Annotated in this window: 409 protein-coding genes, 1 tRNA gene, 4 pseudogenes and 1 riboswitch (2 of these 415 only partly in view); of the genes and pseudogenes, 183 read left to right on the plus strand and 231 right to left on the minus strand. The window is 66.1% G+C overall.

Annotated elements, in window-relative coordinates:
• A protein-coding gene (locus tag ABT392_RS18920) for a phosphatase PAP2 family protein (RefSeq protein ID WP_395384941.1) crosses the window boundary here: on the plus strand, positions 1 to 332 show its final stretch. 376 nt of this gene lie to the left of the window's left edge; 332 of the gene's 708 nt are visible here — the last part of the coding sequence; its start codon lies beyond the left edge, outside the window; its stop codon occupies positions 330 to 332.
• A gap of 48 nt (positions 333 to 380) precedes the next feature.
• Here the strand turns inward: ABT392_RS18920 and ABT392_RS18925 are convergent, their stop codons facing one another.
• Positions 381 to 1,652 carry a Glu/Leu/Phe/Val family dehydrogenase gene (locus ABT392_RS18925; protein ID WP_334279677.1) on the minus strand — a complete coding sequence of 424 codons (1,272 nt, stop codon included), beginning with the start codon at positions 1,650 to 1,652 and terminating at the stop codon, positions 381 to 383.
• A 493-nt stretch (positions 1,653 to 2,145) separates the two neighbouring features.
• Here ABT392_RS18925 and ABT392_RS18930 point away from each other — a divergent pair, with 493 nt between their 5' ends.
• Positions 2,146 to 3,126, plus strand: a complete 981-nt coding sequence (locus tag ABT392_RS18930; RefSeq protein WP_395384223.1) for an IS110 family RNA-guided transposase — start codon at positions 2,146 to 2,148, stop codon at positions 3,124 to 3,126.
• A 252-nt stretch (positions 3,127 to 3,378) separates the two neighbouring features.
• Here ABT392_RS18930 and ABT392_RS18935 read toward each other — a convergent pair whose 3' ends face one another.
• Genes ABT392_RS18935 through ABT392_RS18945 form a run of 3 tightly spaced genes read right to left on the minus strand, consistent with a single transcriptional unit; the run spans position 3,379 to position 6,528 of the window.
• The gene (locus ABT392_RS18935) at positions 3,379 to 4,593 is read right to left on the minus strand and encodes an ABC transporter permease (RefSeq protein WP_334279678.1); all 1,215 of its coding nucleotides are present in this window, start codon (positions 4,591 to 4,593) and stop codon (positions 3,379 to 3,381) included.
• A gap of 1 nt (position 4,594) precedes the next feature.
• Positions 4,595 to 5,302: an ABC transporter ATP-binding protein gene (locus tag ABT392_RS18940; protein ID WP_334279679.1), complete on the minus strand. Its 708-nt coding sequence runs from the start codon at positions 5,300 to 5,302 to the stop codon at positions 4,595 to 4,597.
• Positions 5,299 to 6,528, minus strand: a complete 1,230-nt coding sequence (locus tag ABT392_RS18945; protein ID WP_395384940.1) for an efflux RND transporter periplasmic adaptor subunit — start codon at positions 6,526 to 6,528, stop codon at positions 5,299 to 5,301. Before ABT392_RS18945 ends, ABT392_RS18940 begins: the two co-directional genes overlap by 4 nt.
• Positions 6,529 to 6,629: 101 nt before the next feature.
• Here ABT392_RS18945 and ABT392_RS18950 point away from each other — a divergent pair, with 101 nt between their 5' ends.
• Both ABT392_RS18950 and ABT392_RS18955 read left to right on the plus strand, forming a co-directional pair.
• Entirely contained in the window at positions 6,630 to 8,624 is a 1,995-nt protein-coding gene (locus ABT392_RS18950; RefSeq protein WP_395384939.1) for a monovalent cation:proton antiporter family protein, read from the plus strand.
• 105 nt (positions 8,625 to 8,729) lie between these two features.
• Positions 8,730 to 9,992 carry an acyl-CoA dehydrogenase family protein gene (locus tag ABT392_RS18955; protein ID WP_395386808.1) on the plus strand — a complete coding sequence of 421 codons (1,263 nt, stop codon included), beginning with the start codon at positions 8,730 to 8,732 and terminating at the stop codon, positions 9,990 to 9,992.
• Between the two features lie 21 nt (positions 9,993 to 10,013).
• Here ABT392_RS18955 and ABT392_RS18960 read toward each other — a convergent pair whose 3' ends face one another.
• Positions 10,014 to 10,394 (minus strand): hypothetical protein, encoded by a 381-nt coding sequence (locus ABT392_RS18960; RefSeq protein ID WP_395384938.1) that lies wholly within the window; start codon positions 10,392 to 10,394, stop codon positions 10,014 to 10,016.
• A gap of 219 nt (positions 10,395 to 10,613) precedes the next feature.
• Here ABT392_RS18960 and ABT392_RS18965 point away from each other — a divergent pair, with 219 nt between their 5' ends.
• From ABT392_RS18965 to kdpE, 8 genes and pseudogenes are all read left to right on the plus strand, one after another.
• Positions 10,614 to 10,712, plus strand: coding sequence for a potassium-transporting ATPase subunit F (locus ABT392_RS18965; RefSeq protein ID WP_334279683.1), 99 nt, complete (start codon positions 10,614 to 10,616; stop codon positions 10,710 to 10,712).
• A gap of 3 nt (positions 10,713 to 10,715) precedes the next feature.
• On the plus strand, positions 10,716 to 12,509 hold the full coding sequence (kdpA, locus tag ABT392_RS18970; protein ID WP_395384937.1) for a potassium-transporting ATPase subunit KdpA: 1,794 nt from the start codon (positions 10,716 to 10,718) through the stop codon (positions 12,507 to 12,509).
• An 8-nt stretch (positions 12,510 to 12,517) separates the two neighbouring features.
• A pseudogene (gene kdpB, locus ABT392_RS18975) lies at positions 12,518 to 14,606 on the plus strand (potassium-transporting ATPase subunit KdpB).
• A 14-nt stretch (positions 14,607 to 14,620) separates the two neighbouring features.
• Complete coding sequence (kdpC, locus tag ABT392_RS18980) at positions 14,621 to 15,199, plus strand: potassium-transporting ATPase subunit KdpC (protein WP_395386807.1); 579 nt, start codon at positions 14,621 to 14,623, stop codon at positions 15,197 to 15,199.
• Positions 15,200 to 15,307: 108 nt separating this feature from the next.
• A complete protein-coding gene (locus ABT392_RS18985; protein ID WP_395384935.1) occupies positions 15,308 to 16,141 on the plus strand; it encodes a TorF family putative porin in 834 nt (277 codons plus the stop codon).
• Positions 16,142 to 16,172: 31 nt separating this feature from the next.
• A complete protein-coding gene (locus ABT392_RS18990) occupies positions 16,173 to 17,147 on the plus strand; it encodes a magnesium and cobalt transport protein CorA (RefSeq protein WP_395384934.1) in 975 nt (324 codons plus the stop codon).
• Positions 17,148 to 17,154: 7 nt separating this feature from the next.
• Complete coding sequence (locus ABT392_RS18995; RefSeq protein WP_464970842.1) at positions 17,155 to 19,857, plus strand: DUF4118 domain-containing protein; 2,703 nt, start codon at positions 17,155 to 17,157, stop codon at positions 19,855 to 19,857.
• On the plus strand, positions 19,850 to 20,551 hold the full coding sequence (gene kdpE / locus ABT392_RS19000; RefSeq protein WP_395384932.1) for a two-component system response regulator KdpE: 702 nt from the start codon (positions 19,850 to 19,852) through the stop codon (positions 20,549 to 20,551). Before ABT392_RS18995 ends, kdpE begins: the two co-directional genes overlap by 8 nt.
• An 18-nt stretch (positions 20,552 to 20,569) precedes the next feature.
• Here the strand turns inward: kdpE and ABT392_RS19005 are convergent, their stop codons facing one another.
• Entirely contained in the window at positions 20,570 to 20,893 is a 324-nt protein-coding gene (locus ABT392_RS19005; protein ID WP_395384931.1) for a YnfA family protein, read from the minus strand.
• A 233-nt stretch (positions 20,894 to 21,126) separates the two neighbouring features.
• On the opposite strand from ABT392_RS19005, the gene ABT392_RS19010 reads away from it, so the two are divergent.
• From ABT392_RS19010 to ABT392_RS19040, 7 genes are all read left to right on the plus strand, one after another.
• Positions 21,127 to 21,621, plus strand: a complete 495-nt coding sequence (locus ABT392_RS19010) for a GNAT family N-acetyltransferase (protein ID WP_395384930.1) — start codon at positions 21,127 to 21,129, stop codon at positions 21,619 to 21,621.
• 202 nt (positions 21,622 to 21,823) lie between these two features.
• Positions 21,824 to 22,927 (plus strand): peptidase C39 family protein, encoded by a 1,104-nt coding sequence (locus tag ABT392_RS19015; RefSeq protein WP_395384929.1) that lies wholly within the window; start codon positions 21,824 to 21,826, stop codon positions 22,925 to 22,927.
• Between the two features lies 1 nt (position 22,928).
• A complete protein-coding gene (locus ABT392_RS19020; protein WP_395384927.1) occupies positions 22,929 to 24,518 on the plus strand; it encodes a RimK family protein in 1,590 nt (529 codons plus the stop codon).
• 99 nt (positions 24,519 to 24,617) lie between these two features.
• On the plus strand, positions 24,618 to 24,803 hold the full coding sequence (locus ABT392_RS19025) for a hypothetical protein (protein WP_395384926.1): 186 nt from the start codon (positions 24,618 to 24,620) through the stop codon (positions 24,801 to 24,803).
• Between the two features lie 176 nt (positions 24,804 to 24,979).
• Entirely contained in the window at positions 24,980 to 25,375 is a 396-nt protein-coding gene (locus ABT392_RS19030) for a GntR family transcriptional regulator (protein WP_395384925.1), read from the plus strand.
• A 14-nt stretch (positions 25,376 to 25,389) separates the two neighbouring features.
• The gene (locus tag ABT392_RS19035) at positions 25,390 to 26,316 is read left to right on the plus strand and encodes an ABC transporter ATP-binding protein (RefSeq protein ID WP_395384924.1); all 927 of its coding nucleotides are present in this window, start codon (positions 25,390 to 25,392) and stop codon (positions 26,314 to 26,316) included.
• Positions 26,313 to 27,740, plus strand: a complete 1,428-nt coding sequence (locus ABT392_RS19040; protein WP_395384923.1) for a hypothetical protein — start codon at positions 26,313 to 26,315, stop codon at positions 27,738 to 27,740. The genes ABT392_RS19035 and ABT392_RS19040 overlap by 4 nt, the downstream gene beginning before the upstream one ends.
• A 7-nt stretch (positions 27,741 to 27,747) precedes the next feature.
• On the opposite strand, the gene trxC is transcribed toward ABT392_RS19040, so the two are convergent.
• Positions 27,748 to 28,161, minus strand: a complete 414-nt coding sequence (gene trxC / locus ABT392_RS19045; protein ID WP_395384922.1) for a thioredoxin TrxC — start codon at positions 28,159 to 28,161, stop codon at positions 27,748 to 27,750.
• Between the two features lie 84 nt (positions 28,162 to 28,245).
• Between trxC and ABT392_RS19050 the strand changes: the two genes are divergently transcribed.
• From ABT392_RS19050 to ABT392_RS19085, 8 genes are all read left to right on the plus strand, one after another.
• A complete protein-coding gene (locus tag ABT392_RS19050) occupies positions 28,246 to 29,781 on the plus strand; it encodes an ATP-binding protein (protein WP_395384921.1) in 1,536 nt (511 codons plus the stop codon).
• Positions 29,778 to 30,464 (plus strand): response regulator, encoded by a 687-nt coding sequence (locus tag ABT392_RS19055; RefSeq protein WP_395384920.1) that lies wholly within the window; start codon positions 29,778 to 29,780, stop codon positions 30,462 to 30,464. Before ABT392_RS19050 ends, ABT392_RS19055 begins: the two co-directional genes overlap by 4 nt.
• A 54-nt stretch (positions 30,465 to 30,518) precedes the next feature.
• The gene (locus ABT392_RS19060) at positions 30,519 to 31,046 is read left to right on the plus strand and encodes an RNA polymerase sigma factor (RefSeq protein WP_395384919.1); all 528 of its coding nucleotides are present in this window, start codon (positions 30,519 to 30,521) and stop codon (positions 31,044 to 31,046) included.
• Positions 31,043 to 31,609 carry a hypothetical protein gene (locus tag ABT392_RS19065; RefSeq protein WP_395384918.1) on the plus strand — a complete coding sequence of 189 codons (567 nt, stop codon included), beginning with the start codon at positions 31,043 to 31,045 and terminating at the stop codon, positions 31,607 to 31,609. The genes ABT392_RS19060 and ABT392_RS19065 overlap by 4 nt, the downstream gene beginning before the upstream one ends.
• Positions 31,610 to 31,628: 19 nt before the next feature.
• On the plus strand, positions 31,629 to 33,260 hold the full coding sequence (locus tag ABT392_RS19070) for a serine hydrolase domain-containing protein (RefSeq protein WP_395384917.1): 1,632 nt from the start codon (positions 31,629 to 31,631) through the stop codon (positions 33,258 to 33,260).
• 56 nt (positions 33,261 to 33,316) lie between these two features.
• Positions 33,317 to 35,233: a potassium transporter Kup gene (locus tag ABT392_RS19075; RefSeq protein ID WP_334279699.1), complete on the plus strand. Its 1,917-nt coding sequence runs from the start codon at positions 33,317 to 33,319 to the stop codon at positions 35,231 to 35,233.
• A 99-nt stretch (positions 35,234 to 35,332) separates the two neighbouring features.
• Positions 35,333 to 36,205 (plus strand): hypothetical protein, encoded by an 873-nt coding sequence (locus tag ABT392_RS19080; RefSeq protein WP_334279700.1) that lies wholly within the window; start codon positions 35,333 to 35,335, stop codon positions 36,203 to 36,205.
• 285 nt (positions 36,206 to 36,490) lie between these two features.
• Positions 36,491 to 37,300 carry a ParB N-terminal domain-containing protein gene (locus ABT392_RS19085; protein ID WP_395384916.1) on the plus strand — a complete coding sequence of 270 codons (810 nt, stop codon included), beginning with the start codon at positions 36,491 to 36,493 and terminating at the stop codon, positions 37,298 to 37,300.
• Between the two features lie 4 nt (positions 37,301 to 37,304).
• Here the strand turns inward: ABT392_RS19085 and ABT392_RS19090 are convergent, their stop codons facing one another.
• The gene (locus ABT392_RS19090) at positions 37,305 to 37,799 is read right to left on the minus strand and encodes a flavin reductase family protein (protein WP_395384915.1); all 495 of its coding nucleotides are present in this window, start codon (positions 37,797 to 37,799) and stop codon (positions 37,305 to 37,307) included.
• Between the two features lie 55 nt (positions 37,800 to 37,854).
• Here ABT392_RS19090 and ABT392_RS19095 point away from each other — a divergent pair, with 55 nt between their 5' ends.
• On the plus strand, positions 37,855 to 38,781 hold the full coding sequence (locus ABT392_RS19095) for a M48 family metalloprotease (protein ID WP_334279703.1): 927 nt from the start codon (positions 37,855 to 37,857) through the stop codon (positions 38,779 to 38,781).
• Positions 38,782 to 38,799: 18 nt separating this feature from the next.
• Here the strand turns inward: ABT392_RS19095 and ABT392_RS19100 are convergent, their stop codons facing one another.
• Entirely contained in the window at positions 38,800 to 39,441 is a 642-nt protein-coding gene (locus ABT392_RS19100) for an MBL fold metallo-hydrolase (RefSeq protein WP_334279704.1), read from the minus strand.
• A 292-nt stretch (positions 39,442 to 39,733) separates the two neighbouring features.
• On the opposite strand from ABT392_RS19100, the gene ABT392_RS19105 reads away from it, so the two are divergent.
• The 4 genes from ABT392_RS19105 (at position 39,734) to ABT392_RS19120 (ending at position 42,801) form a co-directional block, all read left to right on the plus strand.
• Positions 39,734 to 40,198, plus strand: a complete 465-nt coding sequence (locus ABT392_RS19105) for an Rrf2 family transcriptional regulator (protein ID WP_334279705.1) — start codon at positions 39,734 to 39,736, stop codon at positions 40,196 to 40,198.
• 87 nt (positions 40,199 to 40,285) lie between these two features.
• Positions 40,286 to 41,473, plus strand: a complete 1,188-nt coding sequence (locus ABT392_RS19110) for an NnrS family protein (protein WP_395384914.1) — start codon at positions 40,286 to 40,288, stop codon at positions 41,471 to 41,473.
• A 4-nt stretch (positions 41,474 to 41,477) separates the two neighbouring features.
• Complete coding sequence (locus ABT392_RS19115; RefSeq protein WP_395384913.1) at positions 41,478 to 41,870, plus strand: SirB2 family protein; 393 nt, start codon at positions 41,478 to 41,480, stop codon at positions 41,868 to 41,870.
• Between the two features lie 157 nt (positions 41,871 to 42,027).
• The gene (locus tag ABT392_RS19120; RefSeq protein ID WP_395384912.1) at positions 42,028 to 42,801 is read left to right on the plus strand and encodes a Crp/Fnr family transcriptional regulator; all 774 of its coding nucleotides are present in this window, start codon (positions 42,028 to 42,030) and stop codon (positions 42,799 to 42,801) included.
• A 70-nt stretch (positions 42,802 to 42,871) separates the two neighbouring features.
• Here the strand turns inward: ABT392_RS19120 and ABT392_RS19125 are convergent, their stop codons facing one another.
• From ABT392_RS19125 to ABT392_RS19150, 6 genes are all read right to left on the minus strand, one after another.
• A complete protein-coding gene (locus ABT392_RS19125) occupies positions 42,872 to 43,363 on the minus strand; it encodes an ASCH domain-containing protein (protein WP_334279709.1) in 492 nt (163 codons plus the stop codon).
• Complete coding sequence (locus ABT392_RS19130; RefSeq protein WP_334279710.1) at positions 43,360 to 43,662, minus strand: hypothetical protein; 303 nt, start codon at positions 43,660 to 43,662, stop codon at positions 43,360 to 43,362. Before ABT392_RS19130 ends, ABT392_RS19125 begins: the two co-directional genes overlap by 4 nt.
• Positions 43,659 to 43,928, minus strand: coding sequence for a TfoX/Sxy family protein (locus ABT392_RS19135; RefSeq protein ID WP_395384911.1), 270 nt, complete (start codon positions 43,926 to 43,928; stop codon positions 43,659 to 43,661). The genes ABT392_RS19130 and ABT392_RS19135 overlap by 4 nt, the downstream gene beginning before the upstream one ends.
• Before the next feature lie 94 nt (positions 43,929 to 44,022).
• Positions 44,023 to 44,505, minus strand: coding sequence for a hypothetical protein (locus ABT392_RS19140; protein ID WP_334279712.1), 483 nt, complete (start codon positions 44,503 to 44,505; stop codon positions 44,023 to 44,025).
• Positions 44,506 to 44,607: 102 nt separating this feature from the next.
• The gene (locus ABT392_RS19145) at positions 44,608 to 45,063 is read right to left on the minus strand and encodes a hypothetical protein (protein WP_334279713.1); all 456 of its coding nucleotides are present in this window, start codon (positions 45,061 to 45,063) and stop codon (positions 44,608 to 44,610) included.
• A 66-nt stretch (positions 45,064 to 45,129) separates the two neighbouring features.
• Positions 45,130 to 45,549, minus strand: coding sequence for a VOC family protein (locus ABT392_RS19150; RefSeq protein WP_334279714.1), 420 nt, complete (start codon positions 45,547 to 45,549; stop codon positions 45,130 to 45,132).
• A 165-nt stretch (positions 45,550 to 45,714) separates the two neighbouring features.
• Here ABT392_RS19150 and ABT392_RS19155 point away from each other — a divergent pair, with 165 nt between their 5' ends.
• Positions 45,715 to 45,966, plus strand: a complete 252-nt coding sequence (locus tag ABT392_RS19155; RefSeq protein ID WP_334279715.1) for a type II toxin-antitoxin system Phd/YefM family antitoxin — start codon at positions 45,715 to 45,717, stop codon at positions 45,964 to 45,966.
• Entirely contained in the window at positions 45,963 to 46,217 is a 255-nt protein-coding gene (locus ABT392_RS19160) for a Txe/YoeB family addiction module toxin (protein WP_395384909.1), read from the plus strand. The genes ABT392_RS19155 and ABT392_RS19160 overlap by 4 nt, the downstream gene beginning before the upstream one ends.
• 66 nt (positions 46,218 to 46,283) lie before the next feature.
• Here the strand turns inward: ABT392_RS19160 and ABT392_RS19165 are convergent, their stop codons facing one another.
• From ABT392_RS19165 to ABT392_RS19175, 3 genes are all read right to left on the minus strand, one after another.
• Positions 46,284 to 46,739, minus strand: a complete 456-nt coding sequence (locus ABT392_RS19165; RefSeq protein ID WP_395384908.1) for a hypothetical protein — start codon at positions 46,737 to 46,739, stop codon at positions 46,284 to 46,286.
• A gap of 438 nt (positions 46,740 to 47,177) precedes the next feature.
• Positions 47,178 to 47,636: a DUF1801 domain-containing protein gene (locus ABT392_RS19170; RefSeq protein ID WP_334279717.1), complete on the minus strand. Its 459-nt coding sequence runs from the start codon at positions 47,634 to 47,636 to the stop codon at positions 47,178 to 47,180.
• 109 nt (positions 47,637 to 47,745) lie between these two features.
• On the minus strand, positions 47,746 to 48,423 hold the full coding sequence (locus tag ABT392_RS19175) for an AbiU2 domain-containing protein (RefSeq protein WP_395384907.1): 678 nt from the start codon (positions 48,421 to 48,423) through the stop codon (positions 47,746 to 47,748).
• A gap of 635 nt (positions 48,424 to 49,058) precedes the next feature.
• Between ABT392_RS19175 and ABT392_RS19180 the strand changes: the two genes are divergently transcribed.
• The gene (locus tag ABT392_RS19180) at positions 49,059 to 49,253 is read left to right on the plus strand and encodes a type II toxin-antitoxin system VapB family antitoxin (RefSeq protein WP_334279718.1); all 195 of its coding nucleotides are present in this window, start codon (positions 49,059 to 49,061) and stop codon (positions 49,251 to 49,253) included.
• On the plus strand, positions 49,250 to 49,651 hold the full coding sequence (gene vapC / locus ABT392_RS19185) for a type II toxin-antitoxin system VapC family toxin (protein ID WP_334279719.1): 402 nt from the start codon (positions 49,250 to 49,252) through the stop codon (positions 49,649 to 49,651). The genes ABT392_RS19180 and vapC overlap by 4 nt, the downstream gene beginning before the upstream one ends.
• A 928-nt stretch (positions 49,652 to 50,579) precedes the next feature.
• On the opposite strand, the gene ABT392_RS19190 is transcribed toward vapC, so the two are convergent.
• The 18 genes from ABT392_RS19190 to ABT392_RS19275 all read right to left on the minus strand — a co-directional run bounded on the left by ABT392_RS19190 (position 50,580) and on the right by ABT392_RS19275 (position 66,067).
• Positions 50,580 to 50,927, minus strand: coding sequence for a DUF6968 family protein (locus ABT392_RS19190; protein WP_464970843.1), 348 nt, complete (start codon positions 50,925 to 50,927; stop codon positions 50,580 to 50,582).
• 1,584 nt (positions 50,928 to 52,511) lie between these two features.
• Positions 52,512 to 52,838 carry a hypothetical protein gene (locus ABT392_RS19195; RefSeq protein ID WP_395384906.1) on the minus strand — a complete coding sequence of 109 codons (327 nt, stop codon included), beginning with the start codon at positions 52,836 to 52,838 and terminating at the stop codon, positions 52,512 to 52,514.
• A gap of 120 nt (positions 52,839 to 52,958) precedes the next feature.
• On the minus strand, positions 52,959 to 53,351 hold the full coding sequence (locus tag ABT392_RS19200; RefSeq protein ID WP_464970844.1) for a hypothetical protein: 393 nt from the start codon (positions 53,349 to 53,351) through the stop codon (positions 52,959 to 52,961).
• Positions 53,352 to 53,432: 81 nt separating this feature from the next.
• The gene (locus ABT392_RS19205) at positions 53,433 to 54,083 is read right to left on the minus strand and encodes a hypothetical protein (RefSeq protein WP_395384904.1); all 651 of its coding nucleotides are present in this window, start codon (positions 54,081 to 54,083) and stop codon (positions 53,433 to 53,435) included.
• 85 nt (positions 54,084 to 54,168) lie between these two features.
• Positions 54,169 to 54,495 (minus strand): hypothetical protein, encoded by a 327-nt coding sequence (locus ABT392_RS19210; RefSeq protein WP_395384903.1) that lies wholly within the window; start codon positions 54,493 to 54,495, stop codon positions 54,169 to 54,171.
• Positions 54,496 to 54,561: 66 nt separating this feature from the next.
• The gene (locus ABT392_RS19215) at positions 54,562 to 54,954 is read right to left on the minus strand and encodes a hypothetical protein (protein WP_395384902.1); all 393 of its coding nucleotides are present in this window, start codon (positions 54,952 to 54,954) and stop codon (positions 54,562 to 54,564) included.
• A 972-nt stretch (positions 54,955 to 55,926) separates the two neighbouring features.
• On the minus strand, positions 55,927 to 56,238 hold the full coding sequence (locus ABT392_RS19220; RefSeq protein WP_395384901.1) for a DUF5076 domain-containing protein: 312 nt from the start codon (positions 56,236 to 56,238) through the stop codon (positions 55,927 to 55,929).
• Between the two features lie 558 nt (positions 56,239 to 56,796).
• The gene (locus ABT392_RS19225; RefSeq protein WP_464970845.1) at positions 56,797 to 57,276 is read right to left on the minus strand and encodes a nuclear transport factor 2 family protein; all 480 of its coding nucleotides are present in this window, start codon (positions 57,274 to 57,276) and stop codon (positions 56,797 to 56,799) included.
• Positions 57,277 to 57,419: 143 nt separating this feature from the next.
• A complete protein-coding gene (locus ABT392_RS19230) occupies positions 57,420 to 57,701 on the minus strand; it encodes a hypothetical protein (RefSeq protein ID WP_395384900.1) in 282 nt (93 codons plus the stop codon).
• A 439-nt stretch (positions 57,702 to 58,140) separates the two neighbouring features.
• Positions 58,141 to 58,692, minus strand: a complete 552-nt coding sequence (locus tag ABT392_RS19235) for a hypothetical protein (RefSeq protein WP_395384899.1) — start codon at positions 58,690 to 58,692, stop codon at positions 58,141 to 58,143.
• A gap of 755 nt (positions 58,693 to 59,447) precedes the next feature.
• Positions 59,448 to 59,906 carry a DUF1801 domain-containing protein gene (locus ABT392_RS19240; protein WP_334279717.1) on the minus strand — a complete coding sequence of 153 codons (459 nt, stop codon included), beginning with the start codon at positions 59,904 to 59,906 and terminating at the stop codon, positions 59,448 to 59,450.
• 506 nt (positions 59,907 to 60,412) lie between these two features.
• Positions 60,413 to 60,988 (minus strand): hypothetical protein, encoded by a 576-nt coding sequence (locus ABT392_RS19245; RefSeq protein ID WP_395384898.1) that lies wholly within the window; start codon positions 60,986 to 60,988, stop codon positions 60,413 to 60,415.
• A gap of 993 nt (positions 60,989 to 61,981) precedes the next feature.
• Entirely contained in the window at positions 61,982 to 62,284 is a 303-nt protein-coding gene (locus ABT392_RS19250) for a low molecular weight protein tyrosine phosphatase family protein (RefSeq protein WP_395384896.1), read from the minus strand.
• 499 nt (positions 62,285 to 62,783) lie between these two features.
• On the minus strand, positions 62,784 to 63,095 hold the full coding sequence (locus ABT392_RS19255; RefSeq protein WP_395384895.1) for a hypothetical protein: 312 nt from the start codon (positions 63,093 to 63,095) through the stop codon (positions 62,784 to 62,786).
• Positions 63,096 to 63,172: 77 nt separating this feature from the next.
• Positions 63,173 to 63,607, minus strand: coding sequence for a hypothetical protein (locus ABT392_RS19260; protein ID WP_395384894.1), 435 nt, complete (start codon positions 63,605 to 63,607; stop codon positions 63,173 to 63,175).
• A gap of 68 nt (positions 63,608 to 63,675) precedes the next feature.
• A complete protein-coding gene (locus ABT392_RS19265; RefSeq protein ID WP_334279717.1) occupies positions 63,676 to 64,134 on the minus strand; it encodes a DUF1801 domain-containing protein in 459 nt (152 codons plus the stop codon).
• 562 nt (positions 64,135 to 64,696) lie between these two features.
• Positions 64,697 to 65,110: a hypothetical protein gene (locus ABT392_RS19270; RefSeq protein WP_395384893.1), complete on the minus strand. Its 414-nt coding sequence runs from the start codon at positions 65,108 to 65,110 to the stop codon at positions 64,697 to 64,699.
• 84 nt (positions 65,111 to 65,194) lie between these two features.
• The gene (locus ABT392_RS19275) at positions 65,195 to 66,067 is read right to left on the minus strand and encodes a DUF5677 domain-containing protein (protein WP_395384892.1); all 873 of its coding nucleotides are present in this window, start codon (positions 66,065 to 66,067) and stop codon (positions 65,195 to 65,197) included.
• Positions 66,068 to 67,131: 1,064 nt separating this feature from the next.
• On the opposite strand from ABT392_RS19275, the gene ABT392_RS19280 reads away from it, so the two are divergent.
• Complete coding sequence (locus ABT392_RS19280; protein WP_464970846.1) at positions 67,132 to 68,319, plus strand: integron integrase; 1,188 nt, start codon at positions 67,132 to 67,134, stop codon at positions 68,317 to 68,319.
• Between the two features lie 77 nt (positions 68,320 to 68,396).
• On the opposite strand, the gene ABT392_RS19285 is transcribed toward ABT392_RS19280, so the two are convergent.
• The 3 genes from ABT392_RS19285 to ABT392_RS19295 all read right to left on the minus strand — a co-directional run bounded on the left by ABT392_RS19285 (position 68,397) and on the right by ABT392_RS19295 (position 73,631).
• Positions 68,397 to 68,954, minus strand: a complete 558-nt coding sequence (locus ABT392_RS19285) for a chorismate--pyruvate lyase family protein (protein ID WP_395384891.1) — start codon at positions 68,952 to 68,954, stop codon at positions 68,397 to 68,399.
• 96 nt (positions 68,955 to 69,050) lie between these two features.
• Entirely contained in the window at positions 69,051 to 69,926 is an 876-nt protein-coding gene (gene proC / locus ABT392_RS19290) for a pyrroline-5-carboxylate reductase (protein WP_395384890.1), read from the minus strand.
• Positions 69,927 to 69,974: 48 nt separating this feature from the next.
• On the minus strand, positions 69,975 to 73,631 hold the full coding sequence (locus tag ABT392_RS19295) for an L-glutamate gamma-semialdehyde dehydrogenase (RefSeq protein ID WP_464970847.1): 3,657 nt from the start codon (positions 73,629 to 73,631) through the stop codon (positions 69,975 to 69,977).
• Between the two features lie 100 nt (positions 73,632 to 73,731).
• Here ABT392_RS19295 and ABT392_RS19300 point away from each other — a divergent pair, with 100 nt between their 5' ends.
• Together ABT392_RS19300 and ABT392_RS19305 are read left to right on the plus strand one after the other, a co-directional pair.
• Positions 73,732 to 74,220: an Lrp/AsnC ligand binding domain-containing protein gene (locus ABT392_RS19300; protein WP_334279748.1), complete on the plus strand. Its 489-nt coding sequence runs from the start codon at positions 73,732 to 73,734 to the stop codon at positions 74,218 to 74,220.
• Between the two features lie 146 nt (positions 74,221 to 74,366).
• A complete protein-coding gene (locus tag ABT392_RS19305; protein WP_395384889.1) occupies positions 74,367 to 74,597 on the plus strand; it encodes a hypothetical protein in 231 nt (76 codons plus the stop codon).
• Between the two features lie 13 nt (positions 74,598 to 74,610).
• Here ABT392_RS19305 and ABT392_RS19310 read toward each other — a convergent pair whose 3' ends face one another.
• The 6 genes from ABT392_RS19310 to ABT392_RS19335 all read right to left on the minus strand — a co-directional run bounded on the left by ABT392_RS19310 (position 74,611) and on the right by ABT392_RS19335 (position 81,708).
• Positions 74,611 to 75,138 (minus strand): dioxygenase family protein, encoded by a 528-nt coding sequence (locus ABT392_RS19310; RefSeq protein ID WP_395384888.1) that lies wholly within the window; start codon positions 75,136 to 75,138, stop codon positions 74,611 to 74,613.
• The gene (gene pcaH / locus ABT392_RS19315) at positions 75,135 to 75,851 is read right to left on the minus strand and encodes a protocatechuate 3,4-dioxygenase subunit beta (RefSeq protein WP_395384887.1); all 717 of its coding nucleotides are present in this window, start codon (positions 75,849 to 75,851) and stop codon (positions 75,135 to 75,137) included. The genes ABT392_RS19310 and pcaH overlap by 4 nt, the downstream gene beginning before the upstream one ends.
• A gap of 64 nt (positions 75,852 to 75,915) precedes the next feature.
• Positions 75,916 to 76,374 carry a CYTH domain-containing protein gene (locus ABT392_RS19320; RefSeq protein WP_395384886.1) on the minus strand — a complete coding sequence of 153 codons (459 nt, stop codon included), beginning with the start codon at positions 76,372 to 76,374 and terminating at the stop codon, positions 75,916 to 75,918.
• Positions 76,374 to 77,060 carry an ankyrin repeat domain-containing protein gene (locus ABT392_RS19325; RefSeq protein ID WP_395384885.1) on the minus strand — a complete coding sequence of 229 codons (687 nt, stop codon included), beginning with the start codon at positions 77,058 to 77,060 and terminating at the stop codon, positions 76,374 to 76,376. The genes ABT392_RS19320 and ABT392_RS19325 overlap by 1 nt, the downstream gene beginning before the upstream one ends.
• Positions 77,061 to 77,100: 40 nt before the next feature.
• Positions 77,101 to 79,392, minus strand: coding sequence for a putative bifunctional diguanylate cyclase/phosphodiesterase (locus tag ABT392_RS19330; RefSeq protein ID WP_334279754.1), 2,292 nt, complete (start codon positions 79,390 to 79,392; stop codon positions 77,101 to 77,103).
• A gap of 261 nt (positions 79,393 to 79,653) precedes the next feature.
• On the minus strand, positions 79,654 to 81,708 hold the full coding sequence (locus ABT392_RS19335; RefSeq protein WP_395384884.1) for an oxidoreductase: 2,055 nt from the start codon (positions 81,706 to 81,708) through the stop codon (positions 79,654 to 79,656).
• A 155-nt stretch (positions 81,709 to 81,863) separates the two neighbouring features.
• Between ABT392_RS19335 and ABT392_RS19340 the strand changes: the two genes are divergently transcribed.
• Complete coding sequence (locus ABT392_RS19340) at positions 81,864 to 83,162, plus strand: DUF4397 domain-containing protein (protein ID WP_334279756.1); 1,299 nt, start codon at positions 81,864 to 81,866, stop codon at positions 83,160 to 83,162.
• 399 nt (positions 83,163 to 83,561) lie between these two features.
• On the opposite strand, the gene ABT392_RS19345 is transcribed toward ABT392_RS19340, so the two are convergent.
• Positions 83,562 to 84,674 (minus strand): ABC transporter substrate-binding protein, encoded by a 1,113-nt coding sequence (locus ABT392_RS19345; protein WP_334279757.1) that lies wholly within the window; start codon positions 84,672 to 84,674, stop codon positions 83,562 to 83,564.
• 189 nt (positions 84,675 to 84,863) lie between these two features.
• Between ABT392_RS19345 and ABT392_RS19350 the strand changes: the two genes are divergently transcribed.
• Both ABT392_RS19350 and ABT392_RS19355 read left to right on the plus strand, forming a co-directional pair.
• Complete coding sequence (locus ABT392_RS19350; RefSeq protein WP_334279758.1) at positions 84,864 to 85,259, plus strand: response regulator; 396 nt, start codon at positions 84,864 to 84,866, stop codon at positions 85,257 to 85,259.
• A 28-nt stretch (positions 85,260 to 85,287) separates the two neighbouring features.
• Positions 85,288 to 85,896 (plus strand): protein phosphatase CheZ, encoded by a 609-nt coding sequence (locus tag ABT392_RS19355; protein ID WP_334279759.1) that lies wholly within the window; start codon positions 85,288 to 85,290, stop codon positions 85,894 to 85,896.
• Between the two features lie 30 nt (positions 85,897 to 85,926).
• Here ABT392_RS19355 and ABT392_RS19360 read toward each other — a convergent pair whose 3' ends face one another.
• The 6 genes from ABT392_RS19360 to ABT392_RS19385 all read right to left on the minus strand — a co-directional run bounded on the left by ABT392_RS19360 (position 85,927) and on the right by ABT392_RS19385 (position 96,155).
• Complete coding sequence (locus ABT392_RS19360; protein ID WP_395384883.1) at positions 85,927 to 88,005, minus strand: M13 family metallopeptidase; 2,079 nt, start codon at positions 88,003 to 88,005, stop codon at positions 85,927 to 85,929.
• 43 nt (positions 88,006 to 88,048) lie between these two features.
• Positions 88,049 to 90,172, minus strand: a complete 2,124-nt coding sequence (locus ABT392_RS19365; RefSeq protein ID WP_395384882.1) for an esterase-like activity of phytase family protein — start codon at positions 90,170 to 90,172, stop codon at positions 88,049 to 88,051.
• A gap of 96 nt (positions 90,173 to 90,268) precedes the next feature.
• A complete protein-coding gene (locus ABT392_RS19370; protein WP_395384881.1) occupies positions 90,269 to 91,321 on the minus strand; it encodes a 2-oxoacid:ferredoxin oxidoreductase subunit beta in 1,053 nt (350 codons plus the stop codon).
• Positions 91,318 to 93,159: a 2-oxoacid:acceptor oxidoreductase subunit alpha gene (locus ABT392_RS19375; RefSeq protein WP_395384880.1), complete on the minus strand. Its 1,842-nt coding sequence runs from the start codon at positions 93,157 to 93,159 to the stop codon at positions 91,318 to 91,320. Before ABT392_RS19375 ends, ABT392_RS19370 begins: the two co-directional genes overlap by 4 nt.
• Positions 93,156 to 94,940, minus strand: a complete 1,785-nt coding sequence (locus tag ABT392_RS19380) for an FAD-dependent oxidoreductase (RefSeq protein ID WP_395384879.1) — start codon at positions 94,938 to 94,940, stop codon at positions 93,156 to 93,158. Before ABT392_RS19380 ends, ABT392_RS19375 begins: the two co-directional genes overlap by 4 nt.
• Positions 94,941 to 95,093: 153 nt before the next feature.
• Positions 95,094 to 96,155: an extracellular solute-binding protein gene (locus tag ABT392_RS19385; RefSeq protein WP_395384878.1), complete on the minus strand. Its 1,062-nt coding sequence runs from the start codon at positions 96,153 to 96,155 to the stop codon at positions 95,094 to 95,096.
• Between the two features lie 104 nt (positions 96,156 to 96,259).
• On the opposite strand from ABT392_RS19385, the gene ABT392_RS19390 reads away from it, so the two are divergent.
• From ABT392_RS19390 to ABT392_RS19405, 4 genes are read left to right on the plus strand one after another with little or no spacing between them, the layout of a single operon-like run.
• Entirely contained in the window at positions 96,260 to 96,847 is a 588-nt protein-coding gene (locus ABT392_RS19390) for a DUF2242 domain-containing protein (protein ID WP_395384877.1), read from the plus strand.
• Positions 96,844 to 97,062, plus strand: a complete 219-nt coding sequence (locus ABT392_RS19395; RefSeq protein ID WP_334279805.1) for a hypothetical protein — start codon at positions 96,844 to 96,846, stop codon at positions 97,060 to 97,062. The genes ABT392_RS19390 and ABT392_RS19395 overlap by 4 nt, the downstream gene beginning before the upstream one ends.
• Positions 97,059 to 97,418, plus strand: a complete 360-nt coding sequence (locus ABT392_RS19400; protein ID WP_334279806.1) for a translation initiation factor Sui1 — start codon at positions 97,059 to 97,061, stop codon at positions 97,416 to 97,418. Before ABT392_RS19395 ends, ABT392_RS19400 begins: the two co-directional genes overlap by 4 nt.
• 41 nt (positions 97,419 to 97,459) lie before the next feature.
• Positions 97,460 to 99,223, plus strand: coding sequence for a M14 family metallopeptidase (locus ABT392_RS19405; protein WP_395384876.1), 1,764 nt, complete (start codon positions 97,460 to 97,462; stop codon positions 99,221 to 99,223).
• 5 nt (positions 99,224 to 99,228) lie between these two features.
• Here the strand turns inward: ABT392_RS19405 and ABT392_RS19410 are convergent, their stop codons facing one another.
• The 6 genes from ABT392_RS19410 to ABT392_RS19435 all read right to left on the minus strand — a co-directional run bounded on the left by ABT392_RS19410 (position 99,229) and on the right by ABT392_RS19435 (position 104,664).
• Entirely contained in the window at positions 99,229 to 100,527 is a 1,299-nt protein-coding gene (locus ABT392_RS19410) for an RNA polymerase sigma factor (RefSeq protein WP_395384875.1), read from the minus strand.
• Entirely contained in the window at positions 100,520 to 100,939 is a 420-nt protein-coding gene (locus ABT392_RS19415; RefSeq protein ID WP_395384874.1) for a VOC family protein, read from the minus strand. Before ABT392_RS19415 ends, ABT392_RS19410 begins: the two co-directional genes overlap by 8 nt.
• A gap of 69 nt (positions 100,940 to 101,008) precedes the next feature.
• Positions 101,009 to 101,413, minus strand: coding sequence for a YciI family protein (locus ABT392_RS19420; RefSeq protein ID WP_395384873.1), 405 nt, complete (start codon positions 101,411 to 101,413; stop codon positions 101,009 to 101,011).
• Positions 101,414 to 101,504: 91 nt separating this feature from the next.
• Positions 101,505 to 101,861, minus strand: coding sequence for a YciI family protein (locus ABT392_RS19425; RefSeq protein WP_395384872.1), 357 nt, complete (start codon positions 101,859 to 101,861; stop codon positions 101,505 to 101,507).
• A gap of 73 nt (positions 101,862 to 101,934) precedes the next feature.
• A complete protein-coding gene (locus ABT392_RS19430) occupies positions 101,935 to 103,437 on the minus strand; it encodes a hypothetical protein (protein ID WP_395384871.1) in 1,503 nt (500 codons plus the stop codon).
• Between the two features lie 6 nt (positions 103,438 to 103,443).
• On the minus strand, positions 103,444 to 104,664 hold the full coding sequence (locus ABT392_RS19435) for an SPFH domain-containing protein (protein ID WP_395384870.1): 1,221 nt from the start codon (positions 104,662 to 104,664) through the stop codon (positions 103,444 to 103,446).
• Positions 104,665 to 104,896: 232 nt separating this feature from the next.
• On the opposite strand from ABT392_RS19435, the gene ABT392_RS19440 reads away from it, so the two are divergent.
• The 3 genes from ABT392_RS19440 to ABT392_RS19450 are packed head-to-tail and all read left to right on the plus strand — an operon-like array spanning position 104,897 to position 109,116.
• Positions 104,897 to 105,595 (plus strand): response regulator, encoded by a 699-nt coding sequence (locus ABT392_RS19440; RefSeq protein ID WP_395384869.1) that lies wholly within the window; start codon positions 104,897 to 104,899, stop codon positions 105,593 to 105,595.
• Positions 105,592 to 107,658 carry a sensor histidine kinase gene (locus ABT392_RS19445; protein WP_395384868.1) on the plus strand — a complete coding sequence of 689 codons (2,067 nt, stop codon included), beginning with the start codon at positions 105,592 to 105,594 and terminating at the stop codon, positions 107,656 to 107,658. Before ABT392_RS19440 ends, ABT392_RS19445 begins: the two co-directional genes overlap by 4 nt.
• Positions 107,659 to 107,685: 27 nt before the next feature.
• The gene (locus tag ABT392_RS19450) at positions 107,686 to 109,116 is read left to right on the plus strand and encodes a wax ester/triacylglycerol synthase family O-acyltransferase (protein WP_395384867.1); all 1,431 of its coding nucleotides are present in this window, start codon (positions 107,686 to 107,688) and stop codon (positions 109,114 to 109,116) included.
• 13 nt (positions 109,117 to 109,129) lie between these two features.
• On the opposite strand, the gene ABT392_RS19455 is transcribed toward ABT392_RS19450, so the two are convergent.
• On the minus strand, positions 109,130 to 109,555 hold the full coding sequence (locus ABT392_RS19455) for a hypothetical protein (protein WP_334279816.1): 426 nt from the start codon (positions 109,553 to 109,555) through the stop codon (positions 109,130 to 109,132).
• 148 nt (positions 109,556 to 109,703) lie between these two features.
• Between ABT392_RS19455 and ABT392_RS19460 the strand changes: the two genes are divergently transcribed.
• Positions 109,704 to 110,180, plus strand: a complete 477-nt coding sequence (locus tag ABT392_RS19460) for a DUF1203 domain-containing protein (RefSeq protein WP_395384866.1) — start codon at positions 109,704 to 109,706, stop codon at positions 110,178 to 110,180.
• 149 nt (positions 110,181 to 110,329) lie between these two features.
• Here ABT392_RS19460 and ABT392_RS19465 read toward each other — a convergent pair whose 3' ends face one another.
• From ABT392_RS19465 to modA, 4 genes are read right to left on the minus strand one after another with little or no spacing between them, the layout of a single operon-like run.
• Positions 110,330 to 111,175, minus strand: coding sequence for a TOBE domain-containing protein (locus ABT392_RS19465; RefSeq protein ID WP_395384865.1), 846 nt, complete (start codon positions 111,173 to 111,175; stop codon positions 110,330 to 110,332).
• A complete protein-coding gene (locus tag ABT392_RS19470) occupies positions 111,172 to 111,858 on the minus strand; it encodes an ABC transporter ATP-binding protein (protein ID WP_395384864.1) in 687 nt (228 codons plus the stop codon). Before ABT392_RS19470 ends, ABT392_RS19465 begins: the two co-directional genes overlap by 4 nt.
• Positions 111,855 to 112,538 carry a molybdate ABC transporter permease subunit gene (gene modB, locus ABT392_RS19475; RefSeq protein WP_395384863.1) on the minus strand — a complete coding sequence of 228 codons (684 nt, stop codon included), beginning with the start codon at positions 112,536 to 112,538 and terminating at the stop codon, positions 111,855 to 111,857. Before modB ends, ABT392_RS19470 begins: the two co-directional genes overlap by 4 nt.
• Positions 112,539 to 112,543: 5 nt before the next feature.
• Positions 112,544 to 113,314: a molybdate ABC transporter substrate-binding protein gene (gene modA / locus ABT392_RS19480; RefSeq protein WP_334279821.1), complete on the minus strand. Its 771-nt coding sequence runs from the start codon at positions 113,312 to 113,314 to the stop codon at positions 112,544 to 112,546.
• Between the two features lie 112 nt (positions 113,315 to 113,426).
• On the opposite strand from modA, the gene ABT392_RS19485 reads away from it, so the two are divergent.
• From ABT392_RS19485 to ABT392_RS19510, 6 genes are all read left to right on the plus strand, one after another.
• Positions 113,427 to 114,230 carry a lipase family alpha/beta hydrolase gene (locus tag ABT392_RS19485; RefSeq protein ID WP_395384862.1) on the plus strand — a complete coding sequence of 268 codons (804 nt, stop codon included), beginning with the start codon at positions 113,427 to 113,429 and terminating at the stop codon, positions 114,228 to 114,230.
• A 129-nt stretch (positions 114,231 to 114,359) separates the two neighbouring features.
• Positions 114,360 to 116,522 (plus strand): helicase-related protein, encoded by a 2,163-nt coding sequence (locus ABT392_RS19490; protein ID WP_464970848.1) that lies wholly within the window; start codon positions 114,360 to 114,362, stop codon positions 116,520 to 116,522.
• Positions 116,523 to 116,615: 93 nt separating this feature from the next.
• Positions 116,616 to 118,454 carry a methyl-accepting chemotaxis protein gene (locus ABT392_RS19495; protein ID WP_334279824.1) on the plus strand — a complete coding sequence of 613 codons (1,839 nt, stop codon included), beginning with the start codon at positions 116,616 to 116,618 and terminating at the stop codon, positions 118,452 to 118,454.
• Between the two features lie 359 nt (positions 118,455 to 118,813).
• Positions 118,814 to 119,920, plus strand: a complete 1,107-nt coding sequence (locus ABT392_RS19500) for a 6-carboxytetrahydropterin synthase (RefSeq protein ID WP_395384859.1) — start codon at positions 118,814 to 118,816, stop codon at positions 119,918 to 119,920.
• Between the two features lie 10 nt (positions 119,921 to 119,930).
• On the plus strand, positions 119,931 to 120,566 hold the full coding sequence (gene queE / locus ABT392_RS19505; protein WP_395384858.1) for a 7-carboxy-7-deazaguanine synthase: 636 nt from the start codon (positions 119,931 to 119,933) through the stop codon (positions 120,564 to 120,566).
• Between the two features lie 6 nt (positions 120,567 to 120,572).
• Positions 120,573 to 120,908, plus strand: a complete 336-nt coding sequence (locus ABT392_RS19510) for a nucleotide pyrophosphohydrolase (RefSeq protein ID WP_395384857.1) — start codon at positions 120,573 to 120,575, stop codon at positions 120,906 to 120,908.
• Between the two features lie 116 nt (positions 120,909 to 121,024).
• On the opposite strand, the gene ABT392_RS19515 is transcribed toward ABT392_RS19510, so the two are convergent.
• Positions 121,025 to 124,129, minus strand: a complete 3,105-nt coding sequence (locus ABT392_RS19515; protein WP_334279828.1) for a TonB-dependent receptor — start codon at positions 124,127 to 124,129, stop codon at positions 121,025 to 121,027.
• Positions 124,130 to 124,520: 391 nt separating this feature from the next.
• Here ABT392_RS19515 and ABT392_RS19520 point away from each other — a divergent pair, with 391 nt between their 5' ends.
• Positions 124,521 to 125,039 (plus strand): GNAT family N-acetyltransferase, encoded by a 519-nt coding sequence (locus tag ABT392_RS19520; protein ID WP_334279829.1) that lies wholly within the window; start codon positions 124,521 to 124,523, stop codon positions 125,037 to 125,039.
• A 23-nt stretch (positions 125,040 to 125,062) separates the two neighbouring features.
• On the plus strand, positions 125,063 to 125,281 hold the full coding sequence (locus ABT392_RS19525) for a hypothetical protein (RefSeq protein WP_334279830.1): 219 nt from the start codon (positions 125,063 to 125,065) through the stop codon (positions 125,279 to 125,281).
• 31 nt (positions 125,282 to 125,312) lie between these two features.
• Here ABT392_RS19525 and ABT392_RS19530 read toward each other — a convergent pair whose 3' ends face one another.
• A complete protein-coding gene (locus ABT392_RS19530) occupies positions 125,313 to 126,389 on the minus strand; it encodes a hypothetical protein (protein WP_395384856.1) in 1,077 nt (358 codons plus the stop codon).
• A gap of 129 nt (positions 126,390 to 126,518) precedes the next feature.
• Between ABT392_RS19530 and ABT392_RS19535 the strand changes: the two genes are divergently transcribed.
• The gene (locus ABT392_RS19535; RefSeq protein ID WP_334279832.1) at positions 126,519 to 127,499 is read left to right on the plus strand and encodes a helix-turn-helix transcriptional regulator; all 981 of its coding nucleotides are present in this window, start codon (positions 126,519 to 126,521) and stop codon (positions 127,497 to 127,499) included.
• An 8-nt stretch (positions 127,500 to 127,507) separates the two neighbouring features.
• Here the strand turns inward: ABT392_RS19535 and ABT392_RS19540 are convergent, their stop codons facing one another.
• Complete coding sequence (locus tag ABT392_RS19540) at positions 127,508 to 128,122, minus strand: cob(I)yrinic acid a,c-diamide adenosyltransferase (protein WP_334279833.1); 615 nt, start codon at positions 128,120 to 128,122, stop codon at positions 127,508 to 127,510.
• A 37-nt stretch (positions 128,123 to 128,159) separates the two neighbouring features.
• Positions 128,160 to 128,414, minus strand: a complete 255-nt coding sequence (locus ABT392_RS19545; RefSeq protein WP_395384855.1) for a hypothetical protein — start codon at positions 128,412 to 128,414, stop codon at positions 128,160 to 128,162.
• Positions 128,415 to 128,512: 98 nt separating this feature from the next.
• Between ABT392_RS19545 and ABT392_RS19550 the strand changes: the two genes are divergently transcribed.
• Complete coding sequence (locus ABT392_RS19550; RefSeq protein ID WP_334279835.1) at positions 128,513 to 129,937, plus strand: FAD-binding oxidoreductase; 1,425 nt, start codon at positions 128,513 to 128,515, stop codon at positions 129,935 to 129,937.
• A 361-nt stretch (positions 129,938 to 130,298) separates the two neighbouring features.
• Here ABT392_RS19550 and ABT392_RS19555 read toward each other — a convergent pair whose 3' ends face one another.
• The 5 genes from ABT392_RS19555 to ABT392_RS19575 all read right to left on the minus strand — a co-directional run bounded on the left by ABT392_RS19555 (position 130,299) and on the right by ABT392_RS19575 (position 136,974).
• On the minus strand, positions 130,299 to 131,897 hold the full coding sequence (locus tag ABT392_RS19555; protein WP_395384854.1) for a SpoVR family protein: 1,599 nt from the start codon (positions 131,895 to 131,897) through the stop codon (positions 130,299 to 130,301).
• Positions 131,894 to 133,180: a YeaH/YhbH family protein gene (locus tag ABT392_RS19560; protein WP_464970849.1), complete on the minus strand. Its 1,287-nt coding sequence runs from the start codon at positions 133,178 to 133,180 to the stop codon at positions 131,894 to 131,896. The genes ABT392_RS19555 and ABT392_RS19560 overlap by 4 nt, the downstream gene beginning before the upstream one ends.
• 18 nt (positions 133,181 to 133,198) lie before the next feature.
• A complete protein-coding gene (locus ABT392_RS19565; protein WP_334277970.1) occupies positions 133,199 to 135,121 on the minus strand; it encodes a PrkA family serine protein kinase in 1,923 nt (640 codons plus the stop codon).
• 394 nt (positions 135,122 to 135,515) lie between these two features.
• Positions 135,516 to 136,418, minus strand: coding sequence for a ParB/RepB/Spo0J family partition protein (locus tag ABT392_RS19570; protein ID WP_334277969.1), 903 nt, complete (start codon positions 136,416 to 136,418; stop codon positions 135,516 to 135,518).
• Between the two features lie 16 nt (positions 136,419 to 136,434).
• Positions 136,435 to 136,974 carry an RBBP9/YdeN family alpha/beta hydrolase gene (locus ABT392_RS19575; RefSeq protein WP_395384853.1) on the minus strand — a complete coding sequence of 180 codons (540 nt, stop codon included), beginning with the start codon at positions 136,972 to 136,974 and terminating at the stop codon, positions 136,435 to 136,437.
• A 63-nt stretch (positions 136,975 to 137,037) separates the two neighbouring features.
• Here ABT392_RS19575 and argC point away from each other — a divergent pair, with 63 nt between their 5' ends.
• Together argC and ABT392_RS19585 are read left to right on the plus strand one after the other, a co-directional pair.
• Complete coding sequence (gene argC / locus ABT392_RS19580) at positions 137,038 to 137,982, plus strand: N-acetyl-gamma-glutamyl-phosphate reductase (protein WP_395384852.1); 945 nt, start codon at positions 137,038 to 137,040, stop codon at positions 137,980 to 137,982.
• On the plus strand, positions 137,983 to 138,420 hold the full coding sequence (locus ABT392_RS19585) for a GNAT family N-acetyltransferase (protein WP_334277966.1): 438 nt from the start codon (positions 137,983 to 137,985) through the stop codon (positions 138,418 to 138,420).
• Between the two features lie 98 nt (positions 138,421 to 138,518).
• On the opposite strand, the gene ABT392_RS19590 is transcribed toward ABT392_RS19585, so the two are convergent.
• The 4 genes from ABT392_RS19590 to mnmG all read right to left on the minus strand — a co-directional run bounded on the left by ABT392_RS19590 (position 138,519) and on the right by mnmG (position 142,929).
• Positions 138,519 to 139,283 (minus strand): GNAT family N-acetyltransferase, encoded by a 765-nt coding sequence (locus tag ABT392_RS19590; protein WP_395384851.1) that lies wholly within the window; start codon positions 139,281 to 139,283, stop codon positions 138,519 to 138,521.
• 15 nt (positions 139,284 to 139,298) lie between these two features.
• Positions 139,299 to 140,066: a ParA family protein gene (locus ABT392_RS19595; protein WP_334277964.1), complete on the minus strand. Its 768-nt coding sequence runs from the start codon at positions 140,064 to 140,066 to the stop codon at positions 139,299 to 139,301.
• A 63-nt stretch (positions 140,067 to 140,129) separates the two neighbouring features.
• Complete coding sequence (gene rsmG, locus ABT392_RS19600; protein WP_395384850.1) at positions 140,130 to 140,876, minus strand: 16S rRNA (guanine(527)-N(7))-methyltransferase RsmG; 747 nt, start codon at positions 140,874 to 140,876, stop codon at positions 140,130 to 140,132.
• A gap of 73 nt (positions 140,877 to 140,949) precedes the next feature.
• Positions 140,950 to 142,929 (minus strand): tRNA uridine-5-carboxymethylaminomethyl(34) synthesis enzyme MnmG, encoded by a 1,980-nt coding sequence (gene mnmG, locus ABT392_RS19605; RefSeq protein ID WP_395386805.1) that lies wholly within the window; start codon positions 142,927 to 142,929, stop codon positions 140,950 to 140,952.
• A gap of 112 nt (positions 142,930 to 143,041) precedes the next feature.
• Here mnmG and ABT392_RS19610 point away from each other — a divergent pair, with 112 nt between their 5' ends.
• Positions 143,042 to 143,323 (plus strand): YkgJ family cysteine cluster protein, encoded by a 282-nt coding sequence (locus ABT392_RS19610; protein ID WP_395384849.1) that lies wholly within the window; start codon positions 143,042 to 143,044, stop codon positions 143,321 to 143,323.
• Between the two features lie 74 nt (positions 143,324 to 143,397).
• Positions 143,398 to 143,832: a YciI family protein gene (locus ABT392_RS19615; RefSeq protein WP_395384848.1), complete on the plus strand. Its 435-nt coding sequence runs from the start codon at positions 143,398 to 143,400 to the stop codon at positions 143,830 to 143,832.
• Between the two features lie 12 nt (positions 143,833 to 143,844).
• On the opposite strand, the gene ABT392_RS19620 is transcribed toward ABT392_RS19615, so the two are convergent.
• The 4 genes from ABT392_RS19620 to ABT392_RS19635 all read right to left on the minus strand — a co-directional run bounded on the left by ABT392_RS19620 (position 143,845) and on the right by ABT392_RS19635 (position 148,256).
• Positions 143,845 to 145,962, minus strand: coding sequence for a peptidase domain-containing ABC transporter (locus tag ABT392_RS19620; protein ID WP_334277960.1), 2,118 nt, complete (start codon positions 145,960 to 145,962; stop codon positions 143,845 to 143,847).
• Positions 145,955 to 147,202 carry an HlyD family secretion protein gene (locus ABT392_RS19625; RefSeq protein WP_334277959.1) on the minus strand — a complete coding sequence of 416 codons (1,248 nt, stop codon included), beginning with the start codon at positions 147,200 to 147,202 and terminating at the stop codon, positions 145,955 to 145,957. Before ABT392_RS19625 ends, ABT392_RS19620 begins: the two co-directional genes overlap by 8 nt.
• A gap of 66 nt (positions 147,203 to 147,268) precedes the next feature.
• Positions 147,269 to 147,424: a hypothetical protein gene (locus tag ABT392_RS19630; RefSeq protein ID WP_334277958.1), complete on the minus strand. Its 156-nt coding sequence runs from the start codon at positions 147,422 to 147,424 to the stop codon at positions 147,269 to 147,271.
• A gap of 109 nt (positions 147,425 to 147,533) precedes the next feature.
• Positions 147,534 to 148,256 (minus strand): helix-turn-helix transcriptional regulator, encoded by a 723-nt coding sequence (locus ABT392_RS19635; RefSeq protein ID WP_395384846.1) that lies wholly within the window; start codon positions 148,254 to 148,256, stop codon positions 147,534 to 147,536.
• A gap of 117 nt (positions 148,257 to 148,373) precedes the next feature.
• Between ABT392_RS19635 and ABT392_RS19640 the strand changes: the two genes are divergently transcribed.
• Entirely contained in the window at positions 148,374 to 148,775 is a 402-nt protein-coding gene (locus ABT392_RS19640; protein WP_395384845.1) for a hypothetical protein, read from the plus strand.
• Positions 148,776 to 149,051: 276 nt separating this feature from the next.
• Here the strand turns inward: ABT392_RS19640 and ABT392_RS19645 are convergent, their stop codons facing one another.
• From ABT392_RS19645 to ABT392_RS19660, 4 genes are all read right to left on the minus strand, one after another.
• On the minus strand, positions 149,052 to 150,266 hold the full coding sequence (locus ABT392_RS19645) for an ABC transporter permease (RefSeq protein ID WP_395384844.1): 1,215 nt from the start codon (positions 150,264 to 150,266) through the stop codon (positions 149,052 to 149,054).
• On the minus strand, positions 150,263 to 151,054 hold the full coding sequence (locus ABT392_RS19650) for an ABC transporter ATP-binding protein (protein WP_334277954.1): 792 nt from the start codon (positions 151,052 to 151,054) through the stop codon (positions 150,263 to 150,265). The genes ABT392_RS19645 and ABT392_RS19650 overlap by 4 nt, the downstream gene beginning before the upstream one ends.
• Positions 151,051 to 152,544: an alpha/beta hydrolase gene (locus tag ABT392_RS19655; protein WP_334277952.1), complete on the minus strand. Its 1,494-nt coding sequence runs from the start codon at positions 152,542 to 152,544 to the stop codon at positions 151,051 to 151,053. The genes ABT392_RS19650 and ABT392_RS19655 overlap by 4 nt, the downstream gene beginning before the upstream one ends.
• A gap of 158 nt (positions 152,545 to 152,702) precedes the next feature.
• Entirely contained in the window at positions 152,703 to 153,164 is a 462-nt protein-coding gene (locus ABT392_RS19660) for a MaoC family dehydratase (protein WP_334277951.1), read from the minus strand.
• A 78-nt stretch (positions 153,165 to 153,242) separates the two neighbouring features.
• Between ABT392_RS19660 and gstA the strand changes: the two genes are divergently transcribed.
• The 4 genes from gstA (at position 153,243) to ABT392_RS19680 (ending at position 158,284) form a co-directional block, all read left to right on the plus strand.
• Positions 153,243 to 153,851, plus strand: a complete 609-nt coding sequence (gene gstA / locus ABT392_RS19665; RefSeq protein WP_334277950.1) for a glutathione transferase GstA — start codon at positions 153,243 to 153,245, stop codon at positions 153,849 to 153,851.
• 334 nt (positions 153,852 to 154,185) lie between these two features.
• A complete protein-coding gene (locus ABT392_RS19670; protein ID WP_395384843.1) occupies positions 154,186 to 154,881 on the plus strand; it encodes a Crp/Fnr family transcriptional regulator in 696 nt (231 codons plus the stop codon).
• Positions 154,882 to 155,010: 129 nt separating this feature from the next.
• Positions 155,011 to 156,549, plus strand: a complete 1,539-nt coding sequence (locus tag ABT392_RS19675) for a methyl-accepting chemotaxis protein (RefSeq protein WP_395384842.1) — start codon at positions 155,011 to 155,013, stop codon at positions 156,547 to 156,549.
• A 1-nt stretch (position 156,550) separates the two neighbouring features.
• The gene (locus ABT392_RS19680; RefSeq protein ID WP_395384841.1) at positions 156,551 to 158,284 is read left to right on the plus strand and encodes a putative bifunctional diguanylate cyclase/phosphodiesterase; all 1,734 of its coding nucleotides are present in this window, start codon (positions 156,551 to 156,553) and stop codon (positions 158,282 to 158,284) included.
• A gap of 5 nt (positions 158,285 to 158,289) precedes the next feature.
• On the opposite strand, the gene ABT392_RS19685 is transcribed toward ABT392_RS19680, so the two are convergent.
• The 3 genes from ABT392_RS19685 to ABT392_RS19695 all read right to left on the minus strand — a co-directional run bounded on the left by ABT392_RS19685 (position 158,290) and on the right by ABT392_RS19695 (position 164,085).
• Positions 158,290 to 159,873, minus strand: coding sequence for a thioredoxin family protein (locus ABT392_RS19685; protein ID WP_334277949.1), 1,584 nt, complete (start codon positions 159,871 to 159,873; stop codon positions 158,290 to 158,292).
• A 145-nt stretch (positions 159,874 to 160,018) separates the two neighbouring features.
• Positions 160,019 to 163,081 (minus strand): two-component regulator propeller domain-containing protein, encoded by a 3,063-nt coding sequence (locus ABT392_RS19690; RefSeq protein WP_395384839.1) that lies wholly within the window; start codon positions 163,079 to 163,081, stop codon positions 160,019 to 160,021.
• A 131-nt stretch (positions 163,082 to 163,212) separates the two neighbouring features.
• Entirely contained in the window at positions 163,213 to 164,085 is an 873-nt protein-coding gene (locus ABT392_RS19695) for a hypothetical protein (protein WP_395384838.1), read from the minus strand.
• 92 nt (positions 164,086 to 164,177) lie between these two features.
• On the opposite strand from ABT392_RS19695, the gene ABT392_RS19700 reads away from it, so the two are divergent.
• A complete protein-coding gene (locus ABT392_RS19700; protein ID WP_464970850.1) occupies positions 164,178 to 165,341 on the plus strand; it encodes a nuclease-related domain-containing protein in 1,164 nt (387 codons plus the stop codon).
• Between the two features lies 1 nt (position 165,342).
• Here ABT392_RS19700 and ABT392_RS19705 read toward each other — a convergent pair whose 3' ends face one another.
• From ABT392_RS19705 to ABT392_RS19730, 6 genes are read right to left on the minus strand one after another with little or no spacing between them, the layout of a single operon-like run.
• Positions 165,343 to 165,507, minus strand: a complete 165-nt coding sequence (locus tag ABT392_RS19705; protein ID WP_395384836.1) for a hypothetical protein — start codon at positions 165,505 to 165,507, stop codon at positions 165,343 to 165,345.
• Positions 165,476 to 167,092: an AMP-binding protein gene (locus tag ABT392_RS19710; RefSeq protein ID WP_395384835.1), complete on the minus strand. Its 1,617-nt coding sequence runs from the start codon at positions 167,090 to 167,092 to the stop codon at positions 165,476 to 165,478. The genes ABT392_RS19705 and ABT392_RS19710 overlap by 32 nt, the downstream gene beginning before the upstream one ends.
• Positions 167,089 to 167,868, minus strand: coding sequence for an enoyl-CoA hydratase/isomerase family protein (locus ABT392_RS19715; protein ID WP_395384834.1), 780 nt, complete (start codon positions 167,866 to 167,868; stop codon positions 167,089 to 167,091). Before ABT392_RS19715 ends, ABT392_RS19710 begins: the two co-directional genes overlap by 4 nt.
• Positions 167,865 to 168,692, minus strand: a complete 828-nt coding sequence (locus ABT392_RS19720; RefSeq protein ID WP_395384833.1) for a TetR/AcrR family transcriptional regulator — start codon at positions 168,690 to 168,692, stop codon at positions 167,865 to 167,867. Before ABT392_RS19720 ends, ABT392_RS19715 begins: the two co-directional genes overlap by 4 nt.
• Positions 168,685 to 169,785 carry a DmpA family aminopeptidase gene (locus ABT392_RS19725; RefSeq protein WP_395384832.1) on the minus strand — a complete coding sequence of 367 codons (1,101 nt, stop codon included), beginning with the start codon at positions 169,783 to 169,785 and terminating at the stop codon, positions 168,685 to 168,687. Before ABT392_RS19725 ends, ABT392_RS19720 begins: the two co-directional genes overlap by 8 nt.
• A 6-nt stretch (positions 169,786 to 169,791) precedes the next feature.
• On the minus strand, positions 169,792 to 171,009 hold the full coding sequence (locus ABT392_RS19730; RefSeq protein ID WP_395384831.1) for an MFS transporter: 1,218 nt from the start codon (positions 171,007 to 171,009) through the stop codon (positions 169,792 to 169,794).
• Between the two features lie 159 nt (positions 171,010 to 171,168).
• Between ABT392_RS19730 and ABT392_RS19735 the strand changes: the two genes are divergently transcribed.
• The 6 genes from ABT392_RS19735 to ABT392_RS19760 are packed head-to-tail and all read left to right on the plus strand — an operon-like array spanning position 171,169 to position 179,683.
• Positions 171,169 to 173,340: a TonB-dependent receptor gene (locus ABT392_RS19735; protein ID WP_395384830.1), complete on the plus strand. Its 2,172-nt coding sequence runs from the start codon at positions 171,169 to 171,171 to the stop codon at positions 173,338 to 173,340.
• On the plus strand, positions 173,337 to 175,229 hold the full coding sequence (locus tag ABT392_RS19740) for a serine hydrolase domain-containing protein (protein ID WP_395384829.1): 1,893 nt from the start codon (positions 173,337 to 173,339) through the stop codon (positions 175,227 to 175,229). Before ABT392_RS19735 ends, ABT392_RS19740 begins: the two co-directional genes overlap by 4 nt.
• Positions 175,210 to 176,073, plus strand: a complete 864-nt coding sequence (locus tag ABT392_RS19745) for an arginase family protein (RefSeq protein ID WP_395384828.1) — start codon at positions 175,210 to 175,212, stop codon at positions 176,071 to 176,073. Before ABT392_RS19740 ends, ABT392_RS19745 begins: the two co-directional genes overlap by 20 nt.
• Complete coding sequence (locus ABT392_RS19750) at positions 176,070 to 177,200, plus strand: NAD(P)/FAD-dependent oxidoreductase (RefSeq protein WP_395384827.1); 1,131 nt, start codon at positions 176,070 to 176,072, stop codon at positions 177,198 to 177,200. Before ABT392_RS19745 ends, ABT392_RS19750 begins: the two co-directional genes overlap by 4 nt.
• A 3-nt stretch (positions 177,201 to 177,203) precedes the next feature.
• The gene (locus tag ABT392_RS19755; RefSeq protein WP_395384826.1) at positions 177,204 to 178,649 is read left to right on the plus strand and encodes a M81 family metallopeptidase; all 1,446 of its coding nucleotides are present in this window, start codon (positions 177,204 to 177,206) and stop codon (positions 178,647 to 178,649) included.
• Positions 178,650 to 178,666: 17 nt separating this feature from the next.
• A complete protein-coding gene (locus tag ABT392_RS19760; protein WP_395384825.1) occupies positions 178,667 to 179,683 on the plus strand; it encodes a Rieske 2Fe-2S domain-containing protein in 1,017 nt (338 codons plus the stop codon).
• Between the two features lie 17 nt (positions 179,684 to 179,700).
• On the opposite strand, the gene gyrB is transcribed toward ABT392_RS19760, so the two are convergent.
• The 3 genes from gyrB to dnaA form a co-directional block, all read right to left on the minus strand.
• Positions 179,701 to 182,214 (minus strand): DNA topoisomerase (ATP-hydrolyzing) subunit B, encoded by a 2,514-nt coding sequence (gyrB, locus tag ABT392_RS19765; RefSeq protein ID WP_464970987.1) that lies wholly within the window; start codon positions 182,212 to 182,214, stop codon positions 179,701 to 179,703.
• Between the two features lie 145 nt (positions 182,215 to 182,359).
• Positions 182,360 to 183,484, minus strand: coding sequence for a DNA polymerase III subunit beta (gene dnaN, locus ABT392_RS19770; protein WP_334277901.1), 1,125 nt, complete (start codon positions 183,482 to 183,484; stop codon positions 182,360 to 182,362).
• Between the two features lie 147 nt (positions 183,485 to 183,631).
• Complete coding sequence (gene dnaA, locus ABT392_RS19775) at positions 183,632 to 185,104, minus strand: chromosomal replication initiator protein DnaA (protein ID WP_395384823.1); 1,473 nt, start codon at positions 185,102 to 185,104, stop codon at positions 183,632 to 183,634.
• Between the two features lie 387 nt (positions 185,105 to 185,491).
• On the opposite strand from dnaA, the gene rpmH reads away from it, so the two are divergent.
• From rpmH to mnmE, 5 genes are all read left to right on the plus strand, one after another.
• Positions 185,492 to 185,626 carry a 50S ribosomal protein L34 gene (gene rpmH / locus ABT392_RS19780; RefSeq protein WP_054021782.1) on the plus strand — a complete coding sequence of 45 codons (135 nt, stop codon included), beginning with the start codon at positions 185,492 to 185,494 and terminating at the stop codon, positions 185,624 to 185,626.
• Between the two features lie 17 nt (positions 185,627 to 185,643).
• A complete protein-coding gene (locus ABT392_RS19785) occupies positions 185,644 to 186,147 on the plus strand; it encodes a ribonuclease P protein component (RefSeq protein ID WP_395384822.1) in 504 nt (167 codons plus the stop codon).
• 24 nt (positions 186,148 to 186,171) lie between these two features.
• The gene (gene yidD / locus ABT392_RS19790; protein ID WP_334277898.1) at positions 186,172 to 186,486 is read left to right on the plus strand and encodes a membrane protein insertion efficiency factor YidD; all 315 of its coding nucleotides are present in this window, start codon (positions 186,172 to 186,174) and stop codon (positions 186,484 to 186,486) included.
• Positions 186,483 to 188,180, plus strand: a complete 1,698-nt coding sequence (gene yidC / locus ABT392_RS19795; protein WP_395384821.1) for a membrane protein insertase YidC — start codon at positions 186,483 to 186,485, stop codon at positions 188,178 to 188,180. Before yidD ends, yidC begins: the two co-directional genes overlap by 4 nt.
• Positions 188,181 to 188,496: 316 nt before the next feature.
• Positions 188,497 to 189,873, plus strand: a complete 1,377-nt coding sequence (gene mnmE, locus ABT392_RS19800; RefSeq protein ID WP_395384820.1) for a tRNA uridine-5-carboxymethylaminomethyl(34) synthesis GTPase MnmE — start codon at positions 188,497 to 188,499, stop codon at positions 189,871 to 189,873.
• A gap of 12 nt (positions 189,874 to 189,885) precedes the next feature.
• On the opposite strand, the gene ABT392_RS19805 is transcribed toward mnmE, so the two are convergent.
• On the minus strand, positions 189,886 to 190,485 hold the full coding sequence (locus ABT392_RS19805) for an ECF-type sigma factor (RefSeq protein WP_395384819.1): 600 nt from the start codon (positions 190,483 to 190,485) through the stop codon (positions 189,886 to 189,888).
• A gap of 118 nt (positions 190,486 to 190,603) precedes the next feature.
• Between ABT392_RS19805 and ABT392_RS19810 the strand changes: the two genes are divergently transcribed.
• Together ABT392_RS19810 and ABT392_RS19815 are read left to right on the plus strand one after the other, a co-directional pair.
• Positions 190,604 to 191,665 carry a hypothetical protein gene (locus tag ABT392_RS19810; RefSeq protein ID WP_395384818.1) on the plus strand — a complete coding sequence of 354 codons (1,062 nt, stop codon included), beginning with the start codon at positions 190,604 to 190,606 and terminating at the stop codon, positions 191,663 to 191,665.
• Between the two features lie 56 nt (positions 191,666 to 191,721).
• A complete protein-coding gene (locus tag ABT392_RS19815; RefSeq protein ID WP_395384817.1) occupies positions 191,722 to 194,403 on the plus strand; it encodes a serine/threonine-protein kinase in 2,682 nt (893 codons plus the stop codon).
• Between the two features lie 69 nt (positions 194,404 to 194,472).
• On the opposite strand, the gene ABT392_RS19820 is transcribed toward ABT392_RS19815, so the two are convergent.
• Positions 194,473 to 197,076, minus strand: coding sequence for a TonB-dependent receptor (locus ABT392_RS19820; protein WP_395384816.1), 2,604 nt, complete (start codon positions 197,074 to 197,076; stop codon positions 194,473 to 194,475).
• A gap of 221 nt (positions 197,077 to 197,297) precedes the next feature.
• Between ABT392_RS19820 and dgoD the strand changes: the two genes are divergently transcribed.
• The 11 genes from dgoD (at position 197,298) to ABT392_RS19875 (ending at position 209,952) form a co-directional block, all read left to right on the plus strand.
• Positions 197,298 to 198,446 carry a galactonate dehydratase gene (gene dgoD / locus ABT392_RS19825; RefSeq protein WP_334277889.1) on the plus strand — a complete coding sequence of 383 codons (1,149 nt, stop codon included), beginning with the start codon at positions 197,298 to 197,300 and terminating at the stop codon, positions 198,444 to 198,446.
• 2 nt (positions 198,447 to 198,448) lie between these two features.
• Positions 198,449 to 199,387: a 2-dehydro-3-deoxygalactonokinase gene (locus tag ABT392_RS19830; RefSeq protein ID WP_395384815.1), complete on the plus strand. Its 939-nt coding sequence runs from the start codon at positions 198,449 to 198,451 to the stop codon at positions 199,385 to 199,387.
• Entirely contained in the window at positions 199,387 to 200,022 is a 636-nt protein-coding gene (locus tag ABT392_RS19835) for a 2-dehydro-3-deoxy-6-phosphogalactonate aldolase (protein WP_334277887.1), read from the plus strand. The genes ABT392_RS19830 and ABT392_RS19835 overlap by 1 nt, the downstream gene beginning before the upstream one ends.
• Before the next feature lie 27 nt (positions 200,023 to 200,049).
• Positions 200,050 to 202,509 (plus strand): beta-galactosidase, encoded by a 2,460-nt coding sequence (locus ABT392_RS19840; RefSeq protein ID WP_395384814.1) that lies wholly within the window; start codon positions 200,050 to 200,052, stop codon positions 202,507 to 202,509.
• Between the two features lie 106 nt (positions 202,510 to 202,615).
• Positions 202,616 to 203,551: an SMP-30/gluconolactonase/LRE family protein gene (locus ABT392_RS19845; protein ID WP_395384813.1), complete on the plus strand. Its 936-nt coding sequence runs from the start codon at positions 202,616 to 202,618 to the stop codon at positions 203,549 to 203,551.
• A gap of 31 nt (positions 203,552 to 203,582) precedes the next feature.
• Positions 203,583 to 204,566, plus strand: a complete 984-nt coding sequence (locus tag ABT392_RS19850; protein WP_334277980.1) for an arabinose ABC transporter substrate-binding protein — start codon at positions 203,583 to 203,585, stop codon at positions 204,564 to 204,566.
• A complete protein-coding gene (gene araG, locus ABT392_RS19855; RefSeq protein ID WP_395384812.1) occupies positions 204,566 to 206,077 on the plus strand; it encodes an L-arabinose ABC transporter ATP-binding protein AraG in 1,512 nt (503 codons plus the stop codon). Before ABT392_RS19850 ends, araG begins: the two co-directional genes overlap by 1 nt.
• Before the next feature lie 6 nt (positions 206,078 to 206,083).
• Complete coding sequence (gene araH, locus ABT392_RS19860; protein WP_334277883.1) at positions 206,084 to 207,070, plus strand: L-arabinose ABC transporter permease AraH; 987 nt, start codon at positions 206,084 to 206,086, stop codon at positions 207,068 to 207,070.
• Positions 207,063 to 208,232 carry a glycoside hydrolase family 53 protein gene (locus ABT392_RS19865; protein WP_395384811.1) on the plus strand — a complete coding sequence of 390 codons (1,170 nt, stop codon included), beginning with the start codon at positions 207,063 to 207,065 and terminating at the stop codon, positions 208,230 to 208,232. Before araH ends, ABT392_RS19865 begins: the two co-directional genes overlap by 8 nt.
• Positions 208,229 to 209,002 carry an SDR family oxidoreductase gene (locus ABT392_RS19870; protein WP_395384810.1) on the plus strand — a complete coding sequence of 258 codons (774 nt, stop codon included), beginning with the start codon at positions 208,229 to 208,231 and terminating at the stop codon, positions 209,000 to 209,002. Before ABT392_RS19865 ends, ABT392_RS19870 begins: the two co-directional genes overlap by 4 nt.
• A complete protein-coding gene (locus tag ABT392_RS19875) occupies positions 208,999 to 209,952 on the plus strand; it encodes a LysR substrate-binding domain-containing protein (protein ID WP_395384809.1) in 954 nt (317 codons plus the stop codon). The genes ABT392_RS19870 and ABT392_RS19875 overlap by 4 nt, the downstream gene beginning before the upstream one ends.
• Positions 209,953 to 210,351: 399 nt before the next feature.
• On the opposite strand, the gene ABT392_RS19880 is transcribed toward ABT392_RS19875, so the two are convergent.
• Genes ABT392_RS19880 through ABT392_RS19890 form a run of 3 tightly spaced genes read right to left on the minus strand, consistent with a single transcriptional unit; the run spans position 210,352 to position 212,667 of the window.
• Positions 210,352 to 210,822 carry an acyl-CoA thioesterase gene (locus ABT392_RS19880; protein ID WP_395384808.1) on the minus strand — a complete coding sequence of 157 codons (471 nt, stop codon included), beginning with the start codon at positions 210,820 to 210,822 and terminating at the stop codon, positions 210,352 to 210,354.
• 13 nt (positions 210,823 to 210,835) lie between these two features.
• On the minus strand, positions 210,836 to 211,888 hold the full coding sequence (locus ABT392_RS19885; protein WP_395384807.1) for an aldose epimerase family protein: 1,053 nt from the start codon (positions 211,886 to 211,888) through the stop codon (positions 210,836 to 210,838).
• A 2-nt stretch (positions 211,889 to 211,890) separates the two neighbouring features.
• On the minus strand, positions 211,891 to 212,667 hold the full coding sequence (locus tag ABT392_RS19890) for an SDR family NAD(P)-dependent oxidoreductase (RefSeq protein WP_395384806.1): 777 nt from the start codon (positions 212,665 to 212,667) through the stop codon (positions 211,891 to 211,893).
• Between the two features lie 186 nt (positions 212,668 to 212,853).
• Between ABT392_RS19890 and ABT392_RS19895 the strand changes: the two genes are divergently transcribed.
• The 11 genes from ABT392_RS19895 to ABT392_RS19945 all read left to right on the plus strand — a co-directional run bounded on the left by ABT392_RS19895 (position 212,854) and on the right by ABT392_RS19945 (position 225,191).
• Positions 212,854 to 213,783, plus strand: a complete 930-nt coding sequence (locus ABT392_RS19895; protein ID WP_395384805.1) for a dihydrodipicolinate synthase family protein — start codon at positions 212,854 to 212,856, stop codon at positions 213,781 to 213,783.
• Between the two features lie 11 nt (positions 213,784 to 213,794).
• Complete coding sequence (locus ABT392_RS19900; protein WP_395384804.1) at positions 213,795 to 214,715, plus strand: arabinan endo-1,5-alpha-L-arabinosidase; 921 nt, start codon at positions 213,795 to 213,797, stop codon at positions 214,713 to 214,715.
• A 33-nt stretch (positions 214,716 to 214,748) separates the two neighbouring features.
• Entirely contained in the window at positions 214,749 to 215,837 is a 1,089-nt protein-coding gene (locus ABT392_RS19905) for an ABC transporter ATP-binding protein (RefSeq protein ID WP_395384803.1), read from the plus strand.
• On the plus strand, positions 215,834 to 216,718 hold the full coding sequence (locus ABT392_RS19910; protein WP_395384802.1) for a carbohydrate ABC transporter permease: 885 nt from the start codon (positions 215,834 to 215,836) through the stop codon (positions 216,716 to 216,718). Before ABT392_RS19905 ends, ABT392_RS19910 begins: the two co-directional genes overlap by 4 nt.
• Positions 216,715 to 217,551, plus strand: a complete 837-nt coding sequence (locus ABT392_RS19915) for a carbohydrate ABC transporter permease (RefSeq protein ID WP_395384801.1) — start codon at positions 216,715 to 216,717, stop codon at positions 217,549 to 217,551. Before ABT392_RS19910 ends, ABT392_RS19915 begins: the two co-directional genes overlap by 4 nt.
• Positions 217,552 to 217,559: 8 nt before the next feature.
• On the plus strand, positions 217,560 to 218,894 hold the full coding sequence (locus ABT392_RS19920; protein ID WP_395384800.1) for an extracellular solute-binding protein: 1,335 nt from the start codon (positions 217,560 to 217,562) through the stop codon (positions 218,892 to 218,894).
• A 164-nt stretch (positions 218,895 to 219,058) separates the two neighbouring features.
• Positions 219,059 to 220,579, plus strand: coding sequence for an arabinosylfuranosidase ArfA (arfA, locus tag ABT392_RS19925; protein WP_395384799.1), 1,521 nt, complete (start codon positions 219,059 to 219,061; stop codon positions 220,577 to 220,579).
• Positions 220,579 to 221,523, plus strand: a complete 945-nt coding sequence (locus tag ABT392_RS19930) for a glycoside hydrolase family 43 protein (protein ID WP_395384797.1) — start codon at positions 220,579 to 220,581, stop codon at positions 221,521 to 221,523. The genes arfA and ABT392_RS19930 overlap by 1 nt, the downstream gene beginning before the upstream one ends.
• A 6-nt stretch (positions 221,524 to 221,529) precedes the next feature.
• Entirely contained in the window at positions 221,530 to 223,437 is a 1,908-nt protein-coding gene (locus ABT392_RS19935) for a glycoside hydrolase family 97 protein (RefSeq protein WP_395384796.1), read from the plus strand.
• 23 nt (positions 223,438 to 223,460) lie between these two features.
• Positions 223,461 to 224,213: a FadR/GntR family transcriptional regulator gene (locus ABT392_RS19940; protein ID WP_395384795.1), complete on the plus strand. Its 753-nt coding sequence runs from the start codon at positions 223,461 to 223,463 to the stop codon at positions 224,211 to 224,213.
• Between the two features lie 9 nt (positions 224,214 to 224,222).
• A complete protein-coding gene (locus ABT392_RS19945) occupies positions 224,223 to 225,191 on the plus strand; it encodes a LysR family transcriptional regulator (protein WP_395384794.1) in 969 nt (322 codons plus the stop codon).
• Positions 225,192 to 225,198: 7 nt separating this feature from the next.
• On the opposite strand, the gene ABT392_RS19950 is transcribed toward ABT392_RS19945, so the two are convergent.
• Both ABT392_RS19950 and ABT392_RS19955 read right to left on the minus strand, forming a co-directional pair.
• The gene (locus tag ABT392_RS19950) at positions 225,199 to 225,741 is read right to left on the minus strand and encodes a PAS domain-containing protein (RefSeq protein ID WP_464970851.1); all 543 of its coding nucleotides are present in this window, start codon (positions 225,739 to 225,741) and stop codon (positions 225,199 to 225,201) included.
• 96 nt (positions 225,742 to 225,837) lie between these two features.
• Entirely contained in the window at positions 225,838 to 226,623 is a 786-nt protein-coding gene (locus ABT392_RS19955) for a class I SAM-dependent methyltransferase (protein WP_395384792.1), read from the minus strand.
• 161 nt (positions 226,624 to 226,784) lie between these two features.
• Between ABT392_RS19955 and ABT392_RS19960 the strand changes: the two genes are divergently transcribed.
• Entirely contained in the window at positions 226,785 to 227,402 is a 618-nt protein-coding gene (locus ABT392_RS19960) for a TMEM175 family protein (protein ID WP_334277875.1), read from the plus strand.
• Positions 227,403 to 227,454: 52 nt separating this feature from the next.
• On the opposite strand, the gene ABT392_RS19965 is transcribed toward ABT392_RS19960, so the two are convergent.
• Positions 227,455 to 227,712: a hypothetical protein gene (locus ABT392_RS19965; protein WP_334277874.1), complete on the minus strand. Its 258-nt coding sequence runs from the start codon at positions 227,710 to 227,712 to the stop codon at positions 227,455 to 227,457.
• Between the two features lie 160 nt (positions 227,713 to 227,872).
• Between ABT392_RS19965 and ABT392_RS19970 the strand changes: the two genes are divergently transcribed.
• Positions 227,873 to 228,820 (plus strand): M14 family metallopeptidase, encoded by a 948-nt coding sequence (locus tag ABT392_RS19970; RefSeq protein ID WP_334277872.1) that lies wholly within the window; start codon positions 227,873 to 227,875, stop codon positions 228,818 to 228,820.
• 12 nt (positions 228,821 to 228,832) lie between these two features.
• On the opposite strand, the gene ABT392_RS19975 is transcribed toward ABT392_RS19970, so the two are convergent.
• From ABT392_RS19975 to ABT392_RS20055, 17 genes are all read right to left on the minus strand, one after another.
• Positions 228,833 to 229,708: a hypothetical protein gene (locus ABT392_RS19975; protein ID WP_395384791.1), complete on the minus strand. Its 876-nt coding sequence runs from the start codon at positions 229,706 to 229,708 to the stop codon at positions 228,833 to 228,835.
• A gap of 95 nt (positions 229,709 to 229,803) precedes the next feature.
• Entirely contained in the window at positions 229,804 to 230,763 is a 960-nt protein-coding gene (locus ABT392_RS19980; RefSeq protein ID WP_395384790.1) for a hypothetical protein, read from the minus strand.
• A 34-nt stretch (positions 230,764 to 230,797) separates the two neighbouring features.
• Positions 230,798 to 231,772, minus strand: coding sequence for a glycoside hydrolase family 43 protein (locus ABT392_RS19985; protein WP_395384789.1), 975 nt, complete (start codon positions 231,770 to 231,772; stop codon positions 230,798 to 230,800).
• Positions 231,773 to 231,782: 10 nt separating this feature from the next.
• Positions 231,783 to 232,763 (minus strand): galactofuranose ABC transporter, permease protein YjfF, encoded by a 981-nt coding sequence (gene yjfF, locus ABT392_RS19990; RefSeq protein ID WP_464970852.1) that lies wholly within the window; start codon positions 232,761 to 232,763, stop codon positions 231,783 to 231,785.
• Positions 232,760 to 233,713: an ABC transporter permease gene (locus ABT392_RS19995; protein ID WP_395384787.1), complete on the minus strand. Its 954-nt coding sequence runs from the start codon at positions 233,711 to 233,713 to the stop codon at positions 232,760 to 232,762. The genes yjfF and ABT392_RS19995 overlap by 4 nt, the downstream gene beginning before the upstream one ends.
• Complete coding sequence (locus ABT392_RS20000; RefSeq protein WP_395384786.1) at positions 233,710 to 235,221, minus strand: sugar ABC transporter ATP-binding protein; 1,512 nt, start codon at positions 235,219 to 235,221, stop codon at positions 233,710 to 233,712. Before ABT392_RS20000 ends, ABT392_RS19995 begins: the two co-directional genes overlap by 4 nt.
• 2 nt (positions 235,222 to 235,223) lie before the next feature.
• On the minus strand, positions 235,224 to 236,183 hold the full coding sequence (locus tag ABT392_RS20005; protein ID WP_395384785.1) for an ABC transporter substrate-binding protein: 960 nt from the start codon (positions 236,181 to 236,183) through the stop codon (positions 235,224 to 235,226).
• Between the two features lie 79 nt (positions 236,184 to 236,262).
• Entirely contained in the window at positions 236,263 to 238,617 is a 2,355-nt protein-coding gene (locus ABT392_RS20010) for a beta-L-arabinofuranosidase domain-containing protein (RefSeq protein WP_464970988.1), read from the minus strand.
• Between the two features lie 268 nt (positions 238,618 to 238,885).
• Entirely contained in the window at positions 238,886 to 240,445 is a 1,560-nt protein-coding gene (locus ABT392_RS20015; RefSeq protein ID WP_395384784.1) for a glycoside hydrolase family 43 protein, read from the minus strand.
• A gap of 2 nt (positions 240,446 to 240,447) precedes the next feature.
• Positions 240,448 to 241,992 (minus strand): alpha-N-arabinofuranosidase, encoded by a 1,545-nt coding sequence (locus ABT392_RS20020; protein ID WP_395384783.1) that lies wholly within the window; start codon positions 241,990 to 241,992, stop codon positions 240,448 to 240,450.
• A 24-nt stretch (positions 241,993 to 242,016) separates the two neighbouring features.
• Positions 242,017 to 243,603 (minus strand): aldehyde dehydrogenase (NADP(+)), encoded by a 1,587-nt coding sequence (locus ABT392_RS20025; RefSeq protein ID WP_395384782.1) that lies wholly within the window; start codon positions 243,601 to 243,603, stop codon positions 242,017 to 242,019.
• 18 nt (positions 243,604 to 243,621) lie between these two features.
• Positions 243,622 to 245,379 carry an IlvD/Edd family dehydratase gene (locus ABT392_RS20030; protein WP_395384781.1) on the minus strand — a complete coding sequence of 586 codons (1,758 nt, stop codon included), beginning with the start codon at positions 245,377 to 245,379 and terminating at the stop codon, positions 243,622 to 243,624.
• A gap of 105 nt (positions 245,380 to 245,484) precedes the next feature.
• On the minus strand, positions 245,485 to 246,435 hold the full coding sequence (locus tag ABT392_RS20035) for a glycoside hydrolase family 43 protein (RefSeq protein WP_334277859.1): 951 nt from the start codon (positions 246,433 to 246,435) through the stop codon (positions 245,485 to 245,487).
• Between the two features lie 221 nt (positions 246,436 to 246,656).
• Positions 246,657 to 249,281 carry a TonB-dependent receptor gene (locus tag ABT392_RS20040; RefSeq protein WP_464970853.1) on the minus strand — a complete coding sequence of 875 codons (2,625 nt, stop codon included), beginning with the start codon at positions 249,279 to 249,281 and terminating at the stop codon, positions 246,657 to 246,659.
• Between the two features lie 206 nt (positions 249,282 to 249,487).
• A complete protein-coding gene (locus ABT392_RS20045) occupies positions 249,488 to 249,721 on the minus strand; it encodes a DUF2805 domain-containing protein (RefSeq protein ID WP_334277857.1) in 234 nt (77 codons plus the stop codon).
• 16 nt (positions 249,722 to 249,737) lie between these two features.
• On the minus strand, positions 249,738 to 250,973 hold the full coding sequence (locus ABT392_RS20050; RefSeq protein ID WP_334277856.1) for an AGE family epimerase/isomerase: 1,236 nt from the start codon (positions 250,971 to 250,973) through the stop codon (positions 249,738 to 249,740).
• Positions 250,966 to 251,514 carry an adenine phosphoribosyltransferase gene (locus tag ABT392_RS20055; protein ID WP_334277855.1) on the minus strand — a complete coding sequence of 183 codons (549 nt, stop codon included), beginning with the start codon at positions 251,512 to 251,514 and terminating at the stop codon, positions 250,966 to 250,968. Before ABT392_RS20055 ends, ABT392_RS20050 begins: the two co-directional genes overlap by 8 nt.
• Positions 251,515 to 251,577: 63 nt before the next feature.
• Here ABT392_RS20055 and ABT392_RS20060 point away from each other — a divergent pair, with 63 nt between their 5' ends.
• Positions 251,578 to 252,069, plus strand: a complete 492-nt coding sequence (locus ABT392_RS20060) for a hypothetical protein (RefSeq protein WP_334277854.1) — start codon at positions 251,578 to 251,580, stop codon at positions 252,067 to 252,069.
• Positions 252,066 to 253,073, plus strand: a complete 1,008-nt coding sequence (locus tag ABT392_RS20065) for a Gfo/Idh/MocA family protein (protein WP_334277853.1) — start codon at positions 252,066 to 252,068, stop codon at positions 253,071 to 253,073. Before ABT392_RS20060 ends, ABT392_RS20065 begins: the two co-directional genes overlap by 4 nt.
• A 13-nt stretch (positions 253,074 to 253,086) precedes the next feature.
• Here ABT392_RS20065 and ABT392_RS20070 read toward each other — a convergent pair whose 3' ends face one another.
• The gene (locus tag ABT392_RS20070) at positions 253,087 to 255,711 is read right to left on the minus strand and encodes a protein kinase domain-containing protein (protein WP_334277851.1); all 2,625 of its coding nucleotides are present in this window, start codon (positions 255,709 to 255,711) and stop codon (positions 253,087 to 253,089) included.
• 58 nt (positions 255,712 to 255,769) lie between these two features.
• On the minus strand, positions 255,770 to 256,936 hold the full coding sequence (locus ABT392_RS20075; RefSeq protein ID WP_395384780.1) for a hypothetical protein: 1,167 nt from the start codon (positions 256,934 to 256,936) through the stop codon (positions 255,770 to 255,772).
• A 468-nt stretch (positions 256,937 to 257,404) separates the two neighbouring features.
• Here ABT392_RS20075 and ABT392_RS20080 point away from each other — a divergent pair, with 468 nt between their 5' ends.
• The 7 genes from ABT392_RS20080 (at position 257,405) to ABT392_RS20110 (ending at position 268,715) form a co-directional block, all read left to right on the plus strand.
• Positions 257,405 to 258,010: an ECF-type sigma factor gene (locus ABT392_RS20080; RefSeq protein WP_334277849.1), complete on the plus strand. Its 606-nt coding sequence runs from the start codon at positions 257,405 to 257,407 to the stop codon at positions 258,008 to 258,010.
• Between the two features lie 37 nt (positions 258,011 to 258,047).
• Positions 258,048 to 259,067: a DUF2157 domain-containing protein gene (locus ABT392_RS20085; protein ID WP_395384779.1), complete on the plus strand. Its 1,020-nt coding sequence runs from the start codon at positions 258,048 to 258,050 to the stop codon at positions 259,065 to 259,067.
• Positions 259,064 to 260,683: a GDYXXLXY domain-containing protein gene (locus tag ABT392_RS20090; protein ID WP_395384778.1), complete on the plus strand. Its 1,620-nt coding sequence runs from the start codon at positions 259,064 to 259,066 to the stop codon at positions 260,681 to 260,683. The genes ABT392_RS20085 and ABT392_RS20090 overlap by 4 nt, the downstream gene beginning before the upstream one ends.
• Positions 260,684 to 260,746: 63 nt before the next feature.
• Complete coding sequence (locus ABT392_RS20095; protein WP_334277846.1) at positions 260,747 to 261,265, plus strand: RNA polymerase sigma factor; 519 nt, start codon at positions 260,747 to 260,749, stop codon at positions 261,263 to 261,265.
• Positions 261,265 to 262,266 (plus strand): FecR family protein, encoded by a 1,002-nt coding sequence (locus ABT392_RS20100; RefSeq protein WP_395384777.1) that lies wholly within the window; start codon positions 261,265 to 261,267, stop codon positions 262,264 to 262,266. The genes ABT392_RS20095 and ABT392_RS20100 overlap by 1 nt, the downstream gene beginning before the upstream one ends.
• Before the next feature lie 566 nt (positions 262,267 to 262,832).
• Positions 262,833 to 266,129 carry a TonB-dependent receptor plug domain-containing protein gene (locus ABT392_RS20105; protein WP_395384776.1) on the plus strand — a complete coding sequence of 1,099 codons (3,297 nt, stop codon included), beginning with the start codon at positions 262,833 to 262,835 and terminating at the stop codon, positions 266,127 to 266,129.
• Positions 266,130 to 266,183: 54 nt separating this feature from the next.
• Positions 266,184 to 268,715 (plus strand): zinc-dependent metalloprotease, encoded by a 2,532-nt coding sequence (locus tag ABT392_RS20110; RefSeq protein WP_334277843.1) that lies wholly within the window; start codon positions 266,184 to 266,186, stop codon positions 268,713 to 268,715.
• A gap of 184 nt (positions 268,716 to 268,899) precedes the next feature.
• Here the strand turns inward: ABT392_RS20110 and ABT392_RS20115 are convergent, their stop codons facing one another.
• From ABT392_RS20115 to ABT392_RS20125, 3 genes are read right to left on the minus strand one after another with little or no spacing between them, the layout of a single operon-like run.
• On the minus strand, positions 268,900 to 270,189 hold the full coding sequence (locus ABT392_RS20115; protein ID WP_395384775.1) for a TRAP transporter large permease: 1,290 nt from the start codon (positions 270,187 to 270,189) through the stop codon (positions 268,900 to 268,902).
• Positions 270,180 to 270,668: a TRAP transporter small permease gene (locus tag ABT392_RS20120; RefSeq protein ID WP_395386803.1), complete on the minus strand. Its 489-nt coding sequence runs from the start codon at positions 270,666 to 270,668 to the stop codon at positions 270,180 to 270,182. Before ABT392_RS20120 ends, ABT392_RS20115 begins: the two co-directional genes overlap by 10 nt.
• Positions 270,669 to 270,715: 47 nt before the next feature.
• Positions 270,716 to 271,696, minus strand: coding sequence for a TRAP transporter substrate-binding protein (locus ABT392_RS20125; protein ID WP_395384774.1), 981 nt, complete (start codon positions 271,694 to 271,696; stop codon positions 270,716 to 270,718).
• A 148-nt stretch (positions 271,697 to 271,844) separates the two neighbouring features.
• Between ABT392_RS20125 and ABT392_RS20130 the strand changes: the two genes are divergently transcribed.
• Both ABT392_RS20130 and ABT392_RS20135 read left to right on the plus strand, forming a co-directional pair.
• Complete coding sequence (locus ABT392_RS20130) at positions 271,845 to 273,158, plus strand: pectate lyase family protein (RefSeq protein ID WP_395384773.1); 1,314 nt, start codon at positions 271,845 to 271,847, stop codon at positions 273,156 to 273,158.
• A gap of 1 nt (position 273,159) precedes the next feature.
• Positions 273,160 to 274,776: a family 43 glycosylhydrolase gene (locus ABT392_RS20135; protein ID WP_395384772.1), complete on the plus strand. Its 1,617-nt coding sequence runs from the start codon at positions 273,160 to 273,162 to the stop codon at positions 274,774 to 274,776.
• A gap of 4 nt (positions 274,777 to 274,780) precedes the next feature.
• Here the strand turns inward: ABT392_RS20135 and ubiA are convergent, their stop codons facing one another.
• The gene (ubiA, locus tag ABT392_RS20140) at positions 274,781 to 275,686 is read right to left on the minus strand and encodes a 4-hydroxybenzoate octaprenyltransferase (RefSeq protein ID WP_395384771.1); all 906 of its coding nucleotides are present in this window, start codon (positions 275,684 to 275,686) and stop codon (positions 274,781 to 274,783) included.
• 173 nt (positions 275,687 to 275,859) lie between these two features.
• Here ubiA and ABT392_RS20145 point away from each other — a divergent pair, with 173 nt between their 5' ends.
• Positions 275,860 to 276,600 (plus strand): substrate-binding periplasmic protein, encoded by a 741-nt coding sequence (locus ABT392_RS20145; protein WP_395384770.1) that lies wholly within the window; start codon positions 275,860 to 275,862, stop codon positions 276,598 to 276,600.
• A 45-nt stretch (positions 276,601 to 276,645) separates the two neighbouring features.
• Here ABT392_RS20145 and ABT392_RS20150 read toward each other — a convergent pair whose 3' ends face one another.
• The 9 genes from ABT392_RS20150 to ABT392_RS20190 all read right to left on the minus strand — a co-directional run bounded on the left by ABT392_RS20150 (position 276,646) and on the right by ABT392_RS20190 (position 287,647).
• Entirely contained in the window at positions 276,646 to 276,819 is a 174-nt protein-coding gene (locus tag ABT392_RS20150) for a PEP-CTERM sorting domain-containing protein (RefSeq protein WP_395384769.1), read from the minus strand.
• Between the two features lie 136 nt (positions 276,820 to 276,955).
• Positions 276,956 to 277,495, minus strand: a complete 540-nt coding sequence (locus ABT392_RS20155; RefSeq protein WP_395384768.1) for an Lcl domain-containing protein — start codon at positions 277,493 to 277,495, stop codon at positions 276,956 to 276,958.
• 132 nt (positions 277,496 to 277,627) lie between these two features.
• Positions 277,628 to 278,122, minus strand: a complete 495-nt coding sequence (locus ABT392_RS20160; RefSeq protein WP_395384767.1) for a hypothetical protein — start codon at positions 278,120 to 278,122, stop codon at positions 277,628 to 277,630.
• 1 nt (position 278,123) lies between these two features.
• Positions 278,124 to 279,176, minus strand: a complete 1,053-nt coding sequence (locus tag ABT392_RS20165) for a hypothetical protein (protein WP_395384766.1) — start codon at positions 279,174 to 279,176, stop codon at positions 278,124 to 278,126.
• 220 nt (positions 279,177 to 279,396) lie between these two features.
• Entirely contained in the window at positions 279,397 to 280,620 is a 1,224-nt protein-coding gene (locus tag ABT392_RS20170) for a hypothetical protein (RefSeq protein ID WP_334277833.1), read from the minus strand.
• 151 nt (positions 280,621 to 280,771) lie between these two features.
• Entirely contained in the window at positions 280,772 to 281,230 is a 459-nt protein-coding gene (locus tag ABT392_RS20175) for a hypothetical protein (RefSeq protein ID WP_282829225.1), read from the minus strand.
• Complete coding sequence (locus ABT392_RS20180; RefSeq protein WP_464970854.1) at positions 281,227 to 283,911, minus strand: hypothetical protein; 2,685 nt, start codon at positions 283,909 to 283,911, stop codon at positions 281,227 to 281,229. The genes ABT392_RS20175 and ABT392_RS20180 overlap by 4 nt, the downstream gene beginning before the upstream one ends.
• A 74-nt stretch (positions 283,912 to 283,985) precedes the next feature.
• Positions 283,986 to 284,888 (minus strand): caspase family protein, encoded by a 903-nt coding sequence (locus ABT392_RS20185; protein ID WP_334277830.1) that lies wholly within the window; start codon positions 284,886 to 284,888, stop codon positions 283,986 to 283,988.
• A gap of 2 nt (positions 284,889 to 284,890) precedes the next feature.
• Complete coding sequence (locus ABT392_RS20190) at positions 284,891 to 287,647, minus strand: CHAT domain-containing protein (RefSeq protein ID WP_395384763.1); 2,757 nt, start codon at positions 287,645 to 287,647, stop codon at positions 284,891 to 284,893.
• A 238-nt stretch (positions 287,648 to 287,885) separates the two neighbouring features.
• Here ABT392_RS20190 and ABT392_RS20195 point away from each other — a divergent pair, with 238 nt between their 5' ends.
• From ABT392_RS20195 to ABT392_RS20205, 3 genes are all read left to right on the plus strand, one after another.
• Entirely contained in the window at positions 287,886 to 288,416 is a 531-nt protein-coding gene (locus tag ABT392_RS20195; RefSeq protein WP_464970855.1) for an RNA polymerase sigma factor, read from the plus strand.
• The gene (locus tag ABT392_RS20200; RefSeq protein ID WP_395384761.1) at positions 288,406 to 288,957 is read left to right on the plus strand and encodes a hypothetical protein; all 552 of its coding nucleotides are present in this window, start codon (positions 288,406 to 288,408) and stop codon (positions 288,955 to 288,957) included. The genes ABT392_RS20195 and ABT392_RS20200 overlap by 11 nt, the downstream gene beginning before the upstream one ends.
• Before the next feature lie 78 nt (positions 288,958 to 289,035).
• Entirely contained in the window at positions 289,036 to 289,734 is a 699-nt protein-coding gene (locus tag ABT392_RS20205; RefSeq protein WP_395384760.1) for a YebC/PmpR family DNA-binding transcriptional regulator, read from the plus strand.
• Positions 289,735 to 289,752: 18 nt separating this feature from the next.
• Here the strand turns inward: ABT392_RS20205 and ABT392_RS20210 are convergent, their stop codons facing one another.
• The 7 genes from ABT392_RS20210 to ABT392_RS20240 all read right to left on the minus strand — a co-directional run bounded on the left by ABT392_RS20210 (position 289,753) and on the right by ABT392_RS20240 (position 296,844).
• Positions 289,753 to 291,087, minus strand: coding sequence for a hypothetical protein (locus ABT392_RS20210; protein WP_395384759.1), 1,335 nt, complete (start codon positions 291,085 to 291,087; stop codon positions 289,753 to 289,755).
• An 82-nt stretch (positions 291,088 to 291,169) separates the two neighbouring features.
• Complete coding sequence (locus tag ABT392_RS20215; RefSeq protein ID WP_395384758.1) at positions 291,170 to 292,171, minus strand: catalase family protein; 1,002 nt, start codon at positions 292,169 to 292,171, stop codon at positions 291,170 to 291,172.
• A gap of 3 nt (positions 292,172 to 292,174) precedes the next feature.
• Positions 292,175 to 293,176 (minus strand): branched-chain amino acid ABC transporter permease, encoded by a 1,002-nt coding sequence (locus ABT392_RS20220; protein WP_395384757.1) that lies wholly within the window; start codon positions 293,174 to 293,176, stop codon positions 292,175 to 292,177.
• A gap of 3 nt (positions 293,177 to 293,179) precedes the next feature.
• Positions 293,180 to 294,067, minus strand: coding sequence for a branched-chain amino acid ABC transporter permease (locus ABT392_RS20225; protein WP_334277819.1), 888 nt, complete (start codon positions 294,065 to 294,067; stop codon positions 293,180 to 293,182).
• A 24-nt stretch (positions 294,068 to 294,091) separates the two neighbouring features.
• Positions 294,092 to 295,303 (minus strand): ABC transporter substrate-binding protein, encoded by a 1,212-nt coding sequence (locus ABT392_RS20230; RefSeq protein ID WP_334277818.1) that lies wholly within the window; start codon positions 295,301 to 295,303, stop codon positions 294,092 to 294,094.
• Between the two features lie 54 nt (positions 295,304 to 295,357).
• A complete protein-coding gene (locus ABT392_RS20235; RefSeq protein WP_334277817.1) occupies positions 295,358 to 296,071 on the minus strand; it encodes an ABC transporter ATP-binding protein in 714 nt (237 codons plus the stop codon).
• A gap of 2 nt (positions 296,072 to 296,073) precedes the next feature.
• A complete protein-coding gene (locus tag ABT392_RS20240) occupies positions 296,074 to 296,844 on the minus strand; it encodes an ABC transporter ATP-binding protein (RefSeq protein WP_334277816.1) in 771 nt (256 codons plus the stop codon).
• 253 nt (positions 296,845 to 297,097) lie between these two features.
• Here ABT392_RS20240 and ABT392_RS20245 point away from each other — a divergent pair, with 253 nt between their 5' ends.
• The 3 genes from ABT392_RS20245 to ABT392_RS20255 all read left to right on the plus strand — a co-directional run bounded on the left by ABT392_RS20245 (position 297,098) and on the right by ABT392_RS20255 (position 300,383).
• The gene (locus tag ABT392_RS20245) at positions 297,098 to 298,858 is read left to right on the plus strand and encodes a DUF885 domain-containing protein (RefSeq protein WP_395384756.1); all 1,761 of its coding nucleotides are present in this window, start codon (positions 297,098 to 297,100) and stop codon (positions 298,856 to 298,858) included.
• Between the two features lie 52 nt (positions 298,859 to 298,910).
• Positions 298,911 to 299,840, plus strand: coding sequence for an MBL fold metallo-hydrolase (locus tag ABT392_RS20250; RefSeq protein ID WP_395384755.1), 930 nt, complete (start codon positions 298,911 to 298,913; stop codon positions 299,838 to 299,840).
• A gap of 138 nt (positions 299,841 to 299,978) precedes the next feature.
• Positions 299,979 to 300,383: a hypothetical protein gene (locus tag ABT392_RS20255; protein WP_395384754.1), complete on the plus strand. Its 405-nt coding sequence runs from the start codon at positions 299,979 to 299,981 to the stop codon at positions 300,381 to 300,383.
• Between the two features lie 34 nt (positions 300,384 to 300,417).
• On the opposite strand, the gene ABT392_RS20260 is transcribed toward ABT392_RS20255, so the two are convergent.
• From ABT392_RS20260 to ABT392_RS20275, 4 genes are all read right to left on the minus strand, one after another.
• Positions 300,418 to 302,046, minus strand: coding sequence for a peptide chain release factor 3 (locus ABT392_RS20260; RefSeq protein ID WP_334277811.1), 1,629 nt, complete (start codon positions 302,044 to 302,046; stop codon positions 300,418 to 300,420).
• 103 nt (positions 302,047 to 302,149) lie between these two features.
• Entirely contained in the window at positions 302,150 to 302,572 is a 423-nt protein-coding gene (locus tag ABT392_RS20265) for a hypothetical protein (RefSeq protein ID WP_334277810.1), read from the minus strand.
• 11 nt (positions 302,573 to 302,583) lie between these two features.
• The gene (locus ABT392_RS20270) at positions 302,584 to 303,711 is read right to left on the minus strand and encodes a hypothetical protein (protein WP_395384753.1); all 1,128 of its coding nucleotides are present in this window, start codon (positions 303,709 to 303,711) and stop codon (positions 302,584 to 302,586) included.
• 115 nt (positions 303,712 to 303,826) lie between these two features.
• Positions 303,827 to 304,450: an AraC family transcriptional regulator gene (locus ABT392_RS20275; protein ID WP_334277808.1), complete on the minus strand. Its 624-nt coding sequence runs from the start codon at positions 304,448 to 304,450 to the stop codon at positions 303,827 to 303,829.
• A gap of 76 nt (positions 304,451 to 304,526) precedes the next feature.
• Between ABT392_RS20275 and ABT392_RS20280 the strand changes: the two genes are divergently transcribed.
• Both ABT392_RS20280 and ABT392_RS20285 read left to right on the plus strand, forming a co-directional pair.
• Positions 304,527 to 306,323 (plus strand): OPT/YSL family transporter, encoded by a 1,797-nt coding sequence (locus tag ABT392_RS20280; RefSeq protein ID WP_395384752.1) that lies wholly within the window; start codon positions 304,527 to 304,529, stop codon positions 306,321 to 306,323.
• 4 nt (positions 306,324 to 306,327) lie between these two features.
• Positions 306,328 to 306,744, plus strand: a complete 417-nt coding sequence (locus ABT392_RS20285) for a tetratricopeptide repeat protein (RefSeq protein WP_395384751.1) — start codon at positions 306,328 to 306,330, stop codon at positions 306,742 to 306,744.
• A gap of 3 nt (positions 306,745 to 306,747) precedes the next feature.
• On the opposite strand, the gene ABT392_RS20290 is transcribed toward ABT392_RS20285, so the two are convergent.
• The 6 genes from ABT392_RS20290 to ABT392_RS20315 form a co-directional block, all read right to left on the minus strand.
• Positions 306,748 to 307,215 carry a nuclear transport factor 2 family protein gene (locus ABT392_RS20290; protein ID WP_395384750.1) on the minus strand — a complete coding sequence of 156 codons (468 nt, stop codon included), beginning with the start codon at positions 307,213 to 307,215 and terminating at the stop codon, positions 306,748 to 306,750.
• 127 nt (positions 307,216 to 307,342) lie between these two features.
• On the minus strand, positions 307,343 to 308,257 hold the full coding sequence (locus ABT392_RS20295) for a hypothetical protein (RefSeq protein ID WP_395384749.1): 915 nt from the start codon (positions 308,255 to 308,257) through the stop codon (positions 307,343 to 307,345).
• A gap of 10 nt (positions 308,258 to 308,267) precedes the next feature.
• Positions 308,268 to 308,765: a Dps family protein gene (locus tag ABT392_RS20300; RefSeq protein WP_395384748.1), complete on the minus strand. Its 498-nt coding sequence runs from the start codon at positions 308,763 to 308,765 to the stop codon at positions 308,268 to 308,270.
• Positions 308,766 to 308,804: 39 nt separating this feature from the next.
• On the minus strand, positions 308,805 to 310,943 hold the full coding sequence (gene katG / locus ABT392_RS20305; protein ID WP_395384747.1) for a catalase/peroxidase HPI: 2,139 nt from the start codon (positions 310,941 to 310,943) through the stop codon (positions 308,805 to 308,807).
• A 158-nt stretch (positions 310,944 to 311,101) separates the two neighbouring features.
• Positions 311,102 to 312,247: a trypsin-like serine protease gene (locus ABT392_RS20310; protein WP_395384746.1), complete on the minus strand. Its 1,146-nt coding sequence runs from the start codon at positions 312,245 to 312,247 to the stop codon at positions 311,102 to 311,104.
• 188 nt (positions 312,248 to 312,435) lie between these two features.
• Entirely contained in the window at positions 312,436 to 313,356 is a 921-nt protein-coding gene (locus ABT392_RS20315; protein WP_334277798.1) for a hydrogen peroxide-inducible genes activator, read from the minus strand.
• Between the two features lie 130 nt (positions 313,357 to 313,486).
• Between ABT392_RS20315 and panB the strand changes: the two genes are divergently transcribed.
• Together panB and panC are read left to right on the plus strand one after the other, a co-directional pair.
• Positions 313,487 to 314,302 (plus strand): 3-methyl-2-oxobutanoate hydroxymethyltransferase, encoded by an 816-nt coding sequence (gene panB / locus ABT392_RS20320; protein ID WP_334277796.1) that lies wholly within the window; start codon positions 313,487 to 313,489, stop codon positions 314,300 to 314,302.
• A 16-nt stretch (positions 314,303 to 314,318) separates the two neighbouring features.
• Entirely contained in the window at positions 314,319 to 315,146 is an 828-nt protein-coding gene (gene panC, locus ABT392_RS20325) for a pantoate--beta-alanine ligase (RefSeq protein WP_395384745.1), read from the plus strand.
• Between the two features lie 37 nt (positions 315,147 to 315,183).
• Here the strand turns inward: panC and ABT392_RS20330 are convergent, their stop codons facing one another.
• Entirely contained in the window at positions 315,184 to 315,663 is a 480-nt protein-coding gene (locus ABT392_RS20330; RefSeq protein WP_334277794.1) for an FKBP-type peptidyl-prolyl cis-trans isomerase, read from the minus strand.
• Positions 315,664 to 315,854: 191 nt separating this feature from the next.
• Between ABT392_RS20330 and ABT392_RS20335 the strand changes: the two genes are divergently transcribed.
• Genes ABT392_RS20335 through ABT392_RS20345 form a run of 3 tightly spaced genes read left to right on the plus strand, consistent with a single transcriptional unit; the run spans position 315,855 to position 318,214 of the window.
• The gene (locus ABT392_RS20335) at positions 315,855 to 316,505 is read left to right on the plus strand and encodes a peptidylprolyl isomerase (RefSeq protein WP_334277793.1); all 651 of its coding nucleotides are present in this window, start codon (positions 315,855 to 315,857) and stop codon (positions 316,503 to 316,505) included.
• A gap of 6 nt (positions 316,506 to 316,511) precedes the next feature.
• Positions 316,512 to 317,579 (plus strand): hypothetical protein, encoded by a 1,068-nt coding sequence (locus ABT392_RS20340; RefSeq protein ID WP_395384744.1) that lies wholly within the window; start codon positions 316,512 to 316,514, stop codon positions 317,577 to 317,579.
• Between the two features lie 5 nt (positions 317,580 to 317,584).
• Positions 317,585 to 318,214: an ABC transporter ATP-binding protein gene (locus tag ABT392_RS20345; RefSeq protein WP_395384743.1), complete on the plus strand. Its 630-nt coding sequence runs from the start codon at positions 317,585 to 317,587 to the stop codon at positions 318,212 to 318,214.
• Here ABT392_RS20345 and ABT392_RS20350 read toward each other — a convergent pair.
• Complete coding sequence (locus ABT392_RS20350; RefSeq protein ID WP_395384742.1) at positions 318,211 to 319,863, minus strand: SMP-30/gluconolactonase/LRE family protein; 1,653 nt, start codon at positions 319,861 to 319,863, stop codon at positions 318,211 to 318,213. The genes ABT392_RS20345 and ABT392_RS20350 overlap by 4 nt on opposite strands.
• Positions 319,864 to 319,984: 121 nt before the next feature.
• On the opposite strand from ABT392_RS20350, the gene ABT392_RS20355 reads away from it, so the two are divergent.
• Positions 319,985 to 321,193 carry a cytochrome-c peroxidase gene (locus ABT392_RS20355; protein WP_464970856.1) on the plus strand — a complete coding sequence of 403 codons (1,209 nt, stop codon included), beginning with the start codon at positions 319,985 to 319,987 and terminating at the stop codon, positions 321,191 to 321,193.
• 117 nt (positions 321,194 to 321,310) lie between these two features.
• Positions 321,311 to 322,225 (plus strand): alpha/beta fold hydrolase, encoded by a 915-nt coding sequence (locus ABT392_RS20360; protein WP_334277786.1) that lies wholly within the window; start codon positions 321,311 to 321,313, stop codon positions 322,223 to 322,225.
• On the opposite strand, the gene recG is transcribed toward ABT392_RS20360, so the two are convergent.
• On the minus strand, positions 322,215 to 324,356 hold the full coding sequence (gene recG / locus ABT392_RS20365) for an ATP-dependent DNA helicase RecG (RefSeq protein ID WP_464970857.1): 2,142 nt from the start codon (positions 324,354 to 324,356) through the stop codon (positions 322,215 to 322,217). The two genes, ABT392_RS20360 and recG, sit on opposite strands and share 11 nt — an antisense overlap.
• A gap of 110 nt (positions 324,357 to 324,466) precedes the next feature.
• Here recG and ABT392_RS20370 point away from each other — a divergent pair, with 110 nt between their 5' ends.
• The 3 genes from ABT392_RS20370 to ABT392_RS20380 all read left to right on the plus strand — a co-directional run bounded on the left by ABT392_RS20370 (position 324,467) and on the right by ABT392_RS20380 (position 330,255).
• The gene (locus tag ABT392_RS20370; RefSeq protein WP_395384741.1) at positions 324,467 to 326,806 is read left to right on the plus strand and encodes a YCF48-related protein; all 2,340 of its coding nucleotides are present in this window, start codon (positions 324,467 to 324,469) and stop codon (positions 326,804 to 326,806) included.
• Between the two features lie 69 nt (positions 326,807 to 326,875).
• Complete coding sequence (gene queA, locus ABT392_RS20375) at positions 326,876 to 327,928, plus strand: tRNA preQ1(34) S-adenosylmethionine ribosyltransferase-isomerase QueA (RefSeq protein WP_334277783.1); 1,053 nt, start codon at positions 326,876 to 326,878, stop codon at positions 327,926 to 327,928.
• 20 nt (positions 327,929 to 327,948) lie between these two features.
• Positions 327,949 to 330,255, plus strand: coding sequence for a hybrid sensor histidine kinase/response regulator (locus ABT392_RS20380; protein WP_395384740.1), 2,307 nt, complete (start codon positions 327,949 to 327,951; stop codon positions 330,253 to 330,255).
• On the opposite strand, the gene ABT392_RS20385 is transcribed toward ABT392_RS20380, so the two are convergent.
• From ABT392_RS20385 to ABT392_RS20400, 4 genes are all read right to left on the minus strand, one after another.
• Complete coding sequence (locus ABT392_RS20385) at positions 330,219 to 330,812, minus strand: IMPACT family protein (RefSeq protein ID WP_334277781.1); 594 nt, start codon at positions 330,810 to 330,812, stop codon at positions 330,219 to 330,221. The genes ABT392_RS20380 and ABT392_RS20385 overlap by 37 nt on opposite strands.
• Positions 330,813 to 330,832: 20 nt before the next feature.
• Positions 330,833 to 331,654, minus strand: coding sequence for a substrate-binding periplasmic protein (locus ABT392_RS20390; RefSeq protein WP_334277779.1), 822 nt, complete (start codon positions 331,652 to 331,654; stop codon positions 330,833 to 330,835).
• A gap of 210 nt (positions 331,655 to 331,864) precedes the next feature.
• Positions 331,865 to 332,626: a substrate-binding periplasmic protein gene (locus tag ABT392_RS20395; RefSeq protein WP_334277778.1), complete on the minus strand. Its 762-nt coding sequence runs from the start codon at positions 332,624 to 332,626 to the stop codon at positions 331,865 to 331,867.
• Between the two features lie 16 nt (positions 332,627 to 332,642).
• The gene (locus ABT392_RS20400) at positions 332,643 to 333,461 is read right to left on the minus strand and encodes a substrate-binding periplasmic protein (protein ID WP_395384739.1); all 819 of its coding nucleotides are present in this window, start codon (positions 333,459 to 333,461) and stop codon (positions 332,643 to 332,645) included.
• Between the two features lie 49 nt (positions 333,462 to 333,510).
• On the opposite strand from ABT392_RS20400, the gene tgt reads away from it, so the two are divergent.
• Positions 333,511 to 334,671, plus strand: coding sequence for a tRNA guanosine(34) transglycosylase Tgt (gene tgt, locus ABT392_RS20405; RefSeq protein ID WP_334277776.1), 1,161 nt, complete (start codon positions 333,511 to 333,513; stop codon positions 334,669 to 334,671).
• A 36-nt stretch (positions 334,672 to 334,707) separates the two neighbouring features.
• On the plus strand, positions 334,708 to 335,217 hold the full coding sequence (locus ABT392_RS20410; RefSeq protein ID WP_395384738.1) for a hypothetical protein: 510 nt from the start codon (positions 334,708 to 334,710) through the stop codon (positions 335,215 to 335,217).
• Here ABT392_RS20410 and ABT392_RS20415 read toward each other — a convergent pair.
• Positions 335,203 to 335,958: pseudogene (locus ABT392_RS20415) on the minus strand (1-acyl-sn-glycerol-3-phosphate acyltransferase); the annotation flags it as partial. The gene ABT392_RS20410 and the pseudogene ABT392_RS20415 sit on opposite strands and share 15 nt — an antisense overlap.
• 360 nt (positions 335,959 to 336,318) lie before the next feature.
• On the opposite strand from ABT392_RS20415, the gene ABT392_RS20420 reads away from it, so the two are divergent.
• From ABT392_RS20420 to ABT392_RS20435, 4 genes are all read left to right on the plus strand, one after another.
• Positions 336,319 to 337,656, plus strand: coding sequence for a tyrosine-type recombinase/integrase (locus tag ABT392_RS20420; protein WP_395384737.1), 1,338 nt, complete (start codon positions 336,319 to 336,321; stop codon positions 337,654 to 337,656).
• A gap of 119 nt (positions 337,657 to 337,775) precedes the next feature.
• Complete coding sequence (locus ABT392_RS20425; protein WP_395384736.1) at positions 337,776 to 339,662, plus strand: hypothetical protein; 1,887 nt, start codon at positions 337,776 to 337,778, stop codon at positions 339,660 to 339,662.
• A 3-nt stretch (positions 339,663 to 339,665) separates the two neighbouring features.
• Positions 339,666 to 341,705 (plus strand): hypothetical protein, encoded by a 2,040-nt coding sequence (locus tag ABT392_RS20430; protein ID WP_395384735.1) that lies wholly within the window; start codon positions 339,666 to 339,668, stop codon positions 341,703 to 341,705.
• Positions 341,705 to 342,172: a hypothetical protein gene (locus ABT392_RS20435; RefSeq protein ID WP_395384734.1), complete on the plus strand. Its 468-nt coding sequence runs from the start codon at positions 341,705 to 341,707 to the stop codon at positions 342,170 to 342,172. The genes ABT392_RS20430 and ABT392_RS20435 overlap by 1 nt, the downstream gene beginning before the upstream one ends.
• 130 nt (positions 342,173 to 342,302) lie before the next feature.
• Here the strand turns inward: ABT392_RS20435 and ABT392_RS20440 are convergent, their stop codons facing one another.
• Positions 342,303 to 342,611: a helix-turn-helix domain-containing protein gene (locus ABT392_RS20440; protein WP_395384732.1), complete on the minus strand. Its 309-nt coding sequence runs from the start codon at positions 342,609 to 342,611 to the stop codon at positions 342,303 to 342,305.
• A 213-nt stretch (positions 342,612 to 342,824) separates the two neighbouring features.
• Between ABT392_RS20440 and ABT392_RS20445 the strand changes: the two genes are divergently transcribed.
• The 5 genes from ABT392_RS20445 (at position 342,825) to ABT392_RS20465 (ending at position 346,098) form a co-directional block, all read left to right on the plus strand.
• On the plus strand, positions 342,825 to 343,340 hold the full coding sequence (locus ABT392_RS20445; RefSeq protein WP_395384731.1) for a hypothetical protein: 516 nt from the start codon (positions 342,825 to 342,827) through the stop codon (positions 343,338 to 343,340).
• A 73-nt stretch (positions 343,341 to 343,413) separates the two neighbouring features.
• On the plus strand, positions 343,414 to 344,046 hold the full coding sequence (locus ABT392_RS20450; RefSeq protein ID WP_395384730.1) for an antitoxin Xre/MbcA/ParS toxin-binding domain-containing protein: 633 nt from the start codon (positions 343,414 to 343,416) through the stop codon (positions 344,044 to 344,046).
• A 197-nt stretch (positions 344,047 to 344,243) separates the two neighbouring features.
• Positions 344,244 to 344,561 carry a hypothetical protein gene (locus tag ABT392_RS20455; RefSeq protein ID WP_395384729.1) on the plus strand — a complete coding sequence of 106 codons (318 nt, stop codon included), beginning with the start codon at positions 344,244 to 344,246 and terminating at the stop codon, positions 344,559 to 344,561.
• A gap of 112 nt (positions 344,562 to 344,673) precedes the next feature.
• Entirely contained in the window at positions 344,674 to 345,354 is a 681-nt protein-coding gene (locus ABT392_RS20460; RefSeq protein WP_395384728.1) for a DUF6988 family protein, read from the plus strand.
• An 18-nt stretch (positions 345,355 to 345,372) separates the two neighbouring features.
• A complete protein-coding gene (locus ABT392_RS20465; RefSeq protein WP_395384727.1) occupies positions 345,373 to 346,098 on the plus strand; it encodes a hypothetical protein in 726 nt (241 codons plus the stop codon).
• Positions 346,099 to 346,354: 256 nt separating this feature from the next.
• Here ABT392_RS20465 and ABT392_RS20470 read toward each other — a convergent pair whose 3' ends face one another.
• From ABT392_RS20470 to ABT392_RS20590, 25 genes and pseudogenes are all read right to left on the minus strand, one after another.
• Positions 346,355 to 346,645, minus strand: coding sequence for a hypothetical protein (locus ABT392_RS20470; protein WP_395384726.1), 291 nt, complete (start codon positions 346,643 to 346,645; stop codon positions 346,355 to 346,357).
• Positions 346,645 to 346,848 (minus strand): hypothetical protein, encoded by a 204-nt coding sequence (locus ABT392_RS20475; protein WP_464970858.1) that lies wholly within the window; start codon positions 346,846 to 346,848, stop codon positions 346,645 to 346,647. The genes ABT392_RS20470 and ABT392_RS20475 overlap by 1 nt, the downstream gene beginning before the upstream one ends.
• Before the next feature lie 106 nt (positions 346,849 to 346,954).
• Entirely contained in the window at positions 346,955 to 349,609 is a 2,655-nt protein-coding gene (locus tag ABT392_RS20480; protein ID WP_395384724.1) for a TrlF family AAA-like ATPase, read from the minus strand.
• A 421-nt stretch (positions 349,610 to 350,030) separates the two neighbouring features.
• Positions 350,031 to 350,246: pseudogene (locus ABT392_RS20485) on the minus strand (HNH endonuclease); the annotation flags it as partial.
• Positions 350,247 to 350,327: 81 nt separating this feature from the next.
• Entirely contained in the window at positions 350,328 to 351,023 is a 696-nt protein-coding gene (locus tag ABT392_RS20490; protein WP_395384723.1) for a hypothetical protein, read from the minus strand.
• A 30-nt stretch (positions 351,024 to 351,053) separates the two neighbouring features.
• Positions 351,054 to 351,611 carry a type II toxin-antitoxin system VapC family toxin gene (locus tag ABT392_RS20495; RefSeq protein ID WP_395384722.1) on the minus strand — a complete coding sequence of 186 codons (558 nt, stop codon included), beginning with the start codon at positions 351,609 to 351,611 and terminating at the stop codon, positions 351,054 to 351,056.
• Positions 351,611 to 352,348 carry a hypothetical protein gene (locus tag ABT392_RS20500; protein WP_395384721.1) on the minus strand — a complete coding sequence of 246 codons (738 nt, stop codon included), beginning with the start codon at positions 352,346 to 352,348 and terminating at the stop codon, positions 351,611 to 351,613. Before ABT392_RS20500 ends, ABT392_RS20495 begins: the two co-directional genes overlap by 1 nt.
• Before the next feature lie 75 nt (positions 352,349 to 352,423).
• Positions 352,424 to 353,608, minus strand: a complete 1,185-nt coding sequence (locus ABT392_RS20505) for a GIY-YIG nuclease family protein (protein ID WP_395384720.1) — start codon at positions 353,606 to 353,608, stop codon at positions 352,424 to 352,426.
• Positions 353,601 to 355,658, minus strand: coding sequence for a DEAD/DEAH box helicase (locus ABT392_RS20510; protein WP_395384719.1), 2,058 nt, complete (start codon positions 355,656 to 355,658; stop codon positions 353,601 to 353,603). Before ABT392_RS20510 ends, ABT392_RS20505 begins: the two co-directional genes overlap by 8 nt.
• A 43-nt stretch (positions 355,659 to 355,701) precedes the next feature.
• Positions 355,702 to 355,902 carry a hypothetical protein gene (locus tag ABT392_RS20515; protein ID WP_395384718.1) on the minus strand — a complete coding sequence of 67 codons (201 nt, stop codon included), beginning with the start codon at positions 355,900 to 355,902 and terminating at the stop codon, positions 355,702 to 355,704.
• A gap of 115 nt (positions 355,903 to 356,017) precedes the next feature.
• Positions 356,018 to 356,737, minus strand: coding sequence for a hypothetical protein (locus ABT392_RS20520; RefSeq protein WP_395384717.1), 720 nt, complete (start codon positions 356,735 to 356,737; stop codon positions 356,018 to 356,020).
• 8 nt (positions 356,738 to 356,745) lie between these two features.
• On the minus strand, positions 356,746 to 359,523 hold the full coding sequence (locus ABT392_RS20525; protein WP_395384716.1) for a class I SAM-dependent DNA methyltransferase: 2,778 nt from the start codon (positions 359,521 to 359,523) through the stop codon (positions 356,746 to 356,748).
• 58 nt (positions 359,524 to 359,581) lie between these two features.
• A complete protein-coding gene (locus ABT392_RS20530) occupies positions 359,582 to 359,782 on the minus strand; it encodes a helix-turn-helix transcriptional regulator (RefSeq protein WP_395384715.1) in 201 nt (66 codons plus the stop codon).
• A 231-nt stretch (positions 359,783 to 360,013) separates the two neighbouring features.
• Positions 360,014 to 361,561, minus strand: a complete 1,548-nt coding sequence (gene tnpC, locus ABT392_RS20535) for an IS66 family transposase (RefSeq protein ID WP_395384714.1) — start codon at positions 361,559 to 361,561, stop codon at positions 360,014 to 360,016.
• A gap of 64 nt (positions 361,562 to 361,625) precedes the next feature.
• Positions 361,626 to 361,961, minus strand: coding sequence for an IS66 family insertion sequence element accessory protein TnpB (gene tnpB / locus ABT392_RS20540; RefSeq protein ID WP_395384713.1), 336 nt, complete (start codon positions 361,959 to 361,961; stop codon positions 361,626 to 361,628).
• Positions 361,958 to 362,344, minus strand: coding sequence for a transposase (locus ABT392_RS20545; protein WP_395384712.1), 387 nt, complete (start codon positions 362,342 to 362,344; stop codon positions 361,958 to 361,960). Before ABT392_RS20545 ends, tnpB begins: the two co-directional genes overlap by 4 nt.
• 306 nt (positions 362,345 to 362,650) lie before the next feature.
• The gene (locus ABT392_RS20550; protein ID WP_395384711.1) at positions 362,651 to 363,499 is read right to left on the minus strand and encodes an abortive infection family protein; all 849 of its coding nucleotides are present in this window, start codon (positions 363,497 to 363,499) and stop codon (positions 362,651 to 362,653) included.
• A 13-nt stretch (positions 363,500 to 363,512) separates the two neighbouring features.
• The gene (locus ABT392_RS20555) at positions 363,513 to 364,673 is read right to left on the minus strand and encodes a hypothetical protein (RefSeq protein ID WP_395384710.1); all 1,161 of its coding nucleotides are present in this window, start codon (positions 364,671 to 364,673) and stop codon (positions 363,513 to 363,515) included.
• A gap of 9 nt (positions 364,674 to 364,682) precedes the next feature.
• Positions 364,683 to 365,531 (minus strand): serine/threonine protein kinase, encoded by an 849-nt coding sequence (locus tag ABT392_RS20560; protein WP_395384709.1) that lies wholly within the window; start codon positions 365,529 to 365,531, stop codon positions 364,683 to 364,685.
• A complete protein-coding gene (locus tag ABT392_RS20565; RefSeq protein ID WP_395384708.1) occupies positions 365,470 to 365,985 on the minus strand; it encodes a hypothetical protein in 516 nt (171 codons plus the stop codon). Before ABT392_RS20565 ends, ABT392_RS20560 begins: the two co-directional genes overlap by 62 nt.
• A gap of 134 nt (positions 365,986 to 366,119) precedes the next feature.
• Positions 366,120 to 368,126, minus strand: a complete 2,007-nt coding sequence (locus ABT392_RS20570) for an MFS transporter (protein ID WP_395384707.1) — start codon at positions 368,124 to 368,126, stop codon at positions 366,120 to 366,122.
• 125 nt (positions 368,127 to 368,251) lie between these two features.
• Positions 368,252 to 369,391 (minus strand): annotated as a pseudogene (locus ABT392_RS20575) (MFS transporter); the annotation flags it as partial.
• Positions 369,388 to 370,179: a DUF2145 domain-containing protein gene (locus ABT392_RS20580; RefSeq protein ID WP_395384706.1), complete on the minus strand. Its 792-nt coding sequence runs from the start codon at positions 370,177 to 370,179 to the stop codon at positions 369,388 to 369,390. The gene ABT392_RS20580 and the pseudogene ABT392_RS20575, both read right to left, overlap by 4 nt.
• The gene (locus ABT392_RS20585; protein WP_395384705.1) at positions 370,176 to 370,589 is read right to left on the minus strand and encodes a hypothetical protein; all 414 of its coding nucleotides are present in this window, start codon (positions 370,587 to 370,589) and stop codon (positions 370,176 to 370,178) included. The genes ABT392_RS20580 and ABT392_RS20585 overlap by 4 nt, the downstream gene beginning before the upstream one ends.
• A 111-nt stretch (positions 370,590 to 370,700) precedes the next feature.
• Positions 370,701 to 371,939 (minus strand): amidohydrolase family protein, encoded by a 1,239-nt coding sequence (locus ABT392_RS20590; protein WP_395384704.1) that lies wholly within the window; start codon positions 371,937 to 371,939, stop codon positions 370,701 to 370,703.
• A 120-nt stretch (positions 371,940 to 372,059) separates the two neighbouring features.
• Here ABT392_RS20590 and ABT392_RS20595 point away from each other — a divergent pair, with 120 nt between their 5' ends.
• Positions 372,060 to 372,812, plus strand: a complete 753-nt coding sequence (locus ABT392_RS20595; RefSeq protein WP_334277769.1) for a helix-turn-helix domain-containing protein — start codon at positions 372,060 to 372,062, stop codon at positions 372,810 to 372,812.
• A gap of 6 nt (positions 372,813 to 372,818) precedes the next feature.
• On the opposite strand, the gene ABT392_RS20600 is transcribed toward ABT392_RS20595, so the two are convergent.
• Genes ABT392_RS20600 through ABT392_RS20610 form a run of 3 tightly spaced genes read right to left on the minus strand, consistent with a single transcriptional unit; the run spans position 372,819 to position 375,578 of the window.
• Positions 372,819 to 373,493, minus strand: a complete 675-nt coding sequence (locus ABT392_RS20600) for a CAAX prenyl protease-related protein (protein ID WP_334277768.1) — start codon at positions 373,491 to 373,493, stop codon at positions 372,819 to 372,821.
• 43 nt (positions 373,494 to 373,536) lie between these two features.
• On the minus strand, positions 373,537 to 374,682 hold the full coding sequence (locus tag ABT392_RS20605; protein WP_395384703.1) for a CaiB/BaiF CoA transferase family protein: 1,146 nt from the start codon (positions 374,680 to 374,682) through the stop codon (positions 373,537 to 373,539).
• Positions 374,679 to 375,578 carry a LysR family transcriptional regulator gene (locus ABT392_RS20610; protein WP_334277766.1) on the minus strand — a complete coding sequence of 300 codons (900 nt, stop codon included), beginning with the start codon at positions 375,576 to 375,578 and terminating at the stop codon, positions 374,679 to 374,681. Before ABT392_RS20610 ends, ABT392_RS20605 begins: the two co-directional genes overlap by 4 nt.
• Before the next feature lie 110 nt (positions 375,579 to 375,688).
• Between ABT392_RS20610 and ABT392_RS20615 the strand changes: the two genes are divergently transcribed.
• Complete coding sequence (locus ABT392_RS20615) at positions 375,689 to 376,330, plus strand: NAD(P)-dependent oxidoreductase (protein ID WP_334277978.1); 642 nt, start codon at positions 375,689 to 375,691, stop codon at positions 376,328 to 376,330.
• 16 nt (positions 376,331 to 376,346) lie between these two features.
• Here ABT392_RS20615 and ABT392_RS20620 read toward each other — a convergent pair whose 3' ends face one another.
• Together ABT392_RS20620 and ABT392_RS20625 are read right to left on the minus strand one after the other, a co-directional pair.
• Entirely contained in the window at positions 376,347 to 377,201 is an 855-nt protein-coding gene (locus ABT392_RS20620) for a 23S rRNA (adenine(2030)-N(6))-methyltransferase RlmJ (protein ID WP_334277765.1), read from the minus strand.
• A gap of 19 nt (positions 377,202 to 377,220) precedes the next feature.
• Positions 377,221 to 378,357 (minus strand): right-handed parallel beta-helix repeat-containing protein, encoded by a 1,137-nt coding sequence (locus tag ABT392_RS20625; RefSeq protein ID WP_334277763.1) that lies wholly within the window; start codon positions 378,355 to 378,357, stop codon positions 377,221 to 377,223.
• Between the two features lie 92 nt (positions 378,358 to 378,449).
• Between ABT392_RS20625 and ABT392_RS20630 the strand changes: the two genes are divergently transcribed.
• Positions 378,450 to 379,526, plus strand: coding sequence for an alkene reductase (locus ABT392_RS20630; RefSeq protein ID WP_395384702.1), 1,077 nt, complete (start codon positions 378,450 to 378,452; stop codon positions 379,524 to 379,526).
• Here the strand turns inward: ABT392_RS20630 and ABT392_RS20635 are convergent.
• Both ABT392_RS20635 and ABT392_RS20640 read right to left on the minus strand, forming a co-directional pair.
• Positions 379,523 to 380,101: an MOSC domain-containing protein gene (locus tag ABT392_RS20635; protein WP_395384701.1), complete on the minus strand. Its 579-nt coding sequence runs from the start codon at positions 380,099 to 380,101 to the stop codon at positions 379,523 to 379,525. The genes ABT392_RS20630 and ABT392_RS20635 overlap by 4 nt on opposite strands.
• Positions 380,098 to 381,708, minus strand: coding sequence for an MCP four helix bundle domain-containing protein (locus ABT392_RS20640; RefSeq protein WP_395384700.1), 1,611 nt, complete (start codon positions 381,706 to 381,708; stop codon positions 380,098 to 380,100). The genes ABT392_RS20635 and ABT392_RS20640 overlap by 4 nt, the downstream gene beginning before the upstream one ends.
• Positions 381,709 to 382,097: 389 nt before the next feature.
• On the opposite strand from ABT392_RS20640, the gene ABT392_RS20645 reads away from it, so the two are divergent.
• Positions 382,098 to 383,990, plus strand: a complete 1,893-nt coding sequence (locus ABT392_RS20645) for a phosphoenolpyruvate carboxykinase (GTP) (protein WP_395384699.1) — start codon at positions 382,098 to 382,100, stop codon at positions 383,988 to 383,990.
• Between the two features lie 150 nt (positions 383,991 to 384,140).
• On the opposite strand, the gene ABT392_RS20650 is transcribed toward ABT392_RS20645, so the two are convergent.
• Positions 384,141 to 384,377, minus strand: a complete 237-nt coding sequence (locus tag ABT392_RS20650) for a hypothetical protein (protein ID WP_395384698.1) — start codon at positions 384,375 to 384,377, stop codon at positions 384,141 to 384,143.
• A gap of 124 nt (positions 384,378 to 384,501) precedes the next feature.
• Between ABT392_RS20650 and ABT392_RS20655 the strand changes: the two genes are divergently transcribed.
• The 4 genes from ABT392_RS20655 (at position 384,502) to ABT392_RS20670 (ending at position 387,474) form a co-directional block, all read left to right on the plus strand.
• Complete coding sequence (locus tag ABT392_RS20655; RefSeq protein WP_395384697.1) at positions 384,502 to 385,452, plus strand: LysR family transcriptional regulator; 951 nt, start codon at positions 384,502 to 384,504, stop codon at positions 385,450 to 385,452.
• Positions 385,449 to 386,186 carry a UPF0149 family protein gene (locus ABT392_RS20660; RefSeq protein WP_395384696.1) on the plus strand — a complete coding sequence of 246 codons (738 nt, stop codon included), beginning with the start codon at positions 385,449 to 385,451 and terminating at the stop codon, positions 386,184 to 386,186. The genes ABT392_RS20655 and ABT392_RS20660 overlap by 4 nt, the downstream gene beginning before the upstream one ends.
• Before the next feature lie 6 nt (positions 386,187 to 386,192).
• Positions 386,193 to 386,987 (plus strand): metallophosphoesterase, encoded by a 795-nt coding sequence (locus ABT392_RS20665; protein WP_395384695.1) that lies wholly within the window; start codon positions 386,193 to 386,195, stop codon positions 386,985 to 386,987.
• 64 nt (positions 386,988 to 387,051) lie between these two features.
• Entirely contained in the window at positions 387,052 to 387,474 is a 423-nt protein-coding gene (locus tag ABT392_RS20670; protein WP_334277754.1) for a universal stress protein, read from the plus strand.
• 36 nt (positions 387,475 to 387,510) lie between these two features.
• Here ABT392_RS20670 and ABT392_RS20675 read toward each other — a convergent pair whose 3' ends face one another.
• On the minus strand, positions 387,511 to 387,726 hold the full coding sequence (locus ABT392_RS20675; RefSeq protein ID WP_334277753.1) for a hypothetical protein: 216 nt from the start codon (positions 387,724 to 387,726) through the stop codon (positions 387,511 to 387,513).
• 255 nt (positions 387,727 to 387,981) lie between these two features.
• On the opposite strand from ABT392_RS20675, the gene ABT392_RS20680 reads away from it, so the two are divergent.
• On the plus strand, positions 387,982 to 388,155 hold the full coding sequence (locus tag ABT392_RS20680; protein ID WP_334277752.1) for a hypothetical protein: 174 nt from the start codon (positions 387,982 to 387,984) through the stop codon (positions 388,153 to 388,155).
• A 23-nt stretch (positions 388,156 to 388,178) separates the two neighbouring features.
• On the opposite strand, the gene ABT392_RS20685 is transcribed toward ABT392_RS20680, so the two are convergent.
• The gene (locus ABT392_RS20685; RefSeq protein ID WP_334277751.1) at positions 388,179 to 389,120 is read right to left on the minus strand and encodes a LysR family transcriptional regulator ArgP; all 942 of its coding nucleotides are present in this window, start codon (positions 389,118 to 389,120) and stop codon (positions 388,179 to 388,181) included.
• Positions 389,121 to 389,263: 143 nt separating this feature from the next.
• Here ABT392_RS20685 and ABT392_RS20690 point away from each other — a divergent pair, with 143 nt between their 5' ends.
• From ABT392_RS20690 to ABT392_RS20700, 3 genes are all read left to right on the plus strand, one after another.
• Positions 389,264 to 390,577: a D-amino acid dehydrogenase gene (locus tag ABT392_RS20690; RefSeq protein WP_395384694.1), complete on the plus strand. Its 1,314-nt coding sequence runs from the start codon at positions 389,264 to 389,266 to the stop codon at positions 390,575 to 390,577.
• A gap of 64 nt (positions 390,578 to 390,641) precedes the next feature.
• Positions 390,642 to 391,955, plus strand: a complete 1,314-nt coding sequence (locus ABT392_RS20695) for an Hsp70 family protein (RefSeq protein WP_395384693.1) — start codon at positions 390,642 to 390,644, stop codon at positions 391,953 to 391,955.
• 74 nt (positions 391,956 to 392,029) lie between these two features.
• Positions 392,030 to 394,471, plus strand: a complete 2,442-nt coding sequence (locus tag ABT392_RS20700) for an alpha/beta hydrolase family protein (protein ID WP_334277748.1) — start codon at positions 392,030 to 392,032, stop codon at positions 394,469 to 394,471.
• Positions 394,472 to 394,481: 10 nt separating this feature from the next.
• On the opposite strand, the gene ABT392_RS20705 is transcribed toward ABT392_RS20700, so the two are convergent.
• The 4 genes from ABT392_RS20705 to ABT392_RS20720 all read right to left on the minus strand — a co-directional run bounded on the left by ABT392_RS20705 (position 394,482) and on the right by ABT392_RS20720 (position 398,739).
• Positions 394,482 to 395,120 (minus strand): YecA/YgfB family protein, encoded by a 639-nt coding sequence (locus ABT392_RS20705; protein WP_395384692.1) that lies wholly within the window; start codon positions 395,118 to 395,120, stop codon positions 394,482 to 394,484.
• 562 nt (positions 395,121 to 395,682) lie between these two features.
• A complete protein-coding gene (locus ABT392_RS20710; protein ID WP_395384223.1) occupies positions 395,683 to 396,663 on the minus strand; it encodes an IS110 family RNA-guided transposase in 981 nt (326 codons plus the stop codon).
• Between the two features lie 389 nt (positions 396,664 to 397,052).
• Positions 397,053 to 397,763 (minus strand): queuosine precursor transporter, encoded by a 711-nt coding sequence (locus tag ABT392_RS20715; RefSeq protein ID WP_395384691.1) that lies wholly within the window; start codon positions 397,761 to 397,763, stop codon positions 397,053 to 397,055.
• A 46-nt stretch (positions 397,764 to 397,809) separates the two neighbouring features.
• Positions 397,810 to 398,739: a LysR family transcriptional regulator gene (locus tag ABT392_RS20720; protein WP_395384690.1), complete on the minus strand. Its 930-nt coding sequence runs from the start codon at positions 398,737 to 398,739 to the stop codon at positions 397,810 to 397,812.
• Positions 398,740 to 398,829: 90 nt separating this feature from the next.
• Here ABT392_RS20720 and ABT392_RS20725 point away from each other — a divergent pair, with 90 nt between their 5' ends.
• Positions 398,830 to 400,344, plus strand: a complete 1,515-nt coding sequence (locus tag ABT392_RS20725; protein WP_395384689.1) for a CoA-acylating methylmalonate-semialdehyde dehydrogenase — start codon at positions 398,830 to 398,832, stop codon at positions 400,342 to 400,344.
• 79 nt (positions 400,345 to 400,423) lie between these two features.
• Positions 400,424 to 402,040 carry a diguanylate cyclase gene (locus tag ABT392_RS20730; RefSeq protein ID WP_395384688.1) on the plus strand — a complete coding sequence of 539 codons (1,617 nt, stop codon included), beginning with the start codon at positions 400,424 to 400,426 and terminating at the stop codon, positions 402,038 to 402,040.
• Positions 402,041 to 402,076: 36 nt separating this feature from the next.
• Here the strand turns inward: ABT392_RS20730 and ABT392_RS20735 are convergent, their stop codons facing one another.
• Together ABT392_RS20735 and ABT392_RS20740 are read right to left on the minus strand one after the other, a co-directional pair.
• A complete protein-coding gene (locus ABT392_RS20735) occupies positions 402,077 to 403,222 on the minus strand; it encodes a GGDEF domain-containing protein (RefSeq protein WP_395384687.1) in 1,146 nt (381 codons plus the stop codon).
• Entirely contained in the window at positions 403,222 to 404,406 is a 1,185-nt protein-coding gene (locus ABT392_RS20740; protein ID WP_395384686.1) for a GGDEF domain-containing protein, read from the minus strand. Before ABT392_RS20740 ends, ABT392_RS20735 begins: the two co-directional genes overlap by 1 nt.
• Positions 404,407 to 404,466: 60 nt before the next feature.
• Here ABT392_RS20740 and ABT392_RS20745 point away from each other — a divergent pair, with 60 nt between their 5' ends.
• Positions 404,467 to 405,216 (plus strand): SDR family oxidoreductase, encoded by a 750-nt coding sequence (locus ABT392_RS20745; protein ID WP_395384685.1) that lies wholly within the window; start codon positions 404,467 to 404,469, stop codon positions 405,214 to 405,216.
• A gap of 48 nt (positions 405,217 to 405,264) precedes the next feature.
• On the opposite strand, the gene ABT392_RS20750 is transcribed toward ABT392_RS20745, so the two are convergent.
• On the minus strand, positions 405,265 to 406,158 hold the full coding sequence (locus ABT392_RS20750) for a septal ring lytic transglycosylase RlpA family protein (protein WP_395384684.1): 894 nt from the start codon (positions 406,156 to 406,158) through the stop codon (positions 405,265 to 405,267).
• Positions 406,159 to 406,183: 25 nt separating this feature from the next.
• Here ABT392_RS20750 and ABT392_RS20755 point away from each other — a divergent pair, with 25 nt between their 5' ends.
• The 4 genes from ABT392_RS20755 to ABT392_RS20770 are packed head-to-tail and all read left to right on the plus strand — an operon-like array spanning position 406,184 to position 409,748.
• Positions 406,184 to 406,882: a fumarylacetoacetate hydrolase family protein gene (locus tag ABT392_RS20755; RefSeq protein ID WP_395384683.1), complete on the plus strand. Its 699-nt coding sequence runs from the start codon at positions 406,184 to 406,186 to the stop codon at positions 406,880 to 406,882.
• A gap of 17 nt (positions 406,883 to 406,899) precedes the next feature.
• Entirely contained in the window at positions 406,900 to 407,775 is an 876-nt protein-coding gene (nadC, locus tag ABT392_RS20760) for a carboxylating nicotinate-nucleotide diphosphorylase (protein ID WP_395384682.1), read from the plus strand.
• The gene (locus ABT392_RS20765) at positions 407,775 to 409,196 is read left to right on the plus strand and encodes a cytochrome P450 (RefSeq protein WP_334277736.1); all 1,422 of its coding nucleotides are present in this window, start codon (positions 407,775 to 407,777) and stop codon (positions 409,194 to 409,196) included. Before nadC ends, ABT392_RS20765 begins: the two co-directional genes overlap by 1 nt.
• A 45-nt stretch (positions 409,197 to 409,241) precedes the next feature.
• Positions 409,242 to 409,748, plus strand: a complete 507-nt coding sequence (locus tag ABT392_RS20770; RefSeq protein WP_395384681.1) for a hypothetical protein — start codon at positions 409,242 to 409,244, stop codon at positions 409,746 to 409,748.
• 24 nt (positions 409,749 to 409,772) lie between these two features.
• Here the strand turns inward: ABT392_RS20770 and ABT392_RS20775 are convergent, their stop codons facing one another.
• From ABT392_RS20775 to ABT392_RS20805, 7 genes are all read right to left on the minus strand, one after another.
• Positions 409,773 to 410,507 carry a proteasome-type protease gene (locus ABT392_RS20775; protein ID WP_334277733.1) on the minus strand — a complete coding sequence of 245 codons (735 nt, stop codon included), beginning with the start codon at positions 410,505 to 410,507 and terminating at the stop codon, positions 409,773 to 409,775.
• A gap of 21 nt (positions 410,508 to 410,528) precedes the next feature.
• On the minus strand, positions 410,529 to 411,497 hold the full coding sequence (locus ABT392_RS20780; RefSeq protein ID WP_334277732.1) for an alpha-E domain-containing protein: 969 nt from the start codon (positions 411,495 to 411,497) through the stop codon (positions 410,529 to 410,531).
• 84 nt (positions 411,498 to 411,581) lie between these two features.
• Complete coding sequence (locus tag ABT392_RS20785; RefSeq protein ID WP_395384680.1) at positions 411,582 to 413,009, minus strand: circularly permuted type 2 ATP-grasp protein; 1,428 nt, start codon at positions 413,007 to 413,009, stop codon at positions 411,582 to 411,584.
• Positions 413,010 to 413,344: 335 nt separating this feature from the next.
• Positions 413,345 to 414,082 carry a LytR/AlgR family response regulator transcription factor gene (locus ABT392_RS20790; RefSeq protein ID WP_334277731.1) on the minus strand — a complete coding sequence of 246 codons (738 nt, stop codon included), beginning with the start codon at positions 414,080 to 414,082 and terminating at the stop codon, positions 413,345 to 413,347.
• A gap of 7 nt (positions 414,083 to 414,089) precedes the next feature.
• Positions 414,090 to 415,112 (minus strand): hypothetical protein, encoded by a 1,023-nt coding sequence (locus ABT392_RS20795; protein WP_334277730.1) that lies wholly within the window; start codon positions 415,110 to 415,112, stop codon positions 414,090 to 414,092.
• Positions 415,103 to 416,182 (minus strand): sensor histidine kinase, encoded by a 1,080-nt coding sequence (locus tag ABT392_RS20800; RefSeq protein WP_334277729.1) that lies wholly within the window; start codon positions 416,180 to 416,182, stop codon positions 415,103 to 415,105. Before ABT392_RS20800 ends, ABT392_RS20795 begins: the two co-directional genes overlap by 10 nt.
• Positions 416,183 to 416,186: 4 nt before the next feature.
• A complete protein-coding gene (locus ABT392_RS20805; protein ID WP_334277728.1) occupies positions 416,187 to 416,594 on the minus strand; it encodes a hypothetical protein in 408 nt (135 codons plus the stop codon).
• Positions 416,595 to 416,816: 222 nt separating this feature from the next.
• Here ABT392_RS20805 and ABT392_RS20810 point away from each other — a divergent pair, with 222 nt between their 5' ends.
• The 4 genes from ABT392_RS20810 to selD all read left to right on the plus strand — a co-directional run bounded on the left by ABT392_RS20810 (position 416,817) and on the right by selD (position 420,266).
• Positions 416,817 to 417,587, plus strand: a complete 771-nt coding sequence (locus ABT392_RS20810) for a hypothetical protein (RefSeq protein WP_395384679.1) — start codon at positions 416,817 to 416,819, stop codon at positions 417,585 to 417,587.
• A gap of 114 nt (positions 417,588 to 417,701) precedes the next feature.
• Entirely contained in the window at positions 417,702 to 418,001 is a 300-nt protein-coding gene (locus ABT392_RS20815; RefSeq protein ID WP_334277726.1) for a hypothetical protein, read from the plus strand.
• A 121-nt stretch (positions 418,002 to 418,122) separates the two neighbouring features.
• A complete protein-coding gene (mnmH, locus tag ABT392_RS20820; RefSeq protein WP_334277725.1) occupies positions 418,123 to 419,193 on the plus strand; it encodes a tRNA 2-selenouridine(34) synthase MnmH in 1,071 nt (356 codons plus the stop codon).
• Positions 419,190 to 420,266 carry a selenide, water dikinase SelD gene (selD, locus tag ABT392_RS20825; RefSeq protein WP_464970859.1) on the plus strand — a complete coding sequence of 359 codons (1,077 nt, stop codon included), beginning with the start codon at positions 419,190 to 419,192 and terminating at the stop codon, positions 420,264 to 420,266. Before mnmH ends, selD begins: the two co-directional genes overlap by 4 nt.
• Before the next feature lie 44 nt (positions 420,267 to 420,310).
• On the opposite strand, the gene ABT392_RS20830 is transcribed toward selD, so the two are convergent.
• Positions 420,311 to 420,386, minus strand: a tRNA-Arg gene (locus ABT392_RS20830).
• Between the two features lie 168 nt (positions 420,387 to 420,554).
• Between ABT392_RS20830 and ABT392_RS20835 the strand changes: the two genes are divergently transcribed.
• Positions 420,555 to 421,091, plus strand: coding sequence for a c-type cytochrome (locus ABT392_RS20835; protein WP_334277723.1), 537 nt, complete (start codon positions 420,555 to 420,557; stop codon positions 421,089 to 421,091).
• Positions 421,092 to 421,200: 109 nt separating this feature from the next.
• Here the strand turns inward: ABT392_RS20835 and ABT392_RS20840 are convergent, their stop codons facing one another.
• Genes ABT392_RS20840 through ABT392_RS20875 form a run of 8 tightly spaced genes read right to left on the minus strand, consistent with a single transcriptional unit; the run spans position 421,201 to position 426,916 of the window.
• Positions 421,201 to 421,719, minus strand: a complete 519-nt coding sequence (locus ABT392_RS20840; RefSeq protein ID WP_395384677.1) for a DUF2946 family protein — start codon at positions 421,717 to 421,719, stop codon at positions 421,201 to 421,203.
• Positions 421,720 to 421,736: 17 nt separating this feature from the next.
• Positions 421,737 to 422,726 (minus strand): YheT family hydrolase, encoded by a 990-nt coding sequence (locus ABT392_RS20845; RefSeq protein WP_395384676.1) that lies wholly within the window; start codon positions 422,724 to 422,726, stop codon positions 421,737 to 421,739.
• The gene (locus tag ABT392_RS20850) at positions 422,723 to 423,178 is read right to left on the minus strand and encodes a YybH family protein (RefSeq protein ID WP_395384675.1); all 456 of its coding nucleotides are present in this window, start codon (positions 423,176 to 423,178) and stop codon (positions 422,723 to 422,725) included. The genes ABT392_RS20845 and ABT392_RS20850 overlap by 4 nt, the downstream gene beginning before the upstream one ends.
• A gap of 7 nt (positions 423,179 to 423,185) precedes the next feature.
• Positions 423,186 to 423,398 carry a zinc-finger domain-containing protein gene (locus ABT392_RS20855; RefSeq protein ID WP_334277718.1) on the minus strand — a complete coding sequence of 71 codons (213 nt, stop codon included), beginning with the start codon at positions 423,396 to 423,398 and terminating at the stop codon, positions 423,186 to 423,188.
• Positions 423,399 to 423,424: 26 nt separating this feature from the next.
• Entirely contained in the window at positions 423,425 to 424,348 is a 924-nt protein-coding gene (locus tag ABT392_RS20860) for a branched-chain amino acid transaminase (RefSeq protein ID WP_395384674.1), read from the minus strand.
• A 30-nt stretch (positions 424,349 to 424,378) separates the two neighbouring features.
• Positions 424,379 to 424,741, minus strand: coding sequence for an antibiotic biosynthesis monooxygenase family protein (locus ABT392_RS20865; RefSeq protein ID WP_334277716.1), 363 nt, complete (start codon positions 424,739 to 424,741; stop codon positions 424,379 to 424,381).
• Positions 424,742 to 424,751: 10 nt separating this feature from the next.
• The gene (radA, locus tag ABT392_RS20870) at positions 424,752 to 426,113 is read right to left on the minus strand and encodes a DNA repair protein RadA (RefSeq protein ID WP_395384673.1); all 1,362 of its coding nucleotides are present in this window, start codon (positions 426,111 to 426,113) and stop codon (positions 424,752 to 424,754) included.
• A gap of 11 nt (positions 426,114 to 426,124) precedes the next feature.
• Positions 426,125 to 426,916 carry a hypothetical protein gene (locus tag ABT392_RS20875; RefSeq protein WP_395384672.1) on the minus strand — a complete coding sequence of 264 codons (792 nt, stop codon included), beginning with the start codon at positions 426,914 to 426,916 and terminating at the stop codon, positions 426,125 to 426,127.
• Positions 426,917 to 427,036: 120 nt separating this feature from the next.
• On the opposite strand from ABT392_RS20875, the gene ABT392_RS20880 reads away from it, so the two are divergent.
• On the plus strand, positions 427,037 to 427,666 hold the full coding sequence (locus ABT392_RS20880; protein WP_395384671.1) for a LysE family transporter: 630 nt from the start codon (positions 427,037 to 427,039) through the stop codon (positions 427,664 to 427,666).
• 56 nt (positions 427,667 to 427,722) lie between these two features.
• Positions 427,723 to 428,628 carry a DMT family transporter gene (locus tag ABT392_RS20885; RefSeq protein ID WP_395384670.1) on the plus strand — a complete coding sequence of 302 codons (906 nt, stop codon included), beginning with the start codon at positions 427,723 to 427,725 and terminating at the stop codon, positions 428,626 to 428,628.
• On the opposite strand, the gene arfB is transcribed toward ABT392_RS20885, so the two are convergent.
• Positions 428,594 to 429,001 (minus strand): alternative ribosome rescue aminoacyl-tRNA hydrolase ArfB, encoded by a 408-nt coding sequence (gene arfB / locus ABT392_RS20890; protein ID WP_395384669.1) that lies wholly within the window; start codon positions 428,999 to 429,001, stop codon positions 428,594 to 428,596. The genes ABT392_RS20885 and arfB overlap by 35 nt on opposite strands.
• Entirely contained in the window at positions 428,998 to 430,107 is a 1,110-nt protein-coding gene (gene alr, locus ABT392_RS20895) for an alanine racemase (protein WP_334277710.1), read from the minus strand. The genes arfB and alr overlap by 4 nt, the downstream gene beginning before the upstream one ends.
• A gap of 217 nt (positions 430,108 to 430,324) precedes the next feature.
• Here alr and lplT point away from each other — a divergent pair, with 217 nt between their 5' ends.
• Entirely contained in the window at positions 430,325 to 431,605 is a 1,281-nt protein-coding gene (gene lplT / locus ABT392_RS20900) for a lysophospholipid transporter LplT (RefSeq protein WP_334277709.1), read from the plus strand.
• Positions 431,606 to 431,693: 88 nt separating this feature from the next.
• Here the strand turns inward: lplT and ABT392_RS20905 are convergent, their stop codons facing one another.
• Positions 431,694 to 432,623 carry a hypothetical protein gene (locus ABT392_RS20905; RefSeq protein WP_395384668.1) on the minus strand — a complete coding sequence of 310 codons (930 nt, stop codon included), beginning with the start codon at positions 432,621 to 432,623 and terminating at the stop codon, positions 431,694 to 431,696.
• Between the two features lie 217 nt (positions 432,624 to 432,840).
• On the opposite strand from ABT392_RS20905, the gene ABT392_RS20910 reads away from it, so the two are divergent.
• Positions 432,841 to 433,329, plus strand: a complete 489-nt coding sequence (locus ABT392_RS20910) for a glutathione peroxidase (RefSeq protein WP_395384667.1) — start codon at positions 432,841 to 432,843, stop codon at positions 433,327 to 433,329.
• Positions 433,330 to 433,333: 4 nt separating this feature from the next.
• Here ABT392_RS20910 and ABT392_RS20915 read toward each other — a convergent pair whose 3' ends face one another.
• The gene (locus ABT392_RS20915; protein WP_395384666.1) at positions 433,334 to 433,678 is read right to left on the minus strand and encodes a DUF4870 domain-containing protein; all 345 of its coding nucleotides are present in this window, start codon (positions 433,676 to 433,678) and stop codon (positions 433,334 to 433,336) included.
• A gap of 145 nt (positions 433,679 to 433,823) precedes the next feature.
• On the opposite strand from ABT392_RS20915, the gene ABT392_RS20920 reads away from it, so the two are divergent.
• Both ABT392_RS20920 and ABT392_RS20925 read left to right on the plus strand, forming a co-directional pair.
• Positions 433,824 to 434,912, plus strand: coding sequence for a DUF2332 domain-containing protein (locus ABT392_RS20920; protein ID WP_395384665.1), 1,089 nt, complete (start codon positions 433,824 to 433,826; stop codon positions 434,910 to 434,912).
• A 69-nt stretch (positions 434,913 to 434,981) separates the two neighbouring features.
• On the plus strand, positions 434,982 to 435,743 hold the full coding sequence (locus ABT392_RS20925; protein WP_395384664.1) for a hypothetical protein: 762 nt from the start codon (positions 434,982 to 434,984) through the stop codon (positions 435,741 to 435,743).
• Between the two features lie 11 nt (positions 435,744 to 435,754).
• Here the strand turns inward: ABT392_RS20925 and gshA are convergent, their stop codons facing one another.
• The 4 genes from gshA to ABT392_RS20945 form a co-directional block, all read right to left on the minus strand.
• Positions 435,755 to 437,050: a glutamate--cysteine ligase gene (gene gshA, locus ABT392_RS20930; protein WP_395384663.1), complete on the minus strand. Its 1,296-nt coding sequence runs from the start codon at positions 437,048 to 437,050 to the stop codon at positions 435,755 to 435,757.
• A gap of 176 nt (positions 437,051 to 437,226) precedes the next feature.
• Positions 437,227 to 438,750 (minus strand): ammonium transporter, encoded by a 1,524-nt coding sequence (gene amt, locus ABT392_RS20935; protein WP_395384662.1) that lies wholly within the window; start codon positions 438,748 to 438,750, stop codon positions 437,227 to 437,229.
• A gap of 28 nt (positions 438,751 to 438,778) precedes the next feature.
• Positions 438,779 to 439,117, minus strand: coding sequence for a P-II family nitrogen regulator (glnK, locus tag ABT392_RS20940; RefSeq protein ID WP_282827551.1), 339 nt, complete (start codon positions 439,115 to 439,117; stop codon positions 438,779 to 438,781).
• A gap of 38 nt (positions 439,118 to 439,155) precedes the next feature.
• Entirely contained in the window at positions 439,156 to 439,881 is a 726-nt protein-coding gene (locus ABT392_RS20945; RefSeq protein WP_395384661.1) for a TorF family putative porin, read from the minus strand.
• Positions 439,882 to 440,166: 285 nt separating this feature from the next.
• Between ABT392_RS20945 and ABT392_RS20950 the strand changes: the two genes are divergently transcribed.
• Genes ABT392_RS20950 through nudC form a run of 4 tightly spaced genes read left to right on the plus strand, consistent with a single transcriptional unit; the run spans position 440,167 to position 444,706 of the window.
• The gene (locus ABT392_RS20950; protein WP_395384660.1) at positions 440,167 to 440,778 is read left to right on the plus strand and encodes a fused MFS/spermidine synthase; all 612 of its coding nucleotides are present in this window, start codon (positions 440,167 to 440,169) and stop codon (positions 440,776 to 440,778) included.
• Positions 440,775 to 442,346, plus strand: coding sequence for a spermine/spermidine synthase domain-containing protein (locus tag ABT392_RS20955; protein ID WP_334277699.1), 1,572 nt, complete (start codon positions 440,775 to 440,777; stop codon positions 442,344 to 442,346). Before ABT392_RS20950 ends, ABT392_RS20955 begins: the two co-directional genes overlap by 4 nt.
• A gap of 40 nt (positions 442,347 to 442,386) precedes the next feature.
• Positions 442,387 to 443,898, plus strand: a complete 1,512-nt coding sequence (locus tag ABT392_RS20960) for a YifB family Mg chelatase-like AAA ATPase (protein ID WP_395384659.1) — start codon at positions 442,387 to 442,389, stop codon at positions 443,896 to 443,898.
• Positions 443,899 to 443,902: 4 nt separating this feature from the next.
• Entirely contained in the window at positions 443,903 to 444,706 is an 804-nt protein-coding gene (nudC, locus tag ABT392_RS20965; RefSeq protein WP_395384658.1) for an NAD(+) diphosphatase, read from the plus strand.
• A 23-nt stretch (positions 444,707 to 444,729) separates the two neighbouring features.
• Here the strand turns inward: nudC and ABT392_RS20970 are convergent, their stop codons facing one another.
• Together ABT392_RS20970 and metH are read right to left on the minus strand one after the other, a co-directional pair.
• Positions 444,730 to 445,251 (minus strand): glycine zipper 2TM domain-containing protein, encoded by a 522-nt coding sequence (locus ABT392_RS20970; RefSeq protein WP_395384657.1) that lies wholly within the window; start codon positions 445,249 to 445,251, stop codon positions 444,730 to 444,732.
• A gap of 97 nt (positions 445,252 to 445,348) precedes the next feature.
• On the minus strand, positions 445,349 to 448,084 hold the full coding sequence (gene metH / locus ABT392_RS20975; RefSeq protein ID WP_395384656.1) for a methionine synthase: 2,736 nt from the start codon (positions 448,082 to 448,084) through the stop codon (positions 445,349 to 445,351).
• A gap of 60 nt (positions 448,085 to 448,144) precedes the next feature.
• A riboswitch (S-adenosyl-L-homocysteine riboswitch) is annotated at positions 448,145 to 448,262 on the minus strand.
• A gap of 76 nt (positions 448,263 to 448,338) precedes the next feature.
• On the opposite strand from metH, the gene ABT392_RS20980 reads away from it, so the two are divergent.
• A complete protein-coding gene (locus ABT392_RS20980; protein ID WP_395384655.1) occupies positions 448,339 to 449,541 on the plus strand; it encodes an HD-GYP domain-containing protein in 1,203 nt (400 codons plus the stop codon).
• On the opposite strand, the gene ABT392_RS20985 is transcribed toward ABT392_RS20980, so the two are convergent.
• Positions 449,542 to 450,082, minus strand: the 3' portion of a protein-coding gene (locus ABT392_RS20985; protein WP_334277693.1) for a homocysteine S-methyltransferase family protein. The gene runs 515 nt beyond the window's last position; only the last 541 of its 1,056 coding nucleotides appear in the window; the start codon falls outside the window, past its right edge; its stop codon occupies positions 449,542 to 449,544.

A 450,082-nucleotide genomic window follows, 5' to 3' on the forward strand; every position in this document is an offset into this window, starting at 1 on the left:
CCTGGGACCTGAACGAGTTCGGCGGCATGGCGCAGTACGTCTCGCATTGGCGCTTTGGCGTGGCCGATGGCGGCCCCGGCCACTGCTTCCCCTCGGGCCACGCCAGCTCGGCCTTTGCCTTTCTCGCCGGCTTCTTCGCGATGCGCCGCGCCTACCCGCAACTGGCGCGAGGCTTTCTGGTCGGCGTGCTGATCTGCGGCGCCTGCTACGGCTGGGCGCAGATGGCGCGCGGCGCCCATTACCCGAGCCATACGATGTGGACGGCGTGGATCTGCTGGACCCTGACGACGGCCAGCGCCCAGTGGCTGCTGAGCGGCAAGCGGTCGCAATAAGAAAGCCCGCCGAAGCGGGCCTTGTCTGTCCGGGCCGAGGCCGGGATTTCAGGGATACAGACCGCGCTCTTCACGCGCCTGCAGCACGCGGGTGCAAGCCACGACGAAGGCGGCGGTGCGCAGCGAGATGCGGTGCTGTTCGCTGGTTTCCCAGATGTGCTTGAAGGCGCCGGTGATGATCTTGTCCAGGCGGACGTTGATCTCGTCTTCGGTCCAGAAGAAGCTGGAGAAGTCCTGCACCCATTCGAAGTAGGACACGGTCACGCCACCCGAATTCGCGATCACGTCGGGCACGACGATGATGCCGCGGTCGGCCAGCACGGCATCGCCGTCCGGCGTGGTCGGGCCATTGGCGCCTTCCAGCACGATCTTGGTCGAGAGGCCTTCGGCGCGCTCCTTGGTGATCTGGCCTTCGAGGGCGGCCGGGATCAGCACGTCGCTCTTGACCTTCCAGAAGTCGTCGTTCGCGATCTTGTCAGCGCCCTTGAAGCCGCCGACGCCACCGGTGGCCGCCACATGGTCCAGCAGGTTCTGCATGTCCATGCCCGACTCGTTGAGGATGGTGCCGGTGTGGTCTTGCACGGCCACGATCTTGGCGCCGTTGGCGGCGAACAGCTTGGCGGCGATGGAGCCGACGTTGCCGAAGCCTTGCACCGCAACGCGGGCGCCTTCCATCGGCACGTTCAGGCGGCGCATCGCCTCACGGCCGATCACGAACACGCCGCGGCCGGTGGCCTGCACGCGGCCCAGCGAGCCCCCCAGCGGAATCGGCTTGCCGGTGACGACACCGGTCGCGGTGGCGCCGGTGTTCATCGAGTACGTGTCCATCATCCAGGCCATGATCTGGCCGTTGGTGTTCACGTCGGGCGCCGGAATGTCCTGCTGCGGGCCGATGATGATGCCGATTTCGCTCGTGTACCGGCGTGTAACTTTCTCAAGCTCCTTCAGCGACAGCACCTTCGGATCGAGGCGGATGCCGCCCTTGGCGCCGCCGTAAGGCAGGTTCACGGCCGCGTTCTTGATCGTCATCCAGGCCGACAGGGCCATCACTTCTTCCAGCGTGACGTCGGGGTGGTAGCGCACGCCGCCCTTGCCCGGGCCGCGGGTCAGGCTGTGCTGGACACGGTAGCCCTCATAGTGGGCGATGGTGCCGTTGTCGAGCTCGATGGGGATGTCGACGATCAGCGCGCGCTTGGGGCGGCGCAGCGTCTCGACCCAGCGTGCCAGATGGCCGAGGTACGGCTCGACGGCGTCGATCTGGGACAGGTAGGTACCCCAGGGACTGTTGCGCGTGGGCGAAACGAAGGACAGGTTGGGCATGTACTGCTCCGTAATTTTCGGTGGCGCGAACGGTATCGCGAACCGGGTGCGGCGCGCCAGCCTCGGCCGCAGCCTTGTTCACATGCGCCTATGCGCCTTGTGCATAGGGCGTCCGAGTTTGCGCTTTGGCAAGGCTTTGCGCAAACAAATGCACGGATTGACGGCATGCGGCACATAGCAGCCACACGCTGTTTCCTTCTTTCGCGCTGCCGAGGCCATCGGGTGAGGGCTTGTGCTCCTGTCCCCCGGACCGGGCTTCGCCCGATCCTCCTCCTGATATCAGAATCACGCTGCTTCGTTCCGCTTTAGCGAAGCCCGTCAGGGTGATGCCGCGCTCCCCCTATGGCCTTTGAGCCAGAGGTAAAGACTGGTGCCCCCGGCGGATTCGACGCGACAGCTCGAACGGTGTCTTGGGGCGCTGCCGGAGCCTCTCCGGTGGCGACCCCGCATATCAGGGTGCGCAAGTCGGATAAGCGCTTTGCGAAGGAACGTCATGAGAACGAAGCTAGGTGTGGATATCAGCAAGAGGAAGTTCGATGTCGCTTTGCTTGATGCGCAGGGGAAGTTCCGCTCGAAGGTCTTTGCCAACGATGCGGCGGGGTTTTCCCAACTGATGGACTGGATCGAGTCTCACGTTCAGGGCGGCAAGAGCGAGGCTCACGCGTGCATGGAAGCAACGGGCAGCTATCACGAGGCGCTGGCCGTGTTCCTGCATGACAGCGGGGTGGCTGTCTCCGTGGTGAACCCGCTGAGGGTCAAGCGCTTCATCGAATCCGAAGGCATACGCAACAAGACCGACAACGCGGATGCCAAGGCGCTTGCCCGCTTTGCACACAAGCATGAGCTGGAACTTTGGGAGGCGCCGACGCTGGGGCTGCGCAGGCTGCAAGCGCTGGTGCTGCGTCTGCAGACACTGCAGGACATGCGCCAGGCCGAGCTCAATCGGCTGGATGTTGCGCATGACTCGGTGCGGCCGTCGATCCAGGCCATGGTGGACAGTCTGGTGGGTGCCATCGAGGAAGTCACAGCACAGATCAAGTCGAGCATCGACGATGACCCAGACCTGCGCGGACGCAAGGAACTGTTGCAGACGATCCCGGGACTGGGTGAGAAGACCATCCCGCAGCTACTGGCCTACATCGGAAGACCCGAGCGCTTCAGCTCAGCCAAAGCGCTGGTGGCCTATGCAAGCCTGTCGCCGATGATCCGGCAATCAGGCAGCTCGCTGAATCGCAGCAGGGGGACGCATCCCACGGGGCACAAAGAGCTACGCCAGGCGCTGTTCTACCCGGCGATGGTGGCTGCCAAGTACAACCCGCCCATCGCCGCTTTCTGGGCTCGCTTGAAGGCGCAGAACAAGCCGGGTTTGGTGGTTGTCGTGGCCTGCATGCACAAGCTCCTGGCCATCGCCTACGGCGTTCTGAAGTCCAAGAAGCCCTTTGACCCCGCCCACGGGACAGCACTGGCTGCTTGACTCAAGACGGTGTCTTTACCTCGCCCAAACCCTCACCCGACACCCTCGGCCGAACCTGCGCCTGCCACCCGGCGCAGGCCACGGCGGTGCGGATCAGGACGGCAGTGGGTGCCCCGCAGCGAGGTAAAGGAGGAGGCGCCGGCCGCAGGCCGGTGACGGGGGACAGGAGCGAAGGGGTGCCCGCTGGCGGCCTGATCTTCGACGTACCTTCGAGGAAGAAGGCAAGAGTCCGCAATGTGCCGCAAGCCGCCCTCAGTCCTGCCTCAGGCACTCAATCGGCAGCAGCTTGCTCGCCCGCCTGGCCGGGTAGTAGCCGAAGAATAAGCCGACGCTCGCCGCAAAGCTCACCGCCACCACCATATGGCGCACGGCCAGGGGCATGTCGAAGTGGGCGAAATGGCTGATCGCCGCCGCTGCACCCCAGGCAAGGCCGAGGCCCGCCAGGCCGCCGAGGATGCAAAGGACAACAGCCTCGACCAGGAACTGCGCCAGCACATCGCGCGGCTTGGCGCCAATGGCCATGCGGATGCCGATTTCGCGCACCCGCTCGGACACGCTCACCAGCATGATGTTCATGATGCCGATGCCGCCGACGATCAGGGCAATCGCGCCGATCAAGCCCATGCCCAGTTGCAGCCCCTTGGCGATGGAGGCGCCGGCCTTGGCGATGCCGGCCAGGTCGATGGTGCGGAAATCGTCTTCACGATCACCGGTGATGCGGTGGCGGTCGCGCAGGAGTTCGGCCACGTCCATCTCCACGTCACTCATGGCCGTGCCTTCACGACCCTGCACCGTCAGCGCATTCACGACGCCGGGCAGCAGCCGTTCGCGGCTCGGCGCCGCGGTGATGGGCACCAGCATCAGCTCGCCCTCGTCATTGCCGTTGAGGCCCTGGCCTTCGGTGGCCAGCACACCGATCACGGTGTAGGGTCGGCCATCGAGTCGCACCGACTGGCCGATGGGATCCCGGCCGGCGTAGTACTTCTTGGCCAGCTTGGCGCCGATCAGCAGCACGCGCTTGCCGCTGCGCACGTCGTTGTTGTCGAAGCTCACGCCTTGCTCGACCGGCCAGTTCTTCAAGCTCAGCATCTCGGGCGTGACGCCGAGTACCGAGAGGTTCTCGTTGTCACTGCCGAAGTGCGCCTGCACGAAGCCGCGGATCTCAGCCGCCGCGAGCTTCACCGAGGGCAGTTGCGCGATCGCCTCGGCGTCGCCCAGCGTCAGCGCCGGTCGCTTGCCCGAGGTGCGCACCGCGCCTTCGGTGGCCGCAGCCGGGAACACCAAAAGCTGGTTGCGGCCCAGGCGCGAAAGTTCCTTGTCGATGAAGGCGCGCATCCAGTCGCCGGTGGCCATCATCATCACCACCGAGGTGATGCCGATGATCACACCGAGGATGGCCAGGGCCGAGCGCAAGCGATTGGCGCGCAAGGAGCGCAGCGCTTCAAGAGTGAGTTGCCAGAAGCCCATGTCAGTGCACCTCCGTGCCGGGCTTGCCGTCAAAGGCGATGCGGCCATCCTTCAGCCGCACCAGGCGCTTGGCCCGCATGGCCACGTCGGGTTCGTGCGTGACCAGCACGATGGTCAGGCCGTCGTCGCGATTGAGCTGCTCGAACACATCGAGCACTTCGCTGGTGGTCTGGCTGTCCAGGTTGCCGGTCGGCTCATCGGCCAGCAGGAGCGGCGCGCGATTGGCCAGCGCGCGGGCAATCGCCACGCGCTGCTGCTGGCCTCCGGAGAGCTGGTTGGGCAGGCGCTTGCCCAGCGCACCCAGCCCCACCTTGCCGAGCATCTCGGTGGCGCGCTCACGCGCAGCGCTGCGCGACTGGCCGGCATAGACCAGCGGCAGGGCGACGTTGTCGAGCACCGTCATGCGCTTGAGCAGGTTGAAGCTCTGGAACACGAAGCCGATCTCGCGGTTGCGGATGCGCGCCTGCTCATTCACGTCGGCCTTGGCTGCGTCAGCACCGGCCAGCGACAGCCGGCCTTCGTCGGGCCGGTCCAGCAAACCAATCAGGTTCATCAAGGTGCTCTTGCCCGACCCGCTGGCACCCATCAGGGCCACGTAATCGCCACGCGCCACATCCAGGTCGATGCCATGCAAGACCGGCGTCACGATCTCGCCGCTGCGGTAGCTCTTGGTGAGCCCCCGCAGTTCGATCAGGGGGGCTGCGCTCACTTGCTGTCGTCCTTGTTCGCGTTCTTGGCGCGGGTGACGACGGCGTCGCCTGCCTTCAGCTTGCCGCTGACCAGCTCGGTGTAGCGGGTGTTGGACAGGCCCACCGTCACCTCGGTCGGCTGCGGCTTGCCCTGGGCATCCAGCGTGTAGACCTTGTGGACCCGCACGCCGCCGCGCAACTGGTTGAGCACGCCGTCGTCATTCGATGCCGCGGCTACGGCCGACGCTGCGGCAGCGGAAGCCACCGCCGATGCGCCTGACGCCGGCTTGGCCGCAGCCATCGCGTCTTCATCCGGGCGGAAACGCAGCGCCGCCGTCGGCACGCGCAGCACCTGCGGCTTGGTGGCGACGACGATGCGGGCCTGCGCCGTCATGCCGGGCTTAAGCAGGCCGTCGCGGTTGTCCACGTCCACGATCACGGCATAGGTGACGATGCCCTGCTGATTGGTCGCCCCCAGGCGCACCTGGCGGACCTTGCCTTCGAACTCGCGCTCCGAGAAGGCATCGACCGAGAAGCGCACCGGCTGGCCTTCGCGGATCATGCCCACGTCAGCCTCGCTCACGTTGACGCCCACTTCCATCAAGGCCAGGTCACGGGCAATCTGGAACAGCTCGGGCGTCTGGAAACTGGCGGCCACGGTCTGGCCCACGTCCACGCTGCGCTTGATCACCACGCCGTCCACCGGCGAAACAACGGTGCAGCGGGCCACGTCGTTCTCGGCCGCCTCGACCTGGCCGCGCGCGGCGTTCACGTCGGCGCGCGCCATGTCCAGCTCGCGCCGGCTCTGGTCGCTCTGGGCCGAACCAATGAAGCCTTGTGCCGCCAACTTTTCGTTGCGCTCATGACTGCCGGCGGCAAAGGCCACGCGGGCTTCGGCCGAAACGAGCTGCGCTCGCGCCTGGCGCAGGCGGGCTTGATACGGCGTGTCGTCCAGGCGCAAGAGAATCTGGCCTTTCTTCACGCGGTCATTGAAGTCGGCCTTGCGCTCCATGACCGTGCCATTGACAGCCGCACCGACGACGACGAGCCCGATGGCCTGCAAGTTGCCGTTGGCGCTGACCACCTGGGTGATCGGGCCCTGGTCGATGGTGGCCGTGCGGAATGGCGGCGGCGGTGGCGCCGTGGGATGGCTCTTGCCCCAGGCCCACCAGGCGCCTGCGCCGAGGCCGATGACGACGGCGGCGATCAGGCCGCGGCGCAGCCTCTGCTTGCTCTTGCTCTGCATTGTCCGGTTCTCCTCCGAAGGGCCCTCCAGGGCCGCGGCGCATCGTACTCCGGGGAAGGCATGGCGCCGGATGAGGAAACTCACCCCTTACCATCCCGACCATGACATCGTTGGAACTCGTCCTGCTCTACCTGGTCGCCGCCGTAGCCGGCGTGGTGCTGTGCCGTTCCTTGAAGCTGCCGCCCATGCTGGGCTACCTGGCGGTCGGCGTGCTGATCGGCCCCAATGCGCTGGCTTTTGCCAAGGACACCGCTGGCGTGCGCTACCTGGCCGAGTTCGGCGTGGTGTTCTTGATGTTCGTCATCGGGCTCGAGTTCAACCTGCCCAAATTGCGCTCGATGCGGGCGATGGTGTTTGGCCTGGGCCTGGCACAGGTGCTGATCACCATCGTCGGTGCGGTGATCGGCAACGTGATGCTGGAATGGAGCTTCGCGCTGCTGGGCATTCAATGGCAGCTTGGCTGGCAGGGTGCACTGGTGCTGGGCGCCGCCATGGCCATGAGCTCCACGGCCATCGTCGTGAAGCTGATGGCTGAACGGCTGGAGCTGGAAAGCGAGCATGGAAGGCGCGTGGTCAGCGTGCTGCTGTTCCAGGATCTGGCCGTGGTGCCGCTGCTGGTGCTGATACCAGCCTTGAACAGCGAAGGTACGGTGATGCTGCAGTCGCTGGGCTGGGCTGGGCTCAAGGCCGTGGTGCTCCTGGGCATCCTGCTGTGGGGCGGGCAGAAGGCCATGCGCTGGTGGCTTACGCTGGTGGCCCGGCGCAAGAGCGAAGAGCTGTTCATGCTCAACCTGCTCCTTGTCACCCTGGGCCTGGCGTGGATGACCGAACACGCCGGGCTGTCGCTGGCGCTGGGCGCCTTCGTCGCCGGCATGCTGATCGCCGAAACCGAATACAAGCACCAGGTGGAGACCGACATCCGGCCTTTCCACGACGTGCTCCTGGGCCTGTTCTTCATCACCATAGGCATGAAGCTCGACTGGCGGCCGGTGGCCGAGCAGCTACCCCTGGTCTTGCTACTGACGCTGCTGCCCGTCGCGACCAAGGCAGGCCTGATCGCCTTGCTGGCCAAGTTGCTGCGCGCACCCACAGGCACCGCGCTGCGCACCGGCCTCTACCTGGCGCAGGCCGGCGAGTTCGGCTTTGTGTTGCTGACGCTCGGCGCCCAGCATCAGCTGATCTCGCCGCAGTGGGTGAGCCCGGTACTGGCCAGCATGGTCTTGTCGATGCTGGCCTCGCCCTTCCTGATCATGTACAGCAACCGCATCGTGATGAAGCTCTCCAGCAGCGACTGGATGATGCAGTCGCTGCAGTTGACGACCATCGCCAAGAAGTCGATCAAGACCGAGGCCCACGTGATCATCTGCGGCTACGGCCGCAGCGGCCAGAACCTGGCGCGGCTGCTGGACACCGAGCACATTCCCTACATGGCGCTGGACCTGGACCCCGACCGGGTGCGCCAGGCCGCGGCAGCGGGCCAGAGCGTGGTCTTCGGCGACGCTGCCAAGCTGCAAAGCCTGATGGCGGCTGGCCTGGCGCGCGCAAGCGCCGTCGTGGTGTCCTATCCCGACACGCCTTCGGCGCTGAAGATCCTGCACCTGGTCCAGGCCCATGCGCCGCAGGTGCCGGTGGTGGTCCGCACCATCGACGACAGCGACCTCGAGCGCCTGCGCGCCGCCGGTGCTACCGAGGTGGTGCCTGAAGCCATCGAGGGCTCGCTGATGCTGGCCAGCCATGCGCTGGCCCTGGTCGGCGTGCCGATGCGCCGCGTGATCCGCCTGACCCGCGATGCACGGGATGCCCGCTACGGCCTCCTGCGCGGCTACTTCCATGGCGCTGACGACGACGGCATCGAGGAGCGGGCGCAGGTGCGCTTGCGCAGCGTCACCCTGCCGCAAGCCAGCCCCCATGCCGGCGAGAAGCTCGGTGACCTGGCCCTGCATGCGGTCGGTGTCTCGGTGGTCTCGTTGCGCCGTGCCGGTGGCGCCGTGTTGCAGGCAGCTGACGAACTGGCCCTTCGACCTGGCGACACCCTGGTCCTGTCGGGCGTCAACGAGGCGCTGGCACTGGCGGAAGAGAAGCTGCTGACGGCTTGAGGGCTTGTCTGAGCCGCGCGAGACAGCCTGCCGCCTCGGCGACAGGCGGCGCGGCGAGCTTGGTTCACACTCGGGTCACGCCAAGATCAGGAGTGCCACATGACCATGAACTTCGACTACAGCCCCAAGGTCCAGCAGATGCGGGAACGCCTGCTGGCCTTCATGGATCAGCACGTCTATCCCAACGAGCGCCGCTTCCATGAAGAGATCGCCGCCAACCGCGCCAAGGGCAATGCCTGGGTGCCGACCACGGTGATCGAGGAGCTCAAGCCGCTGGCCCGCGCCGCCGGCCTGTGGAACCTGTTCCTGCCAAAGTCGACGCGCGCACCGGAAGGGCTCACCAACCTCGAATACGCGCCGCTGTGCGAGATCATGGGCCGCGTCTCCTGGGCGCCCGAGATCTTCAATTGCTCGGCACCCGACACCGGCAATATGGAAACGCTGGAGCGCTATGCCTCCGAGGCCCTCAAGGACCAATGGCTGGAGCCGCTGCTAAAAGGCGAGATCCGTTCGGCCTTCCTGATGACCGAGCCGGCCGTGGCCTCCTCGGACGCCACCAATATCGAATGCCGCATCGAGCGCGACGGCGATGACTACGTGATCAACGGCCGCAAATGGTGGTCCTCCGGCGCCGGCGACCCACGCTGCGCCGTCTACATCGTGATGGGCAAGACCAACCCGGAAGCCGGGCGGCACGAGCAGCAGTCGATGATCGTGGTGCCGGCCAATGCGCCGGGCATCACCGTGATCCGGCCCCTCTCGGTGTTCGGCTACGACGACGCGCCGCATGGCCACATGGAAGTCGAGCTGAAGAACGTGCGCGTGCCGGCGTCCAACATCCTGCTGGGCGAGGGCCGGGGCTTCGAGATCGCCCAAGGGCGCCTGGGCCCCGGCCGCATCCACCACTGCATGCGCTCGATCGGCGCGGCCGAGCGGGCCCTGGAGCTGATGTGCGAGCGGGCCATTGCCCGCGTGGCCTTTGGCAAGACCATCGCCCAGCAGACGGTGACGCAGGAGCGCATCGCCGAGTCGCGCTGCAGCATCGAGCAGGCACGCCTCTTGACGCTGAAGGCCGCCTACATGATGGACACGGTGGGCAACAAGGTCGCCAAGGCCGAGATCGCGATGATCAAGATCGTCGCGCCCAATATGGCGCTGAAGGTGATCGACTGGGCCATCCAGGTCTATGGCGGCATGGGCGTGTCGGACGACACGCCGCTGGCCATGATGTGGGCGCACCAGCGCACGCTGCGCCTGGCCGACGGCCCGGACGAAGTGCACCGCAACTCGCTGGCCAAGCTGGAACTGGCCAGCCACATGAAACTGCCCGCCGACAAGGTGCAGATGCCGGTGACGCGAGGCTCCTGAAGCCCGCCGCCTTCCAAGTCTCTACTCGGGCATCACCAGCGCCAGCTGCAAGGGCGCGCGGTGAGCCCCGGCCGGCGCCGGGCTCAAACGCCCGCGCAAACCCATGCGCTGGCCCACGCGCTTGCTGAGCTGCGCATGGCGCCGGGCGTCGGCCAATATCAGCACGCGCTGCACCTGCTTGATCGCCTTCGCATCGGCCTGCTCGCGGCCGGCCGTCATGCAGGCTGGCTGGGTGAGCACCAGCACCAGGGCCTCTTCGCCAGGGGCTTTGCCGGCCACCTTCTCCAGGCGGCCGCCGATGCTGGAGACGGCGGGGCCATAGGCCAGGCAACGCGGCGGGGCAGCTTGCGCCGCCACGGGCAGGCTCACGAGCGCCAGCAAGAGCAGGGTGCGCAGATTCATGCCCGGCATCCTAGCCGCCGCCACGCAAGTCTTTACAGCTTCTTGATACCGCCCGCCCGGCTCTCGACAACAAGTTGAGACGGCCCTGCCTAAGCTCTGCTGCATCGCAACAAACGCGTTGGAGAAAGCCATGGACTGGCTGTACCTGGGCCTCGCCGCCCTGCTATTCGCCCTGCTGGTCGGCCTGGCCGAAGCCAGCCAGCGGCTGGAGGTCAAGCAATGAATTCCCTTGCTGTTCTTTACTGGGCCTGCGGTCTCGCGACCGGCGGGCTGTTCGTCTACCTGGTCGTCGCGCTGTGGCGCGCCGAGGAGCTCTGAACCATGGGCACCCTTGCCTGGACCCAACTGGCGCTCTACATGGGCGTTCTTCTGCTGCTGGCCTGGCCGCTGTCGCGCTGGCTGAGCAAGGTCGCCACCGGCCGGCTGCCCGGCTGGATGCTGGCCACCGAGCGCGGCCTCCTGCGCCTGGCCGGCGTCAAAGCCGATGAAGGCATGGGCTGGAAGCGCTATGCCGTGGCCCTGCTGGTCTTCAACTTCATCGGTGTGCTGGTGGTCTACGGGCTGCAGCGCTTCCAGCATCTCTTGCCGCTGAACCCGCAAGGCATGGGAGCGATCTCGGCGGACTCGGCCTTCAACACCGCCATCAGCTTCGTCACCAACACGAACTGGCAGGGCTATGGTGGCGAGTCGACGATGAGCTACCTGACTCAGATGCTGGCGCTGACGGTGCAGAACTTCGTCTCCGCCGCCACCGGCATTGCCGTCGTGTTCGCCCTGATCCGCGGCTTCGCCGGCAAGGCCTTGAGCGACATCGGCAACTTCTGGACCGACATGAGCCGCATCACCCTGTGGGTGCTGCTGCCGATCTCCTTCGTCATGGCCGTGTTCCTGGTCGGCCAGGGCGTGGTGCAGAACTTCGACGCCTACAAGGATGTGACGACGCTGGAAGTCAACAACTACCAGACGCCCAAGCTCGGCACGGACGGCCAGCCCTTGAAGGATGAGAAGGGTCAGGTCGTGACCGAGGACGCCTCGACGCCGACCCAGCAGCTGGCCATGGGCCCGGTCGCTTCGCAGGAAGCGATCAAGATGCTGGGCACCAATGGTGGCGGCTTCTTCAATGCCAACTCGGCCCACCCCTACGAGAACCCGACGCCGCTTTCCAACTTCGTGCAGATGCTGGCGATCTTCCTGATCCCGGCGGCGCTGTGCTTCACCTTCGGCCAGATGGTCGGCGACGGCCGCCAGGGCGTGGCCGTGCTGGCCGCGATGAGCGTGCTGTTCATCACCGGTGTGATCGCCGCGACGGCAGCCGAGCAGGCCGGCAATCCCGTGCTTGCCAATCTGGGCGTCGACCAGCAGATGAGCAGTCTGCAGGCCGGCGGCAATATGGAAGGCAAGGAGACGCGGTTCGGAGTCACGACCAGCTCGCTGTTCGCCGTGATCACCACGGCCGCTTCCTGCGGCGCGGTCAACGGCATGCACGACTCGATGACGCCGCTGGGCGGCATGGTGCCGCTGGTGATGATGCAGCTCGGTGAGGTGGTGTTCGGCGGTGTCGGCACCGGCCTCTACGGCATGCTGATCTTCGCCCTGCTGGCGGTTTTCATCGCCGGCCTGATGATCGGCCGCACGCCAGAGTACCTGGGCAAGAAGATCGAGCCCTTCGAGATGAAGATGATCTCGATCGCCATCCTGGTGACGCCGCTGGTCGTGCTGACCGGCACGGCCATCGCGGTGCTCGCCGACGGTGGCAAGGCCGGCATCCTGAACCCCGGCGCTCACGGCTTCTCCGAGATCCTGTACGCGCTGACTTCGGCCGGTAACAACAACGGCAGCGCCTTCGCCGGCCTGTCTGCCAACACGCCCTTCTACAACACGCTGCTGGGCATCGTGATGTGGATAGGCCGCTTCGGCGTGATCGTGCCGGTGCTGGCGATTGCCGGCAGCCTGGGTGCCAAGAAGCGCATCCCGGTCGGCAACGGCACCCTGCCCACGCATGGCCCGCTGTTCATCGTGCTCTTGATCGGCACGGTGCTGCTGGTCGGCCTCCTGAACTATGTCCCGGCGCTGGCGCTCGGCCCCATCGTCGAGCAGCTGCAGCTCTGGAAGTGATCGTCATCATGAAAACTACGCTTCCCCTGTTCGACCCGCAGCTGGTCAAGCCAGCCCTGGTCCAGTCCTTCGTCAAGCTGAGTCCGCAAGCGCAATGGCGCAACCCGGTGATGTTTGTCGTCTACATCGGCAGCCTCTTGACCACGGGCCTGTTTGCCGCGAGCTTGTTCGATGCGAGCTTTGCCGGCACCGAAGGCCGCGCCTTCATCCTCGCCATTGCCCTGTGGCTGTGGTTCACGGTGCTGTTTGCCAACTTCGCCGAGGCACTGGCCGAAGGCCGCTCCAAGGCCCAGGCCGCCTCGCTGCGAGGCCTGAAGGCGCGCACCTGGGCCAAGAAGCTGCACGAGCCCAAGCATGGTTCTCAATGGCATCCGATGCCTTCTGAAGAGCTGCGCAAGGGTGACACCGTGCTGATCGAGGCCGGCGACATGGTGCCGCTGGACGGCACGGTCATCGAAGGCGTGGCCTCGGTGGACGAGAGCGCCATCACCGGCGAATCGGCCCCGGTCATCCGCGAATCGGGCGGCGACTTCTCGGCCGTCACCGGCGGCACCCGCGTGCTGTCCGACTGGCTGGTGGTGCGCATCGCCGTCAATCCGGGCGAGGCCTTTCTTGACCGCATGATTGCCATGGTCGAAGGCGCCAAGCGCCAGAAGACGCCCAACGAGATCGCGCTGACGATTCTCCTGATCGCCTTGACACTGGTGTTCCTGGTCGTCACGGCCACGCTTTTGCCGTACTCGATCTTCAGCGTTGAGGCGGCCGGTGCTGGCACGGTGGTGACGGTCACGGCCCTGGTGTCGCTGCTGGTCTGCCTGATTCCGACCACCATCGGCGGCCTGCTCTCGGCCATCGGCGTGGCCGGCATGAGCCGCATGATGCAGGCCAATGTGATCGCCACCTCGGGCCGTGCGGTCGAAGCCGCCGGTGATGTGGACGTGCTGCTGCTCGACAAGACCGGCACCATCACCCTGGGCAATCGCCAAGCCAGCAGCTTTGTGCCGGCTCCCGGCGTGAGCGAGCAGCAACTGGCCGACGCGGCGCAACTCGCATCGCTGGCGGACGAAACACCCGAAGGCCGCAGCATCGTGGTGCTGGCCAAGACCCGCTTCGGTCTGCGCGAGCGCGACATCACAGCCCTGCAGGCCCACTTCATCCACTTCTCGGCGCAGACACGCATGAGCGGCGTGGACTTCGGCGACGCCGCAGCCCCCAACCGCAGCATCCGCAAGGGTGCCGGTGAGGCGGTGCGCGCCTGGGTCGAGACGCTGGGTGGCCGCTTCCCGAGCGAGGTCACGCAAGCAGTCGATGAAGTCGCACGACGCGGCTCCACGCCGCTGGTGGTGGCCGATGGCGCCCGCGTGCTCGGCGTCGTCGAGCTGAAGGACATCGTCAAGGGCGGCATCAAGGAGCGCTTTGCCGAGCTGCGCCGCATGGGCATCAAGACGGTGATGATCACCGGCGACAACCGCCTGACGGCCGCGGCCATCGCCGCTGAAGCCGGCGTGGACGACTTCCTCGCCGAAGCCACGCCCGAAGCCAAGCTCAAGCTGATCCGAGAACTACCAGGGCGAAGGCCGCCTGGTGGCCATGACCGGCGACGGCACCAATGACGCGCCCGCCCTGGCCCAGGCCGACGTGGCCGTGGCCATGAACACCGGCACGCAGGCCGCGAAAGAGGCCGGCAATATGGTCGACCTCGATTCGAACCCGACCAAGCTGCTGGAGATCGTCGAGACCGGCAAGCAGCTGCTGATGACGCGCGGTTCGCTCACGACCTTCTCTATCGCCAACGACGTGGCCAAGTATTTCGCCATCATCCCGGCGATGTTCATTGGGGTCTATCCGCAGCTGTCGGCGCTCAACGTCATGGGCCTGCACAGCCCCAACTCGGCCATCCTGTCGGCAGTGATCTTCAACGCGCTGATCATCATTGCCCTGATCCCGCTGGCCCTGCAAGGCGTGCCCTACCGTGCCATCGGCGCGGCTGCGCTCCTGCGCCGCAACCTGCTTGTCTACGGCCTCGGCGGCCTGATCGTGCCCTTCATCGGCATCAAGGCGATCGACTGGCTGCTGGTGGTCCTGCACCTCGTCTGAGGACATTCATCATGATCAAGACCTATCTCCGTCCCGCCCTCACCACTTTTGTGCTGCTCAGCGCGGTGACCGGCTTTATCTATCCGATGCTGGTCACCGGCGCTGGCCAGGCCCTGTTCCCGCGCCAGGCGGCCGGCTCGCTGATCGAGCAGGGCGGCAAGGCCGTCGGCTCAGAGCTGATTGGCCAGAGCTTCACGGCGCCCAAGTACTTCTGGGGTCGTCCGTCGGCCACGGGCCCGATGTCCAACAACGCCGGCGGGTCCTCGGGCTCCAATCAGGGACCGATCAACCCGGCCCTGGCCGATGCGGTCAAGGGCCGTGTCGGGGCCCTGCGCGCCGCCGACCCGGACAACCAGCTGCCGATTCCGGCCGACCTGGTCACGGCTTCGGCCAGCGGCCTGGACCCGCACATCACGATGGCGGCTGCCCGCTATCAAGTAGCGCGGGTCGCGCGTGCTCGCGGCATGCCGGCCGCCGAGGTGCAGCGCCTGATCGACGCCAACACCGAGGGCCGCGACCTGGCCGTGCTCGGCGAGCCGCGCGTCAACGTCCTGAAGCTCAATCTGGCACTCGACGCGGCCAAGCCCGTCTGAGTCCAAGCACCCCTTTCGGGCGCCTGAAGGCGCCCCGATGAAGCCCCAGGAGCGAGCGTTGAACGGGGGTGGGCTTCATCGCTTTTCACCTTTCGGAACCATCCCATCATGTCCAAGAACCTTTCCCTGATCGCCATTGCCTCCCTGACCATGCTGACCGGCCTGGCCCGCGCCGAGGCCGATAGCCCCGCCGCCGCCGCCACGCCCGAGCACACGCTGACCGGCAACCTGAGCCTCAACAGCGACTACCGCTTCCGCGGCATCAGCCAGACCTGGAAGCTGCCGGCCCTTCAAGGCGGCTTCGACTACAGCCACGCCAGCGGCTTCTACGCCGGCACCTGGGCGTCCAATGTGTCGGGCAACAGCTACAACAACGGCGCCGGCCTGGAGCTGGACCTGTATGGCGGCTGGAAGTTCGCGCTGTCGCAAGACCTGACCCTGGACATCGGCGCCCTGGCCTATGTCTACCCTGGCGCCAAGCTCAACAGCGCCCCCGGCGTGGCCACGAACGAGAAGTACACCAATGTGGACGCCAATGTGGGCCTCACCAGCGGTGCCTTCAACGCCAAGCTGTCGATCGCCGCCACCGACTACTTCGGCCTGAACAGCACGACCGCCGGCTATGCCTATTTCTCCAGCCTGCCGGCACGCGGCGCCTCCAAGGGCACGAGCTACCTGGACCTGAACTACAGCTTCGACCTGGGCAACGGCCTGACGCTCGGCACCCATGTCGGCCGCCTGAGCGTGCGCCACTACAGCGAGCTGTCGTACACCGACTTCAAGCTATCGCTGGCCAAGGAGATCGCCGGCCTGAACTGGACGGGCGCGCTGATCACCACCGATGCCAAGCGCGACTTCTACCAGGCCGGCAACGCCGCCGGCCAGAACGCCAAGAAGCTGGGCAATGCCGGTCTGGTGCTGAGCGTCGGCAAGACGTTCTGATCACGGGCCACCAGGCGGCGAGAATGCAGCAATGCTGATCAACTGCGTGGCGTATGAAGGCGGGCGCAAGCTCGCCGAACTCTTGCCGGAGCGCCCCGAGGAGCTGGCCGCCTGCCTCGAGCGACCGGACTGTTTCATCTGGGTCGCCCTGCGCGACCCGGAGCCGGCCGAGCTGGAGCCCTGGCGGCGCCTGTTCAACCTGCATGAGCTGGCGGTCGAGGACGCGACCCATGGCCACCAGCGGCCCAAGGTCGAGGAGTATGGCGACGCGCTGTTCACCGTCATGCATCTGGTGGACTGGGTCGGGGCCGACATCAGCCAGGGCGAGGTGGCGGTGTTCAGCGGCCCCAACTATGTGCTCTCGGTGCGGCGCGGCAGCAAGCTGCATTTCCTCGGCGTGCGCGAGCGCTGCGAGCGCGAGCCCGAGCTGCTGGCCCACGGGCCCAGCTTCGTGCTGTATGCGCTGATGGACGCCGTGGTCGACCGCTACTTCCCCATCGTCGACCTGCTCGAGATCGAGCTGGAAGCCGTCGAGGCGAGCATCTTCACCCGGGGTGCCCAGCGCGACAACATCGAGCGGCTCTACGAGCTCAAGGGTCGGCTGATGAAGCTGCGCCGCGCCGTTTCGCCGATGCTGGAGATGCTCTCCAAGCTGCATGGCGGGCGGGTGCCGCCGCAATGCGTGCGCACCAGCGACTATTTCCGCGACGTGGCCGACCACCTGGCGCGCATCCATGCGGCCATCGAGTCGGTGCGTGAGACCATCGCCACCGCCATCCAGGCCAATCTGTCCATGGTGGCCATCGACGACAGCGACGTGACCAAGCGCCTGGCGGCCTGGGCCGGCATCTTTGCCGTGGCCACGGCCTTTGCCGGCATCTGGGGCATGAACTTCGAGCACATGCCCGAGCTCAAGCTGCGCTGGGCCTACCCGGCCGCGCTCGGTCTGATCAGCAGCGTCTGCGGCCTGCTGTGGTGGCGCTTCCGCCGCGCCGGCTGGCTCTGAAAAAATGATGGACGACGCAAGACCCGACCCCGACGCCCTGCTGGCCCAGCTTCGCGATGAAGAAGAGGCGGCGGCACGCGGCCGCCTGCGCATCTACTTCGGCTCCTCGGCCGGCGTGGGCAAGACCTACGCCATGCTGCAGGCCGCGCGCAAGCTCAAGGCCGAGGGTGTCGACGTGCTGGCCGGGGTGGTCGTCACGCATGGCCGTGCCGACACGGTGGCGGTGCAGGAGGGCCTGCCGCAACTGCCCTTGAAGCAGGTCGAGTACCGCGGCAAGTCCTTGCCCGAGTTCGACCTGGACGGCGCACTCGCGCGCAAGCCGGCCCTGATCCTCGTGGACGAGCTCGCGCATTCCAATGTGCCCGGCTCGCGGCATCCCAAGCGCTGGCAGGACGTGGAAGAGCTGCTGGCCGCCGGCATCGACGTCTATTCGACGCTGAACGTCCAGCACCTGGAGAGCCTCAACGACGTGGTCGGCGGCATCACCGGCGTGCGCGTGCAGGAGACCCTGCCCGACACCTTCTTCGACCGTGCGGACGAAGTCGTGATGGTCGACACGCCGGCCGACGAGCTGCTGGCGCGCCTGAAGGCGGGCAAGGTCTACATGGGGGCGGCGGCCGAGCGGGCCGCCAACAATTTCTTCCGCAAGGGCAATCTGATGGCCCTGCGCGAGCTGGCCTTGCGCCGCACGGCCGACCGCGTCGAGGACGATGTGCAGGCCTGGCGCAGCAACCAGCGCGTGGCCGAGGTCTGGAAGACCGAGGCCGCCATCCTCTGCGCCATCGGCCCGACACCGGCCGCCGAAAGCGTGGTGCGCAGCGCTGCGCAATTGGCCCAGCAGCTCAATGTCAGCTGGCATGCGGTCTATGTGGAAACGCAGGCCCTGCAGCGCCTGCCCGATGCGCAGCGCGAGCGCATCCTGCGCGTGGTGCGCCTGGCCCATGAACTGGGCGCCAGCACCACCGTGCTGCAGCAGCAGGACCTGGCCGCAGCGCTGTCCGGTCATGCGCGCGAGCACAACCTCTCCAAGCTGGTGCTGGGTCGCAGCGAGCGGGTGGCGGGCTGGAGGCGTTTGTTCACGCCGCCGCCGCTGGCCCAGCAACTGGCCGAGGCGGCGCCCGAGCTCGACCTGATCGCCGTGGCGGCCGCACCGGTGCGCGCAGAAGCCGTGGTCGCGCCGGCCCAGACGGCCGAGCGCCCCTGGGGCCCGCTCCTGCGCCGCCATGGCCTGGCCGCATTGGCCTGCGCCGCGACCACGGCCATCAGCTGGCCGCTGGCGCCGTATTTCGCGCAGGCCAACATCGTCATGCTGTTCCTGCTGGCCGTGGTGGGTGTGGCGCTGGCCCTGGGCCGCGGGCCGGCCGTGCTGGCCAGCTTTCTGAGCGTCGGCCTGTTCGACTTCTTCTTCGTCGAGCCGCGCCTGAGCTTTGCGGTCTCGGATGTCCAGTACCTCTTGACCTTCGCCGTCATGCTGGCCGTGGGCCTGGTCACCGGCCAATTGACCGCCGGCCTGCGCTACCAGGCCCGGGTCGCGGCCGAACGTGAGACGCGTGCCCGCGCCCTGTTCGAGCTGACCAGCGACCTGGCCGGCGCCCTGCAGACCGAGCAGGTGCTGGAGGTGGCCGAGCAGGTGCTGGCGCGCGAGATCAACGGCCAGGCCCTGCTCTATGCGCTGGACCTGCACGACCGCCTGCAGCCCTCGCCGCATCAACCCCCGGCGCTCGAGCAACAGCCCGATGCCGGCACGGCGCGCTGGGCCTTCGACCAGGGCAAACCGGCCGGCCTCACCACCGACACCCTGCCGGGCAGCCCCTGGTACTACCTGCCCCTGATCGCGCCGATGCGCACCCGCGGCGTGCTGGCGCTGCGCCCCAGCTCCAGCCGCAGCGTGATGCAGCCCGAGCTGCGCGCCCAGCTCGAAACCTATGGTCGCATCATTGCCCAGGCGCTGGAGCGGGTGCATTACGTCGAGGTGGCTCAGCAGGCCCTGGTGCAGATCGAGTCGGAGCGGCTGCGCAATTCGTTGCTGTCCGCGCTCTCGCACGACCTGCGCACGCCGCTGGCCGTGGTCTACGGCATGGCGCAGACCCTGGCCGCCACGTCCGGCATGCCGGCCCAGGCGCATGAGCTCTCCTTGACGCTCAGCCAGCAGGCCCAGCGCGTCAGTGCCATGGTCAACAACCTGCTGGACATGGCCCGACTGCAAAGCGGCGCGGTGCGTCTTAACCTGCAATGGCAGCCGCTGGACGAGGTGGTCGGCAGCAGCCTGCAGGCGCTGGAGCAGGTGCTGGCCGGGCACGAGCTGCGGCTGGAGTTGCCCGCCGATCTGCCGCTCCTGCACCTGGACGCTGCGTTGATGGAGCGGGTGCTGGGCAACCTGCTCGAGAACGCCGCCAAGTACACGCCACCCGGCAGCCGCATCACGATTGCCGCGCGTTCCGAGGCAGGCCAGCTGCTGCTGCGCGTGGCCGACAACGGCCCCGGCCTGCCGCCCAATCGCGCCGAAAGTCTGTTCGACAAGTTCACCCGTGGCGAGCGCGAGTCCAGCACGCCGGGCGTGGGCCTGGGCCTGGCGATCTGCCGCGCCATCGTCGAGGCCCATGGCGGGCGCATCTGGGCAGAGGCCGGCGAGGGCGGTGGCGCCGCCTTCCTGATCAGCCTGCCGCTCGGCGAGCCCCCTTTAGTTTCAGAGGCCGAAGACCATGAATGAACCGCAACCGGTGGCTCTGCTCGTCGAGGACGAGCCGAGCATCCGCCGTTTTGTCCGCCTCGCCCTGGAGGCCGAGGGTTGGCAGGTGCATGAAGCCGAAACCGTGCGCCAGGGCCTGGTCGATGCGGGCACGCGCCGGCCCGATCTGGTCATCCTGGACCTGGGCCTGCCCGACGACGACGGCATCAACTACCTCAAGGACCTGCGCGCCTGGTCCGGTGTTCCGGTGATCGTGCTGTCGGCGCGCACCGGTGAGCAGGACAAGATTGCCGCACTCGACGCCGGCGCCGACGACTTCCTCAGCAAACCCTTCGGCATCGGCGAGTTAATGGCGCGGGTGCGTGTGGCGCAGCGGCGCCGCCAGTCGGCCGCCGCGCCGGGCGAGCCGGCCCAGACGCTGTTCCGCTTTGGCAGCGTGGAGATCGACCTGGCGGCGCGCCGCGTCTTGCGCGATGGCGAGCCGGTCCACCTGACCCCGACCGAGTACCGGCTCTTGACCCACCTGATCGCCAATGCCGGCAAGGTCCTCACACATCGCCAGCTGCTCAAGGCCGTGTGGGGGCCTTCGCATGCCGATGACAGCCACTACCTGCGCGTCTACATGGGCAATCTGCGCCAGAAGCTCGAACTCGAGCCCGCGCGTCCCAAGCATCTTCTGACCGAGACGGCTGTCGGCTACCGACTGATGCCCTGAGGACAATTCGCCTTCAGGCTAGCGCGTCGCCGGCTGGAACATGATGAGGGCCATGCCACACAAGGCAACCGCCACGCCGGCGCAGTCCCACAGCGTCGGTTTGACTCCGTCGACAGCCCACAGCCAGGCGAGCGCCACGCCGATATAGACACCGCCATAGGCGGCGTAGACCCGGCCCGCCGCCGCCGCGTGCTGCGTCAGCAGCCAGGCGAAAAGGGCGAGGCTCAAGGCCGCTGGAATCAGCAGCAGGACGGAGCGGCCCTGCTTGAGCCAGAGGTAGGGCAGGTAGCAGCCGACGATCTCCGCCAGTGCCGTGGCGACAAAGAGCAGCAGGGTTTTCATCGCGCCATTGTCCTTGCCTGCCAGCCCTCCTGCCCGGGTCAGGCGGCATTCGTTGCGAATCGCTGATGCCTTCTATACGCGCTGCCCCAAGAGATTAACGGCGATTTGACGGGCCCAGGGACATGATGCCGGCCATCCGTGGCAACGCTTGAACCAACAACATGGTGAAACCAGTCGCTGTCCTCCAACGTAAGACCTCATGGCAGCCTAGTCGTGCCTGTTTGCAGTTCATCATGCCGATCACATTGATTCCCATGGCGCTTGCCGATGTTGAGAACTTCAGGGAATGCATGGACGCCGTCGCACGCGAGCGCAGCTATATCGCCATCACCGAGGCGCCCGCTGTCCACCAGCTGCAGAGCCAGTTCCGCCGGGGGGCCGAGAACGGCGATGTCCACATCATTGCGCGCGATGAGCAGCAGCGCGTGCTGGGCTGGGCCCAGGTGCAGCGCGGCCAGGGGGCAGCGGTTGCGCATCGAGGCGACCTAGGCATGGGCGTGCACCCGGACTGGCGCGGCCAGGGCCTGGGCAAGCGTCTGCTGAGCGCCTGTGTCGGCACGGCAGGCGCCAAGGGCATCAACAGCATCGAGCTCGAAGTGCGCTGCGACAACCGCAGCGCCCTGAACCTGTACCGCTCGCTCGGCTTCACGATGGAATCGGTGGTCCGCGATGCCATGTTCATCGACGGCGTGTTTCACAACGCCTTTCGGATGACGCTGGCCCTCTAGCCGTCGGTGCGCGCACGCCCAGCTCCCAAGATCTTTACAGCGGCCCATCAAACCTTGATGCTGTCTTTGCACGGCCTGGCTTCCAATCATTTGCATGGCCTTGCGGCATGCCCGCCGCAGGCCTTGCCCAATGCCTGACTCTGTTCCCCGACCTCCGAAGTCCCCGCGTTCCCGTGCTGCCAGTGCCGAACCGCTCGGCCCCGTGCGCATAGCCCGTGCCTCGCAGGTCGACCTGGACGCCCTGGCCGAGCTTGAGCAGGCGGCTTTCTCCGGCGACCGCATCTCGCCGCGCAGCTGGCAGCGGCTCATCGCCAGCCGTTCGGCCACCGTCATCGTGGCGCGTGCCGGCAACCCCGACAGCAATCTGCTGGGTGCGGCCGTCGTGCTGCGCCGAGCCAAGAGTTCCGTGGCGCGGCTTTACTCGATCGCCGTCGCCGGCGCAGCGCAGGGGCGCGGCCTGTCGGACCGCCTCCTGGGCGAAGTGGTGCGGACCTCGCGCGACAGCGGGGCTGCCGTGCTGCGGCTCGAAACCCGCGTTGACAACCTTGCCGCGCAACGCCTGTTCCAGCGCCATGGCTTCAGCGCGCTCGACCGCCGCAGCGGCTACTACGAAGACGGCGCCGACGCGCTGCGTTTCCAGAAGTCGCTGTGGGACCGGGGCCGCGCCAGCAAGGCGGTAGCCCTCAAGGCCCCGTTCTACGGCCAGACCCTGGACTTCACCTGCGGCCCCTGTGCCCTGCTGATGGCCATGGCCGCGCTCAACCCGCGCACCGTGCTGGACCGCGCCGCCGAGATCCGCCTGTGGCGCGAGGCCACCACCGTCTTCATGGCCGCCGGCCATGGCGGCTGCGGCCCCTTCGGCCTGGCGCTGGCGGCGGTGCAGCGCGGCTTCGCCGCCACCGTCTATGCGCCGGCCGGACAGGCCATGTTCATCGAGTCGGTGCGCGACCCGCGCAAGAAGGACGTGATCGCCCTGGTCGAGGCGGATTGCCGCGCCGAGCTGGCGGCCACGCAGGCCGAGCTGGTCACGGCGCCGTTGTCGCCGCAGCGCCTGGCCGAGCACCTGCGCCAGGGCGGCGTGCCCCTGGTGCTGATCAGCCTCTGGCGGCTGCATGGCGAGAAGGGCCCGCATTGGGTGGTGGTCACCGGCTTCGATGGCCATGTGTTCCGCATCCTCGATCCGATGGCAGCCCCGCCGCCCGGGTCGGACCCCGGCATCTCGGTCAGCGTTGAAGAGTTCAAGCGCATGGCCCGTTACGGACGGCGCCGCCAGGGCGCTGCCGTCATCATTTCGAAAGGTTCATGACATGGCATCCGGTCACTTGATCGTGGTGGAGCGACTCGCCGACTTCCGCTGGGCCGATGCGGACGCCCGCGTGGTCACGGCCGAGGATTTCATCTCCGAGCACACCGGCGAATCCGCTGACCTGTCGGGGCGGCCCGCGGCCGATGCCGGCAAGCGGCCACGCAAGGTCATCAACCTGTGCCGCAACTACGACTACCTGAGCCTGGGCTACTACTGCTCCTTGCTGGCCGAGGCGCGTGGCGACCGTGTCACGCCCACCGTCGAGACCATCCTCGACCTGCAGCACCGCAGCTCGCAGCAAGCCTCGCTGGCGCGTCTGGACCGGCTGATTGCCGGCCTGGACGAGGTGCCGCGCTCGGTCAACACGCTCAGCTTCCATGTCTTCTTCGGCCATATCGAGGACCCGGAGCTGGCCGACCTGGCACGCAAGGCCTTCGAGCTGTTCCGCTGCCCGCTGCTGCAGATCGAGCTCGAGCGGCCCGACGGCCTGAACGGCTGGAAGACGGCCGCCGTGCGTGCGCTCGATCCGCGCGAAGTGGACGCCTCGCGCGATGCCTTGTTCATGGGTGCGCTCGAGGAGTTCACCCGGCGGCGCTGGACGCCGGCCCTGAGCCAGTACGTGCCCAAGATGGATCTGGCCATCCTGCATGACCCGACCGACCCGTTGCCGCCTTCCAGCCTGGCCACGCTGCAGCACATCGTCGAGGTCGGGCAATCGATGGACATTGCGGTCGAGCTGATCCGCAAGAAGGACTTCTCGCGCCTGACCCAGTTCGATGCGCTGTTCATCCGCGAGACCACGGCGGTGGCGCACCACACCTTCAAGTTTGCCAAGAAGGCCGAGGCCGAGGGCATGCCGGTGATCGACGATCCGGGCTCCATCCTGCGCTGCACCAACAAGGCCTTCCTGGCGGAGCTGCTGCGCGAGCACGATGTGGCAACGCCGCGCACCCGCCTGGTCAGCCGCCGCAGCCTGCCGCGCTTCGAAGACTCGCTCGACTATCCGGTGGTGCTGAAGGTGCCCGACGGTTCGTTCAGCCGCGACGTCAGGAAGGCGCAGGACTTCAAGCAGTTCCAGGAGATCGCCGACGCGATGTTCAAGGAGTCCGAGATCGTGCTGGTGCAGGACTACATGTACACGCCCTACGACTGGCGCGTCGGCGTACTGGGTGGCGAGGCGCTGTTCGTGGCGCGCTACCACATGGTGCGTGACCATTGGCAGATCATCAAGCATGCGGGCGATGGCCCTTCGACGGAAGGTCGCACCGAGGCGGTGGCGCTGCAGGACACGCCGCGCGCCGTGCTCGACACCGCGGTCAAGGCCGCGCGCCTGATCGGCGATGGCTTCTATGGCGTGGACCTGAAGCAGACCGACGCGGGCGTCTTCGTCATCGAGATCAACGACAACCCCAATCTCGACGTGGGCGCCGAAGACAAGGTGCTCGGCGACGAGGTCTACCGACGCCTGCTCGGCCACCTGCTGGCCAAGTTCGAGCAGCGCGGCGCTGCGGTGCCGCATGAGCAGCCCCTGCCCACCGGCTTGCCGGCCAGCAGCAAGCTCGGCAACGTCATCCGGCTCGGCTCGGATTGACGAAATCTTGATGTGCGCACCGCGGGTCTGTTCATGCCTTTGACAGGGCGGTGCCTAGAGTTCACTCACGCAACAGGTCTTGCGCAAGCTGAGGTGAATATGTTGATTCGCAGACAGAACCCCGTCGCCGTGAATGGCGCCCACTCGACGCGCAAGCCGGCGCATCTGGGCAAGTGGGCAGCACCTACCGGGCTGAACCCGAAAGAGGACGCCTGGTGGTCTCGCCGCCTGGCATCGGGCTCGGACTGGATGGACGAGTGGATCAGCAAGCCGACCCGCCGATAGGCCGTCTGCCCCTTCCTGCAGGACTGCAAGCCACACTGCCTGCAACGACCCGGACGAGGTCGGGCAGGGCGTGCATCTTTCCTTCAATGCCTTGGCTCCCCGCCAGGCCATAAAGGCGGGCGGTTGACGGTGGCGTCTACGTGTACTACAGTACTAGTACACCTTGAGACCAGCCCGTGAGCGACCCCAGCCTTTTCCATATCAATACCGGCTCCACCGAGCCGATCTACCGCCAGCTGATCGAGCAGGCGCGGCGGCTGATTGCCGCTGGCCAGCTCAAGGCTGGCCAGGAGATCCCCTCGGTGCGCGAGCTCTCGGCCGCCCTGGCCGTGCACCCGATGACCATCTCCAAGGCCTACAGCCAGCTGGAGGCGGAAGGCTTGTTCGAGCGGCGCCGCGGCCTGTCCATGGTGGTGGCCGCCAGCCATCAGAAAGCCCAGCCAACCACCGAGCGCATCGAACTGCTGCGCCCGACGCTGGAGCGTGCCGCTGCCGAAGCCCGTCAACTGGAACTGCCGCCCGCCCAGGCGCTCAGCCTGTTCAAGCAGATCCTGGCCGAAGAACCGAAGTGAAAGAAGACCGCACCATGAGCACTGCCACCACCCTCTCTTCCAAACTCAGTGTCGGCCTGCATGCCGAGCAGGCGCAGCCCAGCGCCTCGGCCCAGCTGCAAGGCATCCAGGTCAGCTATGGCGCGCAGCAGGTGCTGCGCGGCCTGGACTGGCAGTTGCTGCCGGGGCAGGTGGTGGGCCTCCTGGGCCGCAATGGCGGCGGCAAGACCACCCTGCTGGAAACGCTGCTGGGCCTGCGCGAACCGAACGCCGGCTCGGCGATGCTGTTCGGCCAGCCGGTGGCGGGCCTGGACGACGCGGTGCGTGCCCGCATCGGCTATGTGCCGCAGCAGGCCGATCTGTTCGAATGGCTGACACCGGCCCAGCTGCTGGCCTATTTCAGAAGCTTCTACCCGCGCTGGAACGAGGCCAAGGTCGAGGGCCTGATGTCGCGCTGGGACATCGCTCGCGACAAGCCCATCGCCAAGCTTTCCGGCGGCCAGAAGCAGCGCTTGTCCATCATCCGCGCGCTGGCCCATGAGCCCGACCTGCTGGTGCTGGACGAGCCGGTGGCCAGCCTCGACCCCGCTGGCCGCCGCGACTTCCTGCGCGAGCTGGTCGAGCAGGTGATCGACCGCGGCACGACGGTCGTGTTCTCCACCCACATCCTCTCCGACCTGGAACGTGTGGCCTTCAACATCGCCTTCCTGAGCCAGGGCCGCATCGCCCTGCAGGCGCCGCTGGATGAGCTGCTGGAGACCTGCCGCCTGGTGACCGGCCCGAGCAGCCAGCTGCAGCCGCTCTTGCAGCAAGCGGGCGTGACACGCCTCTCGGCCCAGGCGCTGGACGGCGGCCGCGAGCGCTGGCTCGTGCGCTTCAGCGCAGGCCAACCCGAGCTGCAGCCCGCGCTCGTGAGCCAGGCGCCCACGCTGGAAGACCTGTTCATGGAGCTGACGCAATGACGGCCGCTGCCTACAAGCCGATCCTGGTCCACGGGTTCCAGCAGCGCAGCAACGACCAGGGCTGGCGCGTGCTGGTCATCGTGGCGGTGCTGCTGCTGATCCCGACCCTGGGGCTGATGATCTGGGGCAGCCCCAAGGCTGCTCGCTTCATGGGCGGCAATCTGCCCCTGCTGGTCGCGGTCAGCTACTGGGGCGGCCTGGTCGTCAACCTGGTGCTGCAGAACCAGCCGAACGCTGCCCGCCTGGTCCCCGGCCATCTGGCGCGCTTGCGCCATGTGCTGGTGGCGGGCTGGTTGCTGTCCAGCCTGCTGGTGATGATGTCGCTGATGATCATGGGCCTGCCCCTGGTGCCGGCCTGGCTGATTGCGGCCTGGAGCGTGGCCGCGCTGGGCCTGCTGATGCGCTGGCCGCTGGGCTGGGCCTTGCTCTCCGTGCTGCCTTTCGTGGGTATCTGGCTGTTTCGCAACGGTCTGTGGGCCGAAGCCGCCGAGCTGATGCGGAGCCGACCGGCGCTGTGCGCGCTGATCAGCCTGCTGCTCCCGCCGCTGCCACTGCTCCAGGTCTTGGGCGAGGGTGGCCGCGAGCACCGCTCCAGCTACGCCCGGGCCGAGCGCTGGCGCGAGTACGCGCGCCAAGGCGCGGGCGCGCAGGGCTGGGACAGCAGCAAGCTGCCGGCACCGTTGTCCTGGTTCGGCCTGCTGACGAACGGCCCCTATCGCCGGCAGCTGCGCCAGCTCAGCCAGCGCAGCGATGCAGCCAGTGTCGATGCGCGCCTGATGCTGGGCCTGGGCCCGGCCACGCACTGGACGGCGCAGGTCAGCGGTGCAGTGATCTTCGGCGCCATCTTCGGCCTGGTCTGCATGTGCAGCATCTGGATCCCGGTCCCCTTCGTCGAGTTCATGCGCGCCGGCAGCTTCGGCCTGACCATCGGCCTGATGAGCGCGCTGCTGGGCCCTCTGACCGGACTGGGCCGCACCCTGGTAAAGACGCGCAACGAGCAGCGCCTGCTGGTGCTGCTGCCGGGCGTGCCGCGCGGCGCCGCACTGAACCGCATGCTGGCGCGTCGCTGGCTGGTGCAATTCGGTCTGACCTGGCTGCTCGGCCTGGTCGTGGCGGTGGCGGTGATGGGCTTCAGCGGCGCGCCGATGGAGCTGCTGGGGCCCTTCCTGCTGGCCTACCTGTTGCCGGTGGCCATGATCTGGCGCGACTGGGCGCGTCTGCCCAGCAACGGCCAGGGCTCGGTGCTGCTGGTCTTCGGCGTGATCGTGAGCGCCTTGCTGGGCTTTGCGCTCTACAAGTGGGCGGGCGTGCCGCTGTGGCTGTACGGCTCGCTGCAACTGGCGCTGGCCCTGGGGCTGGGCGCCCGACGCTGGCGCGCGCAGATCGCCGCGCCGCAGGCGCTGCCGGTGGGGCGCCTGGCCTGAGGCCGGACTACTTGATCCAGCCGATGATCTGCGAGGCCTGCAGCGCACCTGAGAGGCGCTGCAACTCCTGGCCGGCGCGGAACTGGATCAGCGTGGGGATGCTGCGGATGGCGAACCTCTGTGAGAGCCGCGGCGCCTCGTCACTGTTCACCTTGACCAGCAGGGCCCGGCCCTTGAGCCGGCGCGCGGCTTCCTCGAACTGCGGCGCCATCATGCGGCAGGGCCCGCACCAGGGCGCCCAGAAGTCCACCAGCACCGGCAGCTCGCTGCCCGCCACCACGGCATCGAATGTGGACTCGTCCAGCACCATCACTTCGCCGCTGAGCAGGGCGCGGCCGCAGCGTCCGCAGACGGGGTCGTGGCTGGCGCGCTCGTCGGGCACGCGGTTCTTGGTCTGGCAGTGAGTGCAGGTGATCAGCATGATGAGCTTTCACCTGGGGGCGGGCCGCCACAGTTCAAGCACTCCTGATGATTTCCTGATGCGGGGCCTGCTACCGTGCCGGCCATGACTCCGAACAAGCGCAAGTTCCGCCAGGCGGCCGCCGCTCTGGGCGTCTGGCTGCTCGGCGCGCTGGCCATGTGGGCGCTCGACGGGCGGGTCGATCTGGCCAACCTGTCGATGGTGCTGGTCATGTCGGCGGCGCTGGCCTCGCTGTGGCAGCCTGTGCCTGCGTCGATGCTCAGCAGCCTGCTGGCGGTGATGCTCTTCAACTGGTGCTTCGTGCCGCCGCGCGGCAGCTTTGCCATCGACCTGCGCCAGCATGCCTTGCTGCTGGCTTCCATGCTTGCCTTGAGCTGGATCTCGTCCATCCTGCTGGCGCGGCTGCGCTGGCAGGCGGACTCGGCGCGCCGCCATGCCGCCCAGGCCGAGGCCTTGCGTCGTCTCGCCGACCGGCTGCGCGATACGGCCCAGCCGGCCGAGGCCGCGCCGCTGCTGGCCGAGGCGCTGCAGCCGCTCAGCAGCGCTCCGGTGCAGTTGCTCTATCTGTTCGACCGTCTGCCGGCCACGAATGACGATGAAGCCGCCCTGATCCACGGCCAGCCCGACGCCGATGCGCATGACGGCCTCTGGGCCTGCCTGCGCGCCGGCCAGGCTTTTGGCCCCGGCACCGGCCGCTATGAAGAACTGTCGGCCTGGTACCTGCCGATGCGCGGCCGCAAGACCAGCTTTGGCGCCGCGCGCATCACCCTGCCCAGCGCCAGCGACACCGGCCAGCGCGAGCAGGCGCAGGCGCTGTGCGACCTGATGGGTCAGGCCCTGGAGCGCCGCGCCACCGAGCGCGCGACCCAGCGGGCGCACGACGAAGCCGAGGGCCAGGCCACCCGCAATGCCTTGCTGGCCGCGATCTCGCATGACTACCGCACGCCGCTGGCCACCATCCTCGGTGCCGCCTCGGCCTTGCAGGAGCAGGGCGACAAGCTGAGCAGCGCCCAGCGCCGCCGCCTGCTCGACACCGTGATGGACGAGACGCGCTCCTTGAGCCGCTTCACCGACAACACCTTGCAGCTGGCGCGACTGGACGCACCGGGTGTGCAGCTCAAACTCGACTGGGAATCGGCCGAGGAACTGGTCGGAGCGGTCATGCGCCGCGTGCGCCAGCGCCGAGCGGTCGAACCTGAGGAGGGCGGACCGCGCCTGCGCGCCCGGCTGGAGCCCGAGCTGCCGCTGCTGCGCTGCGATGCCCTGCTGCTCACGCAGCTGCTGGAGAACCTGGTCGACAACGCGCTCAAGTACGCCGGCAGCAGTGGCGTCGAGATCCTGGTGCGGCGCGAAGGTGGCGACAAACTCGTGCTGGCCGTGCGCGATCGCGGCCCCGGCGTGCCGCCGGCCTGGCGCCAGCGCATCTTCGAAGTCTTCCAGCGCGGCCAGGAGCTGGACCGCCAGCGCCCCGACGGCTCGGATGCCCGCGGCGCCGGCGTGGGCCTCGCGGCCTGCCGTGCCATTGCCCGCGCCCATGGCGGTGAGATGCGCTACCGCGCCCGCTCGCATGGCGGCTCGAGCTTTGAATGCTGGTTGCCGGTCGAGGTTCAGCCCACATGAGAGTTTTGTTGGTTGAGGATGACCGCGAACTGCGCACTACCTTGCGGGATGCACTGCAGGTCGAGGGCTATGCGGTGCAGACCGCCGCCAGCCTTTGCGAGGGCCTGGCCCTGCTGACTCACGACCAGGCGCCCGACCTGGTGCTGCTGGACCTGGGCCTGCCGGACGGCGAGGGCGAGCAGCTCCTGGCCGAGCTGCGCCGCAGCAAGGGCACGCCGGTGCTGGTGATCTCGGCCCGCCATGAGGATGGCAGCAAGGTGCGCCTGCTCGATGCCGGCGCCGACGACTACCTGGTCAAGCCCTTCAGCATCGGCGAGCTGCTGGCCCGCATGCGCGTGGCGCTGCGCCATCGCGGCACCTTGCTCAAGCCGGCCATCACCCGCTATGAGCGGGACGGCCTCAAGGTCGACCTGGCGGCGCACCGCGTCGAGCTGAACGGCGTGGAGCAACGACTGACCCCGACCGAGTTCAAGCTGCTGGCCCGCCTGGTGCGCTCCAGCGGCCAGGTGGTCACGCACCGCGCCCTGCTGGCCGATGTCTGGGGCCCCGAGTTCACCGAGCACACGCAGTACCTGCGGCTCTACATGGGCCAGCTGCGGGCCAAGCTGGAGGCCGAACCGGCCGACCCCCAGCGGCTGCTGACCGAACCCGGCGTCGGCTATCGGCTGGTCGAGGCGCTGTAGAAAATCTTTCGGCCGCGCTGTAAGAAGTCGGCCCGCAGCCTCACTACCTGATTCATGAGCGCTTCATCAAGCCCACAAGATCAGCTGTACCGGGAGGCCCTGCAAAGCCATGGGGCCGAGCTGGCCCGCTTTGTCGGCGGCTACGAGCGCGACCCAGCCAGGCGCCAGGAACTGCAACAGGATTTGCAGCTGGCGATCTGGCAGAGCCTGGCCGGCTTTCGCGGCGACTGTTCCTTGCGCACCTGGGTCTACCGGGTGGCGCACAACGTGGGCGCTCGCCATGTGCAGCAGCACGCCGGCCGGGCGCAGCAGATGCTGGCACTGGAAGAGGCCGAGCAGTTGCCCGACGAGCGCCAGGACCCTGGTCAGACCGAGCGTCGCCTCGACCTGCAGCGCATCCTGGCCCTGGTGCACCGCCTGAAACCGCTGGACCGTGAGCTGATGCTGCTCTATCTGGAGGATCTCGACGCCGCCGGCATGGCCGAGATCACCGGACTGTCGGCGCGCAATGTCGCGACCAAGATTCACCGTATCAAGGCCGTGCTGGCAACCCAGCTGGGCTTGAAGAGGAACGCACCATGAGCAGCGAAGACAAGGTGAGCGATCTGTGGAAGTCGCAGCCGCTGCAGCCAATGCAGCCGGTGCCACCGGCCGAGATCCAACAGAGGGCCAGCGCCTTCCAGCAGCGCATCAGGAAGCGCAACCGGCGCGAGTACATCGCCGGCGCGTTGGTGGTGCCGGTGTTCCTCGCCTACGCCTGGATCTTTCCCTACTGGGTGACCAAGGTGGGCGCGCTGCTCACGGTGCTCGGCACGATCGTCGTGATGTGGCAGTTGCACCGCCGCGCCTCTTCTCGCGAGCTGCCCGAAGCGCTGGGCGCCTCGCATGTGGCCTTCCACCGCGCCGAGCTGGTGCGCCAGCGCGATGCCGTTCGTGATGTCTGGCTCTGGTACATCGGCCCCATTGTTCCCGGCTTCGTCGTCTTCATGTGGGGGCGACAGGCCGAGCTGAATGTCCACCATCCGGTGGCCTACCTGATCGCCGCTCTGCTGATGATTGCGATCGCAGTAGTCAACCGTTTTGCCGCCCGCCGCTTCCAGCGCCAGATCGACGAACTCGACGCGCTCAGCAGTTCCGGACACTGACGCCCAAGGAGGAGATGCCATGAAGAAATTGAAGATTCTTGCGGCCGCCGCCAGCCTGCCGCTGCTCTTGCAAGCAGCGCCCCCGCCAGACAGCTCGGCTGCCCTGGAGCAGCGGCTGGCGGCCCGACTCGCAGGCGACCGCACAGGCGCCTGCGTCGTGGCGGCTGTGATCGACAAGGGTCAGGTCTTGCGCGCCCGCTCCTGTGCCGGAACGCGCAGCGACCCGGCTCCCGCGATGGACGCAGCCTTCGAGATCGGCTCGGTCACCAAGACCATGACCGCCTTCCTGGTGGCCGACCTGATCGCACGCGGCCAGTGGTCGCTGGACGATCCCATCGCCAAGCACCTGCCGGCCGGCACCAGCGTGCCGCGCCAGGGCGAGCGCCAGATCCTGGTGCGCGATCTCCTGACCCACAGCGCCGGCCTGCCAGGCTTGCCACCGGGCATGCAGATAGCTGACCCCAGCAGTCCCTATGCCGCACTGACCGAAGCGCAAGTCCTCGCGGCGCTGGGCGAGGTCACGCTGACGCGTCCCATCGGCAGCCAGAGCGAGTACTCGAATTTCGGGATGATGCTGGTCTCGCTGGCCGTGGCGCGCAGCAACGGGGGCGACTTCGAGGCGGCACTGCGCGACAAGCTGTTCAAGCCTCTGGCGATGGAGAGCGCCTTCATCGCCAAGCCGCTCGCCGCCGGGCCCGCGCGCGGCCACCTGCCCAGCGGCAAGCCCACGGCCGCCTGGACGATCACCAGCAATCTGGCCGGCGTCGGCATGGTCAAGGCCACACTGTCCGACATGGAGCGCTTTGCCCTCGCCGAACTGGGTGAAGGTCCGGCTCCGCTGGTGGCCCGGATGCATCAGACGCAGCAGCCCCTGGCCCATGGCTTCGCGATGAACTGGATGCACCGCAAGATCCAGGACCGTGATCTCTTGATGCATGAAGGCGGCACGGGCGGCTTCTCGTCGCTGGTGGCCCTGGACCCGGCTGCGCACCGCGCAGTGGTGCTGCTGTCCGATACCTCATTGGCCGACCTGGGCGGCCTGGGAGACATCGGCTTGTCGCTGCTGGGCCTGAAAGTGCCGGTGCAGCCGCCTCGGCTGGCCATCGCTACGCCGGCCGCCCTGCTCAAGGCCATGGCCGGCGACTACAGGCTCGCTGGCTTGCCCACGCGCATCTGGGCGCAGGACGGCAAGCTGATGTTCCAGGCTCAAGGGCAGGGTGCCTTCGAACTCTTGCATGACAGCCGCGGCGCCTTCTACCCAGCTGAATTCTCGGCCCTGCTGGTGCCCGTGCCGGCCGCTGAGGGCCAGCCGGTCGAGCGCTTTTCCTGGCGCCAGGGCGGCGGCATGGTGGAGGCCGAGCGCATCGGCCTGGCGTCCGCCGTGCCTAGCATCAGCAACCCGGCCTGGCGCGACTGGGCCGGCGAGTTCCAGATCGTGCCGCAGTTCAGTCTCAAGGTCTTCGAGCGCGAGGGCCGGCTGATGGTGCAGGGCACAGGCCAGCCGGCGATTGCCGCCGACGTCGCCGGTGCTGACCGCATCGAGATCAAGGCCGTGGGCGCCGTTGTCGAATTCGAGCGTGATGCCTCTGGCAAGGTGGCAGCGGCCGTGCTGAAGCAGGGCGGCCAGGTCTTGCGCGGCGCGAAGAAGTAGGCGTAGCCCCGGGGGGACTTATGCGTTCCTGATGCCCGCGGCGCGATGCTGCGGGCATGACAAATTCATCTTCACTCCCTGCCCATCCGGGCGCCGCCAAGAGCGGCCTGGCAGCGCTGGCCCTGGGCGCCATCGGCGTGGTCTATGGCGACATCGGCACCAGCCCGCTCTACACCGTCAAGGAAATCTTCCTGCCGGCCACCGGCGTGGCGCTGAACGCGCACAACATCATCGGCGCGGTGTCGGTGATCTTCTGGGCGCTGATGCTGGTCGTCACCCTGAAGTACGTGATCCTGATCCTGCGGGCCGACAACCGCGGCGAAGGCGGTGCCCTGGCACTCACGGCACTGGCCACGCATGCAGTGGCCGGCAAGCCTCGGCTGCGCAAGCTCTTGCTGCTGCTGGGCGTGTTCGGTGCCACCTTGTTCTACGGCGACAGCGTGATCACGCCGGCCATCTCGGTAATGGGCGCCATCGAAGGCCTGGAGGTCGTCACGCCGGCGCTCAAGCCCTTTGTGCTGCCCATCTCGATAGGCATTCTCGCGGGCCTTTTCGTGGTGCAGCGATTCGGCACGGCAGCCGTGGGCAAGGTCTTCGGGCCGGTGATCGTGCTCTGGTTCGGCGTGCTGGGCCTGGTAGGCCTCGTGCACATCCAGCAGCAGCCCGAGGTGCTGGCGGCCCTGAACCCGCTTCATGCCTGGGAGTTCCTGAGCGAACGCGGCTGGAAGCTTTTTGCGGCGCTCGGCGCCATCGTGCTGGCGCTGACTGGCGCCGAGGCGCTCTATGCCGACATGGGGCATTTCGGCGCGAAGCCGATCCGCCTGGCCTGGACTTTCCTTGTCTTCCCGGCGCTGGCCCTGAACTACCTTGGCCAGGGCGCGCTCCTGATCGGCGACCCGGCAGCCATAGAAAACCCCTTCTACCGCTTGTTTCCCGAATCGCTGGTCCTGCCCATGGTGGTGCTGGCCGCGCTGGCCGCAGTGATCGCCTCGCAGGCGGTGATCTCGGGTGCGTATTCGATGACCAAGCAGGCCATCCAGCTGGGCTTCCTGCCGCGCATGGAGGTGCGTGCCACCTCGGCGAGCGAGGCCGGCCAGATCTATGTGCCGGCGGTCAACTGGGCCTTGCTGGTGGGCGTGCTGGCGGCGGTGCTGCTCTTCGGCAGCAGCTCGGCCTTGGCCGGTGCCTATGGCATTGCCGTCACCCTGACGATGCTGATCACCACCATCCTGACCTATGTGGTGGTGAGCGAAGGCTGGCGCCTGCCGCGCTGGGTGGCCATCCCCGCCACGCTGTTCTTCCTCGCAGTCGACCTGCTGCTGGTGGCCGGTTGCGCGATCAAGTTTTTCGATGGCGGCTGGTTCCCCCTGGCCCTGGGTCTCCTGCTCTTCATTGGCATGAGCACCTGGGCGCGCGGCCGCGAGCTGCTGATGGGCAGCATCCGCGCCGAAGGCCTGGCGCTGCAGCCCTTTGTGGAGAACCTGGCCCTGAACATGGCGGAAGGCGACAGTGTCAACAAGGCCCTGCGCACGGCGGTCTATGCCGTGGCCAACCCGGACACCGTGCCACAGGCGCTTCTGCACAACCTCAAGCACAACCAGGTGCTGCACGAGACCAATGTCATCCTGACCGTGCAGTTCGAGGACTGCCCCTGGGTGAGCGAACAGGAGCGGGTCCAGGTCCAGGCCCTGGCGCCATCGTTCTGGCGCGTGACCCTGCATTTCGGCTTCATGGACCGACCCGATGTGCCCAGGGCCCTGGCCCTGTGCGAAGCCAAGGGGCTGCGGGTGCCGGCCTTCGAGACCAGCTACTTCCTGAGCCGCGAGACGGTCGTGCCCACGCAGGGCGCCGGCATGGCGGGCTGGCGCGAGCGCCTGTTTGCAACCATGAGCCGCAATGCCGGCGGCGTGGCCGAGTTCTTCTGCCTGCCGGACAACGCCGTGGTGGAGCTGGGTACACGGGTGCAGATCTAGGCGTCGCTCCGCTGAGCGTCGTGCCCCGGGCCTCGCTCATTGGCCTCGGTTAGCATGGGCAGACTCCGTGCCGACTTCGGCACACTGCCCTGAACCCCTGTGCTCGCAAAGCTCTCCCGCCGCCAACTGCTGGTCTTGACCGGCAGCGGCACATGCGCCCTGGCCATGGCCGAGGGCCGCCTCACCGTGGTGATGCCCGAGGACGTGCTGCGCGACTACCGACTTTTTCTTGACGGGCGGCGTGCCGAATCGCTGCGTGAGTTCGGCGGCCCGCACTCGCGCCGCGATGTGATCGAGGTGGTGCTGTTGCATCAGGCGCTGGCCGCCGGCGGCCAGGACGCCGGGCTGGTGCTGCAGTCGGCTCCGACCTCGGCGCGCCTGCAAAGAGAGATCAGGGCTGGCCATGCCGCCAGCAGTGGCACCTCCTACTGGCGCGGCGACTTCCCGGCCGAAAGCGACGAGCTGCTGTTCAGCCGCGCGGTGCTGGAGGACGGCGAGTTCGAAGCCGGCCTCTACACCGTGGCCAGCAACAGGCGTGCGATGGCGGCGCGCAAGCTCGCCGATGTGCAGGAACTTCGCGCCCTCTGCAACCGCGACTGGCAGGTCGATTGGCAGACGCTCAAGCAGCTGGGCATTCGCGATGTGCAACATGCCGGTAACTGGGAGCTGATGCCGCGCATGCTGGCCAACGACCGGGCGGACTTCCTGCTCGCGCCTTTCCAGGCCACGCCCGACCTGTCGCTGCGCGTCGGCGACTACTCCCTGCTGCCCATACCCGGCATCAAGGTCGCCTTGCGGGGCAGCCGCCACTACCTGCTGTCGGCCCGGCACCCCGATGCGGCTGCACTGAAGGCGCGGCTCGATCTCGGTCTCGAGCGCTTGCGCCGGCTGGGTGTGCTGCGCCGCGCCTATGCCGAATCGGGTTTTTTCAACGCTTCCGTCGCCCACTGGATCACGCTCGGCCAGCCCTAGGCTCGCTCAGACTTCACCGCAGATCCGTGGACGAGGGCGAAGCACCTGTGCGAAAAGGGTGCGGTCAAAAGGGCGGTGTTTCTTGGGCCTGAAGGGCTTGCGAGTGAACCGACGTGGCTGGCTGCGCCGCCTGACGCTGCTGGCGACGTGAGCAGGGCCTCTTGACGGTGGAATGCCGGGCGCTGGACGAAAAAGCAGCTGCAGTTCATCTGCAGCGACGACGGCCAGGGCATGAACGAGGACGAGCGGGCCAGCTATAGTCCCGGCCCTCGCACCGGGATGCCCATGAATATTGTTGTCAACGAAGAGCTGAAGGCCTATATCGAGCCGCTGACCCCCGAGGAACACGAGGCGCTGGAACGCAGCCTCCTGACCGAGGGCTGCCGCGACGCGCTGGTGCTGTGGGGCGAGGTGCTGGTGGACGGTCACAACCGCTATGGCATCTGCCAGAAGCATGGTCTGCCCTTCAACACGGTGCAGAACACGCGCTTCCGCTCGATGGAAGACGTGCACCTGTGGATGATCGACCAGCACCTGGGCCGCCGCAGCGTCTCCGACTTCCAGCGCGGCGTGCTTGCCTTGCGGAAGAAGGAAATCATCGCCGCCCGCCGTGCTGCACTGCTCTCGGGCGACGCACCGGAATCGGATCTGCCTGAACCAGCGGGCGAGCCCGCGCTGCCACCTCCCGCGCCCCTGAACACCCGCGAGGCGATTGCCAAGGCCGCGCGCCTGAGCAGCTCGCAGATGCTGCAGATCGAGAAGATCCAGAAGCAGGCGGCGCCCGAGCTGGTCGAGGCGGTCAAGACCGGCCAGATCTCGCTGGCCGCCGCCGCCGTCGTGGCCTCGCTGCCCGCCGAGGAGCAGCAGGCGGCCGTTGCCGGCGGCAAGGACGAGCTCAAACAGGCCGCCAAGCGGGTGCGCGAAACCAAGAAGCGGGTGACGATCAAGGTTGAGCCGGCTGAAGAGGCGCCAACCGAAGCGGTGGCAGCCGCGGATGAACTGCAGGTCCTGCGCCAGCGCGTGGCCGAGCTGGAGGCCGAGAACGCGCGTCTGAAGCTGGAGTTGGACGCCTTGCAGGGCGCGCCGGCGTTCTAGGCGTTCAGATCGGCAGTTCGGTGTAGTAGCGGCCACCGTGGAAGATCAGCGGCTGCGCGCCTTCGCGACGGCCGCAATGCTCGACCTCGCCGACGAAGATCACGTGGTCGCCCTCCTCGTACTGGCTGCGGTTGGCGCATTCAAACCAGGCGGCCACGCCGTCCAGCACCGGTGCGCCACCGGCGCCGTCGCGAAACTTCAAACCGGCGAAACGGTCGATGTCGCGGGTGGCGAAACGTTGGGCCAGGTCCTTCTGGTCGGCCGCCAGGATGTTGATCGCGTAATGCGAGCCGCGGCTGAACACCGGCATCGAGCCGGCCTGCTTCGCCAGGCTCCAGAGCACCAGGGGCGGCGACAGCGACACCGAGTTGAAGGAGTTGGCGGTCAGGCCCACCAGGCTGCCGTCGGCGGCCCGGGCGGTGATGATGGTGACGCCGGTGGCGAACATGCCCAGGGCGGCACGGAACTTGACGGCATCGGGAACAGGCGACGGCTGCATGGTGACTATTGTCGGGCCTCGGCAATGCCCGGGCTTTGTATCGCAGAATGGGCGCATGTTTGACGACCTTCTCCCCTTCGATCCCGACGCCAATGCCTCCGCGGCGGGAACACCCGTTCACGGCTTTGGCCACTGCAACTGTCGCGCTCGCGGGCGGCGGCTCTTCACGGGCGGGCTGCTCGCCGCGGCGGTGCTGCCTGCCTGGGCCCGCGAGGGCGTGGACGTGGGCAAGAAGAGCTGGGCTGTCGACCTGATACCGGCTGCGCAGGTCGAGCAGGGCGCGGCCCAGCAGTACCAGCAGATGATGGGCCAGGAGGCTGGCAAGCGCGCCTTGCTGCCCCCGGACCATCCGCAGACCCGCCGACTGCGCAGCATTGCCGCACGCATGATTCCCTTTGCGCTGCCCTGGAACGATCGGGCCCAGCAGTGGAAATGGGAAGTCAACCTGGTGGTGAGCCCGCAGCTCAATGCCTTCTGCATGCCGGGCGGCAAGATCGCCTTCTATTACGGCATCCTCGAAAAGCTCAAGCTGAGCGACGATGAGGTGGCCACCATCATGGGCCATGAGATCGCCCACGCCCTGCGCGAACATGCACGCGAACGCATGGCCAAGACCACCGGCACAAGAGTAGGCGCCAATCTGTTGTCAAACCTGCTGGGGCTGGGCAATCTGGGCGATGCTGCGATGCAGGTCGGCGCCAATCTCCTGACCCTGACCTACAGCCGAAGTGACGAGAGCGAGGCCGACCTGGTGGGCATGGAGCTGGCCGCGCGTTCCGGCTACGACCCCGCTGCGGGCGTCAGCCTGTGGGAGAAGATGACCCAGGCCGCCAAGGGCGCACCGCCGCAGTTTCTCTCGACCCATCCATCGAGCAAGACGCGGATCAAGGAAATCCAGCTGAGCCTGCCCAAGGTGCAAGGGCTCTATGAGCGCTCGGCCAAGCCGCCGCAGCGCTTCGAGGTGGCCGGCCCGCTGCGCTGACGCCGAGCCAGGCGCGGCTCAGGTGCCGCGCACATAGGGGTTGGTCCGCCGCTCGGTACCGAAGCTGCTCTCCGGGCCATGGCCGGGAATGAAGACCGTCGCGTCCCCCATGGGCCAGAGCCGCTCTGTGATCGAGCGGATCAGCGTGGCATGGTCGCCGCCCGGGAAGTCGCTGCGGCCCACGCCGCCGGCAAACAGCACGTCGCCGACGAAGGCACGCCCGGCGCTCTCGGAATGAAAGACCACATGGCCCGGCGTGTGGCCGGGGCAATGGCGCACGTTCAAGGTCTGCTGGCCGATCTGCACCTGGTCGCCGTCAGCCAGCCACTGCGTGGGCTTGAACGGCTCGACCGCCGGAAAGCCGAACATCGCGCTCTGCTGCGCCAGGCCGTCGATCCAGAACTGGTCGCCAGGATGCGGGCCGATGATGGGCAGGCCTTTCGTGCGCGCGAGCTCGCCGGTGCCGCCGGCATGGTCGATGTGCGCATGGGTCAGCCAGATCGCCTTCAATGTGAGCCCCTGGCGCGCAACGAAGTCCAGCAACTTCGGCAGCTCGCCACCAGGGTCGATCACCGCCGCGTCCAGCGTTTCATCGCACCAGACGACGGAGCAGTTCTGCTGGAAGGCGGTGACGGGCAGGGTCTTGTATTGCAGGGCCATGGCGTGATTGTCCCCGCAAGCCCCCGCCTTGCCCTCAAGCTCTTTGATTCGAATCAACGCAGAAGGACATCCTGCTTTTACAATAGATGCATTGCCAATGCACCTTCATTGCCTCAGTAGCAAGCCATGAAGTGCGACTGCAGGCTGTGGCCTCTGCTCGACCTCTTCTCCGTCCTGTCGTTCGGTGGCCTCGGAGGGCAGATCTATCTGTCTGGCGGCCAGCGGCACGCAACGCCACCGGCAAGACCTGATCGAGAAAGAATGGATGGGGCCCTGTGCCCCCGTCAGCATCATGAAGCTCACCGCATTCACCGACTACAGCCTGCGCGTGCTGATGTTCCTGGCCGCTGATCCTGATCGCCGGGCCACGATCTCGGAAATCGCGGCGGCCTTCGAAGTGTCAGAACATCACCTGACCAAGGTCGTGCACTTCCTGGCTAGGAGCGGTTGGATCTCGACGCTGCGCGGCAAGGGCGGCGGCATGCTGCTGGCGATGCCGGCTGGCGAGATCTGCATTGGCCGCGTGGTGCGCGACACCGAAGGTGCAGCAATGCCAGCCGAGTGCTTTTCGGATGCCCAGAGCAATTGCGCCATCGTCGCCTGCTGCCAGCTCAAAGGCGTGCTGGCCGAAGCAGTCAACGCCTTCTACGCTGCGCTCGACGGCTACACCTTGGCCGACATCACGCGCAACAAGACCCGACTGGCAAACGTCCTGCATTTCCAGACACTGGCGAAGCAGGCGGGGACGCCCAGATGAGCGCCGCCAGCTATCCGTATGCCGGCCCGGAGGCCCCGCCCACACATGGCGGCGCGTGCACGCCTCCATAACAAAGACCTGATCGCCATGCCCTTGATACAAATCCATGAACCGCGCGTGCAGGTGCAACGCCGCTTCGCGCTTTTCGAGCTCGGCTTCCGGCCGTTCTACCTGCTGGCCAGCGCCTTCGCCGCCTTGTCGATTCCGCTCTGGACCTTGCAGTTCTCGGGCCTGCTGCCACATGCCTATCTGGCCGGCCCGATCTGGCATGCGCATGAGATGGTGTTCGGCTTCACGCTCGCGGTCATCGTCGGCTTCCTGTTCACCGCGGGCAAGAACTGGTCGAACCTGCCGACACCGACCGGCAGATTCCTGGCCGCGCTCGCGGCGCTGTGGCTGGCGGCCCGCGTCTTGGTGCTGACACCCTACGCGGGGCTGGCCGCTGCCTGCAATATCGCCTTCCCGCTCGCGGCCGCGGCCTGCCTGGCCCTGCCTTTCTACCGCTCGGGCAATCGCCGCAACTACTTCTTCGTGGGCCTGCTGCTGTTGATCGCTGTGGCGGCCGGCGTGGTCCACTTCTCGCAGATGCAGCTGACGCAGCAAGGCCCGTTGCTGGGCATCCAGGTCGCGCTGGACGTGGTGCTCTTCATCATGGCGGTGATGGGCGGGCGCGTCATCCCGATGTTCACCAACAACGGCATTCCGGGCGCCGGCGCGACCAGGCATGTGGGCACCGAGCGCGCCGCACTGGGCCTCACCCTGGCCCTGCTTGCCGCTGATGTCATTGGTTTGAACAGCCTGACTCTCGCCGTGATCGCCGCGCTGGCCAGCGCGGCCCAGCTCTGGCGCTGGCTGCAGTGGCGGCCCTGGAAGACGCTGAAGACGCCGCTGGTCTGGGTGCTGCACCTGGCCTATCTGTGGATTCCGATCCACCTGTTGCTGCGCGCGCTGGGCCTGCTCGGCCACGTGGCGCCAACGCTGGCCACCCATGCGCTGACGGTGGGCGCCGTGGGCGGGCTGATCATCGGCATGATGACCCGCACCGCGCGCGGGCATACGGCGCGACCGCTGCTCGCGGACAGGTACGACACGGCCAGCTATGTGCTCGTGGCCCTGGCAGCCCTGGTGCGCGTCACGGTGCCGCTCATCCAGCCCTCGCTGCTGATGACCGCAGTGCAGGGCTCGGCCGTGCTCTGGTCGGCAGGCTTCGGGCTCTATGCGATCCGCTACTGGCCAGTGCTCTCGCGCCCCCGCCTCGACGGCCGCCCGGGATAAGCCCATGGACTACTTCAGCGTCAAGCTCATCCACCAAGGTGCAGTCGCGCTCTCGCTGACCGGCTTCTTCGCGCGCGGCGCCGCATCGCTCATGGGCGCTGGCTGGGTGAACCAGCCGCCGGCGCGAACGATTCCGCACATCGTGGATTCGGTGCTGCTGCTCTCGGCGCTGGTGTTGGCCTCGATGATCAAGGCCTCACCCGAGACCGCGCCCTGGCTGCTGGCCAAGATCATCGGGCTGCTGGTCTACATCGGCCTGGGTGTCGTGGCACTACGGCCGGGCAGACCGCGCTCCGTGCGACTGCTGGCCTGGCTGGCGGCCCTGTTGAGCGCGGGCTGGATTGTCTCGGTGGCACTCAGCAAGAGCCCGCTGGGCTTCTTCGGCGCCCTTGCTTAGCCGAGCGCGCCTGGCCGAGCGGGCAGGTTGCGTGGCCCCGCCCGAATCTGCAGATTCGCTGACGGCCATCAAAGTTGAGTGATTTGCTTGGTTGATGTGGGGCAATCCCATGCGCCCGGCAATCCGCGAGAGTTGAACCGGCAATAGGGGAACTCTCATGACTCAACACACGGCTTCAGCCTCTGGCAATCCATTCGCTCGCTCGCACGACTTCAATCTGCCGGCGCCGGAACGCGCCGGCCCCGACTCGGTGAGAGAGGCGCTCAAGCGGGCCTTCGCGCCGGCCTTCATCGAGGACGAGGAGCTCGATGCGCTCGCGCAGATTGCAGCGCGCCACAGCTTTGCGGCCAAGGTGCCCATCCTGCGCCTGAACAGGCATGCGGGCGCGGCATGGCTGCTGGCGCATGGCCAGGCCTCCATCGGCTACTGGGACGAGCAGCAAACCTGGCATCAGACGCGCACCGTGCGCTCCGGAGCCTGGCTGGATGTGTGCAGTGCCTGGCTGCGTGGGCCCTACCTGGAGTCGGCCGTGGCGGCGACCGACGCAGTCGTCTACGAGTTTCCCGCGACGCGGGTGGAAGATGTCTGCACGCAGCATCCGCGGCTGTACCGGCTGATCCTGGCCAGCATGGCCGAGCGCGTAAAGCACGAGACCCAGGCCAAACGCGATCTCGCCAGCAAGGACGTGCTCGGCCGCCTGGCCGGCTGGATCCTCAGCTCCGCCTCGCCGTCGCCCGAAGGCCCGCATGTCGTGCTGGCGCAGCGCAAAAACCTGCTGGCCTCCGAGCTGAGCACCTCGCCAGAAACGCTGTCGCGCAGCCTGGCGCGGCTCCGGACGCTGGGCTGCATCGCCACACGAGGCTACCGCATCGACATCCTCGATGAGCAGCGGCTGCGGGAGACCGCTCGCAACATGGAATCGCTCTCGTGATGACGGGTGACACGCTCGCAGCAGGCAAGCCAGCTGACTCTTGCCGGCGCCAGTCGACACCAGGAGCTGGTCAGACCGAGCTGATTGAAGGCCGATAGACAAGCTTGAACCGCTCACAGGCAACAAGCATGTCTTCGCTGAACTGACGGCCTGCCCGTGAGCATTCGCGGGTGAAGTACTGTCTGTGCGCTTCTCGCCAGAACGACAACGAGCCATCCCCTTCACCTTCTGTGGCTGCAAACTCGGCGCTGACTTCGTTGAAGGGCACAAGCTCGACCGCTTCGGTTTCAATGATGCACAGAGGGCTGCCAGCCCAGTTCGTGACGATACTCAGATCGCCTGGAACGGGAAGTCGTTTGCCCTCCCCTTCACAGGACCATACCGACGCCGCTGTTGCGCGCTTGACGCCCCGCAGCACGAGTGCGGCTAGCTCATTCGCCAGTTCCTCACTATCGCCGAAGATGCATGCCTCGTAGAAGCGCGCAGTTTCAATGCCACCGATGGAGTTGGAGAAAGCACTCCAGAAGTCGACCAGGTGCGAAGGTATGTGCGCGGTTGTCACGGAGCCAATCGGATGCAGAGTTTCTTGTCCACGACGAGATCGGCAGCCTTCCGGTACGCGCAGGCGTACTCGTCCCATGCTGCATCGCGTTTCTCAGCGGGTACAGCCGGTGCATTCAGGTGCAAGGGAACGCCTTCCTTGACTCTGCTCACTCGATACTCAACCACCTGACCGCCGCGGGCGCGACAGTCCTGAGCCCAGTTCGAGCCTTGGCTTTGACTCTGCGCCTGTCCTGAGCTCGCGACGGCAAGGGCCATGAGAACCAGCCTGGATAGTGCGGTGCCTTTGAGAGTTTTCATGAATGTCCATCACGCTCGTAGTCCTCAAGGGCCAACAGAAGGCTTGTTCGATGCTCGCGCGCAACCTGTTGCCACGGAATCCCCAAGATCGCGCCCTCCAAAGCCCAAAGCAAGTTCAAGCTCGCATTTGCGCCAGCACGCTTGACCTGGCAGAACGCAGGCACCGCACCCAACTCCTGCAGCTTCGCAAGGCTCGTAATTCCCGCCTGGGCAAGCATCTGCTCTGACTTGGGACCGATATTGGGCAGGTCTGCTGCGCGACGCATGAGCGGATTTCCAATGCTTACCGTTGAAGATGCGCGTCACCCGGCGGCCTGAAAACGCGAGTCGGCTTGAGCAACTGCTTGGACGCCTGCACGCTCAGCGAACGCGGGAGAAGTAGTTCTTGCGCAGCACCGGGCGGCCGTCCGCACCAAAGTAGGCAACTGTTTCAATCATCGAAGCGCTGTCGGCTTGGACTGCGTAGATTCGGGTCGACGCGGGAATGCCGTTCTTGCCCAATTGCATGATCAGGACATCAGGCCTCGGCATGAGGGTTGCGGAGATATCAGCCTCGAAGTTTGATTTCACCGGCGTTGGCGTGCCGTCCAGCGGTGTGATGCCCTCGGCCTCCATGCGATTCCCAGCTGGATCAACAACCTCAACTTTCATCTTCACCTGCTCTGAACCTGATTCCGAGAAGGTGATCATGACGCTCTTGGGTCGGGCGGCGGGAGCCATCGGCAGCCGGGACGTATCGACGGACCAGGAGCCAATCAGGGGTGTATCGAGCTTCGCGTCGGCCGCCGACACTGACTGCGCGAGGGTGGCGATGAACAGGAGGGTGGTGAGGATGGGCTTCATGGTATGACGATACAGGGTCCGGTGAAGTTGAATCGTAGAAGCCGCGAACTCGGTCTGCTGACGCGAGACGGCTCGAGCGGCTGGCTGGGCCGCATGGCATGACTACAAGTGGTTCGCATACCAAACCAGCAGCGGTATGAAGCACAAGCCGAGCAAACCGTACAGCAGGAAGTTTCCGGTACGCGGATCGAAGTCGGGCCAGATCTTTGCCCAAGATTTACGCAAAAGCCACATGCCAAGGGCGATGTCAAATCCAGCCATGAACCCAGCGAGGCCGATACCCAAGACCAGATGAGCACCCGGCGACTGCAGCCCGATTTCTGGCACCAAGAGCCAGCAGATTGCAGATGCAAGGCATGTGCCTGTCAGAGCGCTCAGCTTCAGTGCCCGCTCCTTTCCGATGCGCGGAACGACGAGCGTGGTCCTGGCGATCCCATGCAGTGTCTCGGCACCTGCGAGAACGACACAAAGAGCAGCGATGCGAACTAGCGCGTCATATCCCATGGTGAGCTTGCATTCTGTGGCCTGTCGTTCGACATGAGCGTCTGTCTCCGGCATGCCAAGCATGCCGGAGAACACCGATCGATGCAGGGGTTGCCGACGGGAGCTGGATCGAGCGAACGGCTACGCGTTTTCGTTGACGCTGGCCTCTCCCTCTTCAGCATGACAGGCAATGCAGAGCTTGTTTCCATCTGGATCTCGGAAGTAGGCGCCATAGTAGTCTTGGTGGTACTGGGGCCTCAAGCCTGGCTCCCCCTCGGAAGTGCCCCCGTTAGCCAACGCCAGTAGATAGGCGCGGCGCACGCCCGCTCGACTTGTAGCCAAGAATGCTGTCATGTGACCGTTGCCAGCGTGAGGCGGTTGATTGTCATAAGGGGTGCCAATGAGGAACAGGGGTCTTGGATTCCCCTGCGATTGCCATCCAGCCCAAGGACGACTGCGATCGCAGAAGCGCAGCTCAATGCCTAGAGCCGCCATGAGCGGTACATAGAAATCAAGCGCTCGATCAAAGTCGCTAACGCCAATGAAGATGTGCGAGAACATGGCGCAAGGGTAGTTGGAACTTGAAGCCTAACCTTGAAGCTGCGCCGCGAGCGGCGGCTTGCCGACGCGAGTCGGCTCGTGCGACTGGTTGGGCGTCTTGACCAGAGCCTTAGACAACCCGACGTTGAGTGCGTACAATAATGCGTACAACAAAGGAGCCCTGCAATGGATGCGATTACCTACTCGGCCGCCCGCGCCAACTTGGCCAGCACCATGGATCGAGTTTGCAATGATCATGAGGCCCTCATCATTACGCGAAATGGTGAGCAGTCAGTGGTGATGCTGTCACTCGAGGACTTCCAGGCCATGGAAGAGACTGCGTATCTGCTTCGCAATCCGGCGAACGCCAAGCGCTTGATCTCGGCGGCGGCGCAATTGAGCGCCGGCCAAGGCGTTGAGCGAGAACTGACCAAGTGAAGCTGATCTTTGCTGATGAGGCATGGGAAGACTATCTCTACTGGCAGAAGCAAGACCGCAAGATGGTTGACCGCATCAACAAGCTGATTCGAGAGATCCAGCGAGAGCCATTTGAAGGTATCGGCAAACCTGAACCGCTCAAGCATGCGCTCTCAGGGTTTTGGTCTCGCAGGATCACCGACGAGCATCGCGTGGTCTACAAGGTCGAAGGCGATGCTCTTCTGATCGCACAACTCCGATATCACTACTAAGACGCCCAACGTTGAAGCTGAGCCGCGAGCGGCGGCTTGCCGACGCGAGTCGGCTCGAGCGACTGGTTAGGCCAGCCGCTCATTACGCCACTGCAGCAAGACACCAGCACATAGGCCAAATACCCAGACCGCTACCCACGCAAGCAGAAGCACCGGCGCGAGCATGAACGGCACAGGAAGTGGAATCCAGTACGCAAGCAAGAAGAGCGCAACCGCAACCAACAGAGCCAGCATTGCGAAGGACCGGCGCGGGCCAAACCAGGCACCAACCATTCCGGCCAATAGGGAAATGACGAAGCACACTGGATAGAAGATCGTCCAAGCTGTGTTTCTGCTGCTGTAGAGGTATGCAGACCACCCCGCCGGCGAATCCATGACGGCCGACCAGAAGCGATCAGCCAGCGCGATAGAGCCCGTGAACAGGGCGTACACCCCAATCAGCGAAACGGCGGCGGCAATTCCACCCAACCATAGGCCGCGTGGCCTCGAATCAATAGCGTGCATTTCTCCCCCTGTATTCATTGAATTGTGAGCCTAACGATGAAGCTAAGCCGCGAGCGGCGGCTTGCCGACGCGAGTCGGCTTGAGCGGCAGGTTGTACCGAGCCGCCTCGAAGCGCCCGCCGTGGCGAGCGCCAGATGCTAAACGGAGCAACACCCACGTGGCACAAGCCCGAGGCGGCAGGCCCGTGCTTGACCATGCGGGCCGCCGCGCAAAGAGAACGAAGCGCCGACCGATCTTCGCCACACGGCCACGACCACTGGCACCACGCGGACCAGCGGCAGCGACCGAGCTGCGCCAAGCCGCGCCGCAAAAAGAACTTGTGCCTTCGCAAACGGCCAACTGGATTTGACGCGAACGACGAACCATCCTCACTTGGCCTTCCCTAAGCCTGCGGTACAACGTTGAAGCTGAACCGCGAGCGGCGGCCTGCCGACGCGAGTCGGCTCGAGCGACAGGTTAGGCCGCATTCTTCGCTTTGCTAGCAGCGGTCGACTTGTTCACTGCTATGGCGGCCTGAATGAGTGCTTTCAATGCATCCTCGTCAAGACTACAACCTGCGGGGAAGTCGATTGCCCGCCGCACGTTCCCATCGAGACTCGAGTTGAACAAGTTCGCAGGATCCCTGACGGAAGCGCCTTTCGGAAAGGTGAGCTTGACAGCGTTCTTGTAGCTTTCGCCAGTGCAAATGATGCCGTGGCAGGCCCAAACGGGAGTGTTCCACTTCCACTCCTCCGTAATTCCTGCATCGGCGCTCCTAATCACGCGCCTCAGGCGAGACAGCAGTTCGCCTCGCCAATCTTGAAGTTCCCCGATTCGGGCGTCAATCAGCTCGGATGCTGGCTTTGCAGCGTCTTCAACCGGTGTGGTCTTAGGAAATCTCTTAGCCGGAGCGGAAGAGTTCTTGGGCGCTGTCATGTGTGGCTCCCGTAGCTTGTGCTTTTCATGGCGTGACGGCTTTGCGGCCTAACGTTGAAGCTGAGCCGCGGACGGAGGCTTGCCGACGGACGTCGGCTCGAGCGACAGGTTAGCCGTCTCCGTGCTGAGTGCGCGAGCGTTCAACGGCTTGAGAAACTGAAGAAACAACATAGCGGTAGTCGTCATGGCCAAGCATCTGGCGAGAGTATGTAGAAGCGGCGAACAAGCTGGAATAGCGATTCAGTATCGTGTGCGCCCGATCCAGCAGCCTTTCAAGTACATCGACAGGTACGCCATCAGGGGCGAGTCCAGTGACGGCCGCTCGGGCACTCCGGTGGGCACCGATGCTGTTGCGGTGGCGCACAAGAAGGTTTACGTCGGGGTCAGTCGCCATGCAAAGCGCGATATCTGCCTTAAGTTGGTCTGGGTCCGGCGAGCGCGAACACTCGGCCAAGCTTTCGGCAAACGGATTGCCCGCAAGACGCTTCTTGAATTCTTCGGGCTCAAACAGGTGCAGATTGGCCTCAATTGTTTTGAGCCAACTTAGGAGATGCAATGACCTCTGCTCTTGATCGAATGCCCTCGACAGAAACTGCAGCGCTGTGAAGGTGTGAGCATTGAAGGTTAGATGCCAGAAAGTTGCAGACTGCTCATACACACAGCGGCTTTCTCCAATTGCGGCGTGAACACCAACGTATAGGCGCCAGTGAATGTTGGCGCTCTCAACGTCATATGCGAGCGCCTCGATGAGGCGCTTGAATTCTTCCGCTGAAGCGACCTTGATCATTGAGACGGCTAACGTTGAAGCTGAGCCGCGAGCGGCGGCTTGCCGACGCGAGTCGGCTCGAGCGACAGGTTAGGCGTCGCGTTCATTGCGAGCAAACGCCAAACCGACAAGAAGTGCACCAGCGGGGGCAGATAGTGCCCAGACAACCAGTTCCCAAGTAGCGCTCCTTCCCGGAAACTGAGCAAAAGCAGTGGCCGCCACACTGACAAGTACAAGGCTTGCGACTAGCCACTTCGACTTCGACCACGCAAGTAGGCAAGCCACGGCCCCACCGAAGCCAAAGGCCAGCAGCCGAAGTATTGAATCCTCCCGCCAATACGATGCACCAGCAATGCGGTAGTAGGGATCCGAGCTCGACGACGCACTGTTGAGCCAGTCAAAGGCAGCTATTGGAATGATGCTCTCCAGCAGGAGATGCGTTCCAAGCGCAACAACAAGTGCGACGAACGAAACGAACCAAGTAGAGCCGGTGAAATGCAATCGAGTCGGCATTTGACGCCTAACGTTGAAGCTGAGCCGCGAACGGCGGCTTGCCGACGCGAGTCGGCTCGAGCGACTGGTTAGATTCCGGCGCATTGCCGAGACCTGCCCAGCAGAAGATAGAATGTGTATTCGAACTCAAAGGAGTACACACAATGCGAACCAACATCGAGATTGACGACAAGTTGATGAACGATACGTTGCGTGCGACGGGCTTGAAGACAAAGCGCGAAGCTGTGGAACTTGGGCTGCGCACCGTGCTTCTGTTGCGCCAGCAGGAAAAGATACGCCAACTTCGCGGCAAAGTGACCTGGGAAGGTGACTTGGGCGCAATGAGAACCGACAAGTGATTCTTGTCGATTCCAGCGTCTGGATCGACTACTTTCGAGGCGCGGCAACGGCGCAGACCGAGAAGCTCGATAGCTTGCTCGGACGTGAGCCACTGGCAATTGGCGATTTGATCCTGGCCGAGGTCTTGCAAGGGTTCGTGAGTGATCGCGATTTCAATCAAGCCAAGAAGCTTCTCGACTCGCTGGAAGTTGTGGAACTTGGCGGCAAGGACATTGCGATCCAAGCGGCGAAGAATTTCAGAACACTGCGCGCTCTTGGCTTCACCGTGCGCAAGACCATTGACACGATCATCGCCACGCGATGCATCGAAGGCGGATACACGCTTCTTCATTCCGACCGCGACTTCGAACCCTTCGTGAAGCATCTCGGCCTTCGCAGTGCAGTTCAAGGAATCTAACGGTGAAGGTAAGGGGCGGACCACGGCGGCACGGCCAGCGCAAGGCGGACCACCGGCACCCGCCGTGGGACGTCCCGCTTGACCGGCAGGTTGTGCAGAGCCACTTCGAAGGCACGGCCGCTGCGGTCGCGAGATGCTAGCCGGAGCAACACCCACGTGGCAGACGGCTGAGGCGACAGGCTGGTACTTGAACATGCGGACAGCCCGCGCAAGGAGAAGCGAATGACACCCGACTTGGCCACACGGCCACGATCACTCGCGCCACGCGGCGCAGCGGCGGCGATCGAGCTACGCCAGGCCGCGCCACAAGGAAAACTTGTGCCTCCGCAAACGGCCAACTGGCTTTGACGCGAACGACGAACCATCCTCACTTGGCCTCTTGGCAGCCTGATGCACAACGTTGAAGCTGAGCTGCGAGCGGCGGCTTGCCGACGCGAGTCGGCTCGAGCGACTGGTTAGGTCTCGGGCTCTTGCTGGCCACACGGCCAACCGGAGGCAGCGGCAGGAACCGCCAGCTTAGGCAAGCGACACGACCTGACTAACCGGAAGAACCAGACTCGCGCGAGGAACGCCCCGCATTTGGATTTGAGTTAGACGGGCCTGGCCTGCGGCCCAGCGATTGCGTCTTAGCACTGACTCGCGCAGACCACTCAACTGACTGACTGCCAGGCGCAGCACTGCGGCGTGAAACGCCAGCAACCAACTGGCAAGGAATGGTGAACGAAGGCACGGCCTCTAGCGGCTGTTCGCACGATGCCTCCGGCATGGTGCGCTGGACCGAGCCGCGCGTTGGCGGGGCGGACCTGAAGCATCGCGCTTCGCAAACCGAGCGCATTGACCGATGAAGTGGCATTGCCTTCCTGAGACCTAACGTTGAAGCTGAGCCGCGAGCGGCGGCCTGCCGACGCGAGTCGGCTCGAGCGACTGGTTAGGGCGCACTGGTTGCCCCCAAGCTGCCGAACGCTACTGAGAGATTCTTGGCATCCAGCCTAGACGCTGGCGTCTCTGGATATGCAAGGTGCTCGCCCTTCTCTATGAGGTGACCCAGACGCACTGAAACAAGCCCAATGGCCAGGCTCAGTGCCTGCATTGAAGTCTCTCCCGCTACATCCGGGTATCGGCCATCCAGTCCTTCAAGCTCCGCGGGGCAAACCCAACCACCATCTCCGGCCAGGTACGGTGTACCGACTCGCGCATGCAGTGGCTTGGAGCTGCCATCGGGCTGCATCCACACAAACTCCTCAGCTGCGATAAAGGCCGGATCTAGCTTTTGCATTTGGTGCGCTCTAACGTTGAAGCTGAGCCGCGAGCGGCGGCCTGCCGGCGCGAGTCGGCTCGAGCGACTGGTTAGGTCGCATGGTATTCACATGGGCGGGCGAGGAAAGCCACGATGAAAGAACCAGTCTGTTGCGAAGAAGATTGCTGGAACAACGAGCAAGCAAGACAGCAAGTGAACTGCAAGTGTCCTTCCCGAGAGCCTGATCCACTCTCGGTAGATGAACGGAGCAACGCCAACGATTAGCCATGCGAGCATTGCTACGTCCGGAACGATTCCACTGAGTCGTATCCAAAGCTCAATGAATTCGCTCTTCCCGCCTCCGACGTTGAGCCAGTTGTACTTGTACGAGACGAACGTCCAGAAAGTAGCCAACGCGTATACGGTCAGATGCCCAGACCAGAGTACGTACTCGCGCTGACTCGTATTCATGAGACCTAACGGTGAAGGTAAGGGGCGGCCCACGGCGGCACAGCCTGCGCAAGACGGCCCACCGGCGCCCGCCGTGGGACGTCCCACTTGACCGGCAGGTTGTGCAGAGCCACTTCGAAGGCACTGCCGCTGCGCACGCGAGATGCGAAACGGAGCCACACCCACGTGGCAGACGGCTGAGGCGACAGGCTGTTGCTTGAACATGCGGGCCGCTGCGCCATGAGAACCGCATGACGCCCGACCTTGGCCACACGGCCACTATCACTGGCGCCACGCGGCGCAGCGTCGGCGATCGAGCTGCACCAAGCCTCGCCGCAAGGAGAACTTGTGCCTCCGCAAGCGTCCAACTGGCTTTGACGCGAACGACCAACCATCCTCACTTGGACTCCCGGCAGCCTGATGCACAACGTTGAAGCTGAGCCGCGAGCGGCGGCCTGCCGACGCGAGTCGGCTCGAGCGACTGGTTAGGTGGCTCGCTCGATGCAATCGGATACCTCAAATCAACGGTCACGCGGCGGCAACGGCTTGTTGCTGAAAGCATATGGGTCGACCTTCAGAATTTCAGATACCGAGCCAGGTGGATTAACGCGCACAAACTGCAAGCTGCTCGGGACCATGCATGCTCCCTCCTGCGGAAGGGTGTCGCAACAAACCTGGTGGGTAACCACGTAGTCCCGCCCTTTGATTCGGCATGCGTCCGTCGACTGCTGCTCTGTGATCAAGGTTGCCCACTTTCCCACCTTCCAAGTCTGCCAGGGCGTGTGCGCTGCTGCGCTCCACTTACCCCTTGGCGGTAAAACCTCGAGGAACTCCACCTCCAACAATGAGCCCACAAACCTGCTTGATGGAACATCTACCGCCTGGTCCTTCTGACCAGAAGACGGATATAGGTCTCCTAATCGAACTGGTGATGGCTTTAACTCAACAGCCCGGCATGACCAGATCTTTACGCGTGCATAGGCGTCTGGGTAGATGGTGCACTCCGCCTTCGACTGTGCCGAGAATGCGGCGGTCACTACACCGGCCGTCAGTCCTAGAAGCGATCGCCGTACAGAATGCATGTGGTGATTAATCATCGCAGTCACTGCAACCTAACGTTGAAGCTGAGCCGCGAGCGGCGGCCTGCCGACGCGAGTCGGCTCGAGCGACAGGTTAGGCTGCACTCTTGCTCCGACCGCTAGTGCTAGCGGAGAACCGCTTGCTGCCAATGCCAATCCAGACGACGACGCACAGGACAGACAGCGGAATTGCGAAGATCAGCGGCACCCCAAGCACCGGGTTCCAGTAGGTAACTGCAGCGCAGCAAGCCGCTACTGCTGCAGGGACAAACATCCGCGTTCCAACGTAGCGATTGAACTGCGCTGCATCGCCGATGGTTCGATAGTCAATCGTATTGAGCAGTGGCCTGGCCCCAGCAAATCGGAATGCAAACGCACACAGCAGCAGAATTGCTGTGACCAATAGATGCGCTTCGAACATGCTCACCCCCTCGGTTCAAGAGCGTCAGATCGTGCCATAACTCAATGCTTCCGTGCAGCCTAACGTTGAAGCTGAGCCGCGAGCGGCGGCTTGCCGACGCGAGTCGGCTCGAGCGACAGGTTAGCCATCATGGGCCTCCGCAAGCACCTTGAGCGCGAGAAACCCGAAGGATTGCCCCGTGCCCCGCTGCCCGGACTCCACGGCCATCGATGACGTGACATCAAGGAACCGTTCAACTTCTTGTAGTTCACCACTCTCGCGCGAGAGTGAAACTTGAAACTCAATGAACCTTCTCGCTGAAGTTAGCCAGAGCCCGGCCACAAGTTGGCCTCCTTGATCTGGAATCTCCGTAAGGCGAACAAGCAATCCGGAATCTGCGTCCATCCGATTCGCCCGAAGGATGGCGTGGAGCCAAGCGAACCCAGCTGCGCCTTGGGAGAATTTCTCCGCCGCCGCACGAATCCCGGCCTCGACTGAAGCGTTCTGCTGTTGGACGCTGCGCTGCATTGACATGATGGCTAACGTTGAAGCTGAGCCGCGAGCGGCGGCTTGCCGACGCGAGTCGGCTCGAGCGACTGGTTAGCCATCTCGCACCTACAGATAGTCATCAAGAAGTTCACGAACACCTTCGATTGCCTGCCCAATGTCCTTGAGATCAAGCTTGTCCCATTCCGCGTGGAGGGCTGAGTTCCTTACGCCGGCATATGACTTGATCCGCTTCGCCTTCACAGTCGTAAATACTTCTGCATTTACCAACTGATCGATCAGAGGTTCCAATGAGGCGCCGCTAGCGGCAATTCCGTTCTTCTGTGCGATGCGCTTCACGGTGTCTTCAAGGACGGACGAGACAAGTATCGCGGCCTCCCTCACCTTCCCCGATTTATGGAAAGATGAGGCATGGTCCAAAAAGTCATCAAATGCGGTTGCAAATACTTGGTACTCCAGCTTCGCTAGCAGTCCGGAATTGGCCTCGTCTCGCACGGAGCGAAGCACGCCAAGGACCTTCTCAAAGACGGTGAGCGGAATGCCACTCTTCAAATTCTCATGGGTCGCGAGTCGGTCCATCTCAGCGTGATAGAAGCTCTTCGGCGGCGCGATCTGAAGAATGGCATTTGCAGCGGAGGTCATCCATGCCTGAGCCTGCGAGATCTCCTTAATCCAGTAGTCGTCACCTCTGTAGCTTCTAAGGATGGTGTTGCCTTGATCTAGCAACTCATCAATCCGTTTAAGCACCTGCTCTTGCATGGCGAACGATCCTTGATTTGATGGCTAACGTTGAAGCTGAGCCGCGAGCGGCGGCTTGCCGACGCGAGTCGGCTCGAGCGACTGGTTAGACCTCTCGTTGACTAGCATTCCAAAGCTCCCAAATTGATTCGGCAATTGCCTGGTAGTTGCTACTCGGTCCTACCTCGTCAGCATCGAACCAACGGCAAAATTCTTCGTGAACGATCTGCTGCACATCCTGAGCGGATCCGGCGCCATCAAGCCGAGGAAGAATAGTTTCCGCCTCTGAATCGTATTCATCAGTGTTCGTCTTGTAGTTGAGGTCGATAGGATCCGCCTCAAACAGGATGCGCGACACGCGCTCAAGCAGATCCCCGTACTTCGCGCGAAGGGAATCTCGCTCTCGCAGCATTGCTTCTTGCTCGGATGACATGAGGTCTAACGTTGAAGCTGAGCCGCGAGCGGCGGCTTGCCGACGCGAGTCGGCTCGAGCGACAGGTTAGGCAGCACGCAACTCAACCTGGTTGGGTGAACCTGATGGCCGCAAATCAACAAGCCCATGAGAGCGTTCGAAGTGTGCATTGATGTTCTCCAATGTCTTTGCATCGGCTCGGCTTCCAACGGCTTTGATCTCGGCCTCATGCCAGCGACAAAGCGTAAGGCCTTGGTCCTTGTTTCGAATAGCGGCAAACCTCTCGACAGAGAGAGGCCACTGAACCGCGTAGCGGAACGCCGAGAACGGCTCATAGAAGGATTCGACCCAGAGCTGCCCGCACTCATCGCAACGCACAAGGGCGATCTGATTTCCAGCCGCCATTTCCCTCAGCGTCGGGTACGGCGGACCAATTGCCCAAAGTTTGCATTTCTCACCGTGGCAGTTCTCGCAGGTCATGGTGATGCCTAACGTTGAAGCTGAGCCGCGAGCGGCGGCCTGCCGACGCGAGTCGGCTCGAGCGACTGGTTAGACCACGGGCCAGCCACCTGCTCGCGGATTGTGCCCAGCACTTGCACCAGCTTCTCTCGCTTTCGAGGCGATTTGAGCTCAGCAGGCAACCGACTCAACCAATGGCTGTTTGGGCCTACCGGCAACTTCCGACGTAAAGCTAGCTGCCGCGAGGTGGGAAGCGGCTTGCGCGACAGAACCTCAATGAAGTGGTCCAACTGAGCCAATGCGCTGAATTGAAGTTCGTGAGACTCGAACTCCACGCGGAGGACTGCATAGCCGAGATGAGGAATTGCAACTGGAGCAGGAGGGTCGCAGGCTTCGCTCGTTCCAGGAACGGGCACGTGCACCCAGAACGCTACAGGCGCAGTTCGCCAGTCTTTCTCATACGTGAAATGGAACGCTGGCTTCATTTCGAGTGGTCTAACGATGAAGGTAAGGGGCTGACCACGGCGGCACGGCCTGACCCAAGCGGACCACCGGCGCCCGCCGTGGGCAGTCCCACTTGACCGGCAGGTTGTACAGAGCCACTTCGAAGGCGCGGCCGCTGACAACGCGAGATGCTAAACGGAGCAACACCCACGCGGCAGAAGCCCGAGGCGACAGGCGCGTGCATTGCCATGCGAGCCTCCGCGCCAAGAGAACGGAAGAGCGACCGACCATTGCCACGCGGCCACTACGACTGGCGCCATCTGGAGCCACCGCGGCGACCGAACTGCGCCAGACCGTGCCACAAAGAGAACTCGTGCCTCCGCAAGCGGCCGACTGGCTCTGACGCGAACGACGGACCATCCTCACTTGGCCTCCCGGCAGCCTGCTGTACAACGTTGAAGCTGAGCCGCGAGCGGCGGCCTGCCGACGCGAGTCGGCTCGAGCGACTGGTTAGACCGCAAGTCCTTGCGAAGGAACACGGGCCGCGAACTACGAATGACCGACATGAAACTCCCCTACGCAGCTCGAAGTTGGCAGGTCCAGGTCACTGTTGAGGGATGCGACCACCGCAGCCATTGTTTCCACCGCAGGCGTTCCGCGCTCCTCGGCCACGGCATTGCCGATGTGCCTAACCAGGTCGGCGAGAAGGATGCCCCAAGCTTTGGCTTCAGTGTGGCCATTCCCATCAAAGAACCCAATGTTCAGCGTGCAGTGGAGCCCGTTCTCCGCGATCCAGGCGCTGAGCATTTGAATTGAGCGTTCATCACGCTGCGCGGCCGGCGGGATAACGAGTGGCTTCATGTGCGATGGCGAAGGTCTACTGTGTTCTTGCGGTCTAACGATGAAGGTAAGGGGCGGCCCACGGCGGCACGGCCTGCGCAAGGCGGACCACCGGCACCCGCCGTGGGACGTCCCGCTTGACCGGCAGGTTGTGCAGAGCCACTTCGAAGCATCGGCGGTAGCGAACGCGGGATGCCAACCGGAGCAACACCCACGTGGCAGACGGCTGGGGCGCCTGGCTGGTTCTTGACCATGCGGCCCGGCGCGCAAAGAGAACGATGCCGCGCCCAACCTTGGCCACGCGGCCACGACGATTGGCGCCACTTGGACCAGCAGCGGCGACCGAACTGTGCCAAGCCGCGCCACAAAGAGAACTGCGGCCTAGGCAATTGGCCGAGCGCTGCTCACGCGTAAGACGAACCATCCTCACTTGGACTCCCGGCAGCCAGATGCACAACGTTGAAGCTAACCGGCCCGCGGCGGCAGGACGCGGCTGGCCGAGAATGAAATGACGGCCAGCCGTGGCATGCCGATGCGGGTCCGGTTGAGCGAATGGTTAGGCTCTCGCATTCTGCGGCGCTACGGCTTGAAGTTTGAGACATTCCCGGTGCGCTGCCATTTGCCCGCACGCTTCTCGTATAGCTCTATCCAGGCGCTCGTGAACTCGATGGGTACTTCCTCACCCGAGGATGTCTTCTGCCTACCGCGCGCAGTGACTTGAACAACCACCCAGCCAAGCGTTGAATCCGCCGACACTGAGACCACTGGTTCGACCAAGTCTCTGTATTCAGAGAACGTACTCGCTCTGAGGTATGTGCCTAGGCGCTCCCGGCGTTGCTGAAGTGTTGGTCTGGTTATCTCGCCTCGACTTGCCACAACATAGTCGGCTGATTCGTCTTCCAGCAGTATCTCGACATTGCTCTCTCGGTGAGCGCGTAACACCTTCTCATGCAGCGCACGAACTTCGGCGACCGCTGCGGTGGTAGCCGTAAGCCCCTGGGAAACGGCGATAGCGGGAACGATCCAGAAAAGAACCGCGAGTAGGTTTGATGCGCGCATGGGGTAAGGTGGGTTGGTGGGTTTGCGAGCCTAACGTTGAAGCTGAGCCGCGAGCGGCGGCTTGCCGACGCGAGTCGGCTCGAGCGACTGGTTAGGCCGCGCTCGTGCAGCACAACCCACCCGTTCAACTTGAATTTGCAAAGTCATTGAGTTGAATCAGTCTTGATGATGTTGAGCAGCCCGTATGGTGATCCGCAGCACCATGCGTTGGTCAGGCCTCTTAGAGCAACTGGCGCATAGATTCCATATGGATCTTGTTCAATTTCTTGCACAAGTTGGACTAGACGTTTGGCGCCCAGGCCAAAGACGACTCCAGGCTCCAAGGATTTGGCCCAGGCAATCTGTGCAGTGCGCACGCTTGGCGCTCGAAGCTGGCTGATATAGGTGCCGCCGCGGTAGTCCAACACAACGGTAAACATGGGCATTTGCGAGGCCTAACGTTGAAGCTGAGCCGCGAGCGGCGGCCTGCCGACGCGAGTCGGCTCGAGCGACTGGTTAGGGCTCAACCGCATGGCCCGAGCTCCAGTGCTTGAAGAAACATACGGCCGTATTCTCCAACTGAAGCGGGAGTGCTCGGATAGAACGGGGCCGTCGCTGCCTCGATCACGAAGTAGCCCGCTCCAAGAAGCAGCAAGAAGATCGCCTTACGACGCATGGAGTGCAGCACACTGCTTGGCATAGCGACCGCCGCGACGCCAACCGCAACAGCAATGACTCCGAAGGCACTCTTGTGCCACGCATAGCCGCCACAAGAGAAGAGCCCAAAGTAGATTGCGCCTGCAGCCACCACCATTGCTGCGGCTGCGGCTACGGAGCACCCGGCAAGATCAGAAGTGGCAGGAGAGCGTTGCACGACCTTGAGCCCTAACGTTGAAGCTGAGCCGCGAGCGGCGGCTTGCCGACGCGAGTCGGCTCGAGCGACAGGTTAGGCCGCGCTCTCAGGTAGGGTGATCGAATGGCCTCGGCAAACAGACCAGCGTCGTGCGCGTGCTGTAGCGCCGCCGGGCACAGCCTAGGCAAGCCAAGGTATACGTAGAAGTCGTACCCGAAATGAATGTACGCAACGCCTGGGCGGACAAGCTTGGCCCAAACGCGCTCGCGCAACGCCAGCTTCGAGAACGCTACGCACTCGCCTAGGTTCAGATCTCTGCCAGCCTCGACGAACGGCGGCAAGGCGCCAGTTCCGTAGTCCTCTAGACCGGCGATGCGAAGGCTTGCAATGCCTGACTCCGCCAAGAAGCTGGCAAGGGAAGTCAGATACGCTGATTCAACTCGAAGGTACTCCTCCTCGCAGAGCGTCACACCGGCAAACGATCGGCCAACGTCAGAGTAGGAAGTCCATTCATCGAGCATGTACGCGCCATTCGGCTCGCGCAATTCTGGGTTGTACTTCGTAAGTCGGAACTGGTAGCGCATGTGGCGTATTTCGAGGCCTAACGTTGAAGCTGAGCCGCGAGCGGCGGCCTGCCGACGCGAGTCGGCTCGAGCGACAGGTTAGGCCGCGGGTTCAATTGCATTTGTCTGCTGCCGCCATGTAGGCGATTACGAAGATCGATAGCAGGCTACCACCGGCATTTGGCCCTAGACAATCCGGCTTCACGCTACGCGACATACTCGAGGCGAGTCGTTCAGATTGGGCGATTGGCTTGTCGCCAACGTATGCACCGCTTGCATCCGCCATGCGCCGAATCTCGCTCTTGCTGGCTCTCGCAGCACGTTCCACAACTGAAGCATCCAGACGCAAGGGGCCACTGGGTTGCAGATCGGGCGGAATGGCCGAGCCGGAATCTGGGATGCGTGCAACTTGCTCCGACTCTGTCGGCACGATGGGAGGGTGCTCTTCCTCGACCTTGTGCGGTGCCGCTGTCCGAAGGCTCGCAAATACGGTGCGTGCGTTGAGCCCTATACGTGAGTTAGCTTGATGGGCCTGGGAACTTACCGACAGAACTGGAATGAGGATCGTCCGAGCCGAGGGCCCAAGTGAAGCCTTGTTCGGTCGGTAAAAGTGCATCCCGATCAAGGGCAATGCCGTCAGCGTAACCGCCAAGACCGCAGCAACGATCTGACTCGGGCGACTCTTCGCAATGAGCATCTGTTCCCTGACTGCGGCCTAACGTTGAAGCTGAACCGCGAGCGGCGGCCTGCCGACGCGAGTCGGCTCGAGCGACAGGTTAGGCCGCATTCTTCGCTTTGCTAGCAGCGGTCGACTTGTTCACTGCTATGGCGGCCTGAATGAGTGCTTTCAATGCATCCTCGTCAAGACTACAACCTGCGGGGAAGTCGATTGCCCGCCGCACGTTCCCATCGAGACTCGAGTTGAACAAGTTCGCAGGATCCCTGACGGAAGCGCCTTTCGGAAAGGTGAGCTTGACAGCATTCTTGTAGCTTTCGCCAGTGCAAATGATGCCGTGGCAGGCCCAAACGGGAGTGTTCCACTTCCACTCCTCCGTAATTCCTGCATCGGCGCTCCTAATCACGCGCCTCAGGCGAGACAGCAGTTCGCCTCGCCAATCTTGAAGTTCCCCGATTCGGGCGTCAATCAGCTCGGATGCTGGCTTTGCAGCGTCTTCAACCGGTGTGGTCTTAGGAAATCTCTTAGCCGGAGCGGAAGAGTTCTTGGGCGCTGTCATGTGTGGCTCCCGTAGCTTGTGCTTTTCATGGCGTGATGGCTTTGCGGCCTAACGGTGAAGGTAAGGGGCGGACCACGGCGGCACTGCCTGCGCAAGGCGGACCAACGGCGCCCGCCGTGGGACGTCCCGCTTGACCGGCAGGTTGTGCAGAGCCACTTCGAAGGCACGGCCGCTGCGAGCGCGAGATGCCAAACGAAGCCACACCCACGTGGCAGACGGCTGAGGCGACGGCTGGTACTTGAACATGCGGGCCGTCCGCGCAGAGAGAAGCGAATGACGCCCGGCTTGGCCACACGGCCAAGAACTCTGGTGCCATGCGGCGCAGCGACGGCGATCGAGCTGCGCCAGGCCGCGCCACAAGCAGAACCTGTGCCTTGGCAAACGGCCAGCTGGATTTGACGCGAGCGACGAACCATCCTCACTTGGACTCCGGGCAGCCTGATGCACAACGTTGAAGCTGAGCCGCGAGCGGCGGCTTGCCGACGCGAGTCGGCTCGAGCGACTGGTTAGGCGGCGGGGTAGGCATGGTACGAAGCGGTTGGGGAGCGAAGGAGATCTCCCCAAAGCGCCCAAGTATTCTGATCTGGCGATGTTGCCCCGAACGCCCAAAGCTCGGCGATTTGCAACGGTGGAATGGCAAGCGCAGAAGGATCAAAGGAGATTGCACGATTCAAATGGATTGCGACCACAAGTTCACTAGAGCTGGTGTATTGCCCCAACCCAGAAATGATGTCCTGTAAGGTGGCGGCAGGAGCTGTAGCTTCAGGCGGAAGTTCCTTAAGCTGCACCGGGGCAAAGCACGCTTGGTCTTGAGCCGACCAAGCAGCTACGAAGTCGTAGTCTTGCTTTTCGCCAGGAGCAAGGCCCACTGTGGTACCCATCCGCTGCCCCGCGAGATAGCAAAAGATTGCTGCCTCACGCAGCTCGCGCTCCGCCTTCAGCTTATTCGTCCGCAAGTTTCGAACTCGCTCCGGTGTAGCTGACGCAGACAACTCCAGCTCGAACTTCCGCAGACGGACAAGGAACGGCCGCGGGTCACGGTACTCAAGTTTGCCGAACGTGCGCAGGGCGATGGACTGCATGAGCCGCCTAACGTTGAAGCTAACCGGCCCGCAGCGGCAGGACGCGGCTGGCCGAGAATGAAATGACGGCCAGCCGTGGCATGCCGATGCGGGTCCGGTTGAGCGACTGGTTAGGGTGCATTTTCTGCGGAACTGACGCTAGCCAAGCGCGGCTTACTGCTGAGCAGATACACGGCGAGACCGCCCACAATTCCGCCGTTGATACCAACGCCGAACGCCACGCTCAAGACCGGCGAAAGGACAAGATCCATCGGCATTGACCAGGGCAGAGCCAACTGCGCCGGCGACGACAAACCAATGAGTTCGGTAAGAAGTGCCGCTGGCACCATTACGAACCAAATGAGCAAAGAGCAACCGCCGCTATTTGCTTCGGAGCAGTTCACGCCGCTGCCAAATAGGTATGCAAGAGCGAAACCTAGGAGCGCACCGGCTATGGCTCCTCCAGCGATGCGCACTCGACGATTGACTGCAGCAAGTTCATGTAGCTCTTTGGGCGAAAGATCGGCTATGTATTTATGCTCCCTAACGGTGAAGGTAAGGGGCGGCCCACGGCGGCACGGCCTGCGCGAGGCGGCCCAACGGCGCCCGCCGTGGGACGTCCCACTTGACCGGCAGGTTGTGCAGAGCCACTTCGAAGCATCGGCCGCCGCGGACGCGAGATGCTAAACGGAGCAACACCCACGTGGCAGAAGGCTGAGGCGCCTGGCTGGTGCTTGGCCATACGACGCGGCGCGCAAAGAGAACGATGCCGCGCCCAACCTTTGCCACATGGCCACGACAACTGGCGCCACGCAGACCAACGGCGGCGGCCGAGTTGCGCCAGGCCGCGCCACAAAGAGAACTGCGGCCTTTGCAATCGGCTGAGCGCTGCTCACGCGCAAAACGAACCATCCTCACTTGGCCTCCCGGCAGCCAGATGCACAACGTTGAAGCTGAGCCGCGAGCGGCGGCTTGCCGACGCGAGTCGGCTCGAGCGACAGGTTAGGGCGCTGCCTATGCATGAGGAAGAAACCCGCTGACTTTGGCATGGAGCAACTTTACTAGCGCCGGATCCATGAACTTGTAGTTGTCCGGGATGTTCAGGCAAATCACCCGCTTGCCGAGAAGGTGCGGCTTGAACTCACCGGATAGTTTTGCTTTGTGGCTTCGCTCCATCACGAAGATCAGCTCGGCCCACTCCACGAGTTCGGGAGTGAGCGGATTCTCAGCGCCACGATTCAAGCCAGCAGAGGTGCACTCGATTCCGGGATGCTCGGAGAAGATCTGCTCGGCCGTCGGACTGCGCCAGCGGTTCATGCTGCAGATGAAGAGAACGCGTTGCAAAGTCTTAAGCGCCCTAACGGTGAAGGTAAGGGGCGGCCCACGGCGGCACGGCCTGCGCGAGACGGACCACCGGCGCCCGCCGTGGTACGTCCCACTTGACCGGCAGGTTGTGCAGAGCCACTTCGAAGCATCGGCCGCTGCGAGCGCCAGATGCTAGCCGGAGCCACACCCACGTGGCAGACGGCTGAGGCGACAGGCTGGTTCTTGAACATGCGGGCCGCCCGCGCCAAGAGAAGCGATGAACGCCCGACTTGGCCACACGGCCACGAGTGCTGGCGCTACGCGGCGCAGCGACGGCGATCGAGGAGCGCCAAACCGCGCCACCAGGAGAATTTGTGCCTCCGCAAACGGCCCACTGGCTCTGGCGCGAACGACGGACCATCCTCACTTGCTCTCCAAGCTGCCTGATGCACAACGTTGAAGCTGAGCCGCGAGCGGCGGCTTGCCGACGTGAGTCGGCTCGAGCGACAGGTTAGGACGCATTCTGCCGCCCAAATGCTTGCTGCCTTGCCAGCAGAACCTCCCACTCCGGAACCGATGCAAATGACTCCTCGTGCTCCTCGTGAAAGTAGATCCAACCTTCGCATAGTTTGCTGAGTACAGCCAGGCGCTCAACATGCTTCGCCTCGAGCTGAAGCAGCCCGCACTTGAACGGGCCATGCAGCACAGCGCGCCAAAGCTCAAATTCAATCCCCTCCATCCAGCCCGCAGCATAGGCACGCTGAGAGAGCGAGGACATGTACTCCGCTAGTTCACGCTGGTGATCTGAGAGGTCGCGCAACATGCATGCGTCCTAACGTTGAAGCTGAGCCGCGAGCGGCGGCTTGCCGACGCGAGTCGGCTCGAGCGACTGGTTAGCCATCATTCGTGGCCAAGCTCAAGACGGTGATTTGCATTTTGCATAGGCTGGTACTTCAACTCATAAGCATCCAACCTCTGCGCTAGCGTCAGGCTACCCGCGAAGGATGTGTTGCGTATGTGAATTGAGTAGGCTGCGTCCCGGCCAATTCTATGAAGGAGCTCCCGCAATGCGATGCCTTCCACGAGCACAGGCCGCGGGATGGCGAGCCTCCCATCAACAATGGAACGGATTGCCTCAATTTGGTACTCGCCATCGCGAAGAAAGAGATCCGTCTCAACCAATGCGACATTGAAGTACCAAGCGAGGAATCTACCCAGCGTTGTCTTTCCCGCTCCGTCGCGACCATCAATTGCAACTAGAACCCCAGGAAGCCCACGCAGGACCGGCTTCAAGGATTCGGCGACCAAGTCGAACTGCGGCGGTCTGAACTGCATTTGATGGCTAACGTTGAAGCTGAGCCGCGAGCGGCGGCTTGCCGACGCGAGTCGGCTCGAGCGACTGGTTAGGCCGCATTCTTCGCTTTGCTAGCAGCGGTCGACTTGTTCACTGCTATGGCGGCCTGAATGAGTGCCTTCAATGCATCCTCGTCAAGACTACAACCTGCGGGGAAGTCGATTGCCCGCCGCACGTTCCCATCGAGACTCGAGTTGAACAAGTTCGCAGGATCTCTGACAGAAGCGCCTTTCGGAAAGGTGAGCTTGACAGCATTCTTGTAGCTTTCGCCAGTGCAAATGATGCCGTGGCAGGCCCAAACGGGAGTGTTCCACTTCCACTCCTCCGTAATTCCTGCATCGGCGCTCCTAATCACGCGCCTCAGGCGAGACAGCAGTTCGCCTCGCCAATCTTGAAGTTCCCCGATTCGGGCGTCAATCAGCTCGGATGCTGGCTTTGCAGCGTCTTCAACCGGTGTGGTCTTAGGAAATCTCTTAGCCGGAGCGGAAGAGTTCTTGGGCGCTGTCATGTGTGGCTCCCGTAGATTGTGCCTTTCATGGCGTGACGGCTTTGCGGCCTAACGTTGAAGCTGAGCCGCGAGCGGCGGCCTGCCGACGCGAGTCGGCTCGAGCGACTGGTTAGGCGCTCGGTTGCAAACTTTGGTCGCGGGCCGCCAGCGCGACCCTTGCATGATTTCGGGTTCGCGCGGCAGACACACTCCTGGGACGGCAACCGTGACTGACATGCCCCAGATTGCATCGGGGCATATCGAAAGTGCCACTGCATTTGCCGCCCGGTAGCTCAGCAATGCTGCACGCCGAGCGGAACCAGCCGCCTGATAAGTTCGAACTACTAGCGCCCTGTCGGATCCAGGGATGCCAAAGCAATGCTCTGGCCGAAAGTATTTGGTTTTCATGGGCTCGATGAACTGACTTGAGGAGAAGCAAGGATCGATGCAAAAACTCCAAAGTCAACCCTTCGTCTTTTCACCGCCCAAAGCGCCTAACGTTGAAGCTGAGCCGCGAGCGGCGGCCTGCCGACGCGAGTCGGCTCGAGCGACAGGTTAGGTTTCGGCCCTTGGCGCAAGAGCCTCATTGCCCACCCGCAGATGCCGCCCTTGCCTTTGCTTTGGCATCGGCTCGCTCAGAGAAAAGTATTGCGGTCTTGACCTCCGGGCATTCAAGCAAGGCATCCGGAGTGATGTGCACAGGCCCGAACCAACGAACGTCGCCAGCAAAGCCGCCGAACTGCACGAGCCAAGCTCGGCCAGTAGAAGACTCAACAACCGCGTCGTACTTGAACGCGTCCATGGCCAGGGGTGAGTCAATCAACCCAAGCCGTGCAATCCAACTGCCTTGCGTTCGGTTCAGCTTAGGCGGTGTAGCGACTTCTTCTGCACCTCTAAGCCTGGCATGGAGGTTTGCCTTGTCGCATGAAGCAGTTCCGGCAGCCGAAGCGCTTGCGCTCATGGCAAGAACGACTGGCAGAAGAAGAGCAATGTGCATTTCCGAAACCTAACGTTGAAGCTGAGCCGCGAGCGGCGGCCTGCCGACGCGAGTCGGCTCGAGCGACTGGTTAGGTTTCAACGCTTATTCACCTGCAAGAAATTCTTCGTGCAAGTTTACGAATGCCGCTATTCGCTCTTGCAAGTCCGGAAGCTTGCCAGCCATCTCATCTGCCGCCGGCCCTACGATCTTTGCGAAGTATTCGCGAAGCGTATGCACCGTCAAGTGCGCGATCGTTGTGAGTAGCTGTGGCCGGGGCTGATGCCATCGAAGTTCACCTGCATATCCTTCATCGTCCACATCAAGGTGGTACTCAAGAAGATCCTGCCAATTGCCATGAACTGCATGCGAAGGTCCCGCGAATGCACCAAGGTAGGCTTTCTCTAATCCAACTTCCTGAGATTTCTCAAACAGGTTCTTTCCACCCCAATTCTTCGGCGGGTTGATCAAGTCAAGGTCAACATTCGACTGCCTAGCTGCGGCGTCAATGGAGTGCAGCATTCGCTCTTCAATCGGCAAGACCTTCCCACCTCTATCGGCGATGCTGGTGCGAATGCGGTCGCGCAAGCGCTTTTCATGCCGCATGGAGTACTCGATATAGGACTCGGTTACCTCAGGCAGATCGTTCTTGATCAGGAACAGCGTATTCACAATGCACTCAAAAGAGAGGCGCGCAAAGATAAAGGTTGTTTCTCGTCGACGCTGGCAGGTTTGATCTAGCAACGCGGAGATGAGTTTGTACAGGCGGGCTAGATGCCCAACCAGCACGGCCTCATGTCGATTCCAGCGATGAGGTGGCGGTGGCAGGATGCTGGCGGCAAGGCATACGTGGGACCCAACTTCAACGAGTAGGTCTACTGCAAGTCCGGTGTAGCTGTGTTCGTCGTCGAACGCCCCAATCGCGCTTGGATCTATCGGGACCCGCCGAATGGCTGCTACTTCCTTCATCGAGCTCATGCTGTACTTGAAACCTAACGTTGAAGCTGAGCCGCGAGCGGCGGCCTGCCGACGCGAGTCGGCTCGAGCGACTGGTTAGGGCGCTGTTTCATGGACCGCGACGCATGTTGGTGAAACGGACAAGCTCCGATACGACAAGCACGCGCTTGCAGGAGCCCAAGCTCCCGTACTTGCCAAGGGGCCCGAGCGTACCGCGGACAACCACGTAGCTTGTTCCCCACGGACCCGTAGGGTGAGTGGCAGGGAGTTCTGCCTCCGATAAGTCGCCCTGTACGCACCACCGCTCATCAGTTCGTCCTGTCGGAGTAAGGACTGCGTTCTCGAAGTTGTAGAAGTACTCGCCTTCGTAGGTTTCGACAGCCGGCGACGGACTGCAACCAGCAGCCATCACCGCCGCTAATACAAAGCTGAGCAGGCGACCAACGCTCATCGAAGCGCCCTAACGGTGAAGGTAAGGGGCGGACCACGGCGGCACGGCCAGCGCAAGGCGGACCACCGGCACCCGCCGTGGGACGTCCCGCTTGACCGGCAGGTTGTGCAGAGCCACTTCGAAGGCACGGCCGCTGCGGTCGCGAGATGCTAGCCGGAGCAACACCCACGTGGCAGACGGCTGAGGCGACAGGCTGGTACTTGAACATGCGGACAGCCCGCGCAAGGAGAAGCGAATGACACCCGACTTGGCCACACGGCCACGATCACTCGCGCCACGCGGCGCAGCGGCGGCGATCGAGCTACGCCAGGCCGCGCCACAAGGAAAACTTGTGCCTCCGCAAACGGCCAACTGGCTTTGACGCGAACGACGAACCATCCTCACTTGGCCTCTTGGCAGCCTGATGCACAACCTTGTTATCGGGCGACACCAACGCGGCGTAACTCGTGCGCGTGCGCCCTAACTCTTTGGTTCGTGTTCTGGCGAGACTGGCTTGTATGTTGCTGTTGGCTTGCGTATGCTGTATTCATATACAGTGAATCCGTGGGGTGGAAAGCGGCTTGGTACCGGAATGGGGTGTAAGGCGCTGTCTACTCCTTTGGATGTTAGTAATTGCTGGGGATTGGAGCTTCGGATGCAGGATTCGTCAACAACGAGAACCCGCCCTGCTAGCGCTCAAGCGCGGCTACCGCCCCTGCAGTCTGAGCGGCTTCTTGACCAGCTTCGTGAGCGCATACGGTTCCTGCACTACAGCCCCCGTACCGAGCAGGCGTACGTGCACTGGTGCAAGACATTCGTGCGCTTTCATGGCCTGAAGCATCCAAGAGACCTCGGGCAGGCTGAAGTGGAGGCGTTCCTGTCATGGCTCGCGTCAGACAGGCACGTCGCGCCGTCCACGCACAAGCAGGCCTTGTCGGCGCTTGTCTTCCTCTATTGCAAGGTGCTGGGCCTTCAGCTGCCGTGGCTCGCAAAGATCGGGCGGCCACAGTCAAAACGCAAGCTGCCAATGGTCTTGACCCCGGGTGACATCGTTCAGGTGCTGCGCTGGCTGGACGAAGACTACCGCTTGTTTGCACAGCTGCTGTACGGAACAGGCCTGCGGCTGACCGAGGGCCTGCAGCTCCGGGTGAAAGACCTGGACTTCGACCACGGCGCCATCATTGTTCGCGAGGGCAAAGGCGGGAAGGACCGCGTGGTGATGCTGCCTGCCAGCCTGGTCCAGCCGCTGAAGCTTCAGCTGCAACATGCCCGCGAGCTCTGGCTTGCCGATCAGACCGATGGCAAGGCTGGGGTCTACATGCCCGATGCGCTCGAAAGAAAGTACCCACGCGCCGGATCGTCATGGAACTGGTTCTGGGTGTTTCCGCAGGACAAGCACTCGGTTGACCCGCGCAGTGGCGTCGTACGCCGGCACCACATGTTTGACCAGGGTTTTCAACGGGCGTTCAAGCGAGCACTTGAGCGCTCCAATATTGGCAAGCCAGCAACCCCTCACACGCTGCGCCATTCGTTCGCAACTCATCTGCTGCAGGCCGGCTATGACATTCGAACCGTGCAAGACCTGCTCGGCCATGCAGACGTTGCCACGACCATGATCTACACGCACGTGCTGAAGCTGGGCGGTGGAGCGGTCAAGAGCCCGGTGGATTTGCTGAGCTTGAACATGAACATGAACTTGGACATGAACTTGGACATGAACACGAACCTTCAGCCCCGAGGTCGAGATCGGGGTCGAGATCGGGGCCGAGATGAAGCTCGGAGTCCAGACCGGGAGACGTTGGCAATGGCGGTGCGCCGCCCTCCGTGGGCAGCGCAGAGCTGAACCGGGCCGGGCCGGGCCGGGCTGGGCTGGGCTGGGCTGGGCTGGGCGACCGATGGTGGCGGCACCCAGAGAGGCCATCAACGCCTCATGCGTCGCCGTAAACTACCGGGCCTCTGGCCTTCCAGCTCCGGCGCAAACAACTCCATCACCCGCAGCTCCGCCCCGCAGCGGCTGAACACCGAGTTGCGCGACCAGAGCATTTGAGAGGACGCTTGCGTGCCGGTGGCCACCAACCATTGCCGTTGCATATGCCTTCTCGTGTGCCCTGAGCGAGACAGCCTGCGCGGCTGCAGCTCACTGCGGCGCACGCGCTTGTCGTGATACAGCAGGTCGGCCAAGGGGCGACGCCCCAAGCCCTTGAGCGCACGCCAGGGCCCTGCCAGTGCGACTTGATGCAAGGCTGAACGAGCCCATATCAAGGGCCGCCCATCGACGCGCAGGATCACTTCGCGCACCAGCGTCAGCCCGCGGCGCGGCAATCCCAGCGCACGCCGTTCCAGCTGGCGCAAGGGCGCAATGCGCTGGCTCAAGACCTGGACCTCGAAACCTTGTTGGCCCAGGCGGGCCAGGCGCCTGCTCAAGGAGCCCGGCGCACGCAACCAGTCGCGCAGGCTCGCACGGCTTGCAATGCCCATGGTGATTGTCTAGTTAGTAGGTCCGCGGGAGGGAGGGAGGGAGGGAGGGAGAAGCGGAGCTTCGACCAACCTGGTCTGGACTGGCCGGACGGGCACTCAATGCTTGCCCGTGCCGCTTGCCGCAGCTCCTCCGAACTCGTCACCCAGCTCCACGGCCCGTCGCTGCGCCGCCCTCACTGCGCGCTGGATCGCGGCACCCACACCGTCAGTGTCCATGCTGGTGATGGCCGCGTACGTCGTGCCGCCCTTGGAGGTCACGCGCTCGCGCAGCACCGTCGGCGTTTCCTGGGACTGCATGCCCAGTGCGGCGGCACCGCCACAAGTGGCCAGTGCCAGCTCGCGGGCCTGCCCGGCCGGCAAGCCCATCTCGACGCCGGCCGCCATCATGGCTTCGACCATGTAGAAGAAATACGCCGGGCCCGAACCCGACAGCGCGGTCACCGCGTCCAGGTCGGCTTCTGCCGCCACCCAGAGGCTGCGGCCGGTGGGGGCCAGCACGGCTTCGACCAGCTGCCGGTCCGCCGCACTGACCGCTGCGCTGGCAAACAGGCCGGCGATACCCTGGCCGATCAGGGCCGGCGTGTTGGGCATGGCGCGCACCACGCGTGCGCTGCCGGTAGCCTGGCTGATGGCTTCGCTGCGGATGCCAGCCATCACCGACAGGTGCAGCGAGGTATCCGAGCCCTGCACTGGCGCCGCCGCTTCGCCAAACATCTGCGGCTTGACGGCCCAGACCACCAGGTCGGCCTCCCCAAGGCTGCTGTCCGCCTGCGCCACAACCGCCACGCCGGGGAAATCCTGCCGCAGCTTGTCGCGTTGCGGCGCATAGGGCTCGACCACGGCCAGCCGGGCCGCCTCATGGCCGCTGCGCAGCAGGCCTCCGATGATGGCGCTGGCCATGTTGCCACCGCCGATGAAGGCAATGCGAGGGGCGGGCGAAGACGCGGGCGTCTGTTGAGGGCTGCTGCTCATGATGGGCGGAAGTCTAATCGCCGCCCGCCGCCAGCCCCGTGCCCGCCTTCAGTGAACGCCTGCCAGCAGCGCCGCATTGCCGCCCGCCGCTGCCGTGTTGATCGTCAGCGTCTGCTCGGCCGCAAAGCGGTAGAGCTGGCGCGGGTCGGCGGCTTCGCCGGCGCTGATCAGGGGCAGGATGGCGCCCGAGCGCTCGGACAGGGCCCGCTGCACGGCGCGGCGCTGGCCGCTGTTCGCGGCGGCCACGCAGACACCCGCGAGCAGGGGCGATTGCAGCAAGGCGCGCTCGGCATCGATGGCAAAGAGCTGCAGGGCCGCGCCCGGCAGGCCCGCTTGCTGCAGAGCCTTGCGCAGGCCTTGCGCGGCGTCCGCATCGTCGGCGCCCAGCAGGGCCACGCTGTTGCCGGCCACCAGGGCCGCGCCCACCGCGGCGCCGATCTCGGCCGGGCTGGCCCCGGCTGCCAGCACCGCGATCACGCCGCGGCCATGCAGGCGCAGCTCGTTGCTTTCGCCGGTGGGGCCGGGCAGTTCTCGGCTCGCCAGCACGGCCGGCGCGTCTTGCGCCAGGCGGCGCAGCGCGGCAGCTTCGCCGGCGGCGCCCAGCGCTTCGGCGGTGCGGCCCAGCAAGGCGGCGCGCGCTTCCAGGGCCACATCGCCCCAGACGGCCTGCGCCTGGGCGAGCGCGCCGAGTTCGGCGCTGGCGGCTCCGTCAGCCAGCGCTGTGGCTGCGGCTGCAGGCGCTGCCTGCGTCGGCGCGCAGAAGCGCCACAGATAGTTCGGGCCGCCGGCCTTGGGGCCGGTGCCGCTCAGGCCTTCGCCGCCGAAGGGCTGCACGCCCACCACCGCGCCGATGATGTTGCGGTTCACGTAGACATTGCCGATCTTGGCGGCCTCCGCCAGGCGCAATGCGCGGCTGTCGATGCGAGTCTGGATGCCCAGCGTCAGGCCGTAGCCCAGTGCGTTGATCTCCTGCACCACGGCGTCCACATCGCCACCCCAGCGCACCACGTGCAGCACCGGGCCGAAGATCTCGGCGCCCAGCTCCTTGATGCTCTGCAGCTCGAAGGCCACGGGCATCACCAGGCGCTGCACGGCGTCGTGCGCGCGCGCCTCGACGATCAGCCGAGCCTCCTTCTTCAGGCGCGCCACATGGCGCTGGATGTTCTCGAAGGCCTCGTCGTCGATCACCGGGCCGACGTCGGTGGCCAGCTCGGCCGGCTGGCCCACCCACAGCTCCTGCACGGCGCCCTTGATCATCTCGATCAGGTTGTCGGCAATGCTCTCATGCACGCACAGCAGGCGCAGCGCCGAGCAGCGCTGGCCGGCCGAGCGGAAGGCGCTCTGCACCACGGCGTCCACCACCTGCTCGGGCAGCGCGGTGGAGTCCACCACCATGGCGTTGATGCCGCCGGTCTCGGCGATCAGCGGGACGATCTCACCGTCCTTCTTTGACAGGGTCCGGTTGATGATTTGCGCCACCTGGGTGGAGCCGGTGAAGCAGACACCGGCCGTTTGCTCGGCCGCCACGAGGCCGGCACCCACGGTTTCGCCGGGGCCGTGCAGCAGCGCCAGCGCATCGGCAGGCACGCCGGCGGCATGCAGGAGTTCGACCATCTTCAGCGCCACATAAGGCGTCTGCTCGGCCGGCTTGGCCGCGACCGTGTTGCCGGCCACCAGGGCCGCCACCACCTGGCCGGCAAAGATCGCCAGCGGGAAGTTCCAGGGGCTGATGCAGACGAAGACGCCGCGGCCTTGCATCGCGGTTCCATGGGATTCCGCCTCGTCAGCGTAGTAGCGCAGGAAGTCGACCGCCTCGCGCACTTCCGCGATGCAGTCGCCCTGGGTCTTGTGCGCCTCCTTGACCAGCAGCGCGCAGAACTCGGCCAGGCGGGCGTCGAGCGCATCGGCGGCACGGCGCAGGATCGCAGCGCGCTCGGCGACAGGCTTGGCATTCCAGCCGGCGAAGCCCCCCTGCAAGAGCGCCATGGCTGCCTTGACCTGCTCGGGCGTGGCCTCGGCCACCGGCAAGACCTGGCACTCGGCCAGCGCGTTCATCAGCGGCTCGCGCTGCTGCAGGCAGGTGAGGTCTGCACCGGTGGAGTTGGCGCGGCCATGGCCGACGCGGTCGCGGTAGAGGTCCACCGGCAGCGGCAGGGCCGTGTGCTGCTGGATCAGCTCCAGCGGCGAGGCCAGCAGCTCCTCGGGGCGCACCTGCGGATCAGCCAGTTGATGGACGAAGGACGAGTTCGCGCCGTTCTCCAGCAGCCGGCGCACCAGATAGGCCAGCAGGTCGCGGTGCTCGCCCACCGGTGCGTAGACGCGGCAGGGAATCGTGCCGTCCTTCAGGACCTCGCGGTACACACCCTCGCCCATGCCGTGCAGGCGCTGCATCTCGAACTCGGCGCCCGCCGCGCGGGCCATCTGCACGATGGCGGCGATGGTGCCGGCGTTGTGGCTGGCGAACTGCGGATAGATCACGTCGGCATGCGCAATCAGCGCCTGCGCGCAGGCCAGATAGCTCACGTCGGTGTGCTGCTTGTGCGTGAACACCGGATAGGCCGGCAGGCCCTGCTCCTGGGCACGCTTGATCTCCCCGTCCCAGTAGGCGCCCTTCACCAGGCGCACCATGAAGCGCAAGCCATGCTTGCGGGCAATGGTCGCCACTTCGTGGACCACCTGCAGCGAACGGGTCTGGTAGGCCTGCACCGCCAGGCCGAAGCCACGCCAGCGCGGGAAGCTGGCAGCGATGCGCTCGGCCAGCGAGTCCAGGAGCTCCAGCGAGAGCTCGAGGCGGTCCACCTCTTCGGCATCGATGGTCAGGTTGATGTTGGCGCTGGCGGCGCGCTCGACCAGCTGCCAGACGCGTGGCAGCAGCTCGGCATAGACGCGCTCGCGCTGCAGGATCTCGTAGCGGGAGAACAGGGCGCTGAGCTTGATCGAGATGCCGTCCGAGCCCTCCGGGGACTCGGCCTTGCGGCCCGAGGCGATGGCCTCGATGGCGGCCAGGTAGCTGGCCTGGTAGCGGGCCGCGTCATGCTCGGTGCGGGCGCCTTCGCCCAGCATGTCGTAGGAGAAGCGCAATTGATGACTTTGTGCCCCCAATCCCCCCGAGGGGGTGCTACGGGGCTCGGGGCGGCCCAGCGCCCCGTGCTGCTTGCGCGCCGAGTCGGCCTCGCTCATCGCTTCACGGATATTGCGGCCGAGCACGAACTGGCGGCCCAGCAGTTGGATGGCGCGCACGGTGGCGGCCACGACGGTCTGCGCGCCCAGGCGGGTCAGGAGGCCGCCCGAGCTTTCGGCCTCGGGCAGGAATTTCTTCGACAAGGAGATCGCCGAGGCCGACAGGCTGGCCAGCATCTTGTGCGGGCCTTCGGAGTTGCCGTCGAAGTCCGCCCGGCCGAGCTGGTCGGCCGTCAGGGCGATGGCGGTGGGTGCATCGGGCACGCGCAGCAGGGCTTCGGCCAGTCGCATCAGGGCCAGGCCCTCGCTGCTGGTGATCGGGTATTCGCGCAGCAGCGACTCCATGGCCCAGAAGGGCGCCGGGTTGGCACGCACCTGCTCCACCCAGGGCGCTGCGGTGCGGATCACGGCCGGCCAGTCCAGCTGTTCATGCAACTGCGCTGCCAGCGCTTCGACGACAGGGCGCTCCGGCCGGTACGGGAAAGGCAGGCGGGCGCGTTCGATCGGAAGGTTGAAGCTGGTCATCATGGGCTCCTGGCGGCAGGCTAGCGAAGAGCAGCACTTTAAAAGCGCTTCTGATGAATTAAATTCCGAGTCTTGCCAATGATCTAGCCGAAAATCCAGCATGACCCCTTCAGACGACGACACCGGCCAGCGCGGGCTGGACAAGATCGACGCCCGCATTCTGCGCGTGCTGCAGGCCGATGGGCGGATTTCCAACCTGAAGCTCGCTGAAAGCGTCCACCTCTCGCCGACGGCCGTGCTGGAGCGGGTCAAGCGCCTGACCCGCGACGGCTACATCCTCGGCTACGAGGCCCGGCTCAACCCGGCCAAGCTCGGCGCGGCCATGCTGGTCTTCATCGAGATCCTGCTGGACCGCACGGTGCAGGACGTGATGGACAACTTCAAGGCCGCGGTCCAGGCCCGGCCCGAGATCCTGGAATGCCATCTGGTGGCCGGTGGCTTTGACTACCTGCTGAAGACCCGGGTGGGCGACATGGCGCATTACCGCGAGTTCATTGGCAGCGTGATCTGGACGCTGCCCGGTGTCCGGGAAACCCGTACTTATGCGGTGATGGAGGAGGTCAAGAACACCACCGCCTTGCCGATCTGACGGCCTGCAGCAAGCCCTTCCCCCATCGGTGGGGAGAGGGGGGATGCCTCCCGGTGGGGGGCCTCCGAGTGGTGATGGGGCGAAAGAGCGGGCGCGCCGAACATGCGTCCGTCGTCCTCATCCACCCCTTGCACCCAGGAGCCGCCATGTTCTTCACCGCCCGCCGCCAGCCTCCCGCAGCCGCCATCGCCGCGCCGGTGGCCGTGATCGCCAAGCCTGATGCGCTGGACGCTGCGAAGGACGAACGCGCCGGCTGCGGCTGGTTCGACTCCTCGTTCGAGCTGAGCCGGGGGCTGGAGGTGAGTGACGCGCCAGCGGGCGTGGATTTCGACCTCTGGCTGCTGGCCTTTGACGTGGCCTCGGCCAAGGCGCACTGAGCCTGGCGTTCGCTCAGAGGTCGAAGAAGACGGTCTCTCCCTCGCCCTGCAGCCGGATGTCGAAGCGGTAGCTGCCAGGGCCCTGGAGGCGGGCGATCAGGGTCGAGCGGCGGACAGCCGGCTCGATGCGATTCAAGACCGGGTCGGCGGCATTGGCCGCCACCTCATCCTCGAAGTAGAGGCGGGTGTGCAGGCCCAGGTTGATGCCGCGCGCCAGGATGAAAACGCTGATGAAGGCCACCTGCGGCTTGATCGTCTCGAAGCGGAACAGCCCCGTGTCAGTCGCCGCCGCACTGCGGCCCCAGGCGCTGAAGGCCAGATCGGTCTGCCAGATTTCCACCAGCACATCGGTCAGGGGTGCGCCCTCGCCGTCGAGCACCTGACCTTCGATGACGATGCGCTCACCCGGCGTGTCGTCGGTCCAGAGCCGGGGCCCGGCTGTCGCGCGTCCGAATGGGCTGGCCAGGCCGGCCGCCTCGGGCAGCAGGCCGATGTGGACGAAGGGGCCGGCGGTCTGGGAGGCGGTTTCGCGGCGCGTCATGCATGCGCTCCCGGCGCTTCGAACAAGGTGGCACGTCGGCCGCGCAGGGTGATGTCCCAGCGGTAGGCGCGGCTGTCCATGGCCTCGTCGGCACCGAAGTCGGCATGGGCGATCAGGCCGCGGATCTGCTCCTCGTCCGCAATGCTGTGGACGATCGGGCAGCGCGCGATCAGCGGGTCGCCCTCGAAATACATCTGCGTCACCAGGCGCTGCGCCCAACCCTCGCCATTCAGGGCGAAATGGATGTGGGCCGGCCGCCATTCGGCACGGTGGTTGGGCCAGGGATAGGCGCCGGGGCGGATGGTGCGGAAGAAGTAGTAGCCCTGGGCGTCCGTCATCAGGCGGCCGCAGCCGCTGAAGTTCGGGTCCAGCGGCGCCTTGTACTGGTCGCGCGGATGGCGGTAGCGGCCGCCGGCATTGGCCTGCCAGACCTCGATCAAGGCGTTGGGCACCGGCCGGCCCAGTTCATCGCGCACATGGCCGTGGACCAGCAGCCGCTCGCCAATGGCCGGGCCGGCCTGCGCGCTGTTGAGTATCAGGTCGTGGTCCAGCGCCCCCAGGTCTTCGCGGCGAAAGCGCGGGGCAGCCAGCTGGCAGTTCAACGGGACCAGCGCCTGCTGGGGCGAACGCAAAATGCTGGACCGATAGCCCGGCGCCAGGGCCGGCGGATGCGCATCCGGGTCGCGTGGCAGGAAGGGCGGGCGTTCATCCATGGGCCCAGCATGCCAAGCCGCGCGGCCGCCAGCAAGGCGGTGGACTACCAGTGCCTACCAATGCCTACCAATGCTTGAAAGGATGGGCGGCCAGATTGGAATTGAAATAGCGCGCGTCGTGCGTCACTTCCTCGCCCAGCCAGGGGGGCCGCTCGAAGGCCTGCGCCTCATCGCTCAGCTCGATCTCGGCCACGACGAGGCCGGCGTTGTCGCCGAGGAACTCATCGACCTCCCACAGCATGCCGGCATGGCGCACCAGGTGGCGGAACTTGTCCACCAGCGGGCCTTCGCAGAGCTTGAGCAATTGCTCGCCATCGGCGAACGCAATCTCGTACTCGAACTCGGCCCGGCTCGCGCCCACCGAGCGCCCCTTGATCGTCAGCCAGGCCTGCTGGCCGACGCAGCGCACGCGCACCGTGCGGGCAGGGTCGCGGGAGAGATAGCCCTGGCTGTAGCGCCGGGCGTCCGTTTGCCGCCAGCCCTCGCCGGCGACCAGGAATTTGCGTTCGATCTCGATAGCCATCAGCGCGTCAAGGGTTGCCCGGACAGGTGGACGGCCATGCCCGGGTAGTCAGGCCGCACGCGATGCTCGCTGTAACAGAGCAGGTGCAAGACGGCAGGCGGGCGGCGAGCCCAGCTGGCCCAGGCCAGAGGCGTGTCGCCGTGGGCATCGCGGGCCTCGACATTGGCGCCGGCATCCAGCAGCAATTGCAGCGTTTCCGGGGTGCCGACCAGGGCAGCGCGGTGCAGCGCTGTCTCGCCGCGAGTCCGCGCGTCGCGCATGAAGCCACCGGTCGGCTGGCCGGGCATCGTCACGGCGCGCACATCGGCGCCTGCTTCGAGAAGGACTTGCAGGACCCGGTCGCGGCCGATGCGTTCGTCATGGCAGAGCGCAGCATGCAAGGCGGTCTCGCCGGTATCTGGCAATGCGTGCTGAACCGGCGCGCCTTGCTCCAGGAGGAACTGGACCAGGCGCCAATGGCCATGAAAGGCCGCGCCATTGAGACCGAGGTCATCGCCCAGTTCCGAGAGGGCCTGGCCGCGGTCCATCAGGATTCGCAGCGCGCTCACATCGCCGTAGTAGGCACACCATTGCAGCAGGCTCGCGCCATCGATCCGGGCATCGGCCGAGCCGCCATCGGCCAGCCGGTCCAGGATCAGGTCGGTGCGGCCGTTGGCAATGCGCTGCAGCAGTCGGGTCGGGTCCATGGCGCGATTGTGGCCGCGCCCCGGACTTCAAGCCAGCAGTTCAGGCCAGCTGCAGGCGGCGCCTTGTTTCGCTGCGCGGCAGCTCGACGGCCGGTGCCATGAAGTCTTCCGCCGGCGCCGGGCGGCCGTAGAACCATCCCTGGGCCCAGTCGCAACCTTCGCGGCGCAGCCATTCGGCCTGCTCGGCGGTTTCCACGCCCTCGGCCAGCACGTCCAGGCCCAGGCTGCGCGCCAGCACGATGACGGTGCGCGCAATGGCCGCCACGTTGGCATCGCTGCTCAGCTCGGAAACGAAGCTGCGGTCGATCTTCAAGGTCTGGATCGGCATGCGCTTGAGGTAGCTGAGCGAGGAGTAGCCGGTGCCGAAGTCGTCGATGGCCACGCGCACGCCGCGCTGGGTGAGGCGGGTCATCAGTTCGATGGCGCCTTCCGCGTCTTCCAGCAGCAGGCTTTCGGTCACTTCCAGCTCCAGGGCCTGGGGTGGGCAGCCGGTGTCCAGCAGGATCTGCTCCACCGTGTCGGCAAAGTCGCTCTGGCGCATCTGGCGCGCCGAGACGTTCACCGCCACCTGCTGCGGCTTGCCGGGCTGGCCTTGCCAGCGAGCGGCCTGTGCGCAAGCCTGCTCGAGCACCCAGCGGCCGATCGGGATGATCAAGCCGGTGTCTTCGGCCAGCGGAATGAACTCGGCCGGCGAGATCGGGCCGCGGGTCGGGTGGCGCCAGCGCAGCAGCGCTTCCGCACCGATCAGCGCGCCATCGGAGAGGCGCACCTGCGGCTGGTATTCGAGGCGGAACTGCGCGGCCTCGTTGGCCTGGCGCAGCGCATGCGTCAGTTCGAAGCGTTGCTGGACGACGCGGGTCAGCTCGGGCCGGTAGGCCTGCACCGTGTTGCGGGCATTGGCCTTGGCGCGGCACATGGCGGCCTCGGCATTGCGCAGCAGCGAGTCGACCGTTTCACCGTCGGTCGGGAACAGGGCCAGGCCGATGCTGGCGCCCAGGTTGAAGTTCTGGTTGCCGACCGTGATCGGCTCGCCCATGGACTGGATCAGGCGGTCGCCCAGGCGCATCGCGGTTTCTTCATCCACCAGGCCAGAGAGGACGATGACGAATTCGTCGGCACCGACGCGCGCCACCGAATCGCTGGCCCGCACCACGTTGACGAAGCGCTCGGCCGTCTCGCGCAGCACGGCGTCGCCGGCGCGGTGGCCGGAAATGTCGTTGACCTCGCGGAAGCCGTCCAGGTCGATATAGAGCACCGCCACGCTGGTGTGGTCGCGCTGGGCGATATGGACCTGGCGCTCGATGCGGTCGCGCAGCAGCGCGAGGTTGGGCAGGCCGGTCAGCCGGTCATGCAGGGATTGGTGCAGCAGCTCGGCCTCGGTGGCCTTGATGCGCGAAATGTCGGTCAGCACCATCAGGTACTGCTGGGCGTTGGTCTCGCTGGCGGGCACCTTCACCAGCGTGGCCCACAGCGGCACGGTGATGCCGTCGTCGCGGCGGTCCAGCAGCTCGCCGCTCCACTTGCCTTCGGTGTCGACCTTGGTCCAGAGCTCGTCCTGCAGATCGGCATCCAGCGCGATGGCGCGCAGCATCTCGGGCGCGCGGCCCAGCAGTTGCTCACGGGCACGACCGCTGATGCGGCAGGCCGCCGGGTTCAGGTCGATCACGTTCAACTCGGCATCCATGACGAGGATGCCCTCGCCGCAATGCTCGAAGACGGTGGCGGCACGGCGGGCGCTTTCCATCGCCTCCTGCTGCACGGTCACGTCGCGGGCCACGCCGACCAGGCCCAGGTATTCATGGTCGTCGAACACCGGCGCCTGCAGCACGTCCAGGCAGGCGCGGCTGCCGTCCGGACGCTCGACCCAGCTCAGCGAGCGCTGCACGCTCTCGCGGCTGCCGCTCATCGCGCGGGTCCAACCCGGCTGCAGCGGCAGCTCCTCATCACGGCGACCGTGCAGCTGGGCATGGCTCAGGCCGGTGAGGCTGGCAAACGCGGGGTTGTTGCCGTCATAGGCGTCGGCGGCATCCTTGAAGAAGACCGGATCGGGGATTGCATTGAGCAGGGCGGCCAGGCGGGTGCGCTCGCTGCGCACCCGGCGCAGCGCGTCGCGGCGCGCCTTCAGGCGCACACGCTGCCAGCGCACCAGGCCCAGGCCCAGCACCATGCCCAGCAGGCCCAGCAGGCCGAACACCACAAGCCAGGTTTCCGGGCGACCCAGCAGCGCGAACGGCCCGGCGGCCTTGTTGGCATGCGCCTGCACGCAGGCGGGCATCCATGCCAGCCAGCTCAGCAGGGCCCAGCGGCCCGGGTGACTCTTGGTCAAGTTCATCGGTTTGGCGACCTATATCGGCACCAGGGTCCTGGTAGTGACCCGGCGGTTGGTGGTCAGCGCCCTGGTACGGCGGGGCGTCCCTCGTTGTTTTCTACGACTTGGCCGGAGTGTGGCGGCACGGCTCTCCAGCGCCCACGGGTTTTCCCATGAGGTGCAACAACCAGGGTCAGCAATACCTCACGGTTTGCCGGTAAGCGTGCGGCAGGGCTGGCCAGCGCCAGCCCATGGGCGATCAGCGCCCGGCTTTGTGCCGCAGGTTCAAAGGGCCAGCGCCAGCTTGCTGCCCTGCAGGATGGCGCGCTTGGCGTCGAGCTCGCCGGCCTCCAGCGCGCCGCCGATCAGGTGCACCCGCAGGCCCGCCGCGCGCAGCGGCTCTTCCAGCTCGCGCAGCGGCTCCTGGCCGGCGCACAGCACGATGCTGTCGGCCGGGATCAGCTCCAGGTCCCGGCGCTGCTCGCCCTGGCTGACCCACAGGCCTTCGGCCGTGATGCGCTCGTAGTTGACGCCGCCCACCATCTCGACCCGCTTCATCTTCAGTGCGGCCCGATGGATCCACCCGGTCGTCTTGCCCAGGCCGGCGCCGAGCTTGCCGCTCTTGCGCTGCAGCAGCGTGATCTGCCGCGCCGGGTCTGACGGCGCCGGGCGCACCACGCCGCCGCGCACTTCGGCCGGGTCCGCCACGCCCCATTCGCGCCGCCAGGCCTGTGCATCCAGCGCCAGTGAATGGCCTTCATCGACCAGGAACTCGGCCACGTCGAAGCCGATGCCGCCGGCGCCGACGATGGCCACGCGGCGGCCCACCGGCTTGCGCTTGAGCAGCACGTCGATATAGCTGAGCACCAGGTCCGGGTGATCGTCCTGGCCCGGGATGCGCGGGTTGCGCGGGCTCACGCCGGTGGCCAGCAGCACCTCGTCGAAGCCCTTCAGGTCTTCCACACCGACACGGCGATTGAGCTGCAGCTGCACGCCGGTCACCTCGATGCGGCGGCGGAAGTAGCGCAGCGTCTCGCTGAACTCTTCCTTGCCGGGAATGCGCCGGGCCAGGTTGAACTGGCCGCCGATCTCGGCCGCCGAGTCGAACAGATGTACCTCATGGCCACGCTCGGCCAGCAACGTGGACGCGGCCAGCCCGGCCGGCCCGGCGCCGACCACGGCGATCTTCTTGCGCGGCGTGCGCGTGGCGGCAATCGGCACGATGGCGAGCTCGCGCTCATAGGCCGCCCGAGGGTTCACCAGGCAGGTCGAGATCTTTTGCGCAAAGGTGTGGTCCAGGCAGGCCTGGTTGCAGGCGATGCAGGTGTTGATCTCGTCGACCCGGTTCTCGCGCGCCTTGCGCACGAAGTCGGGGTCGGCCAGGAAAGGCCGAGCCATGCTGACCATGTCGGCCGCGCCCTCGGCCAGCACGTTCTCGGCGACCTCGGGCATGTTGATGCGATTGCTGGTGATCAGCGGGATGTTGATGCCCTCGGCCCGCAATTGCGTGCGCAGTTTCTGCGTCACCCAGGCAAAGCCGGCGCGCGGCACCGAGGTGGCAATCGTGGGCACCCGGGCTTCGTGCCAGCCGATGCCGGTATTGATGAGGGTGGCGCCGCCCTTGGCCACGCGGCGCGCCAGCTCGACAACCTCGTCCCAGCTGCTGCCGTCGGGCAGCAGGTCCAGCATGGAGAGGCGGTAGATGATGATGAAATCCGGCCCCACCGCCTCACGCATGCGCGCGAGGATTTCCAGCGGCAGGCGCATCCGGTTCTCGTAGGAGCCGCCCCAGCCATCGGTACGCTGGTTGGTGTGGTTCACCAGGAACTGGTTGATGAAATAGCCCTCGGAGCCCATCACCTCCACGCCGTCATAGCCGGCCTCACGGGCCAGCCTGGCACAGCGGATGAAGGCCCGGATCTGGCGCTCGATGCCGCGCTCGGACAGTTCCCGGGGCGTGAACGGCGAGATCGGCGACTGGATGCGCGAGGGCGCGACGCAGAAGGGGTGGTAGCCGTAGCGGCCGGTGTGCAGGATCTGCAGGGCGATCTTGCCGCCCTCGGCATGCACCGCGTCGGTGATGATCTTGTGCCGCCGGGCCGCCCCGGAGGTGGCCAGCGTGCCGGCAAAGGGCTTGGCCCAGCCCTCGATATTCGGCGCGAAGCCGCCGGTGACGATCAGCCCCACATCGCCCCGGGCGCGTTCGGCGAAGAACACCGCCATGCGCTCGAAATGCTTGCGGCCGTCTTCCAGGCCGGTGTGCATGCTGCCCATCAGCACCCGGTTCTTCAGGGTGGTGAATCCCAGATCCAGGGGCTCGAGCAAGCGGGGAAAGGACATCGCGGACTCCCAAATATGCGCCGGCCATGCTAGCTCGGCTTTACCTGCCGAAACCTGGGGAGACCGCTCTATGCTTTACAGTCCCACAAATTGCGACGCGGGCCAGACACGGTGGCCGTGTCCAATCGCGACCATATTTTTCAGGAGAGAGTGCGATGCGCTTTGGAAGTTTGGCCACACTCGTGGCCCTTATCGGCAGCAGCCTGCTGGCCGCCTGCGGTGGCGGTGGCGGCGGCAGCAGCAGCAGCACGGCGCAGGTCCGTTTGCTCAACGCCAGCGTGGGCTACAGCTCGCTGGACTACGCGATCACCAGCAGCAGCAGCAAGCTCAACACCGGCGTGGCCTATGCCGCAGCCGGCAGCTACGGCGACATCAACACGGGCGACACGGCCAGCCAGGTGCAAGCCAATGGCACGGGCACCACGCTCGCGTCGCTCACCCCCACCCTGACCGGTGGCAAGAAGTACAGCATCATCGCCTACGGCTGGTCGGGCGCTCTGCGCACCACCCTGCTGGAAGAAGAAGTCGAGGCCCCGACGGCCGCCGGCACCGCCAAGCTGCTGGTGCTGAACCTGGCCGCTGACGCCGGCTCCGTGGACGTCTACCTGACGGCAGCCGCCGACAGCCTGGACAACGCCTCGCCCACCGCCAGCACGGTCAATGGCGGAGCCAGCAGCGGCTATGTGTCGCTGAACAGCGGCACCTTCCGCGTGCGCGTGACCGGCGCGGGCAACCGCAACGACGTGCGCCTGGACATCCCGGCCATCACCCTGGAAGCGCTCAAGGTGCACAGCCTGGTCCTCACCCCGACGCAAGGCGGCGTGCTGGTCAACGGCATCTTCATGCAGCAGCAAGGCAACCCGACCAACTACGCCAGCACGATCGCACGCGCTCGTGTCGTCGCAGCGGTTGGCAACAATGCCACCGTGTCTGCCACCACCGGCGCCAAGACCCTGCTGCAAAGCTCGGTGGCACCGACCATCGGTGACTACCAGGCCCTGACCGCCGGTGCCAATGGCATCAACGTCACGGTGAATGGCGTGGCCATGCCGGTGTCCAACGTGAACCTGGCGGCTGGCGGCGACTACACGCTGATGGTCTACGGCGACGCGGCTGCACCCCAGCTGATCAACCTGAGCGACGACAACCGCCTGCCGACGACCGCTGGCACGGCCAAGATGCGCCTGGTCAACGGCCTGGCCACTTCGGCTGCCGGCCTGACCATGACGCTGGACTTCAGCGCCATCGCCAGCAACATCCTGCCGGGTGCCACGTCCAGCGTGCTGAGCGTGCCGGCCAGCACCAGCTCGCAGCTGGCGGTCACCTCGCCGATCGCGGCCGACCCGGTCTACTCCGTCACCGGCCTGACCGTGCTGCAAGGCGGCGTCTACACCGTCTTCGTGATGGGTGGCGGCACCACCAAGCCGCAAGGCGCGCTGCGTCGCGAACGCTGACCTGACACCTCGGGGCGTGCTGCCCCGACAACACAGAACAAAGCCCCGTGCTCCTGGAGCCCGGGGCTTTTTTTGATTCTTCACCGATTCCCGGGGATGTCCCTTTGCGGCAAGTTGCGGCCGTTCGTGTTCTGGTGTTTGGATTGGTCGAAGAGCAGGCCGCCAGCGGGCATGTGCCTCGACACAGGCGACGGGCGGTGCGGATCAGGACGGTTGGGCGCTCTGTGGAGTGAGGTAGAGGAGGAGGCCGAAGGCCGGGGGACACGAACGCAACAGAGTGCCCAAGCGGCCTGATCTTCGAGCCATCATGAAAGACGGCTACGTGCCGCTTGGCGACTTCCACGCAGATCGGCGAGCAAGCTTTTTGCCCGGCTGTGTGCGCCGGGGCGCAGCCACCGATCAGGGCAGCACACGCAGCTCCACGAGGCTCGAGCCATTGCGCAGCCCGGGCCCGAACTGGACGTGGAAGCCGCCCAGGTCGAGGCTGCCGATGGCTTCAAGGCCCTGCTCGACGCTCTCGCGGCTGAGGGGCTGTCGGGCCCGGCGCAGGCCCTCGGCCATGACGCGCGCGGCCAGATAGCCCTCCAGGCTGATCGAGTCGAACTGCTTGTCGCCAACGTCCCGCATCGCCTGCTGGTACTCGGCGACCACGGGAATGCTGCGGTCCTCCGGATCTGGAACCACCTGGGCAATGGTCAGGCCCTTGGAATGGACCTTGCCCAGCGCGCTGCGCAGCTGCTCCAGGCCGGCAAAGGACAACGTGTAGAAGCGCCCGCCAAAGCCGTTCTCGCGGGCACCACGGACGAAGGCGGCCGTGCTGGCATAGGTGCTGACCATGAAGATCGCATCGGCCGGCGTGCCCGTGCTCAGCGCTGCCGCTTCGGCATCCACCTGGGCGGTATTGCGCTTGACGGTGGCCGTGGCGAGGATCTTGATGCCCACGGCCGTGGCCGCCGAACGCATGGCCTCCAGGCCGGCACGGCCGAACAGATCGGCCTGGTAGAAGACGTTGAGCGTGCGCACGCCGGAAGCCTTCATGGCCACGGCCAGCTGCCGGGCTTCTTCCTGATAGCTGGCCCGCACATTGAAGATCAGCGGGTTGTAGGGCTCGCGCAGCACGTCGGCGCCGGTGTATGCGCCAACGAGGGGCAGCTTCCAGCGCCGCACGTACGGCAGGGCCATATTGCTGGTGGGCGTGCCGACATAGCCGAACAGGGCCAGCACGCGCGGGTCTTCGACCAGCTTGCGGCTGTTGGCGTTGGCGCGGTCGGCTTCGTAGGCATCGTCGAGCAGGTCGACGACCAGCCGCGAGCCGGCGATGCCGCCTTGCTGGTTCAGGTGAGTGAAATAGGCGGCGGCACCGGCATGGAAGCGCTGGCCCAGGCCGGCGGCCGGGCCGCTGAGCGCCGCCGAGCTGCCGATGCGGATCTCATGCGCCGAAACCGCCAGTGCGGCGGCAGCGCATAGCAGCGCGGCGAGCAGTCGGCGAGCAAAGCGAGACTTGCGTGACATCGATCAAGCCCATCAGCCGGTGATCCAGGGAGTCTATGCTCTGCGGCCGCCGGCCCGCTGCGCATCTGGCGCGCCGGAACCGCGCAAAATTCACGCACGCTGCCTTTCAGACGTGTGCTGTTCGACAGCACTTGAGTTTCGTCAGCAATCCAAAAGCTCGGGTGCAGAAAATCAGGCGCAGGAGACACCATGCAGCAACAGTCCCTCACCTTTCTGGTTGCCGACGATTTTTCGACGATGCGCCGCATCGTCAGTGGCCTGCTCAAGGAATGTGGCCACACCCAGGTGCTCGAGGCCGAAGATGGCGCCCAGGCGCTCAAGCTGGTCGAAAGCAACCGTGTCGATTTCATCGTCAGCGACTGGAACATGCCCAATATGAACGGGCTGGAGCTGCTCAAGGCGGTGCGTGCCAATACCGAGCTCGCCAAGACACCGGTGCTGTTGATCACGGCCGAGGCACGCAAGGAAAACATCGTCGAAGCGGCCCAGGCCGGCGCCGATGGCTATATCGTCAAGCCCTTCACCGCCGCAACGCTGAACGAGAAGCTGCGCAACATCATGCTCAAGCGCGGCCTGGCCAGCTGAGCCGATCCCATCCACTTCCGAGGTCGTCGTGAGTCAACCCATCCCGCTCCAACCCATCGCCTTTGAACAGCTCGGTCATCTCGCTCGCACCCTTCACGAGGCCCTGCGCGAGTTGGGCTACGACCGCAGCTTGACGCAGGTGACGCGCGAGATCCCGGATGCCCGCGACCGCCTGGTCTACGTGGGCAAGCTGACCGAGGAAGCGGCGCACAAGGTGCTGGAAGCCGTCGAGAAGGGCATGCCCGAATGCGACAGCGTGGCCGCCCGCGGCCGCGAGCTGGCCGAGACCTTGCGCCGCCGCTCCGAAGGCGAGATCAGCGAAGTCATGGCGCGGGCCATGCTGAAGCAGTGTGGCGACTATGCCGAGCGCGCTGCCAACTTCGCCGATGGCCAGAGCACGCTGCTCAGCGACATCATGATGACCCAGACCTACCAGGACCTCTCCGGCCAGGTGATCAAGAAGGTCGTGGACATCATCACCCGCACCGAGGCCCAGCTGCTGGCCATCCTCATCGAAACGTCCAAGGCCGACCCCGAGCATCCGCCCGAGGTCGAACACCTGGCCGGCCCGCAGGTGCCAGACAAGGCCTTCAAGCAGGACGACGTGGACGACCTGCTGGCCAGCATGGGGTTCTGAGGCTGCGCCGGGCGGCGCAGCCTGCCTGGATCACCAGACCTTGCAGCGCTGCGCGTCGGGCTTGACCATCTTCTGGCCCGGCTTGCAGTTGAATGCACGCTCGTACTCGGCCATGTTCACCACCACGCCGTTGATGCGGTAGCGGCCGGGCGAATGCGGGTCGGTCTTGGCCTTGACGCGCAAGGCCTCGGGCCGCGCATCGTTGCAGTCCCACTGCGCGTAGCCGACGAAGAAGCGCTGCTCCGGCGTCAGGCCGTCACGTGAGGCGGGCTTCATGTCGGCGATCTGCGCCTGCCAGGCGGCCCAGGCCAGCACCAGGCCGCCGAGGTCGGCCAGGTCTTCGCCGAGGGTCAGCCGGCTGTTGATCTTGATGTCGTCCACCACCGTGTAGCTGGCGTACTGGTCGGCCACGCAGGCGGCCCGCTTCTCGAAGGCCTGGGCGTCCTTCTTGCCCCACCAGTCCTTCAGATTGCCCTTGGCATCGAACTGCCGGCCCTCGTCGTCGAAGCCGTGCACCAGCTCATGGCCGATGGTGCCGCCGGTGTTGCCGTAGTTCGGCGCGTCGTCGAGCTTGGCGTCATACAGCGGCGGCTGCAGCACGCCGGCCGGGAAGTTGATGTCGTTCATCTGCGCGTCGTAGTAGGCGTTGACGGTCTGCGGCGTCATGCCCCATTCGCCACGATCCAGCGGCTGGCCGATCTTGGCCAATTGGCGGCGCAGCTCGAAGGCGTGGCCCGCCTGCACATTGGCCACGAAGGCGCCGCGCGCCACCGGCAGGGAGCGGTAGTCGCGCCAGCGGTCCGGGTAGCCGACCTTGTTGACGATGGCATGCAGCTTCTCCTGCGCCTGCTTGCGCGTGGCCGGGCTCATCCATTCGAGCTTCTCGATGCGGGCCGCCATCGCGGTCTCGATCTGGGCCGTCATCTTCAGCGTCGCATCTTTAAGCGCAGGGCTGAAATTGCGCGTGACGAACTCCTGGCCGAGGGCCTCGCCCATCTGCAGGTCGACCAGCTCGACGCAGCGCTTCCAGCGAGCCTTGAGCTGCGGCACGCCGTTGAGCGTGTGGCCGAAGAAATCGAAGTTGGCCTGCACCATCTCGGGCGACAGCAGCGCGGCATGGCTGGACAGCGCCTGCCAGCGCAGATAGCTCTTCAGGTCGGCCAGCGGCAGCGCCTTGAGCTGCGCGGCAAAGGCCTTCATGAAGGCCGGCTCGGTGACATTGAAGCGGGTGAGGCCCGACGGCGCGCCCAGCGCCTGCTGGTAGGCGGCCCAGTCAAAGCCCGGTGTCAGCGCCTGCAGGCCCTGGGCATTGACGATGTGGAAGCTCTTGTACGGATCACGCTTGTCGACCTTGCTCAGCGAGGCGCGGGCCAGCGCGGTTTCGATCTTCAACACCGTCCTGGCTTGCGCGCGTGCCGCCGCGGCCGTGGCGCCACCGAGCTCCAGCAGGCGCGCCACGTGGGCCTCGAACTGGGCGCGGATCTTCTTTGACTTGGCGTCCTGCCCGAGGTAGTAGTCGCGGTCGGGCAGGCTCAGGCCGCCGGCGGTGGCGAAGGCGATCAGCCGGCTGGAGTCGGCAAAGTCCTGGCCCGAGGCGAAGCGGAAGAACAGGCGTTCGTTGTTGGTGGCCAGGTGCAGCATGGCCAGCAGGGCGGGCAGCTCACGCTTGTCGGCCAGCGCATCGATGCTGGTGAGCAGCGGCTGCAAGGGCGCCAGGCCTTGGGCGCGCGCTGCGTCCTCGCTCATGCAGGAGGCGAAGTAGTCGCCCATCTTGACCTGGTTGGGCGTTCGCTCGGGCCCGCCTTGAGAGAGCTTGTCCAGGATGCCCCAGAGGTAGCGCTGGTTCTCGTTGGCCATCTTGGCGTAGACCGACCAGCGCGACTGGTCCGCGGGGATGGGGTTGTTCTTGTTCCAGTGACCGCAGGCGAACTGGTAGAGGTCCTCGCAGGGGTCGACCGAGCGGTCCATCGCCTGGGTGTCCAGGCTCGGGGTGTAGGGCAGGGCGGCGAGAGGTGTCTCGGCGGCGGGAGACTGCGAGGACGGCAGTGGCTGCGCCACGGCTGCGCTGGTGGCGAGCAGGGCGCTGATCAGGAGGCTGGGGCGGCGCATGGCGGACCTTCGTTCTTGTGCGAAGGCCGCATTCTCGGCCCTGTCAGGGCAGGGTGTAGCTTGCCAGCGCCTTAGGGAATTTCAGGAGCCACAAGCGCGTGCGACGCTCGATCTCGTTGCCGCGCGTCACACGCACACCGGTGGCGCCAGGGGCGCAGGCGCCGTCGCTCAGGATGCTGCCATTCGCGTCCACCATGCAGGCCGTCGGGTCGCCGTCGACCAGCTTGCCCGTGGCATCGACCAGCGTGGTGCGCAGGCCGAAATCGTTGTCGTTGATCAGCGCCAGGGTCTGGCCATCCACCACGGCCAGGCCTTCGGCCTTTTCAGCCAACCAGCCGGCGGCATTCAGGTCCAGCAGCATCGTCTTCTTCAGCGTCACGACCTGCTTCCAGGGCGTGGCCGTGGCCGTCAGGCCGTCGATGCTGTTCTTCTCCAGCTCGCTGCCCTGGGCGCTGATGTCGGTGGCATTGCTCGGCACCTGCACCAGCATCAGGAAGTTGCGCACCTGGCCATTCGCATCCGCACCTTGCTCGATGACGATGAACTTGCCCTCGCCCAGGCTCACCAGGTCACCCAGCTTGGCGCTGCCGGTGCGGTTGCGGTCCCATTTGCCGCCGCTGGCCGACAGGGCATGGTTCAAGGGATAAGCGTACAGCCTGGAGGTTTCGGTCTTGGGGTCGAACTCCAACCAGCGGGCGAACTGGGCGAAGTCGCGCACTTTGACCTTGTCGGTGTTCTTGCCGTCCTGGTCCAGGTCCGAGCTGTCGATGACCTCGACGGACTTGCCGGCCGCATCCAGCGCGTCGATCGGGCTTTGCAGGAAGCCATGCAGCTTGCCGCTGGCCTTGTCCATCGCCAGGCCTTCCATGCCGCGGTTGCTGCGGCGCTGGGCCAGCACGGCGGGCAGCTTGCCCGGGCCGGTGCCGGGCTCGTAGCGCTTGAGCACCACGCCCGTCGTGGCATCGATCTTGACGACGAAGGGGCCGTATTCGTCCGAGGTCCAGAACACCTTGGCCGCGTCGTCATAGACCAGGCTTTCGCTGTCCAGGCCCTTGGCATCGAAACCACCCTTGGCACCGTCATAGCGCAGCGCGTCGTCCAGCGGAATCTCCAGGCTGCTGCCAACCACGCCGAAAGGCGCGGGGCGGCCGGTGATCCTGGTATTGGCGTCGGACTTCAGCGGCAGGAGGCTGGTGGTGACCGCACCACCCGCACCCACCTTGATCACGCCGATGGAAGGCGTGAAGCTCGGTGCCGGGAACATCTTGGTGATGCTGGTAGCGCTGGCCTGGTCGGGACGAGGTGCGTTCGGGCTGTCGCCATTGGGGCCGCGGTCGGTGATGCCCCAGAACTCGAGGCTGCCATCGGCCGCCTTGCCCTTGAAGGCCAGGCCCGAGCCGACGGCCGGGTAGAAGCCCTTGGGAAAGTCCTTCTTCGCGGCGGCGTTCGTGCCCTCGTAAGGCACGAACATCGAGGCATCGGCCTGCAGCTCGTACTTGGTGATGAGCACATCGCCGCCGGCCGTGGCCTGCGTACTCTTGCTGGTCTCGGTCTTGCCCATCAGGCTTGCCAGTGTCGATTCGTAGTGCTCGCTTGATGCCGTGCGGCGCAGCTCGCCCATGGCGCGGCTGGCATAGGGCTGGCCGTAGCTGTCCAACTGGTTCGCGGGCAGCAGGGCCTTGAATGCGGCCTCGAAGACGTCGGGCGCAGCCGTGAAATCGAGGCTCTTGCCCTTGAAGGCATCGGCCACGGCGGCGGGGATGCGGATTCCGTTGCTGGCGTCGTCGTCATCATCCAATGATTGCAGGAAAACCAGGCGGTTGATCAGGCGCGGGTCGGCAAGATTGCTCGTCAACGCCAGCTCGGAGGCCATCAACGTCTGGGTGCAGAGCGCATCGCCAAGAATCACGTCACCGACCGTGAAGCGCACCACGTCGCCCTGCTGGCACTGGAAGCCGCCCTCGGCACCGGTGCGGCCCGCCAGCTTGGAGGGCGAGGCACTGTATTGCACGCCCTCGACAGCGCCATCGAGCAGGCGCCCGTTGACCGTGACCGGCGCGGCCTGGTCGTCATCACCGGAACAGCCCGCCATCGTGGCCATGAGGGCCATCTGGGCCATTGCCATGGTGACGGCCATCGCCACCTTCGTCTTGCTCTTGATAGTCATTGCTACCGCTCCAGGGTTTTCGCCCGATGTGTGAATTGGGCGAGACCATAGAGACGGCTCGTGACAAGCCGATGAAGAGCGGGCGGGGCGAAGCTGCTAGCGCAGCCCGGCGTTGATCTTGTCGAGCACGGCCGCGCCAGGGCAGAGCTCGCGCTCGGCCAGGCGGTTCAAGGGCGTGGCAACGGTTTTGAGGCCCGTGTGCATGTCATGCGCGCTCGGGTCGACATAGAGCAGGCCGGTCGGTATCACGCCCGAGGCCTGCAGCGCCTGCAGGTGGTTCATCGCGCCGAGCCGGTCGGTGGGGTCGTAGTCCGTCAACACTCTCTGCAAGCGCATCTGCGAGCCGTCGGGCTGCGGCACGAGGATTTCCTGCTCGTCGCCGGCCGCCTCCTGCTGCGCGGCGAGGGCTATGAAGTCGATGCGGTTCAGGGCCTCGTTGTGCTCGCGCACATGGTCGTAGCTGCGCGTGCTGCCGGCATGGTTGTTGAAGGCCACGCAGGGGCTGATCACGTCGATGAAAGCGGCACCGCCATGGCGGATCGCGCCTTCGATCAAGGGCACGAGCTGGGCCTTGTCGCCGCTGAATGACCGGGCGACATAGGTCGCGCCGAGCTGCAGCGCCAGCGCCACCAGGTCGATGGACGCGTCGTTGTTGGTTGCGCCCTTCTTGGCCACCGAGCCTCGGTCGGCCGTGGCGCTGAACTGGCCCTTGGTCAGGCCATAGACACCGTTGTTCTCGACGATGTAGACCATGCGCACGCCGCGCCGCATCGCATGCGCGAACTGGCCGAGGCCGATCGAGGCCGAATCGCCATCGCCGGAGATGCCCAGGTACAGCAGCTCGCGGTTGGCCAGGTTCGCGCCGGTGAGCACGCTGGGCATGCGGCCGTGCACCGTGTTGAAGCCGTGGCTGGCGCCGAGGAAGTAGTCCGGCGTCTTGCTGGAGCAGCCAATGCCCGAGAGCTTGGCGACGCGGTGCGGCGCGATGTCCAGCTGCCAGCAGGCCTGAACGATGGCGCTGGACACCGAATCGTGCCCGCAGCCGGCGCACAGCGTCGAGACCTTGCCTTCGTAATCGCGCCGCGTGTAGCCGACCTTGTTCTTCTGCAAGGACGGATGGTGCAGCGTGGGTTTGGCGAGATAGGTCATGCCGGATTCCTCTGCTCGCGCGGTGCCGTCGCCAAGGCGTGCACATGGCGCGTGATCGATTCGGTGATGAAGCGCGCGGTGATCGGCGTGCCATCGAAGTGCAGGACCTTGGTCAGCCTGGCTGGCGCCACTTCGAGCTCGTTCACCAGCAGGCTGCGCATCTGCGCGTCGCGGTTCTGCTCGACGACGAAGACCTGCTCATGCGCCTCGATGAATTCCTTGACGCTGGCCGGGAAGGGAAAGGCGCGCAGGCGCAGGGCATCGAGATGGATATCGGCGGCGCCGAGCGCGTGCAGGGCCTCGTCCATGGCCGGGCTGGTCGACCCGAAGTAGATGACACCCAGCCGCGTCTTGCGCGTTGCTCCGCGCAGTACCGGCTGCGGCACCAGCGTGGCGGCGGTGGCGAACTTCTTCAGCAAACGCTCGACGTTGTAGACGTAGTCCTCGCCCTTCTCCGAATAGCGGGCCTGCGGGTCGCGCGTCGTGCCGCGGGTGAAGTAAGCGCCCTTGCTCGGGTGCGTGCCGGGCAGCGTGCGCCAGGGAATGCCGTCGCCATCCACGTCCTTGTAGCGGGCGAACTCAGGTCCGGCATCGAGCTGCTCGGCCGTCATCACCTTGCCGCGGTCAAAGCGCCGCTCGTCGCTCCACTGCAAGGGCTCGCACAGGCGCTGGTTCATGCCGATGTCGAGGTCGGTCATCACGAAGACCGGCGTCTGCAGCCGGTCCGCCAGGTCCAGCGCAGCGGCCGCATGCTCGAAGCATTCCTTGGGATCCTCGGGCAGCAAGAGCACATGCTTGGTGTCGCCATGCGAGGCATAGGCGGCGGCCAGCAGGTCGGCCTGCTGGGTGCGGGTGGGCATGCCGGTGGACGGGCCGCCGCGCTGCACATCGATGATGGTGAGAGGTATCTCGGCAAAGTAGGCCAGGCCCAGGAACTCGCTCATCAGGGAGACGCCCGGCCCGCTGGTGGCGGTGAAGGCGCGCGCGCCGTTCCAGCCGGCGCCGGTGATCATGCCAATGGAGGCGATCTCGTCTTCGGCCTGGATGATGGCGTAGCGCTTTTCTCCGGTGGCCGCATCTACGCGGTACTTGCTGCAGTACTTCTCGAAGGATTCGGCGACGGACGAAGACGGCGTGATCGGGTACCAGGCGCAGACCGTGGCGCCGCCGTAGACACAGCCCAGCGCCGCGGCCGCATTGCCTTCCATGAAGATGCGATTGCCAATGCCCTTGCCGCGCCGCACCTGCAGGCCCAGCGCATCGGCCAGATGGTCTCGCGCGAACTCGCGGCCGGCATGCAGCGCGCGCACGTTCGAATCGAGCAGCTTTTCCTTGCCCTTGTACTGCTCGGCAAACAGCTTCTCGATCTCGCCCGGGTCCATGCCCATCAATTGCGAAAGCGCGCCCAGCACCATGATGTTCTTGAACAGCTGGCGCTGGCGCGAGTCTTCGTAGGTGGCGTTGCAGATGGCCGTGACCGGCATCGAGATCACGTGCACATCGGAGCGGAAGGCCTCGGGCGGCAGCGGCCGCGTGGAGTCGTAGAACAGATAGCCGCCGGGGCTGATTTCCTTCAGGTCCTGGGCCCAGGTCTGCGGGTTCATCGCCACCATCATGTCCACGCCGCCACGCCGCCCCAGCCAGCCGGCCTCGCAGACGCGCACCTCGTACCAGGTGGGCAGGCCCTGGATATTGCTGGGGAAGATATTGCGCGGGCTGACCGACACGCCCATGCGCAGGATGGCCTTGGCGAACAGCTCGTTGGCCGAGGCCGAACCCGAGCCGTTGACGTTGGCAAATTTGACGACGAAATCGTTGACGGCTTCGATACGGCTCATGTGGCAGCCCTCCGTGTCTCATGATCCCGACAAGCCGGGCCGGCCTTCGTTGTCTGCAACAGGAACTTCTGCATGTCCCAGGCGCCCGTCGGGCAGCGCTCGGCGCACAGGCCGCAGTGCAGGCAGACGTCTTCGTCCTTCACCATCACGCGCTGCGTCTTCAGCTCGCCCGAGACGTAGAGGTCTTGCGCGATGTTCAGGGCTGGCGCGTTGAGTCGCGTGCGAAGCTCGGCTTCCTCGCCATTGGCCGTGAAGCTGATGCAGTCCATCGGGCAGATGTCCACGCAGGCGTCGCATTCGATGCACTGCTTGTCGGTGAACACCGTCTGCACGTCGCAGTTCAGGCAGCGCTGCGCTTCCTTGAAAGCGGTGGCCGCATCGAAGCCGAGTTCCACTTCCACCTTGATGCTGGCCAGCGCCTTCTCGGCCGCGGTCCAGGGCACCTTGTAGCGGGCGTCGTTGGCAATCGCGTTGTCGTAGCTCCACTCGTGGATGCCCATCTTCTGCGACATCAGGTTCACGTAGGGCGGCGGCCGCTTGCTGACCGCCTCGCCGTGCAGATACCTGTCGATAGACACTGCGGCCTCGTGCCCATGCGCGACGGCGGTGATGATGTTCTTGGGGCCGAAGGCTGCATCGCCACCGAAGAAAACCTGCGGCAGGCTGGACTGGAAGCTCTGCGCATCGAGCTGCGGCAAGCCGTGCTCGTTGAAGGCGATGCCCGCGTCACGCTCGATCCAGGGGAAGGCGTTCTCCTGGCCCACGGCGATCAGCACCTCGTCGCAGGGGATGGTGATCTCTTCGCCGGTCTGAGTCGTCTTGAAGCGCATGCCGGTGAGCTTGCCGCCCTGATGCTCGAAGGCCAGGGGCACATGGAAATCGAGGATGGGAATGCCCTCATGCTCGGCGTCTTCCTTCTCCCAGGGCGAGGCCTTCATCTGCGCATAGCCGCTGCGCACCGCCACCGTCACGCTCTTGGCGCCGAGGCGCCGCGCGGAGCGGCAGCAGTCCATCGCGGTGTTGCCGCCGCCGAGCACGATGACGCGCGGCAAGACGCTGGTGACATGGCCGAACGACACCGAGGCCAGCCAGTCGATGCCGATGCGGATGCTGGCGCCCGCTTCCTGGCGGCCGGGCAGTTGCAGGTCGCGCCCGCGCGGCGCACCACAGCCGACGAAGACCGCGTCATGGCCCTCGTCCAGCAGCGCCTTCATCGACGCGATGCGCTCGCCCGCGCGCAGCTCGACGCCGAGGTTCAGGATGTGGCCGCATTCCTCGTCGATCACCGACTCGGGCAGGCGGAAGCGCGGAATCTGCGTGCGGATGAAGCCGCCGGCCTTGGCCTCGCCATCGAAGACGGTGACCGCATAGCCCTGTGTGGCCAGGTCGCGCGCCACGGTGAGGGAGGCCGGGCCGGCGCCGATGCAGGCGACCCGCTTGCCATTGCGCGACTGTGGCTTGGGGAACAGTGCGCGCAGCTCGTCCGTCTTGTTGTCGGCGCAGACGCGCTTCAATCGACAGATGGCCACGGCCTCGGGTTTGGCTGAGTTCTTTTCCTCGACCCGGCCGCGCCGGCAGGCCGGTTCGCAGGGCCGGTCGCAGGTGCGTCCGAGGATGCCGGGGAAGACGTTGGACACCCAATTCACCATGTACGCCTCGTCATGGCGGCCCTGGGCGATCAGGCGGATGTATTCGGGGACGGGGGTGTGGGCCGGACAGGCCCACTGACAGTCGACGACCTTGTGGAAATAGGCCGGATCGGCAATATCGCTGCGCTGCACCGTGGACACCCTCCTGTGCGGATCACAGCGAAAGCACGTTGGCGGTGCAAAAGGGCACCGGTGCACCACTGTGTCGGACCAGTCTACGCCCGCCGCACCAGACTGGGCTGCGCGGGCAAACCCGGGCGCACCAACAAGGTCTTCAGCGCGTCCTCACCCTGGCCTGCGCAGCACTTCCCGCTGCCAGCTGCTGGTGAGCTTCTTGGATTCACGCGCCCACAGCACCGGCTGCAAGGCGCGTGCATTGCGGTACTGGGCGCTGTCCACCAGGCGGCGGCGCACCCTCTCGGGCAGCTTCAGGTGGTCGATGCGGATCGGCCGGGCATTGCCGCGGGCCAGGTTCAGCTGGCCCTCGTCGCTGAAGATGAACTCGCGCGCCAGCACGGCTGCATTGGGATGCGGCGCATGCTTGTTGATGAGGGGCGAATAGCCGCTGACGACCGAGCCGTCCTCGGGAATCAGGATCTCGAAGTCGCCCGCGTTGCCCAGGCGGTGGCGCAGCGACAAGGCATTGAAGTCCCACATCACATAGACATCCGCATGATCGACCTTCATGCGCGGCAGGGTCGGGTTGTCGCTGATCAGGCGGCCATGCTTGGCGAGCTCGGCAAATCCTTGCAAGGCGGGCTCCAGCCGGGTCTCGCTGCCACCCAGCGCGATCGCCGCGGCCAGCACGGCGGCATTGGCCTGCGCCGTCGGGCCGACATCGCCGATCAGCACCCGCGCCGAACTGGCCAGCAGGGCGCGCCAGCTGCGTGGCAGCTGCGGAACGCGCCGGGTGTTGACCGCAAAGGCAATCGTGCCGGTGTAGGCCAGGGCCCAATGGCCATCGGCGTCCTTGGCCCAATCGGGAATCTGCTCCCAATGGAGAGGCTTGTGGGCGCGCGTGAGCCCGGCAGCCTTGGCTTGCGCTGCGAATTCGAAGCCCACGTCACACAGGTCGATGCTCGCCGCCCGGCCTTCGCTGGCCAGGCGGGTCAGCTGCTCAGCGCTGCTGAGGTTGTGGTCCACATGGGAGAGGCCGTATTCGTGCAGAAGGTCGTGCCAGGTTTCGCGCCAGTTCGCCCAGCTGTCGGGCATGCCGGTGCTGACCAGCTGGCCTTCGGCGCGCGCGGCGCTGGCCAGCTTGGCCAGCCGCGCATTGCCGGCCAGCGCCGGCCGTGCCGCCATCAGGCCCAGCAGGGCGCTCAGATGATGGCGTCGCGACAGGTTCATGGCTCGCTTCCTTGCAGCCGGGCCAGCTTAGCATCACCCCAGGATGGGTGATACGGTGCGAGCTCCGCCAGCAGCCGCCGTTCGCACTGGGATAATGCGCGCCAATGCTGAAGACCCACCGCTCCTTCCTTCGCCCGCTCGCCGGCGGCCTGCTTGCCGCCGCCCTGCTGAGCGGCTGCGGCTTGTCGACGCCGCTGCAAGCCACGCCCAAGAGCGCTGTCTACCTGAATGAGAAGTTCCAGAGCGACGAGACCTTCTCGCGCCTGTTCGACGGCGGCGTGGCCGAGACCTGCGAGGCGGCGCGCCGCGCGCTCCTGAGCCAGGGCTACATCATCACCAATGTCCGCGAGGGTGCGATCAACGGCAGCAAGCGCTTCCAGCCCGAGGGCGAGGTGCATGTGGAGCTGAGCTTCAACATCGTCTGCGTGGCCGACGGCAAGAACGCCCAGATCGCCACCGCCTATGTCTCGGCCCAGCAGGACCGCTACGCGATCAAGAAGAGCACCAACGCGAGCAGCATCGGCATCAGCGCCATCGGCTCGATCTCGGTGCCGCTGTCGTCCTCGCAGGATTCACTGGTCAAGGTGGCCAGCGAGACAATTCCAGCCGGCGACTTCTACGACCGCTTCTTTGCCTTGATGAACCGGATGCTGCGCGAGCAGGCAAACGACAAGCGCGAGGTTGACAAATGAAAGCCCTGGTCGCGCTCCTCTTTCTCTCGCTGCTGTCAGGCTGCGAGCTGATGTACGACATGGGCCAGCAGACCGCCCTGCGCGACTGCGAGCAGATGCAGGACGCCACGGCGCGCACCGAATGCAGGCGCCGCAACAGCCAGGACTACCGCGACTACGAGCAGCAGCGCCGCCAGCTGCAGGCGCCCGCCGCCGCCTCGGGGGCGAAGCGATGAGCGGCGGCAGCCGACTGGTCTACTCCACCGAGTCCGGCCGCACCTGCCCGGACTGCCGGCAGGCCCTGGCCGACTGCCGCTGTGCGGCACTGAAGAAAGCCGCCAAGCCGGCCGGCGACGGTGTGGCCCGCGTCTGGCGCGAGAGCAAGGGCCGCGGCGGCAAGACCGTCACCCTGGTCAAGGGCATGACCCTCGCCGACGCCGACCTGCAGCTGCTGGGCAAGAAGCTGCGCGCCTCCTGCGGCACCGGTGGCACGGTCAAGGACGGGGTGATCGAGATCCAGGGCGACCATGCCGAGCGCGTGACCGAGCTGCTGGTCAAGGCCGGACATCCGGCAAAGCGAGCGGGCGGCTAGTACAGTCCGGCGACACTTTTGTCGCCCGGACTGATCAGCCCATGTTCAAGCTCTCCACGCTTCTCGCCGCCTCCCTCCTTGCCGCCAGCGCGCTCGCCGCGCCGCCCCCGCTGAGCACCGTCTCCGAGCGCAGCGGTTTCCTCAAGACCGGGCGCTATGACGAAGTGCAGGCCCTGTGCCGCGACTTCGAGAAGCGCTATCCGGGCCGCGTGCGCTGCTGGGAGTTCGGCCGCACGCCGCAGGGCCGGCCGATGCTGGCCCTGGTGGCTTCGGACAGCGGTGCGCTCACCCCGGCCGAGGCGCGCAAGCGGAAGTTGCCGGTCAGCCTGATCCAGGGCGGCATCCATGCCGGCGAGATCGACGGCAAGGACGCCGGCTTCCTCGCCCTGCGCCAGGTCCTCGACGGTCAGGCCGCGCCTGGCGCTCTCAAGGGTCAGGTGCTGGTCTTCGTGCCCGTGTTCAATGTCGACGGCCACGAGCGCTTCGCCGCCTGGAACCGGCCCAACCAGCGCGGCCCCGAGCAGATGGGCTGGCGCACCACGGCGCAGAACTACAACCTGAACCGCGACTATGTGAAGGCCGACGCGCCCGAAATGCAGGCCATGCTGCGCCTGATCGACCTGTGGGACCCGCTGGTGCTCGTGGACCTGCATGTGACCGACGGCGCCAAGTTCGAGCATGACGTGGCGGTGCAGGTCGAGCCGGTCCATGCCGGCGACGAGGCCTTGCGCGCGGTCGGCCGCGCCTGGCGCGACGGCGTGGCGGCCGACATCGCCAGGCAGGGCTCGTTGCCGGTGGTCTTCTATCCCTCGTTCAACGAGGACGACAACCCGGCCTCGGGCTTTACCGACGGCGTTTCCACGCCCCGCTTCTCCACCGGCTACCCGCTCTTGCGCAACCGCCTGGCCATGCTGGTGGAAACGCATTCCTGGAAGGACTATCCACACCGCGTGCGCGTGACGCGCAACATCGTGGTTTCGGTGCTGGAGCGCGTGGGTGCGAGCGGCGCCGCCTGGCAAAAGGTGGCGAAGGATGCCGACGCGCGCGCCAGCCAGCTCGGCGGTCAATCGGTGGCCCTGACCTGGAAGGCCAGCCCCAAGGCGCGCGAGATCGAATTCCGCGGCTATGCCTACACCCGCACACCCAGCGAGATCTCCGGCGGCTTGATGACGCGCTACGACGAAACCAGGCCCGAGCTCTGGAAGCTGCCGCTGCGCGACGAGATCCTGCCCGACCTGCAGATCACGGCGCCCAAGGCCGGCTACCTCGTCCCCGCCGAGCATGCGGCCTGGATGGCCGACAAGCTCAAGCTGCACGGCATCAGCTATCGCGTCCTGAAGGCGCCGCTGGTCAAGGCGGCAGTGGAGACCTTCCGCGCCAGCTCTGCCAAGCGCGGCATGCAGTCGGTGGAAAACCACCAGCGCCTGGACCTGCAAGGCCAGTGGTCGGCCGAGGCCCGCGACGTGCCGGCCGGTTCGCTGTTCGTGCCCATGGCCCAGCCCGGTGCACGCCTGGTGATGTCGGTGCTGGAGCCGCTGGCGCCGGACTCCTACGTCGCCTGGGGTTTCTTCAACAACCACTTCGAACGCAAGGAGTACATGGAGGGCTATGTGGCCGAGGAGGTCGCCCGCGAACAGCTGGCCGCCGACCCGGGCTTGCGCGCCGCCTTCGACAAGCGCATCGCCGAAGACGCGGCCTTCGCCAAGAGCCCGGCCCAGCGCCTGGATTTCTTTGCCCGCCGCCACAGCAGCTGGGACGAGCGCTTCAATCTCTACCCTGTACTGCGGACCGACGTGGCGCCCTGAGCCTGCTAGTGCTGTGAGAGCTTGCGCGCGCGCTCAAGCAAGAGCTCGCGTTCGCGCTCATTGCGGGTGAGGGCCGCTGCACGCTCGATCTCGACCGTCGCCTCGCTGAGGCGGCCGAGCTTGACCAGCAGGTCGCCGCGCACGCTGAACAGCCAGGGATAGTTGGCGAGCGCGCCCTCGTCCACCAACTCATCAACCAGGGCCAACGCCGCTGCCGGCCCCTCGGCCATGCCGACGGCGACGGCACGATTGAGCTCCACCACCGGCGAGGGTTGCAATTGGCACAGTGCGTCGTAGAGCGCGACGATCTCGGTCCAGTCGGTCTGCTCGGCCCGCAGCGCCCGCGCATGGCAGGCCGCGATGCCTGCCTGCAAGGCATACGGCCCCAGCTCCTTGCCCAGCTCGGCAATGCGCAAGAGAGATGCCAGGCCGCGGCGAACGAGGAGCAGGTCCCAGCGGCTGCGGTCCTGGTCCATCAGGAGCACCGGCCGGCCCTGGTGGTCGGTTCGCGCATGGGCGCGCGAAGCCTGGATCTCCAGCAAGGCGTTCAGGCCCAGCACCTCGACCTCCTCCGGCATCAGTCCCATCAGCACGCGTGACAAACGCAAGGCTTCGTCGCACAGCGCAGGGCGCAGCCAGTCTTCGCCTGCGGTGGCCGTGTAGCCTTCGTTGAAGATCAGGTAGATCACTTCCAACACCGAGGCCAGGCGCTCATGACGCGCTGAGGGCGCCGGCAGCTCGAAGGGCACGCGGGCCGCGCTCAAGCTTTTCTTGGCGCGCACGATGCGCTGGGCAATCGTGGGCTCGGCCACCAGGTAGGCGCGCGCGATTTCCGCGGTGGAAAGCCCGCCGAGCAGGCGCAACGTCAAGGCCACGCGCGCCTCGGTGGACAGCACAGGATGGCAGGCGGTGAAGATCAGGCGCAGAAGGTCGTCGCCGATGTCATCGGCTCTTGCGGCATCCAGCCCATCGACAAAGTCCGGCACGATCATCGCCTCCTGTGCCTCCAGGTCTGCGCCCAGCTCCTCATGCTTGCGCGCATGCAGAGCCGCAGCGCGCACATGGTCCAGCGCACGGTTCTTGGCCGCCGCCATCAGCCAGGCGGCCGGCTTGTCCGGCAGGCCTTCGTTCGGCCAGCGCTGCAGGGCGACCAGGAGCGTGTCCTGCGCCAGCTCTTCAGCAACGCCCACGTCGCGCGTGATGCGAGCGATATGAGCGACGATCTTGGCCGACTCCAGGCGCCAGACCGCCGCTATGGCCCGCTGTGTCGCCGCCAGCCGGGTGACCTGCGCCGGATCAGGCATCGCGTTCCGGGTTCGCGGCCGCGCTGGTGTTCATGTACGCCAGCTCCCAGATGTGGCCATCCAGGTCTTCGAAGCCGTGGGCGTACATGAAGCCATGGTCCTGCGGTGCTCGCGGCGCGGTGCCGCCGGCCGCCACGGCCTTGGCCACCAGGCTGTCGACCTCCTCGCGGCTCGAGCAGTTCAGGCAGATCAGCACCTCGGTGCTGGCCTTGGCGTCTGCAATCGGCTTGGCCGTGAAGCTGCTGAAGAAAGGCTCGGTCAGGAGCATGGCGTAGAGGTTCTCGCCCAGCACCAGGCAGGCGCCATGCTCGTTCGTGAAATGGGGGTTGAACTCATAGCCCAGCTCGCGCCAGAAGGCCTGCGAGCGCGCCATGTCCTTGATGGCAATGTTGACGTAGATCTGGGTGTGCATGACGGCTCCCGTGTTCAGCTGCGCGTTTCGGCGATCTTCTTGAGACTGGCCAGGACGATCTTCAGCATGTCAGTGCCCTCCCAGGCCGGCGGCCGCGGCGGGTTCAAAATCTTCCGGTTCGTAGAGTTGCCGCACCTCGATCACGCTGTCCTCGCTGATGCCCTTGAACGGGTCGGGAAAGCGACGCGCCCACTCCATCGCCTCTTCGCGAGAACGGACCTGGATCACGGTGTAGCCGGCAATCAGCTCCTTGGCCTCGGCAAAGGGCCCGTCCACCACGCGACGCTGCCCGCCTTCGTAGCGGATACGCCAGCCCTCTGCGCTGGGCTTGAGGCCTGCGCCATCCAGCAGGACACCAGCCTTGGCAAGCTCTTCGTGGTAGGCCAGCATGTCGGCCAGCAGCTCGTTGTCGGGGGCCGGCATGACGCCGGCCTCGCTGGCCGCATTGGCCCGCACGATGATCATGAAACGCATCTGTCTCTCCTGTCAGCACGCCGGCGTGAGGGCGCTCAGGGATACGACGGACCAGCCCGCCCAATTTCGACAAGAGGGCCGAACTTCTTCTTCAATCGTCGAAGCAGGGCCCGACCTGGCGGACCTCGATCGTCGCCCATTCGGCCGCCGGGCATTGCTCGGCATAGGCCAGCGCCTCCTCGCGACTGACGCAGTCCAGCAGGAAGAAGCCGCCGACCATTTCCTTGGCTTCGGCGAAGGGGCCGTCGATCACCTGCGAGCGGCCGTCGCGCACCTTCAGCCGCGTGGCCCGCCGGGTCGAGGCCAGCGAATTGGCCGCCACCAGCACGCCGCGCTGCTGAAGCATCTCGCCGAATCGCAGCATCCGGTCATAGACCTGCTGGCCGGCCTCCAGGCCGCGTTCCTGACGCTGGCCGACCGGTTCCACGATCAAGAGCATGTAAGACATCGTTGCCATCTCCTCCTGGGGAGGCCGATTGTGGCGCCACCCCGGAGGCCATGGCAAAGATTGCCCGGTTCGCTCAGCGCAGCGCCAGCGACTCGCGCTTCCAGGCCGGGTCCTGCCAGCGCTGGAAGGCGCCCAGCAGTTGCGGCTCGCCGGCCTGGCGTTCGGTGGCCAGGGTTTGCAGGTTCAGCAGCTCGAACGTGCGGCGGGCGTAGCGCCCTTCGGCGCGCGCCTCGCGGCTGACCAGCACCTGCTTGCCGCCGGGCACCCAGCCAGCGAATTCCACATAGCCCAGGCCCGGATGGGCGGCGGTGGGTGGCAGCACCTGCAGGCGCCAACCCTCGGAACTCTTGTGCAGGATCCACAGCTCGCGCCAGCCCTCCAGCGGCTGGGCGGCGATGGCGATGGCATTGCCCTCGCGGTTGAGACTTGCCGAAGCCAGCCAGACCCGGCCGAAGCTGCAGCGGCGCAGCAAGGGCCTGGCCGGGTTGCCGTCCGTGAGGCTCAGGCATTGCTCGCCTTCCGGCGTGGCGGAGAGACTCATCTGCAGCTTGCCGAACTCACGCGAAGAGAGGCGCGGCGATGCGGCCCAGCGCATCGCATTCACCCGCATGGCGGTGTCGTTCCAGCTCGCTTGATCGTCTTCGGCCAGCTCAGTCGGCTGCAGGCTGGCGAAGTCAGCCAGCGAGGCTTGCGCCGCCGCTGTTGACGCCGCCGCCTCGCGGCGCGCGAAAGCCAGGCTGGCCTGCACGGCGGCGCGGCGCATCAGGACGCGGTTCTTCCAGTGCGGGGCCAGGTCTTGCACATCCACATGGCTCAAGACCTCGGCGCGCCAGGCGTCGAGCTTTTCCTTGTCCGAGGGCAGGGCGGCCGGATCCGAGCAATCGGGGCGGGTCAACGCCAACGCTGCGCGGGCCTGAGCCTCGGCGGCCGCCGGCATCGAGAGCACGCGGCGAAAGGCATCGCCGTCATAGCAGAGAAGCACCCGGCCATCGGGCTGGTTGATGCTCACATAGCGCAGGCCGTAGCGCGCGGCCACGTCGAGCTGGGCGGCGGTCAGCGTTTCGTTGTTCTTGTTGCCGAGGTTGGCCCGGTCCGCGATGCGCTCCGCCAGCGTGCCCAGCGCATCGAGCGCTTCAGTGCCGCCTGCACCATTCAGCTGCTCGCGAGAAGCGCTCTGCACATAGGCGGCGGCCAGGCCCAGGCCCAAGGCTTCCGCGCCCTGCTGCAGGCGCACCAGGCGCAAGCTGGCCAGCAGCTCATTGGGATCGTTCGGCAGGCGGTAGATCTGGCTCTTGCGCAGCCAGCCACCGCGCTCGCGGCGGTAGTCCCAGACCTGGTAGTGGTCGAGCCGCTCGGCGCGGATCTCGAGCGCCTCGCCACGCCAGAGACTGGCTTGCAAGGGTGCCGAGTCACGCGCGGCGCCGCGCAGCGGGGCCTGGTCGTGCAGGACCAGGCCGGCGCCCAGCGGCTTGCCGGCTTCCGCAGCGGCGGCGACGTTGAGACAGGCGGCCGCCAGCGACAGGCCCATCACCAGCAGGACCGGCAGGCTGCACACGCGAAGCTTGTTCTTGCTCATGACTGCTTACTCCTTGCCTTCTTCCGATTGCGCCGCCGGCTTGCCGGCACCCAGCAATGCGTTGCCGATGAAGCCCCCGGCAGCCGGAGGCGCGGCGATGATCACTTGCACCTTGTCCGAAAGCTTGTCAGCCATGGTCTTCTGCACCAGCAGAGGATGCTTTGACAGCAGCGCGCCCTCGGTGGCCATCTGCTGCGCATTGACCTTGCCCAGCTGGGCGATGCGGTAGGCCTCGGCATCGGCGAGCTTCTGGCGTGCCTGCGCTTCGCCCTCGGCCTCGATGCGGCGGGCTTGCGCTTCGCCTTCGGCCACCCTGATGCGCGAGGCGCTTTGCGCCTTGGCTTCCAGCTCGCGCTGCTCGATCTGGCGCTGCTTGAAGGGGATGACATGCTTCATCGCCTCTTCCTGCGCCTTGGCGGCCAGCACCTGCTCGCGGCCGGCTGCTTCGGCGGCGATTTCGCGGCGTACCTTGTCGGCAGCGGCTTCCAGCTCGCTTTGCTTGACCTGCTTGTCCTTCAACTCCAGCGTGTAGCGCATCTTCTCGGCCGACAGGCCCTCGGCCAGCAGCGCGTCCATGCCGCGGCGGTAGTCGGCCGGCAGGTCGACCTTGCCGATCTGCACGCTGCGCAAGAGGATGCCGTCAGACGCCAGCTTCACGCGCAGCTCGGCTTCCATCTGCTGCTGCAGCTCGGCGCGCTGGCTGGAGAAGATCTCGCGCACGGTGCGCTTGGCCACCAGTCGGTAGGCCACACCTTGCAAGGCCGGCTCGACCAGGTCGCGCTCGATGTTGTCGGGCAGGCTGCGGGCCAGTTGCGCCAGGCGGTTCGGGTCGATGCCATAGCGCACGGTCAGGTCCAGGCCCAGAGACAGGCCTTCGACCGATTGCAAGGGCGCCGAGCCATCAGCGCGGCTCATGTTGGTGGCGCGGTAGCTGAGGTCGTGCAGCGGCAGGCCGCGCACCTCATGCACGCCGGGCAAGGCCAGGATGCGGCCGTCGGTCCAGACCGTGGCCGCGCCGGTGAAGAGATTGCTGCGCACGGCCGCTTCGCCGCGCTGCACGGTGTAGAGCGGCGGATGGCTGACGAACAGGTAGCCCGCCGTACCGATGGCGCCGGCCACCAGCAGGGTGCCCAGCACGCGGCCATTCACGGCCGCCATGCCCGACATTGCTGGCATGGCGTTGCGGATCGCCTGGGGCAGGGCCTTGAGTCTTTGCATCAGTTCCATCGCGCTTCTCCTTGGGGTTGGCGATGGCTGCATGATTCGGCGCCCGGGCAGGAAGCAACAAGGCGGCGCGCGGGTGAGTCTCTTCCGGGGCTCGGAAGAAAGCTTCACAGGCCGGGCTGCGACCGGCTCCCATAATCCACCGCATGACCTTGAGCCCCCACGATCGCGGCCTTGCCGCTTCTCTGCCCCCCGAGGGGGCGCATGCCGCTCTTGGGGCGGCCCGGCGAGCGTCATGAGCAACAAAGTCGCCGTCATCGAAGACGACCGCCCCACCAGCGACCAGCTGGTCGGCTGGATACGCGCCGCCCGGCCGGAGCTGCAGGTCGACCAGTGGTTCACCCGGGACGAAGCCGAGGCAGCGCTTGCGACCGGCGGCTACGACATGGTGCTGCTGGACATCGAGCTCGGCCGCGAGCGGCATGCCGGCGTGGCCTTGATCAACGCGATCAACAAGCTGCAGCAGGGCACGCCAGTGCTGGTGGTGTCCGCCATGCCGGCCGCGATCTACCGCGGCATCATGAAGGCGCTCGACGCCTGGGACTATCTGCAGAAGACGGCCTTCGATGAAGCCGAGTTCATCGAGACTTTTCTGGACATGCTGCGCGCCGCCCGGGCCCGCCGCCCGGCCGCTTCCTCGGCGCCCGTGGAGGCCGAGCTGACGCTGGACCCGCTGTGGCAACGCTCGGCCATGTGGCGCGGCCAGCGCATCAACCTGCCGCTCACGGCCCAGCGCATCCTCGCCACCCTGCACCAGCGGCGCGGCGAAGTGGTCAGCTACGACGAGCTGTTCGAGGTGGTGAAGAGCGGCCGCAACAAGGACAACGTGTGCAAGCATGTGAGCACGATCCGCGACGCGTTTCGCGATGTCGACCCGGCGTTTGACGGCATCGAGAACGTGCCGATGCGCGGCTTCCGCTGGACCGGCCGATGAGACTGCCGGCGCTCGACGAGGTGCCGCGCCTGGGCCTGGCGGCCTTTCGCAGCCGCATCGTTTTCCACGGCGTGTTTCTGCTGCTGGCTGCCGCCACGCTGGCGCTGGCGGTCTCGCTCTTGCTGGAAGAAAAGCAGCGCAGCTATCAGCGCTACGAGCAGGGCTTCAAGCGCTCGCTCGGCGAGATCACGGCGCAACTGCGCCACCCGACCGGCCAGCTGGCGCTCCTGAACCCGGGCTTCCAGGGCAGGCGGCCGATCACGCCGCTGCTGCTGCCCTTCTCGGCCATCGATTTCGATGACCCGACCAAGGCGCAGCGCGCGGTCGAGATGTCGGGCTGCACCTTGCAGTTCAGCGATGGCGCCAGCCTGTGCGTGGCCGTGGGCAGCAAGGCGGCGGCCGGTGCCTTCATCTATCTCGTGGGCAGCCTGGACGCCGGTCCGCTGGTCGGGCGTGAGCACGGCGCCTCGGCACTGGCCGGCCTGCATCGCGCACGCATCACGGTGAAGCTGCCCGGTGGCAGCGAGCAGTGGATCGCGCCCTTCGAAGCGATGGCAAGCGGCGGCGAAGGCCAGCTCGGGCGGCTCACCGGCTTCCTCGGTGGCACGGATGAGCTGCCGGTCCGCGCAAGGCCGACGCGCGACTTTCGCGGCTGGCTGTGGCGCGAAGGGCCTTGCCTGAGGAACACGAACGGCGCCGATTGCCCGCGCCGCACGCTGTACTCGATCCGTCTGCCGGTCGAGGCCTTTCGCAACGCGCTGTTCCGGCAGCCCGCGCCGACCTGGCCGCCGGCCGAGCTGGACCGCATCGAAGTGCGCATGGAGATGCTGGCGCCGAACGGCGCCGCGCCCTTGTTCGACAGTGACGCCGGCACGCTCCTGCCGCCGGTCTCGCTGAACAGCGTGGGCCAATCGCTGCAGCCGGGCGAGACCTTGACCATCACCCGCGATGGCCGGCCGGTGACGACGCTGCGCGGCTCGGCCGACCCGGCCGAGATTCCTTCGCCCTGGTTGACCCGGCTGATCCGCCGGCTGCCGGTGCAGGTGCAGGCGCCGGCGCTGCTAGCCGAAGACAGCGTGGTGACACCGCTGGGCCGCTACGAGCTCGCCTTGCGGGGCGATTGGCGCAGCCTGGACCGCTCCCTGAGCGCCAGCGCGGCGCGCGCCTCGTGGCTGGTGGGTGCGATGCTGGCGGCCATCGCCCTGGCCTGGTTGATCATCGAGCTCGGGCTGATGCGCCGGGTGGCACGGCTCACCAGGCGGGCGGCAGCGGTGTCGTACGAAGTGCAGCATCCGCAGGTCGAACAACGCCTGGGCAGGCTCGATGTGTCGGACCTGCGCGGCAGCGATGAAGTGGGCATCCTGGCCGGCTCCTTGTCCGACCTGCTGGAGCGCACGCGCGACGGCATCCGTCGCGAGCATCTGCGCGCCGAGCATGAGCGCGACATGTGGCATGCGGTGGGGCACGAGATCATGTCGCCCCTGCAATCGCTGATGGCACTGCATGGCTCACCAGAAGATGCCAGCCACCGCTATCTGCAACGCATGCAGCAGGCGGTGCGGGTGCTCTACGGCGCCGCATCGCCGAGCGAGGCGATTGCCTCGGCCCAGCTCGCCCCGGGCCGCCTGGACATCGACCAGTTCCTGCAGGAAGTGGCCGCCAATGCGGCCTTCGCCGACATTGCCGATGTGCGTTACGAGGCGCACGGCACGCCGCTATGGGCGCGGGCCGATGCCTATTCGCTGGAAGACGTGATCACGCACCTGCTGCGCAATGCCGACCGCTACCGGCCTGTCGGTACACCGATCAGTATCACGGCCGGGGAAGCCGAGGGCCAGGTCTTGCTGACGGTCCACAACCAGGGGCCGGCCATCGACGAGCACCTGCTGGACAAGATCTTCGAGTACGGCGTCTCCGACCAGCCCGAAGCTCAGGGTGGCGAGCGTCGTGGCCAGGGGCTGTTCGTGGCCAGGAGCTATCTGGCCAAGATGGACGGCAGCGTCAATGCGCGCAATGTGGCGGACGGCGTGATCTTCGAGCTCAGGATGCGGCGCAGCAGTTAGCATCAAGCCAGCGCTGGAGGACAAGCGATGGCAATCAAGCAATTGGCCGGGCTCGACGCGAGCTTTCTGTTCCTGGAGACGGCCGAGATGCCCATGCATGTGGGCGCGCTGCACGTCCTCGAACTTCCGGCAGGCTTCAAGGGCAGCTTCCTGGAAGCACTGCGCAAGCACATGCGCACGCGCATGCCGCATCTGCCCGCGCTCAGGCGCCGCCTCGCGGCCGTGGGCCTGAATGTGGTGAACCCGGCCTGGGTCGATGCCGAGCCTGATCTTGAACAGCACATCGTGCCCGTGGCACTGCCCGCCGGCAGCGGCATGGTGGCGCTTGAAGAAGCGGTGGCCCGCCTGCATCCGCAACTGCTGCCGCGCGAGCGCCCGCTGTGGAAATTCCACGTCTTCGAAGGCCTGGCGCCGTCGCCCGACGATGGCGCCACCCGCGTGGCGCTCTACACGCAGCTGCACCATGCGGCGGTGGACGGCCAGGCGGCGGTAGCGCTGGCCGCGGTGATCCTGGACCTCACGCCGGTGCCGCGCGACATGCCGGCCAAGCCACCGCGCAAACGCCATGAGCCGGGCACGCTCAGCCTCTTGCGTGGCGCCCTGCTGCACCAGGCCAAGCAGTACATGAACGCCGCGCGGGCACTGCCTGGCGCCATCGGCACACTCGGTGGTTCAGCGGGCGACGCGGCAGGCGCGCTGCTGGGCCTCTTGCGCGGCAAGAGTGCCTCGGCCAGCCCCTTGAAGCTGGCGCCACGCACGCGGCTGAACCGCAGCATCACGGCCGGGCGCAGCTTTGCCACGGTGAGCCTGCCGTTGGCCGAGCTGCATCGGCTTCGCAAGGTCCATGGCGCGAGCTTGAACGACGCGGTGCTCTTCCTCTGCGGCACAGCGCTGCGCCGGCTCTTCCTGGATTGGCATGAGCTGCCGAAGAAGCCGCTGGTCGCGGCCGTGCCGGTCTCCACGCGCGCCGCCGGCGACACGGCGTCGAACAACCAGGCCACCATGAGCACGGTCACCCTGGGCACGCACATCGCCGACCCGCAAAAGCGCCTGGCCCATGTGCTGGCTGCGTCCGGCGCGATGAAGAGCTCGCTCGGCACCTTGAAGGACCTGATGCCGCTGGACTTCCCGTCGCTGGGCCTGCCCTGGCTGATGGAGGGCGCGGCCAGGCTCTATGGCGCAGCCAGCATGGCCGAGAAGCTGCCGGCGCTGGCCAACGTGGCGATCTCCAATGTGCCTGGCCCGCAGGTGGTGCTGTATCTCGCCGGTGCCCGCATGATCACGAACTACCCGACCTCGATCGCGGTGCACGGCATGACGCTCAACATCACGGTGCAGACCTACGGCGACTCGCTCGAGTTCGGCCTGATGGCCTGCAGCGATTCGCTGCCCGAGACGGCCACGCTGGCCGCCTATCTGCGCGAGGCGCTGGAGGAGTGGCGGGGCATGTCGGCCTGATCGGCCCACCGCATCACTTGGCCCAGTTGATGCTGCCGCCCCAGGGCAGGGGCAGGAACTTGTAGGGGTTCATTTCGACCAGGGTGCGGGCCAGGCGGTCGCGCCGGTCGTACTGCAGCTGCACCATGGTCTTGTCATCGCGGTAGATGCGGCAGACCCGGTTGCGCACCGGCACCTCGGCATAGACCAAGGTGCCACTGCTGCATTGCATCAGGAAGCGCGGCTTGGATCTGGCGCAGTCGTCCGGCGTCAGGAGCCGGGCGGGCAGATCGCGCCGCTGCAAGGCCGCCAGCGCCGCGTCCGGCGTCGAAAACTCCAGCTTGTTGGCCGTCACCAGCTGGTCCACCGCTTCGTATTCCTCCGTGCACGCCCCGCGCGTGAACAGGGGCGGCAGCAATGCAATCCAGACAAGGGCGACGAAAGCGAGGAGTTTTTTCATCAGTCTGCGGTCAGGCTCGAGCTTGTCGGTCAAAGGAAGTTCGATGTTAGCGAATTGCGTGTCCGGAAACGGCACGACCCAAGCCCGTTCGTGCGATGAAATCCTCAGCATGAACCCTCACCCCAGGGCCCCGTGACCCAACGAGACGATGACGACGACGATGAAACTCACCGTGCGAGGAATTCCAGGCGCGCATGCGCAGGCGCTGCGCAGCGGCGGACCTGACGCCAACGGCCAGGCCGCGCTGCAGCAGCTGGCCGAAGGCCAAGGCAACCCCTGCCGACATTGCCTGCAGCTGATAGCGCCGGGCGAGGAAATGCTGGTGCTGGCCTATCGGCCTTTTGATCAGCTACAGCCCTATGCCGAGCTGGGCCCGATCTTTCTGCACAGCAAGGCTTGTGAGCGCCACGACAGCGATGCTCTGCCAAAGTGGTTCGAGCACCTGCAGCCGGCCCTGATCCGCGGCTACGGCAATGACGACAGGATTCGCTACGAGACCGGTCAGGTCGTCCCGGGCGCGGAACTCGGCCAGGCCTGCCGGCAGATACTCGCCGACCCCGCCGTGGCTTATGTCCACATCCGCTCGAAGTTCAACTGCTTCCAGTGCCGGGTGGAGCGCGGCTAGGCCTGTGACGCCAGCCCGCCGATTTGCCGGCGTGTTGCCGTTGGGCGGGCGCCAGCAGGCGGCATGCCAGCGCAATCAGCTATTCAACTGAAGCCGCATGCAAGCATGACAGTCACCGGCTCGTGCGTGCAGGCCTCTTGAACAGGGCTTCAGGCGAGCACGGCCAGCACCACGTCCGTTGCCTTGACCAGGGCGGTCACTGCCACGCCGGGTGCCAGGCCCAGCTGCTGGACGCTGGACTGGGTGATGGTGGCAACCAGGCGAGTGCCGCCGGCCAGGGCCACGTCAACTTCGGCATTGACCGCGCCGGGTCGCAGCTGCTCAACGGTGCCAGACAGCTGGTTGCGGGCCGAGACCTTGAAGCCGTCCAGGCCCGTGGCGATCAGGACGTTGGACGAGGGGATCAAGGCCATGGCCGACAGCCCGGTCTGCAGGCCCAGTGCAAGGCTGCTCTCCTGGGGCACGATGGCCACCAGGCGCTGGCCGCCGGGCAGTTCGAGCTCCACCTCGTCGTTGACCGCGCCTTCGCGCACCGCGCGCACTGTGCCGTTGAACTGGTTGCGGGCGCTGGTCTTCATGTTGATCACATCCAGGAGGGAGAACTCGCGGCCCAGGTCGGTGGCGGCGGCCTCCACGAGGCCCAGGAAGCGCTGGTGCACCGCGTCGATCTGCTCATAGCGCTGCACCAGGCGCAGGCCCCGTTCGGTCAGGCGGGTGGAACCGCCGCCGCGGCCGCCGGTGCTGCGCTCCACCAGGGGCTCGTCGGCCACGCGGTTCATCGCGTCGATGGCGTCCCAGGCCGCCTTGTAGCTCATGCCATAGGCCTTGGCGGCATGGGTGATCGAGCCCTGCTCGGCGACGGCGCGCAAGAGGGCGATGCGGCCCGGGCCGCCGAGGTTTTGGTCGCCGGACCTGATCCAGATCGAGCCACCAAGGCTCAGGCGGCCTGCGCCCTGGCTGCTGGCGGCTTGGCTCTTGTTCTTCTTCTCGGTCATGTGCTGGCTGTCGATGGTTGGACGGTCGGCGCGACGACACGACCCTGCGCCAGCTCGACCACCTCGTCGGCCAGCGCGCGCACATCGTCTTCCTCGTGGGTGATCAGCAGCAACGGTATCTGCAGTTGCGCCTGCAGGTCGACCAGCTCGTCGCGCAGGCTGCGGCGCAGCCGCTGGTCCAGCGCGGCGAAAGGCTCGTCCAGCAGCAGCGCGGCCGGCGCGCTGACGAGGGCCCGGGCCAGGGCGGCGCGCTGGCGCTGGCCGCCCGAGACTTGCGACGGCTTCTGGTCGGCCACCGCGCCCAGGCCAAAGCGCTCCAGCCATTGCTCGGCCAGCGGGTCTCGGACATCGCGCGGCGGATTGCGCCAGCCGCGCCAGCGGGCGAAGGCAATGTTCTGCCGCAGGCTCAGGTGCGGGAACAGCGCATAGTCCTGGAACACGCAGCCCAGGCCTCGCTGCTGCGGGCCGAGGTCCTGCCCGCTTGCGCTGTCGAACAGGGTCTTGCCCGCCACGGCGATGCGGCCGGCATCTGGCCGCTGCACACCGGCAATCATCTTCAAGGTCTGGCTCTTGCCGGCGCCCGAGGGGCCGAACAGCGCCAGCCTGGGCGCGTCGCTGTGCAGGTTCAAAACCAGGTCGAAGCTGCCGCTCAGGTGCTTCTCGATCTCGATCAGCCAGTTCATCGCTGCTGCCCCCGCTGCGGCAGGGAGCTGCGCATGAGGCGGCTCGAGCTCAGCAGCACGGCCATGCAGGTGATCGAGGTCAGCGCCACCAGCAGATCGGCCTGGTAGTCCTGCCCGGCCTGCACCGCTTCATAGACGGCGATCGACAAGGTCTGCGTCTTGCCGGCAATGCTGCCGGCCACCATCAGGGTGGCACCGAACTCGCCCAGCGCGCGCGCAAACGCCAGCAGCAGGCCGGCCAGGATGCCGTGCCAGGCCAGGGGCAGGCTGACGCGGAAGAACACGGCCGCATTGCCAAGCCCCAAGGTGCGCGCGCTGTCCTGCTGGTCGGCATCGACCATCTCGAAGGCCGCCCGCGCGGCCTTGAACACCAGCGGGAACGACACCACGGTCGCCGCGATCACCGCCGCCTGCCAGGTGAAGATCAAGCGGATGCCGAAGGTCTGCATCAGCCAGGCGCCCAGTGGCCCCTGCGAGCCCAGCAGCACCAGCAGGTAGTAGCCCAGGACCGTGGGCGGCATCACCATGGGCAGGGTCAGGGCGGCATCCAGCAGCTCGCGGCCCCACCACCGCCGGCGTGCCAGCAAGTAGGCCACGCCGACGCCAAGGAACAGGTTGATCAGGGTCGCCCAGCCCGCCACCTTGAGGCTCAGAGCGAGTGCGGTCCAGGCGCCGTCCATGGGGATCAGGGCGCGGCGAAGCCGTGTTTGAGCAACACGGTGCGCGCGGCCGGCGTGAGCAGAAACTCGACAAAGGCCCGGGCCAGCGCAGGCTGCGTGCTCGCAGCGACCGGCGCGGCCGGGTAGAGCACCGGCTTGCGCGTGGGCACGGTGAACGCGGCTCGGCGCACCTTGTCGGGCAGCAGCGCGGCATCGGTGGCATAGACGAAACCGGCGTCCACCTCGGAGCGGGCCACGTAGTCCAGCGCCTGGCGCACATTGCTGGCGCCGATCATCTTGGGCTCGATGGCCGACCACAGGCCAGCCATCTGCAAGGCCTCCTGTGTGTAGCGGCCCACCGGCACGCTCGCGGGCAGGCCGATGGCGATGCGGGCATAAGCCGGCTGGGCCAGGTCGGCGAGCGCCTTGGGGTGCAGGGCGCTTGCGGCCGGCAGTATCAGCACCAGCTCGTTGCGGGCGAAGTCGCGGCGCTGGCTGGCGGTGATCAGCTGCTGCGCCTGGGCCCGGTCCATCGTCTCCTGGTCGGCGGTGGCCAGCACATCGGCCGGCGCACCCTTGGCGATCTGCTGCAGGAGCGCGCCCGAGGCGCCAAAGTTGAACTGCAGCCTGTGGCCCGGCTGGCTGGCCTCGAACAGCGGCGCGATTTCGCGCAGGGCTTGGGTCAGGCTGGCGGCGGCCGAGACCGTCAGTTCGGCCGCATTGGCGGCGCCAGCGCCCAAGGCACTGAGCGAGATCAGCAGGGACAGGGCGCATCGGCGCAGTTCCAGCAAGGGCATCGCGGCTCCATGTTTCGATATATACGAATATATACGACGCTCGGCCGACACCCCTCGTTACTAGGGCAAGCGCCCAAGACCGATGCAAGGCGGCGGCGCTAGGATGCCGTCCATGCCCCAGAAACAAGCCCGCCGCAGCGCCGCCGCTGCCGCAGCGCCCGGCAGCTCAGATGACGAGCTGCGCGCCCCCAATGCCTGGCTGATGCTTCTCGAGGGCCGCGCGCCCTGGGAGTTCGCCGCCCTGATGGCCGCCTCGCCCTGGTTGCGCAAGCTGCCCCGGGGCGACGGCCATCCGGTCATCGTCTTCCCTGGCCTCGGTGCCAACGACTTCACCACCCTTGCCCTGCGCCGCTTTCTGGACGAGCTGGGCTATGTCACCCACCCCTGGGGCCATGGCTTCAATTTCGGCCCGCGCGAGGGCGTGCTGGAGCACTGCACGGCCAAGGTGAAGCGCCTGTTCCGCGATCACGCCCGGCCGGTCAGCCTGATCGGCTGGAGCCTGGGCGGCATCTATGCCCGCGAGCTGGCCAAAGAGCTGCCCGACCATGTCAGGCATGTGATCACTCTGGGCACGCCATTCACCGGGCATCCGCGCGCGACGAATGCCTGGCGCCTCTTCGAGCTGGTCAGCGGGCAAAGGGTGCAGGACCATGAGCTGCTGGAAGAAATTCGCCGCACGCCGCCGGTGCCCACCACATCGATCTATTCCAAGACCGATGGCGTGGTCGCCTGGCAATGCAGCGTGATGGCGCCCGGCCCCTTGAGCGAAAACATCGAGGTCCAGGCCAGCCATTGCGGCATGGGCATGAATCCCTTGGCGCTGTATGCGGTGGCCGACCGCCTGGCCCAGCCCGAAGGGCAATGGCAGCGCTTCGACACCACGGGCGTGCGCAGCTGGTTCTATCGCAGCAGCTGATTCGCTTGTTCGCTTCGGCTGGGCCCAGCGCAGACCCACGGGCCGGCGCTGGGCCTGTGTTCCACTTGGCAGGTGTCCGAAGTCAATTCCTCCCCCAATTCCTCCCCTGACGCCGCCGCACCCGCGCCGGTGCTGCCCAATCCCCGCCACCTGAAGCGCCTGCCACCCGAGCTCACGTCCGAGCAATGGCAGGAGATCCGCCAGGCCGCCTACCAGCTGCCCCACGTGCTGACGCCAGCCGACCTGGACGAGGGCCAGGACGCCGACAGCCTGGGCCTGGTGCAGATCTCCAAGGCTGCAGCCGGCGGCCGGCCGAGCCGCTGGATCGCGCCGGCCCTGATCAAGGTGGCGCTGCGTCATCTCGAGGCGCTCGGCACCGGCCCGACCCTGCGGGCCCTGATGCAGCAGCGCAGCAGCCAGCTCGAAGCGCTGGGCCTGCGCCGCGCCGGCCTGCAGTGGCTGCGCCTGTGCAAGCAGCCGCTGCTCGACGGCCGGCTCACGGTGGCCTATCAGCTGCAGCTGCCGGACAGCAGCGCCCTCTGGGATTTCTATCGCGACGGCGATCTGGCCGCACTAGAGCGCGCGCTCGGCCCGGCGCCGGGCTACGCCGATGCGGATGCCCTGCAATCGCATCTCGCGCAATTGCTGGAGCGCAGCGCCTCGGGCCATCCGGAACAGATCGACTCGCTCCTGCCGCGCCTGCAGGCCGAATGCGCCACGCCGCAAGCGCTGCCGGCCCTGCTCGCCGCCTGCACCCGCGCCCAGGACCGCTGGGAACAGCGGGTCGCCGAGATCAACACCTTGCAGAAGCTGGAGCGCCAGCTCGCCTTCCAGGGCTACCCGGACAGCTTCGAGCTCGCGCGCAATATGCAGCGCACGGTGACGCTCTATGTCGGCGCGCCCAACAGCGGCAAGACCCATGCGGCCTTCGAGAAGCTGGCCGCCGCCCATGACGGCGCCTACCTCGCGCCGCTGCGCCTGCTGGCGCTCGAGGGCCGCGACCGCCTGGTGGCGCGCGGCGTGCCCTGCTCGCTTCTGACCGGCGAAGAGAACGTGCCGGCCGACAACGCCCGCGTCGTCTCGTCCACCATCGAGATGGTCGATACCGGCCGGCCCATCGATGTGGCCGTGGTCGACGAGGCGCAGATGCTGTTCGACAACTACCGCGGCTGGGCATGGACGCAGGCCATCGTGGCCGTGCCGGCCAATGAGCTGATCATCATCTGCTCGGCCTATGCGGTGCCGGCCATCGAGAACCTGCTGGGTCTGTGCGGCGAGCGCTGCACGGTGCGGCAATTCGAACGCAAGCAGGAGGTGCAGCTGCTGCCCGCACCGGTGCCGATGACGGGGCTAAAAAAGGGCGACGCCGTCGTTGCCTTCAGCCGCCGCGAGGTGCTGATGCTGCGCGACCAGGTGTCGGCGGCCGGCCATCCGGTCTCGGTGATCTACGGCGCCTTGCCGCCGGAGGTGCGCCGGCGCGAAGCCGAGCGATTTGCCGTCGGCGCCAGCGACGTGCTGGTGGCGACGGACGCCATCGGCATGGGCTTGAACCTGCCGATCCGACGCGTGCTGTTCAGCACCCTCACCAAGTTCGACGGCGTGGGCGACCGCTCCCTGAGCGTCTCCGAAGTGCACCAGATCGCCGGCCGCGCCGGCCGTTACGGCATGCATGACGAAGGTTTCGTCGGCGTGCTGCGTGAGGCCGAAGCCAGCGCCGGCAAGACGCTGCGCGAGCTCTTGCCCAAGCAGCCGCGCGCGCCGCGCGACTTCAAGGCAGCGGTGGCACCCAACTGGTGGCATGTGCAGACCATTGCGAGCAGCCTGGGCTTCAACAAGCTCGAGGCGGTGCTCAAGGTCTTCATGGACCGGCTGCGCCTGGACGATGCCCATTTCGCCGTGGCCGAGCTGGAGCAGATGCTGCAGCTGGCAGAAGGCCTGGACCGCGCCGCGCCGCAACTGCCGCTGAAGGCTCGCTTCATCTACGCCCAGGCACCGGTGGACAGCCGCACCGACAGCCAGGTGCAGGAATTCCTCGACTGGGCGCAGCGCCACGCGCTGGCCGGCGAGGTCGGCGCGCCCTGGTTCCTGGACGATGTGGACGAGCACAGCCGGCTGGACCGCATGGAGCAGGCCTTGCGCAGCTGCACCCTGTGGCTCTGGCTGGACCTGCGCTTCCCGGGCATCTACGGCCACCTGGCGGCCGTGGTCGATCTGCGCAACCGGCTCAACGATGGCATCGAGCGCCAGTTGAAGGGCAAGAAGCCGCTGTACCAGGCGCGCGGGCGACGCTGACCGCCCCGACCTAGGCATCCGCCCTAGCGACAGCCGGCCCGCCCAGGCGTAAGGTGCAATGCATCGATACGCAATCTGAAGCGGAGACCAAGCATGAGCATGAATTTCGACAAGCCGGGCAGCGGCAGCGCGCCCGCACCCGCACTGAGCCTCAAGGGCCTGGGTGTGGCAGGTCGGCTGTGGATATCGGTGGCGGCCGTGATTGTTTCCCTGATCGGCCTGATCGGCTTCTCTTCGATCCGGACCAGCAATCTCAATGCCGAGGCCGCCGCCATCGACCTGCAGATGGGCGCCAAGCGCGCCGCCGCCGAGCGCTGGGCCAGCATGACCACCACCAATGTGACCCGCGTGCAGGCCGCCGCCATCAGCACCGATCCGGCGGTGGACGCCCTGTTCAAGGACGAGATTGCCGCCACGATCGCCAAGATCAGCGAGGTGCAGAAGGCCATCGAAGGCATGGAGCTGACCGACAAGGACAAGTCCTTGATGGCCCGCATCGCCGACGAGCGCAAGCTGGTGCTGTCCTCCCTGGCCAAGAGCCGCGAGCTCAAGGCCGCCGGCAAGGCGGATGAAGCCGGCAACGAAGTGCGGCAGACTTTCAACCCGGCCGTGGCGGTCTATCTGAAGTCGCTGGCCGACTTCGCTGCCCAGCAGACCACGCAGAAGGAGGCCGCCGACGCCGAGCTGGCCGAGCGCCGCAAGGTCACGCTGCGTGTGGCCATGCTGGTGGTGGTCGTCATCGTGGGCAGCTTGCTGGCCGGTGCAGTCTGGCTGGTTCGCTCGATCAAGCAGCCACTGAGCGAAGCCCTCGTGCTGGCCAACCACATTGCCGAGGGCGATCTGTCGGCCTCGACCAGCATGCAGCGCAGCGATGAGTTCGGCCAGCTGCTGGATGCGCTGAACCGCATGGCCAGCCAGCTGCGCAAGGTGGTGGGCGATGTGCGGGTGGGCGTCGAATCGGTGTCCACCGCCTCGGCCGAGATCGCCACAGGCAACCACGACCTCAGCGCCCGCACCGAGCAGACGGCCTCCAGCCTGCAGCAGACGGCCAGCTCGATGGAAGAGATCACGGCCACGGTGTCGCAGTCGGCTGACACGGCCCGCCAGGCCAACCAGCTGGCGGCCTCGGCGGCTGAAGCCGCCGCCCGCGGTGGCTCGGTGGTCGAACAGGTGGTGGGCAATATGGAGCAGATCACGGCCAGCTCCAAGCGCATCTCGGACATCATCAGCGTGATCGACGGCATCGCCTTCCAGACCAATATCCTCGCGCTGAACGCTGCCGTGGAAGCGGCCCGTGCCGGCGAGCAGGGCCGAGGTTTTGCCGTGGTGGCCAGCGAAGTGCGCAGCCTGGCCCAGCGCTCGGCGGAAGCGGCCAAGGAGATCAAGGGCCTGATCAATGCCTCGGTCGAGCGGGTCGAATCCGGCGCCGCCCTGGTCAACCAGACCGGCACGGTGATGCAGGAAATCGTGGCCAGTGTCGGCCGCGTGAGCGACATGATCGGCGAGATCGCCGCCTCGGCCACCGAGCAGCGCGACGGCATTGCCCAGGTCAATGTGGCCGTGACCGGCCTCGACCAGATGACGCAGCAGAACGCCGCGCTGGTGGAACAGAGCGCGGCAGCCGCGTCCTCGCTGCGTGAACAGGCACAGCGCCTGGCCGAGGTGGTTTCCGTGTTCCGCACCGGCACCGGCTCCTCCAGCGCCTTGAAGGCGGCCCTGGCCAAACCGGCTGGCGGGCTCAAGCCAGCCACCGTCAGCAAGCCGCCCGTGGCCGCACCCCGCGCTGCCAGCCCGAAGCCTGCCGCCACTGCAGCCAAGCCCCTGGCCAAGCCGGCCGGCAAGGTGATTGCACCGCCGCCCGGCCCACCGCCCAGTGCTTCGCCGAAGCCAGCGCCCGCACCTGCCAACGACGGCGACTGGGAAACCTTCTGAAGCCGCTGTCAATGCACAAGCCTGTGCAGAGTTCTTGAACAAGTACAGGCTTATCCACAGGCCAGCGGCTCCGGACGGACTTGTTGTCGGTTCGTCCCGCCGCTCCCAGGCCCTCGGCGCACAGGCTTTGGAGTGAGCTAAAGCCTTGTCAGACAAGGCTCAAATGAGCTTATCCACAGCAGGGGGCGCCCTCTACTACGACCACCAATCTGAAAAACAATATCGTCATTGAATAAGAGAGTTCTTCTGCCGTGTGCACAAACCACAGGGCCGCAGGCCGGTTTGGCCGGTCCCAGGCTGCCATGTCACACTGCTGAGCTGCCAGCCGCCACCGAGGAGGCTGGGCTTGTTGTCCCTGCATGAACACCGCCACGCTTTACGCCGCTTCCGCCGGCTTTGAATCCGCCTGCCAGATCCCGATGCTGGCCCTGAACCATCGCAGCCATGGGCTGCATGGCCACAGCTATTTCGCGACCGTGCGGGCCCAGCTGCCAGCCGGCTGGGCCCCATTCCCCGGTGGCGAGGTCGAAGAGCTGCGCCGCCGCCTGGAGGCCTGCGTGGCACCGCTGGACCATGCGCTGCTGAACCGGGTGGTTGAACAGCCCACCGACGAGAACATCGCCCGCTGGATACGCGAGCGTCTGCAGGCCGAGTTCGATGTGCAGGGCATCCAGCAGATCGGTGTTCAGAGCACCCAGCATTCGGGCGTCGATCTGGATGCCTCGGGCCAGGCCCATGTCTGGCGGCGCTATCGTTTTCAAGCGGCACATCAGCTGCCCAATGTGCCCCTGGGCCACAAATGCGGCCGCATGCATGGCCACGGCTTCGAGGTCATCCTGCATGCCAACCAGGACCTGGGCGAACGCGACCTGAGCATCGACTACGACCACCTGGACGAGATCTGGGCGCCCCTGCACATGGTCTTGAACTACCAGTGCCTGAACCAGATCGAAGGTCTGCACAACCCGACCAGCGAAGTGATCTCGGCCTGGCTGTGGCAACGCATCAAGCCGCAGCTTCCTGAGCTGTCCTGGGTGACCGTCTATGAAACCGGCAGCTGCGGTGCCAATTTCGATGGCCGCAACTACCGGATCTGGAAAGAGCTGACGCTGGACAGCGCCATCCAGTTGAAGCGGGCGCCCGAGGGCCATGTCTTGCGCGGGATCCATGGCCACACCTACACGCTGCGCCTGCATCTCGGAGCCGAGCTCGATGAAGTGGCCGGCTGGACCGTGGACTTTGGCGACGTGAAGACCTTGTTCGATCCGATCTTCAAGGCCATCGATCACCGTCCGCTGTTCGAGATTGCCGATCTGCCCGATGGCGATGCCGCCAGCCTGTCGGCCTGGGTGCTGGCCAAGGGCCGCGTGGTGTTGCCGCACCTGGACCGTGTCGACATGTATGAAACCCGTGGCTCTGGCGCCATCGTCAGCGCTGTCGGCATCGATGAGCTGATCCCGGTGTGAGGCGTTGAACATGACTTATGCCGTGAAGGAAATGTTCTACACACTGCAGGGCGAGGGTGCGCAAGCCGGCCGTGCCGCCGTGTTCTGCCGCTTCGCCGGCTGCAACCTGTGGACGGGCCGCGAGCAGGACCGCACCACAGCGGTCTGCAACTTCTGCGACACCGATTTCGTCGGCACCGATGGGCAGGGCGGCGGCAAGTTCGTCACGGCTGCAGAGCTGGCAGCCGCAGTGGCCGCCTTGTGGCCCAAGGGCCAGCCTGGCAAGCCCTATGTGGTCTGTACCGGCGGCGAGCCCCTTTTGCAGCTCGATGAGCCCTTGATCGAGGCCTTCCATGGCCATGGATTCGAAGTCGCCGTTGAGACCAATGGCACGCAGCCAGCGCCGGCCGGCCTGGACTGGATCTGTGTCAGCCCCAAGGCCGACGCGGAGCTGGTGCTCAAGAGTGGGCACGAGTTGAAGCTGGTCTATCCGCAGCCCCTGGCGCCGCCCCAGCGCTTCGAGTCGCTCGCCTTCCAGAATTTCTTCCTGCAGCCGATGGATTCGATTCTGCAGAAGCAGCACACGCGTGAAGCGGTGGATTACTGCATGGCGCATCCGCAATGGCGGCTCTCGATGCAAATGCACAAGATCGTGGGCATTGACTGAATGAGCATGGGCACCAGCAACTTGCCGCTGGACATTGCAGGCCTTCAGAGCCGCCTGCGCGCCTTCGCCGCGGCGCGGCAATGGGAGCCCTACCAGACGCCCAAGAATCTCGCCATGGCAATGGTGGTGGAGGCGGCCGAGCTGGTCGAGATCTTCCAGTGGCTCACCCCCGAGGAAAGCGCGGCGATAGCGAGCGACGCGGCCCGGCACCAGCACCTGGGTGAGGAGATCGCCGACGTGATGCTCTACCTCCTGCAGATCGCCGACCACAGCGGTGTGGACATTGCAGCGGCCGTGGAGGCCAAGCTGGTCAAGAACGGCTTGAAGTACCCGGCACCCTGAATTTGCAGCGAGCGCCTGAGCAGGTTCAGTGATGCCATGAGAAAAGGCCCGGGGCTTGCGCAACCGGGCCTTTGTTATTGACTGGCTTCCCTTTCAGGAGGCCAGTGCCAAGCTCATCAGAACTTGTGGTTGTACTGAGCCGAGAACATCACGGCGCGAGGAGCCGTGTAGTTCTGGATCATCTGCGACTGCGAGTTGATGGCACCTGCGGCCGTGTTCAGCGCTTCGTTCACAGCCGTGGGGGTCTGCTCGTTGAAGATATTGAACACGTCGGCCTTCAGGGTCAGGCCCTTGAACCAGCCCGGCTTGTACATCAGAGCCACATCCAGGCGCTTTTCCCAAGGCAGGTAGCCCAGACCACCGCGACCCGACGCGCCAGGGCAGGCGAAGAAGATCGAGCCGTAGCCGCTGCTCAGACCCAGCGGATCCTGTGCCGGCGGCAGGATGGACGTGCAGGAACGCGGACGGCCCGATGCAATCAGCGCATTGCCGCTGATCGAGATCTCGTCGTTGATCTGGTACACGCCGTAAGCCTTGATCTGATGCTTGCGCATGTTAGGCAGCGGACCCGTGGAGTTGATCATGTTCTCCGGGAAGTCCCACACCGAAGTGAAGCCCACATCGGCCTGGCCGTTGTCAGACTTCTGCTGACCTTCGGTGTTGCCGGTGCTCTTCGCGCGGGTGTAGTTGATCTTGGCGTACCAGCCATTGCGCATCGGGTGTTCCAGCGTGAAGTCCACAGCCCAGTACTGGCGCTTCAGGCCTTCAGGGAAACCGAACTCGTTCCATGGGATCGTGACGGTCTTGTAGTTGCCCGGCGAGACTTCCACGTAGAACGTGTTGCTCTTGCCTGGGTTGAACAGCGCGCCGTGCCAGTTGTTGACGACGTAGGCGCCTTCGGCCGGTGTCAGGTACTTGGCGAACGGACGGCCATCAGACACGTCGTCGATCGAGCTCTTGAGCTTGCGCACATTGAGGCGCATGCCACCCGTCCACTCGGTGCTCAGTGCCTTCTCGAAACCGATCGTGAACTCGTCTTGCGTGTTCGAATCGATGTCGAGTGCGGCAATCGACTTGCCCACCGGCGGCACGCCGAACTCGTTGTTGGGCGAGTAGTCGTTGCTGATGGACTGCATGCCCAGCGGCTTGCCCGTGACTGGGTCCACACCGGTGTAGGTGTAGAAGTGCTGGGTGTTGAGCGAACCGCCGGCAAAACGCACGGCCAGGTTGGCCGGGATCTGCAGGTGGTAGCGACCGGCCGTACCGTAGACCTTCAGGCTGGCATCACCATTGACGTCCCATGCTGCGGAGAAGCGGGGAGCGATCTGGCGATCCTTCTTGATGATGGTTTCGCCGATGGTGTTGTAGTTCGTGAACTGCTCGTTACGCAGACCGAAAGTCAGCAGCAGCTGCTTGGTCATCTGGTAGCGGTCTTCGATGTACTGCGCAGCCTGCTTGACACGCGGGTTGGCACCCACGGCCTGATGGTTCTCGCTGACGTAGTAACCCAGCGCACCCAGCGGGCTGCCGGTGCTTGCCGGCGTGGCAGTCATGCCGGCCGACAGAACGGTCGGGTTCGGCGACTTCAGGTAGGTGTAGTTGCCACCACCAGCGGCGGACGTGCCGTTGGCTGCCTTGATGTCGTTGGAGTCCACACCGCCGCGCAGCGTGTGCTGCGAGCCGATCTTGTACTCGATGTCGAAGCGGAAGCCCAGGTTCTTGTCCTGTGCATCATCACGCAGCAGGGCAGAGACGAAGCCCTGCGTCTGGGTCGGGATGTAGTTGATGCCAGGTGCGCGGTTTTCGATCGCGGCGGTCACCGGATACAGGCCTGGCACATAGCCCAGCGGGGTCTGCTTGCGCTTGGTCTTGCTGGTACCCACCAGGGCCTGCACCGTCAGGTCGTCGGTGATGTAGCCGGTGTACTTCAGGATGTTCAGGTCAGCGCCCTGACCAGCCGACATGGCAGCGCCGGTGGCCGTCAGGAAAGGCACACCTGCAGCGTAGTTCTCGAAGTCGGCGCCGCCGGCCACGATGTTGTTGTGCTGCAGCGTGTTGTAGTCGAAGCCGCTGTAACGATCCTTGGTCTTGGTCGTGTCGCGGATGCCGGTGAACTCCAGATGGTGATCATCGGTGATGTTCCAGTCCAGCTTCAGCAGCGTGCGGGGGACCGTGGATTCTTGCTTCAGCCAGCCTGTGGTGCCGATGCCGGTGGCATTGGAGGCCAGGCGGGTGCCTTCCTGTGTGCGCTTGCCGATTTCGGTGCCGAAGTAGAAGAACAGCTTGTCCTTGATGATGGGGCCGCTCAGCGACAGGTTGTAGATCTTCTCGGTCTGCGTGTTCGAGCCGTTGTAGTAGAAGAGCTTGCCGTCGGTGGCGGGCAGGCCTGGGTTGGCGTAGACGATGTCCTTGGCCACCGAGCGCAGCGTGTTCGGGGCCCAGGAGAAGCCGCCGTTGAATTCCCACTCGTTGGTGCCGGACTTGGTGGTGATGTTGATCACGCCACCAGTCGAACGGCCGAATTCAGCGCCGTAGCCGCCAGTGATCACGCTGGTCGAAGCGATTGCGCCGAAGGGCAGCGAGGAGTAGCCGACCTGGAACATGCCGTTCGTGGCCGTGAAACCGTTGATGTAGACCGAGTTCTCCGAAGAACCCGAGCCGCCGAAGCTGGCGGCATTGTTGCCGTAGCGGAAGTCGGCCTTGGTGGTGTTCGGAGCCAGCTGGACCACCGATGCCACCGAAGGTTGCACCGGCAGTGCGGCCAGTTCCTTGGACGTGAACACGGCGCCGCTGTTGGAGCGCGAGACGTCGATGGTCTGGCGGCGGCCCGTCACGCGGACGGTTTCCAGGGAGGTCGTGACGGCAGCACCGCCGAAGCGCAGCTCCACACCTTGACCGGCCACCACTTCGATGGTGTCGGTGCTGGTCACCTTGCCGCCAATGGTCAGCTGGGCGCGATAGGTGCCGGGCAGCAGGGCCGTGGCGTTGAAGCTGCCGTTGGTTTCCGGCGTGATCGTGCGCTTGGCGCCGGTCGCGACGTTTTCCAGCACGATGACGGTGCCGGCGGCTGCAGTGACCTGGCCGTAGACGTTACCGTTGGTGGTGGACTGAGCGTAGACAGCGGTGCCGGACGTCAGTGCCAGGCCGACAGCAACGGCCACAGCTGAGCGACGCAGCAGCGCGCCTGCATTGAGGGGGGTCACCCCATTTGTACGATTCATAACCTCTCCGATTCGTGAATGAAAGTCGAGGGGCGTTGTGCGCCCAGACGCCTGGAATTGCGGCCAGCGTCACGCCGACGACCGACGAGTTTCATTGCAGGTGCATTTCTTTGTCACCCCTGCAAACCCAACGATTCGGCGCGAAAGCAACGCCGTCCATGGGCATTTGAAGTGCTTTGTCACCGAAGAGTTGGGTCGATGACTTTGTTTGAGGCTTGAAGTACCTGTGTCTTTTGGCATGGGCGGGTGCCCGGCGGCGGCACCGAAATGCGCTTTCGGCAGTGACGGGTTGGAAGCAGAAAATTTCACTCTGTCAAGCGGCCCGCGAAGGCTGCAGGGCAAGGACAATCCTGCCCTTTCGCCGACCCTTTGTTTCCCCAGTTCCTTGCCTATGTCGAGTATCCAGGTCCGCCCCGCCACCTTGCGTGATGCCAAAGCCATCGCCGAGATCCATGTTGCTGCCTGGCAGGATGCCTACAAGGATCTCCTGCCCGCCGCCACGCTGGACGGCATCTCGGTGCAGAAGCGCCAGGCCTTCTGGCGCGAGGCCATCGACTACGCCGAGCCGCAAGTGCTGGTGGCCCATCTGGACAACCAGATCATGGGCTTTGCCGGCTTTGATCGCTCGCGCGACAAGGGCACGCCGGCCACTACCGGCGAGATCTGGGCCATCTACGCCTCGCCCATCCACTGGGACAAGGGCGTGGGCCTGGCCTTGTGGGACGCCGCTCGCGACGGGCTCCAGGAAGAAGGCTGCACCAAGGTCACGCTGTGGACCTATCTGCGCAATGAACGTGCGCTGCGCTTTTTCGAGCTGGCTGGCTTCAAGCGCGAACTGGGCAGTGTGAAGACCACCGAGGTCGGTGGCGCTCGACTCGAGGAATTGCGCCTGCAACGCAGCCTGGTCTGAGGCTTGTTCGAAGCGGGCAGGCGATGAACAAGTTCGACACCTCCATGGGTGGCGGCATGTGGCGCGTCGTGTTCTACGAGCGCCGTGGCAGCCATGTGCATGTGGACAAGTCCGGCCCGTGGTTGCCGGGCAAGGGCAGGGCCAAGCAGTGGGCCGACTGGTTTGTCGGCCAGGGCTATCACGTGGCCTTGCAGGACCAGAGCGGCGCGGTCGAGAAGCTGAGCCAGGGCCTGCCCGGCTGAGCCCTGCATTCCAGTCTGGGACGAAGCGACCTCAGGACGCCGCGCGATAGCCGCGGCGCGACAGCGCCCAGCCCTCGGTGGCCATCTCGCTGCCATGCTTTTGCACATGGACGGGCGAGAGCCGCTTGGCGGCCGCGCGCTGGACCAGGTTTTCCGCCTGCTCGGCCGTGAGGCCCAGCGCAAAGCGGGTCCAGCGCTTCATCACCAGGGCATCGCCCCAGGCGTCTTCGAGCGCCCAGCGGATTTCATGCGGCTGCTCCAGGGCATCGACCTTCAAGACGCGCGGCACCAGCGCCATCACGAAGCGGTTGAAGTCGGCCTTTGACTCCTGGCTGGTCAGCAAGGCTTCCAGGCGCGACAGGCGCTGGCTCCAGCCGGGGGTGGCCAACTGGCGCGTCAGCAGGGCCTGCAAGGCCTGGATCGGGTTGAACAGGCGCAGGCGGTTCGGCGGCAGCACGCTCAAGGGAATCTGCGCGGCGTCTTCATGCGCCAGTTCGGTCACGAAGCTGCACAGCACGGCCACGCGCTGCCATTCCTGCGGGCCGAGGCCGGCAATCTTCTGGATGGGGCCCTGGCTCACGCTTTGCGCCAGCTCGGTCGCGCTGGCATGGCTGTGGCGGGCCTTGGCCCGGTTGGCCGCCGTGCTCATCAGGACCAGGTTGCCGGCGGCATAGCCGGCGTCGTCCCGAACCCGGTCGATCGAGCCCTGGCCGTCCAGCGGGCTGCGCAGGATGGGGCAATGCGTGCTGTCCAGCTGCTGCAGGTAGTTGGGCGTCAATTGCATTGCCTCGAACTGGCGGCCGCGGGCCCAGGCATGGGTGCGCAGGTGCAGCCAGAGGCTCACTTGGCGCGAGGCCTTCAGCGTGCGGGCGCCAAAAGTGGCGCGGCCGGCCTGCCAGCCTTGCAGCAGCGGCGAGGCGTTGAACAGGTGCTCGATCGGTGGTGTGAGGCCGTGGTGGGCGAAGTCCCAGCCCAGCTCGTAGCCCAGGCGGCTGTGGGCCGAAGCCTCGGCGGGCTGCCGCACGGCTGCGGCTTCCAGCCCGAGTTCGATCTGGGCATGGGTGGTGCTGGTGGCGGCAAGGGTAGCGGGGCTGGAGATCTGGGCCATGGTTGGTGCTCCTGGTTGGCGATTCGATTCATCTGGCCTGCTGTTCCTGCTTCAGGCTTGTGGCACAGTCTCGCGGCCAGGTAGCTCATGACGTGAGCCAGCAAAAACAGCCAAGAAAAACGGATCGCAATGGATCGCACTGAACGCTTCTACAAGATCGAGATGCTCATCCGCAGCCGGGAGTGCGTCAGCTTTGCGGCGCTCCTGGAGGCGCTGGAGGTGTCGCCGGCCACCTTGAAGCGTGACCTGCAGTACCTGCGCGAGCGCATGGATGCGCCCATCGAGTACGACGTCATGGCCAACGGCTACCGCCTCGTGCAGCATTGGAAAGGCCAGGCCCAGCATGAGTTGCCCGGCGTCTGGTTCAGCGAGAAGGAGTTGCACGCGCTCCTGACGATGCATCAGTTGCTGTCCAGCCTCGATGAGGAAGGCATCCTCGGTCGCCACCTGCAGCCCATGTTCGACAAGCTCACCGGCATGCTGGGCAGCGATCCGGCCGAGGCGCGCGAACTGACACGGCGCATCAAGCTGATCAATACCGCGCGGCGACGCGCGCCCTCGGCCTTTTTCGAAACCGTGGGCAGCGCAGTGGTGAAGCGCCAACGGCTGAAGCTGCGCTACCTGAAGCGGGGCCCGGGCGGTGGCGAAACGAGCGAGCGCGAGGTCTCGCCGCAGCGCCTGGTTCATTACCGCAACACCTGGTACCTGGATGCATGGTGCCACCGCAGCGAGGGCCTGCGCCGTTTTGCGCTGGATGCGATGGAAGCGGCCGAGCCTTTGCAGGACAAGGCCCGCACGCTGTCGGTCAAGCAACTGGAAGAGGAGCTGGACCGTGGCTACGGCATCTTTGCCGGCGGCCAGGAGCAGCGCGCCGAGCTGGTGTTCAGTGCCGAGGCGGCCGCCTGGGTCTCACGTGAGGAGTGGCATCCGCAGCAGCAGAGCGCGTGGCTGGACGATGGGCGCTGGCGCCTGCAGGTGCCTTTCGTTGACGCGACCGAACTCTTGATGGACCTGTGGCGCCATGCCGGCCAGGTCGAGGTGATGGCGCCACCGGCCTTGCGTGAAGCCTATGCCAGGCGGCTGCGCGAGGCGGTGGCAAAGCTGGGCTGATGGATCGATCAGCCGACCTTCCCGGCGGCTTCCTGCTCGGCCTTGTCGGCTTCTTCGTAGCGCTTCAGGCGGGCGCTGTTCCAGTACATGTCGTCGCCGCCCTTGCCATCAAGGTTGGCGCGGTTTAGCACGCGGGCCAGCACGAACATCAGGTCGGACAGGCGATTCAGATATTGCCGTGGCGGCGCATTGACAGGCTCGCTGCCCACCAGGGTGATGACGGTACGCTCGGCCCGGCGCGCCACCGTGCGGCAGACATGGGCAATGGCAGCGCTGCGTGTGCCCGCCGGCAGGATGAATTCCTTCAGCCGCGGCAGGTTGGCGTTGTAGTGGGCGAGGGCTTCGTCCAGGCGCAGCACAGCGCCCATCTTCAAGAGCTCGTAGCCGGGCATGCTCAGCTCGCCGCCCAGGTTGAAGAGCTCGTGCTGGATCGTGATCAGGAGCTCGCGAATGTCGTCGGGCAGCGGCTCGGCCAGCAGCACGCCGATGTTGGAGTTGAGCTCGTCCACATCGCCCATGGCCTGCACGCGCAGGTGGTTCTTGGGCACCCGCGAGCCGTCGCTCAGTCCGGTCGTGCCGTCGTCGCCGGTGCGGGTGGCGATCTGTGAAAGTCGGTTGGCCATGCGGGTGTTCTTCAGTCGTCGAAACCCGCATCTTGCCTCACTGGATCGAGCGTCTGCCGCTGCGGTGGAAGGCGGGCTTGTGCGGCATCGCCTCATGCGGGCGCGCGCCAGGGCTGTGGTGGACACGCTCCGGCGGTGGTGCGATCTCTGCGCTGCCGCGCGGCGCACCCAATATCGTCATCAGCTCACGCCAGGTCAGCAGCGGCAACTCGCTGCGAAAGGTGCTGAGCAGGGCCAGCAGAACGAGCGCCGCGACGGCCAACCAGACCAGGTTCTGTTCAATCCATTGCATGACCACACTCCTGTGCTTGCAATGCGGACATCGTGGCACTGCGGCTGGCCGCTGACAAGCCCTGCCTAGAATTGACCGAAGTCCTTGGAGATCGATTGATGAGCGCTGCCCTGTCTGCTGCCATGGCCGCTGCCCCTGCCGCGGGTCGCGCCGTGCCGCCCGCCATGCTGGCTGCGTTGGGCGATCGCTTGGGTGCGCGTTGTTCCGTCGCGCTGGCGGTGCGCGAACAGCATGGCCGGGATGAATCGCCTATCGATGCGCCGCCGCCGGACTGCGTGGTGTTTGCAGAAGCTACCGAGGAAGTGGCCTTTGTCGTCGCCCTGGCAAATGAACATGCGGTGCCGGTGATCCCCTATGGCGCCGGCAGCTCGTTGGAAGGCCATCTGCTGGCCGTGCAGGGCGGCATCAGCCTGGACCTGACGCGGATGAACAAGATCCTGCGCGTCAACGCGGAAGACCTGACGGTGACCGTGCAGCCCGGCGTGACACGCAACCAGCTCAATGCCGAGCTGCGCCATGCCGGCCTGTTCTTTCCCATCGACCCTGGCGCCGATGCCACGCTCGGCGGCATGGCGGCCACGCGTGCCAGTGGCACGAATGCGGTGCGCTACGGCACCATGCGCGAGAACGTGCTGGGCCTGCAGGTAGTGACTGCTTCCGGCGAGACCATCAGCACCGGCTCGCGCGCCCGCAAGAGCAGTGCCGGCTATGACCTGACGCGTCTGATGGTGGGCAGCGAAGGCACGCTGGGCGTGATCAGCGAGCTTTCGCTGCGTATCTATCCGCTGCCTGAGGCGGTCTCGGCCGCGGTCTGCTTTTTCCCGAGCATCGACGCCGCGGTGCAGACGACGATACAGATCATCCAGATGGGCATTCCGATCGCGCGTTGCGAGCTGCTGGATGCAAACTCGGTGCGCGCCGTCAACAAGCACGACCGGCTGGCGCTGCGCGAGGCGCCAATGCTCTTGATGGAGTTTCACGGCTCCGCGGCGGGCGTGGCCGAGCAGGCGCAGTCGGTGCAGGAAATCGCGAAGGAATTCGGTGGCGAAGACTTCGACTGGGCCACGACGCCCGAGGCCCGCACCCGGCTGTGGGCCGCTCGCCACCATGCCTACCTCTCAGCGCTGCAGATGAAGCCGGGCTGCCGCTGCGTGACCACGGACACCTGCGTGCCGATTTCGCGCCTGGCCGAGAGCATTGCCGAGTCGGTGCGGGAGGTCGAGGCGTCAGGCCTGCCTTACTTCATCGTCGGCCATGTCGGTGATGGCAACTTCCACCTGGGCTATCTGATCGACCCGGAGATTCCCGCGGAGCGCGAGACTGCCGAAGCATTGAGCGCGCAGATGGTGGCGCGGGCGCTGCGTCTGGAAGGCACCTGCACCGGCGAGCACGGCATTGGCCTGCACAAGCAGGGCTTCCTGGTCGACGAGGCCGGCGAGGGCGCGGTGGCGATGATGCGCTCGATCAAGCTCGGGCTGGACCCGCGCAACATCATGAACCCGGGGAAGATCTTCACACTGTGAAAGATGGCGGTCGGCACTTAGCAGCCACACGCTGGTTCCTTCTTTCGCGCTGCCGAGGCCATCGGGTGAGGGCTTGTGCTCCTGTCCCCCGGACCGGGCTTCGCCCGATCCTCCTCCTTTACCTCGCCCAAACCCTCACCCGACGCCCTCGGCCGAACCTGTGCCTGCCACCCGGCGCAGGCCACGGTGGTGCGGAGCAGGACGGCAGTGGGTGCCCCGCAGCGAGGTAAAGGAGGAGGCGCCGGCCGCAGGCCGGTGACGGGGGACAGGAGCGAAGGGGTGCCCGCTAGCGGCCTGATCTTCGCCGTACTTTCGAAGAAGTAGAAGGCGAACGTCTGCAACGTGCCACTTGCAGCTACAGCTAATGGGGTGGCGCGGGCACCGACCAACGCTTGGTCGTGTCGCCCTTGTCGTTGACGCTCTCCAGGTGCACGCCAAAGCCCCACAGCCGCGCCACATGCTTGAGCACTTCCTGGCCGCTCTCGTGCAAGGGCCGGTTCATGTGCTGGGTATGGCGCAGCGTCAGTGATCGGTCGCCGCGCAGGTTCACGTTCCAGACCTGGATATTGGGCTCGCGCGTTGACAGGTCGTACTGGCGTGCCAGCGCCTGGCGCACATGCTGATAGCCCGCTTCGTCGTGGATGGCGGAGATCTCGTATTCGTCTTCGGCCTCGTCATCGACGATGGAGAAGAGGCGGAACTCGCGCATCAGCCGCGGGCTCAGGTACTGTCCGATGAAACTCTCGTCCTTGAAGTTGCGCATCGCATGGTTCAGCGTGGGCAGCCAGTCGGCGCCGGCGATATCGGGGAACCACAGCCTGTCTTCCTCGGTCGGCGCCTCGCAGATGCGCTTGATGTCGGTGTACATCGCAAAGCCCAGCGCATACGGATTCAGATTGGCCATGGGCTGCTGCGCGATCACATTGGTGTGCGACTTCAGCCATTCGATCATCATGCCGTCGGTCAGGTAGCCGTCGTCGTACATGGTGTTCAAGAGGCGGTGATGCCAGAAGGTGGCCCAGCCCTCGTTCATCACCTGGGTCTGGCGCTGCGGATAGAAGTACTGCGCGATCTTGCGGACGATGCGCACGATCTCTCGCTGCCAGGGCTCCAGCAGCGGCGCGTTCTTCTCGATGAAGTACAGCAGGTTCTCCTGTGGTTCATCCGGGAAGCGGCGCGCCTCGCGGCCTTCTTCGGCCTTGTCCTTGCCGCGCGGCAGGGTGCGCCAGAGATCATTCACCTGTCGCTGTGCATGCGCCTCCCGATCATGCAAGCGCGCGCGCTCCTGGGCCAGTGAGAGCTTGGCCGGGCGGCGGTAGCGGTCCACGCCGTGGTTCATCAAGGCATGGCAGGAATCGAGCAACTGCTCCACCGCGTCCAGACCCTCGCGCTGCTCGCATTCGGCCACGAAGTTCTTGGCATAGACCAGGTAGTCGATGATGCTGGAGGCATCGGTCCACATGCGGAACAGGTAATTGCCTTTGAAGAAGCTGTTGTGGCCGTAGCAGGCGTGCGCAATCACCAGAGCCTGCATGGCCATGGTGTTCTCTTCCATCAGGTAGGCGATGCAGGGATCGGAGTTGATGACGATCTCGTAGGCAAGTCCCATCTGGCCGCGCTTGTAGTTGCGCTCGGTGGCGATGAACTCCTTGCCATAGCTCCAGTGCCGGTAATTCACCGGCATGCCCACCGACGCATAGGCATCCATCATCTGCTCGGCGGTGATGACCTCCAGCTGGTTGGGGTAGGTCTCGAGGCCATAGCGCTCGGCCGTGGCACGTATCACGTCGTGATACTCGTCGATCAACTCGAAGGTCCAGTCGCTGGGCGCGGGCAGGGGATGTTCGGGGCGCTTGAGAAGCGGCTTCATCTCCTTCAGCGGCGGCGGACGGCGACGGCCACCATACTCGTCGCCGATGTGGGCGATGCCGATGTTGCGGCGGTTCTCGGGGCTGCTCATGTTTTCGCTCCCTCCTTGCGAAAGAGGTCGCGGAATACCGGGTAGATCTGCGCCACCTCGACCGCCTTGCGCATCGCGAAGTGCGGCACCTCCTCGACGAGCTTGCCGTACTCCTCCCAGAGGTTCTGCTCGGCTTCTGCAACCTGCACATAGGCAAAGTAGCGGCACAAGGGCAGGAGCTGGTTGGCCAGGATCTCGCGGCACTTGCCACTGTCGTGGTGCCAGTTGTCGCCATCGCTGGCCTGGGCACCGTAGATATTCCATTCGCTCGGCGGGTAGCGCTCGCGGATGACCTGCTCCATCAGCACCAGGGCTGACGACACGACCGTGCCGCCGGTCTCGGTGGCGTGGAAGAAGTTCTGTTCGTCCACCTCCTGCGCCTGCGTGTGGTGGCGGATGAAAACGACGTCGATCTTCTCGTAATGCCGGGTCAGGAACAGGTAGAGCAGGATGAAGAAACGCTTGGCCAGGTCCTTGCGGCTCTCGTCCATGGAGCCCGAGACGTCCATCAGGCAGAACATCACGGCCCGCGTGGTCGGCACCGGCACGCGCACGCGGTTGCGAAAACGCAGGTCGATGGGGTCGAGGAAAGGGATCAGCTCGATGCGCCGCTTCAGCTCGGCGATGCGATCCTCGGTTTCCTTCAATGCCAGCTGAACCTCGGGCTTGCCGAGGTCTTCATGCTTGAGCAGCAGGGCCAGGCGTTCTTCCAGCTCATGCAGCTCGCGGCGCTTGTCCATGCCCAGCGCAATGCGGCGGCCCAAGGCGCCGCGCATCGAGCGCACCACATGCAGATTGGTAGGCGTGCCGTCTGACACATAGCCGGCGCGGTGGGTCTTGTACTCGGGCGTGTCGGCCAGCGTGGTGCGGGCGAGGTTGGGCAGGGCCAGGTCCTCGAAGAAGACCTGCATGAATTCTTCCTTGCTGAGGTGGAAGACGAAGTCGTCCTCGCCCTCGCCGGAATCGCTGGCCTGGCTGCCGCCGCCGCCGCCCTGGCCGCCCCGGGGCTTGCCCACGCGGTCGCCCTTCACGTGCTCGGTGTTGCCGGGGCGCACCACCTCGCGCACGCCGCCCTCGCCGTGGCCGAACACCGGCTCGCTCAGGTCCTTCTTCGGAATGTGCACGTCCTCGCCGCGCTCCATGTCACGGATGCCGCGGCCGTCCACTGCGCGACGCACCGCCTCGCGGATCTGCTCCTTGTGGCGGCGCAGGAAGCGCTCGCGGTTGCCCACGGACTTGTTCTTGCCCGAGAGCCGCCGGTCGATGATCTGCTGTAGCGACATGAAGGAAGGGCCCCGTGCTCAGGAACTCTTGCGCACGCGCAAATACCATTCGCACAGCAGCCGAACCTGCTTGGCCGTGTAGCCCTTGTCCACCATGCGCTGGACGAAGTTCTCATGCTTCTTGGCCTCATCCGCGCTGGCCTTGGCATTGAAGCTGATCACCGGTAGCAGCTCCTCGGTGTTGGAGAACATCTTCTTCTCGATCACCGTGCGCAGCTTCTCGTAGCTGGTCCAGCTCGGGTTCTTGCCATTGTTGCTGGCGCGGGCCCGCAGGACGAAGTTGACGATCTCGTTGCGGAAGTCTTTCGGGTTGCTGATGCCAGCCGGCTTCTCGATTTTCTCCAGCTCGCCGTTCAGGGCCGAGCGGTCGAAGACCTCGCCGGTGTCGGTGTCGCGGTATTCCTGGTCCTGGATCCAGTAGTCGGCATAGGTCACATAACGATCAAAGATGTTCTGGCCGTACTCTGAATAACTTTCCAGATAGGCGGTTTGAATTTCCTTGCCGATGAACTCCGCATAGCGCGGCGCCAGGGCCTCCTTGATGAAGCCGACGTACTTCTGCTCGGTCTCGGCCGGGAACTGCTCGCGCTCGATCTGCTGCTCCAGCACATACATCAGGTGCACCGGGTTGGCCGCGACTTCGGCGCTGTCGAAGTTGAAGACCTTGGAGATGATCTTGTAGGCAAAGCGGGTGGAGATGCCCGTCATGCCTTCGTCCACGCCGGCGTAGTCGCGGTACTCCTGGTAGCTCTTTGCGCGCGGGTCGGTGTCCTTCAGGTTCTCGCCGTCGTAGATCTGCATCTTGGAATACAGCGAGCTGTTCTCGGGCTCCTTCAGGCGCGTGAGGATGGCGAACTGGCTCATCATCTTCAGTGTTCCTGGTGCGCACTTGGCCTGGGCCAGCGAGGAGCCGCGGATCAGCTTCTCGTAGATCTTCACTTCCTCGCTGACGCGCAGGCAGTAGGGCACCTTGACGATGTAGATGCGGTCCAGGAAGGCTTCGTTGTTCTTGTTGTTGCGGAAGGTCTTCCACTCGCTCTCATTGCTGTGGGCCAGCACGATGCCGTCGAACGGAATGGCGCCGAAACCTTCGGTGCCCTTGTAGTTGCCTTCCTGCGTGGCTGTCAGCAGCGGATGCAAGACCTTGATCGGCGCCTTGAACATCTCCACGAACTCCAGCAGGCCCTGGTTCGCCAGGCACAGGCCGCCGCTGTAGCTGTAGGCGTCCGGGTCGTCCTGTGCATAGGTTTCTAGCTTTCGGATGTCGACCTTGCCCACGAGGCTGGAGATGTCCTGGTTGTTTTCATCGCCCGGTTCTGTCTTGGCCACGCCCACCTGCTTCAGGACGCTGGGGTAGCGCTTCACGACCTTGAAGCGGCGGATGTCGCCGCCGTATTCATCGAGCCGCTTGACGGCCCAGGGGCTCAGGATGCGATTGAGGTAGCGGCGCGGTATGCCGTACTCGCGCTCCAATGCGGGGCCGTCCTCGGCCGCGTCAAAGAGGCCCAGCGGGGTTTCATTCACCGGCGAACCCGCCAGTGCATAGAAGGGCACCTGCTCCATCAGCTGCTTGAGCCGCTCGGCGATGGAGCTCTTGCCGCCGCCCACGGGCCCCAGCAGATAGAGGATCTGCTTTTTCTCTTCCAGGCCTTGCGCGGCATGCCGGAAGTAACTGACGACCTGCTCGATCGCGTCTTCCATGCCGAAGAACTCGGCGAAGGCGGGATAGATCTTGATCGTCTTGTTGGCGAAGAGCCGCGAGAGGCGCTGGTCGTTGCGGGTGTCCACCATCTGCGGCTCGCCAATCGCTTGCAGCATGCGCTCTGCGGCGGTGGCATAGGCCAGCGGGTTGTTCTTGCACTCCGCGAGGTATTCCTCGAGCGTGAGTTCCTCGACCTTGGTGCGCTCGTAGCGGGCGGTGAAGTTCTTGATCACGTCCATGCTGACCTCCAGGGGCAAACCGTGGGGCGGCGTCGGGCAGCATGTGCATCCGGCGTCGTCTGGGAAGTTCTGATGGCGTCCTCGAACCCCGGCGGGGCGGGGGGCGTCATCAGAGCTTTCCGCGTCAGCGCGGGGGCTCGATTCAAGCTTCGTTCACAGGCGTCGAACTGATGATCTGAAAAGCCTGAGCTAAGCCCTTCAACATCTTCAATCCGTCTTGCGTTGACATCATGCTACGCCGAACAAGCCCCGTCTGCGATGGCAAGACCTGGCACCTGTTCATGGGGTGATGTTGCGGCAACGATGATGCATGCTGCAAGCTGCTTTACAGATCCACAAAGAAAAAAGCCGTGCATGAGGCACGGCCTTTCTCACATCAGGATCCGAGCAGAAATTACTGCGGACCGCGCAGCTTGTCGATCAGGCCGTTCAACTCGTCGAGCGAACCGAACTGGATGCTCACTTCGCCCTGCTCGCCGCGCTTGGTGCGCTTCTTGACATGGATCTCGACCTGGGCCGCCAGCAGGTCTGACAGCTCTTCTTCCAGGCGCAGCACGTCGCGGCTCTTGCTGCTCTTCACACGCAGCAGCGGCGTCTGGCGCGCGGCACCTTGCTGGCGCTGCACCAGCTTCTCGGCCTCGCGCACGCTCAGCTTCTTGGCGGCGATCTCGGTGGCGGAGGTGATCTGGTGAGCACCGTCAAGTGGCAGCAGCGCGCGGGCATGGCCCATGTCGATGTCGCCGGCCATCAGCATGTTCTGCACCGGCTCAGCCAGTTGCAGCAGACGCAAGAGATTGCTGGCGGCGCTGCGCGAGCGGCCGACGGCCTGCGCGGCCTGCTCATGCGTCAGATGGAATTCGTTCACCAGGCGCTGCAGGCCCTGCGCTTCTTCCAGCGGATTCAGGTCTTCGCGCTGGATGTTCTCGATCAGGGCCATGGCGGCCGCAGCTTCGTCCGGCACGGCCTTGACCAGCACCGGCACCTCGCGCAGGCCTGCCAGCTTGGCGGCGCGGAAGCGCCGTTCGCCGGCGATGATCTCGTAACGCGCATCGCCGTTCGGCTTGATCGGGCGCACCAGGATGGGCTGCATGATGCCCTGGCCCTTGATGCTCTCGGCCAGCTCGTAAAGCGAGCCCTCGTCCATGCGCGTGCGCGGCTGGTATTTGCCCGCCTGCAGCCATTCCAGCTTCAGCGTGCTGGGTTCGCCATCGCGCGCGGCGGCAGGGGTATCGCTGACCTTGGGGCCCAGCAGGGCTTCCAGACCGAGGCCGAGGCCTTTGGGTTTTTTCGTGACCATAGGGGGCGATTGTCCCTTACGGGCGCAGTTGATCGAGCAGGGCGCGACCCTCGGGCCAGACGCCCAGGCCGGATTCGCTGTTCAGGTGCCCGCGCGGGCCGGCGTGGACGACCGTGGCACCCCAGGCCGTGGCCAGCGCCGTGGTGCGGTCCAGGGCGCCGTAGGGGTCGTTGCTGCTCAGTACCGCGATGCTTGGAAACGGCAGCCGGCCCAGACGCGGTTGGCGCCAGTTGTGCAATTGCGGCGGAAATTCTTCGCGCTCGGTGTCGGGTGGCGCCACCAGCAGGGCGCCGATCACGCGGCCGGTGTGCTGCGAATGCCCGGCCCAGCCCGCCACCAGATGGCAGCCCAGGCTGTGGGCCACCAGGAGAGCGGGGCGCTTGTCTGTGAGCAACGCCTCGTCGAGCTGGGCCATCCAGTCGCCGCGCCGGGGCCAGAGCCAGTCGTCCTGCTCCACGCGCTCATCGCCATAGCGCTGTTCCCAGTGACTTTGCCAATGCTCGTCACCGGAGTTCTGCCAGCCGGGCAGTATCAACACACGCAGGGAGTCGGACATCTTCTTGGCCTTATGCTTCGCATTCTTCTTTGATTGACTGATTGAATTGTGCTGGAGAGCGGGATGACGAAGTTCGCGGTGTATGTGGATGGCCAGGAGGGCACGACCGGCCTGCGCATCAACGAGTACCTGGCCCAGCGCAGTGACATCGAGGTCCTGAAGATCGACGCCGACAAGCGCAAGGACCCGGCCGAACGCGCCCGCTTGCTGAACGCCGCCGACGTGGCCTTCCTGTGCCTGCCGGACGCCGCCTCGCGCGAAGCGGCGGCCATGATCACGAACCCGAGCACCTGCCTGATCGACGCCAGCACGGCCCACCGCACGGTGCCCGGCTGGGCCTTCGGCCTGCCCGAGCTGGCACCGGCTCAGCGCGAGAAGATCCGCGCCGCCAAGCGCATCGCCAACCCGGGCTGCCATGCCAGCGCCTTCATCCTGGCGGTGCGCCCGCTGGTCGATGCCGGCCTGCTCTCGCCCGATGCCCTGGTCAGCGCCACCTCAATCACCGGCTACTCGGGTGGTGGCAAGTCCATGATTGCCCAATACGAAACGGCAAGTGAGCCCAAGCTGACTTCGCCACGCCCGTACGCCTTGAGCCTGCAGCACAAGCACCTGCCCGAGATGATGGCCCACACGGGCCTCAAGACCGCGCCCGTGTTCATGCCCATCGTCGGCAACTTCTACAAGGGCCTGGCCGTGACCGTGCCGCTGCACCTGAGCCAGTTGCGCGCCGGTGCCAGGGCCGAAGACCTGCATGCGGCCTTGAGCCAGCACTACGAAGGCGAGCGCTTCATCCGCGTGATGCCGCTGCGCGACGCCGAGACGCTGGCCGAAGGCGCTTTCGATGTGCAGGCCTGCAACGACACGAACCGGGTCGACCTGTTCGTGTTCGCTAGCGACACCCAAGCCCTGGTGATGGCTCGCCTGGACAACCTGGGTAAGGGCGCCAGCGGTGCCGCAGTCCAGAGCATGAACGTGCACCTCGGCGTGGACGAAGCACTGGGGCTTTGAGTGAGCGCTGAGAACCGGCGCTGGCAGCTCGGGCTGTCAGCCGAAGACGCCGAGCGCGTCGCCGAAGGTGAGTACGCCTACCGCCAGGCCCATGCCATGGGCGGGCAGCCACAGGCGTTCTCGCTGGGGCTCTATGAAGGCGATGGCGAGGCCCTGGTGGCCGGCCTGACCGGCCACACGGAACTGCGCCGCCTCTTCATCGACCAGGTCTGGGTCGAGGACGAATGGCGCGGCCGTGGTCTCGGCACGGCGGTGATGCGCCGCGCCGAAGCCGAGGCCTTGCGCCTGGGTTGCCTTGATGCCCTGGTCGAGACGCTGTCGGACCGCACGGCCGAATGGTTCGAGAGCCTGGGCTTCACGTGCGTGACCCATGTGCACGACTACCTGCCGGGCTTCACCCGCCACATCCTGATCAAGGTCTGGAAGCCCCGCGACTGAGCATGGGGGTTGTGCGCCCCGTTGCGCTGTTGGCGATGTAATAACAGCGTAAGTGTGAGCGTTTTGGGCCGCTGTCAGGGGCAGCGCTGCTGCGCTCTTCAGTCGGCTGCGGCGGCCGGGTCCTTGCTTCGGTAGTGATAGCGGTAGGCGAACTCGAACCCGAGCCGGGCATAGAGCCGCTTGGCGACGGCGTTGTCGGTGCCCACCTGCAGATAGGCCTGGTAGGCGCCCTGGCGGCGCGCTTCTTTCAGCAGCGCCGCGCAGAGGGTCAGCGCGTGGCCTTGCCCGCGTTGCTCGGGCGGCGTGAAGATGTCGAACAGGCCGACGATGTCATCCTCGACCACGATCTGGCCGAGCGCGAGTAGCTCACCTTCAGCCCCTTCCAGGATGAAGCCCTGGTAGGGCCGAGGTGCGTGGCGCATGCGCTCGGCATGGGCCTCGATGGCGACCTGACTGGAGCCACGCAGCTGGCCCACGGTCGCTGCATAGCGGTCGCCATCCATGGCGCGCAGGCCGGGTGTGGAGGGCAGTTCGTCGAGCGTGGTCCGCACCATCACGTCGGCCCAGTCGAACTCGAACCAGCCCAGGTTCTGCAGCCGCCGGTCCAGGTCGGCCGGCTGGCTGAAGGGCGTGATGCGGATGATCAAGGGCAGGCCGGACTTGGCGAACACCTGGCCGCAGCGCTCCAGCAGCTGGTTCAGCGGCAGCCGTCCTTCGGCCAGTGCGTTGACGCAGCGAGACCGCTTCGCCTTGCCGGGCGAGAGGCGCAAGAGCCATCCGTCGATCTCGGCTTCCTGCGGCGGCGCACTGGCGTTCAGGCCCGCAGCCTCCGCACGGCGGGCGAGGGCGCTGAGCTGGGTCATCGACAGGGCCAGGATCTACTTGCCCAGCCGCCGCACCATCTCGCGCGCGAACTCGACGAAGGCTTGGGCGCCCTTGGACGCCGGGTCGAACACCACGCCCGGCAGGCCGTAGCTCGGCGCCTCGGCCAGGCGCACATTGCGCGGGATCACGGTGTCGAACACCTTCTCGCCGAAGTGGGCCTTCAGCTGTTCGCTGACCTGCTGCTGCAGGGTGATGCGCGGATCGAACATCACGCGCAGCAGGCCGATGATTTCCAGGTCCGGGTTCAGGTTGGCATGCACCTGCTTGATCGTGTTGACCAGATCGGACAGGCCTTCCAGCGCGAAGTACTCGCACTGCATGGGTACGACCACGCCGTGTGCCGAGCACAGGCCGTTCAGGGTCAGCATCGAGAGAGAGGGCGGGCAGTCGATCAGGACGAAGTCGTAGTCGTCGTTGGCGGCCTGCAGTGCGAGCTTGAGGCGCTTCTCCCGACGCTCCAGCTCCACCAGTTCGACCTCGGCGCCGGCCAATTCGCGGTTGGCGCCCAGCACGTCGTAGCCGACCTTGTCATTGCGGGTCTTGGCTTCGGCGATGGAGGCCGACTCCAGCAGCACGTCATAGACGCTCAGCTCCAGCTTGCGCTTGTCGATGCCCGAGCCCATGGTTGCATTGCCCTGCGGGTCCAGGTCCACCACCAGCACGCGCTGTCCGACCTGGGCCAGGCCGGCGGCCAGGTTGACGGTGGTGGTGGTCTTGCCGACCCCGCCCTTTTGATTGGCAATGCAGAAGATCTTGGCCATGGGTTTAGTTCTTTTCTAGTCAGGCGCGATGGTAGCCCGCCGCAGCGGGACCGAAATCCGGAATCACACGCGGGGTTTGATCCAGATGAGACAGCGCTGCGCATCCAGGCCCGGTACCAGCAGTTGTTCCACGTGAAACACGTCGAGGTCCTGTGCTTGGTTCTGCAGGGCGGCCAGCTCGTCTGCGGGGTGTTGGCCCTTCATGGCCAACCAGATTGCGCCCGGCTTCAGGTGTTGCCGAGTCAGCGTCGTGAAGTCCAGCAGCGAGGCGAAGGCGCGTGAGGTGATCAGGTCGAAGGGGGCAGCGCTCAGCTGTTCGACCCGCGAGTGCTCGCCATGCAGGTTCTTCAGACCCAGTTCGGCGGCCACTTGCTTGATGAAGGTGGCCTTCTTGGCGACCGCGTCGACGCAGGTCACGTCGATGGTCGGCTCGCAGATGGCGACAACCACACCCGGCAATCCGCCGCCGCTGCCGACGTCCATCAATCTGAGATGTGAGCCCCCCGTCTGCGAGTACGCAGCCTGCCCCCCGAGGGAGCCAGGCCCTTCTTGGGAGCAGCCCTGCGAAGGGCTTGAGGGCTTGCCAGCGGCATGCCGACGCAGCGCAGGCAAGAGGCTCAAACTGTCCACCAGATGCTGGACCAGCATGGCCTGCGGGTCGCGCACGGCGGTCAGGTTGTAGACCTTGTTCCACTTCTGGATCAGTCCCAGGTAGCTGAGGAGTTGGTCCAGCTGGCTGTCGCTGAGGCTCAGGCCCAGCGTCTGCGCGGCCGCTGCCAGCGGTTGGCGCAAGGGGTTGGCATCTGTCATGTGTTGTGCACCTTTGGCGCTGCGCGCCGTTCCGCCAAGCGGAAATGAGCCCCTACGGGCGGCCGGGCGGGGCTCATGCGGCAGCGTTCGTGTCGTCGTTGGAGGCGGCGGTGGGCGTGTCGAAGAAGCCCTTGAAGCGACCCTTTTTCAGGTGGACCAGGAGCAGCGAGATTGCCGCCGGGGTCACGCCCGAGATGCGCGAAGCCTGGCCCAAGGTCTCGGGCCGGTGCTTGCCGAGCTTCTGCCGGACTTCGAAGGAGAGGGCGGTAACCTGGCCGTAGTCCAGCTCGTCCGGGAGCTTCAGGTGCTCGAAGTGCGCGGCGCGAGCCACATCATCAACCTGCTTGTTGATGTAGCCGGCGTATTTGGTGCTGGTCTCGATCTGCTCGATCACCGCGTCGGCCAGGGTCTGGCCCAGCTCCTCATGCAGTGCGGCGCGCGAAACGCCAAGCTCTGGCCGGGCAATGGCGGCCACTTCGGCCAGCGTGTCGAACACCACGCCGGGCCGGCGAAGCAGGTCGACGAATGTGTATTCGCGCTCCAAGGCTTTGCCCACGAGGCGCTCGGCATCCGCCGCCGGCAGGATGCCGGGGTGCACAAACGTGGACTGCAGCCTCTCTGTTTCACGTGAAACAGCATCGCGCTTGCGGTTGAATGCGTCCCAGCGGGCGTCGTCCACCAGGCCCAGCTGACGGCCGACTTCGGTCAGGCGGGCGTCGGCATTGTCTTCGCGCAGCTGGAGGCGGAACTCGGCCCGGCTGGTGAACATGCGGTAGGGCTCGGTCACACCCTTGGTGATCAGGTCGTCCACCAGCACGCCGAGGTAGGCCTGGTCGCGCGCCGGCAGCCAGGCCTGCTTGCCCTGCACCTGCAGCGCGGCATTCATGCCGGCGAACAGACCTTGGGCCGCCGCCTCTTCATAGCCGGTCGTGCCATTGATCTGGCCGGCAAAGAACAGGCCCTGGATGGCGCGGGTTTCGAAGCTGGACTTCAGCTCACGCGGGTCGAAGTAGTCGTATTCGATGGCATAGCCGGGCCGCAGGATGTGCGCGTGCTCCAGGCCGGGAATCGAGCGCACCGCAGCGAGCTGGATGTCGAAGGGCAGGGAGGTGGAGATGCCGTTCGGGTAGAACTCGTGCGTGGTCAGGCCTTCGGGTTCGAGGAAGATCTGGTGCGAGTCCTTGTCGGCGAAGCGGTTGACCTTGTCTTCGATGGACGGGCAGTAGCGCGGACCGACGCCCTCGATCACACCGGTGAACATGGGGCTGCGCTCGAAGCCCGAGCGGATGATCTCGTGCGTGCGGGCCGAGGTGTGGGTGATCCAGCAGGGCACTTGCTTCGGATGCTGGCCGGCGTGGCCCATGAAGCTGAACACCGGCACTGGACTCAGATCCCCGGGCTGCTCTTCACACTTGGAGAAGTCGATCGTGCGGCCGTCGATGCGCGGCGGCGTGCCGGTCTTGAGCCGGCCCTGCGGCAGCTTCAGCTCCTTCAGGCGGCCCGACAGCGACACCGCCGGAGGATCACCCGCCCGGCCAGCACTGTAGTTCTGCAGGCCGATATGGATGCGGCCATCGAGAAAGGTGCCGGCGGTCAGCACCACGGCGCGGGCGCGGAACTGCAGGCCGCTTTGCGTGACGGCGCCGACCACGCGGTCGCCCTCCACCATCAGATCGTCCACCGCCTGCTGGAACAGCATCAGATTGGCTTGGTTTTCCAGGCGGTGGCGAATGGCGGCCTTGTAGAGGATGCGGTCGGCCTGGGCGCGGGTGGCACGCACGGCCGGGCCCTTGGAGCCATTGAGGATGCGGAACTGGATGCCCGATTCATCAGTGGCCGCGGCCATGGCACCGCCCAGCGCGTCGACCTCCTTCACCAGATGGCCCTTGCCGATACCGCCGATGGACGGGTTGCAGCTCATCTGGCCCAGGGTCTCGATGTTGTGCGTCAGCAGCAGGGTGCTGGCGCCCATGCGCGCAGCGGCCAGCGCGGCCTCGGTGCCGGCATGGCCGCCACCCACCACGATGACGTCGAATTCCTTGGGATAGAGCATCAAGAGCGCCTCGAAATTGCGCCAGGAAGTGGGCGCGGGCAAACCCTGAATTTTACGGGGCGGCTGTGGATAAGTCACGGCCGGGGGCAAGGCCGGCAGCGACAATCTCGCGATGGAATGCCGTGATCATTGCGCCGCCTGCTGCATCGCCCCGTCGATCAGCTCGCCCATCCCTGGCATGCCCCAGGGAAAGCCGGCGGGCGTGCGCTGCGTCCAGCTCGACGATGAAGACCGCTGCAAGATCTTCGGCCACCCGGAGCGGCCTGCTGTCTGCGGCTCTTTGCAGCCCAGCGAGATGATGTGCGGCGAAAGCCGCGAGCAGGCGATGCGCTGGCTGGGCTGGATGGAAAAGGAAACGGCTCCCCGAGGGAGCGGCCCTGCGCTCGGCCAGTGAAGCGAAGCCAGTCGATTCGCAGGGCAGCTGTTCGTCGTCGCTGTATCGAGCCACAAGACATCTGGAGACCAGCCATGCGCTTCATCATCACCGCACAGTCGAACCCCGAGAAAGACCCAGGCGAGCCGCAACCAGGCTTCGATGAAGAGCTGTTCAAGGCCTATATGCGCTTCAACGAGGAGATGCATCAGGCCGGCGTGCTGGTGGCCTCCGAAGGCCTGAACCCCGCAGCGCCCGGTGCCCGCATCGCGGTGGCCAAGGGCAAGCGCTATGTGGTGGACGGCCCTTTCGCCGAGTCCAAGGAGCTGGTCGGCGGCTTCTACCTGATCGAGGTGCCTTCGCTGGAAGAGGCCATCAAGTGGGCCTTGCGGGCGCCCTCCGGCTTTGGTGCGGACGACATCCTGGAAGTCCGTCAACTGACCGGCGCAGGCGACCTGCCGCCCGAGATCCTCCAGCTGATCAATGAAGCGGCGCCGAACTGGAGCGCTTCTGCCTGGCAGTCGCGCTAGCTGCCAACCGACTCAGGCCGACAGGCTGCGCAGGTCCTGCGCTACCCGGCCGCCCTGCAAGGCGATCACCCGCTGTGCCGCCGCGATGGTTTCGGGCCGGTGGGCAATAACGATTTTTGTGAGCGGCAATTGCCGCAGCGAGGCATTGAGCAAGCGCTCGCGTTCGACATCCAATGCGCTGGTCGCTTCGTCCAGCAAGAGAAACTGCGGCCGCTTGTAGAGCGCGCGCGCCAGCAGGATGCGCTGGCGTTGGCCGCCGGAGAGGCTGCTGCCCATGTCGCTGACCAGGCTCTGGTAGGCCATCGGCAGCGCCTCGATGTCTTCGTCCACGCAGGCCAGTCGTGCGCATTCACGCACCCAGGCAGAGTCGGCGCCCGGCTCGAAGAAGCTGATGTTGTCGGCAATGCTGCCGGCGAAGAGCTGGTCGTCCTGCATGACCGTGCCCACGGCCGAACGCCAGCTCTGCAGGCCCAGTTTGGCGAGCGGCTGGCCGCCGACCAGCACCTGGCCGGATTGCGGCTCGTGCATGCCCAGCATCAGCTTCATCAGCGTCGTCTTGCCACAGCCTGAAGGCCCCACCAGAGCGACCGACTCGCCCGGCGCAATGCTGAACGAGCAGCGCTTGATGACCTCCGGCTCGCCATCGGCATAGCGGAACGAGACCTCGCGCAGCTCCAGCGTGGCGCCGGCAGCCAGGGGCAGGGCGGGGCCACGTTGCTCGGGCGCGCTCAGCACGATGTCGGCCAGGCGCTGGCCCTGCAGCTTCAGCATCGCCAGCTCCACGCCCTTGTCTATCAGGCCGGCGAGGCGGTTGCTGAACTGCTCCTTGTAGGCGAGGTAGGCGAACAGCATGCCCACCGACAGCTCACGCTCCAGCACCAGCCAGGCACCGAGGCAAACGATGGCCACGCGCTCCAGCCCGAACAGGAGCTTGTGCGAGACGCCCATCCACAGCTCCAGCCGGCGCATGCTGAGCGAGGCGTTCATCTGCTCCACGACCAGGTTGGAGAAGCGCGCGCTGCGGGCCGGCTCGGCATTGAAGAGCTTGATTGCCGGCGCGCCGCGCAGCGACTCGACGAAAAAGCCGTTCTGCTTGGCCTCGTGCACCAGCTGCTCCTCGGTCGCTTCCTTCAAGGGCGCATAGAAAGCCCAGCGCAGCGCGCCATAGCCGGCCACAGCCAGCAGGGCAACGAGGCTCAGGCGCGGGCTGTACAGCCACATCATGGCCAGCGTCACGATCACCATCAGGCCGTCCAGCACGGCCTCGACGAAGCGCGTCGTCAGCGTGCGTTGGATCTGCTGCACGCTGCCAAAGCGCGACCAGATCTCACCCAGCGAGCGCTTGTCGAACCAGGCCTGCGGCAGCCGCAGGAGATGGGCGAAGACATTGCTGAGCCACTGCAGATTGAGGCTGGCCGACATCGCCAGCACCGCCCAGGAACGCAGGGCGCCCACCGCGACTTGCAGCAGCACGAGCAGGCCGAAGCCCAGGCCCAGCGTGACCAGCAGGTCGCGGTCGGCACCAACAAGCACGCCGTCCACCACCCATTGCAGCAGGAAGGGCGAGAGCAGGACCAGCAGCTCCAGCGCCAGCGCCAGCACCAGGGCCTGGCCCATCGCGCGGCGCAGGCCGCTCACCCGGCCGAGCAGCTGGCGCAGGCTGGGTGCCGGGGCGGCGGCGCGGGTCTGGAAATCGGCGCCCGGCCGCAGCTCCAAGGCAATGCCGGTGAAGTGGCGCGACAGTTCCGCCATCGGCATGGTGCGGCGGCCATGGGCCGGGTCGTGCACGACGACCTGGTCGCCGTTCACCTCGGCCAGCACGATGAAATGCTTGAAGTCCCAATGCAGGATGCAGGGCAGCTGCAGGCGCGCAAGATGCTTGGGTTCGGCCCGCAGGGCGCGGCAGGCCAGGCCCAGGCCATCGGCCATTCGCACGATGTCGGCGGCGGTGCTGCCTTTGAGCGAGACGGAAAACCGCGCCCGCAGCTCGGCCAGGCCGACCTGATGGCCATGCGCGCCGGCCACCATGGCCAGGCAGGCGAGGCCGCATTCCGCAGCTTCGGTCTGCAAGAGCAGGGGCAGGCGGCGGCGCTTGCCCCACTGCAGTTGCGAGAGCAGCGGCTCAGACACGGCGGCCCAAAGCCAGCAGCGGCTCGAAGATCCACTCGATCAGCTTGCGCTTCTCAAGCAGCACATCGGCATCGAGTTGCATGCCGGCAGTGAGTGCCTGCTCTTTGCCAAATGCTGGAACAGACTGACGCTCCAGGGCGACGGTAATCCGGTACAGCGGCTCGCTATGCCCGCCCGCACCCGCCGGCAGCGAGAGTTGGGCCAGCTCCTGCGCCGACAAGGGCGTGCGCGACACCTGCAAGACCCTGCCTCGCTGATGGCCGAACTTCTGGTACGGGAAGGCCTGGTAGCGCAATTGCACTTGCTGCTGCGGATGCACGAAGCCGATGGCGCTGGACGGCGCATAGAGATGGGCCAGCATCGTGGCGTCGCGCGGCAGCACGGTGGCCAGGCGGGAACCAGCGGCGACAGGTTGGCCGGGTTCGGCTTGCACCGTGCTCAGCACGCCATCGGCCGGCGCGCGCACGATCAGCCGGCGCCGGGCCTCGGCCTCCAGCCCCAGGGCCTGCAGTTCGGAGCGTTCCCTCTCGATCTGGCCCTGGCGCGCGGCCGACTCCAGCGGCAGTTCACGGCCTCGGGCCTGCAGGCCGAGCAGCTCTCGTTGCAGGCCTTCACGCTGGCGCTGCAAGTCCTGCTGCTGGACCTGCAGGCCGAGCACCTCCTCTCGCTTGTTCTGGACCTGGGCGGCCGACACGAATTGCTCGCGCTCCAGGGCAACATGCCGCGACAAGCTCTGGCGTGCCAGCGCGAGCCTTTCGCCCTGCAGCTTTTCTGCCTGCTGCAGTTGCTCGATCTCGCGCTGCACGGCCTGGCTGCGCAGGCCGAGGTCTTCGCGCTGGCGCTGCAAAAGCGCCTTCTGCTGTTCGGCCGTCTCAGCCAGCGAGCGCTGGCGTAGCAGCAGGCTGCGGGCCACGCCTTCGCCGCTGCCTTCGCTGGCGCTGTCCAGGCTGAGGACAAAGAGCGCATCGCCCGCCTTGACGGCCTGGCCTTCCTCCACCAGGCGCTGCAGGAGCAGGGCGGCTTGAGGGGAGTTCAGCGGCTGCACGCCGCCGACCGGAATCAGGTGCCCGGTGACCCGTGCCTTGCGGGTGTACTCGCCGATGAAGAGAAAACCGGCCGCCAAGAAAACGGCGCTCACAGCCAGGACCGTGAGCGCCTTGAGTTGCAGAGACTGCTGAACCTGGGCGCTGCCGAGCCATTGATGGTCTTGTGCGGACAGCGCTTCGGTTCTGAATAACATTGCTTTGCCGGCACGGAGACCGGCGGTGATGACAGCGATGTGTTGTTGGGTACCGAAAAGGCTGGCTTACCAGGTGCCCTTCGGAGCATCTCCGGGAGGCGGCGGAGGCGTGCCGCCGTCGCCTTCGCCGTCACCGCCACTGATCAGCTTCAAGAGCTGCGGATCAATTTCGACAGGTTCGTCGGCTTGCGGGCAGAAGTCGAAAGTCTCGGGCTGGTTCATGGCCGTTACTCCAATGGACTCGTGCGGGATGCACAGCCTCATTGCAGCAGCGGGTGGCCGGGCCCATAACTGTCAACTCTTACAGCTTGCCCGGCGCGGGCACAGCCGATCAGCGGATCAGGCCCAGGCGCAGGGCCTTGAGCACCGTCTGGTGCTTGTTGTTGCAGCCCAGCTTCTGGCCGGCATTGCTCAGGTGCAGCACCGCCGTCCGCTCGGTGATGCCGAGGATGGCGCCGACTTCCCAGGCGGTCTTGCCATCCATGGTCCAGCGCAGCACCTCCAGCTCGCGCGGGGTCAGGTGCGGGCGCTCCAGCTGCTGCTCGGGCGGCAGCAGCACGCGCAGGGCCGTGTCCAGGGCATGGACGGCGAACAATTGCAGGTCCGCCACCATGCGGGTGACGTAGGCCGGGTCTTCCGGCAGTGGCTGGTCGCGGTCCACGCCCAGCAGGAAATGCCGCCCCTCGGGCAGGTGCAGGGCCAGGCAGATGCCGGTGCGGTAGCCGAAGCTGGCCTGCGCGTCCCACAGATCGGGGTTGCCGCCGCCGACATAGGTCTGCTGGTCCCAGACGATGGGCACGCTGTAGCGCTTGCAATGCTGCATCACCGGGTCCTGCAGGCCCAGCTGCGGGTTGTGCATGGCTTCGGCAAAGCCCGTGGGGCAGTTGTCGAGGACGATGAATTCAGGTTTGCCCAGCGCATGATCGACCACGGTCATGGCCGAGAAGGTCTGGAAATCCAGCGAATGCGTGAAACGCTCGATCTCGGCGCGGAACTCGGGCTGGCTCTCGGCCCCGAGCACGGCCTGGAAGCGCCCCTGAAGCATTGACCTCATAACGGGATACTGCGGCGCCCGGCGCCCCCCTGACAAGGTTTACAGCTGGCGCCATCGCGCCGTCGCCGCACACTCGCGGCCACGGCGCCACCGGCGCCCCCAGCCCATCGAGACCAGATGTCGACGAACCCTGCCTGGATTGTGTACGCCTGGCCGCGCATTTTGTGCGCCGTGGAGGCCTTGTCCGGTCTGCAATTCGCGCACCTAAGCACCCAAGTGCTGGTGGCCGGCGCCGGCCGACGACCGTCAAGCGGCCAGACGCTGTGGCTGAGCCGCTCGGGGGAATCGGCGGCGGGCGTTGCCTGGGACTGGGTCAGCCAGCCGCCGGGCATGGTGGCCCTGGCCGATCCGATGGCCCTGGTCAGCAACATCCAGCTGCTCAACGAAGACGGCGAGGTGCTGGCGCCGATGGAGCTGGCCCTGGAGCTCAACGGCGTGGTGCACGGGCTGCCCTGGCAGGACCAGGTGCAGCGCGCGCTTCAGTCCGGCCTGAAGGCACCCGTCACTTCACCCGCATAAATTGGCGGGTCGAGCGCCGGGCTGCTCCCAAGCCGGCCCGCCTCAGGCGATGTGCTTGCCGGTCAACCCGGCAAGCATCGCCGCCATCGGCCAGAGGCCGATGGCCTTCCGTAGGCATGAACAGTCCGCAGGGACTGTTCACGTCCGACCCCAGTCCCCTTGGGGGAGAGAGTGCCGCGGCTCCGATCCCGCCTGCGCGGGATTGGACGGCACGAGCGCCATCGTCGTCCCGACGATGGCCGTCCAAGGTACGCCTTGGACGAGGGGCTCACCATCTCATCGGGCAACGGCGGAGCGCATCGAGCGGGCCACGTCCCAGAGGCAGACGGCCGTCAGTGCGATGCCCACCAGGGCCGGCTGGGCCAGGCGCCACAGGGCCGGCGTTTCGCCCTTGAGCACTTCCATCATCAGCGTGTTCTGGGCCAGGCCCGGCAGCCACAGGTACCAGGCGGCTTCGCCGCCCGGATTGAAGATGCTGACCATGGGCGCCAGGCTCACCACCGTCATCACCAGGGCGCTGCTGGCTTGCGCTTCCTTGAAGGTCTTGGAGCGGATCGCCAGCGCCATCAAGAGAGCACCGATACCGGCCGCCAGCGGCAGCTGCAGGAGCAGGAAAGCCAGCACCTCACGCGGGCCGAAGCTGAACATCGCCTGCAGGCTGTCGCTCTTGATCAACATCTGCGCCGGTACGAAGCTCAGGTCGGCCAGCAAGGCCACGGCCATGCCCATCAGCGCCACCGCGCCCCACTTGCCGAGCACCGTGGCAATCGGGTGGATGGGGTTCATCATCAGCGGCTCCAGCGAGCCGCGTTCGCGCTCACCGGCGGTGCTGTCCAGCGCGGCCGTCATGCAGCCGTAGAGCACGGCCATCATGATGAACATCGGCACCATGCTGGTCAGGTTGGACGCGCGGGCCTGCGGGTTGGCGAGATCGCGCTCCTGCACCTCCACCGGTTGCAGCAGGTCTCCCGGCACGCCGCGCAAGGCGAGCGTCAGACCTGCCCGTTCCTGGGCGAAGCCGCTCAAGAGGCGCTGCACCACCCGCGCGCCGGCACTGGCACGCTGGTTGGCACCGTCCGACACCACTTCGAGCGCTGGCTTGTCGCCTTCCAGCAGTTCCTGCTCGAAGTTCTTGGGGATCACCAGCACGGGCTCCAGCAGCTTGCTGTTGCGCAGCTGGGCCTCGTAGTCGGCCGGCGCTTCCTTGATGGTGTAGGTCTGGCGTTCCAGGTAGTTGCGCAGCGTCGGCGCATGTTCGATGCCGACGACGGTGATCTCGCGTCGCTCGGCGCGCTCCTCGAAGGAAGCGATGAGGCCGGTCATCATCAGCAGCATCAAGGGGCCCATCACCACGGCCGGAATCAGGATGCGGGCCAGCGTGCGGCGGTCGCGCGTCGCGTCGACCAGTTCCTTCAGGAACACCACCCAGGCGGCGCTGCGGATGCCATGCGTGATGCGGTGGGCGATGTTGTTCATGGTGGTCGTGCTCATGCGGCAACTCCCTCTTTGTTCGCAAAGGCCAGCTTGACGAAGGCGTCTTCGAAGCGGCTCTCACCGGCTTGCGCCAGCAGTTCTTCCACCGAGCCCTCGGCCACGCTGCGGCCGGCGGAGACGATGATCACGCGGTCGCACAGCAGCTCGACCTCTTGCATGATGTGTGTCGAAAAGACGATGCACTTGGCGCCGCCCGCAGGCGAGCGCAGATGGCGCAGCGTCTCGCGCAATGAGCGCGTGGCCAGCACGTCGAGGCCGTTGGTGGGCTCGTCCAGCACGATGTTGGCCGGGTCATGCACCAGGGCGCGGGCCAGCGATGTCTTCATGCGTTCGCCCTGGCTGAAGCCGTCGGTGCGGCGTTCCAGCAGCGGCTTCATGTCCAGCATCTCGGCGAGCTGCTCGGCACGCTGGTTGGCGGCATCCCGGCTCATGCCTTGCAGGCGCCCGTAGTAGACGATGTTCTCGCGCGCCGAGAGCCTCGGGTACAGGCCATGCGCATCGCTCAGGATGCCCATGCGGGCGAGTGCTGCCTGGCCGGTGGGCAGGCCGTCCACGGTGATGCTGCCGGAGTCCGGCTTGAACAGGCCGCCGAGCATGCGCAAGGTGGTGGTCTTGCCGGCGCCGTTGGGGCCCAGGAGGCCGGTGATGCGGCCGTCGGCGGCTTCCACGTTGATGCCTTGCACGGCCTTGATGACTTGCTTTGGCGCCTTCTTGAACGACAGCGACATGCCGCCGCCCGTTGCCTTGACGCTGAAGCTCTTGTGAAGCTGTTCGATCTTGATCATTTTTTGCTTTCGCTCCGCTCGGCGGGAATGGGCAGGAAGGCGGTCGGGCGCGGTATCTTGGCGGCGCAGCTGGCATCGACCTTCAGCGCCGCAGCGTCTTCCTTGGCGTCGATGAAGCGGAACAGCACGTCGCGCATGCAGCCCAAGCTCATCACGCCGTGGCCGGCCTCGGCCACGACCACATGCACGGCATTCGGACCCAGGGCCTTGGTGATGCGTTCGCCATGGCGCGGCGGTGTCACCGGATCGGCACCGCCGCTCAGCACCAGGGCGGGTGCCGGCGAGGCCTTGACCTGGAAGAACTCGGCCGGCACCTGGCCCTGCGGCCAGTTCTTGCAGACGGCGCGGTAGTACTGCGCGTCGCTGTCGCCGAAGTCGGCGCCGGGCTTGTCGGTGGCGGAGGCCAGGCGCGGATAGTCCTCGGCGCAGACCACAGAGAAGTGCATGCCCATGGCCAACTGGCTCTTGCGCGAACCGCCGCCGCCAACGAGGCCCATCAGGCCTTCAAAGCGTCCTTCGGCGGCAGCCGAGATTGCAGCGGGCAGGGCGGCCGCACTGGCCGGGTTGTAGAGCGGCAGGCGCACGGCTGACAGCAGCATGCGGCGGCTCAGCTCGAAGCGCTCGGGCAGGCCGGTGCGCGGGTTGGTGACGCTGATCTGGCGCGGCAGGCTGGCCAGCAGCGCGGTCCATTGCTGGCGCAGGTTCGGGAAGCTCTTGCTGCAGGCGGCATCCTTCTCGCAGGCGTTCAGAGCGGCTTCGAGTGCGGCCTGGCCATCGGTGGAGAAGCTGGCCGGCAGGGTCATGTCGGGCGGCGCCACGCCATCGATCACCATGCGGCGCACCTGCTGCGGGAACTGGCGCTGCAGCTCCAGCGCGGCGCGCGTGCCGTAGGAGCCGCCGATCACGTTCCAGCTGGGTGCGCCGAGCTGTTGGCGCACGGCGTCCATGTCCTGCATGGCGATGGTGGTCGTGTAGAAGCGCATGTCGCCGTGCGGCAATTTGGCGAGGCTGTCGCGGCACTGCTCGATGCGCTGCAGCTGCCGTGCCGGGTCGGCCGACTCGGCGGCGCTCAGATGGCGGTCGTCAGGGCATTCCAGCGGCGCGGAGCGTCCGGTGCCGCGCTGGTCGACGAAGACCAGGTCGCGGCGGTTGTTCATGCGGGAGAGGCGGTTCAACACCATGGGCGCGATGTTGATCGCGCTCTGGCCCGGGCCGCCGGCCAGGAACAGCACCGGGTCGGTCAGCTTGTTGCGGGCCAGGGCCGGCACGACGACGTAGTGAACGTCGATCTGCGTGCCGTCCGGCTTGGCCGGGTCGAGCGGGCGCTTGACACTGCCGCATTGCAGCTCATTGGCCACGCCGGCGATGCGGCAGGCTTTGGTGGGGGCGCTGTCGGCGGCCTGCGCTGCCGCGGCCAGGGCCATCAGGGCCCCGGCGGCGAGCAGGGCCCGTCCGGCGTTTCTTCTCTTCTTGTACGGTTGCTGATTCACACCGTTCTCCTCGCTAGGTTGGAACGGGGCGGATTATCAGCAGCGCTCGTCGGCCGCCCATGGGTGTTTGCGGCAGTTGGCCGAAGCCGGCGCTGAATGGCGGGATCGCCCGGCCGAATGGCTGGCTAGCTGCGCGAATGGCGGGCTGGCTCGATTGATCAGCTGTCGTTGCCCGCCTCGCGGCGGCCGAACATGCCCCAGCCTTCCATGGTCAGTACCGGCTCGCCCCGCTGATTGCGCACCTGCCATTCGGAGCGCACCAGGCCGATGGCCGGCCGGCTCTGGCTGGCGCGGGCCTCCCGCACCACCATGCGCACACTCAGGGTGTCGCCGGGACGCACCGGTTTGAGCCAGCGCAGCTTGTCGATGCCGGGCGAGCCCTGGCTGGTCGAGTCCAGCAGGTAGGCATCGCACATCAGCCGCATCACCATGGCGCAGGTGTGCCAGCCGCTGACCGAAAGACCGCCGAGCACCGAGGCATTCGCGGCCTCCTCGTCCAGGTGCAGGGGTTGCGGGTCATAGGCGGCTGCGAAGCGCTGGCCCTCCTCGCGGTCGACAAGGCAGCTGCCGCAGTCGAGCTCGAAACCGACCGGGAAATCTTCGAAGGCATAGCGTGGCATGGCGGGTTCCGGGTGGTTCTGCAAGGGCATTCATTCAGCCGTATGGTTTCGCCTTTGTCCACCCTGAAAGCCCTGACGATGAAGCTCTATTACAGCCCCGGCGCCTGTTCCCTGTCCCCGCACATCGTGCTGCGCGAGGCCGGCCTGCCGGTCGAACTGCTGCTGGCCAGCACCAAGACCAAGAAGCTGCAGGACGGCAGCGACTTCTACGCCATCAATGCCAAGGGCTCGGTGCCCGTGCTGGAGCTGGACAACGGCGAGCGCCTGACCGAAGGCCCGGCCATCGTGCAATACATCGCCGACCAGGTGCCGGCCAAGAACCTCGCCCCGGCCAATGGCACCTGGCCGCGCTACCGTCTGCAGGAGTGGCTGAACTTCGTCACCAGCGAGCTGCACAAGGGCTTCTCGCCCCTGTTCAACCCGGCCGTGCCGGAAGAATCCAAGGCCATCTCGCGCGCCAAGCTGATCGAGCGCCTGAGCTGGGTCGATGAGCAGCTGGAAGGCCAGCAGTACCTGATGGGCGACACCTTCACGGTGGCCGATGCCTATCTGTTCACCGTCACCAACTGGGCCAAGCTGGTGGGCGTGGACATCACGGGCCTGGCCTCGCTGGCCGCCTACCGTGAGCGCGTTGGCGCACGCCCGGCCGTGGTCGAGGCGATGAAGGCCGAAGGCCTCTTGAAGTAAGGCCATGTTGGCGGCAGGCTTCACTAACTATGTAATGGCGCACCTTCAGGTTGGGTCAATTGGTTTGTGGAGCCCGTACGAATTCTTGTTTCAAAGTAATTGCGGCATAGGTCAAGGTTATTGAGCGACCCTGGCAGACGGCCCTGGCTTGCCCCCCAATTGAGGGGCCGACATGCCCTTCGTGCGCATTCGCACGGCAGGCTGTGATCCAGGTCACAGCAAGCGCGTGAACTGCTTCTCACAATCGTTCGCCGGTGATGGTCACAGGCAGGCGAGGTTGTAGCGTGGTTGTAGCGAGGCAGCAGTTGGCGTGGGCAAGTCAGGAACTGGAGGCGTGAGTCATCGTGCACCACCTTGCGCCCAATGCGTGGTGGCTGGTCAATGTCCGATCGCCAGCTTTCGTGAGCTGGCGCTGTCCAGCCTTGCTGGCGAGGTCGTAGTCCGCAACTACCGTCGTGGAACGGTGATGCAACGCGAGGGCGAGCACGCAGCTTGCCTAAGCTATGTGAAGTCGGGTCTGCTTGCGGTGCGTCAGGCTGACGCGGAGGGACGCGAACCGGCCATCGCTTGCATCGGGCACGGTAACCTGCTCGGGCAATCGGAAGTGCTGGGCCAACCCTCGATATTCACGATCGAGGCCCTCACGCCGGTTTCTGTGTGTGAGTTTCCTGTCGCCCTGCTGGAAGAGGTCTGCGCGACCCGAGGACCGTCGGCGCTGCCTGGGCTGCTCGCCCATCACTCGCGCATGGTCGTCGGCACGCTGGCCGCGTGGAGCCGCCTGGTGCGGTTGGCGGGTCTGGAGCAACGCCTCGCAATGGCCGTGCAACTGGTGGCCGCAATGCAGCCGGCCCGTTCCACGCAGCTGCCTTCCCAGGGTGCGCTTGCGGAACTGCTGAATGTCACCCGCGAGAGCGTGAATCGGACTTGGCGCCTGTTCGTGGAGCAGGGCATCGTGCGTCGGCCGCACCATCACGGCGTCGATCTGGACCTGGACAAGCTGGAGCGCCTGCTGAGATCACCCCAGGACTGAGTGCAGCCTGCCTGTGCGCTGGCTCACAGCGCTGGTTGACCCAGAGCAAACGGCGGCGGATGCGCCGGACAGAATCGGCCTCGCCATGGCGGCATGGGAGCTGCCGGGTGAGCAGGGAGACCGAAAACAATGCATGTGACCCAGCGGGAGTTCAAATACGCACCCGATGCCACGTTGATGTCGACCACGGATGAGCACAGCAACATCCTGTACGCCAATGCGGCCTTTGTGTCGGTCAGCGGTTATGCCGCCGACACGCTGATGGGCCAGCCGCACAAGCTGGTGCGGCATCCCGACATGCCCAAGCAGGCGTTTGCCGACATGTGGGCCACGCTGCGTCGAGGCCAGGCCTGGACGGGGCTGGTGAAGAACAGGCGCTGCGACGGCGATCATTACTGGGTGCGCGCCAATGTGGCGCCGGTGGTGCGGGCGGGCCGGGTGTCGGGCTATATCTCGGTACGGACCCATCCCACCCGCGACGAGATCAGCTCGGCAGAGGCGCTCTACAAGGATGTTCGTGACGGACATGCGCGGCGCCTCGCCTTCTTCCAGGGCCTGGTGCTGCGCACCGGCTGGCATGCCTGGCGCGACAGGCTCAAGACACTGTCGGTAGCCAAGCAGATCCGCCTTACCCTCTGGCCCTTGTGCCCGCTCGTGCTGGGCCTGAGCTGGTGGGCCGGGCTGCAGGGGCTGCCCCTTGCGGCGGTGGCCTTGGTGTTTGCCTCGGCGCTGGCCATGGCGGACATCATCTTGCAGCGGCAACTCGCGCGACCTTTGCGGCAGGTAGCGAGCCAGGCCGCCGCCGTGGCAGCAGGCCATTTCGACGCGAATGTGCGCATGGACCGGGTCGACGATATCGGCATGCTGCTGCGTTCTGTCAATCAGGCGGGCCTGAACGTGCGTGCGCTGGTGGCCGATGTCGGCGAGCAGACGCAGGGCCTGCAGATGGCGGCTCGGCAGGTCGAGGCGGCCAGCGCAGACCTTGGCGCGCGCACCGAGCAAACCTCGGCCAGCCTCGCTGAAGCGGCAGCTGCGCTGACGGAGTTGAGCAGCAGCGTGGGCTTGAACGCACAGACGGCTGAGCAGGCCAGCCATGCGGCGGCATCGATGGCGGCTTCGGTGGACGGTGTGGGCCGGCGGGTTGTCGCCGTCGACGCCACCATGCAGCAGATCAGCCAGGCCAGCGTGCGCATCGGCGACATCATCGGCGTGATCGACGGCATTGCATTCCAGACCAATCTGCTGGCGCTCAATGCGGCGGTGGAAGCCGCACGCGCCGGTGAGCAGGGGCGCGGATTTGCCGTCGTGGCCGCCGAAGTGCGCGGCCTGGCTCAACGCAGCCAGCAGGCTGCGCGCGAGATCAAGGGGCTCATCCATGACAGCGGCGAGCGGGTGAATGCTGGCGCAGCGCTGGTGGGTGCTTCCCGCCAGGCTATGGACGCACTGGTAGCGCAGGTGCGGCAGGCCACTGGGCTGATCAACTCGATCAGCGCGGCAAACACCGAGCAGGCGCGTGCAGTGCAGGAGGTCAGTGGTCGGGTTGAGGAACTCGACCGCATGACTCAGCAGAACGCGGCCATGGCCGAGCAGTCGATTGCTGCGGCCCAGTTGATGCGCACACAGTCCGACTGGCTGGTGCGGGCCGTGGGCGTGTTCAGCAATGGTTGAGATGAGCTCGGGCCGTTCGCTGCCTTGGGAGCAAGTGGTTCATCTGCTGGGCCTGATTCCCGACGGTGTCCTGATCATCGACGAGCAGGGCTGCATCATTACCGCCAACGAAGCCCTGTTGAACCTGGCCGGCTACACGCTTGACGAGCTCGGCGGTCAGCCGCTGGCGATGCTGCTGCCGCCGTTGGCCCGTCCCGGGCACCAGGCGCAGATCGAGCGCTTCTTTGCCGCGCCGCAGGGGCGCGCCATGGGCCGCATACCGGACCTCAACCTGTGGCATCGAGAGGGCCATGCAGTGGCGGTGGGCATCAGCCTGGGCATGGTGCGCCGTGGCGAAGACGCACTGGCACTCGCGGTGGTGCGCGACATGCGGGAGCTGCGCGCGATGCACGAGCGCATGCAGTACCTCGCCATGCATGATGAACTAACCGGCCTGTACAGCCGGCACATGTTCGGGGAGATGCTCAGCCAGTCCCTGGTGCAGTCCCGGCGCAGCGGCCAGACGCTGGCCTTGCTGCTGATCGACCTGGACGACTTCAAGTCGGTCAATGACGGGCATGGGCATCATGTGGGTGATCGCCTGTTGCAGGAGGTGGCGCAACGAATGCGCGCCGCCTTGCGGGCCGGTGATGCGCTGGCGCGGCTGGGTGGCGACGAATTTGCCGTCCTGCTGCGCGACCCGGCGGACCTCGCTTCACCGCAGGCAGTGGCGGTCAAGCTGCTCGCGGCAATCTGTCGACCCTGGCGGCATGGCCACCACGATGCTAGTCCGGGCGCCAGCATTGGCGTCGTGTTCGCGCCTGCGGACGGAGAAGATGCCGATACCTTGATGCGTCATGCCGACATGGCCATGTACCGTGCCAAGGAGGCTGGCCGCGGCACCTATGCTGTCTTCGATGCCGGCATGGCGCTGCAGATCGAAGAGAAGGCATTGCTCCAGGGGCGCCTCAAGCGCGCCATCGAGAGTGATGCCTTGCGCCTGCATTACCAACCTCAGCTGTGCGCTCGCAGCGGTCGCGTGGTCGGCGTTGAAGCCCTGCTGCGCTGGAAGGACTCGGAGCTCGGCGAAGTGCCGCCGGCTCGCTTCGTGGCCGTGGCCGAAAGCTCGGGCCTGGTGCAGAGCCTGGGCGAATGGGTCGTCGACTCGGCCTGTCGGCAGATCATGCAGTGGCGCACCCAGGGCCTTGCCTTGCGGGTGGCAATCAACGTCTCAGTGCATCAGCTGCGTCAGGCAAGCTTTGCCGAGCGGCTGCTGAAGGCGCTGGCGCACTTGCAGGTGCCCCCGGCGCTGCTGGAGCTGGAGATCACCGAGACCGCGGCCATGACCCATGTGGATCAGACGCAGGCGCTCTTGCGGCACCTGGCCGGGCATGGCGTGCAACTCGCGCTGGATGACTTCGGCATGGGCTACTCCTCGCTCGGTCATCTTCGCGACATGCCGGTCTCGCGGCTCAAGATGGATCGCAGCTATATCCAGGGCATCACGGAGCATGCGCAGGATGCGGTTCTGGCGCGCGCAATCATTGGCCTGGCCAAGACCTTGGGCAAGATCGTGGTTGCCGAGGGCGTCGAGACCGAGGCGCAGCGCACCTTCCTGCAGCAGGAAGGCTGCGATGAGCTGCAGGGCTGGCTGTTCGGGCGAGCGGTTCCGGCCGAGGAGATACCGGCCTTGCTGGCACGCATCGAGCGGCAGGCGGCGCAGCCCAGCCTGTGTGGTTTTCGCCGCCGTGCCTAGCTCGCTCAGGATCGGACGGTGACCTTGAGCACGCCGGTGCAATTGGCGCGGTCCGCGGCATCGACCTTGGCGCAGATGCCATCGAGCTGGCCCTTCAGGCGCATCAGCACGGCGTCGTACTGGCCGATGGCATTCCAGGTCGTCAGCAGCGTGCCGACCTTCTTCAGCGAACGCGCGCTGCGCTCGTGGAAGGAACCCTTGTCTTCGCCGGCTTCCTTGAACAGCTGCGCCGCGACCTTCTCGATGCGAGCGGCATCGTTGGGCGCCAGGTCCACCAGGGCGTTGAAGTAGTTCGAACCCCACTGCAGGCGCGTGGCCGGGCCTTCACTCTTGTTGAATGCCTCCTCGTACCAGCGCAGCGCTTCCTCGGTGCGGCCCTGCTTGCGGGCATTGCCGCCCAGCTGGCTCATCAGGTAGTAGGGCGAGTGGCTCTTGGCCAGGCTGCTTTTCAGCAGCGCATCGCTGTCCTTCCAAAGGCCGGCCTGGCCCAGCATGTAGGCGGTCTCGGTGATCACGGCCTGGCGCTCATAGCCGTCCGTGATCTCGCGGTCATTGCGGGCGGCATGCGCCTGCGCTTCCTTCAGGAGCGCGGCGGGGATCTTGGGATACACCTCGGTCTTGGCCTGGTCCAGGCGCGCCAGCTTGACGCGGGCCGTGATGGCCAGCAGGCGGTCCATGCGCGACAGCGTGGTGTCCTGCTCGAGGCGCTTCAGCGCGGGCTCGAAGACGGCCAGCAGCTTGCTGCGCTCGGCACCCGGCTCTGGAGCCAGGGTCTTGGCGATGTCGTCGGCGCCATTGCTCAGCACATCGGCCTGGGCGCGGGTGTCGGCCGGGCTGGCCAGCACCTTGGCCACGCGCTCGCGCAGCGCGGCGTCGGGCTTCAGGCCCTTGCCGTCTTCGCTGGCGGCCAGGGCCTTGAGCCACAGGCGGGTGGTGGTTTCGGCATCGACGCCCTGGCTGGCTGCAGCCAACTGCGCCAGCAGCGCTGGGCGCTCGGCGGCCGGCACCAATTGCTGTTCGTCGGTTTCCCAGGAATAGAAGCCCAGGAGCTTCCATTCATTGGCAGCGAGCTTCTTGCCGGCGCGAGCTTCGGCCAGCACGGTCTTGACCGGGCGGCCGCCGGCCAGGCCCAGCTGCAGCACCTTCATCACCTGGGCGGCATCGGCCTCGCCGGGCAGGCGGGTGATCTCGGTGCCGGCGGGGTTGAAGAGAATCATCGTGGGATAGCCGCGCACCTTGAAGCGGCTGCCCAGCTTCTGGGCGCCGGGCAGGTCGCCATCGATGTGCACGGCCACGAAGGCCTTGGACTGCTCGATGAAATCGGTGCGGTTGAACAGCGTGGCCTTCAATTGATTGCAAGGCGGGCACCACTTGGCGCCCCAGTACAGCAGGACCGGCTTCTTCTCGCCGCGCGCCTGGGCGAAGGCCTTCTCGATATCGGCATCGGCAGCAGCCGGCTGCCAGGCGACGGTGGCCGTGCCACTGGCAGCGGCCTGTGCCGGCAGGCTGCTCATGCCCAGCACGGCCAGGGCCAGGCTGCCAGCGAGCAGGGTGGGGCGGGCGATGCGGTACAGCGATGTCTTGTTCATTCGATGAGAGCCGGCCGCGTGGGCCGCAGGTGTCAGCGCTTGGCGAGGCCGCCATTGTCGGGCCAGCGCCTGGCCCCCGCTTATTCGGGGATTTCCAATGCTTATGCAGGGTGCACTGCGATGAGCTTTCAGCCCACCCGCGCCTTCAGCGCATCACGGTCTTGCCGCTGATGCGAACGTTCAGGCGCTGCTCGACGCGCCAGGCCTCGAGATCGCGCGGCAAATCGGTGGGTGCCAGGCCGTCGGCACTGGTGGCGCCGACATAGCCGTCGCGGCCGTTGGACTTCGCGGCATAGAGCGCCGAGTCTGCCAGGCCCAGGCAAGCCTGCCAGTCCCAGAGGCGGGGCTGGCTCGGGTCCAGCGGGAAGGCGGCGAAGCCGATCGAGGTGGTGACGCTCAGCTGCTGGCCGCCGCCGATCTCGAAGGGCTGCTCGCGCACCGCAAAGCAGGCCCGCGCGGCCAGCTCGGCGGCGTCTTCGCGGCTGGTCTCGCGCACCAGCACCAGCACTTCCTCGCCACCCCAGCGCACCAGCGAATCGGTATCGCGGAAGACGCGGCGCAGCCGTTCGGCCAATTCCACCAGCACCGCATCACCGGCCGCATGGCCATGGGCATCGTTGATGCGCTTGAAGTGGTCGAGGTCCAGCAGCATCAGGAGCAGATCTTTGTCTGCACCCGGCTGGCTGCTGGCCTCGAAGCGGCGCAGGCACAGGCGCAGGTCGTCCTGCAGGCGCAGCTCCAGGTAGCGGCGGTTGCGCAGGCCGGTCAGGGTGTCGGTCAGGCTGGCTTCGCGCAGCTCGGCGGTGCGCTCGTCCACGAGCGCTTGCAGCTCGGCTTCGCGGCGGCGCAGCTGGCGGGTGCGCCAGCGTATCCAGCCGGCCACCGCCAGCGCGAGCAGGGCCACGCCCGCCAGCTGAGCCCAGATCGTCTGCCACCACAGCGGCAGCAGCTCGACAGGCAGCTCCAGCTCGGACATGCGCCCGCCCGAGGGTTGCGGCGTAACGCGGACCTGCAGCGTGTAGTGGCCCGGCTTGAGCGGGCCGAAGCTGGGGCTGCGAGCGCTGCCGTCAACCTGTGTCCAGGGTGCATCCAGTCCCAGCAGGCGATATTGATAGCGCAGCCGGCCGGGATCGGCATAGTCCAGGCCGGCGAACTCCACGCCCAGCGTGCGGGTGCCGGCCGGCAACACCACCTCGCGCTGCAGGTTTTCCGGATGGAAAGGCTGACCGTCGGCGCGCACCGCGCTGACCACCAGCGGCGGCTTGCCACTGTCCATGGCATAGCGCTCAGTCTGTACGCGCAGCAGGCCACGGCTGCCGCCAAACAGCAGGCTGCCATCCGGCAGTGTGGTGGAGGCGAAGAACCAGAAAGTGCCGAAGTCGGCGCCATCGGCCGGGCCGATGCTGTCAAGCTGGTCGCTCTTGGGGTCGTAGACGTTGAGCTGGCTCCAGATGCGGCCCTGCCCATCCTCATGCAGATTGCCGCCGAACACGCCCTCGGTGCCGTGGCGCTCACCGATGCGCTCGAAGCGGGCGCGGCCCTGCTCGTCCCAGTCGAACAACAGGTGCAGGCCGGAGGCGGGCGTGTCCACCCAGAGCTTGCCGTCGCGCGTGAGCAGCAGTCCCATGATGATGGGGCTGCCCAGCGTATTGCGCGGCGACTGGATCACGGGCGCCAGCTGATCCGGGCGGCCGCGGAACAGGCCTTGCTGGCCGCCCACCCAGAGCTGGCCCTTGTCTGTGTCTTCGATCAGCGCGTAGATGCCGCCGTGCAGCGGCGCGCCATCTGCCAGATGCACGCGTTCCACCGCCGAGGCGCGTGCGCCTGGCAAGCGGTAGAGGCCTTCCTGCATGCCCAGCCAGACTTCGCCACCGGAGCGCAGCAGCAGGCGTTGGGCGCGGCCGCCATCCAGCGGCCAGTCACGCAGCAGCCGGCCATCGGCGCGACGATGCTCGAGCCGCCCGGCCGAGGCCATCCACAGGCTGCCATCGGACGCATCCTGCGCCAAGGCTTCGACCACGGTGTCGCGCTCGCGAGGCCAGGCGCCCAGCGTGGCCAGCTCCGCGCCGGGGCGACCGTCGAGCCGGGCGATCGGGCCCCTCTGCGTTGGCGCCAGCACCTCGCCGTTCTTGAGCACCAGCAGCGAGCGCACATCGATCTCGGCCAGCGGGCTGGACGGCTCGGCATCGGGCCCGCGCACCGCCAGGGCCGGATGCCGCTGATGGCGCTGCAGCCCCAGCCCATAGCCACTGAGCCACATCGCGCCGCTGCTGTCCTTGAGCAGGGCACTGATGTCGTTGCCTGCCAGACCGGTGCGGTGACGCGGGTCGTGGCGCAGCTTCAGCTCGATGGCACCGCTGGCCATGTCGACCCACAGCAGGCCGGCTTTGGTACCCACCCAAAGCCGCCCCGGCTCGTCCTCGGCCAGGGCCTGGACGGGCAGTTTCAGGGTGTGAACCCAGCGGATTTGCGCGCCCTCGACCACGCCGAGCCGACCATCCTGCGTGCCCAGCCAGATCCGGCCGTCGCTGGCCTCGGCCAGGGTCAGCACGGGGCTGTCCTTGCCCATGCCAGTGATGGACTCCCACTTGCCCTCGCGAAGCCTCGAGAGACCGCGCCAATGCCCGGCCCAGACGCTGCCGTCGCGCGCCGCGCACAGGGCCAGCACGCGGGACTCGGGCTCGCCTTGCCAGCGCAAGTCCTGGGGTTCGAAAGCGCGCTTGGCCGGCAGATAGCGGGACAGGCCCTGGCCGACGGTGCCGACCCATACCGCGCCGGTGCTGTCCTCGGCCAAGGCACGTATCGGTGCCTTGGGCCCGGCACTGCCCATGGCGCTGCCATGCGCCTGCACTTCATCGCGCTGCGGGTTGTAGGCCATCAGGCCCATGAACTCGGTGCCTATCCACATGCGGCCGTCGCGGGCCGGCGCCAGCGCGCGCACCCAGCCGAGGCTGCGCTGGGCGCGCGTGCTTCCCTCGCGCTCGATCGGGCGCAGGCGGTAGCCGTCGTAGCGCGTCAGGCCCTTGCTCGTCGCCACCCAGATGAAGCCGGCCTGGTCCTGCGCAATCATCGGCACGGTGCTCTCAGGCACGGCGACGCTGCGGAACTGCACTTCCAGCGATTCGGCCGGACGCGCCTGGGCCGTCGGGGGCGACAGCAGCAGCATCAAGCAGGCAAGACCAAGAGCGTGCAGGCGCATGGAACTCATGAGGCCGGGTGGGGCGCGACGGCCAGGGGCGGGCGGGTGAAAACGCGATCAGGCCAGGCCCGATCAAGGCAGTGAGAAATTGTCACATGCTGCCCGTCAGGCCCGCCGTGCAGATACCGCAATGCGCACGCTCATGGCGAAAGGCTGTGCGTGGGCCACCAGAACCCGGGCTTGTTGAGGGGCGTTTCGGGCGGCAGCAGCGGATTCTTCAGGTTCAGGATCTTGCGCTTGGACAGTTCCAGCGCGTTCAGCCGCGACTGGAAATGGCGGCGGAAGACCCGGTCCAGGCTGCCGTCATTCACCAGGGATTCGAGCGCCTTGGTCAGGGGCGCCACCAGCGCCTGCAGCCTTCGGCTCAGGAACACATAGCTGGCCGCCGGGTAGCGCAGCACAAAGCCGGGTGCCACGGCCAGTTGCAGATCGCTGTTGCTGCTCAACTCGCCTTGCACCTCGAGCACCGAGCGCGGGAAGTAGTCGATGCGCCGCTTGTGCAGCATGTCCAGCAACTGGCGGGCACTCAGCGCCGTGACCACCTCAAGGCCATTGGCGCGCAGGATTTCCGTGTCCGGCCAGTGCTGGCCCTGGCCTGCACGCCGCAGCGCCAGCTGCTCCAGCGACGGCGGTTTCAGCCACAGCGGCTGGTCCTCATGGCGTATCAACGCCACCCGCCAACCGAGCAGGCCGCGATCCAGCGGCACTCGCAAGGGCAGGATGGCCTGCTCGCGCGCGCGGCTGGTCATGCTCCACACCAGGTCCAGCCGCGAACGCTCATTGCCCAGTTCCAGTTCGACCCGCCCCTGATTGATCGGAAACGACGGCATCGCCTGTAGCTGATGCGGCAACCCGCTGCGCTGCAGCGCCAGACCCATCAGCTCGACCACATAGCGCCCGAAATCGTCGGAGGGCTGAACCTCCAGATGGCGCAGCACCGGCGCCTGGGCCTGGCTTCGCATCGAAACCCCCAGGGCGGCGCTTGCGGCCAGGCAATGCCGGCGGGTCAGCATGGGCTTTTGGCTCTTCCTTTGACCAGGGCGCGGAGGTCAGATGTTGGTGATTCGGGTGAGGGGATGGTACCTAGCTTGCCCTGATGACTTGTTTGAAATGGGGCGATTGCAGATCGAGAGCCTTTCCTGGGAGGCTGTGCTGCCCTGCGGCTGCGCCCACAGTCTCGTCGCTCAGCAGTTCGGCAGTTGGCGTGTCAGGGATACATGATCGTGCATTTCGTCGCAAGAACTGGCGCCATTGCAGTAGCCGAGCCAAGGCAGAATTTGCAGAAAATCAGGGGGACCAAAAGATGCTGATCAAGCATGCGGACGACAAGACCAAACGGTTGGCGCTGCTGGAGGAACTGCAACGATCCAACCTGCTCGACAAGCGCCAGCGCGAATGGCTGAAGGACGAGCACTTCCGGACCTTGCAGGGCCTGCAGGGCGAACGCGATGCGGCCCACTACATCGACAGCTGGTTGAAAGATGGCGTCAACCACGCGGTCCTGCATGACCTGCGCATCAGCTTTGATGGCGAGATTGCGCAGATCGACCACCTGGTGATCAGTCGTGCGCTGCGCTTCTATCTGTTCGAGACCAAATGCTTCAATGGCCATCTGCAGATCAATGCGCAAGGTGAGTTCACGGTCCGCTATGGTTCGGGCAAGGCGTTTGGCATCGCCTCGCCACTGGAGCAAAGCCGGCGCCATGAGCGTGTGCTCGCCAAGCTGCTGGAGCGGCTGGATATCACCGGCCGGGCCGGCATGAAGCCGAGCTTCCAGCACGTGGTGCTGTTGCACCCCAAGGCCATCATCAGCCGGCCCGACGCCAAAGCCTTCGACACCAGCGACATCATCAAGGCCGACCAGATTGCCAGCTGGCATGAGCGCTACGTCGATGAGCGCCTTGGCATTGGCGCGACGTTGGGGCTGCTGGCGAACTTCCACGGCAGCGAGACGCTCAAAGGCTGGGCCGAGAAACTGGCACGCCAGCATCGACCGCAGGACCAGCTGGCATTGCCGGATTTCATGACGCCGAAAGTGCAGGCCTCGACGGCGGCGCCTGCTCCGCATACGGCTGCGCTGCTTGCCATGGAGCCATCCCCTGCGGACTGCCCACCGGCCACTGACAACAGCCACCCACTGAAACGCAAGCTGATTTGCGTGTCGTGCAACAGCAAGATCAGCTTTGCCGAGGGCAAATTCTGCTGGAACAACGAAGGGCGGTTTGGTGGGCTGCAGTACTGCAGGGAGCATCAAGCCCAGGTCGGTTGATTCAGTTGGGCGCGGGTCTAGGCTCAAAGGCCGGCAAGGCTGCTGCGACTTCCCTGAATGAGTTCAAAGCCGCTTCCAGGTGCTCGATGATTTCCTGCTGCAGCACGTCGGTCGGGGGAAGATCAGCTAGGTTTTCAAGGCTGGGCGTGCTGACGAAGCTGTGCATGCCCCAGCGCGTCCGCCTCGCGGTCAAATCGTTCGATGCAATAGTCTGCATCCGCCCGCAGCTGCGGTTTGGCGACACGCTCCGAGGGCGTGCGCGGCAGGTCGCTGCACAGCACCCAGTAGCGCGGCACCTTGAAGCGGGCCAGTTGTCCGCCGACATGGCGGGCCAGTTCCGCCAAGGTCACGGGAGCGTGCCCAGGCTTCAGCACCACATAGGCCTGGATCTCCTCGCCGCGAACCTCGTCGGCCACGCCGGTGACTGCGCTGATCAGCACCCCGGGGTGCGCCTCGATCGCGTGCTCCACCTCCGACGCCGAGATGTTCTCGCCGCTGCGCCGGACCATGTCCTTGAGCCGCCCGACGATGGCGATGGCACCACGCTCGTCCATGCGGGCCAGGTCGCCGGTGCGATACCAACCGCCGGAGAAAGCCGCCGCAGTGGCGGCCTCATTGCCGAAGTAGCCGTCCATCATGCCGATGCCGCGCACCTGCAGCTCGCCAGGCAGGCCGCGCGGCAGGGGGCGGCCGTCCGCGTCGGCAATGCGCGCTTCGCGGTGCGGCAGCGGATGGCCGATGCTGCCGCAGCCGCGCAGACGCGCCGCATCACTTGGATGCACCATGATGTCCGCGCCGGTTTCGGTCGTTCCGTAGACCTCGCGCCAGGGCACGCCGAAGCGCTCTTCCAGCTCGGCATGGCGCTCGCGCGGGATGCCCGAGCACATGGCGACCCGCAGCCGATGCTCGCGCTCGTCGCTGCGGTGCGGCTGCGCCAGCAGCATCGAGGGCATGGCGCCGAGGCAGTAGAAAAAGCTCGCGCGGTGCTGCTGCAGCTTCTGCCAGAACTGGGAGGGCCGGAACCGCTCGAGCACGACCAGGGTGGCGCCCGAACTCAGGGCGGCCGCCAGATTCCATTGCGGATCGATGTAGCTGAAGGGCTGCGCTGTCAGCATCACGTCCTCGGGCCCGAGCCCGACGATGTCCTGCGCGATCAGGGCGCCCAGGCCCGTCCAGTAGGCATGGCTCAGCATGCAGCCCTTGGGCAGGCCCGTGGTGCCGGAGGTGAACTGCACGTTGGCGAGCGACTCAGCGCACACCGGAGGAGGCGGCGGCACCTCGCCCTCTTGCGCCAGGGCCTCGGCCCAGGCCAGCTCGCCGACCTGTGGCGCCGCACCCGCGACGATGAGGCATTCCAGCGTCAGGCCGTCGCGCCGGATCTGGCGCAGCAGCGCGGCGCGTTCGGCATCGCAGATCGCCAGGCGCACGCCGGCATGGGCCAGCAGATGGCGGGCGTCGAGGGCCTGGTAGGCGATGTTGACCGGCACCATCGCCGCGCTGGCCTTGGCAATGCCCAGCCAGGCGATCGGGAACACCGGGCCGTTGGCGGCCATGACGGCCACACGGTCGCCGGGCCGGATGCCGGCCCGAACCAGCGCATGTGCCAGCTGGGTCGACTGGCGATCCAATTGGGCGAAGCTCAGCGTCAGGTCCTGCGGGTCGAACACCAGGGCCGGCTTGTCGCCCCAGCGCGATGCGGCAGCGGCGCTCAGCTCGCCCAGGCTGATCGTCTGCCTCGGCGACTCGATCATGATCTCTGCGCCAGGAACTGCTCGATGCGCTGCACCGTCTGGGGGTCACGGGCGCAGGCCAGGCAGGCGTCGGTCTCGGCCTGCAGCGCAGCCTCGAGGCCGGCCAGCTCGCTGCCGAGCAGTGCGCGCTTGAAATGCGCCAGGCCGGCGGCCGGCAGTGCCGCCAGCTCATGGGCAAAACGCAAGCCCTGCTCGCGCAGCTCTGCGGCAGGCACCACACGCCAGGCAATGCCGAGCTCATTCAACTCCGTCGCATCGACCCGCCGGCCCGTCATCGCCAGCTCGGCAGCCTTGGCGCGCCCGGCCAGGTGCGGCAGCAGATGGGTCAGCCCGCCGGACACGAACATGCCGAAGCCCAGCTCCGGCAGATAGGCTCGCGCGGTATCGGCCCAGATCGAGAAGTCTGCATTGAGCGTCCATGAAAAACCGCCGCCGATGGCCCAGCCCTGCACCAGGGCCACCACCGGCTTGTCGCCGAGCATGAGGTGGCGCGTCACCTGTTGCAAGGCGTTGACGAACTGCCGCATGCGCTGATCGTCGAGCGCGCCGGCTTCGACTTGCGCCACGAGGTCGTCGCCGGCGCAGAAGGCCCGCCCCTCGCCGCACAGCACCAGCACGCGCACCTCCGGATCGGCCATGCCGGCGGCCAGCGCCTCGTTCAGCGCCTGCAGCAGCCCGAGATCGATCGCATTGAGCCGCTCTGGCCGGTTGAGCGAGAGGATCAGGACGGCGTCCTCGCGCTGCCGGGTCACGAAGTCACGCGGGGGCGCCGTCATGCGCGTGCCCCCGGGCGCTGGCGCGCCCCGTTCATCAGTTCCAGCACCTGCTCTTCCAGCACCTGGTTGCGAGCCATGATGTCGGCCGGCGGGTTCTGCATGTAGACCGCGCGATACCAGATGGCCGACAGCAGTTCGGCCGCATGCGCAGGCGTCTTGAGCAGCTTGCGCAGCTCGGGGTTGCGATGCACATAGATCTCGTTCAGCAGCCCGTCGATCATCGAACCGAGCGCATAGGCCAGGCTGAGGCTGACCCGGTCGCTCATGCCGGCGTCCGGGAACTCGCGGACCAGGCTGCGAGCGATGCGGCGGGTCCAGGCGTCATTGGTCTTGAACCACAGCGCCTCGAACTCGGGCACCTCGTCGGCGACCTGAAACAGGCAGCGCATCAGGCCGGCGTGCTGCTCGTAGGCCTCGGCCCAGAGCAGGGTCGGGCGATACACGATCTCGAAGCGGTCCGCGGTGCGCGGCAGGGCGTCGACCCGCGCCGAGAGCTGGTCGATGAAGTCGCTCAGCACCTCGCAGGTGGCGGTGCGCAGATCCGGAAAGTAGTGATAGAACAGGCCGGTGGCGATGCCGGCCTCGGCGGCCACGTCAGTGACCTTCATCGCGCGATAGCCGACGCGCTCCAGCACGGCGCTGACCGCGGCCTTGATCAGGACCCGGCGACGCTGCGCCCGCGCGTTGGTCGATTCGCTGCCCGGCGCGCCGGGCACGTCCTCGGCCGGCGCTGCGGCTCGACCCGTCTTGGCCACCGCACGCGCGCGCGGCGCCGGCTTGGCGGCGGTCTTCGTCGCCTTGCGGCGAAGCTCGGTCTCAGACATCCAGCAACTCCTTGCGCTTGCGCATCAGCGCTTGCAGTGGTTCGTGCGGCAGGGCATGAATCCGCAATCCGGTCTCGGCCTGCATGGTTTCGGCGGCCACAAGGGCATTGACGATGGCCTCCTCGGTGGCCAGGGCCGTGGCATGGAACAGGCCATCCAGTTCGTCGCCGGGCAGCGTCGCGCCGGGCATGCCTGGGCTGCCACCCAGGGCGACTTCGCCGGCGGTCGAGAAGGCCAGGAAGATGTCGCCCGACAGCGGGCCGCCAAAGCCGCCGCAGCGGGCCAGGCCAATGGTGGCGCGCTTGGCCACCCGCTCGAGCTGGGCCGACTGCAGCGGCGCGTCGGTGGCCACGACGACGATGATGGATCCATCAACCAGGGGGCTCGCCGGCGGCTCCGGCTCGAAGCCGCTGATCAGGCGTCCGACCGGCAGGCCCGCCACCAGCAGGTCGTCACGCTGGCCGTGATTGGCCTGCACGAGCACGCCCACCGTGTAACTGGCGCCGGCGACTTCCACGACCCGCGAGGCGCTGCCGGTGCCGCCCTTGAAGCCATGGCAGACCATGCCGGTGCCGCCACCGACGTTGCCCTCGGCGACCGCGCCGCCCGTGGCAGCTTCGAGCGCGGCACGGACGTCCTGCGCCTGCACATGGAAGCCCCAGGCGTCGTTCAGATTGCCGTCCCAGGTCTCGCCAACCACCGGCAGGATGCGTGAGAAGCGTTGGTCCTCGTCGGCGATCAGGCCGCCGACCCAGCGCAGATAGGCCTCGCTGACGGTGCCCACCGCGGTCGTGCCGGTCAGCAGCACCGGGCCGAAGAAGGCGCCGAACTCGCGGATCTGGTGAGCGCCGGTCAGCTCACCGGTGCCGTTGAACGCAAACACAGCGGCGGCGACGCCACCGAGCGCCGTGGCGCCGCGCGGAAAGACGGCCGTCACGCCCGTGCGGGCGCCGCCGGGCCCGACTCGCGTGCTCATGCCCACGGTCACGCCCGGCACATCGGTGATGGCATTCCAGCGGCCGGGGTTGCCGTCGAAGGGCACGCCCAGGTCGCGGGCGCGGGCCTTGCGGCCTGGGGCTTCATTGCTGCTCATGCGGTGTCAAAGATAGCGGTAGCGGGCCAGCATCAGCGCGGCGACGATGCCGAGAACCCCACCGACGGCCAGCACGGCAGGATAGCCGGTCACGCCGGCGAGGGCCGGCGCGGCCATGTGCGCGAGGATGCCGCCGACCTGGGCGATCGAGGCCTGAACCGTGAAATTGCTGCCGAAGTCGGCGGTGGTGGCAGCCTTGTCCGTCACGACGATTTTCTGGGCGATGTTGGTCAGCGAGGCCACGACCACCGCCAGCACCACCACCCCCATCGTGAGCCACACCGGATAGCTGTCGGTGGCCACCGGGATCTGCGCCAGGCTGAGCACGGCGCCGGCCAGCAGCATGGCGACGATGGCCGCGCGCCGGGAGATGCGCTCGAAGACATAGCCGGCGACGAGCGAGAGCGCGGCGGCGAGCAGCGGCCCGACAATGGTCGTGACCGTGCCGACCCGCGCCAGCGACCAGCCGTTGTCGACCAGCATGACGGTCAGCAGGCTCGGGCCGGTGATGCCGGCCATCGCCATCACCAGGATCAGTCCGGTCCATTGCAGATTGCCCGGCTGCAGGAAGAACTGGCGCAGCGAAGCGATCAAGGCGAATCCCGGCGCGGCAGGCGCCGCACGACCCTCGGGCTCCTTGAACATGAACATGATGGGCACCGGCAGCAGCGTGCCGGCGACGATGGCCAGCACCGCGCCACTCCAGCCGATCTGCTCATAGGCCAGCAGCAGCACACCGCCACCGAGCACCAGGCCGAGCATGAAGCCGGCCGACATCCAGCCATTGGCACTGGCGCGCTGCTCCTGCGGCAGCAGCTTCACGGCCAGGCCGTCCATGGCGATGTCGCGGAAAGTCGCCGCCACCGAAGCCGCCACCAGCAGGCCGAGTACGGCATAGAAATCGCGCCCCGGCTCCAACGCAAGCAGACCCAGCAGCGAGATGGCGCAGGCGATCTGCATCAGCAGGAACCAGGGCGTGTAGCCGGCACGGCCGAAGAGCTGCACCCGGTCGACCAGGGGTGCCCAAAGGAACTTGAGCATGAAGAGGAAGCCCACCCCCATCAGCAGGCTGATCTCGTTGAGGCTGACGCCCGACTTGCGCAGCACGGCGGTCAGCGCCACGTCGGTGAAGCCGTAGACCACCCAGCGCGAGGCCATCAGCAGCGCAAGCAGGAGATGAAGAGCTTGGACCCGCGCAGCGGGCTGTTGCAAATCGGCACTCACGGTTTTGCCTCTTGTGTGATCGATGGATCAGACTTTATATTGAATGTGAATTCAACGTCAATGTATTTCTCTGCCCACGCCACTCGCCTGTTCCTCGGCCCTGTGGCCACACCCCAGGGCCGGCACGGCGGCCTCTCAACCCATGGAGTCAATCAGGTCATGAAGCAGCATCAACGTACCCCTCTGTCGCTCTGCATCGCCGCAGGTCTCGTCGCGCTGGCCGCGCCGGCCGGCAGCTGGGCGCAGTCCAGCACGCCAGTGGCGCCACCTGTGGAAACGCTGGAGACCGTGGTGGTCACGGCGCAGAAGCGCCCGCAGAAGCTGCAGGAGATTCCGGTCGCGGTGTCGGTGGTGACGGCGCAGGACATCGAGAACCGCGGCATCTCGGGCTTTGCCGAACTGCTGGGCCTGATCCCGAACACCACCATCGACCAGAACACCTCGGCCCAGCCGACGATCACCATCCGCGGCATCACCAGCAGCACCAACAACATCGGCATGGAGTCGGGCGTGGGCGTGGTGATCGACGATGTGTTCCTGGGGCGCCCGTCGGCTTTCAGCACCCAGCTGATCGACATCGAGCGGGTCGAGGTGTTGCGCGGCTCGCAAGGCACGCTGTTCGGCAAGAACACGACGGGCGGCCTGATCAACATCGTTACCAGCAAGCCCTCGCGCCAGTTCGCGGCTGCCGCCGACCTGACCGGCGGCTCCTACGGCTTGCGCCAGGCCCGGGCCTATGTGACCGGCGGCGTCGGCGACGAGATGGCGGCCAAGCTCTCGTTCACCAGCAAGCGGCGCGACGGCTGGGTGGAAAACCGCAATCCGGCCGGACCCGACCTGATGAGCGAGGACTTCGACGGCGTGCGCGGCCAGCTGCAGGGCAAGGCCGCCGGGCTGAGCTGGCTGCTCAGCGCCGACCATGGCCGCGACCGCGCCGTCGACAACTACTACGATGTCCGCGAGGGCGGGCTGTCGGCCTTCGACGCCAACGGCAACGACCGTTCGATCGCCACCAATGGCGGCGACCAGTTCGGGCGCACCATCAAGGGCGCTTCGCTGAAGCTCGAAACCCAGTCACAAGGCATCAACTGGGTGTCGATCACCGCGCAACGCGGCGTTGACTGGTATGGCCGCAACGACCAGGACTACACCGATCAGGCCATCCTGGTGCTGAGCCGCAAGGAGAAGCAGAGCCAGTTCAGCCAGGAGCTGCGCGCCTCCGGCCAGTCTGGCCGGCTGAACTGGCTGGCCGGCCTGTACTACTTCCGGCAGAAGCAGGACGGTGTGGACCGCATGGTGCTGGACGAGCTCACGCCGGTGCTGTTCGGCCTGCCCTACATGCCCGGCTTCCAGGAGGCAGCCGACACCATCGTGCACCTGGACACGCGCAGCAGCGCCGCCTTCGGCTCGGGCAGCTACGCCCTGAGCGAGACGGTGGAGCTGAACACCGGCCTGCGCTACACCAGCGAACGCAAGCGCATGAACTATCGGCAGGAGCTTCAGCAGCAGGTCGGCCTGATCGGTGCGCTGGCAGCCGAGGTCGCGCCCTTCGACGGTGCACGCAAGGATGCCCAGTGGTCAGGCGACATCGGCCTGGCCTTCAAGCACGGCAAGCAGCTCAACAGCTACCTGAAGATGACGCGCGGCTTCAAGGCCGGCGGCTTCGACACCACGCAGGCGACCTCCGCAGACCCGGGCGACCTGAGCTTCGATCCCGAAACGGTCCAGGCCACCGAGCTGGGCTTCAAGTCCATCCTGGCGGGCGGCCGCTTGCGTCTCAATGGCGCCGCCTTCCACATGGATTACAAGAACAAGCAGGAACAGTTCTTCAACGGTGTCTCGCAGAGAGTGTCCAACGCAGCGCGGGCGCGCATCAGCGGCGCGGAGCTGGACCTGACGGCGCGCCCCGACGCGGCGCTGCAAGTCGGCCTGTCGCTCGGCTACCAGGACGCCACCTACAAGGACTACCTGGCCAACGCCGGCAAGCGCCTGGTGGACTCCTCGCGCTTGACCGCATCACTGAGCGGCCAGTACGAGCATTCGGTGGGCGGCGGCTGGGGTTGGATGATCCGCGGCGACATCCAGTACCGCAGCAAGAGCTACCAGCAACCCGACAACGACGAGCGCTACACTCAGCCCGGACACAGCCTGGTGAACCTCTCGACCGGCCTGCGCAGCGACGACGGGCGCTATGCCCTGCTGCTGTGGGCCAAGAACCTCGGCAACAAGACCTATCGCACCTCCACCTACAGCGTCGATGCCTTCCAGACCATGTACCAAGCGGTGAACGCACCGCGCATGGTCGGGCTCGAGCTGCGAGTCAGCCTGTGAGGCCGCAGCTTTACCGCGCCAGACGCGGCGCCCTGCTGTTCGTGCTCCTGGTCTCACATGCGCTCGGCTTTGCCCAGAGCGCCGACGAGGCCTGGCTCGACCAGGCGATCGGCGCGCGCATCGGTCAGGGCGGACCGCCGGCGGCCGTGGCGGCCGTGGTGCGCAAGGACGGCCCGACGGTGCTGCGCGCCTGGGGCCAGCGCCGCCTGAGCGAGCCCGGCGCCGTCAGCGCGGACCAGACCGTCTTCCGCATCGGCTCGATCACCAAGAGCTTCACCGCCATCGCCGTGCTGCAACTCGTCGATGAAGGGCGACTCAAGCTCGACGACGAGGTCGGCCCGCTGCTCAAGGGCGTGCGCCTGCCGCCGTCGGCGCGACCGACCCGCGTCATCGATCTGCTCACGCATCGCGGCGGCTTCGACGGCGAGATTTCGACGGTCGGCCTGGACGATGCGCAGGCCGCCGCCGCCTCGAGCGATGAGCGTCTGCAACGCGACCTGTGGCGCGTGCGCGAGCCCGGCCTGATCTCGGTCTACGACAACATGGCCTACGGCCTGCTGGGCCAGTTGCTCGAGGCTGTCGACGGGCGACCCTACCCTGAAGCCATCGCGGCACGGCTGTTCCAGCCGCTGGGCATGCAGCACAGCCAGATCGGCCTGCCCGAGGACCCCAGCCACACGGCCGACGCCACCGAGGTGGGCCCCGACGGCAAGCCACTGCTGCGCCCGCAGATCTACCTGCGGCGCGGCTGGCGCGGCGCCGGCGACATGAGCTCGACAGCGGCCGACATGAGTCGCTTCCTGACGGCGCTGCTGAACGAGGGGCGGTTCGAGGGCCGGCAGCTGCTCTCGCCCGCCGCCTTCAAGCTCTTCTCGGACACGCAGCGCACCCGCCTCGCGCCCTGCCTGCCTGGCACCGGCATGGGCGCCTACGCGCTCGGCCGCATCGGTGCGGGCGGCTTCGGCCATGCCGGCACCATCCGCGGCTTCAATGCGCTCTACATGGTCATGCCCAAGGAAGGCGTGGCGCTGTTCGCCGTCATGAACCTGAACCGGCCCATCCCCGAGTTCTCGGCTCAGGGGCTGCAGCGCTACTTCGCCAGCCCGCCGGGACGCGGGCCGATCAACCCCACGGACTTCATGCTGTTCGACCTGCCCGACCTTGCCGAACGCCACTGGCAGGCTGCCGCCGTGCCGGCCGCCGCGCCGGCCTCGGCCGCCGAGGATGCCCGGCGCTGGGAGGGCAGCTATGCCTACCTGCGCGCCGAGGACAACGAAGCCCTGCTGCCGCGTGTGCTGACGGCACTGCTGCTGCCGCGCATGGAAGTACGTGCAGCCGGCGGGCAGGCGCTGTCGGTCGACGGCTCCAAACCCCTGACCCAGGCTGGCCCAGGCCTGTACCTTAGCCCCGAGCCGGCGGACAGCCTCAGCCGCGCCATCGGCTTTGCCGAGGTCGAGGGCCAGATCATTGCCGGACCGCACACGCTGCTGTCCTATCGCCGTGTCGCCACGCACGAGGCGCCCTGGCTGACCGTCGGCGGGCTGCTGGGGGCACCGCTGCTCGTGCTGCTGCTCGCGCTGCTGCGCCGGCCCGTTGTGGGCGACCGGCAGACCGACTGGCGACTGGCGCTGGGCGCCCTGCTGCTGCTGGCACTGTTGCTGGTCGAGCTGGCCGTGGTGCCCGTGATGCAACGTCAAGTCGGTTGGCCAGCGCTGGTGGCGCTGCTGCGGCTCGGCCTGCACGGCGCGCTGGCTTTCGCGCTCTGGTCGTTGGCGCGACAGGCCCGCCTGACGGACTGGCGGGCACGCGCCTACGTCGCCGGCCAGGGGCTGCTGATGGTCTGGATCGTTTTCGCATGGGGGTACTGGCATGTCCTTGGCAAGTTCTGAGCTGCTGGGGCTCGACGAGGCGCTGGCGCGGATTGCAGCGAGCAGTGCACGTGTGTTGCTGATCGCGCTGCCCACAAGCCGCAATGCCAGCCATCTGAGGGCCGAGCCCGGCGCGCCGCAGCGCATCGCGCAGGCGCTGCTGCGCGAGGAAGGCAACCCTTATGCGGAAAACGGCGCCGACCTCTCCGACCGCCGCAACATCGAGTACATCGGTGCCCTGGCGCTGGAGTGCGAGGACGAGTTCGAGCGCATCAAGCAGGTGGCCGAGGCCGTCGTGCGGGCCGGGCGCATGCCGCTCTTCCTGGGCGGCGACCACTCGGTCACGTATCCGATCATGGCCGGCATCCATGCGGCGCGCGGCAGCCTGCCGCTGGTGCATTTCGATGCCCATCCGGACCTGTACGACGAACTGCTGGGCAACCGCCTCTCGCATGCCAGCCCGTTCGCGCGCATCCTCGAGAACGGCCTGGCCAGCGAGCTCTGGCAGTACGGCATCCGCACCTTGAACCCGCATCAGCGCGAGCAGGTACGTCGGTTCGGCGTTCGCTGCCACGAGATGCGCGACCCGGCACACTGGTCGCTTCCCGCGCAGCCGGGCCCCTGCTATGTGAGCATCGACCTGGATGCGCTCGACCCCGCGTTCGCCCCGGGCGTGGCGCATCACGAGCCCGGCGGCTTGTCGGTGCGGCAGTTGCTGGACCTGCTGAACCGCCTGCCCGGCACGGTGGTCGGCGCCGATGTGGTCGAGTACCTGCCGCAGCGCGATGTCGGCGAGATCACCGCGGTGGTGGCTGCCAAGCTGGCGCGCGAGCTCGCCGGCGCCATGCTGGAGCCAGCGCGATGATGACTTGGGATGTCGTCATCGTCGGCGCCGGCATCGCAGGCGCGAGCCTGGCCGCTTTTCTGCCGCAGGACATGAAAGTGCTGATGCTGGAGCGCGAATCGCAGCCCGGCTATCACGCCACCGGCCGCTCGGCCGCAGTGTTCTCCGAAACCTACGGCCCGCCGCTAGTGCGCGCCCTGAGCCGCGCCAGCCGGCCGTTTCTGAGCGCGCCGCCCGAGGGATTCTGCGAGCATCCGCTGCTGTCGCCACGCGGCGTGCTGCTGATCGCGGAGACAGGCCAGGAGGCCCTGCTCGCGAAGGAACTGGCCCTGCTCGGCAGCACGGCGCCCCAGGTGCAGCGCCTCGACCCGGCCGCAACCGTGGCGCTGCTGCCGGTGCTGCGCGAGGCGCGCGTCGCCGGTGCGCTCTTTGATCCGGACGTCTGCGACATCGATGTCCACGCGCTGCACCAGGCACTGCTGCGCCGGGCCCGCGCCGGCGGCCTCGTGCTGCGCTGCGATGCGGCATTGCACGGCATCCAGCGCACGGAGGCGGGCTGGCGGCTGAGCGTCGGCGACACGGAGCTCGAGACGCGCCTGCTGGTCAACGCTGCCGGCGCCTGGGCCGATGAACTGGCCGGCCTGGCGGGCCTGGCGCCGTTGGGTCTCGAGCCACGGCGCCGCTCGGCTTTCACGCTCGCCGCACCGCCGCAGGCTGACATCGCCGGCTGGCCGATGGCCGTTGGCCTCGATGAAACCTGGTATCTCAAGCCCGATGCCGGCCAGCTGCTGGCCTCACCCGCCAACGCTGACCCCACCCACCCACAGGATGTGCAGCCCGAGGAGCTCGACATCGCCCTGGGCCTGCATCGGCTGCAGGAAATGACCACGCTCGAGGCGCGCCGACCCCGGCATACCTGGGCGGGGCTGCGCAGCTTTCTGCCCGACGGCGCGCCGGCCGCCGGCTTCGACCGTCAGGACCCGAACTTCTTCTGGCTCGCCGGCCAGGGAGGTTACGGCATCCAGACGGCGCCGGCCCTGGGCATGGCCGCGGCTGCGCTGCTGTGCGGCCAGGCCTTTCCCGAAGCCGTCCTGCAGCAAGGCATCACGGCCGGCGCCTTGAGCCCCGGCCGATTCGACAAGGACTGACACGTGCGCGTCTTCACCGGAAGTCTCTGTACCGAGACCAACACCTTCTCCCCGGTTCCCACCGGCCTGGCCGCGTTCCGCGACCGCGGCTACTACCCGGCCGGCACGCATCCGCCGCAGGCGCTGTTCTACAGCGGTCCGCTGGGCGCCGCCCGTCAGCGCGGGGCGGAGCTCGGCTGGACGGTCATCGAGGGCATGGTGGCGGGTGCCCAGCCCGGCGGCCCGACGAGCCGCGCGGCCTACGAGCTGCTGCGCGACGAGCTGCTCGCCGACCTGCAGCGCGCGTTGCCGGTCGACATGGTCGTGCTGGCCCTGCACGGCGCCATGGTGGCCGACGGCTACCCAGACTGCGAGGGCGACATCCTGCGCCGCGTGCGCAGCCTGGTCGGCCCCGATGTCGTGGTGGGCGCCGAGCTGGACCCGCATTGCCACCTGAGCGAGACGATGGTCGAGCAGGCGGATCTGCTGATTCTCTTCAAGGAGTACCCGCACACCGACGTGGCCGAGCGCGCACTTGAACTGGTCGATTTGTGCGCGGCCCAGGTGCGCGGCGAGATCCGGCCGGTTGCCGGCGTGGTCGACACCGGCATGATCGTGCCACTGCACACCACGCGCGAGCCGGTGCGCGGATTCGTCGACCGGCTGCAGCAGCTGGAACAGACACCGGGCCTGCTGTCGATCTCGGTGGCCCACGGTTTCCCCTGGGGTGACGTGCCCGACATGGGCACCAAGCTGCTGGTGTACAGCGATGGTGATGCGGCGCTCGCCACAGCACAGGCACGACGCCTGGCCGACGAACTGATCGCGATGCGCGCACAGTTGCAGCCCGCGCTGATCGACATCGATACCGCGCTGGACCAGGCGCTGCAGCAGCCGACCGGGCCGGTGGTGCTGGCCGATGGCGCCGACAACCCCGGCGGCGGCGGCGCCGGCGACTCGACCTTCATCCTCGCGCGGCTGCTGGAACGCCGCATCGCTCCGGCCGCACTCGGCCCGCTGTGGGATCCGGTCGCCGTGCGCTTCGCTTTCGAGGCGGGGCTGGGTGCCCGGCTCACGCTGCGCGTCGGCGGCAAGACCGGGCCGATGTCGGGAGTGCCGATCGATGCTGTCTGGACCGTGACCGCGCTGGCCGGCGACCTGGAAGTCGAAGCGCTGACCGGCGCGCCGATCGCACTGGGCGACTGCGTCTGCGTCGAGACGCAAGGCATCAGCGTGGTGCTGACAAGCCTGCGCAACCAGGCTCTGCGCACCGACCTGTTCAGCAAGCTCGGCGTCGATCTGTCGGCGCAGCAGCTCGTGGTCGTGAAGTCCTCACAGCACTTCCATGCCGCCTTCGCGCCGATCGCCAGTGCGGTGATCTATGTCGACGCGCCCGGCTCGGTCATCGCCGACTACCGGACCTTGCCCTATGTCCATGTGCAGCGGCCGAGATGGCCGCTGGACGCCTGAGCCAGAGTGATTGCGCCATGAGCTACCCGATGAATTGCTGGTATGTCGTCGCCTGGTCCCACGAGGTGCCGGCTGTCGGCATGTTCACCCGCACCGTCCTGGACCAGCCGCTGCTGATCTACCGCACCGCCGCTGGCGCCATCGTCGCCCTGGAGGACCGCTGCTGCCACCGCCACGCCCCCCTGTCGCTGGGGCGCCAGGAGGGCGACGCCGTGCGCTGCGGCTACCACGGCCTGCTGTTCGGGCCCGACGGCCGCTGCATCGAGGTGCCCGGCATGCAGCAGCCGCCCTCACGCGCCTGCGTGCGCAGCTTCCCCGTGGTGGAGAAGAACCGCTGGGTCTTCGTGTGGATGGGCGATGCGGCCGCCGCCGACCCCGCCCTGCTGCCGGACAACGGCGCCTGCGACGACAGCGGCTGGCACTACCGCCCCGGCTATCTTCACTACGATGCGCCGCATGCGCTGATCTGCGACAACCTGCTGGACTTCTCTCACCTCAGCTGGGTGCATGCCAACACGCTGGGCGGCAGCGAGGCGATCGCGCTGGCCACGCCCGAGGTGACCGCGCTGCCCCGGGGTGTGCGCGTGGTTCGCCATGTTGCCGGCGTGCCGCCTCCGCCCTACTACGCCGCGATCCGCCGCTTCGAGGGCCTGATCCACCGCTGGTTCGATTACGACTTCCTGCAGCCCGGCATCCTGCTGATGCGCAGTGGCGGCCATCTGTCTGGCGACTCGCCGCAGGACCCCGAGCGCTCGGTGCAGTTGCGCAGCTGCCAGGCCCTGACGCCGGAAACCGCCACGACCAGCCACTACTTCTTCATGCAGGCGCATCCGGCCCACATCGCCGGCGACGAGCTGTCCGACGTGATTCACGGTCTGCTGATCCAGGCCTTCGAGGAGGACCGGGCCATGATCACGGCGCAGGCCACACGCATGGACGCGTCACGGCCGATGCTGCCGCTGCATTTCGACAAAGCCTTGCTGATGTACCGGCGCTCCCAGCGGTCTGACTCAGGTGCGCCATTGGGTGCATGACACGGGCAGGGCCGACATCAAACGTCGATATTCCCCGCCCTCAACGCATTCGTCTCGATGAAGTCCCGACGCGGCTCCACCTCGTCGCCCATCAGCATCGTGAACACTCGATCCGCCTCGATGGCGTCGTCGATCTGCACGCGCAGGAGGCGGCGGACGTTGGGGTCCATCGTCGTCTCCCACAGCTGCTCGGGGTTCATCTCGCCCAGACCCTTGTAGCGCTGGCGGCCGACCGAGTTTTCGGCCAGTTGCAGCAGCCAGTCCATGGCGCCGCGGAAGTCGGTGACCTTGGCCTCCTTGGCCTTCTCGCCCTCGCCCTTGCGGACGACGGCGTTCTCGCCGATCAGGCCCTTGAAGGTGACGCCGGCCTGGGCCAGCACTTCGTAGTCAGCACCGTGCACGAAGTCGGCATTGATGATGGACGAGCGGGTGTTGCCGTGATGCTTGCGGCTGATGCGCAGCAAGAGCTTGTCGGTGCGGGCGTCGTACTCGGCGTTCACCTCGGCGTCGTGCAGCGCGCCTTGCATTGCAGCAGCAGCAGCGTCCGCCGATTCCTTGGTGTCGAGGCTGATGGCCAGGCCGTTGGAGAGCACACGCAGCGCTTCGAAGTCCATCCAGTTGGACAGGCGCGAGATAACGCTTTCGGCCAGCACGTATTGGCGGGCCAGCGTCTCGAAGGTCTCGCCGCTCAGCACCGCATCGCCGATGCCGGTGTGCAGATGTGCATCCTGCAGCGCCACCTTCAGGAGGAAGGCGTCGAGGTCGTGCGCGTCCTTCAGGTATTGCTCGTGCTTGCCGACCTTGACCTTGTACAGCGGCGGCTGCGCAATGTAGATGTGGCCGCGCTCCACCAGCTCGGGCATCTGGCGGTAGAAGAACGTCAGCAGCAGGGTGCGGATGTGGGCGCCGTCAACGTCGGCGTCGGTCATGATGATGATGCGGTGGTAGCGCAGCTTGTCCGGGTTGAAATCGTCGCCACCGGCGCCGCGGCCGATGCCGGTCCCGAGGGCCGTGATCAGCGTCAGGATTTCGTTGGACGTGAGCAGCTTTTCGTAGCGGGCCTTCTCGACGTTCAGGATCTTGCCGCGCAGCGGCAGGATGGCCTGGAACTTGCGGTCGCGGCCCTGCTTGGCGGAGCCACCGGCGGAGTCACCCTCCACGATGTAGATCTCGCACATCGCCGGGTCTTTTTCCTGGCAATCGGCCAGTTTGCCCGGCAGGCCCAGGCCGTCGAGCACGCCCTTGCGGCGGGTCATTTCGCGGGCCTTGCGCGCGGCTTCGCGGGCGCGGGCGGCGTCGAGAATCTTGCCGCAGATGATCTTGGCGTCGACCGGGTTCTCGAGCAGCCAGTCGTTCAGCTTGCTGGCCACGATCTCTTCCACCGGGCCGCGCACTTCGCTGGAAACCAGCTTGTCCTTGGTCTGGCTGGAGAACTTGGGCTCAGGCACCTTCACCGACACCACGCAGGCCAGGCCTTCGCGCATGTCGTCGCCTGCCACTTCGACCTTGGCCTTCTTGGCCAGGTCGTTGTCGGTGATGTACTTGTTCAGCACGCGGGTCATCGCGGCGCGCAAACCCGTCAAGTGCGTGCCACCATCGCGCTGCGGGATGTTGTTGGTGAAGCAGAGGACGTTCTCGTTGAAGCCGTCGTTCCACTGCATCGACACTTCCACGCCGATGTTCGTGCCCTGGTCGGACATCTTGTCGCCCTGGGCGTGGAAGATGTTCGGGTGCAGGGTGGTCTTGCCCTTGTTGATGAACTCGACGAAGCCGCGCACGCCGCCGGCGTAGGCGAAGTTGTCTTCCTTGTTGTTGCGCTCATCGACCAGGCGGATCTTCACGCCGTTGTTCAGGAACGAGAGCTCGCGCAGGCGCTTGGCCAGGATGTCGTAGTGGAAGTCGTTGTTCTGCTGGAAGATCTCGGTGTCCGGCAGGAAGTGGACCTCGGTGCCGCGCTTGTCGGTTTCGCCGACGATGCGCATCGGGCTGGTCTCGACGCCATCGACGATCTCGATCAGGCGGTCTTGCGGGATGCCCTGCTTGAAGTCGAGCTGGTGGATCTTGCCATCGCGGCGCACGGTCAGGCGCAGCGTCTTGGACAGGCCGTTCACGCAGGACACGCCCACGCCGTGCAGGCCGCCCGAGACCTTGTAGCTGTTCTGGTTGAACTTGCCGCCGGCGTGCAACTCGGTCAGCGCGATCTCGGCCGCCGAGCGCTTGGGCTCGTGCTTGTCGTCCATCTTCACGCCGGTGGGGATGCCGCGGCCGTTGTCGATGACGGAGACCGAGTTGTCGGAATGGATGGTGACGATGATGTCGTCGCAATGGCCGGCCAGCGATTCGTCGATGGAGTTGTCCACCACTTCGAACACCAGGTGGTGCAGGCCGGTGCCGTCGGAGGTGTCGCCGATGTACATGCCCGGGCGCTTGCGCACCGCTTCCAGGCCTTCGAGGATCTGGATCGAATCTGCGCCATAGACGGCGCCCGAAGAGGCTTCCGCGCTGACGGCAGCCTGCTGCTTGTCGGTCAGGCCATCGGGGTTTTGTTCGTTGCTGGGCACATCACTCATCGGGGACTCTCTCTCACTCGCGGGGGGCTTCAAGGCCGCCCTTTAAAAGCACTGAAGCGGGCTGGATGTGAATCCTCGCCCGCTGCATCTATTCAGGTCTGCGTTGTCAGATCCGCATCGGCATCACGACGTACTTGAAGCCGGTCTGCTCGGGGATGGTGATCAGCGCGCTGGAGGCGCTGTCGTTCAGGTCGATGTTGACCATGTCCTGACCCATATTGGCCAGCGCATCCATCAGGTAGGTCACGTTGAAGCCGGTCTCGATCAGGTCGCCGCCGTAGTCGATCTCGATCTCTTCCTTGGCCTCTTCCTGCTCGGCATTGCTGGAGGCAATCGACAAGAGGCCCGGCTCGAAGGACAGGCGCACGGCCTTGAACTTCTCGCTGGTCAGGATGGCGGCGCGCTGCAGGCTGGACAGCAGGGTGGCGCGGCCCAGCGTGACGCGGAACTTGTGGTTCTTCGGGATCACGCGGTTGTAGTCGGGGAACTTGCCCTCGACCAGCTTGGTGACGAACTCCATGCCGCTGAAGCTGAACTTGGCCTGGTTGCCGGCGAAGCGCATCTCGATGGGTTGGTCATCGGAACCGTCCTTGCCACCGTCCTTCAAAAGGCGCATCAGCTCCAGCACCGTCTTGCGCGGCAGGATGACTTCCTGCTTGGGGATGTCGGTTTCCAGCGTGGCCTGAGCCAGGGCCAGGCGGTGGCCGTCGGTGGCTACCAGCGTCAGGCTCTTGCCTTCGGCGACGAAGAGGATGCCGTTCAGGTAGTAGCGGATGTCGTGCACCGCCATCGAGAAGTGCACCTGGTTGATCAGGGCCTTCAGCGTCTTCTGCGGCACGGCGAACACCGGGCCGAAGTCAGCGGCTTCCTGCACCAGCGGGAAGTCGTCGGACGGCAGGGTCTGCAGCGTGAAGCGGCTCTTGCCACCTTGCAGGGTCAGCTTGTTCTGGTTGCTGGTCAGCGAGACGACCTGGTCGGCCGGCATGGAGCGAAGGATGTCGATCAGCTTGCGGGCACCGACCGTGGTCGAGAAGTTGCCGGCATCGCCACCCAGCTCGGCCGTGGTGCGCACCTGGATCTCGAGGTCGCTGGTGGTCAGCTCGATCTGCGAGCCGGTCTTGCGGATCAGCACGTTGGCCAGGACGGGCAGGGTGTGGCGGCGCTCGACGATGCCGGAAACGGCTTGCAAGGCACCAAGCACCTGGTCCTGGGCGGCTTTCAACACAATCATGTCAACCTCTCTCCACTTGTTCGGCATGGGCCGCGGCGGCAGGTCATTCCCACTATGACCAACGCGCGCGCGAGCGACAGCGCGCATTGTCGCCCAGGAATCGGGTTGTTCCCGAGGGTGGAAACCAGAGGGCTGCGCCGGGGGGGACTAGCCTTTCAGCGTCTGCTCCAGCACATGCAGCTGCTGGTTCAGCTCGGTGTTCTTCTGGCGCTCGCCGCCGATCTTGCGCACGGCGTGCAGCACGGTCGTGTGGTCGCGGCCGCCAAACAGCTCGCCGATCTCGGGCAGGCTCTTCTGGGTCAGTTCCTTGGCCAGGTACATGGCAATCTGGCGCGGCCTGGCGATGCTGGCCGGACGCTTCTTGCTGTACATGTCGGCGATCTTGATCTTGTAGAAATCGGCCACCGTCTTCTGGATGTTCTCGACCGAGATCTGCCGGTTCTGGATCGACAGCAGGTCCTTCAGCGCCTCGCGGGCCAGCTGGATGTTGATTTCCTTGTGCGAGAAGCGGCTGTAGGCCAGCACCTTGCGCAGCGCGCCTTCGAGCTCGCGCACATTGGCGCGCACGTTCTTGGCGATGAAGAAGGCGACGTCTTCGGGCATCGGCGTTTGCTCCGCCTCGGCCTTCTTGATCAGGATGGCCACCCGCATTTCCAGCTCGGGCGGCTCGATGGCCACCGTCAGGCCGGCGTCGAAGCGGCTGGTGAGGCGCTCGTCGATGTCCACCAGGCCCTTCGGATAGGTGTCCGAGGTCATGATGATGTGGGCGCGCTTGGCCAGGAGCGCCTCGAAGGCGTTGAAGAACTCTTCCTGCGTGCGGTCCTTGCCGGCGAAGAACTGCACATCGTCAATCAGCAGCAGGTCCAGCGAGTGGTACTTGGCCTTCAGCTCGTCGAAGGTCTTGCGCTGGTAGTTCTTCACCACGTCGGAGATGAACTGCTCGGCGTGCAGGTACAGGACCCGCGCATCCGGCTTGTCGCGCAGCAGCGCGTTGCCCACGGCGTGGATCAAGTGCGTCTTGCCCAGGCCCACGCCGCCATAGATGAACAGCGGGTTGTACATGGCACCGGGCGCGCCGGCCACATGCAGGGCGGCGGTGCGGGCCATCTGGTTGGCACGGCCGGGCACCAGGGTGTCGAAGGTCAGGGCCGGGTTGATGCGGTGGCGTGTGGCGCTCGGTGCCGGCGTGGCGGGCTCGGCCGGCAGGCTGGCGACGCCATGGCCGTTGGCGTGGCCATTCGAATAGCCCGGCGCGGGCTCATGCGTCTTGGCCGTCACCGGCCGCAAGCCGTTGTGCAGCACCTGGCCGAGGGCGACCGGCTGGTTGGCCGGCAGGGCAGGGCGGGCCACGCCCGCATCGCGCGCGGCCAGGGCCAGCTCCAGGCGGGCGGGCTTGCCGGCCAGTTCGGTGAGGATGGATTCGATGCGACCCGCGTACTGGTTGCGGATCCAGTCCAGCTTGAAGCGGTTGGGCACACGCAGCGAGACGACGATGGCGTCTGCGCCGCCCGCATCCTGCACCTCGGCCTCCGGCAAAGGCCGGATCCAGGTGTTGAATTGCTGTTCGGGCAGCTCAGCGGCCAGGCGTTCACAGCCGCGCTGCCAGAGGTCTAGGCTCATTGTGGAAAACTTGTTCTTGAGCGGCCGGATTGTACGGATTCGAAGTCGGCCAGACCGGGGTTATCCACAGATTTTTTTAGAGGGTCAAGCCCTTGAAATCCCCACCCGTGCGAACCCTCGCATTGACCATGCTTGCAAACTTTGGTGTAATCGCGGGTTTTCCAGGACGCCGGACGGATTTGCGTGGGCGCGTGGTTGATCTGGGCGGCTTCTCACTGCACGATTGCATGAGGGGTCACGCAGGACCAGCCACCTCTAAGCGCCCGTGACAGCTACCCAGATGGGGCTTCTCAATGATTGAGAACCCTTGAGTGATTGGGCGTCCCTTATCCACCGAGCGTCCGCAGGACGTCCCCCAGGGCCTGAAAGCCCGCCAGAGGTTGCAAAATGAAGCGTACTTACCAAGCATCGAAGACCCGTCGCGCCCGTACCCACGGTTTCCTGGTCCGCATGAAGACCCGCGGCGGCCGTGCCGTCATCGCTGCGCGCCGCGCCAAGGGCCGCAAGCGCCTGGCTGTCTGAGTCCAAAGGACCGACAGATGATCGGCCGGATCGTGCGATCGGCCGACTTTGAGCGCGTGCTGGGCACCCCCAGCCGCGTTCGCAGCAGCCACTTCGCCGTCCACCATGTGGTGGCGGAGCCGAGCTTGCCAGCACGGCGCTTATCCACAGCAGATGCTGAGTTATCAACAGCTGCTGCACCGGCTGCCCACACCCCTGTGGACGGAAAGCCGGTCGAAGGTTGCTGGCTGGGTACCGTCGTACCCAAGCGTCACGCCCGCCGGGCGGTGACCCGCAACCTGTTCAAGCGTCAGATCCGAGCGATCTTCGAAAACGGTGCACCCTCCTTGCCTCCGGGCCTGTGGGTGGTGCGCCTGCGCGCGCCTTTCGATCGCAAGCAGTTCGTCAGCGCATCGTCTGATGCCTTGAGAACCGCCGCCCGTGCCGAGCTGGCACAGCTGGTCGGCCGCGTGGCCAAGCGCCAGGGCGGGCAGGCCAGCCAAGTTGGCAACAGTGCACCGAACAGTGCCGCTCCGGCCTGAGCCGACGGCATAGCGAACGCTCACATGGCTTTCTCCCTGCGCAAGCTTCCCCAACAGGCCTTGATAGTCCTGGTGCGTGGCTATCGCCTGTTCCTCAGCCCCTGGCTGGGCGCCTCCTGCCGCTTCTATCCGACCTGCTCGGCCTATTCGATTGAAGCGCTTGAGCGCCACGGCGCCTTGTGGGGTAGCGGCCTGACCGCATATCGGATCCTGCGTTGCAACCCCTGGTGCGAAGGCGGCCATGACGGCGTGCCCGAGCATCCCCCGAAATTGTTCAGCCGGCTGCTCGGCCGGCAGGACGATTCCCGATCCTCTACCAATCCTGAAGCCTCCTCATGACTGATATACGCCGCACCGTGCTCTGGGTGGTGTTCACCATGTCGCTCGTCCTGATCTGGGACGGCTGGCAAAAGCACAACGGTCACCCGTCGATGTTCAGCCCTGTGCCGGTGGCCAAGCAGGCCTCGGCGGCCGGCAGCGCCGCCGCCGTGCCTGCCGTGCCGGGTGCCTCCAGCACCATCGCAGCCGCCCCTGGCGCAGCGCCGGCTGCTTCGGCACCTGCCGTGGCCAGCGAAAAGGTCGAGATCACGACCGACCTGGTCAAGGCCACGCTGGACAGCCAGGGCGGCAGCCTGGTCCGCGTCGAGCTGCTCAAGCATGCCGACCCGCATGACCCGAGCGGCCATGTCGTGGTGCTGAACAGCAGCGCGCAGCAGCTCTACAAGGCCGAGTCCGGCTTGACGGGTGTGGCCAACGCGCCTTCGCACCTGACCGTGATGAGCGTGCAGGCGGGCGAGCGCGAGCTCAAGGACGGCGCCAATGCGCTGACCGTGCGCTTCGAGTCGCCCGAGTCCGGCGGCCTGAAGCTGGTCAAGACCTACACGTTCACGCGCGGCAGCTATGCAATCACCGTCAAGCACGAGGTGCTGAATGCTTCCGGCGCTGCGGTGCAGCCGCAGCTCTACGTGCAACTGGTGCGCGACAGCCATGTCGAGGCCAAGCTCTCCTCGATGGCGCCGGCCAACTTCACCGGCCCCGCGGTCTACACCGACAAGGCCAAGTTCCAGAAGGTCGAGTTCGACGCGATCGAGAAGGACAAGGCCGAATACGAGAAGCGCGCGAACGACGGCTGGGTCGCCATGGTCCAGCATTACTTCACCAGCGCCTGGCTGCGCAACACGGCCGGCGACCGCGGCTTCTTCGTGCGCAAGCAGCCTGATGCCGTGAGCAAGCAATATGCCGTCGGCATGGTGTTCCCGCTGGCCCAACTGGCGCCGGGCGCGAGCGTGACGACCGAAGACCTGCTCTATGTCGGCCCGCAGGAAGAAAACAAGCTGGCCGAGCTGGCCCCGGGCCTGCAGCTGGTCAAGGACTACGGCATCTTCAAGGCCCTGTCGCAACCGCTGTTCTGGCTGCTCGACCAACTGCACAAGATCCTGGGCAACTGGGGCTGGGCCATCGTCGTGCTGGTGATCCTCCTGAAGATCGCCTTCTACTGGCTCAACGCCAGCGCCTACCGCAGCATGGCCAAGATGAAGGCCGTGGGCCCGCGCATCCAGGAACTGCGCGAGCGCCTGAAGGACAAGCCGCAGCAGATGCAGCAGGAGATGATGCGCATCTACAAGGAAGAGAAGGTCAACCCCATTGGTGGCTGCCTGCCGATCTTCCTGCAGATGCCTTTCTTCCTGGCCCTGTACTGGGTGCTTCTGTCCAGCGTTGAGATGCGCGGCGCGCCGTGGATCCTGTGGATCACCGACCTGTCGCAGCCCGACAGCCTGTTCGGCCACTTCCTGAGCGCTCCCATCGGCCCGCTGCCCATCCTGATGACGCTGACCAGCGTGCTGCAGGTCGCGCTGAACCCGAAGGCACCGGACCCGATGCAGCAGAAGATGATGTGGATCATGCCGCTGGCCTTTGGCGTGATGTTCTTCTTCTTCCCCTCGGGCCTGGTGCTGTACTGGCTGGTGAACAACATCCTGTCGATCGCCCAGCAATGGATGATCAACAAGCAGCTGGGCGTCTCGAACAAGTAAGCAAGACGCCGCAGCGGCAATAAGCCACGAAGCCCCCAGCGCACCCCGCGACTGGGGGCTTTTTTATTGACCCCTCGCCGCCTTTAATGGGATTCATGCGGGGCGCGAATTCCGGGCGGCGAAAGCCAATCTGAATCGAAGGCGCGAGTTCAGAGCTTACGAAAGCGGCTGATCCAGCCTCCCCCGCGCCATTCAAAAGCCCCCACGCGCCGGAGTACCGACGCTGCCCCCCGAGGGGGCGCGAACCGGCTTGGGGCGGCCCGGCGCCGGTTCAGGCCACACGGAACGGGCTGATGTCGTACGCGACAATCCGCCGATGCTCTCTCGCCACCAAGACCCCATTGCCGCCATCGCCACCGCCCCCGGGCGCGGAGCGGTGGGCATCGTGCGGGTCTCGTCGCCACAAGACCTCGGCCCCATCGTTCAAGCGATCTGCGGCCGTACGCTGAAGGCGCGTGAAGCGACCTACCTCCCGTTCCGTTCCGCCACTGGCGACGCCATCGATCAGGGCTTGGCTTTGCTGTTTCCTGCGCCGCATTCCTACACGGGCGAACATGTGCTGGAACTGCAAGCGCATGGCGGTCCGGTCGTGCTGCAACTCCTGCTCGCGCGCTGCATGGAAGCCGGATCAGAGATGCGCGTGCGCCTGGCCGAGCCCGGCGAGTTCACGCAGCGGGCCTTCCTGAACGGCAAGCTCGACCTGGCGCAGGCCGAGGCCGTGGCCGACCTGATCGACGCCAGCACCGAAGCCGCCGCACGCAGCGCCAGCCGGGCCTTGTCGGGCGCCTTGTCGGAGGAGGTGGGCAAGCTGCGCGATGCGCTGATCAATCTGCGCATGCTGGTCGAGGCGACCCTGGATTTCCCCGAAGAAGAAATCGACTTCCTCGAGCAGGCCGATGCCCTGGGGCGCCTCGCACGCCTCTCAGCGCAACTTGACCGCGTGCTGGACCGCACCCAGCAAGGCGCGCTCTTGCGCGAAGGCATCAAGGTCGTGCTGGCCGGGCAACCCAATGTCGGCAAGAGCTCGCTGCTCAATGCCCTGGCCGGTGCCGAGCTGGCCATCGTCACGCCCATCCCGGGCACCACGCGAGACAAGGTCAGCCAGACCATCCAGATCGAAGGCGTGCCCCTGCACATCAGCGACACCGCCGGCCTGCGCGAGACCGACGACGAGGTCGAGCGCATCGGCGTGGCACGCAGCTGGGAGGCCATCACCGATGCCGACGTTGTGCTCTTCCTGCACGACCTCGGCCGCCTGGGCCAGCCGGACTACGAAGCCGAAGACAAGCTGATTGCCGAACGCCTGGCCGGCGTCGACCCCGGGCGCATCCTGCAGGTCTTCAACAAGGCCGACGTGGAGCATGGGCAAGACCTGGCCCCGGGCTCAATGACCTTGTCAGCCAAGACCGGCGCTGGCCTGGATGCGCTGCGCCAGCGCTTGCTCCAGCAAGTGGGCTGGCACGCTACGCCCGAGGGCCTCTTCATCGCTCGCGAGCGCCATGTGCAGGCCTTGCGCCGCACGCAGGAGCATCTTGCGATGGCGCATGCGGTCTCTGTCCAGAAGCCACCAGCGTTGGATCTCCTGGCCGAAGAGTTGCGGATGGCGCATGACGCGCTGGGCGAGATCACGGGCGCCTTCACGGCCGACGAGTTGCTGGGGGTCATTTTCAGCAGCTTCTGCATCGGCAAGTAAGGCACCTTTTCCTCAGGCCTGCAACTCCCGGAACAACCAGGCCCGCGCCAGCAGCCAGTCGCGTTTGACCGTGGCCGTGGAGATGGCAAGCAGCTCCGCGATCTCCTCGATTTCCAAGCCGCCGAAGAACTTCAGCTCCACCACCTTGGCCGCGCGTGGGTCCACTTGCTCGAAAGCCAGCAAGACCTCATGGACCTGAACGACTTCACGCGCAGCGCCATCGCCGGCGATGTGCTGGGCCTCGGTGAGCGTGAGCGACGCCAGCGGCACGTCGCGCTTGTGCGCCTGCTTGGCCAGCGCGTGGTTCACGAGGATGCGCCGCATCATGATGGCCGCCATGCCCAGGAAATGGCTGCGGCTGGCCCAGCGGGTGCGGGTCTGCGCGGCCAGGCGTTCCCAGGCCTCGTGCGTCAGCGCGGTGGCGCTGAGGGTGTGGCCGGCGTGCTCCTTGCGCATCTGTGCGCCGGCGCTGCGCCGCAGCTCGTCATAGAGGGCGGCAAACAGCTGATTGACCGTATCTGCACCCGCCTCAGCTTGATCCAAGGTCTCCAGCCAGCGCGTGATGTCAGCGGCATCGGGGAGCGTGATCGGGGCTTCGCTTGAAGATGGCATGAAAAAGATTATGGCGGCGTGATCCGTTTGCTGCGGTGCTCCTGCGCTAGTCATCAAGCCCCGGTGCATGCCGCAACCGGGCTTGACGAAACACCACTCACGCCCAAGGAGCACCGCCATGACATGCAAGACCCTGACCTCGCCCCTCGCCAGCGCACTCATCGCCGCCAGCCTGATGCTTGCCGGCACGGCCGTGCAGGCCAAGGACACGCCCGAGCCCATTGCCGTCGATGCCAGCTTCAGGGCTTCGGAGCAGGCGATGAAAGTGCTCACCATCAACGACACCAAGGTGCTCAAGGGCCTCACCAAGGTGGCGGTGCCGCAGTTCAGCGTCGAGTTCGTGACCTTCGACCACGCCAGTGCCGAGACCTCCGGCTTTGCCGCTGCGGGCCGCGCCAGCGTGTCGGCGGCCTACAAGTTGATCGGCGTCGGCCAGGAGGATTTCCAGGCCATGACCGAGTCGCTCTACGCCGACTTCATTCGCGAGCTGCAGGCCAGTGGCCTGGAAGTGATGAGCGCGGAGCAACTGGGTGCCGCACCGTCCTATCGCAAGCAGGTGGCGGGCGGCACGCCGACGCCCATCATCTCGGACAGCGCCATCGTCGTGGCGCCCGCTGGCATGGCCTTGTACGGCGTGAACCGTGTCAAGGCCGAGGGCAGCAAGAACACGGGCATGTTCGGCGCCTTGTCGGCCCTCAGCAATGTCGGCTCCGCCATCAGCGGTGCTTTTGACAACGTCGAACTGCAGAAGGAACTGGGCGGTGCTGCACTGCTGGAGGTTCATATGCGCGTGCACTTCGTCAAGCTGACCAACAACAACAAGGGCTTCTTCGGCCGGATCTCCAGCACGGCTTCGGTGTCGGCCAAGGCCTATCCCAGCATCACCGCCGCCCATATGAGCGTGTTCGCCGGGCCGGAGGGCGGCCACCTGTCGCTGAAGCAGCCGCTGACCCTGGACGCCGCCGCCTTCAGCGACGTGCGAGAAGAAGCCACCACGGCCAAGGACGTTGCCGGCGCTGTGCTGACGGGCTTGATCAGGTTTGCGAGCGGCAGCAAGGACAGCGCCGAGTTCAAGCGTTTCGAGACCGTGGCGGATGCGGCCAAGTACCGTGAAGTGGTCGGTGGCGGCCTGGGCCTGGTGCGGGAGATGCTGGTGGCAAGGCTGAAGGCCGAGCGCTGAATCTGCGGAGATACTCTTCGGCACCTCGTTCCCGTGGCCTCAGCAGGAAGTCGCCCATGTCTGAATCGATGGCCCGCTGGGCCCGGATCAAGTCGCTGTTCGAATCCCTGGCCGAGGTGCCGGCATCCCTGCGGGAGCCGCTGATCAAGGCGGCCGAGCTCGAACCCACCGAACTGGCCGAGCTGAGCTCGCTGCTGGCCCATCACGACCGGGCCGCCGCGGCCGATGCCTTCATGGCCGAGCCGGCTGCGCAGACGCTGATGGACCAGGAGGAGGGCGGCGCCGCCGTGCCCGGCCAGCGCCTTGGCGCCTGGGAGATCGTCCGCCTGATCGGCGCGGGCGGCATGGGCGAGGTGTTCGAAGCACGCCGGGCCGACGGCCGCTTCGAGGGCCGGGCCGCCATCAAGCTGCTCAAGCGCGGCATGGACAGCGCGGCCGTGATGCAGCGCTTCGCCCTCGAGCGCCAGGCACTGGCGCGGCTCAGCCATCCCCATATCGCCCGCTTGCTGGATGCCGGCACTGCGCCCGCTGGCGTACCCTACTTCGTGCTTGAGTATGTGGACGGCGAAGCGATCAGCGAGGCGGTACAAGACCTGACCCTGGACGAGCGTCTGCGCCTCTTCCTGCAACTGGCTGACGCAGTGTCCTACGCGCACCGCAACCTGCTGGTGCACCGCGACCTCAAGCCCGGCAACGTGCTGGTGGACCGCGAGGGCCAGGTGAAGCTCCTGGACTTCGGCATCGCCAAGGCGCTGGACCCGCTGGAAGGCAACGATGGCCAGGCCACGGTCGGCGGCCAGCGTCCGTTCACGCCGAACTACGCGAGCCCCGAACAGGTGCGCGGCGAGCCGGTCAGCACCGCCACCGACATCTACAGCCTGGGCGTGCTGCTCTATCAATTGCTCACCGGTACGCGCCCCACGGGCCGCAATGCCAGCACGCCAGCTGAAGCTGCCCGCTGCGTGCTGGAGGACGCGCCCACCAGGCCCAGCCGCCTGAGCCCGGAAGAGGTGAGCGACCCGCAATGGCTGCAGACCCGCAAGAAGCTCTCGGGGGACCTCGACAACATCCTGCTGAAGACGCTGGAGAAGGAGCCCGAGCGCCGCTACTCCAGTGTCGAGGCGATGGCCACCGATCTTCGTCGCTATCTCGAGGGCTACCCCGTCAGCGCGCGGCCAGCGAGCTGGCACTATCGACTGGCCAAGCAGGTCTCGCGCAACCGACTGGCCAGCGCGGCATTGGCAGCCAGCGTGCTGCTGCTCCTGGGCGGCAGCGCGGCAGTGGCCTGGAAGGCGCGTGAGGCAAGGCAGGCGCAGCTGCTTGCCGAACTCAGGTTGAAGGAAGTGCGCCGTGTCACGCATGAGCTGGTGTTCAGCTTCGGTGACAGCGTCGAGTACCTGCCTGGTGGCATGAAGATCAAGGCCGATCTGTTCAAGGAAGCGCTCGCCGCACTGGAGCGCTTGCAGCCTACGCTGGGCGAGAGCGACGAAGCGGCGCTGGCCGACATCGCCGAGATCCATGTGCGCCTGGCCGAGGCCTACACGCCCGACTATCCCGGCACGCTCAACGAGCCCGAGAAGGGCCTTCGTCATGCCGAGCAGGCGCGGCTGCTGATCGACAAGGTCTGGGCCAGCCAGAAGGGCAATCCGGTGTTCGCCGGCTATGCCTCGCGCGCCTACATGGTGCTGGCCGGGCATGCGCGCGAAGCCAGTGACAAGGAGAAGGCGGTGGCGCTGTCCCGTCACGGCCTGGCGCTGGTTCAGGAGGCCGTGAAGCTCGCACCTCCCAACAGCACCGACACGCTCCTGCTTCACAACGCCGTGACCGCCGGCTTGCAGGACCTCGCCGTTATGCTTGACGACAACGGCCTCGGCCTGGGTCGGCCCGAGGAGGCCATGCGCTACTACATCGCGGCGCGGGAATCCGGCCTCAAGGAACTGGAGATGAAGGCCGAGGCCGCGCGGCTCGATGCCAAGCTGCGCCCGGAGCAGACCCGCTTCCGGGCTGAGCTATTGCAGACCCTGGCCGTCATCAACGGCAGCATGGCCTCGTCGTACCAGCGGCGCGGCGACTACGAGCTGGCTGTGAAGGCGCGGGATGAAGCCATGGCGCATTTGCGCCAAGCGCGGCAGATGCATCCCGAGCAACTGCAGTTGCAGGCCAGCACGGCTGCCAACCTGTTCCTGCTGGCCGGCCTGGAGTTGCAGATGGATCGGCCCGAGCAGGCGCTGAAAGCTTCGACCGAAAACCACGACTTGCTAGCGGGCCTGCTGGCCACCGACCCGAAGAACGCCGACTGGATTGATGCACGCGAGTACCGTGCGCTCGCCCAGGGTAGCGCGCTGCTCCGTCTGAATCGCCACGCTGAGGCGCAGCCCTGGCTGCGGCGCTCCGTGAACTATTGGCGCAAGGAGCTGGTGGCCAGCCCGCCTGCGGCCAAGCTGAAGCACCAGCGCGGCCTGGCCTTGGCCGAGTTCCGCCTGGAGCGCAGTCGGGCCGATTGGCCCGCAGTAGCGGCAGCGGCCGAGCAGCTCCAGACATTGGCAGACGCGGAGCCGCGCAATGCCGATGCCTACCAGGCGGCAGCCGAAGCAGCGCAAAGCCTCGCGAGCGACGGTCCGTCAGCAAGCCGCGCTACTTGGCAGCAGCGGGCCTGCCAGGCGTGGAAAGAGTCGGCAGCGCTGCGCCCGCTGTCGCCCTGGGCCCGACGGCAATCCGGTGTTTGCCAGCCAGCATGAAAAAACAGCGGCGCGATTGCTCGCGCCGCCTTGCAAAGCCCCTGAAGGGGCCGACTCACAGCCTGGAATTCAGAGCTTGTAGCTGAGGCCCACATTGAAGCGCCGGCCGAACTCGGTCACTTCCTGCTGGTAGGGGTTGTTGCCGCTGGTGTAGACGGCCTTCTGGTTCGTGAGGTTGTCGATGCCCAAGCGCAGTTGCAGCTTCGGGCTCAACTGTTTCGCCAGGTTCAAGGTCACATAGGTCTCGGCGCCGTTGACGATCAACTGGCCCGAGGTCCAGGTCGGGTTGCGCACGAACTCGCTGTGATAGTTGGCCGAGAGGCGGGCCTCGAAGCCGTCCTTCTCGTACCAGAGCGTCAGGCCGCCGTTGTGCTTCATCAGGCCTTCGATCGGGAACGGGTTCACCGAAGGCATGTTCTCCTTCACGTTGCTGTGCGTGTAGGCGTAGTTGCTGTAGATGCCAAAGTTGTTGAACGGCGCCGGCAGCGGGCTTTGATAGACCAGCTCGATGCCGCTCACATTGCCGCCCTTGCCGTTGACCGAGCGCGTGATGTTGGCGGCGCGGCCGTCGATGGTGGTCGCGTCGGAGGTGATGCCGATGTAGCGGCTCAGCTTCTTGTAGAACAGGCCGGCCGAGAGCAAGGAGCTCTTGGCGAAGTACCACTGATACGCCACGTCCAGCTGGTCGGCCAGCATGGGCTTCAGCCCAGGGTTGCCGGCGCTGCCGCTGATCGGCATTGCCGGGTTGGTGTCGATGCTGAGGTTGCGTGAGCCGCGCATTTCGTCCAGCGGCGCACGCGTCATCGCGCGGGCCAGGCCCACGCGGATCTGGCGTTCCTGGTTGGCGTCGAGACCGAAGATCAGGTTCAGGCTGGGCAGCACTTCGGTGTAGCTGGTGCCGCCCTGCGTGGCCGTCGGCGCGGCGCCATTGAGCGACTGCATGCCGGCGCCGGTCTGGCTGGTGTGCACCAGGCGCAGGCCCAGGTTGCCGCGATAGGGCAGGCCGGCAATGTCGCCGTCCAGGTCGGCCTGTGCAAACGCCGAGCTGCTGCGCTCCTTCACCTGCCAGCCGGCCAGCAGGTCCCACTGGGTTTGCGGGCGGCCGGCAGCGCTGAAGGCGTCGTCACCGAACACTTGCGCGGTCGTGCCTTCGAAGTCCTTCAGGGCGATGAAGGGCGCGAGGCCGCTGACATTGATCGTCTCGAAGGCTGAAGGAGCGACCGTGCTCTTCGGGTTCACGCTCCAGGTGGTCTGGTGATAGCGCTTCTCGCGGTCGCTGAAACGCGCGCCGAGCTTCAGCGACTTGAAGTCTCCGGCATTCAGCGAGGTCGTGCCATTCAGGGCGAAGGCGTTGAGCTTGTCCTTGATGTGGCCGTCGGTGTCCACATACAGCGTGGGCTGGCTGAAGGCCGCCGGGTTGCCGGAGTCCTGGCCGATGGTGAAGGTCTGCACCTCGTTGCCGGTGAAGGACCATGTCAGCGTGCCGCTGTTGTTGGCCCATTGGCGCACATCGCGCCACTGGCTGTTGCGCTTGGCCTGCGAGGTCGAGAGGTCGGCTTCCAGCTTCCAGTCGCCGGCGTTCAGCTTGGCGTTGATGCCGCCGGCCGTGGTCGTGTTGTCCTGCACCCAGACGTAGTCGTTGGTCGTCAGGCCCACGTCTTTGACGGTGGCGCCCACGACATAGCCATCGCGGATGTCGACATTGCTGTAGTTGGCCTTCTGCCAGCCGTCCCAGTTGCCGACGTCGCCGGTCCAGTGCTGCAGGCCGGGCTCGTAGATGTCGGCCTTGGCGAAGTAGGCATCGGCGGTGATGAACAGGTCCGGCGTGGCCTTCATCTCGACCTTGCCGAGCAGGCTGCTGCGCTTGTCGGTGCCGCGCTTCACGTCGGTGCCGAAGCCCCAGGGCGATTTGTCGATCTTGCCGTCGCCGTTCAGGTCGCCGGAATGGTCTTCGTTGAAGCCCCAGTGTTTGATGTTCTTCTGCAGCGAGGGCTGGTCCTGGTAGCTGAAGGCCACCGCCACGCCCAGCGTCCTGTTGTTGAACTGGTCGACATAGATGCCACCCAGACGCGGCGCGGTCTTCTTGGCGCCGGCGATGTCGCCGCCCAGCTGGTAGTAGAGGCCGTCGAGCTTGACCGAGGCCTGGCGCTCGCGGAAGTTGAGTGGCGAGACGGTCTGCAGGTCGATGGTGGTGGCCACGCCGCCTTCGGCCAGCTCGGCCGATTGCGTCTTGTAGACCGTGGCGCCGCTGATCGACTCGGACGGGAACTGTTCGAAGCGCACCGCGCGGCCCGGTTCGCTCGACGCGAGCTCGCGGCCGTTCAGGGTGGCGCCGATGAAGCGGGGCCCAAGGCCGCGCGCGATCACCTGGCTGGCGTTGCCGCGGTCGAGGCCCGAGGAGAGGCCGGGCAGGCGGGCCAGCGTTTCGGCGATGGTGGTGTCGGGCAGCTTGCCGATGTCTTCCGAGGCGATCACCTCGACCATGCTGTTGGACGCTTCCTTGGCGTCCAGCGCCTGGCGCACCGAGGCGCGGATGCCGGTCACGACCACGGTCTCGAGGTCGGCCTTGGGCGCGGAGGCCGGCGTGGCCGGCGCGGGCGCGGTCTGGGCGAGCGCCACGGTGGGCCACATGAACATCGCCTGGATCAGGCCAGCGAGCGGGGTCTTGCGCATCTTCTTGTCTCCGTCTTGTCGTGTTGGTTTTGGCGGCGTTGATGCTAAGAAGACGGCGAGATGCCGAGATATCACTTAATTGCTCATGTCTATGCGCATTTCGCAAGCCTGCGACCCAACCCTCTTGCTATGTGAAGACGAGATAGCTGACGATCAACAAAGCATATTTCGCAGCTAGGTTCCAACCCTAAGCTGCCAGCATCACTGCACCGCCCGTCCCCATGAAGATCACCAAGCTCACGACCTACCGTCTGGCACCGCGCTGGATGTTCCTGAAGATCGAGACCGATGCCGGCATCACCGGCTGGGGCGAGCCGGTGATCGAGGGCAAGGCCCGCTCGGTCGAAGCCGCGGTGCACGAGTTCGAGCCTTATCTGATCGGGCAAGACCCGTCGCGCATCAACGACCTCTGGCAGGTGATGTACCGCGGCGGCTTCTACCGAGGCGGCGCCATCCTGATGAGCGCCATCGCCGGCATCGACCAGGCGCTGTGGGACATCAAGGGCAAGGCGCTCGGCGTGCCGGTCTACGAGCTCCTGGGCGGCCTGGTGCGCGACAAGATGAAGATGTATTCCTGGGTCGGTGGTGACCGCCCGGCCGACGTGATCGCCGACATCAAGCGCCTGCGTGAAGGCGGCTTCGACACCTTCAAGATGAATGGCAGCGAGGAGATGGGCCTGATCGACAGCGCCGCCAAGGTGGATGCCGCCGTGGGCCGCATCGCCGAGATCCGCGCGGCATTTGGCTTTGACATCGAGTTCGGCATCGACTTCCACGGCCGCATCGGCGCGCCGATGGCCAAGGTGATGCTGCGTGAGCTCGAGCCCTACCGACCGCTCTTCGTCGAAGAACCGGTGCTGGCCGAGCAGGACGAGACCTATGCGCGCCTGGCGGCGCACACCAGCATTCCGCTGGCCGCCGGCGAGCGCATGTATTCGCGCTTCGAGTTCAAGCGGGTGTTCCAGGGCGGTGGCTTGTCCATCGTGCAGCCTGATCTCTCGCATGCCGGCGGCATCACCGAATGCATGAAGATCGCCGGCATGGCCGAGGCCTATGACGTGGCGCTTGCTCCGCACTGCCCGCTGGGCCCGATTGCTCTCGCAGCCTGCCTGCAGGTGGACTTCGTCTCCCACAACGCCGTGCTGCAGGAGCAGAGCATGGGCATCCATTACAACAAGGGTGGCGAGCTGCTGGACTACGTCCTGAACAAGGACGACTTCCATATCGAAGGCGGCTACATCTTGCCTTTGCCCAAACCGGGCCTGGGTGTCGAAGTGGATGAAGCGCGCGTGATCGAGGCGAGCAAGACGGCACCTGACTGGCGCAACCCGCTGTGGCGCCATGCGGACGGCAGCGTGGCCGAATGGTGAGCGTGACTTCGTTTCCCCGTGAGACGCGCCTGATCGGTCTGGACTGGGGCAGCTCCAGCCTGCGCGCAATGCTGATCGACGAGCAGGGCCAGGTCTTGCTCACGCGTCAGTCGACGCAAGGCGCGTCCACGCTGAAGGGCGGCGCCGCTGCCTTCAGCGCGGTGCTCGATGAATTGATCGGTGACTGGCATGCCACGGCGCCGGCCATCCTCGCCTGCGGCATGGTGGGCAGCCAGCATGGTTGGCGCGAAGTACCTTATGCAGCCTGCCCGGCCGACGCGAGCGCCCTGGCCGCTGGCGCTGTGGACGTGGACTGGCGGGGTCGCGCCGTGCGGCTGCTGCCGGGCCTGCGCTGCGACACCGAGGCCGGCCCGCCGGACGTGATGCGCGGCGAAGAGACGCAAGTGCTTGGCGCGCTGGAGTCGGCGCCCGAGCTGGCAGCGCGCAGCTGTATCGTCATGCCGGGCACGCACAGCAAATGGGCCCAGGTCATTGACGGCACTGTGCGCAGTTTCGCCACGCAGATGACCGGCGAGCTGTTTGCCGTGATGCGCCAGCATTCGGTGCTGGGCCGGCTGATGGCTGCTGATCCAGCCCATGATCTGCTTTCATTTGCCCAGGGCGTGCGCGCTGCGCGCGACCACGGCGAGTTGGGCCTGCCGCACCAGCTCTTTGCGGTGCGCACACTGGGCCTGACCGGCCGCCTGGCGAGCGAGGCGCTGCCCGACTATCTCTCCGGCCTGCTGATCGGCCATGAATTGCGCGCCGGCCTCCGGGCCCACGTTGCCGATGCACCGCTGGTGCTGCTCGGCGAGCCGGCCCTGTGCCAGCGCTATGCCAAGGCGCTGGACCTGTTCGGCATCGGCCCCGTGCAGGTGCTGCCCAATACCGCTGCCGCCGGCCTGTGGCGCATCGCCCAGGTGGCGCGAGGAGTGCTCTGATGTCGTCTCTTCCTGAAGCAAAGTTCGACGCGGCCTTTCGTGCCTTGCCGCTGGTTGCCATCCTGCGTGGCGTGAAGCCCAACGAGGTCGAGGCGATCGCCTTGAGCCTGTATGAAGAGGGCTTTCGCATCATCGAGGTGCCGCTCAATTCACCGCAGGCTTTTGATTCGATTGCCAGGCTGGCCCGGTGCCTGCCGGCGGATGCGGTGATGGGTGCCGGCACGGTCCTGAGCACCGGCGCGGCAGACAAGGTTCGCGATGCCGGCGGCCAGCTCGTCGTGATGCCGCATGCGGACACGCGCGTGGTGTCGCACGTCAAGGCGCAGGGCCTGCTCTGCGTGCCTGGTGCGGCCACGCCCACCGAAGCCTTTGCCTGCGTGGAAGCGGGCGCCGATGCGGTGAAGCTGTTCCCGGCCGAGCTGGTGACGCCGCAGGTGGTCAAGGCCATGCGCGCGGTGCTGCCGGCCACCTTGAAGCTGTTGCCGGTGGGCGGCATCACGCCAGAAACGATGGGCGCGTTCCGCGCCGCGGGGGCTGCCGGCTTCGGCCTGGGGGGCGCCCTGTATGCACCGGGCTTCAGCGCAGGCGATGTGGCCCAGCGCGCCCGCGCCTTCGTGACGGCCTGGCGCGCCTGAAGACAAGAGAACAACAGGAGACAAGCGATGAAGAAGATCCAGACCGCGGGCGCCATCGCCCTGGCGGCTGCGCTGTGCTGCTCGGCGCTCCGGGCGGAGACCCTGCTTCAAGTCGACGCCAGTGCACCCGTGGCCGCGCCGACGACCGGCCACTTGAAGCTCGGCGCTTCGGTGTCGCCCAAGGGCGAACGCCTGGCCGTCAACAACCAATACCTGAGCCTCAACGGCAAGCCCTGGCTACCGGTGATGGGCGAGTTCCACTACACGCGCAGCCCGGCCTCAAGCTGGGCGGCCGAGCTGCAGAAGATGAAGGCAGCCGGCATCGACGTGGTGGCCAGCTATGTGATCTGGAATCACCATGAGCTGAATGAAGGCCAGTTCAGCTGGCAGGGCAATCGCGACCTGCGTCGCTTCCTGCAGCTGGCGCAGCAGGCAGGCTTGAAGGCGGTGGTGCGCATCGGACCCTGGTCACATGCCGAGGTGCGCTTCGGCGGCGTGCCGGACTGGGTGGTCAACACCATGCCCACACGGCAGAACGATGCGCAATACCTGCGCCATGTCGAACGCCTCTATGCCCAGATCGGCCAGCAGCTGAAGGGCCAGCTCTGGAAGGATGGCGGCCCGGTCATCGGCATCCAGATCGAGAACGAATACAACCTCACCGGCCCGGGCAAGGGCGCCGCGCACATCTCCACCCTGAAGGGTCTGGCGCTCAAGGCGGGCATGGATGTGCCGCTGTATACCGTCACCGGCTGGGATGGCACGGTCTATCCTTCTGGTGAAGTAACGCCGGTATTCGGTGGCTACCCGGATGAGCCCTGGGGTCTGCCGACCACCGAGCTGCCGCCGAAGGAAACCTACGCCTTTCGCTTCGACAGCCGCGTCTCCGGCGACCTCGGCGCGCAGACTGCCGCCACCGCGCGGGGCACGGCCGAGAGCGATATTGCCCTGACGCCGTTTCTCGGCGCGGAATACGGCGCCGGCCTGCCGGCCATGTACCGCCGCCGCACCATGGTCTCGAGCGACGACATCGCCTCGATGCTGCCGGTGCAACTCGGCTCGGGCGTCAACCTGCTCGGCTATTACATGTTCCACGGCGGCCGCAATCCGCTGGGCGAGCATTCGCTGGAAGAGAGCACGGCGAGCGGCGGCTACAACGACACGCCCAGGATCAACTACGACTTCCAGGCGCCGCTGGGCCCGGACGGCCAGCAGCGCGAGGTCCTGACCAAGCTGCGGCCCTTCCATCTGTTCCTGCAGTCTTACGGTTCGCAGTTGGCGACGATGACGGTGCGCAAGCCCGCCGCCGTGCCGCCGCATCCGACCGAGCTGACCACGCCGCGCTATGCCGTGCGCTCCAACGGCGACAGCGCCTTCCTCTTCGTCAACAACCATGTGCGGCAGTACGCGATGCCGCAGTTCTCTGACGTTCGCTTCTCGGTGAAGCTGCCGGGCGGCACGCTCACGTTTCCGCAGCAGCCATTGACGATCAAGAACGGCGACTATTTCGTCTGGCCGGTCAACCTGGACCTCGAAGGCACTCGCCTGGTCTACGCAACGGCCCAGCCGGTGACGCGCTTTGATGCGGGCACGCAAGGCCTTGTCCACGTGTTCAGCGCTGCGTCTGATCAGCCGGTGGAGCTGGCTTTCAGTGCAGCCGATGCCAGCTTCATCGAAGCGCCCGGTGCCACGCGTCATGAAGTCGATGGTCGCGTGGTCTTCAGCGGCTTCAAGCCCGGCACCTCGCCAGTGCTGACAATCAGGAAGCCCGGCCAACGCCCGGTGCAGTTGCTCGCGCTGACGGCGGCGCAAGCGCGCAATCTGGTGACGGGCGAATTCGCCGGGCAGCCGCGCCTGCTGCTTTCGGACCAACAACTCTGGATCGCTGGCAGCCATCTGGAACTGCGCAGCGCGGGCGATGCCAGGCTGCGCTTGGCCATGTTCCCGGCCGCCGCGAAGACACCGCAGGGCAGCCTGGCCTTGAAGGCCGCAGGCAGTGATGGCCTGTTCCAGGTTTTCGAAGCCCAAGCGACCGCGCGCCAGCCGGTGGCCAGCTTCAGGCAGACCCGCCAGGCGCAAGGCGCGCTGCCGATCATGAAGGGCGGCCTGGCCAAGGCGGCCTTGCAACCGATTCCCGAAGCCTTCTCCGCCGCGGCGGCCTGGCAGGTCACGGTGCCCAAGGACACGCTCCAGGGCCTGGACGACGTGATCCTCGAGGCCGACATCGTTGGCGACATTGGCCGGCTCCACAGCGGCACGCAGATGCTGGACGACTGGTACTACTTCGGCCCGAAGTGGCAGATCGGCCTGAAGTCGCTGGGCAAGGCGCTTGAACAGCCCATGAGCGTTTCGGTGCTGCCGCTGCGCGCCGATGCGCCGATCTACCTGCCGCGTGAGCACCGGCCCGACTTCGCCGGTCAGAAGCAAGTCGCCGAGCTGCGGGCTGTCCGGCTGATCCCGGTTTATCGGCTGTCGGTGAGGCCCTGAGTGAGCTATACGACTTTTGGATAGTTAAACCCTGACAAGCGATTGGTCGGATATGTTCCGACCCAGTAACTTCGCATTCTTGAGCGAGAGAGACGGAGACATCAGCGTGCCCTCGGAACCTGTGAGCATTGACAACCTTCAGCTGGCCCATCCGCACAGCGCCACGCTGGGCGAAGGCATCCAGTGGCATGGACCCAGCCAACGCTGGTGGTGGGCCGATATCGAGTCGGGCGTCCTGAACGCCTGGTCGGGTGATACCGGCGCGGCCTTGAGCTGCCGTCTGCCAGACCGCCTGGGCTGCTTTGCCCACACCCGTTCGGGCAAGCTGATCCTCGGCCTGGCCAAGCGCCTGTGCCTGGGGCAACTGACCGACCCGCTCGCACAAGGACCGGTCAACATGGCGCTGACCCAGCTGGCGGCCGTGGACCCGGCCGAGAGCCGCACCCGTGTGAACGACGGCCGCTGCGACCGCCGCGGCTACTTCGTCTTCGGCACGATGAACGAGGCGGCCGAAAAGCGCCCCATTGGCAGCTTCTACCAATACTCGTTGAAGCACGGCCTGCGCCGCCTCGCCTTGCCTGCGGTAGCGATTGCCAACAGCATCGCGTTCAGCCTGGACGGCCGCACGATGTACTTCTGCGACACGCTCTCCCGCGTGATCCAGCAATGCGACTACGACGCCGAAGCTGCGCAGGTCAGCAACATCCGTCCCTTCGTGACCGTGACCGACAAGCACGCCTGGCCCGATGGCTCGGTGGTCGATGCCGAGGGCTGCTTGTGGAACGCGCAATGGGGCGCCGGCCAGGTCTGCCGCTACTCGCCTGATGGCGAATTGCTGCAACGCGCTGCCGGTGCCGCGCCGCACAGCAGCTGCCCGGCGCTGGGCGGCAAGCGCGGCGATGAACTGATGGTGAGCACCGCCCGGGCTGATCTGAACCGCGAAGCGCTGGCCGCCGCGCCGCAGTCCGGCAGCCTGTTCGGCCTGCGCCTGCCGCGCGCGCTGGCTGTTCCCGAAACCTTGTTTGACGACGAGCCGGTCTGAGCTCGCGACTTGTGGAGACAAAGACATGACGATCCAACGCAGAACCCTCGCTTTTTGGGCCATGGCCGCCCTGGCTTCGCTGATTGCAACGGCCCAAGCAGCCGAGCCGATCAAGATCGGCTTCCTCGTGAAGCAGGCCGAGGAACCCTGGTTCCAGGACGAATGGCGCTTCGCCGAGCAAGCCGCCAAGGAAAAGGGCTTCACGCTGGTGAAGATCGGCATTCCCAATGGCGAGAAGATGATGGCCGCCATCGACAACCTGGCCGCGCAGAAGGTGCAGGGCTTCGTCATCTGTGCACCCGATGTGAAGCTGGGTGCGGCCGTGGCGCGAGCGGCCAGGCGCCACAAGCTGAAGGTGATGTCGGTGGACGACCAGCTGGTGGACGGCGCCGGCAAGCCCATCGCCGACATCCCGCACATGGGCATCTCCGGCTACGAGATCGGCAAGCAGGTGGGCCAGGGGATGGTCGAGGAAATCAAGGCACGCGGCTGGAACCTCGCCGAGGTCGGCGCCTTGCGCATTGCTTTCGATCAACTGCCCACGGCACGCGAACGCACCCAGGGCGCGCTCGATGCCCTGAAGGCCGCCGGCCTGCCCGCCGCCAACCTGGTCGACGCACCGCAAGCCAAGACCGACACCGAGAGCGCCTTCAACGCCGCCAACATCGCCTTCACCAAGAACGCGAAGTTCAAGCGCTGGGTCGCCTTCGGCCTGAATGACGAAGCCGTGCTTGGCGCCGTGCGTGCCGCCGAAGGCCGCGGCTTGAAGCAGGACGCAATGCTGGGCATCGGCATCGGTGGCAGCCAGACGGCGCTGAACGAGTTCTCCAAGCCCACGCCCACGGCCTTCTTCGGCACGGTGCTGATCAGCCCCAAGCGCCATGGCTACGAGACCGCCCTGAACGTCTACCAGTGGGTCGCTGAGAACAAGGCACCGGCGGCTCTGACGCTGACCAACGGCATCTTGATGACCCGAAAAAATCAAGCCGAAGTCCGGAAAACCATGGGCCTGTAATGACCGCAGTCCTGCAGTTCGAGAACGTCACCAAGACCTTCCCCGGCGTCAAGGCGCTGAACGGGGTGAGCTTCGAGGCGCACGCCGGCCAGGTGCATGGCCTGCTGGGCGAAAACGGCGCGGGCAAGAGCACGCTCCTGAAGATCCTGGGTGGCCAGTACCGCCCGGACGGCGGCCGCCTGCTCCTGAACGGCAAGCCCTGCGACTTCCATTCGGCGGGCGACGCGATTGCTGCCGGCGTCGCGGTGATCCATCAGGAACTGCAGTACGTGGCCGAGCTGACGGTGGCCGAGAACGTGCTGCTGGGCCGCCTGCCCACGCGCTTCGGCTTTGTGGACCATTCGGCCGCGCGCCAGCTGGTGGCCGAGAAGCTGGCCAGCATCGGTGTCGATCTGGACCCGGCCGCCAGGCTTTCCGACTTGTCGATCGCGCAGCGCCAGATGGTTGAGATCTGCAAGGCCGTGATGCAGGAGGCGCAGGTCATCGCCTTCGACGAGCCGACCAGCAGCCTGTCGCACCGCGAGAGCGAGATCCTGTTCCGCCTGGTGCATTCGCTGCGCGCCGAGGGCCGCACGCTGATCTACATCTCGCACCGGCTCGAAGAGCTGTACGCGCTCTGCGACCGCTGCACCATCTTCCGCGACGGCCGCAAGGTGGCCACGCATCCGGTGATGGCCGAGGTCAGCCGCGAGCGCCTGATCGCCGACATGGTGGGCCGCGAGCTGCAGGACATCTACGACTACCGTGAGCGCCCCGCCAAGGAGGAGCGCCTGCAGGTGAAGGGTCTGCGCAGCAAGGCGCTGCCTGGTGGGGCATCGGGCTTGTCGTTCAGCGTGCGTGGCGGCGAAGTGCTGGGTTTCTTCGGCCTGGTCGGCGCCGGCCGCAGCGAGCTGATGCGCCTGCTCTACGGCGCCGACAAGCGCACCGGGGGTCAGGTGGTGCTCGACGGCAAGCCGGTTGACGCGAGCGGCCCGGCAGCCGCCATTGCCGCCGGCATCGTCCTGTGCCCGGAAGACCGCAAGGAGCAGGGCATCCTGGCGCAGAGCTCGGTGGCCGAGAACATCAACATCAGCTGCCGGCGCCACGGCCTCCTGGGCGGCATCTTCCTGCGCCACCGCCGCGAGGCCGAGCTGGCTGATGCCTTCATCAGGCGCCTGCGCATCAAGACACCGAACCGCGAGCAGGAGATCCGCCTGCTCTCCGGCGGCAACCAGCAGAAGGTGATCCTGGCGCGCTGGCTGGCCGAGCCGGGGCTCAAGGTCTTGATCCTGGACGAACCCACGCGCGGCATCGACGTCGGCGCCAAGAACGAGATCTACGGCCTGATCCACGAGGTGGCGGCCAGCGGCTGCTGCGTGATCGTGATCTCGAGCGAGCTGCCCGAGGTGCTGGGCATCTCGGACCGGCTGATCGTCATGCGCGAGGGCCGCATCAGCGGCGAGCTGAGCCGCGCAGAAGCCAATGAAACCGCCGCGCTTGCGCTGGCGCTGCCCGATGAAGTGAGCGCCTGACCCCCCATGAACACCGCAACGACAACCTCACCGGCCTCCGCCATGACCACGAACCGAACGCGAGCCCTCCTGAAAGAGCACAGCATGACGCTGGGCTACGGCCTGCTCTTCATCGTCCTCGCCGTGACGGTGGAGAACTTCTTCTCGGCCGCCAATATCGTCGGCCTGATGCTTTCTGTGGCGCAGATCGGCATGGTGGCCTGCACCATGATGCTGTGCCTGGCCTCGCGTGATTTCGACTTGTCGGTCGGCTCCACCATCGCCTTTGCCGGCGTGCTGGGTGCCATCATTCTTGAACGCACCGGCAGTACCGGCCTGGCCATAGCCGGCGGCCTCGCGGCAGGCGCCCTGATTGGCGCTGGCAACGGCGTCCTGATCGCCTACCTGCGTGTCAACGCGCTGATCGCCACGCTGGCCACCATGCTGATGGTGCGCGGCCTCGCCTTCATCGTCTCCCAGGGCCAGGCGGTTGGCATTGCCGACGAAGGCTTCATCAGTTTCGGCGACACGCTGGTCTTCGGCCTGCCGCTGCCGGTGTGGCTCACGGCCGCCTGCTTCCTGGTGTTTGGCGTGCTGCTCAATCACACGGTGTTCGGTCGCAACACGCTGGCCATCGGCGGCAACCCCGAGGCCGCGCGCCTGGCCGGTGTGCGTGTGGAGCGGCTGCGGGTCTGGATCTTCCTGCTGCAAGGCCTGGTCACGGCGATGGCCGGTCTAGTGCTGTCTTCGCGCATCACCAGCGGCCAGCCCAATGCGGCCACCGGCTTCGAGCTGGACGTGATCTCGGCCTGCGTGCTGGGCGGCGTTTCGCTGCAGGGCGGACGGGCGCGCATCTTCGGCGTGGTGATCGGCGTGCTCATCATGGGCACGGTCGAGAACGTGATGAACCTGATGAACGTGGATGCGTTCTACCAGTACCTCATGCGCGGCATCATCCTCTTGGCTGCGGTGCTGCTCGACCAGTTGAAAACCCGAGGCGAGCGTCATGCTTAGGCAAGCCCTCGTGCTGCTGCTGGCCGCGGCGCTCGGCACGGCGCAGGCACAGCAGTTCCTCGCTGGTGGCGACTTCTCAGTGTTGAGCTGGATGGAGCGCGCCGGTGCGCGCTACAGCGACCGCCAGGGCAAGCCCGGCGACGCGCTGGAGATCCTCAAGCGCTACGGCCACAACATTGCCCGCATCCGCCTCTACGACAACACCGGCCCAGGCACCGGCACTGACGGCTGGTATTGGCCCAAGGGCTCGATGGACCTGCCCGATGTGCTGGCGCTCTCCAGGCGCGCTGCGGCGCAGGGGATGCAGATCCAGTTGACCTTTCACTACAGCGACTTCTGGACCAACTCCAAGACCCAGGACCTGCCGCATGCCTGGCAGCGTGAGCTCAAGAAGCAGCCTGACGAAGCGGCTCGAATGGCGAGACTGACCGAGCTGGTCCATCAGCGCACCCGCGAGGTGATGCAGGCCATGGTGAAGCAGGGCACGCCGCCGCAATTCGTCTCGCTGGGCAACGAGATCGAGCACGGCATGCTCTACCCGTATGGCAAGGCCACGCCGGAGAACTGGCCGCGCCTGGCTGCGCTTCTGAAGGCCGGCCATGCCGCAGTGAAGGAAGTGAATCCTTCAAGCAAGGTCGTCCTGCACATCGACGATGGTGGCAACGAGGCCAAGTACATCGACTGGTTTGGCCAGGCGCGCACGAACGGCGTGCAGTGGGATGTGATCGGCGCTTCCTACTATCCCTTCTGGACCAGGAAGAACGTCGCGCAGCTGGCGGCCTTCAGCAAGGCCATCACCGAACGCTTTGACAGCGACCTCCTGGTGATGGAAGCCGGCTTCAATTTCTCTCCGACCAAGCCCGACGGCTGGCCCGGCCAGCTGGAGCACAACGGCCCGTATCCGGCGTCGATGAGCAGCCCCGAAGGCCAACGCGATTTCATGGTCGAGCTCTTTACCGCGCTGAAGAGGACGCCGCGCGTGATCGGCGTCCTCTACTGGGACCCGATCATGATCGCCACGCCCGGTGTCGGCTGGGCGGTGCGCGAAGGCACGGGCGATGCAGGCCCCAACGTGGTGAGCAACACCACGCTGTTCGACTTCAAGGGCCGGGCACTGCCCGTGCTCGACATCTGGAAGCAATTCACCGGGACGACGCAATGAGCGGATCGACAAGACTCCATGGAAAGGTCGCGCTGGTGACCGGTTCGACGTCGGGAATAGGCCGCGCCATCGTGCGTCGATTCCTGGCCGAGGGCGCGCAGGTGGTCTTCAACAACTTCCGCGACGACGACACCGCGGCTTCAGCACGCGCCGAGTTCGGTGATGCCAACGCGCTCTTCGTCGAGGCCGACGTGGCTGACGCCGCGGCCGTGCAATCGATGGTCGCTCGCGGCATCGAGCGCTTCGGCCGCATCGACGTGCTGGTCAACAATGCCGGTGTCGATGTCTTCAGCGATCCCTTGAAGATGAGCAGCGAGCAATGGCAGCGCTGCTTCTCCATCGACCTCGAAGGCGTGTGGAACAACTGCCGCGCCGTGTTGCCCGGCATGCTGGAGCGTGGGGCTGGCAGCATCGTCAACATCGCCTCGGTGCATGGCCACAAGATCATTCCGGGCGCTTTTCCCTACCCGGTGGCCAAGCATGCGCTGATTGGCCTGACGCGATCGCTGGGCATCGAATATGCAGCCCGCGGCATCCGCGTGAACTCGATCTCGCCAGGGCTGATCATGAGCGAACGAGTCCAGGTATGGCTCGACTCGCTGCCCGCTGAACAACGCCAGCGCCAGATCGACATCCTGCCCTGCAAGCGCGTCGGCGAGCCCGATGAAGTTGCCTACACTGCGCTGTTCCTGGCCAGTGATGAGGCGCGCTTCATCAACGCCACTGACATCCTGATCGATGGTGGACGCTCTCAGCTCTATCACGAATGAAAGACCCCCGCGCCAACCGCTTTGTCCGCTCGCACCTGAAGACCCGTCATCTGGTGCTGCTGGTCGAGCTCGGCCGGCATCGCTCCATCCTGCATGCGGCGCAGGCCGCCAATCTCACGCAGCCGGCGGCTTCCAAGTTGCTAGGGGAGCTGGAGCATGCGCTGGGCGTGCCGCTGTTCGAGCGCCTGCCGCGCGGCGTGCAGCCCACGCGCTATGGCGACGTGATGATCCGGCGCGCCGGCGCCGCGCTGGCCGAGATGGACGCCGCGCATCAGGAGGTGATGGAGCTGCTCTCGGGCCTGTCAGGCCGGGTGGCCGTGGGCAGCGTGATGACGCCGTCCAGCGGCCTCGTGCCCGAGGCGGTGCAGCAGCTGAAGGCCAGCCACAGCAAGGTACAGGTGGCGATCACCGTGGACACCAGCAAGATCCTGATCCAGCGCCTGCGCGAGGGGCAGCTGGACCTGGTGATCGGCCGCATCCTCGACAGCGAGTCGGCCGCCGAGCTCAACTTCGAGCCCTTGACCGACGAGCCGCACAGCCTCGTCGTGCGCGCCGGCCATCCGCTCCTGCAGCGCGAAGGTCTGACGCTGCAAGACCTGGCCCGCGAAGGCTGGATCCTGCCACCGCCCGGCAGCATCCTGCGCGACCGCATCACCGCGCTCTTCCTCTCGCAGGGCCTGGACCAGCCTCAGGAAACGGTAGAGACGATCTCGCTGCCGGTGATCAGCAAGCTCCTGACCGGCACCGACATGCTGGCGCCGCTGCCCGAGGAGATGGTGCAGTCCTATGTCGACACCGGCCTGCTGGCGGTGCTGCCCTTCGAGCTGGGCCTGCGCATGGACGCCTACGGCATCGTGACGCGCAAGCAGCACCAGCTGTCACCGGGCGCCGAGGCGCTTTTGCAGACGCTGCGTGAAGTGGCTTGGCAGCGCTACGGGCGCCGGAGATAGAGACAGAGGGGTGGCCGGCGGGAGTCGGCACGTTGCGGACTCTTGCCTTCTTCCTCGAAGGTACGTCGAAGATCAGGCCGCCAGCGGGCACCCCTCCGCTCCTGTCCCCCGTCACCGGCCTGCGGCCGGCGCCTCCTCCTTTACCTCGCTGCGGGGCACCCACTGCCGTCCTGCTCCGCACCACCGTGGCCTGCGCCGGGTGGCAGGCGCAGGTTCGGCCGAGGGCGTCGGGTGAGGGTTTGGGCGAGGTAAAGGAGGAGGATCGGGCGAAGCCCGGTCCGGGGGACAGGAGCACAAGCCCTCACCCGATGGCCTCGGCAGCGCGAAAGAAGGAAACAGCGTGTGGCTGCTATGTGCCGCAAGCCGCCTCCCGCATCAATCAGCCGTGGCGTGTCCAGATCAGCCCTCTGCGGCACGCGGCTCCAGTGATGCTCGCGCCTGCTTGCGCGCCACCGCCGCCTCAAACCGCCGCCGCTCATCCTTGGTGAACGGCCGCAGCGGCGGCACGGCCACCGGCCTGTTCTGATCGTCCACCGCCACCATCGTGAAGTAGCAGCTGTTCACATGCCGCGACTCCTGGGTGCGGATGTTCTCGGCCACCACCTTGATGCCCACTTCCATCGACGAAGTACCGGTGTGGTTGATGCTGGCGAGAAAGCTCACCAGCTCGCCCACATGCACCGGCTGACGAAAAATCACGCGGTCCACCGACAGGGTCACCACATATCGGCCGGCGTAGCGGCTCGCGCAGGCATAGGCCACCTGGTCGAGCAGCTTGAGAATGTTGCCGCCATGCACGTTGCCGGCGAAGTTGGCGGTGTCGGGCGTCATCAGCACCGTCATCGTCAGTTGATGGGCGGGCAGGTCCATGAGGCGCTCTCCTTCAGGTGAAGCGGTGCACCGTGCTGCTGCGGTAGGTCTCACCCGGGCGCAATACCGTCGAGGGCCAATCTTCGCTTGCTGAATGATTCGGTGAATCGGGGCTGTGCTGGGTCTCCAGGCACAGGCCGTCGCCCTGGCGATAGAACTCGCCGCCGCAGCCGCGCAGCGTGCCATCGAGGAAGTTGCCGGAGTAGAACTGGAGGGCCGGCTCGGTGGTGAGCACCTCCATGCGGCGCCCGGAGGCCGGGTCTTCCAGCGTTGCCGCGAGGCGCAGGCTGCCGTCCACGGGCGCGTCGAGCAGCCAGTTGTGGTCGTAGCCGCGGCCGTGCTGCAACTGCGGGTGCGGCTCGCGGATGCGGGCGACGATGGCCGTGGGCTGGCGGAAGTCGAAAGGCGTGCCTTCAACGGGCGCGTGGCGAAGCGGGATCAGCTGCGGGTCCACCTCGCTGTAGCGCGAAGCGGGCAGGGTGAGGCGGTGCCGCATCACGGAGCCATGGCCGGCGAGGTTGAAGTAGTCGTGGTGGGTCAGGTTGACGACGGTGGGGGCATCGCACGTCGCCTCGTAGTCGATGCGCCAGCTGCGCTCATCGTGGCCAAGGCTGTAGCGTACGTGCGCCTGCAGCCGCCCGGGGAAGCCTTGATCGCCGTCCGCGCTGTCAAGGCTGAAGACGAGGCTCTCGCCATCGATCTCGGCCCCCCAGAAGCGGCCGCCAAAGCCCGGCTTGCCGCCGTGCAGGCAGTTCATGCCGTCGTTCTGCGCGAGTTGATGCCGCTTGCCGTCCAGCTCGAAACGCCCGCCCGCGATGCGATTGCCGTAGCGCCCGATGATCGCGCCGAAGTGCGGATTGCGCTGCGCATAGTCATCGAGATTGTCAAAGCCCAGCACCACGTTGGCGCTGGCGCCGTGGGCGTCTGGCACCCACAGCCCGGTGACGATGCCGCCCAGGTTGATGGCTGTGAGGGTCAGGCCTTGCGCGCTCACCAGCCGGTACTCCCGGACCACCTGACCATCGGCCAGGGTCCCGTAGTCGCGCTGCGTGATCGTCGTGCCCACGTTCAGACCCAGCCGCCGTCGACGATGAAGTCCTGCGCGGTGCACAGGGCGCTGTCGTCCGCGGCGAGGAACAGGGCCATGGCGGCGATGTGCTCGGCCAGCAGGGGCTTGTTGATGCACTGGCCCTTGGCAATCTCTTCTCGGGCCTTGTCATCCACCCAGAGCTTGATCTGCTTGTCGGTCATCACCCAGCCCGGCACCAGCGTGTTGACGCGGATGCCATGCGGCCCGAAGTCGCGCGCCAGGCTGCGCGTGAGGCCTTGCACGGCGGACTTGCTCGTCGTGTAGGCCGGCATGCCGCCCTGCTTGAGCATCCAGCTGATCGAGCCGAAGTTGATGATGGAGCCGGCACCCAGCGTCTTCATGTCGGGCAGCACCGCCTGCGCGGCGAAGAACTGGTGCTTCAGGTTGACGGCGATGCCGGCATCCCAGGACTCGGGCGTGGTCTCTTCAACCTTGTGGCGCTTGTCGTTGGCGGCATTGTTGAGCAGCACGCTGATGGGCCCGATGCGGCCGCGCAAGGTGGCGATGGCTTCGCGCAGCGCGGCGATGTCGGTCAGGTTGGCGGCCACGAACTGCGGCGCGTGCGTGCTTCCATTCGCTGCGCCTTTGAGCTTCTCGGCCAGCGCCGTGCCGTCCGCGACGGCCAGGTCGATGAAGCCCACCTTGGCGCCTTGCGCCACGAAGGACTCGACCAGCGTGGCGCCGATGCCGGTGGCGCCGCCGGTGATCAGGACGGCCCGGTCTTTCAGGCTGGGATAGGACGCGGACAGGCTCATTTCAATGTCTCCGGGAAGGTCTGGCGCGAGCCTGGACAGCCCGTCGATGCGGAATTATTAGTCATACTATTTAAAATGAAAAGCCGCGAATCAACGGGTTAACCCGCATGACAAGCATTTAATAGTCATACTTTAATGGCGTCAAAAGCGATCAACCCATTCCCACCGAGACAAGGGATCTGCATCATGAGCCAGCTGGCCACTCGCCCGTACAAGGGCGTCTTCCCGGTCGTGCCGACCATTTTTGACGAGGCCGGCGCGCTCGACTTGGCCGGCCAGCTGCGCTGCATCGATTTCATGATCGACGCCGGCTCCACGGGCCTGTGCATCCTCGCCAATTTCTCCGAGCAGTTCGTGCTCTCGGACGCCGAACGGGAAACGCTGACCCGCGCCATCCTCGGCCATGTGGCGGGACGCGTGCCGGTGATCGTGACCACCACGCACTACAGCACCCAGATCTGCATAGCCCGCAGCCGTCAGGCGCAGGAGCTCGGCGCCGCCATGGTGATGGTGATGCCGCCGTATCACGGCGCCACCTTCCGCGTGGCCGAGCTCCAGATCGAGGCCTTCTACCAGCGCCTGTCGGACGCGATCCGCATCCCCATCATGATCCAGGACGCGCCGGTGGCCGGCACGCCGTTGTCGGTCGCATTGCTCGCCCGCATGGCGCAGAACATCGAGCAGGTGAAGTACTTCAAGCTGGAGATGCCGCAGGCGGCCAGCAAGATGCGTGAGCTGATCCGCGTCGGCGGTGCGGCCATTGAAGGTCCCTGGGATGGCGAGGAAGCGATCACGCTCCTGGCCGATCTCGATGCCGGTGCCACCGGCGCGATGACGGGCGGCGCCTACCCGGACGGTATCCGCCAGATCGTCGATGCATATCACGCCGGCAATCGCGAAGAGGCCGTGGTGCAGTACGCGCGCTGGCTGCCGCTGATCAACTATGAAAACCGCCAGGGCGGCATCCTCACGGCCAAGGCGCTGATGAAGGCCGGCGGCGTGATCCGAAGCGATGCGCCGCGCCATCCGTTCCCGGAGATGCTGCCCGAGGTGCGCGCCGGCCTGCTCGATGCGGCCAGGCGTCTGGACCCGCTGGTCCTGCGCTGGGGCCGTTGAGGCTTGTCGCCATGAAGGCGCACTTCGCTGCTGCCGCGCTGCTCATCGGCGCATCGCTGGCCCACGCCGCCGAACTCTCGGGCGACACGCGCGCGCACGACCCCACGCTCTTGATCGGCGAGGGCGGCGTCCAGCATGTGTTCACCACCGGCGCAGGTCTGCAGCGCCTGAAGTCTGTTGACGCAGGCAAGACCTGGCACCGCGAGGCGCCGGTCTTCACCGAAGCCAACAAGCCCGGCTGGTGGACGCAAGCCGTGCCGGCTCACAAGGGTCTGGATGTCTGGGCGCCGAAGCTCTTCAAGCATGCAGGCAAGGTCTGGGTGCTGTATTCGATCTCGACCTTCGGCAAGAACACCTCGGCGATTGGCCTGGCCAGCGCCGCGAGCCCGGAGTCTGCGGATTGGAAGGACGAAGGCATGGTCGTCGCCAGCCAGCCCAGCGACAACTTCAATGCCATCGACCCCGATCTCTTCATCGATGGCGGCAAGCTCTGGCTCAGTTACGGCTCCTTCTGGGGCGGCATCCGCCTGACCGAGCTCGATGCAGAGACGCTGCGGCCCATCGGCGAGACGCGCTTCATCGCGCGCCGCAAGGGTGGCATCGAGGCGCCGACCCTCATCAAGCACGGCGACTGGTACTACCTCTTCATCTCGCATGACCTCTGCTGCCGCGGCGCCGAGAGCACATACAACATCCGCGTCGGACGGGCCAGGAGCGTATGGGGCCCCTACCTAGACAAGGACGGCGTCGACCTGATGGAGCGCGGCGGCACGCTGATCGAGGAGGGCGGGCCGCGCTGGAAGGGGCCGGGCCATCAGGACGTCGTCGGCGACACGCTGGTGCGCCATGCCTATGACGCGGAAGATGGCGGCAAGCCGCATCTGCGCATCGGCCCCTTGCGCTGGACGCCGGACGGCTGGCCCTCGCTCTGAACCAAGAACGACAAGAGAAGACTGGAGACATCAGTGGCTGGCTTGAAGCTCGAGCAGGTAAGCAAGCGCTATGGCGCGGTGCAGGTGATCAACCAGCTTTCGCTGGACGTGGCGGAAGGCGAGTTCCTGGTGTTCCTCGGTCCCTCGGGCTGCGGCAAGACGAGCCTCCTGCGCATGGTGGCGGGCCTCGAAGAAGTGAGCGGCGGCCGCATCCTCATAGGCGGCAAGGACGTGACGCAAGCCGCGCCGGGCCAGCGCAACCTGGCCATGGTCTTCCAGCACTACGCGCTCTATCCGCACATGACGGTGCGCGAGAACCTGGCCTTCGGCCTCAAGAACATCAATGTGGCCGCTGATGAGATCGCGCGCCGCATCACCGAGTCCAGTCGCATGCTGGAGCTCGACAAGCTGCTGGACCGCAAGCCCGGCCAGCTCAGCGGCGGCCAGCGCCAGCGCGTGGCGATTGGCCGCGCCGTGGTCAAGGAGCCGGGCATCTTCCTGTTCGACGAGCCGCTCTCCAACCTCGACGCCGCGCTGCGAGGCCGCACCCGACTGGAGCTGGCGCAACTGCATCGGCGCCTGGGCGCGACGATGATCTTCGTGACCCACGACCAGATCGAGGCGATGACGCTGGCCACGCGCATCGTCGTGATGAACGGCGGCGTGATCGAGCAGGTCGCCTCGCCGGCCGAGGTCTACCGCCGGCCGGCCACGCGATTTGTGGCCAGCTTCATCGGCACGCCGGGCATGAGCTTTGTGCCGGTGCGGCGCCTGCAAGATCAAAGCGGCCGCGTGGCGGTTCTGCTGCCCGGTGGCGCATCACTCACGACGCAGGTCAGCGCGGCAGCATCGCAAGGCCATGAGCTGAGCCTGGGCCTGCGCCCCGAGAACCTGCGGCCCAGCGATGAGGCGGCGCTGCGCGGCCAGGTCGAAATGGTCGAGTTCCTCGGCGAGCGCACGCTGGCGCATCTGAAGCTGGTTGACGGCAATGCGCTGACGATCACGATCACCGGCAAGGCGCCGCTGATTGGCGACAGCATCGGTGTCGAGATCGATCTGAACGAGGCGCATCTGTTTGACGCCGAGGGCAGGGCGCATCACGCGCAGGAGTCGCTCGCATGAGTGCGGTAGGCCTCAGGGCCTCGCGGCCGGCGTACGCGCTCTTCGTCCTGCCCTTCGTGGCGGTCTACGCCTTGCTGCTGCTGTGGCCGCTGGCCAATGGCTTCTGGATCAGCCTGCACGACCACGACCTCCTGTCCAACGACAGCTTCTGGCTGGGCCTGGACAACTACCGCCAGCTGATGGAGGACGAGGTCTTCGCCCAGGTGGTGTGGAACACCGTGCGCTTCGTCGCCATCAGCACGCCGATCTTCGTCGTGCTCTCGCTTGCTCTGGCGCTGGCCTTGAACCGTCCCGGCAAGCTCGGCACGCTTTTGCGAGCAACCTTCTTCTGCGCTTCGGTGTTCTCGGTCACCCTGGTCACGCTGGTGTGGAAGCTGGCGCTGATGCCCGATCGTGGCCTGATCGCTCAACTGCTTGCTGCGCTGGGTCTGCCCGAGATCCCCTTGCTGACCAGCGATGCGCTCGCCTTGCTGACCGTGGCCCTGGTCACCGTCTGGTGGATCATCGGCCTGCCGATGATCCTGTTCCTCTCGGCCTTGCAGCAGATTCCTTCGGACATCTACGAGGCCGCCGCGCTGGACAACACCAGCCGCTGGCGCACGCTGACCCGCATCACCCTGCCCAGCCTCAAGCGCACCATCGTGCTGGTGGCTCTGATCGAGATGATCCGGCAGTTCCAGGTCTTCCCGCAGATCATGCTGATGACCAATGGCGGGCCCAACAACACGACCCGGCCCATCGTCCAGTTCATCTACGAGCAGGCCTTCATGCAGCTGTCGCTGGGCTACGCGGCGGCGGCTTCGCAGGTGCTCCTGGCCATCATGCTGATCGGCGTGTCGGCCCAGCTGTGGCTGGAGCGTGATAGCAAGGTGCAGCGATGAACACGATGCTCCGACGCGGCTGGTTCGACCGCATCCTGATGGCAGGCCTGTGCCTCCTGGCCCTCGCCTGGATGGGACCGCTGCTTTGGGTGCTGGCCCTGTCCTTCAAGCCCAACGAGTTCCTGCTCACCCACACCGACGTGTTCCTGGCCCCGCCATATACGCTGGCCAACTACCTGGACATCCTGCAGACCTCGTCGGTCTTCCGCTGGTTGGGCAATAGCGCGCTGGTGGCGCTGCTGCAGACGCTGGGCGTGCTGGTGCTCTCATCGCTCGCCGGCTATGGCTTCGCGCGTTGCGAGTTCCCTGGCCGCAAGCTCCTGTTTGCGGTGGTGATGTTCGGGCTGGCCGTGCCGGCGCAGTCCACCTTCATTCCCTTGCATCACCTGTTCTCGGACTGGAACCTGCAGAACACGCATGCGGGCCTGATCCTGCCGGGCCTCGCCGCGCCCTTCGGTGTCTACCTGATGACGCAGTACTTCAAGGCCATCCCGATGGATCTTGAAGAGGCTGCAATGCTGGACAACGCCTCGCGCCTGAAGACCTTTTTGATGGTCATCCTGCCCTTGAGCCTGCCGGCGCAAGCGACGCTGGGCATCTTCACCTTCCTCGGTTGCTGGAACGACTACCTCTGGCCGCTGGTGATCGCCACCAAGCCCGAGATGTACACGCTGACCCGCGGCCTCGCTTCGACGCAGACAAATTTCGCGCAATCCGAGGGCCTCGGTTTCCTGATGGCGCAGGCGGTGTTTGCCGGCCTGCCGGTGCTGATGCTCTATCTGTTCTTCCAGAAGCACCTGATCACCGCGGTGGCCGGCACCGGGCGGCAATGATGAAGACGATGTTCAAGCGAATCACACTTGTGCTCAGCCTGGCCCTGCTCGCCAGCTGCGGGCAGCGCGCCAGCGAAGACGGCAAGACCGAGATCACGCTGATGCGCTTCTTCGGCAGCTGCGAGGCCAGGTTCGGCCAGGTCTTGAAGGCGTCCGAAGGCGTGGGCGAGTGCGGGATCATCACGACACTGGTCAACGAGTTCAACGCGACCAACACCGACGGCATCGTCGTGCGTACCCAGATCGGTGAATGGGGCCCCTACTACGACCAACTCACCGCACGCCTGGTGGCCAAGGACATTCCGACGGTCGCGGTGATGCATGAGTCCGCACTGGGCGACTACGTGCGCCGCAAGCTGGTGCTGCCGCTGGACATGGATTTCCAGCGCGTGGGCATCGACGTGAACGACTTCACTGCGCATGCGCGGCGTGGCACCACGTTCGAGGGCAAGACCTATGCCTTGCCCTTCGATACCTGGGCCTGGCTCTGGCACATCAACACGAGCTTGATGAAGAAGGCAGGCCTGATGGGGGCAAACGGTCAGCCGCTGATGCCACATTCGCCGGACGAGCTGCTGGCCCAGGCCCGACGCTTCCGCGAACGCACGGGCAAGCCCCTGTTTGCCTGGGCCGTGGCCAACGAGACGGCGGCCAACAACCGCACCTTCCTCACCTTGGTAGCGCAACAGAACGCGCAACTCTTCTCGCCCAATGGCAAGACGATAGACATGCAGCAGCCGGCTGTCGTCAATGCGCTCCAGCTGATGCAGCAGCTCTACGCCGAGGGGCACATCAAACCCAACCTCGACTACGCCGCTGCCAATCAGGCCTTCCTGAACGGCGAGGCGGGCGTGGTGGTGGTGGGCACCTGGACCATCGACCAGTTCCTGCGCGAGTCGCAGAAGCCCGAGTCGCCGATGCAGGGGGGCTACGCGGTGCTGCCCTTCCCGCAACTGTTCGAGCGCAAGGCGGTGTTTGCCGATGGCCATGCCTGGGCCATGTTCAAGGGTGGCGCCACCAATGAGAAGGCGCACGAGGCCAGCCTGAAGTTCCTGAAATTCATCTGGGAGCACAGCGCCGAATGGTCGCGCACCGGCCATCTGCCGGTCAGCCAGAAGGTGGCCGAGAGCGAGGCCTTCCGTGGCCTGCCACTGCGCGAGGGCCTCTCCGAGATCACTGCCACTGGCGCTGGCATGCCGGGCAATGTGCCGACGCAGCGTGCCATCGAGCTGCTGATCGGCGAAGACGTGGCCAATCTGATGATCTCGTCCAAGCCAGTCGCCGAGGTCCAGGCCAGTGTTGAGAAGCGAGTGAACCTCGCCTTGAAGAAAGCGCGCCGCTGAAATGATGAAGCCCCTGGTCCAAGGAGTACCTTGGCCGGTCCCCCGAGGGGACGGCGATGCAGGCCGGATTGACCGGCCTGCACATCGCCGGCTGGGCCGGCTTGGGAGCGGCCCGGCGCTCGGCCCAAATTCAGCACCTCTCGAACGAGAAACGGACAACTGATATGTTCGCCGCCCAACTCACCGTCGACCGCGACTTCCCCATCGCGCCGCTGGACCGCCGTCTCTTCGGCGTCTTTGTCGAGCACCTGGGCCGTTGCGTCTACACCGGCATCTACGAGCCCGGGCACCCGACGGCCGACGAACAAGGTTTTCGTGGCGACGTGATGGCGCTGACGAAAGAGCTGGGCGCGACCATCGTCCGCTACCCCGGCGGCAACTTCATATCGGGCTACAACTGGGAAGACGGTGTGGGGCCCAAGGAACTGCGCCCGCGCCGGCTCGACCTGGCCTGGTATTCCACCGAGACCAACCAGGTCGGCACGAACGAGTTCTTCGACTGGTGCAGGAAGGTCGATATCGAACCGATGTACGGCGTCAACCTCGGCACCCGCGGCCCGGACGAAGCGCGGCACTATCTCGAGTACTGCAACCACCCGGGCGGCACCGCGCTCTCCGACCTGCGCCGCCGCCACGGCTACGAGCAGCCGCATGGCATCCGGTTCTGGTGCCTGGGCAACGAGATGGACGGCCCCTGGCAGATCTGCCGCAAGACGCCCGATGAATATGGCCGCATCGCGCTGGAAACGGCGAAGCTGATGAAGATGGTCGACCCGTCCGTCGAGCTGGCGGCCTGCGGCTCCTCCGCCTACGACATGCCCACCTACGGCATCTGGGAAGACCGCGTGCTGGAGCATTGCTTCGAGGTGGTGGACTACCTCTCTTTGCACAGCTACTTCGTCAAGCCGCCGACTGACACCAGCAGCGAGAGCTTCTTCGCCCAGATCGAGACCAACGCGCGCTATATCGAAGACACCATCGCCGTGGCTGATGCGGTGGCCGCGCGTCGCCATTCGAGCAAGCGCCTCATGCTGAGCTTTGACGAATGGAACGTCTGGTACCGCGCCCGGCATGGTGGGCACATGAAGCGCGAGGGCTGGCCCGAGGCACCGCGCCTGCTGGAAGAGATCTACACAGCCGAAGACGCGCTGCTGATCGGCGGCATGCTGACGATGATGATGAACCATGCCGACCGCCTCAAGGTGGCTTGCATGGCGCAGCTGGTGAATGTGATCGGCCCCATCATGACCGAGCCGGGTGGCCCGGCCTGGCGGCAGACGATTTTTCATCCGTTTGCCCAGGCGGCGAAATGGGCGCGCGGCACGGTGCTGCGCCCGGTCATCAAGTCGGCTGGCTATGCCAATGAAAAGCATGGCGAGCTGCCGTATCTGTGCGCCAGCGTGGTGCACGATGAGGCCGCGGGCATGACGGCGGTGTTCATCCTGAATCGCCATCTTCAAGAAGAGATGAACCTGAGCATCACGTTGCGCGGCCTCGGCACCGAGCGCAAGCTGGTGGCAGCCGAGCAGATGCATCACGGCGACCTTGAAGCAGCGAACACGAGGGACGCGCCGAACGAAGTGGCGCCCACGGCGCTGGGCGGCATCGTGATCGATGGCGAGCACTTGCAGATGCGCCTGCTGCCGGCCTCCTGGAATGTGGTCGTTACGAAGGCGGTGCGCTGATGAGTTGGATGAATCCCCTGATCACGCAACGCGCGGACCCGCATCTGTCGCTGGTTGATGGGCGCTACTGGTTCACTGCCTCGGTGCCGAGCTATGACGCCATCGAGCTGCGCTGCGCCGATGAGATCGCCGGGCTGGCTGCGGCCGAACCCGTCGTCATCTGGCGCAAGCACGAGTCCGGACCGATGAGCAAGCATGTCTGGGCGCCGGAACTGCACCGCATCGATGGCCGCTGGTTCATCTACTTCGCGGCCAGCGAGGTGGACGACATCTGGAAGCTGCGCATCCATGTCCTGGAATGCCAGGGCGACGACCCGCTGCTCGACGCCTGGGTCGAACGCGGCCAGGTGCGCACGCATGCCGAAGGCTTCTCTCTCGATGCGACGACGTTCGAGCATGCTGGCCGCCGCTACCTCTGCTGGGCGCAGAAGGACCCGGCGACCGAGAGCAATCTCTACATCGCCGAGCTCGCCAACCCCTGGACGCTGGCAACAGCACCGGTGCTGATCACGCGCCCGGACCTGGACTGGGAGCGCATCGGTTTCCTGGTCAACGAAGGGCCGGCGGTCCTGAAGCGCCATGGCCGGGTGTTCATCGCCTACTCGGCCAGCGCCACCGACGCCAACTACTGCATGGGCCTGCTCTGGGCCGATGAAGGCGCCGACCTGCTGGATGCAGCCAGCTGGCAGAAGTCACCGCAGCCGGTGTTCAAGACCGACGAATCGGTGAGCCAGTTCGGCCCTGGCCACAACAGCTTCACGACGACACGCGACGGCAAGACCGACCTGCTGGTCTATCACGCGCGCAGCTATCGCGACATCGTGGGCGACCCGCTCAACGACCCCAACCGCCATGCGCGCGTCCAGGCCTTTGGCTGGACTGCGGGCGGTTTCCCCGAGTTCGGCACGCCGGTGGCCGATGGTCCCTATTCGATCAAGGCCTGACCCACCATGCGCTCTCTGCTCTTGCTTCCCCTGCTCGTCGCGCAAGCCCTTGCGGCGCCGCTCACCAGCCCCGACCAGCAGCTCGCCGTCGAGGTCCGCATCAACGATCAGCAGCAGCTGGTCTACACAGTTCAGCGCGCTGGCAAGCCGGTGCTGCTCGATTCGCGCCTGGGTCTGCATCTGGAAGGCGCTGATCTGGCCACCCAGCTCTCGCTGCAATCGGCATCCGCGATCAAGCTGCACAGCGAGCGCTACGAGATGGCCGTGGGCAAGCGCAGCCAGATCCACTACCAGGCCAATGAGCAGACCTACACGCTGAGGAACCCGGCCGGCCAGCAGATGCTGCTCGCCTTGCGCGTGTCGAACGATGGCGTGGCCTTTCGCTACGTCGTGGCCGAGCCTGCGCTCAAGCGCAAGACCTTCCGCGAGGAGCTGAGCAGCTTCCGCTTCGCGCCCACGGCGCGCGCCTGGCTGCAACCGATGTCGGTGGCGCAGACCGGCTGGAGCCGCGTCAACCCGGCGTATGAAGAGCATTACGTGATGGACATGGCGGTGGGCACCGCCTCGCCGTCGCCGGCCGGTTGGGTGTTCCCGGCGCTGTTCAAGACGGGCGACGTGTGGGTGGCGCTGACCGAAGCAAATATGGATGGCAGCTTCCACGCCTCCCGTTTGCGCGCCGAATCCGCCGGCGGCGAGTACCGCCTCGGTGCACCAATGCCGGTTGAAGTCTTCACCGGGCAGGGCCTGCTGGCAGACCTTGAAGGAACACTCGCCACGCCTTGGCGCGTACTCGCCATCGGCCCCCTGAAGACGGTGATGGAGTCCACGCTGGGCACCGACCTGGCCGCGCCGGCCATTGCATTCGACAAGGCCAAGGTCCAGCCCGGCCACGCGTCCTGGAGCTGGGCCCTCCTGAAGGACGACGCAACGGTGTTCGATGTGCAGAAGCGCTTCGTCGACTACGCCGCCGACATGCACTGGGACTACACGCTGGTCGACGCCGATTGGGACCGGAAGATTGGCGACGCCAGGATGAAGGAGCTGGCCGACTACGCGAGCGCCAAGGGCGTGGGCCTCCTGGTTTGGTACAACTCCTCGGGCGACTGGAACGACACCAAGTACACCCCCAAGAGCGCCTTACTCACCAGGGAGCAGCGGGCGAAGGAGTTCGCCCGCATGCGGGAGCTGGGCATCAGGGGCCTGAAGATCGACTTCTTCAACGGCGACGGCCAATCGATGATGGCCTACTACGTGGACCTGCTGAAAGAAACGGCCGCCGCCGGCCTGCTGGTCAATTTCCATGGGGCCACGCTGCCGCGCGGCTGGACGCGAACCTATCCGAACCTGATGACCGTGGAGGGCGTGAAGGGCTTCGAGTTCGCCACCTTCGAGCAGAAGGACCAGGATCTCGTCGCGCCGCACCTGGCGATGCTGAGCTTCGCACGCAATCTCTTTGATCCGATGGACTTCACGCCGGTGGTGTTCGGCGACATCCCGAAGATCAAGCGCTCCACACGCAACGGCTTCGAGCTGGCGCAGGCGGTGTTGCTGCTGTCGGGCATCCAGCACTTTGCCGAGATTCCCGAAGGCATGGCCACGGTGCCGCCGCCAGTGAAGGCGATGTTGCAGGCGCTGCCGCGCCGCTGGGACGAAGTGCGCTTCCTCTCGGGCGAGCCGGGCAAGCATCTGGTGCTGGCACGCCGTGCTGGCAAGCAGTGGTTTGTCGCCGGCTTCAATGCAGGGACTTCGGACAAGACAGTGGCGCTGGATCTGAGTTTCCTGAAGGGCCGGGAGGCCGAGCTGATTGGCGATGGCGAAGGCCCGCGCGACTTCAAGATCGAACCTTTCAAGGCCGCGGCCCGGACCGCGCTGACCATGAAGCCCAATGGCGGCTTCGTGGCCCGGTTCAAGTGAAACCCTGTGATAGCGTGCCGCCCATGAAATCCCGCGCCGACCACAGCACCTACAGCTTGAAGCCCGAAGGCAAGAGCATGCACGGCCGAATCGTCGGCGAGCTGGGCCTGGCCATCGTCGCTGGCGAGTTCCAGCCCGGCGACAAGCTGCCAACGGAAAGCGTGCTGCTGGAGCGCTACGAGATCAGCCGCCCGGTGCTGCGCGAAGCCGTGCGCGTGCTGGTGGCCAAGGGCCTGGTGGTGTCGAAGCAGCGGGCTGGTGCCCTCGTGCGGCCGCGCAACGAATGGCATCTGCTGGACCCCGACGTGCTGTACTGGCTGATCCAGGCCAAGCCGCAGCGCGAGTTTGTGCAGACGCTGCTGGAAGTGCGCCGCATCTTCGAGCCGGCCGCCGCCGCCCTGGCCGCCAGCAAGGCCACCGAGCCGCAGCTCCAGGCCATCGAGCAAGCATTTGAAGGCATGGCCGCGGCCACCACGACCGAAGAGCTGCTGGAGCCCGACCTGGCCTTCCATCGCCGCATTGCGGAAGCGACCGGCAACGACCTGCTGGCCTACATCGGCAACATGCTGTCGCTGGCGCTGCGCGAGTCCATCATCCTGAGCAGCCAGTTGCCCAACACGCATGCGCTCTCGCTGCCGCGCCACAAGGCCATCCTGACCGCCTTGCAGAACCGCGACCCGCTGGGCGCGCGCCAGGCCACGCTGGTGCAGCTGGAAGAGACCAGCGACGACCTCTCCACCATCCTGGCCAGCAATGGCAGCGTCAATCTCGCCTGAGGCCCGACCATGGACGACGAAGACATCGATGGCGGCGACCACGTTCCCAACCCCAACTGGTTCCTGCGCGCGCGGCTGAAGACGCGCCAGCTCCTGCTGCTGATCGCCCTGGACGAGCAGCGCAACATCCACCGTGCTTCCGAGGCGTTGTGCATGACGCAGCCGGCCGCTTCCAAGCAGCTGAAGGACCTGGAGGACATGCTCGAGGTCAAGCTCTTCGAGCGGCATCCGCGCGGCATGGAGCCCACGCTCTACGGCGAGACCATGATTCGGCATGCCCGCATGGCGCTCACCAGCCTGTCGCTGGCACATGAAGACATCGTGGCCTTGAAGAACGGCTTGAGCGGCCAGGTCGAAGTGGGCGTGATCATGACGCCGGCCATGGGCCTCTTGCCGCGCGCGATCTCACGCATCAAGCTCAAGGCCCCGATGCTGCGGATCGGCGTGCAGATGGAAACCAGCAAGGTGCTGGTGGACATGCTGCAAAAGGGCAAGCTGGACTTCATGATCGGCCGCATTGTCGAAGAGGAGGGCGCGGCCGGCCTGCACTACGAGGAGCTGACGGTGGAGCCGGCCTGCGCCGTGGCGCGCATCGGCCATCCGCTCTTGAAGGAAGAAAACCTCAAGCTCGCGGATCTCGCCACCCAGCCCTGGATCCTGCCGCCGCAGGGCAGCGTCCTGCGCCATCGCTGGGAGCTGATGTTCCGCCGCGCTGCACTGGAGCCGCCGGCCAATGCGGTGGACACGACGGCGCTGCTCTTGATCACCGCGCTGTTGCAGCAGACCGATTCACTGCACGTGATGCCGGTGGAGGTGGCGCGCTATTACGCCTCGCTGAAGGTCCTGGCCATCCTGCCCATCGACCTGCCTTGCAAGATGGACGCCTTCGGCATCATCACCCGCGAGGGTCACCTGCTCTCACCGGGCGCCCGGCAGCTCTTGCAGGAGGTAAGGGTGGCGGCGAGGGAGCTCTACTGACGCGGGCTCAGGTCTTGGGCGGTGCCTGGCGCAGCGAGAGCTCGAGAAGCTCGCTGACCTGGTCCTGCAGGCCGCTGGCCGCTTGGCCGCTCAGCAGGTGGTGGAAGGCCCATGCGTTGCCTGTCAGAGCATCCACCTGGGGCAGTGCTTCTCGCAGTGGTGCTCCCGGCCGGTCGGTCAGGTCCACCATGGTGCCCACCATGCGCAGTGCCTTGCCCTGCGAATCCCGCTCCACCGCCAGCCCACGCGACAGCATCAGGCGGTAGCCCGAGCCGTTGCTGCGGATGCGGAACTTGGCTTCGTAGCCGGGACGGAATCCGTCCAGATGGGAGCGCAAGGCCTTGAGCATCGGCGCCAGGTCTTCAGGATGCACACGGCAACGCCAGAACGAGGTACTGTCGGCCGCCGTGACATCGGCAAAGCCCATGTGTTCCTTCCAGCGGGGCGAGTAGTGGACGATGTCGAGCCCCGGGTCCAGGTCCCAGACGCCAAAACGGCCTTGCTCCACCGCGGTACGCCAGCGCAGCTCTTCTCTATCAAGCATTCCCATGGGCCGATCTTCCACGAGCGGTATGAAGGAATTGTTGGCGCGGCGCGTCAGGATCGCAAATCTTCACGAGATTGCCGGCCATCGAGTGGGCAAAAGTCATGGCTTGATACCGCAGATCGCATTGGCGCGGGCGCTCACCGTCAAGGGGCCGTCGCCGGCCTCCAGCCTTTGCCGAACATTGGCCTTCAAGTCCTCGAGCTGCCCGGCGGGGAGTGCTTCGAACATCGGCTTCATCGAGCTGCTGTTGGCGGCGCTGTGCCAGTAATCGTCGAAGCTGGCGAATTGGCGTTCCACGGTGAACTGCGTCGTGCGGACATCCTGCAGCCCGGCTTCCTTCCACAGCACTTCCGAGGCTTCCAGCGTGGACGCCGAAGCGCTGGGCGGCATGCGCGGGGGCACGCCCAGCTTCATCATCTCGGCGCCGATGGCGGCCAGCGGGAAGCCGCCATTCAGGATGTCCCAGTGGTAGGCCGCCGCCACGCCACCAGGCCGGAGTACCCGCACCATTTCGGCCAGGCCGACCCGGGGATCGGGCACGAAGAACAGCACCAGAGCCATGGTGGCTGCATCGCAGCAGCCGTCTTCCAGCGGCAGTTTCATCGCATCGCCCTGAGCCCAGACGACGGGCGTGCCGGCGGGCAAGCGGCTGCGTGCATAGGCCAGCTGACCCTCGGAGGGGTCGAAGGCATGCACCTGCACCGGAGCGCAACGCTCCACCAGCCTTTCGGTGAAGGCACCGTTGCCGCAGCCGATGTCGACCCAGCGCTGGCCGCCCGGCACGGCGATCCAGTCGATGAAGCGGGCGCCAACGATGAGGCTCCAGCGCCCCATCATGATCTCGTAGCTGGCGCCGTCGTCGAAGCGGATGGTCTGGTCGGTCATGGTGCGTCCTTGCCTACACTGTGCGCGCACTGTAGCCGCCTCGAACCCATGGCCTGAAAGAGCTGCGCCGGCCCCTGAGGTGAGGTCTGCCCTTATCCGTTTCTGATGTGCCGCAGCTATGCTGCCGCCACCGATTGCAATCCGCACAGGTGACCGCAGCCATGAACAGCCCCTTCCGCATCCACCGCGCCCGCCTCGAAACCCTGGTGGATGGCGTGTTCGCCATCGCCATGACCATCCTGGTGCTGGAGGTCAAGGTGCCCGAGCTGTCCGACCGGGGATCCGCCGAGGAGCTGGTCCATGCGCTCATGCATCACGGATACGTGATTGGCGCCTATTTCTTCAGCTTTGCGATGCTGGGCTTGTTCTGGGTCTGGCATCACCGGCTGGCCGAGCAGGTGCGCGAGATCGACCTGCCGCTGCTGGTCTGCGCCCTGAGCTTTCTGGCCCTGGTGTGCTTCTTTCCCTTCGCCGCAGCCTTGCTGGGGCGCTACACCACCAACCTGGCAGCGCTGCTGGTCTATGTGCCGGTGATCGGCCTGATCCTGCTCCTGCAGACGCTGTTCTACTGGATGGCGATGCGGCGCGGCCTGGTGATCGAGACGGTCTCGGCGGCCAAGTCCTGGCGCACGCACCAGAACAACCTGATGGGGCTGGCAATCTTCTGCTTTGCCTGTACGCCCACGCTGATGCGGCTGAACGTCTATGCGCCGCTGTTTGGTGCCGCCCTGGGCGGCCTGCTGCTGTGGCGCGCCAAGCGTCGCGTGTCGCTGGTCTGAGGGCGGGCGTTCGCCGCCGCTTGGCCGGTTGGCTGCGTAGCCAGCAGTCAGATCAGGTCGTCTTGCCGGTCTTCTGGATGCTGGCCACATGCAGGTCCAGCGTGGTCACGGTGCGACCCAGGATCACAACGCGGGGCAGCTGGGCGGTCACCACTGGTGCTGCGGCGCGCTTGCCGCTGATCACCACGCGTTCCAGCTTCACGATGCCTGCTGCATCCTGGGCAGCGTGGTCGGCGTAGGCGGTGCCGATGGCGGCAGCGCTGGTGACGGCGACGAGGGCGAAAGCGAGTGCTTTGACGGTGGTGTTCATGGTGGGCTCCTGGGGTGTTTGCTGTGTCAGTGATTGCAGTGTCTGAGCCTTGCATCGGTGCCGGAAGCGGCTGTCGACGGAGTGCAAATCCGGGCCGCTGAGATGCGCTGGGTCAGGATGCGCCGGTTGCCCGGGCGCGCCGACTTGCCACAATGCAGACATGAGCACCCCCAGCACCCCCGCCATCACACCGCCCTATCCCATCGGAACGCCTGGCATGCCCTGGAGCGCGGCCGAGAGGGCTTCCTGGCTGCAGCGCCAGCAGATTCAACGCAGCTATGCCGACGAGGTCGTCGCGCCGCTGAAGGCGACCTTGCCGGAGCAGGCCGAGCTGTTCCAGTACGGCGTGATCGACTACGGGCGCCTGGGCCTGCCCAGCTACCCGCTCTACGCAGTACGCAGCGCTGAGTGGAGCGCAGATCGACCGACGGTGCTGGTGACCGGTGGCGTGCATGGCTACGAAACCAGCGGCGTGCATGGTGCCTTGCAATGGGTACGCGACGAGTTCACCCGCCATGCAGCCCGGGTCAATCTGCTGGTCCTGCCCTGCATCAGCCCCTGGGGCTACGAGACGATCAACCGCTGGAACCCGGACGCCATCGACCCGAACCGGCAGTTCAGGGCCGGCGGCCCGGCCGCGGAATCAACGCAGGCACTGGAATGCGTGGCCGCGAACGCGCCGCGCGTGGACCTGCATGTCGACCTGCACGAAACCACCGACACCGACAACAGCGAATTCGGCCCCGCCAAGGCGGCACGCGACGGCAAGACCTTCGACTGGCATGCGATTCCCGATGGCTTCTATCTGGTGGCCGACACCGAGCGCCCGGTGCCCGAGTTCCAGCGTGCGCTGATCGAAGCCGTGCAGCGCGTGACCCATATCGCCGAGGCCGACGAGCATGGCGCCATCATCGGCACGCCCCTGCAGCAGTTCGGCGTCATCAACTACGCCAAGCGCGAGCTGGGTTTGTGCGGCGGCATGACCGGCGCGCGTTTTGTCACCACCACCGAGGTCTACCCGGACAGCCCGACGGCCAGCCCGGCGCAATGCAATGCCGCGCAGATGGCGACGATCACGGCAGGGATCGAGTACTTGCTGAGGGCTTGAGACCTCAGCGACTCACTTGCCCGGCAGTTGCTTGACCGGCCCGACCTCGACCTCCACCTTGCCGCGCACCGACTGGTAGGCGGCCTTCTCCACCAGCGTGGTCAGCTGCTCCACCAGCTTGGCCGGCGTGATGCCTTCCATGACGTCGATGGACTTGGATTTAGGGTCCGCATACTTGGTGTTGGCGTAGTGCGGTTTGCGTGACAAGACCTGCAGCGTCCTGGCGTCGATGGTCAGGCGGTCGAAGTAGATGTAGGGCGCGACGAAACCGGAGTCCTTGCCCTTCACGCCGGTGTTGGGGTTGACCGTGTCGTAGGTGTCCGCCTTGTACTCCGCGGTCCGGTCCACGCCTTCCTCGTCCTCGATGCTCCATTCGCTGCCCACGGGCTGGACGAAGATGCCGATGCCGCCGATATTGCGCGGCATGCCGTCTTTCTCGACCCAGGAGTAGTTGGGCACGATGGCTTCGATGCGGTCCCAGCCGGCGCGCTGGGGAATCTGGCTCAGCTGATTCACCAGGGCCTCGAGCAGCAGCTCGTTGGCGTTCTGCGTCGTGCTGCTCTTCAGCAGCGCGGTCAGCTCGGGCGAGGGCCGCCAGCGCAGCATCACGCGCTGTGCCTCGGGCTCGGCGGCGGCGATGGCGCTGTCCAGGCCGCGCAGCACCGAGTAGTTGAGCAACTGGCCGTCCACCTGGATCGTGCGGCGCGTGTAGGGCTCCACCTGGCTGGCGCGCGTGGGGCGCTTGTAGACCATGGTCAACTGGTCGCCGAGCGTGGCGATCAGCGCGACCGTCAGGGGCTTGCTCCCTCCTTCCATGGCGCTCGCCGGCATCAATGGCAAGAGCAGACAGGCGCTCAGCGACGCGCTCAACAGGACTCGCAGCTTCATCTTGGTTTCCCCCTGTGACGATGGGCATGCTACTGCGGCCGGCTGCCAGGGTGGGCGACAGGCGTAACGGCCGGGCTTGCTCGCCCACGTTCCGCTCATTGCAGGCGTTTGAACTCGGTCACTTCCAGCCGGCTTTGCCCACTCACTTCGAGCGACTGTCGCCAGTTGACCAGCAAGGGCCAGCTGCTGGCCGGCTGGATCCTGTAGCGGCTGTTGCGCCGCAATGTCATCGATGAAAAGGCGGCGCGCATCTCGGCGGCCGCTTCAGGTTTGCCCAAATTCCCGACCAGGGGCTTGATGATGTCGTCCAGGGCCGCAGCAAGCGAGTTTCGATCCAGGTCCTCGATGATGTCCAGCTGCAACTCCTGGGTGCCTTCGCCGCCGGCCTGGGTGGTGACGGAGAGCGTGGACTTGAAAGGCGCCGAACCAAAGGGTGAAGGCATCGATGACTCGACATGAACCGTCTGGCCGATCGTGAAGCTGCCGCCCAGCGGCGAGTAAAGGATATTCGCATCCTTGGCCATCAAGGCCAGCAGCCGGGCATCGGAGCCGAGCAGTTGCCCAACAAAGGCTTCGGTGGCGGCCAACGCCTTGGCGTCGAGGGGCTTGCCGTCCTTGCTGAGGGTACGCATGCTGTAGACGGCCTTCAGCTTCTGCCTGATCTCGTCGCCGTTGGGCAGGCGCACCGGCTGCGCCGCGCCATCGAACTCGATGTCCATCGAGAAACGCATCGCTTCGCGCAGCGTAGCGAGTGCCTCGGAGGCCAGGCCGCTGCTGGCGAGCGCTTCGCCCAGGATGTCGGAGTTCCAGCGCTGCAATGAGCTGGTTGCGTTGGCACGCAGCACGACGATGTCCAGCCGACCCTTGACGCAGGTGTCCACAGTTCGGCCCTCGGCCTTGATCGGCTTGCACCGGGTAACTTCGTAGGCGGCTCTGTCCTTGGCCTTCCAGCTCGGCAGCCACTCCACCTCGGTGGCCCAGACAGGGGAAGCCGCGACCGCAAGGAGGATTGGGGCAAGCGCTCGCGCGGCCGGGGCGTGGATGAAGGCATGCATGGCCGCAACTGTAGTGCGGTGGCCAAGCTTCAGATCACGTCGCCCGTTTGCACCCCGGGCTCGGGTTCGCCTTCGGGCCTTTCTTGGTCTGCGCTATCGGCTGGATCGTGCCGTCCGCGTTGTAGCGAACCTCCTCCACCGCGACGGAGCGGCGCCATTCGCCACCGCCTGGCAGCTCGGCGTTGTGATACAGCACATAGGACTTGCCGTTGAACTCGATGAAGGCCTGGTGGATGGTCTTGGTCTTGTCGTTCTTGCCCATGATCACGCCGCGCGGCGTCCAGGGCCCGGTCGGGCTCGGACCGGTCATGTAGGCGATCTCCTCGGGGAAGTGCTGGGCGTAGCTGAGGTAGTAGGTGCCCGCACGCTTGTGCAGGTAGGGCGCCTCGGTGAAGTTGGGCACCTCCACCACGTGGATGGGCCCATCGAACTCGGTCATGTTGCGCTTCAGCTTCGCGTACTTCAGCACCGTGTTGCCCCAGTACAAGTAGGCTTGCCCGTCGTCGTCGATGAAGACGCCGGGGTCGATGTCGTCCCAGCTGATCTTGGTCTGCGTGGTCATGTCGTTGGTGACCAGGGCGGTGCCGCGCGCATCGACGAAGGGGCCGGTGGGGCTGTCGGACACGGCCACGCCGATGGACATGCCGGGAATGGTCTTGTGCGCCACCGGTGCATAGAACCAGTACTTGATCTTCCCGTCAACTTCGCGCTTGACCACGTCGGCCGCCCAGGCCTTGTCGCGCGCCCAGCTGAAAGTGAAGGGCGTCAGCGGCACGCCGTCGTCGCGCCAGTTGACCATGTCGCAGCTCGAATAGACGCGCCACTCGTGCATCACATAGTCCTTGTCCTCCGGCCTGGCTTCGTCATGACCCACGTAGAGGTAGACGCGGCCCTTGTCGACGATGGCTGCTGGGTCGGCGGTGAAGAGCTTGGGGAATAGCGGGTTGCCGGCTTGGGCGCCGGTGACACTCAGTCCGGCCAGTGCGAGGGCGGAGATCAGATGCTTCATGAAGGCTCTCTCAAGAGGCGCGGCGAGCCAGCAAGCGCTGCACGCCGCAGAACACGAACAACAGGGCGCCAATGACGATCCTGGTCCACCAGGAACTCAAAGCCCCGTCAAAGGCGATCAAGGTCTGGATCAGGCCCAGCACCAGCACGCCTGACAGCGCACCGGCGACATAGCCATAGCCGCCGCTGAGCACCGTGCCGCCAATCACCACGGCGGCAATGGCATCCAGCTCGGTGCCCTGCGCATGCTGGCCGTAGCCCGACAGCATGTAGAGCGAGAACAGCAGGCCGGCCAGCGCGGCGCAGAAGCCGCTCAGCGCATAGATCAAGACCTTGCTGCGGCCGACATTGAGGCCCATCATCAAGGCCGATTGCTCATTGCCGCCGATGGCGTAGACGGCGCGACCGAACGCGCTGCGCTGCGAGAGCCAAGTGCCGACGGCCAGCACCGCCAGCGCGATCACCGCGCCTGGTGAGACGAAGGCGCCGAACAGCGTCCACTGCGTTTGCGAGAGCGTGACGAACATCGGCGCATCGATGGTGATCGAGTCCACGCTGATCAGGAAGCACAGGCCGCGCGCCAGGAACATGCCGGCCAGCGTGACGATGAAGGCCTGCAACTTGAAGCGATGGATCAGCCAGCCTTGCGCCGCGCCGAAGAGCGCGCCACCCAGCAGCACGACCGTCATCACCAGGGGGGGCGGCCAGTGCGCCACCTGGAGCAGCCAGGCCGCCACCATGGTGGTCAGGGCCAGCACCGAGCCGACGGAGAGGTCGATGCCGCCCGACAGGATCACGAAGCTCATGCCCACCGCGAGCACCAGCAGGAAGGCGTTGTCGATCAAGAGGTTGAAGACGACCTGCAGCGAGGCGAAGCCGGTGTAGTTCACCGCGCCGGCGCCGAACAGGACCAGCAGGAGGGCGACGCTGACCAGGGAGGTGAAGGCGGGCGCGACGGCGAGGGCGCGCAGGCTTTGAAGGATTGAGCTCATGCGCTGCGGGTCCGCAGATTGGGCGACTGCGCGATGCAGACCGCGAACACCACCACCGCCTTCACGACCATGGTGACCTGGGGTGGTACGCCCAGCGCGTAGATCAGGTAGCTGAGCGTCTGGATGATCAGCGCGCCGATCAGGCTGCCGGCCAGGCTGAACTTGCCGCCGGTGAGCTGCCCGCCGCCCAGGGTCACCGCGAGGATGGCATCCAGCTCCAGCAAGAGGCCGGCGTTGTTGGCGTCCGCGCTCTTGATGTTGGAGGCGATCATCAGGCCAGAGAGGCCGGCGCAGGCACTGCAGAAGACATAGGCAAGGAAGATCAAGGCAGCGGTGCGCACGCCGGCCAAGCGGGCCGCCACCGGGTTGATGCCCACGGTCTGGATGAACAGGCCGAGCGCCGTCTTGCGCATCAGCAGTGAAGTCAGGCCGAACATCGCCGCCACGACAAAGAGCGAGAAGGGCAGGCCGAGCAGATGCCCGCTGCCGAGGAAGAAGAAGGAGGCCGGTTCATAGACCGTGACGATCTGGCCGTCGGTGAACAGCTGGGCCAGGCCGCGGCCAGCCACCATCAGGATCAGCGTGGCAATGATGGGCTGCAGGCCCAGCGCCGCGACCAGAAGACCGTTCCACGCGCCGCAAACCAGCGCAGCGCCCATGGCGGCGGCCAAAGCGACCCAGAGGCCTTGCTGCGCGGCGACCAGCGCGGCGGCGACGGCGCCCGAAATCGCTACCACGGCGCCGACGGAAACATCGATGCCCCGCGTGGCGATCACCAGCGTCATGCCGAGGGCTGCCAGCATCAAGGGCGCGGCGCGGTTGAGGATGTCGACGAGACTGCCATAGAGATGGCCGTCCTTGATTTCCAGATGGAAGAAGCCCGGCACGCTGAACAGGGCGACGATCAGCAGCAACGCCAGCGCCGCGAGAGGGCGGGACAGCTCCTTCATGCAGCCTCGCCGGCAATCGCTTCAAGCACGGTCTTCTCATCCAGCTCGCCGCGCCGGTACTCGCCGCCGGCCTTGCGGTCTCGCAGCACCAGCAATCGGTCGCTGCAATGCAGCACCTCGGGCAGCTCGGAGGAGATGAAGAGCACGGCCATGCCGCCCTCGCGGTGGGCCAGGCCGGCCACGTGGTCCATGATTTCTTCCTTGGCACGCACGTCGATGCCGCGCGTGGGTTCGTCCAGTATCAAGAGGGCCGGGTCGGTGGCCAGCCAGCGGGCCAGCAAGGCCTTCTGCTGGTTGCCGCCGGAGAGCTGGCCTATGGGGGTCTCGGCGCTTGGCGTCTTGATGCCGAGCTTTTGAATGAAGCCGTCGGCCAGTGCCTGCGCCTCGGCATGGCTCATCACCAGCCGCAGGCCCTTGCGAGCCTGCAATGCCAGCACGATGTTCTCGCGCACCGACAACGCCAGGATGGCGCCCTCATGCTTGCGGTCTTCGGAGCAGAAGGCGATGCCGGCGGCAATCGCCTCGCGCGGTGACTTGAAGCGCTGCAGCCGGCCCTTGATCTCGATGCCGCCGCAGTCCGCCGCATCGGCGCCAAACAGCAGGCGCGCCGCTTCGGTGCGACCCGAGCCGAGCAGGCCGCACAGGCCCAACACCTCGCCGCGACGCAGATGCAGGTCCAGCGGCTGCAGTGCGCCGAAGCGGCCAAGGCTTTTCGCACGCAGCACCGTCTCGCCCGCCTGGCAAGAACTTGCCGTGCGCTGCTGCGCCTCGGCTTGCGACTCGCCCACCATCTTGCTGACCAGGGCCAGGCGGCTGAGGTCCGCCGCCAGGTACTCGCCCTCGGTCTCGCCATTGCGCATCACCGTGATGCGGTCGGAGATTGCGTAGGTCTGGTCCAGAAAATGTGTGACGAAGAGGATGGCCATCCCTTGCTCGCGCAGGCGACGAAGGACGGCGAACAGCCGCTGCACCGCAGCCTCATCGAGGCTCGACGTGGGCTCGTCAAGTATCAGCACGCGGGCCGAGATTGAGAGCGCGCGCGCAATCGCCACCATCTGCTGCACCGACAGTGAATAGCGAGCCAACGGCGCGTCCACGTTTATATCGGCGATGTCCATCTGCGCCAGCACGCGGAGGGCCTCGGCGCGCATGGCCCGCCAGTCGATCTGGCCCCAGCGGCGCGGGTAGCGACCGATGCAGATGTTCTCCGCCACCGACAGGTTGGGGCAGAGATTGACCTCCTGGTAGACCGTGCTGATGCCCAGCTTCTGGGCTTCTTCTGTCGAACGCGGAGCCACCTCGCTGCCGCTCAGGACGATGCGGCCCTGCTCCGGCGTGTAGAGCCCCGTGAGCACCTTGATCAGGGTGGATTTGCCGGCGCCGTTCTGGCCCATCAGCGTGTGGACCTCGCCGGGGAAGAGGCGCAGACGCACGTCCGACAGCGCCTTCACGCCCGGAAACTCCTTGTGGATGCCGGACAGCTCCAGCACAGGGACAGCACTCGACATGCTCAGTACTTCCGATTCGGCAGTTCCTTCGCCGCCACCTCAGCCGGGAACACGCCCTCGATCACCGTGATGCGCTTCTCCACCGGTTGGCCGGCCACGACCTTGCGGGCCAGTTCCATCAGCTGCGGGCCCAGCAGCGGATTGCATTCGATGGTCACGTTGAGCTTGCCGGCCAGCATGGCCTGGAATGCGCCCTTCACGCCGTCGATGGAGATGATGGTGATGTCCTTGCCCGGCTTCAGGCCCGCTTCTTCGATCGCCTGGATCGCACCGATGGCCATGTCGTCGTTGTGTGCATAGAGCACGTCGATCTTCTTGTCCTTGGCCTTCAGAAAGGCTTCCATCACTTCCTTGCCCTTGGCCCGCGTGAACTCGCCCGACTGCGAGCGGATCACCTGCAGCTTGGGGTTGGCCTTGATGACTTCCTCGAAACCCTTCTTGCGGTCGATGGCCGGGGCCGAGCCCACGGTGCCCTGCAGCTCGACGATGTTCAGCGAAGCGCCCGGCGTCTTGGCCGCACGCTCCAGCAGCCAGCGGCCAGCCTTGCGGCCTTCCTCGACGAAGTCCGAGCCGATGAAGCTCACGTAGAGCGAGGGGTCCGACACATTGACCGCGCGGTCGGTCAGGATCACCGGGATCCTGGCGGCGCGGGCTTCCTTCAGCACCGTGTCCCAGCCCGACTCCACCACCGGCGAGAAGGCGATCACGTCGACCTTCTGCGCAATGAAGGTACGGATCGCCTTGACCTGGTTCTCCTGCTTCTGCTGCGCGTCGGCGAACTTGAGCGTGATGCCCGCCTGCCTGGCGGCGGCCTTCACCGAGGCGGTGTTGGCGCTGCGCCATTCGCTCTCGGCGCCGACTTGCGAGAAGCCCATCACCAGCGGCTTGTCGGCGGCTGTTGCAACGAGCGGCGCTAAGAGGGCAGCGCCCAGCAGGGTGCGGCGCAGAAGGGTGGTCATCATGTCTGTCTCCGGTTCTTGGTTTGAATGGATGGTAGGAAGCGGTGGCCGGCGGCGGTGCTCAATCTGGCGAGCGTTTCGTTCAGCGGAGCAGGCGCAGACCGTAGAGGCCGCCGGCGATGGAGCCGGGCTGGGCCACGAACTTGACGCTCAGCTTGCCGTTGGATGCCTTGACCAGGTCGGCCGGCAACTCGAAGTCCCGGCTGTAGATGTCTTGTGCGTTGGCGGAAAGCAGGATTTCGCTGATCAGCTGCTCGTTGACGATGAGGTCGAAGCGCCGGCCCGCGTCGCCGCCGGAGAAGCTCAGGCGCAGCTTGCGAGCTTGCAGCTCGCGGTCGGCGAGCTCATAGCTGAACCATTGGCGCGCATGGCGCCAGCGCGAGTTCTTGTTGATGCCGCTTTCCACGCCTTCGCCCCTGAAGCCATGGTCCGACTCCGGCTGCTGCTCACCCGGCGCGACCTGGTCGATGGTCTGCGCATCGAGCTTCAAGCGCTCAGCCTCGGCAGCAGCCATCGAGCTGCGCAGCACGCTCTGCTGGGCGAGCGTGGTGTGCGCCCAGTACAGCATGTAGCGCGAGTCATGCACGCGGAAGAAGGGGATCAGCCGCATGTGCTCGACGCCACGGCCCTGGATCAGGCCCGGCGCGGTGAAGGTCAGCGGCTGGCCTTTCACCGGCTTGAAGCGGCGCTCGAAATCCTTGCGGTCGCTGACGAACACCGGCGCCGATTCCTGCGGGCAGACCGGTCCTTGGGCGATATGGCCCATGCGCGAATCGTCCGCGCGGAAGTTCAATCGTTCGCCGGCAGGGCCTTCGGTCTTGGCGGCCAGCACGATGGGGCCGTGCAGCACCGCGTAGTAGTTCTTCAGGCCCGGCATGGGCTCGAGTTGAGTGCGCATCGGCAGCTCGATGTCCACCGTGTCGCCATCGGCCCAGCTGCGGCGGATCTCGATGTACTCACCCGGCTTGCCGCTTACCTTGATCGCGCGGCCGTTGAGCATGAGCTTCATTGCGCCGGCGGCCACCCAGGATGGATAGCGCAGTTTCAAGGCAAAGCTGCCGGCATCGTTGATCCTGATGCGGCTGCGACTCTCGTCCGGGAAGCGCGTGCTCTGCGTGATGCGAACGCCCTGATCGCGCCAGTTCAGGCTCGAGGCGATGAACAGGTTCACGTAGAGCGCATCACCCTCATGCGCATAGATGAACTCGCCATGCCGCGCGTGGCTCTCGATGCCGGAGCCGACGCAGCACCACATGCCCTGGTCCACCTGCGAATAGACGCGGTAATGCTGCGGTCGCATCGGCGTGAAATAGACAAAGCCGCCGCTGCGCGGATGCTGGGCCGAGAGGATGTGGTTGTAGAGCGTGCGCTCGTAGTAGTCGGCATAGGCGCCGCCCCGGGCCGCATCGGCGCGATAGAGCGCCGCGGTGAGCTTCAGCATGTTGTAGCTGTTGCAGGTCTCCGGGCCTTCCACCTCGTTGAGCATGGGCTGGAAGTCGCCCTCCGGGTGGAAGTGCTCCTTGACGCTGTTGCCGCCGATGGCCACCGTGCGCTTTTCCACCACGGTCTTCCAGAAGAAGCGGGCGGCCTGGTGCCAGGTCTTCTCGCCGCCAGTTTCAGCAATGCGTTCGAAGCCGATCACCTTGGGAATCTGCGTGTTGGCATGCAGCCCGGTCAGCGCGTCGCGCTGCTGCAAGAGCGGCTGCAGCAGGGCCTGGTGCGAGAAGCGCTGCGCGAGCTGCAGGTACTTCGAATCGCCCGTGATCTGCGCGACATCGGCGAACACCTCGTTCATGCCGCCATGCTCGCTCTTGAGCATGGCCTGCATCTGCTCCTCGCTCAGCTTCGCGGTGAGTTGCAGGGCCCAGTCGCTGAAGCGGACCAGCATCAGCTTGGCGTCTTCGCTGCCCGCGTGAACATAGGCATCGCGCAGGCCGGCGAACAGCTTGTGCAGGTTGTACCAGGGCACCCAGCGGCCGTTGACCGAGAAGTTGTCGACCTTCAGCTGGCCCTTGGCGATCTCGGCCCAAGCTGTCTTGCCATCGGGGATGCCGCCGATGTAGCCCGTGCCCAGCTGGTCCTGGCAGCGCTTGAGTTCGGCGATCACATAGTCCAGCCGCTGCTTCACGGCAGCGTCGCCGGTGGAAGCCCACATCAGGGCCAATGCCGAAACGTAGTGGCCGCCCATGTGGCCATCGAGCCCGCTGGATTCCCAGTTGCCGTAGCTAGGCTTTGGCAGCGGCAGGCCGGCCTCGCGGCGGAAGGGCGCGAGCAGCCGGTCGGCGTCCAGCGCCATCAGATACTGGCGGTCGGTGTCCTGCGCTTCGAGCAAGGGGCCGTCTTTGAGTCTGACTTCCGAGAGCGGAAAGAGCTGCGCTGCTGCGCTGCTTGCGCTTGCAACGACCAGGAATACTGAGGCGAACAGCGCTCTGAGGATCTGGCCGCCTGGGCGCTCTCCTGCGCTCGTGTCCCCCGTCGTCGGCCTCTGGCCGACGCCTCCTTCTTTACCTCGCTCTGAAGAACGCCCAGCCGCCCAGCTCCGGTACGACAGGCTTTCGGTATCCGTTGCAGGACAGCGGCTGGCCAAGGACGTCGGGTGAGGGGTGCAGCGAGGTAAAGGAGGAGGGCCGGGCCAAGCCCGGTCCGGGGGACAGGAGCGGAACCCCTCGCCCGATGTCCTTGGCTCGCGCAAGGGCCACTTCATCCTAGTCACCCGTTCGGGCAGCCCACACCGAAACGCCGCCAGAGGACTGGGCGCTGAACGTCACGACGAAGGCATTGGCATTGGTGTTCCACTGCCGCGAGAGCACGCCGCTGTAGGTCACGCCGCCGCTCGTCAGGCTGAGCTTGTTGCTGCCCTTGTGCACCCAGGTGCCGGCCATGCCGCCGCTGACCGTTCCATCGGCATTCAGCCGGATCGCGCTTGATGCCTTGATCGTGGCCGTGATGTCCTTGCCGTGGTTGATCAGCTTGTAGCTGCCCACCGCCTGCGCGCTGCTCACGTCAACCGTCTGCGCCGGCGTGGCCAGGCTCAGCGGTGCGTAGCGGAACGGCGCGACCACCAGCCAGCCGTCCTCGTTCAGGTGCATCTCGTGCACCCGGATCTCGTGGGCTTCGCCGGTGCCGGGGAAGCGGCTGTGGAAGATCAGGAAGTACTGCTGGGTTGCCGCATCAAAGTAGGCCGAGTTGTGGCCCGCCGAGACATAGCCCAAGGCCGTGCCGGTCTCACCGCTGGCGAGCTGCCACTGGTGGTTGCCCATCAGCTTCTGGCCGTGCGGCGCGATGCTGGCATCGTCGAAGACCGTGCCCGCCGCGCCCATCACCGTGGCCATGTCCTTGCCGACTGCGTCGAGGTAGGGCCCGTCGGCCTTCAGCGAGCGGGCCACACGCAGGTTGTAGGCGCCGCTGGCATCGAGCCCGCCGAAGGACGTGAACAGGTAGTAGTACTTGCTCTGCGGGCTGTAGAGCACATAGGCGCCTTCGATGCGCGCATGATTGCCGCCCATCAGGTGCTTGCCGTAGCCCTGGCCGGCGATCGGCAAGCCCGTGGTCTTGTCGATCTTCAGGATGAAGATGCCGCCGGAGTAGGAGCCGTAGATCATCCACAGCACGCCGTCCGCGTCCTTGAACACCTGCGGGTCGACGACGTTCGGGTGCTTGGTCGCGTCGTAGATCGTGCCGTCTTCGCTGGCCAGGCCCCATTGGCCGGACTTCAGGATGATCTGCTTGTTGACGTAGGGGCCGTCCACCTTGTCGGCCACGGCCACGCCCAGCGCCGAGCGGGGCGAGTCTCCCTTGCAGGAGTTGTAGTACATGTAGAACCTGCCATCGTCCAGGCGCGCCACGTCGGCGGCCCAGAGCCCGGTGACCTGCGACCACGCGAAGGCCTCGGCCAGCGCCGTCGTGACCTTGGTGATCAGCGGGTTGGCATCGTTCACGCCATCGGCGATCTTGGTCCAGCTCATCAGGTCGGTGGACTTGGCGGCGGCCAGGTGCGAGCCGAACACATAGAACGTGCCGTCCACGCGGATGACCGAGGGGTCGTGCACCGAGGCATTGCCGAAGGGCACGGCCGTTTGCGTGGCTGGGGCCGGAGCTGGCGCCGGGGCAGGAGCGGGTGCCGGTGCCGGTGCCGGTGCCGGTGCCGGTGAAGGCGCAGCGGCACCGCCGCCGCCACCGCCACCGCCGCAGGCCGTCAGGGCCAGCGAGGCACCCATGCTCCCGGCGACCGCGAGGAAGTTGCGACGACTGTTCGGCGCAGTCATGCTCAGCGCTCCACCGCCAGCACGACGATGGCCTTGGCCGGCAGCTTCACCACCAGCTTGCCGTTCACGGCCTGTGCCTCGAAGGGCTCGGGCTTGATCGCGTTCGGTGCCTTGAAGCTGTTCTCTGCATCCATCGCAGCAGCAGTCAGGATGCGGCCTTTGGCCGACTTCACTGCCGCGCCCAGGTCCAGCGTCAGCTCCTGCGGCTTGGTCGCATCGGCATTCACCAGGCCCAGCCAGAGCTTGCCGTCCTTGCCCTGCGCGGCGGTGGCGCTGATCGTCGGCATGCTGTGCGCAGCCACGCTGTAGGTCGGGTTGTTCTGCACCGAGACAGGCAGCGAGGTCGCGTCCTGGAAGGGCGTGTACATCTCGAAAGCGTGATAGGTCGGCGTCAGGATCAGCTTGTCCTTGGTGGTCAGGATCATGGCCTGCAGCACGTTGACCATCTGCGCGATATTGCTCATGCGCACGCGGTCGGCATGGGCATGGAACACATTGAAGTGCAGGGCCGCCAGGAGCGCGTCACGCAGGGTGTTGCGCTGGACCAGGAAGCCGGGGTTGCTGCCGGGTTCCGGGTCGTACCAGCTGCCCCATTCGTCCATGTAGAGACCCAGGCGCTTCTTGGGATCGTTCTGGTCGAGGATGGCCTTGTTCTTGACGATGGTCTTCTCGATGTTCAGCGTGTTGGCAAGCGTCGATATCCACTGGTCTTCGCCAAAGCCCACGGCCGGACCCTTGCCCTCCCACTTGCCGGAGGGGAAGGTGTAGTAGTGGTGGGCGATGGCGTCGAAGTTCCAGCGCACGTTCTTGCTGAGCACCTCGGTCCACTTGGTGTCCTGGTCGTTGCCGCCGCTGGCGATGAAGAGCGGCCGGTTGTTCTCGGGCGTCTTCAGGAAGGTGGCGACCTGGCGGTAGAGGTCGGCGTAGTACTCGGGGCGCATATTGCCGCCGCAGCCCCAGGTCTCGTTGCCGATGGCGAAGTAGTGGACGCGGAACGGCTTGTCGCGGCCGTTCTTGCGGCGCAGATCGGCCAGCGTGGACTTTCCTTCGGCCGTCATGTACTCCAGCCACTCGGCCATTTCCTGCGCGCTGCCCGTGCCCATATTGCCGTTCACATAGGCCTCGGCGCCGAGCTGCTCCACGAGGTCGAAGAACTCGTGCGTGCCCACGGCATTGTTCTCGGGCACGCCGCCCCAATGCGTGTTGACCTTGACCGGCCGCTTGTTGCGCGGGCCTATGCCTTCGCGCCAGTGGTATTCATCGGCGAAGCAGCCGCCTGGCCAGCGCACCAGCGGCACCTTGAGGTTCTTGAGCGCGCCGACCACATCCTTGCGCCAGCCGCGCACATTGGGAATCTTGGAGTCGGGACCGACCCAGATGCCCTCGTAGATGCCGGTGCCCAGGTGCTCGGCGAACTGGCCGTAGATGTTGCGGTGGATCACCGGGCCGGGCTTGGCCGCATCGACGACGACCTTGATCTCATCGGCTGCAAAGCTCGCAGCGCTCAGGGCGAGTCCGGCCACCAGGGCCAGCAGGTGCTTCTTCATTTTGCTTGTCTCCGTTGGGTCTTCTTAGTTGCGTGTGAGCAGGCCGTCGCGGCGCCGCCAGACGCCGCGCTCGTTCGGCTCGCGCAGCACCTCGGGCAGCAGGGCGCGCGGCAGGTTCTGGTACGACACCGGGCGCAGGAAGCGCTGGATCGCGGCGGTGCCCACCGAGCTGCTGCGGCCGTCCGAGGTGGCCGGGAAGGGGCCGCCGTGGACCATGGCGGTGGACACCTCGACGCCGGTCGGGAAGCCATTGGCGAGGATGCGGCCGACCTTGCGCTCCAGCGCCGGCAAGAGGCGGCGCGCGGCGGCGAGGTCGCTCTCGCTGTCTTCCTGCAATTGCAGCGTGGCGGTGAGCTGCCCCTCGAGGTGCTCGATCACCTGCAGCAACTGATCAAGGTCGTGGCAGGCGACCAGCAGCGAGGCTGGGCCGAAGACCTCGTTGGAGAGCACATGGTTCGCCAGGAAGGACTCGCCCGTGGTGACGAAGAGGCCGGGCGCGCCCTTGCAGCCCGAGGACTCGCCGCGCAACAGTGAAGTGACGGCAGGCTGCGAAGCCAGCTCCTCCTCGGCGCGCTGGTAGGCGCGGGCGATGCCGGCGGTCAGCATCGTGCCGGCGGGCAGCGGCTTCAATGCCTCGGCAGCCGCCGCAGCGAAAGCATCGAAATCCTTGCCTGCCAGGCCCAGCACCAGGCCCGGGTTGGTGCAGAACTGGCCCACGCCAATCGTCAGCGAGGCGGCAAAGCCCGCTGCGATCTCGGCACCGCGCGCGGCCAGGGCACCGGGCAGGAGCACGACCGGGTTGATGCTGCTCATCTCCGCGTAGACCGGAATCGGTTGCGGGCGCGAGGCGGCCGCCGCCATCAGCGCCAGGCCACCGCTGCGCGAGCCGGTGAAGCCCACCGCTTGAATCGCCGGATGCTTGACCAGGGTCTCGCCGATGCCGTGGCCACTGCCGCTGAGCAGGCCAAACGTGCCGGGATGCAGCTCGCAGCGGCGCACCGCCTCGACCACCGCACGGCCCACCAGCTCCGACGTGCCGGGGTGCGCCGAATGCGCCTTGACGACGACCGGGCAACCCGCTGCCAGCGCGGCGGCGGTATCGCCACCTGCCACCGAGAACGCCAGCGGGAAATTGCTTGCACCGAACACCGCCACCGCCCCCACGCCGATGAAGCGCAGCCGCAAGTCAGGCCGCGGTGGCTGGCGCTGCGGCAAGGCGCTGTCGATGCGCGCGTCCTGCCACGATCCTTCGCGCAGCAGCTCGGCGAACAGCTTCAGCTGATTGACGGTGCGGCCACGCTCGCCTTCGAGGCGGGCGCGCGGCAGGCCGCTCTCAGCCATGGCGCGCACGATCAGCTCGTCGCCCAATGCCAGGATCTGCGCAGCGATCTGTTCGAGGAAGTCGGCTCGCTGATCGTCGGTCGTTGCACGGAATGAATCAAACGCTTCGCCGGCCAGGGCGCAGGCTTCGGCCACTTGCGCTGGGCTGACCGCGCGGAACTCCGGCTCGATCGCCTGTTCCAGATTCGGGTCGAAAGCCTTGTAGGTTGCGCCTGCGCCGGTAACGGCCACGCCGCCGATCAGGGCTTCGCCCTGGATGCTGTTGCTCACTGGGGAATCCTCAGGAATTCAATGGGAGTGGCGCGGCACGGCCGAGCCGCGCTTGCCGCGCAGGAAGTCGAAGTCGCAGCCTTCATCGGCCTGCAAGACATGCTTCACGTAGAGCTGGCGGTAGCCGCTGGCGTCCATAGCGTCGACGGTCTGAATGGCTTGCCACTCGGCCAGGCGGCGCTCCATCTCGGCATCGCTGATGTCCAGGTGCAGGCGATTGGCGGCGCAGTCGAGCTCGATCCAGTCGCCGTCCTGCACCACGGCCAGCGGGCCGCCGGCACGCGCTTCCGGCGCCACATGCAGGACCACGGTGCCGTAGGCCGTGCCGCTCATGCGGGCGTCGGAAATGCGCACCATGTCCTTGACGCCGGCCGCCAGCAGCTTCGGGGGCAGGCCCATGTTCCCGACCTCGGCCATGCCGGGGTAGCCCTTGGGGCCGCAGTTCTTCATCACCAGCACCGAGTTGGCATCGACGTCCAGATCAGGGTCGCCGATGCGTGCCTTGTAGTGATCGAAGTCTTCGAACACCACGGCCCGGCCACGGTGCTTCATCAGCGCGGGCGTGGCCGCCGAAGGCTTGAGCACGGCGCCACGCGGCGCGAGGTTGCCGCGAAGGATGCAGATGCCGCCGTCCTCGATCAGTGGCTTGTCGATGGTGCGTATCACCTCGTCGTCGTAAATCGGTGCGTCATGGCAGTTCTGCCACAGCGTCTTGCCATTGACGGTCAGTGCATCCTTGTGGACGAGCAGGTCGTTCTCGCCCAGGCGGCGTATCACCGCCGGCAGGCCGCCGGCGTAATAGAACTCTTCCATCAGGAAGCGGCCCGAGGGCAGCAGGTCGACGAGCGTGGGCGTGCCGCGGCCGATGCGGGTCCAGTCTTCCAGCTCCAGGTCCACGCCGATGCGGCCGGCAATGGCCTTCAGGTGGATCACGGCGTTCGTCGAGCCGCCGATCGCCGCGTTGACGCGGATCGCGTTCTCGAAAGCCTGCTTGGTCAGCACCTTGGAAAGCGTGAGCTGCTCCCAGACCATCTCGACGATGCGCATGCCGGACAAGTGAGCCAGCACATAGCGGCGCGAATCCACCGCAGGAATCGCCGCGTTGTGCGGCAGCGAGGTGCCCAGCGCCTCGGCCATGCAGGCCATCGTTGACGCCGTGCCCATGGTGTTGCAGGTGCCGGCCGACCGCGAATGGCCGGCCTCGGCGGCCATGAAGTCATGCATGGAGATCTCGCCAGCCTTGACCTGCTCGTGCAGCTGCCAGACGACCGTGCCCGAGCCGATGTTCTTGCCCTTGAGCTTGCCGTTGAGCATGGGCCCGCCGGTGACGACGATGGCGGGCACGTCCACGCTGGCCGCGCCCATCAGCAGCGCGGGCGTGGTCTTGTCGCAGCCGACCAGCAGCACCACCGCGTCCATCGGGTTGCCGCGGATCGACTCTTCCACGTCCATGCTCGCGAGGTTGCGGGTCAGCATGGCCGAGGGCCGCAGGTTGGATTCGCCGTTGGAGAACACCGGGAACTCTACGGGCAAGCCGCCCGCTTCGATGATGCCGCGCCGCACATGCTCGGCGAGCTTCCTGAAATGCGCGTTGCAGGGGGTCAGCTCGGACCAGGTGTTGCAGATGCCGATGACCGGCTTGCCCTGGAACTCATGGTCCGGGATGCCCTGGTTCTTCATCCAGCTGCGGTACATGAAGCCGTTCTTGTCCTGCGTGCCGAACCACTCGGCGGAGCGCAGCTTGACCTGGCGCTTCTTCTCGTCACTGATTGTCATGGGGTGAGTGCTCTCGTGATGCCTTCGGGCCATGCTAGGCAGGCTCGGAATTGCAATCCAATCAATTCCTGGCGGCGCTCGATACCGATATCGACATACCGATCGTCAGTCGCACAAAGAGGGGCGTCCGAACAGCGGCATGCCGTCTTCGCTCCAGCGCATGGGCTTGATGAAGGTGTGCCTGTCCGGGTTCCAGAGCGGGTCGCCTTCGATCTCGGTGTAGGTGCGGGCGTGATAGACCAGCAGCACTTCTTCTTCACTGGCACCGGTGGTGAAGCTGTTGTGGCCGGGGCCGTAGATGCCGTGCTCGTAGCAGGTGCTCATCACCGGCCTTGGCGACTTGTGCCAGCGCTTCGGGTCGAGCAGGTCGGCTTCCTCATCGGCCCACAGCAAGCCCATCGCGTAGTTCTCGTCCGTCGCGCTGGCCGAGTAGCTGATGAAGACCTTGCCGTGGCTTTGCAAGACCGACGGCCCTTCGTTGACCAGGAAGCCGCGGCATTCCCAATCGAACTCCGGCTTGCTCAACATCACCGGCGGGCCGGCCAGCTGCCAGGGCGTCTTCATCGGAGCGATGTAGAGGTTGGAGTTGCCTGCGATGGCCGTGTCCTTCTGTGCCCACAGGTAGTAGAGCCGGCCGCGGTGCGTGAAGGTGGTGGCATCGAGGCAGAAGCTGTCGATGCCGGTATCGACCTGGCCGAGGAATTCCCATCGGCCGGTCAATGGATCTGGGTCGCTGCAGTGGATGGCATACATGCGGTGCTGGAACAGGTCGCTCTTGATCGCACGCGTCGGCGCCGCTGCGAAGTAGACGTACCAGGCGCCTTCGTTGAAGTGCAGCTCGGGTGCCCAGATCAGTTCGGAACAGGGGCCGGTGTCGGGCTTGCGCCAGACATCGAACAGCGGCGCGTCAACCAGGCCTTCGATGGTCGACGCGCGACGCAGCTCGATGCGGTCGTACTGCGGCACCGAGGCGGTCATGTAGTAGTGGCCATCCGCGTGGCGTGAGATGTGCGGGTCGGCGCGCTGCAGGATCAGCGGCTTCAGCAGGTGGGTCATGGCTTCGCGGGGATTGCTCGAAGATCAGGCCGGCGGCGGGGGACTGAGCCCGGACACAAACAGTCCTGAGGACTGGTTGTGCCTGGCGAAGGGATGGGCCTCTGGCCCAGCCACGAGCGCAGGAGAGCACCCAGGCGGCCTGATCTCCGCGAGATCTTGAAGAAAAAGGGCGTTGCCAGCTTCAGCACGGCAACGCCCGGTTCGCTGGACCCGTCAGGTCCTTACATCTTCCAGCGCAGCGAGATGCCGTAGGTGCGGTCGTAGTAGCGCACGTCGCGGACCATCGCCGGGTTCTTGTCGAAGTAGTCGTGATAGGCCTGGTTCAGCAAGTTCGTGACATCCAGCGAGATGGTCAGGTGCTTGTTGAACGTGTAGCCGGCCGATGCATCGAGCGTGGACAGCGGTGCGACCCAGAGTTCACGGCCGGTGGTGCGGTACGGGTACTCGGCCAGGAACTTGGAGCGCCAGTTGTAGGCCAGGCGGCCGTAGACGTCGTTCTTCTCGTACAGCGCCACCAGGTTGATGGCTCGCTTGGACTGACCGAGGAAGTCGCTCTCCAGACCGCTCTTGTTGATCTGCTTGCCGCTCATGTAGGTGAAGTTGGCTTCCAGCCCCAAGCCGCTGAAGACGCCCGGCAGCCAGTCGTAGAACTGGCGGTAGCTCAGCTCGTAGCCACCGAGGTTGGCCTTGTTCAGATTGATCGGCTGGCTGGTGTTGTAGCGAACGCCATTGATCGTCGTTTCACCGGCATCGATGACCACGCGGTTCTTGAACTTGTGCTCGAAGACGGTGGCCGTCAGGGAGCCGGTGCGGGCGAAGTAGTACTCCAGCGCCACGTCGATGTTCTTGGACTCGGTCGGCTTCAGGTTCGGATTGCCACCGGAGGCGGTACCGAAGGTCACGCCACCGCCCGGCGGCGTGTAGGTGACGCCCGGGTTGTAGTCGACGAAGTTAGGGCGCTCGATGGCCTTGCCCAGGACCAGGCGGCCGATCAGCTTCGGGCTGAACTCTGCCTTCAGCGCCAGGCTGGGCAGGGCATCGGTGCGCGAGGTGTCCACGTCCACCGGCGTGATCACGTTGGTGGCGGCGTTGCGCGAGTTGCCCATCAGGTGCTGCTGCGTGCGCACCAGGCGCAGGCCGGCCACGCCGCTGACCGGCACGCCGCCCGCGTTGAAGCCGAACTTGGTCTTGCCGTAGACGGCGCTGGTCTTCTCCTCGTCGTCGAACAAGGTCATCGGGTCGTAGGCGGTCAGCGCCGTGCTGCCGGTCAGCATCTTGCGGAAGGCCTCGCCGTTGTCGAGCAGCCATTCGCGGTCGGCGTACACATACTGCTTGACGCCGAAGTCGCCCCAGGTGGCCGGCGACACCGAGTAGATACCGGGGAAGTTCAACACCAACTGGCCCACGGCCGAGAAGCTGGTCGTCCAGGGCATGCTGGTGTTGACGGCCATGGCGTGGCGCTTGGCCAGGCGCACGCCGGTGCTGAATTCCTTGAAGAAGCTGTTGCCGGCCATGTCGTAGACCGCGTCGGCGCGCCAGTCGGTCGAGTCGCCACTGCGCTCGCCGCGCACGTCCACGCCGCCGTTGACACGGAAGTTCGTGGCCTTGGTCAGGTCCAGCGTCGGATAGTCGATGTAGCCGCCGCCGTCCTGCACCTTGCCGATGGTGTTGGTCGGTGCGTAGCCGGTGTCGAGGATGCGGTTGACCCAGTCGATGCGGCTCTTGGTGTGCGCGAGCTCGCTGCTCACGCGCAGGCGGTCGGTGGCGTCCCAGTGGCCGCCGAGCGCGAACTGCTTGTTCGAGGCTTCGTCGTGCTTGGCTTGCGTTGAGGTGAAGCCCCAGCCCGGGTAGTTGGTGTTGGTGACCGTGTCGAGGTTGTTCGTGCCCGGCTTGGTGGTGACCACCGACGTAGGCTCGAAGACCGGGATGCCTGCCACCAGGAACGACTGCTGGAAGCGATGGTCGATCTTGGTGGCGAAGCCTTCCAGGAAGAACTCCATGTCGGCGTTCGGCTTCCACTGCAGGGCCAGGTTGCCGGCCAGGCGCTTGCGGTCGCCGAGGTCGAGCACGCGGCCCATGGCGTCGGCACCGAGGATGCTCTTGCCGCCGTGGTTGAAGGTCACCGGGTCGCCGACCCAGGCGCGTTCATCGTGGTAAGTGCCCTTCTGGTAGGACAGACCCACCAGCGCGCCGAACTCGCCCTGCTCGGTCTTCCAGCGGTTCGAGGCCATGCCGCTCAGGTCGGGGTTGTCGGCCTTGGCCTTGTCGCGGTGCTCCATGCGGCCATTGATGACCACCTGCGAGTCCTTGAAGTCGAACGGCCGGTTGGTGCGCACATCGATCACGCCGGCGGTGCCGCCCTCCGGCAGGTCGGCGCCCTGGGTCTTGTAGACATCCAGGCGCTGCAGCATGGTGGCCGGCACGTCGGCCAGGTAGAGGCTGCGGCCGGAATCGGAGAAGAACTCGCGGCCGTTCAAGAGCGTCACGATGCCACCCAGGCCGCGCACGATCACGCTGCCGGCTTCGCCGTTGCCGCGCTGGATCTGCACGCCGGTGACACGGCCGAGGATCTCGGCCACGTTCTTGTCGGGGAACTTGCCGATGTCGTCGGCGACGATGGAGTCGACCACCTGGTCGGACTTCATCTTGATGAGCTGCGCGCTCTCGGCCGACTTGCGGGCGCCGGTGATGGTCACGCCTTCGAGCTGCTGGGGCTCGGCGGGCTTGGCTTCCTGGGCGCTGGCGGCGATCGCGAGTCCCAAGGTCATCGCTGCGGCCACAGTGCTGCGCAGCACAAGCACCTGGTTTCCAGCCGCGCGGGGCGGCTGCATGGCTGTCTTCTTCATCTTGTCTCCTGGATCGTTTTTGGGGGCAGTCCGACTGGCAAGCGGGCTGTACCGACCGAGCAGGTCGAGGCAGCGCTTGTTCTTGTTCGGAGCGGATGCTAGGCACCCCCTCGATCCAGGGCTAATCACATTTTTGGCTCTCTCGATGCTGGTTTTTGCATCGGAGACCCGGGCTTACCCCGATGACTCCGGGGCTGGCAGCTGGCTCAGCGCCCGTGCGGAAAGGTCGACTTCACCGTGGCTGCCTTGACGCTCTTGCCCTGGGCAGCCCAGGTCTTGTAGGCGGTGGGCGTGAGCTCGCGCTTCATCAGCGCCACCAGCTCGCCCTGGCCGATGCCATGCTCGACGAACACCCGTTGGTAGGGCGGACGATCGGCAAAAGCGGTCTTGATGATGCTCTTGATCTGTTCGGGGCTGAGGCGGGGAATCTGTTTGGCCATGGCGTGATTGTCCTCTCTAGACCACGCTGCCGGCGGCCCGCAGCGCTTCCATGTGCATGCCCAGCATGTGGTACGGCTCGGGCTGCACGTTGTCGCAGCCGCTGCGCCGGCACAGGCCGGGCCGCCAGCCGCCGTGCTCCTTGTCGATCAACTCGTTCTGCACCAGCGCCAGCGTCTGCTCGTAGCGGCGCCACAACTCATTGCGGCCGCTCGCGCTGGCGGCTGCGATCAAGGCGCGCGTGCACTCGGCCTGCTGCCACCAGCCCTTGTGCTTCCAGGGCGGCGCGTCGGGGTAGACCTGATTGATCGCGCCGCCGTCGATCTCGTCATAGCCTTCCAGCAGGGCGAACTGCAGCAGCCGGTCGCCCACCGCAGCATGGAGCGGTGCCACGTCCAGCGCCGTGGAGCGCAGGAGCAGATGGCTCCATTCGAACTGGTGGCCGATGTCGGTGTAGCCGCCCGCCTGCTTGGTCGGCAACGCTTGCCACTGGGCGTCGTACCACTCGGGAATGTAGGCCGAACCATCCGGCCGGCCCTGCATCAGCCGGTTGATGACGAAGTCCCCCAGCCGCCGCGCAGCCTGGCGAACCGCTGCATCGCCCGTCGCATCGAGCAGGGCCAGCTGGGCCTCGAACAGATGCATCAGCGGGTTCTGGCTGCGCGCGCCGGGCTGGCCGGGCATGAAGTTGCGCGCCGTCTGGCCGCGGAAGCCGCCGGCCGGGTCCGCCAGGCCGGCCTCGATCTGCTGCCAGGCTTGCAGCGCCGCCTGGCGCCATTTCGCGTCCTGCGTGATGCGGGCGAGGTGGGCCAGCGAAAACAGCGCGAAGGCATGGCCATAGCAGCGCTTGGCATCGCTCAAGACCTTGCCCTCGGGCGACAGCACAAGGAAGAAGCCGCCATGGACCGGGTCGGCAAAACGCTGCAGCAGGTACTCGCCACCTTTCAGGGCCGCTTGCAGGAAGCGCCGGTCCTGGCTCAGTTCGTAGCCGACGACCATCGCGTAGATCATCCGCCCCTGAAGCGTCACTTCCAGGTTCTGGTCGGCCTTGGGCTGCCAGTCGCGGCCGAAGTTGATGTGAAAGCTGCCGTCGGGTCGCGGCGCGTGGGCGAGCCATGGGGCCAGCAGGCTCTCCAGGGCAGCCTGGCGGTGCCAGGCACTGTCGATCTGGCGCTCGGTCTTGCTGCGCGAGTCGCATGCCGCCAGCGGTGATGAGGCCAGCACAAGCAGCAGCTGGCGCCTCAGCCTATTCATCGAGGGCGTATTCCAGCAGCGCGAACACCGGCAGGCCGGCCTCGCGCAGCTGCTGCGAGCCGCGCAGCGCCGGCAGGTCGATCACCGCGGCGCATTCCAGCAGCTCGGCACCCAGGCGCTGCAAGAGGCGGGCGCCGGCGCCCATGGTGCCGCCGCTGGCGATCAGGTCGTCTACCAGCACCACGCGCTGGCCCGGCCGCAGAGCGTCGACATGCGCTTCCACGGTGGCGCTGCCGTACTCGAGCAGATAGCTTTCCTCGATGCATTCATGGGGCAGCTTGCCCTTCTTGCGGATCGGCATGAAGCCGACGCCCAGCCGGTAGGCCAGCGCCGCGCCGATGATGAAACCGCGCGCCTCCAGGCCGGCGATCAGCTCGGGCCGCATGGCCTCGTAGCGCGCGGCCAGCGCGTCGATCATCAGCTTGAAGGCCGCCGGCTCGGCCAGCAGCGGTGTGATGTCGCGGAACTGCACGCCCGGCACCGGCCAGTCGGGCACGGTGCGGATATGGCGGCGCAGCTCGGTGAGGATGTCGGCAGACATGGCGGCGATCTTACGGTGACAATGCGCTCGCCGCGCTGCGGCTGCAACAAGGAGGCCTTCATCATGACGCAAAGAATCCATCACCGGCTCGTCGCCCTGGGTACCGTCGCCGCGCTGCTGCTGGCGCCCGGCGTGGGCCGCGCCGAGTCCTGCTACCAGGTCAGTGATGCCGACGGCAGGTTCGCCAATGTGGACCCCCAGCTGGGCTTCCCCGCGGAGGTGGAAGCGAGCTATGTGGAGGCGATGAACAAGAGCATGCGCACCCGGGCCCGCTGCTACAAGAAGGCGCTTGAACGCGATACCGACCGCAGCAAGGAGCGGCAGGTGGTCCAGTTCGGCATCGCCGTCAATGCCGATGGCTCGGTGGGCCGGGTGTCGGTGCTCAAGTCCGACTTCAACGACGGCATGCTGTTGGCCTGCCTGGGTGAAATGGTCTGCGGCTTCAAGCTGCAGGCCAGCGGCAAGGAACAGAAGGTGGTGCGTGCCTTCAACTTCGGCGTCAACAACCGCCGCCCCGACAAGCTCGACGACTTCCGCGACGCGCGCAAGCTGTGAGCGAGGCCGCTTTCCGCTGGGCGGTGATCGGCCCGGGCCGCATCGCCAACCGTTTTGCGCAGGCGGTGCAAGGCCTGCCCGAGGCGCGCATCAGCCGCATCCATGCGCGCGACGCGGCCAAGGCGACGGCCTTTGCCGAGCGCTGGGCGCCAGCCGCCGTGGCCAGCAGCTCGCTGGATGAATTGCTGGCCGATCCGGCGGTCGACGCGGTCTATATCGCCACGCCGCATGCCCAGCACGGCGAGGCCATTCGCGCCTGCCTGCTGGCCGGCAAGCCGGTGCTCTGCGAAAAGCCGCTGGTGCCCAGCCTTGCAGTGGCTGAACCCCTGCTGGCGCTGGCCAGGGAGCGCGGCGTCTTCCTGATGGAAGCGCTGTGGACCCGCTTCCTGCCCGCCTACGAGCAACTGGCCCAGTGGCTGCGCGATGGCGCCATCGGCGAGCTGCGCGGCATCCAGTCGAGCTTCTGCTTTTCGGCGCCCTACGACCCGAGCACGCGGCTGTTCGACCCCCACCTGGCGGGGGGCTCGCTGCTGGACATCGGCATCTACAACCTGGCCGCCACTCGCTTCATCCTTGAGATGGCGCTGGGTGTCTGCCCGGAGCCTGATCGCATCGAGGCCAATGCCCGCCTCGCGCCGACGGGCGTCGACCAGCAGCTCAGTGCCAGTCTTCATTTCGGCGACCTGGTCTCGCAATTCATCTGCAGCTTCGATGCGGTGTCGCCCAATGCCCTGCACATTCTCGGCACGCGCGGTCGCATCAGCCTGCCGCAGAGCTTCTCGCAGGCCACCGCATTGGAGCTGCAGCGCGGTGCGGAGCCGCCGCTGCGCGTGGAGGCGCCGTTCCGCATCAATGGCTTCGAGGGCGAGATCAGCGAGACGATGGCCTGCGTCCGCGCCGGCCTGGTCGAAAGCCCGCGCATGCCGCACGCCGAGAGCCGCGCGCTGCTCAGCTGGATGGACAGGATCCGCGCCCAGGTCGGCGTGCGTTACCCGTTTGAGTGAGCGTCTGGTGCGCTCAGCTTTCGCCGGCCAGCTCGCGGCACTTTTGCTGCCAGCTGGCGTAGTGCGGCGGAACCGGCCCCTTGCGCCAGAGGGCCAGGGCCTCCTGGGCGCTGCTGCGTGCTGCTGCCGCTTCGCCGAGCGCCGCATGCGCAGCCGCCTGTTCGCCCAGCAGCAGGGCCAGGATCCAGCGGCGGCTGGCGTTGTCGGGGCTGTCGTGCGTGCCGCGCATCAGGGCTTGGGCTTCGCGGGCCCAGGCCAGTGCCTGGGCGGGTTGCAGGCTTGAGCGTGCCAGCCACAACAGGCCTTCGGCGCGCCAGCGAGCCAGGTAGAAGTCTTCGCCCTTGCTGGGCGGCAGGGCCAGCGCGGCCTGTTGCAGGCCGGCGCGGCTGGCGGCATCGGGCTTGAGCTGCCAGGCGGCGCGTGCGCTGCCATAGCGCAGCAGCAGCAGGTCACGGCCGGCCGACTTGTTGGCGGCATCGCGCGCCTGCTCGGCCTGCAGCAGGGCGATGCCTTCGTTGAAGACCTGCAGGGCCTCGGCCGGCTTGTCGCGCTCCAGCAGCACCCGCGCCGCCACCGAGCGGCTCATGGCCCGCTGGTAGCGGTAGTTGGCGTTCTCCGGCGCCGCCTTGACCGCCGCATCGCGCAGCGCCAGCATCTGGCGGCTGTTGTCTTCGGCTTCTTCCAGGCGGCCGGCAAGCAGCGCCCAGTTGGCCAGTTGAAGCCGGGACCAGGCGGCCTGGTGGGCCCATTCGGGGTCGGCCGGCAGCTTCTGGCGCAGACGATCGAACATCTCGGCCGAGCGCTGCAGCAGCGGCCCGGCCGCAGCGATTTCGCCCAGCTGCGGCATCGCCGGGCTGCCACCCAGCAAGCCGCCGATGCGGCCGGTGACTGTGGCCAGGTGGGACAGGCTCAGTGGATCGTCCGGCGCCAGATGCATGGCTCTCTCGTCGAGCTGGCGCGCCTGCTCCAGCGCCGAGACCGCCAGCTGCAGCTGGCCGCTGCGCAAGGCCAGCATGGCACGGCCCTGCCACATCTCGCCGGCTGTTTGCAGCGCGGCGGCGTCGCGGGCGCTGGCATCGAGATAGAGCGGCTGCAGCGCCAGCGCCTTGACGATGTTCTGCTCGGCCGCCTGCAGCTGCTCCTGGCTGGGCGAGAAGCCGTCGCCCTGCAGGGCGGCTATGCGCGAATAGCTCTCGGCCAGTTCGCGTGCCAATCCGGGGTCGCGTGCCAGCTCCGGGCCCAGCTCGCCGGCCAGGCCGTCGAGCCAGCCCAGGGCGTCTTTCAGGAGCGCCTCGCGCGTGGCCAGCGCGCCGGGCAGTTGCGCGATCTGATCGTGGTAGCTGAACACCAGCTTGTTGGACAGCTGGCGCAGCTGGGCAAAGCGCCGCTCGGCCTGCGCCCGCGCGGCCTGCGCTTCATGCATTTGCCACAGCGTGCCAGCCAGGCCACCCACCAGTGCCAGCAGCGCCAGGGCACTCAGGCCCACGCCGAGCCGGTTGCGCTGCACGAAGCGCTCGAGCAGATAGGCCGGGCTGGCCGGACGCGCGCTGACGGGATAACCGCGCAAATGAGCGCGTATGTCGGCCGTCAGGGCATCGACGGTGGCGTAACGCCGGGCCGGGTCTTTCTCCAGCGTCTTCAGCAGGATGTTGTCGAGATCGCCGCGCAGTCGGCGGCGTCGCGCCGGCCAGGCGGGGTCGCCCACCTGGCCCGGTGAGAGCGAACTCGGCCGCGTGGGCTGTTCGTTGAGCACCGAATCCGCCGCTTCGCGCGGCGTGGCGGCATGGCGGCCATAGGGCCTGATGCCGGTGAGCAGCTGGTAGAGCAGCACGCCCAGCGAGTAGATGTCGGTGGCGGTGCTGACCGGCTCGCCGCGCACCTGCTCGGGGCTTGCGTAGGTGGGTGTGTAGGGGCGGTCGCCCTGCTGGGTCTGGCCGGCGTCTTGCGCATCGCCTTCCAGCGGGTCCAGCGCCTTGGCGATGCCGAAGTCCAGCAGCTTGACCTGCCCGGAGGCCGTGACGAGCACATTGCCCGGCTTCAGGTCGCGATGGACGAGCAGGTGGCGGTGGGCATGCGAGACGGCATCGGTCAGTTGCAGGAAGAGCTCCAGGCGCTGCTCCAGCGAGCGGGCTTCGCAGGCCTTGTCTATGGCCTGGCCCTCGACCTTCTCCATCACGAAGTAGGGCAGGCCTTGCGGGCTCAGGCCGGCGTCGAACAGGCGGCCGATATTGGGATGATCCAGTCGCGCCAGCGCCTGGCGCTCCTGGGCAAAGCGGCGCAGCACGGCGGCCGAATCCATGCCGCGCTTGAGCAGCTTGACCGCAGCCTCGCCCTCGTAGGCGCCGTCGGCGCGGCGCGCCCGCCAGACCTCGCCCATGCCGCCGCTGCCCAGCAGATCGATCAGCAGCCAGGGCCCCAGGCGCTGACCGGTCAGGCCGGCGGCCGAGGCCGGCGCGGCCAGGAAGTCGGGGTCGTCGCTGTTGCCACCGGTGCTGTGGGACAGCAGCGACAGCAGCTCGGCCTGCAGCTCCGCCGAGGCGCCGCAGCTGCGCACCCAGGCCTCCCGCTCGGCGGCGGGCAGGGCCAGGGCGGCGTCGTACAGCTGCTTGAGCTCGGTCCAGTCGGCAGAGGGTGTCATGGCCACAGTGTCAGAGCACCGAGGCCGGCCCGGCAAGCCCTGACCCCCGAAATCGGCCTCACCGCGCGGCCTTCGTGACCGCGATCAATTCCTGCGTCGTGGTCACCGCGCCGGTGGGCGCCGGCAGCGTGCTGACCGTGACGCTCTTGGGCAGCATGTAGGGCACCGCATTGGTGGTCCACAGCGTCACCTGGGTCGGGAACACGAAGCTGGATTGCAGGGTCGGCAGCATGACGGACAGCAGGGGGCTGCTGGCCGCCGGGCCTTGCACCTGCAGGTCCTTCAGCACGAAGTCGACGCGGAACTTGCAGCTGTTGGCGAAGCTGCCTGCGGGCACCGTGACCGACTCGTTGGCGTCGCGGTTGATCGTGAATTCGTACTTGATCACCAGGGCCGTGGCGCCGCCGAGCGAGGCAAAGCCGTCGGTGACGCTCTTGCCGGTGACGGTCGCGGTCACGCTGATCTTGCCGCTGCTGCCGGCCACGATGCCGGCATTGGCCAGGCGTTGCTGCCAGTCGGCCGGCTCGTAGGTGGTGATGGTGTCGCTGGCACCTGCGGTCGCCGTGTCCTGGCCCAGCGCCGCGCCGGTGCTCGGGTCGAGATAGAGCGTGGCCAGACCGGTGGAGGCCACGGTCGCGCCGGTCACGGTCAGTGTGCCGACGACGGCGGCCTGGCCCTTGTACGTGCCGTTCGTGAAGTCGTACTTGACCGTGTAGGGCGCGCTGCCGGCGCTGCTGCTGGTCTGGCGGTAGGTGACCGAGTCGCCGGCCTTGGCGATCAGAGGCGCGCATTCGCTGCCGCTGCCTGCCGGCGCGGGAGACGGAGCCGGTGCGGGTGACGGTGCGGGTGCAGGCGTGGGTGCCGGGGCGGCAGTCTTTGGCGTGGTGCTCTGCATGTAGCGGCCGGTGCTGTTCGCCGATCCGAGATCGGTACCCGACATGTAGAGCCCGCTGAAGGCCGGGGCGAAGAAGTCGACGTGGCGGTCCTTGTCGATCATGGCCACCACGCCGATGGCGTTGCCTGAGGCATCCGTGTTCTGGCAGACCTTGGCCACGACCGCGCTGGCGGCGCTGGCGCCGGCCAGGCCAGCGTTTGGCGTGTAACTCAGCACGCCGCCTGACAGCACCAGGCTGGCGCCGCCCAGCTCGCTGCCGCCGCTGTCGAAGACCTTGGCGGCATAGCTGCCTTCATGGACGGCCAGGGCGGACAGGGTCAGCTCCTTCATCGTGCCGCAGCTGGCGGTGCTGGCCGGGGCGGGCGCCGGAGCCGGCGTGGGAGCAGGCGCGGGCGCCGGGCTGGGTGCGGGAGCCGGTGTTGGCGCCGGGGCCGGGGCTGGGGCTGGGGCCGGGGCCGGGGCTGGGGCTGGGGCTGGGGCTGGCGTGGGCGCAGGTGCGGGGGCAGGGGCCGGCGTGGGAGCGGGTGCTGGCGCCGGCGTGGGTGCCGGGGCCGGAGCCGGGCTTGGCGCAGGCACCGGATCTGGCACGGGGTCGCCACCGCCGCAGGCGCTCAACACGGAACTGCCGATTAGGATGGCCAACCGGGCCAGGTGCTGAGGAGCAGGGGCGTTGCGCTTGATCATGGTGCGGGCCTTTCGGTGCATGGGACGATGGCTGACAGGGACTGCTGTTTGTTTACGCAGCCCAAACCGGCGCCAAGGCTCACGGCCGGCAACCTTGAATTAGGGGGGGAACGCATGACGGTGGACGAACAGCAGCCGGCGCCGGACCTGGCAGCGCTGACCCAATGGCTCAGCGACCAGCCGGCCGATGCCGCGGGTGTGGGCGACCAGCTGTTTGCCTTGCTGTATGACGAGCTGCGTCGCCTCGCGCGCTCGCACCTGCGCCACGAGCTCGGCGCGCATACCTTCTCGCCGACGGTGCTTTCGCACGAGGCCTGGTTCCGCCTGGCCGAGCAGAGCCGCACGCAGTGGCGCAATCGCAGCCACTTCCTGGCCGTGGCCTCGCTGATGATGCGGCGCATCCTGGTCAACCATGAACTGGCGCGGCGGGCCGACAAGCGCGCCGCCGAGCTGGTGCCCCTGACGCTCTCCGGCCTGGAGCACCTGGCCCTGCCGCCGGACCGCGACCTGGTCGCGGTGCATGAGGCCTTGCTGGCGTTGGAGCAGGTCGATCCGCGCGCCGCCAAGGTGGTCGAGCTGCGCTTCTTCGGCGGGCTGGAGAACGAGGAGATCGCCGAAGCGCTGGCCATCTCGCTGGCCACGGTGAAGCGCGACTGGAGCCTGGCTCGCGCCTGGCTGCACCGCGAGCTGGGTGGATCGCCCGGCGGCGGCGCGCAGTAGTCTGGTTACCATCGCCCCAGCATTCTGGGGAGCTTGCATGAGTCTGCATGAGCAGCTGTACCGCTGGACGGCCGAGCAGGGCCTGGACCGGCCACGGGCGCAGCGCCTGTGGTTCCTGAGCGGGCTCGGCCAGCCGCCGGGCGATGTGCTGCAGCGTCTGCGGCTGGGTGCGGCCGGTCTGGCGGCCGGCCTGCTGGGCCTGGGCGTGATGATGTGGGTTGCCGCGAACTGGGCCGAGCTGCCGCGCAGTGCGCGCTTCGCCCTCCTGCAGCTGCTGCTGGCCACCAGCCTGATGGCGGCGTGGGCGCGCCCGGCCTGGCGCGGCGCGCTGGGCCTGCTGGCCTTGCTGAGCCTGGGTGGCCTGCTGGCGCTGTTCGGCCAGACCTACCCCACCGGCGCCGACGCCTGGCAGCTTTTCGCGCTGTGGTCGGCCCTGGCACTGCCGCTTTGCTGGGGCGCGCGCAGCGAGCTGGTCTGGACGCCGTGGGTGCTGGTCGTCGTCACGGCCATCAGCCTCTGGGTGCATGCCCACGCCGGCTTCCGTTGGGACTTTGAGACCGGAACCCTGGGTGTTCACGCCTGCGGCTTTGCTGCCCTTGTCCTGCTGTGCGTGGCCATGGCGCTCAAGCCGGCCAGCGAGCAAGCGGAGCCCTGGGCCTGGCGCGCCGCGGTGCTGCTGGGCGTGACCGCGCTCTCGGCCACATCCCTGGGCGGCTTGTTTGCCAGCCGTGTGCAGCCGCAGTTCTGGCTGGGCCTGCTGGTGCTGGCGGGCGGGCTGGCCGCGGCCTGGCAGTGGCGCGAGGTCTATGCACTCAGCGCTCAGGCCCTCGCCCTGGACACCTTGCTGGTGTGCGGCCTGGCCCGGCTGCTGCTGGTGGGCCAGCGAGGCGAGCCCATCGGCACCATGCTGGTCCTGGGCCTGGTCGCAGCCGCCCTGCTGACGGCCAGCGTGCAGCTGATATTGCGCCGCATGCGGGGGCCCGAGGGGTCGGGCGAGCCGTCCGATCCTGTCGACCCTGCCGGTGCTGCAACGGCAGCGCAGGAGCGCCAGCGATGAGCGCCGTGAATTTGCCGGCCTGGCTCGAACAGGCGCAGCAACAGGGTCTTGTCCCCGCTGGTGCCAGCCGCCCCGAAGCGGCACGCCCGTGGCCGGTGCAGCTGCTCACGGCGCTGGGCGCCTGGCTGTCTGCCGTGCCCTTGCTGATCTTCCTGGCCCTGCTGTTCGGTCGCCTGTGGGAGCACGGGCCGACAGCCTATGTGCTCGGCCTGGCCCTGGTCGTCGGGTCGGCGAACCTGCTGCGGGGTCGCAGCACCGCGTTCTTCCTGGAGCAGCTGGCCCTGCCGCTGCTGCTGGTCGGCCTTTGCAGCCTGGGCTTCGCGCTGGGTCGCGACCTGCCTTTCCGCCTGGCGCTGGTGGCCGGCCTGGCGATCTGCGCGGGCCTGGTGCTGGCCTTGCCGCGCCACTGGCTGCGGCTGCTGCTGGGCATGGCTGCGGTGTTCATGTGCATCGGCCTGCTGCCGGGTGCGAGCTGGTCTCGCGGCGCCATGCTGCCGCTGTGGTGGGCCGTGTATCTGGCCCTGGCGGCCTGGGCGCTGGCGCAGTCGCTGGTCCATCACGGAGGCCAGCGGGCCGAGGGTGCCGCGCTGGCAGCGCTGCTGGAGCCGGTGCTGCGGGGCTGGGCGATGGGGCTGCTGCTGGCGCTGGTCTGGCTGTCCGGCCCCAGCTTCATGGCGGCTGGTGTGCTGGGGTCAGGTCTTGCGCGGGAGTTGAACGCGCCGGTCGAATCGGGTCTCTCGCCCATGCTCTGGCGCGTGCCGGCAGCGTTGTCGGTGCTCGCCAGCGCCTGGGCCTTTGCTGCCTTGCTGAAAGCCTGGCCGGTCCTGCGCCTGCCCAGGCTCTTGCTGCCGGGCCTGCTGGGGGTCGCGCTGTGCTGGTGGCTGCCGGCGCTGGGGGGCTGCCTGCTGCTGCTGAGCCTGGCGCTGGTGCGCCGCCGTCGTGTGCTGGCGCTCAGCGCGGCGGCCGCGGCCCTGTGGGTGCTGGGCAGCTTCTACTACCGGCTGGACCTGCCGCTGAGCGACAAGGCCCTGGTGCTGGTGGTGGCCGGTGCGCTGCTGGGCGCGTGGCTGTGGCTGACCCGGCAAGGCGATCCTGCGCCGCAGCCGGCCATCGCGCCGGCCCGTGCCTCGGCGCGCTGGGCTTTGCCGGCTTGCGCGCTGCTGAGCCTCTGCGTGGTCAATGGCCTGATCTGGCAGAAGGAGCAGCTGATCGCCGAGGGCCGGGCCGTCTATGTGAAGCTGGCGCCGCTCGATCCTCGCTCGCTGATCCAGGGCGATTACATGCGGCTCAACTACGCGCTGCCGCCGATACCCCCGGTGGCGGAGCTGGCCCTGCCGTGGCAGCCGCGACCGCGCATTGCCGGCCGGCTGGATGAGCGCGGCGTGCTGGTCGAGCCGCGCCTGCTGCGCGCCGGCGAGCCGGCCGGGCCGGGCCAGCTGCTGCTGGAGCTCAGCCCTGTCAATGGGCGCTGGACCCTGGTCAGCGATGCCTGGTACTTCCAGGAAGGCCAGGAGCCCAAGTTCCGGGCGGCGAGCCATGGCGAGTTCCGGGTGCTGCCCGATGGGCGCGCGCTGCTCGTGGGCCTGGTCGGCCCGGACCTGCGGCGCGTGCCGTGATGTGCGAGCCACAGCGGCTTGCAATTTTGCAAGGCCCGGCCGCTCGCATATAGTCGCCGCCCCATGAGCCTCCTCGACATCTACCGCGCGCGCCGCCGGGCACTGGAGCGCTATGTCCAGCGCCTGCTGGGCAATGCGGACGAGGCGGCCGAGGTCTCGCAGGAGGCCTTTCTGCGCGTCTACGCGGCCGAGCTGGGCGACCAGACGCCGGTCAGCGAGGCCTTGCTCTACACGGTGGCGCGCAACCTGGCGCTGAGTGAATTGCGCAAGCGCACCTCGCGGGCCACCGACGCTGTGGGGGATTGGGACGACTTGCGCGTTGAAGACACGGGGCCCAGCGTGGAAACGCTGTTGCAGAACCGCCAGCGGGTGGCGGCCGTGGAGGCCGCCATGGAACGCATGGCGCCCAAATGCCTGGAGGTGTTCCGCCTGCGCAAGATCGACAATCTCTCGCATGCCGAGATCGCCAGCCAGCTGGGGATCTCGACCAAGACTGTGGAACGCCACATCACCCGCGCGCTGGAGCTGTGCCATGAGGCAATGGCTGAACACGATGGTCTGCAACGCAAGGAAGTACGCTGATGCAAGCCAAGGTGCTTGATTTCGAACGAGGTGGCGGCGCCAGCGCCGCCGAGGAAGCGCGTCGCTGGGTCGCGCGCATCGACGCGGGCGACCTGAGCGCCACCGAGCGCCAGCAGTTGAAAGACTGGCTGGCCGAAGACAGCAGCCATGCACGCCTGCTCGACGAGCACGCCCTGATCTGGGCGGCCGCCAGCCAGGCGAGCTTTGCACCGGCCTCGGCCCGGCCTGCCGCTCGCCGCAGCTCGCAACGTCCATGGGTGTGGGGTGGTGCCGCTGCCACCGGCCTGGCGCTGGCCCTGTGCCTGATGGTCTTGCGACCCTGGCAAGCGGACGACGACACGAATTTCGCCGCCTCGCACAGCACGGCCGTGGGTCAGCAGCATGTGGTGCTGCTGCCCGACGGCTCGCGCACCGAGCTCAATGCAGCCTCGTCCTTGGGCGTGGCCTATGGTGGCCAGCGTCGGCGCGTGGTGCTGGAGCGCGGCGTTGGCCTGTTCGACGTGGCCAAGGACAAGCACCGCCCCTTCGAGGTGCTGGTGGGCAATACCGTGGTGCGCGCCGTGGGCACGCGCTTCCTGGTGCAGAAGCATCGCGATGGCAGCGTCGAGGTGACCGTCTACGAAGGCGTGGTCGAGCTGCGCAAGGCCGATGCACCCGAAAGCAAGGGCGAGCAGCCCTTGCGTTTGGGCATCGGCCAGGTGGCGCTGGACCAGGCGCAGCAGACATTGCTGTCCACCGCCAAGCCGGGCGAGCTCGAGCGCAAGCTGGCCTGGCAGCAGGGCCGCATCGTCTTTGACGACTCAAGCCTGGCCGCTGCGCTCGAAGAAGTGAATCGCTACAGCAGCGAGCCCATCGAGCTGACCGACTCGGCGCTGCAGCAGATGCGCATCTCGGGCGCTTTCGCCACCACCGACGTGGCCGTGTTCCTGCGCAGCCTGGAGCAGGGCTTCGGCCTGAAGGTGCGCCAGCACCAGGGGCGCTGGCTGATCAGCCGGGGTTGAAACTCAGACTCAGCTGCGCAAGTCTTTGTCGACTGACCGCCAGGGCTTGCTTGAGGTTCATCGCCGAACTTCGGGGTGCGTCTCTTAACGGCACTTAGCAGCCACACGCTGGTTCCTTCTTTCGCGCTGCCGAGGCCATCGGGTGAGGGCTTGAGCTCCTGTCCCCCGGACCGGGCTTCGCCCGATCCTCCTCCTTTACCTCGCCCAAACCCTCACCCGACGCCCTCGGCCGAACCTGCGCCTGCCACCCGGCGCAGGCCACGGTGGTGCGGAGCAGGACGGCAGTGGGTGCCCCGCAGCGAGGTAAAGGAGGAGGCGCCGGCCGCAGGCCGGTGACGGGGGACAGGAGCGAAGGGGTGCCCGCTGGCGGCCTGATCTTCGACGTACCTTCGAGGAAGAAGGCAAGAGTCCGCAATGTGCCGCTTGGCGTCTCCCCGCAGATCGGCGAAGGCACTTTGAGGCCTAAGGGTTAGTCCCTGTGGGGGTGAATCGTGCGTCGCGCGTCGTATCCGCTAGTCCCGGACGACGCCATTCCAAGATCAACAAACAAGCCCCAGGAGTCCCCTGTGTCGCGTAGCCCCCGTTTTGCCTGCCATCCGCTGGCGCTTGCCGTCCTCATGCTGACGGCCCAAGCCCATGCTCAGGCCCAGAACCCCGCCGCCACCGAAGCGCGGCTGGTTGAAATTCCCGCCCAACCTGCTGCGCAAGCGCTGCAGCTGTTCGTCAAGCAACAGAATTTCCAGCTGCTCTATGCACCGGAGCTGGTGCGGGGCCTGACCAGCAAGCCGGTCAGCGGCACGATGCATCCCCGTGACGCCTTGAACCGCATGCTGGAAGGCAGCGGACTGCAAGTCGTCGAGACCGGCCCTAACGCCGCCACGCTGCGCCAGGCGGCCGCGCCGTCGCCGCGCGCCTCGGGTGCGCAAGCCGGCTCGGGGGCCGCCAGTGGCTCCACCGACGCTGCCGAACCGGAGGCCGACTCAAGCCCAAAACCCGCAGCCGCCGCAGCACCGGCGGCGCGCGTTCAGCGTTTTGAACTGGCCGCGGGTGATGCGGTCGAGACGGTCCGCAAGATGGCGGAACTGGGCGGCGTTAGCATCAAGTTCAAGGACGAGGATCTCCGCGGCATCCGCACCAACCGCATCAACGGCGACTACACCTTTGTGCAGGCCATGCGTGAGCTGCTGGCCAACACCCGGCTCTCGTTGGGCCAGCTGGTCGCGACCAACGAGTTCGTGGTGCGCAAGGTCGAGGTCATTGCGCCGGTCGAAGTGACCGGCTCGCACCTGCGCTCCATCGTTGGCGAGCAGGGCATCAACCAGGTCGAGGTGCTGACCCGCCAGGACATCGAGCGCTCCGGCGTGACAACGCTGGCCGAGCTGCGCAACCTGATTCCGCAGCTCTCGGTCGGTGCCTCGGCCAGCTTCGACGGCAACAGCTCGCGGGGCGCGCCGGACGGCCGCCTGCTGTTCAATCTGCGTGGCCTGGGCCAGGGCAATGCCCTGATCCTGGTGGATGGCCTGCGCCTGCCGCGCACCGGCTCGCGCACCGTGGCCGAAGCGTACGAGGCCACCGGCATCCCGATGTCTGCCATTGAACGCGTGGAAGTGCTGCTGGGTGGCGGCAGCGCGATCTATGGCGCCGATGCGGTGGGTGGCGTGGTCAATATCATCACGCGCAAGCGCTACCGTGGCACCGAGGTCGAGTACGCGCTCGACAACACCATGGTGACCGACGCGGCCAACAACCGCCTTGGCATCTCGCACGCCTTCCGGCACAACAAGTTCTCGGCCCGCGCCTCGGTCTCGGTCGAGACCCAGAATGCGCTGGCGCTGCGCGACCGCGATTGGCTGGCAACGGACGACCGCCGCTGGCTGGGCGGCAGCGATGGCACGGCCAACAACCTGCCCATGGGCGGTTATGTGCAGGCCGTCACGGGCAACCTGCCGGGCATCGGCAAGAACACGGCCTACATTCCCGCCGGCGCCAACGGCAAGACGGCCAGCATCGCCGACTACCTGAACGCACCGATCACGGCCCGCTATGACGCCGGCAAGGTCCTGAACGCCGTCAACGAGTACAAGCGCAGCTCCGCGACCGCGCATGCCGAGTACGAGTTCTCGTCCTGGGCCCAGGTCTATGCGGACTTCATGTGGTCCAAGAACGAATCCGAGGCGCAGAGCGACCCAGTGGCGCTGTCGGGCTACACCCTGCCCGCTGGCTATCAGGGCAACCCCTTCGGCGTTCCGATCCGCATCTACAAGTACATGTGGGAGCTGGGCACGCCGATCCGGCACTACACCTATGAGCAGCAGTCGACCTCGATCGGCCTGCGCGGCGACCTGCCCAAGGACTGGCGCTACCGCCTGAACCTTGCCGACGCGCGCAGCAAGCCCTCGCTGCCGGAGGGCGTCTACCAGTTCTACGCGCCGAGGATGAATGCGCTGATCAACGGCGCGACGCCGCCGGTGCTGCTGCACGACAGCTATGCGCTGGTCGGCAATGAAGGCGCGGCGCCCAACGCCGCCGGCGTGCTGGAGTCGGCCTACTACAAGGACGAACGCTACGACACGCCGGTCACCCGCACCTACAGCTTCAGCCTCGATGGCCCGGCCTGGCGGCTGCAAGCCGGCACTGTCAATCTGGCGGTGGGCCTGGAGCGCCGCGTCGATTCGGTCAAGTTCACCAACGTGACCGACAGCACCTTGGTCGACACCACGCAGGCGGCCCAACCCAAGCAGGACCGCATCACCAACTCGAGCTACCTCGAGACTTCGGTGCCGCTGCTCTCGCCCAAGTCCAGCCTGCGCATCCCGCTGGTGCACAGCCTTTCGATCAGCGGCGCGGTGCGGCGCGACAGCTACAACGACTTCGGTGCGGCCAGCAAGAAGCTGCTGGGCGGGCAGTACAAGCCGGTGTCGTGGATGTCGCTGCGCGGCTCGCGCAACGAGGCCTTCCGCGTGCCCTACCTGATCGACATCACGCGGCCGCGCTACGTGACCAATATGACCGTGCCGGCCACGGGCTCGAGCGCGCTGATCGACCTGTATCGCAAGAACGAGCCCTTCATCGGCACGCTGCCCACGACCCTGGGCGGCAGCAACAGCCTGAAGCCCGAACAGTCGGTGCACTACAACGTCGGCCTGCAGATCGAGTCGCCGTTCGAGGCCACCAAGGGGCTGTCGTTCTCGGTGGACCGCTGGCGCTCCAAGATCCTGGACCGCGTGGGCTCGCTGAGCCGCCAGGAGTACATGCTGTACTTCCCCGAGTCCTACTCGCGGGCCGCATTGACGCCCGAGGACGCAGCGGCCGGCTACACGGCGGGCAAGATCACCGGTGTCGATTTCACCTCGCGCAACATCTCCAAGTACCAGGCCTCGGGCTATGACTACTCGCTGCGCTATGTGATCCGTTCGAGCTGGGGCGAGTTCTCGCTGAACGGCCGCATGACGCGCACCGACAAGCTCGAGGTCGTTGCCACGCCGGCCGCTGCGCCAAGCCCCTACACCAATGCACGCCTGCAGCCCAAGCGTGTGGTGGCCACCGTCTCCTGGGCCTATCGCGGCGCCGGTGTCAGCGTCACCGGCATCCGCCAGAGCGGCTTCCCGGTCAGCCTGTTCCCGCCCATCGTCGACTACCCGGGCACCACGACCTGGAATACCAACGTCTGGTACGACTTCGGCAACGGCGGCTGGCATGACAAGCAGGGCCTGGTCGGCCGGCTGATGGGCGACACGCGCATCTCTCTCGGCCTGATCAATGCCACCGACGTGGCGCCGCCGCTGAGCCCGACGGGCCAGGTCAACAGCTCGGTCGACCCGCGGCTGATGCGCTACACGTTCACGCTGCGCCGCCGCTTCTGAGCATTGCCAGCACACCTCTCACGCTTCCCTCTCCAACAAGCAGACATGAACACCATGAAGTCTTCTCACATCCGCCGCCTGCCGCTGGCTGCACTGCTCTCGCTCGCTCTCGGCGCGGCCTTTGCCCAGGAAACACCGCCGGCACCGGCCGAAGGCGCCGCCTCGGCCGCCCGCCCGGGCGGCCCTGGCGCCGCTACGCCCGAAATCGAGCCCAAGGCCTATGACAAGGTCATCACCAAGGACGCCAAGACCCAGAAGGGCCTGGTCACGGTCCACCAAGTCAAGACCAAGCTGTACTTCGAGGTGCCCAAGGCCCTGCTCGGCAAGCAACTGCTGATGGTGGCGAACGCCACCTCGGTGCCTTCCGATGTGGACCATGTGGGCAAGTCGCTGGCCCAGGACGTGGTGCGCTTCAGCCTGCGCGGCAACAAGGTCTTCTTCCAGCAGGTCGACCACTCGTTCGCGGCCGACGCGGGCCGACCGAATGCCGAGGCCGTGAAGAACTCGCAGCGCGATGCGATCCTGGCCAGCTTCAATGTCGAGGCCTTCGCGGCCGACGGCTCGCCAGTGATCGAGGTCAGCCGCCTGTTCCAGAGCGAAGTCGGCGAGTTCAGCGCCCGCCGCATGGTCAAGGGCACGGGCCTGGACGCACAGCGCAGCTATGTGGACACCACGCGCGCTTTCCCCGGCAGCGTGCGGGTCGATGCGGTGCACACCTACTCGGCGCCGATGATGCTCAACGGCCCGATGGGCCCGGCGCCGGCACCAGCCGGCTGGCCGGCGCGCTCGGCCACCTTCGGCATCTCCTACAACCTGGTGGAGCTGCCGGCCGTGGCGATGATGCCGCGCCTGATGGACGACCGTGTCGGCTACTTCTACGAGAGCCGCACGGACTACGGCCATGACCGCCACACCATCGAGCGTGAGCGCATGATCACGCGCTGGCGTCTGGAGAAGAAGGACCCGAACGCCGCCGTGAGCGAGCCGGTCAAGCCCATCGTCTGGTACATCGACAAGTCGACCCCGACCGCGCTGGTGCCCTATGTGAAGAAGGGCATCGAGGCCTGGAACGTGGCCTTCGAGGCCGCCGGCTTCAAGAACGCGGTGCAGGCCCGCCCGTTCCCGACCAAGGAGCAGGACCCCGAGTTCGACCCCGAAGACGTGCGCTACAGCATCATCCGCTGGGTGCCATCGCAGATTCCCAACGCCTATGGTCCGCACCTCAGCGACCCGCGCAGCGGCGAGATTCTGAACGCGAACATCGTGATGTATCACAACATCCAGAAGATCCTGCGCGACTGGTACATCACTCAGGCCGGGCCGGTGGATGCACGTGCGCAGCAGCTGCCGCTGCCGGACGATCTGATGGGCGACCTGGTGGCCTATGTGGTGACGCACGAAGTGGGTCATTCCCTCGGCTTCCAGCACAACATGAAGGCCAGCTCGCAGTACCCGATCGAGAAGCTGCGCGATGCCAAGTGGCTCAAGGAGATGGGCCATGTGTCGTCCATCATGGACTACAGCCGCATGAACTACCTGGTGCAGCCGGAAGACAAGATCGACCCGGCGCTGCTGATCCCCAAGGTCGGTCCCTACGACATCTTCGCCACCAAGTGGGGCTACGCGCCCATCCCGAGCGCGAAGACACCGCAGGACGAGAAGCTGGTGCTGGACAGCTGGGCCCGCGAGCAGGACAGCAAGCCCTGGCTGCGCTTCCAGGCGCCCATGAATGGCGACTACGGCACGGTGATGGAAGCCGTGGGCGATGCCGATGCGGTCACGGCCACGACGCTCGGCACCAAGAACCTGCAGCGCCTCGTCAAGATGCTGCCGAAGATGACGCTGCGTGCCGGTGAAAGCAACAAGGACCTGGCCGACCTCTACAAGGGCGTCTGGGGCCAGTGGACCAAGGAACTGGTCCATGTGGCTGCCCTGCTGGGCGGCTATGACTTCCAGACCAAGGCGGGCTCGCAGCCGGGCGCCATCGGCAAGCCTGCAGCCAAGGCCCAGCAGGCACGTGCCGTGGCCTTCTTCAACGAGCAGCTGTTCGCCACGCCGAACTGGATTCTCGACACGGCCGTGACCGAGCGCCTGGCCCCGGGTGTGGGCACCGGCCTGCTGGTGACGACCCAGCGTGGCGTCCTGAACACCCTGCTCAGCAGCGAGATCCTGGGCCGCATGTCGGGCCAGGAGCAGCTGTACGGCGACAAGGCCTACCGCATCGAGCAGATGCTGGCCGACCTGCGCGGCGGCGTGCTTGGCGAGCTGAAGAGCGGCGCGGCACCGACGCCGGCCCGCCGCAACCTGCAGCGCAGCTACGTGGATGTGCTGGCCGGCAAGGTCGAGGGTTCGAGCTACGACGACGGCCGTGCCGCCGTGCGCGCCGAGCTGCGCCTGCTGGGCAAGCAGTTCGCCGAACGCGGCCGCACAGCCGGCGACTCGACGACCCGCGCCCACTGGACCGAACTGGCCGAGCTGACCGACAAGGCGCTCGACCCCAAGGCCGGCGGCGCCAAGAGCACGCGCCCGCAGATGGGTCTGCTGGACAGCGAAGAGGAGCAGGCCCATTGGCCGGCCGTGCGCTGATCTGAACGTCATTGCTCGGGGACGCCGTCCCCCCGCTCGCGTGAGCGTTCGGGGGGCTTGAGGAGAAGTCCGCACCGCCGTTTCTATCTCTCCTTCCGGCGGACAGCGGGCCCATCAAGGCGGCGGCGCAGTCATGTAGGGCTGGACAGCATGCGGGCTGTCCAGCCCTTGCGCCTTTTGGCACTCAGCCCAGCAAGCCCGGCAGCCACAGCGAGAACGCCGGCACATAGGTCACGAGCAGCAGCGTGCCGATCAGTGCGCCATAGAAGGGCCAGATCGAGCGCATCACCTGGCCCACCGAGATGCCGCCGATGGCGCAGCCGACGAATTGCGTGGTGCCCACCGGCGGCGTGTTCAGGCCGAGCGCGCAATTGATCAGCATGACGATGCCGAACTGCGTGGCGTCCATGCCGTATTGCTGGCAGATCGGCAGGAAGATCGGCGTGCAGATCAGGATGGTGGCCGACATGTCCAGGAAGGTGCCGAGAAGGAACAGCAGCACGTTCACCATCAGGAAGATCACCCAGGGGCTGCTGGTGAAGGACTGCATCAGCTCACCGGTCTGCTGCGGCACTTCGTAGAGCGCCATGAAGTAGCCGAAGGCCGAGGAGATGCCGATCAGCAGCAGCACCACGCCCGTGGTCTTGCAGGCCTTGGCGCAGGCGGCCAGGAAGCCGCGCCAGCTCAAGGAGCGATAGACCAGCACGGTGACGGCCAGCGCCCAGCACACCGCCGTGGCGGCCGACTCGGTGGCGGTGAACACGCCGGAGAGGATGCCGGCCAGGATGATCACCACCACCAGCAGGCCCGGCAGTGCTGCACCGAAGGCCTTGAGCACCGCGGGCCAGCCGGGGAAAGGCCCGTGCACCGGATAACCGCGCTTCACCGCCACGCCGTAGGCCGCGGCCAGGTTGGCGATGGTGAGTATCAGCGCCGGGATCAGCGCCGCCAGGATCAGCTTGAACACGCTGACCGAGGCGATGCCCGCGGCCGCCAACACGAAGATGATCAGGTTGTGCGAGGTCGGCATCAAGGCGCCGACCAAGGCCGCGTGCGTGGTCACATTGACCGCGTAATCGGCGTGGTAGCCCTCCTTCTTCATAAGCGGAATCATTACGGAGCCCATGGCCGACACATCGGCCAGCGGCGAGCCGGCCACGCCACCGAACAAGGTGCAGCCCAGCACATTGCTCATGCCCAGGCCGCCGCGCACATGGCCCACCAGGCTGTTGGCAAAGCGCACGATGCGCTCGGCAATGCCGCCATGCAGCATCAGCTCGCCGGCGAACACGAAGAAGGGAATGGCCAGGAAGGAGAACACCTGCATGCCGCCGACCATCTTCTGGAACACGATGGCCACGGGCAGGTCGGCCGCGATGATGGTGGCGATGGAGGACAGGCCGATGGCGAAAGCGACGGGCACGCCGAGGACGAGGAGCAGCGCGAAGCTGATACCGAGAATTGCTAGTTCCATGCGGGCTCCACGCTGCGGCCGCGCAGAAGCGCCACGATGTGTTCAATCGAGAAGAGCACGATCAAGCCGCCACCAATCACCAGCGGCAGATAGTCCATTCCCTCGGGCACGCCCAGCATCGGCTTGGCTTCGTCCCATTTGAGCGTGGTCCAGGTCCAGCCTGAGTCCAGCATCAGCGCACCGAACAGGGCGACCAGCGCGTGGATCAGCACTTCCAGCTTCAGGCGCAGCTTCTCGGGCAGGAGCACCAGCAGCGACTCCAGCCCGATATGGCCCGCATCGCGCACGCCCACGGCCACGCCGAAGGCGGTGATGTAGAGCACGAGCAGCAGGGCCAGCGCCTCGGTCCAGGTCGGCGAATCATTGAACAGATAGCGGCCGATGACCTGGACCTGCACGCAGACCAGCACCAGGATCAGGCCGAGCACGGCGGCCATCAGCGCCAGCTTGGAGAGCCCGGCGCAAACGCGCGTGAGTATCTGCGTCGCTGGCCAAGGGTCAGGACTTGCCTGCTGATCAGGCTCGCTCATTTCACGTCCTGCAAGGCCTTGACCAGGCGCTGCAGGTCCGGCGTGTTCATGAACTTCGCATAGACCGGCGCCATCTGCGCCTGGAACGAGGCCTTGTCCACGTCCACCACGTCGGCGCCCTTGGACTTCACGAGCGCCAGCGACCTGGCCTCCTGCTCATCCCACTTCTGGCGCTGGAAGGCGACCGATTCCTTGGCCGCGGCGCGCACCAGGGCCTGGTCGGCGGGGCTGAGCTTGTCGAACGAGCGCTTGCTCATCAGGAGCATCTCGGGCGCCATCGAATGCTCGGTGCGCGAGTAGTACTTCACCGCCTCGTAGTGCTTGTATCCATCGAAGGAGGGCACGTTGTTTTCGGCCGCATCGATCAGGCCGGTCTTGAGGCCGGTGTAGACCTCGCCGAGCGGCATCGGCGTGGCGTTGGCGCCCATGGCGCTGACGATGGCCACCCAGAGGTCGGACTGCGGCACGCGGATCTTCAGGCCCTTGGCGTCCGCCACGGTCTTGATCGGCTTCTTGGCATAGATGGAGCGGGCGCCGCTGTCATAGAAGGCCAGGCCCACGAAGCCCTGCGGCTCGCAGCTGCGCAGGATCTCGTCGCCGGCCGCGCTGTCCAGCGCGCGGCGCATGTGCTCCACCGAGCGGAACAGAAAGGGCATGGTGGGCACCAGGGTCTTGGCGCAGATCGCATTCATCGGGCTCACGTTGACCCGGGCGATGTCCAGCGCACCGACCTTGACCTGGTCGATGCTCTCCTTCTCGGTGCCGAGCGCCCCCTTGTTGAAGACCTTGATCTTCAGACGGCCGCCGGTCCGCTGGGCAAGCAACTCGCCCATGCGCTTGACCGCCACCACCGTCGGGTAGTCGTCGCTGTTGTGGATGTCGGCGGCGCGCAGGGTCTGGGCCTGGACGACGCCGCCCAGGCTGCTCAGGCCGGCGAGCAGGGCCAGCATCAGGGCGCTGGTCTTGGGGATCTTCATGATGGTCTCCGCGCCCTCAGGGTCACTACCGTTTCGAAAGCTCCGGGGCATGAATCAGAATACCGAAACAGCGTTTCAGATTCATGAGTGGTTTCATGGGGGTAGCGATATGAAGCAGAGGATCCAAGGCTTGCTTGCTGTCGCAGCGATGTTAGTGCTGGCTCCCGTGCAAGCCCAGGTGCCTGGCGTTGCCATCAATGCGGCCAGCTTCGATGTCAGCGGCTGGGCCGTCGGCACCCAGGGCGGCAGGGGCGGCCGCATCATCAAGGTGACGACGCTGGCCGAGTCCGGCCCGGGTTCGCTGCGGGAGGCGGTCGAGGCCGAGGGCCCGCGCATCGTGGTCTTCGAGGTCGGCGGCGTGATCGACATGCAGGGCCGGCAGCTGCTGGTACGCCATCCCTTCATCACCATCGCCGGCCAGACGGCACCGCGGCCGGGCATCACCGTGATCAAGGGCGAGACCAATATCCGCGCCAGCCAGGTCATCATCCAGCACCTGATGTTCCGGCCCGGCGAGTTCGGCCGGCCCAAGAAGGGCGGAGCCGACCAGGACGGCATCTCCACGCAAGGCGCGGCAGCCCAAGTGATCGTGGACCATTGCAGCTTGTCCTGGGCGACCGATGAGAATCTCTCGGTCGGCGGCCCGCGCTTCAACGGCGGCGACCAGCCGGACGACTGGCGCCGCAACACCGCGCACCAGATCACCTACAGCCACAACCTGATCTACGAGGGCCTCGCCAACTCGGTGCATGAGAAGGGCGAGCATTCCAAGGGCAGCCTGATCCACGACAACGCCACCGGCATCCTGCTCTACGCCAACATCTACGCCTCGAACATGGAGCGCAATGCGCTGTTCAAGGGCGGCGTGCATGCGGCCATGGTCAACAACCTGATCTACAACCCCGGCGGCAAGGCGGTGCACTACAACCTGGTGGCCCATGAGTGGGCCGGCCGGCCCTTCCAGCCGGGCAAGGTGACCTTGATCGGCAACGCCTACCGGCAGGGGCCTGACACGCGCCCCAACACGCCGCTGTTCGCGCTGGGCGGTCATGGCGACGTGGAGCTTTTCCTGCAGGACAACCTCGCTGTCGACGAGGTCGGCAAGCCGGTGGCGCAGACCGGCGTCTACACGGCCGGCACGGCGCGCATCCTCAAGGCCGACAAGCCCTACCTGCCGCCCGACATCCGCATCCATCCGGTGGCCACCCTGGAAGCCGAGCTGCCGCTGGCGGTGGGTGCACGGCCCTGGGACCGCGACCCCATCGACTTCAAGCTGCTGTCCGACGTGGCCGAGGGCCGCGGCCAGATCATCGATTCGGAATTGCAGAACGCGCATGGCTATCCGCATGGCAAGTTCTATGCACCGACCCGGCGGGCCTTCGACGCGGCGCAGTGGAACCTCGTCGACATGAGCCCGAAAGCAGGCTGGGCGTCCTTGTTCGTCAAACAGAAGGCCCACTGAAATGCGGCTCGGGCTGCTGGCCGCCGGGCTGCTTCTTGCAGCATCGGCATCCGCTTGCGCGCAACCGGCCGACTGCGCCGCCACCCCCGGCAACCCCTATCTGCGGCCCTGCCTCGACAACGCGCGCGGCATCGAAGGCCAGCGCCGCGCCGACCTTGGCGACGGCCGCTACCTGAACCCCATCCTCGCCGGCGACCGGCCCGACCCCAGCATCCTGAAGGACGGCGACGACTACTGGATGGTGCACTCCAGCTTCGAGACCTACCCCGGCCTCACGATCTGGCATTCGCGCGACCTGGTGAACTGGACGCCGCGGGTCAGCGCCTTGAAGGACTACATCGGCAGCGTCTGGGCGCCCGAGCTCACCAAGCATGCCGGTCGCTACTACCTCTACGTGCCGGCCAAGAAGCCCGGCAACAACAACATCTACGTGATGAGCGCGGCCAGCATCGATGGCCCGTGGACCCCACCGGTGCCACTCGGCAACGACCGCATCGACCCCGGCCACATCGTCGGCGAAGACGGCAAGCGCTATCTCTTTGTCTCCGGAGGCGGCCGCCTGAAGCTCAGCGACGACGGCATGAAGGTGGAAGGCCCGCTCGAGAAGGTCTATGAGGGCTGGCGGTACCCGCCCGAATGGGACGTGGAGAGCTACTCGCAGGAAGGACCCAAGATGATGCGGCGCGGCGGGTACTTCTACATGACGCTGGCGCTGGGCGGCACCGCCGGCCCGCCGACCAGCCACATGGTCGTCTCGGCCCGCTCCAGGTCCATCCACGGCCCATGGGAGAACTCGCCCTACAACCCGATCACGCGCACGGTGACAGCGGCGGAGAAGTGGTGGTCCAAGGGGCACGCGACCCCGGTCGAAGGGCCGAAGCCGGGCACCTGGTACATGGTGCTGCACGGCTATGAAAACGGCTTCCACACGCTGGGCCGGCAGACGCTGCTGCAACCCATCGAATGGACGGCTGACGGCTGGTTCAAGGCGAGCAATCAGGACATCGGCCAGCCCATCGCCAAACCCGATGGCAAGAGCGAGCGGCCGCCGCATGGCCTGGCGCTGTCGGACGACTTCAAGACCGACCGCTTCGGCCTGCAATGGAGCTTCTTCGCCGCGGGCGCCAACGAACGCCAGCGCCTGAGCCATGGCGATGGCGTGATGGCGCTCAGCGCCAAGGGCAAGTCACCGGCCGACAGCTCGCCACTCAGCTTCATCACCGGCGACACCGCCTATCGCTTCGAGGTCGACCTCGACATCGACGAGGCCGCCCAAGGCGGCGCGCTGCTGTTCTACAACGACAAGCTCTTTGCCGGCGTCGGCATCAATGAGCGCGGCATCGTGCTCTACCGCTACGGCCAGGAAATCCGCACCAGCGCCAAGCCGGCCGGACTGGGAATGAAGCTGCGCCTGCGCATCACCAACCAGCGCCATGTGATGACGATCCACAGCAGCGCCGACGCTGGCAAGACCTGGCACAAGTTCGGCACGCAGATGGACGTTTCGGGCTACCACCACAACGTGGCGGGCGGCTTCATGAGCCTGCGCCCGGCGCTGTTTGCGGCGGGGCAGGGCCAGGTGAGGTTTTCGCGCCTGAGCTACGAAGCCCTGCCCTGAGCGCTCAGCGCAGCGCCAGGTCCACCACCGTCCCCACGAACACCGCGAACCCCAGCCAGTGGTTTTGCCGGAAGGCCTTGAAGCAGCCTTCGCGCGAGCGTTCGCGTATCAGCGAGTAGTGCCACGCCACCTGGGCGGCCGCAACGACGACGCCGACGATGAAGTACTTGCCGAGGCCGAAGCGCAGGCCGAGCCAGGTCCAGGCGGCGAGGTAGATCAGGTAGAAGGCCATCACACCGATCACATCGAAGCGGCCCAGCGTCAGCGCCGAGGTCTTGATGCCGATGCGGATGTCGTCGTCCCGGTCCACCATCGCGTATTCGGTGTCATAGGCCAGCACCCAGAACAGATTGGCCACCAGGAGCGCCCAGGCCGACAGCGGCACGGCGGCGTTGAGCGCCTCCAGGCTGAAGCTGGTGCCGCCGAGGGAGGCCGAGAAGGCCATCGGGATGCCAAAGCTGAAGGCCACACCCAGCACCGCCTGCGGCATCGCCACCACGCGCTTGGCGTAGGGGTAGACCAGGGCCACGGCCAGCGCCGCGAACGACAGCATGATGGTTGTGGCATTGGTCGTCAGCACCAGGCCGAAGGCCACCAGCGCAAGGCCTGCCCCCAGCAGCAGCGCCTCCTTGACCGACACAGCGCCGCTGGTGACCGGCCGGTTGGCGGTGCGCTTCACATGCTTGTCGAAGTCGCGGTCGGCCACGTCGTTGACGCAGCAGCCGGCCGAGCGCATCAGGATGGTGCCGAGCGTGAACACGGCGAGCAGGTGCCAGCCGGGCCAGCCGTCGGCGGCAATCCACAGGCTGGCGAGGGTGGGCCACAGCAGCAGCAGCCAGCCGGCCGGGCGGTCCCAGCGGATCAGGTCGAGGTAGAGGGACAGGCGGGAGCGGGGCGCGGCGGGGCTCATGGCGGCATTGTCGCCGGCCGAGGCCTGAGGGGTATCACCGAGTAGGGGCTCGCCCGCTTGTGCGACGGCAAGTCAATACCAAGAATGTCTGGATCCGGCCGTGCGGTGCTCGCGGGGCCGTTTCTGCAGGAGTTCACTTGCGACGCAGCTTGGGGTGGGCACTGGCCAGTGCGATGTGTTGGTTCGCTCCCCCGGTGTTGGCGGAGGAGGTCAGGCTGCGCGTGCTGGCCGATCCCTGGTGCCCCTACAACTGCGAACCCGGCAGCCCGCGGCCTGGCTATGTGATCGAGCTGCTGCAGGCAGCACTGCCGCCCGGCAATGCACTCGACTACCGCGTCGTGCCCTGGGAGCGGGCATTGGCGGAAACCGCCGACGGCCGCGCTGACGTGGCCCTGGTGGTCACCTCGTCCGGGGTAGAGCGCTTCGGGCTGGTGGTTGGTCGGGAGCCTGCCGGCATGGCGGCGGACTGCCTGTTCGTTGCCACGACCTCGTCTGTGCGGAGCTTGCGCCGCCAGGATCTGGACCGTTTGAAGTCGGTGGGTATCGTGGCCGGCTACGAGTACGACGGGCCCATCGGTGCATGGCTGCAGAACCCCGCCTACAAGGACCGGATCCGTGTGACAGGCGGTGCCCGGCCCGCTGAGGTCAATGCCCGCAATCTGGCGCTGGGCCGGCTCGATGCCGTGGTCGAGGATGCGCAGGTGATGCAGCATGTCTTGCTCCAGCTGGGCCTTGGAGCCAAGGTGCGCCAGGCGGGCTGCCAGGCGGCAGGTCCGGTCTACGTGGGCTTCAGCCCGCGCCATCCCCAGGCCCGGCAACTGGCCGAAAGGCTCGACCATGCGGTGCAGGAGCAGCGCCGCAGCGGCCAGTTGGCACGCCTGCTGACGCGCTACGGCTTGAGCGACTGGAAGTGATTGCGGGCCGGCTGGGCGCTGGCAGGGGTGCAGGGCCTTGCATGTTCATGGACGGAGCCGGGAACGACGCGCCTGAGCGCGCCGAGACCCCGATGCCGCAGAGTGCGGGCCGGCGTTCGACCTCATTCGCCGCCTCGCCATCGCAAGCAACAGCCCCAGTGCCCCAATGCCAGTCAGGGCCACCGAGCTGGGTTCAGGAACCTCTGCGCCGACCAGCACATCGCCCTCCCTCAGTGCAAAGGAGAAAGCACGGTTGGGCGCATCGCCAGCGGCTGCCGCTGCGTCACCCTTTGCTGAGAGGGGCCACGCGCGGGAACATCAGGCCTATCGAATCGGACCTCTCGGGGCCTGGCGTTTACTTCGCATTCCTGACCAGCCGGACCTCGTACTCCTCTTCGTCCTTGCCGATGAGGTCAAAGCGGCCGCGATTCCCTGTCAGGTTCTCCAGGTCCTCCTTGCCGCTGACGACCCAGTGCATGTTGGTCATGTTCGTGACTCTGGACGCGGTCCAGTACACGAAAACCTTGGAGCTCTGGCCGTGGAAGTGCGGGCTCAAATGCGTCAGGCGCTCATGCCAGGATTGCCTGGCCATGATCGACATCAGCTCCTCCCGACCCGGCAGCCGCCAGCCGTTGCCTGCCTGCTTTGAGACTGCCTCGGCATCAAACCAGTTCATGCGCTGTGGCGTGCCCGTGCATTGGTCCTGACGCAACTCTTGCCCAACGAAGCAAGACATCCATTCCAGCTTCTGTTGATGGTCGACGACGACGGCGCCAACCTGCTTGTCTGGCTTCAAGGAGAACCGGTCTCTCTTGGCTTCGAGCTTGATACCCTGCGCGAAGACGGAAGAGGTCAGTGTGATCAACGCGGCAAGCAAAGTGGTGACGGCTTTCATGGGTTCACGAGTCCTTCGAATGTTGCTGACGGGGCCTGAGTTCAATGGGCAGTTGGGCGGCGTCGCTTGTCGGCTGCGACGCCTCATACGCCAAATGAACGGAGACTGGACAGGTTCAGCGATGCGCCCCTGCTAGTTGCATTTCTGACTCGCTGCCATTTCCAGGGACGCTGCCGAGTTGTTGAACCCAGCTCCCACGCTGCCCCACTTGCCGTTCTTGTCGCGGTACAGCTTGTGCTCGGCGCCGCTGCGACAGCGGACCACGAAGATGGTGTGCCGCGTGTCGAAGCCGAACTCCGAGAAGCCGCCTTCGTACTGCCTGACGATCTTCCAAGCGCTGCCCGTGGCTGCTGTTGAAGGGTTGCTGTTGGTGCTGCTGGGGCCTGCGGCCGCCTGCTCTGCCTGACGCTGCTTGTTGCGCCGGTCCGTTTCGTCCACCTGGGCGCCCAGTGCGCTCCGGGCCCGCGCGATGTCGCTGCGGACTGATGCAGCGACGCTCAGTTCGACCTTGTTGCCCGAGCGGGCGTCTGCCTTGCGGTAGGCGTCATCGACGGGATTGGCCTGGCCAGAGACGCTGACGAATACATACAGCAGGGCGAAGCAGGCGATGTGTTTGTAGGTGCGCATGTCAATTCGGCAGAGGCCGCCCCTTGCTGTCGAACAAGCCGGCGAAGCTTCTTCCGGACTTGTCCGTGACCTTGCCGCAGCGTGGGACGAAGCCGATCTCAAAGGTCGCATGGTCCCTGCCGCTGATCTGCTCGGTGCTGATGAAGGCGGTGCCCAGCGGCTCAGCCTCCCGTGAGCTGTTGGAGTAGATCTGACGCAGGCAGAGCTCATAGCCGCTGGCATCGAACTCGAGCGAATCGGACTTGAAATAGTGGACGGGAGACTGTCGCCATTGCTCACGATGCTCGTAAAAGGCGGCCATGAAGTTCCCTGCGGGTGTCTGGAGGCGATAGATGTAGTCGCTGGTGAGCGGCCTGGTCGATGTCTTGTCCGGCCGGACCGAGTTCAACAGCACGGCAGCCGAGGTGTTCTCCATCTGGAAGTCGAAGCGGCCGGCCACCGAGAGGGTTGGCGTCGTTGCATGGTGGGGCCAATCCTGGCGTCGTTGCGGGGAGACCAGGGTGCCATTCACTGCCTTGAGATCGAAAGTGGCGCGGATGAATTCGTTGAAGCCGCTCTTGAAATGCACCACACCCAGGCTGGCCGCCTGTGCTGTTCCAGACAGACTGAAGGGGTCATGCCGGTACTGGGAGGTCCCGGTCACGTCGACATGGTGGCCGGACACCCTGAGATCGACAGCCCCGTTCTCGTCATAGGCCAGCGTGCGCGCGGTCCACTTGTAGGACTGTCCGGCGATGTCAGCCTCATCCATCTCCAGGCGCACGCGCCCATTGACCTTCACCATCCTGACCGTACCTGCGCGCGCCTTGGCGACGACGCCATTGCAGGCGATCGTGTTGTCGGCGGGCTGCCCTTCGCGAAAGTTGACAAGACAGGCCAGGCCTCGTCTTTCGAAGGGCTTGCCATTCGTTCGGCTGATGACACGCTGAGCCGACTCCACCGTGCTGTTGATCTGTTGCCCCAGATCCTCCTTGGGCTTGCGTACATGGAACACGTGCTGCGGTCCATCCGGCAAGCCGTTGGCGAACTCGCCGATGAGCAGCATGTCGCCCATCGACGCGATGCCATGGCCCTGCAGCTGACCGGCCTGGTTGCAGGAGCCGCTGTGCCGGAACCAGCCCTGCGTTTGCTCCTGGCATTGCACGTTGCTGCCGATCTGGTAGCTCTGAGCCCAGGCCGACGAGGCGGGCAAAGCAGTCACAAGCAGCGTGATTCCCGCGGTGAGAGTCGTCCTCAAAGTGATTTCCTTTCCATGGGATGTCCGTTGGCGGCGCTTACAGCGGTTTCAAGGACTTCACTTGAAACTGCATGTCGAACCGTCCATCGGCCTTGAAGACGCGTGTGCCGCCCATCAGCAGCCCACTGGCGGCACCCGAGCCGCCGGAGATCGACTTCCACTCGATGTCGCGGCTGCCGCTGACCCGGTACTGGCCGTTGCGGCTGAAGACGAGCGAGACGGGGTACTCGAAGCTGCGACTCGTGGGTTCGTCCTTGATTTCGCATTTGTCGCCCCACAGGAAGCCGCAATTTCGCTCGCCGCTTTGAACGCCGTGGGCCACCAGGATGAGCACGCCATCGACCGCGTAGTCGAAGCGCGGCGCATAGATGTCGGTGCGGAGCTGACCGCTGAAGCTGAGCAGGGCGCGAAGCTTGGTCTCGACGACGCGGGCGATGACCACATTGCTGTCGTTGGCGTCGACGCGCCCAGTGCCGGCCAGAGTCGCCTTGAAGTCGAACAGCTTGTCCTGCAGAGACTGCATCACAAGCAGTTCCACCTGGGCCCGCTCTGCGTCTGTGGTGGCTGCATCATGCGCAACGCTCAGCAGCTCGCGGCGCTTGTTGATGGCATGGACTTTCAGCAGCGAGTCGACGCGACGCCCCTCGAGCGCCAGCCGTTGTGCCAAGGCAAGCGCCTTTGGCGATGACTCGACGCCATGGATGGACAACGCACGCTCGACCGTGTTCTCCTGCCCGGTCCGCCGCAGCAGTGCCTCCAGCACGCGCGGATCCTTGGTGGCGCTGTAGGTCTTCAATAGCGATGCGTCATCGTCAGACTCCAACGCCGCGCGGATGGCCCCTTCCTGTAGCAACTGCCCAACGTCGATCTTGGCGAGCAGCAGGCCTGCATCGGTGAGACAGCGCTCGCCCCATCCGCACACGGGCTGCGCCAAACCGAAGCGCGCGCGCTCCTTCAGCAATGACGGATCCAGCGGCTTGCCGTACTTGAAGAACAGGGTGCCTCGCCTGTCGGCCCAGTAGCGAACGCCCTGGTCGTTGGTCTTGATCGATGCAGACACGGCTGCGGGACCAGGGACGGCAATGTCGTCGATTACCAAGGCCAGGTCGGTGAAGCCGCAGCGTCCCGAGTAGGGCCTGTCGATCTCGATCTCCACAAAGCCGTTGCGCTGGTACACGGCGTGGCGCAGCGTGCGGCAATCGCCTTCACCAACGATCACACGGTCGGAATTGAGCAAGCCCGCCACAGGTGCTGGGGGCACGCTTGCGGCAGTCTGAACCGGCGCGGTTGTGGTGGTACGTGTTGGTGGTTGTGTCGGCGGCGGCGGGGCGCCTGCGCAAGCCGTCAGCAGACCCGCGATCCACACCATCACACTTCGAATCTGTATCCCACGTGTCATTGCGTCGACCTCATCATCGTGAACTCCGGCACTCCCATTGCGCCGACTCCGCCAGGCTCTTGGTGACCGGGCCGGTACTGGACTGCCACCGGCCCGAGTTCAGCAGGTGGACTGAGAACTCCTCCCTGGCCTTGCGTCCAAAGTTGCAGCGCACGCGCACTTCCTTCTGGTACCAGTGCGCCAGGCCACCGCCCTTCTTCTCGCCGAGCACAGTCCAGTCTGCGCTGCTGCGGTCTTCATAGGCCTTGTCGGCTGCGGCCGCCGCCGCCATCTCACGGCGGCGCTGTTCGAGTTCGGCATGCCGCTTGGCCACCGCCTGGGCTGACTCATTGGCTGTCTTGTTCACGCTGGCGTCGACCGTGCTCGTCGTCTTCGCCGGCTTGTTCTGGGCGTCCAGCAACTTGTCGATGTCCTGCGCGCGTGCCAGCACGGACAGGCTGCCCAGCACCGCGATCGCGAGCAGCACTCTCATGGCAGCAGCTTCACCGACTCGATCGAGGCTACGCCGGCAAAGCCGCTGATGGCCTCGCCGGATTCGGTGCCGAACAGCGCCGAGGTGCGGGCGCCGTCGAGGCTCAGTTCGAAGCTCCCCTTGGCGCGGTAGTCATTGGTGGTGTCGAGAACGACCTGGACCTCCCGCACGTAGGGCACGGTCCCAACACGGTCGGAGCAGGCTGCGCCCAAGCAGGTGCGATGCGTCTTGTCGACTTTCAGGCCTACCTTCAGCGTGACGGCGTAGCGCCCCTGCTTGAGCGGCAGCAGGGCCGTCTCCGGTGCCAGCGACCAGCTGAACTTGACCGGGATGGAGCTGGACACCGACCTGAAGAAGCCCAGCAGCCTCTCGGCGTCTTCCGTGCCAGCAGACTTGCCGCTGCCCTCGACACGGGAGGACAGGGTGAGCACCTTGTCGAAGCCGGCGAGCTGCATGAGTGTGTACTCGAGCCGTGCGCGCTCGGCGGGCGATGCCGCCAGTGCCTGAGCGCGTTTGAGGTCGTCCTTGTTGCCCTTGGCCTGGTAGGCACTCAAAGCGGCCTCAAAGGTCTTGGTGGCATCGCTGCCGGCCGCGCTGCCGGCCGCCGCGCTCGCGCTCAGCCAGGCCTGGCGTTCACTCGACAGGTCTTTGCCGGACAGCTTGGGAATGCAGTCGGCATAGGTGGCGCAGTCAAAGGCCTTGCTGCCCTGCTTGAACCAGCCGATATCGTTGACCCGCTCGCCTGAGCAGCCGGCAGCGCCGCACCCGCTGGCAGATTTCGCAGTGCCATAGCCCTGCAGCTTGCCCTCACGGAACATGCCGGACTCGATGTACACCGTGTAGTTGGTGACGGGCGCAAAGGCACTGAGCAGCGCCCCCATGGTGCCTGAGCCCATGCTGGGCTTGCTGCCACCCCGTCTGCCTGTCCGAAACCCGACGCCATGGGGTTGACCATCCTTGCATTGACCCCGGTAGTCGTCCTTCTGGCAGTAGTCGGGCACGAAGGCCCAGTACTTCTCACAAGGCACAAACGCTTCGGTGTTCGATTTCTCGGTGGGCTTGGAGTCTTTCAGGCAGGCGATGTCTACGGGGATGCCTTTGTGGCGGGTGACGACGATGCCGGTGGTGGCAAAGCCGGCGATGTTGCACTCGCCGTAGAAGTCAGCGCTGCCGTTGGCGCCTGGATGTATGTTCGAGACCTCCGCCTTGGCGCAGCGGCGAACGGCATCCTCCGTCGATTCGGTCACCCTGGCTGGCGGAGCTGCACGCTGGAACGGGACCCCCCCGTTGAGCTTCGCGCATTCCTCGTCACTTGTGCAGCGGGTGGTCAGGTTGTTTCCCGACCAGAGGCCCCTGTTCACACGCCCGTCGGCGTAGACGGACTCACCGTAACCTTTGCGGTTGTTGTCGACCCAGTGACCATCGAAGTAGTCCCCGTCCGGCCAACTGTACAGACCGCGCCCGGTGCGTTCGCCTTCGAGCCAATCGCCCGAGTATTGGTGGCCGTTGGGCCAGACCATGCGGCCACGCCCGCTGCTGATGCTGTAGGGGAGGCCGAGGATGTTTGCTTGTGAAGGATCGGCTTCTACCTCGCCCTCATACACGGGGCCGTTGGAATAGATCAAGAGACGGTTGATGACGGGCCAGCCCCTGCGGCTATAGCGTCCAAGCTTTGCGGACACCACCGGTCCATCGACGGTCACTTCGGCTGCCTTGTAGGTCAGGCCAGCGGTATCGGCGAGGGTGGTAAGGGCCTCCCATTGCAGTGGAGACGACAGCTCGGCGATGGGCTTTGGGGTCTGCAACTGAATTTCACCGGAACCCTTGTCGGCAAAACGCAAACGCAGCGAATTGGCCGACCAGTATGCGGACTGGGCGGACCTTCTTGTGCTGGCAGACAGCCTCTGATCAGCCTCATGCAATGGCGAGTAGCTGATCCGCCCGTCTTCGAGTTTGACGGCCATGAAGTTGGATCCGACCAGCATCAACGCCTCTACGGAACCACCGCTGAGAAGTCGCAGGTCCTGGATCTTGGCGTGCTTGTCGAACTGCACGGCACGCCGCAGCTTGCCGCCAGATTCATACTCGGCCAGCCGGCTTCCCTCCTCTATCGCCATGAGCGTGCCTGCGCTCGTCCGGGCCAACCACTCAAGGGATCGCGTTTCCAGAGTCAAGCGGCTGAGCTCCTTCAGTTTTCCGTCGTTGATGCTGAAGATGACCAGCCGGGTCCGATTGCCAGCATCCTTGAGGTAGGTGTACTGCGCACCGGACACCACCGCGAACTCGTTGCCGCCGAGCTCGTAGAGCAGGCCCCAGGTTTGCGGCGATCCAAAGGGCTGCTCCGAGCTGGACATGAGCTTTTTCTCCAGGTCGTAAACCCGGACCATGCCCTCACCACCGGTCGTCGCGGTGACGAAGTAGCGACCGTTCTCCAGCGCAAGGGTGGACAGCACCAGTTCCTTTTCCTTGGCCGGCAGATTGGCCAGCAGCTTGCCGTTGGCATCGACGAGCTTGATCGCCGGGTTGGGGCAGCTGGAGCAGGTCTTGTTGGTCAGCACGATCCTGCGCCCGTCGGGCAGCAGCGTTTCTGCATCGGCCAGGGCGAGCCCGCTGGTGCAAAGCAGGAGCAGCGATGTGGCGAGGCAGCGCAGCCGGCGCGGCCAGGGGAGGGGAGTCGTCATGGGAGCTTTCAGCGGTCTGGCGAGTGGCACCCTGCTTTGGTGCCAGTCACCGCCTCGATATCAGCCCCGTTCCCTCAGTGCTTACCCGTAATCGCTCCACCGGCGAATATGGGCACCGGCTTCGTTCGCCCTTCGCTGGCATAGCGCCGCTGCAGCGCTTCCATCAGCGAACCAGCATCGCCCAGCCCCTGCTCACGCAACAGCGCCGCCACGTGCCAGCTGAACACGCCATGGCGCCGCGAGGCAGCGAAGCCGGCACCGCGTGGCAGCCATTCCTCGGCCACGCGCTCGTGGCTGCGGCCGGCGAAGACGAGCACGCGGCCGTCGAGGCGGGGGCCGCCCAGGCTGCGTGTGGCGCGTGGTTGGGCTTCCCGGGGCAGGCCCAGGTCAGCTGGCGCCACTGCGCGGCTGAGCGGCTTGACCGCACCACGCGCCATGCCCGCGGCATGGCAGGTGTCGAAGAAAGCCCAGACCGTGGCGCCCTTGTCGACAAGGGCATCGATCCAGTCGCCGATCTCGTCGTCGACGATGGCATTGGGGATGGCCTCGATCTGACCGGCGCCTTGCCATCGGCCCGCGTCCGCGGGCAGCAGCACCTCGTCAAGACCGTCCGGCTCGGGGTGACGTGGATGGCTGGGCTGCGGCTGCTGGCTGCCGTGGCCTGCGTAATGGAAGACCACGCGATCACCGGGGCGCACCTGGTCCAGCACGCCCGCCATGGCGCCCAGGATGTCCGCGCGGGTCGGCGCGTCACTGAGGCTGCGCACCAGGCGCGGGTCAAAGCCGCGGGCATGCAACGCCTCCCGCATCAGGCGCACATCGTTGGCCGGGCCCTCCAGCCACAGGGTCCTGGGCAGTGCGGGGTAGCGGCTCACGCCGACCAGCAGGGCATGGTCGGCCGCGCTGGCGTCCAGGCAAGCCAGCGCCATGCCCAGGCGAACCACCAGGCGAACCACCGGGCGAATCTTCAGGCGCATCATCAGTCGAACCATGTATAGGCCGCCCAGTAGTGCGGATGTTCGAGAGCGCTGCCTCGGTGCGCATCCAGCCAGCGGCGCTGCGCTGCAGCGAGCCACGTGGCGCTGGGGTGCGCCTGCCGGAGGTCGGTATCGGCCAGCCCGGCGTAGAAGGCGGTGACCCAGTCGGCGGCGGCTGTGTCGGCAATCCGCCAATGGGTGGCCATGACCTGCTGAACGCCGGCCAGCCTCAGGGCGCCGGCCAGGCTGCTGGCACCACGCCCGTCATGGTCGGGCAGGCCGGTCTCGCAGGCGGACAGCAGGGCCAGCCTGACGCCACGCCACGGCAGGCGGGCCAGCTCGCTGAGGCTCAGGACCTGGCCATTGCCGAGTTGCAGGTAGGTGGCCGCATCGCCGGCCGGGTCGAGATTGAAATGGCTGGCCAGGTGCACGAAGGCCGGCCGCGCGGCCAGGCCCGCGCGCAAGGCCTCAGCATCGAAGCCGGCGTCCAGCCGCAGCGTGGCGCCCGGCCAGCGCCGCAATGAGTCGATCTCGCGGGAGACGGCCGGCAGCGCGCCGCCGCGACCGAGGGCTGCGGCATGACCGAGCCCGAGGGGCGCTCCGTGGTTGAGCTCGCCGGGACTGACGACGCCCGGGCTGCGCTGGCTCAGCGACAGGCGCTCCGCGAGGAAGTTGCGGCCGTCGTGCAGCGCAGCGAACGGCAGGTAGCGCAGCACGCCATCGCTGCGCAACTGCAGCTCCCGAACATCGGCCGGCAGATGCCGGAGCAGCGGCGCCAGCAGCTGGCGATGCAGGGCTTGGGCCTGGCGGAGCACGTCTTCAAGTGTGCTGTCCGGCCGCTCCAGGGATCGGCGGAACTCCTGGATCTGCCGCGCCAGTTGGGCTCGCGACAGGGGCAGCTGAATGCGACGTGTCGCGCCCGATGCTGAACGCAGCAGCACATCGGTCCGCTGCTCGCTGACGATGTAGCTGAGCTGTGCCTGACCCGCCCTCAGCCGATCTTGCGGCTCGTCGACCGGTGGCGCCCGACCGCGGCCTTCGGCTCGCAGCTGGTCGGTGGCTGCAGCGATGCGCTGTGTTGCCTGGGTGAGCGCCTCGTCCGCTGCCGCCAAGCGGACGCTGCCCGCAGGTTGTTGAGCCGTCAGGCGGTCAATCTCGGGTTCGAGCGCCAGGGCCTGCTTCAGGAGCGCTGCTCCAGCCTGATCGACGGCCTGGTCCCAGCGGCGTTCGGCCGGGTTGAGTGAGGGTGGTCCTCGCATGACCGACTGTCTGCGACCTGGTTCGTACAGGGCCTCCTCCTGCAGGAAAGCCAGGGTCTGGTCGGCTTCCGTGAGTCGCCCCTGGTCGAGCAGCAAGGCGATGAGCCGGCGCAGGTGCGGCTCGTACCGACTCATGCTGGCGCGGATCAGCTCGCTGGAGGACATGTCCGCACGGGCGCGGTGCAGCGCGCGGCACATGCGCTTGTACATGGCGATCGCCACGTGCGGCGCGGTGTCTGTACGGGCGGCCGCGGCTTCCACCAGGGCCAGGGCCTCGACGGCATGATCTCGCCCCATGCTGCCCAGTGCGACGGCTTGCAAACGCGCGGTTTCAGCCCGTGCCGGCTCGCGCCGAGCCTGCAGCAGGTGCGCCAGCCCTCGGTCTGATTGCAGGGGCGCGGTCCAGTGGTCCAGGAATCGTTGCAATGCCTGGCGGCCCCAAGCGATCATGTCCTGGTCGTCCTGCTGCTCGGCAGCCACGAAAAACTCTTCCAGTGCCTGGGACTGCAGGAAGAAATCGCTGGCGTCCAGTTCCATCAGAACTTCGCGCAAGGCCTGCAAGGCCTGCGGACGACCCAGGCGGAGCATCGCAACGGCCCTGGAAACGCGAGCCGTGATGTTTTCCGTGCGGACCTGGTCCGCCAGCAAGCCGGCGTCGAGGGCCCAGGCCTCGGCCCGGTCGGCGTGCCGCATCACGGCCTCATACCGGCCCAGCGAGAGCTGCTGGCTGGCCAGGTTGTACTCGGCTCGGGCGCCACGCATCCAGTGGCGCGGCTGGCGGATGGCCCAGTAGTCGGCAACGCGCTGCTGCGACTCCGCAGCTTCCTGCACGCGCCCCGTGTGATCGAGCACCAAGGCCCTTTCGCTTTCGATCCAGGCCAGCAGGTCGGTTCCAGGCCAGGCCTTGGCTGCCCGATGGTAGGCGGGCTCGATCAGCGCGAGGGCTCGTTCGGGCCGGTCGGCCCGGCGGTAGGCCACCGACAGCACACGTGCCATGGCCAGCACGGGGGCCGCCGAGTGGTCCAGCTGCTGGAGCAACTGCTCGCTCAGGGCCTCCATGTCAGGAAGCAAGGGCTGGTGGCCGTAGAACGACTCGATCAGATGGGCCAGGGCAAGCTCGGCAGGGCGATCGCCGGCCTGGATTCGCGCCATCGCGGGCGCAAGCACCCGCTGGCCCAGCCAAGCCGCGGCCTCGTCGGCCGTCGTGACGGCCCGCAGATGCAGCCACAGGGTGGCCACCAGCCGCATGCGAAGTTCAGCCGGCAGTGGGTTGACGCCCTCTGCGCTGAGCAGACCATTGCCCAGACGGCGCAGCTGGGCGGCCGCATCAGGCTGGGTCTTCAGCTGCATCGCGCGGCAGCCATGCAATGCCAGCAGCAACCACGCGGCCCGTTCGTCGTCCGCGCGCCGAGCAGCCAGGGTCTCCACAGGCGCCAGCGCCTGCACGCATGCGTTGGCGTCGCCTGGCCTTGCCCGCATGCGGGTGGCGGCCTCGCTCATGGCCTGCAGATCGGTACTTGCATTGGCAGACGGGCCTGCAGCAGCGGCTACAGTTGCACCGGCCGTGAGCAGTAGCACGGTGTGCACATGGCGCCAGCCCAAGATGCGCTTTTGAACTGCCCGCCTCGTCAACCCAAGCCTCCTCATTCCTTGATGGGGCCTTGACTGCCCTCTGAAACGCTGCGCGATGATACCGACCGATACCGATGCTGCTGCTGCGCTAAACCCTGGGAGACCGATGGACGGCGGGGTGGCCCGCGAGCTGCCCACGGCCGCCGATCTCGCGGCCTTGTATCCGAAGTGGTACCCGCGTCTTGCGCGCTATTTTTCCGCCTGCGGTTGCCACGAAGCCTTGTGCCACGAGCTGGCGCAGGAGAGCTTCGTCCAGGCCTTGCGCGGGCTCGACGGTTTTCGGGGGGGCGCGCAACTGTCCACCTGGCTGTGGGCCATCGGGCATCGAGTGCTGCTGGCCGAGAAGCGGCGCCATCGACCGCTGGACCGCGTGGCGGACGTCGATGCGGTGGAGGACCTGATCTTTGCCGAGAGCCCGCATCTGAGCCTTGTCGGGGACTGCGTCCGACGAGGCTTTGCGCGTTTCGCTGCAGCCCATCCCGAGCGGGCCCAGGCGGTCTTCCTGGCCTACGTCGCGGGCTGGGCGCACGCGGAGCTCGCCGAGTTGCTGGGCCGCAGCGAGCGGGCCACCACGGTCTATCTGTCTGAGTGTCGTGTGAAGTTGCAACCGTTTCTGGAGGACTGCAATGGCTGTTGAATCCTCCGATCAGCAAGGCCAGGACTGGCTGCACGGTGTCGCGGGTGCCCCAGCGGGCGGCCAGGAGACTGAGGCTTTCGCTGAGGGGCGGCGCCTGCGCGCCGGCCTGGATCGCCTGCCTGAGTTCGACGCACCTGCCGAGGGGTGGGCAGACGTCGAGCAGCGCGCCCGCGCCCGACCCGCCCGCGCTGCCAACGATGCGCGGTGGCGCTGGGGTGCTGCGGCCGCCAGCCTCGCGCTGGCGGTGGGCCTGGCCCTCCATTGGCAGCCGGCGCCAGACCCGCAGTGGCGGGGCGCAGACGGAGGCGAAGCACAGTGGCGCAGCACGACACCGCAGGCCGATGCACAACGGCTGGCCGCGCAGCTGCGCGGCTGGGGCGCGCAGGTGGACATGCAGGCGGCGACCGAAGCGGGCGGATGGTCGCTGGACATCCAGTGCGCCTCACCCTGCGATGGACGGGTTGTGGCCCGCCTTGCCGAGCTGGAAACCGCCTTGCCGCCAAAGGGGGGCCTGAGGCTGCTCGTGTTGCCGCGGCACTGACGGGGCCAGGTGAGGAGTGATCTGGTGGGGCGCAAGGTGTATAACCCGCCGCCATAAAGAAGCAATGGAGTACCTCTCATGGGCGCACAGTGGAAAGCCAAGCACAAGGACATCGCGGCAAACGCCAAGGGCCGGGTGTTCACCAAGTTGTCGAAGGAAATCATGCAGGCGGCGCGCAATGGCGCCGACCCCGACATGAATGCGCGGCTGCGCATGGTGGTGGAACAGGCCAAGAAGGCCTCGATGCCGCGCGATACGCTGGAGCGCGCCATCAAGAAGGGCGCGGGCCTCTTGGGCGAGGCGGTGAACTTCGAGCGGGTGACCTACGAGGGCTTCACCCCGCACCGCGTGCCGGTGATCGTGGAATGCCTGACCGACAACGTCAACCGCACCGTCTCCGAGATGCGCGTGCTGTTCCGCAAGGGCCAGCTGGGCGCCAGCGGATCGGTGTCATGGGACTTCGACCATGTCGGCCTGATCGAAGGGTCGCCGGCTACCGCAGGTGTCGATGCCGAAATGGCCGCCATCGAGGCCGGCGCGCAGGACTTCGAGGTCAATGACGAAGGCGCGCTCTTCATCACCGACCCGGCCGACCTGGACCTGGTCTGCCGCGCCCTGCCGGCGCAGGGCTTCAATGTCGATTCCGCCAAGCTTGGCTTCCGGCCGAAGAACCCGGTGACGCTGGGCGCCGCCGAGCTGGAAGAAGTCGAAGCCTTTCTGGCCGCCATCGACGGGCATGACGATGTGCAGGAGGTCTACGTGGGGTTGGCAGGCTGAGCGGCCCCTGCGGCTGTTTTAGCCGCCGAACTTCCGATTGGCTTCTTCATCAGACATGCGGACCTGCTTGTCTTTGCCGGAGCAGACCTTTTGCAGCCATTCGGCGCCCCAGGTTCCTGGTCGGGCCTTGATGGCTTCCGCGACGTTTGGCACTAGTTCAGTCTGTCCGCTGGCTGACTTGACGATGTAGTGGGAGGGCTCGACCGTGCCGTTCTTGCAATCGGCGATCCACAATTCCAGGTGCTGGTCACCATCGGCCAGATCGCCCCGTAGCCAGAAATTCCAGGTATCGCTGTCAGGCGCATTGTCATGACGCCAGATGCGGGGATCCATGAACTTCTTCTTGACCCCGTCATTGAACTGGCCAGGCAGTTCCTCCCATTGGTGCTCATGCACCTGGCCGTTGGTGTGCAGCCGCAGCTGAAACTCGTTGAATGCAATGGATTTGGCCACAGGGTCGTCTTTGTGCTTCCTGTACAGGTCAGACGCGTGAAGGATCGCATCAGGATGTGCCAGGAGTACGGCCTGCGCAGCCCCGCTCGCAAACGTCTCAGCAGCAGGGCGTATCGAGGCCTTGAGCTGTGTCTCCTGGCTGCGGAGCGTCCGGTACTGCCGCACCCGCTCGACCGGGCAGGCGTCGGTATCGAACAGGCCCTTGTCGGCCATGTCCGCCGGGAAGTCCATGCGCGTCGGGAAGCCTTCGCGCTCGACCGCCGTGCTCGACTCTTCCTTCAGCACGGCCTTGCTGCAGACCGTCTCGCGCTGGGCCGGCGGCAGGCTCTGGATCATGCCGGGCGACCAGGTCTGCTGCTGCAGTGCGGCCACCTGCTCGCTCAACGCCCGTTCGCCCACGACGAAGATGGGACGCCAGTGGGCGGCCCTGCCGTTGAGACCGAACCAGACGAGGGCAGACCAGACCAGGACCCAGGCGCCAATTGAAAGCCAGGCCATCCAGGGCCGCCCGCGGCCGAACAGGAAGCCGCGCAAGCCCCAGAAGACGAGGCTGAGGACCGCGATCACGCACAGCAGGTCCAGGCCATAGGCCAGTGGCAACCAATAGGCCTGGTCTGCATGGAAGCGCCAGGCGAAGGGGTAGCCGGTCAGGTGAACGAGCAGGCTGAGCACGCCCATCACCGCCATCAGCAACAGGAATCCAGCGCGTTTCAGAAACAGCTTCATGCTCACTTTTCTCCATGTAACGGCTGCCGGCCGTTGCGTGCGGCTTGCCTGTCCACTGAGAGTCGTGCGCTGCCGGTTTCGCACCCCCGAGTTGCGGGGTGAGGTAAACGCGAGGTGATCTATGCGAGGGTCAATGCCCGAGAGGTGCGGCTGACGGGCGGCGAGATCGAGCACACGCCCGAGGCCGCCTCGGATGCGCAGGGCGTCGATGTGCTGATCAAGACAAGGCCTTGAGCGGGCGCCCGCTCCGCGCGACTCAGCCCGCGCCGCGCTCCTGCTGGCTGGCGTAGTAGACGACCTTGCGGGCACGTTGCACTTCGCCGAGAGGCCGGTGCGCTGCCAGCGCCTGCCAGGGGTCGAACACGCCCGCCTCGCATTCGTGCGCCAGGGCCGGGGACGGCTGCTGTCGCGGCAGCTTCAGGCGCGCGACCGTGGTGTACGGCGTTTCCCAGTTCACCGACGCATCCTCGACAGGCGTCAATGCCTCGCTGACGAAGGGCTGCAGTTGCAGCTCCCATTCGAGATCCTGCTTGGCCAGCCGCGCCGCGAAGTCGGCGCCCCAATCGGCATTGGCGCCCGGCGTGGCCGTACCGTTGCTTGCCGACGGTTGCAGCCGCACGCGCACGGCATATGGCCCGCAGGCGATGGGCACAGCGGTGAACAGCGGCTCGGTGGCAAAGCCGCCGAAGGGTCGGCTCACGGTCTTGAGCATCGAGACCAGCCGCGCGGGCCCGCCGAACAAACCGTAGCGCTTGAACAGGTGCTTGAGCAAGGCGCCGTTGCCGTTCGACGCGGCCTGCACGAAGGCGACAAATTCCTCGCTCTTGGGGAAAGCGAACTTTTCCTGGTTGATCAGCAGGAAGTCCTGGCTCCTGGCCGGGCCGTTGCCCAGCGCCGATTCACTTTGCAGGCCTTGCACGCCCAGCACCTTGATGGCCAGGCCGCGGATGTCGGGCTGCTTGTCGCTGGCGTGGTCCATGCCGCCGTTGGAGAGGCGCAGACGCACGTCGAATGTGCCTGGCGATGCGAACAGGCCTTGGCGGGCGAACTCGGGCAGATTGCCCAGCACTTCCAGCGTGCCCTGCGCCACCGTCAGCTGCTTGCGGTGCAGGGCACGGCCTGCGCCGTGCTTCCTTGACTTGCGGGCCTGGATCGCCTTGAAGATCTCGACATAGCCGGCGAAGCGCTGCGCTTCATCGGGGTCGATCTGCTCCTTCCAGTGCGTGCTCGGGCTGGGGCTGGAAGAAGCAGTGCTCATGGTTCAACTCCGCTTGGTGTTCAACTTGTCGAATAGCGCGAGCGCCTCGCCAACGATGCCGCGCCGGAAGGCGAGCACGCAGACGATGAAGATCAGGCCGGTCACGAGGCTGACCGATTCACCCAGGCTGTTGAACCAGTTGATGCCGCTGGCGTCGGCCAAGGCCTTGCCGAAGTCGCCGATCTTGTTCTCCAGCGCGATGATGACGAGGGCGCCAACCATCGGGCCCACCAGGGTGCCCATGCCGCCGACCAGGGTCATCAGGATCACGAGGCCGGAGGTGGTCCAGATCGCGTCGGAGAGCGTCGCAAAGCCAAGGACCAGGGTCTTGGTGGCGCCGGCCAGGCCGGCCAGACCGGCCGAGAGGATGAAAGCCAGCAGCTTGAAGCGGTCGACGTCGTAGCCCAGCGAGGTGGCGCGCGCCTCGTTCTCGCGGATCGAGGTCAGCACTTGGCCGAAGGGCGAGTTGACGGTGCGGTAGATCAGCCAGAACGCGGCGATGAAGACGGCCAGCACCAGGTAGTACAGCGTCAGGTCGTTCATCAGGTCCAGGCCCAGCAGCGAGCCGCGCGGCACCGATTGCAGGCCGTCCTCGCCGCCGGTGAACGAGGCCTGGAGGAAGAAGAAATACAGCATCTGGGCCAGGGCCAGCGTGATCATCGAGAAGTAGATGCCCGAGCGCTTGATGGCCAGCATGCCGAACACGCCGCCCATGGCCGCTGCGGCCAGCGCACCGAAGGCCAGGCCCGCCAGCGGCGGAAAACCCCAGACCTTCAGCGCATGGCCGGCCGCATAGGCCGCCGTGCCCAGGAAGGCCGCATGGCCGAAGCTCAGGAGGCCGGTGAAGCCCACCAGCAGGTTGAAGGCGCAGGCGAACAACGCATAGCAGAGCACCTTCATCACGAAGATCGGATAGGCGCCCAGCTGCGGCAGCAGCGCGATGGCGATGAACAGCAGCGCGTAGCCGAGCAGCGGATTGCGGGACTTGGAGAGGGAGCCGGCCATCGCTTATTTCTCTTTCCCAAACAGGCCGGCCGGACGCACCAGCAGCACGATGGCCATCACCACGAACACGACGACGCTGGAGGCCTCCGGGTAGAAGACCTTGGTCAGGCCTTCGATGATTCCGAGGCCGAGGCCGGTCAGGATGGAGCCCATGATGGAACCCATGCCGCCGATCACGACCACGGCGAACACCACGATGATCAGGTTGCTGCCCATCAGCGAGCTGATCTGCAGGATGGGCGCGGCCAGCACGCCGGCAAAGGCGGCCAGTGCGACGCCGCCGGCATAGGTGAGCGTGACCATCAGCGGCACATTGACGCCGAAAGCCTGCACCAGGCGCGGGTTCTCGGTGCCGGCGCGCAGCTTGGCACCCAGCGAGGTCTTCTCGATCAGCGCCCAGACCGCGAAGCACACCACCAGCGAGGCCACCACCACCCAGGCCCGGTAGTTGGGCAGGATCATGAAGCCGAGGTTGGTGGCGCCCTGCAGTGCATCGGGCACCGTAAAGGGCTGGCCCGAGACGCCGTAGAAGCTGCGGAACACGCCTTCGATCACGAGGGTGATGCCGAAGGTGAGCAGCAGGCCGTAGATGTGATCCAGCTTGTAGAGCCACTGCAGGAGCAGGCGCTCGATCACGATGCCCAGCAGCCCCACTACCAGTGGCGCCAGCGCGAGCATGGCCCAGTAGTTCAGGCCCAGGTACTCGAAGCCCATCCAGGCGAGGAAGGCTCCCATCATGTACAGCGCCCCATGGGCGAAGTTGATGATGTTGAGCATGCCGAAGATGACCGCCAGGCCCAGCGACAGCATCGCGTAGAACGAGCCGTTCACCAGGCCGAGCAGTAGCTGCCCGAGCAGGGCAGGAAGAGGGATACCGAATAGCTCTGTCATGTCTCTGCTCGGGATTGCTTCAACTTACTTCTTGACCATCGGGCACTTGGAGTCGGCCAGCTTCGTATAGGCCTCGGCCGCCGGAATGGTCTGCACCACCTTGTAGTAGTCCCAGGGCTCGCTGGAGTCCTTGGCCGACTTCACCTGCATCAGGTACATGTCGTAGCGGTGGCGACCGTCGGGGCCGATCTCGCCGTTCTTGGCAAAGAAGTCGTTGACCTTGGTGGCCTTCATCTTGGCCAGCACCTTGTCGGCGTCGTCGGTCTTGGTGGCGTCGACGGCCTTCAGATAGTGCATGGTGGCCGAGTAGTCGGCGGCCTGCAGCATCGAGGGCATGCGCTTCATCTTCTCGAAGAAGCGACGGCTCCAGGCGCGCGAATCGGCGCTCTGGTTCCAGTACCAGCCGTCCGTCAGGTACATGCCCTCGGTGGCCTTCAGGCCCAGCGAGTGGATGTCGTTGATGAACATCAGCAGGCCGGCCAGCTTCATGGTCTTGGTGATGCCGAACTCGTTGGCGGCCTTGATCGAGTTGATCGTGTCGCCGCCGGCATTGGCCAGGCCGAGGATCTGCGCGCCCGAGCCTTGGGCCTGCAGCAGGAAGGAGGAGAAATCGCTGGCCGAGAGCGGATGCTTGACGCTGCCGACGATCTTGCCGCCGGCCTTGCTGACGACCGCCGAGGCATCGGACTGCAGCGAGGCGCCGAAGGCATAGTCGGCCGTCAGGAAGTACCAGCTCTTGCCGCCGGCCTTGACCACGGCGTTGCCGGTGCCGTTGGCCAGGGCCACGGTGTCGTAGGCGTAGTGCACGGTGTAGGGCGTGCAGTCTTCATTGGTCAGGCGGGCCGAGGCGGCACCGATCGAGATGAAGGCCTTCTTCTTCTCGGCCGCGACCTTGGCCATGGCCAGGTTGGCGCCGGAGTTGGTGCCGCCGATCAGCAGGTCCAGGCCTTGGGTGTCGAACCATTCGCGGGCCTTGGCCGAGGCCACGTCGGCCTTGTTCAGGTGGTCGGCATAGATCAGCTCGATCTTCTTGCCGGCGGCCATGCCCTTCATGTCGGCAATGGCCATCTTGATCGCCTCGACACCACCGGCGCCGTCGATGTCGGCGTAGAGGCCGGACATGTCGGTGATGATGCCGATCTTGATCACGTCACCCGAGACCTGGGCCTGGGCTCCGAGGCTGGCGCAGGCGAGGGTGCTGGCCAAAGCGATGCGCTTGAAAGTGCGGGTCTTCATCGACGGTCTCCTACTGTGGTTGTCAGGTAAAGCTTCAGTCAATCGATCAGTCAGTCAAACACTCAGCAGCTCGTCCAGCTTGGACTGCTTGGCCGCCAGTTCGGCGGCCGGGAAGGACTCGACCACTTCGCCATGCTCGATGACGACGAAATGGTCGGCCAGCGGCGCAGCGAAGCGGAAGTTCTGCTCCACCATCACGATGGTGAAGCCTTCGGCCTTGAGCGCAATGATCATGCGGGCCAGGGCCTGGACGATCACCGGGGCCAGGCCCTCGGAAATCTCGTCCAGCAAGAGGATGTCGGCACCGATGCGCAGGATGCGCGCCACCGCCAGCATCTGCTGCTCGCCGCCCGAGAGCCGCGTGCCGGGGCTCGTCTTGCGCTCGGCCAGGTTCGGGAACATGGCGTAGATCTGCGCTTCGCTCATCGGCTTGCCGCGCGGGTTCTTCAGAAGCGGCGGCAGGCGCAGGTTTTCTTCGGTGGTCAGCGAAGCAAAGATGCCGCGCTCTTCCGGGCAGTAGCCCAGGCCCAGGTGGGCGATCCTGTGCGTGGGCAGATCGATGGTCTCAACGCCATGCACCTTGATCGAGCCCTTGCGTGATCCGGTCAGGCCCATGATGGCGCGCAGCGTGGTGGTGCGGCCGGCGCCGTTGCGGCCCAGGAGGGTCACGACCTGACCCTTGTTCACGCTCAGGTTGACGCCATGCAGGATGTGGCTTTCGCCGTACCAGGCGTGCAGGTTGGTGATTTCGAGAGCGACTTCAGCCATGCTCAATGTGCTCCCTGCAGTTCGGTCGCTTCGCTGCCCATATAGGCCTCGAGCACTGCCGGATGCCTGGAGACCTCTTCGTACGTGCCTTCCGCCAGCACAGCGCCGCGCGCCAGCACGGTGATGCGGTCGGCGATCTTGGAGACCACACGCATGTTGTGCTCCACCATCAGGACGGTGCGGCCTTCGGCCACACGCTTGATCAGCGCGGTCACGCGCTCCACGTCTTCATGGCCCATGCCTTGCGTCGGCTCGTCCAGCAGCATCAGCTCGGGTTCCATCGCCATGGTGGTGGCGATCTCCAGCGCGCGCTTGCGGCCATAGGGCAGGTCGCCGGCGCGCAGCTGGGCCATGTCTTGCAGGTCCACTTGCTCGAGCAGCTCCATCACGCGGGCGTCGAGCTTGGCCAGGCCGCCCAGGCCCTTCCAGAAATGGAAGCTCGTGCCGGTGAATCGCTGCAGGCCGATGCGCACGTTCTCCAGCACGGTGAGGTGCGGGAACACGGCCGAGATCTGGAAGCTGCGGATCACGCCGCGGCGGGCGATCTCTGCCGGCTTCTCGCCGGTGATGTCCACGCCATTGAAATGAATGCTGCCGCGCGTTGGCGTCAGAAACTTGGTCAGCAGGTTGAAGCAGGTGGTCTTGCCGGCGCCGTTGGGGCCGATCAAGGCATGGATGTGGCCACGCCGCACCTGCAGGTTCACGCCGTCGACGGCGGTGAATCCCTTGAAGTCCTTGCTGAGGCCTTTTGTCTCGAGTATCAGTTCGCTCATGGGCTCTGAAAGCTTCCTCGTGCCTGCGCACTGCAGCCGCCGAATGTAGGACTCTCTCAGCCTGCATGGACCCCGGGCCTTCCCTTTACGTAGATTTGCACAAGGGTTTGCCCAGGGGCGCTTTTGTCAGGCCGGTGTCAGGGCCGAGCCGTTTGAAACTGAGGTGCGCACAAGGGCTGCAGATGCACTTTGGCGAGCGGCCCACAGCCGTCTAGGATCGGCCCCTTCTGTGATGAGCGACGAGAGCCTTCCGATGTCGACGAACCTGCCCTTCAAGCGATTTGCCCTGCTGGCCCTGCTGCCGCTTTGCGCCCAGGCGGCGCCCCACTTCGACACATGGGCCGAGGGCCTGGCCGTGGCGCGCATGCGCGCCGAGCCCACGCTGGCCACCATGCGCCAGTACCTGCCCGATGCCGAGCAGCAGGTGCTGGACGGCCAGCTCACGCCCAATACCCGCGAGCAGCGCGCCGCGCGCATCGCCGCGGCCAGGGCGGCCTTGAAGGAGCTGGGCGGCTTCGACCGCAGCAAGCTGAGCCCGCAGGAGCGCACCTCGGCGGCGGTGGTCGAGTGGTCGCTGCGCAGCACGGTGGACAGCGAGCCCTATGAGGATTTCGATTTCGTCTTCAACCAGTTCCGCGGCCTGCATGTCAGCCTCGTGAACTTCCTGAGCCAGAGCCACCCGATCCGCAATGAGCGCGACATCGCCAACTACCTGGCGCGCCTCGGGCAGGTGGCCGGCCAGATCGACACCGGCATCGCCCGCGCCAGGGAGGGCGAGGCGCGCGGCTTCCTGATGCCGCGCTTCATCACCGAGGCGGCGCTGGGTCAGTTCGAGCGCTTCCTGGCTGCGCCTGCCGCCGGCAATGTGCTGGTCGTGTCGCTGGCGCAGCGCAGCGAGAAGCTGTCCGGCCTGAGCGCCGAAGCCCGCGCCAAGGCCATCATCGAGGCCGAGAAGATCACGGCCGAATCCATCCTGCCGGCATTCCGCCGCGCCCAGGCCTTGCTGCAGGCGCAGCTGCCCAAGACGACGGACGACGCCGGCCTCTGGCGCCTGAAAGGCGGCGACAAGGCCTATGCCTACGAGCTGCGCCGCAACACCACGACCGACTACACACCGGCACAGATCCATGCCATCGGCCTCTCGGAAGTGGCGCGCATTGAAGGCGAGATGGACGGGCTCCTGAAGCAGCTCGGCTACAAGGAAGGCAGCGTCAAAGAGCGCATGGTCAAGCTCGATGCCGACCTGCAGCCCAAGGAGGCCGAGCCTCGCCCGGCGCTCCTGGCCCGCTACGAAAGCCTGCTGCGCGACGCGGAGAAGCGCGCCAAGCTGATCTTCGATATCACGCCCAAGGCGCCGGTCATCGTCAAGCGCGAGCCGCCGTTCACGGAGAAGACCGCAGCCGCGCACTACTCGGCTCCGGCCAAGGACGGCACGCTGCCCGGCATCTTCTGGGCGCCGTTGCCGGGCCCCGTCTTCCGCATGACCAATATGCGTACCCTGACGTACCACGAGGGCGTGCCGGGCCACCATTTCCAGATCGCCCTGCAGCAGGAGGCCGAGAACCTGCCGCGCTACCGGCGCGACGGCGTGTTCGCCGCCGGCTCGGCGTTCGCCGAAGGCTGGGCCCTGTATTCGGAGCAACTGGCTGCCGAGAACGGCTGGTATGAGGGCGATATCGCCGGCCGCCTGGGCCAACTGGATGCCGAACTGTTCCGCGCCAAGCGCCTGGTGGTCGACACCGGCCTGCACGCGATGAAGTGGACCCGCCAGCAGGTGCTGGACTACGGCATTCCGGTGGCCGAGGCCGAGCGCTATGTGGTCATGCCCGGCCAGGCCTGTGCCTACAAGATGGGCATGCTGCACATCCTGGCCGAGCGGGCCAAGGCGCAAAAGGCGCTGGGCGCCAGGTTCGAGATGAAGAAGTTCCACAACCTCGTTCTGCAGACCGGCAATGTGCCGCTGGCGGTGCTCAGCCAGGTCGTGGATGAATGGGTGGCCGGCCAGCAGAAATAGCGCGCAGCCGCTATCCTGCGGCGCTGTTGCTGATCACCCCAAGGAGACTGTCATGAACATTCGTTTCACCACCCTGGGCTTCGCGCTCGCCCTTGCCGCCGCCACCAGCGCCCAGGCCGCCGCTCCCTTCGTCAAGAGCCAGGCGCCGGGCGTCTTCCGCATGATGCTCGGCGACTTCGAGATCACTGCCGTCAGCGACGGCACGCTGGACCTGCCGGTCGACAAGCTCCTGAAGGAAAACCAGCCCGGCCAGGTCGCCAAGGCGCTGCAGCACAACCACCTGCACCTGCCGCTGGAAACCTCGGTCAATGCCTACCTGATCAATACCGGCACCAAGCTGGTGATGGTCGACACCGGTGCGGCCAGCGTGTTCGGCCCGACGGCGGGCCGCCTGCTCAGCAATCTGGCCGCCACCGGCTACAAGCCCGAGCAGGTCGACGAGATCTACATCACCCACCGCCACGGCGACCACATCGGTGGCCTGACCGTGGACGGCAAGCCCGTCTTCCCCAATGCCGTGGTGCGGCTGGACAAGCGCGATGCCGACTATCTGAGCGCCGCGCCCGCTGCAGGCAAGGGCCCGGACGGCGTGCAACTGGCCGCCAAGCCCTATCTTGACAGCGGCCGCGTGAAGCCATTCGACGGGGCTACCGATCTGGTGCCCGGCGTCCGCGCCCAGCCCGCCTATGGCCACACGCCCGGCCACACGATCTATGTGGTCGAGAGCAAAGGCCGCAAGATCGTGTTTGGCGGCGACTCGATGCACGTCGCTTCGGTGCAGTTCCCCGACCCCACGGTGACCATCAGCTTCGACAGCGACTCCAGCAAGGCCATGCCCGAACGCCAGAAGCTCTATGCGGACGCGGCCGCGGGTGGCTACTACCTGGCCTTCACCCACGTCAGTTTCCCGGGCATCGGCCATGTGCGGCCCGATGGCAAGGGCTACACCTGGATTCCGGTGAACTACACGCGGCTGCCCTGATGAGTCGCTGACCGCGGCGCGGCAGCGGACTTACATCCGGTCACTCCCGTCACACGACGGGAGTCGGCCTATGGTTCCGCCCACTCGTTGTCTGCCCACGGCGCAGCCTTTGCTGCGCACGCAAGCAAGGAGTTCTGCATGAGCCTGAATCGCAAACTCGCCCTCCTGATGGTGGCTGCCGCTGGCGCCTTGTCGGCTGGCTTGGCCCAAGCCCGTGACGATGTCCGCTGGGCCGTCAGCGTCGGTGCGCCGGGTCTTGGTGTGCAGGTTGGTTCGGATCGTGCACATGGCTACGGCGTTGCCGTGCCGGTCTACCAGCCGGTCGTCGAGTACCGTCGTGTCTACTACCGCGAGCCGACCCGCTGGGATCGTGATGCCGATGGCATTCCGGACCGCTACGAGCGCAACTACTACCCGCCGCGCCATGGTCACGGCCATTGGGACCGTCGCGACTACCGGGATCACCGGGACTACCGCGACCGTGATGGCGACGGCGTGCCCAACCGCTACGACCGCCGGCCGGACAATCCGTACCGCCGCTGAACCCCGTCCTTGTCAGCGCCCGTGCGTGGGCCGGTCAACCATCCAGCCGCTTCTGGAACACCAGCCCCGCATGCTCGCGCAGCGCGTGGAACTTGATCTTGGGCCAGTTGCTCTCGATGGCGCGCAGCTCGGGCGCGTATTCCACCAGGACGGTGGGCGCATCGACGGCGTCATAGGCCATGCGGTGGTCGTTGGCGTCGATGAAGCGCTTGAGCTCCTGCGGGTCGTCGCAGGTCACCCAGCGGGCCACCTGGAAGCGGCTGGGCATGATGCGGGCCTTGACACCGTACTCATGCTCCAGGCGGTGAGCGACGACTTCGAACTGCAGTTGACCGACAGCGCCGAGCAAGAGCACGGTACCGGCGATGGGGCGGAAGACCTGGATCGCGCCTTCTTCGCCGAGCTGCGTGAGGCCGGCCTTCAGCTGCTTGGTCTTCAAGGGGTCGGCCACTTCAACCGAGCGGAACATTTCCGGCGCGAAGAAGGGCAGGCCGGTGTATTGCAGGGCCTCGCCTTCGGTGATCGTGTCGCCCAGCTGCAGCACGCCGTGGTTGGGGATGCCGATGATGTCGCCGGCAAAGGCCTCGTCCAGCAGCTCGCGGCGCTGTGACAGGAAGCTCACCACGGTGTTGGGGCGCAGCTCCTTGCCCGAGCGCACGACCTTCAAGCGCATGCCGCGCTCGAAATGGCCCGAGGCCACGCGCAGGAAGGCGATGCGGTCGCGATGCGCCGGGTCCATGTTCGCCTGGATCTTGAACACCACGCCGGTGAACTTGGGCTCTTCCGGCTGCACCACGCGCTGCATGGCTGCGCGTTCGCCCGGCGCCGGCGCCAGCTCCACGAGCGCGTCCAGCACTTCCTGCACGCCGAAGTTGTTGACGGCCGAGCCGAAGAACATCGGCGTCTGCTTGCCGGTGAGGAACTCTTGCAGATCGAATTCGGGCGCGGCCTCGCGCACCAGTTCGATCTCGCCCTGGGCGTTGTCGTATTGCATGCCGAAGCGCTGGGCATAGGCCGGGTTGTCCAGGCCTTCCAGCACTTCCTCGGTGCCGGCGGCGCGGTCTTCACCGGGCGCGAACACGCGCATGCGCTGCTGGCGCAGGTCCATCACGCCATGGAACTGCTTGCCCATGCCCACCGGCCAGGTGAAGGGCACGACGGTCATGCCGAGCTCGCGCTCGATCTCGTCCATCAGGGCCAGCGGGTCCTGCACCTCGCGGTCCATCTTGTTGACGAAGGTGAGGATGGGCGTGTTGCGCGCGCGGCAGACCTGCAGGAGGCGCCGGGTCTGCGGCTCCACGCCGTTGGCCGCGTCGATCACCATCAGCGCCGCGTCCACGGCGGTCAGCACGCGGTAGGTGTCTTCGGAGAAGTCCTGGTGGCCGGGCGTGTCGAGCAGGTTGATCACGCAGTCGCGGTACTCCATCTGCATGACCGAGGAGGCCACCGAGATGCCGCGCTGCTTTTCGATTTCCATCCAGTCGGACGTCGCATGGCGCGAGGCCTTGCGGGCCTTCACCGAGCCGGCGATCTGGATCGCGCCCGAGAACAGCAGCAGCTTCTCGGTCAGCGTGGTCTTGCCCGCGTCAGGGTGGGAAATGATGGCGAAGGTGCGGCGGCGGCGCACTTCACCATCGATGCGGGTGGACAGATCGGTGGACATGAGGCTTTGTGGATTCGAAACGGGCTCGGGCAAGGAGCGAACCCGCGATTATCCCCGCAGCCTCAAATCCCGGCTGATCGGGCCGGCTCAGCGCATGGCTTCGCTATTGCCCGCTGATCACCTTCACCGTGCCGTCGACCTTGCTGCTGTCCAGCACGCCGATGCTGTTGGGCGTCGCGGCGATCCATTTCTTCAGCTCGTCGTCGTTCTCGAACTGCTTGGGCGCTTGCGCCTTGCCGGTGAAGATCAGCTGAGTCCAGACCGCCTTGTACTGCTGGTTGCTTTTGCCGACAAAGCCGGAGAGGAAGTCCTCGCGGACCTTGCCATCCTTGGGCAGACCGGGCGTCACGGCGCCGGCGCCAGGCAGGGCGCTGGACTGGCCGAGGAAGATGGCCTTGATGTCGTCTGCCGCCGGCTTGCCCGCGAGGGCCGGGTTGGCCACGACGACCGGGCCGGCTGACGCCGCAACGCTGCCGATCAGCAGGACGAGGGCGGCAAACGCTTGGTGCATGGATTGCTTGCGCATGGCTGTGCTCCTCAGAAGGTGAAGTCCAGCGACATGGCGATGGCCTTGGAATTGCCAACGAAGGGGAAGGCCGACTTGTCCTTGAACACGTCGTACTCGAGCTTCAGCGCCATGTTGTCGCGGAAGTCCCAGCGCAGCGTGGCCGCCAGCGTGTTGTGCTTTTCATTGGCGGTCGGGTCGTCCTTGAAGTCTTCCGTGAAGCGCGAGTAGGTCAGCATCGGCAGCCAGTCGCCGAAGCGCCGGCCGGCGCCGACGAAGTAGACGTTGTAGATGTCCTTGGGTGCGTCGGGCCGCACGAAGCGGTTGAACTCGGTGCGCAGCACCCAGTCCGACTGGTCGACGTTGAAGGTGAAGCCGTAGAAGTTCTGCTTCACGCCGGACTTGTTGACTGCGCCGCCAACCAGGCGATCCACCTTGTTGGTCATCATCACGAAGCGGGCCGAACCCCAGTCGGTGCCCAGCTCCACATAGCCGCCGACGATGCCCTTCCATTTCTCGTCGATCGGCGCGTCGTAGTAGATCTTGTCGAGCATGCGGTTGCCCTTGTCGCTCTCGCTGCCGGCCCAGACATTGGCCGAGACCGACAAGCCGCCGAAGTTCTTGCGGTAGAGCAGATTGGCGCCGTTGTAGGCCACGATCTGCCAGCCGTAGAGGTCACCCGGCGGACGGATCCAGGGGTAGGCATAGCCGACCTGGAAGAAGTCGGAGTAGCCGAACAGCGGCAGGCGCTTGCGGCCGGCCTGCAGGGTGAGCGAGTCGCTCAGTGCAAAGGAGCCATAGGCCCAGTCGACCGCAGGTTTGAGGCCGTTGCCGCCATGGGTGGTGATCTGGCCGGTGAGGCTCAGGCCGCCCTCGAAGCGGTAGACACCCTGCACGCCGAAGCGCGAATCAGGCCCGAAATCGATGCCTTTGCCATACACGCCCACATCGGGATAGTTGGCGATGAAGCAGGGGCACTTGAAGCCGAAGTAGGTCTGGTCGACACCGGAGATGGCTTTGCCGACTGCCAGCGTGCCGAAGCCCGACACCGTGAGCTCACCGGCGCTGGCACCAGCGGCAGCGCCGAGCAGCGCAAGCCCCAGTCCGAAAGAACGCAGTCCCGAAACGAAGACGCTAGAACCTTTGAACGCTAGACGCATGGCAACTCCCAACGTGATTGGTAGAAGGAGAGGAGGAGGCGAAGCAGGCGAGGCGCGATTGATGATGCTCCCGGTGGCCAGCGCCTGCCAATGGCTGCTTGGGCCAAATGTGGCGTCAGGCTGACGCAGGCCCGAAGCGCCGGACCTTGCCCAGCAGGCGCTCCACATAGGCGGCCTGCTCACCCACGGGTGCGGACCGCCACAAGGCCTCGCGCGCCGCCGTTTCACCGGCTTTGACATACATCACCCAGGCGGCCAGGTACTGGGCCGCGAGGCAGCCACCCGCCGTGGCGACCGGCCCCTGAGCATGGAAGGCTTCTTCATCGAGAACGCGCACGCCCGCCTGAATCAGGAAGGGCTTGCTGACGCTGTCGGTGCAGGCCGGTGAGCTGCCCAGCAGGCCGAGCCGAGCCAGCAGCAGGGCGCCCGAGCATTGGGCGCCGATCAATTGCTTCACCGGATCGAGTTGAAGGCGGTCCAGCAATGCGGAGTTCTCGGCGATGGCGCGGGTGTAGAGCCCCGAACCGAACAGCACGACCTCGGCCTCGTTGGCCCATTCCAGCGGCCGCTGGATCTGCACCTGCACGCCGTTCATCGAGGTGGCCATGGTGCCGGGCCCGCACAGCTCGGGCGCGAAACCCTGGGCGCGCAGCCGGCCGAGCAGGCCCAGAGCGACGAAGCTGTCGATCTCGTTGAAGCCATCGAACGTCAGGATGGCGATGCGGGTGGCGGCCGGCATGGTGGGGTAATTGTGGAGCGAAGCCGGCCTTTGCGGCGCGCATCATGCGCGCCATCGCAAATTCACCGCTCTCCCCATGACGACCCTCGCCATCAACGATTCCAGACGCTGGGCCTGGCTGCCGCCCGTCGGCAGCTGGGGCTACTACACCCTGCTGGCCTGCGTCGGCATGTTCATCCTCGGCCCCCTGGGCGGCATCACGGCCGCCTTCATGAACTTCTCCATCGGCTTCTTCGTCGGCGGGCAGGTGCTGGCTGGCATCCTGGGCTCGGTGGTCACCTATGGCTACGGGGCCGAAGGCCGCCACGGCGCCAACTACATCCAGACCACGGCCGCCTCGGTGGCCGGCATGATGGCCATGAGCGCGCTGATCCAGGCCATGGTCTGGATGGGCATGCCGCCGGTGCCCAACTGGCAGCTGATGGCCTATCTGATGTGCATCGCCATGATGGCGGCCGGCATCGGCATGCTTTACACGCCCATCCTCGTCGAACGGATGCAACTGACCTTTCCCTCGGGCCTGGCGGTTGCGAACATCCTGCGCGCCCTGACCGACCCCGAACTGCTGCGCCGCTCGGTCTCGCGCCTGTTTGGCGGCATGGGCCTGGGCGTTGTGGGCGGCCTCGCCACCAACAAGGTGGCCTGGATCGCCGCCACCGAGTTCAGCTGCTCCACCTTTGGCGCCGGCCTGATCGTCGGCGCCCGCGTGGGCGTGCCGGCCATCGTGGGCGGCCTGACGTTCTGGTCGCTGACGCCGTACTTCATCAGCATCGGCTGGCTGAAGGAGAACGAGCCCTTCCGCAAGATCGCCTTCCTGATCGCCCTGGGCATGGTGCTGGGCGCGGCCATCATCGACCTGACGCTGATCTTCTGGCGCATTGCCAAGCAGCTGGCGCAGCCGGGCGAGAAGGTCCATGTGCCGGACGAGCAGCGCACCGGCCCCAAGGCCAGCATCAAGCGCCTGCTGGTCTGGGTGGGCTTCTGGACCGTGGCCACGCTGGTGGCCGGCATGCAGTTCTTCCACCTGAGCTTTGGCTACATGATCTTCGCCGTGGCCCTGGTGTTCCTGTTTGCCCTGGTCAACGGCATCTCGCTGGGCCTGACCGACTGGAACCCGATTTCCTCGGCCTTCGTCGTCACCGTGCTCCTGATGGCCACGCTGGGCCTGCACGACCCGATCCTGGCCCTGATGGGCGCGACCGTGGTCTTCGTCTCCTGCAGCGTCGCCGGCGACATGCAGCAGGACCGCTCGACCGGCTGGCGCCTGGGCTCCAACCGGGCGCTGCAGTTCCGCTTCCAGGCCATCGGCCTGGTGCTGGGTGCGGTGATGACGGTGGTGATCGCCGAGTTCTTCATGACCGCGCACCCGGTGCTGCGCCTGGACCAGACGGTGATGAGCGCCTCCGAGGCGCCCTCGCAATGGACCTCGGCCATGACCTACAAGTTCGTCGGCGCGCTGCGCTCGATCACTGACCCCAAGCCCTACCAGACGCAGGCCATCCTGATCGGTATCGCGCTGGGCCTTTTGACCGAGTTCCTGCGCAAATTCATTCGCAGCCGGCAGGGCTACAAGAAGTTCGCGACTTCTGGCCGGGCCGGATTCGCCACCGACTTTGTCGTCGACGCCGTGTTGCTGCCCAGCCCCTATGCCTCGTCCTTCGGTGGCTTCGTCAATCTGCCGACCTCGCTGTGGTTCGGTGCCGGCGGCGTGGTGGCCAGCCTGATCCAGACCCTGACGCCCAAGCCCAAGGCCGGCGAAGCAGCCCTGCCTGACGACATGAAGCCGACCTCGCTGTTCGGTGGCGGCCTGATTGCGGGCGACGCGCTGGCCGCGCTGGGCATCGGCATCGTCGGTCTGCTGGCGGTGCTGTGAGGTCATGACGGTTCCCAGCGCACGCATACAGGGCCTGGTCGACCAGGCCGACCAGCGCGCCGACGAAGGTGACTTCGAGGCGGCGCTGGCGCTGTTCGAGCAGGCGCTGGAACTGCTGCCCGAGCCCTGGTCCGAACACGACGAGGCGCTGGGCCTGCTGATCTCGCTCGCCGACATGCAGTTCCTGCTCGACGACTTCGAATCGGCACGCGACAGCTTTCTGGCCGCCGTGAACAGCTTCGAAGAAGCGGGCGATGAGCTGCTCGTGCAACTGCATCTGGGCCAGTCCTTGCTGGAGCTGGGCGACGAGGCGGGGGCCGCCGAATGGTTGGTCGCCGCTTACAAGAGTGGCGGTGCCAAGGCCTTTGAAGTCGAAGACCCGAAGTACCTGGCGTTCGTCAAGGCGCAGCAGGGCGCCTGAGCCTCACTCCGCCAGCGGGTGGTGCTCGTAGCTGAGCACGCGCATCATTTCCCAGCGCTCGCCCTTGCGCTGCCAGACGTTCACATACTTGCCCTTGCCCTCGCAGCGGCTGCCGTCCGGGGTGCAGAACTTGTGGTCGCCCGTCTGGATCGCGCCGAATCTCTCCAGCGGATAGACCACCATCGTGCCGGCGATCGGCTCGCGGCGGAACTTGCCGCAGACATTGTTCCTGACCGCATTGATGAAGGCCTGGCGCGAGCGCATCAGGCCGTTCTTGTCGTGAAAGAACTCCAGGTCCCCGGCCACCATCTCGGTGAGCTTGTCGAGCTTGCAGTTGTTGAAGGCGTCGAAGAATTCCTTGTCCAGGGCCTCGACCTGGCGGGACAGTTCCTCGCGGGTCGGCTCGGCAGCCCAGGTGGCGTTGCTGGCCAACAGCAGCGCGGCAGCAAGAGCCGGGATCAAACGGGACATGGGGCGCATTGATGACCTCTTGAATGAGTCTGTCCACGCGGAATGCGTGTGAGCGGTGCAGTGTGCCGACCTCGGCTGCGGTGACGGGTCAGCGGCCGACGGACGGCAGTTTCAGCCTGCCGAGATGTCACCGTGGCGAGGGCCGCCAGCTGCCTTCCTGCTCGCGCTTGGGGCCGCCGATCACCAGCCGCGGCCGCGGCTCGCCCTGCAGGGGTACGGCCAGCAGGTCCATGTTGTTGGCATCTGCGCCGACGAGTGACGGGCCGGTCACCAGCAACCAGCGGCCATCCGCCGACCAGCGCGGATACCAGTTCTTGCCCTCGGCCCGCAGCGTGCGGCGCTCGCTGCCGTCGGGCCTGATCAATTGCAGCTGGGCGCTGCCCTTGCCAGCGTCGGAGTAGAAGGCGATCCACTGCCCGTCGGGCGAGAAGCTGGGTGAACCATTGTGGATGTCTTGCGCGCTGTCCTGTGTCAGCCGCCGTTCATTGCTGCCATCGCGGTCCACGATGAAGAGCTCGGCCCCCTTGCCGTCGACCTGGCGGGAGAAGACCAGCCGGCGGCTGTCGGGCGACCAGCTGGCGCCGGCCGAGGTCTTCAGCGACGCGATGGGCAGGCGGCGCTGCTCGCTGCCGTCGGGCTTCATCAGGTAGAGATGGGGCGCCCGTTCGGTCTCGCCCGCTTCCTTGCGCCAGGAAGTGAAGGCGATGGCCGTGCCATCGGGCGCCCATTCGGGCAGGTAGTCGGGCTCGGGGTCGCTGGTCAGCTGGCGTGGTTCGCCGCCGGCAGCCAGGTCCCAGCTGAACAGGTCGAGGTTGCCGCTGCGCCGGCTCTGGAAGACGATGCGGCGGCCGTCCGGCGCCCAGCCCGGCCAGTTGCCGGGACCGCTTGCCAGCTTTTGGGGCTCGCCCTGGCCGGCTCTCAGCAGGTAGAGCGCGGCCGGGCCGTCGCGGGTGGCGCTGAACAGTAGATCGGCCGGAGGCGGCGCCGTCGGCAGGCTGGTGCAGCCCGCCAAGGCCAGCAGTCCGAGCAGGGCGGCGCGCATGCCTGGCTGCCTACTCTTCGAGCAGGCTTCGGAGCATCCACGCGGTCTGCTCATGCACCGTGATCCGCTGCGTCAAGAGGTCGGCCGTCGGCTCGTCCGAAGCCTTCTCCACCGCCGGGAACAGGCTGCGCGCCGTGCGGGCGACGCCCTCGTGGCCTTGCATCAGGATGCGCACCATCTCCAGCGCCTTGGGCGGCGTGGCCGGCGCGTCCTTCAGGGAGCTGAGCTTGGCGAACTGGGCATAGGAGCCCGGCGCCACATGGCCCAGCGAGCGGATGCGCTCGGCCACCGGGTCCACTGCGTTCCAGAGCTCGGTGTACTGGGCCATGAACATCGCATGCAGCGAATTGAACATGGGCCCGGTCACATTCCAGTGGAAGTTGTGGGTGGTCAGGTAGAGCGTGTAGGTGTCGGCCAGCAGCTTCGAAAGACCTGCCGCGATGGCGGCGCGGTCCTTCTCGCTGATGCCGATGTTGATGCTGCTGCTGGCTGCGGGCTTCTTGGCCATGGGGCGACTCCGGGGTTGTGTTGGGGTCAGATCTTGCCATCAGGCCATGTCGAAGCGGTCGAGGTTCATCACCTTGACCCAGGCGGCGACGAAATCACGGACGAACTTTTCGCGGCCATCGGCGCTCGCATAGACCTCGGCATAGGCGCGCAGCACCGAGTTGGAGCCAAACACCAGGTCGGCGCGCGTGGCGGTGTACTGCAGGGCACCGGTCTTGCGGTCGCGGCCTTCGAACAGTTCAGTGTCACCGCCCTTGGGCATCCAGACCGTGGCCATGTCCAGCAGCTTGACGAAGAAGTCGTTGCTGAGCGTGCCGAGCTTGTCGGTGAACTGGCCGTTCGCGCTGCCATCGGCATTCGTGCCCAGTACCCGCAGGCCGCCGACCAGGGCCGTCATCTCCGGCGCGGTGAGCGTGAGCAGCTGGGCGCGGTCGATCAGCAGCGCCTCGGTGGCTGCGCCGAGCTTGCCCGCCCCGTAGTTGCGGAATCCATCCACCACCGGCTCCAGCACGGCGAAGGATTCGACATCGGTCTGCGCCTGCGTGGCGTCCACTCGGCCCGGGGCGAACGGCACTTCCAGCGTCACGCCCGCCGCCTTGGCCGCCTGCTCGATGCCGACGCCACCGGCCAGCACGATCACATCGGCCAGCGAGAGCTTGCCGGCGATGCCCGCAAGCAGGGCCACGGCCTTGGCCACGCCCTGGTTGATCGCCCAGTCCTTCTGCGGCGCCAGCGCGATGCGCGCGCCATTGGCGCCGCCGCGCTTGTCGCCACCCCGGAAGGTGGAGGCCGAGGCCCAGGCCACCGAGACCAGCTCGGACACCGACAGGCCGGAGGCCGCGATCCGCGCCTTGGCATCGGCAATGTCGGCCGCTGTGGGCGCGAGCGTCGCGGCCGGCAGCGGGTCCTGCCACAGCAGCTCTTCCTTCGGCACTTCCGGGCCCAGGTAGCGAGCCTTGGGGCCCATGTCGCGGTGGGTCAGCTTGAACCAGGCACGGGCGAAGGCCTCGGCAAAGGCCTGCGGGTCCTCGAGGAAGCGCTTGGAGATCTTGCCGAACTCGGGGTCGAAGCGCAGCGTCAGGTCGGTGGTCAGCATCGTGGGCTTGTGGAACAGGCCCTTCACATGCGCATCCGGAATGATGTCCTCGGCGTCCTTGGCCACCCATTGCTTGGCGCCAGCCGGCGACCTGACCATCTCCCATTCGTACTTGAACAGGTTCTCGAAGAAGTTGTTGCTCCACAGCGCCGGCGTCTTGGTCCAGGTGACCTCGAGGCCGCTGGAGACCGTGTCCTGGCCATGGCCGCTGCCGAAATTGCTGGTCCAGCCGAGGCCCTGCTCGTGAATGGCAGCGCCCTCGGGCTCGGCGCCCTTGTGCGACTCGGGCGCCGCGCCATGGGCCTTGCCGAAGGTGTGGCCACCAGCGATCAGGGCGACGATCTCTTCGTCGTCCATCGCCATGTTGTTGAAGGTAGCGCGGATGTCCTTGGCGGCGGCCAGGTAGTCGCCGCTCGCGTTCGGGCCTTCCGGGTTCACATAGATCAGGCCCATGTGGGTGGCGGCGAGGTTCTTGTCCAGCTCCCGGTCGCCATGGAAGCGCTTGTCGGTGGCCAGCCAGCTCGTTTCGGCACCGAAATTCACGTCCATGTCCGGTTCCCACACGTCCTCGCGGCCACCGGCAAAGCCGAAGGTGCGAAAGCCCATGCTTTCCAGGGCCACATTGCCGGCGAGGATGAAGAGGTCGGCCCAGGAAATCTTCTGGCCGTACTTCTGCTTGATCGGCCAGAGCAGGCGGCGGCTCTTGTCGATGTTGACGTTGTCAGGCCAGGAATTGAGCGGCGCGAAACGCTGCTGGCCGCGCCCGCCACCGCCGCGGCCGTCCAGCGTGCGGTAGGTGCCGGCCGCATGCCAGGCCATGCGCACCATCTGAGGGCCGTAGTGGCCGAAGTCGGCCGGCCACCAGTCCTGGCTGTCGGTCATCAGCTTGACCAGGTCTGCCTTCAGGGCCTTGTAGTCGAGCTTTTTGAACTCGGCGGCGTAGTCAAAGCCTTCGCCCAGCGGATGGGACTTGTTCGAATGCTGGTTCAGGAGCTCAACGCGGAGCTGCTTGGGCCACCAGTCCTTGTTGGTGGTGCCGCCACCTGCTGCGTGGTGGAAGGGGCATTTGGCTTCGCTGGTCATCGTGGATCTCCGCTGAGTGCAGGCTGGGCTGCGATGGCGGCAACGATAGGCCCATGCTCCGGGGCTGGCAATTTGAATGGCTCAACCGCGGCGATAGCCAAAAAGATGGGGCCGCCTCCAGGCTGGAGGCGGCCCCGGTTTCAATCAGCGGCGAGGGCTCAGCCTTGCTGCTTCTTGCGGCGGGTCAGACCCAGGCCCAGCAGGCCCAGGCCCACCAGGGCCATGCTGGCCGGCTCAGGAATGAAGCTGGAGCGGATGAAGTCGGCATGGATCGAGGTCGGCACGAAGCCGTTGAACTCGCCGAAGCTGCTGTTCAGGCCTGGGTTGATGTCGCCGTAGAAGCCGCCGAAGCTCAGGCCGAACGAGGTCACCGATGCAACCTTGCCGTCGACGAACTCAGGGCCGCCGGAGTCGCCGCCGGCGCTGGACACCTCGTCGGCACCCACGCCCAGGTCGCAGTACTTGCCGGAGGCCGGCAAGCCCAGGCCCAGCACCACGGTGCGGCAGCTGGCGTCGTTGGCGTCCTGGCCGTTGTCGAAGTCCGCCAGGTAGGTGTACTCGATCTGCGACGAGGGTTCACCCAGCACATCGCTCCAGACCGTGTGGCCGTCCGGGAACAGGAAATCGTCGTCGCCCATGCGGAAGTCGTAGCGGTTGTCGCCCTGGCGCAGGCGGCCCGTACCCAGGTTGGTACCCACAGTGCCGCCGGTGTTGGAGCGGCCGCCGTAGCCGGCAATGTTGTAGCCCTGACCGGTCAGGTCGCCGGTGTAGAGGTCATAGGTGCTGATCGACGAGTCGACCCAGTTGTCCAGGGTCAGCACCGCGATGTCGTTCTGATCGATCACATGGCCGGTGTAGGCCGAGTGCACCTTGTAGTTGCTCACGGCATAGCTGAAGCTGGGCGCGGCGAGCGGGACGGTATCCGGATTGGTGCCGTTGTAGAAATAGACGGTCGTGCTCAGCGGACGGTCGGCCGAGCCATCGCTGACGCAGTGAGCGGCGGTCAGGATGGTGCGACGGTCTTCCATCAGCGAGCCGGTGCAGATGAAGGAACCGGCGGCGCCGTAGTTCATGATCAAGGTGGCCACGCCGCTGTACTGGGGCATGGGTGCAAAGTAGCGCGGATCGCCGCCGGCAGCGCCGGTGGCCGTGGAGGTCACGCCGACGATATTGCTCTGGGCGCTCCAGCTCAGGTCGCCATAGCTGCCGGAAACGGTTCGGGTGTCCAGGGCCAGGGCGGGGTTGGCCGCGGCCAATGCGGCAGCTGCCAGTGCCGCCACCAGGGCGGTACGCTTGTTGATCATGGTAGTGATCCCTCTGATTCAGTCTTGTTGTTGGACGATCAGCCGGGGTGGCCGGCGACCGACGCCGCCGGATGTCGTGAACTAATGCTCACATACTGGCGGTGCGGGCGCAGCATAAGGCTGATCGGTGCGGCCTGCGCCCGTGATGCCCGCAAATGAAGGGCGGGGTTTGCCCGAATTTGCAGGGCTCAGGACAGCCGCGTCACCCCGCCCAGCTCGCAGGCGTAGATCGCGTTGCGCAGCGCTGCGATGGCCTCGTAGCGGGTGAAGGTGCGACGCCAGGCCAGCACCACGCGGCGGCTGGGGATGGGCGCCTCAAACGGAACGAAGCGCAGGTGGGGCGAAGGATGGGGCGGTACGCTCAAGCTGGGCACGACGGTCACGCCCATGCCCGAAGCCACCATGTGCTTGATCGTCTCCAGCGAGCTGCCTTCGAAGCTCTTGCGAATGCCTTCGGCGTCGGACGAGAAGCGGGCGAACTCGGGGCAGACCTCGAGCACATGGTCGCGGAAGCAGTGGCCGGTGCCGAGCAGGAGCATGGTTTCCTTCTTCAGCTCGGCGGCGCTGATGCTTTCGCGCCCGGCAAACGGGTGGCTGGCGGGCACGGCCACGACAAAGGGCTCGTCATACAGCGGTGCGATGGCGAGACCCGTGTCCGGAAAGGGCTCGGCCATGATGGCGCAGTCCAGCTCGCCGGTGCGCAGCATCTCCAGCAGCTTGACGGTGAAGTTCTCCTGCAGCATCAGGGGCATCTGTGGGTAGAGCTCGATGGTCTGCTTGACCAGCGCCGGCAGGAGGTAGGGGCCAATCGTGTAGATGATGCCCAGCTTCAGGGCGCCAGCGAGCGGGTCCTTGCCGCGCTTGGCGATCTCCTTGATCGCACCGGCCTGCTCGATCACGGCCTGCGCCTGCCGCACGATCTCTTCGCCCAATGGGGTGACCGAGACCTCGGCCGCGCCGCGCTCGAAGATCTTGACGTCCAGCTCTTCCTCGAGCTTCTTGATCGCCACGCTCAGCGTTGGCTGCGACACGAAGCAGGCCTCGGCCGCGCGGCCGAAGTGCCGTTCGCGGGCGACTGCAACGATGTAACGCAACTCGGTGAGGGTCATGCGGGCTCCGACAACTTGAGCGCCGAGCCTAACCCGAGGGCCCCTCCGTGCAAACCCGGGGTGCCACCGCTACACTGCGCCCCGCCTGCCGTTTCGGCATTTTCGCGCCCAATCCGGGCGCACAGCGCCCATGAACACGACCACCGAAAGAAAGTCCGTCACGCTGCAGCGCCTGCTGGACATGCATGCCAGCGGCGACAAGATCGCCATGCTGACCTGCTACGACGCGGCCTTCGCCAGCCTGCTGGACGAAGCCGGCGTTGACGTTCTGCTGGTGGGTGACTCGCTGGGCAATGTGCTGCAAGGCCAGACCAGCACGGTGCCGGTGAGCCTGGCCGACATGGTCTATCACACGGCCAGCGTGGCCCGCGGCCGCAAGAGCGCCTGGGTGATCGGCGACATGCCCTTCGACAGCTACCAGGCCTCCACGGCGGAAGCCTGGAAGAGCGCGGCTGCGCTCGTGAAGGCCGGCGCCCACATGGTCAAGCTCGAAGGCGGCGGCTGGACCGCCGAGACCGTTCGCTTCCTGGTCGAGCGTGGCATCCCGGTCTGTGCCCACCTCGGCTTCACGCCGCAGACGGTCACCGCGCTGGGCGGCTACAAGGTCCAGGGCCGCGATGAAGCCGGCGCCGCCTTGCTGAAGAAGCAGGCGCATGAGCTGGCCGCCGCCGGCGCGCAGATGCTGGTGCTGGAGATGGTGCCCGCCGCACTGGCCGCCGAACTGACGGCCGAGCTGCAGATTCCCGTGATCGGCATCGGTGCGGGTGTGGGTTGCTCGGGCCAGGTGCTCGTGCTGCACGACATGCTGGACATCACGCCCGGCCGCCGCCCGCGCTTCGTCAAGAACTTCATGCAGGGTGCTTCCTCGGTGCAGGATGCCGTGCGGCGCTATGTGGCGGAAGTGAAGGCCCAGACCTTCCCGCAAGACGACCTGCACGGCTATTGAGGCGATCGACCGACCGATGAAGCTGATCCACACCATCGCCGAGTTGCGCGCCGAACTGGCGGGCCAGACCGGCCGCGCCTTCGTGCCGACCATGGGCAATCTGCATGAGGGCCATCTGGCCCTGGTGCGCCAGGCTCGCAGCGCGACGGCCGGCCCGGTGATCGCCAGCATCTTCGTCAACCGGCTGCAGTTCCTGCCGCACGAGGACTTCGACCGCTATCCGCGCACGCTGGAGAACGACTGCCGGATGCTGGAGAGGGCCGGCTGCGACCTGGTGTTCGCGCCGGACGAGCGTGAGCTCTATCCCGAGCCGCAGGGCTACAAGGTGCATCCGCCGGCCGAGCTGGCCGACATCCTGGAAGGCCATTTCCGGCCCGGCTTCTTCACCGGGGTCAGCACGGTCGTTCACAAGCTGTTCAACATCGTCCAGCCGCAGCTGGCAGTGTTCGGCAAGAAGGACTACCAGCAGCTGATGGTCATCCGCCGCATGGTGGCGCAGATGGCGCTGCCCATCGAGATCATCGGCGGCGAGACCTGCCGCAGCGAGCAGGGCCTGGCGCTGTCGTCACGCAATGGCTACCTGAGCGACGCGGAGAAGGTCGAGGCGCTGCGTCTCTCTGCCACGCTGAAGGCATTGATCGCCGGCTGGCAGGCTGGCCGCCGCGACGTGGCACCGCTGGAAGCCGAGGCCCTGGAGGCCTTGCGCGCCCATGGCTGGCAGCCCGACTACGTCGTGCTGCGCCGCCAGCGCGACCTGGGCGCGCCCTTGGACGGCGAGCCGCTGGTGGCCCTGGCCGCTGCGAAGCTGGGCGCTACCCGGTTGATCGACAACCTGGAGCTGTAAGCTCTTCGGACTTGCTAGATGGAGGCCACGCTGGCCTTCAGTTGATCGACAGCAGTTCGACGTCGAAAACCAAGGCGGCGGCGCCCGGGATGGACCCTTTGCCGGCACTGCCATAGCCCAACGATGCAGGGATGATCAGTTGGCGCTTGCCGCCTACCTTCATGCCGACCAGGCCTTGGTCCCAGCCCTTGATCACCAGCCCCATGCCGAAGACGATTTCCTCGGGCTTGTTGCGGTCGACCGAGCTGTCGAACTTGGTGCCCTTGAAATCGGCCTTGCTCTGGTCATAGAGCCAACCCGTGTAGTGCACCATCACAGCATTGGCGGTGGCGATGGTGGCACCGGTACCGACCTTGATGTCGGTCGTCTTCAAGGCCGTGACAGACGACCAGCCGTAGGGATCGCTGTTGCCGGACGAGCCGCCATCGCCGCCGCCACCACCGCAGGCGGAGAGGGCCAGACCGAGGGCCAGGGCGGACAGGGTGGCGCGGCGGGAGATCAGGGACTTCGTGAACATCGGAGCAGCTCTGGTGGCAGAAAACAGGTCGGCGGACTATAGCCGCGCGCGCTGATCGCCCGCCGGCAAGGGGTGGCAGCAGTCGCCCTGCGACACTTGCGCTGCCGCGATTGGTGACCTTGGTCAGGTGAGCGGCGCCTCCCGGACAATGCTGAAACCCGAGCCTCGGGCTCCTTTCCTTCCCTATCTTCATGACGCTGACTTCCCTCGCAATCGCGCGCCGCACGCTGCTCCTGGCTGCCTGTTCCCTGGCTCTCACCGCCTGTGGTGGTGGTGGCTCCTCCTCTTCCGGTGGCGGAACCCCCGGCATGCCGGCACCGGTGCCGGCCGTGACGCTGACGGTCACGCACAAGATCCGCATCACGACCAACAAGGGCGTGATCGACCTGGGCCTGGACGCGACGCACGCGCCCACCACGGTCGCCAACTTCCTCAAGTACGTCAACGACGGCTTCTACAAGGACACGATCTTCCACCGCGTGATCTCGAACTTCGTGATCCAGGGGGGCGGCGTTGTCCGCACGGCCAACGGGCTGGTCGAGAAGACCGCGACCTATGCGCCCATCGTGCTGGAAAGCAATACCGGCCTGCGCAATGTGCGCGGCACGATTGCCATGGCCCGCACCAATATCGCCAACAGCGCGACCAGCCAGTTCTATATCAACGTGGTGGACAACGCGAGCCTGAACTATCCCGGCGCCGACAACGGCGGCGGCTATGCCGTCTTCGGCATGGTGACGGCGGGCCTGGACGTGGTGGATGCGATCAAGGGCGTGCAGACCGGCGCCAATGACGTGCCCGTCGCCGACGTGGTCATCACCGACGTCAAAGTCTTGCCTTGATCTGACATGACACCAGCCCACATGCGCCTGCGCTACAGCGCTGCGGCGTTGTGGGCCCTGGCGCGCCGCTGGGGCGCCTTCGTGCTGGTGCTGGCGGCCCTGCTGGGCCAGTACGCCGGCCAGGCGATTGGCTGGCCGGCGCTGCCGCTTTTCTGGGCCGTCAGCTTGCCGCTGTGGCCGGGCATTGCGGTGGTGGTGGCACACGCGCTCGTCGCGACGATGCTCTCCTGGGCCCTGCGTGACGCGCTGCTGCCCCGCCATTGGCTGGAGGCCGAGCGTGCCTTGCCCCAGCCGCGTGCAGCGGTGTACCGCGCCGACGCTGCCGTCGTGGCGCTGGCGCAGGCGCCGCTGCTCCTGCTGCATGCGCTCTCCTGGCTCAGCTGGCGCCTGCATCAGCCGGCCTGGATGCATGGCCTCTGGCTCGGCTCGGCTGTGGCGTTTGCCGCCTCGCTGCTGCTGGGGCTGGCGCTGGGTGTGCTGCTCCTGCGGTGGCGGCGTCAGCCCGGGCGCGCACGCTGGATGCGGGGTACCCAGATCGCCTCGGCAAGCCGGCCGCGGGTCTGGGCTGCCTTGCTCCTGATGCCTCTGTGGCGCGGCCCTGCGCGGCCCTTGGGTCTGTGGCTGCTTGCCGTGGCCACCGGCCTGCTCATCTGCCTGCAGCAGGCCTGGCATGCACCCGAGCATCTGCGCTGGTGGCTGGCGGGCTATGCCTTCGTCGCCTTGCTCGGCAGCAGCCGTGCCTTGGCGCTGGCAGAGCGTGACTTGCAAGGGCTGTTGGACGCCAGCCTGCCCTTGCCGCTGCCAGCACGAGCCTGGCACCATGCCCGCCGCATGCTGGCGCTGGCGCCCGTGCTGCTCTGCTGGCCTCTGCTGCTGCTCATGATGCTGGCCGGCCCCTGGCAGCTCGCGCCCCTGGCCGGGCCGCTGTCCCTGTTGGCCGCATTGCTGGCGCCCGTGCTGGCGCTCTATCTGCCAGCAGACCCTGGCCGCAAGGGCGACGAGATCCGCGCAGCGCGTTGGCTCTTGTTCCTGGCCGTCTGGATCGTGCTGGTCACCGAATGCCTGAAAGCCTGAAGCCCATGAGCGAAGCTGTTCCCTTGCTCTCCACCACCTCGCTGAGCTTTGCCTATGAGCGCCGCCGCGTCGTCGATCTCTGGAGCCAGGATTTCGGACCCGGCCTGTGCTGGATGCGCGGCCCCAATGGCACGGGAAAGTCCACGCGGCTGAAGTTGCTGGCCGGTGCGTTGCAGCCGCGATGGGGCACGGCTCGCATTGCCGGCATCGACTTGATCAAGCAGCCGCTGGACTACCGGCGCGAGGTCTTCTTTGTCGCTGCCGAGCCGCCACCGTTCGAGCACCTGAGCCCCGCCGAGCGCTTCGGCTTCCTGGCGCGGCTCTACCCGCATGCCGACGCGGCCGTCTGGCAGCGCCATGTCGAAGGCTTCGGCCTGCAGGCCTTCCTGAATCAGCCGCTGCGCGCGCTCTCCACGGGCACGCAACACAAGGCCGCCCTGGCGGCCGCGCTGGCCTTGGGCACGCGGCTGCTGCTGCTGGACGAGCCCTTGATCGCGCTCGACGCCGCTTCGCATGCCCATCTGCAAGAGGCCTTGGCCGAGGCCACCGCCTGGCGCGATCGGCTGTGCCTGGTGGTCAGCCATGAAGCGCTGGGCGTGGATCCCAGCACGGTCATCGAACTTGAAGCAGCCTAGGTCCCGATGGCGTGCAACTGCGCGCCGTTGACCGCATAGACGAGGCCGCCCGGGCCTATCAGGCTGGGCGTGTAGGCCTGGCCGATGCCGTCATTCATCTTGACGTTTTCGGTCAGGTCATTGGCACGGAAGTCCCAGCGGTAGATCCGGCCATCCTCGTTGTTGACCAGGGCTGCGCCGGTCTGCAGGTCGACTACCGCCGTGTTGACGCACCATTCGCGCACACCCTGGCCGGTGCTGGTGTCAAAGGTCAGGCCGTTGGCGGTGAGGATTTCCTTCATCACCAGGACCTTGGCCTCGCTGGCGCCGGTGAAGCGGTCTTCCTGGCTGTTGAACGGGTCGACCACGGCCATCTGGTTCTGGCCGTTGCCGGTGCCGATGCCGGCGTAGTTGTTGTACTTGACCAGCAGCAGGTAGCTGGAGCTGCCGGTATAGCTGGGCACCAGGGCGGCCGGCACCACGGCCGGCGTGTCGTCCCAGCCGAAGGAGCCGGGAATCTTGGCCGTCGTGAGCCCGGCGTCGAAGTGCAGCAGCCAGCCGCGGCCGTTGTGGATGTCGCGCACGGCGTTGGTGACGCCGTAATACACGTCGCCATCGGGGCCGACCATGGGCGAGGCGGTCGAGATGTCGGTGACGCGCGCCGGCTGGTTGCCTTGCGGCTCGCGCAGCAACTGCTTGGCCTTGAAGGCCAGGGTGCCCGCGTCCAGCGCCATCAGATAGCCCGACTGGTTCGAGCCACTGCTCACTGCAGTGTTGACGACCACGTAGAGCGTCTTCTGGTCCAGCGACAGCGCCGGCGCCGCGTTCATCGCCGGCTGTGTCATTGCCGGATCGGCTGACAGCGCAGCGGCGCCCATCCACAGCCCGGTGCCGTCGGCGGCCACGCGGGCAAAGCCGCTGGACAGGCCGGCCGGGTTGCCGGCATTGGCCATGAAGCCGAAGAACACATTGCCCGCGTCGTCGACGGTCAGGGGCGTGCTGATCTTGATCTGCGTGTCCAGCGCGGTGGCATTGGCGCTGTAGACGGCATTGCCATAGAAGGCGATGCGGGTGACTGCGCCTGTCGCCAGGTCCACGTCGTCGCGGCGCAGGAGGCGGCCGCCGGACTCGGGAATGTAGACCCGCTTGTAGCGGTCCAGCGCGATGTTGAAGCTGGGCGTCCAGCTGCTGATCGGCAGGGTGTAGCCAGTGCTCTGCTCCCACAGCTTGGTGCCCGTGGCACCGGCGCGCGCCTCGACGATGAAGTCGCCCTCGGCCGTGGTCTTGACCGGCACCAGCACGGTGTTGGCCGCCGAGATGGCCGGCGAGCCGTAATGGATCAGCAGAAAGCCGCCGGAGCGGTAGGGCGGCACGCGATCAATGGGCGTGCTCCAGACGATGCGCTTGAGCGACTGGCTGGCAATGCTGCTCTGTGCCTGATGCTGGGCATTGCCCGCATAACCGGCCCAGGCCGGTGCGACCGCGGGGCCCGGTGCCGGGGCTGGCGCAGGTGTTGGCGCAGGCGTGGGTGCGGGCGTTGGTGCAGGGCTGGGGGCGGGGCTTGGCGCCGGGCTTGGCGCGCTGCTGCCACCACCACCGCCGCATCCGGCCAGCAGCACGGGCAGGCCCAGAGCCAGCACCTCGCGGCGGGTCTTCTTGCTGTCGCTCATGTCTTCGTCTCCTCAATCCGGATTTCTGATCAAGCCGCCGCACGTCGAGGTGCGGACTTGGGTGGTCGGAGGTTAGCATCGGCCCGCCATGAATCGCAGACCGCACAGCTACCTATTACTTTTGGCCCTCGGCCTGCTGCTGAGCCTCGGCGCTTGCGGTGGCGGTGGTGGCAGTTCGGCCGCCTCGGCCTCCGTGCCAACGCCCGCGCCGCCCGCTTCCACACCAGCGCCGGTGCAGACGCTCAGCGCCATGGCTGCGCTCGGTGAGCGCGCCTTCAACGACCGCACGCTTTCGGGCTCGGGCCGCATGACCTGCGCCACCTGCCATGACCCCGACTTCGCGCATGGATCGCCCAATGCGCTGGCGGTGCAGATTGGCGGGCAATTCGAAAGCGAATTCGGCCAGCGATCCGCGCCTTCCATCCGTTATCTGGAACGCCAGCCGGCCTTTGATCCGGTCGGGATCACCGGCGGCCTGACCGCTGATGGTCGGGCCGATTCCTTGGCGGCGCAATCGCACCTGGTGCTGTTCAATCCGCTGGAGTTTGACAACACCAGCGTGGAGCGCCTGGCCCAGCGTGTCCGCGCCTCGGTGATTGCCGCTGACTTCGCCAAGGTCTTCGGCACCGATGGCGACGCCGCCACCACGGTGGCCCAGCTGGAGCAGGCGCTGCAGGCCTTCCAGCTCGAGGACAAACGCCTGCACCCCTACGACAGCAAGTTTGACTGGGTGCAGGCCGGCAAGGAAACATTCACCGCGCCAGAGCAGCGCGGCCAGCAGGTCTTTCGCGACCCGGCGCGCGGCGCCTGCATCGGCTGCCACCTGGACACCAGCAGCGACGGCAAGCCACCGCTGTTCACCAACTTCGGCTATGTGGCCACCGGCGCGCCGCGCAACGCGAAGATTCCGGCCAATGCCGACCCGGCCTACTTCGACCTCGGCCTGTGCGGGCCGCTGCGCAAGGACCTGGCCCAGCGAGCCGAGCTCTGCGGCCTGTTCCGCACGCCGGGCCTGCGCAATGTGGCGCAGCGCCAGGTGTTCTTCCACAACGGCATATTCAGCTCGCTGCCCCAGGTGCTGGACTTCTACAACACCCGCGACACCTCGCCCGAGCGCTGGTACCCGACGGTCGCCGGCAAGCTGCAGAAGTTCGACGACCTGCCGCCGGCCTACCGGGGCAATCTCTCCACGCTGCCGCCTTTCGCCGGCCTGCGCCCGGGCGACAAGCCGCCAATGAGCGCGCGCGACCTGCTGGACCTGGAGTGCTTCCTGATGACACTCAGCGATGGCCATGTGATCGGCACGCCAGCCGTGGCCAGCTGCCGCTGATCGCCGCCTTCATCTGCCATTGATCGCACGAGCTTGCCATTCGTCGCAGGCCGGCTGAGCCGCGCCGGCCACGCCGGCACAGTCCGCTCCACTGTCAACCCGCAGGAGGAGAAAAGCATGAAGAAACAACTGACGAGCCGCACCCCGTGGATCGTTCTGGCGATTGCCATTGTTGCCGCGGTGAGCAGCGGTCGCAGCCAGGCAGCCACGCCTGAAGCACCGACCACTGCCTACCGCGACCTGCAGGTCCAGGTGATCGGTACCGGCAAGCCGGTGCTGATGATCCCCGGCCTGAACAGCGCTGCCAGCGTCTGGACCGAGACCTGCGCCACACTGCAACCGCAGGTGCAATGCCACATCGTCCAGCTGCCCGGCTTTGCAGGTGCCAAGCCGGTGCAAAAGGAGCAATGGCTGACGAGCATGCGCGACGAGCTGCTCGCCTACGTCGACGCCAACAAGCTCGACAAGCCGGTGGTCATGGGCCACAGCCTCGGCGGCGCGCTGGCCCTGATGATGGGCAGCGAGGCGCCGCAGCGCTTCGAGCGCCTGGTCGTTGTTGACTCGCTGGCCTTCATCGGCGCGGTGCAGAACCCGGCGGCGACCGAGGCGAGCGTCAAGCCCATGCTGCAGGGCATGCGTCAGCAGATGCTGGCAGCCACCGAGGAGCAGACCGCCATGCAGGTCCGCAGGATGGCGCCCGGCATGACACTCAGCCCGCAAGGCGTCGAGCGAGTCGTCGCCTGGGGCCTCACCAGTGACCGAGCGACCTCGGCCCAGGCCATGACCGAGCTGTGGGGCACGGACCTGCGCCCTGCCCTGAGCAAGATCCAGGTGCCGACCCTGGTGCTGGGTTCCTGGGCTGCCTACAAGCCCATGGGCGCGACACTGGAAAGCACCCGCCAGATCTTCACAACCCAGTACGCCAACCTCAAGGGTGTGGACATCCGCATGAGCGAGGCCGGCTACCACTTCCTGATGTGGGACGACGCCGCCTGGCTGACCGGCGAGGTCAAGCGCTTCATCAAGCTTTGAGGAACTCGGCCTTGCCGCCCAGCCAGCGTTCCACCTGGCGGCGGGCCGCCTCCGGATGCTCATCCAGCAGGCGCGGCGCCATGGCCCGCGCTTCTTTCAGCAGTGGTGCATCTTCCTGGAGATCGGCGAAGCGGAGCAACTCGGCACCGCTTTGCCGTGCGCCCATGAACTCGCCCGGGCCGCGGATGTCCAGGTCGCGACGGGCGATCTCGAAACCGTCATTCGTCTCGGCCATGGCCTTGAGCCGCGACTTGCCGGTGTCCGACAGGGGGCCGGTGTAGAGCAGCACGCAGACGCTGGCCACCGCGCCACGGCCCACGCGGCCGCGCAGCTGGTGCAATTGCGAGAGGCCGAAGCGCTCCGCATGCTCGACAACCATCAGGCTCGCGTTGGGCACGTCCACGCCCACCTCAATCACCGTCGTGGCCACCAGCACCTTCATCTGGTTGCCGCTGAACTGCGCCATCACGGCCGCCTTCTCGGCCGGCGGCATGCGGCCATGCAGCAAGCCCACGGCATGGCCGGGCAGTTCGGCGCTGAGCTCGGCATGGGTGTCGGTCGCGTTCTTCAGGTCCAGCGCCTCGCTCTCTTCGATCAGGGGGCAGACCCAGTAGACCTGGCGGCCCTGCTCCACCGCATCGCGGATCTTGGCGATCACCTCGTCGCGCTTGGCATCACCAAACACCTTGGTGACGATGGGGCTGCGGCCGGGCGGCAGCTCGTCGATGGTGCTCACATCGAGGTCGGCGAAGTAGGTCATCGCCAAGGTGCGCGGTATCGGTGTGGCGCTCATCATCAGCAAGTGAGGCTCGAGACCTGTTGGCCCCCCCGTCGCCTTCGGCGCCGGCCCCCCGAGGGGGTGCTCGACGCCTTGGGGCGGCCCTGCGGCGTCGGCCTGCGCAGCGAGCTTCTTGCGCAAGGCCAGCCGCTGCGCCACGCCAAAGCGATGCTGCTCGTCGATCACGGCCAGGCCCAGCTTCGCGAACTGCACCTTGTCTTCGATCACTGCATGCGTACCGACGACGAGATTCGCCTCACCCGAGGCCACGGCGTCCAGCATCTTCTGCCGCGTCTTGCCCTTCACGCTGCCGGTCAGCCAGGCCACCTGCACGCCCAGGGGTTCCAGCCAGGCGATCAGCTTGCGGAAATGCTGCTCGGCGAGGATTTCGGTCGGCGCCATCAAGGCGCATTGCCAGCCGGCGTCCATGCAGACGGCCGCGGCCAGGGCCGCCACCACGGTCTTGCCCGAACCCACATCGCCCTGCAAGAGCCGGTGCATGGGCTGCGGGCGCGCCAGGTCTTGCGCGATCTCTTCGGCCACGCGCTGCTGGGCGGCTGTGAGCTGAAATGGCAGGTGGCGCAGCAGCTGTTCCTGCAAGCCTTCGCGGCGGCCGCGCAGGGCCGGCGCCTTCAGGTGCGCTCGCTCTCGCTGCGACTTCAGCTGGCTCAGTTGCTGGGCCAGCAGCTCTTCGAACTTGAGCCGCTGCCAGGCCGGATGCGTATGGTCTTCCAGCGTGGCAAGCGGCACGCGCGGCGGCGGGTGATGCAGAAAATTCAGCGCATCGCGCAGTGAAGGCAGATGGGACGGCACGGTTCGCGGTGGCAGCAGCTCCTCCAGCGGCGCACGCTTCAAGGAGGCCTCGATGGCCTTGCGCAGATAGCTTTGCGGCAGGCCGGCGCTGGCCGGGTAGACGGGTGTCAGCGACTGGGCCAGCGGCGTGTGCTCATCCACCGCCTTGATGACCGGATGCACCATTTCGCGACCGAAGAAGCCGCCGCGCAGCTCGCCGCGCACACGCAATCGCTGGCCCTGGGCCATCTGCTTCTGCTGCGAGGGATAGAAGTTCAGGAAGCGCAGGAGCAGCTCGCCGCTCTCGTCCTCGATCTTGACCAGCAGCTGGCGCCGGCCGCGCAGCTCGATGCGGCTCTCGATCACCTCGCCTTCGCATTGCACCGTCTCGCCTTCGCGGGCGGCGGCTATGCGCGTGATCTGCGTTTCATCTTCATAGCGCAGCGGCAGGTGCAGGGCCAGGTCGATGTCGCGCAGGAGCCCGAGCTTGTCCATGGCCTTGCGGGGCGCGGATTTGGGCTTGTTGGCGTTGGCGCTGGCAGTGGGACGGGCCTCGGGCATGGGCGAGATTCTGCCTTGGGCGCACGCCCCAGGCGCCCGAGCTTGCAAGGCACTGCTGGCATCGCGTTAGGATGAAGCCCATAGCCAGAATGGCAGGGAGGAAAGTGAACATGCGTATAGCCAAGACGCGGATCGGTCTTGTCAGTGCACTGATACTGCTGCTGCAGGCCTGCGGTGGCGGTGGTTCAAGCGGCGGTGCTGGCAGCCCGGCCGCCACGCCCTTGCCGACCCTGCTGACGATCTCCCTTGCCGGAGCCGAGGCCGACGTCGCCGCCCCAGTGCAGTTCGAGAACAGCGCGGCCGGCCTGACGGGCTTGCGCCATGAATGGAACTTCGGCGACGGCAGCAGCAGCACCGAAGCCCGTCCGGCCCATGGTTTCGCCAAGCCGGGCGACTACGAGGTGCGGCTGCGCATCCTCAATGCCCGCGATGAGGCCAAGACCGTCACGCTGACGGTGGCCGTGAACAACAAGGCCACCGTGCGCGACCAGATCTGCAGCGGCGCCAATCAATCCGGCTGGTGCTTCCAGTCCCCCTTGCCAGCGGGCCACATCGTCACCCAGCCGCAGCTCCTGACGGCCCAGCTGGGCTGGGCCCTGGCCGGCGATCGGCGGCTGATCAAGACCACCGATGGCGGGCGCAGCTGGAAGGTGCAGCCCATTGGCAGCAGCGGCAAGCTCGAGCGCTATGTCTTCACGGACGCCAACCTGGGCTGGGCGCTGGGAACACAGGGGCAGGTCTGGCGCAGTACGGACGGGGGCCAGTCCTGGGCGGCAGGGGCCAATGTGCCCTTCACGCAGCTGGAAAGCGACAAGACGCTGGAAGCCTTTGACACGCAACTGCTGCGTGTCGGCAATGCCGCTGGCGAGCGATTCGCCAGCCTGGATGGTGGAGCCAGCTGGTCGCGGATTTCTTCGCCGGCCTATCTCAGCGTCACGACGGCAGCGGGCCTCGTCTTTGCCCGCACCAGCGAGAACAACATCCTGCGCTCGACCGATCTGGGCTTGAGCTTCAGCGCGCAGGGCAGCCTGCCGCAGGAATGCCCGGGCGATCGGACCGACAGCTTCCTGGCCGATGGCGAATCCACTCTGCTGCTTTCGGGCTGGGCCGACCTGATCTCCGGCCCGTACAGCCACAGCCCGGTGACCGCTTCGCGCTGGTTTTGCCGCAGCACCGATGGGGGCAAGACCTGGCGCGTTGCCGCTGGCAAGGGCCTGCCCGAACGCGACCACATCAGGTACTGGACGCCGGGCCTGTGGTCGGTGGAGGGCGTGCTCTGGTTCGATTGGGGGCAGCTGTACCGCAGCACCGATGGCGGCGAGAACTGGGCGCCGGTCAGCAAGCCGGACCTTGGATCGCTGACGCTCACGGCGCTTGGCGCCTCTGCGGTGATGTTGACGGACGGCCGGATGAGCGTTGACGCGGGCCAGACATGGTCGGCCCTGCCAGGGCGACCGGTCCATTCGGCCAGGCGCCTGGATGCGCAGACCTACCAGCTGATGTCGAGCGGCCGGGCCTATCTCAGCAGCAATGCCGGCCAGATCTGGACACCGCTGTTCGAGCAGCTGGGCGATGGTCAAACGCTGGGGAGCCTGGGTGCTATCGTCTCGACGCCTGCCAATGCCCTGCTGGCCTTCAATGGCGCAGGCTTGCTGCAGAGCTTCAATGCCGGCCAGGCCTGGTCGTCACGGGCCATGTTCCCGTTTGGAAACAGCGCCAGCTTGCAGTTCGCCTCGGCCACGCGTGGCTGGCTGATCGCCGGCTACGACGAGCTGTTTCGCACGCTGGACGGAGGCGTGAGCTGGTCGCGCATCTGGTCGGCTTCCTCTGCGGCCGGCCTGCCGCCCTTCAGCTTGCAGGTCTCGGCCCTGCAGTTCTTCGATGAAAGCAATGGCTGGCTGGCGCTGCAGACCAGCGACTTTGCCAGCGCGATCCGGCAATCGCGTGATGGCGGGCAGACCTGGTCAGCGCGACCAGAGCTGCCGTTGGCTGAACCCGCCCTGCTGGGCCTGGATGCGGAAACATTGCTGGCCGGCGGTCGCGATGGCGCGATCCATGCCCTGGGCGCCAGCGGCGAATGGAAGCTGCGCTTCCGGCTCAGTGTCGGCGGCGCTATCAAGCGCCTGGTTCGGCAGGACGCCCAACGGGTGTGGGCGGTGGGCAGCGAGGGCCTGCTGCTGTCCAGCAGCGATGGTGGCCAGAGCTGGAGCAAGCAGGACACCGGCGTGAGCACTGGCTTGAACGACATCCGCTTCGCCGACGACAAGCATGGCTGGATCGTTGGCAATGCCGGCCTCGTGCTGGCCACGCTGGACGGCGGCAAGACCTGGCAGCGCCAGGAGAGCGCCACCAGCGACGACCTGCTGAGCCTGGTTGCGCGGGATGCCAAGACGGTCTGGATCGTCGGCAGCTGGGGCACGGTGCTGGCGACGGGTACGGGTGGCTTCTAGGCGTCATGCAGGTGCATGGGACAATCCTGCCACCACCATTGGTACGGGTCCGTCCGGCCCTCAATCCCCATGTCCCAGCCCCGCGCCTACACGGTTGCCGATTTCGATTTCGAGCTGCCGCCTGAACTGATCGCCCAGCATCCGGCGGCCGAACGCAGCGGCTCGCGCCTGCTCGATGGCCGCGGGGCCGATCCGGTGGATCGAACTTTCCGCGAGCTGCCCAGCCTCTTGAACGCAGGCGATCTGCTGGTCTTCAACGACACCCAGGTCATCAAGGCCCGGCTTTACGGCCACAAGGCCAGCGGTGGCGCGGTCGAGGCGCTGGTCGAGCGAGTGCTGCCAGGAACGCAGGAGGTCTGGGCCCATGTGCGCGCCAGCAAGTCTCCGAAGCCGGGCACCCTGATCCGTTTTGCCGAGGCCTTCGACGCCGAGGTGCTGGGCCGCTGCGGCCCGGACGGCGGCATGTTTCACCTGCGCTTCCCCGCAGATCCCTTCCAGCTGCTCGAAGCGCATGGCCATGTGCCCTTGCCGCCCTATATCGAGCATGAAGATTCGGCCGACGATGTGCGGCGCTATCAGACCGTCTTTGCGCGCGCGCCCGGCGCGGTCGCGGCGCCGACGGCGGCTCTCCATTTCGATGAAGGCGTGCTCGCCGCACTGGCTGCCCGAGGTGTGCAAACCGCCAGCGTCACGCTGCATGTGGGTGCTGGTACTTTCCAGCCGGTGCGCGTCGAGCAGATTGCCGACCACAAGATGCACAGCGAATGGTTCGAGGTGCCGGCCGCCACCGTGGCGGCGATTGCCGCTACCCGCGCCGCTGGCGGCCGCGTGATCTCGGTGGGCACGACCAGCTTGCGCGCGCTCGAGTCCGCCGCGCGCGGCGGCGAGCTCAAGGCCGGCGCCAGCGAAACCGAGATCTTCATCACCCCGGGCTTCCAGTTCCGTGTGGTCGACGGCTTGCTGACCAACTTCCACCTGCCCAAGAGCACCCTGATGATGCTGGTCAGCGCACTGGCCGGCTATGAGCGGGTGCGCTCGCTGTATCGCCATGCGATCGAGCAGCGCTACCGCTTCTTCAGCTATGGCGACGCGATGCTGCTCGAGCGCAGCAGCGGCGGCTGAGCCGGCCCCGGACCATGCCCATGCGCGCCTGGCTGCTCGCTCTGCTGATGTTCCTGGCCCTGCCGGCCTCGGCCCAGCATGAGGCGGTGACGCGCCTGACCCGCGCCGAGTTCGCCACCAGCATCGACGGACCCTGGCAGACCGTGGCCCTGCCCGACAGCTGGAGCAAGCGCGGCCTGGCCTCGGGCAGCCGGGGCGTCTACCGTTTCGAGTTCGAGCTGCAGGCGCGGCCGCAACTGCCCTGGGCCCTGTGGGCCGCGCGCCTGTCCAATGCCCATGAGCTCTGGATCAATGGCCAGCACCTCAGCGGCGACCTGGGCAAGGACGCCCTGCAGCAACGCGGCCGCATGCAGACGCTGTGGATAGGCATTCCGCCGGTGATGCTCAAGCCCGGCGTCAACACGCTGGAGCTGCGCGTGGACAACGGTCCGCGCGCCGGCCTGTCGGTGCTCAACCTGGGCCCGGCGGACGAACTGGCCGGCGAGTTCGAGCGCGCCGAGATGCTGTGGGCCGACCTGCCGCGCTGGCTCAATATCGGCGGCGCCTCGCTGTCGGCCTTCATGCTGCTGATCTGGTGGCGGCGGCGCTCCGAGGTGGCCATCGGCTGTGTCGGTGCGCTTTGGCTGCTGTCTTCGCTGCGCAACTACAGCTACTTCACGCACAACCCGCTGAACAGCCATGTCTTCGTCGACTGGCTCTATTTCAGCTCGTTCTCCGTGTCCACCATGCTGCTGGGCGAGTTGGCCATGGCCCTGGCCGATCGGCGGCTGATCTGGTGGCGGCGCATGCTGTATGCAACCGCCATCGGCCTCCCGGTGCTGGGCGTGATGCTGATGCCCTGGGGACTGCTGCAATGGATGCGGGGCTGGGCTTTTCCGCTGATGCTGCTGGTGTCGCTGCCGGCGCTTTCGCTGGTGCTCAGGCATGGGCGCGACAAGGGCTGGCAGCAGTACCGGGCGTTCGCGGTGGGCTTGGCCCTGACTCTGGCCGCGGGCGTGCACGACTACCTCTATCACCAGGGGCACACCTCGGTGATGGACCGGTACTGGATGCCGCTGTTCATGCCGGTGGTGCTGTGCCTGTTCGGCTGGGCGCTGATCACCCGCATGATCAACGCCATGGCCGAGGTGCAGAACCTCAATACCGAGCTGGAGCTGCGCGTCGCGCAACGCACGCGCGCGCTCGAGCTGGCCAATGCGGCCAAGACCCGCTTCCTCTCCAGCGCCAGCCATGACCTGCGCCAGCCGGTGGTGGCCATCGGCCTGTCGGTGGGTCTGCTGCGCGAGCAGATCGAGGCGCCGCCGCAGCGCCGCATGCTGGACCAGGTGATCGAGGCCGTCGGCGCGCTGGAGCGGCTCCTGATCGGCCTGCTGGACCTGTCGCGGCTGGACGCCGGCACCACGCGCACGTCGGTGCAGCCGCTGCGCCTGCAGGTGCTGTTCGATGCGATTGCGGTGCACGAGGCCGAGCCCGCGCGCAGCCGCGGACTGCGCCTGCGCTTCCGACCGACTTCGCTGGCCGTGCTGTCCGACCCGGTGCTGCTGGAGCAGATCCTGCGCAACCTGGTCAGCAACGCCTTGCGCTATACCCGTCGCGGCGGCGTGCTGGTGGTGGCACGCAAGCGCCAGGGCGGTGTGCTGCTGCAGGTCTGGGACAGCGGCGTTGGCATTGCGCAGGCCGACCAGGCGGCGATCTTTGAAGAGTTCGTGCAGGTCGACAACCCGGCTCGTCAGCGCCGCCATGACGGCGGCATGGGTCTCGGGCTGGCCATCGTGCGGCGCAGTGTGAACCTGCTGGGCCACAGGCTGAGCCTGGCTTCCAAGCCGGGCCGTGGCAGCTGCTTCAGCCTCTGGCTGCCTTGTGCCGGCCATGTCGAACAGCCGGTAGTGGAAGTTCAGCCCTTGCCGCTGAGCCTCGTGGGCATGCGGGTGCTGCTTGCCGAGGACGATGACGCCGTGCGTGCCACGCTGAAGGCCAGGCTGCAGGCCTGGGGCGCCACCGTGCTGGCCCATGGCTCGGGGCACAGCCTGCTCGCTGCGCTGCCGGGAGACCCCGAGAACGCCGCCCTGTATGCCGACCTCCTGATCAGCGATCAGCGCCTGCCTGACATCCCCGGCGTGACGCTGGTGCAATCGGTGCGCAAGCGCTGCGGTGCCTTGCCGGCCTTGCTGATCACCGGAGACACCGCGCCCGAGCAGCTCGCCCTCTTGCAGGCCAGCGGCGTGCCGGTGCTGCACAAGCCTTTCCGTGCCGAAGCCTTGATGGCGGCGCTGGAGCGCCTGCTGGTGGCTCAGTCCTCGGACCTCAACCAGCCTATCCTGCCCTGAGCGGCCTCGTTGAGCCGGGCCACGAAGGCGGCCGAGGCCGGTTCGGGCAGACTGAGGCTCATCTGCACCTGCGCGCCATGCAGCACCTCGCCGAGCTGCGCCTGGGCCAGCTCGATCTCGCGGCGGACCAGGCCTTCCAGCGCATAGGGCAGGGTGCAGCGCAGCGAGGCCTGCTTCACCAGCGGCACCTTCTCGGCGTGCAGCAGGGCCTGTGCCACCGCGTCGGTGTAGGCGCGCACCAGGCCGCCGGCACCGAGCTTGACCCCGCCCCAATAGCGCACCACGGTGGCAAGCACCAGTTCGAGGTCCTGATGGCGCAAGACCTCCAGCATTGGTCGTCCGGCCGTACCGCCGGGCTCGCCATCATCGTTGGCAGCAGACTGCCCGCCGGCCAGCAAGGCCCAGCAGACGTGGACGGCATTGGGATGCTGCGCACGCAGTTCCGCGACCCTGGCCAGCGCCGCTTCGCGGCCGGCGCAGGCTTGCACGCAGCCGATGAAGCGGCTCTTCTTGATGATCAATTCGCTGTGGGCCGGGCCGGCCAGGCTGAAGGGCATGCGGGCGGGTTCCGGGCGGTTCAGCGTGTGCTGGGGGCGGACTGCAGGCGGGTTGCGCGCGCCAGCTTCGCACCGAGGTGACGGACCAGGATGGCGTCCATGCTGCCGTCGGCCAGCAGCGCGTTCAGGGCGGCATGCAGGCGCTCGCGATCCCGGGCGGCCACGCGCTGCCGCGACACCACCAGGGAGCCCAGCACATCGTCGCCCGGCGCCCAGTCCATCAGCGCCAGGTCGGCCATCTCGCGCTCTGGCAGCAGCAGGTTGATCGGGTGTGCGAGCATCAGGTCGACCCGGCCGGCACGAAAGACGCGCAGTGCCGTGTCGAAATCGGCAGCTTCATGGACACGCCCTTCGCTACGGAGTTGCTCCAGCCAGGCGTCGAAGAAGCGGCCGTGCCGGAAACTCTTCACCACCACCACCCGACGCTGGGTGTCGGCCAGGAATGCGGCCGGCGTCGACAGCTGGGACGCGACGCTGCGGCGCATCAGGGCCTGATTGCGGCTGCGCAGGTAGGGCCAAAATTCCGCCAGCTGCTCCCGCTCCGGCGTCGCGACCCCCGAAACCGTGATGTCCAGGTCGCCGCGCGACAGCCTCTCCCAGATGCGGGCGCGCGAATTCAATTCGGGCAGCAGCTCGCAGCCGCTGCGCCGGGCCAGCTGCTCGATCAGGTCGGTATCGATGCCCCGCGCCTGTCCCTGGTCGTCGCGGTAGAAGAAGCGTCCGAACTCGTAGAACGAGACATGGTAGGGGCCGCAAGGGGTGGTTTCGGCCATCGCAGCCGGCCACGCCATGGCGGCCAGCGTCCAGGCAATCGCAAGGCGGACCAGGGCATCGAAGCGCATTTTTTTGTTCTCGAGTAGCGGCGCACCGCCGGAGCCTGCGGGTCGCGCCGGGGGCCAACGATCCCCGGGCGGAGAGTTTACGCAGAGGGCCGGGCTGCGACAACGGCCCCAGCATGCTGAAGCTCGACCTGCCAAGGACCGAAGGCCGCGTTGAAGATCAGTTCGCCAGGGACCGCATCGGCCAGGCAGGAGCGCAAGGCGAGGCTGTGTCTATGCCCCGCCGGTCGGCAGGCCATATGCGCGCTTGAGCTTGTCGATCGCGCCGTTGCGGCGCAGCTGCTCCAGCGCCTTCTGCAAGGGCTCGGCCTGCCCGAGGTCGGCATCCAGGTGCAGGCCAAAGCTGTAGTCGGCCGATGCGTCGAGCACGGCCACTTCCTTGACGCGCTCCGGCAGCTCCTGCAGCTGCCCGAGTTGCCAGTAGAGGTTGAGGTCGCCTATCACCAGCAGGTCCATGCGGCCGGCCAGCAGCTTGCGGACGCTGGCGTCATAGCTTGGCGAAACCTCCAGCTCCTTGCCGGGCTTCAGGCCCTCGGCCAGCAGCTGTTCCAGCGTGGCCGTACCGGCCGTGGCGCCGAGCTTCAGGCCTTCGAGCTGCTGCAGGCCCTTGAAACGGATGTCGGCTCGCTGGCTGAGGCTGTAGATGGCAACGCGGCGCGGCAGCACCGGCCCGACCCAGCGGAAACGGTTCTCGCGCTCGGGCAGCCGGGCCAGCGGGAAAAGAAGGCTTGCGGGCGTTTCCAGAAATGACTTCTCGGCACGCAGCCGGGGTTGCAGTGCCAGCGCGAGGTCCATGCCGGCGTGCTCGGCCATGCGCTGCAAGAGTTCGACCATCAAGCCGGCCGGCCGGCCGTCCTGCTCGAAGCTCAGGGGCGGCAGGGCATGGCCAAAAGCCTGCAGCGGCGTGCGGGCTGCCAGGGCGGGCAGGGGCAGGGCGGCAGCGGCGAGGGCCAGCAAGGGTCGGCGGCGCAGCATGGCTCCCTTCCTGGCCTCAGCGTCGCGGCTCGGCATCGCTCAGCCGCAAGGCATGTGCCAGTTTGTCGCCCAGGTGGCGGCGCATGATGGCATCCAGGCTGCCGTCGAGGCGCATGGCCTGCAGCGCCTCGCGCAAGCGCGCCCGGTCCACCTCATTGACCCGCTCGCGCGACATGGCGAAGGCCCCCACCACCCGTTCGGTCGGCGCCCAGATGGCGGCCTCGTAGCTGTTGAAATCGGGGTCCTGCTGGCGCACGAGGGCCAGGCTGGTGACGCCGATCAGCAGCGCGTCGGCCCGGCCCGCCTTGAAGGCCCTGATGGCGGTGGGCTGGTCTGGCGCCTCGACGATGCGCCCGCGCTCGCGCAACTGCGCCAGCAAGGCCTCCATCTGCGGGCCGTCGCGGGAGGCGCGCACCGTCAGCAGGTTTCGCTTGGCATCCATCAGAAATGCCTCGGAAGTGGTGGGCACGCTGCGGTTCTGCAGCAGCACCACGCGGCGCGACTGCAGATAGGGCACCAGCTCGACCAGCCGCTCCCGCTCGGGCGTGATGAGGGCCGAGACGGTGATGTCCAGGCCTCCGGACTCCAACAGCGCCCAGGTGCGCGCGCGCGACTCCAGCACGGTGTTGAAGCGGCAGCCGCTGCGTTTGGCCAGTTCCTCGACGACGTCCTTGTCGATGCCGCGGTACTGGCCGTCGGCATCGCGGTGGTAGAGGGAGGCGTACTCGTAGAAAGCCAGGCGATAGGGGCCGCAGGCATGGGCAATGGCAGGCAGCACGAACAGCAGGAGGCTGGCCAGCAAGGAGCGCCGCATGAATTTCAAGGAATACCGCATTGCGGGCCAGTGTAGGTGTGCAGGCGGGGCTGCGACAATCAGCCCCATCATGCTGAAGTTCGACCTGCTCAAGACCGAAGGCCGCGCCCGCCGCGGCACGCTCACCCTCAACCACGGCGTCGTGCAGACGCCGATCTTCATGCCGGTGGGCACCTATGGCACGGTCAAGGGCGTGATGCCCCGCTCGCTGGAAGAAATGGGCGCCCAGATCATCCTGGGCAACACCTTCCACCTGTGGATGCGCCCCGGGCTGGACATCATGGGTCAGTTCGGCGGCCTGCACAGGTTCGAGAGCTGGGACAAGCCCATCCTCACCGACAGCGGCGGCTTCCAGGTCTGGAGCCTCGGCGACATGCGCAAGATCAGCGAGGAGGGCGTCAAGTTCGCTTCGCCAGTGAACGGCGACAAGCTCTTCCTGACGCCCGAGATCTCGATGCAGATCCAGACCGTGCTCAACAGCGACATCGTCATGCAGTTCGACGAATGCACGCCTTACGAGAGCAAGGGCAAGCTGACGACGGAGCGCGAAGCCCGTGCCTCGATGGAGATGAGCCTGCGCTGGGCCAAGCGCTGCCAGGACGAATTCACCAAGTTGCAGAACCCTAACGCGCTGTTCGGCATCGTGCAGGGCGGCATGTTCGAGAACCTGCGCGACCATTCCCTGGCCGGCCTGGCCGCGCTGGACCTGCCCGGCTATGCCATCGGCGGCCTGTCGGTGGGTGAACCCAAGGAAGACATGCTGCGCGTGCTGGACCACATCGGCCACCAGCTGCCCGCGAACAAGCCGCGCTACCTGATGGGCGTGGGCACACCGGAAGACCTGGTGGAAGGCGTGCGTCAGGGCATCGACATGTTCGACTGCGTGATGCCCACCCGCAATGCCCGCAACGGCCATCTGTTCACCCGCTTCGGCGACCTGCGCCTGCGCAATGCCCGATACAAGACCGACGAGCGGCCGGTGGATGAGACCTGCAGCTGCTACTGCTGCAAAGGCTCGACAACGCCCGACGGCCGGACGTCAGGCGGCTTCAGCCGCGCCTACCTGCACCACCTCGACCGCTGCGGCGAGATGCTCGGCCCCATGCTCACCAGCATCCACAACCTGCACTACTACCTCAACCTGATGAAGGAGCAGCGCGAGGCGCTGGATGCAGGCAGGTATGAAGCCTGGCGCCAGCAGTTCCTGGCGGACCGTGCGCGCGGGGTGTAAACCGGCAGGGGAGCTGCCCCGAGGCATGATCGGCGCATGTTGAAGATGCTCTTCAAGCCCATCCGGGGCTTGTTCCGCCTGGTGCTCGCCCTGCTCATCCTGTTCGAGGAATGGGGCTGGGCGCCCTTGCAGCGGGCCATGGCCTGGATCGGCCAGTTGCCTGTCCTGCGCCAGCTCGAGGCCCTGATCCAGCGCCTGCCACCCTATGCGGCGCTGCTGGTGTTCTTCCTGCCGGGGCTCTTGCTGCTGCCGGTCAAGCTGCTGGCGCTCTGGTTCATCAGCATCGGGCGTGCTGGCCTCGGCGTGGCGGTCATCGTGCTTGCCAAGGTCATCGGCACGGCCATCGTGGCGCGCATCTTCGCGCTGACGCAGCCGGCGCTGATGAGCCTGCCCTGGTTCGCGCGACTCTACCTGCGCTGGTCGGCATGGAAGGAGCAGTTGCTCGCCTGGATACGCGCCAGCGCCGCCTGGCGTCTGGCCCGGGCGATCAAGCTGAGGCTGCGGCGCATGCTGCGCCGCTCTTCTTCGTCTTCAGGCGCGGCCTAGCAAGTCGCCGACCCGGCGCTGCAGCAGTTCCGGCGACACCTCGTTCGCCTTCAACGGCTCGGCTGCCACCAGGCCAACGCGGCTCCACAGCCCGCGCCGGAACGGCTTGACCATGGCCGCTCCGCTCTCGACACGCGAGAAGAAGGAGCCCCAGAGATTGGTCAGTGCCATGGGTACGACCGGCACGGCCTCCTTGCCCTCGAGCAGCTTCATCACGCCGCCCTTGAAGGGCTGCAGCGTGCCGTCGCGGGTGATGCCGCCCTCGGGGAAGATGCACAGCAGTTCGCCGTCGTCGAGCACGGCGCGGGCCTTGGCGAAGGCGGCCTCATAGGTGGCCGGGTCTTCCTTCTGCGGAGCGATGGGAATCGCCTTGCCGAGCTTGAACAACCAGCCCAGCACTGGCGTGGTAAAGATGCGGTGGTCCATCAGGAAGCGGATCGGCCGCGGCGAGGCGGCCATCACCAGCACCGCGTCGATGAAGCTCACATGGTTGCAGACCAGCACGGCCGGGCCCGTGGTCGGGATGCTCTCGTCGCCGGTCACCTTGAAGCGGTAGATCAGGCGCGACACGATGAAGGCGACGAAGCGCAAGAGGTACTCGGGCACGATCAGGAAGATGTAGAAGGCCACCACCGCATTGGCCAGGCCCACGACCAGGAACAACTGAGGAATCGTCAGGCCCGAGCTCAGCAAGGCACCGGCCGCCACGGAGCTGGCGATCATGAAGATGGCGTTCAGGATTTATATCGGGTCGTCAAACAGTTCATAGGTATTTCGCCCCTCCCTCGCAGCGGTCCGTACATGTTTGCTTTCGCGATTCGTCAGAACGTGCGTCAAAAGGCGAATGTTGTGCGTCAAAGCACGAGATTTATGCCTCAAAACACGAATGCACTTCGCTATCTTGGCGTTCATGAAAATGCTAAAGAACGGGGAGCCGGGCCTGCATCCTCTCAAACCACTTTTGAAACGTGATTTCTTCATTGCCTGCAATTGGCTATTTGCACGGTGGGAAATTGTTCATCAGCGGCCTGTACGTCCTGGGCAAAGACGTCGATCACGCTTGACGCAATGTTCACCAATGCCTGAAGTCTTGGGCAGGCTATGAACATTGTTTTGGTCAAGGCAATCGCACTGGAAGCAGCACCGGGCCTGAGTTCAGCAGACTTTCTCCGCTGCCAACTGCCAAAAGGCTTTCCATTCCTCGTCGACCAGGACAGCCAAGAAATCATCGAGCCCGTGTTCCGCTTCGTGTGGACACGGCACGTCAAGGACGGGAACTTCCGCCCCAACACCGCCATCGCCGAGGTCAACGACCTGAAGGACTGGTACGTCTACCTGACGATGTTCGAGATGGTCTGGGACGGTATCTGTCGGGCCGACATTGAGGACTACCGGGACCTGATGCTCAAGCTGGTCAGCCCGAAGACTCACGAGCACTACGCGCTGAAGACTGTCAGCCGCCGGGTAAGCACGATTCAGGAGTTCTACCGCTACTTCAATGGGCGTCAGGAGACGGACGTTGATGTGGGTGACGTATCCATCGAGGTCAAAGCACGACCACACGACCAGGATGTCTTGACCCATATCCGTAGAGCCAGCTCTATGACGAGCAACGAGGTGCTGCCTAAGCAGCAGAACGCTCCGGACGATGAGGTCCGGGCGATGACCAGCAGGCAGTACCAACTCATAGCGAATGTGCTGGGCCCGACGCCTGGGTTCGATCCGGAAGACCACAGGCCTGTTCGGGACCGACTCTGGGCAGAGCTGTGCATCCACACAGGCCTCCGGCCTGGCGAGCCCGAGAGGCTGACGATCTACGACATATTGGACCTCAGCCCTCAGGACCCAACCAACCCGTTGGGCATCACTTACCTGGGTATCCGTGGCAAGGGCCGTAAGTTCCGCAAGGTAGAACTGCCGAACCAGGTTCTTTCCTGGCTGCATTGGTACATCGAGAACGAGCGCGAAGAGGCCATCGCTGAGGGAATCCGCCGCGGCCATCTGAGCGCAAGGTCAAAGCCGACCGCGTTGTTCCTCAATCACGCGAGCGCTGGTCAGCATGCCGGCAACCCCATGCGGTACCAAACCTTTCATGACGTGTTCGCGAGCGCCGTGAACACCGCGGCAAGCTCGAGTGGGCAGTCTGCGGGCTTACTCCGTACGGTCATCAAGACGGACCCAGACACCACCGAGAAGTACACGGTTCGGGCGCCCAACTTTTCGCCACACTGCCTGCGTCATACCTTCGCAGTCTGGTACTACTTGGGAGAGCGGGCGGCCGGCAATGCTGAGCCCTGGAAGAAGCTGCAGTCGCTACTTGGTCATGCCCATCTGGCCACCACGACCAACACCTACCTGCGGGTCGCAGGCGAGTTCGAGGCCATGGTCTCTGACCGCGTGACGAACCACCTTGCGGGCCTTCTCCGCCAAAGCCGATGACGAACAAGTCCACCTCACGGGCCAGACTGAATCGCTACGCTCAACTCAGGCTGCACCGACCCGTCGAAGATCATGCACCGGCGAACTCGGGGGAACCAGTCACTCAGGGAAAACCGGTCATGCCGACCGTGCCCGCCGACTCGGTAGCGAGGCCCAAGCGTGCGACACGGTACGACCAACTCAACGCGGCAGGTCATCCCAAGGTTACGTCAATACTGGATGCGAGGGCTGCCGTTGAAGTCACTCGGGTCTCGTCGCTGAGGGTTGAACGTACGGCAAATACGCTCCTCATTTTCGGGGACGGTTGGCAGTTCGACGCCTCGCATTGGCTGACGGAGCCTGAGGTAGTGGGAGCCATGCTGTGGGGCATTGAGGCCTGGAGTGTGGGCCAGCAGAGCAACACCATCGACACCCGTGTCGCGGAACTTGATCGAGGCTTCTGGCGCTACTTGGCGCAGGAAAACCCTCAAGGCGCAATGGGCCTCCAGCAGCTCAACACGCGGTGGATTGGCGGCTTCGTGAAGTGGCTGGATCGCAAGGACGAAGCAGGCATCCCCGTGTGGTCGCCGGCCACCAAAACAGGGCACCTCACTGCCTTCCGAGTGGTGCTCAAGAAGCTCATGCGTTCCGAGGAGTGGGCCGGACGGTTGGCGCCCAATCTGCAGATTCCCGGCACCACCTGGAAGGGCCTCGCGCGCAGGAACACCCCTCGCGAGGTCTTGGATGACGCCACGGTTGCCCGGTTGCTAGTTGCGTGCCGAGACGAGGTGCTGGCGACTACAACACTGTTGAACTCGGCCTGGGCCGAGATGGATGCGTCGGAGGATCAAGCCGACACTGATGCTTTGCCAAGCAGCGCTGCGGCTTGGCGGGCGATTTTCGCCCGACGCTATGCAGACACAGTTCCTCATGATGCGTGGTTGCGTCTCCATGACGTCCAACTCCGGTCGGCCCCGAGGCGTCTCGGCATGTCCTTCGTGGACCTACGGCGACCGGTGATGCCTCGTGCGCGGGACCTGGTTCCCTTCGTGCTTCTTTTGGCCTTCCCCACCAGCTTCAATCCGGATTCTCTGCGTGGCTTGCGACAGTCGCAGATCGACTATCCGGATGAGTTTGGCGGACGGCGCATCCGGTTTCGTCCGCCGAAGGGTCGCGCCGGCCGGAAGCAGATTCGAACGTTCGCGATTGGTGACCCGCTTGGTCCAGATGCTCTGGTAGCGATGGTTGAAGCGTGGACCGCCCGTATTCGGCACGTTGCGCCCGCAACGATGCAGGACAGGCTGTTCATTTTCTTCAGCCCTATGTCTGAGACCACCGAGAGCACGGAAGCACCGATTGGTGACTTCATAGGCGGTAGTGGGGCCCAGATGCCACGTTCCTGGTACACGGCGCTGCGGCAGTTTCTGGCGGAGCACGACCTTCCAAAGTTCACCCTCGCTCAGGTGCGGCCGACGTCGCTCGACCTTGTCCATGAACTGACAGGCGGCGACCTCAAAGCAGTCCAGACTGCAGGCAACCAGCGAGCACCGCAGGTGATTTTGGACCACTACACCTCGGATGCTGCACGGGTGCGGAACAACGAGAGGCTGGCCGCCGCGATGCAGACACGGGACCGGTTAGTTGAGACCCAAGGAAAGGCGGCCGATCCAAGGAAGGAGCCGCAGGAGGCGGACCGTGGCTGTGCCACGCCAGGCTTCACGTGCTTGGACCCGTTTTCCTCGCCGATGCCGACGGAGGTGGAAGGCCGGCTATGCAAGGCCTATGGCATGTGTCCGGTCTGCCCACTGGCCTGTGTGAACCTGAAGTCGGCCTATGTTGGAGCCCGACTTCTTCAACTGCGTGCGACCGTCGAAGCTGCTCAGTCCGAACTGGAGCCGCGACGGTGGCAAGAGTGCTGGCGTCCAGTCAGCGAGCGCCTGGACGACTACTGGCTGCGCCTCTTCGACGATGACGTCTTAACCGAAGCGGGGGCGCTCACCCTCTCACCGCTGCCTTCCGTGGAGTAACCGATGCAAGCCCAACCCCACCTGCTAGCGAAGGAGCTTCGCCAAGATACTAAGGTCTCCTCGTGCAGCTATTGGCGAGACCCAAAGTGGCACCTGGATGTCCAGAAGGTTGGTTTCCGCGACGGCGCAGGCACGTTGAACTGGGAAATTGACATGGGCGATGGGTCCACCCTTCTGGACGCCCCGTGGGTGGAGCTTCTGGAGGCCTGCCGCGTTCTGGTGTACTCCCTCGTTCACGACCCGCTAATGATGGGTGCTCATCAGCCGTTCACGGTTGCGAACAGGTTCAATACCCAACTCCGCAAGCTTCTGAGGTGGATGGCTGAGTTCGGCTATGACAACTTCAGCCAGCTCGATTCGGAAGCGAGTTGGGAGTTCTACGAGCATGTCCTAAATGGCCACCGCAAGGCAAAGGCAGAAGTTACTCCACAGTCCCTGCAGAACGACCTCCAGGTCCTAGCCACGATCCATCGGCATTCGCTGGCCCTGCATGACGCAGGCGTCCGCGTGATGCCGGAGGCGCCGTACGACGGTGAAGCTCCTGGGAAGGTCGCAGACAAGGCTGCGACTGCAGCAAATGGATGGATACCTCCACTGCCCGATGAGGTCGCTCTAAAGATCCTCAGCGCGTGCTTCCGCTGGATCGGGCAGCCGATGGATGACGTGCTGGCATTGATCGCCTTGCAGCGGAGTGTTGTCCCATCTTCCCGGTCCGGCGCGACGGGCCGCCCGATGGAGACGGCACTCGCTAGCTTCGTGTTTTCCATTTTGCCTGGAGAAACGGAACCCTGGCACGCCTCGCTGAACGCGTCCTCCGACTACGCGTTTGCTATGGCGTCGCGCGAACTTCGCACTCTGGTCCTTCACGCTGGAGCTGCCTGCTCAGCGTTGGTACAAGGGACGACGGGCATGCGCATCAGCGAACTCGCTGCATTGCGGGGCGGTACCGATGCCGAGACGGGGCTGCCTCGTTGCGTGCGCATTCGCCCTTCCAAGACGGGACTGAACGAACTGTTCATGGTGCAGTCGCAGGTCACCAAGATTCATGATGGAACCCTCATGGAGTGGGTGATCGGCATGCGGCCCGCCGGCAGCGCCTACATCCCCCCGGCAGTGCGCGCAATTCAAAGGTTAGATGCGCTCTTCAGCCCTTGGCGAGATGCAACGACTGCACCCCAACTGATTCTCAACCCAGGCGGCAAGAGCGCGTTGACTAGCGCGACTGGAATCGGCCCCACGCTTTACCAAATCTCGAAGAACATGAAGAGCTTTGTCGCAACCTACTGCGGCCTAGAGACTCTGCCTGACTTCCTGAAGACCCCCACAGGGAGTTTGGACCTTCGTGGCTACAAGACGGGAGAAGGATTCAGATCGCATCAGTGGCGGAAGACCTATGCCCTGTACGTTCTTCGCACGGATTCGCGGATGCTGCCGGCTATATCTCAGCATTTCAAGCATATGGCCATGGCAATGACGGAGCAGGGCTACATCGGAAATGACCCGGAGCTGCTGGACAGCATTGACTCCGTGCGGAGGCAGCGGACGGTGGCTTTCTTGCTACAGCAGGCCTCGGGAACGACGGTCATTGCTGGTGGGATGGCCGACCTGGTGAGGGAACACCGCCAGCGTCTTAGGGATGTCGTTGGAGACGCCGAAGGGGCCGACGCCTACCTACGGATGGAAGAGTGGGTCGTTCAGGGCGACGTGCGCATCTGGTTCGCCGAGCATGGGAAGTGTTTCATGAGCCTGACGCCTGGCAGCGCACGGTGTCACTCGATAGCAAAGACTGACCCCTGGCTGATGCGGCAGCCGAACTACGCGAACCGCAACGCCTCAGTGTGTGGTGGCTGCAAGTGCTTCGCCGTAGATGGTGAGCATGTTGAGTTCTGGAAGGAGAGGTACCAGAGGAATTCGGCAGTGCTTGCAGCAGCGGGCGCGGACCGTAGTGCTGGGTACAAGGTGGCGCAAGAGCGCGTGCGTCAGTCCGAGTCAATCTTGCGGACCCTGGGAGAACCGGTGAACGAAATGGAAGCGGACGAGTGATGACCGAACGTAAGCTGCAGTCGCCGGCGCCGGTGGACGCCATCGAGAAGGACTTCCTTGATGCGCTGGCCCGGCTACAGGCTGGAAGGCCCAAGAACAAGGACGTGGCCGCAAGCGCCAAGAAGGGGACGCTGCGAATCAACTTGGTATCGGTGGCCAAGGAGGCAGGGCACTCGCGGACTTTGATTGGTCACGACAAGTGCAAGTACCCCAATACTCGAGACTTCATCGTCGCGCTTCGGAAGGACCCGGAGAACCCGACGCGCCTGCAGGACGTGGTCGCCAAGAAGCGCGTGGAGTCGGTGAGACTGAGCCGCGAGTTGAAGCTCGCCCAGAGCCTGAACGCCACTTTGCTGTCCCGTGTACTTCTGCTGGAGAAAGAGGTGGAGCGCAAGCAGCGCGAGAACAAGCGACGGCGGGAGAACAAGCCAGTTGCCAACCTGGTGCCCATCAGAGGCAAGGAATAGCGGCTGGCGGTCGAGGCATTCCCGACGTGGCGACGGATGCTCGTACCCGTAAGGCCATCGCTCCTTGAACCGTTGGGTAGAGGAAGCCGGGCGGGCTATTCCGACAGCGATGAAGCGATTCAAGAGGCCTTTAGCGGCTTACCTTAGGCCTACCAGGACGCCGTGGCGGCAGCGCGGCAAGCGCTGCAACCTTCTTGTCAGGGTCATTCAAGTAGCCCAGCGCTTGGCGAGCCAGTTTGTCCGGCGTGGTTTGTAGCGCCAACGAAAGCGCGAAGACCACCCTCATCGTCGGGCTCTTCTTGCCGCCCTCTACATCGGCTAGGTAATTCCGATGAATGCCGGCGGCATGAGCCAACTGCTCCTGGGTCTGCGACGTCTTGGAACGCAGAGTAGCCACGGCGAGGCCGACCGCGAAGTCCCAATCCGGTAAAGAACCCATACCTGCCCGTCGTTCAAACGGGACAGTCTTCCTATTCTGTTAACTTGAATAAATCCTCTATAGTGTGCATTATTGCGACGAGCAGGCTCTAAGCATCTCGTTGCGGCCAGGTCGCCTTCGCCCAACGTCCTGCTTGCGGACAGCTTCACACACTCATCTTGCCTTTCGCTGTGCTTGCCCCTCAGCCGGATTCCCGATACGGAGATTGCCCACATGCTCAGCGTCAGTAACTCCGAACTCATCGCAGAGATTGCCTCAAGTTCTTACCAGTGGCCCCGGACAACCAAGCCGTTTATCAGCGCTATCGTCCGCAGCGGCGGTGACGGCGAATACTCGTCGATTCAGAACATTTGCGCAGCGTCAGCCGTTGAGTTCGCCCTTGGTGTTTCCTTTGAAACCGACACTCTCCTGATCCTCAATTGCTGCGTAGTGATCGACGGGAGCTGGGTGATGCGCAGGGTCAATGAAGTTCTCGTTGGAGAACTTGGCGGCGCTGCCGTGGCTGTCTTTCGTGACGACCAGAACATTGACTTTTGCCCTGATGCCCCAGCAGTACCGGCATCACAGGTGGCCGGTCTCACGCTGATTTGCACTGCAATCGGTCACACGCCAGTGGATCGCCTGCCACCGGTTGAGTCAAATGAACACAAGCTCTTCAGAGGGCTTAGACACGCGAAGACGAAAGGCGGCCATCCAGAAGCCCCAGCCGTAGCTACCCCGAACAGTTGATCCAACTCCAGGGAGTCGCCAAACCGCTCGCATGCTCGCTACACCCCAATAGCCATCCCCACCCGACCGCCGAATGCAACTCGCGCTTTGCCCCTCATGCATGGTCGTCCACCAAATCGTCAGTCCGACCGCTCTTATCGGTCTGGACGACGAGCAGGTTCACGGCATCACACATTGCCGGCTCTGCGAATCGTCCTCAGGCCTGTTCCTCCCCTTGAAGGATGCTCTGACCCAACCGGTTGACGACATCGGCTATCCCGCCGCGGTCGTTCCACTTTTCGGCTGCCAGTATCGAGACTGGTGGTTGGTCGGCCAGGAGCAGTTGGCGTTGCTCGCGAAAGCTGGCCTGCGTGTGCGATTGGTGCACCACCTGGCTGATGAAATGCGCGTTCCGTCAGATATTGTTGCTGAGTGGATCGGACTGCCTCTGGCAGATGTCCTGAAGCCGATGCCAGGCAAGGCGCTCGAACCGAATCAGGGGTTGCGCCTGCTGTGGCTTGCTCGCCTGATAGGCCAAGCTCAAACGATTGTCGACAGCGCGAGAACGGTCACAGACTTTGAAGCGGCGCAGTGGACGGGCGCCTGGTTGCAGGCATCGCATCCAGCGCTTGGGGGCGTCCGTCCAGGGGACTATCTGTGCCGACCTGATGGGCCACAGGCGGTCAGTGATGTGCTGGCGCGCATGGAAAGCGGCGCGTACTCTTGAGCCGGAGCACCTCCAGGAGGATGCAATGAGTACACGTGCCACCGATGGGGCAAAGGCACCACGAGCGAAGAGTGAAGAACCGGCCGGTCGAGGTGCCACCTTGTCCTTTCATAGGAGCCCGGAAAGGCAACGCCGCCAAGCAAGCCCAACATCCCTATAGCATTGCCAGGCAGTCAATCGCGAGCAAGGAGGCCGCCATGAAAGTCACCGCCGCCGATGCCGTATCAAGGGTCTCGATGCGCCCGATGCATCGCATCTTCAGAGATTCCATCAGGCAGACAGGGAACAACCTCGGCGCAATTTGTATTCAGGCGAAGGTGTCGCGCGACCAGCTTGCGGCATTGCTGCGCGGCGCCGACCACTGCACGCTCGGGACTCTGACCCGCGTAGCTGAACGACTTTCGTTGTCGGTATGGATTGACCCACCTCCGCCAGCCGCACTAAACAGACAGGCCAACGCTGTTCCGTCAGTTGTCGACATAGCATTGCGCCGGCTCGGGAAGGAACTTGGCTAAAGCAGGGCAAGTGCACTGCGACAACTCTTCGCCAGCGCACGTTCGGTGCACCTGACTAAGCAGTCAGCTATCCTGCTGGCGACGCGCAGCGATAGCGCAAGCAGGGAGGCACATGAACGAGCTCGCAGCAGTCTTGACGCGGTCCGCCGCGTTCCTTGATGCCCTGATGGAGCAGATGGCGGCAGCCGAACACTTCGGCGGCGAGGACGAGCGGCAAGAAGCGGCTATTGCAGCGGCTGAGGTGGCAATTGAGCACGGGATGGCCCTGAGCGCTCTCTTCGATATTGGCATGGCGAATTCCGCTGTCGCCCTTCTGCGCCTCCAATATGAAGCCCTGCTCAGGTCAGCGTGGCTTCTGTACGCGGCAACGGACATTCAGGTCGAGAAGGCATCGGCGCCTCTGACACGCGAAAGTGCTACGGCCGCCAAGAACCTCCCGAATGCCGAGGAAATGCTCCTAGGCCTGGAGCGCAAGATGACGGCTGATTCTGGTCTCACCGGCTTGGTTGCGCCACTTCGTGAGTTGCGGGATGAGGCCTGGAAGCCGATGAACGCATTCGTACATTGCGGCCTTCACCCGCTTGCGAGAGCTAGAGACGGGTTCCCCGAGGTGCTGGCTGTGAGCGTGGTCAAAATCTCAAATGCGCTGATCCACCTCGCGGCGAGGCTTCTGTCGAGATTTACTGGTGACCGCCAGGTGATGCGGCAGGTCGATGAGGCCTACAAGCAGTTCCAGGACGTGATGCCCATGGTGACCGGGCCGAGTGGCAGAGCCGGACCAGTTGCTCGTTAGCCCTGTACGTAGACATCTATGCGCCAGAAATACTTCATAGCCGTTTGCGACATCTTAGGCTTCAGTGCCCTTGTTCAGTCCACGCCGCTAGACCGTCTCGTTGACGGTCATCTGGGTTGGTTTCGGCGCTCGCTCCACCACTCTCTTCACAAGACGTCGTTCCCCGACACTCCGCCGCCGGCGTCGGCCCTTGAGAGCCATGCTCTTCTTGGGGTAGCGTGGTTCTCTGATACGGTGCTCCTCTATAGCCGCGACGATTCCGACGAAGCTGTGCGGGAACTCATTGCGACCGTTGGTTGGCTCATCTTCGAGGGGCAACTTGGCGGCACCACGCGCATTCGAGCTGGTCTGGCGTACGGTGACGCGCATATCGACCCAGCCGGGTCCATCTATGTCGGCAAGCCCATCGTGGAGGCGCATCAGCTCGAAACTGCCCAGCAGTGGTCTGGTGCGGCGTTGACACCGGAGGCAGTTGAGCGTGTGCCCGAAGAGGCACGAACTGGCAAGTATGCCGACTGGTGGCTTGTGCCATGGGATGTGCCGCTCAAGAACAGCGAGCCCATTGCGACGCTCGCAGTCAACTGGAACCTGGGGTTGCACCACCCTGAATGGAGGCTCAAGTGGTCGAAGGACTTTGACGATCCCCCCGCCGAGGCGTGGGCTTCAGACCGCGGCATCTGCGAGAAGTTCGCCAACACCAAGCGCTTTCATGAGTCTCATTGCCGCACCTGTCGCTCTACGTAGAGCGGGAGAGGGCTCGCCTTCGTGATACTTCCGGGTGAGGCAGCCACGTATCTTCTTAGGGCCGCCGCGGCGCATGCCAGGCTCATGTCCCTACTGCCATGACCATCTGAACATCAGCCACCTCCGGTTTGCCGAAGTCGATGATCCAGCCTGTCATCGGGTACCGCCCATCGGTAACCGTGTCGAAGATGGCATCGCTAGAGCTGCCAGCTTGACCAAAATGAAGGGGACCTTTGCAGGTCCCTCGTTCATTCAATCAGTGGCGCGCGCCGCTAGGTGGAGCCTGGCTCCACTCGTTGGTGGGCAGGCCAGACCTCCGCCGTCGTGGATGGCGATTGCGCATGGACGCCTTGAGGTTCACCGCGGCCACGAAGCTCAGGTGGCCCTCTTCGATTTCAGTGGATTGCGCATCAACGGGCAGAGACAGCACTGGGCTCGTCACTTCTTGCCGGCGAATGATGCGCCCGCACGAGACGACCGCAAGCGCGTACTCGAGGTACGAACTCCGGCCGCTCACATGCGAGATGCCATCGACCAAAACAAGCATTACTTTCTCCAAAAGTACCCGGCTACACCAACGAGGATCGTCAGAAGCAGCATTCCAAGAGGGTGCTGCTCAACCGTCGTCAGCAGCTCTTTGACCTTCTTGGCATCAGGGAGGGGTAGCTTCATTTCTTGCTCCACCACCGCACCGCCGCCGTCAAACCGTTGATTGCGACGCGCGGGGTGAAGCGATTGTGGCAGCGACATCACGTCATGCTGCTGCTGTCGACTGACATAGCCAGCAGGCTGGCCCACGGTGCTTTAACTGCGCGCCCGCGCCCGTGAGCTGAACTTCGCTTGCGGGCTTTCCACCTCAGAACTCGTACTTCTCTTTGCGCTGAATGAAGGCGTCGCGCCCGCCTTCCAGAATGCTGGCCACCTGGTCCCGAATCACAGGAACGTCAATTGAGCCTTGTGCTTCCAGCCCGAGACACCCTTGGTTCTCGGCAGCCGTGAACACGCCAATCCACTCGGCATCGCCGAACACCGGGATGTTCGCGTTGTGTGTGGCGAACAAAAACTGCCGACTGGTCTTTGCCTCCCTCAATTCGGCGACGATCCGATCTGCGATGAAGGCGTTGTCTAGGTTGTCCTCCGGCTGATCCATCAGGAGGGGATCGACGTTCTCAAGCAGCAGCATGTGCAGGATTGCCGTGCACTGCTGGCCCGTGGAGAGCTTGTTAAGTGGCCGGAATACCGGATCGGCTTGGCCGTGAGCGACATTCAAAAAGATGTCCGCCCGATGCTCCAGCTCCAAGGCCTCCAGTTCCATAAGCTGAGACGACTGGAGCTTGGTGAGTGCATCGGCCACCATCTGCGTGACGCCCCAATCCAGTTGCACGTCGGCCGATCCTTGCTGAATCGACTGGGCCAGCGACAACGGGCTGATCGTCTCGGCGTCCTCAATGAACGCAAGCCGCTTTTCGCCCACGCCGTCCAGCTTGCACCCCAGCAGGAACGTCATCAACGGCGTGCGGTCAGCCTCCGGCACGATTTCCACTTTGAGCTTGCCTTCAAGCCGCCTGTTCAGCTTCTTCGCGGCCTTCTGCAACGCTTGTATGCGCTGCCCACGTAAATCGGACAGCTCGGCCAACAAGTTGCGCCGCTCCTGACGCAAGGTGTCGCGCTGGGACTCATGGGTAGTTGCCCGCGACTTCATGGGCTTGATGCGCTCGATTTCCCCCATCAATTTCTGATAGGCAGCACCGACCTCTTGCCCGCTCTTTCCAGCAGTGGCGGGCAACGTCCGCAGCGCCTTCTCCAACTCGATATCGTGCGCCTGAATCGCCTGCTGCCATGCGTCATGCTGGGTGGTGAACTGTCCTGCCTTGTCATCAAGCAAGGCCTGCATCGCGGTCAGATGGCCGGTGAACCCCAGCTTGAGTCCATCCAGCGTCGTGCGCATAGCGAGCAACTGGGCAGCGTCAGGCAAGCCCTCAAGCGCCTTATCGTTGATGAAATCAAGGTCAGGCAAGCTTTCACGCAGGTCTGAAAGTGCGTCGCGAAAGCTCTGCACGCCATCAGTAGCGGTCTTGGCAATCTCTCGCTCGCGTGCGAGCAACGAGGTCTTGGCCAGCTTCTCCTTGATCCCCAGCTCATCAAAACCGCGAAGCTGCTCTTCCAGCTTGGGCAAGCGCTCCACCTGTGCATTCAGGTCGTCAAGATCGGTCAGGGACTTCGTGAGCTTCTGCTGGTTGTCCTTTAAGCGCCTATGCACGTCGACGCTCTTCGCCTCGTACTCCCCGTCTTGAGGAAGAAAGCGATCCAGCAACTGCACGCGGCTGGTTTCATCTTGGGCCAGCTCGTAAATCTCGTTCTGCCCATAGATGTCGATGCCCGGCAGCAAGTCGCGCGGAAGCAGGGTGGAGACATTGCCATCCATGTCGCGCACCATCGGCGGCTCGCCATGACGGCGCGAGATGGTGTACTGCTTGCCATTCTGGGCAGAGGACACCACTGTCAGCTCAACCCGTCCGGCCGAGCGACCAAGGTTTTCTTTGATGATCTCTTGGTGAAGCTTCTGGGCCTGCTTGCCTTTGGGTGGCAAGTCCAAGGCGAAGCGCAGGCATTCGAGCAAGGTTGACTTACCCGTTCCACGGCCGCCAATCACCGTGTTGAGGTGGTCGGAAAAGTCCACCCTGACGCCATCAAGGTAGCCGCCCGCCACGGTCATGCGTATAACCTTGCCAATCGGGCTTTGGGCCTGCTGCGAGTTGAGCCGGATTCGCGATCCCGGATCGAGAAAGGCAACCTTGAACGCGGCAAAGTTCGGCCGCGTCATCTTGATGAAGCAGGTGGCCCCCGGCTGCTCCAAGTCATCAGGCTTGGCAACATCCTTGGCGTTGATCGCCGCCACGGGGCGCTCACGCCGGTAGCTATCGTCCTTGTTCAAGAAAACCTTGCGGTAGAAGTCACCCTCGACACTCGTGAGGTCATCTATCGGCCCCGGAATCTGGGCCGCGCGCAGTTTGGGATGCTTCCATACGTGGTTCAGCCGGTTTTTCAGTAGTCCGCTGTCCTGTGTGCAATGTGCAGCGTAGATGAACCCACCGAGTAGATCGACCTCTACGATCAACTCTTCAGAACTTAGGCGAGAAGGCCGGATGCCATCTGCTGGATCATGCAGCTTGAGGTTTCCAAGGTAGCGATCAAGCTGCTGCACGGTCGTGCCCTCGGGGAAGAGGCAGACGTAGTGCGTCTTGTCGTTCGAGGCGATCTCGAAGCCGGGAAACACCACGATCCCGTGCGGCTCCAGCACCTGGCGCAATGAATCGACGCTTGCCACGCTGCCATGGTCGGCAAGGCCCACAACCTTGATGTCCAGCTCAAGGCACTTCTGAAGCAGAGCTTGGTTGTAGCCGCCTTCGTCCAGCCCGTGGTCAGCGCCCCTGTAAGTGCCGTTGTAGCCGACAGGATTGACCTGTAGTGCGCAGCGCCAGAATCGCGCGAATGTGTATTCATTGCCCATATCTCCTCCCTGATTCATTCGGCAGAGCGAGGTCGCCGGATGCCTAGGCCGATTCACCCGTCGGCGTTCCTCATTGGACAGTCTGGCAGATTCAGCGCTCGGAGGACATCTACTGGCTAAGACCGGCCGTACAAGCCAAGGCTGGCGACTAGCTGCAACCCGCCGGGACCTGACTTCCACGTGGTGACAGGCAGGTCGGCAGTGTTTGCTGCCAATGGCCGCGCGCACGCGTGTTCACCCTTTCCAGCATCAGACAGTCGTTCCGTGCGGCTACAGGGTGATGGCCCGACGGGCCGCTCTACGATGCAATGCAATCGAGGATGGCTCAGTCTGCGCATGGCAGGAATTCCGGCCTCGCGAACGCCGTCGGAAGCGCTTAGAGCGACTGGACAATCCCTCTACAGCCCACGGTCGCCCAACGCTACGCCAGCACCCCACCAGATGCCTCTTCCGTCTCAAGAACGTGACGGCGCAGCTTGTCCGTCAACTCCCGCCGGCGAGCCTCGCCCGCGTGGTGAAGCTCTCTATGGCAGTTCGGGCAAACTGACGCGGCGTTGTCAGGGGTATCGGGGCCGCCGTTGGCTAGGTGCATGATGTGATGGGACTCAAGGTAGGGCAACCGGCTGGGGATTGCTGGAGCAGTGCAGACTCGAACACGGCGGTCCTGTCGAGCAGTTGGTCAATCGACGGATGGGACATGACGCTTCGTTCAATTCGATTAAGAAGGCCCATCGTCGGCCTGCCGTTTAGTCCATTGCTTATGGCGATGCTCTTCGATTCGCTGCTGCAGCCAGCTAGTCAGGCGCTCAGCGTGCTCAATCGCCTCGAAGAGCTTCTCACGACTTATGTGAATCGTTGGGGACAGGAAGCTTGTGTCGTTGGGGTCCAGCTCCTCGTCTTCAGGGCGGACGAAGAATGGCCGGGGATACGCCTGCAACGCCTTCTCGTCGTGGCTCAAGTGATCCATGACCAGGTCCGAGTGCTGCGCCCGGTTCCTCGCCAGTACGACTTGCTTCAGCACGTCCATGTCCGCGGGGCAGGTGGACCAGTCGACGTCGAACGCCTCAGCGAAGCACGCGGCGTAGCCCGTGATGAAACCGGATTCGAAGGCCTTCTTGAAGCATTTCGCGCATGGCCGTTCGGTCCAAGTGAGGCGCTCCCATGTAACGAAAAACTGCTTCAGAGCTTCGGACAGCATTGAGACCGCAGCTCGCCCAACCAACTCGCGCTCAACGTCGGCCTGCAGCCATTCCGCAAGGAACGCCGGTTCTCCGCTTTCGTCGTATGGTGGATCGTCGAACGGCGGAACGCCCCTATCAATGCAGCGCTTCGTTTCGACGAACGGCGCCGATGCCGCGTCGTAGAAATGCCGAATCAGGTCGGTGCGCTGCTTGAAGAAGAAGTAGACGTCCATCGCTACCAGGCGCTGGTGGTCGTCCTATGTTCACGCGGTCCTGCCAGCGCCTTCGGGGCTCGCGGGCTTCTGCTTATCGGTGGTCGGAGGGGGAACTCCAACGAGGTGAAGTTGCTTTGCCCAGTCCGGCAGTGGCAGGGACGCTACGGTCGTTACGGCGACGCCCCAGTCCTTGGCGATGGCATGGATGTCGCCATCGTCCGCAACGATGGAAGCACCGCGGGCCTTGGCAATAGCGACGACCTGTCGATCCACTTTGACTTTTTGCCAAACGACGTCGCGCCCAAGAGGGTGCCTCTTATTGCCAGTGCTGTTGGCTGCGACCTGCATCGCGGCGCATTCCTCGGCAGCCATGTGGTCAAAGGGGGCAACCAGCACGTACCTGCTACCCAGCAACGAGGCCAGGACAGCCTTACCCGCTGCGCCGGCGTGGACTAGGTATTCAGCGATGACTAAGGTGGGAATGACGACCTGGCCACGCGTCTTCTCGACGTCCTGCAGTAGGCCCTTTAATCGGTCTTGAATGTGCTGCGGGGCGCGCCGGTCGAGAAGGTAAATCAGCGCATTGGTGTCTAGCAGCACGCGCATCAGTCGTCACCCCGCGACTTCTTCCACTCGCCGATGGGATCGTCCAAGCTGTTCCACCCGTTGTCGGGCAAGCTCTTCAGCTTCTCGAACAGGTCTGTCACCGGGGTCCCATCCAGCTCGACGAACTCGTCGACCAAGACACCGCAGCAGGACCACTGCCCATCGACGTCGCGTTTCCATGTTGCAAGGCCAGTGACGCGAATTTCGGCACCGAACAAGTAGGGAGCGAGCCGCTTTGCCATCTCCCGACCACGGATGTTCACGTCGACAAAGGAGCCGTCAGGGGTTTCGAGCGTCATCGGAACGGTCTCATCGCGACCACCAATCTTGATGACCCGTCCGACCACGCTGTCCATCTGCTGAACCGTGCGCTCTTCCTGGGGGTGAACAGCGTTCAAAGCGCCAGGAAAGGCAATGACGACCGCGCCGTCATGGTTGCGGACTTCTCCGTGCCACCCCTTGGAACGCAGGTACTCGTCTAGTCGAGCAACCTTCGGCATGGCTTGGGCCTTCGTTCGAGCGTCGATAAGCTGAACCTGAACGTCCAGCTTGGCGCTGTCGTCCACCTTGGCCAGAATACGAGCGCTTCCCGGACGCAGCGCACCGAAGTGCACATTCGAGGGGCTGCCCAGCAGTTCGGCGAAGCGCTTGGCCAATTCACTGAAGTCGAGCAACGACAGCGTTTTCGGCCTCGTACCGAAAACGTGCAGCTCATAGCTCCAGTCAAGTGGCTTCATCTATTCGACCTTGTTCTGCGGCCGCAGCGACACAACGATGCAGGCTATCACGCTTTGAACGGCGCGCCTGTGGCCCTATGCCTTCACCAGCTTCGCGGCATTGGGATCGTAGATGTAGCCGGTGATGCTTCCGTCCTTAATGCGAGCAACGGCCTCGTCAATGACAAATAGCGGAACAAGAAACCACTCCTCGGGCTGCACGGGGCGTCCGAAACGGTCATTGATGGTGATGCTCAATCGCGCTGGTGCAAAGAGTCTGTGGAAGAGTCCCTCCATCCGGGTCCGATTGATCCCCGCAAGCCTGTAGGTCGCAACGATTTCGACTTTTGCGAGCAGGTAGGTCGCCTCATTCTCAGCGTTGGCAATGCGCGTCTCGACTCTGCCGCCGGTAACGCCCACCTTGTGGATGATGTCGCGGTGCTGCGCGACATACGGGTGATCGGACAGCGAGCGCAGCACGTATATCGTGCCGCTTTCAATGTCATCAGCCTCAAATTCATCACCGAAGGAGAGTTGCCCACTGTCGGGTGAGGCCAGCCGTCGCGCAGCCTTGTCGTCGTAGAACGCACGCTGAAGCGAGCGCAGCAACAGATTGCTCTCGGTTCCGTTGGAGAAGATGAGGCGAAGGCGACGGTCCACTTCCCCGGCAGTGGTTTTCAGCGGCTCGCCAACCTCCGCGACATATAGCGTGATGCCGTCGAGGATGAAGAAATCACCGGCCTCGATTGCACGGCGTCCTGCCTCAATTGGCTGGGACTGTCGCAAGCCAGTCTTAACTTCCGCCGCTACGCGCTCGAAAAGGGGCTGAAACGCCTCGAAGTCCTCGCAGGGCTTGCGGTCCGCGATCTCCTCAGCTGCGCGCTTTGCGGCACTGGTGCGGACATGGCGCAGAACCGTTATGTCGTCCACATCGGCCACGCCTGCCAGCTCGGCAGCCAGGTCGTCGATGTCGACCATTTCCTCAGTCGGGGCGGCTGCGGCCGGCTCCGCAGCAAGCAAGCCCTGATGGTCGAGCGGCTCAAGCAAGGCTCGGCAGTCCGGAAGTGCGCGCAAGCGGTCCAGACGCACTGCATAAAGGCGCTCAAATATGTCGCGGTCCTCACCATGTTGCGGCGCACGTCCGTGCTGCTCAGCAAACCGTTGAATTTCCTCGAAACCCGCAATGATTCGTTCCTCGCTGGCCGGGCGCCCACCCTTCTTGTCTGCCGGAGCAAACTCGGCAAGCTCCGCGGCAAGTGCGTCAAGATCGGAGTCACTCATAGCGCCCCTCAGCCTTGAAGCGCATGAAGGCGGCGGCACCTTCTGCCATGCGCCGCTCCCAGGCATCTTGAGAATCTAACGCTGGAATGCGCCCACGCTCCCTCTTGAACTGAACAGCGCGAACGGCCATTTCCTTGGCTTCGTCCGGCGTCAGGACCGTACGCTTGGCCGAGATGGCTGCCGCGACCTGCTTCAAGCTGTCCTCGCTCATCGCCTTGGCGAGGATGGCATAGGCCTCGCCAAATGGGTTGATGCGGTCGATGAGGTCGATGTCCAGTTCACGCACATCCATTGCAAATCGGCGTACACCGTCGATCAGGGCGGTGTTGACCCCGCCGCCGTTCTCGCCTTCGGTGACAACCCGCTTCGCTTGCTGAGTGAGGTTGAGGGCAGCAATGGCATGCTGACGCACTGCTTCCTGGTCTTCGGCATCAAGGTCTGGATACCTATCCTTGATGATTTTCCCCATGCGAACCTGTGTCAGTTCCTCGGGCACCAGTTCCTCATCGAATAGACCGCGCTCGATAGTGCGCTTGTCCTGCACGAATGCCGCAATGACCTCGTTCAAGTCTTCCTGGCAGACACGGGCAGCCTCTTTGCTTTTGGGCTCGGCAAGTCCCTTGATTTCAATTTGGTACGCCCCTGTCTGCTCATTGACACCAACGTTGCAACGATTCGGGTCGTAACCACCCTCGCCGTAGTCGAAGCCCGGCGTAGGGCCGTTGTCGGGGTTCTTTGGCTTGAACTCGAAGCGAGGGGCAAGAACTTGTTCCATCAGCAGGCTCGCCGCGATGGCCTTCAACGTGTCGTTGACGGCTTCTGCGACTGCTTCCTCGGCCGCGTCCGGTTCGGCAATGAGATTGGTGAACCTCGCACGGGTCTTCCCTGGCGCATCGCGCGTTGCACGCCCGATGATCTGGACGATTTCAGTCAGGCTGGCACGGTAGCCAACGGTTAGCGCGTGCTCGCACCAAATCCAGTCGAAACCTTCCTTCGCCATGCCCAGCGCGATGATGATGTCCACATGATCCCGGTTGTTCTTTTGCGCAGGGTCCTTGAGCGCTGCGGACACGCGGTCGCGCTTGCTGGCATCGTCGTCGACAAGGTCTGCGATGCGTAGCACGCGTCCGTCCGGGCGTTTGACCAGCTGAAAGCCTGTTGCGGCGTCGATGCCCTGCCACTCGCCCAGCGCCTCAATGATGTGCTCCACCTCACGCATCTTGTCCTTCGTGCTTTCGCGCGAATTGACGTTGGGGATGTGGATGATGGTCTTCTCGCCTGGGTCTAGGACATTGAGGATGTCATCGACATATGGGCCGCTGTAAAAAAAGTAGCCGATGTCGAGTTGCTTGAGGTACTCGTAGCCGTTGAGTTGCTCGTAGTAGGTGTATGTGACGGTATCGAACTTCGACTCATCCTGCGGGGCCAGCACTGCCTCGGCATCGCCCCGGAAGTAAGAACCGGTCATGGCAACCATATGCGTCTTGCCGCGTGCCATGAACTTCCCAAGATGTACGCCCAGCTTGTTTTCCGGGTTGGCCGAGACATGGTGGAATTCGTCGACGGCAATCAGCCGATCATCGAACGCTTCCACGCCATAGGCATCGACCGCAAAACGAAAAGTCGCGTGCGTGCAAACCAGCACCTTGTCATCGCCCTCGAGGAACGCGCCCAGCGACTTGACCTTGCCACCATCGTCGTTGCCTGGCGCATTGCACAGGTTCCACTTGGGTTCGACTCGCCAGTCGGACCAAAAGCCATAACGCGACAGCGGTTCATCATTGAAGCTTGAGCCGATTGATTTCTCCGGTACCACGATGATGACCTGCTTGATGCCTTGGTTTTGGAGCTTGTCGAGCGCCACGAACATCAGCGCGCGGCTCTTGCCAGAAGCGGGTGGCGATTTGATGAGGAGGTACTGCTCCCCGCGCTTCTCATAGGCGCGCTCTTGCATAGGCCTCATACCCAAGACATTGGCCTTGGCAGATACGCCGTTGCGCGCATACCTAACCGTCACAGATGGGACTTGTCGAACTTTTTCGTAGCTCATGAAAGAGTGCCTTGCTTCGGTGCCTTATCGCGGCGTTTTTTTATCAAGTGACATGGCCGTAACGCCTGCCGCTATTCATGACGCGAACTTCCTCCAACCGGTCACCAAATGCGGTTTCGAAATCATCCGCTTCCAGAGCCCGCATGACAAAACGGCCGTCGGCTCGCTGGAACGTCAGAATCTTCCCGTCATAGATGTCGAAGCCATGGGTCTCAGGGATTGGCAGAGAAATCTTCTCCATCATGTTGTTCCCCAGACGAAGGTTGTTCTCAACTGGATCGCCAGTTGGTGTTTCGAAGACCACTGGTCCAATAACGGAGTTAGGCGGCAGGTCAGCCGGTGGGTTGAACCCGAAATATCTAGACATTCCTCGAGGGAAGTCGATCTGGTTGCCCCGGACGATGTGGGCCACGGTTCTTCGTGACATATCCTGCTTCAACCCAGAAGAGAGATGTCGCACCATGATCTACCTCACCGTTGGGCGGGTTCTCCACAACTCCTCGATAGAAGGATGCGCTCCATCGCTCCTCATAGACATCTAGGATGTCGGCAACAGGTGTGGCCTGTTCCCATAAGAGCTCGGCAGCATCAACCGTTGGACGAAGGACTGGATCGAACTCGTCAGCTCCTTGCGTGAGCACGGAGGAGCCGGCTTCGACACTCCTGCTAAGTCCATTTGCTGAAAAGTTACCTGAGCCGATTACTGCGGCTGACAGATCGCTTCCTTGTTTCAGCAATATGGCCATCTTGGCGTGAAAGTCGCGCCGAGGGACAAATCCGCTTTGCTCTACTACGTAAAGCCCATCATGAATCCTGATCTCCACGTTCGGCCGTGAGCGCAACAGCTTTAAGGCCTGCGGCTGCGTTCGCCCGTAGTCAATGCCAAAGAGCCACCTAGAGGACGTAGTTGCCCAGAAGTTCTCGCCAAACGTTAGGTCAAACAAGGCAGCCCCTGATTGAGTCCCATAGGCGTACAGACCAAAGAAATCAGTGGCAGCAACTTCGCCATATAGGCGTCGTACTTCCGATATCGTGGTCGGCGCGTCCGCATCGCGGTGCAGGAAAGTCGAAAGATTCAAGCTACCTCCTACTGAGCTCGCTTAACTCGGCGCTGCACGCCACCCGCTTGCTCAGACATGCGTGAATAGAGTTCAAACAGCTTCTCAAGGCGTTCCGTGTCGTTCTTAAACAGACGACCAACATATATCCGCTCAACAGTTTCGTCGTTACGCTCATGCGCTCGAAGCAGGTCTACCGGCATTGCCTCCGGGGCATATAGCTCAGCAAGGGTTTGCGGGTAGTGGCGCTCACGGGCAAGCAAAATCTCATGCGCGCATCTCGTGAGATCGTCGATGTTTTTCGCAGTCAACTTGGGCATTGGAAACGTGTTCCACCCAATGGTGTTTGAGTATCGGAAGTCGGTTTTCATCTTTCCGCACACTGTCGCAATCCACACAAGATGCAGCCGTGACGCCAACACGGCCAAGTTCCAAAGGGGTGCGTCATACAGTGCGAACAAGAGGTCGCTGACGATCACGCTGCCATCCAAAAGGTCTACAGGCAGATAGGCTCGCCGCTCCGACGATACCTTTGCGACGCCGAGCGAATGACGCTTTGCCGTGCCGGCAATTTGTACGAAGCGATGGGGCTGAGCCGCGAAGTCACGCGTAGAACCGGCGGCACTTGACAGACGAAAGGCCCGCACTTTGTCCAACACCATCTTTAAATATGGGTGTTCCAGCGCATAGGGCGCATCTTCGTCCTCGATCCACAGGCACCATCGCGGCTTGCCCTGGATCATCTGCTCAGAGCCCATGTATGGTCGAACGAAGCGTTCGAGCTCAGGGTGCTGCGCTAAGACGCGCGCTCGTTCTTCGCCGTCTAAGACGAACGCGCCGCCATCACGTGGCATGTTGCCGAACAGCATGGTTGCGAGGGCAGAGATCGGTCGACGCGCCTGCTCCACCGAGTTGACACGCCCCGGCACAAGGTACGCATTTATGTAATCGACTTGCCGCTCCTGCACGGAGCCGTCATCGCTCACCGAGAACAACCGCCTTGTTGGCCGTGGCGCACGCGAGATACCCACGATGGCCACGGTTACACCAGCGTTATTACTTGCCAGATTCGCCCACTTGAAGGAAGTGTGCGCGAAGGCGATTTGATGTCCAGTGTTGAAGATTGCAGGCCACAGGATAGGAACCTGCAAGCCTTGGCAGATCGAGTTAGTGGAAACGAAGGCAGCAGTCGCGTTCGTGCACTCGCCATATGCGGCCGCTTTCATGAACCAACCGGCTACATAGTCCAACGACTTCCATGCGACTCCTCTGCATTCAAAGATCGCCTTCAGGTCTTCCTTTTGGTCGTCTGACTGCCACTTGCTGCCAAGATATGGAGGGTTACCACAAATGTAAGTCTCACCCCCTTCGTTCTCGAAGTCGATCTCGGCCTGCTCCAACGGTGAGTTGAACAGGTCGTCCGCCAGAAGCTTTACTGCCGTTCCCGTGGGCGGGCAAATTCCCAACCAGTCGAGCCGAAGCGCGTTGCCGCAGGTAATCCAGCTTTCACTGCGCAAAGGCAGAAAATCGGCAAGGGCCAGCTTCTGGCCGCGGTACAGCACGTCGCATTGGTACTCGGCGATGACTAACGCAAGGCGAGCGATCTCTGCAGGAAAGTCGCGTAGCTCAATCCCGCGAAAGTTCGTCACCGGAATATCTGACGCGCGATCCGGCTCACCGCGACGCCGGTTGATTTCGGCCTCAATGGCACGCATTTCCTTGTAGGCGATGACAAGGAAGTTGCCCGAGCCGCACGCCGGATCGAAAGCCCTGATCCTGGCCATCCGCTTGCGCAAATTCAGCAACGTGCGAGGGTTGTCGCCCGCCTCTTCAAGCTGAGTGCGCAGGTCGTCGAGGAACAGTGGGTTCAAAACCTTCAGGATGTTGGGAACGCTGGTGTAGTGCATCCCCAGTTCGCCACGCTCCTCGTCCTCGGCAACAGCCTGGATCATTGAGCCGAAGATGTCCGGATTGATCTTGGTCCAGTCCAGCCCGCCAACATGCAGCAGATAGGACCGCGCAATCTTGCTGAATCGCGGCACGTCATCGCTGCCTGAGAACAGCTGACCGTTGACGTAAGGGAAGTCCTCGGCCCACCGAGGAGTCATTGCAGCAGCTCGGTCCTCGCGCTTGGTGTCCATGGTGCGAAACAGCGTCGCAATGACTTCGTGCGTGTTCGACGAATCTCGGGCGCTCATCTGGGCAACCGTCTCAGTGAAGCGGCCCTTGCCCACGAAGATGTCAGTGTCCTCAGCGAAGAAGCAGAAGATGAGCCGCGCCATGAAGTGGTTCATGTCGTGGCGGCGCTCCGATGTGCCCCATTCCGGGTTGTCCTTCAACAGCTCGAGGTAGAGGCGATTCAGGCGGCTGGTGGCCCGGATGTCGAACGCGTTCTCGCTGATCTGCCGTACGGTGCTGATGCCAGCCAGCGGAAGGAAGAAGCCGAAGTGGTCAGGGAACTCCTTGAACGCACAGGCGACGGTTCCTCCGCTGGTGAGGTCTTCAGCCTCGAACTGCTCACCATCTGTGGCAAGGATAAATTTCGCCTTCGCCTTGGCCGTAGCCGGGCTCGCCCTAAGGGCTGCCAACGAGGGCGTCACTTGTCCTGCGTCGCAGGTCAGGATGTGGATGTTGCTGGTCTGAAGGACACCGCCTAGGTCAGACTTGTTCGACGCGCCTGCACGCAGTCGCTTGATGGTCGTTTCCTTGTTGCCAAAGGCTTCAAGGAAAGCGTACGGAAACTCGGCAGGGTCAAAGGGCTGCTCCGCGAGGTCCGTAATGGCTTGTTCGATTTCTACTGCATTCATGGACGTGCCGTACTCCCGCCAAGCGCAGCCGCTTGGTTGCTATCGTTTTTGTGGACACTCATGTCTTTTCGTGCGTCTTCTCGGCAATCTGCGCGGCAATCCAGCAGTCCAGCTCGGCGCGACGAAATCGCCAGGTGCCACCCAACTTGAACCCAGGAATTTCGCCCTGCTGAGCGAGCCGGTAAACAGTCTTTTTGCCGGCCTTCAGGAAGATCGCTACTTCGTCCAGCGTGAGAATTTCGCCATCAGGTTGGTTCATATGCGGCAACTGGCTTGGTATCGCACAGTGAAATGCTCCAAAGATTGGCCAAGTTTACCCATTTAGCCCCTTCCGACTGCAGGACTGCACGACGACAGCGGTGCCGAATTCGGCCGACGCTTCATCTGGCAGCTGGCGAGTGGCCGCCCGGATCAAGCTCATGACTGCCACAGCTCGCTGCCTACGCGTAAGCAGCCAGGGAAGACATGTTGACCGAAGCAGAGCGTTCGGTCAGATGGCCGACACCCAGTGATGAGGCAGCAACTCGTCGATGTCGCAGGCCCGCTGGGTCGGCAGCCGCTGCAGGACGTCCTTGAGGTAGGCATACGGGTCATGCCCGTTGAGCTTGGCTGACTGGATCAGGCTCATGATGGCCGCGGCACGTTGCCCAGCGAGCAGCGTCCCGGCGAACAGCCAGTTCTTGCGCCCCGTCGCCCACGGACGGATTTGCTGCTCGTCATGGTTGTTGTCGATGGGCAGCGCCGGGTCGTCCAGGTAGCGCGTGAGCGCCGCCCAGCGGTTGAGGCTGTAGTCGATGGCCTTGGCCGTGGCGGTGCCGTCCGTGATCTTGCCGCGCTGCGCGAGGAGCCAGTCGTGCAGCGCCCGGGCGATGGGCGCCGCGCGTGCTCGTCGCTCGTGCAGCCGCTGCTGCGCATTGAGCAGCTTCACCTCGCGCTCGATGCCGTACAACTGGCCGATGAGCTCGATGGCCGCTGCCGCGATGGTGCTCTTGTTGGCCTCGTGCAGCTCGATGAACTTGCGCCGCGCATGGGCCATGCAGCCGGCCTCCGTCACGCCCAGCGCGAAGCTGGCCTTGTAGCCGCTGTAATCGTCGCACACGAGACTGCCGCGCCAGTCGCCGAGGAACGTCCTGGCATGTTCGCCGGCCCTGGACTCGGTGAAGTCGTAGACGACCGCGCGCAAGGGCTCGAACGCACCGGCGGCATAGGCCCACAGGTAGGCGCGATGCGTCTTGCCGGTGCCGGGCGCCAGCATGGCCACCGGCGTCTCGTCGGCATGCACGACCGGGCAGGCCAGGACGTGCGCCTTCAACGCATCCACCAGCGGCTGCAGGCGTAGGCCACAGACGCCGATCCAGGCGCCCAGGGTCGAGCGCGAGAGCGCGACGCCGGCGCGGCCGAAGATGGCTTCCTGGCGGTACAGCGGCAGATGGTCGGCGTACTTGGCGACCAGCACCTGCGCGAGCAGCCCGGAGGTGGGGATGCCCTTGTCGATGATCTCGGCCGGCACCGGCGCCTGGCTCAACGTGCGGCACTGCGCGCAGGCCCACTTGCCGCGGATGTGGCGCTCGACCGTGAACACGCCCGGCGTGTAGTCCAGCTTCTCGCTGATGTCCTCGCCGATGCGCTTGAGTGCACAGCCGCAGGCGCAGGTGGTGTTCTCGGGCTCGTGGTGGCGGTCCACGCGCGGCAGGTTCGCCGGCAAGGCGGCGCGTTTGGGCGCCGCGCCAGGCGTAGCCGGCAGCTTCTTCTTGCCCAGCAGCTCCTGAAGCTGCGCCTCGGCTGCGGCAAGGTCGGCGTCCAGGGCCTCGTCGAACAGCGCGCGTTGTTCGGCATCGAGCTGCTCGCTCTTCTTGCCGAACTTCAGGCGCCGCAGCTGGGCAATCTCGAACGAGAGCTTCTCCAGCTTCACATCGCGCCGGTCGATCTCCTGCCGGTCATGTTCAATGCGGCGCAGCAGCTTGGCGCCGATCTCACCCAGACCCGCCGCTTGCAGCGCGGCGAGTTCTTCGGCGGAGATGGGCAGGTCTGCAAGCATTGTGGCCAGTGTGCGCACCACCGGGCACGCTGACCATCGGCGCACGCACCGATTGCCTTGGGGCTCAGGTCAGGCCGATCACGCCGGCCTCGCCGATGCGATGCCACGGCAGGCCCAGCACCAGGGCATCGAGCTGCTCGCGGGTCAGGGACTGCGGCGCGCCGCAGCCGCCGCCAGGCCAGATGAAGCGGCCCTGGTGCAGCCGGCGCGCGGCCAGCCAGATGCCGATGCCATCGTGCACCAACACCTTCAGACGGGTCGAGCGCTTGTTGGCGAAGACGTAGGCGTGGTGAGGGCGGGCTGAGCCGAAGACCTGCACCACCTTCGCCAGCGTCGTGTCGGTGCCGGCACGCATGTCCATCGGCTGGGTGCACAGCCAGACCGCGTCCACACGGATCATCGAAGCCAGTCCCTCAGCCAGGCAGCGCAGTCTCGGGCCGCAGCGGCGGGCCAGACCAGTTTGATGACGGTGCCAGCGCGCTGCAGCTCGATGCGAATCTCGCCGTCCACCGGTGGCGCGGGCAACGCCAATGGGATGAAGGTCGGCGGCGGCATCGCCGGCGGCTCGGGCTCAGCGGGCGTGTTCACCGGCGGCGCGATGGTCTTGTGCTCGGCGTCGATGACCCACTTGCGCAGCATGTTGGCGTTCAGGCTGTGCGCCAGCGCCACGGCCGCGATGGACACGCCGGGCTTGAGGCATTCCTCGATGACCGCCGCCTTGAACTCCGCCGTGTGCCGCCGCCGCCGGCGCCGGCCCATCAGATCGACCCCATAAGTGTTCACGTGTCCGCCTCCTTCTAAGCGGACAGATGTTCACTACCAGGGTGACCTCAGATCAACATGTGTTCCCTGGCTGCTTACGCCTACGCAGCTGCCGACGCCTCGAGCACGCTGTAGATGACCCGGTAGATGCGCTGGGAGCCCGCCAGCGGAAGCAAGGGGCGTTTTGTCATGGTGTCAGGGTCGTGTAGTGAGGCGACTGCGGAGGCAACCAGAGCGGCCGGTAGGGGCGCTCCATCGTCCGTGTTAGGCCGCGGGAATCAGCATTGAGGCACCACCGTTATCAGAGTCTTGCCTGCGTGGCGTACTTCAACCAGAGGCCCGCCCCGCAGCTCGCTTGTCCCAGGTTTCGAGGATGAATGTAGCGACCGAGTGCGCCGCATTGATGGCCAATCGGGCGTGCCTCGGTTCGAGCTTGTAGCCCTTCCTTCCCTCGCTGTGAGCGCTGCTGGCGTGCGTACGCAACGCACCGATTCCATCGACCACCGAGAACAGCCCGGTGATGATGCGCTGGAGGTCCTGGTCCTCCACGCTTGCCGGATCAAGTCCGAGATGGGCTCGTACCACCTTGAAGACTGGCTGCAAGTCCTGCTTGTCAGGCATCGTCAAGCCGTTGTCTTCGATGTAGACCTTGAACACAGACTCCAGCACGTTCGCAGCTGCGGACACCGCGTCGCGCGGTTTTGCCTCGACTGATTCCATCGCCCGGTCGAACTCCCGGTGAATGGCAGGCATGTCCCGCCCGTGGATGAGCTCGCTCAACGTCTTGCTGGGCGCCATCCCGCCGTCGGTGATGTGGCCCCCCATTCGGTACTGGAGCCCAGACTTGGCTAGCGCGGCTTCGATCCTCCGAACCGTCTCGCGCTTCTTCACGCTCCATTCCGGCTCGGCCCCCCAGTCCACGAATTTGTAGTCCTGAGCGACCTCGGGCGCCTCCATGTACTGGTGAATGATCCGCCCCAGCACCGTGAGAGGTTCCGGGTGGGCCTTGTTGGTGGCCCGCAGCCAAGTGAGCGCCTTGACCGGCTTGCTGCCTGGCGGAGGATCGCCCGTGGCTTCCGCATATGTAAAGAGGCTGTCCAGGCTGGCGTGGGTCTCCTGGTCAGCGACAACGTCCGCGACCAGGGACAGCACCGGTGCAGGGATCAGCTTCTTCATGGTGGCTGAGCTGCTAGCGCTTGCCGCCTTCCCGACCAGCATTCAACCAGTTCTTGACGTGCGTGCCGTGCTCATTGAACCAGTCCTGGAAGAGGATTTGTCGGACGTTGACAATGTCGCTCCACAGGCGATGCGACTCCTCAAGGGCCGCCATGGCGAGGTCGGGCCGGCCATGCCAAGCCGCTTCGGCATTGGCAATCCAGCGCAGGTACTGCAGCCAAGACTCTTTCACCCAGAGCTTCTTGGAGCCGCTCTGGATGAACTCCATGATTCGCAGGCTTGCCGGGTTGTCGGATAGGTCCCTCCCGTCGAACCAGCCATCCCGGCGCAACCGCTCCACGTCAGCAGTGCGAAGCAAGGTGAACAAACTGCCTTCTGTCCAGTACGCCGCCTGTTGGCCACCGCTTTTTTCCTCTTCCCAGCGACCAGGCGAGAAGCGACGTAAGTTCATGAACTTGCCAGACGATACGTCGGCCGCACCGGCGTACTTCCAGAGCACCACGTCATGCGCGGCGAACGCGACATGCACGCGCATCTGACGGGATAACAGGCGCACCAGATGGACGGCGGTGGGAAGCCCAGAAGGCTCAGACAGTGGCTCCCGCTGCTGCTTCACATCCTCGTTCAAGAATGTCAGGTAGATGCGGTCACAGCGGCTACGAGACAGGATCGACGCGATAGCGTACGCCCGTGCAGGATTGGCTAGATCGCGAAGGCTAATGATGGCCGTGACCAGGGTGTCGAGGCCTAGCGACTTGGCATGCTGGTGAGTCGCGTCGGCAATCTCTACCATCAGCCCGTAGTAGTCGTCCGAGAACGTCTTAGGAAAGAGCGCAGGCGAACACACCGCGTTGACTCCGAGCTGTGCTCCTTGGTTTGCTACTGCGATGCCGCGCTGAATCCACCAGGCCGCATCAGCATGGTTGGCCGTCTCGAAGTCCGACGGGAAGTAGGTCCACTGGTCCATCAACCCCTTGTCCACAGCGGGGTTGTACAGCTGGGGGTCAAGAATCACGTCAAGCTTGGGGCGCTGTTCGCCAAGCCGCAGCAGGCCGGCCGCGACATCGGCGGGGCTGTCGTTCACGGGGCTGAGCACCATCCCCGAGTAGTCGCCGATGTCGGGTTCCTCGAAGAGGTTCCACGAGTTGTGACCTAGTTGAAGGTAGGAAGCCATGGGTGTCTCTCAGTTCCGCTGCAATGCGTCGATGAAGTCACTAGGCCTCCGGTACCGTGCAATGGGCCAAGGGCGGAGGGCGTACGTCAGGCTACTGAAGCCCGCTTGGTGGAGCCGCTGGGCGTTTACCTCAGGCATCTCTTGGCGGGATGCCACGGCAACGATGGCGTCGTGGATCGACTTGCCCGCAACCAGCCAGGGGTGGTGGCCCAGCAGGCACTCCGCGAGCACGACGCTCAGGCCGAACTGATCCGTCCTCCAGTCAATGAGCGTCTTGTCGTTGTTGAGCTGCTCGGGAGCCGCGTAGGCCGGCGTTCCCGGCCCCATCTGCATGAACGCGTGGGTCAGCGTCGGCTGATCGAGCATCCGGACGATGCCGAAATCGGTCAGTACCGGCCGCGTGTCTTGACCGCCCCGGAACATGATGTTCGCCGGCTTGATGTCACGGTGCACGAGTCGCTTGTCGTGAAGGTGAGCGAGCGCATCGGCAAGCCCGAGCCCGACGTGCCGCACCGAGGCCGGCGTGATCTGCCACTGCTTGAGTCCTGCCTCAAGCGTTCCGCCAGCGAGGTGCTCCTCGTAGACGATCCAGAACTGATGGCCGCCGTGGTCGTACCCGAAAGACTGGTAAAGCTTCGCAATTGAGGGGTGCGAACAATCCTTGAGCGCGACGACCTCACGAATGAAGCGGTCCGCGCCGCCCACGACTGCAGCGATCTTCAGCGCGAATGGCGTGCCCTGGTGGACGGCGAGATAGACGCGCTTGAACGCGCCCTGGCCAAGCAGTCCTCGGAACTCAAACCCGGATTGCTGACATAGCGTCGCGACGACCGCGTCGAGGTTCAACGTCGAGCTCATCTTCGAGCGCGTCGAAGTGCTCGTGCGCCTGCTCGCGCAGCCAGGTCAGTAGCGCGTCCTGCTCGGATGCTTCGATGAGCACCTGCACGGACTTCCCGTCGAATGAACATAGTCCCACCCCTCTCAACTCGAACTCGTCTCGGTCCCTAAGGGCTCTGTTGGCCACATGTTCGGGGACGATGACGTACGACTTGTTGGCGTACGCAGTACTGCGATATGCCTGATGAAATGCTCGTTTCCAGTTGTCCAGCTTGGCCTCGAAAGCCACCAGGGTCTTGCGGCGATGTCGTGCGAGGACGTCGACGAAGCCTGCGCGGTGGTCCCACTCCTTGGTGATCTGCACCTTGCCGAACGATGTTCGTCCCTTCGAAAGCTTGCCAACGAAGCGGTCGACAAAATCGGCTTCGGTTGCAAATTCGGTACGGCCTCCCGTACGGCTGGTGACTTGATTCATGGAGCGCTTCTTCGGGGCTGCTTAGTTGGTAGTTTATCAAGGGGGTTCGGAGGGCTGGGCGAAGTCCAGCACCCACCTCCGGGGGCCGGGTCGCCCGTGGTCATGATGTGTATCGGCTGCTTTGAACTCTCCAACTAGCCGCGGACCTCCGATGGCCGGGGCTGACTTGCAGCCGAAACATGGCCCACCAAGCCCTGAACCTTGGAACGAAGCTCTTCGACGCTCACGTCGTGGGGCAACGGCGCCCCGACGTTCACATCCAACTTGCGTCCCGGGCGTAAGCTTCCCAGGCGAGCTCCGGTGGACTGGCCGTTCCTCGCGAAAGCTGTCTCCCACAGGCCGTTGAGCCCCACCGGGATGACCGGCACCGGGTTGGCGTCAAGCATCCGGCGGATGCCAGGCTTGAACTCGGCCAACTGACCGTCACGGGTGAGCGCGCCCTCAGGAAAGACGCACACCAGCTCACCATTGCGCAGGGCGGCATCCACTGCGGCCAGCGCCTTCTCCAAGGTCTCCGGCTCCTTCTTTGCCGAAGCGATGGGGATGGCGTTGACCTGGCGGAACAGCCACGACAGCACCGGCACCCGGAAGATGCTCGCGTCCATTACGAACCGGATGGGCCGTGGGCAGAGCGCGCTAAGGACCAGCGCGTCCACGTATGAGACGTGGTTAGGTGCCAGGATGGCGGGACCCTCCTCAGGGATGTTGTGGGTGCCGGTGATGCGAAGGCGGTAGATCGCGTGGACCACGAACCAGCTCAGGAAGCGCCACAGGAACTCGGGGACAGTTCGGTAGATGTAGATGGCCACCAGGGCGTTCAAGCCCGCGCAGACCAGGATGAGGCCCGGCACAGAGATGCCGTAGGCCAGCAGGCCGGCGGACATCCCGGCAGCGATCACCATCGCTACGGCGTTCAGGATGTTGTTCGAACTTATGATGCGCGACTGCCGTTCAGGGGCCGTGCGCAGTTGGACGAAAGCGTACAGCGGGACGATGAAGAGGCCTCCGAACAGGCCCAGCAGGGCGACATCCGCAAGAACGTGGATACTGCCGCTCGCGGCGAGGAACTGGGTCCAGCTCAGAGGCACGCTGGAGGCGGAGGTCTGAAGCGCTGCAGCGAATCGGTCACTGGACCATGCCATGTCGGCTGTGAACACCGACAGACCGATGGAGCCGATGGGCACCAGTCCAATCTCCACCTTGTGGCCCGACAGGCGCTCACACAAGAGCGAGCCCGTCGCGATGCCGATGGAGAAGGTGGCCAGCAGGACGGTGACGACGGTGGTGTCACCCTGCAGGACGTCCTTGCCAAGCGCAGGAATCTGCGAGAGCACCACAGCGCCAACGAACCAGAACCATGAGATGGCGAGGAGGCTGTTCCAGACGCCTTCGCCTTCACGCTTGCTCATCTTCACTGTGGCAAGGGTCTCTCTGACCACGCTGAAGCGGAGCTTTAGGTCGGGAGCCGCCTCGCCGGTTGCGGGGATGAAGAGGCTGGCGGCGAGACCCAGGATGGCGAAGCCCAGAAGGGCGATGGACAGCCAGAGCGGATTGGTCGTCATCGCAGCAATGACGCCAGCCACCAGCGTGCCCAAGAGGATGCTGAGGAACGTGCCCATCTCCAGCAGGCCGTTGCCGCCAGTCAGCTCCTCCTTGGCCAGGACCCGCGGTAGCAGCGAATACTTGACTGGGCCGAAGAACGCCGAGTGGCACCCCATCGCGAAGATGGAGGTAAGTAGGACCGGCAGGCTCTTCATGTAGAAGCCCGCGCTGGCGACCACCATGATCGCCACCTCTGCAGCCTTCACGGCGCGGATCACCTTCGCCTTGTCGAAGCGGTCAGCCAGCTGGCCGGCATAGGCCGAGAACAGCACAAACGGCAGGATGAAGAGGCCTGCGGCCATGTTCGCAACCAGTCCCGCAGACATCGTCGTGTACTCGGCGGCGTGGAACGTGACCAGCAGGATGACCAGCTGCTTCAGAAACGAGTCGTTGAAAGCACCGGCGAGTTGTGTCGCGAAGAAGGGCCCAAAGCGGCGCTGAGTGAGAAGGCGGAACTGCGACCGTCCACGACCGCCTTCGGCGCCCTCCGGGCCATGTTCCGTGACCGGCGAACTGGCAGTGCTGCTGGGTGTGTTCACGTCGCGGCCTCCATCAAACGCTGCGCGCTCAAGTCAAAGTTATCCACAGGCACACCTGAAGCGCCCCCTCCCAACAGCCAATTCAAGTTCAATTTCATGAACAAATTCACCCGACTTAAGGCCGTGTTGTTGGCCGCGATGATGCGGGCGCGGTGCGAGGGCTGGGCGCGCAGCTGTATCAAGGCGTACATCGGCACGCTGTAGAGCCCGGCGAACAGGGCCACCAGGCACAGGTCCGCCAGCACGCGCCAATGTGCGGCCTGGGCCATGAACTGCGCGATCGTCAGGCTGTCGGCCGGCGGCAGGCTGCGCGAGGCGAAGTACAGGTCGATGGCAAAGATGCTCATGCCGATGGCGCCCAGCGGCACCAGGCCGATCTCGACATGCCGACGCGACATCAGCTCGCACAGCAGCGAGCCCACGCCGATGCCCACCGAGAACACCACCAGCAAGAGTGATGCGACCTGCTCGTTGCCATGCAGCACGTCCTTGGCAAACGAAGGAAAGTTGGAGAGGAAGACCGCGCCGAAGAACCACATCCAGGAAATGCCCAGCAGCGAGCGGAACACGGCCAGTTGCTGATGGGCCAGCTTCAGGTTGCGCCAGGTCTCCGTGACCGGGTTCCAATTGATCTGCAATGAGGGGTCGGCTGCCGGGCTCATCGGAATGACCTGCGCCGTCAGGCGCCCCAGCACGGCCAAGCCCAGGCAGGCGATGGCCACATGCTGCGGCCCGACCTGCGGCGTGGCGATCAGGATGCCGCCCGCCACATTGCCCAGGAGGATGGCGACGAAGGTGCCCATCTCGACCATGCCGTTGCCGCCGGTCAGCTCGCGTTCGCTGAGCTGCTGCGGCAGGTAGGCGTACTTGACCGGGCCGAACAGCGTGGAGTGCAGGCCCAGCAGCAGCACGCAGCCGAGCAGCGCCGGCACGTTCACCGTGAAGAAGCCCCAGGCGGCAATCACCATGATGGCGATCTCGAGCGACTTGATGAAGCGGATCAGCCGCGTCTTGTCGTACTTGTCTGCCAGCTGGCCGCTGGTGGCCGAGAACAGCACATAGGGCAGGATGAAGAGCGCACCGATCACCAGGCCGGCCTGCGCCCGCGGCAGCCAGTCCAGGCTCAGTTGGTAGGTCACCAGCACGGTGAACGCGAACTTGAAGAGGTTGTCATTTGCCGCGCCGAGGAACTGCGTCCAGAAGAAGGGTGCGAAACGGCGCTGGGCAAGAAGCGCGAACTGGCTGCTGTGTTCTTGATGGCTCATGGTGTTCCAAGCTTGATCATCTGGTTCGGTCGGCCCAGGCCGCTGCGGGCCAGCCAGTTGAACATGGAGTCGGCGGTGATGGTTTCGATGTGGCCGCTGAAGCGCTTGTCAGCCGGATGGTCGTCGAAGGCCACGTTGGCCATGCTGATGCGTGCGCCCAGTCGCGTGAAGGTGGACAGGCGCAGGTCGGTCGGCTGGTAGTCGCGTGAGCGCAGCCAGGCTTGTGCCTCGCGGCGGCCAGCCACGCCGGGTGAGGCGGCCAGGGCCAGCGTCTCCAGCGCCCATTGATTGCTCTGCTGATAGCGCGTGCCCCAGGCATAGGACAGCATGCTGTAGCGCGGCTCATCAAGCCGCACTGCGCGCCCGTTGTCGCGCAGCAGCGGCAGCAGGGCCGCCTGCAGCTCGGGCTGCAGGACCGAGTACGCTGCTTCATAGCGAACAGGCCGGTCCATGAAGAACTCGCCCAGACCCTGGCGGTAGAGGGCCGCGTTCGCCGTGTCGCAATGGTTGAGCTTGTGCAGAACTCGCCAGGCGCGGGCTTCAGGGTCGCGGTAGGCGAAGCCCACATGCGACCACTGCAGCCCGTACTTGCCCAGGTCCTGGCCGGCGCGGGCCAGCAGCACCACTTGCGCGCCGCTGGCGTCCAGCTGGGCGGCGGTGGCCTGCGCCAGGTTCATGCCGCGCTCGACCTGCTGAACGCTGAGAGGCTGCTCCTCGCAAGGCCGGCCCGCTTGCGCCAGGCCGGCGGCCAGCACCGGGAGCAGCAGGGCGGAGCGCCAGGCTTTCACTTGCTGACGCGCTCGTTGTAGAGCAGCGAGGCGCCAATCTCGTTCGGTATGAAGGCGATGGCCTTGCCTGCGGCCGACAGTACATGGCCGCTGCCGATCAGGCCCACGGTGACCACCACGCCGGTGGACATCACGACGCCCGCGACCAGCTGGCCAGACACCTGCAAGCTGATGCGAGCGCCGTCCGAGGCCCGCTCCAGCAACCACACCGTGCCTCGCGCCGTGGACTCGATGGCCACCACGGTCAGCGCCATGCCGGCCGACAGCACGACAGCGGGCGCTGCCACCGACACCGCCACCGGCAGCATCGACACCGCGCTCAGCTCCGAGGCTGCCATCGACTGGGCTTGCGCAGCGCTGCCGAGCAGCAGGCACAGGCTCAGCGGTATCAGTGCCAGACGTTTCTTCATCGCTTCATCTCCATCCATCAGGCTGTTTCAGTGAACTCGCGCTGCTCGCGGCGGCCGCGGCCTTCCAGCAGGTCGGCTTCGTGCGCATCGCGCAGCATCTTGGCCAGCGCGTCACGCTACCGACGCAAAGTGGCGGCGCGTGGCGAAGACCTGCGGCAGCAAGGACTGACCCTGCCAGCGAACCACCCGCTTGAGCGCCAGGTCGAAGAGCAGCGGGTTGTGTTCGCGCAGCCGCTCCAGCGGCGACCGGTCGGCCTCGGCGAGCAGGCCGGCGCTCACCAGGCCACCGAGCCGGTACAGCGGGCCGACGCCGGGCAGGGGATAGTCCGATCCGTGCAGCAGGCGCGCATGCCAGTCCTGGCGCTTCAGCACGGTCTGCCAGACCTCGGGCCGCCGGTTGAACTGGAACAGGGCCGATACGTCGCCCAGCAGCAAATCCTTCCAGGCCGGTTCGTCCATCAGCCGGTCAAACAGCGAGAAGGCGCTGACCAGGCGCGGCCGGGCCTGGTCCAGGTCCAGCGCATCGCCCAGCGAGGCGCAGTGCGCCATGATCACCCGCACGCCGTGCGACAAGGGCAGCCGCGCGAGCAGCGGGTTGCCGAGCTCGCTGCGGCCGGCACCGGGCACGGCCCTCTCTTCGCCGCAATGGATGATCAAGGGCAGGCGCGCTTGCGCGAGCCGGTCGTAGAAGGGCCGCAGGCGGGCATCGCGCAGGTCGATGTTCATGCTGCTGGGCAGCCACTTCAGGGCCACCGCGCCGGCCTGGATGGCGGCGTCGAGGCGGGCCAGCGCATCTTCACGGTAGGGATGGACCGAGCAGACCCAGGCAAAGCGCTGCGGTGTGGCTGCCGCCACCGCAGCGGCATAGCGGTCGGGCACATGGAAGCTGGTCCATTCGGGGCGCGGGCAGCTTGTCTCGTCGAGTGCCTCGTCGAAGGCATAGAGCATCCAGCGGGCGCCCTGCGGGAAATCGGCAGCCAGCTGTTGCAGGCGCTGCAGATACGCCTTGTCGACGCTGGGCGCATCGGCAGGCACGCAGGCGCCGGCCAGGATGACTTTGCGCCGCACGCTTTCCATCGGATGCCACCACTGCGTCATCCGCGCATCGATGCGGCAACCCGAGCCCGAGTCGCCGGTGCCCAGCAGGTGGGCATGCACGTCCCAGAGCTGCGTCGCGTCAATGCCCTGCCAGCAGCGCTGCATCAGCGGGTGCTCGCGCAGTTGCGCAGGCAGCGCGCCGCGGCAGGGGTTGATCAGGTTGCCGGCGCGGGCTGCACTGCTCAGCGCGCTGAACAGGCCGGCCGCCGCAGCGCCGCCGCAGCACAGCAGATGGCGTCTTCGCTCTTGCATCTCGTCTTCGCTCCTTGGCTGGGACGCGATGCTCGCCGCAAGGCCTGCGCTGGCAGCCGCTCTTTCTGCGCTGTAGCAAACACCGAGGCCGGCGGTATCGTTTTACGCTACCGTCCTGCCATGCCAAGCACCCAAACCCTGGTCGAGCTGATCAAGGCCGAGTTGAAGACGGCCGGCCTCAGCTATGCGCAGCTGGCGGCCGAACTGGGCCTGTCGGAATCCAGCGTCAAGCGCATGTTCGCCAGCGGCGGCGAGATGCCGCTGTCGCGCGTGGACGAGATCTGCCGCGCCTTGAAGACCGACTTTGCCGAGCTCTCGCGCAAGGTCGCGGCCGCCGAGCCCTTGCGCCGCGAGCTGACGCTGGCGCAGGAGAAGGCCGTGGTGGCCGACCCCAGGCTGCTGCTGCTGGCGATCTGCTGCCTGAGCCAGTGGAGCCTGGAGCAGGTCGTTGCCAGCTATGCGATCAGCGAGGCGGAGGCCACGCGCTACCTGGCGCAGCTGGACCGGCTCGGTGTCATCGAGCTGCGGCCCCTGAACCGCTACAAGCTGAAGCTGGCCAAGACCTTCCGGTGGCGCGCGCAGGGGCCGGTGATGCAGTTCTTCCGCGAAGAGGTGATCAGCGACTACTTCTCGGGCGGCTTTGACGGCGACGGCGAACTGCTGATGCTGGTGCATGGCCAGCTGAGCCACGGCCAGGCGCGCGAACTGTCGGAGCGCTTGCAGCGCGTGGCCGAAGACTTTGCCCGCCAGCACCTGCTCGACCAGAAGCTGCCCGAAGGCGAGAAGCGCTCCTACACCCTGGTGATGGGCATGCGCTCCTGGCTCTTCGAGCGCTTCAGGTATCTGCAGCGCGATGCGAAGCTGCGCCGCTGAAGGTTTTCACCAGAACTGCCACTGCCCGGTCTTGATCACCCACAGGCCCAAGGCGCCATTGGTTACTGCATGGGCAATCACGGCGGTCCATAGCTTGCCGGTGCGGATGTAGAGCAGCGCATAGGCCAGGCCGGCCAGGATGGCGGCCAGCCACAGCGTGTGGGCCAGCATGAAGATGAAGGTCGAGAGCACGAGGGCCTTGATGCCCACGCGTGCAGGCTCCACGGCCTGAAACTGCGGCCGCTCGATCCAGCGCATCAGGAAGCTGCGCCAGAACAGCTCTTCCATCACTGGCACCAGCAGGGCCGCGCCGATCAGTCGGGCGGCCACCAAAGGCCAGATCAGGCCGCCGCTGCCATCCAGCGGCACAAAGCTGGCGGTGGGCGTGCCGAGTTGCAGTGCCGGCGCATCGAGGTGTATCCACAAGGCGAAGACGACCAAGCCGGTCGCCACACTCAGCCAGGCTTCGCGCATCGAAGGCAGGTTCTGCCGGCTGAGCTCGCCGTATTCGCGCCGGTAGTGCAGGAGCAGGCCGCCAACGACGAGAACGCCCGCTCCATAGATCCAGCGCGGGTCCAGGCCAGGCAGGCCTTCGGGCAGCATGCCGCGCAGGCCCAGCAAGGCCATGAAGACGGCGAAGGGCAGGCAGCGGGCGAGGGCGGCGGGTTGGATGTTCATCATCGTCGCGACGGTGGGCTGATCGGTGGTGGCCCGCAGCCTAGCATCAGCGCTTGAGATGCCCGTTGTGCTCACCCAGCGCGGGCGCCAGCGAGCGGATCGCGCCGGGCGTGTCGCTGAGCTTGGGGCAGATGCCGGGCACCTCGAGCCGCAGGCCGGCGACCGTCGTGATCGTTTCTATCATCTGCCGGGCGCGGTAGTGCGGGTCTTCGGCGATGTCACGGGCGGTGTAGATGCGGCCCACGGGCACGCGTGCTTGCTGCAATGTCTCGACCACGTCGGCCACCTTGCGCTGCACGGTCCAGGCGGTGATGGCGGCGTCCAGCTCGTCCACGCGCCCGGCGCGGCCGGCATTGCCAGCGAGGCCAGCGTCCTGCCCGAGGTCGTCGCGGCCGATGGCCGTCATCAGGCGTTTGAAGATCGAATCGCCATTGCCGCCGATGACGACCTGGCCGTCGGCGCAGCGGTAGGCATTGCTGGGCGCGATTCCGGGCAGGGCGGAGCCCGCCGGCTCGCGCACCGCACCGAAGGCGCTGTATTCGGGCAGCAAGGATTCCATGCAGTTGAAGACCGATTCGTACAACGCCACGTCGACCATCTGGCCGCGGCCCGTCGTTGCGCGGGCCTGCAGGGCCAGCAGCACGCCGATCACGCCGTGCAGCGCAGCCAGCGTGTCGCCGAGGCTCACGCCGGCGCGCACCGGCACACGACCCGGCTCGCCCATCAGATGCCGCAAGCCACCCATGGCCTCGGCCACGACGGCGAAGCCGGGGCGGTCGCGATAGGGGCCGGTCTGGCCGTAGCCACTGATGCGCAGCATGATCAGCCGAGGGTTCAGGGCGGCCAGCGCATCAAAGCCCAGGCCCCAGTCCTCCATCAGGCCGGGGCGGAAGTTCTCGATCAGGACATCGGCCTCGGCGGCGAGCCGGCGGGCGACCTGGCGGTCTTCCTCGCTACGCAGGTCCAGCGTGATGCTCTGCTTGTTGCGGCTCTGCACCTGCCACCAGACGCTGGTGCCCTCATGCAGCATCCGCCACTGGCGCAAGGGGTCGCCCTCGGGCGGCTCCACCTTGATCACCTCGGCGCCGAAGTCGGCCAGGGTCTTGCCGGCAAAGGGGCCGGCGATCAATTGCCCCAGCTCCAGCACCTTGATGCCGGTGAGCGGGCCGTTCTTGAGCGGGTTCTCGGTCATGGTGGAAGTATCGAAGCGAGATGGGTCTTCAAGGCCTGGATCGCATGCCGGACCTTGGCCGGCTGAGCGTCGCGCTGCGGTGCCAGGGCGTAGATGGGCAGGGCCGGCAGCTGTACGCCAGGCATCAGCGGCAGCAGGCGGCCCGCTTCGCGGGATTCGCGCACGTCGTCGGTGCCCAACATCGCCAGGCCCAGGCCCGATTCGCACAGCTGCTGCAGGCTCAGCTGGTTGTTGCTGCTGGCGCGCGGACTGATGCGCAATTGCTGCTGCGCTGCCTCCTGCTGCAGGTCCAGCATCTGCACGCCCTCGGTGCTGGAGCGCAGCACGAGCCAGTCATGCTGGCTCAGGTCGCTCAAGCTGGCCGGCACACCGCGCCGCGCCAGATAGCTGGGCGCGGCATACAGCGCCACCGGCTGAGCGCCTATGCGTTGCGCCACCCAGGGGCTGTCGGGCAGGCGACCGAAGCGGATTGCCAGGTCGATGCGCTTGGCAATCAGGTCGGTGAAGCCGTCTTCCACTTCCAGGTGCAGGCTCAGGGCTGGGTTGGCAGCGAGCAGGGGCGCCAAAGCGGGCCCGACGTGGCGTGCAAACCCCACCGGCGCCGCCACGCGCAGCTCGCCCTCCGGCGCATCACGCATTTGCAGCAGGCGCTCCTGCGCGCCCCGAGCCGCAGCCAGCATGGCGGCGCAGCCTTCATGGAAACGCGCGCCGGCGGGTGTCAGGGAAAGCTTGCGCGTGGAGCGGTGCAAGAGCGTCACGCCCATGTCGCGCTCCAGCGAGCGCACCTGCTGGCTCACCGCCGAGGTGGTGGTCTTGAGTTGCCGGGCGGCCGCCACAAAGCTGCCCTGCTCGACGACGGTGGCCAGCACGGCCATGCGCTTTAACTGGTCCAGCATGAAGTTTGTCTAAAGAGTGATGGCCAATTCTGAGGACTTCTGCAGTGATTGTGAAGTTTCTACAGTTCACCCATCGCAACAAGGGCCCGTTCAAGGGCAAGGAAATCATCATGAAGATCGCCCTCATCGGTTCCACCGGTTTCGTTGGCAGCGCCATCCTCAGCGAACTGCTGGCCCGTGGTCACCAGGTCACGGCCCTGGCTCGCACGCCAGCCAAGATCGCTGCCCAGCAAGGCTTGAATGTGGCCCAGGCCGATGTCCTGAACCCGGATGCCGTGGCCGCCGCGGTGCGTGGCGCGGACGCCGTGGTCAGCGCCTACAACCCCGGCTGGACCAACCCGGACCTGCATGACGAGTTCCTGCGTGGTTCAGACTCGATCACGGCCGGCACCAAGCAGGCCGGCGTCAAGCGCCTGGTCGTGGTTGGCGGCGCCGGCAGCCTGTTCATCGCGCCGGGTGTGCAGCTGGTCGACACGCCGGAATTCCCGGCGCAATGGAAGCCGGGCGCGCTGGCAGCCCGCGAAGCGCTGAACCGCATTCGCCAAGAGAAGGACCTGGACTGGAGCTTTGTCTCGCCCGCCGCCCACCTGGTGCCCGGCGAACGCCGCGGCAGCTATCGCCTGGGTGGCGAGGAGCTGGTGGTCGATGCTGCCGGTGAATCGAACCTCAGCGTCGCCGACCTGGCGGTCGCCATCGTCGACGAGCTGGAAGCGCCCAAGCACATCCAGCGCCGCTTCACGGCCGCCTACTGAGGCAAGCTGAGGCCGCTCAGGCGACCCGCTGTTCCAGCACGAAGTTCGCGCCGTCGTACTGGCCGAGCTTGTCGACCAGCCAGGGCAGGCTGTCCTTGAGCTGGTCGTGCAGGGTGAACGGCGGGTTGACCACAAACATGCCGCTGCCCAGCATGCCGAAGCCTTTTTCGTCAGGCTGCGTGACGGTCAGGCGCACATGCAGCCAGCCCTTCTTGGCCAGCGTGTCGGCGCTGGCCTTGAGGCGCTGGGCGAGCTGGGTGGATTCAAGCAGGGCGAGCTGCGGATACCAGATCAGGAACACGGTGTCCGGGAACTTCTGCAGGCCCTCGCGCATGGTGGCCAGCACCTTGGCGTAGTCGCTCTTGAGCTCGTAGGACGGGTCCATCAAGACCACGGCACGGCGCGAGGGCGGCGGCAGCTCGCCCTTCAGCGAGCTGAAGCCGTCCTTGTCGGACACCTGCGTGTTGGGCCGTGTCGAGAGGTAGCTCGCGAGGATGCGGTAGTCGGTCGGGTGCAGCTCGAATACGCGCAGCCGGTCCTGTTCACGCATCAGGAGATTGGCCAGCGCCGGCGAGCCCGGGTATTGGCGCAACTGGCCGTCGGGGTTGAATTCCTTGACCAGCTCGATGTAGGGCTTCAGGGGCTCGGGCAGGTCTTTGGCGTCGTAGAGCCGGGCGACACCGCCGCTGTACTCGCCCTTCTTCTGCGCATAGCGGCCTTCGATCGAATAGCCGCCGGCGCCGGCATGGGTGTCCACCAGGGTGTAGGCCTTGTCCTTTTCCGCCATGTAGCGAAGTACCTGGACCAGGACCAGGTGCTTGAGGACATCGGCATGATTGCCGGCGTGGAAGGCGTGTCGGTAGGCGAGCATAGGCCCGCATTGTCGCCGCTCAGGGCTCTTGCAGGGCGCCCACGCGCCGGGCCGGGCCACCGAGGCGCCGCCGGCCGCGGGGCTCGGCAGCCTGGTGGGTGGGCATCAGCTCGGGCGGCAGGGGTGCGGGCGGCTCAAGGGACGGTACGACCTCGAGCCTCGCCCACTGGTTGCTGGCAGCCTGCCAGCCGGGCTCGTCGCGCCAGGGTCGGCGTCCCAGCAGCAGGTTGTTGAAGGCCCGCACGCGGGTCTGCCCACCGCCACTGACGCGCAGGACGGAGCCGCCCAGTCGGTCGATCCAGGTGTTGTGCACCAGGTCCAGTTCGTTGCGCGGCCAGGCCCAGCCCTCGACGCCATAGGACAGCATCAGCGGGTTCTCGCTGTCGCGGCCCTGCTCGATCACGTTGCCAAGCACGCACACCTGCCCGCCATTGGGAAACTCCAGCTCGTAGCTGGCGCGTCCGCTGGCGAAGCGGTTGTATTCAACCCGGCTTTGCGCCGCCCGGCTCTTCAGGAGATGGCCGTGGTGCCCGTCGTGGAAGTTGCAGCCGCGCACCTCCAGCTGGGCGATGCGGCCGGCGTAGAGCAGGTGGGTGAAGGCCTGGGCCGGCCGAGGCCGGCCGAAGTCGCAGTCTTCCACGACCAGGCGTGCTGCGCCGTCATTGCTGCTCATCAGGCCACATTCGCAATCGCTGAAGCTGCAATCGCGCAAGGTCAGCGAGCCGCTTTCGAAGCGGATGCCGGCGCCGTTGCGGTCGGGCACGGTCGCACCGCTGAAATCAAAGCCTTCGACCTCCACGCCGCGGCCATTGATGACGAAGAGCGCCTTGCCCTCGGCATGCGCACCATCGGCAATCAAGCGCACCCGGCCGCCGACCGCGCGCAGTCGCAAGCCATCGCGCCGCCAGCTGGCCACATCGGCCCGGTAGTCACCGGCGGCCACCTCGATCAGCCAGCCATCGCGAGCCAGCCGTGCGGCCTCGGCCAAGGTGCGCACCCTCTCATTCGGGCCGACGCGCAAGTCGGGCCTGGTGGCCTGCGCCGGCAGCGCCAGCGTAGTCTGCACAGGCAGCGCCAGCGCTGCCAGGCCGGCGAGCAGCGCCCGGCGCTGGCTAGCAGCTTTGCCGCCGGCTTGCAGCAAGCATTGATGAGCCACTGCAGGGCCTGCGGCTGTCGCCGACGGGGCTGCAGCGCCAGCCACTTGCCGGTACGCTGCGTCTCTTCTTCTCACGCTTCCTGACATAGCCCATGCCCAGTCTTTTCGATCCGGTCCAGATCGGTGATCTGCAACTCGCCAACCGCATTGTGATGGCGCCCCTGACCCGCAGCCGCTCGCGCGGCCTCTTGCCGGGCGACATGGCGGTCGAGTACTACCGCCAGCGCGCCAGCGCCGGCTTGATCATCAGCGAAGGCGCGCAGGTGGTGGCCGCGGGCCAGGGTTACCTGGACACACCGGGCATCCACACGCCCGAGCAGGTTGCCGCCTGGAGGCAGGTGACCGACGCCGTGCATGCCGAAGGCGGCAAGATCGCGGTGCAGCTCTGGCATGTGGGCCGGGTCTCGCACCAGGTGTTCCAGCCAAATGGCGCGGCGCCGGTTTCTTCCACGAGCAAGCCGGCGAACGGCAAGACCTTCACCAATGATGGCCTGCTGCCGCTGTCGGCACCCCGTGCGCTGGCCACCGAAGAAATTCCGGGCGTGATTGCCGGCTTCGTCCATGCCGCGCACTGCGCGATGGAGGCCGGCTTCGATGCCGTCGAGGTTCATGGTGCCAATGGCTACCTGATCGACCAGTTCCTGCGCGACAGCATCAATGACCGGACGGACCGCTATGGCGGCCCGATCGAGAACCGCGCTCGGCTGCTGGTCGAGCTGATGACCGCCATCGTCGCCGCCATCGGCCCGGGCCGCACCGGGCTGCGCCTGTCGCCGGTGACGCCGGTGAACGACGCCGGCCAGGACAGCGAGGCACAAGCCCTCTTCAACCATGTGGCCGAGCAGTTGGCGCCGCTGAAGCTGGCCTTCCTGCACATCATCGAAGGCCAGACCGGCGGCGCTCGCGACGTGGCGCCCTTCGACTACCAGGCGATGCGCCAGCGCTTCGGCGGCGCCTGGATTGCCAACAACGGCTACACCCGCGAGATGGCGCTGAAGGCCGTGGCTGAAGGGCAGGCCGACGCGATTTCCTTCGGCCGCGACTTCATCTCCAACCCGGACCTGGTGCGCCGATTGCGTCTGAATGCGCCGCTGCAGCCGCTCGACCGGGCCACGCTCTATGGCGGCGGTCCGGCTGGCTATACGGACTATCCGACGCTGGCGGCCTAGGTTGCGCGCCGGGTGCGCGCCTTGAACAGCTCGACGATGCCCACTTCGCGCGGGCCGGCGAGCAACTCGAACGGCTGGCCGGTTGACAGCGTGCCCGCGCGCGCCACGGCCAGGTAGAAGCCGCACCAGGCGCTCTGTGTCATCAGCTTGGCGGCCTGGTTGAAGCCCATCACCGCATTGAACTTGAAGCAGGGATAGCGCGGCTCGCTGACGATCAGCTCGCAGTCGGGGAAGACCAGCCGGTCGCCAATCCAGACCTCGTTCTCCAGGAGGCCGGACAGCGTCAGGTTCTCGCCCAGGCTGCCCCAGGGCAAGACCTGGCCCCATTCGGACACGCCGGCCTGGGCGCGCACCGTCTGCCAGAAGGCGTAGTGCTCGCTGGCGTAGGCATAGATCGCCTTGGCCGGCCCGCCGTGCACCGTGAGGTCGGCTTGCTCGTCGCCCTCCAGGCCCAGCGTACCCACGGCTACCGCGCCGTCGCGGCCACGCTTGGCAATGCCGCTGCGGACTTCGCCTTGCGGCGTGGCCAGGGCCTGGACCCGGGCGGTATTGAGGCTGAGCAGGTGCAGGCTCATTGCTGTTGCGACTGCCGGCTCTGCTGCTCGCCGCGCAGCTCGGTGACATCGACGGCCGAGGCCAATGCGCAGGGCTCGCCGCGATAGTCGATCAGATCGCCGCTGACAAGCAGGCGACGCTGGCGGCCGTCGCGGCTGCGCAGCGCGATCTCCATATTGCGCACCTGGCCCCGTGCCTTGATTTCGCCATAGAGGCGGCTTCTGTCCGCCTCGCTCATGCCCACGCCGAGGTCGCCCGGACGCCGGCCCAGCAGTTCGGCGCGCGCAATGCCGTAGTAGCGGCACAGCTGCTCGTTGATTTCCATCACCGTGCCGTCGGCGATGCGGATCAGCGCAGCGGACACCGACGAGGCATTGAACAGCAGCTCGAACAAGGCCCGTTCGGCCTGCACCTTGCTCAGGCTTTCCAGCAGGACCCGGTCGCGCTCCAGGTTGTCGAGGGCGAACGAGACATCGCCGGCCATCTCGTCCAGCAGGGTCAGCATCGCGTGGTCAAAGAAGTCGAGCTCGCCGGCCAGCAGGCTCAGCGCGCCGACCACCTGGCCATTGCGGCGCAGCGGAAACGCCGCCATCGCTTCAACGCCAGGCGGAATCACACCGCCCACGGCCGTGCGGTTCTCGGCAATTGCCCGGTTGCTGATGGCGTGTTCGCCCGTGCCAATGGCCTCGCTGCTGAGCGCGGCCAGTGCATAGGGCGCGTCGGCGCTCCAACGCTTGGGGGCACCTGGCATCAGGCGCTCGAGCGGGCCGAAGCAGGCCGTGCGTTCGTACTGCCCGCCCTCGACCTGCTCGACCACCATCGCCAGCTTGGCGTGGCCAGTCTCCACGCAGATACGGCACAGCGCCTCATAAAGCTGCTGTGCGGACTCGGGCTTGCGCACGATCAGCTGGTTGGTCTGCGACAGTGCCATGTAGAAGCGCTGCAAGCGCGCCTCGCTGGCCAGGGACTCACTCTGTTCCTGCTGATGGCTTTGCAGCACCGACCAGGCCAGGGCCAGGCCCAACGCAGCGGTCAGCAGCACCATCAGCGAGACCCAGAGCACGGCTTCGCCGAAGGCCTTGTTGCTGTCCTCCGCCTCGCGCCGCCCGATCTGCAACTGCACGTCGATCAGCTCGTTGAGGAGGCTCAGCAAGGGCTCGGTTTCGTTGCGCAGATCGGTGCTGTAAGCCGAAGTCAGGCTGTCCAGCTGGCCTTGCTGCAGCAACAGCCGCAGCCGGGCAATCGCCGCATGGCCGCGTTGCAGCTCAGGCTCGGTGCGCTGGATCAGACGCTTTTCCGCCTCGACCAGGTAGGTCTCGAGGTAGTCGCTCCAGCTGCGGCGCGCCGCCTGCTCGGCCCGCTCCAGCTGCTGGCGCGCCAATGGCAGGGACAGGCGGCCGTCGCGCAACTGGCCGACCATCATCGGCAGGTCGGTCTGAAAGGTCTGGGCGACGCGGCGCAACTGCTCGACCGGCAGCAGACGGTCCTTGTAGAGCGACTCCACACTTTGCGACACGCTGCTCAGCTGTCGCAGCGTCAGCACACCAGTGGCTGCCATCAGCAAGAGCACCAGCCCGATCAGCAACAGCAAGCGCTGGCGCAGTTTCGAGGGCTTGGTGGAGCTCATGGAGGGTGAGGGCTGGTATGCAAGAGGACTGGGAAGGCCGATTGATTGTGTACCGATCACAGGCCGGGTTCGAGCCTCGCACCGTGCCGGCCGGTATGCGCATGAACTTATTCCGGAATTGCATGACCCCGGGGGTGCGGGAGGTTACGGCATGGTTACATTGCGCCGACAATCGGCAGACCGGGCCCCACCATGGCCTGGCATAGGAGGAGCGGCTATCGCCCCGACCTCTGGTTCACCGCTGTTTGCCTGTCCCGGTCTTGTAATCCTTGGGCGATGAGACGAGCGGCATTGGGCCAGCCCCGGCCCAGCCTTCGCCCTGTGGGTGAAGCGCCTGCCGAGGTTGACCCAATCCTGCTTTTTTAATCTTGAATTGGATGGGTACAACCATGAACCAACCCGTGATGGAAGGCCTGCGCCTGAACGCACCGGCCTACTTGAAGCACCAGCGCCTCCTGGCCTGGGTGGCCGAGATTGCCGCGCTGACCGAAGCGCGCGACCTCTACTGGTGCGACGGCAGCCAGGCCGAGTACGACCGGCTTTGCGCCAAGCTGGTCGAGGCGGGCACCTTCAAGAAGCTCAATCCTGCACTGCGCCCCGGCAGCTTCCTCGCCTGCTCGGACCCGAGCGATGTGGCCCGCGTCGAAGATCGCACCTTCATCTGCTCCGAGAAGAAGGAAGACGCCGGCCCGACCAACAACTGGATGGCGCCGGCCGAGATGCGCCAGCTGCTGCAGACCGGTGATACGGCGCTGTTCCGTGGCTCCATGCGCGGCCGCACGCTCTACGTCGTGCCCTTCAGCATGGGCCCGCTGGGCTCACCGATCGCGCAGATTGGCGTCGAGCTCTCCGACAGTCCTTATGTGGCTGTCAACATGCGCATCATGACCCGCATGGGCCGCGCCGTGATCGAGCTGCTCGGTGAAGACGGCAATTTCGTGCCCTGTGTCCACACCGTGGGCGCACCGCTACAAGCCGGCCAGAAGGATGTGGCCTGGCCCTGCAACGCCACCAAGTACATCGTCCACTATCCCGAGACCCGCGAAATCTGGTCCTATGGTTCGGGTTACGGCGGCAATGCGCTGCTGGGCAAGAAGTGCCTGGCCCTGCGCATCGCCTCCTGCATGGGCCGTCAAGCTTCTGAAGGGCCCTCCGGTAGCCCAGGCTGGCTGGCCGAGCACATGCTGATCCTGGGCGTCACCTCGCCGGCCGGCAAGAAGTACCACGTGGCCGCCGCCTTCCCCAGCGCCTGCGGCAAGACCAACTTCGCCATGCTGATCGCCCCCCAGGCCTTCGCTGGCTGGAAGGTCACGACCATCGGCGACGACATCGCCTGGATCAAGCCGCACAGCGACGGGCGCCTCTACGCGATCAACCCGGAAGCCGGCTATTTCGGCGTCGCGCCGGGCACGAACTCGCTGACCAATGCCAACTGCATGGCCAGCCTCGGCAAGGACGTGATCTTCACCAACGTCGCGCTGACCGACGATGGCGATGTCTGGTGGGAAGGCATGACCGACACCCCGCCGGCCCACCTGATCGACTGGCAGGGCAAGGACTGGACGCCGGCGCTTGCCAAGGAAACCGGTGCCAAGGCCTCGCACCCGAACGCACGCTTCACCGTGGCCGCCACCAACAATCCGGCGCTGGACAGCGAATGGGACAACCCTTCCGGCGTGGCCATCGATGCCTTCATCTTCGGCGGCCGTCGCTCCACCACGGTGCCGCTGGTAACCGAGGCGCGCGACTGGGTCGAAGGCGTCTACATGGCTGCGACCATGGGCTCGGAAACCACCGCTGCGGCCGCCGGCCAGCAGGGTGTGGTGCGCCGCGACCCCTTCGCCATGCTGCCCTTCATGGGCTACAACATGGCCGACTACTTCCAGCACTGGCTGGATCTGGGTGCCAAGCTCGAGGCCTCCGGCGCCAAGCTGCCCAAGATCTTCTGCGTCAACTGGTTCCGCAAGGGCCCGGACGGCAAGTTCGTCTGGCCCGGCTACGGCGAGAACATGCGCGTGCTGAAGTGGATGCTGGACCGTGTCGAAGGCCAGGGCCATGGCGAGGAGCATGTGTTCGGTGTGACGCCGAACTACGAAGACATCAACTGGCAAGGCCTCGCCTTCAGCCGCGAGCAGTTCGATCAGGTCACCAGCATCGACAAGGCGGCCTGGCTGGCCGAGCTGGGTTTGCACGAGCAGTTGTTCCAGCAACTGGCTCAGGGCCTGCCGGCTGCGCTGCCAGCGACCAAGGCGAAGATCGAAGGGCGGCTCGCCGGCCTGTGAGCGTGGGGCTTCGCCTCATTCCCAATGCAAAAGCCCGCTCACCGAGCGGGCTTTTTGCTGGGGCCTTCAAGCGGCGCTCACTGATCCGGCTTTGCCGGGTCGTTGAGCGCGCCCCTTGAGGGGGAGGTGCGCAGCGCCTCGGGGGTGGGCTTATTTCCGTGCGTGCGCCGCGCGCAGCTCGGCGGCGAACGAGGGCATGCTGCTCTCGTACTGGGCGGCCAGGGCCAGCAGTTCGCGCTCGGCACGGACGGCGGCGGCGGTTTCCAGGCGGGCCTGGATCGAGGCCAACAGGCGCAGCCAGATGCGGGCGCCGATCGAGGCGAACGAGCCGCCGTGGGCGATTTGGCGACCCAGGGGCAGGCCGTAGGTTTGAGTTGCAATGCTCATGGCGGGTTCCTCCAGTGACAGACTCTCGTGGAGCCAATGCCGCGATTCTGGGTAAACCCTAGGAATGCGTCTAATGAATGTTTCGGATCTAAGATATTCGCAATCCTGATTTCAAGGGCGAATCGTGAATTTCCGCACACTGGATCTGAACCTCCTGCGCGTGTTCGATGCCGTGATGGCCGAGCGCAACCTCACCCGAGCCGCCGAACGCCTGGCCATGACCCAGCCGGCGGTCAGCCATGCGATCAAGCGGCTGCGGGAATCCATGGGCGAGGAGCTGTTCAGCCGCCAGGCCTTTGGCATGAAGCCCAGCCCCCGTGCCGAAGCCTTGTGGCCGGAGGTGCGTGAGGCGCTGGGCAGGCTGCAGCAGTTGCTGGACCCGGGCGAGTTCGACCCCCAGCAGCAGCCCTCCACCTTCCGCATGGCGATGGCCGACGCGACCGCCGCCCTGGTCCTGCCGCCGCTGGTGCGCCAGCTGGAGGCGGCCGGCGCTCAGGCGCAGGTCCATGTGCTGCCCCTGACCACGCGAGATCCGCGAGCGTTGCTCGAGCAGGGCGATGCCGACATGGCCTTGGGCTTTTTCCCCAATGCCGTCGCCGCCTTGCAGGCCCAGGGCCATGCCGCATCGATCCGCCAGCACCGGCTCTACAACAGTGAATACGTCTGCGTGATGCGCCGCGACCACCCGCTCGCCGCCCAGCCGCTGACGCTGGACGTCTATTGCGCCGCCCGTCACCTGCTGGTCAGTTTCTCGGGGCGGCCCCATGGCTTTGTTGACGAGGCGCTGGCGGCCCTGCACCGCAGCCGGCGCATCGAGTTGACGGTCAACCAGTTCTTCACTGCCGGGCGCATCGTGGCCCAGTCGGACCTGCTGACCGTCTTGCCAGCCTCCTTTGTGGAAGCCACTGGCTACCGCCAGCAACTCACCGAGCGGCGGCTGCCGATGCCGCTGACGCCGGTCCATGTCGACATGCTCTGGCACCTGCGCAACGAGGCCCGCAGCGAGCAGCGCTGGATGCGCGGGCAAGTGGTGGCGGCCTGCAAGGCCGCCGAAGCGGCGACAATCACCGTATGAGCACCAATGCCACCGATCTGACCGACGCCGAGTTCGCTGAACTCGACGAAATGCTGGCCACCACGCCGGAGCCGCTGCAAGCGCTGGACGCCTCCATGCTCGACGGCTATCTCTGCGGCGTGCTGGTGCAGCCGCGGCTGATCCCGGTCGACGAATGGATGCCCAACATCTTTGACTACGATGGGGGCTTGCTGCCCGAGGATGTCGACCAGGTTTGGCTCGGCCGCGTGCGCGAACTGGTGGAGCGCCGCCATGCTGCGCTGAACCGCCAGCTGGTGGAAGACGGCTGGTTCGACCCGGTCGTGCTGGACCTCGATGAAAGCGAAGCGCCGGACCCGCAAGACGACCCGGAAGTGGCCGCGATGAGCCCGATCTCGCGCACGCTGCTGCCCTGGGTGGCCGGTTTCCAGCATGCGCAGCTCTGCTTCCCCGAGCTGTCCGACATGCCGGACGACGCCGTGATGGCCGCGCTGGCACGCCTGTACCGCCACCTGCCGGCCGAGACCGACGAGGAGAAGGAAATCATCGCCACGCTGGACCGCGAGCATCCGCTCAAGGGCCTGGACGATGCGATCGAGGAGATGGTGGTGACGGTGGCCGACCTCTGCGACCTGACCGAGGCCGAGCGCTATCGCGTGGAGACGATCCAGCGCGAAGGCCCCAAGGTCGGCCGCAACGATCCTTGCCCTTGCGGCTCGGGCCGCAAGTACAAGCAGTGCCACGGCAGCAATTGAAGCGCTGTGCGGCTGCAGCTGCTCTCTGACCTGCATTTGGAGACCGAGGCCTTCGACGCCGAGCCGGCGCCTGGGGCTGAGTTTCTGGTGCTGGCCGGCGACGTGGACAGCGGCTGGGCCGGTCTGCGGCATTTCCGCGATTGGCCAGTGCCGGTGCTTTTCGTGCCCGGCAACCATGAGTACGACCGGCGCGATGTCGATGAAGCACGCCTGGGCCTGCAAAGCCTCTCGGACGATCTCGGCTTCCTGATGCTCGACGCCGCGAGCCTGGTGCTCAAGGACGAAGAAGGCCGGCGCGTGCGCTTCATCGGCAGCACGCGCTGGACCGACTTCGATCTCTTCGGCGAGCGCGAGCGCGACCGGGCCTTGCGCGCGGCCGGCTATTTCCAGCGCGTGATGGCAGCCACCCGCGAGGGCCAGCCTTTTGATGCGCTGGCCGTGCGCGAGGAGGGTCTGCGTTGCCGAGCCTGGCTGGCAGCGCAGCTGAGTCAGCCAGAGCAGGGCGCCGATTGGGACGCGACCGTGGTCGTCACGCATTTCGCGCCCAGCCTGCGCAGCTGCGACCCGCGCTATGGGCGCCAGCCCGGCACGGCCAGCTTCTGCAACAACGATGAAGCGCTGCTGCCGCAGGCGCGCTTGTGGCTGCATGGCCACCTGCATTGCCGGCACGACTATCGGTTCGCGCATGCGGCGGGTAGCACCCGCGTGGTTTGCAATGCGCGCGGCCATCGTCACAAGGGCGAGGCCGAGGGCTGGCAGGGCCAGCGCGTGATCGAAGTTTTTGAGCCTGTCCCTGCTTGAGAACAAGCCGGCATGGCGCGCCCATGCCAGACTGTGAAGATCTATATCGACCGAGGAGCAGCTGATGAAAATCCTGGCAGCCGTTGATGGCAGCGACTACAGCAAACGCATGCTGGCCTATCTGGCCGCGCATGACGAATGGCTGGGCCCGGCCCACGAGTACACGGTCTTGCATGTCGTCCCGGCTGTGCCGTCGCGGGCGGCAGCCATGTTCGACAAGGAGACGCTGAAGGGCTATTACGACGACGAGGCGGAAAAAGTGCTGAAGCCGGTGCGCAGCTTCTTTGCCAAGCAGAAGATTGCCGCCAACTTCCTCACCAAGGTCGGCCCGGCGGCCGATGCCATTGCGGCCCTGGCGGAGAAAGGGAAATTCGATCTCTTGATGCTGGGCTCACATGGCCACGGCAGCCTGGGAAACCTGGTGCTGGGCTCTGTCGCCACCAAGGTGATGGCGCAGTGCGGCGTACCGGTCGTGCTGGTGCGCTGATGCCGCAGAAAAACGCTTGAGCTGCCTCGAGAGGGCTCAGGAGCGCGGACGTGAGAGCCAGGCCAGCGGCGATTCGCTGTCGGCACCCGAGCGCTCGGATTCGAGTGCATAGCTCGAGGTGCTGCGCTGATTCGGGTCCTCGCCTTCCAGGCTGGCCTCCATGCCGAAAGCAGTGCCCAGGTCGGCCGGGTCATGTTCGATGACCGGCGCGGGAGTCTTGCGGAAGAAACGGAGGGAGGGAGCGAATCTCATGACGAACCTCATCGGCTGCTGAACGAAGTGTGCGCGCTCCTGGGCCTGTCGTACCCCCCAAACTGAGTGCCGAAGTGGCTGCAGTTGGGAAAAACTCACGCGGGCACAAACGGAAACACAAGGACACATGTCCTGTAACAAGTGAGCGCTCTACTGCGTGCGGCCACCGGGCAACAAAGTCGGGTTCGGCTGGCAGGCCAATTCCCACTTCTGGAGGCTGTCCCAAGCGCTCGGCGCCACCTAAGCTTTCCCATCATGAATCAGCGTTTGCTCATCTGGCTGTCCCGCACCATCGTCACGTCGGTGGTGATGTCCGTCATGTGGCTGGCCCACCAGACCTCGCAGATCCCGGCAATCCCCGCCGCCAGCAAGCTGATGCTGGTGGCGGCACAGGCCCCGGCCCTGGCCGCCTCGGTCCCGATGCGCTGACCGGCACTGAGCCGACCTGAACTTCAGCCCGGCTGGCGCTTGCCCAGCGCGCTGCGAGCCCCGGCGGCAAGAGCCGCCCCGATCTGATCCAGCAAGGCCACCCGGCCCGGCGCGCCCAGCGCCTGGGCTTCAAGCTTCCATTGGTGCCAGTACAAGGCCACGTCCACGCTGGTCTGCGGTTGCAGCGCCACCAGGGCGCCGCTCTTGATGAAGGGCCGAACCAGCAGCTCACTGGTCACGCCTATTCCCCAGCCGAGGCAGACCGCCCGGGTATAGGCCTCGCTGGAGGGCACGAAGCGTTCTCTCAACCGCGGCTTGCGCACGCCCAGTGCCTTGCTGACCCAGAGTGCCTGCGCGTCGTCCTTGCGATTGAACACCAGGAAGGGCTGGTGGGCGAAGTTGCCGGCGTTGAGCTCGCCGCCCAGGTGGTTCTTGACGAAGTCGGGGCTGGCCACGGCAACGTAGCGCATCACGCCCAGCGGCTGCACCACGCAGCCACGCAAGGCCTGCTTGACCGTGCTGACGCAGCCGAGCACCTCGCCCTGGCGCAGCCAGTCGTGGGTGAAATCCTGGTCGTCCACCACCAGCTCCAGGCCGAAGCCTTCCTCCAGGCCGCGCTGTACCAGCGGGTCCAGTGCCGGCAGCACCCAGGTGGCCAGGCTGTCGGCATTGACGGCAATCGCGATGCGCTCATGCGGAGCCGCACGCTCGCCCAGCTCCCGCACCACATCGCTGCGCAGGGCCTGCAATTGGCGGGCGAAGCGCAAGAGGATCTTGCCGCCCTCCGTCAGCCGCAATGGGCGTGAGCGCACCACGAGGAGCTGGCCGACCTGGGCTTCCAGGCTGCGCAGGCGCTGGGAGACGGCGCTCTGCGTGATGGAAAGCCGCTCGGCCGCGCGCTCGAAGCTGCGCTCGTCAGCCAGGGCGGCCAGGCAATCGAGGCCGGCGGAGTCCAGGTCTTTCATAAGTGCAACTAATGTACCGCTACAAATATGAATCCCGCTTCTTGTTTGAGAGGCCGCTCCCGACAATCCGCGCTTCGCCGCCCGCCGTGATGGACGCGGCCCTCGCTTGGGATTAAAAAGGCCTCCGGGCTGCAGGAGTTGGCATGAAAGTCGTCGTTCTCGGAGCCGGCATCATCGGCATCAGCACCGCCTGGTATCTGCTCGAGCAGGGCCATGAGGTGGTGGTGGTCGACCGCCAGATTGAAGCGGCGCTGGAAACCAGCTTTGCCAATGGCGCACAGATCTCGGTCAGCTTCTGCGAGCCCTGGGCCAATGCCGGCGCGCCGTTCAAGGTGGCCAAGTGGCTCTTGCGCGACGATTCGCCCCTCCTGTTCCGCCCGCGCATGGACCCGGCGCAATGGCGTTGGGGCCTGTCCTTCCTGACGCAATGCACCACTTCCGCTTTCGAGCGCAATGTCGAGAGCCTGGTGCAGCTGGGCCGCTACAGCCATGAGTCCCTGAAGTCGCTGGTGGCGCAGACCGGCATCGAGTACGAGCGCCTGGAGCGCGGCATCCTGCACTTCTTCTCCAGCCAGGCCGACTTCGAAGCCGGCGTGGCCGCCTGCGAGATCATGCGCCGCCATGGCGTGGACCGGCGTGTGCTGAACCACGATGAAGTCCTGAAGGTCGAGCCGGCCCTGGCGGCCTTCGGCGGGCAGGTCTTCGGTGGCACCTTCACGCCCAGCGACGAATCGGGCGATGCCCGGGTGTTCACGCAGAAGCTGGCCCGGCTGTGCGCCGAGCGCGGCGCCACCTTCCTCTACGGCCATGACGTGATCGCCCTGCAGCAGAGCGGCGGCAAGATCGAGTCGGTGCAGATCAGCTCCCGCCGGACCGGCCAGGCTCTGAGCCTCAAGGGCGATGCCTTCGTCACCGCCATGGCCAGCTACACGCCGGCCCTGCTGAAGCCGCTGGGCGAGTACCTCGCCATCTATCCTGCCAAGGGCTACTCGGCCACCTTGAAGCTCAAGAAGCCCGACCAAGCCAGCGTGGTCAGCCTGCTGGACGACACCCGCAAGATCGCCATCTCGCGCCTCGGAGACACGATCCGCATCGCGGGCACGGCCGAGCTCAGCGGCTTCGACCTCAACCTCGACAGTGCCACCGCCAAGGTGCGTTGCGACGCCCTGGTGAACCGCTATGAAGAGCTGTTCCCCGGGGTGGCTGACTTGTCCGAGCGCAATTACTGGACCGGCCTGCGCCCCAGCACGCCGACCAACATCCCCTACATCGGCAAGAGCAAGAAGGCCGGCAACCTCTGGATCAATGCCGGGCATGGCACGCTGGGCTGGACTCATGGCGCCGGCTCCGGCCACGCCCTGGCGGAGCTGATGGCAGGCCGCCGCCCGGACATCGACTTCGGCTTCTATGGCGACGCGATGCCGGCCAAGGCTATCCGGAGCATGGCCCACGCCTGAGGACAGCAGGCGGGAAAAATCGGCGCGGGCCTACAATCCGCGCCCCTCGTTCGTCCGGCCCGCCATGAGCAGTTCTCCGTCCTTCTGTGCCATCGACTTCGGCACCTCCAACTCGGCCGTGGCCATTCCCGAGCCTGAATCGGGTGCGCGAGCCATGCGCCTCGTCGAGCTGGAGCCGGGCCACAAGACCATGCCGACGGCGGTCTTCTATTACGCCGAAGGCCGGCACGACGCCGACGGCCCGCCGCGCGCCTTTGGCCGCGCCGCCGTGGCGGCCTATGTGGACGGCATCGACGGGCGCCTGATGCGCTCGATGAAGAGCATCCTCGGATCCGGTCTGATCGACCAGACGACCGACGTCGGCGGCGGCCGTGGCGCCAAGTACAGCGACATCCTCTCCGGCTACCTGAAGCGCTTGCGCAACCGCGCGCTGGCCGATGGTGCGACCGGCGCCCTGAACAAGCTGGTGCTGGGCCGTCCGGTGTTTTTCGTGGACGGTGAACCGGAGCGCGACGCCGCAGCGCAGAGCTCGCTGGAAGCGGCGGCTCATGCCGTGGGTTTCGATGAAGTGCATTTCCAGTTCGAGCCGATTGCCGCGGCCTTCGACTACGAGAGCCAGATCGACCGCGAACGCATCGTGCTGGTGGCCGACATCGGTGGCGGTACTTCGGACTTCTCGGTCGTGCGCGTGGGCCCCGATCGCATGCAGCGCCTGGACCGTCGCGACGACATCCTGGCCAACCACGGTGTGCACATCGCCGGCACCGACTTCGACCGCCACATCGAGCTGGCCAGCGTCCTGCGCGAGTTCGGCTACCGCTCCCTGGGTCCGGTGCGCCCGGATGGCTCGGCCCGCGAAGTGCCCAGCGGCGTCTATTTCGACCTCGCCACCTGGCACTTGATCAACACCGTCTACAGCCCCGGGCGGGTTGCTGAACTGCGCAGCATGCGCAGTTTCTATGCCGATGTGCAGCAGCATCAGCGGCTGATGACCGTGGTCGAAGAACGGCTCGGCCACGAGCTGGCGGCGCGCGCCGAGGGCGCCAAGATCGAGGTCTCGGGCGGTGGCGACGCATTGATCGACCTCGGCCTGATCGAGAACGGCCTCGAAGTGCGCCTGAGCGAGGCGACGGCCGTGGCTTCGCTGGATGCCGACATCGGCCGCATCGTGGCCGCCGGCCGCGACACCGTGGCTCAGGCAGGCCTCAAGCCCGAGCAGATCGACGCGCTCTATTTCACCGGTGGTTCCACCGGCCTGCGCCTGCTGGCCGAGCGCATTGCCGCCGACTACCCGGCCGCCCAGCAAGTGCGCGGCGACCGGTTCGCCTCGGTGGCCACGGGCCTGGGTCTGCACGCCGCACGCCTGTTTGCGCACTGAAGCCTTCGGCACGCGCGCCGCGCGGCCGGCTCTGCTAGATTGCTCGCTTTTCGACTTCACGAGAGACGAGCGCGATGAGCAGTTTGAGCAGCAGCAACAAGCGTCTGACCCTGTCGGCCCTGGCCTTGGCAACAGCCCTGGCTTTCGGCCCCGCAAGCTCGGCGCTGGCAGCCGAATCGCAGGTCTACCAGCAACCCTCGGCCGAGATCAGCGCCGTGCTGGACGCCAAGGGCCTGCCTGGCCACATGCTCTCGCCCGATCAGCGCACGCTGGCAAGCATCGAGACGCAGCGCAGCCGCAAGGTGGCCGAGCTGGCACGCCCGATCGCGCGCCTGGCCGGCAAGCGCATCGACATCGCTGCCAACGGCGTGCAGCTGATTCCGCACATCGAGTCGATCAAGCTGCGTGAGCTGGCCAATCCGGCCGCCGCCGAGCGTGAAGTGAAGCTGCCGGCCGGCGGCACTTTCTACCAGCTGCGCTGGTCGCCGGACAGCAAGCGGTTCCTGCTCAATCGCCGCACTGCCAACGCCACCGAACTGTGGCTGGGCGATGTGGCCACGGCCAAGATTAGCCAGGTCAAGGGCATCAAGCTCAACACGGTGCTCGAGACCTCGGTGGTCTGGCTCGGCGCCGACGAAATCATTGCGCTGACCGTGCCCGAGAAGCGCGGCGCCGCACCGGTGTTCGAAGCACCCTCGGGCCCGACCATCCAGGAATCGATGGGCCGCATCTCGCCCGAGCGCACGCTGCAAGACCTCTTGAAGAACAGCCAGGACGACGCGCTGTTCACCTACTACGCCACCTCGGCGCTGCGCCGCATCAAGCTGAGCACCGGTGCCTCGCACGAGGTCGGCACACCGGGTCTGTACGCCAACCTCGAAGCCGTCGGCACCCAGGGCGCCTTCATCTCCGAGCGTCTGGTCGCACCATTCAGCTACCAGGTCACCTGGAACGACTTCGCCCGCCAGGTCGAGCTGCGCGACGCCGGTGGCAAGCTGCTGCGCGACCTGGGCCAGATCAAGCTGAAGGAAAGCGTGCCGGTCGAAGGCGTGATCACCGGCCCGCGCAACTTCTGGGCTTCGCCGCAGCTTGACGGCGCCGTCTACTGGGTCGAGGCCCTGGACGGTGGCGACCAGAAGAAGAAGGTGCCCTTCCGCGACCGCCTGATGAAGCTGGAAGCGCCCTACAAGGGCGAGGCCAAGGAAGTGCATCGCACGGTGGGGCGCCTCTCGGGGATGAGCTTCGTCGAAGGCGGCAATCGCGCCATCATCGGCGACGTGGACCGCGAGCGCCGCTGGATCGCCGCCGACCTGGTGTCGCTGGACGGCAGCGCCAAGCCGCAGCGCCTGCAGGACCGCGACATGCGCGACCGCTACCGCGACCCCGGCCAGCCGCTCACCCGCATCCTGCCCAATGGCCGCGCCATCGTTCGCGTGGAGGGCGGCGACAAGCTGATCTTCGTGGGCCAGGGCGCCAGCAAGGACGGCGACCTGCCCTTCATCGACAGCTACAGCCTGAAGGAAGGCCAGGCCACGCGCCTGTTCCGCTCCGGCCTCACGCACTACGAGCGCCCGATCACGCTGCTGGCCGATGGCCGCGTGCTCACCAGCCGCGAGACCTTCGCCGAGCCGCCCAACCTCGTGCTGCGAAGCGGCGCCGGATTCGAGCAGATGCAGGCGCTGACCAAGTACACCGACCCGACACCGCAGCTGCGCAACATCAAGCGCGAGCTGATCAAGTACAAGCGTGCGGACGGCGTCGAGCTGTCGTTCTGGCTCTACCTGCCGCCGGACTACAAGGCTGGCGAGCGCCGCCCGACCTTTGTCTGGGCCTATCCGCTGGAGTTCACCGATGCCTCCACTGCCGGCCAGGTCAGCGGTTCCACCAGCCGCTTCACCACCTTCTCCGGCGCCAGCCCGCTGATGCTGACGCTGGACGGTTACGTGGTGCTGATGGACGCGACCATGCCCATCGTCGGCGACCCAAAGACGGTCAACGACAGTTTTGTCGAGCAGATCACAGCGAACGCCAAGGCCATCATCCAGAAGGCCGACGAGCTCGGCGTGAGCGACCCGAAGCAGATGGTGGTCGGCGGCCACAGCTACGGCGCCTTCATGACGGCCAACCTGCTGGCGCACACCGACCTGTTCAAGGCCGGCATTGCCCGCAGCGGCGCCTACAACCGCACGCTGACGCCCTTCGGCTTCCAGAGCGAGCGCCGCACCTACTGGGAGGCGCAGGACGTCTATCTGAAGCTGTCGCCGTTCAACTATGCGGACAAGCTGAAGGAGCCCATCCTGCTGATCCACGGTGAAAGCGATGACAACCCGGGCACCTTCCCGATCCAGAGCGCGCGCCTGTATCAGGCGTTGGCAGGCACGGGCGGCAATGTCCGCTACGTGGTGCTGCCCAATGAATCACACGGCTACTCGGCCCGTGAATCCATCGGCCACACGCTGCGTGAGATGAGCGACTGGATGAAGCGCCAGACGAGCGACCCGCGCAGCGCCAAGTAAATAGCGCGTCTCAGTAGCGCCCGCGTACCGGCGGGCCCTTTCTCTGCGGCGGCCTGCGGGCCGCCGTATTCATTTGGCTCCCATCTTTCTGCGGTCGGGCCACATCGGCCAGCAGCATGGTCGCGACGACGAGGCTCTCGACGGCCGCTTCCAGGTCCGCCGGCGGTTCCATCGATTCGATTTCCTCGAGCAGCTCGTCGGCATCCTCGAGATCGTCGGGATCGATGTGCATGTAGAGCATGGCCAACGGCTCCAGCAGCTCCGCGCCGTCCTGCTTCATCAGCGCCGGGAACAGCTCCGTGGCCAGCGAGAAGCCGGCGACCCAGGGCATCAGCACTTCGGAGGGGTCGGCGTCTTCCTCCAGCTCGAACACCCAGGGGTCGAACCATTGGCGCTGCGAGATCGCCTGGTTCAGTTCCTTGTGGCGTCGCAGGATCAGGCCCTTCGCCGGCGCAAGATCAAGCCCGGGTGGAATGGGCCGGCCTTCGCTGTCGAAGATGGCGGGCAGCCATTGCGCGTCCGGCACCGCCTTGGGCTGCAGCAGGACGCCGCAGAGGTAGCCGTCCAGCATGCTGATGTCCAGCGGCTCCAGCGGCGCGGGCAGCTTGTCCAGCAGCGACTGCAGGCGCTCCATCTCGGCTTCGCTCAAGCCGGCAGCGACGGCCTTGGCAGGCTTTGCGGCCGGCTTGCCTGGCCTGGCGGGCCCTTTGGCCGCAGGGCTGGGGTGAGCGTGACTTCTGGCAGGGGGCTTGGGTGCGTTCATTCACGGATTGTCACTTCAATGTCCCTGCTTTGCGGGCCAACTTCCCACCTCTTGGGGATGGCTGCGGGCGGGGGTGGGTCCTACAGTTGCGTTCAAGCGGTGCAGCAAGGCGCACCGCACCGATCCCAACGACGTCCTTTTCTGAAGGACTTGAAGCCCGCCCGGTTCGCCGGCCGGGCCTTTTTTTGCACCTTCGCCGACCTTTGTGGAAGGCGCCTACCGGCACTTAGCTGCCGCTCGTTTTTGCGCCTTGGTCGGTCGAAGATCAGGCCACCAGCGGGCGCCCCTTCGCTCATGTCCCCCGGCCTTCGGCCTCCTCCTTTACTTCGCTGCGGGACACCCACTGCCGTCCTGATCCGCACCACCGTGGCCTGCGCCGGGTGGCAGGCGCAGGTTCGGCCGAGGGCGTCGGGTGAGGGTTTGGGCGAGGTAAAGACACCGTCTTGAGTCAAGCAGCCAGTGCTGTCCCGTGGGCGGGGTCAAAGGGCTTCTTGGACTTCAGAACGCCGTAGGCGATGGCCAGGAGCTTGTGCATGCAGGCCACGACAACCACCAAACCCGGCTTGTTCTGCGCCTTCAAGCGAGCCCAGAAAGCGGCGATGGGCGGGTTGTACTTGGCAGCCACCATCGCCGGGTAGAACAGCGCCTGGCGTAGCTCTTTGTGCCCCGTGGGATGCGTCCCCCTGCTGCGATTCAGCGAGCTGCCTGATTGCCGGATCATCGGCGACAGGCTTGCATAGGCCACCAGCGCTTTGGCTGAGCTGAAGCGCTCGGGTCTTCCGATGTAGGCCAGTAGCTGCGGGATGGTCTTCTCACCCAGTCCCGGGATCGTCTGCAACAGTTCCTTGCGTCCGCGCAGGTCTGGGTCATCGTCGATGCTCGACTTGATCTGTGCTGTGACTTCCTCGATGGCACCCACCAGACTGTCCACCATGGCCTGGATCGACGGCCGCACCGAGTCATGCGCAACATCCAGCCGATTGAGCTCGGCCTGGCGCATGTCCTGCAGTGTCTGCAGACGCAGCACCAGCGCTTGCAGCCTGCGCAGCCCCAGCGTCGGCGCCTCCCAAAGTTCCAGCTCATGCTTGTGTGCAAAGCGGGCAAGCGCCTTGGCATCCGCGTTGTCGGTCTTGTTGCGTATGCCTTCGGATTCGATGAAGCGCTTGACCCTCAGCGGGTTCACCACGGAGACAGCCACCCCGCTGTCATGCAGGAACACGGCCAGCGCCTCGTGATAGCTGCCCGTTGCTTCCATGCACGCGTGAGCCTCGCTCTTGCCGCCCTGAACGTGAGACTCGATCCAGTCCATCAGTTGGGAAAACCCCGCCGCATCGTTGGCAAAGACCTTCGAGCGGAACTTCCCCTGCGCATCAAGCAAAGCGACATCGAACTTCCTCTTGCTGATATCCACACCTAGCTTCGTTCTCATGACGTTCCTTCGCAAAGCGCTTATCCGACTTGCGCACCCTGATATGCGGGGTCGCCACCGGAGAGGCTCCGGCAGCGCCCCAAGACACCGTTCGAGCTGTCGCGTCGAATCCGCCGGGGGCACCAGTCTTTACCTCTGGCTCAAAGGCCATAGGGGGAGCGCGGCATCACCCTGACGGGCTTCGCTAAAGCGGAACGAAGCAGCGTGATTCTGATATCAGGAGGAGGATCGGGCGAAGCCCGGTCCGGGGGACAGGAGCACAAGCCCTCACCCGATGGCCTCGGCGGCGCGAAAGAAGGGAACAGCGAGTAGCAGCTAAGTGCCGTCAAGAGACATCGCCGGAACTCGGCGATGAACCTTTCATAGGCTCCTTCGCTGAGCGCCGGCTTTCATAGCTTGATGCTGAAGGGCGTGAAGTTGGTGTTGCGGTCGTAGAAGTCCTCGTTCTCGACGCGCTTCAGGAAGCCCACCACCTTGTAGGTGATCGGCGTCATCGCCGCTTCCCAGCAGGTCTTGAACAGATATTGCGTGATCGTCACTGCGATCAACTGTTCCTGCGGCCAGATGCCCCAGAAGGCGATCACGAAGAAGAAGCTGGTGTCGACGAACTGGCCGACGACCGTCGAGCCGATGGTGCGCGCCCACAGATGCCGGCCCTGCGTGAGGATCTTCATCTTGGCCATCACGAAGCTGTTGACGAAGCTGCCGCAGCAGAAGGCGATCATCGAGCCGGCGACGATGCGCCAGGTGTTGCCGAACACGCCCTCGACCTGCTTTTGGTAGACGGCCATGAACTCGTTCTGCGCCGGCGGCAGGTTCACCACCACATAGGCCATGAAGGCCGCGAACAGCAGGGCGCCGAAGCCAGCCCAGACGACGCGGCGGTCGCGGCCGTAGCCATAGACCTCGGTCAGGATGTCGCCAAAGATGTAGGACAAGGGGAAGAACATCAGGTCTGCGCCGAACGTGACCGGGCCAAGCAGCGGCAGGTTGAGCGTGGCCGCCTTGGCCGCACCGATCAGGTTGGAGCACAGCAGCACGCAGACGAAGGCGGCCATGATCAGGTCGTAATACTTGTAGCTGCGTGCTGTCTGGGTCATTGCGGGCCTGCTCTCTTGTCGATGTTCGCGCGAGTGTAGGGACGCCCTAGAACCCTGCACTCAGGTGTTGCCGCAGGTGCTCGATGAGGAGCTTGAGCGGCCGTGGCGTCGTGCTGCTCCAGGGGTGGATCGCATAGATCGCATCGCCGAAGAAGCCGACCGGCTTCCAGTCCGACAGCACCTCGACCAGCGCGCCGCTGCGCAGGGCCGGGCCGGCGCTGAAGTCAGGGAGGAGCGCCAGTCCCAGGCCGGCCAGTGCCGCATCGCGCAGGATTTCGCTGTTGCCGGCGCGCAAGGGGCCTTGAACGGGAATGCGCAGGCGCTGGCCGCGCTTCTCGAACAGCCATTGCGCCGGGCCAGGGCGCAGATAGGGCAGGCAGGCATGGCTCGCCAGTTCCTCCGGATGGCGCGGCTCGCCATGGGCCGCCAGGTAGGCGGGTGCGGCGAGCAAGAGGGCACGCGAGCTGCAGAGCTTCACCGCCACGTGCGAATCCGGCGGGCTGCTGGTGTGGCGTACCGCCAGGTCAAAACCTTCTTGCGCCAATGGCTGCAGCCGGTCGCTCAGGTCCAGCTCGATGCGGATTTCCGGGTAGCGCTGGAAGAAGCTGGCCAAGAGTGGCGCCACATGCTGACGGCCCAGCGCCACTGGCGCCGTCACTCGCAAAAGACCGCGCGGCTGGCCCACCGCATCGCGCGTGACGCCCAGCGTGCGGGTGATGTGGGCAAAGCTCGCCTCGGTCTGCTCGACCAGCTCCCGCCCGGCCTCCGAGAGGCGCACCGCGCGCGTGGTGCGGTGCACCAGCTGCTGGCCCAGGGCCTTCTCCAGCTCGGCAATGCGCTGGCTCACCGCCGCCTTTGAAAGCCCCAGCCGCTGCGCCGCCTTGGTGAAGCTGCCCAGTTGCGAGATCACCGTCAGCGCATGCATCTGCCCCCACAGCAGTTCATGTCGCAGTTCGCTCGGCTTTGTCGTGGCCATTATTCATATTAACGAACAATCAAATCGCCGAAAGCGGATTGGCAGTTGCGGTCGTCATTCCTAGACTTGGCTCATCTCCAGGAGACAAGAATGACCTCAGCTTTCAGCAGCAGCGCAGCCGTCACCCACTTCATCAACGGCACCGCCGTGCCCGCCACTTCAGGCCGCAGCCAGGCCGTCTACAACCCGACGACGGGCGCCGTGGCGCGCCAGCTGCAGCTCGCCAGCGTGCAAGACGTGGACCTGGCCGTGGCCTCCGCCCAGGCTGCCTTCCCGGCATGGGCAGATTCGCCGCCCTTGCGCCGCGCGCGGGTGATGTTCAAGTTTCTGGAGCTGCTGAACAAGCACCGCGACGACATCGCAGCGATGATCACGGCCGAGCATGGCAAGGTCTTCACCGACGCGCAGGGGGAGGTGACGCGCGGCATCGACGTCGTCGAATTTGCCTGCGGCATCCCGCAGCTCCTGAAGGGCGACTACACCGAGCAGGTGTCCACCGGCATCGACAACTGGACGATGCGCCAGCCCTTGGGCGTGGTCGCCGGCATCACGCCATTCAACTTCCCCTTCATGGTGCCAATGTGGATGGCGCCGCTGGCCATTGCGACCGGTAACTGCTTCATCCTGAAGCCGAGCGAACGCGATCCTTCGCCCAGCCTCTTCATCGCCGAGCTGCTCAAGCAGGCCGGCCTGCCGGACGGCGTGTTCAACGTGGTGCAGGGCGACAAGGTGGCGGTCGATGCGCTCCTGAATCATCCGGATGTGAAGGCGCTGTCCTTCGTCGGCTCCACGCCGATTGCCCAGTACATCTACGAGACCGGCGCCAGGAACGGCAAGCGCGTGCAGGCCCTGGGCGGCGCCAAGAACCACATGGTGGTGATGCCGGACGCCGACATTGATCAAGCCGTCGATGCGCTCATCGGCGCGGCTTACGGCTCGGCCGGCGAGCGCTGCATGGCGATCTCGGTGGCCGTGCTGGTTGGCGACGTGGCCGACAAGATCATTCCGAAGCTGGCCGAACGCGCCCGCACGCTGAAGATCAAGAACGGCATGGCACTCGATGCCGAGATGGGCCCCATCGTCACGCGGGAAGCGCGCGACCGCATCGAGAACTACATCGGCATCGGCGTCGAGGAGGGTGCCACGCTGGTGGTCGATGGCCGCGGCCACAAGGTGGCGGGTCTGGAAAACGGCTTCTTCACCGGCGGCACGCTGTTCGACAACGTCAAGCCGACCATGCGCATCTACAAGGAAGAGATCTTCGGCCCGGTGCTGGCCTGCGTGCGTGCGCACGACTTCGCTGAAGCCGTGCAGCTCGTGAATGATCACGAGTACGGCAACGGCGTGGCCTGCTTCACCAGCGACGGCAATGTGGCACGTGAATTTGCACGTCGAATCCAGGTCGGCATGGTGGGCATCAATGTGCCGATTCCGGTGCCCATGGCCTGGCAGGGCTTTGGCGGCTGGAAGCGCAGCCTGTTCGGCGACATGCATGCCTACGGTGAAGAAGGCGTGCGCTTCTACACCAAGCAGAAGAGCGTGATGCAGCGCTGGCCGGCCAGCATCGGCAAGGGCGCCGAGTTCGTCATGCCTACCAGCCGCTGACGCGCCAGTCGTTGCAGACCAACAGCCCCGTTTCTGCGGGGCTTGCACGGGGCATGACTTCCGCTACGCTGACGGGCCCATGCAGTACGCCACGCCACAGGATCCCGCCGTACCCGCCGCCGCCTCGCTGCCCGAGCTGATTGCGCAGGCCCGTGCCGCGCAGACGGCCTCGCGGCTTGAAGTCGGGCTCAACCTGGCCGGGCAGGCCTGGGCCCTGGGCCTGAGTCAAGGCCAGGTCAGCGAGCAGATCGAGGCCGGCCGGCTGCGCTGCTTCTTCCTCATGCGCCGCGGCCAGCTGGCCGACATGCTCGCCGCTGTAGAGCAGTTGCTGCCCCTGATGCGTGCCGGCGGCGCCAGCCCCGGCCTGTGTGAAGTCTTGCGCTGGACCGCCCTGGCCGCTGCCGATCAGGGGGAATTCGAAACTGCCCTGGCCGCCGCACAGGAAGCCGGTGCCGCTGCCAAGGAACTCGCGGAACTGCGCCTCGAGTCGGTGGCCCTGAACGCCTTGGGCATGGTGTTCGAGCGCATGGGCGACCCCTGGCAGGCCGAGCGCCTGATGAACGAAGCCGCCGCCCTGGTGCGCGAGCAGGCCACGCCCTTCGAGCAGGTGGTGGCGCTGAACAATCTCTGGACCGTGGCCATGGGCCGCTTTCAGCTGCTGCGCGATACCGGCCGCGAGGCCGAGTCGCAGCAGTCCCTGCAACGCGCCTTGCAGCTCGGCCGCCAGGTGCGGCCGCATCTGCGCGAGCTGGGCGACCCCTATGCCGTCGCGCTCGGCGACAGCCATCTCGGCGAGACCCTCCTGCATCTGCGCCAGCTGGACGAAGCCGGCGTGTTTCTCGACAGCGCCCAGCGCTGCTGCCAGGAGCATGGTTTCCTCGCGCTGGCCGGCCGGGTCGGCTGCCTGCGTGCCGAGCTGGCCCAGGCCCGCGGCCATGCCGATGCGGCCTATGCGGCGCTGGGCCGGCTCCTGCATGAGATGGTCGGCCAGTCCAATCTCGCCGAGCAGCGCCGGCTGCACGGCACCGCCTACCGATGCGCCAGGCAGTTGGGGCTGAACGAAGCGGCGCTGCGCCATCTGGAAGCGCTCACTCTCCTGGAGCGACGTCGCGCCAGCGCGCAGCTGATCGCCCAGTCCCGCTATGTGGCCAGCCGCATCGAGGCGCAACGGCCGCGTGCCGGTGAAGCCGCGCGCGCGCCCGAGGATACCGACGTGCTGCGCGACCCGCTCACCGGCCTGGGCAACCGCCGCCTGATGGAGCAACGCCTGCCCGAGCTGGTGGCCGAGGCCCAGGCGCGCGGCACGCCGCTCACGCTCGCGCTGGTCGACCTGGACCATTTCAGCGCCATCAATGCCCAGCACGGCGCCGCGGTCGGAGACCGCGTGCTGCAGGCCCTGGCCGGCATGCTGCAGGACAACACCCGCGGCAGCGACCTGCTGCTGCGCTACGGCGGCGAGGAATTCCTCGTGGTCCTGCCCGACACCGTGCCCGACCGTGCCTTCGAGGTCTGCGAGCGCCTGCGTCAATGCGTGGAGAGCTTTGCCTGGTCGGAGCTGGCGCCGGGCCTTGATGCGACGCTGAGCATCGGCCTGGCCACCGCGCCGCCGCATTCCACCGACCTGCTGGTGGCACGCGCAGAGAGCGCGATGTACCGCGCCAAGCACCTGGGGCGCAATCGCGTGGCACTGGCCTGAGGTGGCGACGGCCCCGCCTGCCGATCCACTCGCCGATCAGTCCGCTTCCACCCGGTTGCGGCCCGCCTCCTTGGCCCGGTAGAGCGCTGCGTCGGCGCGCTGCATCAGCGCATCGGCATCGTCGTGCGGCCCCTGAGCCACCGCGACACCGAAGCTGGCCGTCATCGGCCATGGCTGGCCCTGCCAGAGCAGAGGATGCGCTTGCAGCGTGGCACGCATGCGCTCTGCGGCATGCAGGGCACCTGCCTGGTCGCTCAGCGGCAGCAGCACGCCGAACTCCTCGCCGCCCAGGCGGCCCAGGCGGTCGGCTTCGCGCAGGCAGCCTTGCAGCTGCTGCACGAGATGCTTCAAGGCTGCGTCGCCGGCTGCGTGGCCCAGCGTGTCGTTGATGCGCTTGAAATGATCGACGTCCAGCATCACCAGCGCATGGCCCTGGCCGCGAGCCAGCTGTGCCTGCTCGCGCGACAGCAAGTCACCGAAAGCGCGGCGGTTCAACGCATCGGTCAGCGCATCGCGCTCGGTCAGGCGGCGGATGCGCAGTATCAAGCGCATCAGCACCATGAAGGCCAGTGTCGCGTTCAGCACCAGGCCCATCAGCAGCACCGCCCACAGCCAGGCGACATTGCCCACGCTGGCGTCACGGATGCGTGCACCCGAACCCTGCAGCAGCAGGGCCAGGCGCAGCAGCAGCAGGGCGGTGACAAGGATCAGCGGGCTGCACAGGCCCAGCGCCAAGGCGAGCTTGAGCCGTCGGCGCAGGTGGCGCCAGGTCTCGAAGCTGGTGAAGCCCATCAACAGGCTCAAGCAGCTGAAGTTGATGACGGGCATCCAGTCGCTGTCCGGCGGCATCGGCGCCAGCAGCAGGCCCGCTACGGCCAGCAGCGCCAAGGTCGGCCACCAGGAGGGCGCCGCACCGATGGCCGTCGGAATGGACTGGCGCAGGAGCGCAAAGCTGCTGATCGCCATCATGTTGGCACCCCAGTAGCTCAGTCCGTCCCAGGCGATGCCGCGCAAGGCATTGCAGCCCAGCGATGCGGCCAGAAGCGCATTGGCCAAGGCCAGCAGCAGGACCGTGCGCTGCCCGATGACGAGCACCTGGCTCAAGCCCGCCCAGACCAGGGCGGCAGTCAGCAGGAACAGCATATTGGCTGCCAACAGCGTGAGCGGCACGGTCTCCAGCATCAGGCCGACCCTCCTGCGGCGGCTTCTTGCCCTGGCGCTTCCCGTTCGCCGTCTCCTTCCACGCAGACCCGGTTGCGGCCCAGCGACTTGGCCCGGTACAGCAATTGATCGGCCAGCACCAGCACGGCTTCGGGCCGCAATTCACCAGGCCGCGCCTGCGCCACGCCGAAACTGGCGCTGAGCGCGATATCGCCGATCGTGCCTGGGCAGGGCCGGTTTTCCAGACGGGCACGCAGTCGCTCGGCGATGCTCGCCGCCTCCGGCAACTGCGTGTGTGGCAGCAGCACGCAAAATTCCTCGCCACCCAGGCGGCCCAGCACGTCCGCCGGGCGCAACTCCTGGCGCAGCTCGCGCACCAGATGGACCAGCGCCGCATCGCCGCCGGCATGGCCGTGGCGATCATTGATGGACTTGAAATGATCGATGTCCAGGAGCACCACGCAGAAGGGATGGCCGCGCTGCACCAAGGCCTGCAGACGCTGCAGCTCGCGCATCAGCGCGCGGCGGTTCAGGGCGCCAGTCAGCGGGTCCTCCAGCGAGAGCTGTGAGATCCGCCCGACCAGCCGGTCCAGGACCAGCGCCATCAGGCTGACCGCGCTCGCCAGACTCAGGAGCAGCCAGAGCCAGATCGTCAGCGGCGAGATGCTTGTCGAGTCAGCGTCCCAGAAGGGCCGCGAACCGCGCCACGCGAGCGCGGCGGCGATGGCCAGATAGGGCAGCGCGAGCAGCCAGCGCAGGCTGGTTCTCAGCAGTGGCCGCGCGCCGATTCGCACGTCTTGCCAGGTCAGCAGCGCGAGCAGGGCCATCGCGGCAGAGCCGCCCACCTGCAGCAGGGCGGGCCGGTCTTGCAGCGCCAGCACGAGCAGCGTGCCCGCCCCGGCGATGAGGGCCACGTCGGTCCACCAGAAGCGCAGCCGCAGCAACTGGCGCACGCCCAGGCACATCAAGGCCAGGGTCAGCAGCGCGAACAGGTCGGGCAGCGCGGGCCAAGCCTGCAGCGGCGAACCGACGCGGCAATCATGGCAGCGCAGTGCGCCCAGCCGGGTCAGGTGGGCGCCCGCCAGCAGCCAGCTGGCGCGCGGCGCCACGCGGAACACGCTGGCCAGCAAGGCCCAGGACAAGGCGGCCATGCCGTTGAACAAGGCATTGACCAGCAACAGCGTGGTGGCGTCGAAGAACTGCATTGCGTTCGATCAGGGTGCGCGCCATCTTCGCGCAGGCCCGTGCGCTGACACAATGACTACATGCAAAGGATTGCCCTCATCACCGGCGCTAGCCGAGGCATCGGCGCAGCGATTGCGCGACAAGCTGCAAGCGCCGGCTATGGGCTGGCACTCAACTATGCGCGCGATGCGGCCGCCGCTGAAAGCCTGGCCGCCGAATTGCGTGCCTGTGGCAGTCGCGTCGTCACGCTGCAGGCCGATGTCGCCGACGAGGGCCAGGTCTTGAACATGTTCGAGCGCATCGATGCCGAGCTCGGCCCGCTCACAGCCCTGGTCAACAACGCCGGTATCGTAGTGCCGGGCGCCCGGTTGGTGGACATGGACCTGGCCCGTTGGCAGCGCCTGTTCGAGGTCAATGTGTTCGGCGCCCTCTTGTGCAGCCGCGAGGCGGCCAGGCGCATGAGCACGGCCCGCGGCGGGCGCGGCGGCGCCATCGTCAACATCTCGTCGCGCGCCGCGCAGCTCGGCTCGCCCGGGCTCTACGTGGACTACGCCGCCAGCAAGGGCGCGCTCGACAGCCTCACTGTGGGCCTGGGCCGCGAGCTGATCGAAGAGGGCATACGGGTCAACGGCGTGCGGCCCGGCATCATCGAAACCGAGATCCACCAGACCAGCGGCTTCGACGACGCGAAACTGCAAGCCGCCGCTGCGCAGATACCGATCCGCCGGCTTGGCCGAGCTGAAGAGGTGGCGCAAGCGGTGTTGTGGCTGATGTCCGATGCGGCGAGCTATACGGTCGGCGCCACACTGGACGTGGCGGGCGGCCGCTGAGCAGTACTCGCTGCTCACTGCTCACTGCTCGCTGCTCACTGTGCACGGCTACTTGCGCTCGACGATCTTCGCCGGCTCCTTCAGGAGCGAATTGAAACGCGCGGCGGCCTCTTCGGCTTCCGCTCGCGAGCCATAGGGGCCCGCCATCAACTGGTGCTGCCCGCCTTGCTTGAAGACCGTCAAGAGTGGTGCCAGCGCCGGCTCGTCACCCACCAGCAGGCTGCGGAAGGCGTCCGCGCCATCAAGCAGCTTGAAGGTGCCGAGCTGCAGCCAGATCCTGCCGCTGCTGCTGGCGGCAGTGTTCAGCGTCTCGCGCTGCGGCGCGCCCACAGGCTCCTGCGCCACGTAGACCGGTGGCGGTTCCTTGGCATCGCGCTTCCATGCGCCGCTGCGGATCTGCTCGGCCGTCAGCCGCTCCACCTCCACCGGCGCCACGCCGCGCAGCAGGTCGAGCTTCAGGGCCGCGGTATAGCTGAGGTCGATCACACGCCCCGGATGGAAGGGGCCGCGGTCGTTGATGCGCACGACCACCTCGCGGCCATTGGCCGGGTTGCGCACCCGCGCATAGCTGGGGATGGGCATGGTCGCGTGGGCCGCCGTCATCGCATACATGTTGTAGACCTCGCCATTGGCGGTCGGCCGGCCATGGAACTTCTTGCCATACCAGGAGGCCAGGCCGCGCTGCACCAGGGGCTTGTCCTCGACGAAGGGCTGGTAGCGAACGCCCTCGATCTCGTAGGGCTTGTTGGGACCGGAGAGGCGCACCAGCTCGACCTTGGGCACTGCGTCCGGCACCGTCATCAGATTGCTGGGCGGGTTGGTTTCCGGCCCGTCGCGGCCCGTCGCTGGCGTACTCGATCCCTGCGTCAGCGCGCGCGTGGCGCAGCCGCCGAGAGCGGCCAGCAGGGCGAGCGAGCAAAGAAGGGCGACGAGTCGGCGCATCGGGCGCGATGGTAGCCTCCCGGGCATGAGCGATTACATCTTCCCGCCAGCCCCCCAGGCTTCGGTGGCCGTGCGTGGCCGAGGCGAGCGCTACGCCGTCTCCCGCATCTTCTGCGTCGGCCGCAACTACGCGGCCCATGCCCGCGAGATGGGTTCCGACCCGGACCGCGAGCCGCCGTTCTTCTTCTGCAAGCCCGCCAGCGCGCTGTTCCCGTCTGGCGGCACGGTGGCCTATCCGCCGGGCACCCGCAATTTCCACTACGAGATGGAGCTGGTCATCGCCTTGGGCGCGCCGGTGTTCAAGGCCGGCGCCGAAGAGGCGAAGGCGGCCCTCTGGGGCTATGCGGCGGGCCTGGACATGACGCGGCGCGACCTGCAGAACGAGGCCAAGGCGACCGGGCGTCCCTGGGACTTCGGCAAGGCCTTCGAACAATCGGCGGTCATCAGCGAGCTCGTGCCCGCGGCCGGGATCGGCCACCCGATGGCGGGTGCCATCATGCTGTCGGTGAACGGGGAGGAACGGCAGCGCGGCGACCTGTCGGACATGATCTGGAACTCCGCCGAGATCGTGGCCAATCTCTCGCAGTACTACCACCTGGGCCCGGGCGACCTGATCTACACCGGGACGCCCGAAGGCGTGGGTCCGGTCAAGCCGGGCGACCAGCTGCAAGGCCTGATCGAAGGCGTGGCCGCGCTCACGCTGACAATTGGCGAACCCGAATAAGCAAGAAGAAGAACCCCATGTTCGATCACAACGAAACCCTGGACGAAGCGCGGCAGCGCAATATCCGCGAGGCCTTGTTCGAGGACATCGGCGTCTGCGACTGGACCGCGCAGCTGGTGCCGGCCGGCCGCCGCGTGCGCGCCCACGTGCGGGTGCGCGAGAACGCCGTGCTCTGCGGCCGCGAATGGTTTGACGGCGTGTTCGCCGCGATGGACGGCACGGCCCGCATCGACTGGCAATACGCGGAGGGCGCTGACATGGCGGCCGACAGCATCGTGTGCCGCATCGAGGCGGACGGCCGCGCGCTCTTGTCGGCCGAGCGGCCCGCCCTGAACTTGCTGCAGCTGATGTCGGCCACCGCGAGCCTCACGCGAGCGCATGCCCGCGCCATCGAGGGCGCCAGCCCCAACCCGCGCGGCTGCGCCGTGCTCGACACCCGCAAGACCATCCCGGGCTTGCGCCTGGCGCAGAAGTACGCGGTGCGGGTCGGCGGCGGTGCCAACCAGCGCCTGGCGCTGTACGACGGCATCCTGATCAAGGAGAACCACATCGCCGCGGCCGGTGGCGTGGGCGCCGCCTTGCGGGCGGCGCAGGCCATGAACGCGAACGTCGGCATCCAGGTCGAGGTCGAATCGATTGCCGAGCTGCGCGAAGCGCTCGATGCCGGTGCGGTCAGCGTGCTGCTGGACAACTTCAGCGAAGCGGCAATGCGCGAGGCCGTGGCCTTGAACGCCGCGAAGGGGAATCAGGCGCTGCTCGAAGTCTCCGGTGGGGTGGCAATCGACCAGCTGCGCTGGATTGCCGCCACCGGTGTTGATCGCATCTCCATAGGCCGTCTCACTAAGGACGTGAAAGCCGTGGACTATTCAATGCGCGTGGAAAATCCGGTCTGATGAGCCCTGCGCCGCGCAGCTTCAGCGACCTTCCAGCACCGGCCGGACTGCCATTGCTGGGCCAGATCTTCCAGGTGCGGCCGGCCCGCATGCATCAGCAGCTGGAGCAATGGGCGCGCGAGCTGGGGCCGTTCTACCGCGTGCACCTGGGGCGGCAGAAGTTGCTGGTGGTGGGCGACCACCAGGCCGTGGCCCAAGTGTTGAAGGACAGGCCCGAGGGCTTCCGGCGCACGCCCAGGCTGCAGCAACTCTGGACCGAGCTGGGCCTGCCCATCGGCCTGTTTGGCGCCAACGGCGATGTCTGGAAGCGCCAACGTCGCATGGTGATGGCTGGTTTCGACCCCGCCCACATACGCGGTTATTTTCCGAGCATGCAGGGCGTCAGTGATCGGCTTGGCGGGCGCTGGCGCAAAGCGGCGCACGGCGGCCAGATGATCGACCTGCAGTCGGACCTGATGCGCTACACGGTCGACACCATTGCCGGCCTGGCCTTTGGTGCCGAGGTCAACACCCTGGAGTCGGATGCGGACCGCATCCAGCAGCATCTGGACAAGCTGTTTCCTGCGGTGTTCGACCGGCTCCTGAAGCCCTTGCCGACCTGGCGCTGGTGGCCGAGCCAGGCCGACCGCGAGCTGGCGGCCAGCATCGTCGAGATCAAGTCCGCCGTGGCCGGCTTCATCGCGCTGGCGCGGCAGCGTTTGCTTGATCAGCCCGAGCTGCGCGAGCATCCCCGCAACCTGCTCGAGGCCATGATCGTGGCCGCCGACCAGCCCGACAGCGGTATCGACGACGAGCAGGTGGCGGGCAATGTGCTGACCATGCTCCTGGCCGGCGAAGACACGACGGCCAATACCCTGGCCTGGATGATCGACCTGCTGTGGCGCCATCCGGCTGCTCTGCAGAAGGCCACGGACGAAGTGCGCGCCGCGCTGGCCGCGCCAGGTGGCCTGAGCAGCATCGACAGCTACGCAGGCCTTGATTTCCTCGACGCCTGCACGCAAGAGACAATGCGCTTGAAGCCGGTCGCGCCGGTCCTGCCGTTCCAGGCGCTGCGCGACACGGTGATTGGTGATGTGCAGGTCAAGGCCGGCACCCTGATCGTCTGCCTGATGCGCCGCGACAGCGTGAGCGCGAGTCACGTGGAGCGCGCCGATGCATTCGAGCCGGAGCGCTGGCTCAGCGAGGGCGCGGGCACCGTGCATTCGGCCAAGCGCATCAGCATGCCTTTCGGGGCCGGGCCGCGCATCTGCCCGGGGCGCTACCTTGCGCTGCTGGAGATCAAGATGGCGATGGCAGCGCTGCTTGGCAACTTCGACATCGAGGCCCTCAGCACGCCCGACGGCGGCCCGGCGCGCGAGCTCATGGCCTTCACGATGGCGCCGGTCGGCCTGGCAATGAAGTTGCGCGAACGCATCGCGTGACGGCGGCCCCGCTAACATCGCCACTCCCTTCAACAAGGAGTGGCGATGCGTTTTCTGGCTTCCGTTTTGCTGATGATGGCCTGTGCCCAGGCGGCCACCGATGGCCTGGTCGGCACGCTGGCCGTGGCCCGGCGCGAACCGGTGCTGGGCTGGGAGCTGGAGCTGGGTTACCGCGCGACGCTGGGCCCGCTGTCGCTGAGCCTGATGCCGGTGGGCGGCATCCTTTACCAGAACAGCACACCCGGGCGCTTTCGGTCCGAGCAGCGCGGCAGCGGCACGAATATCGGCTATGCCTGCGTGGACACGCAAAGCGGCCAGACCACCTTTGCCGGCTTCTGCGCCGGTCGGCTCAGCTACGCGGGCAGCGTGTCGGCCGACCTGCGCCTGTTTGGCGATTCGGAGATGGCCCTGCACCTGGGCGGCGGCGTGCGACTGGGTCGCGAGAACGACGGCTTCGGCCTCCTGAGCCTGGTAAGCAATCGCACCGGCGTCGGCCTGCAGGTGCGTGCCGGCCCGAGCTATTGGTCAATAGGTGGCAGCTACCGCTATTGAGGCGTGGCGCAGTGTCCGCCCGCCCTACTTGTTGAACCAGTCCTCGTCCGGCAGCTTCTCGAAGGTCTTGCGCAGGCCTTCACCCCAGCCGCGGCGCAGCTTGTTGAAGTACGGGTCGTCGGCCGTGATGCGATGCGGGTCGGCCGGCGCGAAGCTGTCGGTCTTGTAGAGCAGCATGTCGATGGGCAGGCCCACCGAGAGGTTGCTGCGTATCGTCGAATCGAATGAGATCAGCGTGCACTTGGCCGCTTCCTTCAGCGAGGTCTTCGGCTTGATCACGCGGTCGATGATGGGCTTGCCGTACTTGCTCTCGCCGATCTGGAAGTAGGGCGTGTCCTCGCAGGCCTCGATGAAGTTGCCCTGCGCATAGACATGGAAGAGCCGCGGCGCTTCGCCGCGAATCTGGCCGCCGACGATGAAGTTGCCGCCGAAGTCCACACCCTGGCCCAGCGACTGGGCATCGGCATCGCGGGCCACCACCTCCTTGACCGTGCGGCCCACCAGCTCGGCCACGTCGTACATGCTCGGGCACTTGAACAGGTGTTCTTCCTGTCCTTTCAGGCGCTGTGTGAGGAGGCTGATCACGCTCTGCGTGGTGGCCAGGTTGCCGGCGCTCAGGAGCACGATGAGGCGTTCGCCCGGCTGCTCGAACACGCTCATCTTGCGGAAGGTGGCAATGTGGTCCACGCCCGCATTGGTGCGCGAATCACTGGCGAACAGCAGGCCGGCTTCCAGCCGCATGGCAACGCAATAGGTCATGACGCGATTATCCGCAGGGAATCAGCTGGCCTGCAGGTAGGCGCCGCGGATCGCCTCGCTCAGGGCGGCAGACTCATCCAGAAAGCCGGTCAGCCAGCGGTGCAGGCCTTGCTCGAGGATCTCGTCCACCGAGCCGTATTCCAGGCGCAGGGCCAGCTGCCCGGCGCGCTTCTTGACCACGCGGCCGGCGTCCAGCGCGCCCTGGTTGGCTTCGATCTTCGGGAGGATGGCGACGATCTCGTCGCAGCAGGCGCGCAGGCTCCGGGGCACGTCGGGGCGCAGGATCAGGAGCTCGGTGACGCGGCGGCCCTCCAGGCTGTCGCGGTAGATCGCGTGATAGGCCTCGAAGGCCGAGAGCGAGCGCAAGAGCGCGCTCCAGGCATAGAAGTCGGGCGCGCTGTCGCTGGCCACTTCCACCGGCGCCAAGGTCTCGACCGCCGGTTCGATCAACTGCGATTTCACGTCCAGCAGGCGTGCCGTGTTGTCGGCCCGCTCGATGAAGGTGCCCAGGCGGATGAACATATAGGCGTCGTTGCGCTGCAAGGTGCCGTAGGTGGCGCCGCGGAACAGGTGCGAGCGCTCCTTCACCCAGTCGAAGAAGCTGGAGACGCTCGGGATGCCGCGCTTCGGGAAGCTGCGGCCTTCCAGCCAGGTGCTGTTGATGGCCTCCCACATCTCGGCCGTGATCTGGCCGCGCACCGCATGGGCGTTCTCGCGCGCGGAGCGCAGGCAGCTCAGGACCGAGGCCGGGTTGTCCAGGTCCAGCGCCATGAAGTTGAAGAGATGCTCGGCATCGAGCTGCGGATGCCGCGCGCTGTAGTCCTGCAGGGCGCCGGTCACGGCCAGCGGCGCGGCCAGTTCGGTGCGCGCGCCGTGCGACTGCGGCAGCATCGACAGCGATTGGGTCACGTCGAGCATGCGCACCAGGTTCTCGGCGCGTTCGACATAGCGGCTCATCCAATAGAGCTGGGAGGCGGTGCGAGACAGCATGATCAGGACTCCCGCCGGGCTGCCCCAAGGGAGGCCTGCGCCCCCTCGGGGAGCAGAGAACGAAGTGAACGTGGGGGCTTCATATCAACTTTCCAGAATCCAGGTGTCCTTGGTGCCGCCGCCTTGGCTGCTGTTCACCACCAATGAGCCTTCCTTCAAGGCCACGCGCGTGAGCCCGCCGGCCACCATCGTGATCTCCCGCCCGGTCAACACGAACGGCCGCAGGTCGATATGTCGGGGCGCGATGCCGCTCTCCACGAAGGTGGGGCAGCTCGAGAGGCACAGCGTTGGCTGCGCGATGTAGTTGCTCGGGTTGGCCTTGACGCGCAGCTTGAAGTCCTCGACCTCGGCAGCCGTGGCGGCCGGGCCGACCAGCATGCCGTAGCCGCCGGCGCCATGCACTTCCTTCACCACAAGGTCTTTCATGTGGTTCAAGACATGGTCGAGGTCCGCGCTCTTGCGGCATTGCCAGGTCGGCACGTTGTGCAGGATCGGCTCCTCGCCCAGGTAGAAGCGGATCATGTCCGGCACATAGGGGTAGATGGACTTGTCGTCCGCCACGCCGGTGCCGATGGCGTTCGCCAGGATCAGGTGGCCCTTCTGGTAGACCGAGAGCAGCCCCGGCACGCCCAGCATCGAATCGGCACGGAAGGCCAGCGGGTCGAGGAAGGCGTCGTCGATGCGGCGGTAGATCACGTCCACCCGCTTGGGGCCGACCGTGGTGCGCATGTAGAGCCAGTCGTCCTTGACGAACAGGTCCTGGCCCTCGACCAGCTCCACACCCATCTGCTGCGCCAGGAAGGCATGCTCGAAGTAGGCGGAGTTGAAGGGGCCGGGCGTCAGCACCACGGCGGTCGGGTTCTCCTCAAGGCTGGCATGGCGCAGCGTGTTGAGCAGCAGCGTCGGGTAGTGCGCCACCGGCGCCACCGCATAGCGCGAGAACAGCTCGGGGAAGAGCCGCATCATCATCTTGCGGTTCTCCAGCATGTAGCTCACACCGCTGGGCACGCGCAGGTTGTCTTCCAGCACGTAATAGCCGCCGTCGGAATGGCGGATCAGGTCGACGCCGGTGATGTGGGCATAGATGCCATGCGGCAGGTCCAGGCCCTGCATCGCCTGCTGGTACTGCGCATTGCCCAGCACCTGCTCGGTCGGTATCAGGCCGGCCTTGAGGATTTCATGGTCGTGATAGATGTCCCAGAGAAAGCGGTTCAGTGCCGTGACCCGCTGGCGCAGGCCCTTTTCCAGCATCTGCCATTCCGAGGCCGGCACGATGCGGGGCACCATGTCGAAGGGAATCAGCCGCTCGGCGCCGGCCTCGTCGCCATAGACGGCGAAGGTGATGCCGACCTTGTGGAACAGCAGGTCGGCCTCGGCGCGCTTCTTGGCCAGGGTCTCGGCCGACTGCGCCTGCAGCCAGCCGCCGAAAGCGCCGTAGTGTTGGCGGAGGGCACCACCGGCCTCCAGCATCTCGTCGTAGTGGCCGGCGGGCGGCAGGGTCAGCGCATGCATGGGGAACAACTCCGAAAGGCTCAGATCCATCAATGCAAGGCCCGTGCCTGTTTGATGGCTGATCTGAGCAGCAAGCATGAACCTTGTTGGTGCCGAAAGCCAGTGCGCCTGCATCTGGTGCCTGCCGCGTGTGCCAGCTTGGTGCGCCAGGTCTTGCCTGCGGGGCGTGCGGGCAAAAAAAGAGCCTCGGACCTTGCGGCCCGAGGCTGAATCCATCCTTGGGGGATAGAGGAGACAACTGCAGTTGATGTTGCAGTCGCACATAACGTGCCAGGTCTTGCCTGGCTGGGCGATATTCGCCAGCCGCTGCCTCAAAGCTGCCCTCAGAGTTGCCCTCAGAGTTGCTTGAAGCGGTGCGAATAGGCCGGGCTGACCTCCAGCGACTCGGGCCGGCTCTTCAGCGTGATGCTGAGCTTGCCGCTCAAGGCCCGGCTGACCGACTTGATGGCATGGGCATTGACGATGGTCGAGCGGTGCACCTGCCAGAAGTGCTCGCCGTCCAGTCGCTGGATCAGCTCCTTCAAGGGCACCGAGATCAGGGCCTCGGTGTCGGCAGTGACCACGGCCACGTATTTGTTGTCGGCGCGGAAATAGACCACGTCGTCCACCGTGATCAGTTGCAGCTCGCGGCCGCGCTGCACGGTGATCCAGCGCAAGGCCTCGGTGCCGGCCGGCGCGGCCTGCGCTTTGAGCCCGCCAAGGTCGGCCGGTTGCTGCGGCAGCCGCTCCTTCAGGCGCAGCAGGGTCTTGGCCATGCGCGCCGGGTCCAGCGGCTTCAGGAGGTAGCCGACCGCACCTTCGTCGAAGGCCTGCACCGCATAGCGCTCATGCGCCGTGATGAAGACGACGTGGGCACGGCGGCCAATCAATTGCGCCACCTCAAGGCCGGAGAGCCCGGGCATCTGCACGTCCAGGAAGCAGACCTCGGGCTGCAATTGCTCCACCAGGCGCAAGGCCTCATGGCCGTCGCGAGCGATGGCCACGACCTGGGCCTCGGGCCATTGGCGCAAGAGCTCCTCGCGGATTTCGCTGGCGAGCAGCGCTTCGTCTTCGGCGATCAGGATGCGGGTCATGGCGCGATCAGGGCGTGGCAATGGGGATGGGCCAGTTCAGCTTGAACAGCGGCATCTCGTTGGCGGCCAGTGTCAGTGAAGACTGATTGCCGTGCACGGCCCGCAGGCGCTGGTTCAGCTCGGCCATCGGCACGCGTGCGGCGGCGGCTTGTGTCCGCTCGGCATCTGGCCCGAGCGCCTGCAGCCACAGCTCGGCACGTCCCTCGGCGGCCAGCAGCGACAGGCTCCACAGCGTGGTGCCCTCATCGAGCAACGGCCGCACCAGCGGCAGCAAGACCATGGGCGCCAGCGGCCATTCCGGTGGGTCGTTCAGGCCGGCCAGATGCAGCCGCTCGGTGCTCCTGGCATCGGCGCTGACCAGGCTCGCATAGGAGCGCAAGGCGACAAGCTCGCGGGCCAGTGTCGACAGTTCGGCTTCCACATGCGGCTGCAAGGCGCGCAGCAGCTCGATCAAGGCCGCCAGCCGGGCCTGGCCGCGGGCTGGCTGCTCCAGCAGCTCGGTGTCGATGGTGGCCAGGCGCTCCGACAGCAGCGCCGGGTCGACGCGCGCCTGCAGCGCCAGCAATTGCGCCGCCGCCAGCTTGCGCTCGCGCTCGGCGGCTTCTTCCTGCAGCGACTTCAGCCGTGCCTGTGCACGCCGCGAGTAGCGCTGCTGCAGATAGACCGTCATGCCCAGCGAATGCCAGATGAAGCTGCTGCCGGCCAGCCTGAAGTCTTCCTTGCGTCCCCACCAGTCTGCCTTGCCGAGCACCGGGTAAAGCGACGGTGCGATGACCCAGACCCCCAGGCCTATGGTCAGGAGCAGCACAGCCGGGTAAGCCAGCAAGGCGGGCAGCTTTCGCGTGTCGACCAGCTCATTGGCCAGACGCGTGAGGAGCACCGCCGGCAGGCCGAACTGCAGGACGTTGTAGGTCAAGGCGGTGAGCACGCCGTCCGCAGGGTTGCCCAGGGGCGTGCCGTTGGCGACCAGCGTTCCGCCGCCCACCAGCAGCACCCAGCCGAGATCGCCGCGCGCGAATTTCACTGCCATGGCAGATGCACCCTGGCGATCAGGCCGGTCGGCTGGTTGAGGTGCAGGCTGAGCTTGGCGCGGGGCCCGTGCAGCGCCGCCAGGCGGGCGCGCAGCGTGGCCAGGCCGGTGCCGCCGCCCGTGCTGGCCGACATGCCGGCCCCGGTGTCGGCCACCTCCAGCACCAATTGGCCCGGCTGCTCAGGGTCAGGTCGTGCGCTCACGCAGATCTCGCCGCCATCGACCTGCGGCGTGATGCCATGCTTGATGGCGTTCTCGGCGAGCGTCAGCAAGCAGGTCGAGGGCACGATGACTGCTTCCAGGCCGGGCGCGATGTCAAAGCGCAATGTCAGCCGGTCCGGCCCGATGCGGCGCTGGTGCAGAGCGAGGAAGGCGCGCACCAGCTCAAGCTCCCGGGCGAGCGGAGTTTCAGGCTGGCGCAACTCGGGCAGCGCGGCAGCAAGGTAGACCCGCAGGTCGGACAGCATCGCGCGGGCGGCCTGGACATCGGTGTGGGCGAGGCGGCGCAGATGGGCCAGCGTATTGAAAAGGAAGTGCGGCTCGACCTGGGCTTGCAGCAGCGCGGTACGGGCCTGGTCGAGCTGGCGGGCGAGGGCCGGCGCGTTGTGGCGCAGCGATTCCGCATCCGCCTCGCCCCTGCGGCGGCGTTGGCGGTACTCGACGGCGAGGCAGGCCACCGCCGCGACGCTGGCGTGTACCTGCAGGTCGTACCAGCTGCTGGGCGTGAACCCGCCGCCCGACAGCCCCAGCATCCTGCCGAGCAAGGGCGACAGCAAGGTCAGCACGAAGATCTGCAACCCGAGGGCGCGCGGGCGCTGCTCGGCAGCATCGGGCAGCCAATGCTGCGTCAGGCTGGCAAGCAGCCACAGGCACCAGATCCAGCACGCCACGCAGACGCCGGTATGGAAGCGGCTGCGCAGCCGGATGCCGCAATGCTCACCATCGATCAGGCGGCAGCCGATCAGCTCTGGCAGTACCCACGCCGCTCCCAGCACCAGGCTCAGGCCCGCCGCGATCAGCATCTCGCGGCGCTCGGGGCGTGTCAGGCGCAGCAGGCGGGCCAGGGGCATGGGTTCAGCGGACCTCGGAAATGGCAATCATCGGCGCCGAAGCCTTGGCCAGGCTGGTCGGTGCAGTTTCTGCGAAGCGGATATTAAGCACGTAGCGCTGCGGCGTACCGCCCTTGCAGTCCAGCGAGTAGAGCGCACTGCGCACGAAGCTGCGGTAGCGGCGGTGGCCGTCGACCGAGATCGGTCGCACCTGGCCGCGGGCATTGACCTCGAACTCGGCGCGGACCTCGCCCTCGCTGCCGATGCGCTGCATGGGGGTGGCCAGCAGTTCGGGCAGTTGCTCGGCGGCCTGGGGGCAGGCGGCGGGTTCTGCGGACCTGGCGGGGCCGGCAGACCCGGCGGCCCCTGCAAAAGAGACCGGTGCGGCCAGAGCCAGCGCGGCGACGAGGGTGGTCAGGGTGCTTGATTTCATGGGGGACTCCGGCAAAGTTGTTCGGTGGCGCAAAGTTACGCACCCAGGCCCGGCCGGTCACGGCCGGCCGGACGAAGCCTGGAATTCATCCGACGAAGCGGGCTGGAAGCCTGACGGTGAAGGTGAGAATGGCGGTGGCGCCGGCAAGAACTGCTGGCGCCGACTTGGCCGACAACACGGAAGTCCTGATCCATGATGCGTGGCATTCGACGTAGGCGAGGCTTGCTGTCTGCAGCGTTCGGACTGCTATTCCTTGCGCAGGCGCAGGCGCGCTGCCCGGCGCAGCTGCGCATCGGCTTCCTGGACTATGAGCTGGCCCCGCTGCTGCTGGGCCGGGACAAGTCCCAGCCGCCGCAAGGCAAGCTGGTGGATTGGGTGCGCCAGGCGGTGGTCAGGGCGGGTTGCACATCGTCGCGGCTGGAGCTGCTGCGCTTTCCCATCATCCGGGGCCGCGAGCTGCTGTCGCGCAACGAAATCGACATCTGGGCCGTGGCCTTCCCGGGGGCCGACCTGCTGGCCATCGGTGCCTTGCCCATGGATGGCGAGGCGGTCGACCCGCAACTTGGCTTCTACTCGGCCAGCTATTCGCTCTACATAGATAGTCGTGACACCACGGTGAGCTGGAATGGCAGCAAGCTCAGCGGCCCGGACGATCTGCGCGTCGGCGTGGCGCCGGTGCCGGCGCTGCGGGCCCTGGTGGCCGAGCGCAACTGGACGCCCGAGAACGGCATGGACACGCAGAACGTGCTGAACAAGCTGGTCTCGGGCCGCAGCACCGTGGCCATCCTGCCTGACCTGATCATGAGCACCCAGACGCCCGAGGTGCTGGAGCGCCTGCGCCGGCTCACCCCGCCGGTGCTGACCAGCTGGTACTACTCGGTCGCCAGCAAGGATCTGCTGCGCCGCCATCCGGCTTTCATCAAGAACTACTGGCTGGAGATGTGCCGCGCCGGGCGGGCGGACCAGCAGATCAAGGCGCCTTGCCGGGAATGAATCGCCCCGGGGTCGACTTGCCGGAAGCGATGCGCAAAGCCTCGCCTGAATACTGTTTATTCATACAGTATTTGCGCTAGACTGGCCGCACCCGTTAGTGGCCAGGAGTGCCCCATGCTTTTGAACCTGAATGACCCCGACAGCATCGTCAGCTGGTGGCTGACCTTCCCGCAGCGGCACGACGCCTATCTCGACTACGTGGCCCGGCATTCGCCGCAGTTCGGCCCGGCCATCCGTCAGGCCCGCCAGCAGCTGAGGGCCGACCCCCGGCTGCGAAAGCTGCTGGAGCAGGCCACCCAGGCGGCGCAGGCCGCACAGGCCGAAGTATTGGCCCGACAGCTGCCCGAAACCGAAGGCGATTGGGACGATGACAGCCAGGCATCGGTGTCCACCTATCTGGAGATGGCCCACTGAGGCGGGCGCTGCCCGCAGCGATTGCAGTTGCTGGACGTCGACTTGAAGACACAGCATTTGGGCTTGGCCGCCAGACGGCCAGGCCCTTTTTTGCATTCAGCGGCCCTGTACCATCGCCGCGATGAGCCACAAGCCCACCACCGTCAAGCAGCTGGCCGAGTTCTCGGTACTGATCGATGTGCGCTCGCCGGCCGAGTACGCCCTAGACCACATTCCGGGCGCCATCAATTGCCCGGTGCTGAACGATGAAGAGCGCCGCATCGTGGGCACCACCTATGTCCAGGTCTCGGCCTTCGAGGCCCGCAAGATCGGCGGCGCCATGGTGGCACGCAACATCGCCCGCCATCTCGACGCGCTGTTCCGCGACAAACCCAAGGAATGGCGCCCGCTCCTCTATTGCTGGCGAGGCGGCATGCGCAGCGGCAGCTTCGTCAACTGGCTGCGCCTTGTGGGCTGGGATGCGCAGCAGCTCCAGGGCGGCTACAAGGCCTGGCGCGGGCACGTCATCGAGCAGATCGAGCAGATCGCACCCCGGCTTGCGCTGCGCGTGCTGTGCGGCCCGACCGGCAGCGCCAAGACGCGCGTGCTGCAGGCCCTGGCGGCACAAGGTGCTCAGGTGCTCGACCTGGAAGACCTGGCGGCCCATCGGGGCTCCGTGCTCGGTGCCATGCCGGACCGGCCGCAGCCTTCGCAGAAAGCCTTCGAGACGCAGCTGATGCACCGCATGGCCGACTTTGATCTCGGCCAGCCGGTCTGGATCGAAGCCGAGAGCCGGCGCATCGGCCGCCTCAACGTGCCCGAACCCCTCCTGCAGCGCCTGCGCGAGAGCCCCGTCGTCGAGATCGATGCCACGCCGGTAGCGCGGCTCGACTACCTGCTGCGCGACTACGCCTGGCTGGGCCAGGATCGCCAGGCCCTGGCCGACAAGCTCGGCACCCTGCGCGAGCTGCTGGCCAAGGAAGTGTTGGCGCAATGGCAGGACTGGGCCCTGCAAGGCGCCCTGCCGGAGTTGTTCGCAGCGCTGATGGCGCAGCACTACGACCCGCTCTATGCCCGATCACAAGGACGCCATCTCGCGCGTCTTGCTCACGCCCAGCGCGTGCCCTGCACCGACCTGTCGGATACCGGCATCCTGGCACTGGCCGGCCGCATCGCCGCACTGGCGTTCAACCATCCTGAAGAGCCCCGATGACACCCTCCCAAGCCCCGCAACAACAAGTGCCGCGCCTGAGCTCGCTCTCCCATGGCGGCGGCTGCGGCTGCAAGATCGCGCCCGGTGTGCTGAGCGAAATCCTCAAGAAAACGCAGCATTTCCCGGTGCCCAAGGAGCTGCTTGTCGGCATCGAAACCTCGGACGATGCGGCGGTCTACCAGCTCAGCGACGAGATCGCGGTGATTGCCACCACCGACTTCTTCATGCCCATCGTCGATGACCCCTTCGACTTCGGCCGGATCGCCGCGACCAATGCGATCAGCGACGTCTACGCCATGGGCGGCACACCCATCATGGCGCTGGCGCTGGTGGGCATGCCGATCAATGTGTTGCCACTCGAGGTGATAGGCAAGATCCTGCAAGGCGGCGAATCGGTCTGCGGCCAGGCCGGTATCCCGATTGCCGGCGGCCACACGATCGACTCGGTCGAGCCGATCTACGGTCTGGTGGTGCTGGGTGTCGTGCATCCCAAGCGCATCAAGCGCAATTCAGACGCGCGGCCGGGCGACCGGCTCGTGCTTGGCAAGCCGCTGGGCGTGGGCATCCTGTCGGCAGCGCTCAAGAAGGAGGCTCTCGATGCCGAGGGCTACGCGCAGATGATTGCCACCACGACGCAGCTCAACAAGCCGGGCATCGAGCTTGCGGCCCTGGCCGGCGTCCATGCGATGACCGATGTCACCGGCTTCGGCCTGGCCGGCCATGCGCTGGAGCTGGCGCGCGGCGCGCAGGCCGATGTTGCAATCGACTGGCCGCGGGTGCCACTGCTGCCGGGCGTGCGCGAGCTCGCCGTGCGCGGCATGGTCACCGGCGCATCAGGCCGCAACTGGGCCAGCTACGGCTCGGAAGTGCTGCTGCCGGAGAGCTTGTCGGCCAGCGACCGAGCGCTCCTGACTGACCCCCAGACCAGCGGAGGCTTGCTGGTGTCCTGCGAAGCTGGCGCTGTGGAAGACGTGCTGCGCATCTTTCACCGTCACGGTTTCGACGCGGCCGCGGAAATCGGGACGGTGCTGCCAGCTGGGCCGCAGGGCAGTCAACTGAGGCTGGCGCAATAAAAAAGCTCGCACACCGTGCGAGCTTTTCATGCGAATCATGTCCATGGTGCGCCCGGTTGGGATCGAACCAACAACCCCTGCCTTCGGAGGGCAGTACTCTATCCATTGAGCTACGGGCGCCAAAGGCTGCGGATTCTAGCAGTGCCGTGAGCAATGCCTGGTCCGGGGGCGCAGGCGCTAGATATAATCCCTGGCTTTGTGTCCTGCCGGCCCTGGGGTCAGCGGGATCTGCGTGACCTGATTCAGGCCAGATTCAGTCCAAAGACAGCCGACGCCAAAGAGGATTTCATGAGCGGAACCCACGAACACCACGACGAAGCCCACGAAGGCCCGATCAAGACGCCCAAGCAACTGATCTGGGCAGTGGGCTTTGCCTTTGTTGTGCCGGTGATCGTCATCATCATGCTGGCCAACTATGTCGCCACCGCCACCAAGCCGGCCGCCGGTAGCGTGGGACTGGAAGATCAGGCCATCGCCGCCCGCATCCAGCCGGTGGGCAGCATCGAGATCAAGGACCTGAGCGACGCGGCTTCGATGAAGACCGGCGAGCAGGTGTTCCAGGCTCAATGCTCGGCCTGCCACACCAGCGGCGCCGCTGGCGCTCCCAAGCTGGGCGATGCCGCAGCCTGGGGCCCGCGCATCAAGACCGGTGTCGATGCGCTGGTGACCTCGGCCCTGAAAGGCAAGGGCAATATGGGCGCGCAGGGCGGCGGCGATTTCAGCGACTTTGAAATCCAGCGCGCCGTGGTCTACCTGGCCAACCAGGGCGGCGCCAAGTTCGACGAGCCCAAGGCACCGGCTGCAGCCGCTTCGGCCGCCAAGTAAGCGAGCCAGCGAGCCAGCGAGCGATCAAGCCCTCAGCGATCCTGCGGGATCCAAAGAGAAGCCGACCCTCGGGTCGGCTTTTTTGTGGGCGTCTTGGCGCGAAGGGTCGTCAGGGCGGTAGCGGTTTCAACTGCACCGCATGCCGGGCCAGCAAGTCGGCATGCCGCGCGGCTTGCGGCTGCCACAGCCCTTGCTCGACGGCCAGCGCCGCCTCATGCATGTCCATGCTGTGCACGATGCCCAGGCCCAAGCGCGTGGCGATGAAAAGCCGGTCCTGCTCGTCGAGCCAGCTGGCCTGCGCCTCGCAGGGCAGGCCGGTGTGGCTGCTGATCTGGCCACCGGCCGCGACGCGCCAGACCCAGGGCGCCGCCTCCAGCTCAACATAGACGCGCTGCGGCCCGTTCTGGAAGAACCAGCAGCCGGTCGCGTCGGCCGCGTAGTTGCGCTCAATGAACTCGATCAGCTTGCGGTGTTCGATGCGGCTGCCCTTGACCTGCGGAAACGGCCCGGCATGCTGGATGCGCTCGTCGCGCATGTACCAGTCGCCGCGCGCATCCAGCGCCAGCCAGCCATAGCAGTGCGGCACATTGGGCCACTTCTTCAACGCGGCTTCGACGATGGGGTCCATGGCTTGAGTCTAGAGCGCTAAAGAGAAGCTGACAGCCAATCGCACACGCGCTGCGGCACCTGCATCACGTGCCCTGGCGGCCAGCCACTGGGGAAGCCGACATGGCCGCCATGCGGCGGTTGCCACAGGCGCACCAGATCGTTGCCGACTTCTTCCTGGCTGGGCAGGCAGGCAGCGGGCACGAAGGGGTCGTTGCGGGCATTGAGCACCAGGGCCGGCACGCGGATGCGGTGCAGGTGCGGCTTGGCCGATCCGCGCGCCCAGTAGTCGTTGGTGTCTTTGTAGCCGTGCAGCGGCGCGGTGAAGAGCTTGTCGAACTCATAGAGGTCGCGTACCTCGCGCAGCCGCTCGCCGTCGAACAGCCCCGGGTGCTGCTCGAGCTTCTTCATGGCCTTGGGCACCATGCTGCGCAGGAACATGCGCGTATACACCAGGCGGTTGAAGCCACGGCCAATGGCCATGCCACAGGCCGCCAGGTCGATGGGCGAGCAGATCGAGCAGACGGCGCGGGCCGTGGCCGAGGCGCTGTCACCGGCCTCCTCGGCCCAGCGCAGGAGCGCATTGCCGCCGAGTGACACGCCTGCCGCAACCAGGGGGCCTGGATGCGCGGCCTTGAAGCGATCCAGCATCCAGCCGATTTCCTCGAAGTCACCCGAGTGGTAGGCGCGCGGCGCCAGGTTCAGCTCGCCCGAGCAGCCACGAAAGTGCGGCAGCGCAAACGCCCAGCCGCGCTCACGCGCGATGCTGGCAAAGGCCCTGGAGTAGTGGCTTTGCGAGCTGCCCTCGAGGCCATGGAACAGCACCAGCAAGGGCGCGTCGGGCGCCGACGGCGCATCGAGTCGGTCCACGTCGATAAAGTCGCCATCCGGCGTGGTCCAGCGCTCGCGCTTGAACTGCGGCGCATCGCTCCAGGAGCTGCGCGAGAACAGCGCCGGCCAGATCGTCTGCGCCTGGCCACCGGGCAGCCACAGCGGCGCGCGGTACTGCAAAGGGATCGGCTTGCTCAATGCAAGGTGGCCGGGCCTTCGCTCAGCTCCTGCACATCGCTGGCACTGCCGGGGCTCGCGTGGTGCAAGACCATGCGCCAGCCCAGAGCCGTCTTCATGTAGACGTTGCTTGCAATCACCCACGCGGTTTGTGCCTCGCCCTTGGCGCCGGCCACCTGCACGCGCTCAAGCACCTGGTGAATCGCCATGTCGCCGCTGTGCAGCTTGCGCACGCGCTCCGGGTGCGCATTGATCGGGCCGTGGCCGAACAGGGTTTCGAAGGCAGAGCGGATCGCGCCATGCCCCACCAGACGCGGGCCACCGGGATGGACGCAGGAGATCTCGTCCTCGTCGGACCACAGCGCCATCAGGCGGTCCAGGTCGGCGCGTTGCAGCGCTTCGTAGAACAGCGCTTCGCTGTCCTCGGGCGTCGAGGCCAGCAGTTGGGCGGCGGCTTGCGGGGGCAGCGGCATCGCGAGTTCAGTGCGCGTGGCCGAGCGTCTCGCCGGCCTTGAGCTTGTAGACGGTGCCGCAATAGGAGCACTTGCCGCCGCCTTCATGCGTCACGTCGATGAAGACGCGCGGGTGGTTGCTCCACAGCGGCATCTTGGGGTTGGGGCAGGCGACGACGCCGGGGCCCTGCACGTCCTTGGCCGTCACTTCGACGATGGCTTTGGCTTGATCGTTGGACATCTTGGGTTCTCTTTCAGTTCGGTGCTTCAGACCAGGCTCAGCCAGTGGGCGTACTTCGGGTTGCGTCCGTTGACGATGTCGAAGAAGGCGGCCTGGATTTTCTCGGTGATCGGGCCGCGCGAGCCGCTACCGAGCTCGATGCGGTCCAGCTCGCGGATCGGCGTCACTTCGGCGGCCGTGCCGGTGAAGAAGGCCTCGTCGCAGATGTAGACCTCGTCGCGGGTGATGCGCTTCTCCACCAGTTTCAGGCCCAGGTCCTGGCAGATGTGGAAGATGGTGTTGCGGGTGATGCCGTTGAGTGCGCCGGCCGACAGGTCGGGCGTGTAGACCACGCCGTTCTTGATGACGAAGAGGTTTTCGCCCGCGCCCTCAGACACGAAGCCCGAAGCGTCGAGCAGCATCGCTTCGTCGTAGCCGTCGTCGGTGGCTTCCATGTTCGCCAGGATTGAGTTGGTGTAGTTGGACACCGTCTTGGCCTGCGTCATCGTGATGTTGACGTGATGGCGCGTGTAGGAGCTGGTCTTGACACGGATGCCGCGCTTCAAGCCTTCCTCGCCCAGGTAGGCGCCCCAGCTCCAGGCCGCCACCATGGCGTGGATCTTGTTGCCCTTGGGGCTGACACCGAGCTTCTCGGAGCCGATCCAGATCAAGGGGCGCAGGTAGCAGCTCTCGAGTTTGTTCTCGCGCACCACGGCCTTCTGGGCTTCCTCGACCTGTTCGATCGAGAAGGGAATCTTCATGCGCAGGATCTTGCCGCTGTTGAACAGCCGCTCGGTATGTTCCTTCAGGCGGAAGATGGCCGTGCCCTTGTCCGTCTTGTAGGCGCGCACGCCTTCGAAGGCGCCGCAGCCGTAGTGCAGCGTGTGGGTCAGGACATGGATCTTGGCATCACGCCAATCGACCAATTGGCCGTCCATCCAGATCTTGCCGTCGCGGTCTTCCATGGACATGGGTGCTACTCCTTGCTGTAGCCCGCCATTCTACGAGTGGGCAGGCCCCTCACTGCGGCTCCAGCCATAGGCGCGCTCGATGCGGGCGACCCGCAGCTCGTAGTGCTCGTACCACTGGGCTCGGCCCTGCTCGCGGATCGCCGTGTGCTCGATGTGGGTGCGCCAGGCCTGGATGGCCTCCAGGCTGGCCCAGTACGAAACCGTGATGCCCAGCCCATCAGCGCCACGTGTGCTTTCAACGCCCAGGTAACCGGGCTGCTCGGCCGCCAGTGCTGCCATGCGCTCGGCGGCTTCGGCGTAGCCAGCCGCGTCATTCTGCGTGCGCAGGCTGGTGAAGATCACGGCGTAGTAGGGGGGCTCGGGGCGGGGGGCGAAACCGGTGGGCGCGCTCATCAGCAGTCTCCTAGAACTCACGCAGTGCGGTGATCGCCTCTTCGATGCGCTCCACCGGGTAGACCTTCAGGCCTTCTATCGGCTTCTTAGGCGCATTGGCCTTGGGCACGATGGCGATGGAGAAGCCGAGCTTGGCCGCTTCCTTCAGCCGCTCCTGACCGCGCGGTGCCGGCCGCACCTCGCCGGCCAGACCCACTTCGCCAAAGGCGATGAAGCCCTTGGGCAGGGCCTTGCCGCGCAGCGAGCTCTGGATCGCCAGCATCACGGCCAGGTCGGCCGCCGGCTCGCTGATGCGCACACCGCCCACCGCGTTGACGAACACGTCCTGGTCGTTCGTCATCACGCCGGCATGGCGGTGCAGCACTGCCAAGAGCATGGCCAGCCGGTCGCGCTCCAGGCCCACCGAGAGCCGGCGCGGGTTGGGCCCGCCACCATCGACCAGCGCCTGCAGCTCCACCAGCAGCGGCCGTGTGCCTTCCAGCGTCACCAGCACGCAGGAGCCGGGCACCGGCTCGGCATGCGTGGACAGGAAGATCGCGCTCGGATTGCTGACGCCCTTGAGCCCCTTCTCGGTCATGGCGAACACGCCGATCTCGTTGACCGCGCCGAAGCGGTTCTTGATCGCGCGCACCAGGCGGTAGCTGCTGTGGGTGTCGCCCTCGAAGTACAGCACCGTGTCGACGATGTGCTCCAGCACGCGCGGCCCGGCCAGCGCGCCTTCCTTGGTGACATGGCCTACCAGCACCATCGCGCAGCCGCTGGACTTGGCGGTGCGCGTCAGTTGCGCTGCGCATTCACGCACCTGGGCCACCGAGCCCGGCGCCGAGCTGAGCTGCTCGGAATAAAGCGTCTGGATCGAGTCGATCACGCAGAAGGCTGGCTGCTCGGCCTCGATCGTCGCCATGATCTTCTCCAGGCTGATCTCGGCAAGCACGCGCACCTGCGTGCCGGCGAGTCCGAGGCGCCGCGAACGCATCGCCACCTGCGCACCGCTCTCTTCACCCGTCACATAAAGCACCTTGACGCGCTGCGAGAGCGCATCGATGGCCTGCAGGAGCAGTGTCGACTTGCCGATGCCCGGGTCGCCACCGATCAGCACCACGCCACCGGCCACGATGCCGCCGCCGAGCACTCGGTCCAGCTCGTCCTGGCCGGTGGGCGTGCGGTCAAAGTCGGTCGCCTCGATTTCACTGAGCGTGGCCACCGGCTGGCTGCGCGCCAGCGACTGGTAGCGGTTCTTGCCGGCGCCGGGCGTCTCGGCAATGCTTTCCACCAGCGTGTTCCAGGCGCCGCAATGCGGGCAGCGGCCCAGCCATTTCGGGTTGGTGCCGCCGCAATCGCTGCAGCTGTAGATCGTCTTTTCTTTGGCCATGGGCGCGATTGTCAGTGTTGCAGCAACAGCTTCATGGCATGCGGCAATGAATCCGCCGCCGGCAGCCAATGGTCGATCACCCAGCCCAGGGCCACGCCCAGCACCAGCATGGCCAGCGCGCCGCGCCAGGTGTGGCCAATCGCCGTGCCGAACCAGCCTTCGCGCTGGCGCCGGTAGGCGAAGGAGCCTGCCAGGGCGGCCAGGGCGACTTCGACGGCCACGGCCAGGAGCACGTCCACACCGAACAGCGCGAACACGCCCACGCCCAGCAGGGCCGCCAGCAGGGTGGCGATGCCTATCACTACAGCGAGCGGAATTGCGATGACGATGCCTTCGTCGGCATCGGCCAGCGCGCCGAGCGTCTTGCCGCCGGCACTGAGGCCGGACTCGACCGCGCCGTCGGTGAAGTCGCCGCTGGCGCCGCCACCGCCGAAATCGCCGCCCATGTCACTGCGGAACGCCCGCGCGGGGACGGGCACGCCATCCGCCAGATCCAGCGCGACGTCGGCCACGTCGAACGCGCCATCCGCCGGCTCGTCGTCCAGCAGCATCCGGGCCCACAGACGCAAGAGGCCCAGATAGAGCAGGTAGGTCAGGGGCAAGAGCAGCGCATAGCGCAGGGCCAGTGCTTCAAAGCCGGCCCAGCGAAGCAGGGCGCCGCCGAGCCAGAGCCCGGCCAGGGTCAGCATGGCGATCAGCATCACATGCAGGCGCAGCCAGCGGGTGGTGCGCAGCTTCATGCGGGTGTGCTGCTCCAGTGCGAGCGCCGGGTCGCGCCGCCGCGGGATCCTGTTCAAGCCCATGGTTGTCTCCCTCGGATTCCGGCCTTCGATGCCTGACTTTCTGCGTGGCCAAGGTCGCCATGCTAAAACCCTCCTTCGTCAGGGCCGCGTGGCCCTGCTGCCTTTTTGAAAGCCGCCGCCATGGACCTCTCTGTCTGGTTGACCTTTTTTGCCGCCTCCTGGGCGATCAGCCTGTCCCCCGGGGCGGGCGCCATCGCTGCCATGAGCTCGGGCCTCAATCATGGCTTTCGCCGCGGCTACTTCACCACCTTCGGCCTGATCCTGGGCATCCTCACGCAAGTCGTGCTGGTCGGCGCCGGCCTCGGCGCCCTGATCGCCGCCTCGTCCATGGGCTTTGCCATCGTCAAGTGGCTGGGCGTGGCCTATCTGGTGTGGCTGGGCATTGCGCAATGGCGCGCGCCTGCCAAGCCTATGGTGGCCGAGAGCAGCGATGCCTCGATCGTCACGCGCCGCCAGCTGGTCTTGCGTGGCTGGGCGATCAATGCGGTCAACCCCAAGGGCACGGTCTTCCTGCTGGCCGTGGTGCCGCAGTTCCTGGACCTGCATGCCGCGCTGGCGCCGCAATACCTGGTGATCGGTGCCACACTGTGCTTCACCGACCTGGTGGTGATGGCCGGCTACACGGTGCTGGCGGCCAAGGTGCTGGCCGCGCTGCGCTCGCCCTCCCACATCAAGACGATGAACCGGGTCTTCGGTTCGCTTTTCATCGCCGCCGGCGCCCTGCTGGCCACGTTCAAGCGCGCCGCCTGAACTTCCACACTTGCGGATGAGGGCCGCCTGGACTGGCGGCCTTTTTCATTTCACCAATGAGCACCTCTTCGATTTCGCCGCGCTGGCTGTTCTGGATACCGACGCTGATCTGGGCCAGCACCTGGCATGTGATCCTGTTCCAGCTCGACAGCCCGGTGCCGGTGCTCAATTCGGTCGCCTGGCGCTTCGCCCTGGCCTCGATCATGCTCTTCGCCATCGCTCGTTGGCGTGGCGAGCGTCTGATGCTGCCGCACTCGGCGCATTGGCTGGCGCTGGCCACGGGCATCGTCCAGTACTGCGGCAATTACTGGGGCGTCTATGAAGCCGAACGGCACATTCCCAGCGGCCTGGTGGCGGTGCTGTTCTGCCTGATGGTGTTCGGCAATGCCTTGTCGGGCAGCCTCTTCTTCGGTCAGCAGGTGACGCGGCGTTTCCTGCTCGCCTCCAGCGGGGCGGTGCTGGGCGTGGTCTTGATCTTCTGGCCAGAGATTGCCGCCACCGGCGAGCGGCCGACGGCTGCGCTGGGCCTGGCCCTTGGCCTTGGCGCCGTGCTGGCTGCATGCGCCGGCAATGTGCTGACCCTGACGCTGACGCGCCGCTCCTTGCCGCTCGTGCCCGTACTGGCCTGGAGCATGGGCTATGGCTCGCTGTTCGTGATGGGCCTGTCCCTGCTCACCGGGGCCGGCCTGCATTTCGACTTCAGCCCGCGCTATCTCGGCAGCCTTCTCTACCTCGCGGTGTTCGGCTCGGTGACGGCCTTCGTGCTCTTCTTCAGGCTGGCTCAGCTGGAGGGCGCGGCCCGCGCTGCGCTGACCGGTGTCGTGATCCCGGTGATCGCGCTGGCGGTGTCGGCGCTGCTGGAGGGCTGGCAGCCGACCGTGCTGGCCGTCGCCGGCATGGCCCTGTGCCTGGCTTGCGTCTATATCGCTACTCGTCCCGCACACGCCCCCGCGCGGACTTGATGCCGCTGCGCAGCGACTTGCCTTCCAGCCGCCGCTGCTGCGAGCCATAAGTGGGCTTGGTCGCCCGCCGCGCCTTGGGCGTGTGAGCCACGCTTTGCGCCAGGTCGATCAGGCGTTGCACCGCGTCGGCCCGGTTCTGTTCCTGGCTGCGCGACTCCTGCGCCTTGATCACCACCACGCCTTCGCTGGTGATGCGCTGGTCGGACAGCTTCAGCAGCCGCTCCTTGATGAGGCCGGGCAAGCTGGAGCGCTGGATGTCGAAGCGCAGATGCACGGCGCTCGAGACCTTGTTGACGTTCTGGCCGCCCGGGCCGCTGGCGCGAATGGCGCTGAAGTCCAGCTCCCAGTCGGCGGGCGTCCAGTCCAGCTTCATTCCATGCGCTCGACCGTGACTGGCACCCGCCGCGTCACGGCGCACATCAGCTCATAGCCGATGGTGCCGGCGGCCCGGGCCACCTCGTCGATGGGCAAGACCTGGCCCTTGGGGCCGCGGCCCCACAGCGTCACTTCGCTGCCCCAGCCGCTTTCCGGCAGCTCGGTCAGGTCCACCGCCAGCATGTCCATCGAGACTCGGCCGATGGTGCGCGTGCGCTGGCCGTTGACCAGCACCGGCGTGCCGGTCGGGCAATGGCGCGGGTAGCCGTCGGCATAGCCGCAGGCCACGATGCCGATGCGCATGGGCTTGTCGGCCGTGAAGGCGCTGCCGTAGCCGACCGTGTCGCCGGGCTGCAGGTTCTGGATGCCGATGATCTTCGAGCGCAGCGTCATGCCGGGCTGCAGGTCCCAGGCCTCGGGCTGGCGCTCGGGATAGTCTGGCACGCCGCCGTAGCTCATGATGCCGGCGCGCACCCAGTCGCCGTTGGCGCGCGCCGCATGGCGCAAGGTGGCCGCGCTGTTGCAGACCGAGCGCTCGCCCGGCAGGTCCGAGCAGGCGGCCTCGAAGGCGGCGAGCTGATGAGCGATGCCGTCCTGGCCGAAGCGCGTGGCGTCGGCATCGGAGAAGTGGGTCATCAGGGAGATCTCGTCGACCTGGGGCAGGGCGTTCAGCCGCGTCCAGGCCGCGCGGAAGGCGGCCGGCGTGAATCCGAGGCGGTTCATGCCGCTGTTGAGCTTCAGGAAGACGCGGTGCGGCTCGTGTGTCTTGTGCATGGCCAGCCAGTCGATCTGCTGCTCGCAGTGCACGGCATGCCAGAGGTGCAGGCGCGAGCAGAGCTCGAGGTCGCGGGTTTCGAAGCAGCCTTCGAGCAGGAGGATGGGCCCGCGCCAGCCGAGATTGCGCACGCGCTGGGCTTCGTCCAGGTCGATCAGTGCAAAGCCGTCAGCCCCGCGCAGGCCATCGAATACGTTCTCGATGCCGTGGCCATAGGCGTTGGCCTTGACCACGGCCCAGACCCGGGCGTCCGGCGCGGCGGCGCGGGCGCGGGCCAGGTTGTGGGCCAGGGCGGACTGGTGGATCAGGGCTTCTATCGGACGGGGCATGTCCTGGATTGTTGCACCGCGAGGAAGGCGCACGGCTGCGCCCGATTGAAGCGGCGGGCCCGCCTGATTGCGGGGCTCCCAACCGTCCCACCTAAGGGGGGCATGCTATAAACCCGCTGCTGTGCGAGGCCCCGAAATGGTGTTTCGGCAGCGACGCGATCGAGAGAGCTTGTGCCCACCGGGTGCAGGGCAGACCCCCGCAGTTATCGATGGGTAAATGAAAAAAGGCTTCTACACCATCATGTCAGCGCAGTTCTTCAGCTCGCTGGCTGATCAGGCATTGCTGGTCGGAGCCATCGAACTGCTGAAGAGCACCCAGGCACCCGCCTGGCAGATTCCGGCCCTGGGGCCGATGTTTGCGCTTTTCTATGTGCTCCTGGCGCCCTTTGTGGGCGCGTTCGCCGATGCCGTGCCCAAAGGCAAGGTCATGTTCTATTCGAACACGATCAAGGTGGCGGGCTGTCTGATGATGCTCCTGGGCATGCATCCGCTGCTGGCCTATTCGGTCGTGGGCCTGGGGGCTGCGGCCTATTCGCCCGCCAAGTACGGCATCCTCACCGAACTCTTGCCACCCTCGCAACTGGTCAAGGCCAATGGCTGGATCGAGGGCCTGACGATCGCCTCCATCATTCTGGGCATCCTGTTGGGCGGCCAGCTGGTCGGGCCGCAGCTCTCGCCCATGCTGCTGGGCGTCGACATCCCGTTCTTCGATTCCGGCATAGACACCGCGCCCGAAGCCGCCATCTGCAGCCTGATTCTGCTGTACCTGGTGGCGGCCGTCTTCAATCTCTACATCCCGCGCACCGAGACGCCGCTGCAGCCACTGTCCAACAGCCCGCTGGAGCTGGTGCGCGACTTCGCTTCCTGCAACTCGCGCCTGTGGCAGGACAAGCTGGGCCAGATCTCGCTGGCCACGACCACGCTGTTCTGGGGTGTGTCGGGCAATCTGCGCATCATCCTGTTCCCCTGGGCCGCGGCAGCGCTGGGCTACAGCACCACGCAGGCCTCCAACCTCGGCGGCGTGGTGGCCATCGGCACCGCAGCCGGCGCCGTGGTGGCTTCGGTCTACATGCGGCTGGACAAGGCCACCTCGGTGATCCCCCTGGGCATCGCCATGGGCCTCCTGGTGATGGGCCTGAACGTGGCGACCAATATCTGGGTGGCCATTCCCTTCCTGATCTTCCTGGGCCTGGTGGGCGGCTACCTGGTCGTGCCGATGAATGCGCTCCTGCAGCACCGCGGCCACAACCTGATGGGTGCCGGCCGCTCGATTGCGGTGCAGAACTTCAACGAGCAGGCCTGCATCCTGGCGCTCGGCGCGCTCTACACCGGCATGACCAAGGGCGGCATGTCGGCCTTTGCCGCCATTGCGGTGTTCGGCCTGATCGTGGCCGGCACCATGTGGCTGATCCGCCGCTGGCACATCAGCAACTGCGCCAAGCATCCGCAAGAGCTGGCGCGGCTGATGGAGCTGGCCCGCTCGGACGGCGGCCACTGAAGCGGGAGCGAGTCGAGTGCCTGCGCACTCGGCGACGCCAGCTGAAGGCCTTGCCGCCTGCATGCGGCAAGGCTGAGCCTCATCTATCTCAGGCGGGTGAGGCGCCTCGCCGCCCCGGCGCCGGTGGCGGCTTGACCGGCTTGTTGAATACCGCGTCGATGGCATCCGACCAGGCGCGGCCGATCTTGAAGCTGCCGCTGTGGTTCAGATGGATCTCGTTGTGCCAGTCGCCGCTGATGCCGGTGGAACCCGGTGCGGCCAGGGCGAGGGGTACGGCCGTGCTGTCGAACACATGCAGGCCGGGGAAGTTCTCCTTGTCGGCCGCCAGGCTCTTCAAGAGCTGGGCCAGGTGCATCACCATCAGGCGGCTGACGGCCAACCAGTCGGCCGCAGGCACGGCATAGGCCTTCAGCGTCGGGTAGAGCCAGGGGCCGCGGCCATCGGCGGCGGCGGCCGGGCGTGGCAGCGGCACGGCGTAGCAATGCAGGAAGATCGGCTTGCCGGCGCTGGGACCTTGCTCGCGCAAGGTCAGCAGATGGCGCAGATTGGTCTTCAGGTACTCGGCAAAGGTTGCCCAGCCGGGCTCGGAGAAGTAGCGGGCCACGCCAGCGGACGGCGGGCCCCATTCGGTCTGGCGTCGCAGCAGGCGCTTTTCCAGCGGCACGGCGCTGCCGTCCTCCAGATGCGCCGGCGTTTGTGCGGCGGCAATCACGTCGTTGCCACCGACCGACAGCAGGATGCCGTCCCATACGGGCGCGTCGGCTGCGGTGAGCAGGCGAACGAACTCGGGCGCCGACTCCAGGTCGACCATGTGCGACAGCGCATCGCCGCTGCCCGCGCAGTTCACGGCCACGGCCGGCTGCTTGAACATCAGCTCCTGCAGCAGGCTGCCATGGGCTTGTGCCGCGGCAACCGAGAACCAGGAATCGCCTTGCGCCAAGAGGCGCCAGCGTTGGCCTTCAAGAAGGGCCGGTTTGGAGCGCAAATCGTCGGGCGAGAAACAGGCCAGGTGATCCAAGAGCGGGCTCCATATCGCAAAACTATCGAGACTGGGCGGGGGATTGGGCGGCGCCCCGATTGGAAGGCTTAGCCCCTTGGGCGCGCCAGGGGTAAAACCCTGGCGCATGTTGTCTGGTCTGACCGCGCTTTGCCAGAGCCTGTTGAGGGGGACAACACCAAGTGTTGCAGCCACCCAACCCGGGCTAGCATCGCCGCTTCATTCACTGGAGCAGCGCATGGCTCAGAGCCTCTACGACTTTCAGGCCCTGTCGATCGAGGGCAAGCCGGCCGACCTGGCCAGCCAGCGTGGCAAGGTCCTCCTGATCGTCAACACGGCCAGCGCCTGCGGCTTCACGCCGCAGTTCAAGGGCCTGGAGCAGCTGTGGAAAGACTATGCGGCGCGCGGTCTGGTGGTGATCGGCTTCCCGAGCAACGAGTTCGGCGGCCAGGACCCGGGCAGCAACGGCGAGATTGCCTCGTTCTGCGAGCTGAACTACGGCGTGTCGTTCCCGATGATGGCCAAGGTCAAGGTGAACGGCAAAGACGCGCACCCGCTGTGGCAATGGCTCAAGGGTGAGAAGCCGGGCATCCTGGGCACCGAGGCGATCAAGTGGAATTTCACCAAGTTCCTGGTCGGCCGCAACGGCCAGGTCATCAAGCGCTATGCGCCCAACGATGAGCCCGAGAAAATGCGAGCGGACATTGAGGCCGCTTTGGCGGCCTGACCTCTTACTTGATCAAGCGGATCGCGAACGGATAGCGGTAGTGCTCGCCGTTGCTGGCCTTGACGGCGGCGACGATGCACAGCACCAGGTTCACCAGGCCGACCACCCAGAACAGCAGGATGCCGATCAGGATCACGGTCAGCACGGCGCAGACGAAGTAGGCGATGAAGATCGTCAACTGGAAGTTCAGCGCTTCCTTGGCCTGGTCGGTGGCAAAGGCGCCGTCGGGCTCGCTCTTCTTGATCAGATAGATGATCAGAGGCGCCACCCAGCTGGTGAACAGGCCGCCGATATGGGCCAGGATGGCCATGGTGCGGTCGTTGCTGTTCGAGGTGGTGACGTCGTTCATGGGGTGGTGCTCCGGGGATGGCTTGTTGGGCGGCAGTGTCGGACCGGGGATGTGATCCGTCATTGGCGCAAACCCCCGTGCCGGGCATCGCTCCATGCCGGATTGGCTGCACGGCTTCACGGCCAACGCGCTTAGGCTGCGGGGCATGAAACCCAGCCCCTCGCTCGCTGCGCAGTTCCGCCACTTTGCAACGCATGAATGCCCGCACGACCCGCTCTACCAGGCGATTTGCAGCAGCGTGGCCGAGTCGCCGGCGCTGCTGGCCTTGATGGAGCATGCGCCGCCCACGCAGCAAAAGCCGGTGCTGCTGCTGGCGAGCCTGCACGAGCGGATCCTGAGCGGCGCCGATCATGCGCTGGCGGCCTACTACCCGAGCGTCGGCGGTACGCGGGCGCCAGATCCGGACCTGCTGCCGGCGCTGCTGGATTTCGTCGATCAGGAGCGGGCTGGCCTGCTCGAATCGCTGCGCCGTCGCAGCACGCAGACGAACGAGATCGGCCGCTGCGCCGCGCTCTGGCCCGCGCTGCAGGCGATAGCCGCGCAATCGGGTAGGCAGGACCTGGCGCTGTTCGACTTCGGCTGCAGCGCCGGGCTGAACCTGGGCGTTGATCAGTACCGCTACGACTACGGCTCCTGCCAGCGAGGTGCTGCGGCCGAACCCGGCCGGCCTTTGATCCATTGCGAGTGGCGGGGCGATGCGCCGCTGCCGCGCGAGGCCGCGGGCTTTCGACTGGTCGAGCGCATGGGCATGGATCCGTCGGCCATCGCCCTGGGCGACGAAGACGCGGTGCGCTGGCTGCGCGCCTGCGTGTGGCCAAGCGAACGCGAGCGCGCCCTGCGCCTGGACCAGGCCATCAAGCTCGCTCGCGTCGCAGCTCATCGCGTGCAGAAGGCTGCCTCGGGCCTGGACCTCTTGCGGGAATGGCTTGATCAACTGCCGCCTGGCGTGCAGCCGGTGCTGTTCAACAGCTGGGTGCTCTTCTACTTCAGCGCAGAAGATTTGCAGCGGCATGTCGAAGCCGTCGCCGCCCTGGTGCGCGGGCGTGGCCTCATCTGGCTCAATGCCGAACTGCCGGGCTCGCATGCACCGGGCCTGGCCAGGCCGGCCCCGCTGGCAGACGAAGCCAGCGCCACGCTATGGAACCTGCAATGGGCCGAGGCCGGGGAGCTGCAGCATCGCGCCCTGGCCTGGTCGCATCCGCATGGTCGCTGGCTGCAGTGGCTCGCGCCCTGAATGGCTCCCTATACTGCGGCGGCCGTGCGCTGGTCGCACCGAGTGACGAAGAGCCGAGGAGGAGCCGCCATGCTCATGACGAAGTCCCGCTGCATTCTTGCCGCCGCGCTGGTGGCCGCCCCACTGGCCAGCCAGGCCGATACCCTGTCCGAGCTGCGCGCCCAGTTGGCCAAGCCGGCCCTCAGCCCCTTGAAGGCGACCATCGAGGTCAAGTCGCTCAACCGCAATGGCGAAGGCAAGGACCTGGAGGAGTCGGTCGGTGAGGCTGCGGTGCAGGTCGAAGACGGCCCGCAAGGCCTGCGCGTGGCCTTTGCCCGCGAGCTCCTGCAGAAGGCCGAGGCCGAGGAGCAGGCCAAGGCCGCCGATCCCAAGTCCAAGACGCCGGCTTCGAGCGGCATGGGGAGGCTGTCGCCGGCTTCGCTGCGCGAGCTGCTCAACCCGGCCGCCCGCTTGAGCCGCCTGCTGCACCGCGCCAAGCTCAAGGGCGAGAAGGCCGACAGCTGGCAGGGCAAGCCGGCGACGCTGCTGAGCTTCGAGCTCGAGAAGCCAAAGATGAGCGGCCAGTTTGCAGATGCCGTCAAGAAATACGCCGCCACGCTGGAGCTGTGGGTCGGCCCGCAAGGCCTGCCGCTGGCGGCCAAGACCCGGGAGTCGGTATCAGGCCGTGCCTTCCTGGTCTTCAGTTTCGAGCAGCAAAGCGAAGACGAGCATCACTACGGCTTGCAGGCCGACCGCCTGGTGCTGCTCAAGAGCGAATCACGCAACCAGGGTTCGGGCACGGTCGGCAAGAACGAGGCCCGCACGACCCATGTGCTCAAGCTTCAGTCCTGAGCTGAAGCGGCTCAGGCGTAGATCTCGGCCTCGGGGTCGGTGACCTCGAGTTCGTAGCTGGCCGCCAGCATGGCCAGGCGGGCGATCACGCCGTACATATAGAAGCGGTTGGGCGCACTGACGCCCGGTTTCTCGCCGGGCTTGGGCAGTTGCGAGCTCTCGGCAAAAGCCAGGGGCACGAAGCTGGCACCGGGGGCGTTCAGGTTCTCGTCGACGCCGCGCTCGGCATGCACGCGGTAGAAGCCGCCCACGACGTAACGGTCCATCATGTAGACAACCGGCTCGGCCACGGCATCGTTCACGCGTTCATTGGTCGGCACGCCTTCCTGGATGATGACCTCGGAGACCTCCTGGCCGTCCTTGATCACGCTCATCTTGTTGCGGGCCTTGCGGTTCAGCGCTTCCAGGTCCTTGGCGTCGCGCACGGTCATGATGCCCATGCCGTAGGTGCCGGCATCGGCCTTGACGATGACGAAGGGCTTGTCCTGGATGCCGTATTCCTTGTACTTGCGGCGGATCTTGGTGAGCAGCGCGTCGGTCTGCGACTGCAGGGCCTCGATGCCGGTGCCGTCGGCGAAATTCAGCTCACCGGCGCCGGCAAATATCGGGTCGATCAGCCACGGGTCCATGCCCAGCAGCTTGGCGAACTTCTTGGCCACATTGCTGTAGGCGGCGAAATGCTTGGTCTTGCGGCGCACGGCCCAGCCGGCATGCAGCGGCGGCAGCAGGTATTGCTCGTGCAGGTTCTCCAGCACGCTGGGAATGCCGGCCGAGAGGTCGTTGTTCAGCAGCACGGTGCAAGGATCGAAGTCCTTGAGCATCACGCGGCCGCGGTTGCGGATCAGCGGCTCGACCGTCAGCGTCGTGCCGTCGGCCAGGTTGAGCGGCGTCGGCTCGGTGATGGTTTCGTCCAGCGTGCCCAGGCGCACGTTCAGGCCGGCCTGCGTGAAGATGCGGACCAGGGTGGCGACATTGCTCAGGTAGAAGGTGTTGCGCGTGTGCTTTTCAGGCACCAGCAGGAGGTTCTTGGCTTCAGGGCAGATCTTTTCGATGGCTGCCATTGCCGCCTGTACGGCCAGCGGCAGCATCTCGGGCGTCAGGTTGTTGAAGCCGCCGGGATAGAGATTGGTGTCCACCGGTGCCAGCTTGAAGCCGGCATTGCGCACGTCCACCGAGGTGTAGAAGGGCGGCGTGTGTTCCATCCATTCCAGGCGGAACCATCGTTCGATGGCCGGCATCGACTCCAGGATGCGCTGCTCCAGCTCGTTGATCGGACCATTCAGAGCGGTGATGAGGTGGGGGACCATGGCGTGCGGCTTCTTGGAGCTGGGTGTCGGCTCATTCTAGGGACTGGCGCAGATAGGGGCACAAGTCAGGGAATCAAGGCCCGGGTCCGGCGGGGCGATCCGCTGACGCAAAGAAAAGAGCCGCCCGAAGGCGGCTCTTGAGCGATCTCAAGCCCTTTGGCGGGCTTGCTTGTAGATCATTTGTGATAGGCCGTCTCGCCGTGCGAGGTGATGTCCAGGCCTTCGCGTTCGTCTTCCTCGCTGACCCGCAGGCCCAGCACCAGGTCGACGATCTTGTAGGCGATCACGGAGACCACGCCGGACCAGACGATGGTCACGCCGATGGCCTTGGCCTGCGTCAGCACTTGCGCGCCGATGCTGTAGGCGTCCGGGGCAATCATGGCCACCGTGACCCAGTCGCCGACGGCGCTCGGGCCGCCCAGGGCGGGCGAGTTGAACACGCCGGTCAGCAGGGCGCCGACGATGCCGCCGACACCGTGGACGCCGAACACGTCCAGCGAGTCGTCCGCACCGATCAGCTTCTTCAGGCCGGTGACACCCCACAGGCAGGCGAAGCCGGCGACGAAGCCGATGACCAGGCCACCACCGATGCCGACGTTGCCGGCTGCCGGCGTGATCGCCACCAGGCCAGCCACTGCACCCGAGGCTGCACCCAGCATCGAAGCCTTGCCCTTCATCAGCGCTTCACCGATGCACCAGGCCAGCACGGCGGCAGCCGTGGCAGCGAAGGTGTTGATGAAGGCCAGGGCAGCGAAGCCGTTGGCTTCCAGTGCCGAGCCGGCGTTGAAGCCGAACCAGCCCACCCACAGCAGCGAGGCACCGACCATGGTCAGCGTCAGGCTGTGAGGCGTGAACGCCTCCTTGCCGTAGCCGACGCGCTTGCCGATCATGAAGGCGCCCACCAGGCCAGCCACAGCGGCGTTGATGTGCACCACCGTGCCGCCGGCGAAGTCCAGCGCGCCCCATTGCCAGATCATGCCGGCCTTGGCGTTCATCTCATCGACCACGGCGGCGCTGGTGTAGGCGTCCGGGCCCGCCCAGAACCAGACCATGTGGGCAATCGGCAGGTAGCTGAAGGTGAACCACAGGGCCAGGAAGAGCAGGGCGGCCGAGAACTTGATGCGTTCGGCGAAGGCACCGACGATCAGGCAGGCCGTGATGCCGGCGAAGGTGGCCTGGAAGGCGGCGAACACCATCTCGTACATTGGCACACCCTTGCTGAAGGTGGCGCCAGTGGCGAAGGTGCCGGCGACGTTGTCCCAGAGGCCCTTCATGAACAGCCGGTCGGTGCCGCCGATGAACTGGTTGCCCTCGGTGAACGCGAAGCTGTAGCCGTAGAGCACCCACAGCACGACGATCAGCGAGAACGCGACCATCACCTGCATCAGCACCGACAGCATGTTCTTGCTGCGGACCAGGCCGCCATAGAACAGCGCCAGGCCCGGCACCGTCATCAGGATGACGAGCAGGGTCGAGAGCAGCATCCAGCCGGTGTCGCCCTTGTTGGGCACGGGTGCCGGTGCGGCGGCCGAAGCCGCTTCAGCGGGAGCCGAGGCGGCCGGTGCGGCTGCAGATGCCGCGTCAGCAGCAGCAACGACTGCCGAAGCAGCCACGGGAGCCGAAGCGGCCTGATCCTGGGCCCAGGCGGCGGGCGCGAAGACCGCAGCGGCCAGGGCCAGGGAGGCGAGAAGTTTCTTCATCGTTTGTTCTCCAACAGGCTTCTTGTTGTCAAAGAGCGTCCGTGCCGGTCTCGCCGGTACGGATGCGCACGACCTGGTCCAGCGGCGAGACAAAGATCTTGCCGTCGCCGATCTTGCCGGTGCGGGCCGAGGACTCGATGGCCTCGATCACCTGCTCCACCACGTCGTCGGCCACCGCCGCTTCGATCTTCACCTTGGGCAGGAAATCGACGACGTATTCGGCGCCGCGGTACAGCTCGGTATGGCCTTTCTGGCGGCCGAAGCCCTTGACCTCGGTGACGGTCAGGCCCTGCACGCCGATGGCGCTGAGGGCTTCGCGCACTTCGTCAAGCTTGAAGGGCTTGATGACGGCGGTGATCAGTTTCATGGTGGGTTACTCCGTGCGTGCGACGTGCGCTTGTTTCTTCAGAAGCTCTTCTTGAGCGACAGGACCAGGCCGGCCTTGCCCAGGTTCTTGGACGAGGGGCCGCCGACATAGGCGTCGGTATCGGTGCCGATGACGGCGCCCGAGACCACCAGGCCGCTGAAGTCCTTGGACAGGGCGAGGCTGTAGTCGGTGTAGCTGTACGTCTTGTTGTGACGCACTTCCTGGCGGCCCAGGTGCGGGGTGAGCATCAGGCCGTCGCCGAGGTCGAAGCTGGCGCTCAGGTCGAGGTAGAGGCTGCCCTTGCTGTTGGCGAAGCCGAACAGATTGCTGGTGCTGTACGACAGCTTGCCCGTGACCGGGCCGGCGGTCAGGGCACCGTAGAGCTCCAGCGTGTTGGCGCTGGGGTTCAGCTTGTTCTTGCTGTAGTAGTACTGCAGCACGCCGACGTCCAGCAGCAGGTCCTTGGAGACTTCGGTCTTGTAGCCGGCGTAGACGTCGACTTCGGCCGGGGCATCGCCGCCCGCGTCCTTGATCCACTTGATCGTGGAGCCCCAGGCGCCGATGTAGAAGCCGCTCGGCGAAGCGTAATCGGCACCGCCCTGCAGGGCCGGCTTCAGGCGGGTCTGCGAAATGCCGCGATAGCGGTAGTCGGTGGTGACACTGACATTGAAGGACAAGGGATCGACCGGTGCGGCTGCTTCCTGGGCAAAAGCGGGCAGGGCAGCGGAAAGGGCCAGGGCCAGGGTGGCAAGTTGTTGCTTCATTCGCAGGACTCCTTGATTGGGGGAATGGGTCAGGATGGCAAACAGGATTTCAAGCCAGCTCTTGCAGCTTCCGTGCCAGCACCGGTTTGGTCCGTTCCAGGGGCTGTGCCCCGGGGAAGGCAGGGCTCACGTGCCGTATCGGCTGGTCGCGGTGCACCACAATGGCTCATTTGCGCCGCTTGCGCCAGTCTGGTGCGCGCCCCACAAGCGTGCGGATGGGGTCGGGACGGCAAGGGCTTGCGCCGGGTTAGCATCGGCCGCGATACGAACATCCGGAGGTCATTCTTGAGCCAGCGATCTCGTGCCACCTTGCGGGTGGCCACCGCCTTCTTCCTCTCCGGCTTTGCGGCGCTGGTCTACCAACTGGCCTGGCAACGCCTGCTCTTCGTGGTGATCGGGGTCGACATCGAGTCGGTGACCATCGTGGTCTCGACCTTCATGCTGGGCCTGGGTCTCGGTGCCCTGCTGGGCGGTGCGCTGGCTGATCGCTGGCCGGCCCGCATCCTCCTGGCCTTTTGCCTGTTCGAGGGCGCGATCGCGGCCTATGGCCTGGTCAGCGTGGACCTGCTGCAGGCTTGCGCAGCCCTGTTCGCCGGGCTGTCGAGGCCGGCGGCGGCGGCCCTGAGCTTTGCCCTGCTCCTCTTGCCCACCGTCTGCATGGGCGCGACGCTGCCAATGCTGGTCGCTCATGCCTGGCGGAGCTCGGGCAATGTGGGCGTGTCCACGGGCACGCTGTATTTCATCAACACCCTGGGCGCGGCCACTGGCGCGCTGGCCATTGGCTTCTTCCTGCTGTATTGGCTGGACCTGCGTCAGGCCGTCTGGTTGGCGGCCGCGCTCAATGCCGCAGCAAGCCTGATCGTTGCCAGCGCTCTGCGCGGGAGGGCCGCGGCATGAACGAGAACCAAACCGGGCTGCGCCGTCTGGCCCTGGCCTTGTCCTTCAGCGTCGGCCTGCTGTCGCTGAGCCAGGAAATCCTCTGGGTCCGGCTGCTCTCCTTCGGGCAGCAGGGGCGACCCCAGGCCTTCGCCATCGTGCTGGCGGCCTTTCTGCTGGGCATCTCCATTGGTGCCGTCGTCGGGCGGCGCATCTGTGCGAACAGTCCAGCCGTGCTGGCTTCGGCGGCACGGGCGCTGTGCTGGGCCGCGGCGCTGGACCTGGTCGCCCTGCAACTGATGGCGCCGTTGCTTGGCAATTCGCCAATTCGCCTGGCCGGCCTGGTGTTGATGATCGCGGTGACCGCAGGCGCCAAGGGCGTTCTGTTCCCCATCGTCCATCACCTCGGCTCCGCGACGGCCGAAGCTGACCTCGGTCGCTCGGTGTCGCGTGTCTATCTGGCCAATGTCATGGGCTCGGCACTTGGCCCCCTGATCACCGGCTTCTGGCTGCTGGATGTGCTGCGGGTCGAGAGCGTCTGGGCGCTGGTGTGTGGCGCGACGGCGCTGCTGGGCTTGTTGACGCTCGCTGCAACGCCGCAGCGGCGCGTCAGCTGGTTCGCCATGCCGGCGGCGTTGCTGGCGCTGGGCCTGGTCCTGGTCGTGCACCCCCTGGTCGTCATCGACAAGGTCGCCGAGCCCTGGCAGGGCGACGCACCCTTGGCGCACCTGATCCAGAACAAGCACGGCATCCTGCATGTCACCCACGGCGACGACAGCGACACCACCTATGGTGGCAACGCCTATGACGGCCGCATCAATGTCGACATGGCACAGAACTCGAACGGACTGGACCGTGCCTACCTGATGGCGCTGCTGCACAACAAGCCTCGCCGGGTGCTCGTGATCGGCCTGTCCACCGGGGCCTGGACCGAGGTCATCCTGGGCTTTCCAGGTGTCGAGCAGGTTGACGTGGTGGAGATCAACCCGGGCTACCGCGAAATGATCTCGCGCTATCCGGCGGTGGCGCCGCTCCTGAGCGACCCACGCGTGCGCCTGCACATCGACGATGGCCGGCGCTGGCTGCGAGCGCATCCGCAGGCGCAGTACGACCTGATTTTCCAGAACACCACCTTCCACTGGCGCGCGTACACGACGCTCCTGCTGTCGCACGAGTACCTGAGCGAGCTGGGCAGGCATCTGGCGCCCGGTGGCGTTGCGGCCATGAACACCACCAGCAGCCGCGATGCGTATGCCACGGCGCTGGCCGTATTTCCGCACGTCATCCGCTACGGCAACTTCGCCTACATGAGCGCCGCTGCGCTGCAACGCCGGCCCGATGCAGAGGCCGTCCTGCGTGCCTGCCGCACCGGCGGTAAGCCAAGCTTTGGCGAAGCCTTGTTCACCAAGCCTCACGTGGCCTGGAAGCTCTTGAATGAACCCCTGCAGCCGGCAGCGGAGTACCTTCAGGCCAACGCCGGTGCGGTGCCGCCGATGGTGATCACGGATCTGAACATGATCAGCGAATACCGCCATGGGCAGCCGCCGCTGTTCGGCCTGCTGGCACCCCTGCTGCCGCCAACGCCGTAGCACAATCGCCGGCATTTGCTAACTCACAAGGGGAGCGTCCATGTCATTGGCCGTGATCCACAGCCGCGCGCTCGACGGCCTGGCCGCGGCGCCGGTCAGTGTCGAAGTGCATCTGGCCAACGGCCTGCCCAGCTTCACCCTGGTGGGCCTGGCCGATACCGAGGTCAAGGAAGCGCGTGAGCGGGTGCGGGCCGCCTTGCAGAGCAGTGGCCTGGCCTTTCCCCATGACAAGCGGATCACGGTCAATCTGGCGCCCGCCGACCTGCCCAAGGAGGGCGCACGCTTCGACCTGCCGATTGCGCTGGGCATCCTGGCGGCCAGTGGCCAGCTCGATGCAAGCCGGCTCGATGGATTCGAATGCGCCGGTGAGCTCTCGCTGGCCGGGCATCTGCGCCCGGTGCGCGGCGCGCTGGCCATGGCGCTGGCCTTGCGGCGCGAGGCTTCGCCGCGGCGCCTGCTCTTGCCAGTGGCCAGTGCGGCGGAGGCATCGCTGGTCGAAGGCGTGGACGTGCGAGAGGCGGCGCATCTGCTCGACCTGGTGGCCTGCCTGCTGCCGGCTGCTGAGCAGCAGCTTCCCCGCGCCCAGGCGGCGCCCCGGCAGGCGGCGGAGCCAGGCCCGGACCTGCGTGACATCAAGGGCCAGGCCGCGCCCAAGCGGGCGCTGGAGATCGCCGCGGCTGGCGAGCTGAGCCTGCTCTTGATTGGCCCGCCGGGCAGCGGCAAGTCGATGCTGGCCCAGCGTCTGCCCGGCTTGCTGCCGCCGCTGGATGATGAGGAGGCGCTGGAATCGGCTGCCGTGCTCAGCCTGGCCGGCGCCTTCGTGCCAGCGCGTTGGGGGCGTCGCTCGTTCAGGTCGCCGCATCACAGTGCTTCCAGTGTGGCGCTGGTGGGCGGTGGTTCGCCGCCGCGGCCGGGCGAGATTTCCCTGGCACAGCACGGCGTGCTCTTCCTGGATGAATTCCCCGAATTTCAAAGGACGGCCCTTGAGGCCTTGCGCGAGCCCCTGGAAACAGGGCGCATCCTGATTGCCCGCGCGGCCCGACATGCGGAGTTCCCGGCCCGCTTCCAGCTGGTGGCGGCGATGAACCCCTGCCCGTGCGGCCATCATGGCAGCCAGGTGCAGGCCTGCCGCTGCACGCCGGAACAGGTGAGCCGCTACCAAGGCCGACTCAGCGGGCCGCTGCTGGACCGCATCGACCTGCGCATCGAGGTGCCGGCGGTGGCGCCGGCCTCGATGGCCAGCGCGGCAGGAGGCCAAAGCAGCGCCGAGGTTGCCGCCCGCGTCGCCGCGGCGCGGGCGCGTGCCCTGCATCGCCAGGGCTGCAGCAACGCCCGCCTGGCGGCCCAGGCGCTGGACCAGCATGCGCAGCTGGGCGCGGCCGAGGCGCGCTTCCTGGACAAGACGGCCACCAGCCTCGGCTGGTCGGCGCGCAGCTACCACCGCGTGTTGCGAGTGGCCCGGACCGTGGCGGACCTGGCCGATGAAACCCTGATCACGACCGGCCATCTGGCCGAGGCAGTGCAACTGCGGCGCGGCTTTCCTGTAGCCTGATGGCATGAGCGACAACGATCTCTTCGTCCCGGCCACCGCGCCGCTCGCACCTGCCTCGGTCGAGGCCTGGTGCTTTGCCTTCGTCGATGGCCAGCTGCTGCTGCAGGAGGGCCAGGTCTTGCGCCCCAGCGAGCCGCCAGCTGCGGCGCCGCGCCACTACCTGGGCCGGCTGGGTGCGCTGGACAGCTGGACCATGCGGCTGGACGAAGTTCCAAGTGGCTGGGAAGCGCATCCCTTGCGCGCCGCGATGCGGGTCCTGCCCGAGCCGCTGATGGCCCTGGCTTCGCGGGCCGCACAGGTGCTGGAATGGGACCGTGCGCACGCCTTCTGCGGTGTCTGCGGCACCCCGACGGTGCCGGTACCGAACGAGCGCGCGCGGCGTTGCCCGTCCTGCCAGCACACGGTCTACCCGCGCATCAATCCAGCCATGATGGCCTTGATCTGGCGCGGCCGCGAGCTGCTGCTGGCCCGATCGCCCGGCTACACGCCCGGCTCATACAGCGCGCTGGCGGGCTTTGTCGAGGCGGGTGAGTCGCTGGAAGAGTGCGTGCACCGCGAGGTGGCCGAGGAGGTGGGCGTACGAGTGCAAGGCCTGCGCTACTACGGCAGCCAGAGCTGGCCTTTTCCGCACAGCCTGATGGTGGCCTACACGGCCGAATGGGTGGGTGGCGAGATCGTGCCCCAGCCAGGCGAGATCGAGGATGCCCGCTGGTTCGACATCGACGAGCTGCCCGGCATTCCGCCGCGCTTCAGCATCTCCGGCCACCTGATCCGCGACACGGCGGACTGGCTGCGCTCAAGGGGCTGAGCGCTCAGGCAGCGTGCGCCGCTTCAGCGGCGCAGCAGCTGTCCCTGGCGCAGTTCGACCACGTCGCCGGCCTGCAGGTTTGGGTTGCTGGCCTGCTCGCGCGTCTGTGTCGTACCGTCATCGGCTTGCAGCTTGACCACCCAGACCTTGTGCGTGTTGCGGCGCTTCTCGATCTCGTTGCCGGCATAGCCGCCGGCAACGGCGCCACCCACGGTGGCGAGCTTCTTGCCGTTGCCGCCGCCGATCTGGTTGCCGATCAGGCCGCCGATGACGGCCCCACCGACGACGCCCACGCCGCTGGTCTTGCTGGTGCGCTCCTCGGTGTGCACTTCCACGACGCGCAGGCAGCCCTTGCACAGATCGGCCTTGGCCGCCGGGGCCGAGGGCTTGGCGGGCGCCGCCTCGCTGTCATCGGTCGCCGCCTGTGGCCCCGGTGGCGTGCTGCTGCTGCTGTTCATCTTGCCCAGCGCGAAGGCGCCGCCGAGCAAGCCGCCGGCGATGGCGATGGAGGCAATGGTCTGGCTGGCAGTGAGGGGGAACTTCATGGGCTGGGCCTCTCGTTATCAGAACTACGGCCGAAAGCTTGTCACGCTGCGAGCGCCGGTGGCGCCGCAGCGGGCTTGGAGATGCAAGAGGATGTGACTAGCCGAGCAGCGGCGCGAGCGCCCGCTCGGCATCGCGCTGGTCCAGCGCCATGCGAGCGGCCCAATCCTGCACCTGGTCGTCGCCGATGCGGCCGACATTGAAGTAACTCGCCTCGGGGTGCGCCATGTAGAAGCCCGACACACTGGCAGCGGGCGTCATGGCCATGCTGTCAGTCAGGCCCATGCCGATCTCTTCCGGCGTCAAGACGCGGAACATCTCGGCCTTGACCAGATGGTCGGGGCAGGCCGGGTAGCCGGGCGCCGGGCGGATGCCGCGGTACTTCTCGGCGATCAGGTCTTCGTTGGACAGCGCTTCATCGGACGCATAGGCCCAGAACTCGGTGCGCACGCGCTGGTGCAGGCGTTCGGCCAGCGCTTCGGCCAGGCGGTCGGCCAGGGCCTTCAGCATGATGGCCGAGTAGTCGTCATGATCGGCCAGGAACTGCGCTTCCTTCTTGTCGCAGCCGATGCCGGCGGTAACGGCGAACATGCCGATGTAATCAGGCACGCTGCCTTTGGCAGCGATGTAGTCGGACAGGCAGCGGTTGGGGCGCATCTCGCCGTCCACCACCGGGCGCTCCGACTGCATGCGCAGGCCGCGCCAGGTCATCAATACCTCGCTGCGGCTCTCGTCCTTGTAGATCTCGATATCGTCGTCATTCACCTGCGCGGCCGGGTAGAGGCCCAGCACCGCATTGGCGGTCAGCCAGCGGCCTTCGATCAGGCGCTGCAGCATGCGCTTGCCGTCGCTGAACACGCGTTGTGCCTCGGTGCCGACGACTTCATCCTTCAGGATGGCGGGAAAAGGGCCGGCCAGGTCCCAGGTCTGGAAGAACGGGCCCCAATCGATGTGTTGCGCCAGCTCGGCCAGGTCGTAGTTCTTGAAGACGCGACGGCCGATGAATTTCGGCGCCGGCGGTTGGTAGCCCGCCCAGTCGACCTTGGTCTTGTTGGCGCGCGCGGCGGCCAGCGTGACCAGCGGCGTCTGCTTCTTGTTGGCGTGAAGCTCGCGCACCTTGTCGTAGTCGGCCTTGAGCTCGGCGATGAAGCGCGCGGCGCGCTCGTCGCTCAGGAGCTCTGAGCAGACGCCCACCGAGCGTGAGGCGTCCGGCACATAGACCACCGGGCCTTCGTAGTGCGGCGAGATCTTCACGGCCGTGTGAACGCGGCTGCAGGTGGCACCGCCGATCAGCAGCGGAATCTTCTTCATGCGGAAGTAGTCGTCGCGCTGCATCTCGGCCGCCACATGCTGCATCTCTTCGAGGCTCGGCGTGATCAGGCCGGAGAGGCCGATGATGTCGGCGCCCTCGACCTTGGCCTTGGCCAGGATGTCCTGGCACGGGACCATCACGCCCATGTTGACGACCTCGTAGTTGTTGCACTGCAGGACCACGGTGACGATGTTCTTGCCGATGTCGTGCACGTCACCCTTGACGGTGGCGATGACGATCTTGCCCTTGGGTTTCACGTCGCCGCCGGCCGCTTCGAGCTGGCGCTTTTCTTCCTCGATGTAGGGAATCAGGTGGGCCACGGCGGACTTCATCACACGCGCGCTCTTCACCACTTGCGGCAGGAACATCTTGCCCTGGCCGAACAGGTCGCCCACGATATTCATGCCGGCCATCAGCGGGCCTTCGATCACGTGCAACGGCCGGCCACCGGTGGCCTTGATTGCCTGCCAGCATTCCTCGGTGTCTTCGGTGATGAAGTCGGTGATGCCATGCACAAGCGCATGCGAGAGCCGCGCATTCACGTCGCCAGCGCGCCAGGCCAAACGGGCCGAATCGTCCTTGGCGGCGCCTTTGGCGCTTTCGGCCACTTCGATCAGGCGCTCGCCACTGTCCGGGCGGCGGTTCAGCACCACGTCTTCCACGCGCTCGCGCAGCACCGGCTCCAGTTCGTCGTACACGCCCACCATGCCGGCGTTGACGATGCCCATGTCCATGCCGGCTTGAATAGCGTGATACAGGAAGACGGTGTGGATGGCCTCGCGAACCGGGTCGTTGCCGCGGAAGCTGAACGACACGTTGGAGACGCCGCCCGAGACCTTGGCGCCGGGCAGGTTCTGCTTGATCCAGCGCGTGGCATTGATGAAGTCGACCGCGTAGTTGTCGTGCTCCTCGATGCCGGTGGCGATGGCGAAGATGTTGGGGTCGAAGATGATGTCCTCGGGGTCGAAGCCGACTTCGTCCACGAGGATCTTGTAGGCGCGCTCGCAGATCTCGATCTTGCGCTCGAAGGTGTCGGCCTGGCCCTTCTCGTCGAAGGCCATCACCACGGCGGCGGCGCCGTAGCGGCGCACCAGATTGGCCTGGCGGCGGAACTCGGCCTCGCCCTCCTTCATCGAGATCGAGTTGACGATGCCCTTGCCCTGGATGCACTTGAGGCCGGCTTCGATCACGTCCCACTTGGACGAGTCGATCATGATGGGCACGCGGGCGATCTCGGGCTCGGAGGCGATCAGGTTCAGGAAGCGCACCATGGCCGCCTTGCTGTCCAGCATGGCCTCGTCCATGTTCACGTCGATGACCTGCGCGCCGTTCTCGACCTGCTGGCGGGCCACGGCCAGCGCTTCCTCGAACTGGCCGGCCAGGATCATGCGGGCAAAGGCCTTGGAGCCGGTGACGTTGGTGCGCTCGCCGATGTTGACGAACAGGCTGCCTTCGCCGATCAGCACCGGCTCAAGCCCGGAGAGCTTCATCGGTGCGGGGCGGGTGGCGGTGGATGCGGTCATGGCGGCCTCAGGAGCTTCAGATCGGGCCGCGCACTCACCGCGGCCCCCAGGGAATACAGGGTTCGGTGAGCGTCGTTGGAGACGGCCATCGGGTGAATCCGGGGTGATCGGCCGTCCGGTCCAAGCCTGGCGGCGGGCTGCCCTGGGGTAGCCCCTCGTCGCAACGCTCCTCGGACCGTGCGGGATTTTACGCGCAGGGCTTCAGCAGATGTCCGTCAAGGCCGACAATCGTGAAAGAACGGGAGCGTAAATCCTTGGACCTCATCCATCTTCCACCGAACTCACTGCGCATCGGCCAGGTGCTGGGCTTCTCGCTGCGCGATGCGAGCGGCAAGCTGCTGTTCGCCTCGGGCCAGGTGCTGCCCAACACGCCGCAGGTGCAGGCGCTGATCGAGCGCGGCGCCTATGTGCAGGCGCACGAGACCAAGGAATACCAGAAGGCACTCAACCACAAGATGGACACGATGATGCACCAGGGCGCCACCCTGGGCAGCATCGCCGGTGCCAAGGCGGACTACCGCCCGGAAACGCTGGCCAAGCGCGGCCCGGTCAGCTTCAGCGACCAGGCGGCCTGGGTCGATCTGATCCTGCATGTGCACACGCTCTTGCGCGACCCGAAGCCGGAAGACTTCGCCAACCGCTTCGAGCTGCACTATGGCGAGATGATGGCCCGCGTGCAGCAGAACGCCGATGCGATGCTGATGCGCCTGGTCTTCGATGTCAGCCACGAGTACCAGCAGTACAGCGCCAAGCATGGCCTCCTGTGCCTGCTGCTGGCCGAGCTCTGCGCGCGCAACCTGGGCTGGCGCGAGGAATGGCGCGGCTCACTGACCCGCGCGGCCCTGAGCATGAATATCGCGATCAGCGAACTGCAGGACCGGCTCTGTGCCCGCGACGATGCGCTCACGGAGGCGCAGCGCGAGGAAGTGCGGCAGCGCGCCGCCACGGCGCCGCAACTCTTGCGCACGCTGGGCGTGCAAGACGAACTCTGGTTGCAGACCCTGATGCTGCGCCATGAAGCGGGCCCGGGGCCCTTGGCGGGCCGGGGTGGCGCCGAGCAGCTGGCGCGCATGCTTCGTCGCATCGACATCTTTGCCGCCCGCCTGTCGCCGCGCCGTTCGCGCAAGGCGATGTCAGCGGGTGCTGCGGCCCGCGCGGTCTATCTGGACGAATTGCAGAAGCCCGACGAGGCGGGCGCGGCGCTCATCAAGGCCGTGGGGCTCTATCCGCCGGGCAGCCTGGTGCGCCTGGCCAACAACGAAATGGGCGTTGTCGCCAAGCGCGGCCACAGCGCCAATGAGCCGCTGGTGGCCTCATTGATCGGCAAGAGCGGCAACCCCTTGAGCGAGCCGGTGCCGCGCGACACCCGCCTGGCCGCACAGGCCGTGGCGGCCAGCCTGGCGCCCCACGAGCTCAAGCTGCACGTCAATATGGAACGCTTGCTCAAACTGTATTGATCAAGCCTCGACCAGCTCGCTGAAGAACTTCTGCCCGCTGACGCGTGGCTTGTAGGCCGACACCTGCTTGGCGATGGCGGCGATATGGCCCGGCGTCGTGCCGCAGCAGCCGCCGGCGATGTTCAGGAAGCCGCACTTGGCGAACTCTTCCATCAGCCGCCCGGTCACGTCCGGTGTTTCGTCGAAGCCGGTGTCGCTCATCGGGTTGGGCAGGCCGGCGTTCGGGTAGCAGCTGATCGCCGTGGCGCCGGCCACCTTGGCCAGCTCCTCGATGTAGGGCCGCATCAGCGTGGCACCGAGCGCGCAATTGAGGCCGATGGCCAGCGGCTTGGCATGGCGCACCGAATGCCAGAAGGCGGTCACGGTCTGGCCCGAGAGGATGCGGCCGGAAGCATCGGTCACCGTGCCGGAGATGATCACCGGCAGGCGCTCGCCCGTGTCTTCCATCAGCTCGTCCAGCGCGAAGATGGCGGCCTTGGCGTTCAGTGTGTCGAAGATGGTTTCGACCAGGAACAGGTCGACGCCGCCTTCCAGCAAGCCC

This window comes from Paucibacter sp. JuS9 (assembly GCF_044043925.2).
Lineage (GTDB): Bacteria > Pseudomonadota > Gammaproteobacteria > Burkholderiales > Burkholderiaceae_C > JAUASW01.

Bases quoted from the DNA above. Each gene is read 5' to 3' on its own strand.
- ABT392_RS18925 (WP_334279677.1), bottom strand. From the start codon at position 1,652: ATGCCCAACCTGTCCTTCGTTTCGCCCACGCGCAACAGTCCCTGGGGT.
- ABT392_RS18930 (WP_395384223.1), top strand. From the start codon at position 2,146: ATGAGAACGAAGCTAGGTGTGGATATCAGCAAGAGGAAGTTCGATGTC.
- ABT392_RS18935 (WP_334279678.1), bottom strand. From the start codon at position 4,593: ATGGGCTTCTGGCAACTCACTCTTGAAGCGCTGCGCTCCTTGCGCGCC.
- ABT392_RS18945 (WP_395384940.1), bottom strand. From the start codon at position 6,528: ATGCAGAGCAAGAGCAAGCAGAGGCTGCGCCGCGGCCTGATCGCCGCC.
- ABT392_RS18950 (WP_395384939.1), top strand. From the start codon at position 6,630: ATGACATCGTTGGAACTCGTCCTGCTCTACCTGGTCGCCGCCGTAGCC.
- ABT392_RS18955 (WP_395386808.1), top strand. From the start codon at position 8,730: ATGAACTTCGACTACAGCCCCAAGGTCCAGCAGATGCGGGAACGCCTG.
- ABT392_RS18960 (WP_395384938.1), bottom strand. From the start codon at position 10,394: ATGAATCTGCGCACCCTGCTCTTGCTGGCGCTCGTGAGCCTGCCCGTG.
- ABT392_RS18965 (WP_334279683.1), top strand. From the start codon at position 10,614: ATGAATTCCCTTGCTGTTCTTTACTGGGCCTGCGGTCTCGCGACCGGC.
- kdpA (WP_395384937.1), top strand. From the start codon at position 10,716: ATGGGCACCCTTGCCTGGACCCAACTGGCGCTCTACATGGGCGTTCTT.
- ABT392_RS18985 (WP_395384935.1), top strand. From the start codon at position 15,308: ATGTCCAAGAACCTTTCCCTGATCGCCATTGCCTCCCTGACCATGCTG.
- ABT392_RS18990 (WP_395384934.1), top strand. From the start codon at position 16,173: ATGCTGATCAACTGCGTGGCGTATGAAGGCGGGCGCAAGCTCGCCGAA.
- ABT392_RS18995 (WP_464970842.1), top strand. From the start codon at position 17,155: ATGGACGACGCAAGACCCGACCCCGACGCCCTGCTGGCCCAGCTTCGC.
- kdpE (WP_395384932.1), top strand. From the start codon at position 19,850: ATGAATGAACCGCAACCGGTGGCTCTGCTCGTCGAGGACGAGCCGAGC.
- ABT392_RS19005 (WP_395384931.1), bottom strand. From the start codon at position 20,893: ATGAAAACCCTGCTGCTCTTTGTCGCCACGGCACTGGCGGAGATCGTC.
- ABT392_RS19010 (WP_395384930.1), top strand. From the start codon at position 21,127: ATGCCGATCACATTGATTCCCATGGCGCTTGCCGATGTTGAGAACTTC.
- ABT392_RS19020 (WP_395384927.1), top strand. From the start codon at position 22,929: ATGGCATCCGGTCACTTGATCGTGGTGGAGCGACTCGCCGACTTCCGC.
- ABT392_RS19025 (WP_395384926.1), top strand. From the start codon at position 24,618: ATGTTGATTCGCAGACAGAACCCCGTCGCCGTGAATGGCGCCCACTCG.
- ABT392_RS19035 (WP_395384924.1), top strand. From the start codon at position 25,390: ATGAGCACTGCCACCACCCTCTCTTCCAAACTCAGTGTCGGCCTGCAT.
- ABT392_RS19040 (WP_395384923.1), top strand. From the start codon at position 26,313: ATGACGGCCGCTGCCTACAAGCCGATCCTGGTCCACGGGTTCCAGCAG.
- trxC (WP_395384922.1), bottom strand. From the start codon at position 28,161: ATGCTGATCACCTGCACTCACTGCCAGACCAAGAACCGCGTGCCCGAC.
- ABT392_RS19050 (WP_395384921.1), top strand. From the start codon at position 28,246: ATGACTCCGAACAAGCGCAAGTTCCGCCAGGCGGCCGCCGCTCTGGGC.
- ABT392_RS19055 (WP_395384920.1), top strand. From the start codon at position 29,778: ATGAGAGTTTTGTTGGTTGAGGATGACCGCGAACTGCGCACTACCTTG.
- ABT392_RS19060 (WP_395384919.1), top strand. From the start codon at position 30,519: ATGAGCGCTTCATCAAGCCCACAAGATCAGCTGTACCGGGAGGCCCTG.
- ABT392_RS19065 (WP_395384918.1), top strand. From the start codon at position 31,043: ATGAGCAGCGAAGACAAGGTGAGCGATCTGTGGAAGTCGCAGCCGCTG.
- ABT392_RS19070 (WP_395384917.1), top strand. From the start codon at position 31,629: ATGAAGAAATTGAAGATTCTTGCGGCCGCCGCCAGCCTGCCGCTGCTC.
- ABT392_RS19075 (WP_334279699.1), top strand. From the start codon at position 33,317: ATGACAAATTCATCTTCACTCCCTGCCCATCCGGGCGCCGCCAAGAGC.
- ABT392_RS19085 (WP_395384916.1), top strand. From the start codon at position 36,491: ATGAATATTGTTGTCAACGAAGAGCTGAAGGCCTATATCGAGCCGCTG.
- ABT392_RS19090 (WP_395384915.1), bottom strand. From the start codon at position 37,799: ATGCAGCCGTCGCCTGTTCCCGATGCCGTCAAGTTCCGTGCCGCCCTG.
- ABT392_RS19095 (WP_334279703.1), top strand. From the start codon at position 37,855: ATGTTTGACGACCTTCTCCCCTTCGATCCCGACGCCAATGCCTCCGCG.
- ABT392_RS19100 (WP_334279704.1), bottom strand. From the start codon at position 39,441: ATGGCCCTGCAATACAAGACCCTGCCCGTCACCGCCTTCCAGCAGAAC.
- ABT392_RS19105 (WP_334279705.1), top strand. From the start codon at position 39,734: ATGAAGCTCACCGCATTCACCGACTACAGCCTGCGCGTGCTGATGTTC.
- ABT392_RS19110 (WP_395384914.1), top strand. From the start codon at position 40,286: ATGCCCTTGATACAAATCCATGAACCGCGCGTGCAGGTGCAACGCCGC.
- ABT392_RS19115 (WP_395384913.1), top strand. From the start codon at position 41,478: ATGGACTACTTCAGCGTCAAGCTCATCCACCAAGGTGCAGTCGCGCTC.
- ABT392_RS19120 (WP_395384912.1), top strand. From the start codon at position 42,028: ATGACTCAACACACGGCTTCAGCCTCTGGCAATCCATTCGCTCGCTCG.
- ABT392_RS19130 (WP_334279710.1), bottom strand. From the start codon at position 43,662: ATGAAAACTCTCAAAGGCACCGCACTATCCAGGCTGGTTCTCATGGCC.
- ABT392_RS19135 (WP_395384911.1), bottom strand. From the start codon at position 43,928: ATGCGTCGCGCAGCAGACCTGCCCAATATCGGTCCCAAGTCAGAGCAG.
- ABT392_RS19140 (WP_334279712.1), bottom strand. From the start codon at position 44,505: ATGAAGCCCATCCTCACCACCCTCCTGTTCATCGCCACCCTCGCGCAG.
- ABT392_RS19145 (WP_334279713.1), bottom strand. From the start codon at position 45,063: ATGCCGGAGACAGACGCTCATGTCGAACGACAGGCCACAGAATGCAAG.
- ABT392_RS19150 (WP_334279714.1), bottom strand. From the start codon at position 45,549: ATGTTCTCGCACATCTTCATTGGCGTTAGCGACTTTGATCGAGCGCTT.
- ABT392_RS19155 (WP_334279715.1), top strand. From the start codon at position 45,715: ATGGATGCGATTACCTACTCGGCCGCCCGCGCCAACTTGGCCAGCACC.
- ABT392_RS19165 (WP_395384908.1), bottom strand. From the start codon at position 46,739: ATGAATACAGGGGGAGAAATGCACGCTATTGATTCGAGGCCACGCGGC.
- ABT392_RS19170 (WP_334279717.1), bottom strand. From the start codon at position 47,636: ATGACAGCGCCCAAGAACTCTTCCGCTCCGGCTAAGAGATTTCCTAAG.
- ABT392_RS19175 (WP_395384907.1), bottom strand. From the start codon at position 48,423: ATGATCAAGGTCGCTTCAGCGGAAGAATTCAAGCGCCTCATCGAGGCG.
- ABT392_RS19180 (WP_334279718.1), top strand. From the start codon at position 49,059: ATGCGAACCAACATCGAGATTGACGACAAGTTGATGAACGATACGTTG.
- ABT392_RS19190 (WP_464970843.1), bottom strand. From the start codon at position 50,927: ATGCAAAAGCTAGATCCGGCCTTTATCGCAGCTGAGGAGTTTGTGTGG.
- ABT392_RS19195 (WP_395384906.1), bottom strand. From the start codon at position 52,838: ATGTTCGAAGCGCATCTATTGGTCACAGCAATTCTGCTGCTGTGTGCG.
- ABT392_RS19200 (WP_464970844.1), bottom strand. From the start codon at position 53,351: ATGTCAATGCAGCGCAGCGTCCAACAGCAGAACGCTTCAGTCGAGGCC.
- ABT392_RS19205 (WP_395384904.1), bottom strand. From the start codon at position 54,083: ATGCAAGAGCAGGTGCTTAAACGGATTGATGAGTTGCTAGATCAAGGC.
- ABT392_RS19210 (WP_395384903.1), bottom strand. From the start codon at position 54,495: ATGTCATCCGAGCAAGAAGCAATGCTGCGAGAGCGAGATTCCCTTCGC.
- ABT392_RS19215 (WP_395384902.1), bottom strand. From the start codon at position 54,954: ATGACCTGCGAGAACTGCCACGGTGAGAAATGCAAACTTTGGGCAATT.
- ABT392_RS19220 (WP_395384901.1), bottom strand. From the start codon at position 56,238: ATGAAGCCACTCGTTATCCCGCCGGCCGCGCAGCGTGATGAACGCTCA.
- ABT392_RS19225 (WP_464970845.1), bottom strand. From the start codon at position 57,276: ATGCGCGCATCAAACCTACTCGCGGTTCTTTTCTGGATCGTTCCCGCT.
- ABT392_RS19230 (WP_395384900.1), bottom strand. From the start codon at position 57,701: ATGCCCATGTTTACCGTTGTGTTGGACTACCGCGGCGGCACCTATATC.
- ABT392_RS19235 (WP_395384899.1), bottom strand. From the start codon at position 58,692: ATGCGCTACCAGTTCCGACTTACGAAGTACAACCCAGAATTGCGCGAG.
- ABT392_RS19240 (WP_334279717.1), bottom strand. From the start codon at position 59,906: ATGACAGCGCCCAAGAACTCTTCCGCTCCGGCTAAGAGATTTCCTAAG.
- ABT392_RS19245 (WP_395384898.1), bottom strand. From the start codon at position 60,988: ATGCAGTCCATCGCCCTGCGCACGTTCGGCAAACTTGAGTACCGTGAC.
- ABT392_RS19250 (WP_395384896.1), bottom strand. From the start codon at position 62,284: ATGAACCGCTGGCGCAGTCCGACGGCCGAGCAGATCTTCTCCGAGCAT.
- ABT392_RS19255 (WP_395384895.1), bottom strand. From the start codon at position 63,095: ATGTTGCGCGACCTCTCAGATCACCAGCGTGAACTAGCGGAGTACATG.
- ABT392_RS19260 (WP_395384894.1), bottom strand. From the start codon at position 63,607: ATGCAGTTCAGACCGCCGCAGTTCGACTTGGTCGCCGAATCCTTGAAG.
- ABT392_RS19265 (WP_334279717.1), bottom strand. From the start codon at position 64,134: ATGACAGCGCCCAAGAACTCTTCCGCTCCGGCTAAGAGATTTCCTAAG.
- ABT392_RS19270 (WP_395384893.1), bottom strand. From the start codon at position 65,110: ATGCACATTGCTCTTCTTCTGCCAGTCGTTCTTGCCATGAGCGCAAGC.
- ABT392_RS19275 (WP_395384892.1), bottom strand. From the start codon at position 66,067: ATGAGCTCGATGAAGGAAGTAGCAGCCATTCGGCGGGTCCCGATAGAT.
- ABT392_RS19280 (WP_464970846.1), top strand. From the start codon at position 67,132: ATGCAGGATTCGTCAACAACGAGAACCCGCCCTGCTAGCGCTCAAGCG.
- ABT392_RS19285 (WP_395384891.1), bottom strand. From the start codon at position 68,954: ATGGGCATTGCAAGCCGTGCGAGCCTGCGCGACTGGTTGCGTGCGCCG.
- proC (WP_395384890.1), bottom strand. From the start codon at position 69,926: ATGAGCAGCAGCCCTCAACAGACGCCCGCGTCTTCGCCCGCCCCTCGC.
- ABT392_RS19295 (WP_464970847.1), bottom strand. From the start codon at position 73,631: ATGACCAGCTTCAACCTTCCGATCGAACGCGCCCGCCTGCCTTTCCCG.
- ABT392_RS19300 (WP_334279748.1), top strand. From the start codon at position 73,732: ATGACCCCTTCAGACGACGACACCGGCCAGCGCGGGCTGGACAAGATC.
- ABT392_RS19305 (WP_395384889.1), top strand. From the start codon at position 74,367: ATGTTCTTCACCGCCCGCCGCCAGCCTCCCGCAGCCGCCATCGCCGCG.
- ABT392_RS19310 (WP_395384888.1), bottom strand. From the start codon at position 75,138: ATGACGCGCCGCGAAACCGCCTCCCAGACCGCCGGCCCCTTCGTCCAC.
- pcaH (WP_395384887.1), bottom strand. From the start codon at position 75,851: ATGGATGAACGCCCGCCCTTCCTGCCACGCGACCCGGATGCGCATCCG.
- ABT392_RS19320 (WP_395384886.1), bottom strand. From the start codon at position 76,374: ATGGCTATCGAGATCGAACGCAAATTCCTGGTCGCCGGCGAGGGCTGG.
- ABT392_RS19325 (WP_395384885.1), bottom strand. From the start codon at position 77,060: ATGGACCCGACCCGACTGCTGCAGCGCATTGCCAACGGCCGCACCGAC.
- ABT392_RS19330 (WP_334279754.1), bottom strand. From the start codon at position 79,392: ATGAACTTGACCAAGAGTCACCCGGGCCGCTGGGCCCTGCTGAGCTGG.
- ABT392_RS19335 (WP_395384884.1), bottom strand. From the start codon at position 81,708: ATGTCCTTTCCCCGCTTGCTCGAGCCCCTGGATCTGGGATTCACCACC.
- ABT392_RS19340 (WP_334279756.1), top strand. From the start codon at position 81,864: ATGCGCTTTGGAAGTTTGGCCACACTCGTGGCCCTTATCGGCAGCAGC.
- ABT392_RS19345 (WP_334279757.1), bottom strand. From the start codon at position 84,674: ATGTCACGCAAGTCTCGCTTTGCTCGCCGACTGCTCGCCGCGCTGCTA.
- ABT392_RS19350 (WP_334279758.1), top strand. From the start codon at position 84,864: ATGCAGCAACAGTCCCTCACCTTTCTGGTTGCCGACGATTTTTCGACG.
- ABT392_RS19360 (WP_395384883.1), bottom strand. From the start codon at position 88,005: ATGCGCCGCCCCAGCCTCCTGATCAGCGCCCTGCTCGCCACCAGCGCA.
- ABT392_RS19365 (WP_395384882.1), bottom strand. From the start codon at position 90,172: ATGACTATCAAGAGCAAGACGAAGGTGGCGATGGCCGTCACCATGGCA.
- ABT392_RS19370 (WP_395384881.1), bottom strand. From the start codon at position 91,321: ATGACCTATCTCGCCAAACCCACGCTGCACCATCCGTCCTTGCAGAAG.
- ABT392_RS19375 (WP_395384880.1), bottom strand. From the start codon at position 93,159: ATGAGCCGTATCGAAGCCGTCAACGATTTCGTCGTCAAATTTGCCAAC.
- ABT392_RS19385 (WP_395384878.1), bottom strand. From the start codon at position 96,155: ATGAACCTGTCGCGACGCCATCATCTGAGCGCCCTGCTGGGCCTGATG.
- ABT392_RS19390 (WP_395384877.1), top strand. From the start codon at position 96,260: ATGCTGAAGACCCACCGCTCCTTCCTTCGCCCGCTCGCCGGCGGCCTG.
- ABT392_RS19395 (WP_334279805.1), top strand. From the start codon at position 96,844: ATGAAAGCCCTGGTCGCGCTCCTCTTTCTCTCGCTGCTGTCAGGCTGC.
- ABT392_RS19400 (WP_334279806.1), top strand. From the start codon at position 97,059: ATGAGCGGCGGCAGCCGACTGGTCTACTCCACCGAGTCCGGCCGCACC.
- ABT392_RS19405 (WP_395384876.1), top strand. From the start codon at position 97,460: ATGTTCAAGCTCTCCACGCTTCTCGCCGCCTCCCTCCTTGCCGCCAGC.
- ABT392_RS19410 (WP_395384875.1), bottom strand. From the start codon at position 100,527: ATGCCTGATCCGGCGCAGGTCACCCGGCTGGCGGCGACACAGCGGGCC.
- ABT392_RS19415 (WP_395384874.1), bottom strand. From the start codon at position 100,939: ATGCACACCCAGATCTACGTCAACATTGCCATCAAGGACATGGCGCGC.
- ABT392_RS19420 (WP_395384873.1), bottom strand. From the start codon at position 101,413: ATGCGTTTCATGATCATCGTGCGGGCCAATGCGGCCAGCGAGGCCGGC.
- ABT392_RS19425 (WP_395384872.1), bottom strand. From the start codon at position 101,861: ATGTCTTACATGCTCTTGATCGTGGAACCGGTCGGCCAGCGTCAGGAA.
- ABT392_RS19430 (WP_395384871.1), bottom strand. From the start codon at position 103,437: ATGAGCAAGAACAAGCTTCGCGTGTGCAGCCTGCCGGTCCTGCTGGTG.
- ABT392_RS19435 (WP_395384870.1), bottom strand. From the start codon at position 104,664: ATGGAACTGATGCAAAGACTCAAGGCCCTGCCCCAGGCGATCCGCAAC.
- ABT392_RS19440 (WP_395384869.1), top strand. From the start codon at position 104,897: ATGAGCAACAAAGTCGCCGTCATCGAAGACGACCGCCCCACCAGCGAC.
- ABT392_RS19445 (WP_395384868.1), top strand. From the start codon at position 105,592: ATGAGACTGCCGGCGCTCGACGAGGTGCCGCGCCTGGGCCTGGCGGCC.
- ABT392_RS19450 (WP_395384867.1), top strand. From the start codon at position 107,686: ATGGCAATCAAGCAATTGGCCGGGCTCGACGCGAGCTTTCTGTTCCTG.
- ABT392_RS19455 (WP_334279816.1), bottom strand. From the start codon at position 109,555: ATGAAAAAACTCCTCGCTTTCGTCGCCCTTGTCTGGATTGCATTGCTG.
- ABT392_RS19460 (WP_395384866.1), top strand. From the start codon at position 109,704: ATGACGACGACGATGAAACTCACCGTGCGAGGAATTCCAGGCGCGCAT.
- ABT392_RS19465 (WP_395384865.1), bottom strand. From the start codon at position 111,175: ATGACCGAGAAGAAGAACAAGAGCCAAGCCGCCAGCAGCCAGGGCGCA.
- ABT392_RS19470 (WP_395384864.1), bottom strand. From the start codon at position 111,858: ATGAACTGGCTGATCGAGATCGAGAAGCACCTGAGCGGCAGCTTCGAC.
- modB (WP_395384863.1), bottom strand. From the start codon at position 112,538: ATGGACGGCGCCTGGACCGCACTCGCTCTGAGCCTCAAGGTGGCGGGC.
- modA (WP_334279821.1), bottom strand. From the start codon at position 113,314: ATGCCCTTGCTGGAACTGCGCCGATGCGCCCTGTCCCTGCTGATCTCG.
- ABT392_RS19485 (WP_395384862.1), top strand. From the start codon at position 113,427: ATGCCCCAGAAACAAGCCCGCCGCAGCGCCGCCGCTGCCGCAGCGCCC.
- ABT392_RS19495 (WP_334279824.1), top strand. From the start codon at position 116,616: ATGAGCATGAATTTCGACAAGCCGGGCAGCGGCAGCGCGCCCGCACCC.
- ABT392_RS19500 (WP_395384859.1), top strand. From the start codon at position 118,814: ATGAACACCGCCACGCTTTACGCCGCTTCCGCCGGCTTTGAATCCGCC.
- queE (WP_395384858.1), top strand. From the start codon at position 119,931: ATGACTTATGCCGTGAAGGAAATGTTCTACACACTGCAGGGCGAGGGT.
- ABT392_RS19510 (WP_395384857.1), top strand. From the start codon at position 120,573: ATGGGCACCAGCAACTTGCCGCTGGACATTGCAGGCCTTCAGAGCCGC.
- ABT392_RS19515 (WP_334279828.1), bottom strand. From the start codon at position 124,129: ATGAATCGTACAAATGGGGTGACCCCCCTCAATGCAGGCGCGCTGCTG.
- ABT392_RS19520 (WP_334279829.1), top strand. From the start codon at position 124,521: ATGTCGAGTATCCAGGTCCGCCCCGCCACCTTGCGTGATGCCAAAGCC.
- ABT392_RS19525 (WP_334279830.1), top strand. From the start codon at position 125,063: ATGAACAAGTTCGACACCTCCATGGGTGGCGGCATGTGGCGCGTCGTG.
- ABT392_RS19530 (WP_395384856.1), bottom strand. From the start codon at position 126,389: ATGGCCCAGATCTCCAGCCCCGCTACCCTTGCCGCCACCAGCACCACC.
- ABT392_RS19535 (WP_334279832.1), top strand. From the start codon at position 126,519: ATGGATCGCACTGAACGCTTCTACAAGATCGAGATGCTCATCCGCAGC.
- ABT392_RS19540 (WP_334279833.1), bottom strand. From the start codon at position 128,122: ATGGCCAACCGACTTTCACAGATCGCCACCCGCACCGGCGACGACGGC.
- ABT392_RS19545 (WP_395384855.1), bottom strand. From the start codon at position 128,414: ATGCAATGGATTGAACAGAACCTGGTCTGGTTGGCCGTCGCGGCGCTC.
- ABT392_RS19550 (WP_334279835.1), top strand. From the start codon at position 128,513: ATGAGCGCTGCCCTGTCTGCTGCCATGGCCGCTGCCCCTGCCGCGGGT.
- ABT392_RS19555 (WP_395384854.1), bottom strand. From the start codon at position 131,897: ATGAGCAGCCCCGAGAACCGCCGCAACATCGGCATCGCCCACATCGGC.
- ABT392_RS19560 (WP_464970849.1), bottom strand. From the start codon at position 133,180: ATGTCGCTACAGCAGATCATCGACCGGCGGCTCTCGGGCAAGAACAAG.
- ABT392_RS19565 (WP_334277970.1), bottom strand. From the start codon at position 135,121: ATGGACGTGATCAAGAACTTCACCGCCCGCTACGAGCGCACCAAGGTC.
- ABT392_RS19570 (WP_334277969.1), bottom strand. From the start codon at position 136,418: ATGGTCACGAAAAAACCCAAAGGCCTCGGCCTCGGTCTGGAAGCCCTG.
- ABT392_RS19575 (WP_395384853.1), bottom strand. From the start codon at position 136,974: ATGTCCGACTCCCTGCGTGTGTTGATACTGCCCGGCTGGCAGAACTCC.
- argC (WP_395384852.1), top strand. From the start codon at position 137,038: ATGACGAAGTTCGCGGTGTATGTGGATGGCCAGGAGGGCACGACCGGC.
- ABT392_RS19590 (WP_395384851.1), bottom strand. From the start codon at position 139,283: ATGACCCAGCTCAGCGCCCTCGCCCGCCGTGCGGAGGCTGCGGGCCTG.
- ABT392_RS19595 (WP_334277964.1), bottom strand. From the start codon at position 140,066: ATGGCCAAGATCTTCTGCATTGCCAATCAAAAGGGCGGGGTCGGCAAG.
- rsmG (WP_395384850.1), bottom strand. From the start codon at position 140,876: ATGACAGATGCCAACCCCTTGCGCCAACCGCTGGCAGCGGCCGCGCAG.
- mnmG (WP_395386805.1), bottom strand. From the start codon at position 142,929: ATGCTCTATCCCAAGGAATTCGACGTCATCGTGGTGGGTGGCGGCCAT.
- ABT392_RS19610 (WP_395384849.1), top strand. From the start codon at position 143,042: ATGGAATGCCGTGATCATTGCGCCGCCTGCTGCATCGCCCCGTCGATC.
- ABT392_RS19615 (WP_395384848.1), top strand. From the start codon at position 143,398: ATGCGCTTCATCATCACCGCACAGTCGAACCCCGAGAAAGACCCAGGC.
- ABT392_RS19625 (WP_334277959.1), bottom strand. From the start codon at position 147,202: ATGTTATTCAGAACCGAAGCGCTGTCCGCACAAGACCATCAATGGCTC.
- ABT392_RS19630 (WP_334277958.1), bottom strand. From the start codon at position 147,424: ATGAACCAGCCCGAGACTTTCGACTTCTGCCCGCAAGCCGACGAACCT.
- ABT392_RS19635 (WP_395384846.1), bottom strand. From the start codon at position 148,256: ATGAGGTCAATGCTTCAGGGGCGCTTCCAGGCCGTGCTCGGGGCCGAG.
- ABT392_RS19640 (WP_395384845.1), top strand. From the start codon at position 148,374: ATGTCGACGAACCCTGCCTGGATTGTGTACGCCTGGCCGCGCATTTTG.
- ABT392_RS19645 (WP_395384844.1), bottom strand. From the start codon at position 150,266: ATGAGCACGACCACCATGAACAACATCGCCCACCGCATCACGCATGGC.
- ABT392_RS19650 (WP_334277954.1), bottom strand. From the start codon at position 151,054: ATGATCAAGATCGAACAGCTTCACAAGAGCTTCAGCGTCAAGGCAACG.
- ABT392_RS19660 (WP_334277951.1), bottom strand. From the start codon at position 153,164: ATGCCACGCTATGCCTTCGAAGATTTCCCGGTCGGTTTCGAGCTCGAC.
- gstA (WP_334277950.1), top strand. From the start codon at position 153,243: ATGAAGCTCTATTACAGCCCCGGCGCCTGTTCCCTGTCCCCGCACATC.
- ABT392_RS19675 (WP_395384842.1), top strand. From the start codon at position 155,011: ATGCATGTGACCCAGCGGGAGTTCAAATACGCACCCGATGCCACGTTG.
- ABT392_RS19680 (WP_395384841.1), top strand. From the start codon at position 156,551: ATGAGCTCGGGCCGTTCGCTGCCTTGGGAGCAAGTGGTTCATCTGCTG.
- ABT392_RS19685 (WP_334277949.1), bottom strand. From the start codon at position 159,873: ATGAACAAGACATCGCTGTACCGCATCGCCCGCCCCACCCTGCTCGCT.
- ABT392_RS19690 (WP_395384839.1), bottom strand. From the start codon at position 163,081: ATGAGTTCCATGCGCCTGCACGCTCTTGGTCTTGCCTGCTTGATGCTG.
- ABT392_RS19695 (WP_395384838.1), bottom strand. From the start codon at position 164,085: ATGCTGACCCGCCGGCATTGCCTGGCCGCAAGCGCCGCCCTGGGGGTT.
- ABT392_RS19705 (WP_395384836.1), bottom strand. From the start codon at position 165,507: ATGCACAGCTTCGTCAGCACGCCCAGCCTTGAAAACCTAGCTGATCTT.
- ABT392_RS19710 (WP_395384835.1), bottom strand. From the start codon at position 167,092: ATGATCGAGTCGCCGAGGCAGACGATCAGCCTGGGCGAGCTGAGCGCC.
- ABT392_RS19715 (WP_395384834.1), bottom strand. From the start codon at position 167,868: ATGACGGCGCCCCCGCGTGACTTCGTGACCCGGCAGCGCGAGGACGCC.
- ABT392_RS19720 (WP_395384833.1), bottom strand. From the start codon at position 168,692: ATGTCTGAGACCGAGCTTCGCCGCAAGGCGACGAAGACCGCCGCCAAG.
- ABT392_RS19725 (WP_395384832.1), bottom strand. From the start codon at position 169,785: ATGAGCAGCAATGAAGCCCCAGGCCGCAAGGCCCGCGCCCGCGACCTG.
- ABT392_RS19735 (WP_395384830.1), top strand. From the start codon at position 171,169: ATGAAGCAGCATCAACGTACCCCTCTGTCGCTCTGCATCGCCGCAGGT.
- ABT392_RS19745 (WP_395384828.1), top strand. From the start codon at position 175,210: ATGTCCTTGGCAAGTTCTGAGCTGCTGGGGCTCGACGAGGCGCTGGCG.
- ABT392_RS19750 (WP_395384827.1), top strand. From the start codon at position 176,070: ATGATGACTTGGGATGTCGTCATCGTCGGCGCCGGCATCGCAGGCGCG.
- ABT392_RS19760 (WP_395384825.1), top strand. From the start codon at position 178,667: ATGAGCTACCCGATGAATTGCTGGTATGTCGTCGCCTGGTCCCACGAG.
- dnaN (WP_334277901.1), bottom strand. From the start codon at position 183,484: ATGATTGTGTTGAAAGCCGCCCAGGACCAGGTGCTTGGTGCCTTGCAA.
- dnaA (WP_395384823.1), bottom strand. From the start codon at position 185,104: ATGAGCCTAGACCTCTGGCAGCGCGGCTGTGAACGCCTGGCCGCTGAG.
- rpmH (WP_054021782.1), top strand. From the start codon at position 185,492: ATGAAGCGTACTTACCAAGCATCGAAGACCCGTCGCGCCCGTACCCAC.
- ABT392_RS19785 (WP_395384822.1), top strand. From the start codon at position 185,644: ATGATCGGCCGGATCGTGCGATCGGCCGACTTTGAGCGCGTGCTGGGC.
- yidD (WP_334277898.1), top strand. From the start codon at position 186,172: ATGGCTTTCTCCCTGCGCAAGCTTCCCCAACAGGCCTTGATAGTCCTG.
- yidC (WP_395384821.1), top strand. From the start codon at position 186,483: ATGACTGATATACGCCGCACCGTGCTCTGGGTGGTGTTCACCATGTCG.
- mnmE (WP_395384820.1), top strand. From the start codon at position 188,497: ATGCTCTCTCGCCACCAAGACCCCATTGCCGCCATCGCCACCGCCCCC.
- ABT392_RS19805 (WP_395384819.1), bottom strand. From the start codon at position 190,485: ATGCCATCTTCAAGCGAAGCCCCGATCACGCTCCCCGATGCCGCTGAC.
- ABT392_RS19810 (WP_395384818.1), top strand. From the start codon at position 190,604: ATGACATGCAAGACCCTGACCTCGCCCCTCGCCAGCGCACTCATCGCC.
- ABT392_RS19815 (WP_395384817.1), top strand. From the start codon at position 191,722: ATGTCTGAATCGATGGCCCGCTGGGCCCGGATCAAGTCGCTGTTCGAA.
- ABT392_RS19820 (WP_395384816.1), bottom strand. From the start codon at position 197,076: ATGCGCAAGACCCCGCTCGCTGGCCTGATCCAGGCGATGTTCATGTGG.
- dgoD (WP_334277889.1), top strand. From the start codon at position 197,298: ATGAAGATCACCAAGCTCACGACCTACCGTCTGGCACCGCGCTGGATG.
- ABT392_RS19835 (WP_334277887.1), top strand. From the start codon at position 199,387: ATGTCGTCTCTTCCTGAAGCAAAGTTCGACGCGGCCTTTCGTGCCTTG.
- ABT392_RS19840 (WP_395384814.1), top strand. From the start codon at position 200,050: ATGAAGAAGATCCAGACCGCGGGCGCCATCGCCCTGGCGGCTGCGCTG.
- araG (WP_395384812.1), top strand. From the start codon at position 204,566: ATGACCGCAGTCCTGCAGTTCGAGAACGTCACCAAGACCTTCCCCGGC.
- araH (WP_334277883.1), top strand. From the start codon at position 206,084: ATGAACACCGCAACGACAACCTCACCGGCCTCCGCCATGACCACGAAC.
- ABT392_RS19865 (WP_395384811.1), top strand. From the start codon at position 207,063: ATGCTTAGGCAAGCCCTCGTGCTGCTGCTGGCCGCGGCGCTCGGCACG.
- ABT392_RS19870 (WP_395384810.1), top strand. From the start codon at position 208,229: ATGAGCGGATCGACAAGACTCCATGGAAAGGTCGCGCTGGTGACCGGT.
- ABT392_RS19875 (WP_395384809.1), top strand. From the start codon at position 208,999: ATGAAAGACCCCCGCGCCAACCGCTTTGTCCGCTCGCACCTGAAGACC.
- ABT392_RS19880 (WP_395384808.1), bottom strand. From the start codon at position 210,822: ATGGACCTGCCCGCCCATCAACTGACGATGACGGTGCTGATGACGCCC.
- ABT392_RS19890 (WP_395384806.1), bottom strand. From the start codon at position 212,667: ATGAGCCTGTCCGCGTCCTATCCCAGCCTGAAAGACCGGGCCGTCCTG.
- ABT392_RS19895 (WP_395384805.1), top strand. From the start codon at position 212,854: ATGAGCCAGCTGGCCACTCGCCCGTACAAGGGCGTCTTCCCGGTCGTG.
- ABT392_RS19900 (WP_395384804.1), top strand. From the start codon at position 213,795: ATGAAGGCGCACTTCGCTGCTGCCGCGCTGCTCATCGGCGCATCGCTG.
- ABT392_RS19910 (WP_395384802.1), top strand. From the start codon at position 215,834: ATGAGTGCGGTAGGCCTCAGGGCCTCGCGGCCGGCGTACGCGCTCTTC.
- ABT392_RS19915 (WP_395384801.1), top strand. From the start codon at position 216,715: ATGAACACGATGCTCCGACGCGGCTGGTTCGACCGCATCCTGATGGCA.
- ABT392_RS19920 (WP_395384800.1), top strand. From the start codon at position 217,560: ATGTTCAAGCGAATCACACTTGTGCTCAGCCTGGCCCTGCTCGCCAGC.
- arfA (WP_395384799.1), top strand. From the start codon at position 219,059: ATGTTCGCCGCCCAACTCACCGTCGACCGCGACTTCCCCATCGCGCCG.
- ABT392_RS19930 (WP_395384797.1), top strand. From the start codon at position 220,579: ATGAGTTGGATGAATCCCCTGATCACGCAACGCGCGGACCCGCATCTG.
- ABT392_RS19935 (WP_395384796.1), top strand. From the start codon at position 221,530: ATGCGCTCTCTGCTCTTGCTTCCCCTGCTCGTCGCGCAAGCCCTTGCG.
- ABT392_RS19940 (WP_395384795.1), top strand. From the start codon at position 223,461: ATGAAATCCCGCGCCGACCACAGCACCTACAGCTTGAAGCCCGAAGGC.
- ABT392_RS19945 (WP_395384794.1), top strand. From the start codon at position 224,223: ATGGACGACGAAGACATCGATGGCGGCGACCACGTTCCCAACCCCAAC.
- ABT392_RS19950 (WP_464970851.1), bottom strand. From the start codon at position 225,741: ATGGGAATGCTTGATAGAGAAGAGCTGCGCTGGCGTACCGCGGTGGAG.
- ABT392_RS19955 (WP_395384792.1), bottom strand. From the start codon at position 226,623: ATGACCGACCAGACCATCCGCTTCGACGACGGCGCCAGCTACGAGATC.
- ABT392_RS19960 (WP_334277875.1), top strand. From the start codon at position 226,785: ATGAACAGCCCCTTCCGCATCCACCGCGCCCGCCTCGAAACCCTGGTG.
- ABT392_RS19965 (WP_334277874.1), bottom strand. From the start codon at position 227,712: ATGAACACCACCGTCAAAGCACTCGCTTTCGCCCTCGTCGCCGTCACC.
- ABT392_RS19970 (WP_334277872.1), top strand. From the start codon at position 227,873: ATGAGCACCCCCAGCACCCCCGCCATCACACCGCCCTATCCCATCGGA.
- ABT392_RS19975 (WP_395384791.1), bottom strand. From the start codon at position 229,708: ATGAAGCTGCGAGTCCTGTTGAGCGCGTCGCTGAGCGCCTGTCTGCTC.
- ABT392_RS19980 (WP_395384790.1), bottom strand. From the start codon at position 230,763: ATGCATGCCTTCATCCACGCCCCGGCCGCGCGAGCGCTTGCCCCAATC.
- ABT392_RS19985 (WP_395384789.1), bottom strand. From the start codon at position 231,772: ATGAAGCATCTGATCTCCGCCCTCGCACTGGCCGGACTGAGTGTCACC.
- yjfF (WP_464970852.1), bottom strand. From the start codon at position 232,763: ATGAGCTCAATCCTTCAAAGCCTGCGCGCCCTCGCCGTCGCGCCCGCC.
- ABT392_RS19995 (WP_395384787.1), bottom strand. From the start codon at position 233,713: ATGAAGGAGCTGTCCCGCCCTCTCGCGGCGCTGGCGTTGCTGCTGATC.
- ABT392_RS20000 (WP_395384786.1), bottom strand. From the start codon at position 235,221: ATGTCGAGTGCTGTCCCTGTGCTGGAGCTGTCCGGCATCCACAAGGAG.
- ABT392_RS20005 (WP_395384785.1), bottom strand. From the start codon at position 236,183: ATGATGACCACCCTTCTGCGCCGCACCCTGCTGGGCGCTGCCCTCTTA.
- ABT392_RS20015 (WP_395384784.1), bottom strand. From the start codon at position 240,445: ATGACTGCGCCGAACAGTCGTCGCAACTTCCTCGCGGTCGCCGGGAGC.
- ABT392_RS20020 (WP_395384783.1), bottom strand. From the start codon at position 241,992: ATGAAGAAGCACCTGCTGGCCCTGGTGGCCGGACTCGCCCTGAGCGCT.
- ABT392_RS20030 (WP_395384781.1), bottom strand. From the start codon at position 245,379: ATGACAATCAGTGACGAGAAGAAGCGCCAGGTCAAGCTGCGCTCCGCC.
- ABT392_RS20035 (WP_334277859.1), bottom strand. From the start codon at position 246,435: ATGACCCACCTGCTGAAGCCGCTGATCCTGCAGCGCGCCGACCCGCAC.
- ABT392_RS20040 (WP_464970853.1), bottom strand. From the start codon at position 249,281: ATGAAGAAGACAGCCATGCAGCCGCCCCGCGCGGCTGGAAACCAGGTG.
- ABT392_RS20045 (WP_334277857.1), bottom strand. From the start codon at position 249,721: ATGGCCAAACAGATTCCCCGCCTCAGCCCCGAACAGATCAAGAGCATC.
- ABT392_RS20050 (WP_334277856.1), bottom strand. From the start codon at position 250,973: ATGAATAGGCTGAGGCGCCAGCTGCTGCTTGTGCTGGCCTCATCACCG.
- ABT392_RS20055 (WP_334277855.1), bottom strand. From the start codon at position 251,514: ATGTCTGCCGACATCCTCACCGAGCTGCGCCGCCATATCCGCACCGTG.
- ABT392_RS20060 (WP_334277854.1), top strand. From the start codon at position 251,578: ATGACGCAAAGAATCCATCACCGGCTCGTCGCCCTGGGTACCGTCGCC.
- ABT392_RS20070 (WP_334277851.1), bottom strand. From the start codon at position 255,711: ATGACACCCTCTGCCGACTGGACCGAGCTCAAGCAGCTGTACGACGCC.
- ABT392_RS20075 (WP_395384780.1), bottom strand. From the start codon at position 256,936: ATGAAGGAGCTGACCCTGTCCGCCCTGGCCGTCCATGAAGGCAGCTAT.
- ABT392_RS20080 (WP_334277849.1), top strand. From the start codon at position 257,405: ATGACGGTGGACGAACAGCAGCCGGCGCCGGACCTGGCAGCGCTGACC.
- ABT392_RS20085 (WP_395384779.1), top strand. From the start codon at position 258,048: ATGAGTCTGCATGAGCAGCTGTACCGCTGGACGGCCGAGCAGGGCCTG.
- ABT392_RS20090 (WP_395384778.1), top strand. From the start codon at position 259,064: ATGAGCGCCGTGAATTTGCCGGCCTGGCTCGAACAGGCGCAGCAACAG.
- ABT392_RS20095 (WP_334277846.1), top strand. From the start codon at position 260,747: ATGAGCCTCCTCGACATCTACCGCGCGCGCCGCCGGGCACTGGAGCGC.
- ABT392_RS20100 (WP_395384777.1), top strand. From the start codon at position 261,265: ATGCAAGCCAAGGTGCTTGATTTCGAACGAGGTGGCGGCGCCAGCGCC.
- ABT392_RS20110 (WP_334277843.1), top strand. From the start codon at position 266,184: ATGAAGTCTTCTCACATCCGCCGCCTGCCGCTGGCTGCACTGCTCTCG.
- ABT392_RS20115 (WP_395384775.1), bottom strand. From the start codon at position 270,189: ATGGAACTAGCAATTCTCGGTATCAGCTTCGCGCTGCTCCTCGTCCTC.
- ABT392_RS20125 (WP_395384774.1), bottom strand. From the start codon at position 271,696: ATGAAGATCCCCAAGACCAGCGCCCTGATGCTGGCCCTGCTCGCCGGC.
- ABT392_RS20130 (WP_395384773.1), top strand. From the start codon at position 271,845: ATGTTAGTGCTGGCTCCCGTGCAAGCCCAGGTGCCTGGCGTTGCCATC.
- ABT392_RS20135 (WP_395384772.1), top strand. From the start codon at position 273,160: ATGCGGCTCGGGCTGCTGGCCGCCGGGCTGCTTCTTGCAGCATCGGCA.
- ubiA (WP_395384771.1), bottom strand. From the start codon at position 275,686: ATGAGCCCCGCCGCGCCCCGCTCCCGCCTGTCCCTCTACCTCGACCTG.
- ABT392_RS20145 (WP_395384770.1), top strand. From the start codon at position 275,860: ATGTGTTGGTTCGCTCCCCCGGTGTTGGCGGAGGAGGTCAGGCTGCGC.
- ABT392_RS20155 (WP_395384768.1), bottom strand. From the start codon at position 277,495: ATGAAAGCCGTCACCACTTTGCTTGCCGCGTTGATCACACTGACCTCT.
- ABT392_RS20160 (WP_395384767.1), bottom strand. From the start codon at position 278,122: ATGCGCACCTACAAACACATCGCCTGCTTCGCCCTGCTGTATGTATTC.
- ABT392_RS20165 (WP_395384766.1), bottom strand. From the start codon at position 279,176: ATGGGCGACATGCTGCTCATCGGCGAGTTCGCCAACGGCTTGCCGGAT.
- ABT392_RS20175 (WP_282829225.1), bottom strand. From the start codon at position 281,230: ATGAGAGTGCTGCTCGCGATCGCGGTGCTGGGCAGCCTGTCCGTGCTG.
- ABT392_RS20180 (WP_464970854.1), bottom strand. From the start codon at position 283,911: ATGACGACTCCCCTCCCCTGGCCGCGCCGGCTGCGCTGCCTCGCCACA.
- ABT392_RS20185 (WP_334277830.1), bottom strand. From the start codon at position 284,888: ATGCGCCTGAAGATTCGCCCGGTGGTTCGCCTGGTGGTTCGCCTGGGC.
- ABT392_RS20190 (WP_395384763.1), bottom strand. From the start codon at position 287,647: ATGAGCGAGGCCGCCACCCGCATGCGGGCAAGGCCAGGCGACGCCAAC.
- ABT392_RS20195 (WP_464970855.1), top strand. From the start codon at position 287,886: ATGGACGGCGGGGTGGCCCGCGAGCTGCCCACGGCCGCCGATCTCGCG.
- ABT392_RS20200 (WP_395384761.1), top strand. From the start codon at position 288,406: ATGGCTGTTGAATCCTCCGATCAGCAAGGCCAGGACTGGCTGCACGGT.
- ABT392_RS20205 (WP_395384760.1), top strand. From the start codon at position 289,036: ATGGGCGCACAGTGGAAAGCCAAGCACAAGGACATCGCGGCAAACGCC.
- ABT392_RS20215 (WP_395384758.1), bottom strand. From the start codon at position 292,171: ATGAGCACTGCTTCTTCCAGCCCCAGCCCGAGCACGCACTGGAAGGAG.
- ABT392_RS20220 (WP_395384757.1), bottom strand. From the start codon at position 293,176: ATGGCCGGCTCCCTCTCCAAGTCCCGCAATCCGCTGCTCGGCTACGCG.
- ABT392_RS20225 (WP_334277819.1), bottom strand. From the start codon at position 294,067: ATGACAGAGCTATTCGGTATCCCTCTTCCTGCCCTGCTCGGGCAGCTA.
- ABT392_RS20230 (WP_334277818.1), bottom strand. From the start codon at position 295,303: ATGAAGACCCGCACTTTCAAGCGCATCGCTTTGGCCAGCACCCTCGCC.
- ABT392_RS20235 (WP_334277817.1), bottom strand. From the start codon at position 296,071: ATGGCTGAAGTCGCTCTCGAAATCACCAACCTGCACGCCTGGTACGGC.
- ABT392_RS20240 (WP_334277816.1), bottom strand. From the start codon at position 296,844: ATGAGCGAACTGATACTCGAGACAAAAGGCCTCAGCAAGGACTTCAAG.
- ABT392_RS20245 (WP_395384756.1), top strand. From the start codon at position 297,098: ATGTCGACGAACCTGCCCTTCAAGCGATTTGCCCTGCTGGCCCTGCTG.
- ABT392_RS20250 (WP_395384755.1), top strand. From the start codon at position 298,911: ATGAACATTCGTTTCACCACCCTGGGCTTCGCGCTCGCCCTTGCCGCC.
- ABT392_RS20255 (WP_395384754.1), top strand. From the start codon at position 299,979: ATGAGCCTGAATCGCAAACTCGCCCTCCTGATGGTGGCTGCCGCTGGC.
- ABT392_RS20260 (WP_334277811.1), bottom strand. From the start codon at position 302,046: ATGTCCACCGATCTGTCCACCCGCATCGATGGTGAAGTGCGCCGCCGC.
- ABT392_RS20265 (WP_334277810.1), bottom strand. From the start codon at position 302,572: ATGCGCAAGCAATCCATGCACCAAGCGTTTGCCGCCCTCGTCCTGCTG.
- ABT392_RS20270 (WP_395384753.1), bottom strand. From the start codon at position 303,711: ATGCGTCTAGCGTTCAAAGGTTCTAGCGTCTTCGTTTCGGGACTGCGT.
- ABT392_RS20275 (WP_334277808.1), bottom strand. From the start codon at position 304,450: ATGCCGGCCGCCACCCGCATCGCCATCCTGACGTTCGATGGCTTCAAC.
- ABT392_RS20280 (WP_395384752.1), top strand. From the start codon at position 304,527: ATGACGACCCTCGCCATCAACGATTCCAGACGCTGGGCCTGGCTGCCG.
- ABT392_RS20285 (WP_395384751.1), top strand. From the start codon at position 306,328: ATGACGGTTCCCAGCGCACGCATACAGGGCCTGGTCGACCAGGCCGAC.
- ABT392_RS20290 (WP_395384750.1), bottom strand. From the start codon at position 307,215: ATGTCCCGTTTGATCCCGGCTCTTGCTGCCGCGCTGCTGTTGGCCAGC.
- ABT392_RS20295 (WP_395384749.1), bottom strand. From the start codon at position 308,257: ATGCGCGCCGCCCTGCTCGGACTGCTGGCCTTGGCGGGCTGCACCAGC.
- ABT392_RS20300 (WP_395384748.1), bottom strand. From the start codon at position 308,765: ATGGCCAAGAAGCCCGCAGCCAGCAGCAGCATCAACATCGGCATCAGC.
- katG (WP_395384747.1), bottom strand. From the start codon at position 310,943: ATGACCAGCGAAGCCAAATGCCCCTTCCACCACGCAGCAGGTGGCGGC.
- ABT392_RS20310 (WP_395384746.1), bottom strand. From the start codon at position 312,247: ATGATCAACAAGCGTACCGCCCTGGTGGCGGCACTGGCAGCTGCCGCA.
- ABT392_RS20315 (WP_334277798.1), bottom strand. From the start codon at position 313,356: ATGACCCTCACCGAGTTGCGTTACATCGTTGCAGTCGCCCGCGAACGG.
- panB (WP_334277796.1), top strand. From the start codon at position 313,487: ATGAACACGACCACCGAAAGAAAGTCCGTCACGCTGCAGCGCCTGCTG.
- panC (WP_395384745.1), top strand. From the start codon at position 314,319: ATGAAGCTGATCCACACCATCGCCGAGTTGCGCGCCGAACTGGCGGGC.
- ABT392_RS20330 (WP_334277794.1), bottom strand. From the start codon at position 315,663: ATGTTCACGAAGTCCCTGATCTCCCGCCGCGCCACCCTGTCCGCCCTG.
- ABT392_RS20335 (WP_334277793.1), top strand. From the start codon at position 315,855: ATGACGCTGACTTCCCTCGCAATCGCGCGCCGCACGCTGCTCCTGGCT.
- ABT392_RS20340 (WP_395384744.1), top strand. From the start codon at position 316,512: ATGACACCAGCCCACATGCGCCTGCGCTACAGCGCTGCGGCGTTGTGG.
- ABT392_RS20345 (WP_395384743.1), top strand. From the start codon at position 317,585: ATGAGCGAAGCTGTTCCCTTGCTCTCCACCACCTCGCTGAGCTTTGCC.
- ABT392_RS20350 (WP_395384742.1), bottom strand. From the start codon at position 319,863: ATGAGCGACAGCAAGAAGACCCGCCGCGAGGTGCTGGCTCTGGGCCTG.
- ABT392_RS20360 (WP_334277786.1), top strand. From the start codon at position 321,311: ATGAAGAAACAACTGACGAGCCGCACCCCGTGGATCGTTCTGGCGATT.
- recG (WP_464970857.1), bottom strand. From the start codon at position 324,356: ATGCCCGAGGCCCGTCCCACTGCCAGCGCCAACGCCAACAAGCCCAAA.
- ABT392_RS20370 (WP_395384741.1), top strand. From the start codon at position 324,467: ATGCGTATAGCCAAGACGCGGATCGGTCTTGTCAGTGCACTGATACTG.
- queA (WP_334277783.1), top strand. From the start codon at position 326,876: ATGTCCCAGCCCCGCGCCTACACGGTTGCCGATTTCGATTTCGAGCTG.
- ABT392_RS20380 (WP_395384740.1), top strand. From the start codon at position 327,949: ATGCGCGCCTGGCTGCTCGCTCTGCTGATGTTCCTGGCCCTGCCGGCC.
- ABT392_RS20385 (WP_334277781.1), bottom strand. From the start codon at position 330,812: ATGCCCTTCAGCCTGGCCGGCCCGGCCCACAGCGAATTGATCATCAAG.
- ABT392_RS20390 (WP_334277779.1), bottom strand. From the start codon at position 331,654: ATGCGCTTCGATGCCCTGGTCCGCCTTGCGATTGCCTGGACGCTGGCC.
- ABT392_RS20395 (WP_334277778.1), bottom strand. From the start codon at position 332,626: ATGCTGCGCCGCCGACCCTTGCTGGCCCTCGCCGCTGCCGCCCTGCCC.
- ABT392_RS20400 (WP_395384739.1), bottom strand. From the start codon at position 333,461: ATGCGGTATTCCTTGAAATTCATGCGGCGCTCCTTGCTGGCCAGCCTC.
- tgt (WP_334277776.1), top strand. From the start codon at position 333,511: ATGCTGAAGTTCGACCTGCTCAAGACCGAAGGCCGCGCCCGCCGCGGC.
- ABT392_RS20410 (WP_395384738.1), top strand. From the start codon at position 334,708: ATGTTGAAGATGCTCTTCAAGCCCATCCGGGGCTTGTTCCGCCTGGTG.
- ABT392_RS20420 (WP_395384737.1), top strand. From the start codon at position 336,319: ATGAACATTGTTTTGGTCAAGGCAATCGCACTGGAAGCAGCACCGGGC.
- ABT392_RS20425 (WP_395384736.1), top strand. From the start codon at position 337,776: ATGCCGACCGTGCCCGCCGACTCGGTAGCGAGGCCCAAGCGTGCGACA.
- ABT392_RS20430 (WP_395384735.1), top strand. From the start codon at position 339,666: ATGCAAGCCCAACCCCACCTGCTAGCGAAGGAGCTTCGCCAAGATACT.
- ABT392_RS20435 (WP_395384734.1), top strand. From the start codon at position 341,705: ATGACCGAACGTAAGCTGCAGTCGCCGGCGCCGGTGGACGCCATCGAG.
- ABT392_RS20440 (WP_395384732.1), bottom strand. From the start codon at position 342,611: ATGGGTTCTTTACCGGATTGGGACTTCGCGGTCGGCCTCGCCGTGGCT.
- ABT392_RS20445 (WP_395384731.1), top strand. From the start codon at position 342,825: ATGCTCAGCGTCAGTAACTCCGAACTCATCGCAGAGATTGCCTCAAGT.
- ABT392_RS20450 (WP_395384730.1), top strand. From the start codon at position 343,414: ATGCAACTCGCGCTTTGCCCCTCATGCATGGTCGTCCACCAAATCGTC.
- ABT392_RS20455 (WP_395384729.1), top strand. From the start codon at position 344,244: ATGAAAGTCACCGCCGCCGATGCCGTATCAAGGGTCTCGATGCGCCCG.
- ABT392_RS20460 (WP_395384728.1), top strand. From the start codon at position 344,674: ATGAACGAGCTCGCAGCAGTCTTGACGCGGTCCGCCGCGTTCCTTGAT.
- ABT392_RS20465 (WP_395384727.1), top strand. From the start codon at position 345,373: ATGCGCCAGAAATACTTCATAGCCGTTTGCGACATCTTAGGCTTCAGT.
- ABT392_RS20470 (WP_395384726.1), bottom strand. From the start codon at position 346,645: ATGCTTGTTTTGGTCGATGGCATCTCGCATGTGAGCGGCCGGAGTTCG.
- ABT392_RS20475 (WP_464970858.1), bottom strand. From the start codon at position 346,848: ATGTCGCTGCCACAATCGCTTCACCCCGCGCGTCGCAATCAACGGTTT.
- ABT392_RS20480 (WP_395384724.1), bottom strand. From the start codon at position 349,609: ATGGGCAATGAATACACATTCGCGCGATTCTGGCGCTGCGCACTACAG.
- ABT392_RS20490 (WP_395384723.1), bottom strand. From the start codon at position 351,023: ATGGACGTCTACTTCTTCTTCAAGCAGCGCACCGACCTGATTCGGCAT.
- ABT392_RS20495 (WP_395384722.1), bottom strand. From the start codon at position 351,611: ATGCGCGTGCTGCTAGACACCAATGCGCTGATTTACCTTCTCGACCGG.
- ABT392_RS20500 (WP_395384721.1), bottom strand. From the start codon at position 352,348: ATGAAGCCACTTGACTGGAGCTATGAGCTGCACGTTTTCGGTACGAGG.
- ABT392_RS20505 (WP_395384720.1), bottom strand. From the start codon at position 353,608: ATGAGTGACTCCGATCTTGACGCACTTGCCGCGGAGCTTGCCGAGTTT.
- ABT392_RS20510 (WP_395384719.1), bottom strand. From the start codon at position 355,658: ATGAGCTACGAAAAAGTTCGACAAGTCCCATCTGTGACGGTTAGGTAT.
- ABT392_RS20515 (WP_395384718.1), bottom strand. From the start codon at position 355,902: ATGATGGAGAAGATTTCTCTGCCAATCCCTGAGACCCATGGCTTCGAC.
- ABT392_RS20525 (WP_395384716.1), bottom strand. From the start codon at position 359,523: ATGAATGCAGTAGAAATCGAACAAGCCATTACGGACCTCGCGGAGCAG.
- ABT392_RS20530 (WP_395384715.1), bottom strand. From the start codon at position 359,782: ATGAACCAACCTGATGGCGAAATTCTCACGCTGGACGAAGTAGCGATC.
- tnpC (WP_395384714.1), bottom strand. From the start codon at position 361,561: ATGCTTGCAGACCTGCCCATCTCCGCCGAAGAACTCGCCGCGCTGCAA.
- tnpB (WP_395384713.1), bottom strand. From the start codon at position 361,961: ATGATCCGTGTGGACGCGGTCTGGCTGTGCACCCAGCCGATGGACATG.
- ABT392_RS20550 (WP_395384711.1), bottom strand. From the start codon at position 363,499: ATGAAGAAGCTGATCCCTGCACCGGTGCTGTCCCTGGTCGCGGACGTT.
- ABT392_RS20555 (WP_395384710.1), bottom strand. From the start codon at position 364,673: ATGGCTTCCTACCTTCAACTAGGTCACAACTCGTGGAACCTCTTCGAG.
- ABT392_RS20560 (WP_395384709.1), bottom strand. From the start codon at position 365,531: ATGAGCTCGACGTTGAACCTCGACGCGGTCGTCGCGACGCTATGTCAG.
- ABT392_RS20565 (WP_395384708.1), bottom strand. From the start codon at position 365,985: ATGAATCAAGTCACCAGCCGTACGGGAGGCCGTACCGAATTTGCAACC.
- ABT392_RS20585 (WP_395384705.1), bottom strand. From the start codon at position 370,589: ATGAAGAAACGTCTGGCACTGATACCGCTGAGCCTGTGCCTGCTGCTC.
- ABT392_RS20590 (WP_395384704.1), bottom strand. From the start codon at position 371,939: ATGCAAGAGCGAAGACGCCATCTGCTGTGCTGCGGCGGCGCTGCGGCG.
- ABT392_RS20595 (WP_334277769.1), top strand. From the start codon at position 372,060: ATGCCAAGCACCCAAACCCTGGTCGAGCTGATCAAGGCCGAGTTGAAG.
- ABT392_RS20600 (WP_334277768.1), bottom strand. From the start codon at position 373,493: ATGATGAACATCCAACCCGCCGCCCTCGCCCGCTGCCTGCCCTTCGCC.
- ABT392_RS20605 (WP_395384703.1), bottom strand. From the start codon at position 374,682: ATGACCGAGAACCCGCTCAAGAACGGCCCGCTCACCGGCATCAAGGTG.
- ABT392_RS20610 (WP_334277766.1), bottom strand. From the start codon at position 375,578: ATGCTGGACCAGTTAAAGCGCATGGCCGTGCTGGCCACCGTCGTCGAG.
- ABT392_RS20615 (WP_334277978.1), top strand. From the start codon at position 375,689: ATGAAGATCGCCCTCATCGGTTCCACCGGTTTCGTTGGCAGCGCCATC.
- ABT392_RS20620 (WP_334277765.1), bottom strand. From the start codon at position 377,201: ATGCTCGCCTACCGACACGCCTTCCACGCCGGCAATCATGCCGATGTC.
- ABT392_RS20630 (WP_395384702.1), top strand. From the start codon at position 378,450: ATGCCCAGTCTTTTCGATCCGGTCCAGATCGGTGATCTGCAACTCGCC.
- ABT392_RS20635 (WP_395384701.1), bottom strand. From the start codon at position 380,101: ATGAGCCTGCACCTGCTCAGCCTCAATACCGCCCGGGTCCAGGCCCTG.
- ABT392_RS20640 (WP_395384700.1), bottom strand. From the start codon at position 381,708: ATGAGCTCCACCAAGCCCTCGAAACTGCGCCAGCGCTTGCTGTTGCTG.
- ABT392_RS20645 (WP_395384699.1), top strand. From the start codon at position 382,098: ATGAACCAACCCGTGATGGAAGGCCTGCGCCTGAACGCACCGGCCTAC.
- ABT392_RS20650 (WP_395384698.1), bottom strand. From the start codon at position 384,377: ATGAGCATTGCAACTCAAACCTACGGCCTGCCCCTGGGTCGCCAAATC.
- ABT392_RS20660 (WP_395384696.1), top strand. From the start codon at position 385,449: ATGAGCACCAATGCCACCGATCTGACCGACGCCGAGTTCGCTGAACTC.
- ABT392_RS20670 (WP_334277754.1), top strand. From the start codon at position 387,052: ATGAAAATCCTGGCAGCCGTTGATGGCAGCGACTACAGCAAACGCATG.
- ABT392_RS20675 (WP_334277753.1), bottom strand. From the start codon at position 387,726: ATGAGATTCGCTCCCTCCCTCCGTTTCTTCCGCAAGACTCCCGCGCCG.
- ABT392_RS20680 (WP_334277752.1), top strand. From the start codon at position 387,982: ATGAATCAGCGTTTGCTCATCTGGCTGTCCCGCACCATCGTCACGTCG.
- ABT392_RS20685 (WP_334277751.1), bottom strand. From the start codon at position 389,120: ATGAAAGACCTGGACTCCGCCGGCCTCGATTGCCTGGCCGCCCTGGCT.
- ABT392_RS20690 (WP_395384694.1), top strand. From the start codon at position 389,264: ATGAAAGTCGTCGTTCTCGGAGCCGGCATCATCGGCATCAGCACCGCC.
- ABT392_RS20695 (WP_395384693.1), top strand. From the start codon at position 390,642: ATGAGCAGTTCTCCGTCCTTCTGTGCCATCGACTTCGGCACCTCCAAC.
- ABT392_RS20700 (WP_334277748.1), top strand. From the start codon at position 392,030: ATGAGCAGTTTGAGCAGCAGCAACAAGCGTCTGACCCTGTCGGCCCTG.
- ABT392_RS20710 (WP_395384223.1), bottom strand. From the start codon at position 396,663: ATGAGAACGAAGCTAGGTGTGGATATCAGCAAGAGGAAGTTCGATGTC.
- ABT392_RS20715 (WP_395384691.1), bottom strand. From the start codon at position 397,763: ATGACCCAGACAGCACGCAGCTACAAGTATTACGACCTGATCATGGCC.
- ABT392_RS20720 (WP_395384690.1), bottom strand. From the start codon at position 398,739: ATGGCCACGACAAAGCCGAGCGAACTGCGACATGAACTGCTGTGGGGG.
- ABT392_RS20725 (WP_395384689.1), top strand. From the start codon at position 398,830: ATGACCTCAGCTTTCAGCAGCAGCGCAGCCGTCACCCACTTCATCAAC.
- ABT392_RS20730 (WP_395384688.1), top strand. From the start codon at position 400,424: ATGCAGTACGCCACGCCACAGGATCCCGCCGTACCCGCCGCCGCCTCG.
- ABT392_RS20735 (WP_395384687.1), bottom strand. From the start codon at position 403,222: ATGCTGGAGACCGTGCCGCTCACGCTGTTGGCAGCCAATATGCTGTTC.
- ABT392_RS20740 (WP_395384686.1), bottom strand. From the start codon at position 404,406: ATGCAGTTCTTCGACGCCACCACGCTGTTGCTGGTCAATGCCTTGTTC.
- ABT392_RS20745 (WP_395384685.1), top strand. From the start codon at position 404,467: ATGCAAAGGATTGCCCTCATCACCGGCGCTAGCCGAGGCATCGGCGCA.
- ABT392_RS20750 (WP_395384684.1), bottom strand. From the start codon at position 406,158: ATGCGCCGACTCGTCGCCCTTCTTTGCTCGCTCGCCCTGCTGGCCGCT.
- ABT392_RS20755 (WP_395384683.1), top strand. From the start codon at position 406,184: ATGAGCGATTACATCTTCCCGCCAGCCCCCCAGGCTTCGGTGGCCGTG.
- nadC (WP_395384682.1), top strand. From the start codon at position 406,900: ATGTTCGATCACAACGAAACCCTGGACGAAGCGCGGCAGCGCAATATC.
- ABT392_RS20765 (WP_334277736.1), top strand. From the start codon at position 407,775: ATGAGCCCTGCGCCGCGCAGCTTCAGCGACCTTCCAGCACCGGCCGGA.
- ABT392_RS20770 (WP_395384681.1), top strand. From the start codon at position 409,242: ATGCGTTTTCTGGCTTCCGTTTTGCTGATGATGGCCTGTGCCCAGGCG.
- ABT392_RS20775 (WP_334277733.1), bottom strand. From the start codon at position 410,507: ATGACCTATTGCGTTGCCATGCGGCTGGAAGCCGGCCTGCTGTTCGCC.
- ABT392_RS20780 (WP_334277732.1), bottom strand. From the start codon at position 411,497: ATGCTGTCTCGCACCGCCTCCCAGCTCTATTGGATGAGCCGCTATGTC.
- ABT392_RS20785 (WP_395384680.1), bottom strand. From the start codon at position 413,009: ATGCATGCGCTGACCCTGCCGCCCGCCGGCCACTACGACGAGATGCTG.
- ABT392_RS20790 (WP_334277731.1), bottom strand. From the start codon at position 414,082: ATGACCCGCATCCTGATCGCCGAAGACGAAGCGCTGCTCGCCAGCGAA.
- ABT392_RS20795 (WP_334277730.1), bottom strand. From the start codon at position 415,112: ATGGCAGTGAAATTCGCGCGCGGCGATCTCGGCTGGGTGCTGCTGGTG.
- ABT392_RS20800 (WP_334277729.1), bottom strand. From the start codon at position 416,182: ATGCCCCTGGCCCGCCTGCTGCGCCTGACACGCCCCGAGCGCCGCGAG.
- ABT392_RS20805 (WP_334277728.1), bottom strand. From the start codon at position 416,594: ATGAAATCAAGCACCCTGACCACCCTCGTCGCCGCGCTGGCTCTGGCC.
- ABT392_RS20815 (WP_334277726.1), top strand. From the start codon at position 417,702: ATGCTTTTGAACCTGAATGACCCCGACAGCATCGTCAGCTGGTGGCTG.
- mnmH (WP_334277725.1), top strand. From the start codon at position 418,123: ATGAGCCACAAGCCCACCACCGTCAAGCAGCTGGCCGAGTTCTCGGTA.
- selD (WP_464970859.1), top strand. From the start codon at position 419,190: ATGACACCCTCCCAAGCCCCGCAACAACAAGTGCCGCGCCTGAGCTCG.
- ABT392_RS20835 (WP_334277723.1), top strand. From the start codon at position 420,555: ATGAGCGGAACCCACGAACACCACGACGAAGCCCACGAAGGCCCGATC.
- ABT392_RS20840 (WP_395384677.1), bottom strand. From the start codon at position 421,719: ATGGACCCCATCGTCGAAGCCGCGTTGAAGAAGTGGCCCAATGTGCCG.
- ABT392_RS20850 (WP_395384675.1), bottom strand. From the start codon at position 423,178: ATGCCGCTGCCCCCGCAAGCCGCCGCCCAACTGCTGGCCTCGACGCCC.
- ABT392_RS20855 (WP_334277718.1), bottom strand. From the start codon at position 423,398: ATGTCCAACGATCAAGCCAAAGCCATCGTCGAAGTGACGGCCAAGGAC.
- ABT392_RS20860 (WP_395384674.1), bottom strand. From the start codon at position 424,348: ATGTCCATGGAAGACCGCGACGGCAAGATCTGGATGGACGGCCAATTG.
- ABT392_RS20865 (WP_334277716.1), bottom strand. From the start codon at position 424,741: ATGAGCGCGCCCACCGGTTTCGCCCCCCGCCCCGAGCCCCCCTACTAC.
- radA (WP_395384673.1), bottom strand. From the start codon at position 426,113: ATGGCCAAAGAAAAGACGATCTACAGCTGCAGCGATTGCGGCGGCACC.
- ABT392_RS20875 (WP_395384672.1), bottom strand. From the start codon at position 426,916: ATGGGCTTGAACAGGATCCCGCGGCGGCGCGACCCGGCGCTCGCACTG.
- ABT392_RS20880 (WP_395384671.1), top strand. From the start codon at position 427,037: ATGGACCTCTCTGTCTGGTTGACCTTTTTTGCCGCCTCCTGGGCGATC.
- ABT392_RS20885 (WP_395384670.1), top strand. From the start codon at position 427,723: ATGAGCACCTCTTCGATTTCGCCGCGCTGGCTGTTCTGGATACCGACG.
- arfB (WP_395384669.1), bottom strand. From the start codon at position 429,001: ATGAAGCTGGACTGGACGCCCGCCGACTGGGAGCTGGACTTCAGCGCC.
- alr (WP_334277710.1), bottom strand. From the start codon at position 430,107: ATGCCCCGTCCGATAGAAGCCCTGATCCACCAGTCCGCCCTGGCCCAC.
- lplT (WP_334277709.1), top strand. From the start codon at position 430,325: ATGAAAAAAGGCTTCTACACCATCATGTCAGCGCAGTTCTTCAGCTCG.
- ABT392_RS20910 (WP_395384667.1), top strand. From the start codon at position 432,841: ATGGCTCAGAGCCTCTACGACTTTCAGGCCCTGTCGATCGAGGGCAAG.
- ABT392_RS20915 (WP_395384666.1), bottom strand. From the start codon at position 433,678: ATGAACGACGTCACCACCTCGAACAGCAACGACCGCACCATGGCCATC.
- ABT392_RS20920 (WP_395384665.1), top strand. From the start codon at position 433,824: ATGAAACCCAGCCCCTCGCTCGCTGCGCAGTTCCGCCACTTTGCAACG.
- ABT392_RS20925 (WP_395384664.1), top strand. From the start codon at position 434,982: ATGCTCATGACGAAGTCCCGCTGCATTCTTGCCGCCGCGCTGGTGGCC.
- gshA (WP_395384663.1), bottom strand. From the start codon at position 437,050: ATGGTCCCCCACCTCATCACCGCTCTGAATGGTCCGATCAACGAGCTG.
- amt (WP_395384662.1), bottom strand. From the start codon at position 438,750: ATGAAGAAACTTCTCGCCTCCCTGGCCCTGGCCGCTGCGGTCTTCGCG.
- glnK (WP_282827551.1), bottom strand. From the start codon at position 439,117: ATGAAACTGATCACCGCCGTCATCAAGCCCTTCAAGCTTGACGAAGTG.
- ABT392_RS20945 (WP_395384661.1), bottom strand. From the start codon at position 439,881: ATGAAGCAACAACTTGCCACCCTGGCCCTGGCCCTTTCCGCTGCCCTG.
- ABT392_RS20955 (WP_334277699.1), top strand. From the start codon at position 440,775: ATGAACGAGAACCAAACCGGGCTGCGCCGTCTGGCCCTGGCCTTGTCC.
- ABT392_RS20960 (WP_395384659.1), top strand. From the start codon at position 442,387: ATGTCATTGGCCGTGATCCACAGCCGCGCGCTCGACGGCCTGGCCGCG.
- nudC (WP_395384658.1), top strand. From the start codon at position 443,903: ATGAGCGACAACGATCTCTTCGTCCCGGCCACCGCGCCGCTCGCACCT.
- ABT392_RS20970 (WP_395384657.1), bottom strand. From the start codon at position 445,251: ATGAAGTTCCCCCTCACTGCCAGCCAGACCATTGCCTCCATCGCCATC.
- metH (WP_395384656.1), bottom strand. From the start codon at position 448,084: ATGACCGCATCCACCGCCACCCGCCCCGCACCGATGAAGCTCTCCGGG.